Below are 359,003 nucleotides of genomic sequence, written 5' to 3'. Positions count from 1 at the left end.
CCATGGGCGGCGGTAACAGCAATGTTGCCGGGACCGGATCCACTGAGGCAGGCAGGGGCGGCGCCGGCGCCGCTGGTGCGGGCGGGACGGACAGGGCGGCCGCGGAAGGCAACGCCGATTCGGCATCCCGTCACAGCGGTGGAGGCCCCAGCGCTGTTGACCCGGCCACCGCGGTGGATCCGGCCGTGGTGCAGGCGATGGACGGTGCCACCCGGGCGCAGAAGCTGCTCGCCGGCCTGGTCGGGGCTTGCCGGATCGCGTTGAACACCGGCAGGCTTCCGGATTCGGGCGGGCACCGGACGCAGGTGATCGTCACCACCGGGTACGAACAGTTGGCCGGGCTGCTCTCCGGCGGCGGCAGCGCGGTCTTTAACGGACCGGTCTCGGCCACCACGGTGCGCCGGATGGCCTGCGACGCGGAAATCATCCCGGCCGTCCTCGGGTCCGAGGGCGAAATCCTGGATCTGGGCAGGTCGCAACGGTTTTTCAACCGGGCCATCCGCCGGGCACTGGTCGCCCGGGACAAGGGCTGTGCCTTCCCGGGGTGCAGCATGCCCGCGTTCTGGACCGAAGCCCACCACATCATCCCGTGGTGGGCCGGCGGCCGCACCACCGTCGATAACGGGGTGTGCCTCTGCCTGCTCCACCACGACCTGATCGAGCAAGGCAACTGGCAGATCAACGTCCTCAACGGCATCCCCTGGTTCACCCCGCCGGACTACATCGACCCCCGCCGCAAACCGCTACGCAACTCCTACTGGCAAACCCACGTCCCACCCCAACCACTCCACGCCACGTGATGAAGCAGGCCTCCCGCAATGCCAGCTGTCCAGTTTTGGTGCGGGATCAATCACCGCCCAACAGCAAGCGTGGCTCCCTAATTACCGCCACTGGGCGCATGTCCTGCTGCAGGAGAAATAGGAATTAGGTCCCAGCCCAGCCGGCCGTGACCGGGAACGCACGCGACAAGGGGTCTGAGCAGCTAACCGCGGCACGCGCGCGGCCGAAGGTAGTAGGTAGCGGCTCACCGGAGCCCTCGAGAAACCTGGGACGGGGCCAATGATCGTAGTAACGCGGCTGAACGACAGCCAGTTTGCGGTCAACCCTGACCTCATTGAGCGTGTCCATGCCAACCCTGACACCACCTTGGTGATGGTCGACGGCGCGAAGTACATCGTCACCGAGACGATGAGTCAGGTCATCGAGATGATCGCCAGCTACCGCGCATACGTGCTGCACCTGGCCCATGAGCTGCCGCCTTCAGTCCACCAGCACGGTCACCCCCAGCTCGGCCTCGTGCCACCCGCCGCACCGGCCCCCGGAGAAGACTCCGTGGACTCCGGCAACACTGTGCCGCTGCGCCCTAGGAATACGTAAATGGATCCCGCAACACTTATTGGCCTCCTGCTGGCCTTCGGCTCGCTTTATGCCATGATCACCCTCGAGGGCGCCCACGTCGAGGCGCTCCTCATCCCGGCCCCGATGATCCTGGTCTTCGGTGCCACTATTGCCGTGGGCTTGGCCAGCACCACCCTCAGCGACGGCCTGCACGCCTTCAAAGCGTTGCCCCGGGCTTTCACCGGCAAGGTTGCGAAGCCGCAGGTAGTCATTGACCGAGTGGTGGAACTGGCCGAAAAGGCGCGCAGCGAGGGCCTGCTGGCACTGGATGCAGAGGCGGCCGAGGAAAAGGACCCGTTCATGCAGCGGGCGCTGCAGAACATCGCCGACGGCACCGACGGCGAGGAACTGCGGATCCTCCTCGAAGACGAGATCAGCACTAAGGCGCGCACCGATCGTCAATCCTCCAAGTTTTTTATGGGCATGGGCGGCTACGCCCCGACCATCGGCATCATCGGCACCGTCGTATCGCTGACGCACGTGCTGGAGAACCTCTCCACCCCGGATACCTTGGGACCGATGATTGCGACGGCGTTCGTGGCAACCCTGTGGGGACTGCTCTCCGCCAACTTCATTTGGCTGCCGATCGGAGGCAAGCTGAGGCGCTTGTCCGACCTGGAAACCGAACGCATGACCCTGCTAATGGAAGGCATGCTGGCGGTCCAGGCCGGCAGCCAGCCTCGGCTGTTGGGCGAACGACTGCGTGCCATGGTTCCGGAGCATGAGATGGGCTCGGGGAAGCCGGGCAAGGAAGGCAAATCCGGCAAGTCCGACGACAAGCCTGCGGTCAAGGCAGCATGAAGTCGCGGCGCCCGCGCCGGCCGCTCGGCGCGGAAGAAGACGAGCACCCGGACGAGCGGTGGATGGCCTCCTACATGGACATGGTCACCGTGCTGATGTGTATGTTCATCGTGCTCTTCGCCATGTCCACGGTGGATGCGGCGAAGTTCGAGAAGCTGGCGAACTCGTTGGCCACCGGTTTCGGCGTGGAGCGCACCCAGGCGGTTGATACGGCTGAAGGGGTAGTGGTGCCGCCGGAACTCATTGACGAGGAGGGCCAGGGGTTTACCAGTGGTGACGCCGAAGAGGACACCGAGGGTGAAGTGAAAACCGATCTCGACGCGGCCATCAAGGAAGTCGACGACCTGCGCGACATCCAGGAGAAGATCACCAAGGGGCTGCAGGAAGAAGGCCTTGAAAAAGCTGTCCGCTTCCAGCTTGACGAACGCGGGCTGACCGTTCGCCTGATTGGCAGCGAGACGTTCTTCGAGCCCGACTCACCGGCGCTCACCCGGCAAACCATCAAGGTCCTGAACGTGGTGGGTCCGGTGCTGAAGCCGGTCGGCTATGAGCTGAAGGTGGAAGGCCACACGGCGCAGGTGCGCCATCTGGACCCGAACGCATTGGACTGGGAGCTTTCCTCGGAGCGTGCCGTGAACGTGCTGCGCCATCTGGTGGAAGACAGCGGCGTGGTTTCGAACCGCATCTCCGCCGTTGGCTTCGGTGAATCCAGGCCGCTGACCACCAGCGGGAGCGACAAAGATCTCACCATGAACCGTCGCGTGGACATCGTGGTGCTTTCCGGCCAGCCGGAAGCCATCCGCAACCTGATCCCGGAAGTCATGAAGGATCCTGCCGGCGCCGCCAAGGAGGCGGCTGCGGAACGGGCGGAATTGGCCAAGAAGGCCGCCGAAGCTGAAGCTGCGGGAAAGGCCGAGGCCGAGTCGGCTGAGGCCGAAGCCCCTGAGGACAAACCTGCCGAGCGCGTGGCAGGAGAGCCGGGTGGAAGCTCCGGGCGCGAGGTGGTCACCGGCGGTGGCCGGAGCGGCGGCCCGGGGCCGGACGCCACCTACGCTCCGGCGCCCGGCGGGGCGTCCTCCGACCACTGAGCGCGCTCGCCTGTGTGTGGCACCGGCGCCCGGCGGGGCATCTTCCGGTCACTCGGTCGCCCGCCTCTGGCACCGGGCGACCGACGTTGGACGTGCCGCGGGAACCGGCTGACCCGCCTTATCCAAACTCCTAACATCCCCCATCACGCTGCCGATAGTGCCTGCTGTGACGGTCCAGGAACATGCGCACTCTAGCGCGCCCGAAAAGCCGGCCAGAGCCGTCGAAGTTTACGATTTCCGGCGGCCCACCACTCTGGCGCGGGAGCATTCCCGCGTGCTGGAGTTGGCCTTCGAAACATTCGCCCGACAGTGGGGCACCCAGCTGACCGCCAAGGTCCGCGTGATCTGCACGGTCACGTCGGAACAGGTCCAGATGCAAACCTACGACGAGTACGCGGCCTCTTTGCCGGCCAGTACCGCGATGGTCCTTTGTGCCCTCGACGACATCACCGGCAAGGCCGTGATCCAGTTCCCGACCAAGGCTGCGATGACGTGGGTGGACCACATGCTGGGCGGCAACGGCAGCCACGACTATCCGGACCGCAAGTTCACCCAGATTGAACAGGCCCTGGTCAGCCGCCTCATGGAGGACGCGCTGGAGGACCTGCGCTACTCGCTGGGTTCCCTGCTCACCACGCCCATCAGCCTGGACCAGATCCATTACAACTCGCAGTTCGCGCAGGCGGCGGCAACCAACGACCTGATGATCGTTGCCACCTTTGAAATCCGGGTCGGTGACATGTCCGCGCCCGCCACGGTGGCTATCCCGGCCGAGGTGCTGCTGACCCAGCTGCGTGATTCGTTCGCCATGAGCAGCCCGGCCAACGCACGGAAGCTGCTGGAGACCCAGCTGGTGCAGATCCCGGTGGACGTGGCCCTGCAGTTCGCCCCCATGCGCGTCCGTCCCGGCCAGGTCCTCGACTTGGCCATAGGCGACCTGCTGCCGCTGCCGCACCCGCAACACCGCCCGCTGGATGTTGCCGTCAACGGCGAACGCCTGGCGCATGCCGCCGTGGGCGCCAACGGCAACCGCCTGGCCGGAGTCATTGTTACAACCGAGGAGAACGCCCGATGACACAGACCCAGACCCTTCAGGCTGCTGCCGCCGACGCGCTCCTGGGGCTGCTGCCCACCAACACGCCGCTCTACGCGGTTCGCCAGGACGAAGGCGGACCGCTGCCCGGGCAGGTGGCCTCCGCCGTCGTCGGATCCTTTGTGGGCGGTACCTCGGCCGACGTCGCCTTGGTGGTGGCCGACCAGGCCGCGCTGGCCGCCGCCGCGGGTACGGATTCCCCGTTGGTATCCGCCGCCGACCTGCTGCGCCCGGCGCTGGAAGCGGCCACGTCCGTTCTCGGTGCCGGTGTGCTGGGTGAAGCACGCGTCGGCAACGCCGCGGCGCTGTTCTCCGATCCGGAAGCCGCGGTGTTCAAGCTGACCGGCGGCGACGGCGAGGCCGGCGGCTGGTTCGCCATCCGGCTGCGCGGTAACCCGGCCGGGCACGGCGCGGACGACTCGGTGTTGGCCAAGCTGGGCCGCATCAACAACGTGGAAATGGCGCTGACCGTGGAGATCGGCCGCACGCGGATGTCCGTGCGCGATGTGCTGAACCTGGAGCCGGGCGGCGTGATCGAACTGGACCGCTCGGCCGGCGCCCCCGCCGATGTGCTGCTCAACGGCCGCCTGATCGCCCACGGCGAGGTCGTCGTCGTCGACCAGGACTACGCCGTGCGCATCACCAAGATCCTCGACGTGCCCGAAGGACTTCTCTAAATGGAGACAGTGGTCCTCGCTTTGCGGGTAGCGCTCTCGCTGGCCGTGGTGCTGGGGTTGCTCTGGGTGCTGCAGCGCCGCTTCAGCCGCGGCGCCCGCACCGGCGCCCGCAAGCTAGTGCGCGTGGTGGAACGCCAGACCATCGGGCCCAAAGCCGCCGTCGTGGTGGTTGACGCCGACGGCCAGCGCTTCGTGCTGGGCGTGACGGATCAGGCCGTGCACGTGCTGGACAGCCGTGAGGCGCCGGTCGAAGAGGCGGCCGAGCCCGCCCACCGCGCTCCACAGACCACGGCGGACAGCTTCTCCCGGCTGCTGGAGCTTGCCACCGGCCGCCCATCGGGCCAGGACCAGGCCGCCGCAGAGGCGGCGGTCCCGTCCGGCTCGTCCGATGCTGCGGACGCCCCCCGAACGTCAGTTTCCTCCGACGCCGACTCCGGTTTCCCGCGCCGCGCTGCCCGTCGTGCCGCCGCGCCCATGCCCGAGCCGCTCGCCGAACAGGCGATTGAAGGGCACCCGGTCGCCGCGCAGGAGTTCGACGAGGCGAACCACGACAACGACGTCATTCCCATCCGGCAGGCCGGACTGTATCCGATCGACGGCGGACGCCGTTCTGTCCGCACCGGCCGCCGGGCGTCGCGTCCGGCCGGCTGGCAGGGGCAGGCACCGGATTCCCCGCTGGCCGGCTCCATCCTTTCGCCGTCGACCTGGAAGCAGACCGCCGAAGCCCTGAAGCAGGTCCGTTCGCGTTGAGAAGCACCGGCATGATGGCCTTGACGGCGGGCCGCTGGCCGCGTCTGGCCACCGCAGCACTGCTGGCGCTACTGCTGGCGGTGGTCTTTGCCGTCGCCGCCGCGATCCTGAGCGCGCCTTCCGCCTTCGCGTCGCCGGTCGCCCCGGTTCCCCCCGTGGACCCACTGGCCCCCGTCGAACCGGGCTCCCCGGACGGCGACGGCGGGTTCTCGGTGGAAATCAACGGGCCCAACGGGACGCCGTCGTCCGCCGTCATCACGCTGCTGGGCATCACGCTGCTGTCGGTGGCTCCCGCGCTGCTGCTGATGATGACGTCCTTTACCAAGATCTTCGTGGTGCTGGCGATGACCCGGAACGCGCTGTCCCTGCCCTCCATCCCGCCGAACCAGGTGCTGGCCGGGCTGGCGCTGTTCCTGTCGCTGTTCATCATGTGGCCGGTGCTGACCCAGGTGAACGAGCTGGGCGTGCAGCCGTACATGGAAGGGACCACGAACTTCACGGACGCGGTGGGTGCCGCCGCCGCTCCGCTGCAGAACTTCATGCTGGCGCACACCCGCGAGGAAGACCTGGCGCTGATGATGCGCGCTGCCGACCTGCCCAACCCGGACAATCCGGAGGCCGTGCCGCTGCAGACCCTGATCCCGGCGTTCATGATTTCCGAGTTGCGTGCCGCGTTCATCATCGGGTTTGTCATCTTCGTGCCGTTCCTGGTGATCGACCTGGTGGTGGCCTCGGCGCTGATGTCCATGGGCATGATGATGCTCCCGCCGGTGATGATTTCGCTGCCGTTCAAGATCCTGCTGTTCGTGCTGGTGGATGGCTGGGGCCTGATCATCACCGCCCTGGTCGGAAGTTACGGTACCTAGCCGTGGATACAAACGCCGTCCTCGACATCGGCCTGCAGGGCCTGCTGGTCGCGGCCAAACTCTCCGCCCCGGTGCTGGTCACCGCGCTGGTGGTGGGCTTCGCCGTCTCCCTGGTGCAGTCCATGACGCAGATCCAGGAAATCACGCTGTCTTTCGTGCCCAAGGCCGTGGCGGTGGCCGTGGCGCTGCTGATCTGCGGACACTGGATGATCTCCGAGATGGTCTCCTTCACCCAGGAAATGTTCGAGAAAATCCCCGGCCTGCTCGGCGGCGGATAATGAACATCCCGCTCGACCAGGCGTGGATCGAGGCCACCATGCTGGCAGGTGTCCGCATGGTGGCTTTCCTGCTGATTGCCCCGCCGTTCTCCTACGGAGCCATCCCGACCCGCATCAAGGCGATGCTCGGCGTCGGACTGGCCCTGGCGGTCTCCCCGCGGGTGGCCAACGGGTACGAGCCGATGAGCACGGCGGGGTTCTTCGGCGCGCTGGTGCTGGAGATCCTGGTGGGCGCGCTGCTGGGCTTCCTCGTGTTGGTGGTGTTCTCCGCGGTGCAGTCGGCGGGCACGCTGATCGACCTGTTCGGCGGCTTCTCCATGGCGCAGGCGTTCGACCCGCAGTCGATGGTCAACGGCGCGCAGTTCACCCGGCTGTTCCAGATGGCTGCCCTGGCGCTGCTGTTCGCCTCCGACGGCTACCAGTTGATCATTGGCGGGCTCGCGCGCAGTTTCACCGCGCTGCCGCTGGGCGGGGGAGTCGACCTGGCCGAGCCGGTGCAGTTGATCATCACCGGCGTGACGCAGATGTTCCTGGCGGCGGTGCAGATTGCCGGACCCCTGCTGGTGGTGCTGTTCCTGGCCGACGCCGGCCTGGGCCTGCTCACGCGGGTGGCCCCGGCGCTGAACGCGTTTGCGCTGGGCTTCCCGTTAAAGATCTTCCTGACCCTGACCCTGGCCGGCGTGGTGTTCGTGGCGCTGCCGCGGATTGTCTCCTCGCTCGCCGGGCAGGCCGTGACGGCGCTAACGGGGGTGGGCTAGATGTCGCAGGAAACGTCCGAAGAACGGACAGAGCAAGCCACCCCCAAGCGGATGAAGGACGTCCGCCAGAAGGGCCAGCTCTCCAAATCCCAGGACCTCACCGCCTGGTTGGGCGTGGGCGCGGCCGCGTTGATGCTGCCGATGACCATCGACCGGGCCTCCCAGGCCGGCACGGACCAGATGTTCACCGTCACCCGGATGATCCAGTCGCCGGACCCGGGGCTGGTGGTCAAGGCGCTCGAGGACGGGCTGGGCACCATCACGTACACGCTCACGCCGATGTTCCTGGCCGTGGTCGCCGTGGTCATCGCGGGTGCGGCGCTGCAGGGCGGCATCCACTGGAAGAAGTTCAAACCCGAGACCCAGCAGTTCAACCTGGTCAACGGGCTCAAGAAGGTGTTCGGCATGCAGGCGCTCTGGCAGGGTGCCAAGGCGCTGCTGAAGACCGTGGTGGTGGGACTGGCCCTGTACTTTGTGATCCAGGGGCTGGTCCCGGTGCTGATGACCGCCGGCGGGCTCTCGGTCGCCTCGCTGCTTGAGGCTGCGGGCGGCGGCACCGCCGGCCTGCTGCAGACCGCAATCATCGCCGGCCTGATGCTGGCCGTGCTGGACGTGATGGTGGTGATCCGGCGCAACCGCAAGAAAACCCGGATGACCAAGAAGGAAGTCCGCGACGAGAACAAGAACTCCGAGGGCGATCCGCTGATCAAGTCGCAGCGGCGCTCGCGGCAGTTGGCGATGAGCCGGAACCGCATGATCGCCGCGGTGGGAGGCTCCGACGTCGTGCTGGTCAACCCGACCCACTACGCGGTGGCGCTGAAGTACGAACCGGGAAAGTCGGCGCCGCGCGTGGTGGCCAAGGGGGCGGGAAACATTGCCGCCCGCATCCGCGAGGAAGCCGAAACCACCCGCGTGCCGGTGGTGCGCGATGTCCCGCTGGCCCGGGCGCTGCACGCCGCCTGCGAGATCGGCCAGGAAATCCCCATGGAGCTATACAACGCCGTGGCCCGCGTGCTGGCCTTCGTCATGAGCCTGAAGGCCCGCGGCACCGCCGTTGGCGTCCACACCATGGCGGAGCCGGCCATGACCGACGCCGACGCCGCCGCCCACGCTTCAACCCGGCAGGGCCGCCGAGCCTTGTCCCTACCGTCACCCGGAGGTGACTGATGAACCGCAACCTCTCCAAGCTCGCCGTCCCGATCGGGGTGGTGGGCATCATCCTGCTGCTGGTGGTGCCGATTCCGGCGGGACTGCTGGATGTGCTGATCATCGTGAACATCCTGCTGGCGCTGGTGATCCTGCTGACCACCATGTTCGTGAAGAAGCCGCTGGACTTCTCCGTGTTCCCGTCGCTGCTGCTGGTGGCCACGCTGTTCCGGCTGGGCCTGAACGTGGCGTCCACCCGGCTGGTGCTGGGCGACGGCTACGCCGGGCAGGTGATCGAGGCCTTCGGCCACGTGGCAGTGGGCGGCTCGATCATCATCGGCGCAGTGGTGTTCCTGATCCTGGTGGTCATCCAGTTCGTGGTGGTCACCAAGGGCGCCGAGCGGGTGGCCGAGGTGGGCGCGCGCTTCACGCTGGACGCGATGCCGGGCAAGCAGATGGCGATCGACGCCGACCTGAATGCCGGCCTGATCACCGACGCGCAGGCCCGCGAACGCCGCGCCGAGGTATCCGCCGAAGCGGACTTCTACGGCGCCATGGACGGCGCGTCCAAGTTCGTCAAGGGCGACGCGATCGCCGGCATCATCATTATCATCATCAACATCATCGGCGGCATCGCCATCGGCATGCTGCAGCGCGGCATGGAGATCGGCGACGCGGTCAGCACCTACACCCTGCTGACCATCGGCGACGGCCTGGTCACGCAGATCCCGGCGCTGCTGATGGCCGTGTCCACCGGCATGATCGTCACCCGGTCCAACGCCGACTCCGAAATGGGCTCGGACGCCTCCGACCAGCTGACCCAGTCCCGCCAGGCGCTGATGATTGCCGGCGGCGCGGCCATTCTGCTGGCCCTGATCCCGGGCATGCCCAAGATCCCGTTCATCCTGGTGGGCGCGTTCCTGATCTTCATGGCACAGCGGCTCAAGGCCACGGAGGCGGCCAAAGCCAAGGACGACGACGCCGCTGCCGCCGAAGCGGGTCAGGCGGCTCCCGCTTCGGAGACTACCGAGGACCTGATCGAACAGATGCGGGTGCACGCGCTGGAGATTCAGCTGGCCCCGGACCTGGTGGATTTGGTCTCCGGCGCCTCCGACGACCTGCTGGCGCGGGTGCGCGCGCTGCGCCGGAAGATTGCCATGGAGCTGGGCGTGGTGGTGCCGCCGGTGCGCACCCGCGACAGCATCGACCTGCCGATGTCCACGTATGTGATCCGGATTGCCGGCGTGGAGGCCGGCCGCGGCGAGGCACCGGCGGGCAAGGTCCTGGCGCTGGGGGACAACCTGGAATCGCTGCCGGGCGTCGCCACGGTGGAGCCGGTGTTTGGGCTGGCCGGCAAATGGGTCCCGGCGGAGATGCGGCACAGCGCGGAGATGGCCGGAGCCACCGTGATCGACCGGGTCTCCGTGCTGGTCACGCACCTGTCCTCGCTGATCTCCGCCAACGCCGCGCGGCTGCTGACCCGTGAGGACGTGCGTGTGCTGACCGAGGGCGTGAAGTCGGTAAACCCGTCCGCCGTCGACGAACTCACCCCGTCCCTGCTATCGCTGGCCGAGGTGCAGCGCGTGCTGCAGGGGCTGCTGGCGGAGCAGATCCCGATCAACGACCTGCCGCGCATCTACGAGGCGCTGGCGCTGAAGGCCAAGTCCTCCACCGACCCGGAGGGGCTGATCGAGGCCGCCCGGCAGGCGCTGGGCCCGGCCTTGACCGCGCAGTACCTGGACGGGCAGCTGCTGCGCGTGATCATGATCGATCCCACGCTTGAGCAGTCGATGCTGGAGGGCATGCGCCCGTCCGAACACGGCACGCAGATCCTGCTCTCGGTGGAGCGGACCGAAGCCGTGCTGGCCTCGCTGCGGAACGCGCTGGAGAAGGTGGAAGCCAACGGCCTCACCGCCGTGCTGGTGTGCGCGCCCGCGCTGCGCCCGGCCATCCGGCGGCTCGTCTCGGCGCAGGCCGGGGGACTTCCGGTACTGTCCTACCAGGAGGTCACCTCCGCCAACGTGAAGATCGAGACCGTGGGGGTAGTACGTGTCGGCCAGACGGCTGCAGCTTAAAGGCGCCTCCCTCCAGGAACTCAAGGCCAAGGTCCTGGCCGACCACGGGCCCGACGCGAAGATCGTCGCGGCCGAAAAGGTCACGGTCGGCGGCATCCGCGGCTTCTTCGCCCGCGAGCACTACGAAGTCACCGTGGAACTGCCGGCCTCGACCGTGCGCGGCCAGCACGCCCTGGACCAGAAGGCCCGCGCCGGAATCGCCGCGCTGTTGGCCGACGCCGAGCGCACCGAATCAAGGCTGCACGGCAAGGCGCCCGAACTGCACGTCTCCACGCATACCGACCAGTTCGCGGTCATCATGGACAACCTGACCTTCAACACGGCGCGGCCCACCCGGCTACCCAAGGGCGCCCGGCTGGAGGAACCGCTGCCGGAAGCAGCCGGGCCGGCGGAGGGCTCCGGAGCCGCCGCGGCAGGGCCCGGCTCGGGACGCCGGCGGACCGACCCGAAACCCCCGGAGGCTGCGGGCACAGATTCAGGCGGCGTGGCCGCGCGGGGACCGGAGGCCCGTGCAGCGGCCATCGAAGCCCCCGTCACGGAGGCCCCAGCCACGGGAGCCCCAGCCACCGCAGCCGCAGCAGCCCCGGTCCCAATTACGGCAGCTTCGGCCATGCCGGCGGCAGCAGTGGCCGGCGGTTCCCTGGAGGCCACCGGATCCCGGACCCGGGCGGCCGGTACGGGACGGCGCGCGGCGGCCGGACCCCCGGAAACCGAGGCTTTGGAGCGGCAGCATGGGCAGGCCGGGCACGCCGGGCAGGAGGAGCAGGCCGGGCAGGAGGTTGAAAAGGTTGCCACGGAGGCCATCGACCCGGATCCGCACCGCTCGGCCCGCACCGAAGGCCAGACCGACGCCTGGGGAGGCACGGGCGTCGTCGTCGGCACAGTCACGGAGGACGGGCCGGCGCAGCCGCAGGAGGCCCAGCGGGCCGCGGGCCCGGGCCCGGCCGGCAAGCCGGCCATCCCGGTGCCGCTCTACGGCCCGGGGGACCTGGTGCTGGTGATCGGCCAGGGCGATGTTGCCCTGGAGGCTGCCACTTCCATGGCCGCCGCGGCGCCAGCGGTTAACGGTGCGCCGTCCGAGGCCGCCGATTGGATTTCCGGCGGCGGGAACATGGTGAAGATGGGCGGTGCGCATGCTGCCGATGTCCGGAGACCGGTGCAGGACCGCAACAGTGCGATAGGTGCCCGTGCCCGAGGCGTGGAGCGCGGACAGAGCGTCTTCGTGGCCTATGGCCTGGGTCAGGCGCTCACGCCGTCTTTGGAGCTGCTCGCGCTCCTGCCGGCACTGGGAGCCGACCAGATCTGGCTGGCGGTGGACGCCGGGCGGAAGGCCGAGGACACCGACCGCTGGGTGCAGGCCGTGCAGCGGGTCGTCGTTCCCGACGGCCTGGCGGTCACCGGAACGAGGCACACCAGCTCGCCGAAGACGGTCAACACACTCGGGGTGCCGGTGGGTTGGGTGGACGGCGAGCCGGCCGAGGCCCCCTGGCTCTGACGCCCGCGATGGGTTGCGCGGCCTGCCCCGGCGCCAAGTCCAGCTGCGATAGAGTTGACGCGTGCTGGTGCTGACGCGAAAACCCGGAGAGCGGATCCTGATCGGTGACGACATTGTCATCACCGTGCTGGATGCCCGCCGCGACGGCGTCCGCCTGGGCATCGAGGCCCCGCGCGGCGTAAAGATCCAGCGCGATGAAGTGGTCCAGGCGGTCAGCGAAGCCAACGTGGCAGCCGCGCAAAGCGGCCCGGAGGCCGAGGAACGCATCAAGGCCCTGCTGGGCCTGAACCTCCCCGGCAGCAGCGGCACCGGGAGCGCCGACAGTTAAACGCCGCCGGCAGCTAAACCGCGCCGCCGGCGGCCTCAGGGCGCCCGGCCAGGCACCGGCGTCGTCGTGCTGTTCTGGGTCTTTTTGACCTAACCCCGCGCGGCAGGATAAACTTGGGAGTCGTTGTGCGTGTCCAACCTCGATACGCTATGTCCGTGTGGCGGCCCAGTTGCAGGGCCAACCTGGTCCACGGAAATAGCCGAGACTTTCTGGGCCACTGGTTACATTTCAGTCCTCACCTGAAGTTCCGGTAGCGCATCACCAACTTTGCGCGTGTGTTCTGTGAAGAATGCGCCGCTACCTTAGAACACCAAACGAAGGCAAAAACCGTGCGTACGTACACTCCGAAGCCCGGCGATATCAACCGCCAGTGGCACGTCATTGACGCCACCGACGTCGTCCTGGGTCGTCTTGCCAGCCAGACCGCAACACTGCTGCGCGGAAAGCACAAGCCGACCTTTGCTCCTCACATGGACATGGGCGATTTCGTCATCATCATCAACGCTGAGAAGGTCGCCCTGACCGGCGCCAAGCTCGAACAGAAGCGTGCCTACCGCCACTCCGGTTTCCCGGGTGGCCTGTCCTCCGTCAACTACGCCGAACTGCTGGAGAAGAACCCGGTTCGTGCAGTTGAGAAGGCCATCAGGGGCATGCTGCCGAAGAACTCCCTGGCTGCCCAGCAGCTGTCCAAGCTGAAGGTCTACACGGGCGCCGAGCACCCGCACGCTGCCCAGCAGCCGAAGACCTTCGAAATCACCCAGGTCGCCCAGTAGCGCCGGCCACCACTAGAAACTTAATTCAAGGAGCATCGTGGCTGAAGAGCTGAACACTGCTGCTGAGGGCGAAACCCTCACCAGCTACACCTCGGAATCATCCGAGGTCACCGAGACCGCCAAGAAGGAACGCCCCGCCCTCACCGTAGGCGGAGGCGCCGTGGGTCGCCGCAAGCAGGCTATCGCCCGCGTGCGTCTGGTTCCGGGTGCCGGCAACTGGACCATCAACGGCCGTGAGCTGGCGAACTACTTCCCGAACAAGCTGCACCAGCAGGAAGTGAACGATCCGTTCAAGATCCTGGATCTGGAAGGCGCTTACGACGTCATCGCCCGCATCCACGGCGGCGGCCCCTCCGGCCAGGCCGGTGCGCTGCGCCTGGGCGTTGCCCGCGCACTGAACGAGATCGACCGCGAGAACAACCGCCCGACCCTGAAGAAGGCCGGTTTCCTCACCCGCGACGCTCGCATCATCGAGCGCAAGAAGGCCGGTCTCAAGAAGGCCCGCAAGGCGCCGCAGTACTCGAAGCGCTAAACCGCTTCCGGAGCTTTGGCTTCCACCGCGAGGTCCCGCAGCATGGCTGCGGGGCCTCACTGGCGTTCAAGCGGCCGTACCCGGGGGACGTGGCCGGGGCCTCGCGCCTCCGCTACCGCTTGAGGAGACCCGCCCCGCGGCAGGGTCAGCCACCAAAACAGGGCTTTCCACGCGACTGCCGGCCGGAGATGGACCGACTGCTTGGCACCCTGCCGTAAAATGGGTCGCGATGTCTAGATTATTTGGTACCGACGGAGTCCGCGGACTGGCCAACGGATTGATCACTGCAGAGCTCGCGCTCGAGGTCGCACAGGCCGCCGCAGTGGTCCTTGGCCACCGGCAAGTTGAAGACGGCAAGCGCCCGACGGCGGTGATCGCCCGCGACCCGCGCGCCAGCGGCGAGTTCATCAGCGCTGCCGTGGAGGCCGGCCTCGCCAGTGCGGGTGTCGACGTCTACGACGCCGGGGTGCTGCCCACCCCGGCGGCCGCGTACCTCGTGGGGGACCTGGCGGCGGACTTTGGCGTGATGATTTCCGCCTCGCACAATCCGGCACCGGACAACGGCATCAAGTTCTTCGCCCGCGGCGGGCACAAGCTGCCGGACGAGGTCGAGGACGCGATCGAGCAGGAGATGGCGCAGCCGCGCGTCCGGCCCACGGGCGCGGAAATTGGACGCATCCAGCGTTTCGCGGACGCGGAAGACCGCTACATCCTGCACCTGCTGCAGACGCTGCCGGCCCGCCTGGAGGGCCTGAAAGTCGTTCTCGACTGCGCACACGGTGCAGCCAGCGGCTGCTCGCCGGAGGTGTTCCGCGCCGCCGGTGCGGACATTGTGGTGATGGGTGCCGAGCCGGACGGGCTGAACATCAACGACGGCGTGGGTTCCACCCACCTGGAGAAACTGCAGGCCGCCGTCGTCGAGCACGGCGCCGACCTGGGCATTGCCCACGACGGCGACGCCGACCGCTGCCTGGCCGTGGACGAGCGCGGCGAAGTCGTGGACGGCGACCAGATCATGACGATCCTGGCGCTGGCCCTGCGTGAAGCCGGCCGGCTCAAGGACGATGTCCTGGTCGCCACCGTCATGAGCAACCTCGGCATGAAGCTTGCCCTGCAGGACGCCGGCATCCGCATCCAGGAAACCGCCGTCGGCGACCGGTACGTGCTGGAATGCATGCGCGCCCACGGCTACTCGCTGGGCGGCGAGCAGTCGGGCCACGTCATCTTCTCGGACTACGCCACCACCGGCGACGGCGTCCTGACCGGGCTGCAGCTGGCCGCCCAGGTGGCCAAGTCCGGCAAGCCCCTCTCGGAGCTGTCGCAGCGGATGGTCCGGCTTCCCCAGGTCCTGATCAACGTCAAGGACGTGGACAAGTCGGGGGTTGAAACCAACCAGCCGCTCCAGCAGGCCGTGGCGGCCGCGTCCGCCGCGCTGGGTGGCACCGGCCGGGTCCTGCTGCGCCCGTCCGGCACCGAGCCCGTCGTCCGCGTGATGGTCGAAGCCGCGGACATGGAGACCGCCCAGGCTACCGCCGAGGAACTGGCCCGGACCGTGAAGGCGCACCTGTCGTTGGAGACGGCCGCCGCCTCCGAGTAGGGCGGGCGAGCTGCCGGTCCGGTGGTTGCGGTCCGGCCAAGCCGCCGTCTCGTGCCGGGTAGCTCTCAGCGCCAGGCCTTCACCACCACAACCTCGTAGCTGTCCGCCGTCGGCGGGTTGCCGGTGTCGAACTTCGCGTTCACGACGGCAAGCCGATGGCCGAACAGCGCGGCGGTGGTCGGGGTCTGGAAGGCGTCACTGGTGATCACTGACCCGACCTCCCCGGAGTCAAACCGGCGGTCCAGCTTGATCACGCTGATCTGGTTGTCCATGTTCTGGACCGCCCAGAGCCAGCGGCCTTTCAGCACCAACCCGTCGACGTTGGGGACGCTGACGCCGGAGATTATCCCGCTGGCACCGGTCCTCGGGTTGACGGTGTACAGCGCCGCGTTGGCCGAGTGGGCCACGATCAGCTTCCGCCCGTGGTCGGCCGCCACGATGCCGTTCAGGTTGAACGCGCCCGGGATTTCCGCGGCAGGACCGCTCAGTTGCAGTGTCCGCGGGCTGCCCAGCTGCCCGCGGTGGCCGATCGGCACGAAGTACAGCTCGCCTTCACGCGAGTTCGTAAACCACGCGCCGCCCCGGCCAAGGGTTACGTCGTTGATGAAGGAACTGGCGGGGTCGTTCAGTTGGAACTCGGCCACCGGTTCTCCGGTCCGTGTGTTGTAGACATACGCCTTGCCGGTAGGCCCGCCGGCCACGAAGAGCAGGTTCCGCCGCGTGTCGGCAGCCATGCCGACGGCGAACCGCCCGTCCGGTGCGTCGATGAACTTTTCGGCGGTACCCCGCCGTATGTCGCCACGGAAGATGTCGCCCGCCAGCAGATCGCCGGCGTAGAAGGTGCTGCCCCGCCCGGCGGCGATGCCCTCCGCCGACGTTGCGTCCGGCAGGTCGATGATTCGGTCCGTGCACCCCGACGACGAACCGGGGATGTCGGAGACAACGTGGCCGGCGGAGGCCGGCAGCCCCGTCAGCATCAGGGCGAGGGCGGTCAGCAGCGCGGCGGCAAATCTTGCCGCCAAGGAAAGGGGGAGATGAGGTCGCATGGAGGTTTCACCTGATTCTTGCGTGAGGGGTGTCGGGAGTTCCCTCCAGCAGGCTCCCGATGGTGATGCTCACAGCGTACGCCGAGCGGGCCAAAACGTCAGGCCCTTCCTACGGCGCTGCGGGAACGCCCCGCGCGACGGTAGCGGCGGGCTTCCGGAGGCCGCCCTTACGCCTGGTTGCGCGCCTTCAGCGCGTCCCGAATCTCGGTGAGCAGCGCCACCTGCGGGTCGACAGCCTCCTCTTCCCTGTTGATCCCCAGGCGGCGGTTGCGCCGCTCGATCATGTGGTTCATCGGTGCCACGATGACGAAGTAGATCGCGGAGGCAATGAGCAGGAAGTTCACGATGGCGGTCAGCAGGACGCCGAATGCGACGTTGTTGCCGTTGAAGTTCCACAGCAGGAAGCTGTCGAAGTTCGGCGAACCGACCAGCCCGGCGATGAACGGCATCAGCACGCTGTTGACCAAGGCATTGACCACGCTTCCGAAGGCTCCGCCGATGATCACGGCCACGGCAAGGTCAATGACATTGCCCTTCATCATGAACTCTTTGAATCCGTTTATCATGTGGCCAAATGTAATGCCTCGGGGTCGGGACCTGAGGCCGCCGCAAGGTGGCGCTGCCTCGTCGCCGCTCACGAATAGCGGGCGGCTCCGGGCAAACCGAAGTACTCTTCGAGTGTCTCGATGCCCCGTTCGGCCATCTCCGCAGCCACTTTCTTTCCCACGTAGCGCAGGTGCCAAGGCTCCGGCGAATAACCGGTCACAGCCTCGGCGCCGGGCCGGTAGCGGATGATGAACCCGAAGCGCGCGGCGTTGTTGGCCACCCAGCTGCCCGCTGCCGTGTCGGCGAAGCACTGCTGCAGGTTGCACACCCCCGTGGCGTCGCCGATGTCCAGGGACAGCCCGGTCTGGTGCTCCGAATAACCGGGCCGCGCCGAGATCATGTCCGCGGCAACCTCGCTGCCGTGTTGCCGCACCCAGTGGTTGTAGGTGCTCACCTGCGTGGCGTAGGACCGGAAACCGCTGACCATGAGCATGGACGCCCCGTCGGCAGTGGCGGCGTTGAACATGTCCTCGGTGGCGGTCGCCACGGCGTCCCGCAGCAGCGCGGATTCCCCGCCGGTACCCAGGTTCACCGCCGGTTGGCGCAGGTCCACGGGGTAGTAGTTCAGCGGATTGAGGGGCCGCGCCTTGTTGACGACGACGGCGATGCTCGCCGGGTCTGTGTGGTCCTCCCCGGCGCCGGGCGCACCGCCGTTTTTCTTCCCGCCGCCGCTCGCACCGCCGTTCTGCTTCCCGCCGTCCTTCTGTCCGCCACCCTGGGCTCCGCCCTTGTTTCCGCCGTCCTTCTTCCCGCCACCGGTGGCGTCGCCGTCCTTCCGGGAAGCCTTCGGGCTCTGTTCGGGGACAGGCAGGGACGTGGTGCCCTCGGACGGGGCCGGTGCGGCCGTCGTCGTGCCGGCGGAATCGGCGGGAGGGGGAGCGGTTTCCCCCGCCGGGGCGCAACCGGTGAGCAGGGCCAGCACGGCGGCCACGCCGGCTGCGAGCACCGGAGCCCTCAAGGCGGCCATGTCAGGTTTTCCGCAGCAGCATTCTGCGGATCGAGTGGTCCGCATCCTTGGTGAGCACCAGTTGCGCCCGCCCGCGTGTCGGCAACACGTTCTCCCTCAGGTTCGGTTCATTAATCCTGCGCCAGATCCCCAGCGCCGTCTCGGTGGCCTCGTCGTCCGTGAGCGAGGCGTAGCGGTGGAAATAGGATTCCGGATCCGTGAAGGACGTCCGCCGCAGCTTGTGGAAGCGGTTGACGTACCACTGCTCAATATAGGAGGTCTTGGCATCCACATAAATGGAGAAATCGAAGAAGTCGCTGAGCGCCAGCCCGGTGCGTCCGTCCGCCCGCGGGCGCGCGGCAGCCAGGACGTTCAGCCCCTCCACGATCAACACATCCGGGCGGTGGACCACCACTTCCTTGTCCGGCACGATGTCGTAGGTCAGGTGCGAGTACCAAGGGGCATGCACTTCCTCGGCTCCGGACTTCACCTCGGACACGAACCGCAGCAGCGCGCGCTGGTCGTAGGACTCGGGGAAGCCCTTGCGCTCCATCAGCCCGCGCCGGGCCAGCTCCGCGTTGGGGTAGAGGAAACCATCGGTGGTGACCAGCTCAACGTTCGGGGTGTCCGGCCAGCGGCGCAGCATCTCGCGCAGCACGCGGGCAGTGGTGGACTTCCCGACGGCGACCGATCCGGCCACGCCGATCACGAACGGCGTGCGTCGGCTGGTCTCGCCCAGGAACGTGGTGGTGGCCTTGTGCAGCTCGCCGGCCGCCCCCACATACAGGTTGAGCAGCCGGGAGAGCGGCAGGTACACCTCGCGGATTTCGTCCAGGTTCAGGGCATCACCCAGCCCCCGGAGTCGCTCGATATCGTCCTGGTCCAGGGGCTGTTCAATCTCGTTGGACAGCCGGGACCAGGTCTGCCGGTCCAGCTCAACGAATGGTGTGAAGTTACTCTCACCGTTGGACGCCGTCGTCTTCGGTGTCGCATCAGTCACCTATGAATTGTGCCTGCTGCGGGAATCAAATCCCAAAAGGCGCACCACAGCGGCGCGCCGGGTTTGCCCCGGCCCCCGACGCAGGCGCCGCCGGGATGGCATGTGGAACGCGCTGTCTGTGACGGTCCCGCGGGCAGGTACCCTTAACCCCATGTGTGGAATCGTAGGTTATGTTGGCCGCCGCGACGGCGGGGCCGGAGTCAGCGCTGCTGATCACAGCGCCCTGGACGTCGTTCTCGAGGGCCTTCGCCGCCTGGAATACCGCGGTTACGATTCCGCGGGGGTGGCGGTCATCTCCAGCGACGGTATCGAGGCGCGGAAGAAATCGGGCAAGCTGAGCAATCTGCTGGGCGAGCTCGAGTCCGACCCGCTGCCCGAGTCGCTGACCGGCATCGGCCACACCCGCTGGGCCACGCACGGCGGTCCCACCGACGAAAACGCGCACCCGCACCTGGCCGATGACGACAAGCTCGCCGTGATTCACAACGGCATCATCGAGAACTTCGCCGAGATCCGTGCCTCCATGCTCGCCAAGGGCCACACGCTTCGCTCGGAAACAGACACCGAAGTGGCCGCCGTGCTGCTCGGGGACCTCTACCGTTCCCTGGTCGCGGAGGATCCCGCCACTGCGACCCTGTCCAAGGCCATGCAGCTCGCCTGCCAGAAGCTGGAGGGCGCCTTCACGCTGCTGGCCATCCACCAGGACCAGCCCGACGTCGTCGTCGCCGCGCGCCGGAACTCGCCGCTCGTCGTCGGACTGGGCGACGGTGAAAACTTCCTGGGCTCCGACGTCTCCGGCTTCATCGACTTCACCCGCCGCGCCGTGGAGCTGGAGCAGGACCAGATCGTCACCATCACCCCCGACTCCTTCGAGATCACCGACTTCTTCGGCAATCCCGCCAAGGGCACCGAATTCGAGGTGAACTGGGACGCCGCTGCCGCGGAGAAGGGTGGCTACCCGTCCTTCATGGAGAAGGAAATCAACGACCAGCCCGAGGCGGTCGGCCAGACCCTGCTGGGCCGTTCGGACCTGCACGGCCGGTTGACCCTGGATGAGCTGCGGATCGACCCGGAACTGCTCAAGACCGCCAACAAGATTATTGTGCTGGCCTGCGGAACGTCGGCCTACGCCGGCCAGGTGGCGAAGTACGCGATCGAGCACTGGTGCCGTATTCCGGTGGAGGTGGAGCTTTCGCACGAGTTCCGTTACCGGGACCCGATCGTGGATGCCAACACCCTGATCGTGGCAATTTCCCAGTCCGGCGAGACCATGGACACCCTGATGGCCGTCCGGTACGCCAAGGAGCAGGGAGCCAAGGTCCTGGCCATCTGCAACACCAACGGTTCCACCATCCCGCGCGAGGCCGACGCCGTGCTCTACACGCACGCCGGACCCGAGATCGCCGTCGCCTCGACGAAGGCCTTCCTGGCGCAGATCACCGCCGCCTACCTGCTGGGCCTCTACCTGGCGCAGCTGCGTGGGAACAAGTTCCAGGGCGAGATCAAGGACATCCTGGCCGACCTGGGCAAGATCCCGGCGAAGATTCAGAGCGTGCTGGACAACGCCCAGGACATCAAGGACCTGGCCGTGCGGATGGCCGAGACCAAGTCGGTCCTGTTCCTGGGCCGGCATGTTGGCTTCCCCGTGGCCATGGAGGGCGCGCTGAAGCTGAAGGAGTTGGCCTACATCCACGCCGAAGGCTTCGCCGCAGGCGAGCTCAAGCACGGCCCGATCGCCCTGATCGAGGAAGGCCAGCCGGTCTTCGTGGTGGTGCCTTCCCCGCGCGGCCGCAACTCGCTGCATGCCAAGGTCGTCTCGAACATCCAAGAGATCCGCGCCCGCGGCGCCAAGACCATTGTCATCGCCGAGGCGGGCGACGACGCCGTCAAGGACTTCGCGGAGTTCGTCTTCTACGTTCCCGAGACGCCGACGCTGCTGGCTCCGCTGCTGACCACGGTCCCGCTGCAGATCTTCGCCTGCGCACTGGCGACGGCGAAGGGCTACGACGTGGACCAGCCGCGCAATCTGGCCAAGAGCGTCACCGTCGAGTAACAGGCATTTGGCAGGCATGTCCACCCGGTTACTCTTTGCAGCGCCCCGAGCTCCGTACAACAGGATTGGGGACTGCTCGGTTCCGAAGCGTCGCGTCCGCGCCCGCCGGGCGGCGCTGCGGCGGCGCGTCCGGCTGCTGTCCGTGCCGCCCGTGCGGTGCACCCTGATCTCCACGGGGGAGCCGGTGCTGGCACCGCGGTGTGCCCGCTCGCCGTGGTCCGTTCGGGCGGGAGCCGAAAAATGATCGTGGGCATCGGCGTGGACGTGGTGGAAGTTTCCAGGTTCCGCCGTCAGCTGCAGCGCACCCCGGCTTTACTCGAGCGACTGTTCACGCCGGCCGAGCGGGAACTCAACACCCGGTCCCTGGCCGCCCGCTTCGCTGCCAAGGAAGCGATTGCCAAGGCACTGGGCGCCCCGTCCGGCATGAACTGGCAGGACTGCACCATCTGCGTCGACGCGGGCGGAGACCCCTACCCGGAATTTACCGGCACGGTGGCCGCGGCCTCGGCGGCCAAGGGCGTGAAGTTCTGGCACCTGTCCATGAGCCACGACGGCGATCTGGCAACAGCCATGGCGGTCGCCGAGAAGTAGCGGCCGGCTGGCGGACACCGGTTGAGGCGCCTAACTTGCCACCCGATAGTGCAGGTACACGACGCCGTTGCCGAAGCGACGCTCGTCCAGCAGTTCGAGGCCCACGTTCAGGTCCTCGGCCAGAAAGCGCTTCCCGCCGCCCACCACGACCGGCGAGACGAAAAACAGGCATTCATCCACCAGACCTGCCTTGAACGCGTGGCTGGCGAGGTCGGGCCCGCTGATGCTCAGGTCCGCCGATGCCGCTGCCTTCATGCGCCGCACGGCCTCCGGCTCGAAGTCCCGCTCGATCCGTGTGCGGGCGCTTGAGGCCTTCTCCAAGGTTCGGGAATAGACGACCTTGTCCTTCCGCCGCCACGACTCGGCGAAGTCCCGTTCCACCGGCGCGACGTCCGGCCCCGCTGGCACGGTTTCCCAGACGACCATGACCTCGTACATGCGGCGCCCGAAGAGATAGGTGCCTACGCGTCGTTCCAGGTCATTGACGAAGGAGTGCACCTCCTCGTCGGGAACGCTCCAGTCGAAGTTGCCGTCCTGGTCGGCAATGTAGCCGTCGAGAGACATGATTGCGGAATACAGCAGCTTTGCCACGATGACTCCTGGGCTATTCGGCACGGCGGGGGAGGGTCCGCCCATTGTTCCGGTGGCCGGCCATCAGTTGCCGCCCAGGCTCTTGACGTACGCATAGGCCTCGTCGACGACACTGAGCCACAGCTGCTCGGTCGCCGGCGAATTGTTGGCCGTGGCAGGGAAAGCGACCCATTCCTTCATGGTCCTCTTTCCCATCGTGACCGGTTCCGCCGCTCCGGAAGCAACAAACTCTTCCGCCCGCTGCCGCGGAACCTTCACGATCAGGCGGCCGGGGCCGAGGAACGCGAAGATCTTTCCACCCACCCTCAGGCCTGGACTGCGGAACATCGTGCCGCTTTCGACCAGCGGATCATCCGAAAACCGGCGGGCAAGAGTCTCCAGCAGGACAAGGTCCTGATCGCCATCTGGCGGGGAGGCGGGCGTCATGGCTTCCTCCAACGCATCAGGCCCGTATGAAGATGGCGGATGCTGCGGCCGATGCGACCATGAGATCGCTCATGCCGACCACAACGTACCAATACGTGCGTCCCCGCACGGCGCCCGTGTCCACGAACCTCTCGGGATTTCCGCGGCGGCGGTGCACGCGCCGGAGGGCTCCCGCCTGCGAGGGAATGAACGCCGCCTCGGCGCCCGTGGACTCCCAGCGGTAGATGGCATAGTGCCGGGGCAGCGTCCCGCTCGTTGCACCCCGCCAGATGAGCTCGACGCCGGATCCGTTCCACCGGGCGCTGGTGATCAGCGGCGCGTAGGGACGCTGGGCGCCCAGATGGGACATCACCGGAGTCATCGCCACGCGCCGGTAGAACTTGTCCTTGACGAGGCCGATGCTGCCCAGCCGATTGGCCCGGACGGACTTGGCGGAGAAGTAGACCTGGCCTCTCACCCCCGGCGTTGCCCGGCACTTCGCCGTGTGGTTGTACAGCTCGCGGGGGTCCTGCCAGTCGGCCCCCTGGGCGGGGTCGCCCACCTTGTAGGCCGCCTCCCCGATGTAGAGCTTGCAGACGGTGCCGTTCACCTGGGCCGCCCACCAATTCACCAGCGTGTTGTAATCCGCAGCCGCATTGCCTTGGTGCCAGTACAGCTGCGGGACCACGTAGTCCAGCCAGCCTTGCTTCACCCAGAGCCGGGAGTCGGCGAACGTGGCATCGTAGCTCTGCAGGCCGGAAGTAGCGGAGCCCAAACTATCCGTCGATCGGTTGCGCCAGATCCCAAACGGGCTGATGCCGAACAGCATCCGCGGTTTGGCCGCATATATCGCGGCGCTGAGGTCGCGGACGAAAGTATTGACGCTGCGCCGCCGGAAGTTCGCCACGCTCTCGCCGGCCAGCCGGTGGGCATTGTAGGCAGCGGAGTCCGGGATGCTTTGCCCCGCGACCGGGTAGGGATAGAAATAGTCATCGAGGTGGATGCCGTCGACGTCGTACTTGGCCACAACCTCGGTGATCACCTTGATGATGTAGCTGCGGACGGCGGGGATGCCCGGGTTGTAATAGCGCCGGCCACCGTAGGCGAAGGTCCAGCTCGGGTTCTTCCGCGCCGGATGCCAGGAGATCAGGTCCGCCAGGTCCGCCGTCATGGACACGCGGAACGGGTTAAACCACGCGTGCAGGTGCAGGTTGCGGGCATGCGCCTGGCTGATCGCATAGGCCAGCGGATCGTAACCGGGATTCCGTCCCTGGGTGCCGGTCAGATAGCGGGACCAGGGCTCCCCCGCGGTCGACGGCCAAAAGACGTCTGCTGCGGGACGGACCTGCAGCAGCACGGCGTTCAGGTTTCGGCTGCGGGCAAGGTCCAGCCAGTTACGCAGTTCGGCCTGCTGAACGGACGCCGCCAGGCCGGGGCGTGAGGGCCAGTCGATGTTCAGCACGGTGGAGAGCCAGAAGCCCCGGAACTCGTGCTTGGGCGCGTCCGTGACCCGCGCCCTTTCACGGGCGGTGATGCGGTAGATTCTGTTGATGACCGCCGCCGCGAGGCTGAGTGCCAGCGGACCGCCGGGACCGGGAGCGGTTGCGGCGCGGGACAGGCTGCCGCCCAGCAGGCCTGCCGCGCCGAGCACCGTGAGGGCCGTCGCCGTCGTGAATTGGCGCCGGGAGACAACGCCTTTGGAACCGGAATCGCTGCCAGTCGAATCGCTGCCAGTCATGGCCAGCCCTGCCTCACGAGAACCTGATGGTAGCTCAACAATACGCCCGCATTGGTCCCCCCAACAGTGGTTGAAACCATTGGGCAGGCCCGGTGATGCCGCCGGGGCCGGATGGGCGTTAAGGGTTGACCACCGCGCCGTGTGTCCAACGCAACGAGCACCGGGCCGATGGCCCGAACCGCCTGCCGCGCCGTCTCGATAGACCCGCCAGGCGGACAACCGTGGGATATCCATTGTCGGGACCATGAGGTATGAAGGGATCAGGGACCATAACCGATCATCAGGAGTTTGCACATGGAAGTTTGGCCGGGAGACGCCTATCCGTTGGGTGCCACGTATGACGGCAACGGCACCAATTTCGCCGTGTTCAGCGAGGCAGCGGAGGTAGTTTTCCTGTGCCTGTTCGACGACGACGGCGCCGAGACGAGGATCGAGCTCAAAGACGTCGACGGCTACGTATGGCACTGCTACCTACCGCAAGTCCAGCCGGGCCAGAAGTATGGCTTTCGCGTGGACGGGCCCTACGACCCGGGCCAGGGGCAGCGCTGCAATGTGAACAAGCTGCTGCTGGATCCCTACGCGAAGGCCGTTAGCGGCCAGATCGACTGGGCCCAGCCACTGTTCGGCTACAACTTCGGGGACGAGGACTCCCGCAACGACGAGGACTCGGCGGGGCATATGATGCTCGGCGTCGTCGTCAACCCGTTCTTTGATTGGGACGGCGACCGCAAGCCGCGCACGCCCTATCACCGCTCGGTGATTTACGAAGCCCACGTGAAGGGTCTGACCCAGCTGCACCCGGAGATCCCGGAAGAACAGCGCGGCACCTACGCCGGCATCGCCCATCCGGCCGTCATCGGGCACCTGCAGAAGCTGGGCGTCACCGCCATCGAGCTGATGCCGGTCCACCAGTTCGTCAACGACAGCACGCTCCAGGAGAAGGGGCTCTCCAACTACTGGGGCTACAACACCATCGGTTTCTTCGCGCCGCAGAACACGTATTGTTCCTCCGGCGATACCGGGCAGCAGGTGCAGGAGTTCAAGGCGATGGTCCGGGAACTGCATCTTGCCGGCATCGAGGTGATCCTCGACGTCGTGTACAACCACACGGCCGAGGGCAACCACCTGGGCCCGACGCTGTCCTTCCGCGGACTCGACAACGCGGCCTACTACCGGCTGGTCGAGGACCAGCAGCAGTACTACATGGACTACACGGGCACGGGAAATTCGCTGAACGTGCGCCATCCCCATTCGCTGCAGCTGCTGATGGACTCGCTGCGCTATTGGGCGTCGGAGATGCACGTGGACGGATTCCGCTTCGACCTGGCCTCCACCCTGGCCCGCGAGTTCTACGACGTGGACCGGCTGTCGACCTTCTTCGAAATGGTGCAGCAGGATCCGATCGTGTCCCAAACCAAACTCATCGCCGAACCCTGGGACATCGGGCCGGGCGGCTACCAGGTGGGCAACTTCCCGCCCCTGTGGACCGAGTGGAATGGCCAGTACCGGGACACCGTCCGCGATTTTTGGCGGGGCGAACCCTCCACCCTGGGCGAATTCGCCTCGCGCATCACCGGCTCCTCGGACCTGTACGAGGCCACCGGGCGGCGCCCGGTTGCCTCCATCAACTTCGTCACCGCCCATGACGGGTTCACGTTGCGGGACGTGGTGTCCTACAACGAGAAACACAACGAGGCCAACGGCGAAGACAATAACGACGGCGAATCGCACAACCGCTCGTGGAACTGCGGAGTGGAGGGACCCACCGATGACCCGGCGGTCCTCACCCTGCGCGCCCGCCAGCAGCGGAACTTTTTGGCCACCCTGCTGCTGAGCCAGGGCGTGCCGATGATCGCGCACGGGGATGAGCTGGGACGCACGCAGCAGGGCAACAACAACGTGTACTGCCAGGACTCGGAGCTGTCCTGGGTGGACTGGAACAACATGGACCAGCCGCTGCTCGAGTTCGTCGCCACCATCAACCGGTTGCGGGCCGAGCACCCGACCTTCCGGCGGCGGTTGTTCTTCGACGGGAAGCCGGTCCGCCGGGGCCAGGGCGAGCCGTTGAGCGACGTTGTCTGGCTCACCACGGAGGGAACACCGATGGAGCCCGAGGACTGGGACGAGGCCCTCGGCCGCTGCATCGGCGTCTTCCTCAACGGCCAGGGCATCCGTGGGCGCGACGACCGCGGGCAACGGATCACCGATGAGCATTTCCTGGTGTACTTCAACGCCGCCGACGACGAGGTGCCGTTCGTGTTGCCGCCGGTGGAATATTCAGCCGCCTGGGACATCATCATCGACACGGCCGGCGGCGAGCACCTGCCCGGCCCGCTGAAGGCCGGTACGAAGGTGCCGGTTGCCGCCAAGTCCACGGTGGTCCTGAAGGCCCACACGGCGCCGGAAGAAGAGCCAGACCACTCGGTCGCCGCCTCCGTTGCCGCGATGGCCGAGGCGGAGCGGACGGCCGAGGCGGAGCGGACGGCCGGGGCCGAGCCGGCCGGGGAACCCGGGCAGCAGGCCGCCGGGGCCGAGCAGGGGCAGGCGAAAGGATGAGGGCCCCGGCGTCGACCTACCGACTGCAGATCAGGGAATCGTTCACGCTGTATGACGCCGCCGGGCTGCTGCCCTACCTGCGCAGGCTCGGCATCGACTGGGTGTACCTGTCGCCCCTTCTGACCGCGGAGCCGGGCTCCGATCACGGTTACGATGTGGTCGACTTCGGCGCGGTGGATCCTGCCAGGGGCGGGATCGACGGACTGCGGACCCTCTCTGCCGCCGCACGGGAGGCCGGGATGGGCGTCTTGGTGGACATCGTGCCGAACCACATGGGTGTGGCGACTGCGGCCAACAACCGCTGGTGGTGGTCGCTGCTGTCCGAGGGCCGCGGGTCACGCTACGCCGAAGCGTTCGACATCGACTGGGACGCCGGCGGCGGCAAGCTCCGGCTTCCCGTGCTGGGCGACGGCGACGCGGAGCTCGAGGCGTTGGAACTGGCCGGAGGGGAGCTGCGCTACTACGACCACCGCTTCCCCATAGCCGAGGGGACCGGCGACGACGGCGCTACTGCCCGCGAAGTCCATGAGCGCCAGCATTACCAGCTGGTGAACTGGCGGCGGGCCGATGCCGAACTCAATTACCGCCGGTTCTTCGGTGTCAACTCCCTGGCCGGAGTCCGTGTGGAGGTGCCGTGGGTCTTCGACGAGTCCCACGCCGAGATCAAGCGCTGGTTCGACGAAGGTCTGGTCGACGGGCTGCGCGTGGACCATCCCGACGGGCTGGCGGACCCGAAGGGCTATCTCCAGCGGCTGCAGGAGCTGACCGGCGGCGCCTACGTCCTGGTAGAGAAGATCCTGGAGCCGGGGGAGGAGTTGCCGCCCGACTGGGCCTGCGCGGGCACCACAGGGTACGACGCGCTGGCGGACGTGGACCGGCTGCTGGTCGATCCCGACGGGCGGGAACGCCTCACCGGCGCGGCCCCCGTCCAGCCGTACCAGCACATGATCCACGACACCAAGCGGGGCATCGCCGACGGTATCCTGCGCTCCGAGGTGCTGCGCCTGGCCCGGCTGGTTCCGGCCGGCGCCGGCCTGGACTTCGAGACGGCGGCGGACGCGATCGCCGAACTGCTCAGCTGCTTCCCGGTATACCGGAGCTACCTGCCGGTCGGCGCGCAGTACCTGGAGGAAGCCGGGATCGCCGCCCAGGTCCGCCGCCCGGACCTGGCCGAAGCCGTCACCATCCTGCTGCCGCTGCTGCATCCGCAGGGGGTGCTCACCGAACTCGCGGTGCGGTTCCAGCAGACCTCCGGCATGGTGATGGCCAAGGGCGTGGAAGACACCGCGTTCTACCGCTATACGCGCCTGACGTCCCTGAACGAGGTGGGGGCGGACCCGTCGATCTTCGCGGTGGAGCCGTTCGAGCTCCACACCCGGTTGATCCGCCGGCAGCAGGAACTGCCGCTCGCCATGACCGCCCTGTCCACCCACGACACGAAGCGCAGCGAGGACACCCGGGCCCGCATCTCGGTGCTCGCCGAACTGGCGGACCAGTGGCCGGAGTGGCTGGCGGAGCTCAACCGGCTGGCACCCTTCGGAGACCTGCCGTTCGCCGACCTGCTTTGGCAGGCAGCGCTGGGCGCCTGGCCATTCAGCCGGGAACGTGCCCATGCGTACGCGGAGAAGGCCGCCCGGGAAGCGGGCAACAGCACCTCGTGGATCGACCCGGACCCCGACTTCGAAAAACAACTCCACGCCGCCGTGGACGCGGCCTTCGACGACCCGGAGGTGAACCAGCTGCTGGTCGGGCTGGCGGAGAAAACCAAGCCGTTCGGCTGGAGCAACTCGCTCTCGGCCAAGCTCATCCAGCTGACCATGCCCGGAGTGCCCGATGTCTACCAGGGAACCGAGTTCTGGGACCATTCGCTGGTGGACCCGGACAACCGCCGGCCGGTGGACTTCAACGCCAGGCTTCAGGCGTTGGACAACCTGGACCGGGACGGGACGCCGCCGGTGGACGAAGGCGCGGCGGCCAAGATGCTGGTGGTCGCCCGGGCCCTTCGGCTGCGCCGGGACCGGCCGGAGCTGTTCACCGGCTACGAGGCCATTCCGGTACAAGGCCCCGCCGCCGACCACGCGTTCGGCTTCGACCGCGGCGGTGCCATCACGCTGGCCACCAGGCTGCCGGTGCGGCTGCAGCGCGACGGCGGGTGGCGGGACACCGCCGTCGTCCTCCCCGCCGGAGAATACCGCGATGTGCTGAGCGGGCGGAGCCACGCCTGCGACGGCGTCCTGCCGGTGGCCGGGCTGCTGGCGGAACTGCCGGTGGCGCTGCTGGTGCGCGAACAGGAGGAGTCGTCATGAGCCGGGACTTCGCGGTGTGGGCACCCCGCGCCGGCAGGCTGGAACTCCAGGCCGGCGCCGCACGGCTGCCGATGCAGGGGCCCGACCACGCCGGTTGGTGGCGTCTGGGCGACTCCGCCGCCGCGCCCGAGGGGGATACCGACTACGGCTATCTGCTGGACGGCGGGGACGCGGTGCTGCCGGATCCCCGGTCGCGCCGCCAGCCGGACGGGGTCCACGGCATGTCCCGGACCTTCGATGCCGGGGCCCACCCATGGCAGGACCAGGACTGGGTTTCCCCCGGACTGGGCGGGGTGATCTACGAACTGCATATCGGCACGTTCACCTCTGAGGGCACGCTGGATTCCGCCGCGGCCAAGCTCGACTACCTGGCCGGGCTCGGGGTGGATTATGTGGAACTGCTGCCGGTCAACGCGTTCAACGGCACGCACAACTGGGGCTACGACGGCGTGCTCTGGTACGCCGTGCAGGAAAGCTACGGCGGGCCGGCCGCCTACCAGCGGTTCGTGGACGCCGCGCACGCCAACGGCATCGGCGTCATCCAGGACGTGGTCTACAACCACCTGGGTCCCAGCGGAAACTACCTGCCGCGGTTCGGACCATATTTGAGCAGCGGCAGCGCCAACACCTGGGGCGAGTCCGTGAACCTGGACGGACCCGGTTCGGACGAGGTCCGCCGCTTCATCATCGACAACGTGCTGATGTGGTTCCGCGACTACCATGTGGACGGCCTGCGCCTGGATGCGGTGCATGCGCTGCGGGACGAGCGCGCCGTGCACATCCTTGAGGAGATCGCGGCGGCGACGGACGAATGCGCCGCCGAGCTGGATAAGCCGTTGTTCCTGATCGCCGAGTCCGACCTCAACAACCCGCGCCTGATCGAGTCCCGGGACGTGAACGGCTATGGCCTGGCCGGCCAGTGGAGCGACGACTTCCACCACGCCGTGCACGTGAACCTCACCGGCGAAACCAGCGGCTACTACGCCGACTTTGCCGGCCTGGGAGCGCTGGAAAAGGTGCTGCGGGAGGGTTTCTTCCACGACGGCAGCTACTCCTCGTTCCGGGAACGGCACCACGGCCGGCCGATCGACAAGGACCGGGTAACCGCCCGGCAACTGGTCGTCTGCACCCAGAACCACGACCAGATCGGCAACCGTGCCGCCGGGGACCGGCTCACCGGTACCCTCGGCTACGGGCAGCTGGCGCTGGCCGCGGTGCTGAACCTGATGTCACCGTTTACGCCGATGATCTTCATGGGCGAGGAGTTCGCCGCGTCCACGCCCTGGCAGTTCTTCACCTCCCATCCCGAACCGGAGCTGGGCGAGGCGACCTCTGCCGGCAGGCTCAAAGAGTTCGAGCGGATGGGCTGGGACCCGGAGGCAGTGCCCGATCCGCAGGACCCGGCGACGTTCCGCAACTCCAAACTGGACTGGACCGAGCCGCATACGGGCGACCACGCCCGGCTCCTCGAGCTCTACACCCGGCTGATCGCCCTCCGGAAGCAGCATCCGGAGCTGACGGAACCGGGCTTCGCGTCCGCGTCGGTAGAGTCACACGCGGAGGAAGGCTGGCTGATCCTGCGTCGGGGCTCCTTCGCAATCTGCTGCAACTTCTCCGCCGAGCCGCGGCGGCTCCCCGCCGGGACGGGCAGACTGGTCTTGGCCACCGACGACGGCGCCGCGCTCGCCGCCGGGGGCAACGCCGGCACGGCCGGGACTGCGACCGACGACGGCGCCGCGCTCGCCGCCGGGGGCAACGCCGGCACGGTCGGGACCGCGTCCGGGGACGCCGCTGCATCCGGCGGGCTGGTGCTGCCGGCACACTCGGCCGCCATAGTCCGCAGCGGCCCCGCCAGCTGAACCGGGAGGATGGCATGATCCGCGCCTGGTCTCCGGAGGACATCCGCGCCGCCGAACGGCCGCTGCTGGACGCCGGGCAAGGACCGCTGCTGATGGACCGCGCCGCGGCCGGACTGGCGGCCGTCGTCATCCGGGAACTGAAGCTCGTCCGGGGCCGGGTCTATGGTTCCCGGCTGGTGGTGCTGGCCGGCAGCGGCAACAACGGCGGCGACGCCCTCTTCGCCGCTGCTTCGGCGGCCCGCCGCGGCGCCATGGCGACGGCGGTGCTCACGGCGGAGCGGGTACACGCGGGGGCGTTGGCCGCCTTCGAGCGGGCAGGCGGATCGGTGCTGCGGCTGGCGGCGGAAGGAACCGGCGGGGACCCGGCCCGCCAGGCTCCGGAGGGTTCCGAGGGTCCGGAGCTCCGGGAGGCGACGCAGGCAATCCGCGAGGCAGCCGAGACTTGTTCCGCCGCCGACGTGCTGGTCGACGGGATTCTGGGCACCGGCGCGGCCGGGGCGTTGCGGGGACCGGCCCGGGAACTGGTTCAGGCAGTCCTTGAGTCCGGGCCGGGCCACCGTCGCCGCCCGCGCGTCGTGGCGTGCGACCTGCCCAGCGGCGTCAACGCCGGGACCGGCGAGGTGATCCACCCCGTACTGCCGGCGGACCTCACGGTCACCTTCGGCGGCGCCAAGTCCGGCCTGTTGCTGGATCCCGCCGCGGCGCTCGCCGGCCGGGTCGAAACGGTGGATATCGGCATCGGGCAATTGCTTCCGGCACCGCGGCTGCGGCGGCTTCAGGCGCGGGATCTGGCCCGATTGTGGCCCGTGCCGCGCCGCACGGACCACAAGTACACCCGCGGGGTGCTCGGCGTCGCCGCTGGAGCTGCGTCCTATCCCGGGGCGGCGCTGCTCGCGACCGGGGCGGCGTCCGCCACCGGTGTGGGCATGGTCCGCTATCTCGGCCCGACCGAGGTTTGTCGCCAGATCAACGTGCTGACTCCCGAAGCGGTCTGCTCGCAGGATGCCGTCGCCGACTCCCATGTTCAGGCGTGGCTGGTGGGTCCGGGAACCGACGGCGACCCCGACCAGCGCCAGCGCGCCCGGGACGCCCTGGCTTCCGGGCTGCCGGTTATCGCCGATGCCGGTGCGTTCGACGTGCTGCCCGCGGAGTTGGGGCCCCGGGTGGTCCTGACGCCGCACGCCGGCGAACTGGTGCGCATCCTCGAAGCCCAAGGCGTGGAGACCGACCGGGAGCATATCGAAGCGGCACCCGCAGAATTCGCCGCGCTGGCCGCCGGGCTCACCGGGGCCACCGTGCTGCTCAAAGGCTCCGTGACGGTGATCGCGGCACCGGACGGCGCCCTGTTCAGCCAGGACGACGGGCCGGCATGGCTGGCCACGGCAGGGTCGGGCGACACCCTGGCCGGGATCCTCGGCGCGCTCGCCGCTACCATCCGGACCGAAGACCTGGACGCGGCCGGGTTCGCCGCGGCCGAGCACGGTGCGGTGGTGGCTGCCATGGCCGCCTGCCTGCACGGGCTCGCCGCGACGGAGGCATCGGGGCGGTGCGCTGCGGGGCGGGACAGCGGAGCGCCGCTGCAGCCGTCGGCGACGGGGAGCCGTGGCGGACGCGCCGGAAGGCGGGCATCGCCGTCGTCGTCGCCGGGTGCACCCTTGGCCGCCTCCAATATCGGTGCCGTCCTCCCCGCGGTTGTGGGGAGGATCATCACCGGTCGGGACCGGTAGCCTCACAATGGCATGATGAGGGGATGGCGTATGAGGCTGCAGAGAACCGGTACCAGAACATTCCCTACCGCCGGGTGGGCCGCAGCGGCCTGAAGCTGCCCGCCGTCTCGCTGGGCCTCTGGCACAACTTCGGCGACGACAAGCCGTTCGAAGTGCAGGGCGCCATCCTGCGCCGGGCCTTCGACCTCGGTGTGACCCACTTCGACGTGGCCAACAACTACGGCCCGCCGGAGGGCAGCGCCGAAACCAATTTCGGCCGGCACATGCGCAAGGATTTCCTGCCCTACCGTGACGAACTGGTGATCTCCACCAAGGCCGGCTACCTGATGTGGCCCGGCCCGTACGGCGAGTGGGGATCGCGCAAATACCTGCTCTCCAGCCTGGACGCCTCGCTGAAGCGGATGGGCCTGGACTACGTGGACATCTTCTACAGCCACCGGCCGGACCCGAACACGCCGCTTGAAGAGACGATGGGAGCACTGGACCAAGCCGTCCGCTCCGGCAAGGCCATGTACGCGGGCATCTCTTCCTACACGGCCGAGCAGACCCGGGAAGCCGCACGCATCATGCGCGTGCTGGGGACCCCGCTGCTGATCCACCAGCCGTCGTACTCCATGCTCAACCGTTGGGTGGAAGGCGGCAGCCCGAATCTGCTGGAAGTCCTGGCGGACGAACGCATGGGTTGCATCGCGTTCTCGCCGCTGGCCCAAGGCATGCTCACGGACCGCTACCTGAACGGCATCCCCAAAGACTCCCGCGCCGCGCAGGACAAGTCGCTGTTCCCGCAGATGCTCTCCGACGAAAACCTGGACCGCGTCCGCGGCCTGAACCAGCTGGCGGCCGACCGAGGCCAGTCATTGGCGCAGCTGGCCATCGCCTGGGTGCTTCGCCGGCAAGCCAAGGGCGCCCCCGTCGCCTCGGCCTTGATCGGGGCCTCAAGCGTGCAGCAGCTGGAGGACAGCCTAGCCGCCGTGGCCAAACTGGACTTCACGACCGAGGAAGCCGACGCGATCAACCGGTTCGCCGTGGACTCCGACATCAACATCTGGAAGCCGAACGGCTAGGGGGCGGATGGTCCCGCCGCGATGAGTAAACGATCCGCCGGCCAAGGATTCCAGCGAGGAAAAACCGCGTGACGGGGTACCCGGAAATACCTGTTTCCACTACTCTGTAAGCGTGCCAACCGCGCCGCTGGGGCACGGTGCGGGGCACCGGAGGCAGGATCCTCCCGAGGGATGGCAACCTCATGTAACTTCTGTTGGGCCGGGGGCAGTCCCGTCGTTCTTCCGGCACCAGTGAGCGGCAGCGGCGATAGGAAGCCGGGGGGCCCGCCAGGCCGTTCATCGATGACAGGCGGACGCGCCTTCCGCGTTCCTGGCCTCCCGGAAAAGCACGGAAGCACTCTCAGTAATGAAAACTTCAGCAAGACTGCGCGTGTGGTTGATGGTGACCGGCGTACTCCTGGGACTTCTCGCGTCAATCGGCGTCGCGGCACCGGCCGGTGCCGGCAGCGTGGCGGTGCCTGCTTCGCATTCCCACGAAGACAAAGGCGACCACGGCGACGGCGACGCTACCCTGACGCTGCGCATTTATGATGACGGCGATTACCGCGTAAGGGGCGAGGACTACGAAGCGAAACGCGTCCATGTCTGGATCATCAACGTTTCCAAGCACAAGGTCGTGGATCATTTCTACGTCCGGACCCATGACGGCGACTTCACCGTCCGTGGCGACGACCTGAAGTGCGGCAAGACGTACAAGGCGGTCAGCTACAGCCGCGCCGACGGATGGGTGTCGAGCGACCGCGTCAAGTTCCGGTGCGACGACCACGACCACGGCCACCACTAGGAGATCACCCTTAAGGAAATTATTCCGCCAGGGGTACCCAAGGCGGCAAGGGACGGGATCTCACGTTCCTCCCCCTCGTCTTGGGGACACCACAGCACTTAACGGCAAGAGGAGCCGCCGGCACCAAACGGCGCCGGCGGCTCCTCACTGATGTGATCCAGTTCTAGGCGAACCAGGTATCCGGCGGACCCATGTAGAGCAGGAAGCCGAAGACGGCGGCAACGGCGACTACGACGACGGCGATGGCCGCCACCGGGCGGGCGAGCACGGCCGCCTGCAGCTTCTCGAGAAAACCGTGCGGCGCTTCACCGCCGGCACCCAGCCGCCATGCGTCGCCGAGCAGGCCGTGGCGGTCCATTGACTTCTCCACGGGAATAGTCGCGTACGGGATGGCGGCGGAGACCACGGCCAGAATGCCGCGGCCTGCAGACCACCTTTGGTTCACCCATGTGAAGCAGGTGCTGACGACGTAGCAGAGGAAGACAAAGCCGTGCAGGCCGCCCGCGATACTGACCGCCAGGCGTGCCTCCGGCACCAGCGCCCGCAGGAGCAGGGCCAGCAACAGCAGCGTCCACGTCACGGCTTCGGCGAAAGCGACAGTGCGGAACAGGGTGCGCGGAGACATGAACGTCCTAGAAGACTAGTTGGCGTCGGCAATGGTTTCAGGGGTGTTCTCCGGGGGAGGGGAACCCTCCACTAATTTAGCCGAGGATGTGGCCACGCCTGAAATAACTGCATAGAAGGCAACTTTGCATGCTGTGCAATTTAAGCCCTACACTGGCCCGATGAGTGCAGAAACGTCGGTGCCGTTGGAAGGGCTCCGTGAACGAAACAAGGCGGCAACGCGCGGCGCCATCACCGCGGCCGCGCTGCGGCTGACCAGGGAACAGGGGCCGGGCGGCTTCACGGCAGACCAGGTGGCAGCAGCGGCGGGCGTGTCGCGCCGGACCTTCTTCAACTACTTCCCCTCCGTCGAGGCGGCGGTGACGCGGCCGGTTGAAGAGTTCCTGGCCGAGTCCTTCAAGCGGCTCGATGAGCGGCCGGACGACGAACCGATCATGGACGCGGTCCTCGCCACCTTCGGCGGGGAGATCAGCCAGGGCCGGCTTGCGCTGCTGTGCGAGATCTACCAGATGGGTGTCGACGACGCTCAGTTGGAGCGCGTGCAACTGCAGGCCTGGAACCAGGCCAGGCAGTCGCTCGAAGACGGCCTGCGCCCCCGGCTGCCGGACAACGCCGGCGAACTGATGGTCACGGCGCTTGCCGGTTCGCTGATCGCCTGCGCGCAGGCGGCCATGCGCATGGCCGCCACCCAGACCCCCGCCGGCGAGGCGCCGGAACCGTCGGCCTTCCGCCAACACTTGCTCGAGAGCCTTGACATGCTGCGCACCGGCTTCAACCCCCGTCCCAAGGACTGACCCCATGGCTTCGCTGCTCTACAGACTCGGCAAACTCGCCGCGCGGAAGCGCTGGTGGTTCGTCTCCGCGTGGCTGGTGGTGATGGTCGCCGTCGGCGGATCCGTCGCGGCCTTCATGGGCACCCTCTCCAACAGCTTCACCATTCCCGGCACTCCCGCCCAGGCGGTGGCGGACGAACTGCGGGAGAAAATGCCGGCCGCCGCGGGCGGGCTCGGCACCATCGTGTTCACGACGGCGGACGGCCGGGCGTTCACCGCCGGGCAGGAGGACGCCATTGCGGGGATCTCCGCGGACCTGACACATCTGGACGCGGTCAAAAACGCCACAAACCCGGTCGAACTGCAGGCCGCCCTGGACAGTGCGCCACAGACCATCGCCGCCGGCGAAGAGAAGCTGGCAGCCGCCGCGCAACGGCTGGACGACGCCCAGGCCGAGCTGGATGCGGGCAAGGCGCAGCTGGAGCCGGGCCTGCAGCAGTTAAAGGCGGCCGAGGCGCAGATCGGGCAGCTGGAGGCATCCGGCCAGGCGGCCATGGCCGAGCAGGCACGTGCCCGGCTGGAGCCGCAGCGTGCGCAGCTGGAAACGGCACAGGCCCGCTTGGCGGAAGCCGAACAGCGGCTGGCAGACGGCCGGGCGGAGTACGAGTCAGGCGTCGCCGATCTGGAGGCGGGGAAGCTGCGGCAGCAGTCCTTGGAGGGGCTGCGGTTCGTCTCCGAGGACGGTGCGGCCGCGTTCGTCCAGGTCCAGTTCGAACAGGGCATGATGGAGGTTTCCAAGGAGGACCGCGAACAGGTCCAGCGGGTCACCGAGGCCGGTCTGGTGCCGGGGCTGCGGGCGGAGTACAGCAAGGACATCGTCGAAGACATCTCCAGCCTGTTCGGAGCTGCCGAGATCATCGGCATCGCCGTGGCCGCCGCCGTGCTGGTGCTGATGCTCGGCACACTTATCGCGGCCGGGCTGCCGCTGCTGATGGCGCTCGTCGGCGTCGGGGTCGGCGTGGGCGGCACCATGGCGCTCAGCGGTGTCATCGAGATGAGCTCCGTCTCGCCGGTGCTGGCGCTGATGCTGGGCCTGGCCGTGGGCATCGACTACTCCCTGTTCATCGTCAACCGCCACCGGACCCAGCTGCTCTCCGGCGTGCCGCTGATCGAATCGATCGGCCGCGCCACCGGAACCGCCGGCAACGCAGTGCTCTTCGCCGGCCTCACCGTGATCATCGCCCTGGCCGCGCTGGCGGTGCCGGGCATCCCGTTCCTGACGGTGCTGGGACTGGCCGGAGCCGCAACCGTGGCGGTCGCCGTCGTCGTCGCCCTGACCCTGACCCCGGCGATGCTGGCCATCATGGGCAGGCGCATTCTCTCCACACGGGCGTGGGCCAAGGCCGGCCTGCCCGGCCCGGTCGCCGCCGGCGCGGAGGCTTCGGCGCGCGAAGCAGACTTCCACAACGACCCCAAGCGCAGCTGGGGCAAGTCGGTCACGAAGCACCCGTGGCTCGCGCTGATCGCCGGCGTGGCGGTGCTCGGCGTGATGGCGGTACCGGCCGCCGAGCTGCGGCTTGGCCTGCCGGACGGCAGCTCCGAGCCTGCGGACTCGACGGCCTACCAGTCCTACCGGCAGCTGGGCGAGAGCTTCGGCGAGGGAATCAACGGTCCGCTGATCGTGGTGGCCGACCTCCCGGCGGGCCTGGAAGGCACGGAGACGGACGAGACGCTGCTGCGGCTCTCCCAGGAGCTGCGCGCGATGGACCACGTCGCCGCAGCCGTTCCGACCGGCACCAGCGGGAACGGGCGCACCGCCGTCCTGCAGGTCATTCCCGCAGAAGGCCCGGCAGCCGAAAGCACCGAGGAGCTGGTCCACAACCTGCGGGCGCAGGCGGGCACACTCGAGCAGAATACCGGCGTCGGACTCTCGGTGACCGGGCAGCCGCCGATGCAGATCGACGTCTCCGACAAGCTGGCGGACGCCATGCCGGTCTACCTGGCCATCGTGATCGGGCTCTCGCTGATCCTGCTGCTGCTGGTCTTCCGCTCCATCCTGGTGCCGCTGCTGGCCACCGCCGGGTTCCTGCTGTCACTCGGTGCCAGCTTCGGCGCCGTGGTGGCGATCTACCAGTGGGGCTGGCTGGGCGGCATCTTCGACGTCCACGACCCCGGACCGATCCTGAGCTTCCTGCCGATGATCATGATCGGCGTCCTGTTCGGCCTGGCGATGGACTACCAGATGTTCCTGGTCTCCGGAATGCGCGAATCCTACGCGCACGGCGAGGACGCCAGGGCCGCCGTGGTCAGCGGCTTCAACCACGGCGCCAAAGTGGTCACGGCCGCGGCGATCATCATGGTCTCCGTGTTCGCCGGGTTCATCTTCTCCCACCTGACCATGGTCCGGCCGATCGGCTTCGCGCTGGCCCTGGGCGTGCTGCTGGACGCGTTCGTGGTGCGCATGACGCTGATCCCGGCGGCGATGCACCTGTTCGGCAAGGCCGCCTGGTGGATGCCGGCGTGGCTGGACAGGATCCTCCCGGACGTGGATGTGGAGGGCGCCAACCTGGCGCAGCACACCCGCCGGCCCGAGCAGGCCGAGGCACAGCCCGCCGGAGTGCGCTAGATCGCTGGCGCGCCTGGTCCTCGCCGGCGGCCGGCAGCGTCGGTCACCGACGGTGCCGGCCTCCGGCGAGCCGGAACGATTCGTCGAGCAATTCTTCGAGATGGTCGGGCTCGACTTTCTCAAGGCGCATCAGCACCAGCAGCGGCGAACGCTCGTGGTGCGGGGTCCAGAAGAAGACGTCCGGGGCAGTTGCGGCCAGGGCTTCCCGCTCATCGGACTTGACGGTCAGCACGCCCGGCTCCCAGATCCGGGCCATCAGCGACTTGGCGAACCAGGTGGGCTGGCCCCAGCTTGGCCGCTCGGTGACGCCGGGCAGGGCCAGGCAGAGGCGGCGCACGTCGTCCTCGGTGGGCATGCTTCAGGCCCCTTTCAGCTCCAGCGGTATCCGTGGGCCTGTTCGTAGGCCTCGAGCAGGCGGTGGGCCACGTGGCCGGAGGTAATCAACGGGTGGATCATGAAGGCCCGGAGGGCCGCCGCGCGGTCACCCTGCCCGCCTCGGATGACCTCCTGCTCCACGGCCTTGATCTGTGTCATCAGTCCGGCCTGATGCAGGGTCAGCGGCCTCACCGGCAGGGGGCGGGCGCCGTCTGCATCGACCACCGACGGCACCTCGACCACGGCGTCGTCCGGCAGCTGCGGGATGGTTCCGGCGTTGCGGACGTTGAGGATCAGCTCGGTGCGCTCGCCGGAGAGCAGGGCGCGCATCACGTCCAGGGCCACGTGTTCGTAGCCGCCGGCCGCCGGATCCTGTTCATCGCGCGAGACGCCGATCTCGCGGGCTTCGGACAAATAGTTTTCCTCGCGGCGCCGCAGGGCGTCCTCCCAGTCGGCGTACGGGGTTCCGGAAGCCTGCAGGCGGGCGTACAACTCCTGCTGCAATTCGTGGATGGACTCGCCGCGGGTCTGGGCGGCGCCGGCCAACGCCAGGGTGGCCTCCCGGCGGAAGTAGTAATAGAACAGGTAGGCATTCGGAATGGCGCCGAGCACCTGCAGCTCCCGCGTGCCGAAAATCCGGCCCTCTTCGAACGACTGGAGCTGCCCCGGGTCGTCGAGCAAACCGGGAAGCAGGTCCCGGCCCTGGTGCTCCAGTCCGCGCAGCCAACCCAGATGGTTGAGGCCCACATAGTCCACGCCCGCCAACGAGCCTCGGCGCAACGTGGCACCCGCGGCCTTCGCCGCACGCCGGACCAGCCCCATGGGCGTGTCACAAATTCCGACCGCCCGATGGCCCAGCAGCGGCAGCATGGCTTCGGTGACCAGCCCGGCGGGGTTGGTGAAGTTGATCAGCCACGCGCCCGGGCTGAGCTCGCGCATCCGCCGGGCGATGTGCAGGGCGGCGGGGACGGCGCGCAGGCCGGAGGCTATCCCGGCAGCTCCGGTGGTCTCCTGGCCCAGCAGGTTCAGCCGGGTTGCCACGCGTTCGTCCAGCGTCCTGCCCAGGGTGCCGCCGGGACGGATGGCCGAGAAGACGACGTCGGCGCCGGCCAGCGCACCATCCAGGTCACGGGCGGACTCGATTTTCGGCGGGCGGCCGCCCCCGGGCAGGGGCGCATCTTCCAGCACCCGGACGATCGCCTGCTGCCGGCCTGCGTCTACATCGTGGAGCACCAGCCGGTCCACCAGACCGGCCGCGGATCCGTTGGCGAGCGCGCGGTAGACCAACGGCACCCGAAACCCGCCGCCGCCCAGTATGGCAAGTGTTGCCACTGCTTCCCCCGAACGATTGACATTGGATAACGATCGGCCGCCGGGAGCCCGGGACGCGACCCTTGCTTGTATTGTGCCAGCAAGGGCCAACCCCAGGCCCTGGCGGCTGAACCGGCGGCCCGGCCGAAAATCTTTGGCCGGGGCGTTTGATCCGGTGCATTCCGCTCCGTGGCGCAGGCCTTCAGCCCGAAGCATGCTTCGGATGGGAGAATGGATCCGTGAGCTCTACAACGTCACCTCTGCCCTATGACCGCCAAGCCGTGATCAACCTGGCCGCCATCCGCGCCAACGTGCGGCACCTGCGCGAGGTCGCGGCGCCGGCCCGCGTGATGGCCGTGGTCAAGGCGGACGCCTACGGCCACGGAGCGGTCCCGGTGGCCCGGGCCGCCCTGGAAGCGGGTGCGTCCTGGCTGGGCGTCGCCCACTTCACGGAGGGGCTGGCCCTGCGTGCCGCGGGCATCGATGCGCCCATCCTGGCCTGGCTGCACACCCCGGACACGGACTTCGCCGCGGGCATTGAGGCGGGGATCGACGTCGGCGTTTCCGGCTGGGAGCTGGAGCCGGTGGTCAAGGCCGCCCGGCAACTGGAACGGCCGGCACGCGTGCACCTGAAGATCGATACCGGGCTGGGCCGCAACGGCTGCCCGCCGGCGCTCTGGGAGGACCTGATCAACCGGGCCGTGGAGTACCAGGAGCAGGGGCTGTTGCGGGTGGTCGGCGTCTTCTCCCACCTGGCGGTCGCCGACGAACCGCACCGGCCGGAGACCGACGAGCAGGTGGACCGCTTCCGCGAGGCGGTGGCGGTGGCCGAGAACGCCGGGCTGGACCTGGAGGTCCGCCATCTGGCCAACACGCCCGGTACGCTCAGCCGCCCGGACGCGCACTTCGACATGGTCCGCGTGGGCCTGGGCATCTACGGGCTCTCGCCGTTCGAAGGGCAGGCCCCGGAGGAACTCGGGCTGGTTCCGGCCATGACGTTGCGCGCACGGGTGGCCAACTGCAAACAGGTGCCCAGCGGCCAGGGCGTCTCCTACGGGCTGAGCTACCTGACCTCCGGACCGACCACGCTGGTGCTGGTGCCGCTGGGCTACGCGGACGGCATCCCGCGCAGCGCCACCAACGTCCAGGTGTCCATCGGCGGCCGCCGCTATGACGTGGTCGGCCGGGTGGCCATGGACCAGTTCGTGGTGGACCTGAGGACCAACGACGCCGAAGACCTCGTGGGCGAGGAAGTGATCCTTTTCGGCCCGGGCCGGGACGTCCCGGACGCCCAGGACTGGGCGGCGGGAGCCGGCACCATCAACTACGAGATTGTCACCCGCGTCAGTCAGCGCGTCCCGCGCTACTACACCGGAACGGCCGACGACCCGGAGAGCGGCGGGGAGGACGCCCCGGCGGCCGAGGCACCCGCACTCACGCCGTCCGCGGCCGAGCAGGCAGCGGCGGCGGCCCAGGTCCGGGCAGCGCTGGCGGCGATCGACGACCGGAACACCGACAGCGCCGGGGATCCCGGCGCGGTACTGGCATGAAGGACGACGCCGACCGGACAGGGGGAGCACCTTCCATGACGCAGCAGCAACCGGCCTCCCCGGTGTGGGAGCGCGAGTTCCAGGTGGCCTCGGCCGAGGAAACGCAGGCGCTGGCCGCCAGGCTGGGCAGGATCCTGCGCGCCGGCGACCTGGTGGTGCTCAGCGGCGGGTTGGGGGCGGGGAAAACCACCTTCACCCAAGGGCTGGGGGAAGGACTCGGAGTCCGCCCCGGCATCATTTCCCCCACCTTCGTGCTGGTCCGCAGCCACCCCAGCATGAACGGCGGGCCGGACCTGGTCCACGTGGATGCCTACCGGCTGCAGTCCGACGGCGAGATCGACGACATCGACCTGGAGAACACCATGGATCAGGCCGTGACCGTGGTGGAGTGGGGCCGCGGCCGGGTGGAGCACCTCTCCGACAGCTGGCTGGACATCTCGCTGGTCCGGGCCACCGGGGCAGACCTGGCCAACCGGCCCGCCGGGGGCGCCGCGCCGGGCGGGCCGCACGGTGCGGCGCCGGCCGAGGCAGCCGGGCCGGGCGACACAGCCGGGACGGGCGCCGCGGAGGGTGCCGCGGGAGCGCGGCGGAGCACCGGCGTCGTGCTGGATTTCGAAGAGCCCGACGACGGCGAGCCGCGGCTGATCCGCATGGCCGCCTACGGGCCGCGCTGGGCCGCCTACATGTTTGCCTGAGCCGCAAGGGGGCCCGCCGCGCCGGTCGCGGAGGCGTCGCCCGGCTTGGCGCGCAGCCGGGTGCCTCGCGGCGCGCAAATTTTGCGGGGCAGGGACCCTGCGGGAGCCCGCGGTCTTCACGGCCTCCCGGCGCAGGTCCATAATCGATGGCGTCATCAGACCACGAGGAGGCCCGCCATGGAGACCAAGCTGAACCCGTACCTGGGATTCCGCGACCAGGCCAGGGAAGCCATGACGTTCTACCAGTCGGTGTTCGGCGGGGAACTGACGCTGAACACCTTCGGCGACTTCCAGGCCAGCGACGACCCGGCGGAGATCGACAAGATCATGCACTCGCAACTGTCCACCGAGCGCGGTCTGGTGCTCATGGCCGCGGACACCCCCGCCACCATGGAGTACACCCCCGGGTCCAGCCACTCCCTCTCGCTCAGCGGCGACAACGAGGCCGAACTGCGCGGCTACTGGGACAAGCTGATCGACGGCGCCGACGTCACCGAGCCGCTGCAAAAAGCGCCCTGGGGCGACACCTTCGGCATGTGCACGGACAAGTTCGGTATCCACTGGCTAGTCAACATCGCCGGCCCACCGCCGGCGTGACAGTCCGGTCTGCGCAGCCACGGCCGGCCCGCCGCGGCCGCGGCGTGGGCCTGGCCGCGGCCTGACCCGTCCCCGTTGCGCGCCCGAACGGCACGCTGCGTACCTCAAGTAAAATTGATCCGTGCTGATCCTCTCCATTGATACCTCCGCCATCGCCAGCGCCGCATTGCTGGCCGGACAAGGAGAGACCCTGGCCGCGTTCGCCACCGAGGACACGCGCACCCACGCCGAGGTGCTGGCCCTCGGGATCAGCAAGATCATGACGACGGCGGACGTCACCGGCGCCGACATCGACGCCTTGGTGGTGGGTGTGGGCCCGGGACCGTTCACCGGCCTGCGCTCCGGCATCGCCACCGCACGGGCGCTGGCCTTCGCCTGGGGCAAGCCGCTGCACGGGGCGATGAGCCTGGACGCCATCGCCGTTGACGCCGCACCGGACGCGTGGCGCGCAGGCGTGGACGAGTTCGTGGTGGCCACCGACGCCCGGCGCAAGGAAGTGTACTGGGCGCGCTACCGCAGTACCGGCGGCACGCACGAACTGCTCGACGGCCCGCATGTCGGCGCGCCCTCGGACGTGCCACGCCTGCCGGCTTACGGCATGGGCGCCGGGCTGTACCCGGAGCAACTGCTGGCCGTCACCGAGTACAGCGGCACCCAGCCCACCGCCGAAGCGCTGGGCCGCACCGCCGTCGCCCGGCTGGACAAAGGACTTTCCCTGCCGGACACCACGCCGCTGTACCTGCGCGAGTCCGATGCCAAGGTCCCCGGACCGCGGAAGCGCGCGCTGTGACCGCCCGCACGCCACGGCCGGCGGGAGGCATTCGGCCGATGACCGAGGCCGACGTGCCGGTTGTGGATGCGCTGGAACGGAAGCTGTTCCCGGACGATGCGTGGCCGACGGAAATGTTCTATGAGGAACTGGCGCAGGATACCCGCAGCTACTACGTGGCCGAGGACGCGCGCGGCGCCGTGATCGGCTATGCCGGGCTGATGTGCGTGCGGCCCATCGCCGACGTGCAGACCATTGCGGTGGTCCCCGAGCGCGAGGGGCAAGGCATAGGCACCACGCTGCTGACCCTGCTGATCGACCAGGCCCGGCGACAGCGGGCCGACGACGTCCTGCTAGAAGTCCGCGCGGACAACCCCCGGGCGCAGCGGCTGTACCGCTGGTTCGGCTTCGAGCAGATCCACGTGCGGCCGCGCTACTACCGGGGCGGCGTTGACGCCCTGATCATGCGGCTGCGCCTCAAGGACTGGGCGGGTGCTCCCGGCACCAATGGCCCGAAGGCCGGCCCCGGCACCGACGCCCCGGATGCCCGCACGGGCACCGACGGCGGCGCCACGACCGGCCGCGCCGGCACAGACGGCGGCGCCACGACCGGCCGCGCCGGCACAGACGGCGGCGCCACGACCGGCCGGACAGACCAGGAACCCGAGACGACGGAGGACACCCGATGAACCGCACCGAACCGCTGGTGGTGGGCATCGAGTCCTCCTGCGACGAAACCGGCGTGGGCATCGTCCGCGGGGATAGGCTCCTGGCCAACACCGTGTCCTCCTCAATGGAGGAACACGTGCGCTTCGGCGGAGTGATCCCGGAAATCGCCTCGCGCGCCCACCTCGATGCCTTCATCCCGACGCTGGAACAGGCGCTGGACACGGCCGGTGTCACCCTCGGGGAGGTGGACGCGCTCGCCGTGACCTCCGGCCCCGGACTGTCCGGCGCCCTGATGGTCGGCGTGTGCGCGGCCAAGGCCCTTGCGCTGGCCACCGGCAAGCCGCTGTACGCCATCAACCACCTGGTCGCCCATGTGGGCGTGGGCGTGCTGGACGGGGGAGCGCTGCCGGAGAACCTGGGCGCGCTGCTGGTCTCCGGCGGACACACGGAGATTTTGCGCGTGCGCTCCCTCACCGACGATGTGGAACTGCTCGGCTCCACCATCGACGACGCGGCGGGCGAAGCCTACGACAAGGTGGCCCGCATCCTGGGCCTGGGCTATCCGGGCGGCCCGGCGATCGACAAACTGGCGCGGGAGGGCGACCCGAAGCGCATCCGGTTCCCCCGCGGACTGAGCCAGCCCAAATACATGGGCTCGGCGCAGGCCCCCGGAGCGCACCGCTACGACTGGTCCTTCTCCGGCCTGAAGACGGCTGTGGCCCGGTGCGTGGAGCAGTTCGAAGCCGCGGGGGAGCCGCTGCCGGTGGCCGACATCGCCGCGTCCTTCCAGGAAGCGGTGGCGGACGTCATCACCGCCAAGGCGATGCTGGCCTGCACCGAAAACGGCATCACCAACCTGCTGCTCGGCGGCGGCGTTGCGGCGAACTCGCGGCTGCGGGCGTTGACCGAGGAACGCTGCGCGCAGCACGGCATCTCCCTGCGGGTGCCGCCGGTGTCCCTGTGCACGGACAACGGGGCGATGGTAGCGGCGCTCGGCGCCCAGGTGGTCATGGCCGGCGGCAGGCCCTCCGGCCTCGAATTCGCCCCGGATTCGTCGATGCCGGTCACCAGCGTGCACCTCTAGGGCGATCCCGCCCGCGCCCGGGACCCCGGGCCGGCACCGTCTATCACAATCCGCGGCGGCGACCTAGGCTGAAACCATGGCGGGGCACGCCGGCTCCTTCCCCAGCAACTCTTCCATCCGGTCGGACGGCGGAAACGACGGAGGTACACGACATGGGATCTTTGGCTGGACGACTGAAACTGCCGGCGGCGGTGGCCGTCACGGCGGCGCTCCTGCTGACGTCCTGTACCCGCACCGGTGAAGAGACGGGTGGGGGGCCGGAAGCGGGGGGTGCCGGAGGCTTCGAGACCGGTTCGTTGATCGGCGTGTCCCTCTCCGCCGACACCGCGTACGCCGAAGCGCTGTTCACCGAACAGATCGAGGGCTCAAACTTCGAACCGAACGTCCAGGTCGCGGCAACTGCCGCCGAACAGCAGCAACAGATCAGTTCCATGCTCGAGGGTGAACCGGAAGTGCTGATCGTGGACGCGGCGGACCCTGCAGGCCTGGGGGAGCAGTTGGCCGCGGCGCAAGAGGCGCAAATCCCGGTCATCGCCTTTGCCACCATGGTCACGGACACCGGCGTTGTCGGCTACCTGGTGGGCGTGGATGCCTTCCAAAACGGGGAGATCCAGGCGCAGGCACTGCTCGACGGGCTGGCCGAACGGCAGGGCGAGGGACCCTACAACGTCGAACTGTTCAGCGGCCACCCGGACGACGGCGGGGCGCGCCTGGCGTTCGACGGTGCGATGAGCGTGCTGCAATCCAAGATCGACGACGGCACCGTGGCCGTGGCGTCCGGGCAGTCGGATTTCGAGGCAACCGCGGGCGAAAACCCGGATGCCGCGGGAGAACGGCTGGCCGCCATGTTGCAGGAGGACTACGCCTCCGACGATTTGCACGGCATCCTGGCGGCCGATGACGCCACCGCCCAGGTGCTCATCCAGGCCGCCGAAGACGGCGGGCAGGATTCCGCCGTCGTCATCGGCAGCGGATCCGCCCCGGAAGCCGTGGAATCAATCATGGCCGACAAGCAGTACGCCACCACCTACGCCGACCCGGCGGCCATGGTGGGCGAGGCCTTGACGCTCGTCAAAGGGTTCGCGCAGGACGATGCACCCAAGGCCGACGACGAAGACTCTTACGGCAACGCGCAAACCACCGTAGCGGCCTACCTGACCGAAGCCGAGCCGGTGACCAAGGAGAACGCCGCGGAGGTGTTTGCCGACAACCAGGAGTTGCTGCAGCTCCTCGAGTAAACGCTGGGGTCTTCCCGTTCAGGCGCGCAGGCGCCGGGCCAGGCCCTTGACCGCCAGCGCGGCCAGGCCGCCTGCCGCCAGCCAGGGGCCGGCCACGATGACCGGGTCGAGCCATTGGTGGCTCAGGTCGGCACGCTTCGTCCCGGTTCGGGAGGCCAATCCGTGATGGCTGAACTCGCTGCGCACACCGGATTCGGTGACGGGATTGTCCGGACGCAGGGTCGCGAAGGAGCGCAGGTGGCTTTCCCAAGCATCGACCCGGTCGGCGGCCAGCAGGATCAGCCAGTGCGCCGCCCGCGCCTCGCTGAACTTGCGGTAGGAGTACCGGCGCATCGCGCCCGAGAGTCCCTTGGGCGGCGTCGACGTGCCGAAGACGGGCGTCAGCATGCGGTGTTCAAGGGATCGCTCGCGCGGCCATTTCTCCTCCTGGCGCTCGGGGAAATCCCAGTGTGCGCCGGTGGCGCCGGGATCGAAGCGTTCCTTCGGCACGGCCGGACGGTCCTCCGGATCCAGGTCGGCACCCCAGCCCGGGATCCGGTCGCGGAGTTCTTCGCTGGAATACCTGCGCTCCGGTTTTTCGGCTGTGTACGGCATCGCGGTGTCTCCTAGCCGGCATTCGGCACGATGAGCGGTTTAATGCAGCCATCGAGTTTCGACGAGAAAATGTGATACCCGTCGGAGATATGCTCCAGCGGTATGCGGTGGGTGACGATGTCGTTGGGTTTCAGGTAGCCGTTTCGGACGTGCTCAAACAACCGCGGCCATTGGCGCTTGACCGGACACTGGTTCATGCGCAGCGTCAAGCCTTTGTTCAGGGCGTCGCCGAACTTCACGGCGCTGAACATCGGTCCATAGGCGCCCATCACGGAAATGGTCCCGCCCTTGCGGACCGAATCGATGGCCCAGTTCAGGGCGACCGGCGAGCCGCCCTGCAGCTTGAACTTGGCCGAGGTGAGGTGCTGGGTCAGGTTGCCGTCCGCCTCGGCTCCCACGGCGTCAATCGCCACGTCCGCCCCGAGGTCATCGGTCACCTTCTTCAGGTGCACCACGATGTCGTCATGCTCGGCGAAGTTGTAGGTCTCCGCATGCGCGAAGGTGCGGGCCATCTCCAGCCGGTATTCCAGGTGGTCGATGACGATCACGCGCCCCGCTCCCATGAGCCAGGAGGACTTTGCGGCAAACAACCCGACGGGTCCGGCTCCGAAGACCACCACGGTGTCGCCTTCGACGATGTCGCCCAGCTGCGCCCCGAAGTAACCGGTGGGCAGCGCGTCGGTGAGCATCACGGCGTCCTCGTCGTCCATCCAGTCCGGAATCAGGGCGGGTCCGACGTCGGCAAAGGGCACCCGGACATATTCGGCTTGGCCGCCGTCGTAGCCTCCGCAGGTGTGGGAGTAGCCGTAGATGGCGCCCACCGCCGTGGCGTTCGGATTCACGTTGTGGCAGTTGGAATACAGGCCGCGCGCGCAGAAGTAACAGGACCCGCAGTAGACGTTGAACGGCACCATGACCCGGTCGCCCGGGGCGAGGTTCCGGACCGACGGCCCCACTTCGTGGACCACGCCGATGAACTCGTGGCCGAACGTCATTCCGACCCGGGTGTCGGGCATCATGCCGTGGTAGAGGTGCAGGTCCGAGCCGCAGATCGCGGCCAGCGTCACCCGCACAATGGCATCATTGGGGTGTTCGATCGCGGGGATGTCTTTTTCTTCTACCCGGGTCTTGTAGGGCCCGCGGTACACCATGGCTCTCATCAGTGCAGTGCCTCCTTGAGGAAGCGAATAGTCGAGTGCCCGCAAGCCTCACACGCCCGGCCGCAACGGTCAAGGCCGCGGAGCCGCCCGGGAGGCCGCGCTGCCCGGGACGGGTGCGGCTGGTCCTAGGTGCCGTCGCCGGGTTCCCGGGGGGACGCCGGTTTCTTGTCCTCGCCTTCCCACTGCTCCTCGGACCGACGGTCGACGTCCGGTTCTATGGCAGCGTCCAGACCGGCGGAACCGGCATGGGGCGGGCCGTCGGATTCCTGGTCCGAGGCCGCGGCATCCGCCTGGTACAGCGCCTCGTCGTCTGCGTGCTTTTCCCCGGCCATGGCCAGCCCTTTCCCGCATCCGGCTCCGGTTTTCCTTGGGGCAGAGCCTACCCCTGTTCAGCACGAAACGGGACCGGATTCGGCCGGAAACGGGAGCGAATTCCCGCGGGCCGCCCTGACGGAAACCGGGGCGCGGCGGCAGCCGGGATCCTGCCGGAGCCGGGCCGGCGCGGAGGCCTCGGCCGGCGGGTCAGCTGCTCCCGCGAAGCTGGCCGACCACGTCGAGGACGACGGCGCGCAGGTCGCCGTTGTGCTCCGCGGCTACCCTGCGCTGGCGCTGGTAGCCGGCGCCGGCTTCGAGGATCTTCTCCACGTCCGCCAGCTCCTCGCTGCAGCCAAGCTTCCTGGCGACCGGCTCCAGCCGGTTCAGCACGTGTTCGCGCAGGTGTTCCGTGACCGGCATTTCCTTGCCGGCGGCGTTGAGGATGATGATGGCGTCCATGCCGTAGCGGGCGGCACGCCATTTGTTCTCCTGCACGTGCCACGGCGGCATGGTGGGGATGGCCCAGCCGTTGTCCAGGGCGGTGGAGAACTCGTCCACCAGGCACTGCGTCAGCGCGGCGACTGCCCCGACGTCCTGCAGGGTGGACAGCCCGTCGCACACCCGCATCTCGATGGTGCCCAGCGCGGGAACCGGCCGGATATCCCAGCGGATCTCGCTGATCGTGTCGATCACCCCGGTGGTGAACATGTCCTCGACGTAATCCTCGTACACCGCCCAGCTGGGGAACTGGAACGGCAGCCCGGCGGTGGGCAGCTGCTGGAACATCAGCGCGCGCTGGGAGGCGTAGCCGGTGTCCTCTCCCGCCCAGAAGGGGGAGGAGGCGGAGAGCGCCTGGAAGTGCGGGAAATAGTTGACCAGCCCGTCCAAGACGGGCAGGGCCTTGTCCCGGTGGTCCAGGCCCACGTGCACGTGCACGCCGTAAATCACCATCTGGTGTCCCCACCATTGGGTGCGGTCGATCAGCTTGGCGTAGCGTTCCTTGTCGGTGACCGGCTGCAACCGCGGTGCGGCAAACGGATGGCTGCCGGCGCAGAAGAGCTCCACGCCCATCGGGTCGGTGACGTCGCGGACGGCCGCCAGGGCGCTGCTCAGGTCCGCCTTGGCCTCGCTGACGGTGTTGCAGATGCCGGTGACCAGCTCCACGGTGTTCAGCAGCAGCTCCTGCTTCACGTGCGGGTGCTCGTCATCGTCCCGCAGCTCGGGATGGCCGGCGCGGACGGCGTCCAGCACCTGCTCGGCCACCGAGACCAGTTCGCCGGTCTGGGCATCCACCAGCGCCAACTCCCACTCAACCCCGAGGGAGGATTGGGCGGACCGTGCGAAATCGATGTACAAACGTTGCTCCGTCTCTGGCGGGACCGGCTGCCGCCGGAGGTACACGTCTGGCGCCAGCGGGGCCAAGACACAGCTTGATTCTAGTGCTTCAGGGCCTGGCGCTGCGCTCGCGGCTGCGGGTGCCGGCGGCGGGAACGGGTTCGACGACGATGGCGATCCGGTCCTCACCGACCCTCGTCAGCACCAGGGTGGCCTTGTTCGGCCCCTTGCCGGAACCGGTCAACAGGGTCTTGCGCAGCTCTTCCGGTGCAACCGATGTGCCGCGCTTCTTGATCTCCAGCGTGCCGATCCGGCTCGCCTTCACCCAGGCCTTGAGCTTCTTGACGTTGTATGGCTTGACCTCCAGCACCCGGTACGTCCGGGCGAACGGCGATTGCTGCAGGTGCGGGGCGCAGATATACGCGATGTGCTCATCCAGCAAGTGCCCGCCCAGGCCGCGGGCGAGGTCGGCCACCAGCCCGGCGCGGATCACCGCGCCGTCGGGCTCATACAGGTAGCCCGCCGCCGGTCCGATCGCCACGTCCTGGTTGGCGGGGTCGTAGCTGACGGCGCTGGTCAGCTCGGCGGTGCCGCCGGCACCGGTGACCAGGGCCGCGCGCCGGATGCCCGGCCGGGCCAGCCGGTTGAACCACAGCGCAGCCTCGACCACGTCGCCGTCGACGGATACCCACTGGGCCTCGCAATTCTCCGGCAGCGCCTCATGGGGAATCCCGGGACCCATCTTGACCCCCACCGGCATGCCCCCGTCGGCCAGCCTCTCCACGAAGGACAGCGGCGGAGAAAACGCCTCCGGGTCGAAGATGCGGGTGGTGCCCGAGGCCGTCGTCGTCCGCCGCGCCGGATCCAGCCACACGCCGTCGATCCCGGTCAGGTCCAGTCCCTCCGCATCGGCGTTGACCACGGTGGCGGTTGGCCAGGGCATCAGGTTGATCGTGGCCACGGCGGCGGTGGTCTCATCGCGTTCCACGGCGGTGACCCTGCGGTCCAGGCTGGCCAGCGCCATGGCGTCTGCGCCGATTCCACAGCCCAGGTCCGCGACGTGCTCCACTCCGGCGGCCTGGAACCGCTGGGCGTGCAGGGCGGCGATGTTCAGCCGGGTGGCCTGTTCCAGTCCGGCGGGGGTGAAAAGCATTTTCTCCGCGAACGGACCGAACTTCGCCTTGGCCTTCGCCCGCAGCCGGGACTGTGTCATGGCAGCGGAGACCAGTTCGGGGGAGTGGCCGGCCTTCCGCAGCTCCGTGCCGGTGTGCAGGCTCTCCGCCTCGGAGTAGGGGCCGAGCGAATTCAGCAGCTCCCAACCTTCCGGAGTGAGAATCGGTGCAATGCTCTCGGCATGGGTCTCGGGTGCCATGGTTTCAAGCCTAGTGCAGCGGAATCAGGCCAGCGGACCGGCCCATTTCGCCTCCAACAGCGGCGATGGGTAGTTCTCCCCATGGCCGGATAGGCTGGGACTCCGTAGAGTCGGTAAGGAAGCTTACTGTGAGGAGGCGTGCATGATGTCCACATCCATTGACGGGTACGACATTGATACCGACGCTTGCCAAGCCGAGATTGAAGCGGAACTTGGCGAGCTGATCGAGGCCGGCAACCGTGCCCACCAGGGCTGGCAGGCCCTCTGGAACGACGTCGCCGCAGGCGTCGGTGCACCGGTTCCGGGATGGCAGCCGGAAATCCGGCGCCTCGCCTGAACGTTACGCCACGGTGGCTCCAGGCCGAACCGGCCGCGATGCATGGGGGCCGCTGGTCGTTGCCGCCCGCCGGCCGTAGCATGGGCGCATGATCCAATCGGCGGCAACGTTCCTGTCTGCGGGCCGGTATTTCCGCGAGGTCCTGGCGAACGTGCCGCCGACCGCGTGGAATGCTCCCGGGTTGGACGATTGGAGCGTCCGGACGCTCGCCGGACATACCAGCCGCGCGCTGTCCACTGTGCTGACGTACTTGGGGCGCCCCGCAGCGAAAGTCCAGGTGGAATCCGCCGCCGATTATTACCTGGCCACCGGACTGGCGAATGATCCCGGCGTCACCGAGCGGGCCATTGCCGCCGGCAGGGAGCTGGGTCCGGACCCGGTGGACATGGTGGACCGGCTGCTGGCCCAGCTGGAGAACACGCTGCCGTTGACCGAAGACCGGGTCATCGAGACTGCCGCCGGCGGGATGCGCTTCAGCGACTATCTGCCCACCCGGATCTTCGAACTGGCCGTGCACACTCTTGACCTGTCCCGGGCGTGCGGCCTGGTGGCCGAGCTGCCGCGCGGCGTGGAGCTGGAAGCCGGGCGCCTGGCAATGGAGATCGCCTCGGAACGCGGCGACGGCGCGCTGGTGCTGCTGGCCCTGACCGGGCGGACCATGCTGCCGGGCGATTTCTCCGTGGTCTGACGCCTTGCCGGTCCGCGGGGCAGCCTTGCCGGCCGGCCGGCAGCCCGCCAGCCGGCGTCAGGCGAAGTAGACGCCGATCCGGTTGCCTTCGATTTCCTCGATGCGGATGTCGATGTCGTAGACGTCGCGCAGTACGTCCGGCTGCATGATTTGGGCCGGCGGGCCCTGGTGCACCAGGCGGCCGGAGCGCATGGCGATGATCGAGTCCGAGTAGCAGGACGCGAAGTTGATGTCGTGGATGACCAGCACCACGGTCTTGCCCAGCTCATCGGTCAGCCGGCGCAGCAGCCGCATCATTTCCACCGAGTGCTTCATGTCCAGGTTGTTCAGCGGCTCATCCAGCAGCAGATAGTCGGTGTCCTGCGCCAGCACCATGGCGATGAAGGCGCGCTGCCGCTGGCCGCCGGAGAGTTCGTCCACAAACTTGTCCGCCATCGACGTCAGGTCCAGGTACTCCAGCGCCTGCTCGATCCGGGCGAGGTCGGCGGGGCCCGGCCGGCCGTTGTTGTGCGGGAAACGGCCGAAGCCCACCAGGTCCCGCACGGTCAGGCGGACGGTCAGCTGGTTGTCCTGGCGCAGGATGGCCATCTTGCGGGCCAGTTCCTTGCCCGGGGTGCTCCCGACGTCGAGCCCGTCGATGGTCACAGCCCCGGCGTCCATGGGCAGCAGCCGGGAGACCATGGACAGCAGCGTGGACTTGCCGGCTCCGTTCGGGCCGATGATCGAGGTGATGCCGCCGTCCTTGATGTAGCAGCTAACGTCGTCCACCACGGTCTGCGTGCCGTAGGTCTTGGAGACTCCGGAGACATGGATCATTTGATGGAGCCTTTCAGCAGCAGGGCGATGAACAGGAGGCCGCCGGCGAATTCAATGACGATGCTCAGCGCGGTATCGAAGCTGAACACCTGCTCGAGCACCAGCTGGCCGCCGACCAGGGCGATGGCGCCCAACAGCACGGCGATGGGCAGCACGTACACGTGCCGGAAGTGCGAGCACAGCAGGTAGGCAAGGCTGGCCACCAGCAGGCCGAAGAACGTGATCGGGCCCACGAGGGCGGTGGAAACGGCCACCAGGATGGCGCACAGCATCAGTACGGTGGTGACGGCCCGCCGGTGGTCCACGCCCAGGTTCAGCGCCGTGTCCCGGCCCAAGGCCAGGACGTCCAGTTGCCGGCGCATCCGCCAGACCGGGATGCTGGCCGCGGCAACGGCCACCGCGGAGGCGGCCAGCAGCACGCCGTCCACGTTGTTGAAGCTGGCGAAGAACAGGTCCTGCAGGATGATGAATTCGCTCGGGTCGATCAGCCGCTGCAGCAGCGAGGAGATGCCGCGGAACATTGTCCCGAACACGATGCCCACCAGCAGCATCAGGTGCAGGCTCTTGCCGCCGCCGGTGAACAGCCAGCGGTAGAGCAGGAAGGAGAAGCCCACCATCAGCATCACTTCGATCACGAAGCGCACCGGCGCGCCCAGGCTCAGCAGCGCCTGCCCGCCGATGGCGAAGGTCAGTCCGGTCTGGATCAGCATGTAGAGGGCATCGAAGCCCATGATCGACGGGGTCAGGATCCGGTTGGCGGTCACCGTCTGGAACAACACGGTAGACACGCCCACGGCGTACGCCACCAGCAGCATCGAACCGATCTTGATGGCCCGCCGGGGCAGGATGTAGCCGAGGTTGCCGCGCAGGTCGATGGTCATGAAGACGGCCACAAGGACGGCCGTCAGGAGGCCCAGCAGGATGATCCAGGTCCGCGGCCGGACCGCGGTGAGGGTGCGGCGCTTGTGCTGCGTCAGCGCGGCGGGAAGTACCGAATCAGCCATTCTTGCGGGTCCTCAGCAGCAGGTACAGGAAGATGGCGCTGCCCACCGCGGAGACGATGACGCCCACCGGGATCTCGTAGGGGTAGCGGATGGTGCGGCCGATGATGTCGCACAGCAGCACGAAGCCGGCGCCGAAGACTGCCACCCAGGGAACTGAACGGCGGGCGCTGTCGCCGAACGCCAGCGACACCAGGTTGGGCACCACGAGTCCCAGGAACGGAATAGCGCCGATGTTGACCACCACCACGGCGCTGATCAGCGAGACGATGACCAGCCCCAGCGTCAGGACCCGGCCGTAGTTCAGGCCCAGGTTGGTGGAGAATTCCTGGCCCATGCCGGCCATCGTGAACCGATCCGCGCACAGGTAGCCGATCACCGCGAGCACCGCGACAATCCAGAGGAGTTCGTAGCGGCCGCGCAGCACGCCGGAGAAGTCGCCGATCATCCAGCTGTTCAGCGTCTGGAGCAGGTCGTAGCGGTAGGCAAAGAACGTGGTCACCGCGGCGATGACGCCGCCCAGCATGATGCCCACCAGCGGCACAATGAGCGTGTTGCGCAGCGGGATCCGGCGCAGCACCAGCAGGAACAGGCCGGTCCCGGCGGCCGCGAACACGGTCGCCACGGACATCTTGGCCAAGAGTGTGGCGCCGGGGACCGCCACCGTGACCACCAAGATGCCCAGCGAGGCCGACTCCACGGTGCCCACGGTGGAGGGCTCCACGAATTTGTTCCGCGCCATCAGCTGCATGATCAGCCCGGCAATACCCAGCGCCGCGCCGGCCAGGATCACCGACAGGGTGCGCGGCAGCCGGCTGATCCAGAAGATGTCCCAGGCCGTCTGGTCACCGGACAGCAAGGCGGGCAGGGACACATCGCTGACGCCCACAAACATGCTGGCAATTGCCAGGATAACGACGGCGGTGCCCGCCCAGGCGAGCTGGGAACCGGATCCGCGGGCGCGGGAGCGTCCGGCCGCGGCTGCTGCCGCCGGGGCCGGACTGGAAATCGTGGAGGAAGCCATGGATCGGGCCACCGCGCAGGCCGCCGGCGGGTCGCCGGCGGCCGTACGGGTGCTACTTCGTGATGGCTGCCTGGACGGCACTGATCATGGCGTCCGTATTATTCAGGCCGTAGCCCACCAGGTACCAGGATGCTGAATCCAGGTAGGTGATGCTGTCGTTCTTGGCGGCGCTCGTGCCGTTGACCAGTTCGTTGTCCAGGACGGCCGCAGCGGCCTCCCCGGATTCGCCGACGGCCGCGTCGCGGTCGATCACGAACAGGTGGTCCGGGTTGGCCTCGGCGACGAATTCGTGCGAGATGGCCTCGCCGTGCGGGCCCTCGGACTTTACGTCCGCGGCGGTCTGCACGCCCAGGACATCGTGCACGATGCCGAACCGGGACCCTGCCCCGTAGGCCGTCATCTCGCCGCCACTCGTCATCAGCACCAGGCCGGTGCCGGCGTCGGCGGCGGCGGCCTTGGTGTCCTCGATCCGGGTGTCGATGGCTGCCAGCTTTTCTTCGACTTCGGCTTCCTTGCCGAAGATCTCGCCGAGGGTCGCGGAGACTTCCTTAAAGCTCTCGATCGGAGCGGCGGTATCAACGCTCAGGTCGATGGTCGGGGCGATTTTGCTCAGCTCCCCGTAGGCCTCGGCGGTGCGGCCCGAGATGATGATCAAATCGGGTGCGCCTTGGCTGATCGCCTCGAAGTCGGGTTCCTTCATGGAGCCGATCTTGGTGTAGTCGTCCCCGGCGTACTGTGCCAGTGACTCGGGGAACACTGCTGCCTCCGGGACGCCGTCGACCTCGACGCCCAGGGCGGTGAGGCTGTCCAGCACCCCGAGATCGAAGGTGTAGACGGTCTCCGGGTTCACCGGCACGTCGGTGGTGCCGGAGGCGTGCTCTACGCTGATCGTCTCGGCGCCGGTACCTGCTGCGGCATCGGTCTGCTGGCCGCAGGCGCTCAGCGCCAGCATGGAAACGGCTGCGGTCAAGGCCACCAGGCCGGACTTCAGGGGCTTTTTCACTGACTCTCCATCGTTCGTCAACGCCGGCCCGGGCGGGGACCGGCATTAGGCAACATAAACGTTTGCTATTTGCGCGCAGCTTGAAAGCTACCGGGTTAGGTTAGCCTTACGCAACTTGGCCGGCGGCGGGCGTCGTCGATTTGCGTCACACAGATGGTGGCCGCGGAAGTCGGGCCGACCCGCCCGTTGGCACTCGCCTTGACCGAGTGCTAATCCTTCTCATAGAGTCGCAGTTAGCACTCGCCCCGTGTGGGTGCTAATACAAGGAACCGCCTGCCGGCACCGCGACGACGGCAGACATCTCCTTGGCCAACCTATTCGTAGCGCATGAAAAGGAGAGAGCCGAGTGTCGGTCTCCATTAAGCCTCTTGAGGATCGTATTGTTGTCCAGCCGCTCGAAGCAGAGCAGACCACGGCCTCCGGCCTGGTCATTCCGGACACCGCCAAGGAAAAGCCGCAGGAAGGCAAAGTTGTCGCGATCGGCCCCGGCCGCGTCGATGACAATGGCAACCGGGTTCCCGTTGACGTAGCCGAGGGTGACGTCGTCATCTACTCGAAGTACGGCGGAACCGAGGTCAAGGTCGGCGGGGAAGAGTACCTGGTGCTCTCCGCCCGCGACGTGCTGGCCATCGTCACCAAGTAAGGCCCATCAGCTGAGTCCGGCGGCTCGGGCGCGCGCAGTCGACGCCCGCAGCCGGAATCACGGACAACCGAAATGCCCCGGCTGCCTCCTATAGCAGCGCAGCCGGGGCATTTTGCGTGAAAGGAACAAATTCATGGCAAAGCAGTTGGAGTTCAACGACGCTGCCCGCAGGGCGCTGGAAGCCGGCGTCGACAAGCTCGCCAATACCGTCCGGGTCACCCTCGGTCCGCGTGGCCGCAACGTGGTCCTGGACAAGAAGTGGGGCGCCCCCACCATCACCAACGACGGCGTGACCATCGCCCGCGAGGTGGAACTCGACGATCCGTACGAGAACCTCGGCGCGCAGTTGGCCAAGGAAGTCGCCACCAAGACCAACGATGTTGCCGGTGACGGCACCACCACCGCTACCGTCCTGGCCCAGGCCCTGGTGAAGGAAGGCCTCCGCAACGTGGCCGCCGGCGCCGCCCCCGGCGCCCTCAAGCACGGCATCGAGGTAGCGGTCGAGGCCGTGGCCGCCCGCCTGCTGGAGAACGCCCGCGAGGTCGAAGGCAAGGTCGCCGAGGTCGCCACCATCTCCGCCCAGAGCCCCGAGGTCGGCAAGCTGTTGGCCGAAGCGTTCGACAAGGTGGGCAAGGACGGCGTCATCACCATCGAAGAGGGCTCCAGCATGGAGACCGAACTGGTGCTCACCGAGGGCATGCAGTTCGACAAGGGCCTGCTGTCGCAGTACTTCGTCACCGACCAGGAGCGCCAGGAGGCAGTCCTCGAGGACGCGCTGATCCTGATCTCCCAGGGCAAGATCTCCACGGTGCAGGAGTTCCTGCCGCTGCTGGAAAAGGTGCTGCAGGCCAACAAGCCGCTGTTCATCATCGCCGAAGACATCGACGGCGAAGCCCTCTCCACCCTGGTGGTCAACAAGATCCGCGGCACCCTGAACGTTGCCGCCGTGAAGGCACCGGGCTTTGGCGACCGCCGCAAGGCCATGCTGCAGGACATCGCGGTGCTCACCGGCGCCCAGGTCGTGTCCGCGGACCTCGGCCTGAAGCTGGACCAGGTGGGCCTCGAGGTGCTGGGTGCGGCACGCCGCATCACCGTCACCAAGGACAACACCACCATTGTGGACGGCGCCGGTTCCGAGGCCGACGTGGCCGACCGCGTGGCCCAGCTGCAGGCAGAGGTGCTGCGCACCGATTCCGATTGGGACCGCGAGAAGCTCCAGGAGCGCCTGGCCAAGCTGTCCGGCGGCATCGGCGTGATCAAGGTCGGCGCTGCCACCGAGGTCGAAATGAAGGAGAAGAAGCACCGGATCGAGGACGCCGTGTCCTCCACCCGCGCTGCCCTGGAAGAAGGCATCGTGGCCGGTGGCGGCACCGCCCTGGTGCACGCCGCCCAGGCTCTGGAGACCGACCCGAACGTGCTGGCGCTCGAGGGCGACGCAGCCACCGCCGTCGGCCTGGTCCGCCGCGCGCTGGCCCAGCCGCTGCGCTGGATCGCCGAAAACGCCGGCCACGAGGGCATGGTCGTCGTCTCCAAGGTCGGCGAGCTGGAAGTCAACAACGGCTTCAACGCCGCCACCGGCGAATACGAGGACCTCGTCGCCGCCGGCATCATCGACCCGGTGAAGGTGACCCGTTCGGCGTTGCGTAACGCAGCCTCGATCGCGGCACTGGTGCTGACCACCGAAACCCTGGTCGTCGAGAAGCCGGCCGAAGAGGACGAGCACAACCACCAGCACTAGCGCACGCCGCCAGCTGCTGGTCGGGCCTCGCCCGTCCGGTGGGGACCCTGCCCGTGGCAGGGTCCCCTCCGTCGTCGTGGGCGCCCCGGTGTCGGCCGCGTTAGCTCCGCCACATCGGTGCCCGCGGGAAATAGTGGCCGGGGCGGAATCGTTTTAGGATGTAACCAACCCCGGAAACCGATTCTCGCTGTCGGTGACTGGCGGCCGCCACCGGTATCGTTCGAAAGGCCCTGCAGTGTCCGAAGAATTCAATCCGTTCGCTTTCGAGGGTCTGACCTACGACGACGTGCTCCTGCTGCCCGGCCCGACGGATGTGATTCCGTCCGAGGCCGACACCAGCTCCAGGCTGACCCGCCGCATCACGGTCCAGACCCCGCTCCTCTCCGCCGCCATGGATACCGTGACGGAATCGCGGATGGCCATCGCCATGGCGCGCCAGGGCGGCCTGGGCGTCATCCACCGCAACCTGTCCATCCAGGACCAGGCCGAGCACGTGGACCGGGTCAAGCGCAGTGAGTCCGGCATGATCACCAACCCGGTGACCATCGCCCCGGATGCCACGCTGGCCGAACTGGACGAGCTTTGCTACAACTACCGCGTGTCCGGACTGCCCGTGGTGGACTCCGAGGGCAAGCTCGTGGGCATCTGCACCAACCGCGACACCCGTTTTGTGCCCCGCGCCGACTATCCCACCACCAAGGTGCATGAGGTGATGACCTCCATGCCGTTGATCACGGGCAAGGTGGGCATCAGCCGCCCGGAAGTCATCGAACTGCTGGGCAAGAACCGGATCGAGAAACTCCCGCTGGTGGACGACGCCGGCATGCTGCAGGGTTTGATCACCGTCAAGGACTTCGACAAGGCGGAGCAGTACCCGCTGGCCACCAAGGACGACGACGGCCGGCTGCGCGTCGGCGCGGCGGTCGGCTTCTTCGGCGACGGCTACGAGCGCTCCATGACCATGATCGAGGCCGGCGTGGACGTGCTGGTGGTGGATACCGCCAACGGCCACAGCCAGGGCGTGCTGGACATGATCGCCCGGCTGAAGAAGGACCCGGCCGCGGCCCACGTGGACGTGATCGGCGGCCAGGCCGCCACCCGCGAGGGCGCGCAGGCACTGGTCGACGCCGGCGCCGACGCCATTAAGGTGGGCGTGGGCCCGGGCTCCATCTGCACCACCCGCGTGGTCGCCGGCGTGGGCGTCCCGCAGATCACCGCGATCTACGAGTCGGCCAAGGCGGCCATCCCGGCCGGCATCCCGGTGATTGCCGACGGCGGCCTGCAGCACTCCGGCGACATCGGCAAGGCCCTGGTCGCCGGCGCGGACACCGTGATGCTCGGTTCGCTGCTGGCGGGCGCCGCAGAGTCCCCGGGCGACCTGGTGTTCGTCAACGGCAAGCAGTTCAAGGCCTACCGCGGCATGGGCTCGCTGGGGGCCATGCAGACGCGCGGCAAGAACACCTCCTACTCCAAGGACCGCTACTTCCAGGCAGATGTGCCGGACGACGAGAAGCTGATCCCCGAGGGCATCGAAGGCCAGGTGCCGTACCGCGGCCCGCTCTCCGCCGTCGCGCACCAGCTGGTGGGCGGCCTGCGCCAGACGATGTTCTACACCGGTGCCCGCAGCGTCGCCGAGCTGAAGGCCAAGGGCAAGTTCGTGCGGATCACGGCGGCGGGGCTGAAGGAGTCCCATCCGCACGACATCATGATGACCGTGGAGGCACCGAACTACAAGCGGTAGTCCCGCAGTCTTCGGCGGCGCCGTTCCCCACAACAGGGGGAGCGGCGCCCCTCGCGTTAACCAGCGGCCGGACTTTCGCCAACACCGCGCCGGCGGTGAGCCGGGGCGCTCAGCCGGGCGGCGACAGCACCGGGGGCGCGCCCACGGGCCGCGACCAGCCGCGCGTATGGACGGGACAGCGCATCGGTGCGTGGGCACGGGTGTGCAAGCGGCCGCCGACCGCGACGCGGGTGAGCCAACGGAGCCGGCGTCGGAAGATCAGAAGCGCGATGAGCACGAGGGCCGCGGTGTCGGGCCAGCGCGGCGCCGGCCAGTTATCCGGCGCGGGCGGATACGCCCCGCCGGACAATCCGGCGGCCCGCTCGAAGTGGTTGCGTGAGGAGGGGAACAGTGCCCCGTCGATGATGTATGCCGCCGGAAATGCAAACGGGCCGGCGAGCAAGTTAGCTACGGCCCACTGGTCAACATGCCGCGACTCGTGGATGGCGAGGGCCTCGTCCCCGGTCCGGGTCTGGGAGATGTTCGGGCCGTAGCGGACATACTGGCCCTCATCGGCTATGCCATATCCGTTGACGCTCAATGGGCCCGCTGGGTCTACCGGTGGCATCCACGCAACGAACACGTCGCCGAGCATTGTTCCGCCGCCGCTGGTTCGCGGCGGGGGCCAGAACATGACCAACAGCGACGGTCCTGTGCACGCTTCCATACCAAGGCTGCGCCCGGTCAGGACCCCGACGCCGCTGATAGGGGCGACCAGGAAATTGCGGGTGATGCGCCACGGGGCCGGTGGTGAAATCTGCAGACGCGGCTCGGGCTTGATCTGTCCGTCGGCGGTGATATGGCTGTGGCAAACGATTGGCGGGGAGAGCGCCTCCTGGAAGCGGGCTCCGGCTCCCGCAACCAGGAGGGCCGCCACCACAAAGAGGGCGACACCGTGCACCCGCTGGTGGACAGCGCAAACGGTACACGATGCGGCTCTCCGCAACCGGCGCGAACGACGGGAGGGCATGGACCAGACCAGCCCGGCGACGCCAAAACATAGGGTGGCCGCCACGCCACTCGCGAACGGTCGCATGCGCTCAACGGACCGCCGGAATCTTCCTCCCATGACTGACCACTTCCCGCTCCGGCTACCTGCGGCCGGCCAGCGGCAACCGTATAGCGAGCGGGCCTACGGTGCGCTTGCCTGCCGTGCGGCAGGTCGAGCGTACCGCCTGCGCCGTGACGACGCCAGCAGTCGGAAGAGGAGTGCCTTGCGGTCGACACGAGGGGATCCGCCCTGTCCGCTGGCGCCGGCGAAAGTCCTGTGCCTGCCCGTTCCACGGTGAAGCGTTCCAGCGGTGGGATAACCTAGAGCCGTGACTTACGAGATTGAAATTGGCCGTGGCAAGCGTGGGCGCCGAGCCTACTCCCTCGACGACGTGGCGATCGTCCCCTCGCGCCGGACGCGCGATCCGAAGGACGTCTCGGTCAGCTGGCAGATCGACGCGTATACGTTCGACGCCCCGGTCATCGCCGCGCCGATGGACTCGGTCATGTCGCCGGCCACCGCCATCGCGCTGGGCAAGCTGGGCGCCCTGGGCGTCCTCAATCTCGAGGGCCTGTGGACCCGGTACGAGGATCCGCTGCCGGTGCTCGACGAGATCGCCGCGCTGGGCACCGAGAACTTCAGCCCGGCCGCGACCAAGCGGATGCAGGAGCTCTACTCCGCGCCCGTGCAGCCGGAATTGATCACCTCCCGGCTGGCCGAGATCCGGGAAGCCGGGGTGACCGTGGCCGGCTCGCTGACGCCGCAGCGCACCCAGGAGTTCTACAAGACCGTGGTGGCCGCCGGCGTGGACATCTTCGTGATCCGCGGCACCACCGTCTCCGCCGAACACGTCTCCAAGACGCAGGAACCGCTGAACCTGAAGCAGTTCATCTACGAGCTGGACACGCCCGTGATCGTCGGCGGCGCCGCCGGCTACACCCCGGCGCTGCACCTGATGCGCACCGGCGCCGCCGGCGTGCTGGTGGGCTTCGGCGGGGGAGCGACGACGACCACGCGCCGGGCGCTGGGCATCCACGCCCCGATGGCGTCGGCGATCTCCGATGTGGCGGCCGCGCGCCGGGACTACATGGACGAATCGGGCGGCCGCTACGTGCATGTGATTGCCGACGGCGGCGTGGGCTTCAGCGGCGACATCGTCAAGGCCATCGCCATGGGAGCCGACGCCGTGATGCTCGGTTCCGCGCTGGCCCGGGCGGAGGAAGCGCCGGGCCGCGGCTGGCACTGGGGCCAGGAGGCCCACCACGACGAACTGCCCCGGGGCGACCGCGTGAACGTGGGAACCGTCGGACCGCTGGAGCGGGTGCTCCACGGCCCGTCCAACCACACCGACGGAACCTCCAACCTGGTCGGTGCGCTGCGCCGGTCGATGGCGACCACCGGGTACTCGGACCTGAAAGAGTTCCAGCGCTGCGAAGTGGTGCTGGCGCCGATCCAGGCGGGCGACTGATTTGATCATGCTGGGAGGCTGATAGGCGATGACCACCGGAGCCCTGAGTCCCGAGAGCCGCGAGCAGGCGCTGGCCGCCCTGCGCGCCACACAGGAGCGCGGGGCCGAGCTGGACGTGCTGATCGTCGGCGGCGGGGTGGTGGGTGCCGGGGCCGCCCTGGACGCGGTGACCCGTGGCCTCGACGTGGGCATCGTCGAAGCCCGGGACTGGGCCTCGGGCACGTCCTCCCGGTCTTCCAAGCTGATCCACGGCGGGCTGCGGTACCTGGAGATGCTGGACTTCGCTTTGGTCCGCGAGGCGCTGCAGGAACGGGGGCTGCTGCTGGAGCGCATTGCGCCGCACCTGGTGCGGCCGGTGCCGTTCCTGTACCCGCTGACCAAACGGTACGTGGAGCGGCCCTACGTCGGCGCGGGCGTGGCCTTGTACGACGCCCTGGCCATCGCCTCGGGCCGCGGCCGCGGCGTCCCCTTCCACAAGCACCTGTCCCGGCGGGGGACCCTCCGGGCGGCACCCAGCCTGAAGAAGGACGCCATGGTGGGGTCCATCCGCTACTACGACGCGCAGGTGGACGACGCCCGGCTGGTGGTCAACATTGTCCGCACCGCGGCGGCGTTCGGGGCGCACGCGGCGAACCGACTGGCGGTGGTCGACTTCCTGCGCGAGGGCGAGCGCGTGGTCGGCGCCCGGGTGCGGAACCAGGAGGACGGCAGCGAGTTCAACATCCGGGCCAAGCAGGTGGTCAACGCCACCGGCGTGTGGACGGACGAAACCCAGGCCATGGTGACCGAACGGGGCCAGCTGAGGGTACGTTCCTCCAAGGGGATCCACCTGGTGGTGCCGCGTGACCGGTTCCAGTCCACGGTGGGGCTGATCCTGCGCACCGAGAAGTCCGTGCTGTTCGTGATTCCGTGGGGGCGGCACTGGATCATCGGCACCACCGACACCGACTGGAACCTGGACAAGGCCCACCCCGCGGCCTCGTCCAAGGACATCGACTACCTGCTGGACCATGTCAACCAAGTGCTTCAGCGTCCGCTCACCCGGGAGGACGTCGAGGGCGTCTACGCCGGGCTCCGGCCGCTGCTGGCGGGCGAGAACGACTCCACCGCCAAGCTCTCGCGTGAACATGTGGTGGCGCACCCGGTCCCCGGACTGGTGGTGGTGGCCGGCGGCAAGTACACCACCTACCGCGTGATGGCCAAGGACGCCGTGGACGAGGCGGCACGGGCCCTCGACGAGCGCGTCCCGCCCAGCTGCACGGACACCATCCCGCTGCTCGGCGCCTCCGGTTTCAAGGCAGCATGGAACAAGCGCAGCCGCACGGCGGACCGAACGGGCATCCACGTGGCCCGGGTGGAACACCTGCTCAACCGTTACGGATCCATGGTCGGCGAGGTGCTGGACATCATCACCGAACGGCCGGAGCTGGCCGAACCGCTGCCCGGTGCCGACGACTACCTGGCGGCCGAGGTTGTCTATGCGACCACGCACGAGGGAGCCCGGCACATCCACGACGTGCTCACCCGCCGGACCCGGATCTCCATCGAGGCCTGGGACCGCGGTGTCTCCGCCGCGCCGGTCGTCGCCAAGCTGATGGCGCCCCTCCTCGGCTGGAGTGAAGGGCAGGTGGAACGCGAGGTGAAGCACTACCTGGCCCGCGTGGAAGCCGAACGGCTCAGCCAGGAGCAGCCTGACGACGTCACCGCCGACAGCGCCCGGATGGGCGTTGACGACATCGTTCCGCTGGCCTGAGGGCGCCGGGCAGGATTCGTTTTCTACATGGTTGCGAAGTACCTTTAATGGGTGCTCAAGACTGCCCTGAAACCCCGCTGGATAGCGGCTCTGGTGCTTGCGCTGGCGCTGTCCACGGTGTTCGTGCTGCTGAGCCAGTGGCAGTTTTCCACGTCGCAGAGCGAACCGCCCCCGCCCCCCGGCGAGACGGAAGCCGTCAAGCCGCTCACCGACGTCTTTGAACCGGGCATCCCGATGACGGCCGCCACCGCGGACCAAATGGTCACCTTCGACGGCAGCTTCGTCCCCGGCGGACAGGTGCTGGTCCAAAACCGCCTGCAGGACGGGGAAGAAGGTTTCTGGGTGGTCGACCCGTTCGCGGTGGACGGCGTGGAGCAGTTCGGCGAAGGCGTGGTCATCCCTGTCGTGCGCGGCTGGGTCGAGGAACCGGCGGACGCCGTTCCCGCCCCCGAAGGCGAGGCCACCGTCGTCGGGCGCCTGTTGCCCACCGAAGCTCCGCTGCCCGGAACCCTGCCCGCCGGCCAGGTCGCTTCGCTGTCCGCGGCCGAGCTGATCAACCGCTGGAACGCGCCCGGCTACTCCGGCTTCGTGGTCGGGACCGGCTTCACCGTGGGCGGCACCGATCTGGGCACCGCGACCGACGGGACAGCGATGCAGCCGGTGGTTGTCGGGCCGCAGCCACAGGAAGCGCCGGTCAACTGGATGAACGTCTTCTACGCGGTGGAATGGGTGGTGTTCGCCGGATTCGCCATCTTCCTCTGGTGGCGGCTGGTGGCCGACGACTACCGCCGCGACCTGGAGGCAGCCGAAGACGCGGCCGAAGCAGCCCGCCATGCTGCCGAAGCCGGGCGGGGGAGCGCGGCAGGCCAGGCCGGCGCCCGCCACGGCGGCGACGCCGCCGACCAGACCACACCCAGCACACCCCACACAACGAGGTAGTCCACGTGACCGAAAACGCCCCCGACCGTTCCGCCGCGACCCAGCGTCCGGCCAAACGCCGCTTCGGCGGAACCCACGCCCAGATCCGCTCCGCCCTGACCTTCTACAAGGTCACCTCCTACATCACCGGCATCATGCTGCTGCTGCTCTGCGTCGAGATGGTGCTGCGGTACGGCTTCAACCTGTTCCTGTTCGCCGGGGCCACCAACACCCTGACGGGCGAGACATTCGCGCTGGGACTGGCGCAGGCCGAACCGTCGGTGATCGACGGCATGAACCTGTCCATCGCGGTGCTGATAGCGCACGGCTGGCTGTACGTGCTGTACCTGATTGCCGACTTCCGGCTCTGGTCGCTCATGCGCTGGCCGTTCAGCAAGTTCGTGCTGATCGCCCTGGGCGGCGTGATCCCGTTCCTGTCCATCATCCTGGAACGCAAGGTGCACCGCGAGGTGGAAGAAGAACTGGCCGCCCATCCCGAGGCCGCCAAGCGCTACTGACAGGCGCCGGGCACCCGCCGCGGTGCCGGGGCGCGACGGCGGGTGGGCACCCGCCGTCGTGCGCTAGCTCACGCGGCGGGGCCGGACGCCAAAGTGCGTGGCCCCGGACGCGGCGACTATCCTGTAAGGGTGACTACTCCTCCCCCCGCCACTACGGACCACCGGCCCGTCCTCGTCGTTGACTACGGGGCCCAGTACGCGCAGCTGATCGCCCGCCGCGTGCGCGAGGCCAACGTGTATTCCGAAATCGTTCCGCACACCTACACCACCGAACAGCTGATGGCCAAGAACCCGGTGGCCATCATCCTCTCCGGCGGGCCCTCCAGCGTCTACGCCGAAGGGGCGCCGAACGTCGGCGCGGACCTGTTCGAGGCCGGCGTCCCGGTGTTCGGCATCTGCTACGGCTTCCAGGCCATGGCAAACGCCCTGGGCGGCAAGGTGGCAAAGACCGGCCTGCGCGAGTACGGCGCCACGGACGCCACCGCGGTGGGGGAGGGCCGGTCCATCCTGGCCGGCGTGCCCTCCGTCCAGAACACCTGGATGAGCCACGGCGATTCGGTGCAGGAGGCCCCCGCCGGATTCGACGTGCTGGCCAGCACGGCCGGCGCCCCGGTGGCCGCCTTCGCGAACGACGAGAAAAAGCTGTACGGCGTGCAGTGGCACCCCGAGGTCAAGCACTCGGCCCACGGCCAGCGGGTGCTCGAGAACTTCCTCTTCCGTGGCGCCGGGCTGGAGCCCAACTGGACCACCGGCAACATCGTGGAAGAGCAGGTGGAGCGCATCCGCGCCCAGATCGGCGATTCCCGCGTGATCTGCGGGCTGTCCGGCGGCGTGGACTCCGCCGTTGCCGCGGCCCTGGTGCAGCGCGCGGTCGGCGACCAGTTGACCTGCGTCTTCGTGGACCACGGACTGTTGCGCGAGGGCGAGGCCGAGCAGGTGGAGCGTGACTTCGTCGCGGCCACGGGCGTGAAGCTGTACGTAGCCAACGAGCAGCAGCGTTTCCTGTCGGCGCTGGCCGGCGTCACCGACCCGGAGACCAAGCGCAAGATCATCGGCCGCGAGTTCATCCGCGCCTTCGAAGCCGCCGAGAAAGCGGTGCTGGCCGAGGCCGCTGCCGAAGGGGAGTCGGTGAAGTTCCTGGTGCAGGGAACGCTCTACCCGGACGTGGTCGAGTCCGGCGGCGGCGAGGGCGCCGCCAACATCAAGAGCCACCACAACGTGGGCGGGTTGCCCGAGGACCTGCAGTTCGAGCTGGTTGAGCCGCTGCGGACGCTGTTCAAGGACGAAGTCCGTGCCGTCGGCGCCCAGCTGGGCCTGCCGGCCGAAATCGTCGGACGCCAGCCGTTCCCCGGCCCGGGCCTTGGCATCCGGATCATCGGCGAAGTCACGCAGGAGCGCCTGGACCTGCTGCGCAAGGCGGACGCGATCGCCCGCGCCGAACTGACCGCCGCCGGCCTGGACCAGGAAGTCTGGCAGATGCCGGTGGTCCTGCTGGCCGACGTGCGCAGCGTGGGCGTGCAGGGCGACGGCCGCACCTACGGACACCCGATCGTGCTCCGTCCGGTCTCCTCCGAGGACGCGATGACCGCAGACTGGTCGCGGCTCCCCTATGACCTGCTGGCCCGGATCTCCAACCGCATTACCAACGAAGTGGACGGCGTCAACCGCGTGGTGCTCGACGTGACGAGCAAACCGCCGGGAACCATCGAGTGGGAGTAGCCACAACGGGCGACCGCTGCCCAGCCGCGGCGCAGCTGCGGATGAACTGCAAGGCAATTTCGCCGAGCAGTGTTGCGGTCGCCCGTTTGGCGTTTAAAGTCCGATACCTTGTTTGACATGCCGTTGTGGTCCAGGCAAGTCGCCGAGAGTGAAGTAAAGGGGGCAGCCGTGTCGCTGGCCAGCGTAGCTGAGGCTGCTGAAGACGTTGTGGCATCGTGGCTGGAAAACCTGGGAGATCTTGCCGGGTCGGACACCTTGCTGCGGTTCGCCCCGACGTCGTCGAACAGCATTGACCTGACGCATGCCCACCCCTCCGGCCTGGCGCAGCTGCTGGCCGGGCGCCGCACCCGTCTTTCCACCTTGCTGCGCGAGCCGAACCAGTACGCCGCGGCCATGCGCACCGCCCGCAGCCTGCGCGCCAAGATCTACGAACTGGGCTCCGACCGCGGCATCGACGTCGGGTACCTGGCCGCCGGCACCGCGTCCTGGCGGGTTCCCGAGGTCGGCCGGTCGGAGGCGCTGAACGCCCCGGTGATGCTGATCCCGGTGGCGCTGGCCGTTCGCCCCAGCCAGGACGACTTCGAACTGCAGTTGACCGACCGCGCCCGGCTGAACCCGGCCCTGGTCCGCCACCTGTCCGCGGAGCAGGGGGTCGGCATCGATGCCGAGGCGACCGCACGGCTGGCCTACAGCACCGCCCGCCTGGATCCGCACCCCGTGCTGGAACGTCTGCGCCTGCTCACCGCCGACGTGCGGAACATGACCATCGAACACCATCTCCTGGTGTCGACCTTTGCGGACTTGGAAGCGGTCACGGACCCGGTCCTGCTCGATGCCGGCCATCCGGTGATCCGCGCGTTGGCCGAGGCCGGCGCCGGCTCCCAGGCCGGACCCCGTCCGCTGGCCGGCCGGAACGCGGTGCCCGTGCCGGAGGTGGAGCTGCCGCCGATCGACGAACGCGATCCGCAGGACGAGTTCCTGCTGCTCGACGCCGACGCCGCGCAGCAACAGGTGCTGGACCTCGTCCAGGCCGGGCACTCGCTGGTGGTCTCGGCGCCGCCGGGCACCGGGCAGACCCAGACCGCACTCAACGCTGCGGCGGCGCTGGCCTACGAGGGCAAGAGCGTGCTGGTGGTCGCCGAGCGCCGCGGCACGCTGACGGGATTCGCGCAGCAGCTGGAAACCGTGGACCTGGGGTCGCTGGCGCTGCAGCTGAGCGGGGACCTGACGCCGGAACAGCTGCGCCGGGCGCTGATCCGCGCGATCAGTCGCAGCGAAAAGGCGCAGGAGCCGCAGCTTCAGAAGCTGCACACCACCCTCACCGAGCACCGGCACAAGCTCCTGGAGCATGTGAAGTCGCTGCACAACGTGCGCAGCCGCTGGCGCTGTTCCCCCTACCAGGCGATGCAGTCGCTGGCCAAGCTCACCTCGCTCGATCCGGCGCCGGCGACCACCGTGCGGCTGAAGCGGTCGGTGCTGGACAGCATCACCGACCGGGCGGAGCTGGCGGCCCGGCTGGTCCGGGCAGCCGAGTTGGGCAGCTTCAGCAAGTCCGCCACCACCAGCCCGTGGTTCGGTGCCAAGCTGCTCAACCGCAAGGAAACCGAAGACGCCCACCAGCTGGCCGCCGACCTCGCCAAGGACGTTCCGCGGCTGCGTGAACGGATGAACAAGGTCGCCGAACATTCGCAGATCGCCCTCGCCGGGACGTTCCGCGAGTGGGGGGAGCAGCTCCAACTGCTGGTGGAGGTCCGCGGCAGCCTCGACAAGTTCACCCCGGACATCTTCGACCGGCCGGTCACCGACCTGATTTCCGCGACCGCGCCGAGTTCCTGGCGGCGCGACCGCGGAATCGAAATGAGTTCGATGACGCGTTCCCGGCTGCGCAAGGTGGCCAAGGAATACATCCGCCCGGGCGTGCACATCTCCGACCTGCATGAATCCCTCTTCGAGGTGCAGCAGCAGCGGACGAAGTGGGCCGACTACGCGACGTCGCAGCGCCATCCGGCGGTGCCCTCCGGGCTGGCGGACCTGAACGGGTTTTACCGGGAGGTGGCACAACGCCTTGGGAAATTGGCCGCACTGCTGGCGCCGGTGCCCGAAGACCGTGCCCTCGCAGCCCTGCCCGACGGCGAACTCCAGGAACAGCTGGACGCCCTGGCCGCGGACCGCGAAACGCTGGTGAACCTGCCCGAACGGACGCTGCTGCTGGAGCAGATGCGCGAACACGGTTTGACCGAACTGCTGGACGATCTGGCCAAACGCGAAGTCGGCGCGGACGAGGTCAGTGCGGAACTGGACCTGGCGTGGTGGCAGTCTGCACTCGAAGCGATGATCAGCGGCGACGACTACCTCGCCATGTCCGACGGCGACAACCTGCGCAAGCTCGAGGCTGTCTACCGGCTCGCGGACAACGCGCACATCGCGTCCGGGCCCGCCCGGCTGCGCTGGGAACTGGCACAGAACTGGCGGCACTCGCTCAAGAGCAAGCCCAAAGCCGCGCAGCGGTTGCGCGACCTGCTCAAGGCCGGCGAACCCACACTGGCCGCCTTGGGGCAGCAGTCGGAGTCCCTCGTTTCGGCCCTGTTGCCGATTTGGACTGCCTCCCCGCTGGTGCTGCCGCTGCTGCTCCCGGAAGGCAAGCACTTCGATGCCGTGATCATCCTCGACGCCGAAGCCACCAGCCTGCCTTCGGCGCTGACCGCGCTCTCCCGGGCGCACCAGGTGGTGGCGTTCGGCGACGGCGAGTTGGGCCGCGCCGAGCCCTTCGAAGTCAACGTGGACCGGCGGAACGATCCCGTTACCGGCGAAGCCCCGCAACCGTTGGCCAGCTGCTTCCACGCGCTCTCCGAGGTGCTGCCGGTGGTGGCGCTGACCACCGCCTATCGTGCCGTGGACCTGGACCTGACCCGGTCGTTGAGCGAGAAGTTCTACGGCGGTTCGCTGTCCCGGCTGCCCGGCGCCAGCTCCATCCGCGGGGGCGGCCTCGAAGTGGAATATCTGCCCGACGGTACCGGGATGCCCGGCGCCGGACACGAAGGCGTGGAAAGCGTCCCGGCCGAACTCAACCGCGTGGTGGACCTCGTCTTCGAGCACATCAGCCTTCGGCCGTCGCGGTCGCTGGCGGTGGTGACGGCCAGCGCCCGGCACGCCGCCCGCGTCGCGGAGGCCATCCGGCTGCAGATGCCCAATTACCCGGCGGCGGCAGATTTCTTCCACCGCCGCCAGGAGCCCTTCCGGGTGGTTCCCGTCGAACGCGCGTCCGGGTTGGTCCGCGACGACGTGATCTTCTCGCTCGGCTTTGGCCGCACGCCGCACGGGCGTGCGGTGCACGACTTCGGACCCCTGTCCGCGCCGCACGGGCGGGCGCTCTTCGCGACCGCGGTGACCCGTTCCCGGCAGTCCCTGCACGTGCTCAGCTGCTTCCGCCCCGAGGACCTGGACCCCGAGCGGCTGCGGCATGGAGCCCTCGACTTCCATGACCTGCTGGACCGCCACCTCGGCGACGGCCGGTTCACGGCGCACGAAATCTCTCCCGGAATCGACGACCCGCTGGTCGCGGACCTGGTGGAGCGCATCCGCACCCGCGGCGCACGGGTCTGGGATCATTACTACGGAGTCATCGACATCGCGGCCAGCACGGGATCGGTACAGTATTCGCCGGATGTTGAACCGACCCTGCCGGTGGCCTTGGAATCGGACGGCAGCCAGCAGTACCAGGAGCTGACCGTGCGGGAGCGCAGCCGGCTGCGCCCGCAACAGCTTGAGCGGTTGGGCTGGCGGCCGCTGACGCTGTGGACCATCGAGGTGTTCACGGATCCGGAGAAGTGCGCAGACCTGATCGGAGGCTACTTGGGACTGCACAAGCCGGAAGAACCGGCAGACAAGGACGACCGTCCGGCCACCCCGCGGAGGCCGGAGCAGGCACCGCAGGCGGATGGGTCCCCGCACGCCGCGGGTTCGGCAGACGAGCCAGGCGATGCCGGCGACGACCGGTTGCGGCCGCGCCGGGCCAGGCGCAACCAGTCGCCGACGCTGCCCACCAAGGCGTCGGAGGACGACCCCCGTGCGTGGGGCGACCGGGAAGAGGACCGGGACGCCTGGCTGCGCGAGCAGCGCCCGCCGCACTGGGGCTAGGCCGGGAGCCGGTCTGCGGGCCGGCCGATTCCGGGCGGTCCTCAGCCGACCAACACGAGGAAGACGTTGCCCCGGCTGGAGGCGCCGGCCAGCGCGGTGGCGTCCGACGGTGCGGCTGCCACGACCACCAGCCCGTCGGGCTCGCCCGCGCCGAGCAGCGCAGCCGGCGCAGGGCCGTCGTCGGCTTTCCACAGCACCGGAACGGCCCGCGCCAGGACTGTGGTTTCGGCCGGTTCTTCGAACCCGTTGCCGCTGCTGAGGACGATGTCCACCAACCGGCCCGGCGACACCAACTGGACCGTGGAGGGGTCGGCGGGGCGCACCGGCACTGCCACCGTCCCCTGCGGCGCCCCCGTTAACAGGCCCGGCCCGACGATCGAGGTGTCCAAGACCGGAGAACCGGCGTGCAGCGCCGTCGCCAGGCGCTGGCCCACCAGCAGGGACGGGCTGTCGGCGGCACCCTCCGGGACGGCACCGGCCGGCAGTTCAGCCAGTTCCAGGTCGTCGGCGGACAAGAGGGCGCCGGCCGGGAGATCGGACGCTGCGACCACCACGGAATCAGTGGGGTTCGGCGCCGGGGTCAGCTGCTGCACGACCAGTGCCGCGGCCGCGCAGAGCAGCAGGGCGGCAAGCAGCCGGTAGTGCCGCCGCAGCAGCCGGCGCGGCGACAGTGCAGGGCGGGCGGTGCGGGACGGGGCGGCAGCGGTGGGCATGCGGCCACGCTAGAAGCACACGGGCGCCCACGGTCAGCGGGGTGAGCGCACCTGTGGATGCAGTGCCGCCGCCGGTTCGCAGTGTAGGAGCGGCCGCGGGCTCCCGGCGCGGCTAGCTGGCGGCTGCGGCCGGAGCCGGGGCGGCGGCAGGCTTCGAGGCCTCGCCCGCAGCTGGCTTCGCCGCCTCGGAAGAGGCAGCGGACCCGGAGCCAGCGGACCCCGAGGAGGCGGCGGGAACGGAGCCGGCCGCGGAAGAGTCGCGGGAATCGGTGCGGTAGAAGCCCGAGCCCTTGAAGACGACCCCGACGCTGTTGAACTTCTTGCGCAGGTTGCCGCCGCATTCGGGGCAGACGGTCAGCGATTCATCACTGAAGGACTGCTGGATGTCGAAGGCATGGGCGCAGTCTTTGCAGGCGTAGGCGTACGTGGGCACAGTAATTCCTCCTGAAAAAAACTTGGCTGGAGCAGGAGGCGCCCGGCCAGGCGTTGGCACTCACCCGCTCAGAGTGCCAATTCTACACCGTCCGACCGGGGAACCACGTCCAGCCCTCGGGGGACACGGCGCCGTCCAGCGGCGCGTCCAGCGCGGTGAACTCGAAGGCGCCCGCCGCCACCACCTCGTCGGAGTAAAAAACCCCGACAAACTTCGGGCGGGCTTCGCCGTCGCCCAGCGACGCCAGGAACCGGTCGTAATAACCGCCGCCCTGGCCCATCCGGTTGCCGTCGGAGTCCACGGCCAGCCCGGGCACGAGCACCAGCGGCAGGCCGGCCATGATTTCCGGGCCGAAGCGTTCTCCGACCGGCTCGTCTATCCAGGCCCGAGGGCTGCGGGCCAACTCCACGCCGCTGAACCAGTGCGCCCAGCTGAGCCGGTAGTCCGGTTCACAGATCGGGACCACCACCCTGTAACCGGCCTCCTCGAGGGCCGGCAGCAGCATGCGCGTGGACGGTTCGGAACCGACGGACAGGTAGGCCGGCACAGTGGTCCCGGCCGGTACGTTCAGCCGCCGGAGACCGTCCAGCACCTGCCGCGCCAGGGCGGTTCCGGCCCGAATCCGGTCTTCCTCGGGACGTGCCCGGCGGCGGGCCCGGAAGAATGCGCGGGCGGTTTCCTTGTCCATGCCGGTCTGCTTCTCCATGGCCGACATCGTAGTTGCTTTCCCGTCGGATCGGCTTGCTTCGCAGCTTCGTTCGGTAGTCTGAATTCATGACGCCTCATCGCACGGTACGCAAAGCAGTCATTCCGGCCGCCGGGCTGGGAACCCGTTTCCTGCCCGCCACCAAGGCCATGCCCAAGGAAATGCTCCCTGTAGTGGACAAGCCGGCCATCCAGTACGTGGTCGAAGAAGCGGTGCGCGCGGACTTGAGCGACGTCCTGGTCATCACCGGCCGCAACAAGCGCCCGCTGGAAGACCACTTCGACCGCGTGCCCAACCTCGAGCAGATCCTGGAGGAGAAAGGCGATGTGGAGAAGCTCGCCGCCGTGCAGGCGGCCTCGGAGCTGGCTGACATCCACTACCTGCGCCAGGGGGATCCGCTGGGTCTCGGCCACGCAGTCCTTCGGGCCCGCCAGCACGTGGGCGACGAACCGTTCGCCGTGCTGCTCGGAGACGACCTGATTGACGAACAAGACGACCTGCTGACCCAGATGATCGAGGTCCAGCAGCAGACCGGCGGCTCCGTGGTCGCCCTGATGGAAGTCGACCCCGCGCAGATCAGCGCCTACGGCTGCGCCGACGTCACCCCGATGGGGGACGGCAGCTATGTACGGATTAACGAACTGGTGGAGAAGCCTTCGCCGGACGAGGCCCCGTCCAACCTGGCGGTCATCGGCCGTTACGTGCTGCACCCGGCCGTCTTCGACGTGCTGGAGGACACCAAGCCGGGCCGGGGCGGCGAAATTCAGTTGACCGATGCGCTCGAAGCCCTGGCCGGCCGCGAAGGCGAGGGCGGCGGCGTGTACGGCGTGGTCTTTACCGGGCGCCGATACGACACCGGCGACAAGCTCAGCTACCTCAAGGCCGTCGTGACCATCGCCTCCGAGCGCGAAGACATCGGCACGGAACTGCGTTCCTGGCTGAAGGGCTTCATCGACGGCTCGGGCGACTGAGCCCGTCGCGACCGCGAAGAACTTCACATGGGGTACGGACCGGCTATCTGGCCAGCGACGCTTGCATGCGGTGACTTATCGCTGCGCCCGATCCGGTACCGGGACCGGGGCGAGTGGACCGCCGTGCGGCGCCGCAATGCCCGCTGGCTGGAACCGTGGGAAGCCACGAACCCGGCTCCGGGCGGGTATCTGCCGTCGTTCTCCGAGATGGTCCGCTCGCTCAAGCACCAGGCGCGGCTGGCCACGGCCCTGCCCTGGATCATCACCGAACTGCGGGCAGGAAGGCCCAAGCCGGCGATGGTCGGGCAGCTGACCGTCTCCAACATCGCCTGGGGTTCTGCGATGTCGGCCACCTTGGGGTACTGGGTGGATGAGGCGTGTGCCGGCCGCGGGATAGCGCCCACGGCGGTGGCCATGGCGACCGACCATTGCTTCCAAACGCTCGGGCTGCACCGGATGGAAATCAACATCAGGCCGGAGAACCGCCCCAGCCTGCGCGTCGTGGAGAAGCTAGGCTTTCGCGACGAAGGGCTGCGCCCGCGGTACCTGCACATTAACGGGGCCTGGGCGGACCACCGCAGTTTCGCGCTCACTGCCGAGGAGGTTCCCGGCGGCCTGCTGGACCGCTGGCTGGAGCACGGCGACGTCGGACCGACACCATAATGCAGCGCCGCGCGGAATCGTTATCCGACACACCGTGATGAATGCCGCGTACGGCATGCTTGAGCTTCTACGGTTTTGAGAGTGGACATTCAGAGCTCTGTGATCTTGGCGGTCATCGTCGGGCTGTGGTTTGTCTGGGTAGGACCGTATGTGCTCCGCGGAGCATTCCGTCCCGCGATGGTTGAATCGGCGCCGGGACACGCAGCACCACTAGTTTCAGTACCCGCAACCGCCTCCGGCGGCAACCAGGGGATCATCATGGAATACAACGCCCAGCCGGCACCCTCGACCTCGTCGCCCGTGCCCCGGCCCGACCGGCAGCCCGAGTTCCGCATCCGCTACGGCCGGACCGCGCTGGCACTTGCCGGGGCCTCGGCACTGTTGGTTTTCGTCGTCGGCGGAGCCCTCGCGCTGGCTGGCGTAGTCTCGGGCCGCGTCCCGGGCTTCGCGCTGCTGGCGGCCGTCGCCGTCGTCGTCATCCTGCGCTCCCTGGCAGTCCGCGATCGCAGGAACCGCGCCGCCGCACGCGCCCGGCAGGCCGCCCGCGCGGCATCGGCAGCGGAGCCGGCGGGAGCCGTGAAGACTCCCGCGAAGCCCACCGAATTGTTTGACGGGGCAGCGGGGGACACTGAGGCGGCGCCGCAGCCCGCCCAGGACGGCCCGGCCCGGTTGACAGCCGCCGAACTGCGCGAGGAAGCCTTGAAGGTTGCCGCAGACGCCGGCGACACCGCCGCACCGGGGCAACCGTCCGGCACTCCCTGGCAGCCGGTCGACGTGCCCAAGCCGACGTACGTGGGCGCGGCCAAGGCCACGCGCCCCGCTCCGGCGCCGCTGCCGGCTCCCGAGGTCAAGAAGCCGCAGACCAAGACGTCGATCAAGCAGACCGCCGCGCAGCGGACCGACGAGGCCGCCCGGACATCCGAGCAGGCGGCCGCCGGACAGCAGTCGGAGGACGGCGCCTCAGCCGCCGAGGCCTCCGGCCAGCAGTCGGCCGCGAACCGCCTCAACCTGGACGACGTCCTGCAGCGCCGGCGCGCCTGACCCGGGGCACCCCGGCAGGTTGACTGCGGCCCGTCCATACCGGACGGGCCGCAGTCATGTCCGCATCGCGGTACCGCGCGTTCCGGGCGTTCCGGGCCGCAATGGTGTGCAATGGAGGCATGGATTCACCGAACCCGGACCTGATGGCCACCGAGACCGCCGGCATCGACCTCTTGGAAAGTCCCGGCATGCTCGAGCCGCTGGAACTGGCCGTCGGCACCCTCGGCGGCACGGTCCAGTCCTGGCACCTGGCGAAGCTGCAGCACCGGCCCGGGGCCGGCGCGACCGGGATCTACACCGTGCGGCTCCGAGCGCACGACGGCGGCGAGCGGACTGAGTACGTCTGCATCACCACCGCGCCGGTGCCCGAATGCGGGCTTCCGCTGGTACGCCTGGACGGCGGACCCGTCCCGCTGACCGCCTGGCTGTACCCGGCCGACCCGGTGCTGGCCGGACTGCCTGCGGCGTGCGACCCCGCCGCGGTGGGACGCAGCGTCTTCGGCGGGGGAGAAGCGGAGCTGAAAATGGTCAGCTACAGGCCGCTGCGGCGGGCTGTGCTGGAAGCCGTGCAGGGCGGACACAGGGTCTTCCTGAAGGTGGTCCGTCCGGACCGGGCCGCACAGCTGATCCGCCGGCACCGTCTCCTGACCGACGCCGGCCTGCCGGCCCCCGTAGCCTCCCCGGGCCCGGCCGACGGCGTGGTGGTGCTAACGGAGGCGAAGGGTACGCCGCTGGCCCAGGCCCTGATGGACGACGGCGCCGCCGGCCTGGCGCCGGAAACCCTCCTGGCACTGCTGGATGCGCTCCCGGCCGGAGTGCTGGAGCTCTCGCGGCGCCCGGCCTGGGCGGACCGAGCCGCCGACTACGCCAAGGCGGCGGCGGCCGTGCTCCCCGACGAGCAGGACCGGGTATTTGGCCTGGCAGATCGGGTGGAACGGCTGCTGGCGGCCACCGACGCCGGTCCGGTGGTTCCGACCCACGGCGACTTTTACGAGGCGAACCTGCTGGTGGACGGCGGGAAGATCACCGGCCTCATGGACGTGGACTCGCTGGGACCGGGCCATCTGGTGGATGACCTGGCCTGTTTCCTCGGGCACCTGGCCGTGCTGCCTGCCGTACACCCGGGGTACGTGCATGTCCCGGCGGCGCTGGAGCGTTTTACCGCCGCCTTCGACACCGTGGTGGACCCGGCGGCCCTGCGCGGCCGGGCCGCCGGCGTGGCGCTGTCGCTGGTTGCCGGAGCCAAGACCCCCGGGGAGGGGGACGGCTGGCAGCAGGACGCCCGGCAGCGGCTTGCCATCGCCGAGGACCTGGCCACCGGCGCGGCCTGATTCGTCGCCCGCCTCAGGCGTCGGTGACGAGCCGGTAGCCCATGCCGCGGACGGTGGCGAACTTCTCCGCCCCCAACTTGTTGCGCAGATAGCGGACGTACACGTCCACCACGTTGGAGCCGGGGTCGAAGTCGTATCCCCAGACCCGCGAGAGCAGCTGCTCGCGGCTGAGCACCTGGCCCGGGTTCCGCAGGAAGGCCTCGGCGAGGGCGAACTCCCGGGCGGAGAGATCCACCTCGCGGCCGCCCACGGTGGCCCGCCGGGTCCGCAGGTCCAGGCTCAGCGTGCCGCTGCTCAGGATGGCCAGGTCGACGGGCTGCGCCTCGGAGCGCAGGCGCAGCCGCACCCGGGCCAGCAGCTCCTCGAACCGGAACGGCTTGGACATGTAGTCGTCCGCGCCGTTCTCCAGCCCTGCGACGGTGTCGTCCACCGAGCTGCGGGCCGTGAGGATGATCACCGGGGTGTCGTTCCTGCCCTCGCGCAGGCGGCGCAGCACGGTGAAACCGTCCTGGTCTGGCAGCCCGAGGTCGAGGATGACCAGCTCGAAGTCCCCGGTCATGGCCAGCTGGTAGCCCTCCCGCCCGGTGCCGGCGACCGTGGGCACATAGCCGGCCGCCTTCAGGCCCTTCGCCACGAAGGAGCTGATTCTGTCCTCGTCCTCAATGATCAGAATCTGGCTCACGCTGTCTCCTCCTTGTCTGCGGCCGCCTCCGGGCCGGTGAGCACGACGGTGAAAGTCGAACCGGCGCCCGGCGCCGAGGCCAGTTCCACGGTGCCGCCGTGCGCCGCGGCAATGGCGCTGACGATGGTCAACCCCAGTCCCGAGCCTTCCGCCCGTGTGCCGTTGCTGCCGCGTGCGAAGCGGTCGAAAATCCTGCCCTGGTCTTCCGGAAGGATGCCGGTTCCTTCGTCCCTGACCCACAGCCGCAGCTCATTGCCGCGCACGGCCGAACCGATCGCCACCGTGGAACCGGGCTCGGAAAATTTCACGGCGTTGGCCGCCAACTGCAGCCAGGCCTGGGTGATCCGCCGCCCGTCGAGCGGCCAGCGGGTTTCGGCCCGCGCGTCGACGGCCCAGCGCTTGTTGCCCAGCGGCCGGGCCTTGTCCAGCACGTCGTCGGTCAGTTGCCCCACTTCGACGTCGGACGGGCTTACGAAGCCCGGACGTTCAGCTTTGGCCAGCAAGACCAGGTCGTCAACGAGCAGCCGCATCCGGTCCAGTTCGTCCAGGGCGATGCCGCGCACTGATTCCACGTCTGCCGGGTCGAGCGAGTCCTGCAGCTCCAAGTGGCCCTGCAGGATGGTGATGGGGGTGCGCAGTTCGTGTCCGACGTCGTCCAGCAGCTGCCGCTGCGCCGTCATGGACGCCTCCAGGCGGTCCAGCATGTCGTTGAACGTGCGGGAGAGCTCGGAGATGTCGTCGTTGCCGCTCACCGGAATGCGCTGGGTCAGGTCCGCGTCGGTGATCCGTTGTGCCGTTTCGCGCACCAGCCGGATCGGCGCCAGCAGCCGGCCGGCGACCTGCCAGCCGACGACGCCGATCAGTACCAGCGAACCGAACCCGATCAGTGCGTAGGTCAGGAAGATGTTGTCCAGCTGCTGCAGTTCGGCGTCGTAATCATAGGCCAGCACGAACGTGCTGTGGGCCGGGTCGGAGGAGAGCTGCACCGGCACGGTGACTACCCGGTACGTGGTGGTCGACGTCTGCATCGTGGTGAGCACCACCCGGTCGGACGCGGTCGCGTCCGGGCCCAGCAGGGCCACGAGTTCGGCATCCTGCTCGAGCCTTAGCTGTACGGACGGGCTCGCCGTGTACGTCACCCTGCCGTCCACGAGGCCGAGCATGCCTTCGTTGGCGGAGGGAAGCGTCCGCTCCATCGCCAGGAAAACCAACCGGCTCGCCTGTGTGAAGGGCTCGCCCGTGTCCGGGTCAATGCCCGTGGCTGCCAGGGTCTTGAACTCGCTGACGCTGCGCTGCAGCGAGTCGTCCACCCGCTGGATGATATGGGACCGCTGCAATGCGAACGCCACCGATCCGGCCACCACCAGGCCCAGGGCCGAAAGGGCGAGCACCGCGGCCAGTACCCGGACGCGGACGGACAGTCCGCCCGGCGGCCTATGCACGGCCGCCGGAGAGGGCGCCGCTGCCACACCGCATGCCGCGGCGGCGCCGGGCGGCGTGGCGGTGGTGGCGGGACGTGGCTGTTGGCCTGGATTTTTCTGCCGGACCGGGCAGTCCGGAATCAGTCATCGTCCCCGCCGTCGTCATCCCAGTCGTCCCCGTCCCCGTCCTCGTCGTCGTAGTCCTGTGGCGGCGCCGGCTGGACCGGAACCGGGCCGTTGCCTTCCGGCGGGCGGGGCGGAGCGGACGGAGACGGGGAAGCGGTCGGCGTGGGCGAGGGCGACGGCGGCGCGCTGGCTTCCGGCGCCGGACTCCCCGCCGGGGCCGGCGACCCGGACTGCGTGACGCTGATGGACGGGCCCAAGTCGGTGGGCCCGGGCTCGCGCAGGGTGGCGGCCAGTGCCGCGCCTCCGGCGCCCAGTCCGAGCAGCACGGCCAGCGCCACCAGGACGGTGCGGATGGCTGTACGAGGCATGACACCAGTATCCACGGCGCAGATGAGACCAAGATGAGAACCCGGCCCGGCAGCGCAACGGCCGGCGTGGCCAGGGCATCCCGCCGGGAAGCGTCGGCAGGGGTCAGTCGGGGCTGTCGGCCGCGGCGTCCGCGGCCCGGCGGGCGATGTCCGCCTCGACCGTCCGGCCCAGGGCGTCCAGTGCGGAGGCCAGACCCAGCTGGGCCGCGACGCGGAGCGTGCGGCTGACGTCGGGCTCCTGCAGCACCAGCTTGAACATCGGCACGGCGTCATCGGCGCGCCCCATCTCCGCCAGCACATGGGCCGCGAAAAGTTCGGCGTTGCCGGCCGAGGCTGCATCGTCGGCGGCCGAGTAGAGGTCGGCCGCCTGCAGCGCCGCCGAGACCGCGCCGGTGCCGTCCTCCAGCGCCCACAGCCCCCTCGCCCGGGTGTCGCTGTAATCCGCCTCGTACCACCGTGCCCCGTAGAGGTGCGCCAGCCGGATGGCCTCGTCCAAGACCGTGAGCCCGTCCGGGTCGCCGGCCTCACACAGGGCATGTCCGAGTGCGTGCAGGGCCTGCGGCAGCGCGGCGTCGTCGTCCTCGGCCTTGCGGGCGGCGGCCACCGCCGCCTCGAAGCAGATCAGGGCGTCCTTGTCGCGGTCCTCGCGGGAGAGCAGCGTGCCGGTTGCCAGCAGGCCGCGGGCGGCCTCGCCGAACTCGCCGCCGTGGCTGAATTCGGCCACCGCCCGGCGCCAACAGTCCAGCGCCTCGGCCGTCCGGCCGGCGTGCCGGTGCGCGTGGCCCAGACTCATCAACGCCCGCGCCACCTGCGCATGGGGCGCCTTGGTGTGTTCCAGCCGCTGCAGCAGCTTGGACAGCACCTCGCCGGCCAGTTCGTACTCTTCCGCCTCCAGCAGCTGGTTTCCCAGCGCCAAACGCAGCGTGAGCTCTTCCTGGACCTCACCGCGTTCGGCTTGGGCGACCGCCGCCTGCCAGGCCAGTACCGAGTCTTCGTAGTCGCCGATGCCGGCGCACAGCCGCGCCAACACGACGGCGGCGCTGATGGCACCCTTGCGGACCCCGGCAGCCGCGTACAGTTCCAGCGCCGTCAGCGCTTCCTCCAGCCCGGCCGCGCCGTCGCCGCCGGCGGCATTGGCCTTCAACAGCCACATGCTGGCGGTGGTGGCGCGGTTGCCGGGCAAGGCCAGCATCCGGTCGGCAACTGCGGTGGCCCGTTCCGGCTGGTCGGCCTGCAGATAGGTGTTGGCCAGGTACATCAGCGCGCCGGACAAGCTGTCGGTCCGGCCGGAGTGCTCGTAACCGGCAACCGCGTCTTCCAGCAGCGCGATCGCCTGCTTCGCTTCCCCGCGCTGGGAACGGACGACGGCGATCGCCAGCTGAACGTCGGCCGTCACCGACCCCGGGGCATGGGCCTCCAGCAGGCGGGCGAGTTCGGCTTCCAGGAGCGGGAGATCGTCGTCGCCGGCTTCGCGGAACAGGGCCGTCCCCAGCCGTTCACCTGCCGCGGCCTCGGCCGCCAGCCCGTGGCTGCGGAGCAAGGCGATCCGGGCCTGGAGATACTCCCGGGCCTGTTTCTCTTCGCCGGCCAGCTGGGCGAGCGCAATCAGCACCGAGTACAAGCCCAGCCGGACGTCAAGATCGGCATCCGAGGACCGGGCGAGGCCGGCCTGCGCCAGGGCCCGGGCGCCCGCATGGTTCTCGGCATAGGCTGCTTCATAAGCGCGGTCCAGGCAATCCCTGGCAGCCGCCGGGAACCGTGCCGGATCGGGTCCGGCGCTCTCCAGCACGGCGCGCAGGCGGTCGGCGATCAGGCCGCGCGGCACCGTTGCGGCGGACTCAGGCACGGTGGCCCCGCTTCCGCAGCGCTGTGCCGTGGAACCCTGCTGGCGCGTTGCCCATGGTCTTAGTTCTAGCCGCCAACAGGGGTCGGCGCAATGCCCCGGCGCTCCCCGTCAAGACGCGGTGCTGCGCGCCCGTGACGGACTGCGCACGGATGCGCGGCCGCGTCGCACAGCGGCATCAGCGCCGGTAGCCGACCCGCCCGCCGCCCTAGACTAGGGGGCATGGAATTCGACACGCGCGTGGCCGCCTACGGCGTGATGGTGGCCGACGGCGCGGTGCTGCTGGTCCGCTGGACCGGCGCAGGCTGGCCCCGGTGGACCCTGCCCGGCGGCGGCCTGGAATACGGCGAAGATGCGGCAACCGCCGCGGTCCGCGAGATCCGGGAAGAAACCGGCTATGCCGCCAGGCTCGAGCAGTTGCTGGGCGTGGACAGCAAGCACATTCCGGCCGCGAAGCGCCTGCACGGGCACCGGCCGCTGCACGCCTTCCGCGTCATCTACGCGGCCAGTGTGGTCGGCGGCGAACTGACCGACGAGGCCGACGGATCCACGGACCTGGCCCGCTGGATCCCGCTCCATCAGGTTCCGACGCTGGACCGGGTCGACCTGGTGGATCTGGGGCTGCGGCTCTACTTCCCGGACGGCGTGCCGGCGGACCATTCCGCAAACGGCCGGTGAGCGCTAAGCTGATCCAGTTGCCGGGCTGACCAGCCCGCCGGACAACCTAGAGGAGGTGGGTGTGATGACCGTCCATGCCGCAGATCCTGCTGCCATCACCAGCCACGCCTCCGTACCCCGCCCAAGCCGCGGCTAGCGGCCAGGACGTCCGGCGCGGAGGCCTCATTTCCAAAAGGTAACCGTCGTGACCGACACCCATCACCTGCATTCCCTGCTGCGCAGCTACGGCTATACCCAACACACCGCCGCGCAGTTCAACCTCCATTTTCCCGATCCGGCGCTCCGCCCCGCCCGGGTGGTGCGCACCGACCGGGGCCGCGTTTTGCTGGCGGCCGACGGCGGCCTGCTGCACCTGCCCACCGCAGGGCTCAGCCCGCAGCCGGCCACCGGTGATTGGGTGGTGTACGAGGCCGCCCGCCCGGCTTCCGCAGGCGGCCCGGCCATCGCCGGGCTGCTTCCGCGGTTTTCCGCCCTGTCCCGCAAACAGGCCTACGATCCGCTTGCGGCCGAGCAGATCCTGGCCGCCAACATGGACATGGTCGGCATCGTGGTGCCCTTCGACCGCCCGCTGTCGGCCAACCGGCTGGAGCGCACCCTGGTGGCCGCGTGGGATTCCGGCGCGCTGCCGGTGGTCATCCTGACCAAGGCGGACCTGAGCGGCCACCATGACGAGGTCGCCGCCCAGATCGTCGACCAGGCCGCCGGCGCCGACGTCTTGGCGACCAGTGCGGAAACGGGCGACGGACTCGATGCCTTGGCCGGATACCTGGGTCCGGGCCGCACGATGGTGCTGCTCGGGCCCTCGGGCTCGGGGAAATCCAGCCTGATCAACGCGCTCGCAGGCCGCGCGGTGCAGGACACCGGAGCCGTCCGTGCCGGCGACGGGAAGGGCCGTCACACCACCACGGCGCGTGAGCTCATTCCCCTGCCCAACGGCGCGGTCCTGATGGACACCCCGGGCATCCGCGGCTTCGCGCTGTGGGATGCGGAGGAGGGGCTGGCGACCATGTTCGCCGACATCGAGGACCTGGCCTCCGGCTGCCGGTTCAACGACTGCGCGCATGGCGCCGAACCCGGCTGCGCGGTGCGCCAGGCCCTCGACGCCGGCAGTCTGGAGCAGCGGAGCTGGGACAGCTACCGGAAGATGGAACGCGAACTGGCCCGCCTGCACCTGAGGCAGAACGTGGCGGAACAGCGCCGGGCCGGCCGGCAGTTCGCCAGGATGGCCAAGGCCGCAGCACAGGCCAAGGACCATCGCGGCAGGCGCTGATCGTGTGCTTGCGGGCCGCGCGGTTGACTAGACTCGGTGCCAGCACTCCTGCGGCCCAGCCGGCCGCCAGGACCCCCCCCACGGAAGGTTCAGCATGCCCGAGCCCACGCGGCCGGCCGCCCGGCCGGCGGACCTGCCGGCCGCCGTCGCCGAGGCCGGAGACGGCCCCATGGTGCAGTTCCGCGCAGTCACGAAGACCTACGCTGGACAACCCGCGGTTCAAGACCTGACGCTGGACATCGACCGCGGCGCGATCACGGTCTTCGTGGGCCCCTCGGGCTGCGGCAAGACCACCTCGCTGCGGATGATCAACCGGATGGCGGAGCCAACCTCCGGGTCCGTCCTCGTGGACGGCCACGACGTCTCCGGCCGGCCCGCAGCGGCCCTGCGCCGGTCCATGGGCTACGTCATGCAGTCTGCCGGGCTGCTGCCGCACCGCACGGTGCTGGACAACATCGCCACCGTGCCTCGGCTGAACGGAGTCCGCCGGGCCGCGGCCCGCCAGCGGGCCGACGAGCTGCTCGACGTCGTCGGACTGTCCCGGGAGCTGGGCAGGAGGTATCCGGCCCAGCTCTCCGGCGGCCAGCAGCAGCGCGTCGGAGTGGCGCGGGCGCTCGCGGCGGATCCGCCGATCCTGCTCATGGACGAGCCGTTCAGCGCGGTGGATCCGGTGGTCCGCGCCGAGCTGCAACAGGAACTGCTGCGGCTGCAACAGCAGCTGGCCAAAACCATCGTCTTCGTCACCCACGATATCGACGAAGCGGCCCTCCTCGGCGACAAACTGGCCGTCTTCGCCACCGGGGGCAGGCTGGCCCAGTTCGCCCCGCCCGAGGAGGTCCTGCGGGCGCCGGTGGACGATTTTGTCGCTGGTTTCGTCGGGCGGGACCGCGGTTTCCGCTCGCTGTCCTTTAACAGCGCGCTCGGGCTGCCGCTGCTGCCTGCCCGCACTGCGACCGCGGACGGTGTGGGCGAGGCGCCCGGGGAGGGCTGGCTGTTGTTGACCGACGACGACGGTGCGCCGGCGGGATGGCTGCCTCCCGGGGAACGCGACCCGGCCCGGGCCCGGATCGGCGGCTCGCTGTTCACCCTGGGGTCCAGCCTGCGCCAGGCGCTGGATGCGGCGTTGTCGTCGCCGTCCGGTGCCGGCGTCGCCGTCGACGCCGACGGGCGGGTGGCCGGTTTGGTCGATCCCGCGGCGGTGCTGCAGAAACTCCGGACGGGCGGCAGTTGATGGACTGGTTCCTGGCGAACCTGCCGTATGTGATGGAGCTGAGCGCCCTCCACCTGTTCCAGTCCGCGCTTCCGCTGGTGCTCGGGCTCGTGGTGTCGCTGCCGCTGGGCTACCTGGCCTGGCGGATCCGTGCGGTGCGCGGCCTGATTCTGTCCCTCTCCTCGGTGCTGTACACCATCCCGTCGCTGGCCCTGTTCGTGATCCTGCCGGTGGTCCTGGGCACCGGCATCCTGGAAATGTCCAACCTGATCGTGGCGCTAACCGTGTATTCGGTCGCGCTGCTGGTCCGCGCGGTGGTGGACGCGCTCAACTCCGTGGACGACGGCGTCCGGCAGGCAGCGGTGGCAATGGGCTACCTGCCGGTGCGCCGGTTCTTCAGAGTGGACCTTCCCCTGTGCATCCCGGTGCTGGTGGCGGGACTGCGGGTGGTGTCCGTGAGCAACATCTCGGTGGCCAGCGTCGGGGCTCTGATCGGCGTCCGGAACCTCGGTTTCCTGTTCACCGACGGACTGCTGCGCTATTTCATGACCGAAATCGTGGTCGGAATCCTGATGACCCTGGTGCTGGCGGCGCTGATGGACGTGCTCCTGCTGGCGCTTGAGCGGGTGCTCACGCCGTGGCGGCGTCCGGGTGCCGCTGCTGACGGAACCGGGCCGCGGACAGGCGGCATAACCGGCACGTTGCCGGAGGCCGGTGGTGCCGGGACGGGCTCCTTCGCCGCCGGAGGGGAACGGCCGGACGCCGCTGAAGCGACGGTGCGCGGATGAACCTGTTCGAAGAGACCGCGGCGTGGCTGGCGGATCCGGCCAACTGGGCCGGACCGGCGGGCGTGCCGGCCAGGCTGGCGGAGCACCTGTACTACAGCGCCCTGACGCTGGTGATCGCCGCGGCCATCGCCGTGCCGCTGGGGCTGTTCGTCGGCCACACCGGAAGGGGACGCATCGCCGTCGTGGGCATTGCCAGCGGACTGCGGGCCATGCCCACGCTGGGCCTGTTGACCCTGTTCGTCATCCTGATGGGACTGGGCCTGATGCCGCCGATCTACGCCCTGGTGATCCTGGCCATCCCGCCGCTGCTGGCCGGCACGTATTCAGGAATTGCCGCCGTCGACCGCCAGCTGGTGGACGCCGCGCGGGCGATGGGCATGACCGAGTGGCAGGTCCTGTTCCGCGCCGAATTGCCCAACGCGCTGCCGGTGCTGCTGGGCGGGGTGCGTGCCGCCGTGCTGCAGGTCATCGCCACGGTGGCCGTCGTGGCCTACATCAATCTGGGCGGTCTGGGCCGGTTCCTGATCGACGGGCTGGCGGTCCGCGACTCGGTGCGGCTGTTTGCCGGCGCGCTGCTGATCGCGGCGCTGGCACTGGTCGTGGACGCCTTGCTGGCCGCGGTGCAGAAAGTCGCCGTATCGCCCGGCGTGCGTAGCGCCGGCGGCGGGCCGAAAGGCAGAACAAGTAAGGTTGGAGCAGCCAGTGCCGGCACATGAGGAGATGAGCATGAAGAACCACCCCGGGAACAACGCGCGCCACCATGGGAGCTACAAGAATCCGGCCGCACGGCGCAGCGTGCTCGCCGCCGGGGCGGCCGCCGTGGCCCTGGTGCTGGCTGCCTGCGGCGGGGGATCCGACCCCCTGCAGGATGCGACGTCGGCCCCCGAAGGCAGCGCCGGCGGATCCCTGGTGGTCGGGGCCAGCGGCGGCACGGAGAGCCAGATCATTGCCGAGATCTATGCGGGCGCACTGACCGCCGCCGGCTACGACGTCACCACGCAACCGGGCATCGGCTCGCGCGAGGTCTACGTCAGCGCCGTGGAGGAAGGGTCCGTGGACATCATCCCGGACTACAGCGGCAACCTCCTGCTGTTCCTGGACACCGAGGCGACGGCGGCCTCCGCCGAGGACGTCATGACAGCCCTGACGGACGCCCTGCCCGAGGGGCTCGGTGTGTTGGAGCCCGCGTCGGCGGAGAGCAAGGACGCGATGGTCGTGACCAAGGCGACGGCGGAGGAATACCAGCTGACGTCGATCGAGGACATGGGCCCGGTGTGCGGTGAACTGGTGCTCGGAGCCAACCCGGAATTCGCCGAGCGCGAGTACGGGCTGCCGGGGCTGGAAGCCAACTACGGCTGCGTGCCCAAGTCCTTCGAACCGATCAACGACTACGGCGGACCGACCACGCTCAACGCCTTGATCACCGACAAGATCCAGGTGGCCGACATCTACACCACCACCCCGTCCATCGAGGACAACGACCTGGTGGTGCTGGAAGACCCGAAGAACAACTTCATTGCCCAGCAGGTGCTGCCGCTGATCCGCAGCGAGGCCGTGGACGAGCAGGCTGCCCAGGTGCTCAACGAGGTTTCGGCAGCGTTGACCACCGAGGACCTGATCGACCTCAACCGCCAGGTCAGCGGGGACGAGAAGCGCAACCCGACCGACGCCGCCGCGGACTGGCTGGCGGAAAAGGGCCTCGCCGGCTAGGTCCTCGGCTCCCGTTCACGCGCCGCCTCGGTCACCGGGGCGGCGCGTGCTGTGTGCGAAGATCTTTGGATGGCCCAGTTCAAGCAGTCCAACAAGCTCCACAACGTCCTCTACGACATCCGCGGCCCGCTCCTCGAGCATGCCCAGCGGATGGAGGCCGAGGGCCAGCGCATCCTCAAGTTGAACATCGGCAACCCGGCGCCGTTCGGATTCGAAGCCCCGGACGCCATCCTGGTGGACATGATCCGCAACCTGCCCACGGCGCAGGGCTACAGCGATTCGCGCGGCATTTTCTCCGCCAGGACCGCCGTGTCGCAGTACTACCAGACCCGCGGCATCCAAGAGATCGGCGTGGATGACGTGTACCTGGGCAACGGGGTCAGCGAACTGATCACCATGAGCCTGCAGGCGCTGCTGAACAACGGCGACGAAGTGCTCATCCCGGCGCCCGACTACCCGCTGTGGACCGCGTCGGTGTCGCTGGCCGGCGGCCACCCGGTGCACTACCTCTGCGTCGAGGAAGAGGGCTGGCTGCCCGACCTGGAAGACATCGAACGGAAGATCACGCCCAACACCAAGGGGATCGTGATCATCAACCCGAACAACCCCACCGGCGCCGTCTATCCGCGGCACATCCTCGAGGGCATGCTGGAGTTGGCGCGCCGGCACGACCTGGTGGTGTTCTCGGACGAGATCTACGAGAAGATCCTGTACGAGGATGCGGAGCATGTGAACACGGCGCTGCTGGCCGACGACGTGCTGGTCATGACGTTCAGCGGGCTGTCCAAGGCCTACCGCGTGTGCGGTTTCCGCAGCGGCTGGATGGCCATTTCGGGGCCGAAGCATCTGGCCGCGGACTACATCGAAGGCATCAACCTGCTCACCAACATGCGGTTGTGCGCGAATGTGCCCGCCCAGCATGCCATCCAGACCGCCTTGGGCGGCCACCAGAGCATCAACGACCTCATCCTGCCCGGCGGCAGGCTGCTCGAGCAGCGTAACAAAGCCTATGAGCTGTTGAACGCGATCCCCGGCGTCAGCACGCAGCAGGCCAAGGGCGCGCTCTACTTGTTCCCCAAGCTCGACCCGGAGGTCTACGGGATCAAGGACGACGAGCAGTTTGCGTTGGACCTGCTCAAGCAGCAGAAGATCTTGATTTCCCACGGCCGGGCATTCAACTGGACGCAGCCGGACCATTTCCGGCTGGTCACGCTGCCCAACGTCGACGTGCTGACCGAAGCCGTGGGGCGGATCGAGGAGTTCCTGGCCGGATACCGGCAGTAACGGCCGCGCCTGCGTAGCCGCGCCTGCGTAGCCGCGCCGCCGGCGGCTCGGTAGGCTGTCGCCACCCGCACCGCCGGCCGCACCGCCGGCCTAGCCGGCCGGCCCGAACAGGAGGACCAGGTGGAACAGACCGGATTGCCCGAGTTCACGCGGACGCCGTCGGAGATGCTGCGGGTCGGCCCGGGATTCGGCCTGGCCGGCGTCGATACCGGCTCCACGCCCGGATTCCTCGGCGACAGGACCCAGGGGAAACTCCTGCTCAGGGCCTCCGACCGCCGGCTGTCCGAACTGCAGGAACGCCTCTTCGCGCAGAGCCGCGCCGGGGCACAGGACGCGGTCCTGCTGGTGCTGCAGGGGATGGACACCTCCGGCAAGGGCGGGATCGTCCGGCACGTGGTCGGAGCCGCCGACCCGCAGGGCATTTCCCACCGGGCCTTCAAGGCGCCGACGCCGGAGGAGTTGGAGCACGATTTCCTCTGGCGGGTGGAACGGGCCTTGCCCGGCCCCGGCATGATCGGGGTGTTTGACCGGTCGCACTACGAAGATGTGCTCATCCACCGCGTGCACGGGCTCTCGCCCCTCGCGGAGGTGGAAACCCGCTACGGGCAGATCAATGACTTCGAGGCGATGGTGGCCCGCCGGGGCATCCGGATGGTCAAGGTCATGCTGCACCTGGGCAAGCGCGAACAGGGCAAGCGGTTGCGTGCGCGGCTCGACCGGGCCGACAAGCACTGGAAGTACGATCCCGGCGACGTGGACGCGCGGCGGCGCTGGGACGAATACCAGCAGGCCTACCAGGTCATGCTGGAACGAACCAGCACCATCGACGCGCCGTGGTTTGTGGTGCCGGCCGACCACAAATGGTACGCACGGATCGCGGTGCAGGAGCTTCTGCTGCATGCACTGGAAGACATCGACCCGCAGTGGCCGCCGGCGGACTTCGACGTCGCCGCGGAAAAGGCCCGCCTGGCTGCCTCGTAACGCGAGCCCGCCACCCCGCCGGGCGCGGCCTGCCGGGAACCCGGCGGCCGGGGCGGACTAGAGGGGTGAGACTGGTGACGCGGCGGTTCCGGGGCTGCCCGGGCTGGCCGGCGACGGCTCGGTGCCCGCCGCCTCGCGTGCGGCATCGAGTCGCTGCCGTGCGCCTTCCAGCCAGGCCTCGCAGCGGGCCGCCAGCGCCTCGCCGCGCTCCCACAGCGCCAGGGACTGTTCGAGGCTGGCGCCGCCGGCTTCCAACTGGCTGACAACGGCCACCAATTCCTCGCGCGCCTGCTCATAGGAGAGGGACGCGACGTCGGGCGGTGCGGGCTGCTCTGTCATGGGGGTCTCGCTTTCGGTGCCTTGCTGGGTTTTGGTGTCTGGGGTTTCCGGGAACGGCGTCAGGGAAGGGCTTCGGCGGCGACTTCGCCGACGGCAACCCGGAGCCGCAGCCGTGTTCCGGCCGGTGCGTCCGCCGCGTCACGCAGCACCCGGCCGTCGGGCAGCTGGGCCACGGCATAGCCGCGGTCCAGGGTGTTCTGGGGAGAAAGCGCGCGCACCTGTGCCTTCAGGTGGGCGACCCGGTCGGTGTCACGGTGAACGGCCGCCGAGACGGCCTGGTGTGCCCTCGAGATGAGCCGGTGCAGATCTTCCGCCCGGACGTCCACCATGCCCGCGGGATTCGCCATGACCGGGCGGCTGCGCAGCGCGGCCAGGCGCTCGGTTTCGCGGTGGACCAACTGCTCCACCCGGCGGGCAAGCAGGGCGCGGGCCTGCCCGATCCGATGCAGTTCCTCGCTGACGTCCGGGACGATGCGCTTGGCGGCGTCGGTCGGCGTGGAGGCACGCAGGTCCGCGACGTCGTCGAGGAGGGGCCGGTCCGCTTCGTGTCCGATGGCGCTCACGACCGGCGTGGCGGCGGCGGCCACCGCCCGGACCAAATCCTCGTTGCTGAAGGGCAGCAGGTCCTCCAGCGAACCTCCGCCGCGGGCGATGACGATGACGTCCACATCGTTGCGCGCGTCGAGCTCGGCGAGTGCCTGCATCACCTGAGCCACGGCATTCACGCCCTGGACGGCAACTTCCCGGACCTCGAACTCGACGGCGGGCCAGCGCAGCGAGGCATTCCGGATGACGTCCTTCATGGCGTCGGAATCCCGTCCCGTGATGAGGCCGATGCGGTGCGGGAGCAAGGGCAGCCGCTGCTTGCGGGACGGATCGAAGAGGCCTTCGGCGGCCAGCGCCCGGCGCAGCCGCTCCAGCCTCACCAGCAAGTCGCCGAGCCCCACCGGCCGGATGTCCCGGGTCTGCATGGTCAGCCGCCCGGTCTTGACGTACAGGTCCGGCTTGATCTGTGCCACCACCCGGGAACCGGGCTCCAGCGGCATCTCCAGGCGCGCCATCACGCTGCCCCAAACCACCAGGCTGAAGGAGGCCTCGGCGTCGGTGTCCCGCAGCGTCAGGTAGGTGGTGGCGTTCCGGCGGTTCAGCTCGATCACCTGGCCTTCGACCCAGGTGGGCGGCACGCGGTCGATGTGCATCTTGAGCTTTTGCGACAGCAGCCGCAGCGGCCACGGGTTGTCGGCCGTCGTCTGGTTGGCGGTCGGGGGCAGGGTCGATTGTCCGGTGCCGGCGCCTTGGACCCCGCTTGACTCCATGAATTGCCCCTTCCGGAGGTGTGATTCCGACGGCTGCCGGAGACTCTTCATTCTTACCAGTTATCCCCGTCAATCCGATTCTCTGTTGTACTGGGTAGGGGTGGGCGGCGCTCCTTGGGCGCCGCCGGACCGCCAGACGGCAGCGAAGAAACGGAGGCGACCGTGCGGGCGTTGTTGGCTTTTGTCAGTGGGCTGCTGGCCGTGCTCCTCGCCGGCGCCGCGCTGTGCGGAGCCTGGGCCAACCAACGGGTGCTCGACCGTGAAGGTTTCGTGTGGCTGGCCGCCCCGCTCGGCGACGACGCCGGGTTCCGCTCGGCGCTGGCCGCCACCATAACGGAAGAAGTTGCAGGCAGTCCCGAGTTGCCCGCCGGTCTGCAGGAACTCGTGCGGCCCATCGTGGGGCGAACCGCTGGAGCGATTACCGAACTGGCCGGATTTCCGCGGGCTCTGAACGAGACCCTGGCCCTGTCGCACGCACATACGTTCTCCGGGACAGCCGGGGGAGAGGCAGCGGTCACGCTGGATATCGCTCCCGTTGTGGCGCTGGCAGTTTCGCGGGTAGCGGACGCGCTGGGCACCAGTATCCGGAGCCCGGAGCAGGTGTTGTTGCCGCTGGGCTCTGCCGAGGCGGGTGAGGCTCTGGCCTCGGTGCGGGACCTGCCGTCGCAGTGGTGGGTGGCGGCGGCGGCAGCTGCTGCGGCACTGGTGCTGATGCTGCTGGCCGCCCGGCGTCCCGCCACGGCGCTGGCCTGGGCCGGTGTTGGCGCGGGATTACTGGGAGCGGTCCTCTGGCTGGCCGCCGGGCTTGCACCGCCGCTGGCAGTGAATGCGGCGGGCGAAAGTGCGTTGGCCCAGGTGTTCCTGGGGAGGCTGGTTGAACTGGCCGTCGCCGACTTCCGCCCCTGGGCCGCCGTCTTTGCCGGCGCCGGACTGGTGGTCGCGGTGGCCGGTCTCACTCTGCGGGCGGTGCCGGGCGGGGCCCGGCGGACCGGGCCCACGGGCTAGCATAGAGGCATGGCCAGTACTGCTGTTTCCCTTTCCATGCCTACCATTCCCCGCAAGCGCCGCACCCCGGACGACGTCTGGGCTGCCGCACCTGTGGACGGTGACAAGAAGGTGCTGCTGGCGGCCCCGCGTGGATACTGCGCCGGCGTCGACCGCGCCGTGATCGCGGTGGAAAAGGCGCTGGAGCACTATGGCCCGCCCGTCTATGTGCGCAAGCAGATCGTCCACAATGTGCATGTGGTCTCCACCCTGGAGGAAAAGGGCGCCATCTTCGTCGAAGAGACGGACGAAGTGCCCGAAGGCGCCCTGGTCGTTTTCTCCGCGCACGGGGTTTCGCCCGCTGTGGTGCAGTCCGCCGAGGACCGCCAGCTGCGGACGATCGACGCGACCTGCCCGTTGGTGACCAAGGTGCACCGCGAAGCTGTCCGGTTCGCCCGCGACGGCAACGAGATTCTCCTGATCGGTCACGAGGGACACGAAGAAGTCGAAGGGACCTACGGGGAAGCGCCGGACCACACCACGATCGTCAACAACCCGGACGAGGCGCGGACAGTGGAAGTGCGGGATCCGGAGAGGTTGATCTGGTTGTCGCAGACGACGCTCTCGGTCGACGAGACGATGGAAATCGTGTCCATCCTGCGCGACCGCTTCCCGGCTCTGCAGGATCCGCCGAGCGACGACATCTGCTATGCCACCTCTAACCGCCAGGCTGCGATCAAGAAGATAGCGCCCTTGGCGGACTTGGTCATTGTGGTTGGCTCCGAAAACTCATCCAACTCCGTCCGGTTGGTAGAGGTCGCCCTCGAGTACGGCGCCAAGGCTGCCTACCGCGTGGACTTTGCCAACGAGGTTGACGAGTCCTGGTTCGAGGGCGTCGCCACCGTCGGCGTGACCTCCGGAGCCTCCGTGCCGGAGGTCCTGGTGCGCGAGGTGCTGCGCCTGTTGGGCGACTACGGCTACGGCGACGTGGAGGAAGTGGTCACCGCCGAGGAGGACATCCTTTTCTCGCTGCCGAAGGAACTGCGCGCCACGCTCAAGGAACGCGGCGACGAGTCGCGCGGCCTCGGCGGCCGGGTCACCCGCCCGGCCCGCTAGCCCTGGCATCCGCTGTGCAGGGTGGCCCCAAACGGCGGTGCCACTCTGCAAGGCGGCACCGCTGGCGCCGTTAAGCGGCCGGGTCCCGGCCTTCGATCAGTTCGGGGGCCGAGAGCAGCCGGGGCGTGTTCTCCAAGGCCGCCGGGGCGGCGGGCTCCTCCAAGGACGTGCCGTCGAAGGCGTAGATCTTCCGAGCGGTCGGCAACACCCTTGATTCCAGCGTCCCCACAAACGAGTTGTACCGCTCGACCGAGCTCTTGAGCGACGAGCCCAGCCGGGTGACATGATCGCCCAGCGTTCCAAGCCGCTCGTAGAGCTGCCGCGACAGGTCGAAAATCTCGCGTGCGTTGTCCTTGAGCACTTCCTGCCGCCAGGTGAAGGCCACCGACTTCAGCGTGGCCAGCAGCGAGACGGGGGAGACCAGCGCAACGCTGCGGGCAAAGGCATGGTCGAGCAGGCCGGGATCGGCATGCAGGGCGGCGGACAACACCGCCTCCGAGGGCAGGAAACAAAGCACCAACTCCGGGGAAGCCTGCAGGCTCTCCCAATACTTCCGCGCCGCCAGGGCATCCACGTGCGCGCGCACCGCCTTGGCATGGGCGTTCAGCAGATCCACCCGTTGCTGCTGTTCCGCAGCCGATGCGGCCGCCGGGATTTCCTGGGCCTGCAGGTAGGCGCGCAGCGGGACCTTGGCATCCGCGACGATGGACTTTCCACCCGGCAGCCGGATGATCATGTCCGGGCGGCCGGTCCGGTCTGCCCCGGCCAGGTGCACCTGCTCGTCAAAGTCCACACGGGCGAGCATGCCGGCAGCCTCCACCACCCGGCGCAACTGCACCTCGCCCCACTGCCCGCGGGCGGAATTGGACTGCAGCGCGGAGGCGAGCGTCTGCGTGGAACGCATCAGCGCCTCGTCGCTGCGCTGGGCTGCACGCAACTGCTCGGCCAACTGGCCGAACTGCTCCACCCGGTCCCGTTCCAGCAGGCTGACCTGCTGCTGGACTAGCTTGAGCTTCTCACCGACCGGTATCAGGGCGCGCAGCACGGTGTTCTCTTGCTCGTCCTGGGCGTAGAGCTGCGCGTTCTGCTCGGCGAGCATCCGGCGCTCCGCCTCCACCCCGGCGAGGCGGGCCGAGAGCTCTGCCAGCCGGTCGCCGTCGTCCTTCGCAGCGTCCTGCAGATCCGCCAGCCGGCGACGGAAAAGGACGGCCACGGCAGCGGCGCCGGCGGCGGCGCCCACGAACAGGGCCAGAAGGGCGAGAAGTACATGCGATGCATCCATACCTTCACCATGCCAGCCCCCTCGGACAAAATACGGCACGCGGACCGATGTGTCCGGGCCACGGTATCCTTGACTACCGTGGCTCTAACTATTGGCATCGTCGGACTGCCCAACGTCGGCAAATCAACCCTCTTCAACGCACTGACCCGCAACAGCGTGCTCGCGGCAAACTACCCGTTCGCCACCATCGAGCCGAACGTCGGCGTGGTCTCGCTGCCGGACCCGCGGCTGGAGAAGCTGGCGGCGATCTTCGGGTCGCAGCGGATCCTGCCCGCCACCGTGTCCTTCGTGGACATCGCCGGCATCGTCAAGGGCGCTTCCGAAGGTGAGGGGCTGGGCAACCAGTTCCTGGCGAACATCCGCGAAGCGCAGGCGATCGCCCAGGTCATCCGTGTTTTCGACGACCCCGACGTGGTCCACGTGGACGGCAAGGTCGACCCGCGCTCGGACATGGAAACCATCAACACCGAGCTGATCCTGGCCGACCTCCAGACCTTGGAGAAGGCCCTCCCGCGGGTGGAGAAGGAAGTCAAGATCAAGAAGCGCGACGCCGCAGAGCTGGCTGCCCTGCAGGCAGCGCAGAAAGTCCTGGAGCGCGGCGACACCGTCTTTTCCTCCGTCGAGAGCGACAAGCTGGACATGGAGAACCTCCGGGAACTGAGCCTGCTCACCGCCAAACCGTTCATCTATGTTTTCAACGTGGACGACGCCGTGCTGGGCAGTCCCGAGCGGCAGGCCGAGCTGCGCGGGCTGGTGGCCCCCGCCGACTGCGTGTTCCTGGATGCCAAGCTGGAGGCGGACCTCGTGGAGCTGGACGAGGAAGAGGCCCGCGAGATGCTTGAGATGAACGGCCAGGACGAGTCCGGGCTGGACCAGTTGGCTCGGGTGGGCTTCCACACGCTGGGCCTGCAGACCTATCTGACGGCCGGGCCGAAGGAAGCACGCGCCTGGACCATCAACCGCGGCGACACTGCTCCGCAGGCTGCCGGCGTGATCCACTCGGACTTCCAGCGCGGCTTCATCAAGGCCGAGGTCGTTTCCTTCGCCGACCTGGTAGAGGCCGGGTCCATGGCCGAAGCCAAGGCCCGCGGCAAGGTGCGGATCGAAGGCAAGGACTACGTGATGGTCGACGGCGACGTGGTGGAGTTCCGTCATGGAATAACCTCTGCAAACCAAGGCAAGAAGTAGTACTCCCCGCATCTGATAGGGCACCGGAGAGGGTCGTCTCAGCGCGACGATCCAATGCATGCAGAAGACGTCAAACAGCCCAGCTGCCTAGGACGCTAAGAAGACACGCTGAACATGCCAGGCATCCTCTGACCCACGAGCTTGCCTCGCCACACCACGAGCGGTGATGGTACCGACGATGCGTACTGCGCAACACGAAGGAAAGGCGATCCGCCGATGACGCTGACCCTCGGCCCGGTCCTGCACAGCGCCGGCGTCAACCCCGGAGAGGTCTTGGTGATCCGTCATGCCTACGTGCGTGAGCACGAGGACACGGGCCTGCCGGGCCTCCACGCCGACTCCACCGACGAGGAGATCCTGAAGTACACCGGCGAGCAGTCCGCGAAGCCTCGAATCTTCCCCGTCACCCCGCCCCGCATCTGGGTCGTCTTCGTCAGGGAGGGCGGCGACCGGGCGAGACTCTGGTCCGTAGTGGAGAACCGCGGCGAGACTTCAAACGAAGGAGGGCTGTGCACGTTCGACCTCGCTGTGTCCGAGCAATTGGCAGACCTTCGGAACCGGCTCGTGATTGGGTGGCGGTCGCCGCGCACCTGGCGGATCAACGGAACGACGGCGGCGGGCTACCCGGTCAGGGAGATCGCCGACGCGGAACCGATTCCGTTCCCCGGCTTCGACAAGCTTGTACTGGACCAAGCGCAGCTCCAGGCGGTGATGCGCGAACACCGCTACGCCTCGTGGCGCACCGCGCTCGCGTCGGTGGCGGGTGTATACCTCATCACCGACACCCGCGACGGGCGCCAGTACGTCGGCAAGGCCGACGGGGTCGAGAGCATCCGCCAGCGCTGGAACGCGTACGCGACCAATGGCCACGGCGGCAACGTTGAGTTGCGCGATGTCGACGCGACCAGCTTCCGGTTCTCACTGCTGCGGGTGTTCGACCCCGCCACGCCTACTCGAGAGATAGACGCGGCGGAGAGCCACTTCAAGCTCGCTCTCGATACGCGACGGCACGGCCTGAACGGCAACTGACATACGCGCACAGCTGTCGCTGTTGACTTAGGGGCTCACCCAGTAGCCCGGTCTCCGACTCTCGACAAGGTCGCACGGATCACTCGTTGTCGACGAGACACGGTGGATCCTTGGGCCAACCCTCCTAAGCGGAGTCGAATCGTGTAAGCAGTAAGATCAGGACAGACAGCGACCAAGTGGCCGCTGTCTCTCCTTAGAGGTGAGTAGCGAGTGAACTATGGCGCTCTCGACGGGATCGAGGCCCGTCTCGCCCAGACGAACGAGATCGTCTACCTTGATCTCCGAACGCTCCCTGCCGGCCCAGCGGCCGGCTCTGGAAGCTCGGGCCATGGTGAGCGACGACTCTGGGCAGCGCCCGCGGATCCGGGAAGACTTTTCACGGACCCAGATGCACGAATTTGAACGTAGAAAGAGTGAGTTGTGGCGCTGAAGAAATCCGATCTGTATTCCTCGCTGTGGAGTAGCGCTGACGAGTTGCGCGGATCGATGGACGCCAGCCAGTACAAGGACTACGTCCTCACGCTGTTGTTCGTGAAGTACGTCTCCGACAAGGCGAAGGCAGACAAGTCAGCACTCATCTACGTCCCCGACGACGGCTCCTTCGACTACCTGATCTCGCTCAAACAGAAGCCCGACGTGGGGGAGAAGGTCAACATTGCAATCCGACGTCTCGCCGAAGAAAACGATCTGTTGGGCGTCATCAACAACGCCGACTTCGACGACCCCGCCAAGCTGGGCTCCGGCAGGGAGCTGCAAGACAAGGTCTCGAACCTGATCGGCATCTTCCAGGACATGGACTTCACCGGCTCCAAAGCGGAAGGGGACGACCTCCTGGGTGACGCCTACGAGTACCTCATGCGGCACTTCGCCACTCAGTCCGGCAAGAGTAAGGGTCAGTTCTATACCCCGGCCGAGGTCTCCCGCGTTATGGCGCAGCTGCTCCAGATCCCAACAAACACCCCGAAGTCCGCGACCGTGTACGACCCGACTTGCGGCTCAGGATCGCTCCTGATCAAGGTCGCCGACGCCGCACCGAACGGGCTGACCATCTACGGCCAGGAGAATGACAACGCCACCTGGGCGCTCGCGCGGATGAACATGATCCTCCACGGCAACGAGACCCACGACCTACGCCAGGGCAATACTCTGGCCAACCCGAAGTTCACTAACAACGGCAAACTTCAGACGTTCGATTACCTGGTCGCCAACCCGCCGTTTTCGGTTAAAACCTGGACCAATGGTTTCGACTACTCCTACGGTCGCTTCGACGGATTCGACACCCCTCCCGACAAGAACGGCGACTACGCGTTCCTCCTGCACATGGTCAAGTCGTTGCGACAACGAGGCAAGGGCGTCGTCGTCCTCCCGCACGGAGTGCTGTTCCGTGGGAACTCCGAGGCGAGGATCCGCACCGAGCTCGTCAAGCGGGGCTACATCAAGGCGATCATCGGCCTGCCCGCGAACCTCTTCTACGGCACCGGCATCCCCGCCTGCCTGATCGTGCTCGATAAGGAAGACGCCCACGCGAGAACCGGCATATTCATGATCGACGCGAGCAAGGGCTTCGCCAAGGACGGACCCAAGAACCGGCTGCGCCCGCGCGACATGCACAAGATCGTGGACGCCTACACCGGCGGCAGAGAGATCGCTCGTTACTCCCGGATGGTACCGATCAGCGAGGTCGCGGATACGAAGAACGACTACAACCTCAACATCCCGCGCTACATCGACGCCTCTGAGCCAGAGGACGTCCAAGACCTCCGCGGCCACTTGCTCGGTGGCATCCCGAACCGTGACCTCGAGGAACTCCAGCCCTACTGGGACGCTTTTCCGAACCTCCGTAGCGAACTCTTCGCGCCGCTGCGCGACGGCTACTCGGAGTTGAAAGTCGAACCGAGCGCGATCCGGTCAACCGTCACCGGCTCCGGCGAGTACAAGGCTTTCGATCACGACACCGCGAACACAGTGCGGCAGTGGTGGGCGAGCAAACGCGGTACGCTCGCAAGAATCGAACCGGACACCAAACCCGCTGACCTTATCCACGACATCTCCGAGGCGCTCCTGGATGCGTTCCGTCCACGACCGCTGATCGACGAGTACGGCGTCTACGAGCAGCTCATGAACTACTGGAATGACGTCATGCACGACGACGTGTCGCTAATCGTCAGCGAAGGCTGGACACAGGCCGTGCAGCCGCGCGCCGCACGCACCTGGAAAGACAAGAACAATAAGCCCAAGTACGAAGACGCACACATCATCTTCGGCACCGGTGCCAAGGCACAGCGCTGGGTGATGGACGTCCTCCCGCCTCAGTACGTGATCGCTCGCTACTTCGCGACTGAGCAGGCCGAGGTCGACCGCCTCGTCGAGGTCCGCGACGAAGCGACCCTCGCGATTGCTGAGTACCTCGAGGAGCACGCCCTCGAGGGAGGCCTTCTCTTCGATGCTGCCGACGAAGAAGGCAAACTTCCGAAGAAGGCTGCGGCCGACTACCTCAAGGAACTCAAACGTCTCGGTGGCGACCCCGACGAGATCGAGGCGCTCACGAAAATCGGCGCACTGTATCGAGCCGAAGACAAGGCCAAGCAGACCGTCAAAGAGGCGGCAGCTGTGCTCAACGAGGAGGCCCTCGCCAAGTACAGGGTGCTCACCGATGCTGAGGTGCAAGACCTCGTCATCGAGGCCAAGTGGGGCACAACCCTTCAGCAGCGGATAAATGGCGAGATGACAGCACTCGGACAGATTCTGGTCGCACGTCTCGATGTGCTCGCTAAACGATACGAGAAGACGCTCGACGCGCTGGATGCCTCTGTCGAACTCCTGAGCGCGAACGTCGTTTCGCACCTTGAGTCCATGGGGATTGAGGCATGACAGTGGTACCTGAAGGCTGGAATACCCAGCGTCTTCTCGATCTGGTGACAATACGCAGTGGCCAAGTTGATCCAAAGCAGCCGCAGTACCGAGACATGCCACTCATCGCACCGGATCACATTGAAGTAGGAACCGGTCGCCTACTTGCGGTCCGTTCTGCGCATGAGCAGGGAGCAATCAGCGGGAAGTACATCGTTGACCCTGGAGACGTGATCTACAGCAAGATTCGTCCGTATCTGATGAAGGCGCATCGCGCCCAATTTCCCGCCTTGTGCAGTGCGGACATGTATCCCCTGAAGCCTCGCGATGGAGTTGACGGACGATACGTCGTCAACTTGTTGCTCGGACGAGGATTCACCAACTTCGCGGTCGGTGAATCGATGCGCAGCGGGATTCCCAAGGTCAACCGTGAGGCATTGGCTGGGTATGAACTGCCCGTGCCGCCCCGTTCTGAACAACGTGCAATTGGTGATGTGCTTAGCGATGCGGATGACCTCATCCAGGCGCTGGAAAAACTGATTGTGAAGAAGCGCGATGTCAAGCAGGGCGTGATGCAGGAGCTCCTTACCGGCCGCACCAGGCTGCCGGGCTTTACTGGGGTTTGGGACCCAGTCCGATTGCGTGACGTTGGGTCCACATACGGGGGTCTAATTGGCAAGGACAAGGATGACTTCGGGACCGGTTCAGCCCAGTTTGTGACGTTCATGGAGGTCATGTCGGGACCACGTCTTCGAGGCACTCGCCTTGAACGAGTTCGACTGAGGAAGGGCGAGCGTCAAAATCGCATCAATCGTGGGGACGTTATCTTCAATGGATCCTCCGAAACTCCCGGGGAAGTAGCCCTGGCTGCCGCTGTTGACTTCGAAACATCAGGCGGTGTTTTCCTGAATAGCTTCTGCTTCGGGTTTCGGTTGAACCATCGACACCGAATCGACCCGCTGTATCTGGCCCACTACTTCCGCTCAAGCGCGGGTCGTGCGGCGGTGTCCGCATTAGCACAAGGTGCAACACGCTACAATATCGCAAAGTCGAAGCTGGTCGACCTTGCGCCCGAACTTCCACCGCTGGATGAACAGCTTGCTATCGCCGAGGTCTTGCAGAATGCTGACGCTGAGATCGAAGCATTGGAGCGTCGGCTTGAATCTGCTCGTGCCGTGAAGGTTGGGATGATGCAGGAGCTGTTGACGGGCCGGACACGTTTGCCAGTGACGGAGGAAGCATGAGCGCGGTCGGTCAGAAGGAGCGCGAGACACAACGCCGGGTCGTCCAGCTCTTCCAGGACAAGCTTGGTTACGCCTACGGCGGGAACCTGAAGGATCAGGACAACCGCAACGTCGACGAGGCGAAGCTCCGCGCTTACCTGCTCGGTCGTGGGTACGACGAGGCTCTGGTCTCTCGAGCGACACAGCAGCTCCTGACCGCCACAGCGTTCGGCGGCGGCTCTTCGTTGTACGACCAGAACCGCAAGGTCTACGAGTTGCTCCGGTACGGCGCGAAGGTCAAGACCGACGTCGGGGAGACCACCCAGTCAGTCCACCTGATCGACTGGGCCAACCCGGCGAAGAACGACTTCGTCGTGGCCGAAGAGGTCACGGTCAAGGGCGAGCACACGAAGCGACCCGACCTCGTGCTCTATGTGAACGGGATCGCGCTCGGTGTGGTCGAGTTGAAGCGCTCGACGGTAAGCGTCGCCAGCGGCGTCCGTCAGAACATCGGCAACCAGCGGCATGACTTCGTCCGCCCGTTCTTCACGACCATCCAACTGCTGTTCGCGGGCAACGATGTCGAGGGGCTGCATTACGGGGTGATCGAGACCCCGGAGAAGTACTGGTTGCGATGGAAGGAAGAAGGCGAGAATGCTGACCTCGACCTCGCGATCATCCAGATGTGCTCTAAGGAGCGCTTCCTGGAGATCATCCACGACTTCATCGTCTACGATGCGGGCGTCAAGAAGTCCCCGCGCCACAACCAGTACTTCGGCGTCCGCGCCGCGCAGGATCGGATAGCCAAGCGTGAGGGAGGCATCATCTGGCACACCCAGGGCTCGGGGAAGAGCTTGACGATGGTGTGGCTTGCTAAGTGGATCCTGGAGACCCAGCATGATGCCCGCGTCCTGGTGATTACCGACCGCACCGAGCTGGACGAACAGATCGAGGACGGTTTCTTCGGGGTCGGCGAGAAGATCGTCCGTACCCAGTCGGGCGCGGACATGATTGCGATGCTCAACTCATCCAACCCGCCGCTCATGTGCTCCCTGGTACACAAGTTCCGCGGCACCGACGACGAAGCGCGCGACAAGGATGCCGAGGACTTCGCGAAGGAACTCAAGACGAACATCCCCGGTGGGTTCAGCGCCAAGGGCAACATCTTCGTATTTGTGGATGAGGCCCACCGCACCCAGAGCGGTAAGATGCACCGCATCATGAAGGACCTGCTACCCGGGGCGATGTTCATCGGCTTCACCGGCACGCCGCTGCTGAAGAGTGATAAAAAGACCAGTATCGAAACCTTCGGGTCGTTCATCCACAGCTACAAGTTCGACGAGGCCGTCCGCGATGGCGTCGTACTCGATCTGAAGTACGAGGCCCGCAAGGTGGAGCAGGAGCTCCAGGGCTCTGCTGCGGTCGACAAGTGGTTTGACGCCAAGACGCGTAATCTCACCGATTTATCCAAGGCTCGACTGAAGCAGAAGTGGGGCACCATGCAGAAGGTCTTCTCTTCTGCACCCCGCTCGGCGCAGATCGTCCAAGACATCCTCATTGACATGGAGACGCAGCCGCGGTTGCTCAGCGGGCGGGGCAACGCCATGTTGGTGAGCGACTCGGTCTACCAGGCCTGCACGTTCTACGAGGCCTTCGTGAAGAGCGGCTTCAAGGACAAGGTCGCGATCGTCACCAGCTACAAGCCCAACCCGACCGCGATATCCAAGGAAGACGCGGGCGAGGGCGACACAGAAGAGCTCCGCAAGTACGAGATCTACCGACAGATGCTTGCCGATTACTTCGGCGAGCACCCCGACAAGGCCATCGGCCGCGTCGAAGAGTTCGAGGCCGATGTCAAGAAGAAGTTCCTTAAAGAGCCCGGCCAGATGCGGCTCCTCATCGTGGTGGACAAGCTCTTGACCGGCTTCGACGCGCCGAGTGCGACGTACCTGTACATCGACAAGAAGATGCGCGACCATGGCCTCTTCCAAGCGATCTGCCGCGTCAACCGTCTCGACGGTGACGACAAAAACTACGGGTACATCGTCGACTACCGTGACCTGTTCAAGTCACTCGACAAGACCGTCACCGACTACACCTCCGAGGCCTTCGGCGAGTACGAGACTGATGATGTCGACGGGCTGATCAGTGACCGCAACGAGCAAGATCGCAAGGATCTAGACGAGGCTCTCGATGCCGTCCGCGCTCTGTGCGAGCCGGTCGCACCGCCGAAGGGAACGCTCGAATACCAGCACTACTTCGTCGCGTCCACGCCCGGCGAAGCCGACCAAATCAAGGACAACGAACCCAAACGCGTCCTGCTCTACAAGTCCGTTGCCACTCTCGTACGGGCCTTCGGAGCCGTCGCAAGCGACATGGAAGCCGTCGGCTACACGGGTGCTGAGATCGCGTCGATTAAGGACGAGGTCGCCCACTACGCCGCCGTCAAGAGCGAGGTCGAGGCCGGAGCCGGCGAGAACATCGACATGAAGCAGTACGAGGCCGGGATGCGCCAACTGCTCGACACCTATATCAACGCCAAGCCCGTCGAACAGGTCGCCGACCTAAAGAAGACCCTGGTCGAGCTCATCGTTGAGCGCGGGACGGACGCGGTCGACACGCTGCCCCCAGGAATCAGGGGCAGCAGCGCGGCCACTGCGGAGACGATCATCAACAATGTCCGCAAGACCATCGTGGACGAGCACGCGATGAACCCGCGCTACTACGACCATATGTCCGAACTCCTCGACGCTCTCATCGAGAAGCAGAAGGAAGACGCCGAGGGCTACGCGGACTACCTACGCAAACTTATCGAGCTGACGAAGAAGGTCGGCACCCGAGAAGCAGCAGACGGCAGGACCTATCCGGAATGGGCGAGCACGCCTGCGCGTCGGGCGATCGTGGACTTCGCGTGGCGGCCGGTGGATCTGGCCGTCGACTACGAGGCGTTGCATCTCCGGATCCAGTCGAGCAAGGAGCACGGCTGGGCCATCGCCGGCGCCGGCAAGATGAAGGAACGTGCGCTCGCTCGTGAGCTGCGGAAGGAGCTCGCCGGCATCGAAGAGGACTGCCTGGCGGAGTTCATCGAACTGTTGAAGAACAACGATGAGTACCGCTAGCGGCTATCTGACCGTCGCGGGACTCGGTGTCGATGTCGTTTACAAGGACATCAAGAACATGCATATCTCGGTTTACCCACCGGTGGGTCGGGTGCGGGTCGCTGCACCGCAGCGGACAACTGAGGACGCGATCCGGCTCGCGGTCGTACAGCGGCTCTCGTGGATCAAGCGTCAGCGGGAGCAGCTCCAGAACGCGGACAGGCAGACAGAACGCAAGATGGTTTCGGGGGAGACCCACTACGTGTGGGGGCAGCGGTATCTTCTCGATGTCTCCAAGTCGAGCGGTGCGTACGGTGTCGAGATTAAGGGCAATACGCTCTGGGTGATCACTCCACCCGGAACCGACGCCGCCGGGCGGTTCAAGGCACTCGATCGTTGGTACCGGCGTGAGCTGAAGGCCGGCGCGGCCGCCCTGCTGGAGAAGTGGCAGCCGATCCTAGGGGTTCAGGCGGACAAATTCGTCGTGCGCCGGATGAAGACCAAGTGGGGCACCTGTGTCACCACGTCACGCGCGATTTGGCTCAATCCCGAGTTGGCGAAGAAGGACCCGCGATGCCTGGAGTACATCGTCGTCCACGAGCTCGCACACCTGCTCGAACGCGGGCACGGTGAGAAGTTCGTGGCCTTGATGGACCAAGTCCTTCCCGACTGGCGAGCACGTCGAGACGAGCTGAACGAAGCGCCGCTCGGCCACGAGGAGTGGGGCGAAGTCGAGCGGGCGTGATGCGGCGATTCGGCGGCGCTGCTAGGGACGGCGCAACTCCACGACGCAGCGGGCCAGCCGGAGCCGGCCTTTCGGGGTCAGGACGGCGTGGCCATGGTATGCCGGGCGTCCCTAACGTCCGTGGTCAATACATCTAGACAGGCCCCTATCGGCCCGGCCCTCTCGACGGTCAATTCGGCTCTGCGGACTAGATGAGGCCAGTTCCCTAGAAGGGAAATTCGGGAGGCGTGGTATGCACTCGGGCACCGCCGGCCTCTCCGGACGCGCCTGTCAGGTGCCATTCCTTCCGCACCGCGATGATCAGTTCGCGATCCTTTGATCGCAGAACCTTCTTGAATGCCTTGGATCGTGCTCCCGCGGTGCCGACAAATCCCCTGGAGATCAGCTGCGTGAATGCCGTTCGCCCGAGGTACTTGGCATTGTGGTACGTGACACGAAATCCGCCCCTTGGACCAGCTTGAACGTGTCTTCTTCCATCGCAAGTCGCAACCAGTCAGCGGGGACGTGCATCCCTTTGAGGGTCTTGCCGTCGAGCACGCTTCCCGCATCGCCGCGAACAAACTTAAACCAGAACGGCGTTCCGAAAGCGCGCCAATCGGCAGCCGCCGCCGGTGAACCTTTTCCAATCGGCATCAGCTTGAGCTGCTTTTCGATCTCCCCTTTCCTCAAGTAGGCCCATTCCGAGCCGCCGGACGGTCGGTGCGAGGTGACCTTTTCAAGCCGCTTGTACTGAATGAAGGTGAATGAATCGTGAATTTGGTCCCAGTAGAGAAGGTCGACCCCGAGCTCCAGCTCAATCGGCTTCTTGTTGACGGACATGACGACCAGCTTCTTCTGATCCCATTTATCCGTGAACACGGTGACGCTCGCGGCGCGCTGCTCGCCAACCAGTTTCCCGTCGAAGCGCTGGAGGTCGAGCGGGAGAAGCTCCTCTTCGAGGTCCAGCTCGTACCCCGCGTTGAGCAGCGTTTGGAGCAGTGTCTCGTCCTCGGTCTCTGCCGGCGGCGCCACGAAGGCATCTGCTGGAAGTTCGATCTCCGCTAGCTGAGCCGCGAGTTGTACTGCGTCCTTCGCCTCCACCCGGGATTGCTCAACCTGTGACGGGAACGTACGCGGTTCACCGAGCACCTGCTCCAGCCAGATTGCGACAGAGGGATCGAGGCTCTTGAGGTAGGCGATCAGAGCTGAGGCAGTTCTGAGGTCGAGTCCTCGCGAATGGAAGGTGGCCGGAACGTCACCGAGTTCGATGGACTCATTTCGCAAAGGACCGAGCGGGACAGGAGCAGGCAGGCGGTGAATGGGAGTGAGTGTCGCTCTCACCACACCGCTTGCTACTCCCGCGATCCCACGGACAACCGCGAGGGCAACGATGAAGTCGCCCTCGGCCAGACCTTCATCATCTGGATCATCGAAGTCGTCGTAGCCAGTCTGTACGGCTACGCAGATCGCTCCCACGGTCGGAGCGGCGTCCTTTTCGAACGCCTCTGAGATGCGAGAGGCGCCCATATGGCTAATCCGGTTCGCCCCTTTGGCGCGAAAGAAGTACAGCGGTGCGAGCGGAGCAGCGTGGGTCTCATCGGGCATGGTTACATTCAAGCAAATCACCAGGCGTGCACATCGAGCAGTTGCTCGATGTGGTCGAACTCGAGCTGAAGCCCGGTCAGTCAGCGGACGACCGTAATGACGATCCCTCAGCGGCCCTCTTGAGCACAGTTCAGCGCTGAGGCGGGGAGTGCCGTTGTCTCGAAAACATCTCCAAAATGAGACGAGACTTGTTCACCGGCAGAGCGCCGGTGAACGAGTCTCGGAATGTTGTCTCAGAAGTTTCAGCCTCGGGTTGGGGTTTACGAGACTACGGCTGTCGAACGGTGCCGATAGTAGGTTGCCTTCGACCACCCGACGGTCCGGGCGGCATCGACGACTCCAAGTCCCTCGGCATCGATGAGGTACTTCACCGTCCGGAGGTTCCGCGCGACCTTCTCGGCGTCCGGGGCCGGACGGCCAAACTTCACGCCTCGGGCCTTAGCGGCATCGACGCCGGCCTGGACACGTTCCTGAATGAGTTCGCGCTCGTACTCCGCGAAGGTCGCCATGAGGCTGAGCATGAGCCGACCTTCTCGGGTCTCGGGAGTGATGCCATCGGAAAGAGATCTGATCTTCACACCGCGGTCGACGAGATCCTTCACTGTCGTGATGACGTCGATCATCGACCGGCCAATGCGGTCGATGCGCCAGACGACGAGTTCATCACCTTCGCGGAGCCGTCCGTCGAGGTTCGTCCATCCCGATCGGGATTTGGCTTCCTTGGAGCCGGAGACCTGGTCGGAGAAGATCTGCTTCGCACCGACGCCGGTATCGATGAGTGCCCGGCGCTGGAGGTCGTCGTCCTGCTTGTCCTTCGTCGACGTGCGGGTGTAGCCGTACTTCATCGTCTGTTCCTCCCCAATCGCATCGTTGCCTCGTCGAGAGCAGCCTTCACCCATACAGTCAGTCGCCACAATCCGAACCCGGCACCGGTGACGAGACCGGCGAGGCCGATCCCGGCAGTGATGTTCAGCCACAGCGCCCAGTCCTGAGCCAACGCCCACCGGACACCGACCACGAGGGCCCAGACGCTTTGCACGCCCAGGAGCAGCACCACGGCAACAGGGAGCAGAGCGAGTCCCATCCGGGCTGCCGCAGCCCATCCCAAGGGCTTTTGGAGGCGCTCGGCAACCTCCACGACGCGCTCTGCACTTTCCCTGCCAGCATCGACGCGTTCGATGGCAGCATCGATCTGGTGCGTCGCCGCGCCAGCAGCTGCGGAAGCCGACTCCCTGATCGCCGTGACGGCCTGATCCGCCGTAGTGATGATCGCCCGTCCGGCAGCGTTGAGAGCCTGCCCGTACTTCTTCGTGAACTCGTTGGCCTGTTCAGAGTTCCATGCCGTCGTCTTCTCGATCTGTGTCTTCGCGGACATCAGCGACGAAACTGCGTCGGCTATCTGCTTCCCGTCGAGCGCTCTTGCGAGTGAGCTCAGCGTCTGCCCGATCTCGTGCAGTTCGTTCCTCATGCTCTCGCTCGTCGAGGAGCCGCTGGGTGCGGGCACGGATGCCGGCGTGATCGATTGCCGGAGCCGTTGCTCCATGCCTTCGATCTGCTTGCTCGTTTCCTCGTCCATGACCTTCACGTACGAGGCGAGCTTCTGCTGCCGCTCCGCTAATCCCGCGAGACGGCTGTCCTGCGCCTCGACGGCGGTGCGGATCGAGATCAATACCTCCATCATCGTCTCCGGCGGCGCCTCGGGCCGCGCCTGCTGCGCATCGCGCTGCTTCATCCGTTCGAGCGCTGCGCTCATCGTCCTGCTCCTTCTGAATCTGGTTCTGCTGGTGGTAGTCGAAAAACGCTTGTGCGCCCTCCGGTGTGAAGTCCGCCGAGAGCACCGAGGTACGTTTGCGCCGCTCGGCACGGCCAGTCTCGCCGCGTTGGTCTTCGATGTAGAGCGTCCAGGTCTCTTGACCTACGCGCTTGCCCTTCTTAGCGACCGAGGTGTGCAGCCGCATCTGCGGCACGAGCCCGCCGTCATCACTAGGCAACTGGTTCTGCTCGTCGAGCACTGCGATGAGTGCCGCTTTGCTCGTCGAACGGGGGTCTTCGAGAGCGGCCATCATGCGGTCGCCCATCTGGCGGTCGAGAGAGCCTTCTGCGAAGTCCTCGCGGCGCAGCTCCCAGTCCTTCGGTTGATGCTCGATGCGCTTGACCACCGAGAGTCCGTGCTCGACCATCAGTTCGTCATTGGCCGACTGCACACCGCGCTGGTCACCTGCCTTCCGGTCGTGGAACGTCCGGTAGTCCGAGAGCGCCTTGCCGGTCGAATTGTCGTGGTTGATCACGATGATGTGGTTGTGCACCTTCCCGCCGCGGCCGTCGGTATGCGTGACCACGAGAACATCCGCGTTTGGATGCATCTTCTTCCCCAGCAGATACCCCAGGTCGTTGGCGCGCTGCACCTGGTCGGCATCCTTCCGGTTGAGATCCTCGTCTCTGAACGACTGCCGGTAATGCAGGACCTCCACTTCACGGCGGGTGTTCTGCGTCAGGGCACGAGCCCGGGCGGCGAACGTGCCCGGCGGGCCGGGCACGTCGCACGTGATCGCCACACCGCGGGAGTCATCCTTGCCCCTGACGTACCGCTCAGTGTCGGCAGCACTGTTACTCGGGCTGTAGTGTGTGGTGCTCACCTGGCCCTCCGATCACCCAACAGTTCACGTACCTGGCGGAGCAGATCGATCAGCTCGGGCACGGGAACGCCGAGCGACACCGGCTCACCTGCACGGGCACGACGGTCAAGATCGTTGATATTGATCGCCAGCGGACGGATCTGCGCCGCCAATGCCCGCACGTCTGCCGATACCTGAGCCCGCTGCTCGCCGCCGACCAAGGCTGCTGCGATGGCAGCGTCGAGCTCTTCCGTCCGCGATGAATGGAGCGCGTCCCGGACGACGGCCTTCACCCACATGCCGGGCTGAAGCCCGAGGCGGTCCGCGCGAGCGCGCACCGCAGGAAGGGTAATGTGGCCGAAGTCCACGTCGAGCTTCGCTCGACTTACACGACGCTTCGCGCCGTGGCTCTGCCGCACAGCTTCCACAGCATCCCGACCGGCGTTGCTTGAGGTGTCGGGGCGCTGTTCCACCTGTACGTCAGAGTGGCAAGCAGTAGCACCGTCAGACATATCGCTGGCGCTCGTGTCTTCCGGTACTGCTTGCGAGGGGGCTGCGCCCCCTTCGATCCCCCGGGAGGGAGTGTTGAACTCGTCGTTCATCGTGCATCCTCCCCGTACGCGCCACCGGCGTCGTTGCTCGCCGGCCACGGCTCCGAAGAGTTGGTCGGGGCACCGCGGCGGACACCCTTCGAGCTCTTTGCTTTGCCAGCTGCGAGAGCATCCACGGCGTCCCTGACAAGTCCCTCATACAGGTCGTGCTGCCGATCGCGGAGCAGATCGACAACCTTCGCATCGATCTTCTTCTGTTCGGCAGCAGCCTCGCGCTTGAGTTTCGCGATACGGTCCGCAGCCTGCTTCTTCGCCTTCGCGATCTCAGCTTCGAGGTGGGTGGTAATTGTATTCGTCATGTTTGGCGACCTTTCGTTCAAGGTGATGTGCGGAGCCGATCCCGCGATGGCGGCGACCACGCTGGGTGGTCCGGGTCTTGGTCAATACGGCTTGCGGTCAGCGTCGCTGGGGCTGGCGCCGGCGGGCATCGCGAGCATACGGCCGAGGTAAGGGTCCAGAGCGTCAAGGGGGAGCATCTGAGAGGTGCGCTCCGGGCGGCGGGCGTTCTTCCAGTCGCCCTCAGTGACCGCACCCAATCCCCACTGCGCGAGCCAGGCGAGCTTGTCAGTGACCGTCCTTGAACGGTCCGTCAGTGTGGGGATTTTTACGATGCCATGGCGATGGGCCATGACGATGCTCATGAGCACAGAACGTTGAGCAGTGACGATCCGGCGGCCCTTGCCGTGGGTGAACTTGAGATGCCATGCACCCCACTCATTGACGGTGCGCAGGCAGCCGGTCTTAGACATCTCGCGAGCGATCTCTCGAGCACGCAGGCCCTCCTCCACGGTGTCCCACGGCTCGGTCGTGAATGTCGCCATCTCATGAGTGGAGCCGTCGGGCAGCGGCACCAAGGCGGCGGTCATCGAGCTCATTACAGGGCGGCGCTTGAGGTCGAAATCCATCGATCTGGGAGCAGACACCCACGACGGCAGGAAGTCCTTGCGATCGTCCTTGCGCGAGAGTTCGCTGAAGCTGGGGAACCGCTTGTACTCGTTGTCGACACGACCAGTACGGGTGACGACCAACGTCAGCAGGTGCTCACGGTCTTCGGGGCTGTCCTCTTCGATGCCGGCGGGACGTTTGATTCCGTTATGGGCGCAGACCCCGTTCGGCGAGAGCGAGACGTTGCCGCGCGTCGTGAAGTTAACAAGGTCGTCCTGTTCGTGCTTGGCTTCCCAGATGGTCGGGTCACCGGTGAGTGCAGTGCGGGCTTCATGCAGATGCGCGGCGAGGCCATACAGGTCGAGGTTGTTGACATCGGTAACGGTCATGTCGGTGATGAACCCGTCGGTTGTGACGCTGTAGACCTGACCGCCGTGTTCGGTGATCTGGTTCATTGTCGCGATCAGCTGAGCCCGGACGAGGCTCGTCGACGTCGCCGCGTGGTAGGGGCTGGTGATCGCGGAGCCACCGACGCTGTCCATCTGCTGTTCGTGGGCGTTCCATGCACGCTGCTCGGCGACGTCCTGCGCGGTCTTGCCATAGACCGAGTTCACCCCCGTCTTTAGGGTCTGCTCTTCAATGGACCCTTTCCCGAAGTTGAGCTTGGCGGTATTGCGGTCGTCGATGAGCTGCCTCACTCCATGACGCAGGACCCGTGACGGAGTGCCGTCCGCGCGGGTGACCGTCCGTGCAGTGAATCCGATCTGGCAGAAGACTTCGGCGCCGAGCGTGAGTGCGAGCCACAGTTCTGGACCGCAGGCCCAGGTACCGGCAATACCATCGCTCGTTCGCGGGTAAATGAGCGTGTTATCGGCAACGATCGGCAGACTGGGAAAGGCGACGCCCGTGGGGAATTCAAAGGATACGAAGCCGACGAACGGAGTCGTCGGCTCCGGCACGTCCGCGAGAGTGAGCTGTCGTTCGTGGACGACGGCTCCGATAACCCCGGCCTCCCAGTCGAGATCTTGGACGAGCGACATGGCGGTGGGGTAGGCGTTCTGAGCATCGATGTCGACAGTCGGGTTCGGGTAGTAGCCCGGTGCACTGCACGCGTTGAGCCCGCCGTGGTAGGCCTTGGCGTAGGCGGAGGAGAGCTGATCGGCCGCACCGTCGAGCGGGCGACGCGAATGCTTGCCGCACCAGCTTGGACGGTCATCCTCGTCCATGATCACGACACCGTCGTCCTGGATAAGTCCGGCGAACTCGAGTCGGAAGTCGCGAGACGTCGAGACATCGAAATACTCGCATCCGGCAGAGACGAGTGCAGAGGCCGCACCACCGCTCAAAGTGATCGGCGGCGTGATGCCGTCACCCCAGAGCCGTGCAAGGTATTCGACGACGATGACGGCGTCGTTGATGCCGTACTCGAGGAAATCGTCCAGGTGCGCGGCGCGGTAGCCCGTCATATCGGAGATCCACCCGTCCGGGACCTCCCGCTTAGGAGTGCCGCACGCTGCACCGAGAGCCGACAGGGTTTTCTGCCCCGCAGGGGCCTGGGCCATCAGGTCCCGGACGGTCACGGACAGCGGACGCCACCAGTCACCCTCGCCGTCGCCGTGCTGGAGCCGGAAGGGCAGGAGCGTGACGAGGCCGCCGGCAGCAGCAGTCAGCCGGGTGAGGTGGTCGGTGACGTACGCGCCACCACGGAAGGTCGTAAGGTCGGCGGAGCCATAGTGACAGGCGAGTACGATCGGCACCCGCCATGGGGCGAGAGCCGCCGCACGGGCCTCCCAGTCGTAGGCATCCGCAGCCCATGCAAGCGCCGCATCCCTGGCGGCGGCGTTGGGTGGCTGGGCGAGGACCAGGTCGCGGCGCACGCCGCGGTCATCCACTCCGTCAGGGACGAGCGGAGAGAGCCAGAGCCGGGCGGCGACCACGACTTCCCACAACGCCGTGTGCAGACTGATGCGACCCTGATCGAGAGGCAAGATCACGATCTCAACCATGAGCGCCGGGTCGAGAGGGTGCGATACAGCGAATTGGTACGAGTCGATGACGCGCGCGCCCGTGCCGGCGGTCGTGAATTCCGTGTCGAAACCGACGACGATTCCGGCGCGGCCGGTTCCCATCGCCTGCACCGAGGGCAGGTCACCAAACGCAGTCGGGGCTCCCGGCATGGCGCCCGCGACGGACGGCGCAGGCGACGGGGTCACAGCCCCGGAGCTTTGGGGGCCCATAGGGGTCTTATGACCCCGTGATGAAAACCCCGGATTTCCGGGGGAGTCATCCGCTCCCGTGCGCTCAATTGCGCCGGGCACTTTCAAACTACCCGGAGCAATTGAGCGGTTCTGAGCGGTCAGGGCCGTCTTCGGGGACGTGTTAGCGGCGTAGACGCACCCGCGTGGGGAGCGCCGCACGAGCACCTGGAAGCGGGCGCCGCAGTCCTCGATCTCGTGAGCGGACCATCCCGCGGGCACCTGGGCGCTCATGCTGCACCTCCGCCGAGGACGCCGGCGAGGCATTCGCGCTGTTCCCGAGAGAGCCGCGGCGCTGAGGCGACGAGACGGTCGATCGCAGCGCTTATTGCGGCGTGCTCAGTGGGTCGGCCTACGACGGGTGCGACCATGGACTCGAGGTCGGACTCAAGGATCAGGTAGCGCCGTCCGACGCGTTCGGCGGGGAGTTCCCCGGAGGCGATCTTTTTGCGCAGGGTTGAATACCCTCCGAAGCCGCGTGCAACAGCTTCCTGGAGCGCCAAGCGCACAGGGGGAGCAATGACGGTCAGTGGTGCGTGCTCGATCGGCCCGAGAAGCGTCAGGCATGCAGGGGGAGCAAGGGTAGTAGCAGGCAAGGCCCGCTCCTCTCGTGAGGAGTGAACACCTGTACCTCTCGCAGGACGCTACCGCGCTCTACCCTGCCAGGATCGCTTCCGGCCGATCCGACCTCACCAGACTTGACTCACAGGCTCATCATGCGCTGGTGATCGCACTCGCCTGGAGCGTGGGAAATGTTTCGACGGAGGGATCCCATCCCCGTTGTTCCGTCGGGTGAATCTGACCGGGTGGTCAGACAATCACCACTGTAGCGCTTATTCGCGACAATTCTGAACGATGTGTCAAAGGCGGTGAGTCGTGTGTCAATTAGCGACTCACCGCCACGTGACGGCTACCGAATCGAGGTTGAACTCCTTGACTCCGCGCGGATGCGGGTAGAGTCGCACCTCGCAGAGAATCTCGATGGACCTCCGGCGGTTGGCAAGATCGGCAGTATCGAATGCGGCTACTGGATCCGGTGCACCCAGCACACTGGTGTGCGAACTCCCCAACGAGAGCCTCAAACGCTCAACTTCCAAGGCGTCAATCGCGGCGTTCTCACGGTCGCGAATACGCTTGAGATCGAAACCTTCGATGAGCGCGTCGTCGTAGTCGCGCTGCGCCCTGTGAATCTTGGCCCGGTGCTCTTCGATCTCCTCTTTGATCTCGCGTAGGCGCGGCTCGTCGGCAGTTGGCAGCAAATCGTGGAACTCTGGCAGCGCGAGTCGCCGTCGGACGGCCTCGACAACGACATCATCGATCTGCTCCCGTGAACGCACTATGTGGCCCGCACATCGATACCGCTGCCCGTGCGTCTTCACCGGCTTGTCGCAGACCCCGCACCGATAGAGGCCTGAGCCGAGGTGTTTCCTGTCGGTTCCCACCCGGTTCGTGACGCGCGCCGGATCGTCCAGTCGATCTTGTACTGCCTCCCACATACTCAGGTTTACGATGCGCTCCCACTTGCCCAGGATCGGCTCGCCGTGATCGTCACGCAGGATCTGGGCCCGCCACGATCGCCGCCGGTCGCCATTGGCGAGTACTTCTTTCGGCGTGTACGTGCTATATCCGGCGTAGCGCGGGTTGCGCAGAATACCCAAGACAGTCGACGGTGCCCAAGGGGCATCGTCCGGAACAGGGCGGGGTTCGAGACCTTCTTCCGTGCGGCGCGCATTGCGCTCGATGATCAGGGTCCGGTTATGCCGGGGGAGAGTTGGAAGAACAGGGAGATCCTGTCCCTCATCGCCGGACAAAGCCGCTGCGATTGCACGCAGCGACGCACCTGAGGAGAATGCGGCGTAGATCTTTTTGACAGCCTCCGCCTCGTGTTCGATAACGTCGCCGTTTTTGGCGTAGCCGAGAGGGCGTACTCCCTTCGGGGTTCTTCCCTGCTGGGCGCGCTGTCGTTGTGCCCGCGATTGGCGTTCTGCCTTGACCTCTATTTCGTTGCGGGCGATCGCCGAAAACATGTCGGCGGACAGTCGGCCGGCCGCAGTAGTGCAGTCAATGTCCGAGCCCTTGGCGAAGGTCAGCAGGACATGATTGCGCTGAGCCGCCTCGATGATCCGCACGCCGTCTGCGCGGTTGCGTTCGAGGCGCGGCCACTCCTGGGCGACGACGACGTCGATGAGACGTGACTCGATGTCCTTGAGGAGCCGTTCAAAGGCCGGTCTCTTCTTGTGTCCCTTGCCGGAGATGTCGTTGTCCTCGTAGACGCCAACGAGTCTCCACCGTCGGGCCGCGATGAGTGCTTCGGCGTCCTCGCGGTGCCTGTCCACACCAAGACGTGTGTTCTCGCGGTCCTGGGAGATGCGCAGGTAGATGGCCGCGCGGCGCTGTTCGGAGCTCATATAACCAATTTACGACACTCGCCGGCATTTTCGGATCAGGCAAAAAGCTGTCGGTTTCGAAAGCATAAACCTTTGGGCCCTTTGAGGGCCAAATTCCACCCGCTATGAGCCCGATATGAGGCCAATCATGGGTTTGCGAACCGTCTGCCAAAACTAAATCCAACGCACGTCTTCTTTGAGGCCAAAAAGTGGCCAGCAATGGGCCAGAAATGGTCGAGGAAGGGCTAGGAGGGTACAGCCAGCGCATTCTCTTCATTTGACTGATGCCGGACCGATCCACTTTCAACGTGACAAACGTTCGTTGTCGGCTACATGGCGAGGGTCGTCTGAGAGAGCGGAGCCTCTGTCCAATAGCTCGGTATCCCGGCGCCTTCGAGGAAGCGCTCACCAGACTCCGGGACGATGCGTAGCTGATGTACGCACGACCTGCGACACGCCCAAGCTAGAGAGGAAAACTGTGATATCGGGCACAAGAGTGCTTTTCGTGACGATTCCGCTGGTTTACCAGCAGAACGTCCCACTTACCATTTGCTTTTTCGGAATACCGTTTTCACTCATAAATGAGGAAAAAACTGCTTCGAGGACCTAGTTTATTTACGGCGAGAAACGCCTACTTGTCGACACAGGCGTCGGGGGGATCTGTAGAGTGATCTGTCGTGTACAAAGAATCGGACTTCTCTTCCGTCAGCGTCGTTGGTGTGTACCAACTTCATCTCAGAGGTTTCTTATATGTCTAAGAAGCGTCGCACATCCAAGGTAGTCAAATCGAGCGCGTCCACCAGGACACCTGGCGCCATTTCGACATCTAAAGAAACGCAAATCCGCGCCGAGTGGCAGCAGGCACGGAGGAGTCTTCACGTGGTTCCTAATCTCTACGGATTAATGGCGCGGGCGGCCCAGACATATGTGTGTACTAAGTGTGGAGCACTGCCCGGGGCGAAGTGTGTTACTCCCTCGGGCAACCCTCTCTACGACCCACATTCCGCGCGAAGAAAATTGGTAAATCCGTTAAGCCGGTTTTCTGCCAAGTAGAGGACCTTCAGGGACCTCTCTCCGGCAGACCGCCCAGACCGCTTCGGGCGTTGCTCGCTAGACAGTGATGCAGGCTCAGCAAGGAAGAACACAAGGGTTGGCGGCCTTGAGAGCGTTTTGCAAAGGAACGGCTTGGAGCAACAAGTGAACGTATTGGATCTTCCGCCGGACGGGGCGGCGGCATTACGACGAGCGGAGACGCTTGCCCGGAAGATCAACTTGCTTCTCGACACGATCAGAACCGCGTCGGGCCAGCCGTTTGAGTACACGACTATCCGGGACTCTGCGCGGCAGGAGACCGGCTACTTCATCTCCCGCAGCCGGTGGTCGCTGCTCAAGAACGGCAAGGTCCAGGTTGTTCCGGACGAGTGCCTGCGCGCCATCGCCGCTGTCTTCGACGTGAATCCGGAGTACCTCCTCCAAGAAGGCAGCAAGCTTCCGGAACAGGTCGAAGTCCTGCTTCCACAGCTGCGGACCAAGAGACTTTATGAAGTACGCGATTTCGCTGCCAGGGCACTGGGTCAGGTGGCCCCAGGAACGCTGAGTGCGATATTGAAAATTTTGGACGAGGCAATCGGCACGGACACGAAGGCGGTCAGGTGATGAAGAATCGAATATCGGGCCTAGTCAACTGGAATTTTTGCCGTCCCGCAGGACGTGACGTCGGCAGACTCGGAGTCGTGGGCGCTATGTATAGCCGCCGGCGTCTGCGCGGCACTTTTGGCAGGTGTCATTATCTTCTTCTCGCGCCGGCAACACCAGGGGACGTCAACGGCCCCGCTGATGCACACGAACCGAATGCCGGAGAGGAAGATAGATTTGGTCGCCAGTTCTGAATGGTGGACGCGCACCCAGTGGGCACTGGAGGCCACAGTCTCGGGGAACGTCAGGATGAACGACTACGGCCTCAAAATGCTCGGCGCTCTGGCGAAGAGCGAGATGGCAGTATCCGAGGAGAAGGCGATGCTGGATGCAGTCTGGCAAATATCGTCCACGGGGATGCAAGACGAAGCCATCGACCAACTGATCGCGGACGTCAGAGCGGTGACAAGCCCCTCGGACTCAACGGACGCGCCGCCGCGCATTTCTGACGCCCCTGAAGCCGGTAAGTCGGCGTCAGTCCGCCACACGGCAAGGACGTATCACAGTGCGTACGACCCGGCTAACAGGGAACAGGTGCTTTCTACTCTTCGTCGTGAAATCTTGGCAGCCCGGCTGAAGGTCACTCTCGATCAAAAGCTGGGACGCGAAACCTCGCGGAGGGTAAAGCTCCTGTCCGAGATGACCCTGCCGCCGCTCGTTAGGCAGTTCCGCCATGCCGATGATGCCCCCGCAATCCGGCCGGACGTAAACAAGGAGCACGAGTAGGCAGTAGCCTCTAAAGGCCTGACGATCATCGCGGGCGTCCCGCTGGTTGATCGGCGCCCCGCCCGCTAGCTTGATCGGATGGAAGAATTCTTCACGACTCCGTCAGGTACCGGACCCGCCCACGGCTTTGCAGTCTTCCTTGGACCAGAGGACCCGCCGGATGACGCGACTAGCATCGTCACGGGCATGTGGCGGAATTCGATGCCCGAAGCGGACGAGGTGCAGTTGAACGAAGACGGCCTTGGCTACGTCGAGGCCAGGTTAGGGACCTGGATGGCTAAGTCACGCTATGCGGGCAAGGCGGCTACCGGCGCCTCGCTGTTCCTCGGAGACCTGCTGGTGGCCCGGATCCCGTCGGCTGGCTGGCGCATCCTGAACAACGGCTACCCCTTCATCGCCTTGGGCCCGGGGCTTGATTTGGATGTGCTGGCCGCCGGCAGAGCACGCCGGGAAGCAGACGCTCCGGACTTCGTGGAGCTGTACCGCCGTGTCCTCGAGCGCCCTAAAGAACGACGGTAGTAATGGAGGCGCGCAGTGTTGACCCCCGACACGCTTCCGAAGAGATCAACAGTCCGGCTTACCGGGTCGACTTCAGGGACAAACCGGCGCTACGGACGGGGACGAGGGCGCCACCATCTCGGACGAATATTTGCTTACTGGCGCCGCCGACGTCCGCGAGGTGTTGTCCTGGGCAGACAGCTTGGCACCGGGGCGGGAGGTCGTGGTTTACGCCGTTCATCCCGACTTCGTCTGCAGCCCGGGACGTGAGCCCAGTCAGGCGCAGTGTGGGCCGGAAATCGTAAACCACGGCCTTATCAGCGCTTGCGCTCGGTCTCGACGTCGCGGGCGGACTCCAGAGACTTCATGAGACGGTGCGCGTTCCTGGGTGACGCCAGCAGGTAGCTCGTTTCCACCAACGAGTCGTACTCACCTTTCGACATCAACACCGCGGACCCACCCTTCGACACGATCTCAACTGCGATGCGGTCGAGGTTGACTCGTTCAATGAGATGGTCAAGGTCGCGCCTGGCTTCGCTCGCCGTGACGGCCATAGCTGCCTCCTGTTCCTACGAGACATGTTACTGGTAGGCCTCTGCTACGTTCTGCGCAAGCATCGAATTGGTATTTCAGATAGCGAAGCGCCAGACGCCGTGGCCTAACGGCGGCACATGGTGGTCGAGATCATTTCCCGGAAAAATCAGCATCCACCCCGGAGGACAGCGCCGTTTCAACCCGTCATCGTCAGCCAACCTAGTACCGCGTTGAGACAGTTCCTGCCCAACTATTGCCACTTATAGGCAGTTATAGCCACTTATAGGAAAAAATGAATAAGTCCCAATAACTCGGCGAAAACGAGGACGGGACGCTGCGGTCCTCTATCCTGCGAACTCAAAGTCGATGGTGATCTCGGGATCGACGCTTGCGATGACCCCGGAGTAGAACGCCCGGACTCACTGCCAAGGTTCTCCAGAGCAAGCTGCCCCAGCTGGTTAGGTCAGTGGCGACCCTTCGGCCGACCGCCCTTCCCGTACTTTCCGAAAACTGGACAACGCTCCAATAACAAACTGCTCAATCTGAGGCTGATTTCTTAGCCAGACTGTTAGCTTCAGCGCATGAAGCAACGACTAGTGCCGGCTCTAGCAGCTGCGGGACTGCTCTTGGCCGCCCTGCTCTCGGGATGCGGGGCCGAAAAGGATGCGGTGGCTGGAAGCGGGTCACCGACTGGCTTCCCGGGCAGTACTGCTACAGCAGTCGCAGATCCGGTCTTCGGCACATTCACGGGCACGCAGACTATCGAGCTTGGTGCTCCGCCCGCGGAAGCTACCCACATTTACGTGGAGCTGACTTGTCTCAGCGCCGGGACTCTCCTTTTGCAGGACACTGACGAAATAACCTGTGGGGATCCGAGGGAGAGTACGACTCGCACGTTCGCGTCATATGACCTGTCACTGGACCAAGCCTCTTTCGAGGTGACGAGCAATCCCGACCGTCCAATAGCTTCTTCCGTCACGCTGGCGTCTTCCAAACCGTTAGAGCTATCAAGAAGATGATGGCGAACGCCGCAATGCACAGGCCTCCGGTAAGGCACAGGGCGAGCATCATCTTTCGTTGCGGCCCGAACGGCTCCCCTTCTCGTCGGGGATGTGCAATGGCGAAGACGGATGAGATCCCAACCAGTACCAGGCCGACGATGAGAAGGATCAGCGCTTCGGGATGCATGGGCCCATACTCCCATCGCTCCGCCTCTGGTCACTTCACGCGTTCGATGAATTCAGCCAGGTCCTTGCCGCACTGACCGTAGTCATAGACCGTCGTTTCCATGCGCGGTGAGCACTGCGCGTCAATACGTGCAGGCGTGTTCTCGGGCAGGCGAATTGAGATGACTTCTCCCCAGGTCCAGATATTGGGCCGGATGTATACCTTGATCATTGAATGCTGGGTCTGGACCTTGACGTATTTCGCATGGCTCTCGGCAATCGTGAAGATCTTATGGCGAAGAGCATCGTGATCGCCGTGCCAATCGAAAGAACCGACTGCCGATGCCCCTCTCACCGATACCCCTTTGCTGCGCGAGGCTTCGTTCGTTATGCGAGTCCGGCGGCCCAGAAACATCACCAATCCCACGCTGACGACAGCACCAGCGGCCAACAGAACCGGAACATAAATCGGGATCCCCATGCGTCACATCAAACTCGATGGGGTCGTCTAGCGCCAGCGGAGCGGCGCCTGATGATGTGCGCATTCCCAATGGGGTGGGTGCAACACCACTCCTCGCTTACTTCTCCCTCTTACGATCTGCCTGAGCAAAAGCAGCTAGAGAAATCAACAGGAAGACCATACCGACCGCTGTGCCCCATAACCCCACGCTGCCCTGGACTGCGAGGATCAGAGACCACACGAGGACGACCACCGCGCCTGTGGCGAGAATCCAACGGAATGTGCGCACTGTTCCTCCTGCATCCATCGGGACATGGATTGATTGGGGCTAGGCTACCCGCATGGGGAAAGAGCCGGTCGGCAGGTTCGGCGCTTTGACGCAAAAACAAGCGCTGCTCTTGGCTGTTATTTGGATGGTCGGCGGTATTGCTACCGCTGTGCTGCGCCTGGCGAACGGTGAGTCCCTTCTCGTGAGCCTGCTCATTTCGTCAGGATTTTTTGTCGCCGCCGGACTCATGTTGGTGGCCTCGCGCATAGCCAAGAGCCGCACCGAAAGAAACCGGCGCTAGTCTCTTACCCTGAGACGCGGCCGAATCAGTCCAGAAGTGTTCGTTCGGCAAGCTGAACATATGGGGGTTAGCGTGCAAGAGAAAAAGAGCGTGACGGGGAAAATGATCCTTGTTTTCGTTGCCATCGGAATCGGTGTCGCTGTTGTGGTGGGGGCCATTTTCGGATGGGAATACTCGATCCTCGGCCTGGGTGCAGGGCTGGGGCCCTGGATCGGCGGATACTTCGGCAATAAGAAGGCGCGGGAAGTCGACAAGTACCGCGAGGAGCTCATTAAGGGCCGGAAGCGACCTTCCACGGAGGAAGATCCGAAGAGCTGAGCTGGGCCGGCACAGTCGCCTTCCTTGCCACAAAGGTGGCGGTCCGCCCGCGTCCCCGCCAACGCCGGTCTTTGCAAGACGACGATCGAGATTTGGTCAACGATCGCCAGCAACGAAAAGACCAGCCGCACAGACGATGCAGAGCGCACCGACCAAACCCAGGGAAAGCAGTGCTTTCCGCTGAGGCCCTAACGGTTCCCCTTCCCGCCGTGGCCGTGCAATGGCAAAAATGGAAATAGCTGATCCCATATTCAGGATCACGCCAATGATGAGGAGCATCAGTGGCTGCTGCTGCATGACCACATCCTTGCACCCTCAGCTTGGTTGGGACACCGCCTATCGCACCCAGGCCCTGTCGAATTCCCAGCGCTGGTCCCAGCCGTCAGGCCGGCGCAGCAGGGCTTCGTTGACCCACTTCATCACGTTGGGCCGACCCTCGACGGTGATCGTCTCGGCTTGGATCAGCCACGGATTGGTGGTCGCGCCCAGGCTGCGCACGTCGCGCAACACGAGTTCCCGCAACGGGTGTTCGGTGGAGACGACATCGAGGCCGGAGACCTCGCCAATGCCCTCGAAGATAAGCTTCTCGGCCGAGGCCAGTTGGTGGATGCGGCTGACATCGACCCGACGGGTGGTGTCGATGTAGACGACCTCGGCCGGGTGCGGCCAGCCGGGGGAACCGTCGTCCAGTTTCAGCCGCTGAAGGCCGAGCCAGGACAACGGTCCCCGGATCAGGTCCAGGGCATCCTGAGTAGCGCCCCGCAGCAGCAGCGAGTCCAGACGGGGAGCGGCGACGAAGGGTGCAGCTTCCGGCTGCCAAGGGCCGTGATAGTAGCGGAATTCGGGCCATTCCTGCCGGGTGGGCGCAATTTTGATCTTGTCGTCGATGTCCAGCCCTTCCAAGTGCGGGATCTCGTCCAGCAGCGAGAAGTCGGTCACCCCGAGACTGGCTTGGACGGTCCGGACGACATCGAAAACCGGGGCGAGTACCTCAAGCCCTGGCTGGTCGTCGGGCGGGTAGTCGATGACCACGCGCCCGTCCTCGAAGTTCAGCAGGTGTTCGCGGGCGTTCGGGGGCAGCACCCCGTGCTCCACGATCAGCGGGTCGGGAGTTTCGTCCTCGTCCTCGAAGCCCTCCGGGGCTGTGACGAAGCCGAACTCCTCAAACATCGCTGCCCACGCGGGGTCATCTTCGATACTTCCCCCGTCTTCCGGATATTCCATGTCCCAAGTTTGGCAGGCATGATCCATTTTTCCCTGATGACGCGGAGCGGCGAGCAGGAGTTGCCCCAGCTGACTGGTCTCCATCCTGCGGCTTCACACACCCATGAAACTGCTGGCGATGAAACTGGCCCCTACGAAAATGAACATGAGACCGAAGAGCCGGGCAAAGGCCGGCCTTGCCATGAAGGACGCTGAGTAGTCGATCCCCATGGGTTTCTCCTCTGCGACGGCTCCAGCCAGTCCCTCCGCTGCCTTGTTCAGGTTGCTTGCCAGGCAAATTCCCAGGAGCAGGCCGGCTGTGCCGATGCCCCCCGACATCCACCGTGAAGCATCGGGGACGCCCAGCAGGACCGAGATGATTCCTGCAACGAAGACGACGATGAAGAGGATGTAGAGAGCTTTCAGTGGCTGTGGCAGTCGGGAAATGAACCGAAAGGTTTTCATCGTTCACCCCCGATCCCGGATGCGATAACAGTCGATACAACAACGAACCAGACACCGATCAGCATGTATGCCGCACCAAAAAAGCGAAGAAATCCCAGTTTGACAAAGGGCGACCGGGAGTAATCGACTCCAAAAGGCTTGTACTTCGTCATCATGTCCGAATAAGCCCGGGTCGAGCTGCGAAAGTCGGTCAGTAACAGCAGACCAAGCAGAAAACTGATCACACCTAGGCCGCCGAACATCCAGGGAACGAACGTGTAGAGCAGGTCCTCCCGCCTGGACAGAGCGAGGAAGACGAATCCGATAAACACTGCTGCGAAGGCCGCGGTGAAGAGCTTCAGAAGCAACCTTATCGGCTGCGGCAAGGTCTCCGTGGCTCTCCAAAACTTCATGTGTCCCCCATAGTCGTAGCAGCACAACCGATTTGGGCTAAACCTAAAGCATTAGGACGCAACAGACGAGCAAAAAGCAGCAGCGGGAGGTGCTCGGCGGGTGCTTGTATCGTGGCCTCATGAATTCCAGCCTGCCAGCCGGTCTGCGGCCGCCTGTGGCGGTCGCCCTGGCTCATGCGGTGGAGAAGATTCCGGATCCCGGGGCTCTACCCGGCGGAGCCTGGTACGAGCCCAAATGGGACGGCTATCGTGCGGTCATCAGCCGTGACGGGGAAGAGACTTCGATCTGGTCCCGGCAAGGCAAGAACCTCTCGCGGTATTTCCCTGACTTAATAAGGGCAGCGGCAGAACTGGTGCCGCCAGGCTGCGTGCTCGACGGCGAAGCCGTGATTTGGTCGGAGGGTCGTCTGGACTTCTCCGCACTCCAACAGCGCTTGAGCACCTCCTTGAAATCCCTCCCCGCGTTGGTGCGCCGGGTGCCGGCCCACTTTGTGGCCTTCGACCTGCTAGTCGTCGCCGGGCACGACGTCCGCAGTGAACCGTTCCGGGTCCGGCGGGAACTGCTGGAAGAACTCGCTAAGGGCTGGGGCGAAACCCTCGAACTATCCCCGGGCACCTCGGACCCGGACACTGCCGCGACCTGGTTCAAGGAGCTGCCCGCCACGGGCATCGAAGGACTCGTCATCAAGGGTGCCGGCCAACCCTACGAGGGAGGGCAGCGCCAGTGGCAGAAAATCAAACACCGCGACACCGTTGACGTTGTCTGCGCCGCGGTCATCGGCCCGCTCAGCCGGCCCGAGGCCATCGTCGCCGGGCTGTCTATCGACGGGGAACTGCGCATCGTCGGACGCTCCGCTCCATTGAAGGCGGTGGCCGCGAAACTGCTGGGATCCCAGCTGCAGGCAGCAGGCCCGAATCATCCCTGGCCACGCCGGGTGAGATCCACGATCATGGACAGGTTCAACGCCGATGCCGGCGAAACCGAGCTGACCCTTGTGCAACCGATCGTCGTCGAAGTCTCTGCCGACACCGCGATGTCCGGTACATCCTTCCGACACGCGGTGCGCTTTCTCCGGGCCAGACCGGAACTGGATCCCGAATCGGTGACACCTCAGACGACGGATAGAAACCCGGCCTGATCACCTGCTTCAACCATGCCGCCCTGTTCCTGCGCCCGCTTGCTGGTACCACGCTAGGCTGCTCCCAAGTCCGCACGTTTACCGGCCGTCGACAGGAGCTTGTCATGAAGAACCGCACAGCAGTCCTGGCCATGGTTCTCGCAGTGCTTATGGCCGGCTGCGGAAGCTCTGCCGGCAGCGGAGCCTCAGCCAATATCGTCACCGGGCCGAACGGCGAAATGCTGCTGGTGCACCCACGCAGCGCCCAGGCGAACTCCGTGATGGAAGCCGCTTTCGACGGAACACTTGTTGTAGGCGAGGACGATTGCATGATCGGGAGGACCAGCGATGGATTGGACTTTGGTCTGCTGTTCCCGGCAGGGGCACGATTCGGCGCTGGCGACCCGCTGACCGTTGAGGTGGAGGGCCATTCTCTCCAGATCGGAAGTCTCGTCAGTTTCGGCGGCGGATACCTATCCCGCAGCGACATTGGAAAAATACTGGGTGGCACACCGGATCAGTGTCTCCGAGAGGAGACGTTCTACGTCCAGACCTTCTAGCACTGACGTGTCTCGATAGGCTTCAGATAGGAGAAGGACGGGCCCAGATCAATCCAGCGGCAGTGGGTTTAGCGCCGGAAACATGGCGTCGAGCTCGGACTCCTCCCACTCTTCACCAGAGGGCTCGTCGACGTCGAAGATCCCGGGGTGGTTCGGGTAATCGTCCCACATCTGTCGCCCCGTGAGGTATGCATAGGTGTCGGCGGCAACGTAGGAGAGCAGTTCCGCCTCGGCAACTTCTTCCTCATCGGTCAGTCGTCCGTCCGCCAGGGCCGACGGGTCGTCGCGGACCGCTTCGAAGTAATCCGGCCCCTGTGCGATGACCCAGCTGCGGAAATACTCGAAGCAGTCGTCCCCGCAGCCGTTCTGCAGCAGGAAGGCCGCACCCCAGAGATCCCAGGAATAGAGTTCGTCGTGGTGTCGGGCGAACTCCATGTCGAACTCGGCGATCTCTGTTGCGGGAAGCGTCGCCAGGCACTCTTCAAGAGCAGCTGTCTGCCTCCAGATGCTGCTACCCGAGGCCGTCTGGGTGTATGCGATGATGCCCCAGAAGCCGCCATCTTTGACGGAGTCGACCCCGCCGCAGGGGCCCGCAGCCGCCGGTTCCTCGCCGGAGCCGCAACCGGCCAGCATGACCACGGCGGACAGCAGCGACGCCGTCCACACCTTCACTCTCATGCCCCGAAGCAGCCCTTCACAAATCGCCCGTCTGGTGGATAAACCCCGCCTCAGGCCGCTTCAGTCTTAGATCAGGAAAAGGCGACAATTCCGAATTGACAGAATATACCTCACCAACGGTCGACAGTGCGGCTCTCCGTGTTCGCGGACGAGGGCGTAACTGGCAGGGCATCGATCTTCACCAGAGCCCGGTATATCGACCCAAGGAGCAAGACCAAACCTACGAAGCCCAGTAGCCCTCCGAAAACCGTTATACCCAAGAACAGGCCACCCAGCTCAGCGGAAGGATCCGTGAAAGCCGCGCGTGCTCCGAACGTCAGGGCAATGAAAACAATTAGTGGACCAGCCAAAATCAAGCTGATACCGCTCACGAAAAACCCTGCCGCGTTTTTGTACTTCATATTCTCCCCATTGAACGAAACCGTCACTTAGCTTACATGGCGCGGACCGTAGGTGCTGCGGCTGGGAAAGATGGTTAATCCGGCCCAATGAAGTGCGCTGGTCAAGCGGTCATCCCAGAATTTGGACATGAAAAAGGCCGGAAGCAACGAATGGCTTCCCGCCTTCTCCGTTAGGAGGCTGCTTACGGGCAGCGGATCTGTGCGCCGTTTTTGTCAACGGTCCAGCAGAAGTCGACAGGACCGTAGCTACCGCCAAAGACGCCGCCACCGCCCGACTTCTTCGTCCTCATAGTCTTAGCGACAGTGGAAGAGGACTTTTTAACCTTCCCGTTGACGGACTTCGCGTTCGCTTTCACCAGCACCGTGTACTTGGTGTCCTGCTTCAGCTTCGTGAACGTCGCCTTGGTGCTGGTCGTGGTGTAGACCTTCACCGTTTTGGAACCCTGCTTCAGGGTGATGGTGTAGCCGGTCACCTTGCCGGTGACAGCCGGCTTCTTCCAGGAAACCGTGACGCTGCCCTTCCCGGCTGACGCCTTGACGGACGCCGGCGCAGCAACCTTCACATAGAAAGCCGAAACCGTCCTCACTGCCTTGGAGACAGTGGAGGAAGATTTCGAGACCTTGCCGTTCGCCGACTTGGCGTTGGCTTTCACGGACACCGTGTAGCCGGTGCCGTCCTTCAGCCCGGTAAACGTCTGTGAAGTCTTCGTAGTGGTGTAGGACTTCACCGACCTAAAGCCCTGCTTCAGCGTGACCGTGTAGTTGGTGAGCTTGCCGGTGACGGCAGGCTTTCCCCACGAGGCAGTGATCTTGTTCGTCGTAGCGGAAGCCTTCAGAGACTTGGGCGCGGCAACACTGACGATGCCTGCGGGGTCCTTCGCGGTGGTAATGAACTTCTGAATACCGTTGGAGCCTGTCCCCTTGCCGTCAGCAGCTACTGCGTCAGCGATCACCGTAAAAAGGTACTCGGTTTCCGGCTTCAGCCCCGTGACGGTGTAAGAAGTCGCAGTTGCACTCGTCTTGTACCACTTATCGCCTCTGGAATCTTCAACCCATATCCGGTAACCGGTAAGAGTGCCACGAACAGACGGCTTCGCCCAGTTCACGGTAACTCTGTCGCTGCCGACCTTGCTGAAGGACACAGGAAACTCAGCCACCCGCGCCAGAGAGTCCTTCAAGGTCGTGAAAGTGACGGCAGTAGGATCGGAGGCTTTCTTATACTTGCCGTTGGCAGACACAACGTTGGCACGCACCTCGACGGTATAAGTAGTAGAGGGCTGAAGGTCATTTAGAGTATGGGAACCGAACCCCGAATTCCCAATGGCAACTATATTCGGCGCTGTGAGCGTCTTGACGACAGTCGCACCATTCTTCACCGTCACGGTGTAGTTGAGGAGCTGGCCGACGTAAAAAGGTTCCTGCCAGAATAAATGAGCCTCAGTGTCACTGACTCCGGACGGATAACGGGGGCTGGAGCCGAAGCGAACGGCATCCACGGGATGCACGAGCACGGTGTCGGCTTCGGTGCCGGTCTTGAAGCTCACCGTTGCGGCCGGAGACACGGCATGATCCGAGCCTCCCCAGGCCGAGACACGGATTTCGGCCGTATACTCGGTGTTTTCGGTCAAGCCGGTGAGCCTGTGTTCCCAGTCAATCTGATTGGGGAAATCCACCGAGCCGGCGCCTGTCCCGCCAACCACTTTTCCGGCCTGCTTGACGGTGATGTTGTAACTGTGGCCCTCGGCCACAATCCCGGCCGGTTTCTTCCACTTCAACCTAACGGAGTCAAACGAGACATCGGTCGCTTCAAAATCGGTCGGTGCGTTGGGGGCTTCGGCGGCGACAGGAGCGGCGTAGGCCGGCGCAGCCGTCAGGGTGGTGGCGGCGACACCGCCGCCGGACAACAGGACGCCGGCCGCAAGGACCAGCGACAATCCTTTTCTGAGTTTCAAGGTAATGGACCTTCTCTTAGATGGGGTTTGGGGAAGATGGAACAGCAGCGTTCCTGGACAAAACTGGGGGAGGAACCTTGCGGCGCTTGGCATGAGCGCCGCAAGGTTCTGTCGAAGTGGTTCTCACTTGTATGTTTCGACGCATTCCAGCCGGGCGTAAGTGATTCGCCCTCGCTGTGTGTTTTGGTCGCCGTCAACGTACGAGTAAACCGTCCGTCGGTACGGGGCATAAGAACGAAGACCTGGCCGCCCTCGAGTGTCGAAGCAGCGGGATCAGGAGACGCGACATCGCGGCGCAGTCAATAGCGGCCGGTAAATCCCTTTCATGCCCAGATAGGCGCATGCCTAGGGCCTTACTCATGCCCTACTCTTCGTAGAGACGTGCACCAGATGCAGCCATCCCGGTCAGGATGTTTCCGGACTTTCAGCGTCCGCAAAGGCGACGTCGATTTGGCCCGTACCTGAGGGCGCCAGAATTCGACGCCGCCGGCTGAACCTGCACCGGCTCGGCCTCAGCCGCAGGGAACAGCACTGGCACATGGCGTCCAGACTCTCTGCCGGCTGCTCCCGCATGTACACCCTCGGCGGATCAGATTTCAAGCCCGATGCTTACCTGGGCCGGGATCTGTAACAGTTCTTTGCTGTTACGCGTTGCACCGTCGATCCCCGCCCTGCAACGGCTTTCTATAAGCGGAATTCCACCCACAGCGGATAGTGATCCGATATGCGCCACGAGAGCTCGGTGCGTGTCAGTCCCCGTAGAACGTGCGGGACGAAGTCGAAGGAGCCTGCGCTTCCGGCGTACTCCAGTGAGTGCAACAGCGACGTCTCATGTGCATCCATCTTTGAAAACCATGCGATCTGATCGTAGAAGTGTCTGTCCTTGTCGTTGTCGAAGATAGTCCGCGGTACCTCGTCCAGCTCGACGGGTGGTCGGAGGCCCTCTGAAACAAACGCTTGGTATAGCGCGTCGCCTAGGCGGTCGAGGTTAAAGTCCCCAAGCACCATCAGGTTCTGGTTCCAGTCGTTGCGCCGCACGGCCCAACCACGCATCCAGCGGGCGAAGGCGGTGATCTCTGGCAGTCGGTCGGTGGCCTTTTCCCCCCAGATGACGTGCACGGTGGCGAGGGTGAACTCGGTGCCGGCTCGGGCGAACCCGGCAGCGTAGGGAGTGCGGGCAAACTGTTCCGCCGGTGCCCCGGCAGTGGGGGGCAGCACGATTTCTCCGACCAGCCGGAGGGCTCGACCCGGAAGGAGTCGTAGAGGAATGCGAGACGCTCCCCGTTGCCGGCCTCACCTTCGGTCACATCCGAGGCAATTAGTCGCCAGGTTGGTCCGAGAAGCGTGAGCAGGAAGCGAAGGGCTGTGGTGCTCCGTCGGACCTCCTGAAGGGCGACGACGTCGAAGCGGGATACGATCTCCGCAATGCAGGCCACCGCATGCCAGTCCCGCTTGGGAGAGTCCTTTGAGCCTGCGGCCCAATTGGCAGTGATATTTCCGAAGGCCCGCAGGTTCCAAGTCGCAATCAGCACATTCTTATTTATTTTTGGCGGCACTGCTCCGTCGAGTGCGCCTTTGAGCCGGGCCACATCCTCTTTCACAGCCTGCGGCGGCTTCTCGATCATGGGCCCATCGAAGCATGAACAGGTCAGTGTCTCTAGGTTTACGTGCTCTAACTGGTTGTGACCATCGAGAAATAGGCACGATCTGGTTTAAAAGCTTTCGGGAGCAGAACATCTCGACCCGCCGTTTTCCCTCGGATTCCGAAAGTTATCGCGTGCAACGTCCTGAACCGATCTGGTGGTGACGGCCCGTGGACGGCCGACTTAAAAACCCCAACGAGGAGCCCAGCATCTCGACCGATGCTAACGTTCTAAAGGGCGACTAACTACGCCGGGGCCGGTCCACCGCCCCATTCCGCTACGGTAAGAGCATGACAGATATTTGGGGCATACTCAGCGAACCGTGGGGAGTCCTAATAGGGGCCGGTATTACAGGGCTGGCCGGCATGGCAGGGCACGCTTGGCAGGTCAACCGCGAACACAAGCAGTGGCTCCGTAATGAGAAGCAGAAAGCCTATTTCGAGTTCATCGCAGAAACAAGCACTCTGTTCAAAGGCGTCGAGCGAGCCACGGCACCGGAACAGTTAGACGAGCTGAAACGCATTGGAACAAATAGGTCCAAGATAAAGCTAATAGGCAGCGCTGAGGTCCAAAACTCCGCACGTGTTCTCGATACGACTCTCGGCGAGCTCCTGGATATGCGGCGCGCGATCATGCAGCTTGGGTCAGAAGACTCAGGACAGTTGACCGAATGCAGGGCGCTCCGGGACAAGGCATCCAAGAAGAATGGGACTGCCGGACGTCGATTCGAAGAATTCGTTTCAGCTGCTCGGCGAGACCTCAAGGCAGCTCATAAAAGTGACAGGTTCATCAATAAGGGATTCAACGCCCCGGACGCACCCTCGGACGAGGACCGGAGACGCGAGCTTCAGGAGATTGACTGAACTTTTTCTTACTAGGCTGCCTCCCCCAAGAGACAGCGGTGTGATCGTGCCCCACCCTTCGCGGGCTGTGGTTCCTGCCCGGGCGTCGGCATCAATCGCGGCTGCGCCATTCGGACCGAGCCCTCGAAGGCGTCGGCCATCCTTGAGAGGGACGGCAGCGCCAATGCAAAAACACCGCGACACCACTGATGGCGGAAAAACCCCGTAGATTGAGACGTTCATGGCACTGAATGCGCATCATTTACATCCTTCCTTGTCTTACGCTGGCAGGTTAGTAGCGTTGTTGTGCCAGCACATCAATGGAAAAGGACCGTTCCGTGGCTGATTTAAAACTCTTCCGGCTCAATAATGGAGAAGCCATCGAGCTGCCGTCGACCAGTGTTGCCTTAGAGCGAGACTTGCAGAAGCTGCTCGAGACGAACCTCGAGACCATTTTCGGGATTCGATTTCTCGCCAGTGAGTATGACACCGGCAAGATCCACCGCGGCCGTCTCGATTCACTCGGTCTTGATGAAAACGGTTCCCCGGTCATCTTGGAGTACAAGCGGACAACCAACGAGAACGTTATCAACCAAGGCCTCTTCTACCTGGACTGGCTGCTGGATCACCAAGGTGAATTCCAAATCCTCGTGGAGCGACGGCTCGGGCGGGAAGCTGCGCAAGCGATCGACTGGACCGCGCCACGACTGATCTGCGTCGCCAACGACTTCACTCGCTACGACGAACACGCCGTCCGACAGATCGACCGAAACGTCGAGCTCGTCCGCTATCGCGACTTTGGTTCGGCGCTCCTCGCCATAGAACTCGTCACAACCACCACTACTTCAAACACGCCTCAGCGTCGGAGCACACCAACCGTGTCGGAGGGATCATCGCGGCAGGGGCGAGATAGGACTGTCTCGGACCTGCTGGCCCAAGCCGATGGGGGGTTGCAGTCCTTATACGAGGCGTTCGAAGCCTTTGCCATGTCATTGGGCGACGACGTCGTTAAGAACGAACGGAAGAATTACTTCGCGTTCCGCCGGCTCAAAAACTTCGCCTGCGCTGAGGTCCACCCTCAGTCCCGTAACCTCCTTGTATACCTCAAGCTCGAGCCCACCACCGTCGAGATGCAAGACGGTTTCATCCGCGACGTTTCCAATATCGGCCACTTCGGCACTGGCAATGTAGAGTTGCGCATCACGGACAAGCAAGCGTGGGAAACAGTCGAAGCGCTCACTCGAAGGGCCTACGAAGCCAACTAGGCGGGGCTGCGCGGACTACTCCATCTACAGAAGGTAAGTCGGTCAGCCATGCCAGCGTGTCCAGGGGTGACCAGAATCCGGCTCGGACGACGATCCTGATAAGGATCATAAATCCACAACATAATGTCAGTTATGTTGTGGCCTCGGGAAAAATGGGTTCACGGCTAGTTTGAACGACCGGGTTTGGGCTACCTGGCCCACCACCACGGCCCGCCGCGGGGAGCCATCTGGGTAAGACAATCGCTTCGGCCAGCTGAGTCCGATTGCTCCGAAGAGTGTCTGAGGCGCGGAGGACGTCACCTGTTCAAGGTGGCGCCCGGTTCGTGGGCAGTTGCAAGAAGGGCGTTGGCGTACCGATCTGCCGCGATCCGGACGTACTTCGGCGTCATTACGAGTACCCATCCTGTGCCGATAATCAGGGCACCGGCTCCCATGATCAGTATCGGCCACCACGGCCAGCCCGTGGCGCCTGTCAAATTGAGTATAGAGCCTGCTACGGCTGCGACGAACGCAGCAGCAGAGCAGCCGATTCCTATCGGCTTTAGCCCGTACATGTTGCGAGCGGTCCCGTAGTGGATGAGCTCGGCGAAAACCCTGGGGTACTGCTCTTGGTTGCGAGTGAGCTCCCGCAAGCGAGCGACAGCGTCTTCGTATGCTTCGTCAGCAGCGGCCGGGTCGGCTTCTTCAGAGGCTGGGTCGGGAAGCAGGACACCGGTCATCGATTGAACGCGACGGTGCAGCCGCGACACTGCCGAATGGCTGCGCCCTGACCATCGAAGTTGCTGCATGGACGGGCTTCCGCCCCACACATGCCACAGCTTTTCCTGCACCGCGTTGCCACGGTCACGGACTAGCCGCATGACCACCAAGTGAAATCCTGCTGCCAGCGCAACCAGGATCAGTGAGCGCGCGACATCCTCCGCAGTTTGCGCTCGTATACACACCAGCGTTCCGATGGTGATCGGCGCCACCGCCGCAACGGCGGGGGACAGTTGTGTCGTGCGTCCGTACCGATCCATGGCTGTTACTCGCCAGGGGAGAGCCACGGCAGCGGAGTGATGCTTACCCAGCCGTTGCGTTGGCCGGCGCCGCGACTCCACCGGATGGTCTTGCCGCGGGTCGCGCACACACTGTAGCCCCGACGTGTGAACGCATTCGCAACTTCCGCACGGGGGAAGTCGTCAGCCTCCTGGCCGACGCTGACGAACGCGGTCCGCTCCCGGCTATCACCGACAATCGGCCCAGCCAATCGATTCATGACGTCTGTAGTGAGATTGTGACGCGAACCATGATGCGGGATGTCGAAGAAGTCAGGAAGCACAGTCGCGCGTCCGGAAAATTCGAGGTGATCGGCCGCCTGGGTAAGCGCGGGTGCGCCGGCGTCTCCGGTGAACAGAGCCCGGTACCCGTCAACCTGTAAGTCCAGGAGGATGCTGCTGTTATTTCGGGCGGTCGTGCCCCCATGGTCGCTCAACTCACCCTCACCTGGGTCTGTGGTCCGCGGTGTTAGAGCCCTCTTCACAGCCTGTGCTGCTGCTTGAAAGGCTGAACCGACTCTGCTGGCCAGGCTTCGCGTGTCCTCCTGATCGGCAAGGAGTTCCTTGTAGTAGGCCTCTGTCGGTCCCGCGACTGTGAGCGCACCTGAGAAGAACGTCGTGCCAGCGAAGGCATCCGTGATGATCTCTGTCCCGTGCTGTCGGGCCAGGGCGATCAACTCGTCGACCTTGTCGGCTTTAACCTCATCAGACCCGTAACCGTAGGCGGACGGTTGGTGGATGACTAGCTGTCCTACCTTGAGCTGTCCAAATACCCCGAACAAGCCGTTGATGTGGTCGTCGTCTGGATGCGTACAGACCATGAGGTCAATGCGTGAAGAGCGGTAATACTGCTGCACATGGGCAACTATGCTGTCGCTGGTCTCGTTGAAACCACCGTCAATAAGAACAACTCTGTTTACGCCAGTTGCTGGATCGGAAAAGTGACAAAGAATTGCGTCCCCAGTGTTCGTCTTGTCACCGATGGGGATGAATTCAATTTCGAGCACGGTTACCCTGTCTGTTCTGGCCGCTTGCTACGACCCCTATAGCGTAAGGGAAGGGTCAATACTTTTCGGATATAGGCACGAGGCTGCATCTTCGAACTCGGCTTGCGGAGGAACGCCTCGAGGTCTGTTTGTTTCGTCAAGCATTACCGATTCGTGCCGGTAACGCTGGGCTGGGTGACGTTAGAGTGGCGCTCGGCGGTGAAGTGCTCGACAAGTCGAAAAACAGCGACACTGCCAAGAATCTTTAGACCGTTCACCGGCTACGTGCAAAGCTCGTCCCATGACATCAACACCATGGGTACGGAGCCGCGGTCTCGGAAGGGCTGTGGGCTGATGGCCGGGCGCCTGGGAACGAGTCCAGGGCTCGGCGGTAGTCTTGTGAGCATGACGACCGATTTCCTCTGCCCCCGCTCGGATTGTGGGAACGCGTGGAGCATGGAAGCCGACGAAGACGGCCTGTTCAGCGGCTATGGTCGGCCCCCTTGTCCTGTCTGCGGAACAAACGGGAACGAGGCGAGCGACTATGGTGAATGGGAATGCTCGCACGGGCACAGTTGGCGCACCTACGGCAACGGCGGTCTCATCATGGGCATGATGCCACGCTGTCCCGAGTGTGACGCATTGCCGATCGAGGCTTAGCCGTCGTTTCGAGGCTCACGATGCTGCGCTGATCCTAAAGCTCTTGGATCTCGGCTGCCCGGAAGAAGTGGGAGATCTGGAGTACTTGCGTCTGCTGGACACCGCAATTCCGATAAGGACGATCTGCAGCATGGTTGTTGGACCGACATTGTCGGATTAGGCCGGCGACTTGAACCAGTCCTGAGCGAAACCGGGTTTATCGGTGAGGATAGACTGGCTGAGTGCCCGATCATGATCAAGAGGGCCCGTTTGATCGGGCGCGGCCGCTCACGCCATCACGTCCTGAGCAGCCGAAGGTAAAGCCATCCAAGTCTGACCCCATTGAAGTGCGCGAGCCTGAGGGTGCGACCTGTGATCAGGATATGAGTCTAATCCTGACCCGTTGGCAGCGGATCAAGGAGCATCCGGCTTTCAAACCGGTTCTCGCCGTTGGCAGTCTTGCAGCTGTTGGCGGGGTCGCGTTTTTGACATTAAGGTCGCCCGAAGCGATCAAGCAGGTCAGTGCCGCGGTCTTGGAGAAAGTCCCTGAGTTTACGGAGGCGGCTGTCGAGGGCATCGGCGAGGAAGCCAACCGAAAGTCTCCGATCGAGCATATGGTCAACGGGTACCAGCGTTTGCAGCACTATGGTCCCGGCGGCACCGAGACAAAGTTCGTCCAGGTCTCGCCTTACTTGCGTGGAGGCAGTGTCTAACAGGCGTCTGGGATGCTGGCCGTGTCGGAATTGCGTTTGTCTTGGTCTTCGGCTGAGCACATCGAACTCGAAATATGCCAACTCCAACGTTCCCTTCCCTCGCGCCATGGTTCTGGCCAACGGGCGGCCTGCGAGCTGCCTCGGGAGCCGAACACTCTTCATCCCCGCCGGCGTGGAGTAGAGGCAGACACCGTAATCGCTCTGCTCTAGCTCCTGCATGTCCTGGATCTGATCCTCCGTGGACCGACGAGATGGCCAGGTGCGGATATGGATGTTCATGTAGTCGGGGCCATCCATCACCTGGACCAGCCCAGCTCTCACAAGCCCAATGGCAGGAGCACGCACTGCTTCCACAGGCTCACCGTAGATGTGCAGCCCGTTGAACTCCCCTGAGCTTAGATAGCGATCTCGGATCCGAGTGAGCAACTGGTTCGCGCTATCGCTGAGGCCGGGGACATTCTTCGCTCCCGCAGTCATTGTGTCCATCTGCACTTGGCCGGGGCCCTGACAAATCAGATCCGCAAATCCCTAGTAATCCAGGTCCCGACTTCGCGCTTGACAGAGTTCTCAATGTCGTAGCCGTCGAACTCCTTATAGAGGCGGTGGACCACATCGGAGGGCATGTTGGGCAAACGCTTCTCTTTGAGGAGCAGCGTGCGCTTGCCCCGCCCCATGAGGTACCCGAGCTCAAGAGAGACATTCGGGTTGTAGTCGCGCTGTTCAATGTCCTCGAAGACAGCGATGCCGTACTGGCAGCCAGTTAGGTAAACCTCGATGTTAGACCAAAGTTCACCGGTGTAGTCTCGGTCATCGGCCCGAACTGCGTTCATCCCGTGCTCGGCGAGGCCAGCGACGATAGCGTCGTGAATCTGTTTCATCTGCTCGGTGGCGCTAAAGCGCATCATGATGAAGACATTCCGGCTGGGGTCGGGATGATCATCGAGAAACATTCGCAAGTAAGAATCGAGGTGTCTCACATGCTCGATGTCCCCGAGCTTACTTAGAGCGTTCATCGTCTCCACTTCCTTTGCGTGGGTTGCCGCAGCGGCTTCGATCTTTGCTACACGGTGAGGATCGGTAGGCAACGGAAGGGACGCCAAGGCACTCACCGGTAGACCTAACTGATCCTGCATGAGGCTAATCAGGGCCGCCGGGGCGAAGAACTCGCTCGGCCGATCAAGCCAAGCGAGTTGCGCCATTCCTGTCGCGGGGCTGCACGCAACCATGATCTGGCGGCTGTCACGAAGCACGCTAAGTGAGAACGGCTTCCCAAACGGGGAAGCGTGGGATGGTAGCCCCAGAGCAGTGAGGTTCCTTTTGAAGGCATCACCGAAGTCATCGATCACTGCCTGAACGCTCGCTTTTGTGTTCTCGTCCATGTCTCCTCTGACATAGGCCGCCCCCGGCCACTCAAGTCCCAATGCCGCTCCTACTCCTTGTGGTTCTCTATTAGCCCTATACAGGACCGCAAACATACAAAGTCATTTCGATCGTCCACGCCTAGCCAGGACGACACTGGCACTACGGCGCCTGAGGTGAACCGATGAACGAGGGCCGTTAGCCTTGGCCCGTTAGAGGTCAAGGCGCCGGTCACATGGTATTCGTCCATGCCAGCAGTCTATTCGGCAGAGTGGAGCACGGGGATCGCGGACGCAGCCGCGGCGATGGAGCTCTTCCGTGAAGAGAGACGTTTCCGCTACGGAACGTGGTGGAGTCGGTCAACGTTTATACCTCGGGTGGGGAGGCGCATGGATAGCTGCAAAGGCAGGTAGCATATCCCGGGCTGAAAGCACCCTGGAAGGAGTCTGCACGTAGCTCGTCGACGTCGCGGTCGAGCTTCATCTTTACCGCGACCGATTTCTGAGCAGAGTCGATGTTCTGTAACTGGGGCAATCCCATTCGATGTGTAAGGGCACAGCTCAGTGGAGCAAAGTTGAACCTGGCGTTCGGATTCGCTTCTAATTGGAGGATGGCGAGATTCGGAAAACGAGTAACGGGCGTCAGCGGCGGGAACGCGCTGGGCAGCGTTGGGGTCCAATGGGAGTACATCCCGAGCGACCGGGATCTGGCCCGGCGAGTGCTCGTGGACTTAGAGCCGCGCCGGCTGCTGTACGGCGATTTTAGCCTGGAAGACATCCATGAATGCAGAGGATCGGCAGGATCGCTCAGAGACTACCTAGGCTCGATCCGGAAGATCGACCACATCGGCAAGTCCCTGGACCGTGAGCTCCGCGCTATGCAGCGGGCGGCCACTGAGTTCCAGACACAGATCGGACACCTCCGCGGAAACTACGTATCTCCGCAAGAGCTAGCGGCGCCACTTAGTATCCTCAGGGCCACGTACGGGATTGCGATCGGGGACTTAGCCGCGCAGTACGACCTCGAGGTAGCTGACGAGTTGGCAATGATCGTGCCGGACGGAGACGCGTGGTTTTTTGAGAGGATGGGGTAACCGATAGGTTGCGCTGACGTCCTACTGCAAGGTTATTCGGCTACGGAACGTGGGTCGAAATTAGGTTTGCGCTCTAACCTCTTTCGCGGGCAATGGGGCCGTTGACGCGTGGCCCCATTGCCCGCGGTGCAGTTTAGTAGCTGATCACGTGGGGCTGGCCCAAGTGCTTGAGGCCTTCGACGCCGAATTCCAGGCCGTAGCCGGACTGCTTTGCGCCGCCGAACGGTACCCGCGGGTCTACGGCGCCGTGCTTGTTGATCCACACCGTGCCGGCCTGGATCCGGGCTGCGACCTCCCGGGCCTTGTCCTTGTCCGAGGACCAGACAGAGGCCCCCAATCCGACCTCGAGGGCGTTGGCCATCTCAATGGCTTCGTCCACGCTGGAGTACTTGACGATCGGCAGGGCCGGGCCGAACTGTTCCTCAGCGACGAGCGGGTTGTCGTTGTCGATGTCGGCCACCAAGGTGGTCGGGTAGAAGTAGCCCGGCTGGCCCTGTTCGGGGTCGCCGCCGAGCACGATGCGGGCGCCGGAGTCCTTGGCCGCCTGGACCAGGTTCGCGACGATGTCGTACTGGTTCTTGTTCTGCAGCGGGCCGAGCACATTGTTCTCGTCCAGGCCAACACCCATCGGCATGGCCTTCGCCGTTTCGGTCAGGGCCGAGACAACATCTTCGTAAATGTCCTCGTGCACGTAGAGGCGCTTCAGCGCCGCGCAGGTCTGCCCGGTGTTGATGAACGCACCCCAGAACAGGTCCTGGGCGATCGCTTGCGGGTCGGCGTCCGGGAGTACGATGCCGGCGTCGTTCCCGCCAAGTTCCATGGTCAGGCGCTTCACGGTATCTGCGGAGTTGCGGATGATCGCCTTGCCCGCGGCGGTAGAGCCGGTGAACATGATCTTCGCGATTCCGGGGTGTTCGACCAACAGGTTGCCCACGGTCCGGTCTCCAGAGACTACGTGCAAGACGTCGTTCGGGAGCGCTGTGTTCAGGACGTGCACCAGTGCGAGGACCGACAGCGGCGTGGAGCTCGAGGGCTTCATCACGACGGTGTTGCCCATGCGCAGGGCGGGGGCGAGCTGCCACACACCGATCATCATGGGCCAGTTCCACGGGCCGATCGCGCCGACCACGCCGAAGGGGCGGTAGTGGAGTTCGGCCCGGCCGCCGTCGTCGTCGACCAGCACTTCAGTCTCGAGTTCGAAGGATGCCGTAGCGCGCAGCCATGCCGCGCAGGCCCCGACCTCGAAGCGGGCGTTCGGCCCGTTCAGCGGTTTGCCCTGCTCGCGGGAGAGCAGCTCGGCGAGGGCCTCGGAGGAGGCTTCGACGGCGTCGGCGGCGCGGTTCAGGTGGGCGCTGCGCTCCTCGTGGCCGAGGGCCGCCCATGCCGGCTGCGCTTCGCGGGCAGCGCTGACGGCCGATTCGAGATCCTCAGCCGTGTGTTCTGGCGCGCGGCCCACTAGTTCACCGGTAGCCGGATCCTTGATTTCCCGGCCGCCCTCGGACGGCTGGATGACGGAGAGCAGCTCCTCAAAGCTGACGACTGGGGTTTCGAATTGCGTGGTCATGTCTGGTCCTTTTGGTGTAGGCGGATTCAGGGGTGCTGTGCGTGCGCGTGGCCTGTGGGTTATTCGGCGGGGTAGTGGGTTTCGTTCAGGACGGTGAACCTGCTGTCGAAGGGCAGGTGCATGGGGGCCAGGGTCGGTCCGTCCCAGCAGAACATGCGCCCGATGGAGCGCTCGTTGGCGAGGTCGATGACCACGAATGACTCGACTGGCATGACGGTTTCGCTCCAGTACAGGAGCACGATCCCATCGGCGAGTTCGAATACCCGTATGGGATCGACGTCGCTCAGGCCCCGTTCCGCGCCCTGGACGCAGTGCCAGACGAACGTGCCGGAGTTGAGGTAGATGTGCTCGTACCGTTCGGTAGGGCTGTAGCGGTAGAAAATGCGCTTGCCTGTTAGCTCGTTGCTTTCCGCGCGAGGTTCAATCGCGCCGGTGCCGGCCACACGACCCGAGAGAAAATCGGTGTGCATGCGCACGTCCCCGTGGCGGTTTACGAAGAAGGATTCCGCGACCGTGACCCGGCCGTCAGCGCGGTTGAAGATCATGGTGACGTCGTGGGTGCCGGTGCCTTCGCCCTTGAGGAAGTCGATGTAAAAGATCTCCTCGCGCACTTCGACCGCCCTATAGGGGTGGGTGCCGGAGGCGCTGGCGTCGGCGCCGCCTGTGATCGTCCAGGTGACCTCGCCACGGTCGAAGGAGTGGCTGATGGTCCATCCGTTGTCGAAGGCGAGGTCGAACGAACTGCCCTCGAGTTTGTCGCTCACCGGGAGGGTCGGGTCGCCGAAGCCTTCGAGCATCGCCGTCACGGCGGGCCATTCGTCCTGTGGGACGTAGCCTTGTCCTTCGGCGTGTGCAGTTGCGGTGTCGTTGCTCGTCATGGCGTGTATGTATCCGTTCTTTTGCAGGCTCAAGCCTCGTGGGTTACCTGTGTTAGTCGAGCTTGGCGGCGACGATGCGCGCGGTGGACAGACCGCTTTCGATGGCGCCGTCGATGAAGCCGCCCCAGCCGTTGGCGTAGTCGGAACCGGCGAGGAAAACGTTCCCTTCGGGGCGCTGCATTTCCTCTAGACTTTCCGACAGGTATCCCGTGTAGTGCATGGGCCAGGTGGATTTGGCGAACTCGTCGCCGACCCAGGAGTGCCCGGTGATTTCGAGGACCTCAATGCCGGGGACCAGTTTCTCCAGCACAGCCTGCGCGGCGTCCCTATCTTCGACATCGACTGCGTTTCCGTCCGGTCCGAAGGCGACCAGAGTAGTGCTGTCCTCGTCGAAGTATTCGGACTGGACGAAGTTGATTGGCCAGTCTTCTGCGCCAAAAGCGACAAACCGGTCCCACTTGCCCCTAACCTTGATCCACACCTTCGCCCCCAGGCCTGCTTGGCCGCGTGAGGCAGCGGCCTGCTTGCCTTCCGAGAGCGCGGGCGAGAACTCAACCGAATCCAGTGCGTTCAGCGGCAACGTAACGATAACAGCCTTGGCGGCGTGGGTCGCCCCGTCCGCGGTGGTGACGGTGACCCCGGCGTCGTTCTGCTGTACACACTTGACGGTGCTGCTGAGGTGCAGGTCCGCCGTCGTGTCCGCCAGGATCGCGGCGGCCAGGGCGGCCGTTCCGCCCTGCACCTTGTAGGTGGCGCATGCTTCGAACATGAGCATCCAGTCGCCGCTGGCGGCCGAGCACCAGCGCAGTGCCTGGGTGAAGGCGGCGTCTCCGATCTTGCCGTTGAAGTTCAGCGACCAGAAGGTGCGCAGCAGTTGGCGTGCTTCTTCGTCCAGGTTCAGCGCGTCAATCCGGGCGGAGAGGCTTTCGTGGTCCACGCCCTTGACCGCGGGGTTGCTCAGCGGCTGGTACGGCAACGGGATGAGCTCGCGCGTCTGTTCCAGCAGGCGTTTGTTGGGTTCGTCGATGATCTCCAGTACCCGCTCGGCCGGTCCTTCATGCCGCTGTCCGTCGGCCCACCAATAGGCTTTCTCGAACTCCGGGCCGGCGACCACGCCGATGCCGTAGCGGGTCATCTCCGCCCATACGTGGGGCTGGACCCAGTGGACCCAGGTGCCTCCGAGTTCAAGGCCGCGGCCCATCCGCTCTTCCACCCACGTGCGGCCCGCGATCCGGTCGCGCGCCTCGAGGATCTTCACGGTATGTCCACGTTGCGAGAGTTCGCGGGCTGCGGTGAGGCCGGCGAACCCGGCCCCGATGACGACGACGTCAGTAGTAGTGCTCATTGGTTGCTTCTTTCAGGGAATGGTCAGCTGTAGACGAAGAATTCGACGGTGGGTTCGACCACTGTCCATCGGGTCTTGGCTCCCTTGGAGAAGGAGGCCATGCTGCCGGCCTTGAGGTCGAAGGTGTCCCCGTCGAGGACTTCGATGTGGAGGTGGCCGGAGACGATGTAGATGGTTTCGTCTTCTTCGATCGGCAGGTCGAACGGTTCCGGGGCGTCTTCGGGCGTGACATGCCAGATGCCGGACGCGAGGGCCTGGTTGCCGCCGTCGCCGTTGCGGCGCAGCCACTGGACCTGGCCGACCTCGAACGGCTCATATTGGGTTTCGGTGTGGTCGGCGTGGAAAACGGGTGATGTCATGGTGATCTCCTTGGGGGCTAGTTGGTTGGTTCGGGGGTGGATACGGGATCTTCAGCCGGGTACTCGGTGCGTCGCGGTTCGCGGAGCAACGGCAGCTTTTCCTGCCCGCGGCGGCGGATGGCGTAGAGGACCAGGGAGAGCAAAAGGATGCCGACGCCGATGGAGAGTTCCAGCGGTCCGCCGTAACCGGTGAGTTCGGAGGACAGCGAGCCGACGACCAGAACGACGGCACCGTAGATGGTCAGGGTGATCGCCAGTGGCATTGCTGTGCGCCCGGCACGGAATGGTCGAGGCATCTGGGGGTGGTCTTTACGCAGGATGATGAAGCCGCTGACGGCCAGCAGGATCGCCAGCAGGTAGCCGAGGTTCGCCGCGACCAGGATCGAGATCGGATTGGAGACGAAGATGATCAGCAGGATGTTCATGACGACGGCGGTAAGGATGGCCCGGGCGGGAACCTGGTGCTTGTTGAGCTTCTCGAACTGCCGGGGAACCAGCCCGTCCAGCGCCGCGCCGTAGAGGGCACGCGAGCCGTCGGCCATGCTGGCGTTGACTCCCATGAGCAGCGCGCCGACAGAGATGATCAGCATGATGTCAGCCATCGGGCCTGCGGGCAGCACGCTGGCGAAGGCGTTGACGAAGACGCCGCCGACGTCGGCCGCCGCGTCTTCGCGGGAGATCAATCCTCCAACGCCCAGCGGAACCAAGGCGAACATGGCGAAGGTGTAGGCACCCGACGCGGACAGGGCGCGCTTGGCGTCCTTGCGTGACTTGTATTCCGGGGTGAAGGCGGCGCACATTTCGGTGCCGTAGGCGGTCCAGCCCACCAGATACAGCCAGACAATCGCGTCCTGCCAGCCGCCCCAGTGGTCGGCACCTTCGCCGCCGAGGCCCCAGGTGAGGTTCTCGACGTGCCAGTTACCGCTGATGATGGGCGAGACGACGAAGATCAGCAGCGGAATGACCAGCAGCGCACCGAGGAGCTTGTTCACCCAGGCGGCGGGCTGCGCACCGAAGAGATTCGGGACCATGATGGCCAGGATCAGGGCGATACCGATCAGTTGGCTCAGTCCGATCTGGGCGATGCCGAGGTCCAGCACCCAGGTCTGGTCCGGGAACCAACGCGCCTGGATGATCGCGCCGGCGGTGAAGCTAACGACTGAAATGACCGCGGACCAGCCGAACCAGTAGCCGAAAGTGGCCAGCGCACCGGCGGGCGCGAAACGTTCCTTCCATGCCTCGTGTGCATAGACGGGGACTCCGCCCGGCTTGTTCGGGAACATGGACGCCATTTCGGCAAAGAGGTTGTTTTGAAGCCAGCCGATTCCTGCCGCCAGTGACCAGATGAACAGGGCGGATAGGGCGCCGATGGCGGCCATCGTGGCGCCGAAGGAGACAAACAATCCGCCGGAGACGGCCATAGCCAGAGCAAAAGCATCCTGCCAGCGCAGCGTCTTGTGAAGTGACGGTTCCGCTGCCGGAACGGCGGCAGCGGGTGAGTTTGGGTTGGTCATCACGGGACCTTTCAATGAAGAATGCCGGAACGCATCGACAAGTGAGTGTGAGGTGGGGCACGTCCACCCACAACTATGCACTTGCTTAGTTCCGAACGTCAATAGGTTTGGAAAAGTTCTTTTCTGGGCCGAGCGCTCTTGGGAGATCGGACCGCTTGTGTAGATAGACTCGTTTCATGCCCAGTGGACGAGCGCACAAATACGGTGACGGGCGGGAAGCCCTCTTGGCCGCCGTCGTAGGAGTCGTGGCTGAAAAAGGGCTGCGGGGCCTGACCTACCGCGCCGTTGCGGAGCGGGCAGGCGTGAACAACACGCTGATCTCCCACTACTTCGGTTCACGAAGCGCACTGTTGGAAGCGGCTATGGAATGGGCCTCTGCTCGGTCCATCCGTCTCAGCGATCTATCGGCCACCGAGGAAGTCAATGAGGATTTCGCTCGCGCCCTGGTGGAACTCGTCCAGTCAGAACCAGAGCTGCAGCTGTTCCAGTACGAAATGATCTTGGAATCCCGGCGAAAACCAGAACTCCGCCCCTCAGCGGTCAAGCTCTATGAGAACTACGTCGCCTCGATGCAACAGGCACTGCAGAAACACGGCTATCAAGACACAGGCCCATTGGCGCGCGCAATTTTCGCAGCCCTCGACGGCTTGGTCCTGCAGCAACTGACAGTGGCCGATACCGGTTCAATACATGATGCGATCCTGCGAGTAGGGCAGCTGCTGGAAAGGACGCCTCGTCAGCAGAGCTCCGTCCTGGAGAAAACACATTTGGCCCCGAGCAACCCGTTGGATAGTACAACGGCGAGAGCTATATGACGCGGCGACTCGCTGGCATGTACCCGCCACGTTGTAGTCGGTGGAGTTGGTGAAAATCAGACCCGCCTGCCTGGCCGGGGCAGGGCAACATCGTTGACGTCGAATTCTGGCGCCTGCAGGTACGGGCAGACCTGCGAACGGCGGCGCTCCAAGAGGTTATTCGGCTACGGAACGTGGTGGAATTTCGTTTTGCGGTCTAACCTCTTGCAGTCACGTGATGGTCGACGGTCAACGGTCTTGGACCGTCTCCGGTGCAGGATTTGATGGGCAAAGTCGGCTTCGGGGAACTCGCCTTCTGGCTCGTCGCGATGCGCTGGCAAGCACGGCGCCCTCAGTTTCGCAGGCTGGCCCCCGGACACGACGTGGACCTGGACGGACCAGCTCTCCAAGTACGCGGCCTTCGAAACCCCGGACCCCTTCTTCTGGACCCGCAACGGCTATGCCGTCATCATGGCTGACGCCCGCGGCGCTTGGGGATCCGAAGGAGACGTGACCATGTGCGGGCCCGAAGAAGCCGATGCGTGCTGTGACCTGATCGAATGGGCCGGCGAACAGGACTGGAGCAACGGCAACGTCGGCATGGCCGGCGTATCCTGGTATGCGGTCATCCAGTGGGCAGTCGCGGCCCGTCGTCCCTCGCACCTGGCCGCCATCAACCCCTGGGAAGGCTGGACTGACCTGTACAAGGAAGTCCTTACTCACGGCCGGATACCAGAGACACAGTTCGGTGCGGCACTTGGCCCGCTGATCGCGAACACCCACGGACAGGTCGAAGACATCCTGACCAACAGCATGAACCACCCCTTTTATGACGAGTACTGGCAGTCCAAGGCCCCGGACCTTTCCGCAATCGAAGTTCCGACCTATGTCGTGGCCAGCTGGTCAGACCACGGGCTGCACACCCGGGGAACCTTGGAAGGTTTCCGCCGCATCTGTTCAGAGCAGAAGTGGCTGGAAGTGCACGGCCGTAATAAGTGGCAGAACTTCTACGACCAGGACAGTCTCGTCCGCCAACGGGCGTTCTTTGACCACTTCCTCAAGGGAGAAGAAAGCACCGTGGCATCCTGGCCGAAGGTCAGGATCGAAGTTCGCGACCGAGCCTATGTTGGCGAAAACAAAGCCGAAAACGAATGGCCCCTCGCCCGCACCGAATACACTCCCTTCTACCTCGACGCCGGCCGAGGAGCCCTCGAAGAAGACCCCGGCGCCCATGCGCAAACGATCTCTTACGATGCCGCAGCCGGGCGGGCGGTCTTCAAGCACACCTTCGAAAAGGACACCGAAGTCACCGGATATGCGAAACTTTGGTTGTGGGTCGAAGCCCAAGGATCAAATTGGCCAGCGCGGGAGTGCCCTTTGGCGAGGGCGGGACATAAAACCTCCGGCGAGAAGTGTGAACTTCGGAACAAGCTCCACCTCACCCGGTGGTCTTTTCTTGTCACCCAGCCATGCCGGAGGTAGCTACGTCCGTGGACAATACTGCTAGGGAAGCGAGGGAGGCCGCTGGCCGCGACCTCCCTCAGGAGTTTTATGCCACGACTTTGTTGCGCTGACGGTAGTTGGCGGCCGGGTGGCGCTCGTTAAGCCTCGGTCCGGAAGGGCTCTCCGTGCCGGCGAAAAACTTCTCGCGAAGGGTTCCCGGTGCGTATTCCTTCTGCATGAGCCCTCGTTCTTGGAGGACGGGCACGACGTGCTCGATGAAGTCGTAAGTGTCACCCCAACCGGTCAGGTTGGCTATGTTGATACCATCCACACCGGCCGCCTGGTATTCCTCGAACGTGTCCGCGATCTGTTCCGGTGTCCCTGCAGTCGGTGCAGTGACCTGACCTACTATTTCGCGGAAGGTCCAATTCTTATCAGGTGCGTTCTCTGCAAGAACCTTAAACTGACCTTGGAGCGCGTCGGTCTCGAAATCGCCGACTGGGGTATCCACATCCATGAGCGAGAGGTCGGTGCCCATCGTTGAACTGGTGTACGCCAAATTGAATTCTGGACCGCGCCGTTCCATCGCATCTGCAAGCTTCCGCTTCGCCTCTTCCTCAGTGGATCCAACGACCACGTTCTGGTGAACGAAGTAGAGGCCGTCGGATCCTCGGCGGCCGTTTGCCACGTAACGGCTGCGCATGTCGTCGATGGTCGCTTTTGCCCCCTGGGGATTGTGGGCAGGAATGTACATCGCCTCCGCATTCCTGGCTGCGAACTCCCGGCCATCCGACGATGATCCTGCCTGGAAGAGCAATGGGAGGCGTTGTGGTGAGGGCTCATTGGTGTGGATGCCAGGCACCTTGTAAAACTCTCCCTCGTGTTCGATCGGATGTACTTTCTCGGGTTCGGCGAAGACCTTCCGCTCCAAGTCGCGTACTACGGCGTCGTCCTCCCAGGACCCTTCCAGAAGCTTGTAAAGCACCTGAACGTACTCTTCAGCTTGCCTATAACGAGTGGCATGGTCGGGCATCTCCGAGTGGCTGAAGTTGCGCCAGGCTGACGGTTGGAATGAGGTCACGATATTCCAGCCGATTCGACCGCGGGTGAGATGGTCAAGGGTGCTTAGGCGCCGAGCGAAGGCATAGGGGTGGTCTTGCATGACGTTCGCGCTGAACGCAAATCCCAAGTCCGACGTGGAAGCAGCAAGGGCAGCCGCGAGGAGCACCGGGTCACCCAGCGGGAACTGCATCGCTTCGCGCACGGTAGTTGCATATGACCCCCGGTATACGTCATGAACGCTGCTGTGATCGGCCCAGAAGAAGCCGTCGAATTTCGCGGCTTCCAGAGCCTGAGCAAGCTTAATCCAGTGATTGACGTTCAGGTAGTCAAAGTCACGGGCCTGCGGGTGATGCCAATTTGAGGTGGGAGGGCCCGCGGGGGCGAAGCTGGTGAAGTAAGTGAATCGAAGGCGGCCAGGCTTGTTCTCGGTCATGAGGATTCGTCTCCAGTCTGTAGCAGTAATTGGTTCCAGGTCCAACAAAGGGCTGGCTGGACCAGAACCTTTCAGCTCCACGTGAGCCGAGCGTGATCCGCAGCCCCTGTTATGCCGGTCACGGATTACTCACGGCCTGCCCAGAGACTTGGAAGGGCGGAGGCGCCCGCCTTGCGGCTACGTAGACGCCGGACGCCCATCAACGAGTCCATCTAGCAGAGGAGCAGCACCATGAAGAGAGTGAATGCGCGTGAGCGCTTTGCTGGGATCATCGCCGAAAACCGGATGCCTGTGGGCACTTTCGTAATGTCAATCGATCCCGCAGTTACCGCCGCAGTGGCAACCGCTGGGGCAGACTTCGTCGTCATCGATCGGGAGCACGGACCGAACGACACCATCACCACCGCCAACCATGTCCGCGCCGCCGAGGCGAACGGCGTTGTCCCCATCGTGCGCGTGCTGGCCAATGATCCGACGCAGATCCAGGCATCGTTGGACGTCGGGGCCCACGGGATCATCGTGCCCAAGATCGGCAACGCGAATCAGGCGGCCGCCGCCCTCGCCGCGACGCGCTACCAAGCCGGCGGACGTGGAATGTGCCCAGCAACGGAGGGTGCCCGTTGGTCCAGCGGTGACCGGTGGTTCGCCCACCGTGAGAGCTCCAATGAAAACGTGCTGCTCATCCCCCTCATCGAGACCCGCGAAGGGGTCGATAACCTCGCGGAAATTGTGGCGATTGATGGCGTCGACTATGTTTTCTTCGGTCTGGCGGACCTCTCCCAGGACCTTAACCTGCCGGGCGGCATCTATAACCCAGAATCCGCCCAGGAACTCGTACGTATATGGGACGAAGCTGTCGCCACTGTCCATGCTGCTGGCAAGAGGATCGGTGCCCCCGTTGGGTACGGGTTCGACGGCGGAGATTTCGGCAGCCTGGAAAGTGACTTCGGACTCCTCTCGTCCCAGTTCCGCTCTATGCTCAAGCCCTTCCGTCCAAGTGAGGAACTTGTCGTAGCCGGAGGAAGCGATACAAGCCTGGACTAATGACCCTTGAGTAGGGCCGCCCAGACCGCCCCGTCACTACATTCTCGGGGACGGTCCGGGGCGGAAGGGCATCCACCCGCTCAATGGACTGGCGCCGGTCGCAAAGCACGCCTGGTCTTCTCGATACAGCGGCGGTCCACGCTTTAAAGCTTCAGACCGACCCTTATTGGCTTCCTGAAGGGACGACGCGTGCCTCTTGATGCTGGCCCCCGTTACCTAATGGAATGCGAAGGAGTGAGATGAGGTCTTCCCGTTGCCGTGGCCTGGAGCCGTCGAAAAAGATTGTCCCTCTGGCTCCTTCGCACCACGGAACGTAGGTTGACTTCCGGGGACCTCCCCCAACCATGGTCTACGCACCCTGCCCACGCACGGGTTCCTGCAAGGGGAACCATGACCCACGACTCGTCACGTCATCGTCTGGCCCAGCGTTTGCTGTGTGCGCAGTTACCAGAGCCGTTCGTAAGCCGTTTCGGGCCGTTTGATGATCACGGAGCATTCACGGCCAGCGGTTTTTATACAACGAGGCTACATGCGAAAGGGGGTAAATCCGCAAGGAATCGGATCCTGAGGATCATATGCGTGACTGTGAATTCTTATCTTAGGCAGTCGCTGATTTTTGTACGGATGAAAATACGTGGCGCGAGAGCGCAACTTGCAAGGAAGTGAGGTAGTGGACGCATGAGCGAAACCAAGTACAAGGGTGTGGTCGGGTACATCGGACTCGGGAATATGGGGGGCGGGATCGCAACTCACTTGGCCGAAGTCGGCGTCAACCTGGTGGTATTCGACCTGAAGCCCGAGGCAGTCGCTGCTGTCACGGCAAAGGGAGCGCGAAGCGCAAGTTCCTTGAGGGAACTTGCAGCCGCAGTTGACGTCATCATTGTCTGCGTCGATCCCGTGAAGCAAGTCACCCGAGTAGTGGACGAATTGTCTGAGTTCCTGCGTTCGGGTCAGACAGTCATCATTCAGTCATCGGTGCCTCCAGCCTGGGTTGGTGAGATGGCCGCGGTAATGGCGCCGAAGGGGGTGAAGTTGTACGACGCGCCGGTGAGCGGTAGCCTCGAGGACCGACGCAACGGAACGCTAGCAGTTCTCACGGGAGCGACCGTTGAAGAGGTGGGCAACGAGCGCGATCTTCTCGAGTCGATCGGTCGTCCGCTATACCTCGGTGCTCTCGGGGGCGGGGAAGCAGCAAAACTTGCCAATAACGCGATTATGATCGCGACGCGTCTAGCCGCTACTGAGTCGTTTGCGTTTGGACGAGCCTTTGGTGTGCCGGAAGAAGAGTTGGCGAAGGCCATTCAGATCAGCAGCGGCGGATCCTGGGTGGTGGACAACTGGGAATATTTCGACGAGCAGCTCAGTTCAGGCATCACCCTCCGAATGTCGCTAGAGCAGGCCGAAGAGATTCTTAAGACCGGCAGGGAAGCCGGCATGGAAATGCTGATGATGCAGGCCGCGTGTGATTTCGGCAAGGAAATCGATGAGTCGCGCTATGCTTACCTGACGAACCATGAACCACCGGCTTCTATTACCTGATTATTGATGCAGCGGCTGGCCAATCGTTGCTTAAATCGCGAATGATTGGCCGGCCTCGCATCAATCCCGCGGCCTTTGACGTGGTGATAAACCGGTGGGTCAGCCCTCGGACGGTGGTGGCAGGGCCAATGGCTGGAACAGGTCTGCGTGCCCGCAGTAGATGGCAAGAAGTCTCCGGCGCCTGGCAGGGCTGCTGCGGCCAAGGAATTGAGAGCCGGCTGCACTGGATCCGGAGACCGACTACGCCGAAGAGACATCACCAGAGCGCAGCAGCCACGCAGCCCACGTCAGGGCAAGCCCGCGCGATGTGGTCCTCAGCGTCCACTGCTTGGTCGGCAAAACCAAAATTACAGCCACCCTGCGCCTCTATGGACGCGAACCAAAACTCGCCGTAGGCCGCAGACCGTGAAAGGCCCTAACACTTGGCCGGGCCGCCGGTTTATTTGTGAATCCCGCTGGCTTCCGTAAAGACTCTGGGTTTACACACTCAGGGGTTACCGGATGCTTCTGGTGAAAAATGGTGTTCGTACTCTATCGGGCTCTGGTAGCCGATGGATGTGTACAGGCGCTGATGGTTGAACCAGTGCACCCATTTCGCGGTCGCGGTCTCCACTGCCTGCCGCGATGCCCGCGAACGCTTAATCGGTGACCGCCCTGTCAGGCCCGTCATCCACCCTGCAGGTCTTCCGATCGACACCCCCAATATCGGGGTGTTGCGACGTCTGGTTGAGTCTGGCCTGCGAGCCCACGCCGGAGTCTTGACCCAGGTGGTGAACTGAGTCTGGCCGGCGCCGGGTGAACCGAAGGCGGACGGGGGACTTGTGCGCGCAATAGGTGCACGGAGCAATCTTGATGCCGGCGTTTTCGGTCAGCAAACGGCAGATCGGCTCGACCCCGAAGCGGTGCTTATGGCGTCGATGTATTCAACGATTACTGCCGTGGGCGGCCGAGCTCGCTGGGAAAAAGCCGACGCGGTTTTCAGATTTCGTTGGCCCGCTTCAGCTCCGCGTTCTCTCGCCGCAGCCGACGCAGGTCAGCGGCCATATCGCTGGTCACCCCGGGATGGTCTCCCGAGTCGACCTCCGCCTTCCGCGACCAGGTCCGCAATGCGTCATCCGGTGTCAGCGCCGGTCGAAAAGTGAGCCGTTTCGCGGGGCGAAATCTGAGCCAGGTTGACGGGAGTTATTCTGCCGTATTTTCGGGTCTTGTCGAGGGCAGCGATTCGATTTGATGGTTCTTCAGCCGGTAGCTGGAGCCTTTGAGCGTGAGGACCTCGGTATGGTGAACGATGCGGTCGATCATCGCGGACTCGACGACCTGGTCCCCGAACACATCGCCCCAGCGCGCGAAGCTTAAATTTGATGTCAGGATCAGGGACACGTGTTCGTAGCGTGAGGACACCAGCTGGAAGAAGAGGTTGGCCGCGTCCTGCTCAAACGGGATATAGCCCACTTCATCAATGATGATCAGCCCGTAGCGCCGGAGTCGTACGAGTTCGGCCGGCAGGCGTCCGGCGTGGTGCGCTGCCTGCAGTCTGGTTACCCAGCCGGTGGCCGTGGCGAACAGCACTCGGTGGCCCAGCTGGGTGGCGCGCAGCCCGAGCGCGGTCGCCAGGTGGGTTTTTGCCGGTTCCGGGCGGGCCCAGCAGCACGATGTTGGAGGCTTCGGTCAGGAAAGCGCCGGTGGCCAGGCGGGCGAGCGTTTCCCGCTTCAGGGCGGGCTGGTGGTCGAAGTTGAAGTCCTCCAGCGATTTCCGTGCCGGGAACCCGGCGGCCCGGGCACGGGTCTCGGCGCCGGAGGCTTCGCGTGCGGCGACTTCCCGGGAGAGGACGGCGGCGAGATATTCCTCATGGGTCCAGCCGGCGTCCTTGGCCTGTTCGGCCAGCCGGAGGGCGGACTCCCTGATCCGTAGTGCTTTCATCGCCCGCGCGTAGTATTCGATGTCTCCTGCGGTTTCCCGGGCGCCGGTCATGAGAGGACCTGCCTCTGCTCGAAGGCAACCCCGAACGCCCGATCATAGTCCGCCAGGTCCCGCAGGGTGCCCAACCCGTCGGCTTCCGCGGGCAGCGGTGGCGGGTTCTGGAACGCGGTCCGCAGCGTCTTCGCCGCTGCCAGGTGGGCAGGATCGGTGATGGTCTGGCCCCGGTCCCAGGACCTGTGGTGGGTGCCTGCGTCCCGGCCGTCGAAACTGATCCGCACGGTTTCCAGGTCCGCGCTGACCTCAACGAACCGTCCGATCGCCCGCGGGTCCACGGAATAGTCGTTGGAGGCCACCGCACGTAGTAGTCCCGCGGCAGCCTCACCCGCGAGATGAACCCTGTTACCGGCGGCATCGGCGGCAGCGCCAGCATCGCGGCGCGGTCCGCGACGACCAGGTCCGCCGGACGGCAACCAGTGGCACGGACCAGCCGCCTGTTGGCCCTGGCCAGCCACGTGCCGAGCGGGGCGTTGATATCCTGCGGCGAAATGAACGTCCGCCCGGGCAGGAAGGAGGTTTCCAGATAGCCGTTGGCACGCTCCACGATGCCCTTGCTTTCCGGGTCGTTAGGTTTGAGCTGCACGATTCTGGTGGCCATGACGCCGGCGAACGCGGCGACCCCGGCCGCGTACCGAGTTGCGCGCCGATACCCGTTTCGTTGTCCCAGACCAACCGCCGCGGCACCGCACCCAGACCGTTCAGCAGCTCCCACATGCCGGCCAGCAGGTCCCCGGTCATGCGGCTGGGAATCATTCTGGCCATGATGAACCGCGAATGCGAGCACACCATGACCAGCACCGGGAACACCCGCGCGCTGCCGGCACCGCACGGAATCCTGGTTTCCGGAAAGACCAGATCGCACTGGATATGGTCCGCGGCTGCATAGCTGGCTGGTTCTGTCGGCCGGGTCCGCCGGCGCGTACTCCGGCCGGATCCTGTCCACGTTTTCCCTAAACCATGCCGGGGACCCGGACCAGCCGACCCGTTCGGCGATTACCGTTGCCGGCATCCGCGGATTCTCTTTCAGCAGATCCCGTATCCTCGGCTCCACGGAGCGGATGGCTGAGGTCTCCTGCGCCGCCCGCTGATACTTTGGCGGGCACCTCTGCCTTCACCGCCTTCGCGACCGTGTTTTTGGAAATTTCCAACCGACGGCTATCGGTCTCATCGACTGGCCCTCGGCCAGATGCAACCGCCGAATCAGCGCCCAATCCTCCACTGTGATCACCCATTCAATCGTTTGGAACAGGTGGCTCAGTTCTCAACCGTCACAATGGCTCACTTTTCGACCGTCATCGACAATCCGGAATCCCGACTTTCTTGGCCACGTGCCTGATCGTGGCCGCCTTGGACTCCTCCTGGTGCTCCGCGCGCGCCGCTCCATATACAAGCGCACTGCACGGTCCTTAAATTCCTGCTCGTACTTTATTCCGCTGGTCATGATTCATTCTCCGGTGAGGAAAGAGTCCCTTCCAGACCCAGTACGGTTCATCCCGACTCATCACACGGTGGTGACGCAATCCAAGCGAACCCACAAAAGGGAACTTGCGTGGCAGAAGACGCCAGCTACACCGAAGGGCATCCATCCGCTCGATGAAACTGGCCTCTGGTACGCCAGAAAGCACGGCTTGGTCTTCTCGATACAGCGGCGATCCACGCGCCAAAGCTTCAGACCGACCCTTAATGGATTCCGCCCCTCCTGAACGGAGGGACGGCGCGTGCCTCTTGGTGCCGGCCCCTAGATGCTCGCTGACATCCGGATCACCATATTGGAAGGCGGGTGCTTAGCGGGTTTCACTGCTGACTGCACTTTCCCTGCAACTAAACGGACTAGGAACAAGAGCCAACAGGTAGCTATCCCCGCCGGGCGTGCTGTGGTGTCAAACTGCAAGCGAGTCAAAAAGTTTGCGGGTTGCGGCAGATGGCCGTACCCCGATCTCCGCCAGCGCTTTCGTGCACATTCTGAGAGCCTCGATGAGACCGTCATGATCGTGAAACTCGTGAGCGATGCGCATCCGTAAACGCCAACCCGATTCGCGAAGCGGATCCTCTGCAAGGGCACGCCGCACGAGGCGGTCCGCGTCAAGGAGCCGATTTGCGGCGAGAAGGTGCTGACTCAGCGTGAGCAGTAAATCGGATGTCATTGCCTCAAAATGAGCGCGCCGCTGAAGCACCCATTCTGACTCGGCACCCTGTAGGTACACCCGTCCCTCAAAGAGGTCAATGGCGTAAGATAAGGCCTCTATTTGGTCATTGCCTCTAAGTCGCGTTGACTCGATGACCAATTGCTCGAACCGCCAGGAGTCAGTGGCGATGAAAACGGTGTCTGCGATTCCCACCCGATCCTCGTGTGTGACGAGGCCGTCCTCAGGAAGTACCGACCTCAGCCATCTTAGCGTCTGACGGAGGTACGTTCGTGTGGTCGCATCGTCATTCTCGAATAGGGCTGACAGCAACTGCGCCCGCGTCGTTGTTCGACGCGGCTGAGCGAGCAGATACGCGAGAACCTCAAAGGTCTTCGTGAGGCGAGGCTGCGTTCGTTCGCCGAATAGTTCGATCGAGGGAGTGCCGATATCGTGGAAGTGTACCTGCGGTTGAGGAGAATTGATCACTCGGTAGGTGGATTGAAGCGACAGGGGGCGTGTCAGGAAGTGCCATTCTGTGTCGACGGCCTTATCGGCGTCCAACCGGCGTGTGATCACTCCAGGGAAGTCGGCAAGGGCCTGCATCATGGGGTGATTGGTGCCGATTTTTTGAGCGATAATGAATGCGAAGTCGGCGGCCTCATCTGCTGCGTCGGGATCACCGCATCTCCACGCGGCCTCCGACAAGTAGATGGCGGCGGGCCCGAGTTCGAGCAAATGCTCGTTTCGGTGCATCCTGCTGACCACGGAGCGCAGTAAATCCCGCGCCTCGTGGTCATCACCCTGGAGCAGCATTGCAACGCCTAACCACAAGCCGGCGTATTCGTCCATAACCTCATACGTTGGAAAGTCATTTAGGCGCTTCAGCACCTCCCGGGCAGCGGTGGGGTCGTGCATCCCTCTGAGCAAGATTTTTGCCTCGACGACGAGGCTCTTAACCACGTGCAAGCTATCGTTCATTTGCTCGGCGAGTTCCCGCCCACGGAGTACATTTTCATGAGCCTCGTCGACCAGACCCGCGTCCAGGAGAACCTCGGGACCGATTTCAGTCAACAACTGCGTCTGCCCGATGGTCGAGTTGTATTGCCGGAAAGCATCGAGTGCGGCTTGTGTCCGCCCACGGACCCTCTCCGCGGCAATGCGAAAAGGACGCATCAATAAGTCGGTTACGCGAAAACCTGTCGACGGTGGCAACAGATGGAGGCGACCCAGATAGAAATCAGCTCCGAAAGTCAACACATCGAGTAGCCCGTTGACTCGAGGGGGCCGGGCTGCAGGCTTTCCCGGTCCTCCCAGGGACTCGCCGTAGAGCACCGCTTGAATCCCGGGCGTGACCGGCGAAGCGAGTATGACTTGATCAAATTTGTCGTGCTGCCTGCTTACGGAGTACGTCCAAGCGAGCAGTTCTGCGGCACGTTCGGACAGGCGCACGAATGCTGTGAGAGCGCCTGCATTGAGGATCGCGTCCGCGAGCCGGATCGCGTCGCCATGTTCTTCGCGCACAAATGCGATGAATAGCCGCGCAACCGAGAAGGCCGTCGGGTGGGCAGGATTTTCTGTCTGGCCGAACGAATGGAGCCAATCCTGGGCGAGATCTAGGTCGCCCCGCTCCAGCACGGTGAGGATGCATTCTTCGGCGGCAGCGCGCGCGGCAGCCGCGTTCCCCGCCTGCAGGTATTCCCGGACGGCCGGTTCGAGATCGTTCTCGGAGACGAGGAGGTCACCGTGGCTCTGGTGGGCCGCTCGTTGCTCAGCCAGCGGAAGAAGAGCGAACTGAGTGAGCGCATATTCTCGAAGCCGCGGATGGAGCCGGAATGAGGCACCATCCCGGGCCCAGGAGATGGGAAGGTGAAGCTCGCGCAGGGCCTCCATCGCCGAGGCCGCGTCATGACCCATGACTCGCGCGGCCCGCTCGAAGTTGATCTCAGGCAGGATCGCCGTCCTAATGAGGAAATCCCGGACGTCCTTTGGAAGTTCAGCCATTATCTTCCCGATCAACAGGCTGTGGAGACGATTGGCATCCACACCTTCCGCCGGGTCGCCGCCGAAGATAACACCTGCCATCCACCCGTCGACGAAACGTACCCTTTCGGCAACCCTGTCTGTCGGCTGATCGAGTCGGCGGAGGATTTCCGCTGCCTCATCCACCGTAACAGCCAACTGTTCGGCCCCCACGTGCCCGATACTGTGGGAGAGCGGCTGTTCCAACGCATTCGAGGGCATCGCTCGCCGTCCGATGACAACGAACGCTACGGAGGGATGCGCATAGCGGATCACCGAATCGAGCACAGACCAAGCCTCCGGCCCAGCCTCAAGCCGCTCCGCATTATCGACCACGACGACCGCGTCCGGCGGTAGCGCCTCCGCGAGTAGACCGGCAGCCTCCGGCGCGGGAATCTGTGCGAGAAGTGCATCCGCAACAACAGAGGCGCCGCCCGTAACCCGGCTGATTGCGGCCTCCAAATATGTCAAAAGCCTCCCGGGAGCAGAATCCGACCGATCGAGACTGAGCCAGATGACCGGGCGCCCCAACCCTGTCGTTGCGGCCACGACAGCCACCGTCTTGCCCGACCCCGCCGACGCCAGCACTAACGTTAGACGATGCTCGTCAATCGAGTCCTGCAGAAGGCGGTCAACGCGCTCTCGTGCGACCACCTCCTTTGGAAGATCAGGTGGCTGCACTTTTGCCCGAATGATCGCCATGTTCCTCCTGTCATCCTCGACTTGAGCCTCGGCCCTTCCTGGGGTGGGACCTCTCCTATGCTCTCCACCAGGTGTGATTTTAGCGTGATCCAGATCACCGCAGGAAAGGCGGCACCTTTCCTTCGTGGATCCCGGCCGCACCGTCTCTGGACGGACTGAGTGCAGAATATCCCTTGGAATGATTGCGGGCCGGTGAGGCGAGGGGGCGGTGCAAGTGCTACCAGGGGCGAAAGAGCGTCCGATAGGACGCTCACGATCCAATCACGTGTCCGGAAGAAGATCATTCCAGCGTTCCACCCGGCACGCGTAATCCCCCCACCCGGTCACCGTGCGTGGCCGGGCAAGCGACGGGGCGACAGCGGTGTCCGAGCACTAAGCCCCGCGAAAGGAAGAGACATGACGCAGGAACTCCTGACCCGGCCCAAAGTAAGCGCGTTCGGCGACGACCCGATGACCGTGCGCAACACGTTCGCGCAGTTCCCCTCCGGCGTGGCCGTGCTGGCGATCGAAATCGACAATGAGAAGCACGCGCTCGTCGCATCATCGTTCATGGTCGGAGTGTCGCTGGAACCATGCCTTGTCGCGGTCGCGGTGCAGAAGTCGTCCGAGACTTGGGAGCTAATTAAGGATGCCGGCTCGCTCGGCGTATCAATTTTTGGCAAGGGCCAGAGCGGCCTGACCCGCAAGCTTGCAGGCAAGGACCGCGCCGCGCGGTTCGAGCAAGTCGCGGTCGAGGTCGGCGACGAGGGCGCCGTGTTCATCGAAGACGCGGCGCTGTGGCTCGAATGCTCGGTGCACGAGGTTTCCGAGGCAGGGGATCACTGGATGGCTTTGCTGGAGGTGGAGAAGCTCGGCGTCGGCGAAAACGAGCCGCTCATCTGGCACGGCGCGAAGTTCCGCGAGCTCGCCCCTGCGCAGCCAGTGGTCGCCAAATAACAGGGATGGGTTACAGCCAAGAGGTCCCCACAACTCAAGGCTTTGTCAGGACAGAAAAATGAGTACAAGCGATGCATTTCCTGCTCTCGGGCCTTGTCCCGGCGTCGCGGACATTCCCGCTGGACACACCGTCATTGCCGCCGTCATCGAGTGGCGGGGCAGGATTGCCCTGTTCAAACGGAGCCGCAGCCTTGGCCACGACAGCGGCCTGTGGCACTGCATCACCGGATTCGTCGAGTCCGGGGTTACGCCTGAACAGCAGGATTTCGAAGAACTGTTTGAAGAAACTGGGCTGCAGGCTAAAGACCTCTTGGACCTCCGGCAAGGATCGGACGTGGTAGTCGCCGACAGCGCGGGAACTCCCTGGCTCGTCCACACTTCCACTGCTCTGACATCCCGTTGACTACTCTGACATCCCGCCGGCGGCTGCGCCTCAACTGGGAACACGACTGCTACCGGTGGGCCGCCCCGAACAAGGCCCAGCGCTTTACCAACCGGGTCACTTGGTTAAGCAGAGTGCTCGACGCAACCGGCCACTGCCCGGCTACCCTTCCGGCAACTGAACCACGAGCCAGATGAATTGAGTAAGAAATGAACGATTCGACCCAAGCCAGCCTCCCTTTCAGCACCGGGTGGTTGGCTCCGGCCGCAGGTGGCCTCGCTCCAACCAGCGGCGCCTTCCTGGCTGAGGGCAGCGTTGAGCATGGCGATGTCCACGGGTGCAAGCTGGGTTACCCCACAGCTAACAGCACCGTGCGGGAGTGCGAGATCCGCGATGGTGTCTGGGCGGGAATGGTCCGTCTCGGGCCGAGAGGGCAGGGCAGGACCTATGCCGCAGCTGTCTCGGTCGGGAGCCGCCCGACGTATTACTGCAAAGGAACCCGGGTGTTGGAAGCCCACCTTTTGGACTACCACGGGGACCTGTACGATCACACCGTTGTGGTGAGCCTGGACGCTCACCTGCGCCCCCAGCGACGATTCCGCGAAACCGAGGCACTCGCAGCCCAGATCCGCCATGACGTGGCATGCGTGCGCTCCTGGACAGCCGGCGCCGGGGAGGAATCTGGGTTGCACGATCAAGGCGGGAGATCGGCGGTGCACCAGGGAGCCGTCGGCCCCTGGCCTCACCCATTACTACCCGCCAACTAGGAGTCTAATTATGAAGGTGACAATCGTCGTTGGAAACCCCAAGCCCGCTTCTCGCACGCGGATGGTCGCGGAGGTGCTCGTCCAGAAGCTCCTAAATCCCGGCTCATTCACGGTCGATGTCATAGATCTTGCCGATCACGCCAGCGAGATTTTCACTTGGCCGTCGGAAACGATGGCCACGCTGGGTGCGACCGTCGCCGAGAGCGATCTTGTGATCTTCGCATCCCCGACTTATAAGGCCACCTATACAGGGCTCCTGAAGGCCTTCTTGGACCGTTACCCGGCGAACGCACTGGCGGGAGTCACCGCGATCCCAGTCCAAACCGGCGCCGACTTTGCTCACGCGATGGGCCCTACATTCACCTTGTCCCCGCTTCTTGCGGAGTTGGGCGCGACCGTTCCAGGTCGCGGGTTTTATCTGGCACTCAGCCAGCTAGATCAGCTCGACGACGCTGTGGAGACTGCAGCTTCCGAGTACGCGGCCAACCTCAGGCGCGTCGCGAACGTTGCCGGCGCTGTGACCGCCTTCGCGTCCCCCGCCGGCCAGCTAGACAACGCTGTGAGGCACCGCTAAGAACAGGTGATTTGTTCCGTTCGGGGTGACACGCTCTCGTATGCGCACGCTGACCCCTCTATCGAGCGCTTTTCCTTCGAAGAACCGCGTGCGCTGACTTGACGTGGATGTTGTGGCAGCTTTGGCGGTTTGGCCGTTGTCGCCAGCGGTAGCCAAGGAAAGAAGTGCCCGACCTAGGGCCAAGTTATTAGGACAGGATAATGAGCACGACCAATCCATCTCCTAGCGTCAGGTTTCCCTCGGATGCTGAGATAACACCGGATCACGTTGTCATCGCTGCGGTGATCGAGTGGCGGGGCAGGATTGCCCTGTTAAGAAGGAGCCGCAGCCTTGGCCACGACAGCGGTCGTTGGCACTGCGTTACCGGATTTGTGGAGGCCGGGGCAACGCCTGAACAGCAGGCTTTTGAAGAGCTGTTTGAAGAAACGGGCCTGCAGGCCAAAGACCTCCTGGACCTGCGTCAGGGACCGGACCTGGTGGTCCCTGACGGGTCCGGAACCCCATGGCTTGTGCACACGTTCACTGCCCGCACCTCCAGACGGCGGTTGAAAATCGACCGGGAACACGATTCTTACCGGTGGACCGCCCCGCACAAGGCGAAGCGCTTTGCCAACCGGGTCAGCTGGCTGGACAACGTACTCGAGGCAACCGGTCACAGCCCCGCAACCCTCCCGGCACGCCAACCCTAGGCCGAACCATAACCCCAACCTGCAAGATCAGTGAGTGAGCCAATGAAAGACATGACCAAAGCCGACGTCCGAAAAAGCAGTGTCGTCCGACTAGAGGGCGAAGTTGAGCATGGTGATGCCCGCGGGCGCCAGCTCGGTTACCCCACGGCCAACATCTCTGTGCCTGAAGGGGAAATCCGGGACGGTGTCTGGGCCGGCACCGTGCGCCTGGGGTCGGAAGGGGACGCCCAAACGTACCCTGCCGCTGTCTCTGTAGGGCGCCGCCCGACCTACTACCGCAAAGGGACCCGGCTGCTGGAAGCCCACCTTTTGGAGTACACCGGGGACCTCTACGGGCGCATCGTTCAAGTGACACTGCACAAATACATCCGTCCTCAACGACGATTCAGTGGAACCGGTGAACTCACAGCCCAAATCAGGGATGACGTAGCCCGTGTGCGTTCCTGTGCCGACATCGACCAGAAACTTTGGACGTGAGAAATCCAGCCCGGGAAACCGCGGGCGCCGCAGGGAGTAATAGGTCCCTAGCTACATCCAATACCACACAGCGGTGGCGGGTGCCGGCACTCAACCAGGCAGCGCCCCGCAAGCACGTCGAATGGAGCCTGCTGGTCAACGTTCTGGTGGAAATTCGGCACAACGAGCGTGTCATCAGAACCGGCTTCGTCGAAGACGCCATGCCCGACTCCTCGGCACTTTGGATTACCGCGGACGCCAACGGCCCGCGCCAAATGTTTGAAGCATCGCAGGGTCATCAGGTGTGGATCACGCCCCAGGAACTGGCCGGCGACCTCCGCTACCGTATGGCTGCGAACCAGATCTTCAAGGCCATGTCCGGGCGGAACGCCTAAGTGTCTTCACCTCACCCAACGCCTGTTCCCAAACGCCGATCACCGTGAATATGTTTGGTCTGTGGTACCGGGCGAGGGAGCTTGGGAAGGAGAGAATCGTCCAAGGCGGGTCCTCTGGATCTGCCAATTCGATCACCGCGGGACTGAATTCGACCTAGTCTCGCAGCTGGTGGAGTTCATCATTGATTCAGGATTCCCGACGCGAGTTAAGCGCTCAGCCCGTTGCTGGCGTGGCAGGTGACGCACGGCATTCTGAAACTGCTGGCCAAGTCGACGGGACGTTCTTTGACCATGCGCCCGACTGATACTGTCGTCGAACCCCGGACGGGCAGGTGCCAAAGCCAGTACCTCCTACGCGTACAACGCCGCCAGCCTGCACGGTCCAACACCGCGGTCTTGGCCTCGAACATGACCCCTCAGCATAAGAGAAAGAAAATCCCGGGCGACAGCAAGCCGGTTCGGCCCTCGGCTGCAGTGGCTGAATTCCTGGCCATCGGTGCCGGTCCCAGGAACTCGCGGCTCACGACTGCCACGGCCGCAACACAGAAGATCAACCAAAGGTGGCCAAGGCAGTCACATCGGCCAAGACCAATGGCACCCATGAGGTCGACCGAGCACTGGGATTCGCAGCGGTCCATCACGGCTTCGAGCACTGGCCTCCCTGCTTAAAGCTGCAGGTCACCGCCTAATGGCACCGCCTGATTGATCGGTCTACTGGAGTCCCACCGTCACTTGCTTTGTTCTGTTCTGTCATCGAGCAGTCCTGATGTTGGGCTTCTGAAAGGGCATCCGAGGACGCCGCACTTCGGGTCGAGGGGCTGACGTTTGACGATCACGGCCGATTCACGGCGGCATGTGATTCTCACCACTTAGAAATGAACTCGAAGGCCCGGCCGCTCGAAGCATTGCTGGCTCAGATGTGCGAGAGGGCATTAGGAGTTTATTTCCGGAAGCGATTGGCGACGTCGCAGCATGAATCACGGTCAATGAAACACAGTGCGAAAGCACGGAAGTATAAGCGAAAGGAGTAGCGGAGGCATGGGCGAAACCAATTACAAGGGTGTGGTCGGGTACATCGGACTCGGGAATATGGGGGGCGGGATCGCAACTCGGCTGGCCGAGGTCGGCGTCAACCTGGTGGTATTCGACCTGAAGCCCGAGGCAGTCGCGGCTGTCGTGGCAAAGGGAGCACAGAGTGCAAGTTCCTTGAGGGAACTCGCAGCAGCGGTTGACGTCATCATAGTCTGCGTTGATCCGGAGAAGCAGGTCGTCCGAGTGGTTGACGAACTCTCCGAGTTCCTCCGCGCGGGTCAGACTGTCATCATCCAGTCATCCGTACCTCCCGCTTGGGTTGGTGACATGGCGGAGAAAGCGGCAGCCAAGGGTGTGAAGCTTTACGACGCTCCTGTCAGTGGCAGCCACGAAGATCGCCGCAACGGTACGCTGGCTGTTCTTACCGGAGCCACGGTTGAAAAGGTGGGAGATGAGAGGTACATCCTCGAGTCGATTGGCCGTCCGCTCTACCTTGACGCTCTCGGGGGAGGAGAAGTAGCCAAACTCGCCAACAACGCGGTGATGAGGGTGACGAGTCTGGCTACGAGCGAGTCGATGGAATTTGGGCGAGCCTTCGGCGTGTCCGAAGAGAACCTAGCTAAGGCAATTCGGATCAGCAGCGGCAACTCGTGGGTACTGGAGAACTGGGAGTATTTCGACGAACAGCTCAGCTCTGGATTCACGCTCAGTATGTCAAGCAAGCAGTCGGAAGTGATTCTTGAGACGGCCGAAGATATTGGCGTAGACATGCTGATGACTGAGGCAGCCCGGGAATACACCAAGCGAATCGAGGAATCACGCTATTCGTTCCTGACGGGCCAGGAACCGCCGGCTTCTGCCGACTGAACTATGGTGCAGCCGCTGGCTGATAGCGGGCGGGACCGAGCCGGTCGGTCGGCCTCTCTACCCCTCGCCGCAATGCGCACTAGCCGCCTATGAAGGCAGCTACCTGCGAAACCGCTGCGATTTCCCGACGATCAACGATGTGAGGCGCGCACTTTCGTCGCGCAAGCATCTATAACGAAAGAAGCCAACTATGAGTGGTACCGATGAGAACAAGGACGTTCCGCAGGTCGGGTCGTCCGTACAGGCGGAATCCTTGGGACAAACAACACATGTCATGGCCAAACTAAACCGAACGCTCGCAGTCATGCTCACCATGGTGTTTTGCGTCATCATGGCGACTGATGTGCAGGGCGTTGCGCTCAGCCCTCTCATAACGATAATTGGTCAGGAAATGAACCTCACGGCGGGGCAAGTCGGGTGGATCATCACGGGCTACACCCTGGTCGGCGCATCATTTTCCGGCCTTCTCTCCAGACTTGGAGACTCCGTCGGCCCCAAGCGGGTGCTCTATCCGATCCTTGTAGCTGCGACGACAGGATCAGTGCTCAGCGCAGTCGCCACCAATCTGGAATTCCTGGTTATCGGAAGGTGCCTGATGGGGCTGGTAGCCCCTGCGGTTCCTCTCATGTGGGGGCTCGTCAGGCCACATGCAAACGCGCGTCAAAATCAAGTGATGTCCTTTGGCTTGGGTACAGCGGCCGCTGTCGGAATACCTCTGTCGCTGATGCTGGGCGGCCTGTTCGTGAGCGTCGGCGTCCCGTGGCAGACACTCTTCTGGCTTACCGCAGCCTTCCTCGTTGCGGCCCTGGTCTTGTTGATGGCCACGCCCAAGTCTTCGGCGACTGAACGTGTCCGCGTCCCGTTGGACGTCGTCGGCGGACTCGGGCTGGGGGTTTGGCTGACCTTCCTGCTGCTCGCACTCAGCTACGGGCCGACCGACGGATGGGGCTCGCCCAACGTGCTCATTTTCGCCGTCGTTGGTGTAGTGGTTCTCGCGGCCTGGATAGTGCAGCAGGTCAAGACCCCCTACCGCCTTATGGCCTTTCGACGAGATGATATACGTCAAATGCTGTCGGGCTACACAGCTGTTTGGTCCGGTGGGATGCTGGCTCCGACTTTGATGTTCGTCTTCCTTCCCGCACTCCTGCAGACACCCAGCGAAACAGGCTATGGGTTTGGACTTTCCTTGCTCGAATCGGCCGTTCCAATGCTCGCGCTTATTCCCATTTCGTTGGTTCTGCAGTTCATCCTCGTTCCGCTCATCGCTAGATTCGGGCCCAGAGTTATGCTTGTGACGGCCGGCGGACTCAGTGCGCTTGGGTTCTTCGGTTTGGCTGCCGCTGCAGACACCTTTCTGCTCATCTGCATCTGGTTCTTTATCTATGCTTGCGGCGCGATGATTATGCTGATGACGGGCCATTCCATGACGACCGCATCGGGTAGACAAGACAATATCTCGGTAACCATGGGTCTTCAGTACGCGGGCGGAAACATCGTGATGTCAGTGGGGGTCGCCGTGGCCCTTGCATCCTTCGTACCAAACGCGCAGGGGATCCTTCCCGAGAGCGTATTCACCGGCGGGTTCATCGGTACAGGCGTGGTGGTCTTGGGGTTTGCCGCCATGTGGCTCTTCCTTGTACCTGGGAGATTTATCGACAAGCACGCGGCAACCGCCAGCGACAAGCACACCATTACGGCGGCGGTTTCCGGCTGAGCGTCCGAGAAACAAGCTGGCCGCGGTCTTGTGCCGAATTCTTCAGAGATTCAAGCATCTGGGCTGTGCCCAATATCTAGCGGGCAGCGGGCCGTCGACAACCGATTAGTTCAGACTATTCAAGGAGGAAAAATTGGATATACAACGTCTCGGCGACGTGAAAGCGATACTGGGGGAAGGCCCCTATTGGGATCCGACTGCTGGAGTACTTTACTTCGTCGACATTCGTGGGTCCGCGATCTGGCGCTACAACCCTGATGACGCTTCATTCACCAGTTGGCCCACCCCTGTGCAGCCGTCAGCGATCAGCCGCACAGCGGACGGGCAACTGATCGCGGCGCTTGCCAACGGGTTCTACGATTTCGATCCGGACCGGGGAGTTTTCGACCTGATCGCCAAAGTTGAGTTCGACCACGAAGAAGAGCAACTCAACGATGCAAAAGTCGACAGACAAGGACGCTTTGTTGCTGGTGCGACCAACAACCAGTCCGGCCGTCCAGTTTCGGGCCTGTACAGCTTCGATGGCGAAAAAGTCACCAAGCTCGACGGCGGCTTCACCAACTGCAATGGCCCCTGCTGGAGCCCGGACGGCCGTACGTTCTATATCGCCGATACCGGTCCGGACATCCTTTACGCCTACGATTACAACACCTCCACGGGCACCGTATCCAACAAGCGCGTCTTCTCGGATACCTCTGAAGTCAATGGGTCGCCCGATGGCGCGACAGTCGACGCCGACGGTCGGGTGTGGTGGACCTTCATCATGGGCGACGGGGAATTGCTGTGCTACAACCCTGACGGCAGTGTCCACCGACGCATCTCGACAGGAACCAAATGGAATACGAGTATCCAGTTCGGAGGCGAGAAGTTCGATACCATGTACCTGACGTCGCTTGACCCGGAAAGGGTCGGCCTCCCCGAGTCTGACCCGACCGGGGGCGCGCTCTGGATGATTGAGGGTACCGACACCGTAGGCCTGCCGGAACCTCTAGCCACCCGCTGACCATGCACCAGAACTCGTCAGCGTGCGGGTAGGAACGTCCCCTCAGCGGTTGAAAAATACGCGGAGGGGACGTTCTTCGTTAAACCCTGCATCCCCGTTTAGGATCGTCCGGGTCAAGTGAAGCGCCTGCTGGCGCTATCACGACTTCGCCGAGACACGAACGGCTCAACCCCTCCGCTGTAATTGGGCTGCACCGGTGACCTGGAGCACCCGGAGCGGGCTGAGCAGGGCGTCCCGCCGCAGCCAGGGGTTCGGTTCGTGTGCCCCCGGTCGAGTGGACATGCTGTAAGCGCAGCCGGCCCGGGCCATCCCCTTAAACCCGAGCCGCCCAATGGCACCATATTCGAGATCGACTAACAGAGGACGCGGCGGAGCGCGCCATCGCCCGCCCCGGATACAGCCAGCCTCATCAGCCATCGTTCGCAGCATGATGTTTCACTGTGACGGAACGCGGTGGAATTTAGGTTTGCGCTCTAACCTCTGGCGTGTGCTGCCGCGATCGTAGCGGTCTCGAGTCACCGCTGGCGGAACGTTCCGAACAGCCGGCGAAGGAAGAAGTGGTCATCGCCAGCCGGTGCCTTGGACCATCAAGCGGAACGCGAGGCAACCGGGAATTAAGCAAAGCATGCGCGGGCGTCATTGCCTACAACTACACGTGTCCGGCGTCCCCCAATTCTGTGAATGACTACCACCCGATGAACTTTGGATCGCGACCAGGAGGAAAGCTCGGTTCAAACATTTCGTATTCGCGGTCGTTCGCGTTTATGGACACGTTCAAACAGTACTGCGCCCAGCGCACTAACGAACGGACGCCCGGTATCAACGCCCGTTTTCACGATTTTTCTCGCGTGGGAGTGACTTGACATTCGTTTTGGCGTTTGGCGTTTGTCTTCCGATTTCTGAGGGTTTGTCCGGACGCCGGTGAGCACGATGGATAACCCATCAAAGCGCTGCTCCCTGCCGATGGTGTACTTGAAGGTACAGGCGGGCGTTATGTATCGGGAGGTGAAGCTTGGGTCAGCGGCGGCGGGACAAGGAAATGCGTCTGAAATTCAGCACGATCACGTGCGGAGGATGCGGTGGAGAGCGACTTCTCGCGCGGACCTGTGCCGATTGCGGGGAGTGTCCAAAGGCACATGAGATCCAATACGACCTCCAGCGTCGCGAACGCCTCGTTGCAGAGTTCCGGTCTGAACGTAAAGCGCCTGACCATACTGTCAAGCCCGATGCGGACTCTTTAGCCGAGGACTTCAACAGGTCACTGGATCGGGTGCTTCGAGCGCTTTCTGACGCGTCGAGGTCCGGACGGAAGGCCGACGCGTTGGTGGCCGCCTTTGGTGATATGGACCAGCTGGTCGCAGGTTGGAGCATCCTGCTGCCGCGACCTCAACGGAACCGTGGCAAGGTGATCGGTCGGGCACTTCGGATGTTCGCAGAAGGAATGGACACCTTTGTTGATGCGCTCCGTGCGCGGGACATGCATGCGGCTCAGAAACTCGAGCGCCGAGGTAACCAGCTCATCGGTGAGGCTGAGATAGTCCTCGACGAGATCACTGAGCTGGATGCGGCGGAAGAGACATTTGCAAGTGGATCCCCACTGGAGGGTTTGAACCGCATCGGCCGGGAGGCTCGCGTGCGCATCGGTATGGAATCGTCCATAACCGAGCTTGACGCCGTGCTTTCATCAGGGGTCGGTTGGGATGCCTCCATTCAAGGCATGGGTCTCCAATCGCGAACCATCCAGCTCGTGGCGCAGAACTTGTTCGATCTCGAGGCATTCACCGAGATCGTCGGCGTCGCCGCTGGTGCAACGACGATGGTGGGTCGTACCCTCGCTAAGTCGGAGGATTGGCGACGTGTCCATGCACGCGCAGCGGCCTACCTCGTTAGCGGAGCCATCTCGATGCACCTTGCGATTTCTTCGCACGGCAGCAGCGACCTCGAGGCGGCACAGAGCGCGGTGGTTGCTGTGGCAACCTGGCGAGATGGCGTCCTGAGGCACGCCCTCGCGACCATGCTGGCAAGTTCCATGGATGAGTACGATCATCTAGCGGGAAAGAGCGGTGGCCACGCCACAAAGAAGGCCGCGACAGCGTACCCCGGTCTGTTGCTTAACGAGAATCTCACTCCCGCCCTGAGGAACGCCGGCGGACACGCAGGGTTGGATCTGACGGAGGACGGGATCCGAGTCGGAGACGAAGAGTTCTCGATCGATGAGTTTATCGACAAGGTCCTTGCATACCTTGAAACGACGATGGCGACATTCATCGGGGTAACTCTTGCCATGACTCGCCTCGGGGCAGACCTGTCATGTGACGTGTACCTGGCTCCCCGAGACCGCCATGCTGCCGTGGCGCTGTTCCTCGGTGCCTTCAACCTCACCTGCGACTCGGTTCAAGTAGACGGTGACGCGCTGACGATGCAAGCGAGTGGACCGGAGCCGGATTGGATGACGCTGTCGGCCGCGCTCAGTGCGATGTTCCCAGCTTCGGTGGAACGTGCAGAGATCAGCCTCTGTAATGATCTCGGAAGGCGTACCTTCACCACTTCTTTCAAGCGCGTCCGGGAATATGCAGATGGATTAGGCGAGTTGCCTGCGGAGCACGCAGCACTCCACCTGAGTGCCATCGTCGCGGTAAGTCGGTTAGACGGCGCTTCTCCATGGCGCGAGGAGGACTGGAATCGGGTAGTGCAGGCGGTTACTCGTCGAGACGAGGGAGCTGACCTTCGCGCTTGGGTAAAAGATGTTCGCGCCCTTCGTGACTTTGGACGCGAAGCGGACCAACGAAACGTGGTTGAGTCATGTGAGAGAGCATTGGCCGAATTGCGACAAAGTCGCTAGTTAGTGTGCATTCATGACGTTTTCGACGCTAGCGTCAAGTCAGAAGCTAAGCGTCAGAGAGCTTTCGCTCCCAAAAAAATAGTCGGCGTCGAAACGTGGTTATCTTCGATTCGCCGCCTAGTATCTAGTCTGGCGCGATTTGGACTTTATTAGAGGATGGAAGCGTAGGCTCGCGTCGAAGCGCATTGAAGCCGAGGGGGACGAGATGGCCAGGAGCGACTCGCTCAAGTCCGAGATCGGGCGGTTGAAAACCAAGGGGGCAGGCCTGTCAAAGGACCTGGCCAAACACCGTGACGTGATAGCCAAGGCCAATGTCGAGGCCAGCAAGAAGCGAACCCAGGCGGCTCGCACCAAGTCCGACTCCACGCGCAGGACGGCGACCTCGGCGGTGCAGCGCGAGGAGAAGAAGGCCGCAGATGCTCTGAAGAGGGCCGCCGACGTCGAGAAGCGGATTGCGGACAACGAGAAGGCCATTAGGACTAAGGAGAGCTCGCTCGCTGCAGCAGAGAAATCTGAGCGGGCCGCGCAAAACCGAGAAGACGACAAGCGGCGTCGCACCGAATTGCAACATGCTCGCCAGGTGGCCCAGGCTTCAGGCAAGGTCGCAGAGGTCCGATACGTGCAGGTTTACCCGCCCAAGCCGGAACAGTTGCGAGTCTTGTATGTGACAGCGAACCCGGAAGCGGTGGAGACCGTCACACGGCGCCCGGACGGCACGGAGGTGCGAGAGGGCGTCTGGCTTCGCGTGGACTACGAGGTCCGGCAAGTCAAGGAGCTGCTTAAGAAGTCGAAGTACCGGGACCTGGTCGTGGTCGAGCACCTTCCTGCGGCTACCACGATGGACCTACTCGAAGGCCTGAACGAGCACCGCCCTCACGTGGTCCACTTCTCTGGACATGCCAACTCTCTCGGGCTGCTCATGGAGAACGACGCCGGGACGCAAGAAGGAGATGGCCTTGACTTCATGATGCTGGCTAGGCTCCTTGGTGCGACCGACGAACCTCCACGTTTGGTTGTGCTCAATGCCTGCGAGAGTCTCGCGGGGGCTGAAGATTTGCTGCAGACGGTTCCCACGGTCATCGCGATGTCGGACTCGATCAATGACACCAGCGCCGTCGTCTTCGCTGCGCGCTTCTACTCTGGCGTTGCGTCTGCGCAGTCGGTCTGCGCTGCGTTGGAGCAGGCAAGGGTCGCGATGGAAGTGTCAGCACTTGACGGTGCAGACCTGCCTGAGGTGAGGGCCAGAGAGGACATCGACCTTGGCTCGCTTGTTTTGGTGCAGCCCCCTTCTTAGTGGGGAACTCCCGGGTGATCGGCGCCCGAGGCTGGAGCTGACTACCGACCCGGACACTGCCGCAAAATGGTTCGAAGAACTGCCGGCCACCCGCATCGAAGGACTCACGTCGAACAGCTGCGGTACTACGTATTCGAGCTGAAGACCGGCCGGTTTCAACCCGAGTACGCTGGGAAACTGAAGTACTACGTCGCCGTAGTCGATGACCTGCTCAAGCGCGAGTTCCACACGAAACCGTCGGGATCCTCATCTGCGGCAGCAAGAACGAGGTGCAGTCAGGGCAAGCATTGCCTGGTTCCGTTCCGTTGAAGAAAGGAGAAGGGACAGCCCCGCGGTTGGGGGATTGCGGGGCTGTCCCCTCGCTAGGTGCCTTCGGCGCCGCACCGGCAGTTTAGGGGAACGCCGGGGCGCTGCTTGGAGTGGACACCGAAATCAGTTTGCCAGAGCGAGGCGGTTAAACGAGTCATCATTGAGCCGGGGCCTATCCTTCCCCGGCTTCGAACAGGGCTGCAGTTAACCGCCCGGGCCGTTGCTCTTGCTGATGAAGGCCGGAGGCGGGAATCTTGGCGGCGTTGCGGGCGTAGGCGGTGACGGTGTGCCCGTTGGCGGTGAGTTCGTTGACGGTGAGGAAGTCGATGGCGCCGGAGACGGTGACGTTCATGCGCGTTCTCCGAGGGGTTCAGGTGGTGGCGTGGACGTGGCGGATGGCGGGGGCGATGACGTCGCCGAAGCGGGCGATGGAATCGCGGACCATTTCGGTGGGCATGCCGCCCAGGTCAACCTGGCCGAGAAAACGGTCAACGCCGAGTTCGATCTTGGGGTCCACGATCTTCTCAGCGACTTCCCGGGAAGTGTTCAGCGATCCGCAGGGCGGAGTGCTGTGCGGCGACTTCAGGAGCAGGTGTCGAATTTGCCGAATACATGGAAAAGCATAAAGTTTATGCATACGCATATAAACAGTGTGCGTAGACATGCTGAAGGAGGAACCATGCAGGCATGGGTTATGGAAGGGATCAATCAGGATCTGAAGCTTCAGGACTTGGACAAGCCCTCACCGGGTTCAGGTGAGGTTCTGATCAAGGTCACTGCCGCCGGCATCTGCCACAGTGATGTGGGATACGTGCAAGGCGAAATCCCCATCATCGTCGATCTGCCCATCGTGCTGGGACATGAAGTGGCCGGCGTCGTCGAGCAAGTCGGCGAAGGCGTCACCGGGTTCAAGGTGGGCGACGAAGTCGCCCAGGGAGTGGTTGCCACTGATGCACCCGGAGTCACCCGCGACGGCGGCTTCGGTGAATACGTCATCGGCAAGGTCGACAGCCTCGTGCACAAGCCCGCCAACGTGGAGTGGTCCCAGGCGGCCGCAGCAACCGATGCCGGGGTCACCTCCTACAGCGGCGTGGTTGTCCACGGCGGGGTGGAGAAGGGGATGCGTGTTGGCATCCTCGGGCTGGGCGGCCTGGGGCTGACCGGCGCCCGTATCGCCGTCGTCAAGGGTGCCGAAGTGATCGGCATCGAGCCGCGTGAGGAGGTTTGGCAGGCCGCCAAGGACCGCGGTGTATCCCGCGTGGTCAAGGACATCAGTGAACTGAAGGGCGAAGACCTGGATGTCGTGGTCGATTTCGCCGGTTTCGGCGCCACCACCGTCGGGGCCTTTGATGCGGTCAAGGACGGCGGCAAGGTCGTCCTGGTGGGCCTGGGGAAGACCACCTTCGAGTTCGAGTCCTTTGGTTTCATTACTAGAGCCATCACACTGCAGGGCTCCACTCCCGTCGGAGACCCCGAGCATTTGAAGGCTGTGCTGGAGATGATCGACTCCGGGCAGTTGGAGATCGTCACTGCGAATGTCGGCTTTAACGACATCCCTGATGGTCTGGATCGTTTGGCCAAGGGTGGTGTCTCAGGCCGCCTGGTGGCACGCTACGACCAGCAATGACAAGCTGAGCCGCTGAGTTGTGGGGTCCCGTCCGCACCCGCGACGGGACCCCCAAGCGGCGACTGGGGACGCAGCAAACACGGCGTCAGCGCATCACTTTGACGCGTTCACACTAGTAGACGCACTTTAAACGAGAGTTGCGACTCGCTCGAATGCAGACTTCTCCAGGATGAATCCATCGGGGATCACCAAGTCATCCTTGCTGATTTGGTCGATGCTATCGTGCCCCAACCCAAGCATGAACTTTTCCATGCTGGCCCGTAAGGCGGTGATCACTTCCGTGACCCCCCGCTCTCCGTCTGCGGACAGCCCAAACAACCACGCTCGTCCAGCGAGGACCACGTCCGCGCCGAGCGCCAGCGCCTTGACAATGTCACCACCCCGTCGGACTCCACCGTCGTAAGACACTTGCGCCTGCCCGTTGACCGCCGAGACAATCGCGGGAAGTGCGCGCAGCGCCGACGGGGTCGTGTCGAGGTTGTTCCCGCCGTGATTGGATACCCCGATCGCGGTCGCACCGGCGTCAATCGCGCGGAGAGCGTCGTCCGGGTGCCAGATTCCCTTGATCATAAACGGTCCGCCCCAAGCCTCCTTCACCCACGCGACATCTGCCCAGCTCGGGAGCGGAGTATCAAGCCATTGCATAAATGCTTCCATCATCGTGGGAGCCTTCCCGATCCCGTCGCCGAAGTTCGGCACGGTAAGATCGGGGATTTGGCCACGCTGCAGGTAGCTGCCAAGCCACCTGGGTCGGGAGAGTGCCACCGGCGCGAATCTGATCATCTCCGGCAGGTTGAGGTCCCCTGGCATGGCCGGGGATCCCCAGTCACGGGCCTGAATGGGAAGAGCGTCCATCGTCAGTATCAGGGCCTTCGCGCCCGATGCCTTCGCCCGTCCGATCCGCACGGCAATGTCATCACGTGTGCCGGTCCAGTACAGCTGATAGATCGCGTTCGGGTTCTCGGCGATGACATCTTCGAATCGGCTCGAGGCGAAGTTACTGTGCCCGAGGGTGAGGCCGGCCTTTCTGGTGGCCTTGGCCACGGGGACCTCCCCGTCGACGTGCATCGCCTGCGCCCCCGCAGGACTCATGATCAGCGGGAGCGACATATCGATGCCCATGAAATTGGTGCTGTAGTCCCGACTCTTAACCTCAATACCTACACGCGGGATCACGCCGATGCTGTCGAAGGCTTGGAGGTTTTGGTCCAAAGTGGCACCGCGCTCGTTGCCGGCGAGTAGTGCAGAGAATACTGCGCGTGGCAACCGTTTTTTGGCTCGCTGTCTCGCGTCTTCTACCGTCTCGATTGGCTTCCTTGCCATAATGTCTCCCCGATTCTTAGGTTTGGCCGCGATGCGAGCGAAGGGGCGGCTGTCACTGCCCGGCTCGCACCATGCCATGCTGTATGGAACGTTTGTAAGGTGTACGTGACGTCCGACACTACCTTAATGGTACTCAGTACCAAAAGGGGTGCATTACTGATGAGTGGGAGAAGTGGACTTGGCGCGACAAGGCGGAAATGGGCGTGGCGGGCGACCGTATGCCTCATCAGCAGCGGAGATTGAGGAATGCGCTATCCGGCTCTTCCTCGAGAAGGGATTCGATCAGACTTCAATGGCCGAAGTCGCTTCGGTCTGCGGCGTGGGTCGTACCACTCTCTTTCGCTACTTCCCCTCGAAGGCCGACATCCTGTGGGTTGGCTTCGACGACCACCTCGCACGTCTAGCCGAACTCCTGCGCTGCCAATCCGAGAACCTCCCGGTCCTCGCTGCGGTAGAGGCTGCAGTCCTCCAAGCGTTAGAGGAAGCTGCAGATGAACGGCAACTGTGGCGGAAGCGTTTCAAGGTACTTGAGCAAACCCGGTCCCTTGGCCCTAGCGTGTCGATTCGATGGTTCGACTGGGGGCGAACCGTTGCCGGATTCGTCGGAGAGCGCACAGGTACCCATCCAGATAGTGTCATTCCCGCGAGCATCGGCGGCGCTATCCAAGGGGCTTTCTTGGCGGCCTTGCGGTCATGGGGTCGAGATGAAGAGTTAAAAGGGGACGTAGTCGCACGTATGGGAGAGGCTCTTGACCCTGTATGTGAAGCACTCAGTCCTCTAATTGGCGAAGAGCGAGCCGAGAGCTCCCAGTGTCAGAACCCCCCTGAAGTTATGTGATGCCCAGCGGGGAAATCCTCGAGAGCTCCCCAGCGCGTTCAAACTGAAGGTTTAGGCAGATAGAAAATCTCCTATGGCCCCGCTCCAAGAGCTGCCCATTCGGCGAACATAGGCACGTGCAAGGTAGAGCAGAGACTTTGCATTACGACGGAGGAGCGGACGTAACGCCCCGGCTAGACCTCTACCGAGATCGATGCGACACGGATCCTGATGATGTCCAGGAGGCGTCGAGCCAAGTGCTGGCCAGTCTGATCGAAGCACTGCCAGATGCCCGTTCAAAGTTTGACGAACTCCGTGGGGAGCGGGCAGGACATTAGCCACCTGAAGACTTGCCGAAGGCCGCGCTCCAAGAGGTTATTCGGTTACGGAACGTGGTCGAATGCAGGTTTGCGCTCTAACATCTGGTGACGGTTGTGTCGCAAGAGCTGTCAGGGTCGGGGCTCGTTTCACCGTACTGCGGCGAGGGCTTCGCGTAGGCCCGGCCGCTCCTGTTCTGCTGGCCAGTCTGGTCAACGCTAAACAGGCCTTCTAGAGCGCCGAGAGCGGCCAGCCCGTTCCGTCACGCTACGGTCTGTCCGTGCCCGGCGAGGTTGGAGAACCGATGGCGAGCCGTTCTGCTGGACGGAGATCCATCATGACCGCCGTTGCTGAGCTTGCTGAATGAACCAGTTGAGGGCCCCGGGATCGGCCAGCGAGTTGGGGTTGATCACATCCTCCGGGCGGTGGCCCAGGAACAATCGCTTAATCGGCACCTCGATCTTCTTGCCCGCGTGGGTCAGAGGGATCGCAGGGGTTTGGATGATGGCATCTGGGACGTGGCGCGTGCTGGTACGGGACTTGATGGCTGCAGCAATGCGATGTGTCAATTCTTCCGTCAGGGCGAGTCCGTCCTTCAGGACGACGAAAAGTGGCATGTAGTAACCGCCGTCGGGTTCTTCGACGCCGATAATGAGCGAATCTGAGATTTCCGGAACGTGTTGGACGGCGGCATAGATGTCGGCGCTGCCCAGACGCACACCCTGTCGATTGAGGGTGGCATCGGACCGGCCGTGCACCACGAAGCCGCCCAAGGAGGACTCTGTAATCCAGTCTCCCTGGGCCCAGGCTCCTGGGTACTTCTCGAAGTAGGAGCTTCGGTAGCGGGATCCGTCGGTGTCACCCCAGAATGCCACCGGCATAGAGGGCATGGGGCGGGTGACGATGAGCTCGCCCACTTCGTCGATCACCTGCTTACCGTCCTCATTCCAGGCCTGAACGGCAACTCCGAGTAGGGGCCCCTGAAGGTAGCCACGACGGACGGGTTCCAGTGGATTGGACCCGATGAAGCCCGAGCAAATATCCGTGCCACCCGTGTCTGACCCCAGATGCACGTCGGCCTTCACCTCGTCGTGAACCCATTGCCAAGTCGAATCCGGAAGGGGTGAACCCGTGGAGAGGATAGCTCGGAGCCGCGACAGGTCCCAGTCCTGCCCCGGATGTACCCCGGCCTTTTGGGCAAGGCTCAGATAGGCGGCGCCGGTGGCGAACATGGTGACCCCGGCCTGGGCCACGATCTGGAATTGCCGGTCCTTTCTGCCGTATGTCGGAGAGCCTGCATAGGTGACTACCGATGCACCGACCATGAGGTTGTTGACGAGCGTGTTCCACACCATCCAGGAGGTGTTAGCGGCGACGTAGTACAGATCGCCCGGGCCCATGTCCTGATTCAGGCCGCATCCCTTGGACGCCTCGAGTGTGATGCCGCCGTGACCGTGCACGATTCCCTTGGGTGCTCCAGTGGTTCCTGAGGAGAATAGAATCCATAGGGGATGGGCGAAGGGCACGCGGTGGAAGGTGGGCTCGAGCGGGACCTTCGTCAGCTCGGCGAAATCCAGAAGATCGAACCCGAACTCGTGACCGGACAGAGCCGCGTTCAGCTTCTTCACCAACACGGTGTGTCTCACGGTGGGCAGGCCCGCTCTGACTTCAGTCAGATGCTCTGTCCGGTCGAAGTCCCGGCCGTTGAACCGATAGCCGTCCGTGGCGATGAGAACGGTCGGTTCCAGCTGTCCCAAGCGATCAAGAGTTGCCTGCGCAGACAGATCCGGCGAGCTGATCGTCCACACGGCGCCGATCGAGGCCGAGGCGAGCAACCCGATGATGGCCTCGGGAATATTCGGCAGCACGGCCGCGACCCGGTCGCCAGGCTGAACACCGAGATCGCGGAACTGTTGGGCGAGAGCCCCGACGCGGCAGGCGAGCTGGCCCCAGGTGATCTCAATGCGTGAGTCTGCCTCATCGACGTCGATTATGGCAGGGGCACCGGTCAGCTCGGGGTCCTGGGCATGTCGCAGCACGTTTTCGGCGAAGTTCAGCTCAGCCTGTGGATACCAGACGGCGCCCGGCATGACCTCCTCGACCAAGGCCGGCCCGTCGAAGCCGGTACCGATGATGCCGAAGTACTCCCGCACAGCGTCCCAAAAATCGGACAGTTCCGTGACGGACCAAGACCAGACGTCCTTGTAATCCTTAAAGGTGAATCCGTGGTGTTCGTTGACCCACCGCATAAAGTCAGTCAGGCGAGCATCCGCAACCTGCTGCTCTGAAGGTCGCCAGGACACCTGCGGTTGCGCTGTATACGTCGTGTTCATGAGGCCTCCGTTCGGTTCGAAGACGTTTGCCTTTGCAGCATGACTGCCAGCTCGTCGAGTGAGTCCAAGATCAGGTCCGGTCGGCGGTCGTCGCTGGCTTCTTCGGCATCTTGCCGGGAGTGCGTTCCGGTGGTTACCAGGACTGCTACTGCTCCATGCCGGCGCGCCATGGAGGTTTCCAGCTGCAGGTCATCGCCGACGATTAGGACTTCTTCGGCCGATGCCCCCGTTCGGGCACAAATGGCACCGAAGGCTTCAGCTGAAGGTTTGCCGAGTACGCGGTAGGGCTTGCCGGTTACGTGGGCTAGGCCCGCTGCGATGAAGCCGGACACACCGACATTCAGTCGGTGATGCGAGGCGAAGGTTGGCGCCGCGGATGTGGTGTACAGCTCGGCGCCGGCGAGAATGGCTTCGGAGGCGGCAACTACCTTCGACCTGCCGAACTCGGTGTCCCAGCCGATGACGACAGCCGCGACATCCTCGGCACGGCCGGCGACCGCCTCATCCACGTCAACCAGCTCCACTCTGCGGGCAGTGAATGGCTCGATCGCGCCCGGGCCACCGAAGACGAGCACCCGCCTGCCCGGGTAGCGTTGAGCCATGGTCTCGGCCGCTACGACGGCTGGCGTCATAACCTGATCATCGGCTACGTCGAGCCCGAGCCCGCGCAGGGTCTTGGCGATGCCCGAGGGGGTCTGAAAGGAGCCGTTGGTGAAGCACACGAAGTTTCGGCCGCTGGAGCGCACGGTATCCAGCACGTGCGCGGCCCCGGGCAGGACGGTGCCGCCATATCCACTGGGCTGGTCGGACAGGAGCAGGCAGCCGTCGATGTCGAACATGACACTGCGCACCTTGGCGATCCTAGCGGCTTGGTCTACACCCGCTTGTGACGGCCCGAAGGCTGTGACGACCGATGCACTGTACGTCCTGTCGAGGGGCGCAGTCATGCTGTCTTCTCCTTCATAGCGTTGGCCTGAGGGTTTCGGGTGTCGGCCCGCCGTTGCAGCTGGACCTCCTGCCCGCTGCGGCGCACATGCACCGACTTCCAATGGGGCAGGGTATTGACAGACCGGATGAAGTCGCCGAGGGTCTCGACCGGGTCGAGACCGGCGCCGCCCGTCCACGCCGGGGCCGAGCCAGCTGCTTGGACGGACTTGAGGACGTCCGGGGCCATGACGAGTCGGAGCAGCAACTCCTCGTCCTCAAGGTCGCGGCTGGCCCTTTTGCTCTGTTCGGCGCGGATCTCCTCGAGCGACCCGCTGTGGGCCGGCTCAAAGCGAAGATCCTTGGTCCGGGGGAGGGAGTCTACTCGTTCCAGCACGGATGGATCGATTTCGCCCTCGGGGGTCCCGAAGTGACCTAGGACGAAGCGCAGGACCTCGTCCGGGATGCGGCTGTAGCGTTCCTGCCCGGCTTGGGCGGCGAGGACATTCATTAGCGCCTGGCTGCCAACGAACTGGCTGAACGGAGTCACCATTATGGGGTATCCCAGTTCGGCCCGCACTCGACCGGACTCAGCGATGACCGCGGGGAGGGCGTCCTCCATCCTCAGCTCCTTGAGCTGACGCTTCAGAGTGCCCATCATGCCACCTGGGATTTGGTGCGCATGGGGTGCTAGGTCGTACGGCATAACCTGTCCGGCGGGCAGCCCCTGCGCGGCGGCAATCCGCTCGATTGAAGCGGCGACGCGGCCCACCGCGTCCTTGTCGATGTCGTGGGGGATTCCCGCAGCTTCGAGGTTGTCCAGGACTGACAGGAGGCCGGGCTGGGCAGTGCCGTTGGACAGAGGGCCGATGCCGGTGTGCAGGGCGTCCACGCCGAGCGCGGCAGCCAGAATGTAATTTTGGGGGGCCTCGCCGGTCGTGCAGTGCCCGTGCAATTCGAGCGGCTTACCGGTGACGGCCCGGCGCAACGCTGGCACCAGGTCAGCCACTCGGTCGTAAGTCAACAGCCCACCTGGGTCCTTAAGGTAGACGGCGTCGATGTTCGAGTCGGCTGTGAACTCGGATGCGGCATCGACGTACGCCGCATCCGTGTGGACCGGGGACTCGGTGAAGGTGGTGGCCGCCACTACAGTGGCAATACCCTCCTCCTTCGCCCAGCGGGCCACCGTCTTTACGGCCGCGACGTCGTTCATCGGGTCGGCGATCTGCAGACGTCCCAGGCCGTGCCGGGCCATCAGCCGGAGGGCCAGCCGCATCACTGTCTCCGAAGCCCGCTCCCAGGACATGAAGCGCATGCCTGTGGTGATCGCCGATAGCGGGGTGTCGCCGGCGACGGCGTGCATGCGGGAAATCCGCTCCCAAGGGTCCTCCCGATGGGTCTTCGCGCCCATGAGGAGGTTGGTGGAGCTGGTGAAGTCGATCGCATCGAGCCCGACCTGCGCAAGGTCGGGCCCGACGGCTTCGACCATCCCGGTCGTCAGTCCCGTGGCACCCCAGAGCGACTGGTTGCCGTCCCGCAGGGACGTATCAACGAACCGGACGGGTTTCCTCGTCGTTGCTGTGTCGGTGGTGATCATCGGTCCGCCTTTCGAGATTCTTCGGAGGCTCGGGAATGTTCCTCCCAGAGCGGGCCGAACCAAGTGGTGGAGACACTCCCGGACTGAAAGTCGGGATGGTTAAGGACGTAATCGTGCATGGGCAGCGTGGTGACCACGCCATCGATTCTGGTGCGCCGGACTGCGGATGCCAGTGCGTCAAGGGCGGCAGCACGGTCATGAGCCCGGACGATGAGCTTGGCCATTAGGCTGTCGTAGAACGGAGGGAACGAATACTCGTCCCGAAGGTGTGTGTCGACCCGGATCCCAGGACCCCGGGGCCATGAGACGCGCGCGATGTGCCCCGGGGCCGGCCGGAAGTCCTTGCTGGGGTCCTCCGCGTTGACGCGGACCTCGATCGCGGTCGCAGGCGGGATGGGGGGTACTTCGGGCAACTGCGGGTCGAGGCCAAGAGCCAGTCGCAGCTGCGCGGCCACCAGATCGACGCCGAAGGCCTCTTCTGTGACGGGGTGCTCCACTTGGATGCGGGCGTTCACCTCGAGGAAGATGACGTCGTCGGACTGGGTGTCCACCATAAACTCAACCGTTCCGGCGCCGCGGTACCGCAGCTCGCGCACGAGTGCCCGCGACGAATCGTGCAGCAATCGGCGGCGCTCCTCGGAGAGCCCGGGGGCCGGGCATTCCTCGACAAGCTTCTGGTGACGGCGCTGTACGGAGCAATCCCGGTCGCCGAAGACCAGAACGCCGCCCTCGCCGTCGCCGAAAACCTGCACTTCGACGTGCCGGGCTGCCGCATAATAGCGCTCCAGGTAGAGAGCGCCGTTGCCGAAGGCCGCATTTGCCTCCGAAGCAGCCTGCGGGGCAAGGCGCAGGAGGGTCTCAGCATCCGGTGCCAGCCTGATACCGCGGCCACCGCCCCCGTAGACGGCCTTAACCAGGAGCGGGTAGCCCACGGACTTGCCGAGTCCGCGTAGGTGGTCGGCGTCGTGCGGATCCAGCACCGGCTCGGCCGCAGCGACGGGGACACCGGCCTTGACAGCGACCTTGCGGGCGCTTGACTTGTCTCCGACGGCCCGGAGCGTCTCAGCCCGGGGCCCGGCGAAGGCGATACCCTCGGTCTCCAGCATCTCGGTCAGCTCGGGCTGTTCGCTGAGAAACCCGTAACCGGGATGGACGACGTCGGCGCAAGACTGTAGCGCTGCCTGAGCCACCAGCTCTGGTCGCAGGTAGGACTGGGAGGCCTGGGACGGGCCGATGACCACAATCTCATCGGCCAGCCGTGCGCCCTCCGAGTCCCGATCGGCAGTGCTGACGGCCAGCACGGCACGGGCTCCGATTCGGTGGGCCGCTTCGATGACGCGGACGGCGATCTCTCCGCGGTTGGCCACGAGGACGGTCGGCACCTTCTCTCGCTCTCTCATGAAGTCTCCGGGACGACGTACAACAGGTCCTCTCCGAATTCCACCGCTTGGGCGTCGTCTACCGCGAAAGAGGACACGATGCCAGCGATGCCTGCCTGCACCGGGTTTATGAGCTTCATGACTTCGATGACGCCGATTGTCGAGTCGGCTTCGACCCGATCGCCTTGGGAAACGAAGGGCGGCGCCCCCGGCGAGGGGCTGCGGTAGAACACCCCAATCATGGGGGAAGGCACGGGAGTGCCCTGAGGCTGAACCGTTTCGACGTCCGTGACGGCGGCCACGAGAGCCGCTGCCGTTTCCGGCTGGGGGCCAGCCGGTAACGGGGCGACCGGCTGGAGGGCCGAGGACGCAGGGACGGGCGTCTGGGACGCGGCGACATCCGTGGTTGGGGCCGGATGGGAGGCACCGTTCGGACTTTTGATGTCGGTCAGCAGGTCACTGCGCGACATCCGGACGGAAACTTCACCGTACTCGATGGCGACGTTGTCGAAGTCCGAACCGTCGAGCTCCGTGACCAGTTGTAGAAGGTCGTTCCAGCTGGGGCTAGGTGTATCAGCCATGGTCAGGATCCTTTCGAGGCTGCGGAGACGAAGCCCAGCAACCCGGTCGTCGCGCCTGGGACCTTCTTGCGGGCAGACTGCTCTTCTTTACGCTTCTTCCAGTTCGTCTCCGGCCGGGATTGCAGCAGCATGATGTTGCTCGTGCCGTCCGCGTTCCGTTCCAGTGCCCACTCGATGTCCTGCGGCGTCCCGTAGTGCTTCTCCACCGAGATGGCGATCTCGGCGAGCTGGATCAGCTCATCGTTGGAGAGACAAGATCTGCCCCGGCGCTCGGCATCGACGTCGCGCAGTTCAATGCCGGTCGCTTCGGCGTTAGGGACGTATTCGTGGGCTTTGTCGGCGATCCTGATTTCCGAGATCTTCGGGCCAATCTTTGAGAGCCAGTACTCGTCTGGGGTGACCTCCCCGGATACGACCGCCTGGCCGAGCCCGTAGCTTGCGTTAATGGCGATGACGGAACGATCACCAGTCTTGGGGCTGACGGTGAAGGTCACGCCGGCCACGTCGGCATCGGCCATCAGCTGAACGGCTACGGAGATGCGGGAGGCGGATGCGCCCTCGGCCGCGTCCATCGAGGATCGATAGGCGATGGCTTGTGGCGTGTATAGGCTGGCCCAGCATTCCCGTATTTTCTCCAGCACTGCCTCTGCGCCGCTGACCCAGAGGAACGTCTCCTGTTGGCCGGCGAAGGACGCGGCATCGCCGTCCTCGTCCGTAGCAGAGGACCGGACGGCGACAGGGATTTTTTCGGCCGCGGGTCCCTCTAGGCCGCGGCGCTGAGCCGTCTGACGGATTAGTTCGTCATAGGCGTCCGTGATCTGCAGTTCCATTTCTTCGGGCATCGGCCGGCGCATGATCATCGCCACGGCCTGGTCATGGGCCCTCTGGAGCTCCTGCGGCCCGGCCGCCTGCGTGCCCTGGACCAGGGACTGCAAATCCGTTCTCAGACCAGAGGCATCGCGAAAATTCTCGAAGGCATCCACAGTCACCGCGAAACCGTCCGGAACCGGCAGTCCGGCATTGATCATTTCACCGAGGCTGGCGCACTTGCCGCCGACGGTGTTTCTGTCTCCGGCTCCCAGCTCGGCAAATGGGCGGACATAACTTGGCATTATTTCACTCCAGGATCGTGACGGTGCCGGCATTGCCATCGACGCGGATGAGCTGGCCGGTCTTGATGTTGGACGTGCCGAAGCCGACCCCCACGACGGCGGGCAGCTCGTATTCACGCGACACGATGGCGGCGTGGCACATGATGCCCCCGATATCGGATACTGCGCCCCGGATCCGGCCGAAGACCGGCGTCCAGCTTGGACTCGTGACGGGGGCGACGAGGATTTCGCCGTCCTCCACGGTGTCCAGCTCATCCGGTCGATGAACCACACGGGCGCGTCCCTCCGCCACACCGGGTGAGCCTGCAAAGCCCTCCAGAACCGTCGAGGACGAGCCCCCTTCCTGAGCGGCCAGCCACCGGTCAACGGTTTCGGGAGTGATGCCCCAGAGCATGATCGTCAGTGGCTCGTTGACCTCGCCGGGGACGGGACCCAAGGCCGGCGGCGGACTCCAGGCATCAAGGGCCTTGTAGATCTCACGCCGACGTTGGATGACCGCGGGCCAGTGGTAGCCGCCCTGTGGAATCCCTCCGGCGCCCCAGGCCATCTGCAGGTCGACGATCGCCTCCTCTACCTCGGCACGGCGCAGGAAGAAGATGTCCTCAACGTCCTCCCAGAAGCCCCATTCGACGAACTTCGCACTGAACTCGCGGACCTTGTTCCAGAACCCGGTCATGAACCAGTGCTCAACGTAGAAGTTGTGGTTTTCCACGTAGGGGAACACCATGCGCGCCAGCCCAAGAGCCTCATCGAAGGCGGCATGGTCCTCACCCTCCAAAAGGTCCCGGTAACGGGCTACGATCTCATCGCGCTCGGTTTGGATCCGGTCCAAGGGACGGGAAAGGTCCTGTCCCTTGCGCAGCTGACCGATGTAGTCGCCGATGGCCCGAATGGGCAGTGCTAGGTCGTCGATCCAGCTCCGATGGGAGTGATACATACCGGAGCCGTAGGAGAAGTTGAACCACGGGTCCTTGGCTTGGTCCAAGGCAGCAAGCCAGGTGCGACCCGTCTCATCCTGTTCCAGGGCAGCCCGCAGCTCATCCTCTGTCGTAGATGTCTTGATGGCGTCGGAGACCCCGAGTTTCTCGGCCAGTCGAGCGAGGTTGCGCAACTCGTCGTCGGGCCGGAACAACAGGACGTCGATGCCGGACACCATGCGGGAGATCGTCTGATCGTCGATCTCCGGGAAGTGCTCCTTACACAGGGTGAGGAACTGAAGATACGCGGCATAGCCGAGATTAAGGAACTCGGAGTGCAGGGTCCAGATCTGGTCGCCTGATTCCAGCAGGCGATGGTAATTCGCCAACAGGAGGTTTCCCTGCGTGGGTCCGCGGTCCTCGAGGATCTTCTCGATGGGTTCAAATTCACTCAGCGGCGGAACCTTGATCTCGTTCACCGTGCGGATGGCCTCGGTCACCCGGGTCTCCCACTCGTTATATAGGGAGTCCCAGTTTTGAAAGTAGTACCCCGCCCGCTGAGCGAACTCCTCGGCGCGGCGGCCCTGCGTCTCTTCGTCGGGAGCCGGAAGGGCTGACATGTATGTATAGCCGTTGATGATCCTCACATCGAGACCCAAAGCCGGCGGCAGAGCGAACACTCGGGCGTTGGTCACACCGGTCCCGGTGAACGAGCCATCAATGATTGCTTGGTCGAACGGATACGACACCTCGGGGAAATGTAACGAGTTCCGGAACCAAGTCTTCTGTGAATCCTCTGCGCGGCGGGTCTCCAGGAAGCGATTGTGGTAGGAGTACATCTCCTCCCAGCCCCCGGCACCCGCCGGTGTGCTGATCTCGTAGGGATCCGGGAAGCTCTTTCCGGTACCTGAGCGGGCATTCTGGCTCGTGTCCGTCTGGGTCATGGTAACTCCTTGAACTGGATGGGTAGGGTTGCGGCCGATATTCATCGGGTGGTCACAGCGCTGGTCATTTGGCGAGCAGCGGTGTCGAAGCGGACGTGACTTTTCTAATCATGGGAATCGGCAGCCATATCACCGATAGGAGGCGCCTAGCCGACGGATAGGCTCGGGCTTCCATCGGCGGGTAGGGGTTTAATTCGGCCCACTTGCATAGCCTTGGAATCCCTGTCGAGGAGGAAATTCGCCAGGATACGATCTGCGAGCTTGGCGCGTGTTACTCCGTGCTCAACAGCACGTTGCTACCGATATCCGTGGCTTGCGCGGTCCGCACGTAAGAGGTGCCCGTTTCACGCGAGGTACTCCACCATCGACCACAGGGTCAGCGCCGGTCACGTATGACGACTCATCGGACGTGAGGAATAGCACGCAGTTTGAGACTTCTTCAGGTTCAGCTATTCGCTTCATCGAGCTCTTGTCGACTAATCCCGCGACGTCTAGCTCCGCCTCGTTCATTGGCTCCGAGGCCGTCACAGGGTCTCCGGTCAGGTGTTTGCAGGGAAGCGACGACCCGCGGATGTTCCTAGACCATCGATCGCTCGGCGGCGGTGAGGGCCGGCCGCTAGGGGCAGCGAGTTGCGACCTGTTCCGGAGAGCAAACGTCGATGGAATACGTCGTGAGTGCCGTGGCCGTGCCTGGGCCCTGGTCGGGAAGAAGTACCAGGGCCCTCGCGCACCAATTCCACGTGGGCGGAACGAGTGCGCACCGGCACCGAATCGCGTTTTACCCGACCAGGGGAACCGATCCCACGATGCTTCCGCGGTCCGATGGCGGAGCGAAGTGGAAATCGTAGCGGTCCAGTCGTGCGCCAATGACTTCGACAGGGGTCAGGAGTTCTAGGGGGTCGTTGATCTGGCTCGTGAATTTCAGCCCGACCGATTGAGCGGCGAGCTCTCCATGCGGAGTCCAGTCGCCCACGCCGACACGAATAACGTCAGATCGGGGCGCGACACCTTCGCTCTCCGGCACACGTCGCACCTGCAGGTAGGGGGCGTCGTCCGGCACTGGAAACTGCTCATTCCAGTCCCCGCCGGCGACGCCGTCTGGCAGGAGCTCGAGATCCATCTCGATGAGCACTCGGTCCATACCCCGGCCATCGACCGTGAACTTCGTGGCCTGACGGCATTCGAGATGCACGGAAGTGCCCGTCTCTTCCCAGACGAAGGCGCCGGTCTTCTTGGGGAAGGACCAGACCTCACGCCCGATCTCCATGCCCCAGACGCTGTCGATGTACTCCAGCGCGCAATGACGGCCGACCACTCCATTGAATTCGACCGGAATCGTGACATCGACCATCGTGATATCCTCGGTGGCGCCATACTCCGGCTTTCCCACCAGATCCAGGTGCATCCAGTTGAGGTAGAAGAGATCGCTGGTGACCACCAGTGGTGCCGGCACGATCGACTCCAGAACTCCCGGAGCCGCCCGGCACAGAACGCCGATTCCCGTACAACCCTTGAATCGCGAATCGTGGGTGAGCTCTTCGCGGTATAGGGGCGCCCAGGTCGGAAGCTCATGGACCTGGCGATTGATGACGTTATTCATGTCGCTCTCCTTTAGGAAACATTGGCCTGATGTGAACCAGCCAAGCTGAGCCACCATGCACCCGTCAATCGTATTCCAGTCCAATTTTCTCAGTTTAATCCGACTGAGAGATGAGTAGCAGAATGGCGCGAGCTCGACACGCCATCCCTGCCAGACTTCTCGGGCCCAGCTAAGGGTCAAAAGCGAACTGATACAGATGTCTAATTCCGGCAGTTGTGGGCGACTTATGGACAGTTCCTTGTTTTGGCTCCGCAACGTAGGTTCTGGATGACTGTTGAAGCACCCACAGAGAAAGTCGGAGTGCAGATCAAGGGGACTCGGATGCTCTCAGGAGAAAACGGGTTGGGGGATGAGTCTGTTCGTCGTTCCCGGGCTTTGGTCAGGGGTTCGGCCCTGCCAGAGAACCTACCTCTGCCTCTCTGCTGTTCCTCTGGGAACAACCGAGGACGCCGGCTGCGCAGATGTAGCGTGCACTCGGCTCCGACAGCGAACAGCTATCACCGCATCTCCGTACATCCAACCGCTCCAAACCCGAGGAGGTCACTCTTATGGACCAAATGACTACCCAGCCGAGCCCGCATGAGTCCGACGGGCGCCTGGATCTGCCCCCTGGTAGGTTGAATCGCCGTTCATTGATGTCGCTTTCGCTTGCATCGTTCATGCCAGCAATCGGCATCGCCGTCGTGCCGGTAGCAATGCTCGCGTATGCAGGCCATGGCAGCTGGTTAAGTACGCTCATCGCCGCGATCGCTACGAGCTGCATTGGTGTTGCCATCATTGCATTCGCACGCCGGTACGTGGAGAGCGGGTCACTCTACTCTTACATTGGCAGGGTGTTCGGAGCATGGTCCCGCTACATCGTCGGGGCGTCGATGATGGTTGGCTTTGTGGTCTTTCTATCATCGATCACCTTTCTGTCAGCAATATTCCTGGGCAGTGCTCTGACAGCATTCGGGTTGGCAGGTGCTCTGGACTCGGGGACACAGCTTGTGATTCATGCTGCGTTACTGCTTATCACGGCGTTCATCGTTTATCGAGGAATTGACACATCCGTGAGGGCGGCGGTAATTCTTGCCGCGGTGTCTATACCTTTGGTCCTTTTCTGCGTGATTGCTGGCGCCGTCACCACGGGGTTGGATGTTTCGCAGCAGTTCACGCTCGAAGGATCATCGTGGTCGGGCATACTTCTGGGCGTCGCCGTCGGTTCGGCGTTTCTCTACGGCTTTGAAAGTAGCAGCTCCTTGGCGAGCGAGACCAAGGACCCCAAGCGCAATGTGCCCTGGGCGGTCATGAGCGTGCCTATCGTTCTTGGTGTTTTCTATGCCGTGACAACATTCCTCTCCGTTCCGGGTCTCATGCGCGGAACTGACCTTTTGGCCGAGGGGTATTCCGGCCCCTCCGTCCTGGCTCATGTAGCGGGGCTCCCCGCTTGGGTGGGCCCGGCGGTCGATCTGGTGCTGTGCGTATCGGCCTTCGCGTCGTTGATTGGATTCGCCAACTATGGTTCTCGCTATATTGCGACACTGTCTCGCGATGGCCTGCTGCCGTCTGGCTTGTCACAGATCCATAGCAAGCATCCGACACCCCTGCGGGCCGCAATGGCTTTGCTCGTGCTGACATTGTTACTCCTCATCGTTGGCGTATCTCTCGTCCCCTTGATTCCCCTGTTGACTGCATGGGGGCTGGGGATCGCCTTCGCCTGGAGTATCCCGTACCTGCTCATCGGCGTCGCATCCTTTGTCCTGCTGCGTCGAGAAGGGAAGCTCAGGTTCTGGAACATCCTCCTGGTGCTCATAGGCCTCGCCACGATAATTCTGGTGCTCGTGACAAATCTCATCACCCCGTTGCCCGCTCCGCTCAACTGGGTGGCTTACGTAGTGGTGGCAGCAATCGTAATCGTCACGATCGTCTTCGCTTTTCACGGTCGGATAAAAGTTGCTCGCGCCTGAGTCGGACGTCGATGCGTCTTTCGGCAAGCAGTAGGGCTGTCCACCCGGCCAGGCAGTAGCCAAAACCGACTCTTCTGTTAAACCAACGGACGACGACTTGGTGATGCTCCTTATAATGTCCGCGAAACTTCCGGTTATTGAACGGGATTCCCGCAGGTCGTGGGCTAGGGCATCTCGTCGGGCGGTGCACCCGGATCCGGCGGGCGACTGCCTGACTTCGAGCCGGGCCGCCTCCGACCGCGGTGCCGGGCGCCAGCGTCCGGCACCGCCTGGCGCTGGCGGTCTTGGCCACCCGCATACGGAGGCAGGTTCGAAGAGGCGGTTTAGGCATGCATTCCAGAAGGTCGCGGAGTGCAGCCGACGAGTGGCTGGGGAATCCGTGCGGACTTCCAAATGACCAGCCAGCGCACCCGGATTCACGGAGGGCTGATTCCGTGGGCCTCCCGCTGGGAAATGTCCCTGGTCTTCAATACCGCCAGTTGTTCAGCTGGGGCCGCTAAGAACGAGCAGCCTCTGCTGTCGGTAACGGCTCAGGCTTCTGATAGGCGGGCCATGCTTGGTAGGCCAGCCAGAAGGCAGCGAGGCCGGCGGAGGTTGATGGATCTCTGCCCGTGACTTCCTTGACACGGGCCAACCTGTAGGCGAGCGACTGCCGGTGAATGCCCAAATCCGAGGCCGTCTTTTGCCAAACCCGATCGTTCGATATGAAAACAAAGAGTGTTTCGCGCAGGGTGGAGTTTTTCTTGTCCGAGCCTGCAAGCGGTCCGAGAACTTGTTGGATGATGGCCTGGGTCTCTTGGCGGGACCGGACCAGGAACGAGATCGGAACGCCGTCAAAGTCGTTCCACTCATGGTTGGGCCCCGCGGAGTTCAGCACCTTCGTCGCTTCTGCCGCTGCATACTTGCCGTCCCGAAGATCTGTAAACGAGGACGACGCTCCGGCCCTGACTCTGAGTTGTTTGAGAAGCTCGCGGACGTCGTTACGGCGGGCCACTGGGAAGAGCACCAGAGATGCGTCTTGACCAGTGCCGGTTAGAAGCGGAAGGTTGCAGATCGCGACGGCGCGGGCGACCTTGTCACCGTCGACAGTCGGGACTGCAGCCACTTGGTAGCCTTCGGCGATATCGTCAAGGTCAAGCACGGTGCCTGAACTCGGCTTGCTTGTGCCCTCGAGAACCGAGGAGAGCGCGCGTGCGGCCCGCTCCATCCGCCGACGAATCAGCCTGAGGGGCCCGCTGGAACCGACGTCGACTACCTGCAGTAGGTGGACTAGAACGAAGCTGTCGAGTTCCTCGCCGGGGTACTCGGATAGGACGAGCTTTATGGCGGGGTCTCCGGGCAACGGGTAGGCCCGTTCACGTGCAGCGTCCGGTGTCGGTGTTGGTGCTGCTCCGCTCAGTATGGTGAGGTCGGTGATGCTGTCCACGACCCTCAGGCCCACGCTGAAGAGGGTTTGCAGGCTGCTGAGCAGCTGTCCTGGATCAGTATGGGCAAGCGTTGAGACTTGATAAAGCTTGCTCAGCTTCAGCACCTGCAAGGTCTGTACAGTCGCTGTGGCCGCGGCAATCGTACGTGCAATGGCCGCAAACGGTGTTTCGCCGCCGGTTAGTAGCACGGGAAAGTTCCGTGCATCGGCCTCTTCCAACATCTCCGGGGTGAGCGGCGGAAGGGTCTTATGGTTGCCGAAAGCCACGCCTGCCAGTCCTGCAGAATCCAAATTAGCGATGAAGTCCCGCTGCTCCGCAGGACCACTGGGGACGCAGTGGCCGATTGTCATGAGGAGTTCATGCGGACCGAGCCAACGGGCCGGGTCGTGCATTTCACAACTGTGCGCCCACAAGACCTTCCGTTCAATGCCGGCCGATCCGGCCAGAATCCGGGTGTCGAGACTTCCGGTATTTACTAAGTCGTCAATGGTCAAAGCGGTCGGTTCCATTTTTAGATCCTAGTACCTCTGTCAAGAATAGAGCCAGGATTTTGTCATTGCAATAGTTCATCTCGCTTGTTCCGCACCATATGCTCGATCGCAACAACTGACTCATCGAGGAGATGTATTCTTGCACACGACTGATCGACACCGGATTTTGAATTATCCGGTTCAGGTATTCGAGGGCCACATGTTCGCAGCAACCCTAATCGGGTTTGCAGTGTCGGAGGCTGTCCGATGAGGGCGTTCCGCCAAGGAAGCACAGTGGCGGTGTTGGGTGCAGGCCTGGCCGGTCTGGCGGCCGCCACCCAGCTGGATGATGAGGGCTTCGATGTCACCGTGTTCGAGGCGCGGAACCGCGTGGGCGGGCGCGTGTGGTCCGAAACCATTAAAGCCGGTCGGCAGGAACCCTGCATCATAGAACGCGGTGCCGAGTTCGTCCTGCACGGCTATACGTCCATGCGCCGCCTGTTGGACCTCACAGAACTCTCCTTGGTCGACACCGGCATGAGCTACTACGTCAGGGCACTGGCCGACACTCCGGACATCAGCACGGATGACATGGTGGAGGCCGGGCGCCGAGCGGCGACGATCGTGGATGCCTTCGATAAACCGCCTTCGGCGGAGGAAGTCCTGCAGCGCCTTGAACTCGATCCCCGCCTGCTCGACGCGTTGCGCGCCAGAATCGAAATATCGACGGCTGTCGAGGCAAAGCATGTCAGCGCCGAAGCCCTCGGGCAGATCGCGTCCTTTGAACCGCTGCCCAGCTGGCGTGTCTCCGGCGGCAACCAGTCACTGCCCAATGCCCTCGCCGCGCGGCTCGGAGACTCCGTGCGGTGCTGCGAATTCGTGCAGTCAGTCGAGGAGGCCGAGGATGGCTACTTCGTGCAGACATCGTTCAGTCGCGGGCATTACGACGCAGTTGTAGTTGCCCTTCCGCTCGCCGTCATCCTTGACGTGGAGACGGTGTCGCTTCCATTGCCTGAATGGAAGCGAACGGCCCTAGGCCGGGTGCTGCAGGGAGACGCGGCAAAGCTCCACATCCCCCTGCAGACGGTGCCGGCCACGAGCGCGGTTATGTCCACAGCCGGACGATTTTGGACGTGGACGGCAGCAGACAGTACCGGTTCGGTTACTCCTGTGCTGAACTCATTCATGGGTTCGCCTGCGGCACTGGACAAGGCCGGAACCGGACTCCACGAGTGGGCCGACCAGGCCCGTCAGATCCGACCGGATCTAGACTTTGGTGCACTCGGGGAGGCCGTTACGACAGTGTGGCGCGACGATCCTTTGGCGCGCGGTGGCTATGCGGCTTACGCACCAGGATGGGGCGAATCTGAATCGAAACTGCTTGAACAGCCGGTCGGAGGGCTTTTCTTCGCCGGTGAATACGCTGACCCGGACTTCACCGGGCTCATGGAAGGCGCAATCCGCAGCGGCGAACGGGCGGCCGCCAGGATACGCCTCGCGGCATCGAACCCTGCGCGAGTCGGTGTGGAAGCATGACGGTTCCCGTGGTCGACCCCTTGGCCGTGGAATGGCCAGTAGCGGTCCCGATTTCCAGCGAGCGTCTCGTGTCAGGCAATCCTTCGTCAAACACTCTCGTGCTGCACAGCGATGAACGTTCCGAATTGGGCCTGTGGCGGGTGGAGCAGGGTGAATTCACCACGACGCACAAGGGCTACACCGAGTTTATGCACGTCGTCGAAGGCACGGGAACCCTGATCGGTGATGACGGCGGCGTCACCGTCTTATCTCCGGGAACGGTCGTGGTCCTTCCTGATGGTTGGACCGGACGATGGCAGGTCGACACCCCGCTGGTGAAGTCCTACGGCATTGTGCCCACAGGGCACTGAAGCCACTGTTCCTATTGGATGCCCAACGCATCTCGGCGCCGGATCCAGCAGGGCGTACCCTGCACCTTCCGCAGGTCCCCGGACAGCTTCAAGCTCCGCGGCGTACTGATCGCTCCGTCGCCCGTCCGTCCGCGACCGACGCTGGCTCGCAGAAACCACTGAAAAAAAATTACTGGGAGAAATATAATGCATTCAGATATCGAATTCGCGCGTGTAAGCAACTGCTGCTTCCGGGACGGGCATTACGTGACCATCGATGCCCCGCAAGGCCGCCACGTCATCGACCCTTCGTGCAACGGCGTCATCGGCAGGATTGCTTACCCGGGCCACGACGAGATCGAGGCAACCATTGCCATCGCCAACCGCGCCCAACGGGTGTGGGACACCGAGAGCGCCTTGGTACGGTCGGAAATCCTGCACGAGGTCGCAGCCGAGATCCGCAGGCTCGCCCCCGAGATCGCCGAACTCATGACCCGGGAGACCGGCAAGCCCTATAAGGAAAGCTTCGACGAGATGGGTTGGTCGGCATCGGCCGTCGACTACTACGCCGAACTCGGACGCCATTCGATCGGCACCGTTCACGGTACCGCGGTCAAGGGACAGACCCACTACACGATCAAGGAGCCGATGGGCACCGTGGTCATCATCCTGCCGGCCAACTTCCCGATCCTGCTGCTGATGTGGTCCGCCGCCGCGGCTCTGGCCGCGGGCAATGCAGTGATCATCAAGCCTTCCGAGTTCGCGTCGCTGACCACGCTGTCCTTTATGCGCGCCTTCCGCCATCTGCCGGACGGACTGGTGCAGTGCATCCCCGGTGGCGCGGATGCTGCCAAGCAGCTCGTGGCCCACTCGGACACGCACATGGTCGCCTTCACCGGAAGCGTTGCGACAGGCCAGGCGGTTTCGCGGGCCTGCGCCGACCTGTTCAAGCCGCACCTGATCGAAGCATCCGGCAGCGACGCATTCCTCGTCATGCCATCGGCGCCGGTAGAGGTTGCAGCCCGCGCAGCAACCTTCGCTTCGTTCCTGAACTGCGGTCAGGTCTGCACCTCCGCTGAGAAGATTCTGGTGCACGACGCCGTCTACGACGAGTTCGTGGCAGCCTTTGTCCAGCAGGTCAAGAAGCTGCGCGTCGGCCACGGTCTTGACAAGGTCGACCTTGGCCCGATGGAAAACCTTCGGGAGCTGGAAAGGGTGGAGACGGTAATCGCCCGCGCTGTCGAACAGGGGGCCACCGTCACAACCGGCGGCAAGCGGCTCAAACTCGAGGGGGAGCTGCGTGAGGGGTTCTTCTTCGAGCCGACGGTCCTGGAAGGGCTGACCCCGGACATGGATATTTTCACGCAGGAGGTCTTCGGTCCCGTGGCCCCGATCTACAGGGTCTCCAGCTTCGAGGAAGCCCTGAAGATTACTAATGACTCCCCGTTCGGCCTCGGCGCCAACCTGTACTCCACCGACCTGGCGGAGGTAACCCGCGCGATCAACGAGATCGTGGCCGGCATGGTCTGGGTCAACGCCCCGCTGCTGGACAACGATGCCGGGCCCTTCGGCGGCCGTAAGATGTCCGGCATCGGCCGACAGCTCGGTGCCGAAGGCTTGGACACGTTCCGCCACAGCAAACTGGTCATGATCGACCCTGCAGCCCAAACCCAGGACTTCTGGTGGTTCCCCTACCAGGACGATGAGGCCTGGCAGGGGTCGCAGCAGGTGACTGCGGTGGGGGCGGCTGCACAGACCGCCTAATTGAACGAATCCCTCGCCTACGAGCGGTAACTCCGGCAGGGACCGCGACGCCTCAGTCAACCGGCCGCCTTCACCGGGCCCAAGTATGAAACAACCGGCGTCTTAGCCTGAACCGCTGCGCTCCGGCCCTGGCCTCGGCCCGCCGGAGCGAGGCGGTTTGACGGACAAGCCCGACCGCAACGGCCGCATCTTCGAAGGAACGTACCGTACTCCGGAGGAACGAGAACTGCGGTTGGGAACGCCCATGACTGGGCGGTGAGCAATGATGATCGCCACCGTTGTCGAAACTGTTGGTCGTGGACTAACATCATCGGCTCTGTGGCAACCAGCGAGCCGGCACTACCTCTGCTCATCGGGAAGGGCGGCGCCATAAGCCGGTTCCCTCGGACTTTCGGCAGTGGCTCGGAGAGGCAGGACCTTGGCGCCGGCGCCCCTTCCCGGACCCAAGATACCGCGCCGGACGTCCCGACCCTCCCTGTTTCCGGGGCGGTCCTTGGCTCCAGCAGGGGCTAAACGCGCATCGGAACGTGCAAACACAGCGTCTCAAAGAAAGCCATCGGCATCATGGATGATCACACACCCAGCGCCCCCGACTGTGTCGCCCTCCGACGCGGCGACTGCGTGGACGTTCACGGCAACGGTCACTTCCCCTACAGCGGCTATGTGGAGGACACTATGCCGCAGCTCAACATCGTCTGGATCCGGGAAGTGGGCACCGGAGAACGCAAGATGCTCTCCACCGACGATAGTCTCATCGTCCATTCCGAAAGCTGACCCCGTCAGTACACGCTCCGGCATCGAGACAGCGGACCGGCGCCTCCCCACCCTTACCTTAGAAAGCCCTGCACCATGAGCCGACAAATCATCACGGCCTTCAGCGTCGAGGAGGCCGACCTGCTCCTTAACGCCGTCGTCGAAGAATTCATCTACCTGGCCCGCGGGGAGGGGAGAACCGGCATTCTGGTCACCAGGACGGGTCCCGGAGAGTTCATTGTCGAACTCAGCGAGCAGGTACCGTACGGACTCACCCTCGAGGCTGGTCGCCTGACCTGTTCGGAAGCAAATCGCCGGTGGTCCAGTTGCAACAAGGACGAAGTTCGTTCAGACGGGGCGGTCCGCGAAAGTGCTTGCGACTATGTCAACCGTCCGTGACACGTCAGCTGCAAGCCCTGTGGGTCTTCGTTCTTACGGGATGCCATGGCCAGAGAGCGAGACGATTCAATCCCTATATACGAGTACTAAAAATTATCTGATTTCCGCTGCTTGACCAATAGAACCCCCGTTTGTTGGGACGTAACCTCTATGAACGGCGGATATTGGTCCGAGATCGTTCCGCCAGCTGTGGTGGACGAGATTTAAGTCGGGTTCCCCCTCACGCTGAACCCACAGAGCGTCCGGTTCCCCGGCCGCAGCTGTGCCTTCCGTTATTCCGAAATCCCAGGAGGTTTCATGGAGACTGTCAGCCGTCGCGAGCTGGTCCTTACCATTAGCTGTGCTGACACGATCGGCATCGTCCACGCTGTCTCGGGCTTCCTTGTTGCCCATGGCTGCAATATCCTCTCGAGCCAGCAGTTCGACGACGCCGTCAACGACCGTTTCTTTATGCGGGTCCACGCCTCTTACCCGGCCGGCACGTCCATCGGGCAGCTGCAGTTGGCTTTCGAAACCACAGCCGGCGCCCACGGGATGTCCTGGGCTCTCAACGACACCGCCGACCGGCCGCGCGCAGCCCTGATGGTCTCGAAGGCCGGGCACTGCCTGAACGATCTGCTCTTTCGCTGGCGGACGGGACAGCTCAAGGTCGACATTCCTTTCATCGCATCCAACCACCTCCACCTTGAACCCGTGGCCCGGACCTACGGCATTCCGTTCTTCCACATCCCAGTGACCGGGCAGACGAAGCCCGCGGCCGAAGGGAAACTTCTCGCCCTGATCCGGGAGCACCGCGTCGACTTCATGGTCTTGGCCCGCTACATGCAGGTTCTTAGCGACGATCTGTGCCGGGAACTGAGCGGCAGGATCATTAACATCCATCATTCCTTCCTGCCGGGTTTCAAGGGTGCAAGGCCCTATCACCAGGCCTTCGACCGGGGGGTCAAGCTGGTGGGCGCCACCGCCCACTATGTCACCGTCGACCTTGACGAGGGACCGATCATCGAGCAGGAGGTGCTGCGGGTCGACCACAACTACCGCGCCGAGGATCTGGTGATCGCCGGCCAGGACGCCGAGCGGCTGGCCTTGTCCCGCGCCGTGCAATGGCACTCGGAGCAGCGAGTCCTGCTCAACGGAGACCGCACCGTGGTCTTCAAATAGCCCTGCATCGCATCCATCCGGACTGCTGCCCGGCCACACCAAGAAACGAGGAAATCCATGGAACGGCTTGTTGATCGAACTATCAGCGCCAAACTGTTTACTGACGACTCACATGACCCACTGCCGGGATCGGCGAGGACGGTGATAGTCGGGGGAGGCATCGTGGGGGCCAGCATTGCCTATCACCTGGCCGCAGCCGGTGAGATGGACGTCCTTCTCATGGACGCCAATGTCCTCGGCAGCGGTACGACCTGGCACGCTGCCGGCCTGGTCACCGGTGCCCGCGGGTCGGCGACCCTAACGAAGCTCGCCAAATACGGGCTGAATATGTATGCGGAGCTGGAAAAGCTCTCCGGGGTCGACGTGTCGTTCCGGCGAAGCGGGTCTCTGAGCGTTGCGCGCACCCCCGGACGGGTGGATGAGATTCTTTACGCCCGCGACATTGCCGAACAACAGGGCATCCGGACCGAGATGCTAACCGAGGAGCGCTTCAAGGAAGTTTGGCCCCTGGCCAGCGCGGAAGGGCTACTCGGTTCCCTGCTGCTGCCCGATGACGGATACATCAATCCGGGGCATGCGGCCATCGCCTTCGCAAAGATGGCGCACCGGCTCGGGGTCCGGATCCGGGAAAACGCGCCGGTGCGGGAAGTCCTGCAGGAGGGGGGAAGGGTTGCCGGAGTAGTGACCGACCAAGGCACCGTCCGCGCAGAGCGGGTCATTCTCGCCTGCGGGCTCTGGACCCGTGACCTCGCCGCGTCCACCGGGGTGAATGTTCCCCTGTATGCAGCCGAGCACGTGCATGTACGTTCCGAGGAAATAGAGGGCGCACTCCCTACGCTTCCGGTCTTCCGGGACCTGGACAACAGCTACTATCTGCGCCATGAACTCGGCCGCATCCTGGTGGGGGCCTTCGAGCCTGACGGCCTGCCCCGGGCCGTCGACCAGATCCCCGCCACCGGGTTCGCGGAATTTCCGCCGGATTGGAACCATTTCGCACCGGTCAGGGCCAAAGCGGAAGCCACGGTCCCAGTGCTCGTTCAGGCGGGCTATGACCGGTTCCTGAACGCTCCTGAAAGCTTCACCCCCGACGCGAACTTCGTCCTGGGGGAGACCGGGGAGGTACAGGCGCTCTTCGTCGCTGCCGGCTTCAACTCCCAGGGCATCATCTTCGCCCCGGCCGTTGGCAAGGAACTGGCCGACTGGGTCATCAACGGAACCCCCGGATTCGATTCTTCATCGGTCGACGTTCAGCGTTTCTCCCGGCACCAAAGCAACCGCAGGTACCTGCACGCCCGGACCAAGGAAGGCCTCGGCCGGCTGTATGCTATGCACTGGCCCCACCTTCAGTCCGAAACCGCACGCAATGTGCGCCGTACGCCGCTGCATTTCCGCCTGGCCGAACTGGGTGCCTGCTTCGGCGAGGTCAACGGCGGCGAGCGGGCCAACTGGTACGGGGACAAGGGCACGAAGCCCGTCTACGACTACAGCTACGGTCGCCCCGGCTGGTTCGGGCGGGTCGCGGAAGAGCACCGGGCGACCCGTGAGGGTGTCACGCTCTTCGACCTAAGCCCATTCGCAAAGTTCGAGGTGGCCGGGCCGGATGCGCTGGCGGTGTGCCAGCTTGCCGGCACCGCGGACATCGACGTCCCTGTTAACAAGGCCGTCTACACGCTTTTTCTGAACGAGGACGGCGGAATCGAGCTGGACGGCACGATCACCCGTCTGGCCGAGGACCGGTTCTTGGTCGTCACCCCGTCCTTCAGCCTTCAGAAAACCTCGACCATCCTGAACCGGGCCGCGAAAGGCAAGGCCGCGGCCGTCTTCGATACGACCGCGGGACTGGCCACAATCGCGGTCACGGGGCCGCAGAGCCGGGAACTGCTCAGCCGGGTTTCGCCTGAGGACTGGTCCGACTCGGCCCAGCCGTACGCCTGGGGCCGTACCGTGGAAATCGGGGACGGTTTCGCCTACACCTTGCGCATCAGCTTCGTCGGCGAACTGGGCTACGAGATCTACCCGAGCGCGGACCTAGCAGTGAACGTCTTCGACACCTTGTGGGAGGCCGGACAGGAGCTTGGGATCCGTATGGCCGGCTACCACGCCCTGGACTCGCTGCGCTCGGAAAAGGGTTTCCGACATCTCGGCCACGACATCGGTCCGATCGACGACCCCTACTCGGCCGGTCTCCGGTTCACCGTTGCGCTTGACAAGCCCGGCGGCTTCACCGGCCGGGATGCCCTTCTGAAACTGGACCCGGCATCCCCGCGCCACCGCACCGTCTACGTGGCCCTCGAGGATCCGGACCCGGTCTTCGTCCACGAGGAAACCGTCTACTGCAACGGTTCCGCGGTGGGAAGGCTGACCAGCGGAAGCTACGGCCACACCCTGGGGCGGGCGGTGGGACTGGCCGCGATTGATCCGGATACCGACTTGTCCGGCGTTTTCGAAGTGCAGTGCAAGGGGCAGCTGTATCCGGCAACCATTTCGCGCAGCCCGTTCTATGATCCCAAGGGCGAACGGCTGCGCGGATAGAGCCTGACGGATAGGAAACGGGGGAAGCCTAGTACCGCAGTCGCGCTTATGAGGCGTAGCCGAGGGCCGGTACTGGCATTGCTTGGCGCGATTCTGTTGTTTTCGGCGCCAGCGTGATCTTTGCAGTGTGCGGTCAGGAGCCGGAAGCGACGCCCAGGCAGGGCGGGTGATCACGTGTGCCTGCTTTCGGCAGGGAGAGAGCGATCAGTTCGCGTCCGCCCGGATGGGGCCACCCCTTTTGACCGGGTGACCAAAAGGCATGGGCGAGCATGGAGAGGTGATGCGCCTGTAACCTGCGGCATATTGGCGGACCTGGTAGTGGTCAAGACCGGTGTGGCCCTTGCCAGCGTCGAAGGGTTTCCTCGATGGCCCAGCGGGCTCCTGTGACGCGCACAAGTTCGGCTACGGACACCCTCGCCGGTGCGTGGCGGATGTAGTCAAGCAGGTCTTCCGGGTCGGACAGGGACCGCAGGCGAGCAACCAGTACTCGCAGTCCGTTCGTCTGCGCCATTGATGGGTGCGGCTCAGGCATAGCGGTGCCCTGGCCCCTGCTCCGGCCGAACTGGCGGTGATGCAGGCCTTGCTCGGACACGCGCACGTCGAACCACGGCCCGCTACATCCACCCGTCTGCGGCCGACGTGAGGCAGGGTTCGATGCCGCTCGAGAACGATTTGCTCGAACGCAAGCTTTCCAGCATCTGGCGCGGGATTAAAGACTCGCCGTTGGCCTCGGACCTCGACTCGGTCATGGACGGCAGCCGCGGAGCTGGGATTGACCGACCGGGTTCGGTTTGCCCCAGGCTCCCAGGTGCATGAGGTTGCTCATCCAACCCGGCCGGCGCCTGAAACAGCTCGCCCTGGCCGATCCTGCCGTATTCACTGCCTCGGTCGCACGACCCTCCACCTAGACCCCGCAATCCGCGCCATCGTCGAGGAGCACCGCCGCCGCGCCGCCAACAACGACACCTTTACCGGACAGACCGAAGAAATCGCTACGCTCCGCGCCGCATTCGAAATCCTCGATCCAAGCGTCCGGCACCACGAAGAACAACTCCGGAAGCTGACGTCTGGCAAGAGCCGACGAAATTATCCGAGTTAATACTCAGAGTTCCGGCCCAGTAGCCGGATGATCCTGCGACTCGGTAGCGAAATTTTCTTTTCCCACCTGAATATCGAGTTCCACCACCGCCACAGCCTCGCCAACCGGATCGTGGCCCATACCGGCGTCATAGAGCCCCCAGATCAGAGCCCGGCAAAGCGCCGGCAGCGGCACTGACCGTCCATCAAACCCGTGGCTAGGAACCCCTGGCCTTGTAACGTCAATCAACGATGAATTGTCGCAAAAACCTGACGAGCACAATTCACGCATAGAAGGGAACGCTACGACGAACGCAGCAAACTCGAACTCGACAACACCACAGGTAGCACCCGCAAATGAGCAGATGTACCGACAAATTACGTCCGGGAACCTGTGCATGAACACCGCAAAGGTAAGTCATTACGCTATGCATGCAAAGGGTAGACGTGGCTCGAACTTCGATTAGCAGATAGCTGGAAGTCAGTTGCACAACCCTGCGCGCTCTTTCGAAACAGTCCTGCACGCAAGCAGAAAGAAATCCAACGCAATTGACCTAGCGTGGTCATCATCACTAGGGGCCGGCCGACTCGGCCCTCAGACCCGTCCAACGTAAATGGAGTTTCTTTATGTCTCGCCGCGAACATCCCAAAGCCGTCCTGACAACGAAGGTCATCGACCGACTCACAGCGATTGTGGGTGCCGATTGGGTGCAGACATCCGACGAGGACCTAACCGAATTCCGCGACCCCTTCGGGATCCCGGGGGACGACACCCATTACGCTTCTGCAGTCGTCTTCCCGGCATCGGTGGAGCAGGTACAAGAGATCGTCCGCGTTGCCAATGAATGCGAGATGCCCCTCTGGCCGATCTCGCAAGGCAAAAACAATGGATATGGGGGTGCCTCGCCGCGCCTCGGTGGTTCGATCCAGCTCAGCATGCGTCGAATGAACCAGGTTTTGGAGATAAACGAAGAGCTCGCATACGCAGTGGTGGAGCCGGGCGTAACCTGGTTCGACCTACACAAGGCACTCGAAGCTGGAGGTCATCGTCTGCACGTCTCCATACCGGACCTTGGCTGGGGCAGCGTCATCGGCAACTCGCTGGACAACGGTGTCACGTACATGCCCAATGGGGCGGACTTCGCAGCACCCACTGGCATGGAAGTAGTACTGCCCGACGGTGAATTGATGCGTACCGGCATGGGCGCTATCCCTGGAGGCAAGGCCTGGCACGTCTATAAGCGCAGCATGGGGCCGTCGCTCGACGCCCTATTTACTCAGTCGAATTACGGAATCGTCACAAAAATGGGAGTGTGGCTCCAACGTTCACCGGAGGCCTATCAATCCATCTTGTTGAGTATCGACAAAGACACTGAACTGGAGCAGGCCGTGGACACGATCCGCGATCTGATGCTGGACGGGACGGTGCGGGGGGTTCCCTGTTTCTATCCCGCTCCTGGCTCCACGGTTCCCCTGATCGATGCCCCACTCCCGCCAATTCAAGACTGGACGGAAGAGAAGGCGGAACAATACGGCCGTGACCACGGGCTGGGCCGATGGTCGGTACGCGTCGGCATTTGGGAGGACCGAGATGTCCTCGCCCTCAAATCTGCCAAGATCGTTAGGGAATGGGGAAAGATCCCCGGGTCGTCCGCGCGGCTGGGGCGCATCTACTCTCCGGAAGAATACCCTGAGATCACTAATCAGACTGAGAAAATCCACATTGGCATCCCCACGCTCGCGATGAAGGAGCTAATGGGAGATGACATCGGCCACCTCGGTTTTGCCCCCGTGGTACCCCTAGTGGGATCCGAGATCCGAGAGGTCATGAACCGCGCCAACGCCGTTGCTGACGAGGTGGGCATGGCAGGGGCCATCTTTTATGGAATTTTGTGCATCGGCGCCCGCTCTGCTGTGCTGGTCATTGAGCTCGACTTCGAGCATCAGGACGAGGAGCAGGTGCGAACTGCCTTTGAATTAGCACACAAGTTTGTGCCGATGATCGGGGAAATGGGGTATGGGGAGTACCGCGCACACATCGCTTACATGGATCCCGCGGCGGATGTCTACTCGTTCAACTCGCACGCTTATCGACGTTTCACCGAAAGGTTGAAGGATGCGATCGATCCCAAGGGGATATTGGCGCCCGGACGCTACGGTATATGGCCGGCAAAATACCGCGAAGCACTAAATACGGCGAGCGACGAACCAGAACCCGCCGCTGTTTTCACCAGTGACATTGCGGGTTGAGGAAGCGGCAGCCTAATCGTTGATCGACTCAGCGGGGCACAGCACGTTCTCGCATGACGCAATCCAAGAGGAAAGTATTGGGATGAAGAGTTTCTCGAATAAGGTCGCCGTTGTGACCGGGGCCGCAAGTGGAATTGGTTTAGCGTTGGCCAAGCAGTTCGCATCAGAGGGCGCGGACGTAGTGCTTGCAGACATAGAGCAGAATCGTCTCGATGAGGCGGTAGCTGAAGTGGCTGCGCTAGGTGTAAGGGCGATCGGAGTGCGATGCGACGTATCTCGTCGAGAGGAGGTCCTTGCCCTTGCCAGCCGTGCTCGTGCGGAGTTCGCGAGGGTCGATATTCTGTGCAACAACGCCGGGGTGGAGAGCGGAAGCACTTTCCACAACATCCCCCCGGCCACGTGGGACTGGGTCATGGGAGTGAACTTTTTCGGCGTACTGTACGGTATTCAGGCATTCTATCCACTGCTGCACGAATCCAATGGCCACATTGTGAACACTGGCTCACTCGCTTCCCTGGATGCCGCAATGATTACGGCAAGCCCCTACGTTTCGTCAAAGTTCGCCGTCTACGGCCTCAGCGAAAACCTGTACCGCGAGTTCGATGAAAAGGGCGTGAACATAGGGATATCAGTGCTCCTTCCCGACTTCGTAAAGACAAACATGCCGGACTCGGAGCGCAACCGACCCCCGGGAGTCCCCGACACCTTCAACGACCCAGACCGTGCCGAACTACACTCATGGACGCACGAGGCCATCGATTCGGCCATGCGACCCGAAGAAGTGGCCTCGCTCGTGTTGGAGGCAGTGAAGGCACGTCGCTTCCATGTGCTCACCCACCCTGACCTGGCGCTCAAAGCGATCGAGACTCGATTGCAATGGCTCCAAAAGGATGTTGTCGAAACCTCACAGATGGGTTCGGCAACGGTTTGAGGTGAAAGACAATCGCCGCTGGGCGGTTACTAGTGGTCGCTGCAACGCATGCTGGTTGGGTGCTTAGGTGCAGATCACGCAGACGCTCGGCTGTGGTATCGCAGCCGAGCGTTTTGCGTGACGTCCGTTGAGCTCTTGTACGGACCTGTTCGCGCGGGTCCTTGGACGGACAGCCTGTGCCTATGAGGAAATATTGCTGCAGCAGACCGCTCGTGCTTTCATTCGAACCGCATTACGGGCAGGCTGGATTGCAGACAAAGACCGGCAAGAGGTTCCTTGGAATCCTCCTTCCGGGTTGGGCTCATGACACAGGAGTGACAGGAATGGGAATATCCCCGTCGGACCAGGATGGGCTGGGCCACGGGTATGAGGGCGATGACGCGGCCGCGTGGAACCGCGTAGTCTCCGAATCACTGGCAGCGATGGCTTGGCAGCGATTCACCTTAGAGCTCACCGCTTCCTTTCAGGGGCATGCATCGACCCGTTTTTTAGGATCCTACGTTTTTATGGATGTGGGGTATTCGCCCCATGAGGCGCACCTATCCGAGGAGGATATCGATAAATCGCTGCCTAGCCGATGGGCCACGAGCTTATCCCTCACAAGTACCGCGGAATTTAGTCAAAACGGCCGATCAGTCCGTTGCGGACCGGGAGACCTCAGTTTCTACGACACATCACGGCCGGTTGACCTGGTGCTTCTTGGAGGACGCGAACTCGTGTTCTCAATGCCGACGGCCGAGTTGCTTATTTCTGACGAATCGCTCAGTTCCCTAGCCGCCACCAAAGTTTCAACTGACAATGGTTTGCCCGCCGCCTTGGCAGTTCTCTTGAAGGAATTGAACAGCCTAACCCAGCCATCCAACGGTCATATCTCTGCCGCAGTTCGCGCCGCAGCGCGCGCCGCTGGGCAGCTGGTTCGCTCCATATTGATTGGCGAGTTAGAGGAGCACGGGATGGAAAGGACACGCCCTGCTAATCGATTAATAGCTGAAGTAGAGCAATACATCAGCGAAAACTACAGCGACCCAGATTTGAATCCCCGCTCGATTGCGGCAGCTCATTTCATGTCAACACGTCATTTGCACGGATTGTTTCAGCCTACCGACATGACAGTGGCAGTGCTTATCCGCCAATGCCGTCTGGAAAAGTGTAAGGAGTTGCTTGCGGCCCCGGCAGAGGCGCATTCCTCAATAGCTTCTATTGCCCGTAGGTGCGGATTTCAGAACATTCCTCACTTCGGACTGTTGTTTCGCGAATTCACCGGAATGACGCCCCGGGCATATCGCGCGATGTTTCTCCCGGGCTAGGTATACAGACCGGATACGTGGGCTGAGTGTGGCCGTTGATCTCATCAAGCGGATCAGAACTGGCCGGCGAAGGATTCCAGCAGGGCTGGCGGAACGGGATGTCGTCCTTGGGCAGGTACTCGCGGATCAGTCCATTGGTGAAGTTGTTGCTCGCCCACTATCACCGCGAGTGGGGATGGGCGGAGCCCCGAGGGGTTAGAGGGGGATCGACCACGCAGCATCGCGGCGTTCCGGAGCCCTCTGAGCGGGCTTCGACGACGCCATCATGCCGAGGTCCTCATGGTTCAGGATGTGGCAGTGGAATACGGTGCGCCCAGGGAACGTCGAAATCGATGAGGTTTCACCCCGCCTTGGCAGGAACGTTCACGACATCCTGCGGGGTGGGATCGACGAATTCCCGGTTTCAGTTTTGGATGACCTGCATTGGCATTGAGGTCATTTGGCTAGGGAACGTAATGGAGTTTAGATTCGCGCTCTAACGTCTGGCGAAACCTCGGCTCCCCTCAGCGTTCGAGAGGCTGAGTTTGAAGTTGGCCTTCGCCTTGGAACTGCCTGCAGAAACGAACCCGCGCTTGACGCCTCATTAGTGACCGGAGCGCCGTGTAAGGACTAGTCCTCACACGCATATCATTTGTTGTATGGCCACACCCCAGCATCGGATTTCACAAGTAACGCGTCGCAAGATCGCGGATTCGATCGCCCTGGCCCCATTCTCCTGGTCTGGCACTCTCGACGAGCCGGATTTTCTTGCTCGGATCTACGACCTTCGAAGCATGCGAAGTACCGACCCCCGGAACACCAACGCATATGACGACATCTACCAGCATCAGGTGCGGAACTACGACTGGGGTGACGGATGGGTCTTCACGGATCCGCGATTCAATCTGCTCCATGTCGACGACGCTGATTTCCTCAAGATGCTCGCCGAGATGATTCATCCGATCGTGCGACCCAACGAAGCGGAAGTTGCAGAGGTTCTCGCGAGCCTCAACGAGATGTTGCGGGTCGATGGTTACGAGCTGCATCCGATCGACTGGATTAGTGGACACGCGGTTTACAGCTGGCGGCGAATCGATTCTTTCCACGGAGCATCGCCGGAGCTCAGGCTTCTCGAGCGTCCGCTGACGAATCCTGTGGTGTTGCAGGAGCATCTCACTCGCATCCGAAATGGGCTCGTAGCCGATCCTGCCGCATCGATCTCTGCCTGCAAAAGTCTTCTGGAGAGCCTGTTCAGAATCATTCTCGATCAGAGTTCGGTCGCCTATCCAAAGAGCGATGATGTGCCGCAGCTCTACCGGAAGGTCGCGGATTTGCTTGCGCTGAGTGCTGAATCGGTTCCCGCGTCAGCTCGGGGTAGCGAGTCGTCGCAGAAGATTCTGCGAACCCTCGTGACGACCGTGGGAACGCTCGCTGAACTGCGCAACGAACTAGGTATCGATCATGGCAAATCCGAACGCAGCGCCGCGCTGGCACGGCACGCCAGGCTAGCGCTGAACGCGACCGTCACCGTGGCCGAGTTCATCCTCGACACTTGGCAGGTGAGGCTCGAGTTGGGTCAGTTGGTTGGCCCCGGGAACTAGCCGTTCCTGAGGGCCTGGCTGCCAGACCGTACCGCAGGACCCGTGCGCCGGTGCCCCTGGCGCTCATGGGTATGTAAGGTTATTCGGCTGCGGAACGTGGTCGAATTTAGATTTGCGCTTTAACCTCTGGGCCCCGAAGCCGCCGGCACGATGAAACTTCATCGACCCGAATGTGAGGACCACGAAGACCGCCAGAAACGGATAGTCAGCCCCGATAAAGAGACGAGCAGATCGCGCCTCAGCGGAAGATCTGCTCGTCTCAAGCAACGAACGGACAGCCTACACTGCGTGGGCGATCGGCCGGGGCTCCTTGGTCACGCTCTCGGATTCGATGTCCGAGACGATGGACTTCAGGGTCTCGATCAATCCGCTGATGTCTTGGTCGGTCATAGCCAGGGATAAGGACATCTCTCCCCGGTGCACGGGAAAGTATCCGCGGTTGGCCAATTCCAGGGAGATGGTCTGTGTCTTGTCACCGTCTACAAGTCGCCAGTAGTCACGATGTGTACGCACGACTTCCCCGGGAGAGGTCATATAGGCGTAGCCCAAGTGAGAGAATCCCCAACCGTGGATCCGGAACGGGCTATTGCGTCCCTGGCTCCAAGCGTTGAGCTCCGTGGTGATTCGCTGCGCATGCCCATTCAATTTGGTGAAGGCTCCTTCAGTGAGTTCGGTCAGGCACGCGGCACCGGCCACTACCGAGAGCTTGTGACCGTGGTGGGTTCCGGAGATGCTGACCCGCCCGTCCTCCAGGGCATTCATGATCTCTGCGCTGCCGCCTACCGCGCCGAGTGGCAGGCCACCACCGATGATCTTGCCCATAACGGTCAGGTCCGGGGTGATCCCGTAGCGGCCCTGCAGCCCGTGGTATCCGGCGCGCAGGCTGATGGTCTCGTCGAAAATCAGGACAATCCCCAGTTCCCGCGTGACATTCCGCAACATCTGCACGAATTCCTGATCCAGCGCCACCATGCCACCTGCTCCGCTCTGCAGTTCCAGGATCAGACAGGCCAACTCCTGGCTATGAGCCCGGAGGAGTGACTCGGTGCCGGCCAGATCATTCTGGGTCAGCACAAGGACGTTGTCCATGTTCGCGGAGGGGATGCCACCGCTGTCTGGAACAGCCACCGGGGCTGCGGCATCGCCCCCGTTCTCCGGGGTGGGGTGCGCGGAGATCTGTAGCATGTCGCTGAAGCCGTGGTACCCGCCTTCAAACTTCGCAATCCGGGTGCGGCCCGTGGTGGCTCGCGCCAATCGGATGGCCGTCATACAAGACTCAGTAGCAGAACAAGAGAACTGTACCTTCTCCACCGAGGGGATCCGCTCTATGAGCATCTGAGCCAGGGCGCCTTCCTGGGCGCCCGGGTTCCCAAAGGAGATGCCATTGGGAATGGCATCCATCAGAGCCGACGTCAGCGCCGGGTGATGGTGTCCCAAGACATTCACGGTGTAGTTGTTATTTAAATCCAGCAGTCTGTTTCCGTCGACAGTTTCAATGTAGGCACCCTCGCCGCGAGTCACGAAGACCGCGTGGGGGCCAAAGTTGAAGGAGTTCCGGCTGTATCCGCCCGGAACCGACCGGCGGCTTTCCTCGGTCATCCGGCCGGACACCGAGAACCGCTCGATGAATGTTTGCTGTGCTTGCTGGAGCGAAAGTGCCGCCACAGTGAACCTCTTCTCGATGGAATGCAGCCCCAGGGCTGCCTGCTTGTCGTTCCATCCTCGGTTCGCTCTCATGTGGCGGGCAATCACGAAAACTCGAACGCATCTTCGCAAGACCAGAACGCCCCGACGTCGCCCCACGCGGCTGCTCTGCCGGGTCAGTCGACGAGGGACTCGGCCTCTGGCAATTCGTCGATGTGGTCGCGGACCACAGACTGGGTCACTTCTAACAGTTCGGGGATCATTGAATTCGTGTTGCCTCGACGCCAGACGAAGGCCTGGACACTGGCCGGGCCATCAGAGAGAGGGACGAAGCGGACGCCGGGGTGGTGGAAGGTTCGAGTGGCCGAGGCCGGATAGGTGTCGATCGCTCCCGAGTAAGCTACCGCCGAAAGACTCTCGTTCAGGGTCCGGACCAGGGCACCGGTGCGCCCGGGGGCCCCGCGCGCCCCGGCGAGAGTCCAGAAATGAGCCCATTCGGCTGGCGTCGTGTCCCCGGCGACTGCGAAGGGTTGATCGATGATGTCTTCCACCTGTAAGGATGTGGCCGCGCCGAAGGGTCCCGCGACCGCGACAGCGGCGTAGAGCCGCTCCTTGAAGAGCGGCCTGACCTCGAACCGCTGGTCGTCGATCGGCATGCGAAAGAAGGCGACGTCCACCACGCCGGATCCCAGGTCTTCGAACTGGGTGCTCATGGACAACTCCGTGAACTCCAGTCGGGTCTGCGGGAAGGCAGCGGCAAAGGCTCCGAAGACCCGGTGCGTGAGTTCGCCCAGAGCCTCTCCGAAGAAACCGATGCTCAGGTGCTCGGTGGCGCTCCGGGCGATGGATTGGGTCTGAGTGCGCAGCAGGTCTAACTGGTCCAGGATCCTGCGGGCCTCGCGAACGAAATGAGCCCCGGCCGGGGTTATCAGCACCTGATGAGGTGTCCGTTCGAACAGCTTGACGTCCAGCCTGGACTCAAGCCGGCGGATTTGGGTGCTTAGCGCGGACGCGGCGATGTGCTCCAAGTCGGCGGCCCGGCCGAAATGCAATGTCTCGGCCACCCGCACCACGTACTGCAGCTGCCGAATCTCCATCGTCAGTCCGCCCTGCCTTTCGTCCCAGTTGCCGATCCGTGGCTTCTCACGTTCAAGAATCGCGAACGCGCCTTCTCAGAGTGTTCGTTGTCATGCACCGGTGGTTCCCGGAGCATGGAAGATCACAGATACGCGACAACCTGCCAGTCTCTACCCACTCTAGAGGTATCCATGAAAACATCATCCCCGTCGAGCGCACGGTCAGCGCGGCAAACATCGGCGGTCTCCACTCAGTTGCAGGCGGGTTCCGTCGGGACCGCCGGCATTGTGTTCTTCGTGGTCGCGGCTGCCGCACCGCTGGCCGCTACGCTGGGGGCCGGTCCGGTGGTATTCATGTTTGCCGGACCCGCTGCCCCAGCCATGTACCTGATCGCTGCCTTGGCGCTCCTGCTCTTCGCCTTCGGCTTTTCCGCCATGAGCAAGTTCGTCACCAATGCCGGAGGATTCGCGGCCTTTATCTCCTGGGGCATGGGCCGCTGGGCCGGTTACGCTGCAGCCGGAATTGCCCTGCTGGCTTACCTCGCCATGTTCATGGGGATATCTGCCCAATTCGCCACGTTCACCTCTGATCTATTTGACCGGTTCCTGGGCTTCCACGTTCCATGGCAAGCCACGCTGCTGGTCGGCGTGGTCGTCATCGGCCTGCTCGCCTACCGGGACATACGCGTATCCACCGTGCTCTTGGGAATCATGCTGGTCCTGGAAGTCCTGTTTCTGCTCGTCTTCGACCTCGCAGTACTGGTGCAAGGCGGTGCCGAAGGTATCAACGCTGCTTCCTTCAACCCAGCCGACATCTTCAGCCCAACCACTGGCTTAGCCCTGCTCTTTGCGTTCGCCTGCTTTGTCGGCTTCGAAGCGACCATTCTGTACGGAGAAGAGGCGAGAGAGCCCAAGAAGTCTGTCCCTCGGGCCACGTACATTGCCGTCATCGTGATCGGCGTGGCTTACACCCTCACTATGTGGGCTCTGGCGCTCGCCTACGGGGTCAACGACGTACAGGACGCCGCTTTGGCTGACCCAGTCAACTTTGTACTGGCCCCAGTCACCGATTACCTCGGGGGGTGGGCGGCAACGGTCATGGAACTGCTCGTGGTCACCAGCCTGCTGGCGGTGCTGCTGTCCTTCCACAATGCGATAAACCGCTATGTGTTCTCCTTGGGGCGGTCTGGCTTCCTGCCGAAGTCGCTCGGCCACTCCCATGCCCGCCACCGGAGCCCCAGCCGTGCCAGCGTGCTGGTCACGATCACCATTGCCATTCTGCTGGTGCTGTTCATATTGACAGGACAGGACCCCTTCGCGGTCCTGTACATGTGGATGATTGGGCTCGGCACACTCGGCCTCTTGCTGTTGCAAGCCGCAGGTGCCGCCGCCGTCATCGTATTCCTGCGACGGCGGTCAGCCGAAGTGAACCTGTGGGCGCGCCTCGTGGCCCCGCTGATAGGTGGAGCCATGCTCGTCGTCGCCGTGGTATTGGCCGTCACGAACTTTAGCGCCCTGATCGACACGGAGGGGGCCGTGTCCGTGATCCTCCCGGGCCTCTATCTGGTCGCCATAAGCGCCGGCTTGCTCATCGGTGCTCTACGGCCCGTCGAGGACCTACGCACCGAGCATGACCCGGAGGCCGCGGATGTGGCACGAAGCGAGACCTCGAAATCCCATTCGTGATGACCTCCTCGAAGCAGTTCCTTGGTCGGGCGGGGAGCTGCCCCCGTGGCAGCGGAGGTCGGAACTCCGCTGATTGCGAATCGGCTTACCACGCCCCGTTATCTTAGAGACGATCAGGAGAGTGCCGCCGCCCCCCGCGGCGCCCTTCCTACCTGAAGGAGAAAGACAAATGACTGCGACTGCAGAGACTATTACGACCCCCGCGACCTTCGCCGGACAGCCGGTGAACCTGCAGTTCATCGGCGGCGAGTGGCGCGAGGGCCGTTCGGAGAAGGTGAACACGGACGTCAACCCGTTTGACGACTCGGTGGTGGCCGAAATCCGCCAGGCCTCGAGCCAAGACCTGGACGAGGCCTACCGCGCCGCCGAGGCGGCCCAGCCCGGTTGGGCCGCCACCGCACCGTCCGAGCGCGCGAAGATTATCCGCCGCGCCGGGGACCTCCTCGAGGAGCACCGCGGGGAGATCGTGTCCTGGCTGGTGAAGGAGTCCGGCTCAACGGTGCTCAAGGCCAACATCGAGGTCTCCCTGGCCGCAGGCATCACCCAGGAGTCCGCCTCGTTCCCCACCCGCGTGCACGGCACCATCCATCCCTCGAACACCCCAGACCGGGAAATGCGGGTCTACCGCAAGCCGGTCGGCGTTGTGGGTGTGATCAGCCCGTGGAACTTCCCGCTGCACCTGTCCCAGCGCTCGGTCGCCCCCGCGCTGGCGCTGGGCAACGCCGTCGTCATCAAGCCAGCCTCGGACACCCCCGTGACGGGCGGCCTGCTGATCGCCCGGATCTTCGAGGAGGCCGGCCTCCCGGCCGGTGTGCTGTCCGTGGTGGCCGGCGCCGGCTCGGAGATCGGCGATGAGTTTGTCGCCCACCCGGTGCCGCGGCTGATCTCCTTCACCGGATCGACGCCGGTGGGCCAGAACGTGGGCAAGGTCGCCACCTCCGGGGAGCACCTGAAGAAGACCTCCCTGGAACTGGGCGGCAACGCCCCGCTGGTGGTCTTGGATGACGCGGACCTCGACGCCGCCGTCGGCCAGGCCGTGCCCGGCACCTTCCTGCACTCGGGCCAGATCTGCATGTCCGTGAACCGGATCATCGTCCAGGCGCCGGTCTACGACGAGTTCGTTCAGAAGTTCTCCGGCGCCGCGAAGTCCGTGCCGTTCGGCGATCCGAGCCAGGAAGGCACCCTGGTCGGTCCGGTGGTCAACGACTCCCAGCTGGAGGGCCTGAAGGCCAAGATCGCCGGAGCCAAGGAGGCCGGCGCCCGTGTGGTCGCCGGAGGCGACATCGTGGGCCGGGTAGTCCCGCCGCACGTGTTCGCCGACGTCACTCCGGACATGGAGATTGCCCGCGAAGAGATCTTCGGCCCCATGGTCGCGATTCTCAAGGCCGACGACGAGGAGCACGCGCTGGCCCTGGCCAACGACCACGTCTACGGGCTGTCCTCGGCCGTGTTCACCCAGAACCTGGACCGCGGCGTGCGCTTCGCCCAGCGGGTCAAGGCCGGGATGACCTTCGTCAACGAGATGACCGTTCAGGACGAGGCCCACGTGGCCTTCGGCGGCGAACGCAACTCCGGGCTGGGCCGCTTCAACGGCGAATGGGCCATCGAGGAGTTCACCACCGCCCACACCATCGGCGTCAAACGTCTCTGAACACCTCCCCACCAAAGGCTGCCCGCCCGGACACATCGTCTAGGCGGGCAGCCTTCCTGTTTCTCGAGTGACAGCAGTTATAGAGCATGGACTGCACCTGAATCCGCAGCCCAAGCAGGAACGGGGATTCGGTCCCACACTCAGTCGATGGCCGCGCTTCTAGAGGTTATTTGGCTACGGAACGTGGTCGGTTTTGTTTTGCCGTCTAAGGTTTCCGCTCGGGGTGAGACGGGGACGAACGTCTCGAGATGAGATGTGTCGCGGATTATGAGTTGCTTCCGCTGACTTCTTTGGGGTCGGATCCTTCCGGCGTGATGAGCTGTCTGGCGAATTGCCTTCGGTATCGCCAACCCGTGTCGGGGCAATCGCTCACATCTCTCCTCTCGACTGACCGTGCCTCGAACCCGGTAATCTTCGTAAAGAGCGCCCCCGAGAACGACGCATATGAGGGTCGTCCTGAGCCTCCGATTACGTAGGAGAAGCTGACGAGCCTCGCCGCTATGTCATCCAAAGAGAAGTCTTTAGACTCCAATCCGCTCGAAATGTCGGTCTGGAACTTACCCATGGTTGGCGACTCAGCGACGACGTCGTAAAGGAAACTGTTGCCTGCCAGAGCCCCTGCCTCGTCGCCCTGGCGGAGGTCATCCAGTAAGACCGACGACAGTCTGTCGGCCTCTCGGTATAGCGCTTCGCGAAGGGCCCGTGCAGTCTCATCTTTGAGCGTGTCCACGTCCCGGCTTGCGGTCGTAATTACGTGGGTGCGGCGGTGGAAATTGGTGCATGCCGACAGCGCGCGGTCGACTTTGCTATTGGGTTCGGCGTCGACAAGGCGCCGGAGCAGCGTAGCCGCCCAATACGTTAGGTGGAGCAAATTAGAAGTCAGAGAGCTCAGTCGGTCTTCTGCCTCATTAACAAGCGTCATGGCGACGGCTAGCAACTCCAGTGTGACTGGACCGGAGGGGCCTTCGTGGTATGGCAACTCTTCGATATCTGGGTATCGCGAGCGGATCTTGCTCAGCGTCAACGTCACCTGTGATTCGTCGTTTGCGGAGAGTAGCGAATGTAGGGCGGCACTGTCGGCGACGGCCGCCTTCTCGAGTGCTCGGCTGACTACGGCGTCGGGTACGTCACCTTCGGGGATGGCCTGGGCGAGGTACCGATCGAAGTAGTCGGGATGCGCGAAGCGTCCGGGCGTAGCGCGGGAAGGGCTCGGGCCGCGAGTCGCAGGAAAGAGGGTGGCTAGGACCGCGCGGGCATCACGACGATCCACCTCGCGATCTAGGACTTCAAAAAGAGGATTCCAGTCGGGTTGCGTCTCCTCGCGTTGGCCGAAACTCACTATCGAAGGAGACGAGCGCGTTAGTTCACTCTTCCACGACTGTAGCTGGGCGAAGGTGTCAGGAAATTGCACCTTGAGGAAGACGGACAAGATGAGATCAACATCGTTCATCTCGCTTAGATCGTGGATCCGGAACTGCTCGCGAACTTGTGCGAGGAATCGCTGGATGGCGCGCGGTGTAGTGAGTTGAGAAGGCATGATGGACAGGATGATGTCGCCGAACCGGTGCTTGTCGAAACCTGTCTCGACGCGTTCGAGGGTCAAAATTTCCGTCAGCCCGGCGTTCAGCATCTTTACGATCTGACTCGTCAGAAGGGGTGGAATACTCAGTGGATACTGGACGATCTTCTCCATGAACGCCCGCGCTCTAACCTTCGAAACGTTGGACTGACCCGGGTTCTGCAAGGTCTCGATGAGAGTCTGTTCATCGTAAGCCAAGAGGAAGTCGACGCCGGGGAAGCGGCCAAGCAGGCGCACTACCTTAAGGAGGTCGAATAGTTCGCCTGGCTGGAGACGGTCAATGTCATCGACGACGACCAGCACCGGTGTGCCGAGGGCCCGAAGTTCTGTCGCGATCTCCTTGAAGGCGACATTCCACGGTTTCGACAGGCGGGTCTCAACACTTCTAGTCGCCTCGACAAGTGCTGATCCCGCGACGGGAATCAAAGCAGCAAACGGCCGGGCTATGTCAGCGTAAGCACTGATCAGGTTACGCAGGTTCTTGTTCTTACTCGACTTGGGCTCAACGGTCGCAAGAGCGGAAAAGAACTCGGAAAGTAATCCCTCAGTTCCCGATGTTGCCCAAGGGGTAAATGACACGACATGCCAGCGGCGTTCTTCGAAGTCCGTGAGGAAGTTGGTGATCAAGGCGATGACTGAGGACTTGCCGCAGCCCCAAGGACCCTCTAGGCCATAGACGACGCTGGATTCCGGGGAGTGGTTCTCGTTGATTAGCCGCGCTGCACGTTGTGCTACGGGTGCACGCTGGAGCGTGTCCTGGTCGGCTGTTGAGATCGGATCGTCTCGCCACCCCAACCACGGCTGTCCTTCATCGGCGATCGGATGGTGCTCCTCCACGGGTGGTTTCACATCTAGAGTCTAGGTGTAGCTGGTCAACTACCGGCTTCATTGCACATTCGCTGAGAAGTTATTCCGCTACGGAACGTGGTGGAATTTAGGTTTGCGGTCTAACCTCTGGGGTGGCGTTTTGGTTCGGCATCCGGACTATCTCCGGCCAGATACGGGCCCTTTGAGGCAGCGTAACAAGCCCGCGTCTCGCGTTAAGGCGCGGGCTTGTTCTCTGTCTACCCCAGTTCCGGAGAGACCAAGTTGAGGCGCGCAATTAATTAACGTATGCGATGTTGAATTTCCGCGCGAACTAAATCGGCAAAATGCTTAGGGACCGCAGAATCACTATTTTCAGTGGTTAGCCAGTAGGTGCCCGTTAGGCGACCATAGTCATTGAAGTCGACGTGCGCGTTCCAATTAGAGAGGCCAGTATTGGACCTCACGCCGAGAACTATTGCCATACCGGTGACGACTGCACCCCTGACCCGCGGCGTCCGTCGTGCGGCTTCTTGAACTATCTCTGCGAAGTCCGCCGACGTTAGAGCATCATCGAATTGCAAAGGAGAGCTTCTTCGACGCCTAGTCTCTTGAGCATCACGATAAATCCCTCTGGCTACTATGCTAGTTAAGGCAACTCCACCGCTCACTAAAAATTTCTCCAGTAACCCCAAGTTGCATCCGATGTGGGGCCTTCAACTGAAGTCAGTACTCAGACTTCAGAGGGGACATCCCTTATTTAGGTATTTGTCTGCCGGGACCTTGAAGGGCCCGAGATATCGAGCGGTTGCGGGTCCTGGCGCTATGCTACAGCGAGCAGGTCGCAGATCCGTGCAAGGTGTGCGCAGTGGTGTTTTCATAGTCAATGAGAACCGATAGGTCAAAGTTATTCGGGTACGAAACGTGGCGCCGTACACAGCCAGCCGGATCCGAGTCGGGGGCCAGCTACGGTCCGGCCATGTTCATCGCCGGGTCCGCAGTTGCGACGCGGCGGGCGCTTGACTGGCTCTTACGAAGCACCCGGCCAAGTCTGCGGATTGCTCACGAGTCCAATCTCTAGGGGAGATGTCACTCCTGTGTAAGCTCCTGATATGCCAGTAAATAGAGCGGGAGAGCAGCACATTGCAGTGTTCGGCGAGAGCGGGAGCGGCAAGACCGTCATGCTCTCCTCGTTCTACGGAGCCACGCAAGAGTCTCAGTACCTGCAGAAGAGTTTGTTCCATGTGGTGCCGGACGATATTGGCCAAGGCAATCGACTGCACAGAAATTACCTTGGGATGAAAAATTCGGCGCGACCACCTGAGGCGACCCGTTTTGCTGCCTCTTCCTATTCTTTCAAGATCAAGATGAAGGATGGGCTGAGACCAAGCAGAAGGGGCAGAGGTGCTACGCCTGTCGATGCCCTTCGCCTCGTCTGGCACGACTACCCGGGGGAGTGGTTCGAGGAGGAAGTAAACGGGTCTGAAGAGGCACAGCGCAAGGTTGACACGTTCAGGTCTTTGCTGGGATCTGACGTTGCCCTCTTGCTGGTGGACGGCCAACGGTTGCTGGACAACTCGGGCAAGGAAGAGCGATACCTGAAGTCCTTGTTGACCAATTTCCGCAACGGACTGCTTTCCCTGAAAGATGACCTATTAGAGGATGGCCAGCCTCTTGTGGTGTTTCCGCGCATCTGGATTATGGCGTTGTCCAAGTCCGATCTGCTGCCCGACCTAGATGTGTTCAAGTTCAGGGATCTCGTTATTGAGAAGTCCTCCGACGACATTGAGGAACTTCGGAAAGTTCTCGCTGGGCTAGTGGAAGATAGCGAGGCACTGTCTGTGGGTGAGGATTTCGTGCTGTTTTCGTCAGCGAAGTTCGACACAAACAAAATTGAGGTGAACAAGCGCGTTGGTCTGGAGTTGATCCTGCCGCTGGCCGCCATGCTCCCGTTAGAACGATATGCACGGTGGGCCCAAGCAAGGCGGATCCGTGGAAAAGTGGTAGAGAATCTGCTGGTCGGCACCGAATTCTTGGCCGCAGTGCTGATAGCGGGCGAGGGTCAGCCGCCTGGTCGGTTAGGCCAGTTGCTGAACCGTTTCGATGCCAATCGGGTGAAAGATGCGGCCCGGCTAGCTAGCGAAGCGGCGAAGCTGGCAGGAGACAAACTCAGAAAGATCAATTCTGAGGCGCGGGCGAAGCAGGACAATCTAAAAGCCACCCTGTCCGGTTTCCGGATGGACTTGGACAAGGGTGAAGAGGAGCAGACTCTTCTGAGGAGTCGTAGGTGAAGCTCATCTGGGCCACGCGTGGACGAACCTGGGGATTTAGGTTTCTTCGAAACGGAGGAGTAGAGGATTTGCTCCTGGTCTACGACGAGGCCTTTGCTGGTGCCGAGGATGAGCGGGAGGTTTGTCGCCGTGTTGACAAAAAAGTGGCACTTCGTTTTCCCGACCCAGAAGGGCGGCAAGACAGGGCGGGCCGAGTAATCTCGCACGATTTCGTAGTTTTTGAGCCGCTGGCCGATCGGCTCCACTCGGCGGAGGACGGGAGGAAATTGGTCTGGCCCGCGGTTGCCGACGAATTCGCACGGGTCTGGGAAAGGACCGATCCACCCTCGGCAAGAGAAGCGTAGTCGTGGTTTAACTATCGCGATGTCCGTGAGGATGATTGACGGTGGAACCTCATTGGATTTCGACATCTTAGTAGGTTCCTTGACTCAAGTGGAAGGTGTGGACGTAAGCGAAGATTTCCGCATCTATGTTGGCAGGTCCTTGTCTACGATGCTGAGACTGGACTATTAAGACAGCGCAGTGAGTCGACCAGTAAGTTGTCGGAGAAGGTCGGCATAATTTCGGTATGACGAGTTCATTCGCGTGGCTCGCCGTCGACCCCGAACAGCGTCGACGGATGATGGAAGCGGTCGAGCTGTTCCGTGATCAGGGAACGATCGATGACCTCGGCATCGGCGCCATTCGGGACGGGATCAGCGACACCTTGTTCCCCGGCACCTCGACGTTGCACACCCGTCTGCGCTACGTACTCTTCGTGTCCTGGCTTCTTGAGATCGCCGCACAGAAGGATACGGCCGAGCAGATGGGCTGGGCGTTCCATGACGTTGAGCGGGACTTTATCGACTCTCTCAAGCGGGGAATGGGCGACACCAAGGAAGGCATTATCGGCCGCCGCGCTGGACGGAACCTGCAACGCGTACCGAGCGCCATTTATTGGGGAGCGCTGATCTCCTGGGGCATTGCCGATAGGGGTCTCTCGGTCCAGGGGTACTTCCGTCGTTGCGTGCTGCGCAGCGATCAGTTGCGATCCGCGCCGCGACAGGAGGAGCTCGACACCCGGATCGACCTCACCCCGACCGGCATCGTGCCGAGTCTTCCCTCCCCGCCGCAAGGCTTGCTGAAGAGCGCGACCTTCGATCTCCGACACGAGGAGGCCTCTTTCTTGGCCGAGACGATTACTCGCTCCTGCGCCGGCACTCTGCTGGCGCACCTCGTGCACCATCGGCCGGTCACGTGGACAGACGCCAACTCCGCGCCAACGTACCTGTGGGACTTAGAGGTGCGCCGGGACCTGCCGCAGAACCTCCTGGAGCTAGTCGATCTCGCGGAGCGTTTCAGTCTGGTCATCCAAGGCGCAAATTTGCTCTACAACCTGCTGCTCGCAGAGGCGACATCCGGCAACGCCGAGCGCCACCAAGGCGATCTGGTCGATCTCTACCGGGACGAGCTGGCGGAGTGGGCCGACCAGGTCAACGAGATCCGCCCGCTCGACGCCTCTGATCACCGTGCGATCGCTCGGCTCATGAAGGACCGTCGCCGCGCCTTCACGCCGTCGACTCAGAAATTCCTCACCTCCTGGTTCGACCTCGCGCGCGCACCTAGCGCCGTCGCAAGCAGCGATGTGGCCCGCCGGCTAGTGCAGCAGCGCGAGTCTGCCGTCAAGCACGGCCGCGCACGGCTTCGTCCAGGGAACTCGAAGGCTCTCGATGCCTGGGGCGGATCATCCGGCGTGGACCGGATCGGGTTCCGCTGGATCCATGCTCGACGACACCTGCAGGACATCTACGACGGGCTGGGGGCCGCCTGATGCTGAATCCCGACACCGCTGTCCTGCTCACCGACGCGCTGTATCCGCCGCCCGGCTTCGAGGTCGACGTCGCAGTCGTGACGACCTACTCGTTGGACCTCACCGCGATGCTCATCGCCCCGATGACTTTCGCCCTTGGCAACGTTGACGACGCACGTGCCATCGGATCCGGTGATCCCGTGCAGATGCTGGACGCGGTCAAACGGCACATCGGCCATACGACCGTCTTTTGCCAAGCCGCCGCCATTCACGTTCCAGCAACCCACAGCCGTATCCACGCCTTCCTTGAGGACAGCATCTTCCAGGTCGAACCTCCGACCAAGGACGCACTGTTCCACCCGAAGGTATGGGTGCTCCGTTTTATTCGCCGTTCCGACGGCGCCCTACACCATCGTGTGGTCGTCGCCAGCCGAAACCTCACCCTCGACAGCTCCTGGGACACCGCCCTCGTCCTCGACGAGGGGCCGCGAGGCACGATCGAGGCCGCTCCCGCCGCGGACTTCGTCGCCCAGCTTCCAACTCTCTGCACCGACGAACTGCCCGAAGCCCGCACCACCGCGATCAAAGGCCTTTGCACCACGCTCCGCACAGTGCGGCTTGACGCGCCAGAACCGTTCACGGGGGGCGTGCTGCTCCCGCTCGGCCTTACCGCCGACAGTTCCTGGCCGTTCACCGAGCGCTCTGACCGGATACTCGCGATTAGTCCGTTCCTGACCGCAGGTACCCTAGAGCGCTTGCGTTCGACGACGTCTGAAGCGATCCTCCTCAGCCGCGCCGAGTCGCTCGACCAGGTCGGCGCTCGGGGCACCACAGGCTGGGATCTTCAGATACTCTCCTCTGGCGTCGACTTAACCGAGGATTCCGAACAGGAGACTGGCGCCGCCGTTGATGAGGCCGGCGCAAGCCCGAGCCACGATCCCGCTCCGACCTTCGGCACAGAACTCACGGGCCTTCATGCCAAGACCGTCGTCATCGATCATTCCCGCGGCCGTTCGACGATTGTCACCGGTAGTGCCAACATCACTGCCGCAGCTTGGGAGCGGAACGTCGAGTTCGACGCTGTTCTCACCGGGCCCACCACCACCTGCGGCGTCGAGGCTGTTGTGGGGCGAAAGTCCAAGGAGCCCGGGCTCCAGATGATTATGGAGCCCTACACGCCGGCAACTGAAGACCCGACCGAGGACCCGAAGATCGCCACCAAGTACTTGCTTGAGGACTTCCAGCGTGAGCTCGCGCGGTCGGATCCCCGTCCGCGGCTCGACGTCATCCCGCGCGACGAAGCGTCCGTCTCGGCACGCCTGACCTTCACCCTCCCGGCCGAACTGCCGGGCGAAAGCGAGATCTGGCTGTCGACCGTCCCCGGTCAGCGGCGGCCTCTCGACAAGACCACGACCTGGGACATCGCGATCGAGAACATCACCCCGTTCGTCGCGATCGAGACCACCGCCGGCACGGGGGCGGCCCGAGTCACCCGACGGTGCCTGATCATGGTGCCAATCATCGGTGATCCGCTTGAGCGCAGGCAGCGAGCCCTCGCTGGCATACTGAACAGCTCGGAGCGTGTCCTTCGGTATCTGGCGTTCCTGCTCGGCATCGACGATGGTCGCCGGCCGGTCGCCTTCGACCGCGACGAAGACACCATCGGAATCCCTGTTGGCGAGGCCGGTACCACGGCCTCTCACGCCGATTCGCCACCGCCGATCGTGCTCTTCGAACCGCTCGTTCGCGCGGTCGGTTCGGACATCGACCGCCTCGCTTCGGTCGCCGAACAGATCGCCGAGATTCGGGCACTCCCGGAGGCAGAGACCCTGATACCCGCCGAGTTCTTGCAGATGTGGGATGTCGTGCTCAGCGTTGTCCGCACTCGGAGGAAGGCATGACCGCCATCGACCTTGATACGGCACGTCCAAATGTCGACGCGATGCTCTCTGGTCTGAAGCCGTTCCAGCGGGCGACGGTGGAGCACGCCTTTCACCGACTCTGGCTAGCCGAGGACCGGGTCGACAGGTTCCTCGTCGCCGACGAGGTCGGGCTCGGCAAGACCCTCGTCGCAAAAGGCGTCGCCGCCCTCGCGATCGACCACCTCTGGGATACCCTCAAGCCGCTCACGATTGTGTACATCTGCTCCAACAGCCAGATCGCACGGCAGAACCTGCAGCGCCTGCGCGACCTGACCGGTGGCGAGACGCAGGACAATGCTGACCGCCTGACCCTGCTGCCAAAGACGATGGGTCGCGCGGACCGGCAACGGCTGAATGTAATCTCCTTCACCCCGGGGACATCTTTCCGGCTCGGCGCTGCCACCGGCAAGGTACAGGAAAGAGCACTGCTGCACTGGATGCTTAGTCAGGTACTCGGTCGCGAAAATCTGAATGGAAAGAGCGCAACGCGCTACTTCGCGTGCGATGTGGGCTTCGAACGTTTCGAGTCCCGCCTGACTTTGGAAAGCAGCCGCCCCGATCTCGACCCTCAGCTCATGCGTGATTTCGAAGAGTACCTGCGTACCAGCCCTGGCCCCATCGGGAGTTCATTGTTAAACGACCTGATCGAGGATCTCGGCACTTGGAGAGGCAAACCAGCCCAATCCACAGACATGGTGCGTCGCCGACGTACCATGATCGGCGCGCTACGGATCGCCATGGCCCAGGCAGCGGTCAACTGTCTCTCGCCGGACCTCGTCATCCTCGACGAGTTTCAGAGGTTTAAGGACCTCTTCCCGTCTGTAGGAGCAGATGAACAGCCCCTGAATGACGCCCAGCGACTCGCGCAACGAATTATCACCAGCCCCGGCACGAAGTCGCTCATCCTGTCGGCGACTCCATACAAGATGTTCACCCTGCCCGACGAACCCTCTGGCGAGGACCACCACCGGGACTTCCATGCCACGATCGGCTTTCTAGCGGGCCCCGAGCCCGCTGAACGCGTCACGACGCTCCTGTCCGAGGTCCGCAAGGGCATGCTTCTCGGCACGACTGAGGGCCGTCGAACCGCGGAGCAGGCGACCGCTGCGGTTTCGGCCGAGCTCCGCCGCGTCATGTCGCGCACCGAGCGGCTTCGAGCCACCGCGAAGCAGGACGGCATGCTAGTCGAGAAGCACCTGCCTCCGCTCGAACTGCACCCCTCGGATCTGCATGTCTGGATGGCAAGCGACAACATCGCCCGTCAGGTGCAGGGCCACGACGTCTTTGAGTACTGGCGGTCCGCCTCCTACCCGTTCAACTTCATGGAGCGGTCTTCGTACCAGGTCGCGAGCCGGGTCCTCAGTGCCGCAGAGGACGACGAGCCGGAACTCGCTGCGTTGCTCGCCTCCCACCGCCACGGACTGCTGTCCGGCAAGGACATACAGAGCTATCGGAAGCTGGACCCCGGCAACCCGAAGATGCGAGCTCTCATAGACGACACGATGGATCGCGGAGTCTGGCGTCTCGCTTGGATGCCGCCCTCGATGCCCTACCTTGAGCCCGGTGGTGCGTTCGCCGCCGAAGGCGTTCAGACCTTCACCAAGCGACTCGTATTCTCCGCGTGGAGTGTCGTTCCCAAGACCATCGCCGCGATGGTCAGCTACGAGACCGAGCGCCGACTGGTCGAGTCCTCCGGCAGGCTTGGCAACGTAAATCCACACCGCTACGATGCCCGCCGCCCGAGTCCGCTGCTCCGGTTCGGTTGGGACGCTCAACGGGACCGCCCGGCGAATCTGCCGAGCCTCGCGCTGCTCCACCCGTCCGTCGCGCTAGCCAGACTCGGAGATCCGCTCGAGGTCGCACGCTCCTTAAGAGCCTCGCTCCCGCTGGACCCCCAGCGCATCCTCGACGAGGTCACAGCCCGCATCCAACGAGAACTCAATGCTCTCGACCTGCCGCTCACAGAGGCCGACGGGCCCGGCCCCGGCCGCGCTTGGTACGGCGTCGCTCCCTACCTCCTCGACCGGGCGCTCGCGCTTGAGGACCACGGGCTGCTCGGCGCGTTCCATGTGGGTGAGCGTGAGGATGACTCCACTTCCCGACTTGCCGATCACCTTGCCTTTGCCTCCGATCCGGACTTTGCGAAGCTCGGTCCGGTGCCTGACGATCTTGCTCGGGTCCTCGCGCTTGCGGCAGTCGCCGGACCTGGCGTCTGTGCACTTCGCGCCCTCGGCCGCGCCACCGGTGGCGTCGTCTCCTGGACCGAGGAGCCAGTCCGCAGGGCCGCGCTGCGTGTCTCCCGCGGCCTTGTCTCGCTGTTCAACCGGCCTGAGATCATGGCCGCCGTCCGCGGCGCCGAGACCGAGGCGGCCGAGACCGAAAGCGGGGGTTACTGGCTTCAGGTCCTTCGTTACTGCGCCGACGGCAACCTACAGGCCGTGCTCGACGAGTACGTGCACACCTTGATCGATTCCCAGGGATACGCTGCTGACGAACCATTGGACCGCGCCCTACCGCTGGCAAAACACGTAGCAGCAACGGCGACCATTCGAACGACGGAGAACGTGGTGCACGACTTGGACTCCCGGAAGGGACACATCTCCATCAATCAGCAGCGTATGCACTCGCACATCGCCGTTCGCTTCGGCCGGAGCCAGACGTCGGATGCTGCCGACGCACGCGAGACTTCTGTCCGTGACAGCTTCAATTCACCGTTTTGGCCGTTCGTCCTGGCCAGCACGTCGGTGGGACAGGAAGGGCTGGACTTCCACACCTACAGCCACTCTGTCGTGCACTGGAACCTTCCCAGTAATCCTGTCGATCTCGAGCAGCGCGAGGGGCGTGTGCACCGGTACAAGGGGCACGCGATTCGTAAGAACGTCGCGGCCGTTCACGGAGCAGCGGCCCTAGACCCGGCCTTCGACGATCCTTGGAAGTCGTTGTTCGATGCCGCCGAGGCCGCGGAGCCTCCCGGCAGCTCACTCATGAGCCCGTACTGGGTGTTCGAAGGTGAGGCTGCGATAGAGCGTTACGTCCCCGCGATGCCCCTTAGCCGAGAGGCGCAACAGTACCGCCGCCTGCAAAGGACGCTCGGGGCGTACCGCTCGGTGATGGGGCAGCCCCGTCAGGAGGACCTCATCCAACTGCTCGGACCGGACGCTGAATGGCCAGTCATCGACCTGACGCCGAGGCCGGACCACACTTCAGAGCGAACAAGTCGTCGAATTTAGGTTTGCTGTGTAGTTGGGTTGCGGTCTAACGCCTAGCGCTAATGGCCCGCAATGCCAGTAGTAAGGTAGCGTGATTGGGCTGTTAGAAACGGGGGTACCTTGAGCAGCGTTGACGAACCCGATGAATCTCTTGAGCAGGAGTTCGCCGCCGCTCAAAAAGTGCTGACGTCGAGCCTCTATCACTACACCTCGTCGGACGCTGCCATTCTGGGAATTCTTGCCAATCGAAGTATCCGGATGTCGCCTTTCCAAGGGACGAACGACCTTTGGGAGTCTCGGCCCCTTTTGCCGAACCTTGAGGGCAATCTTAGCCACGGCGAGTCCACTCACGGGGACGTCTTCAGCATCCTCTGGGAAGACATCGATCGCTACATTCGGGGATACTCGAAGGTAGCGTGCTTCACCCAAGACTGGGCATTGCCGGATTCGGTAATGCAGCCAGATACGCTCCGTGGGTGGGCCCACTTGTCACTGTGGGCGCATTACGGGGCCGGGCATACCGGTGTGTGTCTTCGGTTCGACCGTGACCGGCTTGTAGCCGCTTTTGAGGCTGCGCGGGAAAACGCTATTCATCAATTCCACGGGCCGGTCCGGTATCGCAGAGCGGAATATGGAGTCGGACCCCATGGTATTAACCTTGAGCAGGCTGAAGAGTTCGGAATCGATGCCGTCGCGCTTCGATACGCACACGTTCATCGCGACCGAGTCTTTTTCCGCAAGCACGCCGATTGGGCCAGTGAGTCCGAATTTAGATTGGTCCGAACAGACCTGTCCACCGAATCGTACTATTTTGACATCACTAACGCCCTCACTGGCGTCGTGTTGGGAGATGCATTCCCGAACGATCGGATTCCGGCCCTGCTCAAGATGCTGACTGGCTTCGACGACGTGGAACTGCTGCAGGCTCGGTTCCACAACCGATTTCTTCATCTGTTCCCTAGGGAAACGCATGTTGAGCCCGAGCCCGCGCTCAGGTCCATCCCGGCGACCGCCTCGACCATCCCACCGCGACGATCAGGCGACCTCGCCCAGAGGCTGAGCTCACTCGAAGAGGTAGAACGGATCGCTGATATCGACCATGAGACAGCGATGCAGGTTGCTGCGCCTGTGCTCCGGATGTGGCATGAAGGACTGGTAGAGCGGCCTGAGCTGTACGCAAACTGGCCGGGAGTTGTTTTCAACTTTTTCCCTCAATCAACTGCGATACCGCCGAACGCCCGGCGGAGGAGACCGGGCGTTCCGGGCGAGGTTATCGCCTACGAGGCTGGGCTGATGATGGTCGGTGAGAACCAACCACAGCACAGCTTCACTTTGGTCATGGCAATCGCTCTCCAGATTATGCCGAACGGTGCGGGGCGACTGCACGCGTGCATTACGACGGAAGAGTGGAGAAGTGGAGGCAACAATCAACAGGAGCTCTACCGGGACCTGCGCGAAGCGGACCCCGACGAACTCCTGGAAGCGTCACGCCAAGTGCTGACGAGCATCATCAACGCACTACCAGATGCTCGATCAAAGTTCGACGAACTGCGTGAGGAGCGCACCGGAAGTTAGCTACCTGGGGATCTGTCGAGGATCGCCCCCAGAGGTTGTTCGGCTACGGAATTTAGGTTTGCGCTCTAACTTCTGAAGGTGTGGTGTGGGCGACCCCTTCCTGGCGGTTAGCCGTACCAGTGGTGACCAGATCTCGGGTTTTGGTTATCGACTTCAAGCGATCTAATCTTCTTGCACGGAAAGGAGAACCAATGGACCTCGAAGACGCTCCCCACGGTGAATGCATTAGTTGTGGAGCCACTACTTTTTTGTGGTGCCAGGAAGTGAACAACTGGCACTGTACAAGTTGTGACACTGACTGCTCGTAGGTGCAGCGTAGGGGATTGACACCCGTGCTCGTGGTGCGACTGCCGGGCGCCGGTTTAGGGTGTCGGTCAACTGCACTGGAGCGATCAACCTTGCCACGGAGGGGCCCGCCTCTGCCGACTATACTCAACAAGAAGACAAGCTAAGTTGATAGGGGTGACATGGCACGACTGTCTCGACCTGTACATCTTTTATGTCAAGACGCATCGGAAAACGAGCCTGAAGTATTTTGGTCGGACAGTCGAAGACCCGTACTCTTACCAAGGATCTGGTGCTTACTGGACTCGGCATCTGGCTAAGTATGGTGACGATGTTTCGACTGTGATAGTCGGAACCTATTACGACGATGTTGAATTGCGGACAGCGGCGAAGAACTTCTCCTCGACGAATCGCGTAGCAGAGAGTACCGAGTGGGCCAATCTGCTTCCCGAGAACGGTGATGAGGCCGGTGAAGGTTGGAATCCAACGCATAACTACGCATCCCGCATAGCAGCATTAGACGCTTCGTTGGAGCGGCAATCTCACTCCGGGTATCGCGTTGCCGAGCGAACCTCCAACAGTTACGCACCACGGCCGAGTAATGGTTACGTAAGTGCGGGAAGAGAAGATCCCGCCCGGCAAATAAACTGGCATCGTTGGGTACTCGGAGCCGTGGCCGTCTTCATAGCTATCTGGATATTTACACTGCATAGTCAGACCCAGGAACGCAAGGAACACGCTGAGTCCTACAAACAGTCACAGACACTTGGCTCTGTTACGTGTCGAGAACAATCCCGAGACTGCTGGAACGACGCAGTAACCAGTGTTATTGGGGACATAAAGCAGACAGATTACGCGCTCTGGGACGCCTGCCGCAGTGCGGCTCGGAACGCCTTCACTGACTCCTGGGCGGATGGAGCGGCGGGCACTCCACCTAACGCGCGCGGCAGTGCAAAGGCAACAAACGGGCGATGTCAGGTCAAGGTCACACTGGAACCCGGCAAGGTTCGGGGTGTGTTTACCCGGCTTGCAGAATAATCACAGAAACTAGCTTCAACGAGTTCTTGCCCAAACAGTAGCGCGGTGTACTCCATACTGCCTCGCAAGAGTGGTTACGCCGACGCCGTTCGCGCGGGCTGTTCGCATAGCGTCCACTTCCTTGTCGGCGAGCCGTGTTCGAGGTTTTTTGGGACTGCCTCTTTAATTCGACGAACCCGCGCCTTGGTCGCGTCCTAATGGATGTGACCAAGGCGCTGCAGTTTAAGTGGGCAGCTGGCCGCTGCCGGTCGATTGATTTCTTCCCAGGAGCGGCAGCTCACGACACGCTACATTTTGGGGCAACCCCAAGCAGAAGAGGGCCCTGTGGGCAAGGTGGTCATGTACAGCTCGGTGTCGGTGGACGGCTTCGTCGCGGACGAGAACGACCAGCCCGGACCGCTGTTCGACTGGTTGTCCAGCGGTGACGTCCCGTTGGACGACAGCGGCGGGGTGAAGGTGTCGCAGGCGTCCTACGACTACACCCGGCCGTACTGGAACCAGATCGGGGCGACACTCGTCGGGCGCCACGTCTTCGACCTGACGGACGGCTGGGACGGGAAGCCTCCGGGCGGGATCGACCACGTCGTGGTCGTGACGCACCGGCCGAAGCCCGAGGGCTGGGACCCCGAGGCGCCGTTTCACTTCGTCGACGGCGTCGAGGCAGCCGTCGCCAAGGCGCAGGAGCTTGCGGGTGACCGCATCGTCGAGGTCGCCGCTGGCGACGTCGGTGGCCAGGTGCTTGCCGCGGGCCTGGTCGACGAGGTGCGCATGGACGTCGTACCCGTCGTGTTCGGGTCCGGCAAGTTCTACTTCGGGTCGGTCCGCGCACAGCACCTTTTGGAGGATCCCGACGTGGATTCAGGGCAACCGGGTGCTCCACCTGCGCTACCGGGTGCGCCAGTGACCGATCCGGGCGAGCACGCGAAGAAGTCCGCTGCAGACGATGAGACAAGATCGGGGCCTCCGGCTCCGTTTGCGCATCGCTGTCTCTGGCCGGGCAGCCGATGCCGATCCGTCCCCATCAAGCGCGGCAGCACGAGCCGCTTTTAAGAGGTTATTCGGTTACGGAACGCGGTTGAATTCAGATTCAATGTGTAGTTCCTGATCCCCCTAAGACCTTTTGCGATCGCCGCTAAGAACACGTGTTTCTAGCGGCTGTGCCTCGTGCGACCGCGCCTAGTCAAAATGATGCCGCCAGCAGTTTGCAGCATGGCAGCCGTCGGCGGTTCTGTACGAGGCTGATTCTTGGTCTGAAGAAGCTAATGGACTTGTCTTCATCTACAGGTGAGTGACTTCCTGGTTGTGACCGCCTGTGTACGACGGTGTCGGCGCAGCCCCACGGGGCACCATCCAGCCCGGCCGGCAGTCGCCTACAAAGGAGTCCGCCATGACTGTTCTGGTCCAAAGCCTTGTGCCCGGCCTGACCCGGGAACAGTACGAAGGCATCGCCGCCGCTCTCAGGGACAAACTCATGGCCGCCCCCGGCTCCAACGCCCATTACGCCTATGAGAGCGAAGGCGCAATGACCGTTGTGGAGATTTGGGAGGCGGCCACGCAGCACGACGCATAGTTTGACAACTATGGCACGCCAAACCTGCCGGTGGAGTTCACCCCGGAGAAGCACGAACTGGCGAACAAGATGACAGCCTAGCGCTGCTATTCGATCTAGTAGCGAAAGGCTTTGCGAGTCAGGTTCAGTTCGGTCGTCTGGAACAGACCTCCGGGCTCGCGTTCGGCAGGGAGGTCCGGAGATTGTCTCTCCGGCGATGTGGCGTAACTAAGCAGCCATCCCTGCGCCGTGGTCAACGGGCCAAAAGTCGGGTTATTCTTCGGCCATGAGCCAACGTCTCCGATCCCACCTGCCGTCATGGTTCTTCCTCGTTCTGATGTTGCCCACTGGTGCCGCCGGGATATATCTGGCGGACAAAGTCCTCCATGGAAATTCGTCCTGGGCGCTGCTGTACGACGGAACCACTCTGAACATGTGGGTCTACTGGGGGATAGGTCTTTTGGCCCTACTGGCCTTTGCGCTCTCGGGCATGTGTGCGTGGGTGCTCCGGCGGACCCTGCCTCCAAAGCCCATCAGCCCGGGTAAGCCTTGATCGTGAGCCCCATGAAACAAGGACTATTGCCAGCTCTAGCAACTGCGGGACTGCTCTCGGCTGCGCTGCTCACCGGATGCGCAGCCGAAAATGACGTTGGGACTGGAAGCCAGTCACCGACTGGTTACCCGGGTAGTACTGCTACAGCGGTCGCGGATCCGGTCTTCGGTATATACACGGGCACACAGACGATCGAGCTTGGTGCTCCGCCCGCGGAAGCAACCCACATTTATGTGGAGCTGACTTGTCTCAGCGCCGGGACTCTCCTTTTGCACGACAGCGACGAAATAACCTGTGGGGATCCGAATGAGAGTACAACTCGCGCATTCTCGTCATATCCGCTGCCACCGGACCAAGTCTCTTTCAAGGTGACGAGCGATCTCGATGTCATCTACGAGGTGAGGGCCGTTTACGAAAACGGCGCATCTGTCCAATAGTCCTCACTTTCTTGGCTATGACCACCGGTCGCGCGGGCGCCCACGGAAGGTCCCGCGTAGCTCCATCGGAGTGGGACCGAACATACGATCCTGCTCTGGTCACTTCACGAGTTCGATGAATTCAGCCAGGTCCTTGCCGCACTGACCGTAGTCATAGATCGTCGTTTCCATACGCGGTGAGCACTGCAGGTCAATACGTGCGGGCGTCTTCTCGGGCAGGCGTATTGAGATGACTTCTCCCCAGTTCCAGATATTGGGCCGGATGTATACCTTGATCATTAAATGCTGGGTCTGGACCTTGACGTATTTCGCATGGCTCTCGGCAATGGTGAAGATTTTATGGCGCAGAGCATCGTGATCGCCGTGCCAATCGAAAGAACCGACTGCCGATGCCCCTCTCACTGATACCCCTTTGCTGCGCGAGGCTTCGTTCGTTATGCGAGTCCGGCGGCCCAGAAACATCACCAATCCCACGCAGACGACAGCACCAGCGGCCAACAGAACCGGAACGTAAACCGGGATCCCCATGTGTCACATCAAACTCGATGGGGTCGAGTAGCGCCAGCGGAGCGGCGCGCCTGATGATGTGCGCATCCCCAATGGGCCCGCTGCCTTGGGCTGCGAGGATCAGAGACCTCACAAGGATGACCCCGGCGCCTGTGGCGAGAATCCAACGGAATGTGCGCACTGTTCCTCCTGCAGCCATCGGGACATGGATTGATTGGCGCTAGGCTACCCGCATGGGGAAAGAGTGAGCCATGAACTCTCCGCAACGACAGCGAATTCCGCTGCCTGCTCTTGCCGTGTGGATGGGGGCGTTGGCTGTCTTCTTGATACCCCCATGGATTCCAGTGATGCGTACAGGGCTGTGGGGGTGGATCATCCTTGCACTTCAGATCGTCATTGCTGTAGCGATGGTGGTGCTTCTCGTAAGATTCGTGCGGAAGCAACGAGACGACTACTGGCGCGAACGAGGCAAAGACCCCAAGCATCCGGAGATTTGAGGGTGGCCACATGAATTCCAGGCTCCCGCCCGGACTCCGCCCGCCTGTAGAGGTCGCCTTGGCCCATGCCGTGGAGAAGATTCCAGGTCCATAACCGACCATGAACGGGCACCTATTCCGTTCCCGTTGAACCGGTGCCAGGGCTAACCGGCGACCTCTTCGCGAGTCTCTCTTACAGGTCCGCGCTCCAGCCTCGTGAGCTGCGTATTGTGCAGGTAGGCCTCGCGTCCCGCGTACTCGACAAGATCGGCTACCGACCTTCGGGCGGGCGTTTGATGGCGTTCACGCTAGTGTGAATCACGCCTCGAAGGTTCTCGGGAATTGGATCTGATTTCAATGCGTTCGCATATATACGGCTGCAACAGCAGGCAAGTAACCAGGGAACAGAACGCACTGTGCGTTCCGAAGGGAAGTGTGCGATGAAGGCTTGGATCTTCAATGGAGCTGGTAAGCCGCTCGAACTGTCCGAGGTGCCCGATCCGATTGCGGGCGAGGGTGAGGTGGTCATTGACATCAAGGCAACGGGTCTCTGTCACTCCGATGTCGCCGCGCTCGACGATCCGGCTTGGGCGGCGAATTTTGCCTACACACCGATTGTGCTGGGCCACGAGCCTGCCGGCGTCGTCTCGGCCATCGGTGCCGGCGTCACCAGCCTGAAGGTAGGCGACCGCGTTGGCGTTCCGTCTGGCCCTCCGAACGCCACTGGTTACTGGCGCGACGGTGCCTACGCGGAGAAGACCGTTGCCATCGCCGACAGCGTGGTGAAGATTCCCGAGGGACTCGACTTCGTGCGCGCCGCGGCTGGCACCGACTCGGGGAACGTCGCCTACCACGCCGTTGTCACTCGTGGCCAGGTGCAGGCAGGCGAAAAGGTCGGCATCATTGGAATCGGCGGTCTCGGTCAGATTGGTGCGCGCATCGCGGTCATACTCGGCGCGGAGGTCTATGCGGCAGAGCCGAAGGAATCGGTTTGGCCTATGGCTAAGGAGCTCGGGGTGGCGCGGTGCGAGAAGGACATCACCGATTTAGCCGACATTGAGTTGGACGTGATCATCGACTTCGCTGGCTTTGGTAGCACCACGTCGGGCGCCGTCGATGTCGTGCGCGCCGGCGGCAGGGTTATCCAGGTGGGCATGGGCCGGCTGACGGCAGAGATCAACACCAACAACCTGATCATCAAGCAGGTCGATCTCAAGGGGTCGATGGGTGGCGGACTCGACGACCTCGGCGGCGTCTATGACCTGATGGCTTCTGGAGCACTTGACCCGATGGTTTCGACCGTCACGTTCGACCAGGTCGCCGACGGGCTCGCCCGGCTTCGTAAGGGTGAAGTGCAGGGCCGGCTGGTGGTCGACATGCAGAATGGAATCTGACAAAGGAACGGCCACCTCCCGTTCTGCGGGTTACGCTCCTCAATTGCAAGCCAGCCAGCCTGCTAGCCAGGCAGGCATGCAGGCAGTGACACCTAACCTTAGCGGCAGAGCCGTATCGGAATCGGCGCTGACTAGTCATGCGAGCGGTGAGTGTTCGGCGAGCGTGACGCACTTGCGTAAGCATCGACGGCGTCGGTCTGGCACGTTATCGAGTCGCCGAAGAGTGATCTGACCACGCAGGGGCAGCCCTCATTGGTGCCCCTGAGTGGTCAGGGGCAAGTGATGAGGTCACCGTGCACGTGACTGAGCATACTGACCCGATAACGCAACGCTTCCCATAAGGCGCCGAACGGGGTGGGGAGTAGCACTTCTGGGCTAACGTCTTTCGATGAACCAAGGACACCCCGAGCAGCTGTGCTCGGGGTGTCTTAGTTCGAGCGGTCAGCAATTCAGTTCACACGACGTGCCGAGTGGAGCCAGGCCGCGGACCGGATGTCGGGCGCTAAACGGGGACCCGGTTGTAGGCCACCCGTTGCCAAGTCGACAATGCCAACCGCATTTTGCTTCATAACGAATTAGAACAGCGGCCAGGGCACCGCAGACATCGCACCGCTCGGAGCCGGAAACCGCCCTGTCAAGCGCAACCGGGCGCAGCGCGCGGCGAGCGAAGCGATTTCTTCGGCGCTGAGCAACTCCGCCAGGTTTCGGCCCAGCCCACCGTGCAGTCCCTCGCTGACACGATCTATGCCGTCGCGTTCCTCGGCGGTCAGAGCGTCTCCCAGCCATCCCCACAGCACTGTGCGCAGCTTGTGGTCACGGTGAAAGGTGAGCCCATGGTCCACGCCGTGCCGGTGTCCGTCCGTCATGGCAAGAATGTGGTCGCCTTTGCGGTCGGCGTTGTTGGTGACGATGTCGAACACCGCCATGCGTCTGAGCGCCGGCGAGTCTTCGTGAACGAGGGCGACCATCTGTCCGCTCTCATCACGACCCTTGAGAACGTGTTTCCAGCCCGTCTCCGGCACCTGGTCAGCGGCGACCATGTTCACGGCGCTTTGGGCGGGGTCTTGCTCCTGCCAGAGCTGCACCATTCCTTCGCCCAGCGGACCATCGCGGAGCCAGGTGTGCGGCACGACGTCCCAGCCGAAGGCCTGCGATACCAGGTAGGCGGCCACCTCCCGGTGAGCCAGGGTGCCGTGGGGAAAATCCCACAGCGGACTTTCGCCTGCTATCGGCTTATAGACGACCACTACGTCGCCGATGCTGCCCAGAAATGTCGCGTTTGAAGCCGTCGTGATGCGGCCGGTGAGCTCCAGTTCGGCGGTCACCAGGTCCGGCGCTGGCATCAGACCTCGGGAAGGGGGCAAATGTGCCCGTCGGCGTCTATGGGGTAACCGCAAAGCGGGCACGTCGGACGTCCGGCGGCCACGACCTCGCGGGTGCGCTTGGCGAATGCGCGGGCGGTGCCGACCGGCATTCGCACCAGCAGCATTTCGGCCGCGTCAGCGTCGCTCTCATCAAGCGATTCGTCGTCGTCGGCATCGGCGTCGGTGATGGGGTAGGCCTCGATGACGACCTGGGCCGTCGTCGGGTCCCAGCCTAAGCTCATGGAGCCGGTGCGAAACTGCTCCTGAACGGCCTCGAGCTTGTCATCGTCGACAAGTTCAATGGGAGTACTCGTGGGAACGCTGAAGGGGTTGCCCTCCACGGTGATGAGCTGGTCGAGAATTTCGTCGATCTTCTCCGCGAGCAGGGCCGACTGCTGCTTCTCTAGGGCAATGCTCACGATCTGCGTCCCCGAACGCACCTGGAGATAGAACGTCCGCGCCCCCGGAAGGCCAATGGTGCCGACGACGACTCGATCAGGCCAGGCGAACTCGTGAACCCGTGTAGGCATGTCAGTATTTTAGGCACATGAGGTTCATGGCGCCTTTTGCCCCGCACCGCCGCCCACCGGCGCTTCGGCAGAGCCGATGCCGTCCGCCAGCCACGAGAGATCACCGGCGTCGGTGTTGGTCGCGTAGACGCTTGGCCGACTAGCGCCGTAGTGAACGATCGATACGGACGCTGGGCCCACGTTGATACGCTGGAACAGGTCAAGGTGCATTCCGAGCGCGTCGGCGAGGATTGACTTGATGATGTCACCGTGACTGACCGCAACCCACACGGCCCCTGGCCCGTACTCGGCCTCAAAGGCTGCATCGTGGCGTCGAATCGCTGCCACCGACCGTGCCTGCATCGCGGCCAGGGATTCACCGCCGGGAAAAACGACGGCGGACGGTTGCGACTGCACGACCGGCCACAAATCCTCGGTCGCGAGATCACTGAGCTTCCGGCCCTGCCACTCGCCGTAATCACACTCGGTGAGATCGAGATCGATCGGCGCGTACGGCGAGCCGGCCTGGCGATCGAGGATGAACCGGGCGGTCTGCCGACAACGCTCCATAGGGCTCGACACCACCCCGGCTACGGGCACGGCCGCGAGGCGGTCTCCGGTCAGGGCCGCCTGATCGCGCCCGATCTGGTCCAGGCAGACGCCGTCGGCCCGACCGGCCAGCAGTCCAGTGGCATTGGCTGTGGTGCGGCCGTGCCGCACGAGAATAACTGTCGCCATCCACCCAGCCTAGCCACCCGCTCGATGGCGGCGTGAACCGCGCAGGTCGCGCGTCGAACAAACAAATAAAGCATTCATAAAGGGACAGACCAACCGTGAGGTCTGCGTCCACGTCGAACTGTGGACAAAGTTTGACTGGGTGTGTACCTATGGAAGGGCCGAGCACCAAGACGGCGTGCTTACCGAATCTTGTGGTGAGTTCCAGCCCGTTCCCACGGCTTCGGGCACATCCACCATCCACGCGGGGACTCTGGAGGCACGTTGAAACTTTTGCTTACCTCAGGCGGCGTGACGAACCCGAGCATTCACTCTGCGCTCGTGCAGCTTCTCGACAAGCCGGTGTCCCAGTGCCGCGCCCTGATCGTCCCGACAGCGCAGTGGGGTCACCCGATGTGCGGACCGGCATCGGTGCGGAACCTCCTGGCCGCCGAACACGACTTCCGTCATTTGTCCGGCTTGGGCTGGGCGTCGCTCGGCGTTCTCGAGCTCACTGCGCTGCCCACCATTGGCGCGGATCGGTGGGTCCCGTGGCTTCGGGAGACCGACGTGCTCTTGGTCGACGGCGGCGACGCGACGTACCTGTCCCATTGGATGCGGGAGTCCGGAGTGGCCGAGCTGCTCCCGAGACTTCCCGACACGGTGTGGGTGGGGGTGAGTGCCGGAAGCATGGTGATGACGCCGCGGGTCGGGGACTACTTCGTCGAGTGGCCGTCCGCTCCGGATGACCGGACTCTGGGGGTGGTGGATTTTTCAATCTTTCCGCACCTGGACGCTTTCCCGAGCAACACCCTGGCCCACGCAGAGCGGTGGGCCGCCGACATAGGTGTCCCTGCCTACGCCATCGACGAACAGACAGCGATCAAGGTCGTCGACGACTCCGTCGAGGTGGTTTCCGAAGGACAGTGGAAGAGGTTCGTGTGATAAGTGCCCAGCATGTGTGACGTCGCGTGGCTTTTGGGCACAGCAGGGACGGACGAACAGGGAGTGGCTGCAGCGAAAACGGGCAGGTTGGGACTGCCCCCGAACTTGTTGACTCCGTCACCTAAGCCGCAGCGCCCAGTAATGGATCGGCTTTCGGCCAACAGAAGTGACATTTAGCTCCGCGAAAAACACCGCGACCTGTCGTTGCGAATCTCAGCCCAAACCGCTCTGCGATTCACACGGGCCGGGGTGCACGTGTGGACGGATTCCCCGAGTTCGAGGGTCGGAACGCTAACCTTGCGGGTTCTGACCCGCCAGGCCCTCGCACACATCGTCCACTCAACCCCCGCCCGGTGCGTGTTCCCGAGAGCAAACCTGGGACATGCCGGATGGGACTGTCGTGCGGACCTCGACCATTTAGCCTCCAGTTCACATGAGAATCATGGGCGCAAGCAGCAAGAGCAGCAGCAATGCGCCGAGGCTAGACGGGATCCAGTACCACTTGGACATCTGTAGTCCGAACAGTGAGAACACCACGGCACCAGCTACGGCGACAACTACAATCGCGTTGTCGGTGACGAAAAAGAGGAGCAACGAAGCCAAAATCACAACCGTCGCCGCGATTGGTCCAGCAGTAGGTCGCCCTGGGTTTACGACTGCCGGCATGATCTCACCTTTTCGTTTATTGGCATTATGCCTGTTCTCTTGCTCCCTAGCGCCTCCAACCTTGGTCGCGGTACCCAAAGTTGACCGACCGCATATTGAGTACCTGCACATGAAAGGCCGGCCGTACAAGTAAGCGAAGGACTACTTGCCGTGATACCGGTGATCGTCGGTCTTTTGGAAGACCTCTCCACCCGCTCGACGAGCATTTTCAGACTCGAAACTTCTGCCTGCAATGCGCTTCGCCCCGTTGGGGTTAGCCTCGTCCAAGTCCAACTTCCACGTGGTTACTGGAATGCAGGGCAAATGATCCGGGGAAGTTTAGGCCCGTTACTGGCCGCAGCGGTCCGAAGTCTGGGATACGGCAGCGCAGGAAGCCGTGATGACACGAGGATAATTGCGGCAATGCCGAGCAGCCTTCGCCTCGACTGCTGCGCCTGGCCGGCAGCCGGCCCTAGGGTTCCATCCCCAAGGGGTCCATCCGAGGCAGTGCCCGCACGCTTTCGCGATGGCTATGCAGGCGGGCGGGACCATAGCCGGCCGAAGGAGGTACCCCTCCCTCCTCCTCAGGTTTAGGCTCGGGGCATGGCGACATGGAAGCCGGACCCCCTGTGGTGGCCCTTTGCGATCTGTCTGCTCGGGCTGACATTGGCGAATCTGATTCTGATCCTCGTATCCGCCCCCACCTGGGCGCGGCTGATTCCCGCATGGCTGTACTTGCTTTTCTTTATTGTCGCCATGTCGGTGCTCCTGCGGCGGCGCGCGCTACGTAAGAGGGACAGTTCTAGCTAGTCCCGGCAGACGCCCCCCGTAGGTTGTGGTCTTGCCATTCCCTTCAAGTACCGCGGAGCCATCCCGATCTGCCGGAAGCCCGCCTGCCACAGCACCGCCACAGCCCAAGTACGTCACGTGCCGTTTCGACGATTATCTGGACGGCAGGGGATCGCCAGACCACCGCCGGCGTAGGCGCCATCCACCCAGTAACCTAGACCTGCACTTTGGAACGGTTCACGCACGATGCCTGCCAAGTTGAATCTGCCGGCAGGGACGTGGCCAGCAAGTAGCGCAAAAGGGAACCGTCGACCCCGGCCCGGGCACGTGTTCCCGAAAAGAATCCGGCGTGTCGAGGTTTGCTACGCCAACGTCCTCTGTCGTGGTGAAGCAGAGGTTATTCGAGTGCAAAACGTGGTGGAGTTCCGCTGCAACGTTTAGGTTGTCTGCACTACGAGGGATTGGTCCCGCAGGCTCCCACCGCAACAACCAGGTGCCGCTACCCCAAGTCATGAAATTTTTTCGTTGTCAGAAGCCGGCTGAACAAATTGCAGTTCTCGTCTCCACAGAACCACCGTGTCCGCAGCTATAACCTTTCCGGTCGGAATCAGGTCAGCGCCTGATTGAAGAGTGCTGGGGATCTCACCTTCCCACTCTTCAACCCTCCATATTTCCTGGAATATCTCAGCATTTTGGCGGGTCAGTAGCGGATTCCCAACAGGCAGACTGATCTCTACGCCCAACTCTTCTCAAAGCTCACGCGCAAGCGCTTGACGACTATTCTCGCCTGGTTCGAGGTGACCTCCCGGGAAGTCCCAGACATTGGGATACCGTCCCTTCGACGGTGATCGATGCACGAGCAACACTCGGCCTGCGCGTATTAGCATGCCGCATGACACTTAGTGCACCAAGATTCACTCATGAGACGAGTTTACGAACGATCCCGCCCGTGCGAACTCGATGGGATACCGGGATTCCGCCGCCGCTGCACCAATCCAGTTCAGGTGTCGTCCGGGGTTGCTTCGTAACCATCCGGTCGGGGTCCTGTTCGAAGCCTCTCGGTACGTGCCCCGCTCTGTTGGTAGAGCGCCAGCACGACGGCCAGCACGGCCGCGGCGGCGATCTGCTGCCACTCTCCCTCGAACGCGTTGAGCTTATCCGAGCCGGAGGCATTAAAGGACCCGTGAAGGAGGCCGACGATGAGGATGCTTCCGCCCGTGCCCAGATACGCCATGCCCGCCAGGAGCCGGAAAATCGGGGCGAAGAGGAACAGGACCGCCCAGTTGAAAAGCACCTCCCGGACGGGCGTCCCGGTGAAGCCCTTATCCGCGAAGGCGAGGGGGAGATGGATCAGGGCGAAGGGTACGGCTGTCAGCAGCGAGCCGGCGATCAGGCCCCACCGCTCCATCAGCCGGTGCTGTACCACGGCGGTCCAGGCCAGTTCCTCCCAGATATTCGCCAGCACAGCCCCGACGAGGATGGTATTGAGGAAATAGTTGCCCGTTTCGGCGGCCCATCCGGCTTCCGGTTGCCGAAAAGAGCCGGTTGCCGCGGCGATCAGCAGGGTCAGCACGGGTATGGCGAGCAGGGCGGCGACATACCAGCCGACGCCTACCCGCCTGCGGACGGCCTGCCGGAACAGGCCCCGGACGGCCTTCCTGCCGCCTGAGGCTGCGGTAACCAGGACCGCAGTACCCAGCAGGATCAGCAGTTCTGCCAGGAGCCCGGGCAAAACATTGCCCAGCAAAACGATCGATATCACCTGCGCTGCCCAAGTCAGCCCGATCGCAATGACCACAAAGGCAGTTACCGGATGCCGGGCGATCAGGCGTCCCGCATGTCCTCCGTGGGAAGATGGCGCCGGTTTGGCTCCCAAAGGATCGTTACCCATGCTCACCCCTTTCCATGATCAAGCGGCCAAACCCGGCTCCCGGGGACGGCTAACCGGGGCGGCGGGAGTCGCGAGGGTGCGGTATGGCCGACACTTTTCTCCGCCTCCGGACCTGTGTCAAGCGCTGAAATCCCCACAGGCCACGGTCACCGGAAGCATCTCCGGGGGCTATGGAGTTCCGGTCAAACGTCTGAGACAGAGCCCAGCGTTCGGCGCAAACAGGCAGGTCACTCGGAGTCTGGGCGCCTGCGGTTGCGCTTGGTCTCGGAGCGCAACCGTTTTCCTTCGAGCCGGCGATGCCGCGAGCCAGCCGTGGGGCGGGTTGCCCGCCGGGCGACGGGCGGAGTCACCGCGTCCCGCAGGAGCGCTACGAGGCGTTGCCGCGCCGCAGCCCTGTTTTGCCGCTGGGAGCGGTGCTCCGAGGCGCTGATGGTGAGCACAGTGCCGGAGATCCTCTCGGAGAGCCTGGCGATAGCGCGTTCGCGCTGGACTTCGCTGAGCGCCGTTGTCGTGCCCAGATCGAGACTGAGCTGCACACGGGAGTCGGCGGTGTTGACGCTCTGCCCGCCCGGGCCCGAGGCTCGGGAGAACTGCTCGACCAGCTCTCCCGCCGGTACCCGGAGGCCGCGGGGCGCGCCGGGGCCCGGGGGCACATGCAGGTCATCCACACGATTATTGTGCCGCAACTCCGACGCGGCGCGGGGCCGGCAGGGGGCTTCTTTTTTGTCCCCTTGGCTCGCTAGCATGTCGCGCATGGCCATCAAACTGGAGAACGTCGGCATCGCCGTTCGCGACCTCGAAGCAGCCATCGCCTTTTTCACCGACCTCGGCCTGACGGTCCTCGGCCGTGACACGGTCAGCGGTGACTGGGCCGACACCGCCGTCGGGCTTGATGGCAACCACGCCCACATCGCGATGCTCCAGACCCCGGACGGTCACGGTCGGCTCGAGCTCTTCGAGTACCTCCACCCCGAAGCGATCGAGTCGACGCCCACTCGCCCGAACGAGATCGGCATGCACCGCGTCGCTTTCTCAGTCGATGATTTGGACAAGACCCTCGAAATAGCCGCGAAACACGGCTGCCGGCCGCTTCGCGGGGTGGCGACCTACGAGGACGCCTATAGGCTCACGTACGTCCGCGGTCCCAGCGGCATCATTGTGATGCTCGCCGAGGAGCTGAAGTAGAACTGACATGTGCCGGTGTCGCTGCCGGCACCGGTAAGCACCTTGAAGGGGTGACGATCATGGGAACCCTCGCCTATGTCGCGACCGTGTCCATCGACGGCTACGTCGCCGATGCCGACGGCGATTTCCAGTGGACTGGCCCGAGTGATGCAGTGTTTGCTGTGCACCTCGAGCGCATGGCCGAGATATCGACCGAGGTGCTCGGGCGGAAAACCTATGCGTTGATGGGGTACTGGGACACCTACCCGGACGGCGAGGACCGACCTGCGGCTGAGCGGGAGTTCGCCCGGCGCTGGCGCGGCATAGACAAGGTCGTGGTGTCGTCGACAATGACGGTCCAAGAGCTCACGTCGGACCGAACGCGCATCGTGCCGCGCCTGAGCTTGGGAGAGCTGCAGCGGATCGTGGAGCGGGCGGAGGGTGTGGTCCAGATCTTCGGGCCCACGGTTGCGGCAGACGCGATCCGTGCGGGCCTGGTTGACGACTTCAGGTTCTTCGTGGTGCCGAAGATGGTGGGCGGAGGCCTCCGCGCCCTGCCCGACGACGTGCGCCTCGACCTGAACCTCGCTGAACACAGAACGTTCGACAACGGCATCGCGTATCTGCGATACCTGCCTCGTTGAGGCTGCCGGGTCGTGCGTGCGGGCCAGGACTTCCCCTGAAAGCACACGCTGCGCCCGACAATGCGCCTGGTATGAAGACTTCCAGGGCCTGCGAGCGAAGTCGCCGGCGACCCCTCCCGACGAGCAGTTCATCGGGAACCCGTTGGGTCTTCTTTCCGTAGTGGAGATGGTTGCAGGACATTCAAGTTCCTGCCTGCTCTGATGATGTCGGTGGGGGAGTGCTACTCCCCGCGTCGAGGATGTGCCCTATAGTCTTCGCGATGAGGTGAACGTCCTCGTCGCCCACGACGAAGGGGGGGCTGATTTGGAGGGTGTTGCCGCGCAGAGGCCGCACAACGACGCCGTCGTCGATGCATGAGTTGGCTACAACCTCGGCGTCTGCCTCGGGTGCAAGCTGGACGCCGGCGAGAAAACCGGTGCCGCTGCGGATTTCCTGCACGAGGGGATGCGAGGCAAGTGGGGCAAGGGCCTTATGTAGGACGGATTCAAGTTCCAAGGCCCGTAGAACCAGTTGTTCGTTCTCAAGGATGTCGAGGTTCGCGTGTGCAACTGCGCAAGCTGTTGCATGACCCGAGTACGTCATGCCGTGTCTGAGGACGGGGGCGTCCTGTTCTCTGTAGAACCGTCCCCAGATCCGCTTGGAGACGAGGACGCCGCCGAGCGGGGCGTAGCCGGACGTTATTCCTTTGGCTAACAAAATCATGTCGGGCTGGAGACGGAATCTTTGGGAGGCGAACATGAAGCCTGTCCGGCCAAATCCGGTGATGACTTCATCAACTATCAAAAGAATGTCATCTTTCCGGGCGATTTCCTGCAGGCCTTCAAGATATCCGGGGGCAGGGGGAATTACCCCCCCAGTGCCTATGATCGGTTCGGTAATAATGGCGGCGATATTTGCGGGGCCGATTTCGTCTACGACGGCCCGTACGCCTTCAATATCGTTTGTGGGAACAAGGGCGGTTTCGGGTACAAGGGAATCTGAGCCGTAGCCGTATCGATTGAAGTCAAGCCCGGCAATGCTGGTACCAAAGGCATGGAGGCCGTGGTACGAGTGAGTACGGCTGAGGATGATTTTTTTGTCAGGCATGCCTTCCAACTGCCAGTGGCGCCGTGCAATCTTGCAGGCCAGGTCGACGGAGTCCGACCCGCCACTGTTGAAGATTATTTTGGCGTCCGGGATCGGGCCCATGGCCACAAGCCGGTCCGCGAGGGAGAGTGCCACATCGTTCGCGAACCGTCCGAATACGTGGTACGTCTCCAGTTTGCACATCTGGTCATAAGCCGCTTTCGCCACTGATTCCCGGCCGTGGCCGATATTTGCGTGCCACAGTCCGGCAGTGGCATCGAGCAGGCGGCGTCCGTCTGAGGTCGTGAGGTACGCGCCTCGGCCTTCGGTAATGACGACGCGGCGTTGCAGGACCGAGGGCATGTGCGCCTGGGCGCTCCATAGTGACTCGCCCACACCCTTGGGACGGTTTGTTTGGTTCAGAACGGTTGCTTTGGTAGCCATTGTTTGTTCTCCTCGGCAGGTCGATAGAGCAGTCCCATGTAAAAGGCCCCGCCCCAGACTGCCTTGTGCCTCACGGGCTGTCCCCATTTGCTTGCGCATCGCCTCATGGGCTGTCCCATCTTGCGCGTCGCTTGCGGGTGTGATGAGCGATTCAGCATGCATTCAGGCGGAGTTAGACGGGCACTGGGGGTGTGGCATGTGCCCGTCGGCTAGTCGAGGACGGCGAGTAGCTGTCCTTCCGCGACCGCATCCCCTTCGGACACGGAGATGTCCGCGACAACGCCGGCTTCGGGCGCTTCAACCGGGATCTCCATCTTCATGGATTCGAGGATCATGATGGTTTCGTCTTCCTCCACAGACGCTCCCGGCGCCACGAGGATTTTCCAAACATTTGCCGCCAGATCCGACCGTAATTCACTCAATTTGCGTTCCTCCTCGAAAAACCGGGCCATTACGTTGCTGTATTCGTCATGGACCTGCGGCGCTGGCCCGTGTGGTCCATGTGTTGTTTGATTTGCTCGCCCAGGTCCGCGATGTTTCCTCCTTCCACGTTGGCCAGGAGCTCCTGGTGTTCGGCCACTATCTCCTTTGGTTGTGGATACGATTTCTCCAGCATCATCAACGACAGGCGCGTTTCGGTGAGGAGGGTCTGGTAGAAGACCGTGAGACGTTTGTTGCCGAGGCTCCCGACCAAGACCGTGTGGAACGCCAGGTCCAAGTCGACCAGATCGGACCAGGGGCGTCCGCTTTCCGACGCCGTCTTGATGTCGCCGATGATGCGGCGAAGTTCATCAAAGATTTGTTTCCTTGGATTCTTTGCAAGCTCCTCTGCAGCTGTCTTTTCAACGGAGTGACGTGCGACGGAGATGTCGTCCATATCCGCCTCGGATAGTTCTAAAACAAAAACTCCGCGGTTGCGCACCCGGTGCAGGAGACCTTCCTGTATGAGCCGCTGCATTGCCTCGCGCACCGGCGAACGGCTGACGTTCAGCTGCTGGGCCAGACTGGTTTCCCGCAGCTGTTGGCCCGGCGAGTAGGCGCCCTTTTCGATAGCGCCCCGCAGCCGGTTGACGATGGTGTCCACTGTTCCGTCGATGAGAATCGGCTCCAGTACAGGCTCACTCAACTCGTTGCTCCTACCCTTCCGGGGGCAGCTCGAATCGCACCGGATCAGTCCGGTTCCGGAGGCACGTTTTCGGCTTCCGTCAACGGACGCACAGCTATGCCGGCATCCTGCAGCGAATGCCAGACCGTGCGGATAACCTCCACCGAGTTTGGTGCGTCCCCGTGCAGACAAATGCTTTCCGGGGAGATATCGAGATCCCGCCCCGACACCGTGGCTACTTTCCCTTCCCTCACAAACCTGATGGCGCGTGAGGACACAAGCGCAGGGTCCCAAGCCAGCTTTTCCCGCTCGATGATAAGGTTGCCGGCGTCGTCATAGCCGAGGTCGACAAATCCTTCCTGGACTAACCGGACGCCGTAACGAGCGGCGAGCTCCGTGTGGCGCTTGTCGAAACAGTAGAGAGGGAGCGAACTGTCTATTTCGGCTACCGCCGCTATGACAGCTTCGGCCAGCTCTTCATCCTCCAGCGACATCAGATACATGACCCCGTGCGGTTTCACATGGGAAAGTTTCGAGCCTTCGGCCTCAACGAAGCCTTTTAGTGCGCCTATTTGATACAGCGTGTAGTCCTGGAGCTCTTCCGCTGAGACCGCTATCCGTCGCCGTCCGAAGCCCAGAAGGTCCGGCAGCGAGACGTGCGCTCCGATCTGGAGGCCCTGACCGACTGCCGCCCGGACCGTTCGGCGCATGATTCTCGGATCTCCCGCGTGGAAGCCGCAGGCGATGTTAGCGGCGCTGATATAGGGCATGAATTCTTCGTCCGGCGCGAAGCGCCAGCGGCCGTAACCTTCTCCCATGTCGCAGTTGATTTCAATGGCTGTGTTCATTATTCGGTCCCTCCTGCTGCAGACATGAGCAAGGAACGTTCCTCGTCCAATGCATAGGCGTCGTGGATGGAAATCGGCTTGAACCGGATCGTATCGGTCCCCGGCCGCATCTGGCCGGTCTTCCACAGGCTCGCCTTCGGCACGACTCCGAATACGACAAAGCCGCCGGAAGTGGGCCCGTCTGGTCCGAGGATCACGGGAGTGTCACCGTTGAGGTTGATTCCGCCCACAGGGTAGCCGGTATCGAGGATGTTGGATGGATGTCCGCCGGCAATACCGCCGTCGGACCGGGCCCACTGAAGCCTCGCCGGGTCCAGCCTGATACCGGTACGGTTTGAATTCTGGTCAACCGTCCAGGACCGTGCAAAGAAATCCTCGACGTCTCCCTCCGTGAAAAATTCAGGTGTGGCAAATGGCCCTGGCACGACTTCCACTTCCCAGTCGTGCCGATACTCGGGGATCCGTTCCTGCGGCAGTTCCGCTATAGGCGAGGTATCCGAGCTTCCGATGTCCAAGACATCTCCCTTGACGAGTGCCCGCCCTTCTACTCCTCCCAGCGAACCCATCGTGTAGGTGGACCGGGAACCGAGGATTCGGGGGACATCGATTCCTCCTCTGACCGCCAGATAAAACCTGAACCCGGATACCGCCAGGCCAATTTTCAGTTCGGCACCTGCGGGAACGTCGACAGCGGCCCACTGTGGCACCGGGCTACCGTCGACGGACACTTCGCCGGCGGCGCCGGTTACTGCCACGGTGGCAGGGGCACGGAACCGGAATTTGGTCTTGCCTAGTGTGATTTCCAGACCGGCAGCGTCAGGGCTGTTGCCGACGGCTACATTGCCGAGCCGGAACGCGAAATCATCCATCGGGCCGGCGGGGAAATAACCGCGTGACAGCATTCCGATTCGTCCAGGCCAGTCCTGAACGGTTGTCTGGATGCCGGGTTGAACCACTTCAATGGACATATGTGACTCCTCACGGGACGGCGGTTGCCGCGGCAGCGGCGTCCCGCTTGGCGGTGAAGTCTGCGGCTTCGGCCACGAGCGAGGCGCACCAGGCGTTATAGGTGGCGACGTCGAAGTCTTCGTCCTGTATGTCGTAGACGTATTCGCCCCGGTGGACGGTTTCGAAGGAATCCGCCAGTTCCTGCTCGGAAACGGCATGGAATCTTATGCGGTCACATGGGCGCAGCAGCAGAGGCGACTGGGCGAAAGCAGGATTGCGCTGTTGGATGTCATACACAGGCAGCGTTCTGCCGAGCAGTTGATATCCGCCCGGCGATTCCACGGGGTAGATCGAGTAGCACGGTCCGCCCAGACCGATGGCTCCTTCCGCTGTCCAAGTACGTGTCGGATTGTACTTGGGAGCGAAGAGGACCTTCCTCGGATCCAACGGGAAAGTGAAGGGTAGCCCGGGGAAAAACCCGATGAATCCGACCCAGAGGTCTGTCCCTGTCACGACTGCAATCAACTCGTCAACGTCTCGAAGACCGTTGTAGGCGATCGTGTAATCGACGTTGTTATCGTTCACGCAGTTGGGGGCATCCGAACGGATGCTGCGGACATAGCGGGCAACAGCTGCCTTGGACGTCGAATCGTGAAAAGCAGCAGGAAGATTTACTCTTCGGCTGGGAAGCACCAGGTTTTCCGTACCTGCTGCATTGTCGTAGGCCTCATCCAGTGCCCGAACCAGAATCCCGACGTTTGTTTCCGCCGGGTCATAGGAGAGCAATATGGAACGGAAACCGGGGGATGTTTCAACCAGTCCCGGAGGGCGGGACTGGTTCACCTCGGTGTTGATGTTGTGCACAAAGAAGTTGAGGTTCAGGTCAAAATGCATGTCACCGAACTCAACCAGGAGATAACTGTCCCCTGCGAGCCGGTACGTGACAGCGGGTTTTCCGTCAGTGGCCGCCCGTTGTTCGTAAAGCGCAGAGGGAACCCCTGCCCACTGTTCCGAGATGTACTGGTTGGAGACCTTGTGGGGCTTCATCTCGAGTACTCCTCCTGACCTGTCTCGCCCTTTGCTTTCGACTCCGCAGCCCGGTCCTGCACTTCGGCCACGATGCCGGTGCTGTAGCGGCCCGACTTGAATGCCGGATCGTTCAAAAGCATCTGGAAAAAGGGGAGATTGGTTTTTAGCCCCGATACTTGGAAGGCTGCGACGGCGGACCCGGCACGTGCGAGTGCTTCTTCCCGGTCTTGCCCCCAAACGATGAGTTTTGCCAGGAGCGGATCGTAGGCCGTGGTTACGGTATTGCCGGCTGCATAGCCGCTGTCGACGCGGACACCTTCTCCTGTTGGTTCCGTCCACTCACTGATATGCCCGGGCGATGGCAGGAAGCGTTTAGGGTCTTCTGCATAGATGCGCATCTCTATGGCATGTCCGGATGGCTGGAGGTTGCGGGCGTCAAAGCCAACCTCCTGGCCGGCGGCGACACGGAGCTGTTCTTCGACAAGGTCGACGGAAAACACGGCTTCGGTGACAGGGTGCTCCACTTGCAGCCGGGTGTTCATTTCCAAGAAAACGAAGGTCTGGCGCTCGGGATCGACCAGGCATTCGACGGTACCGGCATTGCGGTACCCGACAGCAGTCCCCGCTCTTACTGCGGCGTCCAGCATCCGGGCCCTGAGTTCGGGTGTGATTCCCGGAGACGGCGACTCCTCGGCGACCTTCTGGTGCCGGCGCTGGACCGAGCAGTCGCGCTCTCCGAGCGCTATGACCCTGCCATCGGCGAGCCCGAGGATCTGAACCTCGACGTGGCGGGCGTGCTGGATGAACTGTTCAATGAGGATCCGCGTGTCCCCGAAGAAGCGCTCTGCTCGCGACCGTGCAGTATCGAAAGCTGCCTTCAGGGCTTCGTCGTTGTCGGCAACTATCATGCCGATGCCGCCTCCGCCTCCGGAGGGTTTGACGATAACGGGATAGCCGACAGCATTGGCGATTTTGACTGCTTCAGAGGGGTCGCTTACCGGTTCGGCTGATCCGGTCGCCACCGGCACGCCGGCGGCCTGCATCAGGTTTCGGGCGTTGATCTTGTCCGCCACCATTTCCATCGATTCCGGTGAGGGCCCCACCCACGCGATGCCGCTTTCGATAACCCGCCGGGCGAAGCCGGGATTTTCAGCGAGGAAACCGTAGCCCGGGTGGATGGCTGAAGCCCGGACCGATTGGGCTGCGTCCATCAGTTTGTCGACGTTCAGGTAGGATTCGGCAGGATTGGCAGGTCCCAGGGAGACGGACTCCGAGGCTTCCTTCACAAAGGGAAGCTCCACGTCGACGTCCGAGCAGACCGCTATCGTCCTGATGCCGAGGGCGTTCGCCGTCCGGATGATCCGCCGGGCAATCTCGCCTCGGTTGGCTACCATCAGCGATTCGAAGAGCGGCTCGGTCATGACGTGACCCCTCTAGCGATAAGGCGGGCCTTGGCTGAGGCTCGGAAGCGGTCTGCCACGACCGCGAGAATGAGAGCCAAACCCAGGGCGATGCTTTGCATGTTGGTATCGAGTCGCATGAAGTTCATACCGTTACCGAGCAGCATGATGAAAATGACGCCCAGGACCGTACCGCCTACGCCGCCTCTGCCGCCCTGCAGCGACGCCCCTCCAATGACGGCCGCGGTTATGGACTGTAGGGCAAAAGCACCGCCGAAAGTCGGTTGTCCCGAACCGCTGCGGGCGGTCAGGAGGTAAGCGGCCAGGGAGGCCAGAACGGCGCAGATCACGTAAGTCGTGATCAGGTTCCGCCGCACTTGGATTCCCGCGGTCTTCGCCGCCAGGGCATTGCCGCCTATCGCGTACAGGTGGCGGCCGAAAGTTGTCCATTTCAATACGACGAAGACAAGGATCAGGACCGGAAGAGCAAGGAGTACCAGGTTTGGAATGCCAAAGGTGAACCCGGCTCCCAGCCCGACAACGTACTCTCGCGGCAGACCGGAAACCGTTGCCCCGCCGCTGAAGACCATGGTCACGCCCGCGACGATTGTGGCGGTTGCGAGTGTGACAATGAACGGATTGACCTTCAGAAAAGCCACTCCGAGTCCGTTCGCCAGCCCGACTACGACGCCTACGGCGATGCATACGACGAATCCCATGATCATGGACTGACCTGCAAATTCAGGCATGCCGCCGTAAACCAGTTTCATCATTGTCGCGGAAACGACCGACGACAGGGCAACTGTTGCTCCCACTGACAAATCAAAGCCACCGGTGACCAGTACCAGCATCTGTCCCAAAGAAATCAGCAGCAGCGCCACGGATTGCTGGGAAACGGAGAGCAGATTATCGGGCTGCAGAAAACGGTCGTTTCCCACGGCAAAGACGACCACCATTACGAGTAGCAACGGCGGCAACGGGCCGACGGTGCTGAAAAACCTGAGCCAGTACTGGCGGTTTTCTTTCTTTGCCGCGCCGGGAGTGGCCGCAGAGCTTTTGACTTCGGTTGCTGACATGACGGTCCTATGCTGCCGCGCCCGCTGCATGCCCAAAGGCACCAGCAACAACGGCTTCGTTTGTGATCTGGTTTCCAACGAGCTCGACCTGCACCCGCCCCCCGTTCATCACATAGACCCGGTCGGCGAGTCCTACGACCTCCTCAAGATCTGAAGAGATCATCAGGACACCGGCGCCATCGCGGCACAGTTTGCGCAGGTTGGCGTAGATTTCCTGGCGGGCCCCCACATCCACCCCGGATGTAGGTTCGGCTACTACGAAAACGTTGCGCTCGCGGGTCAGGGCACGGGCCAGGACGACCTTTTGTTGGTTGCCGCCGGACAGAGCCCGGACTTCTGCCGTGACGGACCGCGGCCGGATGTCGAGCTTCTTGGCCAAAGCCTGGGCTAGGAGACGGATCTTTGACCCATAAATCAAGCCAAGAGTGTTGTATTTCTTCGCCCGGTTAACTTCAAGTGCAATGTTTTCCTGGACGCTGAGATCGAGCGCGAGAGCTTCCCGCCTGCGGTCCTCTGGCATGAAACCGATACCCGATTGGATCATGTTTCGAGGATTCGGACGAGTATAACTTTTGCCTCCTACCGATACGCGCCAGCTTGAAAGGGGCAGGAGGCCGAGGATGGCCTTGGCGAGTTCGCTTTTCCCCGACCCCACCAGGCCGGCCACAGCGACAATTTCGCCCTGGCACACCCGCACGGATGCCTGAGTGACCTTGCCGTCGGCTGTCGACAGGTCCTCGACCTCCAGCAGAGGTGGGCCGTTCGTTTCCGCCTTATCCGGGTAAACAGCTGCCAGCTCACGGCCGACCATGTCATTAATCAGCTTCTCCTCGGAAAACTCCTCAAGAGTATTCGTCGAAATGAACTGGCCGTCCCGCATCACCGTCACCCGGTCACCCAGGCGCCGGACTTCCTCCATCCGGTGGGTGATATAGAGAAGCGCCCAGCCCTCGTCCCGGAGCCGGTCAATGATCTTGAACAGCCTGTCGGCTTCCCGCTCACTAATCGCAGCCGTTGGCTCATCGAGCAGGAGGATGCCCGGAGTTCCCAAGAGTCCTTTAGTGATCTCAACAAGCTGCTGCTCGGCCCTGGGCAGCGAACCGCACTCCGCCTCCGGATCTATCGCACCCCCGAGCTGTCCGATTTTTTCCCGGGCGACGGCCCTCATTTTCCCATTGTCGACGAGACCGAGTTTTTTCAGCTCACGGCCAAGGAACAGATTCTCGGTCACCGACAGCGTTGGAGCCAAGCTGAAGTCCTGCAGGACGACGTTGATGCCGAGTTTGCGCGCATGGGCCGGCGAATGGTGGACAACTTTGGAACCACGAACCGTGATCGTACCGCTGTCGGGCTGGTAGTTGCCGAGGAGAATGTTGACCAGAGTCGATTTCCCCGCGCCGTTCTCGCCCAGCAGGATGTGGACTTCGCCGGGGTAAAGGTCGAGGGACATGCCGTTAAGGGCCTTTACGGCTCCGAACGTTTTAACGATGTCCCTGAGCGAAACGACCGCTTCCTGCTCCAAACCTGCCTCACTTCCTTCCCATGCCGGTGGTGGTCCACCGGGGGCCGCTGCAGCTTAGCTCCGTCGCCGCATCAGCTCTCCGGTGTCCAGCTCGTGACCGTCTTGAAATCCCGCGGCGCGAACATCTCGGTATAGGGCACGTCGGCGGCATTCTCCTGGGTGATCATCATGGGCACCGGTCCGGAGGTGGGTGCCTGCAGCTCCTCGCCTTCAAGCATGCGGACTGCCTGATCGACCGCCATGCGCCCCTGAATCGTTGTGAAGTCCGTCGGGGAACCTACGGCGTCGCCGGCCACGATAGCGTCGTAAACAGGCGGGATGATGTCGAATGCGTAGACATCGATCTCTCCGGTCTTGTTGGCGCTGCGGACTGCATTCACGCCCGCTTCGGCCGCAATGTCCACTCCCACAATGTGGGTGATATCCGGGTGAATTTTGAGGGTATCCTCGATCAAGTTCTGTTGGATTTCCAAGCCGGGATCAGCGCGGCGCATCTCCGCGATCTCCACATTTGTTCCTTCGATCGTGTCCCGGAAACCCTTGACCGCGGCGTCCGACCATCCGGCGCCCTCGGGTCCAGGGAAGAATCCTACGCTTGCGGGCGACCCCGCAGTGTCCTCGATGATGTACTCAGCCGTCGTCACCGCAAGATCATGGAAGCTCACCAGCGCGTGCGAAAAGAGCGGGTTGTCCTCGGACTCCGGGCAATCGGTTCCATTGATGAAATCCACGACCGGAATCTTCTTCTCCAGCGCGGCGGCAACCTGAGGGCAAACACCCGTAGCGTTAATGGCGCCTAGAATAATGGCGTCATAACCGCCGTTGATACAGTCCTGCATCTGGCTCAGCTGCCTGTCGAGGTTGGTGTAGCCTCCGGCTTCGAACATGCTGTACTCAAGGTTGTCCCGCTGCGCTTCGGTCAGCGTTCCGTAGTTCGTTGCAGCCCAGTATGAGTCCTTCATATGCGGGAACAGAACGCAAAGCTTCCACTGCTCGGATACCTGGTCTTGTGCAATGGGAGTGTAGTCCGATTCCGTAGTCTGACCGTCCGCGGCCGTGTGGATGGCCGGCGCGGTCCAATCCTGTGCCGACCCGGCGTCAGTGGCCCCGCCAGTCTGACCGCTCTCGGAGCCTCCCATAGCCCCGCACCCGGTTACCGCCAAGGTCGCACCCAGCGCAAGCGCTCCGATGGTACTGGCTTTCCTGTTCACCTTCATGTGTCTCTCCCAGCTCGACGTGTGCCGAAGGTCGCACCGCAGATGCCCATCCAGTCGATTGCCTTTTGTACACAATCTGCAGTCGGTGTTGCCAGCATAGTCCGTGAGCTGAATCACATCAACACTTTTGTGCGCTGGCTGCGGGCATTTCCGACTCAGCCGGCTCAGCAGTTGCAGGTAGCACGCCCGGCTGAACGACATACCGGTGACCCGGCGTATCGATGACCACGCGAAGAGCGGTTGATATCTTGGGCTGTCCGCTGGGACGAGGGTGCGGGGGCAACGTTCTGCCCGTGTGCTGGTTGACGGTCCCGAATCTTGGGAAGGCGGGTGGTCGTCGTCCCGACATGATCAAGGGTGCGGTGGCTTGTAGATCCCGCACAGTGCCGGACCACAACTGCGGGAGGCCCGGGCAGAGCAGGCAAGCCTGGGCTTCCCGGATCAGCATTCGCCGATTCACGCCCAAGCAAATCGCCTTGACGCGGAGGATGACTACGGGATCAGCCGCGTCAGTGCGTCCTCCATGTGCTCGGCCATAAGCTTCTCGGCGAGGTTTGAATCTCCCTTGGAGATGGCTTCCGCGATGCCTTTATGTTCGGCGATGCGCCTGTCAGCCGTGTCGTACGTGCTTTTCAGGGCATTGAGACACATCCGCGTCTCAGTAAGGAGAGTGTCGTGCATCTTCTTCAGGCGGGGACTGCCGGCGAGCTCAACCAAGAGGGCATGGAAGCGCATGTCCGCTTGGGTCATAGCTTCGCTGTTTGGGGTTTCCGCCGCGTCCTCCATGGCATGCACAGCTTTCATTAGCTCGGCCGCGTTGCCCTCGGGGTTCGTGCCGGCCACCCGGCGGATGGCGGCAGCCTCCACTGCGGTTCTGGCGAGGTATATATCCCGGAAATCGTCCTCATCCATGGTGACGACGAAGAGGCCCCTGTTTCGGTAGCTAACCAGCAGCCCTTCCTGGGTGAGCCGCTGCATGGCCTCCCGCAGGGGCCCCCGGCTGACTCCCAGTTCTTTAGCAAGCTCGGCTTCACCGAGTTGCATGCCGGGAGCGAAATCACCTCGCGCGATTGCATTGCGGATACGGCGGGCAATAATGGCCGGCGTAGACTCCTGCACGATCGGGTCTAGCACTCCCCTTTTCATCCTGTTTTCCATCCTTGCCGCATCAGCTTCACCAAAATCTGGTTGAGCTCCGAAATTTTCGCTGTCCGTGCCACATGTCTCATGTTGACAATTCAAAAGTTTACTACTCCGCGGGCGTTGGCCTAAAAGCCGCCTGGGATTACATTCTTGGGAGACGATAGTCTCGGTTGTAGGCAACCAGACGGCAGCTATTCCTGCAGCGGTGACACACCTTTCTGCCCATGATGGGCCAACCGGGACAGGAGGCACCATGACAACTGTTGGAATGCTTTACTCCCGGCCATAACGCAGAGAACGAATCGGTCAGAACAACCGTGGTCTTTGCAAAATATCTAGACCCGCGGGATGGCCATGTACTTGATCTCCAAGAATTCATCCAAGCCCACGCGCCCGCCTTCGCGGCCCAGACCGGAGGCCTTGATGCCACCGAACGGCGCCGCCGGGTTGGAAACGATGCCTGTGTTGAGGCCGACCATGCCCACCTCCAAACCCTCACCGACGCGGAGGGCACGGTCCAGGTTTTGGGTGAACACGTAGCTGGCAAGGCCCCACGGGGTGTCATTGGCCAACCTAACCACTTCCTCTTCGGTGTCGAAGGGGATGACGGGAGCCACCGGGCCGAAGATTTCTTCGCTCATCAGCGCCGCGTCGGGGCTGACGTCGGCAAGCACTGTCGGGGAGTAAAAGTAGCCGCTGCCTTCCGGGCGGGAGCCGCCACAGACGACACTGGCTCCCTTCGAAACGGCGTCATCTACGAGCTCTTGGACCTTTTTCAGCGCCTTCTCCTCGACGAGGGGGCCGACGTCGGTGCCGCTCACTGCGCCGTCGCCCACCTTCAGATTGCCCAGTCGCTGCGCGAGGCGGACGGAGAAGTCAGCGGCTACGGAGCGCTGGACGAAGATTCGGTTGGCGGCGGTGCAGGCTTCACCCATGTTCCGCATCTTCGCAGCGAAAGCGCCCTCAACGGCGCGGTCCAAGTCCGCGTCCTCAAAGACAATGAGAGGAGCGTTCCCGCCCAGCTCCATCGAAGTACGCATAACGTTTTTGGCAGCCTGCTCCAGCAAGCGGATCCCCACGGCGGTAGACCCCGTAAAGCTAACCTTGCGGGCAATGCCGCTTTCCATCCATGGGGTGACCACCTCGGAGGCTTTGGAGGTCGTGACCACGTTCAGAACACCCTTGGGCAGGCCAGCCTCCAGCAGGATGCCCGCCAGTGCCAGCGATGACAGGGGGGTGAGGTTGGCCGGTTTGAAGACCATGGTGCAGCCGGCCGCGAGGGCGGGGCCGATCTTCCGGGTGCCCATAGCCAGCGGGAAGTTCCATGGCGTCACCAAGACGCAAGGTCCAACGGGTTCCTTCGAGACGAGGATGCGGTTCTTGCCGTCGCCGGCGGTGGTCAGATCTCCGCCGATGCGGACGGCTTCCTCAGAAAACCAGCGGAAGAACTCGGCGGCGTATGCCACCTCGCCTTTGGCCTCGGCGAGGGGCTTGCCCATCTCCGTGGTCATGATCACCGCCAGTTCGTCTTGACGGCCCATGATGAGGTCGAAGGCGCGACGCAGGATTTCGCTGCGCTCCCGAGGCGCGGTTTGTGCCCACTGTTTCTGTGCTCGGCCGGCGGCTTCGATCGCACGACGTGCGTCTTCGGGGCCCCCGTCAGCCACGCTGGCGATGACTTCCTCGGTGGCAGGATTGATGACATTGAACCGGGCACCGGAAGATGCTTCGGTCCACTCGCCGTCGATATAGAGGTTCGCGCTGACTTTTGCGATGGCCTTGAGCGCCTTTTGCGAAGTCCGGGCGGCGGCTGCCTGAATGCTCATGAGAAATCCTTTTCTTGGTTGGAAGGGAGTGACTGGCGGCTCCGCTGGGAGATCCATGCCGCTTTTTCGCCGGGGTCTAGCAGCTGGGCCAGGTGGCGGCCCGGCCTGGAGCCATCGATCTGATTCACCTGCATGGCGCAGGAGAATCCGTCTGTGAGGATCACCGAATTGGGGTCGGCCTGGCGCACGGCGGGGGCCAGCGCCTGCTCGGCTACCAGCATGCTGACGTCGTAGTGATCCTTCTCAAAGCCGAAGTTGCCCGCCACGCCGCAGCAGCCCGTGGCATCAACCACACTGTCAACGCCCACGGCTCCGAGTGCCGCGCGCTGGACACCGGCTCCGAAGACGGAGTATTCGTGGCAGTGCGTCTGGAGCACCACATGCTCCGGAAGGGGGTGGATCGGCGCTGGTTTCCATCCGGCCCTGGACAGCTCCTCGATGTGCATCGCGAAGCTTCGCACTCGGGCCGCAACCCGGCGGGCCTGTTCCGTGTGGACCAGCTCGGGCAGGTCCTTGCGTAGCGCTGCCGCGCAGCTGGGTTCCACCACCACTATGGGCCGGTCGGTCCTGTCATCCAATGCCACCGCTGCCTTGGCCAGCAGGCCTTTTGCGGTGCCCAGCTGGCCGGTGGAAATCCACGTCAGGCCGCAGCAGGCGTCAGCTGAGCATTCCACGGCGCCCGAGCCGGCCAGAACACGAGCAGCGGAACCGGCCACCTCCGGCCGGAAGCCGCGGGTGAAAGTGTCCACAAAAAGCACCACACCATCGACACCCGGAGCGACGCCGCCGTCGTAGTTGGTTACTGGCCCGATGCCGGCAGCCGCTACTTCGCGACGCCACTCGCCGGCTCCGGCGAAGCGAGGCAGTGCCCGCCGGGTGGTAAGCCCGGCCAGGGCGGAGGCGACCTTGGCCAACGGGGTGGACATCAGGGCGTTGATCAGAGGCGCGGTGCGGCCCGTGATCTTAAGCCAGCGGGGGAGCCAGCCCAGGGAGAAGTGGGACATTGGGCGGAGTTTGCCCTTGTAGTAGTGCGAGAAGAATTCGGACTTATAGGTGGCCATGTCGACGCCCGTGGGGCAGTCGGTGGAGCAGGCCTTGCAGGACAAACATAGATCAAGCGCCTCGCGGACCTCCTCGGACTTCCAGCCTTCCTCCACGGTTCGGGCGCCGCGGACAATGTCCTGGAGCACCCGGGACCGGCCGCGGGTGGAGTCCTTCTCGTCCTTCGTGGCGCGGTAGCTGGGGCACATCACGCCACCCGCGTCCGTGCGGCAGCGGCCCACGCCTATGCAGCTTTGAAGCGCGTGGACCCACGGGTCCGTACCGCTGCCGGTGGAGGTCTCGGGCCTGTCGGTTTCGGCGGTCGATCCGCCACCGGCCGCGATCGGGCGCAGGTCGAAGCTGGTCCGCCACTGCTGCTCGGGAATGCCTTCGAGCGCCAGGTTGAGGTCCATGGGATCAGGCTCGGTAAGGGAACCGGGATTGAGGATTTTTGCAGGGTCCCAGGTGCGCCGGAACGTGGCGAAGGCCGCCAGCATGCGCGGGGAGTACATCAGGGGCAGCAGTTCCGAGCGTGCCCTGCCGTCGCCGTGCTCGCCGGAGAGCGAACCGCCGTGGCGGACCACCAGTTGGGCAGCTTCTTTTGTGAAGTCGCGGAAGACGCCTCGGCCGGCTTGGGTGCGCAGGTCGTAGGTGATCCGGATGTGCATGCAGCCGGCGCCGAAGTGTCCGTACATGACGCCCGTCAGGTCATGGCGGCCCAAAAGGTCGCGGAAGTCTGAAAGGTAGTTCGCGAGGTTCTCGGGAGCGACTGCAGAGTCCTCCCATCCGGGCCAGGATTCTCCGCCGGTGGCGAGCCGGGCGGAGAGCCCGGCGCCGTCCTCGCGGACCCGCCAAAGCACGGCTCGTTCCTGCAGGTCCGGCACGGTGTGCCCATCCACCAACCGACCGTTTTCCCTGAGCCGGGCCAGCAGCCGGTCAGCTTCTGCCCGGACCTGGCCCGCATCCCCTCCGTCGAGGTCCACGTACAGCCAGGCGTTGCCTTCGGGCAAACCCGTTACCGAGCCCTTGCCGCGGCGGAAGCGCATGGTGTCCACGATCGCCTCGTCAATACCTTCGACGGCAGCCGGGGAGAACTCCAAGATGGTCATGATGTCCCGTGCCGCGTCGACCACGTCCGCATAACCCAGGCACACCAGCAGGGCACTGGCCGGCTTGGGCACCAGCTTCATCCGGGCGCCGACTATGATGGCGCAGGTTCCCTCGGAACCCGCGAGTGCGCGGGCCATGTTGAACCCGTTTTCCGGCAGCAAATGAGCCAGGTGGTAACCGGAGACTTGACGCTGGATCCGTTCGAGTTCCAGGCGAAACTCGTACAGGTGACTGCGGGCCAAGTCTGTGCAGGAGGCGGTCAGCGCACCCGCACGGGCTGCGGAGTCAGCGTCGTCAGGATCGGTGGCACGCAGCCCCGTAGCCGTGGCCGTGAGGCGGGCTCCGTCGGAAGTGACGACGTCGATCTCCACTACGTGGTCGGATATCCGGCCATAGCGAACGGAGTGGTTGCCGCACGCATCATTGCCAAGCGAACCGCCCACCGTGGCACGGTTCTTGGACGACGGGTCCGGGGCGAAGGTGAAGCGGTTGCCGGTGGCCCTCTCCACCTCGCGGGAAAGGACGGCGAGCACCACGCCGGGGTCAACGGCCACGGTGCCGGTTAGCTCGTCGATCTCATGGACCGCGTTCATGTGCCGGGAAAAGTCAAGTATCACGCCCGGACCCATGGCGTTGCCCGCCATGGACGTCCCGCCGCCGCGCCCGATCAGCGGCGTTGCCGTTTCCCGGCAGGCGGCAACAACCGCGAGCACGTCCTCGACCGTCCGGGGGAACACCACGGCAAGCGGGGCCACCCGGTAATTGGAAGCGTCATAGGAGTATTCCGCGAGGCGGCGCGGCGAGCTGTCGGCGGCCACGCCTGCCGATGCCAGGCATGCAAGCACGGCAGGGATACCGGCATCCGGAGCGCCTGTCCTGGTGGTGCCCGTTGCTCGGGCTGCTGGGGAGGGAACAGCATCCTGCATGGTGGGCTCAAAACTCGGCGGAAACAGCTGCGGCTGGGGCGACGGTGTTGATGGCGTTTTCGACGCGTTCGAGGCCGGTGGTGATTTCTTCGGCGGTGACGGTGAGGGCGGGGATGAGGCGGACGACGTTGGCTGCGGGGCCGCAGGTGAGGGTAAGCAGGCCGTGGTTGGTGGTGGCCTGCTGGACCGCTGCTGCAGTGGCGGCATTGGGGGCGCCGTCTTCGGTGGTGAATTCGATGCCTTGCATCAGGCCTTTGCCGCGGACGTCGCCAATGACGGGGAAGCGGACCTGGATTTCTTCAAGTCCGGTCTGGAGCTGCTCGCCGCGGATCTGTGAGTTCTCCACCAGCCCTTCGTCACGGATGACATCGAGGGTGGCGACGCCAGCGGCGGCAGAGACCGCATTCCCGCCGTAGGTTCCGCCCTGAGACCCGGGCCAGCCCTTTGACATCAGTTCGGTGGAGGCGGCGATTGCGGAGATCGGAAAGCCGGAAGCGATGCCCTTGGCGGTGATGAGGATGTCCGGGGTGGCGGTGGAGTACTGGTGTCCCCAGAACTTTCCCATCCGGCCTACGCCTGTCTGGACTTCGTCGAAGATCAGCTGGATGCCGTGCCGGTCGGCCCGTTCGCGCAGTCCCTCCTGGAACGCCGCCGGGGTGGGCAGGTACCCGCCCTCCCCGAGTGCCGGTTCGATCAGGAATGCTGCAGTATCGTTGGGCGCGGTACGGGTCTGGAGCAGGTAGTCCAGTTCCTTCAATGCGAATTCCACTGCCGCCACCTCATCCAAGCCGTACCGGTAGGCATACGGGAAAACGGACATGTGCACCCCGGACATCAGCGGGGAGAACCCTGCGGAGAACTTCGTTCCGGCAGTGGTCAGCGACGCCGTCGCAACCGTCCGACCATGGAAACCGCCCTGGAACACTACAATGTTCGGCCGGCCCGTAGCCATTCTGGCCAAACGGATCGCAGCCTCAACCGCCTCCGACCCGGAATTGGCGTAAAACACCGAATCCAAGCCTTCGGGCAGTACCTCTCCAAGCTTCTCGGTCAGCGCCAGCAGGGGCTTGTGCATCACGGTGGTGTACTGCGCGTGGATAATTTTCCCCACCTGATCGCGGGCAGCCTCCACTACCCGCGGATGGCAATGACCCGTGCTCGTCACACCGATGCCGGTAGTGAAATCAAGATACGACTTTCCATCAGTGGCGTGTATCCAGCTGCCCAGGGCGTGATCAACCACCAATGGGGTCGCCTGCTTTAACAGAGGGCTGAGGGAAGTCATGCGCCTATGATGGCGGCCGGTCGGTCTATTGTCAACAATCGGTTGATCCGGACATCGCGCCGCGTATCTGAGATACCTGCCTCGTTGAGGCCGGCCGGTAATGCGTGCGGCTCACGCTTTCGCTTGCAGACGGCGAAGTTTGCCCGCCGCCCTCGGACTGCAGATCACGCCAGAGGTGGGTGCATTCGCGCCCCTGCCCGGTTTCCCTCGAGACGAGGGCAGAACCAGACATGGGGACCGCCCGTGCCTCGACAACCCGCGGAGGCACGGTAAGGATGGAGGGGTGCCTGTCATCGGATTCCATGCATCCCACGAACAGATTTCGCCCGCCCAGTTGCTGCAGGACGTGAAACTGGCAGAGGAAGCGGGCTTCGACGCCGCCATGTGCTCGGACCACATCGAGCCGTGGTCCGCGCGCCAGGGACATTCCGGCTTCGCCTGGTCCTGGCTCGGTGCGGCGCTGGCCACGACCGCGCTGCGCTTCGGCGTCGTCACCGCTCCCGGCCAGCGCTACCATCCGGCGATCATTGCGCACGCCGCGGCCACCCTGGCCGTCATGTTTCCGGGGCGGTTCTGGATGGCGCCGGGCAGCGGCGAGAACTCCAACGAGCACATCACGGGCGACGGGTGGCCCTCCAAGGACGTGCGCCAGCAGCGGCTGGAGGAGTCCGTGGAGGTGATCCGCCGCCTGCACGACGGCGAGGAGGTCACCCACCGCGGACTGGTCACCGTGGAGCACGCCCGGATTTGGGAGGTGCCGGAGCCCAAGCCTGAGCTGATCGCTCCCGCCATCAGCGTGGAGACCGCCCGCCGCGCCGCGCGCTGGGCGGACGGGCTGATCACCGTCAACCAGCCGCCGGAGCTGCTCAGGAAAGTCCTTGCCGCCTACCGGGACAATGGCGGCCGCGGGAAGGCCGCGCTCCAGGTGCACCTGTCCTGGGCGCCGTCGGAGGAGGCCGCCGTCGAAATCGGCTTGGACCAGTGGCGCTCCAACACGTTCGCCCCGCACGTGGCCGCGGACCTTGCCACGGCCGGCCACTTCGACGCCGTGAGCGAGCACGTCGGCGAGGACCAGTTGCGCAAGGCGGTCAACGTGTCGGCCAGCACGGGCCGGCATGTGGAGTGGCTCCAGGAGTACCTGGACCTGGGCTTCGACGAGCTGTACCTGCACTTCGTGGGCCAGGAGCAGCGGCCCTTCATCGAGACGTTCGCCGGCGAGGTCCTGCCGAAGCTGCGCTGACGGACCGCCCGGACGGAAAGTGAGGAGAAGCCCGTGAGGATTACCGACACTTCCGACCTGTGGTGGAAGACAGCCGTTGTCTACTGCCTGGACGTGGAGACGTACTTCGATTCCGACGGCGACGGCGTGGGGGACTTCGCCGGCCTGGCCCAGCGCGTGGACTACCTGGCCGAACTGGGCGTCACCTGCATCTGGCTGATGCCCTTTTATCCGACGCCCGAGCGTGACGACGGCTACGACGTCATGGACTTCTACGGCGTGGACCGGCGGCTGGGGGACCATGGGGACCTGGTGGAGTTCCTGCGCACGGCCCGCGACCGCGGCATGCGGGTCATCGCGGACCTGGTGGTCAACCACACCTCCGACCAGCATCCATGGTTCCAGTCCGCGCGCCAGTCAACAGACAGTCCTTACCGGGACTACTACGTGTGGCGGTCCGACCCGCCGCCGGACACCTCCCAGGAGGTTGTGTTCCCGGACCAGGAGCAGTCCATCTGGACCAAGGACAAGCCCACGGGGGAGTGGTACCTGCACCGCTTCTACAGGCATCAGCCGGACCTGAACGTGACCAACCCCGAGGTCAGGAACCATATCGCCAAGGCCATGGGCTTCTGGCTGGAGCTGGGGCTTGACGGTTTTCGGGTGGACGCGGTGCCCTTCTTCCTTGAAACCACGGGGCAGGACGGGTCCGGGCTGCCGGATCCGCACGAGTTCCTGCGGGACCTTCGCCGTTTCCTGAGCCGCCGCCGGGGCCGCGGAATTCTGCTGGGCGAGGTCAACCTGCCCTACGAGGACCAGCTGACCTTCTTCGGCGGCAGCGACGGCGACGAACTGAACGTGATGTTCGACTTCATCGGCATGCAGAACATGTACCTCTCCTTGGCCCGGCAGGACGCGGGCCCGCTGGCGAAGGCCCTGCAGGGCAGGCCGGCCACCAACCCGGACAACCAGTGGGCTACCTTCGTGCGCAACCACGACGAGCTGACGCTGGACAAGCTCACCGAGGAGGAGCGCCAGGAGGTCTTCGCGGCCTTCGGGCCCGAGGAACAGATGCAGCTTTACGGCCGCGGACTCAAGCGCCGCCTGCCCCCGATGCTGGGCGGGGACCCGCGCCGGATCAGGATGGTGTATTCGCTCCTGTTTTCCCTGCCCGGCACCCCGGTGCTGTACTACGGCGAGGAGATCGGCATGGGGGAGAACCTGGACGCGGAAGGCCGCTTGGCCGTCCGCACTCCCATGCAGTGGACGAATGGTCCGAACGCGGGCTTCTCCACCGCGGAGTCCGGACAGCTAATCTCGCCGATGGTGGACGGGGGCTTCGGCCCGCAGTCCGTCAACGCCGCCCAGGCCAAACGGGATGCGGATTCGCTGTGGAACTTCATGGCTACGCTGATCAAACGCTACCGGGAGTGCCCGGAACTGGGCTGGGGGCACTTCGAGATCCTCGCGCAGCCGGAAAAGTCCGTGCTGGCCCATCGCTGCACCTGGGAGGAGTCCAGCATGGTCCTGCTGCATAACCTCTCGCCCGATCCGGTCACCGTCGCGCTGGACCTCGCCACGGAGGACCGGCCGGCGGAGATGCTCCGGGCCGTGCTGCTGCTGGACCTGCTGGGCGACGCGGACGTGAAAATCGCCGAGGACGGCACCTGCACCCTGCCCCTCGAGGGGTTCGGCTACAGGTGGCTGCGCCTGCAGCATCCCGAGGACCGGCGGCTTCCGTAGGCAGGCGTGAAGGACGACGGCGCGACGCCCTGACCGGGCACGGCACGGTTACGGCGTCCCGGCGGCTGGAGGCAGCCAAGGACAGCGGTGCGGGAAGGCGTCGGCGCCCACTGCTTCAGGGTTCAAACACCATCCGTTGTACTAGGCCCACTTGACCATTCTGCGACTGCAAGTAGACCTACCGCTCACGAAGGGCGGGCATTATTGTCGAGTCCCGGTATTGTCCGCAGGCGCTGAGGGGTGCCTACTGGTGGGAGGAGCCCGAACCAGCGGATGGCTTGCCGAGAGGTTGTGTCCACCCTCGAAATTGCGCCTGTAACAAGCAGCGGCAGGCGAGGCTCCAGCTAATAAACCATGGGAGGCAACATGTTCGCTCGAGTCAGCACTTACCGAGGCAGCCAGGACACTTCCAGCGGGCCCCCGGAGGAGCTCGTCAAACGGGTGCTGGAACTCCCCGGCTGCCGAGGCTTCTATTTCCTGAATGGGAAGGGGAATGGCAAATCCCTATCCATCGCGCTATACGACACCGAAGAAAACCTGGCTGCAAGCAAGGAAAAGGCGAAAAGTCTCCGCTCTGAGGCAAGCAACTCCCTAGCGTTGGAGATCCTCGAAGTCGAAGAGTACGAAGTCGCCACCGCCGAGCTCAACGACTAAGCGCATGCATACAGGCGGTCGGATGATCAGGGTCCGGCCCGGTGGCGCGGGCTGTTCGGGTTCATGAGTGAGTGCTTGCGGCTGTACAGCAAGTAGATAACCAGGCCGATGATCAGCCAGATCAGGAAGCGCACCCAGGTTTCCCAGTCCAGCTGCAGCATCAGGAACCCCGAGGCCAAGACACCGAAGGCGGGGACCACCGGCATCCACGGCAGCCGGAAGGTCCGCGGTACTTCCGGCCGGGTGCGCCGCAGCACGATCACGGCGACGCAGACCACCACGAAGGCGGCCAAGATGCCGATGTTGGTCAGGTCAGCCACGGCACGGATGGGGAACACCCCGGCCAGCAGCGCTGACGCGATGCCGGCGATCCACGTCACCCGCTGCGGGGTGCCGTGCCGGTCCGTCGCCGCGAACCAGCCCGGCAGCAGCCCGTCGCGGCTCATCGAGAACCACACCCGGGTCACGCCCAGCAGGAAGGTGAGCATCACGGTCAGGATCGAAACAACGGCGAAGGCGGCAATGATCGTGGCCACGACGGGCAGCCCGACGGACTCGAAGGCGGACGCGAACCCCGCGGTGGGGCTGATGTCCGTGTAGTTCTGCATGCCGGTCAGCACCAGGGTGGCCAGCACATAGAGCGTCATCGCGATGGCCAGCGACAGCAGGATCGCCTTCGGCATGTGCTTCTTGCCGTCTACGGATTCCTCCGCCGCCGTGCTCATCGCGTCATAGCCAAACACCGCGAAGAATACGGTGGCGGCTCCGGCCAGCACCGGACCGAATCCGGAGGGCATGAACGGGTTGTAGTTGCCCGGATTCACGAAAAAGAACCCCAGCCCGATGATGAAGAGGATTAACAGGATCTTCAGCCCCACCGCTATCAGTTCGAACCGGCCGAACGTGCGGGTCCCGCGGCTGAGGATCCAGGTGATCAGCAGGCAGACCACGATGGCCGGCAGGTTGACCACGCCGCCCTCGACCGTGTCGGCGGTGCCCTCCATCCACGCCGGGACCTGGACGCCGATGCCCTCCATAAAGGCGCTGAAATAGCCCGAGATGCCAATGGCGACGACGGCGACGATGGCCGTATATTCCAGCAGCAGGTCCCAGCCGATAAACCAGCCGATGACCTCCCCCAGGGCCACATAGCCATAGGTGTAGGCCGAGCCGGCAAACGGGATCATGCCCGCGAATTCCGCATACGACAGGGCCGCCGCCGCGCTGGCCAGGCCCGCAATGAGGAAGGAAATGAGCACCGCCGGGCCGACCGGAGCCGCGTCAGCGCCGCCGTTGGCCACCAGCCCGGCCAACGTGAAAATGCCGATGCCGATGATCCCGCCAACGCCGATCGCGGTCAGCTGCCACACGCCCAGGCTTTTGGACAGATGGCTTTCCCCGCTCTCCTCCACCAGCTCCGTGATCGGCTTGCGCCTGAGGAGGGATTGGGAACCGCTCCAAGTAGCCATGCCAGACTCCGATGTTCGCGCCTGCATCTGCGGCCGGAGCCTGCGCCAAGGGCGGCTCCGCCCTGCCGATGCCCCGTACGTGACCGAGTATGGACCGCGCGCTGCCTGCAGGGAATACCTAACCGGCCCTAACGCGCCAAACCGGCAAACACCGGCCCCGTTCCGGCCCGTGGCGAGGTAGCTTCGAGGCATGGACAAGCCGAAGACCGTGGACGAGTACCTGGCGGCGTTCCCTGCAGACGCCCGCACGCTGCTGGAAGAGCTGCGGGCGCTGAGCCGGGGGCAGGTCCCGGAAGCCGTAGAGTCCTTAAAGTGGGGTTCGCCGGCCTACTCTCTCGACGGGACCATCATGTTCGTTTTCGCCGGGTACGGCCAGCACGCGAACATCGTTTTCACTCCCAGCACCCGAACGGCGTTCGCCGACGAACTGGCGGACTTCCGGACCGGCAAGGGGTCGGTACAGCTGCCCTACACGCAGCCTGTTCCCGCGGAGCTGCTGGGGAGGATGATCGCCCACCGCCTCCGGGAGTTCCGGGAAGACGGTGTCCTGTGGATGTAGGGCCGCGCGTGCCCGCCGTCCTCCACCGCCACATCGGGTGACCGCCATCCTCCGGCGTCGTTTCCCCTGTTGTCCGTGAAATCGATGGGCTAGGGTGGGCCCATGTCGCGGTTCAGCTTCCTGGAGTGGCCGGTTGTACGGCAGCTTCGCACGAGTGATTCACTCGGGCGGGGCGAGGCCGTGACATCGCGGCGGACCCGTGAGATCGCTCCCCGGACGTCCACCGCCGACCGCGTCGTGCAAAGCGTGTGTCCCTACTGCGCGGTGGGGTGCGGCCAGCGTGTGTTCGTCAAGGACGAAAAGGTTGTCCAGATCGAGGGCGACCCGGATTCACCGATCTCCCGAGGCCGGCTCTGCCCCAAAGGATCCGCCAGCGAGCAACTGGTCAACGCGCCCGGCCGGCAGACGAAAGTGCTCTACCGGGCTCCATATGCCAAGGACTGGAAGCACCTGGACCTGGACACTGCCATCGAGATGGTGGCCGACAGGTTCCTCGAAGCACGCCGGAACACCTGGCAGCAGAACGATGAGCACGGCCGGCCGCTGCGCCGGACCATGGGGATCGCCGGGCTCGGCGGGGCAACCCTGGATAACGAAGAGAACTATCTGATCAAGAAGCTCTTCACCGCAGCGGGCGCCATCCAGCTCGAGAACCAAGCACGCATTTGACACTCCGCAACGGTTCCCAGTTTGGGAACCTCGTTTGGACGCGGCGGCGCGACGCAATCGCTGCAGGACATGGCCAACGCCGACTGCATTGTCATTCAGGGCTCCAACATGGCCGAATGCCATCCCGTGGGCTACCAGTGGGTGACGGAAGCCAAGGCCCGCGGCGCGAAGGTCATCCACGTGGATCCGCGGTTCACCCGCACGAGCGCGGTGGCGGACCGGCACGTGCCCATCCGGGCCGGCTCGGACATCGTGCTTCTGGGCGCCCTGATCAATTACGTGATCAGCAACGATTTGTGGTTCGAAGACTACGTTCGTGCCTATACCAATGCGGCGACCCTGGTGAACAAAGACTTCCGTGACACCGAGGACTTGGACGGGCTGTTCTCCGGATTCGATCCCGAAACGGGCCAGTACGACCTCGCGTCCTGGGCCTACGAACGGAAGTCGGAAGCAGGAGAATCCGGCGGCTACGAACACGGCGCCGATACCTCGGAACGGGCAGCAGGGCACCAGTACGGCAGCGGAGGGCCGACCCTGGCCCACCCTGATTTCGAGCAGGACCCCACGCTCGAGCACCCGCGGTCGGTGTTCCAGATCCTGAAACGGCACTATGCGCGCTACACCCCGGAGATGGTCCGGGATGCCTGCGGCATCTCCCTGGAGGATTTCGACTACCTGGCGCGGGCAGTGACGGAGAACTCCGGCCGCGAACGGACCACGTGCTTCGCGTATTCCGTCGGCTGGACCCAGCACACCGTGGGCGCGCAGTACATCCGGACCGCCGCGATCCTGCAGCTCCTGCTGGGCAACATGGGGCGGCCGGGCGGGGGAATCATGGCGCTGCGCGGCCATGCCAGCATCCAAGGCTCCACCGACATCCCCACCCTGTTCAACCTGTTGCCCGGCTACCTCCCCATGCCGATGGCCGAGCTGGAGACGTTGCAGGATTACCTCGGCGCCATCGCGTCGCCGGACCAAAAGGGCTACTGGGCCGACGCCGATGCCTACACCATCAGCCTGCTCAAGGCCTGGTGGGGCGATGCGGCCCACGAGGACTCGGATTGGGGCTACGGCTACCTTCCTCGCATCAACGGCCCGCACGGGACCTACCAGACCGTCATGGGCATGCTCGACGACAAGGTCGAGGGCTACTTCCTCTTCGGCCAGAACCCGGCGGTCGGATCCGCCAACGGCCGCATGCAGCGTCTTGGCATGTCCCACCTGAAATGGCTGGTGGTGCGCGATTTGAACCTCATTGAATCGGCGACGTGGTGGAAGGACGGTCCCGAGATCGCCACGGGCGAGCTGCGGACCGAGGACATCGGCACCGAAGTCTTCTTTCTGCCGGCGGCGACCCATGTGGAAAAGGCCGGAACCTTCACGCAGACCCAGCGGCTGCTGCAGTGGCGGCACCAGGCGATCCAGCCGCCGGGAGACTGCCAGAGCGAGCTGCACTTCTTCTACGAGCTGGGCAAACGCCTCCGGGCAAAGCTGGCGGATTCGACCGATGAACGGGACCGGCCGCTGCTGGACTTGACGTGGGACTATCCCACCGACGAACACGGCGACCCCGAAGCTGAGGCGGTACTCGCCGAAATCAACGGCCGGCACCTCACCGGCCCCCGGGCCGGTCGGCCCCTCTCGTCGTACACGGAGATGCGACCCGATGGCTCGACCGCGGGCGGATGCTGGATTTATACGGGTGTGTACGCCGACGGCATCAACCACGCGGCCGACCGCAAGCCCGGGCACGAACAAGGACCGGTCGCCGCCGAGTGGGGATGGGCATGGCCGGCGAACCGGCGGATTCTCTACAACCGCGCATCGGCGGACCCCGACGGCAAGCCCTGGAGCGAGCGCAAGAAGTACATCTGGTGGGATCGGGAGCAGAACCGGTGGACGGGGGAGGACGTCCCCGACTTCCCGCTGGACCGCGCTCCGGGAAGCAGGCCGGATCCAACGGCTGGCGGCGCCGCCGCGCTGGCGGGAGACGACCCCTTCATCATGCAGGCCGACGGCAAGGGGTGGCTGTTCGCGCCCAAGGGAATGGTGGACGGGCCGCTGCCGACCCACTACGAGCCGCAGGAGTCTCCGGTTGCCAACCCGCTCTACCGGCAGCAGCAGAACCCGGCCAGGATCACCTTCCCCCGCGCAGACAATCTCAGTGCGCCGAGCGCCAATGTGCGGGGTTCGGACATCTACCCTTACGTGTTCACCACGTATCGGTTGACGGAGCACCACACGGCCGGCGGGATGAGCCGGTGGCTGCCGTACCTCTCCGAGCTCCAGCCGGAGATGTTCTGCGAAGTGTCGCCGGAGTTGGCGGCCGAACGGGGACTGGAACCCTACGGTTGGGCGACGATCGTCTCACCACGGGCAGCCATCGAGGCCAAGGTCCTCGTGACCGAACGGATGAAGCCGCTGGTCGTGGGCGGGCGCACCGTGCACCAGATCGGGGTGCCCTACCACTGGGGCGTCGGACAGGAGGCAGTCATTAGCGGGGACGCAGCCAACGATTTGCTGGGTGTGACACTCGACCCGAATGTGCAGATCCAGGAATCCAAGGTCGGATCCTGCGACATCCTCCCGGGCCGGCGGCCACAGGGTCGGGAACTGCTCTCCCTGGTCGCCGACTACCAGTCCCGCGCCGGGGTGACGCCCGGGACCGGCAGTGACAAGATCACCGACCCCGGGCATGTCTCGGGTGACGACACGACGAGGGAAGGCTAAATGAAACGGCTGACCGAAGCGCCCGGCCATCTTGCGCACAGCGGACACCCGCGAAAGGGCTTCTTCACGGACACCTCGATCTGCATCGGCTGCAAGGCCTGCGAGGTGGCCTGCAAGGAATGGAACCGCAATCCCGCCGACCCGCAGCACGAGCTGCTGCAATCCTCCTACGACAACACCGGCGCGCTGGGAGCCGACACGTGGCGCCATGTCGCCTTCGTCGAGCAGGACCGCGGGCGGATCGAACAGGCACGCGACTCCGGACGCGCCCTCGTCAGCCTCGGCATGCCCGGTATCGGACCGCCGGGAAGCCCGGATGCAGTAGCGAAGCCATCCGGCGTGGATACGACGCCCCCCGATACGCCCGATTTTCGCTGGCTGATGTCCTCGGATGTGTGCAAGCACTGCACCAACGCCGGGTGCCTGGATGTGTGCCCCACCGGTGCGCTGTTCCGCACAGAGCACGGCGCGGTGGTGGTGCAGGACGACGTCTGCAACGGCTGCGGCACCTGCGTGGCAGGGTGCCCGTTCGGCGTGATCGAACGGCGCAGCGACGGCACGGCAGGACCGAAGACACAGCGTGACTTCACCCCGGGCCAACAGGCCCCGACCCGCAACGTCGGCGTCGCCCAGAAATGCACTCTGTGCTATGACCGGCTTACCGACGGGCAGACGCCCGCCTGCGCCCAGGCCTGCCCCACGACGTCGATAAAGTACGGCGAGCGCGAGGAATTGGTGGCCACCGCGAAGCAGCGTGTTGCCGAACTGCACTCGCAGGGGCTGACCGAGGCACGCCTCTACGGGGCCAACGATTCCGACGGCGTCGGCGGCACCGGTTCGGTGTTCCTGTTGCTTGACGAACCCGAGGTGTACGGACTGCCGCCGGACCCGCGGGTGCCCACGGCGGACCTGCCGCGCATGTTCAAGCGGGCGGGCATCGCCGCGGCCGGCATGCTGGCGGCGGCCGCGGCCGCCTTCCTGACGGGAGGCCGCGCGTGACCGTCTCCGACTTCGACAGCTACCGCCCGCCCGAACCGCCGCGCCGGGCCTGGCGGGGAGGCAAGCGGCGCCGCGCCGGAACCGGGGACGGCTCGGGCGAGATGCCGGTGGTTCCGGAGGCAGAGTTCGCCTCCTACTACGGCCGGCCCGTGGTCAAGCCGCCGCCTTGGGGAGACCCGATAGCCATCTACCTCTTCCTGGGCGGCGTGGCCGGCGGCTCGGCGCTGCTCGGACTCGGCGGGCAGCTGACTGGCAGGCGTGCGCTGTGCCGCAACAGCCGCCTGTCCGCCCTCACGGCAGTCGGGCTCGGTGCCGCCGCGCTGGTCGAAGACCTGGGCCGGCCCGAGCGGTTCCTCAACATGCTGCGCACCATCAAGCCCACCTCGCCCATGAGCCTGGGCTCCTGGATCCTTGCCGCGTTCAGCGCTGGTGCCGGGATCTCGGCTGCTTCCGAGATCGACCGCCTGACCGGCTCCCGGCTTCCGCTGGGGCCGCTGCGCCCGGTGCTGCGCGCGCTTGAGGGGCCGGCGGGCGCAGAGGCCGCGCTCTTCGCGGCACCGCTCTCCGCATACACCGCTGTTCTCCTGTCGGACACCGCGAACCCGACCTGGAACGCGGGGCGTGACAACCTGCCCTTCGTCTTCGTCAGTTCCGCGAGCCTGGCCGCGGCCGGTCTGGCCATGATCACGACCCCCGTCGACGAAGCCGGGCCCGCCCGGGCGCTCGCGGTCCTCGGCGTGGCCGGTGATGTGATCGCCACTCGGGCCTTGGAGAACGGCATGGACCCGGTGGAAGCCGAACTCCTCCGCGAGGGTGCTCCCGGGCAAATGCTCAAGTGGAGCCAGCGGCTGGCCGTCGCCGCCGGTGTCGGGGTGCTCGCCGGTGGCAGAAACAGGCTGACGGCGGCGGCCTGCGGCACGGCGCTACTGACCGCCTCGGCGCTGACGCGGTTCGGCATCCTGCGCGCCGGCATCCGCTCGACCGAGGACCCCCGCTACACGATCGAACCGCAGAGAAAGCGGCTCGCAGCCCGGCGCCGCGCGGGCACCGTCCACGATTCGATCACGACCGCCGGATAAGCCGGCCGGCCGCGGGTCTAGCGCACCTCGATCCCGGACCCCGGAACGGTCTGCCCCACCACGGGGTGCCCGGGCAGTTCCCCGACCACGAGCAATCCGCCGGACGTCTGCGCGTCGGCCAGCAGCAGCAGGTCATCCTCCGTGATGCCTGCTCCCGGCCGCAGGTGCGGGCGGACCCATTCGAGGTTGCGCCGGGTGCCGCCGGAGATGTAGCCATCCCGCAGCGCCTCCCGTGCGCCGGCGATGAGCGGCACGGCCTTTCGATCGATGACTGCACCCACGCCGGACGCGCGGCACATCTTGTAGAGGTGGCCGAGGAGGCCGAACCCGGTGACGTCGGTCGCCGCGCGGACGCCGCCGCGCATGGCCGCGTCGGCGGCCTCCCGGTTCAGTTGGGTCATCACGGCGATTGCCTCGTCGAAGACCTCACCGGTCCTCTTGTGCCGGTTGTTGAGCAGACCGAGGCCGATCGGCTTGGTCAACGTTATGGGCAGCCCCGGCCGGGCCGCGTCATTGCGCAACAGCTTGCCGGGATCGGCGATGCCGGTCACCGCCATCCCGTACTTCGGTTCCGGGTCGTCCACCGAGTGCCCGCCCGTCACCGGACAGCCCGCCGCGGAAGCCAGTTCCAGCCCACCCCGCAGCACTTCGGTCAGCAACTCCAGCGGCAGTACGTCGCGCGGCCACCCGACCAGGTTGATCGCGCTGACCGGACGCCCGCCCATGGCATAGATGTCCGAGAGGGCGTTCGCCGCCGCGATCCGGCCCCAGTCATACGCGTCGTCGACCACGGGAGGGAAGAAGTCCGCCGTCGAGAGCACTGCGAGGTCCCCGCGGACCCGCACGGCCGATGCGTCGTCGCCGTCGTCGAGGCCCACCAGGACGTCGGGGTTGGTTTGGCCGGTCAGGCCGCGAACAACGTCCTCGAGCTCACCGGGCGGAATCTTGCAAGCGCACCCTCCGCCGTGCGCGTATCCCGTGAGCCGGACTGTTGCGGCGGATTCTTCTGCTACGCCGGTGATCCCGTTCATGGTCACAGCATAGGAGCGGCGGGCCGGTGTTACCATGCTCGTGGAGGCGTCCGGGTCCTGGTGGGCCCCCCGGTCTTCAAAACCGGTGAGGCCGAGTACCTCGGCCTGGCGGGTTCGATTCCCGTCCGCTTCCGCCAGCTGCTGCAGCTGAAGGTGACCCGGGAAGGAGGGCCGTGGGCCAGAACGACCCGCGCCGACACATTCCGCGCACCGACCAGCTGCTCGCCCACCCGCAGCTTCGCCACGCCCGCGTCCGCCTCGGCGACGACGTCATCCGCTCCACCGTTCGGGACGTGCAGGAACAGGCACGTCGCGGCGACCTTGCCCCGGAAGACGTCGAGGCGACGGTTCTGTCCGCCGTGGCAGCCCGGGCTGCCACCTCGTTGACGCCGGTGCTTAACGCCACCGGAGTCATCGTCCACACGAATCTGGGACGGGCTCCGCTCTCCGAATCCGCACGCCAGGCGGTGCTGTCGGCGGCCGGTTATGTCGACGTCGAGCTGGATCTGCCCACCGGCGGGCGGTCCCGGCGCGGGGCAGGTGCCCGGAAGGCTTTGCTGGATGCCTGTCCGGCCGCCGAGGAAGCGCTGGTGGTCAACAACGGTGCCGCGGCCCTGGTACTGGCCACGACCGCCCTTGCCGGGTCCCGCGAAGTGGTCATCAGCCGCGGCGAGCTCGTCGAGATCGGCGCCGGTTTCAGGCTTCCCGAGCTGATCGAGTCGACCGGTGCCCGCCTGCGCGAAGTGGGCACCACCAATCGGACGCACCTGGAGGACTACGCCTCGGCGATCAGTGCGCAGACCGGATGCCTGCTCAAGGTGCACCCGAGCAATTTCCGGGTCAGCGGATTTACCGCGGACGTCGGCATCGGCCAGCTCCGGTCCCTGGCCGCAGAACACCAGGTCCCGTTGATAGTCGATCTGGGCAGCGGCCTGCTCCAGCCAGACCCGATGCTGCCCCAGGAGCCGGACATCTCCGGTGCGCTGGCCGCCGGTGCCGACGTCGTCATCGCCAGCGGTGACAAACTTTTGGGCGGCCCCCAGGCAGGACTGCTCTTGGGCCGTGCCGCAGTCATCACCCGCCTGGCCCGCCATCCGCTCGCGCGGGCGATGCGGGCAGGCAAACTGACGCTGGCCGCGGTGGAAGCGACGATCACCGGAGAACAGACGCCGGTGTCAGCCGCCCTGCACGCCGATCCCGCCCGGCTGCGGCAGCGCACGGAGCGCTTGGCGGCCAGCGCCGGCGGTCGTGTGGTCGAGCACGACGGAAGGGTCGGTGGCGGGGGAGCGCCCGGGGTGCCGCTGCCCGGGTGGGCCGTCGAGCTGCCGGAACCGGCCGCCGGACGGCTGCGGACGGGTGACCCCGCAGTGTTGCCGCGGGTCCACCGCGGTGCCTGCCTGGTCGATCTTCGCTGCGTGCCCGAGGCCGACGACGAACGGCTGGCTGACGCCGTGCGCTCGGCTCTTGTACACGTCGAAAGCCAGCAGAGAACCACAGGCTCCTGACATGTTCGTGGTGGCCACCGCAGGACACGTCGACCACGGGAAAAGCACCCTCGTGCGCGCCCTCACCGGAATGGAGCCCGACCGTTGGGCCGAAGAACGCCGCCGCGGTTTGACCATCGACCTGGGTTTTGCCTGGACCGTGCTTCCGTCGGGCAGGGACGTGGCATTCGTGGACGTGCCCGGACACGAGCGGTTCCTTTCCAACATGCTGGCTGGACTCGGTCCCGTCCCCGCGGTGTGTTTCGTCGTCGCCGTGGACGAAGGCTGGCAGGCCCAATCCAGCGACCATCGCGACGCAGTCGCGGCGTTGGGCATCAACCACGGGCTGGTGGTGCTGACCCGCAGCGACCGTGCCCCCGGCCGGGCCGATCAGGTCCTCGCTCGGGTGCGGGCGGAGCTGGCCGGCACCGGGCTGCACGACGCGCCGGCAGTCACCGTGTCCGCGGTTACCGGAACGGGCCTCGACGAGTTGCGCAAGGTACTGGATACGACGCTGTCGTCAGTTCCCGCTCCGGACCCCTCAGGCCGGGTGCGCTTGTGGATCGACCGTTCCTTCACCGTCAGCGGTGCGGGAACAGTGGTCACCGGAACGCTGACAGCCGGATCGCTGGCCGTAGGCGACCGCTTGCAGCTCGCGGGCCACGGCAGCCTCCGGCCGGTGTCGGTGCGGGGCCTGCACAGCCGCAACGAAGCCTTTCCTTCCATCGGTCCGAGCAGCCGGGTCGGCGTCAATGTGCGCGGCATGGCCGCCGGCGACATCCGCCGCGGCGACGTCCTCCTGTCCGAAGACGCCTGGCTCCTCGTGGACAGCATCGATGTCCGCCGCACGATGGGTGCGGCGTTCCTCGACGGGCCGCGGCATCTGCTCGCCCACATCGGCACTGCGGCCGTGCCGTGCCGGCTGCGTCCGTTCAACGAGGAACACGCTCGCCTGACCCTCGAGCGGCAGCTCCCGCTGATGATCGGGGATCGCCTGGTGCTTCGGGCCGAAGGCAGCCGGTCGGTGCTGGCGGGCGTCCAAGTCCTCGACGTCGACCCGCCCGCGCTCGACCGCCGGGGGGACAGCGCCAGGCGCGCCGAAAGCCTCGCGGCCATGCCTCCCGAGGGCGATGCGCTCATCGAGGTGGTCCGCCGGGGGGCTGTCCGGTTTGAAGACTTGCGCCGGATGGGTGTTTCCGCGCCCGGCAAGGTCCCCGACGACGTGCGGGCGTTTGGTCAGTGGTGGGTGCACGCACCCGTCTTCGACGCCTGGCAGCGGCGGCTTCGGGCCGCGGTGCTGGAGCTGGGGGAGCGGGACCCGCTGGCGGCCGGCCTGTCCCGCGGAGCGGCCCTGGACCTGCTCGGACCGGCAGGGGGTGCGGTCCTCGACGCGGCTATCCGGGAGGCGCGGCTGGAACAGGTCGGCGGCTACATCCGCCTCCCGGGCCGGCCTGGCGATCTCGGTGCCGCCGAAGCCGGGGTCAGCACGCTGGAGCACCGCCTCAGGTCCGAACCGTTCGCCGCCCCGGAAGCCCACGACCTGAGGGCTCTCGGTCTCGGGAACCGTGAACTGGCCGCCGCCGAACGCAGCGGGCGCCTGCTCCGGTTTGCCGGCGGGGTTGTGCTGCTCCCGCACGCACCCGCCCTGGCGATGCGGGAATTGGCCCGCCTGCCCCAGCCCTTCACGGCCAGCGAGGCACGCCGTGCCCTGGGCACGACCAGGCGTGTGGCCATCCCGCTGCTCGAACACCTCGATGCACGGGGCTGGACCCGGCGGCTCGACTCCGGCCAGCGCACCCTCGTGCAGCGCGCCCACGCGACAGGAGAAGGCAGCCAGGGCGACGACGGCGGACACAAATCAGTTAGCGGCCGATAACTGAAACTTGTCTCAGGCAACCGTTTTCCAGAGGCGCCGGAACCTTGCAACAGGCCGAGAACCCCGTGAATCCGGGCATCCGGCCGTTTGCGTCCGGGCCGGGCCGGAGTTTTCTCCCCGTGGCGGCCCGTGGCTTTAAGGTTGCATCTCGGTAACAACCGGATATGAAGCGAAGTTTTTATACCCAACCCGGGGGGTTCCGGTTTACGCTCTATTGCGTGTGAGACATGCCACGTTCGGCGGGAAGCTCGTTGAACTTCAGGCGACGCGGTCTATGTCCGTCCCCTGCAGCACTGCAGGGGGCCTTCCAAAGACAGAAACAAGGAGGCGGAATGCGTTTCGGACGTACTTCCAAAGCTATCGGGGTCGCGGCTGTTGCAGCCCTGGCCCTGAGCGCCTGCGCGAATTCGGGTGGCGGAAACGCCCCCGAAGGCACAGGCGATTCCACCGCGGCTGGAGCCGGTGGTTCCATCAGCGTCGCTGAAGTCAACGCCTTCAGCTCCTTCAACTCGGACACGGCCGTCGGCAACGTCGATATCAACTCGAAGATCTCGTACCTGACCCATGCGGACTTCAACTACATCGACAACGAACTCAACGTGGTCAAGAACGAAGAATTCGGCACCTACGAGAAGGTCAGCGAAGACCCGCTGACCATTAAGTACACGGTCAACGAGGGCGTCGCCTGGTCGGACGGCAACCCGGTCGACGCCGGCGACCTGCTGCTGGCCTGGGCCGTCTACTCCGGCCATTTTGACGATGCCACCTACAACGACGAGGGTGAAGTCGACAAGGGCACCGCCTACTTCTCCTACGCCGGCGACACCTCCGGCCTGGGCCTGACCGACAAGCCCGAAATCAGCGACGACGGCCGCTCCATCACGCTGAAGTACTCCAAGCCGTTCGCCGACTGGGAGATCTCCTACGGGGTCCTGGACAGCCCGGCCCACGTGGTGGCCGAGAAGGCCGGACTGGCGGACGAGCAGGCCCTGGTCGACCTGATCGCCGAGAGCCCCAAGGGCAATCCGGACAAGCCGGCCGAGAACGAAGAACTGAAGGCCGTTGCCGATTTCTGGAATACCGGTTTCGACAGCAAGACCCTTCCGTCGGATGCCAGCCTCTACCTCTCCACCGGCCCGTTCATCGTGGACAGCATCACTCCTGATCAGTCCATGACCCTGGTCCGCAACGAGGCCTACGAATTCGGCCCGATGCCGAACGTGGAGGAGATCACCATCCGCTACATCGGTGCCGCTCCGGACCAGGTCCAGGCGCTGAAGAACGGTGAAGTGGACATCATTGCCCCGCAGGCGTCCGCGGACACCGTGGAACTGCTCGAAGGCCTGGACGGCGTGACCGTCAACCGCGGCGAGCAGCTCTCCTACGACCACATCGACCTGAACTTCTCGGGCGTCTTCGAGGAAGCCAACGTCCGCGAGGCGTTCATGAAGGCCGTGCCGCGCAAGGCCATCGTTGACCGCCTGATGGCCCCGCTGGATCCGGAGGCGGCGCCGCTGGATTCGCAGTTCTTCGTGCCGGCACAGGCCGGCTACGAGGACTCTGCCGCCAACAACGGCTCCGAGAACTACCAGGAAGCCGACATCGAGGGTGCCAAGGAGCTGCTGGCCGGCGCCACCCCCGAGGTTCGGATCATGTACAACAAGGACAACCCCAACCGTGTGGACGCCTTCACGCTGATCGAGGAATCCGCGTCCAAGGCCGGCTTCAAGATCGTCGACGGCGGCTTGGGCGGCTCGGACTGGGGCTCCGCCCTGGGCGGCGGCACCTACGATGCCACCATCTTCGGCTGGATCTCTCCGGGGGTGGGCGTCAGCGGCGTGCCGCAGATCTTCCGCACCAAGGCCGACTCCAACTACAACGGTTTCTCGAGCAAGGAAGCCGACGCCCTGATGGACGAGTTGATCGTCACCACGGAACCGGCGAAGCAGGACGAGCTCATCAAGCAGATCGACAAGATCGTCTGGGACTCGTTCTACGGCCTGCCGCTGTTCCAGCCGGTCGGCATCGATGCCTACAACAGCGACCGGATCGACGGTGTGAAGTACATGCCGAACCAGACCGGCGTCTGGTGGAATTTCTGGGAGTGGAAGGTTAAGTAACCGCCCCGCCTGTTCCTCGGCAGAAAGCATGCAAGGCGTCGGGACCTTGAGCACCACGGTCCCGGCGCCTTGCGGCATTTAGCACCGACTTTTCCCGCATAAGTGATTGGGATTTCCCAAATTCCGCTCGTGTGTAACCTGCATTACACTCACTGTGAAAATGCCGGATCCACAAGATCCGCAAACACATATCAACGAGGTTGAAAACGCTATGGTGACCTACATTGTGAGGCGGTTATTCACCGCCGTGCTCATTCTCTTAGGTGCCTCCTTCCTGGTCTATCAGCTGACAGCGCTGTCGGGTGATCCCCTGCATGACCTCCGGGAGAGTAATGCCGCGAACAAGGAACAGCTCATGCAGCAGCGCATTGCGCTGCTCGACCTGGGGACGCCGGCGCCCATCCGGTACTTCGGCTGGCTGGCCGGCGCCGCCAAGTGCGTCGTCCCGTTCGTGGCGCAGTGCGACCTGGGCTATGCCGTCAACGGCCAGCCGGTCACCGTCGAACTGGGCCGGGCCATGGGCATGACCATTCTGCTGGTCACGGCGGCAACAGTCCTCGCCATCGTCATTGGTGTTTCCCTGGGCATTGTTTCGGCACTGCGGCAATACAGCGCCCTGGATTACGGCATTACCTTCATGGCGTTCCTATTCTTTTCACTTCCCGTTTTCTGGGTAGCCGTCCTGCTGAAAGAATTCGGTGCCATCGGATTCAATAACTTCCTGAAGGACCCCGACATACCGCTGCAATCCATCCTCATTATCGGATTGGTCAGTGCGGTCGTATGGTTCGTCTGCGCGAACGGCAGCTACAAGCGGAAACTGGGCGCCGCCGGAATTGGGTTCCTGCTGGCCGCCGCGGTGTTCTGGGGGCTGTCGGTCACCCAGTGGTTCAAGACTCCCGGACTCGGGCTGGTGGTGATCGCCATCAGCGGCGCCGGCATCGCCTTCGGCATCACCATGCTGGCCGCGGGCCTGAAGAACCGCAAGGCCCTCTACTCGGCGCTGATCACCGTGGGCATCGGCGTCATCATCTACTTCCCGATCCAGCCGCTGCTGGCCCAGGCCACCGGGCTGATGATCTTCCTGCTGGCCCTTGCCACCGTCCTGGTAGGACTCGCGGTCGGGTGGTTGATGGGCGGTTACGACCGCCGCCAGAGCATGAACGCCGCGGCGATAACCGCCTTCCTCGTCGGATGCCTCATCGCGCTCGACCGCTACATGCAGGCATGGCCCACCTACTTCACCAACGGGCGCGTCAACCAGCGGCCCATCGCCACCATCGGCTCGGAAACGCCGAACCTCAAGGGTGACTACTGGGTCCACGGCCTCGACACCTTCACCCACCTGCTGCTGCCCACCATCGCGCTGCTGCTGATTTCGCTGGCGTCCTACAGCCGCTACTCGCGGTCCTCGATGCTGGAGATCATGAACATGGACTACATCCGCACCGCCCGGGCCAAGGGCCTGGGCGAGCGCACCGTGGTCATGCGCCATGCGTTCCGGAACGCGCTGATCCCGATCGCCACGATCGTCGCCTTCGATATCGGCGGGCTGATCGGCGGCGCAGTGATTACCGAGCAGGTGTTCGCCTTCGCCGGCATGGGCCAGCTGTTCATTCAGGCGCTGCAAAGGGTCGACCCGAATCCGGTGATGGGTGTCTTCCTCATCACGGGCATCCTGGCACTGGCCTTCAACCTTGTCGCGGACCTGGTCTACTCCGCGCTTGATCCGCGAGTGAGGGTAAAGGCATGAGCACCACAGCAACGAAACCCGTCGCAGCCACCAACGAGAATAAGGCCGGCCTCAGCCAAGGCCAGATCGTCCGCAGGCGCTTTATTGGCAATACCGCCGCCGTCATCAGCCTCGTGGTCTTCGGCCTGATCCTGCTGGTCGCCTATTCCTCCAGCGGGATGTTCGGCCTGCCGGGCTGGTGGAAGTACACCCACAACGGGGTCAACGACATGGTGAACGGGGGAGCGCCCACCCTGCAGGTGTTCCCGTTCAGCCTGGGCGAACATCCGTTCGGACAGGACCGCCTGGGGCGCGATACGTTCGCCCAAACCATGCGCGGCGTGCAGATCTCCGTGGCCGTGATGTTCATCATCGGCCTCGTGGGCGGCGTCATCGGCGTGGTGGTCGGCGCGCTGTCCGGTTACTTCCGCGGCTGGGTCGAAGCCGTGCTGATGCGGCTGACCGACGTCGTCATCGTGATCCCGCTGATCATCATCGCTGCGGTGCTCGGCCAGGTCGCCGGGCGGGCCGTCGGGGCGAACGTCCAGCCTTACTTCCTGGGCCTCTTCGTGGGAGCCGTGGTGTGGACCGGCCTGGCACGGTTGGTGCGCGCCGAGTTCCTGTCCCTGCGCGAGCGCGAATTCGTCGATGCCGCACGGATCGCCGGCGCGTCCAGCGCACGCATCATCTTCAAGCACATCCTGCCCAACGCCGTGGGCGTCATCATCGTCTCCGTGACCCTGAGCATGTCGGCGGCGATCCTGCTGGAGACCAGCCTGTCCTACATCGGCATGGGCGTGAAGGCACCGGACGTGTCGTTGGGCTCGCTGATCAGCCAAAACCAGGAAGCGTTCCAGACCCGTCCGTGGCTGTTCTGGTGGCCGGGCATGTTCATCGTGGCCATCTGCCTGTGCATCAACTTCATCGGCGACGGACTGCGTGACGCGTTCGACCCGCGGCAGAAAAAGTTCAATGCCAAGCGGGCGAAGGCGGCGGCGGTTTCCGCGCACCCCGAGACCGGAACCACCGCGACGACGGGTGTCTAGGATGGGCACCCGTCGCCTTGCCGGCCACTTGGGGCCCGGCTCAGCGGGCCAGCGTCACGACGCTGAGCACCGCGAGCACCGTCCCGACGGCGAGCACCGCCCAGTTCGGCGTCCGTCCCACCGGGACGTTGTCGGCATCTCCGATGCTGATGCGGCCCGCAGCCAGAAGCTCCGCCCAGCGTTTGCGCACGTAGTACGCGGCTGCCCCGGAATCGGTGTTGGCGAGATCGCCCGGCCGGATCGACTGCGCCGGCCCGTAGGTGGTCTCCGGAAGCCCCTGGACGTGGTCGGCGCGTGCGCGGTGGACGCCGAACATGCCGGGCGCCGGCGCGGCCCACGAGGTGTACTTCCTCCGCGGGGTGACCAGGGTCAGCGCATATTTGGTGTCGACCGTCGCCAGTGCTGCCCAGGGCACGGAGGCAGTGCGCACCGGGTTGCGCAGCACCACGCCGTCGTCGCCAATCACGACGGCGGGATACCAGGCCAGCCACCAGGTCAGATAGGCAATAGTGAGCAGCGGCCAGGAGACGAGCAGGCTGCCCGGGCCGTGCGTGAGCACCGAGGACGCCAGGCTGACCGCCACGATCGCCCAGACGATACCCGTGAACCAGGTCGCGGAGCGCGGACGGAAGACCGTGGAGCCGGCGGCAGCAGACGTTGTCATGACCCCATAGTTTCAGGCCCGGGTACCAGTTCTCCACTAGCATCAACCAACTGCGACAGGTTGGAAGGGAAAGACCAGCTATGACTGAAATCATCGATCCGACGCTGCCGGCAGGAGATCTGGAGACGGCCGGCGGCGCAGCACCCGTCCTGGAGGTCACCAACCTCAGCGTGGACTTCGGCGTGGACAAGGAGTGGGTGCCCGCCGCCATCAACCTCAGCTATGACGTCAAGGCAGGCGAAGTCCTGGCCATTGTGGGCGAATCCGGTTCCGGCAAGAGCGCCAGCTCCATGGCGCTGCTGGGCCTGCTGCCGTCCAACAGCCGCGTCACGGGGAGCGTCAAGCTCAACGGGCGCGAGATCCTGGGCCTCAGCAGCGCGAAGCTCCGGCAGGTGCGCGGCAACGACGTCGCCGTCATTTTCCAGGAACCGATGACGGCGATGAACCCCGTGTACACGATCGGGTTCCAGATCGTGGAAACGCTGCGGCTGCACAACGCCATCTCGCCCGATGAGGCCCGGCAGCGGGCGCTGCGGCTGCTCGAGCTGGTCGAGCTGCCCGACCCGGAAAAGGCTTTCCGGTCTTATCCGCACCAGCTTTCGGGCGGCCAGCGTCAGCGCGCCATGATCGCCCAGTCGCTCTCCTGCGACCCCAAACTGCTGATCGCCGACGAGCCCACCACCGCCCTGGACGTCACCGTGCAGGCCGAGATCCTGGACCTGATGCGCAACCTGCGCAACAAGCTGGACAGCGCCATCGTGCTGATCACCCATGACATGGGCGTGGTGGCCGACCTGGCCGACAAGATCGCCGTGATGCGCCGCGGCCGCATCGTGGAGACCGGCACCGCGATGGAAATCTTCAACAATCCTCGGCACGAATACACGCAGGCCTTGTTGGCCGCCGTGCCCCACCTGGGCGGGCGTCCCGAGGACGGAACGGAAGTCGACCTCACGGCGGCGCTGGCCGCCGCAACCGGTGTCTCGTTGAGCATTGACGAGACCGAGCTGCAGCGGCGCGAACGCGAAAACGCCGAAGCCCTGGCGCAGGCACGCGATGAGTCGACCGAGGGCGACCCCGTGCTGCAGCTGACCAACGTAGCCATCGAATATCCCAAACAGGGCCGGGTGCCTGCCTTCCGCGCCGTGGAGGGGGCCAACCTGTCCATCTATCCCGGACAGGTGGTCGGCCTGGTCGGGGAATCCGGATCGGGCAAGACCACGATCGGCCGCGCCGCCGTCGGGCTGCTGCCGGTCGCGGAGGGCTCCCTGCGCGTGGTGGGCCACGAGATCGCCGGCGCCCGGCCCAAGCAGCTGCACGCGCTGCGCCGCCACGTGGGCATGGTGTTCCAGGACCCGTCGTCCTCGCTGAATCCCCGGCTGCCGATCGGCGAGAGCATCGGCGAACCGATGTACCTCGCCGGCGTCGCCAAGGGCGCCACGCTGCAGCGGAAGATCGAGGCGCTGCTGGACCAGGTGGAGCTGCCGCGCGCGTACCGCAACCGCTATCCGCACGAACTCTCCGGCGGCCAGAAGCAGCGTGTGGGCATTGCCAGGGCGCTCTCGCTGGAACCGAAGCTGATGGTGGCGGACGAGCCCACCTCCGCACTGGACGTGTCGGTCCAGGCCACGGTGCTGGACCTGTTCCAGAACCTGCAGCAGGAACTGGGCTTCGCCTGCCTGTTTGTCACCCACGATCTGGCCGTCATCGACGTGCTCGCCGACCGGATCTGCGTCATGCGCCACGGCCGGATCGTTGAGCAGGGCACCCGCGACGAGATCCTGCGCAACCCGCAGGAACTGTACACCCAGCGGCTGCTGGCGGCAGTACCGTTGCCCGATCCGGAGAAGCAGCGCGAGCGCCGCGAACTCCGCGCCCAGCTGCTCGCCGGCGGCGACTGACCCGCCATTCCGCCTTACATAGTGCCGGGCTCCCCGCCCATGATGAAATGGCGGCGGGGGCTCAGCCGCCCCTGGCCGGCGCGGTGCCACGACGGCGCGGCCGGCCATCGCGCAATCCAGGAGTGTTAGTGGTACGCAGCATGAACATCGAGGCGATCGAAAAGGGCATTGGCGTCAGCTGGTCCGAGGTGGAGGAGTTCTTGGCCGGCATCGGTGCCAAGGAACTGAGCCACAAGGACATCGCCGCTGCCTTGCACGAGGCGGGGCTCGCGGACGGTTGGTGGGCGCAAACGGCCACCGTCGCCTACGAACAGCAGATCGGCCGGCGCCAGCCCGGCCAGGGCTGCGACGGGGAGTTCCAAACCTCGGTGAGCAAGACCGTCACCGGAAGCATGGACGAGGCGCGAAACAAGTGGGTTGCCGTGGTTGGCGGCGCGGAGGAATTCTCGGGCATCGCGGTTACCCGCGGGCCCGAGTTGAGCGACACCGCCAAGTGGCGGTACTGGCGCTGCGGGTTGGCCGACGGCTCCTGGGTCAGCGTGCATATCTACGAAAAGCCGTCAGGCAAGTCCTCGGTGGGCCTGCAGCATGAACGGCTCGAGTCGACCGAGCAGCTTGACCACTGGCGTGCCTACTGGAAGGCCAAGCTCGCCGAGCTCTCCTGAGAGGCGCGACCCGGGCCGTCGCCGACGCCCGCCGGGTACGTGGCCGTGTCCCCGACCGAAACCTCGGCAGCGGCCGCTTTTAGCATCCCTTTTCGGCAAATTGCAACCCGATTGGAAGCAAGGCCTGTTATCAGCGTCACAGTTGGCGCATATGCTGGTGCCACCTGAGCCCGCCCGGCTGCGAACCATGCCGGCGCGGACCGGTCCGGCGTCACAAGCCGCCGGATGGAGCACGGTACCTGAGGAGGCGGCATGCGTTTCGCTCGAACATCCCGACTGGTTGGACTGGCAGCCGCGGCAGCGCTCGCGGTGACGGCCTGCGGCGGTGGCGGTGGCGGAGGCGGTGGCACGGAGGGCGGCGGCGACGGCAACGCCGAAGCGGTGATCACGGCCAACAGCACGGAGCCGCAGAACCCGCTGGTCCCCACCAACACCAACGAGGTCGGCGGCGGCCGCGTGATTGACCTCATCTTCGAAGGCCTGATCAGCTACGATCCCGAGGGCAAACCGGTCAACGCGGTAGCGGAATCCATCGAGACCGAAGACTCGCAGAACTACACGATTACCCTCAAGCCGGACCAGACGTTCACCAACGGTGACCCGGTCACCTCCAGCTCCTTCGTGGACGCTTGGAATTACGGTGCCTCCGTCGAGAACGCCCAGCTGAGCGCCTATTTCTTCGAAAGCATCGAAGGATACGACGAGGTCAGCTCCGAGGGCGCGACCACGAAGGAGATGTCCGGGCTCAAGGTCGTCGATGACACGACCTTCAACGTGACGTTGAGACAGCCCGAATCGGACTGGCCGTTGCGCCTGGGCTACACGGCGTTCGCGCCGCTGCCGCCCGTGGCCTTTGAGGACATGGAGGCCTTCGGGGAGAACCCGGTCGGGAACGGACCCTACATGCTGGCCGGTGACGGCGCGTGGCAGCACGACGTGCAGATCGAACTGGTGCCGAACCCGGACTACCAGGGCACCCGGACCCCGCAGAACGGCGGGATCACGTTCAAGTTCTATTCGTCCTTTGAGGCGGCCTACCAGGACCTGCTCTCGGACAACCTGGACGTGCTCGACACCATCCCGCCGAGCGCGCTGGCAAACTTCAAGACCGACCTCGGCGAGGGCCGCTGGTTGGAGAAGCCCTATGCCGGCAACCAAACCATCGTCATTCCGCAGTACTTGGAAGAATGGACCGGCGAGGCCGGCCATCTGCGGCGCCAGGCCATCTCCATGGCGATCAACCGGGACGAGATCACCCAGGTGATCTTCCAGGGCGGGCGGCAGCCGGCCACCGAGTTCACGGCCCCCGTGCTCACGGGCTACAGCGAGAGCATCCCGGGCAACGAAGTGCTGCAGTACAACGAGGAGGAAGCCAAGCGGCTGTGGGCGGAAGCCGACAAGATCGAACCGTGGGGCGACAGGACGTTCACCATCGCTTCCAACGCCGACGGCGGCCACAAGGAATGGATCGAAGCAGTCGCTAACGGCCTGAAGAACGTGCTCGGCATAGACGCCCAGTTCGAGTCCTACGCCACCTTCCCCGAGCTCAGGACCAAGGTCACGGCAAAGGAGATGACCGGCGCCTCGCGTGCCGGCTGGCAGGCCGACTACCCGTCGCTGTACAACTTCCTCGGCCCGCTGTACGGCACCGGGGCTGGATCCAACGACGGCGACTACTCGAACAAGGAGTTCGACCAGAAGCTGCGCGAGGGGCTGGGGGCGGCCACGCCGGAAGAGGGCAACCAGATCTTCAACGAGGCGCAGGAGATTTTGATGGAGGACCTGCCTGTCGTCCCGTTGTGGTACCAGGTCCGGCAGGTCGGCTGGAGTTCCGTCGTGCAGGACGTGGACACCGCCTGGAACGGGGTGCCGATTTACCACCAGATCACCGGCAAGTGACCCCGAGGCGCTGCGGGGCCGGGCGGTGGCCGGGCCCCGCAACGCCCCAAACCTGACCCCCCCCCAGCGAGAGGCAGGGTTGATGATCCATCACTTGGCGGCACGCAGGGCGCAAGGAGGAAGCTAGTGCTCTGGTACATCTTCCGGCGCTTCCTGCAGATGATCCCGGTGTTCTTTGGCGCCACGTTCCTGGTCTATTTCCTCGTTTTTTCGCTTCCGGGCGATCCCATCCAGGCACTGTTCGGTGACCGCGCCGTCAACCCAGCGGTGGCCGCCCAGCTTCGGGCGCAGTACAACCTGGACCAGCCGTTCCTCATCCAGTACGTCCTCTATCTGAAAAACCTCGTCACCTTCAATCTCGGCAACGACTTCTCCGGCAGGCCTGTTGCCGAGGTGCTGGCCCAAATCTTCCCGGTTACGGTCAGGCTGGCCATCCTCGCGCTGGTCTTCGAAGCCGTCTTCGGCATCCTTTTCGGTTTGATCGCCGGTCTGCGGAAGGGCCGGATGTTCGATGGGACCGTATTGGTCGCCTCGCTGATCGTCATAGCGATCCCGATTTTCGTCCTCGGATTCGTCCTACAGTTCCTCGTCGGCGTCAAGCTCGGCTGGGCCAGACCCACAGTGGGCGCCCAAGCGGGCTGGTCCGACCTGATCCTCCCGGCCGTCGTGTTGGGCCTAGTGTCGCTGGCCTACGTGCTGCGCCTGACCCGAACATCGATCATCGAGAACATGAACGCCGACTACGTGCGCACCGCGATGGCCAAGGGATTGTCCCGGCCGCGCGTCGTCGTCGTGCATATCCTGCGGAACTCCATGATTCCGGTCGTGACGTTCCTGGGCGCCGATCTCGGAGCCCTGATGGGCGGGGCGATCGTGACCGAGGGAATCTTCAACGTCCCCGGCGTCGGCCAGCGACTGTACCAGTCCGTGCTGCGGGGCGAGGGCCCCACCATCGTGTCCATCGTCAGCGTGCTCGTGCTCGTCTACATTCTGGCCAACCTGCTGGTGGACGTGCTCTATGCCTGGCTCGACCCGAGGATCCGTTATGCCTAGAGAACCGCTGGAACGCGACAACCCGGCCATCGAGCATTTCGTTGCCCCCCTGGACGAAACTCCGGTGCTGGCCACCGACAAAGTCGACGAGGATGTCCAGCCGCTCAGCCTGTGGGCCGAAGCGTGGCGCAACCTGCGGACCCAACCGCTCTTCATCATCTCGGCGCTGCTGCTGTTGCTGGTGGTTGTCGTGGCGCTCTTCCCGGGGCTCTTCACGCAGACGCCGCCGGCGCAGAATTGCCTGCTGGCCAATTCCGACGGCGGACCGGCGCCCGGGCACCCGCTGGGGTTCACCAAGCAGGGATGCGACGTCTATTCGCGCATCATTCACGGGACCCAGGCATCGCTGACGGTGGGTATTTTCGCCACGCTCGGCGCACTGCTGATCGGCGGGACGCTCGGTGCCATTGCCGGCTTCTACGGCGGCTGGCTGGATGCGGTGATCGCCCGGATCGGCGACGTCTTCTTCGCGCTGCCGCTGATCCTGGGCGCCATCATCATCATGCAGCTGCCGTTGTTCCGGGCCAACCGCAACGTCTGGACAGTGGTCATCACGCTGGTGGTCTTCGGCTGGCCGCAGGTGGCCCGCATCACCCGGGGCGCCGTCATTTCCGTGCGCAACGCCGACTTCGTCACGGCGGCCCGGTCGCTGGGCGTTTCCAGGGTCGCCGCCCTGGTCAAGCACGTCATCCCCAACTCGCTGGCGCCCGTCATCGTGGTGGTGACCGTGAACCTGGGCATCTTCATCGTCGCCGAGGCCACCCTGTCCTTCCTGGGCATTGGGCTGCCGCCCGACGTGATGTCCTGGGGCAATGACATCTCCACGGCCCAGGTGTCGCTGCGCTCCAACCCGGCCAGCCTGCTCTGGCCGGCGCTGGCGTTGTCCGTCACCGTGCTGAGCTTCATCATGCTCGGTGACGCCCTCCGCGACGCACTCGATCCGAAGGCGAGGAAGCGATGACGCACATCCGCGAGGTCGACGACGCCGCGCCCCTGCTGCAGATCAAGGACCTGGCGATCACGTTTCGAACGTCCACCGGGGACGTGGAAGCGGTCAAAGACGCCCATCTGACGGTCATGCCGGGGGAGACCGTGGCCATAGTGGGCGAATCTGGCTCGGGCAAGTCGACCACGGCGCTGGCGACCATCGGGCTGCTCCCGGAAAACGGCCGGGTCTCCGGCGGCCAGATCGTCTTCGCCGGGGAAGACCTGGCCGGCGCCAGCAGCCAGCGAATCGTGGAACTGCGCGGCAATTCGATCGGCATGGTGCCCCAGGACCCGATGTCCAACCTCAACCCGGTGTGGAAGATCGGCTTCCAGGTCAGGGAGACGCTGCGGGCCAACGGGCTCCCCTCCGACAATGCCGCGGTGGCCAACGTCCTGGCAGAGGCGGGGCTGCCCGATGCCGCCAGCCGATCCCGGCAGTTCCCGCACGAATTTTCCGGCGGCATGCGCCAACGCGCCCTGATCGCCATCGGCTTGTCGTGCCGGCCGCGGCTGCTGATCGCCGACGAACCGACCTCAGCCCTCGACGTGACGGTGCAGCGCCAGATCCTGGACCATCTGGAATCGATGACCCGGGACCTCGGCACCGCCGTCCTGCTGATCACCCATGACCTGGGTTTGGCCGCCGAGCGTGCCCGCAAGGTGGTGGTGATGTACAAGGGCCGGGTCGTGGAGTCGGGTCCCGCCCTGCAGATTCTGCAGAATCCGCGCCACCCCTACACGCGACGGCTGGTTGAGTCGGCGCCGTCCCTGGCGTCGCGGCGTATCCAGTCGGCGAAGGCCGCCGGCATCGAAACCTCCGAACTACTGGCACCGGTCGGGCAGGAGGCCACATCCACCGACAACGTCATTGAAGTCAAGGACCTGACCAAGGTCTTCAAGCTGCGCAGCGGGTTTGGGAAGTCCACCGACTTCACCGCGGTGGACAACGTGTCCTTCAATATCAAGCGCGGCACCACGACGGCGGTGGTGGGGGAGTCGGGATCCGGCAAGTCCACCGTGGCAAAGATGGTCCTGAACCTCGAGTCGCCGACCAGCGGCCACATTGTCTTCGACGGCGTGGACATGACCGCCCTCAACGCCAAGGCCCTGCTTGCCTTCCGCCGGCGGGTCCAGCCGATCTTCCAGGATCCCTACGGGTCGTTGGACCCCATGTACAACATCTTCCGCACCATTGAGGAGCCGTTGCGCGTGCACAACATCGGGGACCGCAAGAGCCGCGAAGCCAAGGTCCGACAGCTGCTGGACCAGGTGGCGCTTCCGGCGTCCGCCATGCGCCGGTTCCCGAACGAGCTCTCCGGCGGCCAGCGCCAGCGCGTCGCCATCGCCCGTGCGCTGGCGCTGGACCCCGAGGTGGTGATCTGCGACGAGGCGGTCTCCGCGCTGGACGTGCTGGTGCAGGCCCAGATCCTGGACCTGCTGGCCGGCCTGCAGCAGGACCTGGGCCTGAGCTACCTGTTCATCACGCACGACCTGGCCGTGGTCCGGCAGATCGCCGACCACGTCACCGTGATGGAAAAGGGCAAGGTGGTGGAGGCCGGCACCACGGACAACGTCTTCGACTCCCCGCAGCAGCGGTACACGCAGGAGCTGCTGGCCGCCATTCCCGGCGCGAGCCTGGAGCTGCCGCCGGAGGTGGCCTGACCCCAGGACTCCAGCCCGCCGCCGGCCCCGGCTCCGGGCCGCGTTAGGCCATGGGTGGCGTTGCGGATTACAATGGAGTGCCTACCCGCATCCGGGCACGGCGCTGGCTGTCCGATATTAGGCCCAGGTTCCATGTAATCCACGGAAGAGTAATCCCGCATGTCTGAAACCACCGCATCGACGCAGAGCGCCGTTCGCAGCGACCTTCGCAACGTCGCCATCGTAGCCCACGTCGACCACGGGAAGACCACCCTCGTGGATGCCATGCTGAAGCACACCGGTGCCTTCGCCAGCCACGGCGAAACCGAAGAGCGCGTCATGGACTCCGGGGAACTGGAACGTGAAAAGGGCATTACCATCCTGGCCAAGAACACCACCGTGTTCTACTCCGGCCCGTCCGCCCAGGGCGAGACCATCACCATCAGCGTGATCGACACTCCCGGGCACGCCGACTTCGGCGGCGAGGTGGAGCGGGGCCTGTCCATGGTGGACGGCGTGGTCCTGCTGGTCGATGCGTCCGAGGGCCCGCTGCCGCAGACCCGTTTTGTGCTGCGCAAGGCGCTGGCCGCCAAGCTCCCCGTCATCCTGGTGGTCAACAAGACCGACCGTCCGGACGCACGGATCGACGGCGTCGTCGCCGAATCGATGGACCTGCTGCTGGGCCTGGCCTCCGACCTTGCCGACGAAGTCCCCGATCTGGACCTGGACGCCGTCCTCAACGTTCCCGTTGTCTACGCCTCCGGCAAGGCCGGCCGCGCCTCGCTGACCCAGCCCGCCGACGGTACCCTGCCGGAGGACGAGGACCTGGAGCCGCTGTTCGCCACCATCATGGAGCACGTCCCGGCCCCGTCCTACGACCCCGACGGCGTGCTGCAGGCGCACGTGACCAACCTGGACGCCTCACCCTTCCTGGGCCGCCTGGCGCTGCTGCGCATCTACAACGGCACCCTGCAGAAGGGGCAGACCGTGGCCTGGGCCCGCCAGGACGGCCAGCTGAAGAACGTGCGCATTTCCGAACTCCTGGCCACCCGGGGACTCTCCCGCGTGCCGGCCGAATCCGCCGGCCCCGGCGAGATTGTCGCCGTCGCCGGGATCGAGGACATCACCATCGGCGAGACCCTGACCGACGCCGAAAACCCGCAGCCGCTGCCGCTCATCAAGGTGGACGATCCGGCCATCTCAATGACCATCGGCATCAACACCTCGCCGCTGGCCGGCAAAGTCAAGGGTGCCAAGGTCACCGCCCGCCAGGTCAAGGACCGGCTGGACAAGGAACTGGTGGGCAACGTCTCGCTGAAGGTGCTGCCGACCGAGCGCCCGGATGCCTGGGAGGTCCAGGGCCGCGGCGAGCTGGCGCTGGCCATCCTGGTGGAGCAGATGCGCCGCGAGGGCTTCGAGCTGACCGTGGGCAAGCCCCAGGTGGTCACCAAGACCATCGACGGCAAGGTGCACGAGCCGATGGAGCACATGACCATCGACGTGCCCGAGGAGTACCTCGGCGCCGTCACCCAGCTGCTGGCCGCCCGCAAGGGCCGGATGGTCAACATGGCCAACCACGGCACCGGCTGGGTCCGGATGGAGTTCATTGTTCCGGCCCGCGGCCTGATCGGTTTCCGCACCCGGTTCATGACCGAAACCCGGGGCGCCGGCATCGCCGCGTCCATCTCCGAGGGCTACGAGCCCTGGGCCGGGCCGATCGAGTACCGCACCAACGGTTCGATGGTGGCCGACCGGGCCGGCGTGGTCACGCCCTTCGCGATGATCAACCTGCAGGAACGCGGCTCCTTCTTCGTCCAGCCCACCTCCGAGGTCTACGAAGGCATGATCGTGGGCGAGAATTCGCGGGCGGACGACATGGACGTGAACATCACCAAGGAAAAGAAGCTCACCAACATGCGTGCCGCTTCCTCCGACAGCTTCGAGAACCTCACCCCGCCGCGGAACCTGACCCTGGAGGAGTCCCTCGAATTCGCCCGCGAGGACGAGTGCGTTGAGGTCACCCCGGAGTCCATCCGCATCCGCAAGGTGGTCCTGGATGCCAACGAGCGGCTCAAGGCCGCCCGTGCGCGCGCCCGGGCATAAACTGGACCTATGACAGAGCTGAGGCAACCCGCCGGAGACCACGGCGGGTTGCCTTCCGCTGTTTCGGGCCAGGGCCCCGAACGGCGCGCGGCACGACGGCGGCGTCCCGCCTTTCACGGGTGGGGCACGGCTGTCTTCGGCGCGGTGGTGACGGCGGTCGCGGGAACGGCACTCCACTCGCAGATTCTCTATGCCGGGGAGTCCGGGTATCCGTGGGGCGCCGCGGCGGCCCTGCTGTTCGCCTTGGCGGTGATGGTCTGGGCCGGGCTCAAGACGCACAACGTCCTGATCGCCGGCCTGACGGGTGTCCTCTCGTACGTCCTCGTCGGACTGATGGCGCTGGCCCCCGGCGCCGAGCCGCTGATCGTCACCGGGACCACAGCGGCGGTGGAATTGCCGATCGCCGTGGCGGGCCGGATCTGGATGATCGGACTGGTGTTCGCCACCGTCGTGGCGCTGCTGGCCTGCGCCTGGGCGCTCAAGCCGCGGCGGGCCGGGGCCTGATTCGGGCCGTCCGCGCGCCGCGCGTCAATTCGCCGTTTGGTCCAGATGGTGGGCCATGAAGATTGAGGTTGCGGTCCCGTCCTCGTCGGCGGGCAACATCGCGTATTCCTCGAAGATTGCGCGGATCTTCCCCAGCATCTCCTGGCGGTGCGCGTCGTTGAGTTTGATGCCCATCCGGGTGGTTTCGATCTCGTCCGGGGCCAGGCCGTCGATTTCCTGCAGGAAGGTCTCTACCAGCACCGGTGCCGCGTCCGGCATCTTCGCGCCCCAGGACATCCGGGTGGCGCGGTAGGGGACTTCCTTGGCCCCCCGGTTGCCCTTTCGCGGTTCCTCGGCCTCCAGGAACCCGGTGTTGAGCAGCGTGCGCACGTGGTGCAGCGAGGTGGCCGGATTCAAGCCGAGCAGTTCCGCGATCTCTTTGTTGGTCCGCGACCGGTGGAGGCAGAGCCGGAGAATGCGCAGCCGTACCGGGGAGCTGAGCGCCCGCCCGGTGGCTTGCAGGTCCTGGTCCGTAGGCATGTCTCCAGCATACGACACCAGGCGCCTAATGATTGACTTTCCCCAATCGCTGCCCGAGACTGTGACCTGTGACTCAGGCACCCGCTCCACGGGGCTCCGGAACCGCCCCGGCAGCCGACGCTGCCCACCCGGCCGGCGCACCGCCGTCGTTGTGGCGGGACCCGAACTTCCTCACCTTCTGGTCGGCGCAGACGATCAGCCAGGTCGGGGTCCAGGTCGGCCAACTGGCCGTCCCGGTCCTCGCGGTGATCGTTCTCGGGGCCAGCGAATTCCAGGTGGGTGTCCTCAACGCCAGCGCCACCGCTGCCTTCCTGCTGATCGGCCTGCCCGCGGGCGCCTGGGTGGACCGCTGGCTCAAGCGGCGGGTCATGATCACGGCCGACCTGGTCCGAGCCGCCGCCATGCTGTCCGTGCCGCTGCTGTGGTGGATGGGCGTGCTGCAAATGTGGCACCTGTATGCGGTGGCGGGCGTGCTCGGCTGCGCCACGGTGTTCTTCGACGTGGCCTACCAGAGCTACATCCCGGTCCTGGTGCGCGGCGACCAGGTGGCGTCGGCGAACTCCAAGCTGGAGAGCACCGCGCAGCTGGCGAGGATGGGCGGACCCGCCGCGGGCGGCGGCCTGCTGCAGGTGATGGCGGCTCCGCTGCTGTTCCTCGCGGACACGCTCGGCTATCTTTTCTCGGCCCTGTTCCTGGTCCGCACCGCAGACCGCGAAGTGCCTGCGCCGCGGCACGGCCGGCGGCCGCTCGTGGTGGAAATCAGGGAAGGGCTTGGCTTCGTGGTGCGGCATCCGCTGATCAGCCGGATAGCCGCGTGCACGGGCCTGACAAATTTCTTCGCCGGATTGGCCTTCACGCTGTTTCCCATCCTGGTGCTGCGCGAACTGGGCCTGGGCCCGGGCGCGCTGGGGCTGGTCTATTCGGTCGCCGCGGCCGGCGGGCTGCTGGGCGCGGTGGCGGCGCCCAAGCTGGCGAAGGTGACCGGCGAAGGGGCGCTGATTCCGCTGGCGAGCGTCGCGTCGGCGGTCTTCCTGGCGGCGATGCCGTTGTCGGCGCTGATGCCGGATACCGCCTCGGCGCTGCTCCTGCTGATCGTCGCCGAGGCCGGTGTCTCCTTCTGCTCCCTGGTCTACAACGTGATGCAGGTGACGATGCGCCAGCGGGTCTGCCCGCCGCGGCTGCTCGGGCGGATGAACGCCTCGATCCGGTTCGTGGTGTACGGCGTGTTGCCGCTCTCCGGGCTGCTGGCGGGCGTGCTGGGCGAAACCATCGGGTTGGTGCCCACCCTGTGGATCGGTGCGGCCGGGTCCGCGCTCGCCGCGGCGCCCGTGCTGTTCTCACCCCTGTGGGCGCTGCGGAAACTGCCGGACAGCTACGAGGGCTGACCGCCGGCGCGCGGGCGGCGCCGCGGCGGGGCGGGCGGCACCTGCTTGGCCGCGGCCACGGCCGACAAGGAAACGACGACGTCGCCGCGCCGGGTGCCCACCGTGCAGCTGTCGGCATCGACGGCCAGCAGCTCGCCGAGCACGTCCGTGAAGCCGCCCTCGATCCGGTAGCGGACCACCACGCGTGTTCCCGGTGCTGCTGCGGCGAGAAACGCGGCGGGGGTAGCGGGTATCACGTGACCATCTTAGGTGGGCCGTCCCCGGCTGGGGAGATAATGGTCCCAACCGATACGCTAGAGGGAACTGTTCAGAAAGGTGCTGACGGACGTGACGTACGTAATCGCACAGCCGTGCGTGGATGTAAAAGACAAGGCATGTATCGAAGAATGCCCGGTGGACTGTATCTACGAAGGAGAACGGTCCCTGTACATCCACCCGGATGAATGTGTCGATTGCGGCGCGTGCGAACCGGTCTGCCCGGTCGAAGCCATCTACTACGAAGATGACACTCCCGAGGAGTGGGCCGACTACTACAAGGCCAACGTGGAGTTCTTCGACGATCTGGGTTCCCCGGGCGGTGCCGCCAAGCTGGGCAACACCCACAAGGACCACCCGCTGATCGCCGCGCTGCCGCCGCAGAACCAAGACTGACCTCGATGGCTTCTTTCGGCCTGCAGTTGCCGGATTACCCGTGGGACGCCATGGCGCCCTACGCGCAAAAAGCGGCCGAACACCCGGGCGGCGCGGTGAACCTGTCCATCGGCACGCCGGTTGACCCCACTCCGGCCGTCGTCCGGGAGGCCCTGGCCGCGGCCGCCGACGCCCCGGGCTACCCGACGACGCACGGCACCGCCGAACTGCGGGAAGCGATCGTGGAGTGGTTCGGGCGCCGTCGAAACGTTCCCGGGATGGATCCGGAAGCGGTCATGCCCACCGTCGGTTCGAAGGAACTGGTCGCCTGGCTGCCCACCTTGCTGGGACTCGGGGCCGGCGACGTCGTGGTGCGCCCCGTCGTGGCGTATCCGACGTACGACATCGGCGCCATCCTGGCCGGCGCGACCCCCGTGGCGGCCGACAACCTGGCGGACCTGGATGCGCAGACCAGGAGCCGGGTAAAACTGGTGTGGGTCAACTCGCCGGGCAACCCCACCGGCCTGGTGCGCGACCGGGCGGAACTGCGCACCCTGGTGGAGGACGCCCGCAGCCTGGGCGCCGTCGTCGCCTCCGACGAATGCTACGCGGAGCTTGGCTGGGGCGCCTGGGACACCGCCCGCGGCGGGCAGGCCGTGCCGAGCGTGCTCGATCCGTACGTCGCGCAGGGCACGCACGAGGGCCTGCTGTGCGCCTACTCGCTCAGCAAGCAGTCCAACCTCGCCGGGTACCGTGCCGCCTTCCTGGCCGGAGACCCGGCGCTGATGCCGAACATCATCAACAGCCGCAAGCATGCGGGCATGATCGTGCCGTTCCCGGTCCAGGCCGCGATGCGCGCCGCCCTGCGCGACGACGCGCACGTCCAGGTGCAGAAGGACCTGTACCGGAGCCGGCGCGAGCGGCTGTTGCCGGCGCTGGAGAATTTCGGCGTGCAGATCCGCCATTCCGAGGCCGGCCTGTACCTGTGGGGGACCGCGGGGGAAGATACATGGACCACCGTGGGCCGTCTTGCCGGGCTGGGCATTGTCATCGGTCCCGGCGTGTTCTACGGCGAGGCCGGCAGCGGCTACGTCCGGGTGGCGCTGACCGGCAGCGACGAACGGATCGACGCCGCCGTCGAACGGCTTTCCTGATCCGGGGCCGACGGCGCCTGACTGTGGATATGAACAAAAATATATGTCCCGGATTAGATATATCCGTGACTCTACGGGTAGCGTTTTACCCGAGTACGTGCATGCTCAGTGCCACAAGCGCCGGCGTGCCGTAAGCTTCCAAACCTCCTGAAGGGGACTCAATGACTGAGCAGACCGGTGCCAAGCTGCACTTCGACGGCGGCGAACTCGAACTCCCACGGCTCAAGGCCGCCGAAGGCAACGACGGCTACGACGTATCCAAACTGCTGAAGCAGACCGGCGCGGTCACCTTCGACCCGGGGTTCATGAACACTGCGGCGACCACCTCCGCGATCACCTACATCGACGGCGACGCCGGTGTGCTCCGCTACCGCGGCTATCCGATCGAGCAGTTGGCCGAGCACTCGAACTTCCTCGAAGTGTCCTACCTGCTGATTTACGGCGAACTGCCCACCCCCACCGAGCTGGAAGCCTTCGACCAGAAAATCCGCCGCCACACCCTGCTGCATGAAGAGCTCAAGGGCTTCTTCGGCGGATTCCCGCGCGACGCACACCCGATGCCGGTGCTCTCCTCCGCGGTCAGCGCCCTGTCGACCTTCTACCAGGACTCGCTGGATCCGTTCGACGACGAGCAGGTGGAACTCTCCACCATCCGCCTGATGGCCAAGCTCCCCGTGATCGCCGCCTACGCCCACAAGAAGTCCATCGGTCAGGCCCTGCTCTACCCGGACAACTCCATGAACCTGGTGGAGAACTTCCTGCGCCTGAGCTTCGGCCTGCCGGCCGAGCCCTACGAGCTCGACCCGACCGTGGTGAAGGCGCTGGACCTGCTGCTGATCCTGCACGCAGACCACGAGCAGAACTGCTCCACGTCCACCGTGCGCCTGGTGGGCAGCTCCAACGCCAACATGTTCGCGTCCGTCTCCGCCGGCATCAACGCCCTGTTCGGTCCGCTCCACGGCGGCGCCAACGAGGCCGTGCTGAACATGCTCCGCCAGATCCAGGCCAGCGGCCAGGCCCCGGAGCAGTTCATGGAAAAGGTCAAGAACAAGGAAGAAGGCGTGCGCCTGATGGGCTTCGGGCACCGCGTCTACAAGAACTACGATCCGCGCGCCCGCCTGGTCAAGGCCACCGCGCACGAGATCCTGAGCAAGCTCGGCGGCAACGACGAGCTGCTGGACATCGCCATGCGCCTGGAAGAGAAGGCGCTGGCGGACGACTACTTCATCGAGCGCAAGCTGTACCCGAACGTGGACTTCTACACCGGCCTGATCTACAAGGCCATGGGCTTCCCGGAGAAGATGTTCACCGTGCTGTTCGCCATCGGCCGCCTGCCCGGCTGGATCGCCCAGTGGCGGGAAATGATCAAGGATCCGCAGACCAAGATCGGCCGCCCCCGGCAGCTGTACACGGGTGCGCAGGAGCGCGAGTACCCGGCCCGCTAGCACGACGGCGGAGCACGCCTTAACGCCAACGGCCCCCGGAGCAATCCGGGGGCCGTTCGTTTTGCTTCAGGCGGAGATGACGCCCTGCCCATCACCCGGGGGAAAATCACCTCAGCCGGCGTAGCCGTTCGGGTTGTTCTTCTGCCAGCGCCAGTGGTCTTCGCACATCTGCTCGAGGTTCTTGACGGCGGACCAGCCGAGCTCGGCCAACGCGGCCGAAGGGTCGGCATAGCTGATGGCGGCGTCGCCCGGGCGCCGGTCGGTCAGCTCGTAGGGGATGTCGAAGCCCGCGGCCTTGCCAAACGCGGCGAGCACCTCCAGCACGGACGAGCCCTTGCCGGTGCCCAGGTTCCAGCGGCGGACGCCGGGCCGGCCGGCAATGAAGTCCAGAGCCGCCAGGTGTCCGGCGGCCAGGTCCATCACGTGGATGTAGTCGCGCACGCCGGTTCCGTCCGGCGTCGGGTAGTCGCTGCCGAAGACGCGGACCTTGTCCCGGCGGCCCACGGCCACCTGCGCCACGAACGGCAGCAGATTGTTCGGCACGCCCGTCGGATCTTCGCCGATCCGCCCGCTTTCATGCGCGCCGACGGGGTTGAAGTAGCGCAACAGGGCCACGTGCCAGCGCGGGTCGGAATCGCCCAGATCGGACAGGATGTCCTCGATCTGCTCCTTGGTCCGGCCGTAGGGATTGATCGCGTCCAGCGGAAGCTTCTCGGTCAGCGGCACTTCCTCGGTGGCGCCGTACACGGTGGCAGAGGAACTGAAAACGATCGTGCGGACGTTGTGGGCGTCCATCGCGCGGAGCAGGTTCAGCGTGCCGCCCACGTTGTTGTGGTAGTAGTGCAAAGGTTTTTCGACGGACTCGCCGACGGCCTTCAAGCCGGCAAAGTGGATCACGGCGTCCACGGATTCGGCCTCCAGCACCCGGTTCAGCGCGGCCTCGTCCAGCAGGTCGGCCTGGTGGAACCGTGCCTGCCGGCCGGCCAGCTCCTGGACCCGGCGCAGCGACTCTTCGCTGGAATTGGCCAGGTTGTCGAGCACCACCACGTCGTGCCCCGCCTCCAGCAGGGCGAGCGTGGTGTGCGAGCCGATGAAGCCGGTTCCTCCGGTGACCAGAATTCTCATGCCAACCAGCTTAGTAGCTCACCCCCGTCTCCCCGGTACGGTCCGCAGCGGGTTCAGTACAGGGCTGGACAGCAAGGTCTAGAGTTGAAATACGGGCAGCGGGGGAACCCGACGGGCGGCACCCGCAGCGGGGGCCACTGCAGACGAGCTGCGTCGTCGGTCCGAGCGAAAGGACGCGGACAGGATGCACGAGACGGGTGGGCCGGGGTGGCGGATCACCGCAGACACCTCGGGACATATGCTGCTGGCACTCTACCTTCGCGACGTCGCCGGCCTGGCCGGAGCCGGCTGGCCGGGGGTCTCGCCGGTGTTGCCGACGGTCCGCACCGCCGATCCCTCCCAGCTGACCGCGCATGTCGGCGGCCCGGCGGCGCTGCGGGACGAGTGGGAGAAGTGGTGGGAGGACCTGGTCCGTGACCGCCCGGGCAACGCCGCGAAGCTGGCCCCGCCGTCCTTTCCCGCCTTCGCCGGCAGCCCCGCGCTGCAGCGGCTGCTGCAGGCCCACTTCGGCGCCGGGATGAGTTGGGCCCGGGCCCGGATGGCCGAGTACGGGAAATTGGCGCAGGAACGTGAGGCCAAGGGCACTACCGGGTTGATCCGCGAACTGGTCCAGGACCGGGAAATGGAACTCGGACGTGCCGCGCGGGCCTTCGAGCTGAAGCTCATCGAACTGCCGCTGTGCGAGCCGCGTGCCTGGTTTGTGGAGCCGGACCGGGTGCTGTTGTGCCAGACACTGATGGACGACGAAGGTGCCTTCCGCAGTTACCTGCAGCCGATCGTCGAACTCATCGTCTAGCCGCGCGGGTGGCTCACGTGGCCGACCCGTGCGCCACGGTGATCACGACGTAGCCGGTGTCGGTATCGGCGCCGACCCAGCCGCCGTCGTCACGCTGCCAGCGCAGGCCCGCATGGGCAACCGACTCAAGGCCGAGCTCCTTGGCAGAAGCCACCGCCCACTGCGCCACGGCCCAGCCCCGCTCATCGGCTGCGGCCACCCGGACCTCGCGGCCGGCGACGGCCATGTCCAGGCCCGGATGCATGGCCTCCAGTTGCGCCAGGACGACCGCGGGGTCGCCGGCTGCCTCGGCATCCTTGAGCACACAGTTCAGCGCGGCAGGCGAGTGGCCGGTCAGTGCCGAAGCGAAGGCCTTGGCTTCGGCCTCATGGTCCGCGTACGCCAGCGGATAGGCGCTGCGCTGGACGGTCTGGGCCGCGTCGGTCACCGGCATGGACTCGTAGCCCGGGACCTGCTCGAGCACCTCGTAAAACTTGTTTGCCGCATACACCGGGTCCTGCACCTGTTCCTCGGTGCCCCAGCCCTGGGACGGCCGCTGCTGGAACAGGCCCCGGGAGTCGGGACCGGCCGTATCGCCGTAGTCGATATTGCGCAGCTTCGACTCCTGGATGGCCGTCGCAAGGGCAATCGACGCGGCGCGTGCGGGCAGCCCGCGCCCGATGGCAACCCCGGAGATGAGCGCGGCGTTCGCGGCCTGGTCCGGTGCCAGTTCGAAAGTGTCTGAACCGACGACGGCGGTGCACCGCTCCCGGACCAGGGTTTGGGAACGGTCAATGAAGGTGGCGGCGAAGTAGGCGGCACCACCGACCAGGGCCAACAGGACGATCAGGCTGAGCAGGCTGCGTGTCCTGCGTGCACGGGCTTGCCGGGACATGGCGGTCCGGAACTGCTAGTTGGCGTGCAGGACCGCGTTGAGCTCGACGCTCTGGCCCTTGCGCGGCAGGACCTCCACCGCGCCGCTGGTGGAGTTGCGGCGGAACAGGAGATTGGGCATGCCGGAGAGCTCCACGGCCTTGACCTGGCGCTGGTCCCCGGTGGCAACGTCGATCAGGCTCACCCGGGTTCCGGCGGTGACGTACAGGCCGGCCTCGACCACGCAGTCGTCGCCGATGCTGATGCCGACGCCCGAGTTGGCGCCCAGCAGCACGCGCTCGCCGATGCTGATCCGTTCCTTCCCTCCGCCGGAGAGCGTGCCCATGATCGAGGCGCCGCCGCCGACGTCCGAACCGTCCGCCACGATGACGCCCGCGGAAATGCGGCCCTCGACCATGGAAGTGCCCAGCGTGCCGGCATTGAAGTTGACGAAGCCTTCGTGCATCACCGTGGTGCCGGCCGCCAGATGCGCGCCGAGGCGGACGCGGTCGGCATCGGAAATCCGCACGCCGGAGGGGACCACGTAATCGACCATGCGCGGGAACTTGTCCACACCGAAGACGGTCACCTGGCCGCGGCGGCGCAGGCGGCGGCGGACCGATTCGAAACCGTCCACGGCGCACGGGCCGAAGTTGGTCCAGACCACGTTGGGCAGCTGCCCGAAAATGCCGTCCATGTTCAGCGAATTGGGTGTAACGAGGCGGTGGGAGAGCAGGTGCAGGCGGAGGTAGGCGTCGGCGGTGTCGGCGGGCGCAGCGTCCAGGTCGATGCTGCGCGTGAGGACCTCCAGACGGGTGCCACGGTCCGGGTCGGCGCCGCCGGCGGCGTCGGCCTCGAGGCCATCCGCCGCGTCCCGGGCGGCGCGAGCGGGGCCCAGGGCCGGCGCGGGATACCAGACGTCGAGGACGGTGCCGTCGTCGGTGACGGTGGCCAGGCCGGTGCCGTGGGCGGTGCGGGGCGCGGTTTGTGCGGTGGTGCTCGCGGTCATGGATGCAAGTCTACCGAGCGCGCCGGGGCCCGGTGATGCCGGGAAGGGCCGCAGGCGGACGTCTGGCTAAGCTGGGGGAGTGACTTCCACCATCGCCCTGGACTTGACCGCCGACGTCGCCGACCTGACCGCGGCGCTGATCGACATCAACAGCGTGTCCGGCAACGAAACCGCCCTCGCCGACGCCGTAGAAGCCGCCTTGCGTGCCCTGCCGCACCTGAAGGTGATGCGTGACGGCGACGCCATAGTGGCCCGCACGCAGCTGGGGCGGCCGGAGCGGGTTATCCTGGCCGGCCACCTGGATACCGTACAGTTGCCGTCCGTGCCCGGCTCCCGCGGTACCGTGCCGTCGGCGTGGGACGGGGACGTGCTGTATGGTCGCGGCGCCACCGACATGAAGGGCGGGGTAGCGGTGCAGCTGGCGCTGGCCGCCGAGTTGACGGCGCCGGGCCGCGACGTCACCTACGTTTTCTACGACCATGAGGAAGTGGACGCGTCGCTGAGCGGACTGGGCCGGCTGGTGCGCAACCACCCGCAGCTGCTGGAGGGCGACTTCGCCATCCTGCTGGAACCGACCGACGGAACCGTGGAAGGCGGCTGCAACGGCACGGCCCGGTTCGAGGCGAGCACGGTCGGCCAGGCGGCGCATTCGGCCCGCGCGTGGCGGGGCGTCAACGCGATCCACGCCGCGGCGGAAATCCTGGTCCGGCTCCGGGACCATGAACCGGCCACTGTCACGGTGGATGGACTGGACTACCGCGAAAGCCTGAACGCGGTGAAGATCAAGGGCGGCACCGCCGGCAACATCATTCCGGACAGCACCACGGTGGAAATCAATTACCGGTTCGCTCCGGACAAGACACCCGGAGACGCCGAGCAGTACGTGCGGAACCTGCTGGAGGGCTTCACGGTGGTGTGCACGGATGCCGCGGCCGGTGCGCGGCCCGGCCTGAACCATCCCGCCGCCGCCGAATTCGTTGCCGCCGTGGGGGCGGAGCCGAAGCCCAAGTACGGCTGGACCGACGTGGCGCGGTTCAGCGAGCTCGGGATTCCGGCCGTCAACTTCGGCCCCGGCGACGCGCTGCTGGCCCACACCGACAACGAACACGTGCCCGCGGAGGCCGTCCGCGAGTGCCGGGCGGCGCTGCGCCGCTGGCTGACGGCCTGACCGTCAGCGGCAGCCGGCGCGCCGCCGCCGGGCAACAGGGAAGGGGAGGACGCGCAGGCATCCTCCCCTTCCCTGTCGGCGGTCAGCGGCAGCCGGTCACACCTTGACGGCCATCGGCTGCGTGGTCAGCGGCGCGGTCTCGCCCGCGGTTCTGCTGCTCAGGAACTTGGAGAGCCAGTTGGCTACCCAGGACAAGGCGAAGTTGACGACGATGAAGAGGACGGCCGCAATCGTCAGCGACTGCAGGATCGGACCGGCGGAGCCGTAAATCTGCATCGACCGCAGCAACTCCGAGTACGTGATGATGTAACCGAGGGCGGAGTCCTTCAAGATCACCACGAATTGGCTGACCAGGGCCGGCAGCATGGCCACCAGGGCCTGCGGCAGTTCGATGCTGCGCAACGACTGGGCACGGGTCATGCCGATCGCCATCCCGGCTTCACGCTGGCCCTTGGGCAGGCCGAACACGCCGGAGCGGACCAGTTCCGCGATCACCGAGCCGTTGTACAGCGTCAGAGCCGTCACGACCGCGTAAAACGGGATGTCGGCGGGGGTGCCGATTCTCAGCTGCCCAAACAGGAGCCAGAAGAAAATCATCATCAGCAGCACCGGGACCGCCCGCAGGAGTTCGACGATCACTCCGCAGAGCCACCGCAGGGGGCCGTTCGAGGCGAGCCTGCCCACGCCAAAAAGCAACCCGAAGACCACGGACGTGAGGATCGAGACGGCGGCGGCCTTAAAGGTGTTGATCAGGCCCGGCAGAATGGTGAACTGCCAGACCTCGCCGGTCAGGAAGGGCGTCCACAGCTCGGATGACAGCTGGCCTTTGTCGTTCAATCCGACGATGACGAAGATCGCCGCGCCGAGGAAGAGCAGGATGCCGATGATGTTGGTGACCATGATCCGCGCACGGGCCTTCGGGCCGGGCGCGTCAAAGAGGACGTTCTGCTTGATGTTCATCGAGACACCGCCAGTTTCTTGGAGAGCCAAGTGGTCACCAGGCCGATCGGCAGCACGATGATCACGAAGCCGATGGCGAAGGTCGCGAAAATGGCCATGATGACATCCGGCCGGAACTCGATCATGGTTTTCATCAGCCCGGCGGATTCGGCGACCGACGCCGCCGTTGCCACCGTGGTGTTCTTGGTCAGGGCAATCATGGTGTTGCCCAGTGGCGCCACGGCGCCGCGGAATGCCTGGGGCAGGATGACCATCCGCGCCGCCGGCAGAAAGCTCAGCCCGATGGCGCGGGCGGCCTCGGCCTGTCCCAGGGGCACCGTGTTGACGCCGCTGCGAATGGATTCGCAGACGAAGGCCGCGTGGTAAACGGACAGCCCGACGATGGCCCAGAGGAAGAAGTTGAAGTCGAAATCGCCGGAGAGATTCATCTGGAGCTGGAAGACCGCCACCAGGATGCAGAACACCATGATGATGGTCAGCGGCGTGTTGCGGAAGACGTTGACGTACGCCGCGCCGGCCCAGCGGAAGCTGGGTACCGGTGAGATACGCATCAGGGCCAGGACGGTACCCAGCACCAACGAGCCCAGGGCGGCCCAAAAAGCGAGCTGGATATTGACCCACAAGGCTCCGACGACGTCGTAGGTCTCCAGCGCCGTCAGGTAGCTCTGGAAATACTCGGACAAACTGTCCATCCCCTTTCGGTGGGAAGAGGCAGATCATGTTGTGGGGCGGGAGAGCCCCGCCCCACAACGGATGTTGCTAGGCGCAGGCTTCGCCCGGCTTCGGCGGGTTCAGGTCCTTGTTGTAGGAGTAGTCCACACCCTCGGTGTTCTTCTTGAGGGCTTCTTCCCAGGCACCTTCCTCGACCATCTTGTTGATGGCTGCGTTGATGTCCGCGCACAGCTCCGAGCCCTTCGGCAGGCCGACGCCGTAGTTCTCCTCCGAGAACGGGTTGCCGACCACCTTGTACTTGCCGGCGTTGTTCGGCTGCGCCGCGAGTCCGGCCAGGATGATGTCGTCGGTGGTCACCGCGTCGATCTGGCCGCCCTGCATGGCGGTCACGCACTCGGCGTAGCTGGGCCGCTCGACCAGGTTCACTTCGGCAGCGTGCTCGTCCTTGATGCGCTGGGCGGAGGTGGAGCCGGTCACCGAGCAGAGGTTCTTGCCGTTGAGTGCATCCGGGCCTGTGATTTCGGTGTCATCGGTCCGGACCAGCAGGTCCTGCCCGGCCACGAAGTACGGTCCGGCGAAGTCGACGGTCTGCTTGCGCTCATCGGTGATGGAGTACGTCGCAAAGATCATGTCCACCTGGTTGTTGGCGAGCATGTTTTCGCGGTTGGCCGAGGGCGACTCGACGAATTCGATCTGGTCCTCCGAGTAGCCCAGCTCGTTGGCCACGTACTTGGCTACATCCACGTCGAAGCCGGTGAACTGGCCGCCGGAGGAAAAGCCCAGGCCCGGCTGGTCGTACTTGATGCCGACGCGGATGCCTTCGCCGCCGCCGGTGCCGCCGCCGGCAGTCTCGCCGCCGCCGCCGCCTTCGCCGCCGGTGCCGCCACCGCCGCCGCAGGCGGACAGCACGAGCGCGGCTCCGGCTGCCATGGCAGCCATTCCATAACGGGTCTTTCGCATATTTTCTCCTTGCGTTGTCGGCCCTCCGTCAGTGAAGGGCCAGGTGTGGGGGTCAGTGTTCGAGGATCTTGCCCAGGAAGTCCTTGGCGCGGGTGCTCTTCGGGTTGGTGAAGAATTCTTCCGGGGTGGCCTGCTCCACGATCTGGCCGTCGGCCATGAAGAGCACCCGGTCCGCGGCCTTGCGGGCAAAGCCCATCTCGTGCGTGACCACGATCATGGTCATGCCTTCGCTGGCCAACTGCACCATGGTGTCGAGCACTTCGTTGATCATTTCCGGATCCAGTGCCGAGGTGGGCTCGTCGAAGAGCATCACCTTCGGCTTCATCGCCAGTGCCCGGGCAATCGCCACGCGCTGCTGCTGGCCGCCGGAGAGCTGGGCCGGCAGCTTTTGCGACTGGTTGGCCACGCCGACGCGCTCGAGCAGGCTCATGGCCAGCTCCCTGGCCTCGGACTGCTTCATCCCCTTGACCTTGATCGGTCCCAGGGTGACGTTCTCCAGGATCGATTTGTGGGCAAAAAGGTTGAAGGACTGGAACACCATGCCGACGTCGGCCCGCAGCTTGGCCAGGGCCTTGCCCTCGGCCGGCATCTTCTCGCCGTCGATCAGGATCTCGCCGTCGTCGATAGTCTCCAGGCGGTTGATCGCCCGGCAGAGGGTGGACTTGCCGGAACCCGACGGCCCGATCACGACCACCACTTCGCCCTTGGTGACCTCCAGGTTGATGTCCTTCAGCACATGGAGCGATCCGAAGTGCTTGTTGACGTTCTTCAAGGACACCAGCGGCTGGCCCGCCGGCACGGCGGACGTGGCTCGGGTTGCCGCCGCCGGAGCAGCAGGCGGCGTTTTACTGTGCGATGCGTCACTGGTCATGGAACGAATCTAGCGAAAGATTCCCTTCAAGCAATGCATTCGCGACCGAACCGCCGGAATCGTGATTTAAGAGCAACCTGCGCCCCGCACCGCTTGAATGCCGAATTGCCAAGGAATCAGGGGAAACCGCCACGGATGGCCGGCGAATCTGTAGCCTTGGGAAATGACAAACCAGCAAGACATTCCGCTCCCGTCGCAACTTCCGGGCGCACCGAAAACCCGCTTCAAGGGACCTGTGGAGCTGCGCCGTCGCCAGGCGGACATCCCGCAAGCTGACCAGTACCTGCTGGACACCAAGGACCGGGCGGAGTTTACGCACACCGATCCCTGGCGCGTGCTGCGGATCCAGAGCGAATTCGTCGAAGGGTTCGGCACCCTGGCCGACCTCGGCCCGGCGATCAGCGTCTTCGGTTCGGCCCGCACCCGGCAAGGCAGCAAGCACTATGCGATCGCCGAAGAGATCGGGCAGCTGCTGGTCCGGCACAATTTCGCGGTCATCACCGGCGGCGGGCCAGGTTCGATGGAGGCGGCCAACAAGGGGGCCAGCGAGGCCGGCGGCGTTTCGGTCGGACTGGGCATCGAACTGCCGTTCGAGCAGGGGCTCAACAACTGGGTGGACCTGGGCATCAATTTCCGGTATTTCTTCGCCCGCAAGACCATGTTCGTCAAGTATGCCCAGGGGTTCATCGTGCTCCCCGGCGGGCTGGGCACGCTCGACGAGCTGTTCGAAGCAATGGTGCTGGTCCAGACGAAGAAGGTGACATCCTTCCCGATCGTGCTGGTGGGCACGGCCTTCTGGTCGCCGTTGATCGACTGGATCCGCAACACGCTCCTGGCGGAATCAATGATCGCGGAGACCGATCTCGACCTGGTCAGCGTGGTGGATACGGCGGAAGAAGCAGTCGAGCAGATCATCTCCGGGCTGTCTCCCCGCTCCGGATTTTGACCCGGCGGGGCGTCCTCTCTGGCACGATGGTGCTGTGAGCGCTTTCCTCGTCTTCCTTGCCATCGCCGTTGCAGGTGCGGCCGCTGTTGCCGCATCCGGGCGGTGGGGCCGGAAGAAGTCAGCGGCTGACAGTGCGGCCGGCGGCGGCACCGGCACCGCGTGGGAGCGAGGGCACGTGGCCGCGCTGCAGGGCCTGAGCGAGCACGAGGCACGGCTGCCGGCGGTTCTGCTGCCCGAACACCCCCGCGCCGAAGACCTGGACAGCGTCCGGTTTTCCACCGCCCTGCGGGGCTACCGGATGGACCAGGTGGATGAAGTGCTTGACGTCCTGCGGGCAGAGCTGGGAGCCAAGGAGCGCCTGATCCGGCAACTGAGCCAGGAACAGCCACAGCACGACGGCGGTGCCCACCCGGCGCGGGAAGGATGACCGGGGTGCAGGACCGCCTTCCGCGGACACGGGTGCTTCGGGAGGCCGTGCACGCGGAGCTCTCCTTTTGGCGCCGGCGGATCTCCGGCTGGCCGTGGTGGGTCCAGGTGTCCGTGCTCTACGCCCTTTCCCGGCTGTATTCGCTGCTGGTCTTCCTCGCGGTGGCCCGTCAGCAGGGCCCGAATCCGTGGACGCGCGCGAATCCTGACTATCTGTCCTTCATCGGGATCTGGGACAGCGCCTGGTACCGGCAGGTCTACCTGGAGGGCTATCCCACCGACATTCCCCGCGGCCAGGACGGGCGGGTCGACGAGAACCAGTGGGCGTTCTACGCGCTTTTCCCCGGCATCGTCCGCGTCCTGGCGACGGCCACCGGGCTGGGGTGGCAGTTGCTGGCACCGTTGGTCGCCACCCTCGCAGGCTTTGCCGCCGTGCTGCTCATCTACAAGATTTTCCGGCGCTATGCTCCCCACGGCACCGCGCTGTGGGCCGTGGTCTTCGTGGCGGTCTTTCCGGTCTCGCCGATCCTCCAGGTTCCGTACGCCGAATCGCTGAACCTGGCGCTGCTGGCGGGGGCACTGCTGCTGCTGCTGCAGCGGAAGTACGTGCTGGCGATCCCCGTGGTCGTGCTGATGTGCCTCTCCCGGCCCGTTGGCGTGCCCTTCGCGGCGCTCGCCGGCCTGCACCTGCTGTGGCGGATCAAACAGCGCCGCACCGATCCGCTCCCGACCCCGGAACTCCTCCGCGCAGCCGCGCTGGCGCTGGTCAGCTGTGCCGCGGCCCTCGCCTGGCCGGTGCTGGCCTGGTCCGTCACGGGCGAGATGACCGCGTACACCGAAACGGAAACCGCCTGGCGGGGCGAAGACCTGGTCCTGTTCAGGCCCTGGTTCGACATGGGCGTGAACCTGTTCGGGCTGCTGGGCGGGATGATCGCCCCGCTGCTGCTGGTAGCCGCGGCGGCCTGGTTCCTCTGCTGCGCGCCGACCCGGAACATAGGGGCAGACCTGAGGCTGTGGTGCGCCTGTTACCTGGGCTATCTGCTGGCCTTCCTCCATCCGCAGACCAGCACCTTCCGGTTGTTGCTGCCGCTCTTTCCACTGGCCTTGGCGGCGGCCTTCGTATCGCGCAGCCGGGCCTACCGTGTGTGCCTGGCAGTGATGTTCCTGGCGGGGCAGATTGTCTGGGTCACCTGGCTCTGGTCATGGGCCGAGCTGCCCGGTGGCGGGGACTATCCGCCCTAGCGCCAGCGGGTTGCCGATGGACCGCGTGTCGCGGAAATTAGCACCCGGTTGTGATGTACGCGATAATGGGTAGTGGTTGGACATGGCGGCCGGGGAACCAAGGCCGCCGATGTGAGGTTGGCGGGCAGGGCGATCACGGATCGGACTGCCCCATGGCGGAAGGGAATTCCCAGATGGCTGCGATGAAACCGCGTACCGGTGACGGACCGATGGAAGTGACCAAGGAGGGGCGGAGCCTCATCCTGCGGGTGCCCATCGACGGCGGCGGGCGTCTGGTGCTGGAACTGAACGCCGAAGAAGCGGGCAACCTCAAGGACTGCCTGCTCGGCGTCACCAGCGACGTGGCAAGCTAGGAACCGTTTGCTGTGAGCCGCGTTCCCTCCACCGCAGAGGAACAAACCGCCCGTCATCTGGAACAGGCCCTGATTGAACCGCGAATGGCGCGCGTCCTGGCCCTGCCAGCCCTCGGTCGCGGACAGTCGCCGGCCCAAGGTGCCGAGGACGTCACCGTGCTGGCGGTACCCATCGCTGCAGGCGAGGCCACCGCTGAGCAGGCGACGCCGCAGCCGCGCCAAGGAGCCGGCGAAGCGGCGGCAGACTTTGGCGCCGACGTGGTGGCCCTGGCGGAGGTCCACGGAATCTCCGGCAAGGCAGGCGAAGTGCTGGCGGCACCGGCGCCGCCACGCTCCGCGCAACTGCCGGCGCGCCTGGTCTTGATTGGGCTGGGCAATGGCAGCGCGGCGGATCTGCGCAAAGCCGGAGCCGCCCTGGCCAAGGCGACGATGGGCACCGACCGGGTGCGCAGCACCGCCGTCGACGGCCTGCCGGACGAGTTGCAGCAGGCCTTCATCGAGGGATTCCTGCTGGGCGGCTACCGGCCGCCGCGCGCGGGCGCGTCCGATGGGCCCAAGCCGATGGCCGCGGTGCTGGAACTCACCGGAATCTCGGCAGGGACTGCCGCAACGGCAGCTGTCGGCGCCCGGGCCACGTGGTTGGCGCGGGACCTGGCGAACATGCCCTCCAACGTGAAGAGTCCGGAGTGGATGGCCGGTCAGGCCGGTCGCCTCGCCGCGGCCAGCGGCCTGGGCATCCGCACGTGGGACGAGCATCAGCTGGCCGCCGAAGGGTTTGGCGGTCTGCTGGCCGTGGGATCGGCGTCGCCGACTCCGCCCAGGCTGGTGCAGCTGGACTACACGCCCGCACAGGCCGGCGAGGACACCAGACACATCGTCATCGTCGGCAAGGGCATCACCTTCGACACCGGCGGGCTGTCGCTTAAGCCGCGCGAACCGATGCTGCCGATGAAGACCGACATGGCAGGCGCCGGCGTCGTGCTGGCGGTGCTCGCCGCCGCAGCGGAGCTGCGCGTGCCGCACCGTGTCACCGGGCTGCTCGCCTTGGCAGAAAACGCCATCGGCGCCGCCGCCTACCGGCCCGGCGACGTGGTGACCGTCCACGACGGCACCACGGTGGAGATCGGCAACACGGACGCGGAAGGGCGCATGGTGCTGGCGGACGGCCTCTCCTACGCCGCCGCCCGGCTGCGGCCCGACGTCTTGGTGGATATCGCCACCCTCACCGGCGCGGCGTCCATGGGGCTGGGCAGGCAGCACGCGGCGCTGTACGGCAACCGGCCGTCCTTGCTGCGCGCTTTCGAAGCCGCGGGCGAGGCAAGCGGGGAGCGGGTCTGGCACATGCCGCTGGACGAGGTGGCGGCCGAGTACGGGTTCGCGTTGGAATCCGGCATTGCGGACATCTCGCACATAGCGTCACAACGGTCGAAGGTCGGCGGGGGATCGATCACCGCAGCGCTGTTCCTGCGCGAATTCGTCGGCACCCTCCCGTGGATCCACCTGGACATCGCCGGGACGGCCCGCGCGGACTCCGACCGGGCCGAGGTCACGAAGGGTGCCACCGGATACGGTGCCCGGCTGCTGCTGTCCTTCCTGCGCTCCTACCGCGGCTAGGGCAGGCGGTCGGACGGCAGGGCTGCCCGCGGGCACGGCACAGCAGGACGGTCAGCGTTTGACAGCCAGCAGCAGTCCCTCGCCGGTCGGCAGGATGGTGGACAGCAACTGGTCGTTTTCCCGGATGGCCCGGCCGACCTTGCGCAGCGTGGTGGTGGATTCTTCGCGGATGGCCGGATCCGAGACCCGGTCATGGTCCAGGGCGTCGTTGACAATCAGCATGCCGCCGCGCTTGAGCAGGCGGACCGCTTGCTCCACGTAAAGCGGATACGACGGCTTGTCCGCGTCTACGAAGACGAGGTCGTAGGCATTGTCGGTCAGCCGGGGCAGCACGTCGGCCGCCCGGCCGGAGATGGTGCGCGTCCGGTTGCCCGGAATGCCGGCGTCGACGAACGCCTGGCGGGCCGCGCGCAGATGGTCGACGTCGGCGTCGATGGTGGTCAGCACCGCGGCCGGGGGGAGCCCGCGCAGGAGGCAGACCCCGGACACGCCGGCGCCGGAACCGATCTCCACCACGGTCTGCGCCTTGGTGCCCGCGGCGAGGACGGTCAAAGCCGCGCCGACCCCGGTGCCGACGGCCGCAACGCCGAGTTCATGGGAACGCTCACGAGCCCGAAGCAAGACGTCATCCTCGGCGGGGAGCCCCTCCGTGTAGGACCAACTCGTCTGCTTGTCGGCACTCATGAATCATCACTTTCTCTTCAGCTGTTCGGGGGAAACGGCGCAGGGCCGCAGTGCCAAGCCTACTGCCACAGTTGACGGGATCGGGGCGTGTGCCGCGGCGCCGGGGCAGGTGCCGCCGGCCGGAAGGACATCCCCGGTGGACCTAGCGGTATTTGTGCAGCCCGTTTACAGAATTCTCCCAGTTTTTTGGGCCAAGATGGGTACCCGGGACGCCGATAGCCAGACCGGCAGCACGCCAGCCGCATTCCCGGACGCCCAGGAGGTGGGCGGCAGGCGGGCGGGCCGACGAAGGGGCACAAAGATGACGAAGCTTCAGGACGCCGCGTCGGACGCCGCGGCCGGCAACGATCAATGGGTTGCTCCGACGTGGGAAGAAGTGGTGCGCAACCACTCAGCCAAGGTCTACCGCCTGGCCTTCAGGCTCACGGGCAACCGGTATGACGCCGAAGACCTCACCCAGGAAGTCTTTGTCCGCGTCTTCCGGTCGCTGGATAACTTCAAGCCCGGCACGCTGGACGGCTGGCTTCACCGGATCACCACCAACCTGTTCCTGGACCAGGCCCGGCGCAAGAGCCGCATTCGGTTCGATGGACTGAGCGAGGAAGCCGAAGCCAGGTTGCCCGGCAAGGATCCCGGCCCCGAGCGCAGCTTCGAATACAACAACCTTGACATTGACGTCCAGGCCGCCTTGGACGAGCTGCCGCCGGACTTCCGCGCCGCAGTGGTGCTCTGCGACCTCGAGGGGTTGTCCTACGACGAGGTCTCCGCGGCCCTTGGCGTCAAGCTGGGCACCGTCCGCTCCCGCATCCACCGCGGCCGGACCATGCTCCGGGAGAAGCTGGCGCACCGGGATCCCGCCGGCAAACGCACGCGCCTGAAACTGCCCCGAATCGCCGGAGCCCACTGATCGCTGCCATGCTCCACCCGGAAAAAGAGCTGGCGGAGTATCTGGACGGCGAACTCTCCGATGACCGCCGCCCCGCGCTCGAACGCCATCTTCAACGCTGCCGGCGGTGCCGCAAGAGTGTTGACGAGTTCCGCCAGATCCAGGATCGCCTCCGCGCGTTGGACGTGCCGCCCCCTGATGACAACCTGACCGCGCGGTTGTTGCGCTGCAGCCGACCCGGGGCTGCCGAGCCCGACGGGCCCCCGCCTGCCGCCGTACCCTTCCCGGCCCCGGAAAACCGGCCCGCTGCCGCACCCGGCGCTGCCACGGTGTCCGGTGCCGCCGCCGGCGCGCTCCCGCCGGCAGCCGGCCCCGGGACGGACGCGGTGCCCTCGCGCAGGCCGGTCGGGCGGGTGCTGGCCGTCGCCGCCGGCGTCGTGGGCGGCTGCGCCGTGCTGACGTTGTCCGCGGCTTTCGTCCTGGGCGGCGAGACCCCGGAGGCGGACACCGGCCGGGGCCCCGCCACCGGCACGGCCTGGGTGCCGGTGGCCGCGGATGCAGGTGCCGCCCATCCGATCGCCATGGACAGCGCGGCACTCGAGGAGCTCCGGCGCAGTGGCTGGACCTGCCCGCTGCTGCCCGGGCTTGGCTACCGCATGCAGAGCGCGGAACAGACGATCGTCGACGGGCAGCCTGCCGTCCGGCTCGAGCTGAGCGACGGCAGCCACCGGGTGGTCGTCACCGAGCAGCGGCGCGGGGACGGGAGCGCGGACGGAACCGCCCGCGTGACGGATTCCGCGCCGCCGGTGAATGCCACCACGGGCCATCCCGTGACGATGGACGGGTTCCGGGAAGTCGCCGGGCTGAACCGGGCGGTATGGGTCCGCGGCGGTGAGGACTGGACCGTGGTGCTCCACTCCGACGAGGTGACGTACACGTTATGGTCCGACCTTCCGCTGGCCGAGATGCCGGAGACGGTCAGCCACGTGGTGCTGTCGGAGAACTCCCGCCTGAAGCTCCCGGCGCCGGCTCCGGCCGACGACCCGCTCAGCCGCATCATCCGCGGACTGGGGATGATGGTCAGCCCGCCAAGTGGCTGACCGGCCCGGCGAACGGGTAACCTTCAATCGTGTTTGGAATCAACGGCTCAGAACTGATCATCCTGGCAATCCTTGCCTTGGTGATCCTCGGACCTGAGCGGTTGCCCGAATACGCCGCGCAGCTGGGCAGGTTCGTCAAACAGCTGAAAACCATGGCCGCCGGTGCCAAGGAACAGCTGCGCGAGGAAGTCGGCGACGACATCGTCGACATGGACTGGCGCAAGCTTGATCCGCGGCAATACGACCCGCGCCGGATCATCAAAGAAGCATTACTGGACGACGACGAGGCGCCGCGTCCGGCCCCGGCGGCGCCGGCGGTCGCGGCGGCAGCCGCAACCGCAGCCGGCACGGGCGTGCCAACCGGTTCGAGGGCGCCGGCGCGTTCGGCGACCAGGCCCGCGGCACGGCTCGCCCCGGGCGAGGCGGCGCCGTTCGACACCGAGGCGACCTGACCGGCCAAGCGCGGCATCCGCCGTCGCACGGTGGCGCCAAGGGCGGCGTCCGCTGCACGCGCTAGCGGGGAGTGACGCCCAGCGTGCGTCCGGCCAGGCCGCGCGGGCGCGCTGCCAATTCCGCCGCCATCCGCCGCAGTTCGGCCGCGGCGCCCCCGGCCCCGGAGCCGTCTGCCCCGTCCAGGACGATCGGACGGCCGGCGTCGCCGCCGGCGCGCAGCCGGGGTTCCAGCGGGATGCTTCCCAGCAGCGGTATCGGCGTCTCCAGCACGGCGGAGAGCCGCTCGGCGACGGCAGTTCCGCCGCCTGAGCCGAAGACTTCCATCTTGGAGCCGTCCGGCAGCGCCAGCCAGGACATGTTCTCGATGACTCCCGCCACCCGCTGCCCGGTCTGCGCGGCGATGGCGCCGGCGCGTTCCGCCACCTCGGCCGCGGCGCCCTGCGGGGTGGTCACCACCAGGATCTGCGAGGACGGGAGCAGCTGCGCGACGGAGATTGCCACGTCCCCGGTGCCCGGAGGCAGATCCAGGAACAGCGCATCCAGGTCGCCGAAGTAGACGTCGGTGAGGAACTGCTCCAGGGCCCGGTGCAGCATGGGCCCGCGCCAGGCCACCGGCTGGTTGCCCGACACGAACATGCCGATCGAGATGACCTTCACCCCGTGGGCCACCGGCGGCAGGATCATCTCGTCCACCCGGGTGGGAGCCTGGGTGATGCCCAGCAGCCCGGGAACCGAGAAACCGTAGACATCGGCGTCGATGATGCCCACCCGCAGCCCCTGCGCAGCCATGGCGCACGCGAGGTTGACCGTCACGCTGGACTTGCCCACCCCGCCCTTGCCGCTCGCCACGGCATAGATGCGGGTGAGCGAGGCCGGATCGGCGAACGGATTGCCGCGTCCGGCACCGCGCAGCTGCTCCTTGAGGTCGTCGCGCTGCTGCGGCGTCATCACGTCCAGCTCCACCGCCACCCCGGACACGCCCGGGACGGCAGCCAGGGCGTGCTCGACGTCGGCGGTGATGGTGCCGCGCAGCGGGCAGCCCGAAATGGTGAGCAACACGCCGACGGTGACCCGTCCGGCGTCGTCAATCCGGACGTCCTTGAGCATGCCCAGGTCCGCGAGGGGACGGCGAAGCTCCGGGTCGATCACGGTTCCCAGCGCGTGCCTCACGGCGGCCGGATCCGGGTGTTGCGACAGGTGTGGATCAGTCATGCATCAGTTCTCCTGGCCGCCGCTTCCGGGCGGCGGCAGCTTGGGCAGCGAGGTGGTGGCATCGGCGGGCCGGCGCCGGCCGCGGCGGCGTTCGTCCGCGGACTCGTCGTCCAGCAGTTCTTCCAGCACCGAGCGCAGCTCGCTGCGGACGAAGTCACGCGTGGCCACCTCGCGGATGGCGATCCGCAGCGCGGCCAGTTCGCGGGTCAGGTACTCGGTGTCCGCCAGGTTGCGTTCCGCGCGCTGGCGGTCCTGCTGCAGCGAAACCTTGTCCCGGTCGTCCTGGCGGTTCTGCGCCAACAGCAGCAGGGGAGCGGCGTAGGAGGCCTGCAGCGAGAGCATGAGGGTCAACGCGGTGAAACCCAGCGCGGCACTGTCGAAGCGCAGGTGTTCGGGTCCGAACGTGTTCCAGGCCAGCCAGAGCAGGCAGAAAACCGACATCCACATCAGGAACTGCGGGGTGCCCATGAAACGGGCGAAGGACTCCGTGGCCTTGCCGAAATAATCCGGGTTGGGCCTCAACCGGACCAGCAGGCGCGTGCGGGTCTCGCGCGGGGTGTCCAGCCCCGCGACCTTGATTTTCCGATCTGCCTTCTCAGCCAAAGCGTCCACCTCCGCTTACGGGGGAGTCGTCCTGCGCCCGCCAGTCGTCGGGCAGCAGATGGTCCAACACGTCGTCAACCGTCACGGCGCCGACCAGCCGGCCGGCGCTGTTGACCACTGCCAGGGCATTCAGGTTGTACGTTGCCAGGGTGCGGGCCACCTCGCTGACGTCGGCCTGGTCCAGCACCGGTTCCAGGTCGGAATCGACGATGTTGCCCAGCGCCTCCGGCGGCGGATAGCGCAGCAGCTGCTGGATATGGACCACGCCCAAGTATCTCCCGGTGGGAGTCTCCAGCGGCGGCCGGCAAACGAAAATGGCCGACGCCAGCGCCGGCGTGAGCTCTTCACGGCGCACATGCGCCAGGGCCTCGGCCACCGTGGCTTCCGGGGGCAGGATCACCGGCACCGGCGTCATCATGGAACCGGCGGTGTTCTCCTCGTACTCCAGCAGCCGCCGGACGTCCTTGGCTTCTTCCGGTTCCATCAGCTGCAGCAGCTCTTCCTTCTGCTCCTCGGGCAGCTCGGCCAGCAGGTCCGCGGCATCGTCCGGATCCATTTCCTCCAGCACGACGGCGGCGCGTTCGACATCCAGCGACGTCAGGATCTGCACCTGGTCGTCGTCCGGCAGCTCCTGGAGCACATCCGCCAGACGGTCGTCCTGCAGCTCGCTCGCGACTTCCAGCCGGCGCTTCTGCGTCATTTCGTGCAGCGCCTCGGCGAAGTCGGCGGGCTTGAGGTCCTCATGGCTGGCCACGAAGGTAGTGGCGGCCTGCGGTTCGTGGCGGGCTCCCTGGTAGGCCTCGTGCCAGTCCACGATCAGGGTCTCGTTGCGGCGCAGGCTGCGCAGCGGCGAGGTCGAATGGCCGCGCCGGACGAAGAGCTGGGAGACATACCAGTCGCCGTCGCGGGACTGTTCCATGCCGATATCCAGGATGGTGGCATCGCCGCTGCCGTCGGCGAGCGTGACGCGGCGGTCGAACATCTCGGCGACCACCAGGGTTTCGGCGCCGCGCTGTTCGAACCGGCGCAGGTTCACCAGCCCGGTGCAGATGACCTGCCCGGCGTTGATCGAGGTAATCCGGGTCATCGGGACGAACACCCGCTTTTTACCGGGGACCTCGACCACGAGGCCGACCACCAGGGGCGGCTTGGCCGGGCCGTAGTCGAGGACGACGGCGTCGCGCAGCCGGCCCAGGCGGTCTCCGAGCGGGTCGAAGACGTCCAGGCCGAGCAGCCGGGCGACGAAGACGCGGTTGGTTTTTGTGATCACCCCTTTAGGCTACGTGCTGGGCCCCGAAATCCGGGATTTGGCGGGCCAGGCGGACCAGCGCGGAGGCGCCGCCCCGGGCGGAGGCGGAGGGTGCACGCGGGTTCCCGCGTTCACCTGAAGCGATACCCGGACCACTGGCCGCGTATATCAGCGACAATGGGGGTATGTCGATGCTTGGCCGTACAGATTCCCGGGACCCCAGCCGTACCCTTCCACAGGGCGAGCTGATCGGTAACTACCGCTCGTATCTGGATGCCCAGAAGGTGGTGGACTATCTCGCGGACGAGGAATTCCCCGTCCAGCACGTGACCATCGTCGGCAACGACCTGAAGACCGTCGAGCGGGTCACCGGCAAGCTCAGCTATCCGCGGGTCGCCCTCTCCGGCGCGGCCACCGGCGCGTGGTTCGGTTTGTTCGTCGGCTTGCTGCTGATGCTCTTCGGCGGCGGCGAAACCTTTGTGCTGCTGATCTCGTCGATGGCCATGGGCGCGGCCTTCTGGATGCTGTTCGGCATCATTTCCTACGCGCTGCAGCGCGGCAAGCGGGACTTCACCTCCACCAACCAGGTCATCGCGACCAGTTACGACGTGGTGGTGTCCACCGAGGTGGCCCACGAAGCCCGGCGACTGGCCGCGCAGCTGCCGATGGCCGGCACCGCGCGCCCCGGCCCGCCGGCAACCCACGGCCAGGCACCCCTCGGGCAGCAGCCTCCTGCCGGCTACGGGCAGCAGCCTCCTGCCGGCCAACAGCCGCAGGCCCCGGAGCGCCCGGCCCAGTGGGGCGAGGACCCGTACCGCCAGGGCGGCAACGCCCCGGCGCAGCAGCCCCAACCCGGCCCGGCCCAGCCCGACGCGGCCCAGCCCGGCGTGACCGGCCAGCCCGTGCGCGGACGCTTTCCCGATCTGCCCGACGGCCGCCCGCAGTACGGAATCCGCGTGACTCCCGAGCCCGCCCAGCCGCGGCAGGCCGGCGAGACCGAGCCCGGCGGCGTGCCGGCCGCCGAGACCGAGCCCGGCGGCAGCCCGCAGGGCAGCGAGACCCAGCCGGGCGCCGGCCCAAGGGCCGGCGAGGGGAATGCCGGCTCCTTCCGCGACGACGACCGCCCCGGCACGTAGCCGCACCCCCACCAGCCGCACATCAACGGGAAGGGATCCGCCGCTTGCAAACGGCGGATCCCTTCCCGTGTTCCGTTGCCTCGGCGGCTGTCGCCGGAGGCGTTAGTCCGCTCAGGTGCCGTAGATGCCGGCCATCCAGGACTCCACGTCCTCGGGCTTGCGCGGCAGGGCCGCCGACAGGTTCACCGGGCCATCGGCGGTCATCAGGATGTCGTCCTCGATCCGCACTCCGATGCCGCGGTATTCAACCGGGACGGCCAGGTCTTCGTCCTTGAAATAGAGTCCGGGCTCGATCGTGAACACCATGCCCGGGGTGAGCACACCGTCCAGGTACAACTCGCGCTTCGCCTGCGCGCAGTCGTGAACGTCCAGGCCCAGGTGGTGGCTGGTGCCGTGCGGCATCCAGCGCCGGTGGTGCTGGCCCTCGGGGGAGAGCGCTTCGGCCAGGGGAACCGGCAACAGGCCCCACTCGTCCAGGCGTTCGGCGAGCACGGTGACCGCGGCAGTGTGGACGTCACGGAACTTCACGCCCGGCTGCGCCGCGGCAAAACCGGCGTCGGCGGCGTCGAGTACCGCCTGGTAAATCCTGCGCTGGACCTCGGTGAACGTGCCGTTGACCGGCAGCGTACGCGTCACGTCCGCGGTGTACAGGGAGTCGGCTTCCACCCCTGCGTCCAGCAGCAGCAGGTCTCCGGCCTTCACCTGTCCATTGTTGCGGATCCAGTGCAGGATGGTCGCGTTGTTGCCGCTGGCGGCGATGGTGTCGTAGCCCAGGTCGTTGCCTTCTTCCCGTGCCCGGGCGAAAAACGCGCCTTCCACCACGCGTTCGCCCCGCTCGTGCGTCAGCGCGCGCGGCAGCACCTTGACCACCTCATGGAAGCCGTTCACCGTGGCCTCCACGGCCTTCTTCATCTCCTGGACTTCCCACTCGTCCTTGAGCAGGCGCAGTTCGGACAGCGCTTCGGAGAGCTTGCCGTCGAGCTGGTCGGATTCCTCCAGGTCCACGCCCGTGTTGATCCGGGACGTGTCCACGAGGGCGTCCACGTTCAGGTCGACCTCGCGCAGCAGCCGGATGCGCATGCCGCCCACGTGGACCACCCCGGCGTCCTTGGTGATGGCGACTTCGAGTTCGCCAAGGTCGCGGGTGGGCAGGCCCAGCCGCCGGTTCAGTTCCTCCAGGGTGGGCCGGGGACCGATCCAGAACTCGCCGTACCGGGCGTTGGCGTAGAACTCGGCGGAATCCCGGCCGGACATCGGGCGGAAGTAGAGGGTGGACCGGTGATGGCCGCCGTCGTCACCCGCGCCCGCCTCGGTGGGCTCCATGACCAGCACGGCGTCCGGCTCATGGTCCAGGCCCAGGCCGGTCAGGTGGGCGAACCCGGAATGCGGGCGGAAGCGGTAGTCGGTGTCGTTGGAGCGGACCTTCAAGGGGCCGGCCGGAATGACCAGGCGCTCACCGTGGAATTTCTCGGAGAGCGCCCGACGGCGGCGCGCGGCGAAGGGCGCGACGGCTGCCTGCTCCGCGGCGGACGAGCCGGCCGGAGCCCAGTGGCTGCCCATAAACTCCTTGAAAGCATCCGATTCGGGACGCTGGGAACGGTTGTTGACGCGGTCTTCCAGCGGCTGCTCCCCGGCGGGCTGCTGTGAGGCGTCTTCGTTTTGGTAAGTACTCACCATCCCATCGTCTCATCGGCCAAAGGCGCTGCCAACATCCCGCGGGCGGCGGGCGTCCTGGCGTAAATTGGTCGTGTGAAGATCGACCTGCATGCGCATTCCACCGTTTCCGACGGCACCGAACCGCCCGCCGACGTGGTGCGTGCCGCGGCAGCCGCCGGTCTTGATGTCGTGGCGCTGACCGACCACGACTCGACTTCCGGGTGGGAAGCGGCGCGCACCGCCGCCGTCGAGTCGGGCATCGGTTTCGTGCCGGGCATGGAAGTCACGTGCCGGACCGTGGCGGGGATCAGCGTGCATGTGCTTTCCTATCTGCACGACCCCGCCCACCCCGGCTTGCTGGCCGAAATCAACAAGGCACGGGACGCGCGCATGACCCGGGCCGAGCGAATGGTGGAACTGCTCGCCGAGGACTTCCCGATCTCGTGGGCGGAGGTCACGGCCCGCGCCGGACACGGAGCGACGATCGGCCGGCCGCACATAGCCGACGCACTGGTGGCAGCCGGGATTGTGTCCGACCGCAGCGAAGCCTTCGCCCGGATCCTGACCGCCCACTCGCGCTACTACGTGTCGCACTACGCCCCCGACCCGGCCACGGCCGTCGCCCTGGTGCGCGAGGCCGGGGGAGTGCCTGTCTTTGCCCATCCGGTGGCCAGCAGCCGGGGCCGGGTGGTTGGCGATGCCGTGGTCGGGGAGATGCTCGACGCAGGGCTGGCCGGGGTGGAGATCGATCACCGGGACAACCCGGAAGAGGGCAGGGAACAGCTGCGCCGGCTGGCCGCCAAGCACGATCTGATAGTCACCGGATCCAGCGATTACCACGGTGCGGGCAAGCCGAACCGGCTGGGCGAAAACACCACCGACCCGGCCATGCTGGACCGCATCCTCGCCGCCGGTACCGGCGCTGCGGCGCACCTGCCCGGCCGCATCGCCCGGTGACAGGTTACGCGTTTGCTACGGCGGGACCGCCGGTTCAGGTCGCCGGCTGTGCTGCCGCCACCTCGCCGGCGCCGACCGTGACTTCGGCGCCCACGGCGGGTTCCGGGACGCTGGCGGCCTCAACCACGGAGGCGTGGCGGCCCAGGCGTTTGCGCATGACGTCGATGGCCTGCGGGTTCTGGTCCACGCACACGAACCGCCGGTCCAGGCCGGCGGCCACGGCGCCGAGGGTCCCGGAGCCGGCAAAGAAATCCAGCACCCAGTCGCCCGGCCGGCTGCTTGCGGCAACCATGCGGCGCAGCAGCCCTTCGGGCTTCTGGGTAGGGTAGCCGGTCTTTTCCCGGCCGGTGGGGGAGACGATGGTGTGCCACCAGACGTCGGTCGGGAGCTTGCCGCGCGCGGCCTTCTCCGCCGTCACCAGGCCCGGAGCCATGTACGGCTCGCGGTCCACTTCCGCGTTGTCGAAGTGGTAGGCCTTCGGGTTCTTGACGTAGACCAGGATGTTGTCGTGCTTGGCGGGCCAGCGGTTGCGCGCGCGGGCGCCGTAATCATAGGCCCAGATGATCTCGTTCAGGAAGCTCTCGCGGCCGAAGAGCATGTCCAGCAGCACCTTGGCATAGTGCACCTCGCGGTAATCCAGGTGCAGGTACAGCGTGCCGTCGTCGGCCAGCAGCCGCCAGGCTTCGGAGAGACGGGGCTCCAGGAAGGACCAGTAGTCGTCGAACGCGTCGTCGTAGCTGGCGAGGGTGCCCTTGACCGTCTGGTACGACTTCCCCTTGAACCCGATCCGGTCGCCTTCACCGTCGGCGCTGCGCACCATGGAGGTCTGCTGCCGGACCTGGGCCCGGCCGGTGTTGAACGGCGGGTCCAGGTAGATCATGGTGAAAGCGCCGTCGGGCAGCGTGGGCAGGAAGTCGGCGTTGTCCGCGTGGACTACCAGCGAGCTGCCGTCGGGCCTCCACGGGATACCGGCCACTATTCCCCGCTGGCGCCGTCGGTGACCTGCTGTGCGGTCCCGGTGACGACCTCGCCGTTCCGGCGGCGGGTGCGTGAACGCTTCCGCCGCGGCATTTCGGCCGAGGCGGCCGCCGGGTTCTCCGCAGTCGGCTCCTCGCCGCTGCGGCGCTGCCGGGGGTTGCCCGCGTCGGACCGGCCCTGCGGGCCGCCCTGGCGTGCCCCGCCGCGGCGGACACCGCTGCGGCCGCCGTCCTGCCGCTGGCCGCCGGAGCGGGCGGGGTGCTTGCCGGTCTCGCCCAGGTCTTCGAGTTTCTCGGCGTCGATGCCTGCGAGCTTGCGCTGGCTGCGCGGAAGCCTGCCCTTGGTGCCTTCGGGAATGTTCAGGTCGGTGAACAGGTGCGGGGAGGAGGAGTAGGTCTCCTGCGGCTCCGGTACGTCCAGACCCAGTGCCTTGTTGATCAGGCCCCAGCGCGGGACGTCATCCCAGTCCACAAAGGTGACGGCGGTGCCCTTGTTGCCGGCACGGCCGGTCCGGCCCACCCGGTGCAGGTAGGCCTTCTCGTCTTCGGGGCACTGGAAGTTGATCACGTGCGTGACGTCTTCGACGTCGATGCCGCGGGCAGCGACATCGGTGGCGACCAGCACGTCCACCTTGTTGTTGCGGAACGCGCGCAGCGCCTGTTCACGGGCGCCCTGGCCGAGGTCGCCGTGGATGGCGCCGGCGGCGAATCCTCGGTCGATCAGCTCCTCGGACAGCTTGGCGGCAGTGCGCTTGGTCTTGGTGAAGATGATGGTCCGGCCGCGGCCCTCGGCCTGCAGGATCCGGGCCACGACCTCGTCCTTGTCCAGGTTGTGCGCCCGGTAGACGACCTGGCGGATGTCCTTCTTGGTGATGCCTTCGTCGTCCGGGTCGGCGGCGCGGATGTGCGTCGGCTGCGTCATGTACCGCCGGGCCATGGCGATCACCGGCCCGGGCATGGTGGCGGAGAAGAGCATGGTCTGGCGCACGGCCGGGGTGGCGGCCAGCAGGGTCTCGACGTCAGGCAGGAAGCCCAGGTCCAGCATCTCGTCGGCTTCGTCCAGGACCACGATGCGGACGTTCTTCAGGCTCAGGTGCTTCTGGCGGTGCAGGTCGATCAGCCGGCCGGGGGTGCCGACCACGACCTCGACGCCCTTCTGCAGCATCTCGATCTGGGGCTCGTAGGCGCGCCCGCCGTAGATGACCGCGACGCGCGCGTTGCGCTGCTTGGAGGCGGTGGTCAGGTCGTTGCCGACCTGCACGGCCAGTTCGCGCGTCGGCACGACGATCAAGGCCTGCGGTGCACCGGGCACGGGAAGCTTGTCGAAGCCGTCGTCGTCCGGTCCCACCACCCGCTGCAGCGCGGGGATGCCGAAGCCCAGGGTCTTGCCCGTACCGGTCTTGGCCTGGCCGATGATGTCGTGGCCGCCGAGCGCTACCGGCAGGGTCATGGCCTGGATCGGGAAGGGGTGGGTGATGCCGGCGTCGAAAAGCGACCGCACGATGTCCGCGCGGACGTTGAAGTCGGCGAAGGTCTGCTTGGGCAGTTCGTGCGGGCGTTCGTCGGAGGCCAGCACAGCCTCGACGACCAGCTCTTCGGCGCTGTTGTCAGCGTGGATGAGCTGTTCGCCAGCCACCTGGATATTTTCAGTGTTCAATTACATACCGTTCATTCAGGCGCCGACGCCGGCGGTGCTCAACGGTCCTGCAGGTGCTGCGGGAGCGGAACAAGGCGGAAGCGTGGCGCAACCAGTGGAAGCCGATCGCGGGCTAACAACTGCTTTCCCGGCCGGCCAACGAGGCAGCCAAGGAGGTTAAAGATCGCGTAGGGACGGATCTGTTGATGGATTCACTTCACTCAATCAACGACCGGGCATCCAGTACTACACGGTTAAGTCTACCGGGCGATGGCAAACCGAACTCTTCGCCGCACCGGGCGGGGCCTTAACCGTCGGCCAGTTCGAAGTGCAGGCGCCGGTCCTCGATGTCCGCCAGCGTCAGCCGAACGCGCACCGTGGCCCCCGCCTCCAGGACTCCCGAGCATCGCGCGGTGACCGGCGGGTCGCTGAGTTGGACCACGCCATACGGCTCCTGGCCGCCGTTCCCGTTGCCTTTGCCCCTGCCAGCCACCAGCACTTTCCCGTTTCCGTTGCCGTTGCGGCTTCCGTTGCCGTTTCCGTTCCCGTTGCCGGGGTAGCGGGTGCCGGTAATGACGACCGCGTCGAACTCCTCCCCGACACGGTGGCTGAGCAGCGCCGTTTCGACGGCGTCCAGCGCAGCGCGGTCCACGCGCCCCGCCAGCTGGTCGGAAGCGGCCATCAGCTTGGGCAATTCGTCCAGCGCTTCCCGGGCCCACTGCGGAACGGGTTCGCCGGCGCACAGGGCGTGGCAGATCACCAGCACGAAACGGTCCACCAGCCGGCGCAGGGGAGCCGTGGCGTGCGCGTAGGGTGCGGCGATGGCCGCCTGCTGCCGTTCGGGCGGGAGTTCGCCGACGAACGGCGTGTAGCCGGCACCGCGGAACAGTGCGGTCGCCCCGTGCATCAGGGCCAACTGCTTGGGATCGGTGGTGTCCAGGCTGCGCAGATAGTCGCCGTAGGCCATCTCATGCGGCCAAGGGAACCCGAGCGCCTCGGTCTGCCGGCGGTATTGGGCTTCGGCGTCTGCGTCCGGGCCCGGCATGGTGCGCAGAATCCCGATCCTGCCCTCCAGCATGATCTTGGCCGCGGCCATCCCGGTCATCAGCGAGATCTGGGCGTTCCAGTCCTCCACCGGCAACGGCGGCTTGGTGACAATGAAATAGTGCCGGCCGTCGTGGGCGATCTCCTGATCGGGGACATTCAGGCTGGCCCCGCCGCGCTCGCGTTCGAGCTCCGCCCGCTTGCTGCCCACTTCCTTCAACAGCAGGAGGGTAGGCGCCGCGTCGCCCGAATCGATGTCCTGCTGCACCTGCTCGTAGTTCAGCTTGGCCCGGCTGCGTACCCTGGCGCGTTCCAGGCTGGCCGCGGTGACGCGCGCACCGGCGTCGAGCTCGAACCGCCACACGTAGGCCGACCGCAGCTGGTCCGCCAGCAGCGACCCGGCCTGTTCACCGATGACGTCGGGATGCAGCGGGATCCGTCCGTCCGGGGCATAGATGGTCTGGCCCCGCCGCCGGGTTTCGGCATCCAGTTCGCCGCCGGCTTCCACAAAAGCGGGGACATCGGCGATCGCGTACCAGACCGTGTACCCGCCGTCGTTGGACTCTATGTACAGGGCCTGGTCCAAATCGGTGGACGAGGGCGGGTCGATCGTCACGAATTCCAGTGCCGTCAGATCGGTCTCCGGCAGCCGATGGGCGGCCACGGCGGCCCGGGCCTCCGCGAGTGCGCCCGCGTCGAACTCCTGCGGCAGGTCGAACTCTGTCCGCAGGTCCTTCAGCACCCGTGCCAGCAGATGCTGGGACTCGTTGACCTTCGGATCCAAATGCGGGTACGGCACACGGCCAGCCTAACGGCAGCCGCGCCGAAATGGGACGCTACCCTTGGATTTATGAGCACCGTGAGCCCCGTTCCCGCAGCGCCTGGAGAGGATTCCGGCCGCCGCCGGCAATTCCTGATCGACCTGTACGGCGTGATGGCCTACGGCGAGCTGTCCGCCTTCGAGCGGTTTTCCTCCGACGCACGCTTTTCGCCCACCTTGCATGACCGGGCCGCGGTCGGCCGGCTTGCGGTGACCGAGTTTGAACATTTCGAGGCGGTGGCCGCGCAGCTGGAGCAACTCGGCGTGGACGTGGAAACGGCCATGGCTCCCTTCCAGCCCTCCATCGATGCCTTCCATGACCGGACGCGCCCGGCCGACTGGTACGAGTCGCTGATGAAGGCCTACGTCACCGACGGCGTGTTCGGCGACTTCTACCTGCACATCGCCGGAGCCCTCGACGGCGAGACGCAGAAGCTGGTCGCCCGGATCAAGGAAAACAGCGAGCAGATCTCCTTGATCGCGGCCCGGTTGAAACAGGTGCTGGCCGACGATCCGCGGCTGTCCTCCCGGCTGGCGCTGTGGGGGCGCAGGCTGGTGGGCGAGGCCTTGACCCAGGCCCAGCGGATCGGGATTGAGCGCGCCGTGTTGAGCGAGCTGATGCGGGGGCAGGACCCCGACCGGCAGGCGCAAGCCACCGGAGAGTTGTTTGCCCGGCTGACCCAGAATCATTCGCGCCGAATGAATGACTTGGGCCTGACGGCCTGAGCGGAAGCCTTCAGCGCGGCCGGGTTCGCCGGTAGGCTGGCGGCACAGGCGGCCGCATGCTGCGGGCAGCCGGGCCGCGCGGCAGACCGGGAGGGCATCGTGGGACGTGCGAAAGACGTACTCGACAGTGAAGAAATCGACCGGCAGCTGCGCGGGCTGCCGGAGTGGCGCTACGCGGGCGGAGCTCTGGTCAGCGCGTTCAAGCTGGACAACGGGCGCGAGGCGCTGAATTTCATTGCCGCCGTGGGTGACCTGGCCGAGGAGCAGCGTCACCACCCGGACCTGGACTGGCGGTACAACAAGGTCTTCCTGCGCTTCACGTCGCATGACGCCGACTCCGAAGTCACGACCCGTGACGTGTCCGCGGCGGCGGCGGTGAGCGTGCTGGCCCGGAAGCTCGCCGCGGACGCCGACCCGGAGAGCTACCCGGACTAGCCTCGCTCAGCCCAGCAGGGCGGTCAGCTGTTCGGTATCCCGCTGCACGCGCCGGCGCCCGATCCACCAGGCACCGGCCCACGCTGCCGGAATGGAAACGGCCATCGGCAGCAGCCAGGACAGGAAGTGCACTCCCGGTTCGGAGCCCAGGCCGGCGGCCATGAGGACGAACCAGAGCAGCACAGCCGCCGCCACCGCGATCCCGGGCAGCAGCAGCACCCCGTAGGCGTGGCGCCGGCGGTCCACCGCCCAGGCAATGAAGCCGACGGCGGCGGCGACCAGAACCAGCAGGACCAGTGGGACCATGGGTGCTTACAGGGCGCCGAATCCGACGGGTCGCGGCCCCTCGGCGCCGATCTCGACATAAGCCAGCACATTGGACGGGATGATGACCAGGCGTCCCTTGGCGTCGGTCAGGCGCAGCTCGGCGCCGCCGTTCATGGCGCGGCTCGCGATCTCAGCCACTTCGTCCGGCGACTGCGCCGAATCGAGCACGATTTCACGGCCGACGTTCTGCATGCCGATCTTAACTTCCACGCTGATGCCTCCTGGTTAATGCTGTAATCCGGGTGGGTTCCCTACCGGCGAATCTATCCTAGGGTTCCTTCGGGAAGCGTGAAATTCCGCGCCAAGCTAAACGGTAGATCAGTTCGCTCGCGGCGTCCTGGTCCAGTTCGCCGCCCGAGCGCAGCCAGTGCCGCGCGCTGATCTGCGCCATGCCGGCCAGGGCCCGGCCCAGCAGCGTGGCCTCGACCGCCGACAACTTGGTGTCCTCGGCGATGACACCGGCGATGGCGCTGGCCAGCCCCGCATTGAAGTCCTCCAAGCGGGCGCTCACGTCGGGATCGTTGTTCAGGTCGGATTCGAAGACCAGCCGGTGCGCCTGGCTGTCCTGGGCAATGAACTGGTAGTAGGCCCGGATGGTGGCGTGCACGCGCTGTTTGTTGTCCGTCGTCGAGTTCAGGGCCGCCATCAGCATCGCGTTCAGAGATTCCAGATGGTGATCCAGCAGGGCCAGGTAGAGTTCCCGCTTGCCGGGGAAGTGCTGGTAGAGCACCGGCTTGCTCACGTTCGCGGCGTCGGCGATCTCGTCCATCGCCGCGGCATGGTAGCCGTTGACCACGAAGACCTCGTGTGCCGCCTGCAGCAGCTGGCGCCGCCGTTCCTCCCGCGGCAGTCGGGTGGGCTTGGCGGCTGAGCGGGGTTCTGTCGTCACGGTATTACTCGGCCTCTTCCGGCGCTGCGGTCAGGAAAACTTACAGCGCCACGGTGCAGTAAGTGTCAGTCCCGACCAGTTTACGCACCAGCAACCCGCCGGGGCGTAGATTGGAAGAATGAGCACCTTGGAGACCGGGCAGCTGCCGCCGCTGGTGGAACCGGCCGCGTCCCTCAGCAGGGAAGAGACCGAGCGGTATTCGCGGCACCTGATCATTCCCGAAGTGGGCATGGCCGGCCAGCTAAGGCTGAAGAACGCGAAGGTGCTGGTGATCGGTGCCGGCGGCCTCGGTTCGCCGGCCATGCTGTATCTGGCCGCCGCCGGCGTGGGCCGGATCGGGATCGTGGACGACGACGAGGTGGAGGCCAGCAACCTGCAGCGCCAGGTCATCCACGGCGTGGCGGACCTGGGACGCAGCAAGGCGGCCTCGGCACGGGACAGCATCCTGGCGCTGAACCCCGGCGTGGACGTGGTGTTGCACGAGGTCCGGCTGGACACCGGCAACGTCCTGGAGATCTTCGCCGGCTACGACGTCATCCTGGACGGCACGGACAACTTCGCCACCCGGTACCTGGTCAACGACGCCGCCGCGCTGCTGGGCAAACCCTACGTGTGGGGCTCCATCCTGAGGTTCGACGGGCAGGTCAGTGTCTTCTGGGATGCCCACGGGCCGAACTACCGCGACCTTTATCCGGAGGCGCCGCCGCCGGGGTCCGTGCCCTCCTGCGCCGAGGGCGGTGTGCTCGGCGTGCTGTGTGCACAGATCGGCTCCGTGATGGTCAATGAATCGATCAAGCTGATCACCGGTATCGGGCAGACTCTGCTGGGCCGCGTACTGGTCTTCAATGCCCTCCAGATGAGCTGGCGGGAGCTGAAGGTGCGCAAGGATCCCGAGGCCGAGCCGATCACCCGGCTGGTCGACTATGAGGCGTTCTGCGGCGTGGCGCCGGTGCCCCAGGTCGAGGGCAGCCGCGCGGTGGACGCCCGCACCCTGGCCCGCATGCTGGCCGACCGCGATGCCGGCCGGGGCGACTTCGAGCTGGTCGACGTGCGGGAACCGGGCGAATACGACGTTGTGAACATCCCGGGCGCGGTCCTGGTCCCGAAGGGACGCATCCTTTCCGGCGAGGCCCTGAACGACCTGCCGCGGGAGAAGGACCTGGTATTCCACTGCAAGTCGGGCGTGCGGTCCGCCGAGGTGCTGCAGAACCTGCTGGCGCAGGGTTACACCCGGGTAGCCCACCTCGACGGCGGGATCCTGGCGTGGGTCAGGGACGTGGAGCCCACGAAACCGGTGTACTAAGCCCGGCCGGCGCCGGCCGGCCGCCCGGCTTCGCCCCTGCGGCAGCCTCAGGCGGTAGCGGCGTCTTCGCCGTGCCCCGTGACCGGGCAGGACGCAGCGTCCGCGGCCCCGGGGAGGGCGGGTTCTTCGAGCGTGATGCCGTACAGCGCTTCCAGGGCGGCAATGTACCGCTCCTGCTCGCCGTTGGCGGCCAGCTCCCGCGCCCGCACGGTGGGCAGGTGCAGCAACTGCTTGACCATGCGGCGCATGGCGAATTCGACTTCCTGGGCTGGGCCGGTGCAGCCGTGCTGGGAGCGCACTTTCTCGAGCTCGTTCTCCAGCACCTGCATGGTGTGCTTGCGAAGTGCCACGATGGCGGAGTCCACGCTGCGGGCCTGTCGGCTGGCCTCGAAGCTGCGGGCGGCGTTGGCGACGATTTCTGCCGCCTGCTGGACCGATTCGGCCTGTTCCTCGGGGGCGGCCATGCGCACCGACTCCAGCGTGATCAGCTCCACGCCCTCGAGCGCGCCCACGGCGGGGTCGAAGTCGTGGCTCAGCGCGAGGTCGATGATCGTCAGCGGCTTGTCGACGCCCGTGCGCACGCCGGCCACGCGCTCGGCACTGATCTGGTTGTCGCTGCCGCTGCAGCCGATGACCACGTCCGCGGAGGCGATCGCGTCGTCCAGCGCCGCGTGGGTCAGCGGGACGCCGCCGCGGGTCTCGGTAAACGCCGCGGCGCGGCCGGAAGCGGAGTAGACGCTGATCCGGGTGCAGCCGCGCTCGCGCAGCAGCGCCATGGTGGCCCCGGCATACGCGCCGGTCCCGAAGAGTACAACCTGCTTGTCCGACCAGTCCTTCTCGACGGCCAGATCGGTGGCGAGGTCGAGCGCAACAGACACGATCGAGAGCCCGCGGCCGCCCAGGGCCGTCTGCGTGCCCACGTCCTTGGCCGTACGGGAAGCGGTCTGGAAGAGCCTGACCAGCCCCCCGCTCGCGGTGCCCTTCTCCTGCGCCTCGATCAGGGCGCGGCGCACCTGGCCAGCCACTTCGCGTTCGCCGACGACGGCCGAATCCAGGCCTGCCCCGACCGCGAACAGGTGCCGTGCAACATCCTCGCCCGTGTTCAGGTCGAAGGAGCGGGCCACCAGTGCATGGTCCAGTCCCGAGCAGCGGCTGATCTGTTCGATGAGCGCGGCGCGGGCGGATTCCAGGTCGGATTCGCTCTCGGTCTCGCAGTAAACTTCCACCCGGTTGCAGGTAGCCAGGACCACCGCGCCGGTGACCGGGGACCCGTCTGCGAGCACGTCAGTATCGATCCGGGAGGTGCCGGCGCTCAGGCGGGCCACCGTTTCCAGATCGACCTTGGAATGGGTTGCAACAAGTGAAAGTAAGACCACAGCGCCTCTATCTTAGCGGGAAGCCAGCGTCGGCTCCTCCAAGCTTGGCCCATTAACCCGGCGTTAACCTGGCTTCGGGCGCCGTTGACGACTGTGATATTGGCCACTCGGGCCGGTGGCCGCCGCCGTTGCGCGCACCCCGGCGCTGCCCGCGGTTGGCCAGAAGCATGGCCGCTGGACCAGAATCTATGTCATGACACTCAATGCTTCCCATCCCTTGCTGGATGGGCGTACCGCCGACTCGGACCTGATTACCGCCTACCGCGGAGGGAAGCCGGGCCGCCGTCCTGTCTGGTTCATGCGGCAGGCCGGGCGCTCACTGCCCGAATACCGGGAAGCACGGCAGGGCATCGCGATGCTGGATGCCTGCCTGAAGCCGGATCTGGCAGCGGAGATCACCCTGCAGCCGGTGCGGCGCCACGACGTGGATGCCGGCATCTTCTTCTCCGACATCGTGATCCCGTTGAAGCTGGCCGGGGTGGATGTGGACATCGTTCCCGGTGTCGGCCCGGTCCTGGGCGCCCCTGTCCGCACTGCCGCCGACGTCGCCGCCCTGCCGGAACTCACCGACGAGGCGTTGGAACCGATCCGCGAGGCGGTCCGGCTGACGGTGGCGGAGCTCGGTGCCAAGCCGCTGATCGGCTTCGCCGGCGCCCCGTTCACGCTCGCCGCGTACATGGTGGAGGGCCGGCCGTCCCGGGACCACCTGGGGCCGCGCACCATGATGCACGCCGACCCGGAGACCTGGAATGCCTTGGCGGGCTGGGCCGCGGACGCGTCCGGCAAGTTCCTGCGGGCGCAGCTGGAAGCGGGCGCCAGCGCGGGGCAGCTGTTCGACTCCTGGGCCGGTTCGCTGTCCCTGGCGGACTACCGCCGGCGCGTGGCACCGGCGTCGTCGCGCGCACTGGACCATGTCCGCCATCTGGGCGCGCCGCTGGTCCACTTCGGCACCGGCACGTCCGAACTGCTCGTGGCCATGCGCGACGTCGGGGCCGACGTGATCGGCGTCGACTATCGGCTGCCGCTGGACGAGGCGAACCGCCGGCTGGGCGGGCGGACGCCGCTGCAGGGCAACATCGATCCGGCGCTGTTGTCGGCGCCGTGGGAGGTGCTCGAGGCCCATGTCCGAGAGGTGCTGGCCTCCGGCAGCGACGCTCCGGGCCACGTGGTCAACCTGGGCCACGGCGTGCCGCCGGAGACGGACCCGCAGGTCCTGACCCGCGTGGTCGACCTGATTCATTCCGTGGCCCCGTAGCCATGCAGCACCCGCAGCCGCAGCCCGCCCGCCGTCCCGAACGGCAGGGCGGGCGCAAGCCCCGGCCGGCCACCGCCGTCGTCATCGGCGGCGGGATCGGCGGCCTGGTCGCCGCCCGCGAGCTGGCGCTGGCCGGGGTCGAGGTGACGGTGCTGGAACGCGCTCCCCGGTTCGGCGGCTGCGTGACCCGGCACGAGGTGGGCGGGCTGATGCTTGACGCCGGCGCCGAATCTTTCGCCACGCGCTCCAGCGTGGTCTCCGACCTGATCGGCGAACTGGGCCTGGGCAACGACATTGTCCAGCCGAACCCGGCCGGCGCCTGGATCCAGCTGCCGGACGGTGCGCAACGGCTGCCCAAGACGGGGGTGCTCGGCATTCCGGCCGACCCCTCCGACCCGGACGTGGTGCGTGCCATCGGCCGCCGGGCGGCGCTGCGTGCCTCGGGCGACAAGGTCATGCCGCTGGGTTCACTGCTGCGCCGCGAGCAGCTCAGCCTGGGCCAGCTGGTGCGCGCCCGGATGGGCGAAGCCGTGCTCCAAAAGCTGGTCGCGCCTGTGGCAGGCGGGGTCTACTCGGCGGATCCGGACGTGCTGGACGTGGACTCGGTGATGCCGGGGCTGCGCGCCTCGGTGGCCGCCCACGGGTCGCTGACCGCCGCGGTGGGTGCCATCCGGAAAGCCGCCCCGGCCGGTTCCAACGTGGCCGGCCTCGCCGGCGGCATGGGCCGGTTGACCGAGGCCCTGCTGGCCGACCTGAAAGCCCGCCACGTGGCACTGCGCACCGGGGCGGAAGCCACCGCCGTCACCCGGCACGACGGCGGGTGGCTGGTCGAGTCTCCGGCCGGGGCGTTCCGCGCGGACGCCTTGATGATGGCAGCCGACGGCGCTGCCGCCGTCCGGCTGCTGGCCGGCACCGTTCCCGGGCTGGCCGGGCTGGAACCCGAAACCGGACCCGCGGTCTCGCTGGTGACGCTGGTGGTGGACCTGCCCGACCTCGACGCGATGCCGCGGGGCACCGGGATGCTGGTGGCGCCGTCGGTCCGCGACGTCAAGGCCAAGGCACTCACCCATGCCACCGCCAAATGGCCGTGGCTGGCGGACGAAGCCGGTCCGGGAAGCCACGTGCTGCGGCTGTCCTACGGGCGCGCGGTGGGTCAGCAGGGGGCCGAGGACTTTACCGGTTGGGCCGACGAGACGCTCTACCGCCAGGCGCTGGCCGATGCCAGCTTCCTGATGGGGGTGGCTGTGGGCGACGACGACGTGGTGGGCTCGAAGGTGGTGCGCTGGATCGGTGCGCTGCCGTCCGCCACCGTGGGGCACCGCGACCGGGTGGCAGCGGTGCGCCGCGAGCTGGTCCCGCATGCCGGGCTGGGCATCACCGGGGCCTGGCTGGCCGGCACCGGGCTGGTGGCCGTGGTGGGGGATGCGCGGCGCCGTGCACGGGACCTCGCCGCACGGCTGCGGCCCGCGGCGTCCTGATCTTCTACAATGTGTAGAAACATGGTTTTCGATTAATTACGATGCAGAAGGCAGACTGGTAAGCATGAGCGAATCGGCAAGGTCAGAGTCAGCAATCCCCGCCGCCGGCGGCACCGACGAGGAACTGTTCTACACCCTCTGGACGGTCTTCAAGCGCACCGGCGCACCCGCGGATCCGTCCGCTGCCGCGGCGTTCGATGAGACGGTTGCCGAACTCGCCGGCCGCAATGTCACCCTGCGCGGAGCGTACGATGTTTCCGCCATGCGCGAGGACGCCGACGTGATGATCTGGCTGCACGGCCCGCAGCCGGACGAACTCCAGGCGGCGGTACGCGACATCCGCCGGACGCAGCTGTTCGCCCCCACCGAGATGGTCTGGTCCGCGATGGGCGTCCACCGCGATGCCGAGTTCAGCAAAAACCACGCCCCGGCCTTCTCGCTGGGCAAGGAGCCGGAGGCCTGGCTCTGCGTCTACCCGTTCGTGCGTTCCTACGAGTGGTACCTGCTGCCGGCCGAGGAGCGCGGCAAGATGCTGCGCGACCACGGCCTGCTCGGCCGCGACTTCCCGCAGGTGCTGTCCAACACGGTGGCCTCGTTCGCGCTGGGGGACTGGGAATGGATCCTCGCCCTGGAAGCCCCCGAACTGATCGATCTGGTCGACCTGATGCGCCACCTGCGGTACACCGACGCCCGCAACCACGTGCGCGAAGAAATCCCGTTCTACACCGGCAAGCGCATCAGCACTGCCAATATCGCCGAGGTGCTGCGGTGAACCAGTCAGCCGAACCGTCCTTTGACCCGCGCGCCGGCGTCGCCGACGACGGGACCATGCAGCCGAAGAAGTACGACGCCCTGCTGCTGGCTTCCTTCGGCGGCCCCGAGGGCCAGGACGATGTCATTCCGTTCCTCCGCAACGTCACCAGCGGCCGCGGGATCCCGGATGAACGGCTTGAAGAAGTCGCCACCCACTACCGCGCCAACGGCGGCATCAGCCCCATCAACACGCAAAACCGTGCACTGAAGACGGCGCTTGAGGCCGAGCTCGCCCGCCGCGGGCTCGACCTGCCCGTGCTCTGGGGAAACCGCAACTGGGACCCCTACATCACCGACGTTTTCAAGGAAGCGTACGACGCCGGCCACCGCCGCGTCCTGGCCGTGACCACCAGCGCCTACTCCGGCTATTCCAGCTGCCGCCAGTACCGCGAGGACTTCGGCATGGCCCTGGTCGAGACCGGGCTGGCCGGCAAGCTGGAAGTGGACAAGGTGCGCCAGTACTTCGACCACCCGGGCTTCGTGGAACCGTTCGCCGAGGGCCTGGCCGAAGGCCTGGGCCGGGTACGGGCCGACCTGGCCGCCCAGGGCGCCCCGGACGCGCCGGTCCACGTGCTGTTCGCGACCCACTCCATCCCCATCGGCGACGCCGAAAACGCCGGCCCGCGCGGGGTGGAATACGAGGGCGGCAGCGCCTACGTGGCACAGCACCTGGCCACCGCCCGCGCCGTCCTGGAACGGGTGCCGGGAGCGGCCGGCGTCGACTGGTCCCTCGTCTACCAGTCCCGGTCCGGCGCGCCGCATGTGCCATGGCTGGAGCCGGACATCAACGACGCGCTCGAAGAGCTGCCCGCTCAGGGCGTGAAGGGCGTGGTCATCGTGCCGCTGGGCTTTGTCAGCGACCACATGGAGGTGATGTGGGACCTGGACACGGAGGCACTGGAAACCTGCCGCAGCCTCGGGCTGGCCGCCGCCCGCGTCCCCACCCCGGGCGTGCACCGGAAGTTCGTCGAGGGCCTCGTGGACCTGGTCTGTGAGCGCACGGTGGAACAGCACCGCGCCGACCGTCCTGCGCTGACCGACCTGGGACCCTGGATGGACGTGTGCATGCCCGGCTGTTGCGCCAACCGCCGCGGCGAGAAGCCGACGGTGGCCGGCATGGATTCGACCGTGGGGGTGCCGCAGCCATGACCGTCAAAGTCCGCATCGGCACCCGCGGCAGCGCCCTGGCGGTCACCCAGACCACCACCGTGGCCGAGGCGCTGGCCGCCGGCGGGGCGCTGGAGTATGAACTGGTCCGGATCAAGACCGAGGGCGACGTGCTGCGTGGGCCGCTGGCCCAGATCGGCGGAACCGGAGTCTTCACCGCCGCGCTGCGCGAGGCGCTGCTGGACGACCGCTGCGACGTGGCCGTGCATTCGCTCAAGGACCTGCCCACCGGCGTGGCCGACGGGCTGCAGATTGCCGCCATTCCCGCCCGCGTGGACGTCCGCGACGCCCTCTGCGCCCGGGACGGGCTGACCCTGGCCGGGCTGCCGGCCGGCGCCAAGGTCGGCACGGGCTCCCCGCGCCGGGCAGCCCAGCTGCGCGCCGCCCGCCCCGACCTGGTCGTGGTGGACATCCGCGGCAACGTGGACACCAGGCTGGGACGGGTCAAGGGGCTCACGGGCGAAGAAAGGCACGAGGGAAAGCACGCGGATCTCGACGCCGTGGTGCTCGCCGCGGCCGGGCTGGCACGGCTGGGACGCACCGAGCACGTCACGGAGCTGCTGGACCCGTCGGTCATGCTGCCGGCCCCCGGCCAGGGCGCGCTGGCCGTTGAATGCCGGGTTGCCGACGCCGCTTCCGGCACGGCGCTGGCCGGCGCGCTGGCCGACTACGACGACGCGGACACCCGCCTGGCCGTGACGGCGGAACGGTCGCTGCTGGCGCGGTTGGAAGCCGGCTGCAGCGCCCCGGTCGGGGCGCTGGCATCGGTCGACGCCGGCTCCCTGGTGCTGCGGGCGGTGGTCTGCAGCCCCGACGGCAGCCGGCTGCTGCACGGAGAGAAGACGGTGGAGGCAGCCGGTTCCGAAGATGCCGTGGCCCTGGGCGCCCGACTGGCTGAAGAGCTGCTCGGGAAGGGCGCCGGCGACCTGATGAGCCTGGTCGGGCGCTGACGATGGCGTTGCTGTGGCAGCGCGGCGCGCCGGAAAACCAGCTTCAGGGGCTGCGGGTGGTGCTGCCGCGCAGCCCTGACCGGGCGGCCGGCATGGCCGCCGAACTGGTCCGCCGCGGCGCGTCCCCCAGCGTCCTGCCGCTGATCGACTTCGAACGGACGGACACGCCGGACGAACTGGACCAGGCGCTGACCCTGCTGGCGCAGAACAAGGCCGTCTGGCTGGTCATCACCAGCATCACGACGGTGCGGGCGCTGAAGGCCTGCGCACTGGAGCGTGGCACCAGCCTGGCGGCGCTGGCAGGGGACACGAAGATTGCGGCCGTCGGAAGCCCCAGCGCCAGGGCGCTGGAGGCCGAGGGCCTCACCGTCGACCTGGTGCCGCCCGGCAGCATGGACGCCGTCGGCCTGGTGGACGCCTGGCCGCTGCCGCCGGAAACCGCCGGCGGTCCGGCGGAGCGGATGCTGGTCCTGCTGCCGCAGGCCGACATCGCCGCGCCCACGGTGTTCGAAGGCCTGATGGCGAAGGGCTGGCAGGTGCTGCCCGTGACCGCCTACCGCACGGTGGACTACCCCGCCCGTCCCGAGCTCCGCCTGACCGCGGAACTGGAGATCGCGGCCCGCGAGCCCGCCGACGACCTGGAACTCATCACCGCCGCGGATTTCCGCAGCCGCGCCGGCAGCGGCACCATCGACGCCGTCGTCCTGACCTCGCCCAGCGTCACCAGGCGGCTGGCGGGACTCCTTGACCCGTGGCCGGCCGGACTGCGGCTGATCGCGATCGGCACCAGTTCCGCGCGGCAGGCCGCCGAACTGGGCCTGGAGATCGCCGCCACCGCGGCCGAACCGACGCCGCCCGGCATCGCCGACGCCCTGGCGCGGTCGCTTGAAAACCATCCCACCGAACCAGAAGGAACGCCATGAGCTTCCCCTCCCACCGGCTCCGCCGGCTCCGGGCCACCGAGGCGATGCGCCGGATGACGGCGGAGGTCCGGACCCACCCGAACCAGCTGATCCTGCCCGCCTTCATCCGCGAAGGCCTCAGCGAACCGGTGCCGCTGCAGTCCATGCCGGGCGTGGTCCAGCACACCACCGAGACGCTCAAGCGCGCGGCGGCCGAGGCCGTGGAGCTGGGCCTCGGCGGCATCATGCTCTTCGGCATTCCCCAGGTGCGCGACGCCACCGGCAGCGCCGGGGTGGATCCCGACGGCGTACTGAACCGCGCCATTGCAGAGGTGAAGGCGGAGGTCGGGAACGACCTGGTGGTGATGGGCGACGTCTGCCTGGACGAATTCACCGACCACGGCCACTGCGGCGTGCTGGCCCCGGATGGCACGGTGGACAACGACGCCACGCTGCCGATCTACGCGGAGATGGCCGTGGCCCAGGCCGCGGCCGGCGCGGACGTGCTCGGCCCCTCCGGCATGATGGACGGCCAGGTCGCGGTGATCCGGCAGGCACTCGACGAGGCCGGCCACCAGGACGTCTCCATCCTGGCGTACGCCGCAAAGTATGCCTCGGCCTTCTACGGGCCCTTCCGCGAAGCGGTGGACTCACAGCTGACCGGAGACCGGCGGACCTACCAGATGGATGCCGCCAACCGGCGCGAAGCCATCCGGGAAGTGGAACTGGACCTGGCAGAAGGCGCGGACATGGTCATGGTCAAACCCGCCATGAGCTACCTGGACATCCTGTCCGACGTGGCGGAGATGTCTCCGGTGCCGGTGGCCGCGTACCAGATCTCCGGCGAGTACGCGATGATCGAGGCAGCCGCAGCCAATGGCTGGATCGACCGGAAGGCTGCAATCCTGGAATCTGTCCTGGGCATCCGCCGCGCCGGTGCCGACATGGTGCTGACCTACTGGGCCCCGGAAATCGCCCGCTGGCTGAAGTAGACGTTCACCCTGGCCGCCGATTGCCGCGCCACACGACCCTGCCCGCAGCGGTTTCCGCTGTCCCGAAAGGACCCAAGACCATGACTGAAGCCATCCGCTCCGAGGAACTCTTCGAACGCGCCCGCCAGCTGATGCCCGGCGGGGTTAATTCGCCGGTCCGGGCCTTCGGCTCCGTCGGCGGGACCCCGCGCATGATGGTCGGCGCCAAGGGGGCCTACCTTACCGACGCCGACGGGCGCGAGTACGTCGACCTCGTCTGCTCCTGGGGCCCGGCCCTGCTGGGCCACGCCCATCCGGCCGTCCTCGAGGCCGTGCACACGGCGGTGGACCGGGGCCTGTCCTTCGGTGCCTCCACGCCCGCCGAGTCGGAACTGGCGGCCCTGGTCGTCGGCAGGGTCTCCGCCGTCGAGCGCCTGCGCATGGTCTCCACCGGCACCGAAGCGACGATGACCGCCGTACGCCTGGCCCGCGGCTACACCGGCCGCAACCTCGTCGTGAAGTTCGCCGGCTGCTACCACGGGCACCTGGACGGGCTGCTGGCCGCCGCGGGCTCGGGCGTGGCCACCCTGGCGCTGCCCGGTTCGGCCGGTGTCACCGAGGCGACGGCCGCGGAGACCCTGGTGCTGCCGTACAACGACATTGCCGCCGTCGAGGAAGTTTTCGCGGCCCGCGGCAGCCAGATCGCCGCAGTCATCACCGAAGCGGCCCCCGCCAACATGGGCGTGGTCACCCCCGCCGACGGCTTCAACGCGGCCCTGTCCCGGATCACCCGGGAACACGGAGCGCTGCTGATCCTGGACGAGGTGCTGACCGGTTTCCGCACCGGCTATGCCGGCTACTGGGGCCTGACCGGGGGAGCCGAGGGGGCCGCCGATCCGTTCGTGCCCGACCTGTTGACCTTCGGCAAGGTCATCGGCGGCGGCATGCCCGTGGCGGCCCTGGGCGGCCGCGCCGACGTGATGGATTACCTGGCGCCGTCCGGCCCCGTCTACCAGGCCGGCACACTCTCCGGCAACCCGATCGCCATGGCCGCCGGCGTGGCGACCCTGACCGCCGCGACGCCGGATGTCTACGCGGCGATCGATGCCCGCTCGCTCGAACTGCAGGCCGCGCTGACCGCCGCCCTGTCCCACGCCGGCGTGGACCACAGCATCCAGTCCGCGGGGAACCTGTTCAGCGTGGCCTTCGGCACCTCGGCCAACGGCGTTCACAACTACGCCGATGCCCAGGGCCAGGAGGCCTTCCGCTACGCCCCCTTCTTCCATGCCATGCTCGACGCCGGCGTCTACCTGCCGCCGTCGGTGTTCGAAGCCTGGTTCCTCTCCGCGGCGCACGACGACGCCGCGATGGAGAAGATCTTCGCCGCGTTGCCGGCAGCCGCCCGGGCCGCCGCGGCAGCCACGCCGCCGGCCTGACCGCAGCTCCGGGACCCGCGGGACGGGGTCCGCATCCGGCTGCCGTCCGGTCCCCGGGAGGCGGGCATGGCAGACTGATGCTGACGGCGGTATACGGAACCGCCGCGCGAACCCAGGAGAGTGCAGATGGGCCTGTTCTCCAGGCGCAGGCAAACGCAGGAAAATCACGACGCCGAGGCTGCCCGGCCCGAGGGCGCCCCGGTGCGCGTGCAGCCCCAACGAGAGGCGGCGTACGACGCCGTGCCGCCCCAGCCTGAGGCCGGCCCGGCGCCCGTGCTGTCCCGGCCGGAGGCCGGCCCCGCCCCCGTGCCCCGCGCAATGTGGTCCGACGGACTGGGGCGCACGGCCACGCGCTCCGCACAGCTGCTGCTGACGCTGCTGCTGGCCGTGGTGGTGATTTACGGGCTGCTGCAGCTGAGGCTGCTGGTCATTCCCGTCCTGATCGCCCTGATCCTGGCGGCGGCCGTGGGGCCGGTGGTGCGGCTGCTGCGCAGCTGGGGTTGGTCCGCGGCGCTGGCTACGGCCACCGCGTTCCTCGGGATCCTTGTGGTGCTCGGCGGCGTGATAACCGGGATCGTCTTCGCGGTCCGCAGCGAAGCGGATGAACTGGTCAGCTCCGCCCGCGAGGGCTGGATGCAGCTGCAGGAGTTCCTGGCCAACTTCCCGCTGCCGGTCAGCCAGCAGCAGATCGACGAGGCGCTCGCCGGGGTGCTCGACTTCCTGACCAGCGCCACGGTTGGACGCAGCGCGCTGAGCGGGTTGTCGACGGCGGCCGAAGTCGTCACCGGGGCCGTCCTGATGGCTGTGATCCTGTTCTTCTTCCTCAAGGACGGCCCGCGCATTTGGCGTTTCCTGCTCAGCTGGTTCCCGGCGGTCCGGCGGCCGCAGCTGGAACTGGCCGGTTCGCGCGCCATGGACGTGCTGGGCAGCTACGTGCGGGGCACGGCCACCGTCGCGGCCGTCGACGCTTTCTTCATCGGCCTGGCCCTGTTCATCCTGCAGGTGCCGCTGGCGTTGCCGCTCTCGGTGCTGATCTTCATCGGCGGATTCATCCCGATTGTCGGCGCCACGGTCGCCGGTGTGTTGGCGACGCTGGTGGCTTTGGTGGCCAACGGGCCGCTGGCCGCGCTGGTGGTGATCGCCGTCGTGATCATCGTGCAGCAGCTGGAAGGCAACTTCCTGCAGCCGGTGGTGATGGGCCGCTCGGTGGACCTGCACTCGCTCGTGATCCTGTTGGCCCTGACCGCAGGAACCATCCTGGGCGGCATCATCGGCGCCGTCCTGGCCGTTCCGGTCACGGCCGTCGGCTGGGTGGTGATCCAGGTGATGTCGGGCAGGACCACCGCCGAGGAACCCGCGCCGGCCCGGCGGGGCCGCTGACCAGGCGCCGCGGGCCACCAGCGGTGCGGGCCTAGGCGCCAGCGGGCCAGATACGAGCCGGCCGGAAACGGGAAGGTCCCCGGAAGTTAAAGCTTCCGGGGACCTTCCTAACGTCGGCTGCTGCCGCCCACACCGGCGGCTGCGGACCGTTTGCTAGAAAGCGGGGAAGACGTCGCCGTTGGGCCACGTATCCTCGATGAACTTCTTCACGTCCGGCGTGTGCAGCAGCTCTTCGAGCTTGGCAACGGCAGGATTTTCGTCACCGGCGTTCCAGGCCAGGAAGTTGGCATACGGGTTGTTCTCGGAGGACTCGACGACCACAGCATCATCTGTGTTCAGCCCCGCATCCAGGATGAAGTTGCCATTGATGATGGCCAGGTCGATCTTCGGATCCTCGATCAACTGGACCAGGATTTCCGGCTGGTTCTCCTCGAACTTCAGGCCCTTGGGGTTCTGCTCCTCGGTCAGCGTCAGGGCCGCCGAATCGTCCTCGATCCCCGTCAGCAGGCCCGCCGTCTCGAGCATCTTGAGCGCACGCGGCTGGTTGCCCGGATCGTTGGTGATCGCAATGGTTGCGCCCTCGCCAAGGTCGTCGACGCTCTTGTGCTTCGACGAGAACCCGGCGTACGGCTCAATGTGGATGCCTTCGCCATGTTCGAGGTCGTAGCCCTTGTCGGCCACCTGCTGCTCAAAGAAGTCCAGATGCTGGAAGTAGTTGGCATCCAGCGAGCCGTCGCTCAGGGCGATGTTCGGGGTCTGGTAATCGGTGAATTCCTTGATCTCCAGATCGATCCCGGCCTCCTGGGCCAGGTTCTCGTCCACGAACTCCAGGATCCGGCCCTGCGGCACGGGAGTGGCGCCTACGGTGACAGTGACGGGATTGGCCGGATCCAGCGTGGTCTCGGCGCTGGGGGTGGATTCGGAGCCACCGCAAGCCGTCAGCGCCAAGGCCGCAGCCAGGCCGGTGCCAATAAGCGTTAGTGCTTTACGCATCTGCGTGCGTTCCTTTCGAATGACCGGGCCGGCCGAAGGCGGCTCGTCCCGGATGTGGTGCAGCTAGCGGCTACTGGCTGCATTCTTCCGCTGCCCGTGAGGCAGGCGGGAAGCTTAGGGAGCGGGACGGCGGTGTCCCGACACGGTCGTGACGCCCGCGTTTCAGACAGCGGTTTCCGGCTCATGGCGCCGGCGCTTCTGTGCGCCGGCGGTGGAAGCGCTGCGGTGGTCCACCCGCCGGGCCACGGCATCGCCGACCCACTGGATCAGCTGGACAAGGACCACCATGATCACGATCGTGACCACCATGACCGTGGTGTCGAAACGCTGGAAGCCGTAGTTGTAGGCGAGCTGGCCGAGGCCGCCGCCGCCGGTGAGGCCCGCCATGGCGGAGTATCCCACGAGCGTGACCAACGTCGTCGTCAAGGCAGCGACCAGCCCGGGCAAAGCCTCGGGAACGAGGACCTTGGCCACGACCTGCAGGCGGGTGGAACCCATGACGAGGGCCGCGTCGATTTTGCCGGAGCTCACGTCCCGCAGCGCGGTCTCCACCAACCGGGCGAAGAACGGCACCGTGCCGATGGTGAGCGAGACACAAGCGGCCAGGGCCCCGATCGAGGTGCCGGTGATGACCCGCGCCAGCGGGATCAGCGAGATCATCAGGATGGCGAACGGAATGGACCGGGTGATGTTCACGATGATGTCCGACACGATCCGGTTCGTCACCGGCATGGGCCGCAGCCCCGCGGGCGCACTGGTGTAGAGGAAGATGCCCAGCGGCAGGCCGATCAGCAGGGTAAAGGCGCCCGAGACCCCGACCATCAGCAGCGTTTCGCCGATGGCTTCCGGCAGGGCGTTCGTGATGCCCGGGTTCGTCGTCAGTTCGTCGAAGAAGTTCATGCCGCATCCTCCTGGAGAACGCGGACGGCAACGCCCTGGCCGACCAGATGTTCGGTGAGGGCAGCCGTGTCCGCTCCGGCCGGCAATTGGATGCGCAAATGGCCGAACTGGGTGCCGGCCAACGACTCCACGCTGCCGGCCAGGACGTTCAAGTCCAGGCCGAAGGCACGGGCGGCACCGGTCAGCACAGGCTCCGACGCGCGTTCTCCGGAATAGAGGATTTCCAGCATCGTGCCGCCGCCTGTCGCCTCGGCCGAAGGCAGCGGCAGCAGCGTGCTTGAAAGGCGGCCGCCCAAATCCGCGGCGACCTCGCGCAACGGGCCGTGTTCGACGATCCGGCCGGCCTCCAGCAGCGACACCGAATCACAGATCCGCTTGATGACCTGCATCTCGTGCGTAATCACCAGCACGGTCAGTTGGAGCCGCTCGGTCAGATCGCGGATCAGGGTCAGGATTTCGTCGGTGGTCTTCGGGTCCAGGGCTGACGTGGGCTCATCGCAGAGCAGGACGTCCGGGTCGGAAGCCAAGGCGCGGGCGATGCCCACCCGCTGCCGCTGGCCGCCGGAGAGCTGCGACGGGTAGGCGTCCTCAAACCCCTCGAGGCCGACGAGCTTGATCAGCTCCGAAACCTTGGCGCGGATGGACGCTTTGGGCGTCTTGACGATCTCCAGGGGATGCGCCACGTTCTGGGCGGTGGTGCGGGAGTCCATCAGGTTGGCGTGCTGGAAGATCATCCCGATGCGGCGCCGGGCCGACCTCAGGTCGGCGTCGCGGGCGGCACTGAGCTCAGCCCCGTTGATCGACACCGATCCGGACGTCGGGCTGTCCAGGAGGGTCAGGCAACGCACCAAAGTGGACTTGCCGGCACCGGAATGGCCGACGATGCCGTGGACGGTGCCCTTGGGGACGGACAGGCTGACGCCGTCCAGGGCCACCACTTCGCGGCCGCCTTGGCGATAGACCTTGCGCAGGTCGGTAACGGTGATCATGGAACCTCGGGAAATTGTTCTCTGGAGCGTCGACAGCCGCCATAGCATGTGCTGTCATCAAGGATTAATTATGACAGCCGCGACAACGCGCCAGAATTCGACGGGATGTTGCGTCATACGGCGACCCGAAATTGACAGCGCCGCGCTGAGTCAGGGGCCGGTGCGTGCGCGCGGGCCGGAAGCGTCAGACGGCCGCGGGCACCAGGCGCACCGGCCAGACACCGTCCACGACGGCTTCCGGATCCTTGCGCCGCAGCCAGGCCTCGAAATTCGCCGCCTGCTCTGCGCACCAGTCGATCTGCAGGGCGTGCAGCTCGGACGCGTCGATGCACAAGCCTGCGTAGCGGCGGGCAAGGGCATCCGCGACCCCAATGGTGGCCAGGGCATCGGCCGCCGACGTATGCGCGGCGTCGAGTCGGACACCGTAGAGTTCACACAGCGCCACCAAGGTGCGCTTCCCCCGCCGATAGCGGTCCACCTGCTTGTCCAGGACATACGGATCGATCACCGGAGCAGCCACCGGAGCGGACAGGCCGTACCGGGAGCATTCGCGTGCCAGCACGGTGAAATCGTAGGCAGCGTTGAAGGCCATGACCGGAATGCCCGCGTCGAAGTAACCCGTCAGGGCCTCGGCGATACCGGCGGTCGCAATTGCCGCGGGCAGGCCCTCGCTGCGGGCCCGCTCGGTGCTGACCCCGTGGATAGCCGCGGCTTCCGCCGGGATCTCGACTCCGGGGTCCACGAGCCACTCCCGCTCCTGCAGCGGCTGTCCCGCTTCGTCGACCAGGACGATCGACGCCGTCACGATCCGCGCGCTGTGGGGATCACGGCCCGTGGTCTCGAGATCGAATGCCGCGCGGGGACCGGTATGCCAGTTGTTCATGTCCGCAACGCTATCCGGCGGATCCGACAATTCCGGGGAGGCCCCGCGGGATGTGGGGAAGCCGGCACGGCCGTCAGCCGGTGCAGGGCGCGATACGACCAAATTACACTGGTGTAATGCGCGATGCGGTAGTAGAGGCGGTCCTCGACCTCGCAGCAATCATTCCGCGGGGCCGGGTGCTGTCGTACGGCGATGTCGCCGAGCTGCTCGATGCCGGTGGCCCCCGCCTGGTCGGCAGGATCATGTCCCTGCACGGGGCCGCGGTTCCTTGGTGGCGCATCATTCGCGCCGACGGTTCGCTGCCCGATGCGCTGATGGAACAGGCCGTCGCGCACTACCGCCGGGAAGTCACACCCTTGGCGGAGCCGGCAGCGGGGCCGGCCAGGGTGCGCATGGCCCAAGCCCGTTGGACGCCCCGACCGGAGGAATTTGCGGCGATTGAGGAGCTCCGGCGCAAAGTGTCCGAAGCGGCTGATGGGATGGGGCCATGATCGAGACCAAGCCATCCGTTGGGCTGAAACTGGTCCGGCCCGAAACCAGGTCCGCCGGCGCGCCGCTTCCGAGCCCGGACCAGGCGCAGGTCATCGACCTGCCCGCCGGCTACGGTCCGGTACTGGTCCTTGGCGGACCGGGTACGGGGAAATCGACCGCTTTAGTTGAGCACGCGGTTCGTCGCGTGGAGGAAACCGGGCTGGACCCGGAAAACCTGCTGTTCCTGGCCCCGAACCGCCTGGCGGCCGCGCGCCTGCGCGACGCGCTGACCGGGCGGCTGAACCGCAGCCTGGGCACGTCCCCGACCAGGACCTGGTCGGCCTACGCCTTCGACCTGATCCGCCGGGCACGGGTGGAAGGGCTGCTGCCGCTGGTGGAGCGCGCGCCCCGGCTGCTGTCCGGTCCCGAGCAGGACCAGATTATTGCCGAACTGCTGGCCGGCCATCGCGCCGGCTTCGGCCGGGGGGCCGGCTGGCCGGAGGACCTGCAGCAGGCTCTGACCACCCGCGGCTTCCGGCAGGAGGTCCGCCAGCTCTTCGACCGGCTGACCGAGTACGGCAGCACCGCGGGGCAACTGGAGCAGATGGGCGGCGAGTATGGCCGACCGGACTGGATCGCGGCGGCCCGGCTGTATCGCGAGTACCGTGACGTGATCGACCTCCGGATGCCCGAGGCCTTCGACCCGGCCGGAATCATCACCTCGGCACGCCAGCTGTTGTTGGAGCATCCCGGCCTGCTGGACCGGGAGCGCAGCCGCCTCCGGCTGATCCTGGCGGACGACCTTCAGGAAGCCAATCCCGCCGTCTTCGAACTCCTGGCATTGCTCGTGGAGGGACAGGATGCCGTGCTCGCAGCCTCGCCGGACACCGTCGTTCAGGGGTTCCGGGGCGCCCGCCCGGATGTCCTCGGCAGGCTGCCGGGGCTGGTTGGCACACCGGACAGGCCGCTGCAAACGCTGGTCCTGACCAGCTCGCACCGGATGGCGCCCGGGATCGCAACCGCTTGGCAGTCCGCCGCGGCCCGGATTTCCCAGGTCGCCGGGGCACACCGCGCCCGTGACCTCGTCCATCCCGGTAAGGAAGCAGAAGCGGGGGGCGGAGCCGAACCCGCCCACGACGCCGCGGACCGGAACGGCGTGCCCGCCGCCAGCGCCCACGTGGTCGCGTCGCCGGTCCACGAGCACCGCTATGTGGCCCAGCGGATCCTGGAAGCCAGGCTGTTCGAGGGCTACCGGCTCAGCGAGATGGCTGTGATCGTCCGGACCGGCGGCCAGCTCTCGGCCCTCGCGCGCTACCTCACCGGCCAGGACATCGCGGTCAAGGTCCCGGTCGCCGAAACCGCGGTGCGCGACGAGGCAGCGGTCCGGCCGCTGCTGGACGCGTTGGCCATGGCCTTGGAGCCGGAACTCCTCACCCCTGACGCTGCTGTCGCCCTCCTGACCTCCAGGATCGGCGGCGCAACGGCGATCGACCTGCGCCGCCTGCGCCAGGCACTGCGGCGCGAAGAGCTGCTCGGCGGCGGAGGCCGGTCCAGCGACTCGCTGCTTGTGGAGGCCCTCGGCGACCCCGTTTTCCTCGGCACGCTCGGAAGGGAAGGCGGATCCGCCAGAAGGATCGCGCGGATGCTCAAAGCCGGTCGGGACACGGCGGCCGAGCCGGGGGCCAACGCCGAGACCGTGCTGTGGGCCCTGTGGTCCGCCGCCGGGCTCTCCGATCGCTGGGCTGCACAGGCATTGCAAGGCGGACCGGTCGGCGTGCGGGCCGACCGGGACCTCGACGCCATGATGGCGCTGTTCCAGACCGCGGAGCGGTATGTGGACCAACTCCCCGGCTCGAGCCCGCGGCAGTTTTTGGAGTACCTGTTAAACCAGGAATTGCCGATGGACAATCTCGCGCCGCGGGCCCAGGTGCGTGAAGCTGTCGAACTGCTCACGCCCGCCTCGGCGGCAGGCCGGGGCTGGCCGCTGGTCATCGTGGCCGGCGTCCAGGAAGGAGTGTGGCCGAACACCCGGCTGCGTGGGGAACTGCTGGGCAGCACGGAGTTCGTTGAGGTTTTGGAGCACGGCGTCGAGGACGCCCGGCGCATCGACGCGGTGACCAGGCTGCGGGACATCCGGTACGACGAATTGCGCAGTTTCTCCACGGCGATCTCGCGCGCCGAACGCCGGCTGATCTGCACGGCAGTGCAGTCCGAAGACGCCCAGCCGTCCCAGTTCCTGGATCTGGTTGACCCCTGGCTGGACCCGGAAACCCCCCGGCCGGCGACGGAAGTCCTCCGGCCGCGAACCGTGCGTGCTTTGGCAGCGGAACTCAGGCAGGCCGCGCAGCAGGCCGCGACCCGTCCGGAACAGGCGGCGGATGCTGCCGCCGTGCTCGCCATGCTGGCGGCCAGCCCGGTGCCGGTCCCGGGGGCGCACCCGCGCGACTGGTGGGGGCTGCAGCAGCTGAGCAGCACGGCACCCGTCGTGCCGGACGGGGAACCCGTCCCGGTCTCTCCCTCGAAGGTGGAGGCCGTCCAAAAATCTCCGCTCGACTGGTTCGTCCAAGCGGCAGGGGGCGAAGCGGCCACCGATTTCGCCCGCAGCCTGGGCACCCTGGTCCACGCAATTGCGCAGGACTTTCCCGCGGCCACGGGAACGGAATACGTTGCCGAACTGGTCCGGCGCTGGCCGCAGTTGGGGATGAAGGAGAACTGGGAGGGACGGCTGGACTTCAACCGTGCCGAAGGGATGGTCCGGAGGCTGGCCCAGTACGTGATCCAGATGCGCGCGGAGGGCCGGAGCCTGGTCGGCGTGGAGCAGGACTTCTCCGTGGACCTGCAGGGCCCGGAACGCGTGGCCAGGCTTCGCGGGCAAGTGGACCGGTTGGAACTGGACGCCGAGGGGCGGCTGCACATCGTGGACCTGAAAACGGGTCGTGCTGCCCCCACCAAGGCAGAGCTGGAGCGGCACCCGCAGCTGGGCAGCTACCAGGCGGCGGTCCAGGCCGGAGGATTCTCCGAGCATGCGTCTGCCGCTGGTGGCGCTTCCCTGGTCCAACTGGGACAGGACCTGAAAACGGTCAAGGTCCAGCAGCAGGAGAGCCTGGCCGACGGCGACGAGTGGGCCACGGCGATGATCCATGAGGCCGCGGCGCTCATGGCGGGTTCGGAGTTCGAGGCCCGGCACGATCCGCAGCGTACCGGCAACGGCGGCCACGGCTGCCGTGCACCGGAAATTTGTCCCCTGTGCGCAGAAGGAAGGCAGGTCACCGAATGAGCATCGGAGCGGTCACCACCACCTACAGCCCGGAAGAACTTGCCGGGCTGCTGGGTCAGCATCTGCCGACAGCGGAACAGTCGGCCATCATCAGCTCCCCGCTGCAGCCGATGCTGGTCATCGCCGGCGCGGGCTCCGGCAAGACAGCGACGATGGCCGACCGCGTGGTCTGGCTCGTGGCCAATGGCCTCGTCCGCCCGGATGAAATCCTCGGTGTCACTTTCACCCGCAAGGCCGCGGGCGAGCTGGCCGCCCGGATCCGCGCGCAGCTGGCCAGGCTGGACCGCAAGGGCCTTCTGCCGCAGGAGGCCGACGACGCCGCCGGACTGCTGGAACCGAAGGTCTCGACCTACCACTCCTACGCCAACGGTTTGGTCAGCGACTACGGGCTGCGCCTGGGAATCGAACGCGACGTGGTGCTGTTAGGCACCGCGCAGTCCTGGCAGCTGGCCAGCCATTGCGTGGAGGCGTACGACGGCCCCGTCGAGCACCTGGCGGCCAGCAAATCGACCCTGGTCAACGCCGTGATGCAGTTCGCCGGGGAATGCTCCGAGCACCTGGTCACCCCGGACCATGCAGCCGGCTATCTGGCGGAAGAGGTGGAGCGGATCGCTGCGCTTCCCTATGTCGAGGGCAGCACGAAGCCGGCCAAGCAGGATGTGCGGAAAATGCTGGACCGGCTGCGGACCCGGATCACCGTGGCCAATCTGGCCGCCGGCTACAACCGGGCCAAGCGGGAACGCGGGGTGCTGGATTTTGGCGATCTCGTCTCGCTCGCGGCCCGCATCGCCCGTGAAGTGCCGCAGGCCCGCCAACTGGAACGCAGCCGGTACAAAGTGGTGTTGCTGGACGAATTCCAGGACACCTCCCACGCCCAAATGGTGCTGTTCTCCCAACTGTTCGGGGACGGGCATGCCGTAACGGCGGTCGGCGACCCGAACCAGTCCATCTACGGCTTCCGCGGTGCCTCCGCCGGCCAGCTCTTCGCTTTCCGGGAGCATTTCCCCCTGGTCGACGACGACGGCCGCCGGGCCCCGGCTCCGGCCGGTTTCCTCACGGTGGCCTGGCGCAACAGCAAAAATATCCTGCGGATGGCCAACCGGATTTCGGCACCGCTGAACCGGGAAGACCCGAACCGGCCGCGCCCCGGCAGGATCAGCGTTCCGCCGCTGCGCCCACGGCCGGGAGCCACGGACGGAACGGTGGCACTGGGACGTTACGCGACCGAGGCGGAGGAGACCCTCGCGCTCGCCGACGCGATCGAACGAGCGCGGATGACGGTTTTCGCCCGGGACCCGGAAACGGGCCGTGCCGAACCCGTCAGCACCGCCGTGCTGTGCCGGCGGCGGGCACAGATTCCCGGCATCGCCAAGGCGCTCGACGAGCGGGGCATTCCCTACGAAATCATCGGGCTGGCCGGGCTGCTGGCGCAGCCGGAGATCGTGGACCTCGTGGCAACCCTGCGCGTCCTGGCCGACCCGGGACGCTCCGACGCGCTGATGCGGTTGCTGGCAGGGGCCCGCTGGCGGATCGGGCCGGCCGACCTGATGGCCCTGGCCGATTGGTCCCGGTTCCTGGAGAGCCGGCGCCGCTCGGCAGCGGCAGGCGAGGCTGCCGATTTGGACCGGGATGAGGCAGCGGGGGAGCCCGTCGTCGAACAGGACCTGGCCGAGGCCGCGTCCCTGATCGAGGCACTGGACCGGCTGCCCAAGCCGGGCTGGACCTCGCGCCACGGACGATCGCTGACGCCCGTCGCGCTTGAGCGTCTGGAGCGCTTGGCCGAAGAGGTCCGCTACCTGCGCAGCTTCGTCGGCGATGACCTCACGCTGTTGCTGGGCGAAGTGGAACGGACCATGCTGCTGGACATCGAAGTTGCCTCCAAACCCGGCCAGAGCATCCACCAGGCGCGGCGCAACCTTGATGCGTTCCACGATGCAGCGGCCGCATTCATGCAGACGTCACAGCGCGTGGACCTGCTGGCCTTTTTGGCGTGGCTGGAAGCAGCTGCCGCCGAAGAGGGAGGCCTGGACATGGCGCAAGTGGACGTGCGGCACGATGCCGTGCAGTTGCTGACGGTCCACGCTTCCAAGGGCCTGGAGTGGGACGCGGTCTTCGTCCCGGGACTCAACGACGGCGCCTTCCCCTCCTCCTCGGACAACCGGTGGAGCAGCGGCCACGCCGCCCTGCCCTGGCCGTTGCGCGGAGACCGGTCCGACCTTCCCCAGTGGGATACCGACCAGCCGGACCAGTTGTCCTGGCTGAACGCGGAAGCGGACTACAAGTCGGAAGTCCAGGCACACGGTGAAGACGAAGAGCGCCGGCTGGCCTACGTCGCCTACACCCGGGCCAAGCACCTGCTGGTCTGCAGTTCAGCCGGCTGGACCGGCAGCAAGGTCAAGCCATCCGCGCCGTCGGCCTTCCTGGCCGAACTGCACGAGATGTCAGACGGCGAACCCACCGCAGTGCAGGTGTGGCAATGGGTAGGGGACGAGGAACTCGGGCCGGAAAATCCGTTTCGGGCCGAAGTGGAAACAGCCTTGTGGCCCTTCGATCCGTTGGAAGGACCGCAGGTCTACCGCAGCGGCATCCCGCAGCGGCGCCGTGCAGGCCGCCGCGCGGCCATGGAACAGGCCGCGCAGGCAGTGCTCGAGTCGCTGGCACAGGACCGGCAGCCGGCCCCGGACTCCGCGTGGGCCCATGAAGCCAGGCTGCTCCTGGAACGGCACAATGCCGCCCCCACCGCCGGTGAGGTGGAGCTGCCGGCGCATATCTCCGCGTCGCTGCTGGTCGACTTGGCCGACGACCCGGACGAAGTCACGCGGCGCCTGCGGCGTCCGGTGCCCCGGAAACCCGGCATGGCCGCCCGAAAGGGCACCGCGTTTCACAGCTGGATCGAGGAATACTTCGGCACCACAGGGATGTTCGATCTCGAGGACTACCCGGATGCGGCGGACGCCTACGTCGACGAGGCCTATGAACTGGCCGGCCTGGTCGAGACGTTCAAGGCCTCCGAATGGGCCGACCGGGTCCCGGCAGCCATTGAGGTGCCCGTCGAGACCCGCGTCGGCGGTGTTGTGGTGCGCGGACGCATCGACGCCGTGTTCCGCGACGCTGACGGCAGCTGGGACCTGATCGACTGGAAGACCGGTACGGCGCCGACGGGCAGGCAAATGTCGGTGAAGTCGGTGCAGCTGGCCGTCTACCGGCTGGCGTGGGCGCGCCTGCACGGCATCGGCCTGGACCGGGTCAAGGCTGCCTTTTACTACGTTGGGCAGGACAAACTGGTGCGCCCGCACGATCTGGCCGGCGAAGCGGAACTGGAAGCGGCGGTGTTGCGGGCCTACGCCTAGGGCCGGCCACAAGAAGGCCGCCCGGCAGCAGCGGTCAGCGCCGCTGGTTGATGATCGGAATCGCGGTGGTGTCCGCGGACGCGGGGTCGGCTTCCTTGGCCGGCCGGGCCTCGTTCCCGGCGGGCGCGGCGCCTTCAGCGCTGCTGTCCTCCGGCGGCGCAGGCGCCGCGGCGTCCTGCCCGGCTGTGGGGGATGCCGCAGATGCGGGATCGCCGGCCGGATCCCCAATCGGGAGCAGCGTGACCTTGGAACTCCCGCATCGGCTGGCGAGATGGACGCGGGCGGTGCCGTCGGGCCGCTGCGCCTGCTGTGGCGAACCGTTCCCGTTCGCGGAGACCGCCCCGTCGGCGCCGTCCTGCCCGCCGTCCGCCGGCTCGTCCCCTGCCGGCTGGTCGGCGGGAGCGGGCTCCGCGGCACGGTTCCGGACCTCGGAACCCGCTGCCGGTTCCCGGGCCGGCGCCGCAGGCGCAGCCGCGGACACCGTGGGGGGAACGGCAGGCGGCGGGGGAGCGGTCACACTGATGGGCTGGCCGCCGTGTTCGGCGACGTCGGCTTCGAGCTCGTTCAGCATGTCGACTGCTTCGTCGACCATGGTCTGGTCGCCGGCTGCCAGTCCGCGGACCAGCCATTGGGCGAGCGCGAATTCGGCGGACAGGGCTGCCCGGCGCATCAGGTGGGGATCGACCGGGTCCTTGCGGTATTTCCGGTAGGACTCCAGCACGACGTCGGCGAATGACTGTTCGTGCACGGCCACCAGCCACGCAAAGTCGTCGGCCGGGTCGCCGATGCGCAGGTCGGTCCAGCCGGTCACGGAGCTGACGCTGCCGTCATGGACCAGCAGGTTGTCTTCGTGCAGGTCGCCGTGAACCACGCACGGGTTGAACTTCCAGAGGGCCACGTCCTCCAGGGCATGTTCCCAGCGCCGCAGCAGGGCCGGCGGTATCTTGCCGGTGGTGGCAGCCTGGTCCAGTTCGTTGAGCTTGCGCTGGCGGAACTGGTCGGCGGTGTAGCTGGGCAGGTCCGCGGCATCGACCATGCGCTGGGGAAGGTCGTGGATGCCGGCCGTTGCCCGTCCGATGGATACCGGAACGGCGGCGCCGGCGGCGACCAGCGCTTCCAGCGCCAGCATGTTCCCCGGCACGTGGTTGTAAACGAAGGTGCGCAGCTCGGACTGCTGGACGGTCCCGGCGACGGTGGGCACCTGGAAAGGCAGCTCCGCGCGGATGGCCGGGGAAAAGGCGCGGAGCACCAGCAGTTCGGTTTCCAGCCGCATGCTGGCCTCGGCGTGTTTCGGGGAACGCACGCGCCACCGCTTGCCGGCCGCATCGGTGAGTACGGCGGACTGGAAATCCGCCGCATCGTCTGGCAAACCGGCAACGCCCGTGGGCGTCAACCCGGGTACGGCCGCGCTGGCTATCGCCGCCAGCTCCAGAGGTGTCTTTCTCACGTAGTCCACCGTACGTGCAACCGGTACCGGCAGCCCGGCCACGGCCGCGGCGAGTCGCCGGAAGGGTGACGCAGGCCGCACCGGCAGGCGCCGCCGTCGCGCAGTCCACAGCGGCGGCTGCGCGAATAACAGTCCGGGCGCTGTGGTGAGTACGGTAGAGAGCATGAGTCTTAGCACCGCCGCTGCAGGGTTCCCGCCGCTGGGCCAGCTGATGTTGGCGCGCACCACCATGGACCGCGGCTGTGAGCGACGCAGCCATCCCGGCCTGGTGGAGGGCATCTGGGGCAGGAACACCACGCACGTGATGCTCATTTCCGACGGCAAGACGCTGGTACGCGGCGGAAGGATCGTGTTGCTTCCGAGCAGTGAACGGGCCGCAACAACGTTGTCCATCTACCTCGGACGGGCCGTGGAAGGTGCGGATGTGCCCGTCGGGACGGACATTGTGCTGTCGGTGTTGGCGGACGGTGCAGACGCGGCAGGGTACGACGGCGAATGGCTGGGCCTGCGCGATGTGGCGGGGGAGCTCTCTGCCCAGGACGCGGGGCTGTTTGTGGAGGCCGCGGCGATTTCCAATTGGCATCTGACCCACACCCATTGCCCGCGTTGCGGCCACCGCACGGAGATCGAGCAGGGCGGATGGGTGCGCAGCTGTCCCGCCGACGGAAGCCAGCATTTCCCACGCACGGATCCCGCGGTCATCGTTTCGGTCATCGACGAGGACGACCGCCTGCTGCTCGGCCGCAACAGCGCATGGCCGGCCAGCCGGTATTCGACCCTGGCCGGCTTCGTCGAGCCGGGAGAGTCGCTCGAGGCCGCGGTGGTGCGGGAGATCGAGGAGGAGTCCGGCGTCGTGGTTCACTCGCCCCGATACCTCGGTTCGCAGCCGTGGCCGTTCCCCGCATCGCTGATGATTGGCTTCACGGCCGTGGCGACCGACGCGGCGTCGGTGCCCGACGGCGTGGAGATCCTGGACACACGGTGGTTCAGCCGGGAAGAACTGGCCGCGGCGCTGAGGGCCGACGAGATCCAGGTGGCCAGCGGCATTTCGATTGCGCGGGCGCTGATCGAGCACTGGTACGGCGGCGAGCTGCCGCAGGCCGGACGATGAGCGCAGCCGCCGCCGGGCCCCTCCCGGACAGCAGCCTCGAAGACCAGATCCTGGCCGGGCTGGACGACGAACAGCGGCAGGTGGCCACCAACCTGGCCGGACCGCTGTGTGTCCTCGCCGGAGCGGGCACCGGCAAGACCCGCGCGATCACCCATCGGATCGCCTACGGCGTCCACACCGGAGTGTACACGCCGCAGCGAGTGCTGGCCGTGACGTTCACCGCCCGCGCAGCCGCCGAAATGCGGACGCGGCTGCGCGACCTTGGTGTGGGCGGGGTGCAGGCGCGCACGTTCCACGCCGCGGCGCTGCGCCAGCTGCAGTTCTTCTGGCCGCAGGCGGTCGGCGGTCCGTTGCCCGGCCTGCTGGACCACAAGGCCAGCGTGATCGCCGAATCTGCCCGGCGCCTGCGGCTGACCACCGACCGTGCCGCCATCCGTGACCTGGCGGCCGAGATCGAGTGGGCCAAGGTTTCCATGCTCACGCCCGACAGCTACGTCCGCCGGGCGGCCGGCCGTGCCGCACCGGCAGGCTACGACCTGACGACGGTGGCGCGGCTGTACCAGGCGTACGAGGACGTGAAGACGGACCGGAACATCATCGACTTCGAGGACGTCCTGCTCATCACCGTGGGGATCCTCGAGGAGGACTCCAAGGTGGCGGCCGCCGTACGGGACCAGTACCGGCACTTCGTGGTGGACGAATACCAGGACGTCTCGCCGCTCCAGCAGCGGCTCTTGGACCTCTGGCTGGGGGACCGCGAAGAACTCTGCGTTGTCGGGGACGCCAGCCAGACCATCTACTCCTTCACGGGAGCGACCTCCCGCCACCTGCTCGAGTTCACCAAACGCTTCCCCGGAGCCGACGTCGTGAAACTCGTCCGGGACTACCGCTCCTCGCCGCAGGTCGTGCAGCTGGCCAACTCGCTGCTGGCCGCCCGCACCCGGCAGCCGCCGCGGGGCACGGACAGCTGGCCGACGCCGCTGGAGCTCATCGCCCAGCGTCCGGCCGGGCCCGAGCCCTCCTTCACCGAATGTGCCGACGACGAGGCGGAGGCATCGCAGGTGGCCACCCGCATCCGCGGACTGCTGGACGACGGCGTGGCCGCTGCCCAGATAGCGGTGCTGTTCCGCACCAACGGCCAGTCCCAGGCCTACGAACAGGCGCTGGCCAGCGCCGGTATCGGCTATCAGCTGCGCGGCGGAGAGCGGTTCTTCCAGCGCCGGGAGGTCCGCGACGCGATCCTTCAGCTGCGGGCCTCGTCCCGTGCCGCGGGAACTGAGCCCGTGCCCCAGCTGGTCCGGGACGTCCTGGCGAACCTGGGCTACACCCGGGAGGCTCCGCAGGCCGGCGGAGCAGTCCGGGAACGCTGGGAATCGCTGGCCGCGCTGGTGGGACTGGCCGATGAGATGGACACCGCCCGCGGTTCCGCAGCGGGCGGTGTGTTCACCATGCTCGACTTCGTGGCGGAGCTCGACGAACGGGCGGCCTCGCAGCATGCCCCCACGGTGCAAGGTGTCACACTCGCCTCGCTGCACTCGGCGAAGGGCCTGGAATGGGACGCAGTCTTCCTGGTCGGTTTGAGCGAGGGGCTGATGCCGATCTCCTTCGCCGACACTGACGAGGCCGTGGATGAGGAACGCCGGCTGCTCTATGTGGGCATCACCCGTGCCCGCCAGCACCTGGCCCTGTCCTGGTCGCTGGCCCGGACGCCGGGCGGCCGCGCCAACCGCAAGCCGTCGCGGTTCCTGGACGGGCTGCGGCCGGCCTCTTCCTCCTCCGTCCGCAGCGCGCCGGGCCAGCGCCCGGCGCGGCGCAAGCAGGCCGCGCCGGCGGTTTGCCGCGTCTGCGGCAGCCTGCTCGGCAGCGGGGCGGAACGCAAGGTCGGCCGGTGCAACAGTTGTCCTCCCACCTACGAGGAGTCGACGTTCGAGGCGCTGCGCGAATGGCGCAAGGACACGGCCAGCGAAGCCTCAATGCCCGCCTTCGTGATCTTCACCGACGCCACCTTGGTGGCCATCGCCGAAGCCCGGCCGCAGTCATTGCAGGAGCTGTCCAGGCTGGCCGGAGTGGGGCCGTCCAAGCTGGAGCGCTACGGCGAGGATGTGCTGCGCGTCCTGGCTGCGAACTGAACCTGCAGGCGCCGGGGCAAGTGTGCGCTCAGGACGCCGGGGCCAGCACGCAGCCGCAGGCCGGGTGCGGCGGATAGGCGTGGCGCGACACGGTGCCGTCGCCGCTGTCGAGTTTGAGCACGGCGGAAAAACTTCCAGGCTGGTTCCGTCCGTCCAGGAACAGCAGGGCCTGCATCGCCGCCAGTCCGGCCGCGGCTACCGACTGCGACACTTCGTCGACCGGGCCCCGGTCAGCTGCTGGCGCGAACGGACGGCTGGTCAACCGGGCAACGACGTCGGGCCACGCCGGATCGGCGTCCGCGCGGTGCAGTTCCACGCAGCCAAGGCAGCTTGTCTGGCCGGGAACCACCAACGGCCCGATCAGGGTGTCCTGCTCGCGCACCAGGACGCTCAGGTGGGGGTGGCCCCGGCTCATGAGCGCCGCGGCGACCCGGGGGTCGGGCACGTCGCCCTCCACGTAGACGGCCAGGCTGAGCGCCCGCGGAAAGATGCCGGCAGCGCCCTGCTCCCCGGTCGCGCCGGGCAAGAGGTGGCAGGAAACCGTGGGATCGATCTGGTGCACCGCCCGCCGCACGGCCTCCCCGCGCCCCAGGCCGATGTCGGCGACCCGGAAGGCCCCGGAACCGACATCTGAGGGGCCGGCCACCGCCGGGTCCTCCAGCAGAAGCGTGCCGACGCCGGCCGCCGCCAGGGCGGTGGCCAACGCTGCGCCGGTGCGTCCCAGCCCGATCAGTTGAACAATGCAGCGGCCGCGGGCGGCAAGCGGTCCCTCACCATCGGCCGAGTAGACCGCCGACCAGCGGCGCGCATCCGGCGCGAGCCGGTCCGCGCGCAACCCGGACAAGCGTTCCCCGCCGGAGCCCGCCAACAGGACCGGAGCCAGCGCCGCCAGCAGCGACGCGGCCCGCTCCTTATCCAGGCCGCAGCTTGCCCGCACCTCGTCCAGATCGGCCGATTCGATGCCCTGGCACAGGCGGCGCAAGAAGCGCCGGTCTGCTTCCCCGGTTCCGTCGATCACCAGTCCGCCGGCGCCCAGGCCGAACTGGACGCTGCCCGCGGCGCCTTCGAGGATGCGCAGGCCGGGATTGATCCTCAACTGTGCCACCGCAACCCTCCTCGCCGCCGGCCCGTGGTCCGGGCGCGTCCCGGTTCTCCATGCTGGCACGGCGGTGGCAGGCGCCGGACGGTTATCCACAGAAAACGGGCAGCGGGCCTTCGCGGATGCGGACGGTCGGATACCCCGGTAACCTCATCGCATGTCCCGAGCAGAACTGACCCAGGAATCCCGCGGCACCGCAACGCCTTCGCGGCCGGTGCCACTCGTGGCCGGCACGGGGGAGCGGGTGGCCCTGACCACATCCAACGGCGCCCCCGTGGTGGTCAAACGGTCCGCGCGCCGGCGCCGGACCGTCTCGGCCGCGTGGCGGGACGGAGCCGCCGTGATTTCGATTCCCGACCATTTTTCGCAGGCGCAGGAACGGGAGTGGGTGCAGCGGATGCTCGCCAAGCTCGAAACGCGCAGCTCCCGTCCGGCGGGACGGACCGCTCCGAGCGACACTGACCTGGCCCGGCACGCAGCGGAGCTGTCGCAGCGGTATCTGGCCGGCAACGCCATCCCGACCAGCATCCGGTGGGTTTCCAACCAGAACGACCGCTGGGGGTCGGCGACGCCGGCGCGGGGCACCATCCGCATCTCGGACAAGATCAAGGACATGCCCGCCTGGGTCATCGACTATGTGATCCTGCACGAGCTCGCACACCTGCTGGAGGCCGGCCACGGCCCGCGCTTCTGGCAACTGCTGCAGGCCTATCCGCAGCTGGAACGGGCCAAGGCCTTCCTCTCCGGCGCCGCGTTTGCCATGGGCCGCGGCCTACAGGACGAGGACGATGTGGACGGCGCCGGCGCCGCCGACAGCGACAGCGACAGCTAGCTCCGGTCTCCGTCTCCGGTACCTTCCGGACCGCCGTCAGCGGTACCGGAGTCCTCACCCTCGGCGGGACCTTCCGGGCCGCCGTCGGCGGTACCGTCCGGCTTCCGGGCGTCGCCCTCGCCGGGCTGCCCTTCGAATCCGCCGCTCAGGAGCTTCTGCAGGGCCTCGTCGACTTCTGCCTCGGAGGCGTCCAGCAGTTTCCGGCGGGCGCTGAAGCCGGCAGGATCGTCCAGATCCTCCGCGGTCGGCAGCAGGTCGGGGTGGTTCCAGATCGCATCGCGCCCCTCGACCCCGCGTTCCTCCGTAAGGACGGACCACAGGGCGGCCGCATCCCGCAAACGGCGGGGCCGCAGCTCAAGGCCGACCAGGGCCGCGAAGGCGTGTTCCGACGGGCCGCCGGTGGCGCGCCGCCGCCGGACCGTTTCGCGCAGCGCCGGGGCGGAGGGCAGGTTGGCCGCCGCGCTGGCGGTGAGCTCGTCCACCCAGCCCTCGACCAGCGCGAGCGCCGTTTCCAGCTTGGCCAGGGCGGCCTCCTGTTCCGGCGTGCGCTTCGGCATGAACACCCCCTGCGAGAGTGCCTGCTGCATGGATTCGGGGTTGGTGGGATCCAGGTCGCGGGCCACTTCCTCGATCCGCCCCATGTCGATGTGGATGCCGCGGGCATAGCTTTCGATCGCGCCCAGCAGATAGCCGGACAGCCACGGGACATGGGTGAACAGGCGGGTGTGCGCAGCTTCCCGGATCGCCAGGAAGAGCAGCACGTCCTGCCCGGGGATGTCCAGGCCCTCGCCGAAGGACTTAACGTTGGCCGGCAGCAGGGCCATCTTGCCCTCCACCAGCGGGACACCGATATCGCTGGAACTGACCACGTCCTTGGCCAAGGCCCCGACGGCCTGGCCCAGCTGCATGCCGAACATCGCGCCGCCGAGGTTCTGCAGCATGGAATGCGCCCCGCCCAGCATCTGCTTCATCTCCTCCGGCACCTGCTCGGTCAGCGCACTGGTCAGCGCGAAGGCGATGCTGTTGGCGACCGGCTCCGTCAACCGCTTCCAGGTCGGCAGCGTTGCCTCAACCCACTCGGCACGGGACCAGGCCCTGCCGATCAGGCCGGTGCCGGGCATGCTCGTCACCGGATCAAGCCACATCTCGGCCAGCCGGAGCGCTTCGTCGACGGCGCGGCCCTGTGCCGAAGAGACCGACGGATCGCTGTCCGAGGCCGCCACCTTGCGGGCGCTTTCATGGGCCAGTTTCCAGTTGACCGGACCTTCGGCGGGGGCACTCATCATCGCCTGGACCTGCTGGAACATCTGCGCCAGGGCATTGGGGTCGGAGGGCAGTCCTGCCGCCTTGGCAATTTCCGCGGGATCCATTGCCCCGGCCTGGCCACCGAAGAGCTTGGCGAACATCTCCGCCAGCGGATCCTGCGGGTCGTCGTCGGGCTGCTTGGGGGTCATCACTACCACCGGTCCTTGAGGGTTGGAGCGGGCACGGGTCGAGCGGCTGCCGGGGAGGCGGCGGGGGCTGTGCCCGGGATGTTGCGTGAGTCCCACGTTACCGGCAGCCGGGATTCCTTGTCGCGCCGGAGAAGGGCAGTTCGCTCAAGGCCGAGCAGGCGCAGCACCACCGATGCCGGACCGACGGCGTACGCTAGAGCAGGCGCCGCGAGCGCCGTCGGGCGGCAGCGCGTGAGGTGTGCGACCCGGACAACAGCGAGAGGGAAACCAGCAGGTGACACAGTCCACCAACAACGGCACCGAGCACGGCACGGACGGCTGGGCCGGCAACGCTCCCGGTCCGCAGCCGGCCGCGCCGCGGGCCCGAAACCGCAGGCAGCCGGTCATGGCGACCGCCGCCGTCGTTGCCGTCGTGGCCGGCGCGGCCGGGCTGGCGCTGCCGGCAGGCTACGTCATCGAAACACCCGGTCCTGCCATCAACACCATCGGTGAGGTCTCCGGCACCCCGCTGATCGAGGTGCCGGACCGCCCGACCTACAAAACCTCCGGCGCCCTGGACCTGACGACGGTGTACGTGGAGGGCGGCCCCAACTCGAACGTCAACATGCTGCAGGTCCTGGCCGCCTGGCTCCACCCCCAGCGCAGCGTGGCGCCGGCGGACCTGGTCTATCCGCCGGACGTGACGCAGGACGACATCCAGCAGCAAAATGCGGCGTTGATGGCGTCGTCGCAGGAGTCGTCGGTCGCGGCTGCCCTGACCCAGTTGGACGTGGAGTACTCGCAGACCCTCTCGGTCGCCGACTTCACCCCGGACGCGGCGGCGGCAGGAGTGTTGGAGCTGCAGGACGCGATCCGGACCATCAACGGCCGGCCGGTCACCGGTATCGAGGTGCTGCGCGAGGAGCTCAACGCCAGTGCGGGCGCCCCGGTGGAACTGGGCATCGCGCGCGACGGCCGCGAGGAAACCGTGGATGTGGCACCGCAGGCCAACGACCAAGGCGACTACCAGCTGGGCGTCCTGCTGGGCACCGAATTCGACTTCCCGTTCGAGGTGAAGATCCAACTGGACAACGTGGGCGGCCCCAGCGCCGGCATGATGTTCGCGCTGGGCATCATCGACACCCTGACGGAAGGGGAAATGACCGGCGGGAAGCACTTTGCCGGGACCGGCACCATCGACGCCGAGGGCACCGTCGGGCCGATCGGCGGGATCCGGCAGAAAATGATCGGCGCCCGGGAAGCCGGGGCCACCGTGTTCCTGGCGCCGGAAGGAAATTGCGCGCAGGTGGCCGGCCACGTCCCGGAAGGGCTGCAGGTCGTCTCGGTGGCGACGCTGGACGACGCCGTCGAGGCCGTCACCTCGATCGGCGAGGGCGGCGACGCATCCGCCCTCCCCGGCTGCAGCTGATTCGTTTCAGCAGCTGCGCGGTCACATTCCGGCAACAGTGCCGGGCCGTCCCGGCCCCGCGGTTCGCCGGGGCAGGTGTTGACAAGGCAGAATGGGAACGGAACCCTCCGAGGCGTCCGTTCGTGGCATCTAGGGGGAGTGTCCCCAGCAGCGGCAGTTTCGCCGTGATGCCACGCATGCAGACAACGAGGTAACGAGTGACGTTCGGACAAGACCGGTCTTACGGCGACCGGCCAACACCGCTTAGCAGTCCTGGCAAGAAACGTTCCGCATTGGTGCCCACCCTGATCGTGGTGGCCGTCCTGGTAGTGGGCTTCGTCTTCTTCTCCCAAATCTACGCAGACATCCTCTGGTACAACCAGCTGGGCTACCTGGAAGTCATGCTCAAGGAAACCGGCACCAAGATTGCCATCTTCCTGATTGCCTTCCTGATCATGGGCCTTGCGGTCTACTTCAGCCTGCGGATGGCCTACCGTTCGCGCCCGGTGTACGCGCCGGACAGCTCGTTGCAGGACAACCTGAACCGTTACCAGCAGCAGCTGGAGCCGGTGCGGCGTTTGCTGATGATCGGCATCCCGGTAGTCCTGGCCGGTTTCGCCGGCACCGCCGCGGCCTCGGCGTGGCAGACCGTCCTGCTGTTCTTCAACCAGCAGCCGTTCGGCCAGACCGATCCGCAGTTCGGCCTGGACTACAGCTTCTACATGAACACCCTGCCGTTCCTGGGCTTCATCAACGGCTTCCTGATCAGCGTGGTGCTGATTGCCGGCATCGCCGGGCTGCTGACCCATTACCTCTACGGCGGGATCCGGCTGGAGGACAAGGGGTTCTTCGCCTCCACCGCGGCGAAGATCCATGTGGCCGTCTTTGCCGCGCTGTTCCTCATCCTGCAGGGCGTCAACTACTGGCTGGACCGCTACGCCACCGTGCAGTCCGACGCCGGAAACTGGACCGGTGCGCTGTACACCGACGTCAACGCCGTGATTCCCACCAAGGCCATCCTGGCCGTCGCCGCCGTGCTGGTGGCCATCCTCTTCATCGTCTCGGCCTTCATCGGCCGCTGGCGGCTGCCGATCGTCGGTACCGCCATGCTGATCGTCACCGCCATCCTCGCCGGCGGGGTCTACCCGTGGATCGTCCAGCGCTTCCAGGTGATCCCGAATGAGCAGGACGTCGAGGCCCAATA

Annotated in this window: 307 protein-coding genes, 1 tRNA gene and 6 pseudogenes (1 of these 314 only partly in view); 180 read left to right on the top strand and 134 right to left on the bottom strand. The window is 65.2% G+C overall.

Going from position 1 to position 359,003, the window contains the following annotated elements:
• The 17 genes from AC5RV3_RS09600 to glmM form a co-directional block, all read left to right on the top strand.
• On the top strand, nucleotides 1–800 hold an 800-nt coding region (locus AC5RV3_RS09600; RefSeq protein WP_494121920.1), incomplete at its 5' end, for an HNH endonuclease signature motif containing protein.
• Nucleotides 801–1,059: 259 nt separating this feature from the next.
• On the top strand, nucleotides 1,060–1,377 hold the full coding sequence (locus AC5RV3_RS09595) for a flagellar FlbD family protein (protein WP_494121919.1): 318 nt from the start codon (nucleotides 1,060–1,062) through the stop codon (nucleotides 1,375–1,377).
• Nucleotides 1,378–2,199 carry a motility protein A gene (locus tag AC5RV3_RS09590; RefSeq protein ID WP_494121918.1) on the top strand — a complete coding sequence of 274 codons (822 nt, stop codon included), beginning with the start codon at nucleotides 1,378–1,380 and terminating at the stop codon, nucleotides 2,197–2,199. It begins immediately after the preceding gene.
• Nucleotides 2,196–3,287 carry an OmpA/MotB family protein gene (locus AC5RV3_RS09585; protein WP_494121917.1) on the top strand — a complete coding sequence of 364 codons (1,092 nt, stop codon included), beginning with the start codon at nucleotides 2,196–2,198 and terminating at the stop codon, nucleotides 3,285–3,287. The genes AC5RV3_RS09590 and AC5RV3_RS09585 overlap by 4 nt, the downstream gene beginning before the upstream one ends.
• Before the next feature lie 157 nt (nucleotides 3,288–3,444).
• Nucleotides 3,445–4,362, top strand: coding sequence for a flagellar motor switch protein FliM (locus AC5RV3_RS09580; RefSeq protein WP_494107663.1), 918 nt, complete (start codon nucleotides 3,445–3,447; stop codon nucleotides 4,360–4,362).
• Nucleotides 4,359–5,057: a flagellar motor switch protein FliN gene (fliN, locus tag AC5RV3_RS09575; RefSeq protein ID WP_494107664.1), complete on the top strand. Its 699-nt coding sequence runs from the start codon at nucleotides 4,359–4,361 to the stop codon at nucleotides 5,055–5,057. The genes AC5RV3_RS09580 and fliN overlap by 4 nt, the downstream gene beginning before the upstream one ends.
• A complete protein-coding gene (locus tag AC5RV3_RS09570) occupies nucleotides 5,058–5,807 on the top strand; it encodes a FliO/MopB family protein (RefSeq protein ID WP_494121916.1) in 750 nt (249 codons plus the stop codon).
• 14 nt (nucleotides 5,808–5,821) lie between these two features.
• Nucleotides 5,822–6,673: a flagellar type III secretion system pore protein FliP gene (gene fliP / locus AC5RV3_RS09565; RefSeq protein WP_494121936.1), complete on the top strand. Its 852-nt coding sequence runs from the start codon at nucleotides 5,822–5,824 to the stop codon at nucleotides 6,671–6,673.
• A 2-nt stretch (nucleotides 6,674–6,675) separates the two neighbouring features.
• Nucleotides 6,676–6,951: a flagellar biosynthesis protein FliQ gene (gene fliQ / locus AC5RV3_RS09560; protein WP_494000437.1), complete on the top strand. Its 276-nt coding sequence runs from the start codon at nucleotides 6,676–6,678 to the stop codon at nucleotides 6,949–6,951.
• Nucleotides 6,951–7,709 carry a flagellar biosynthetic protein FliR gene (locus AC5RV3_RS09555; protein WP_494121915.1) on the top strand — a complete coding sequence of 253 codons (759 nt, stop codon included), beginning with the start codon at nucleotides 6,951–6,953 and terminating at the stop codon, nucleotides 7,707–7,709. The genes fliQ and AC5RV3_RS09555 overlap by 1 nt, the downstream gene beginning before the upstream one ends.
• The gene (locus tag AC5RV3_RS09550) at nucleotides 7,710–8,876 is read left to right on the top strand and encodes an EscU/YscU/HrcU family type III secretion system export apparatus switch protein (protein WP_494113474.1); all 1,167 of its coding nucleotides are present in this window, start codon (nucleotides 7,710–7,712) and stop codon (nucleotides 8,874–8,876) included.
• Nucleotides 8,876–10,930 carry a flagellar biosynthesis protein FlhA gene (gene flhA / locus AC5RV3_RS09545; RefSeq protein ID WP_494121914.1) on the top strand — a complete coding sequence of 685 codons (2,055 nt, stop codon included), beginning with the start codon at nucleotides 8,876–8,878 and terminating at the stop codon, nucleotides 10,928–10,930. The genes AC5RV3_RS09550 and flhA overlap by 1 nt, the downstream gene beginning before the upstream one ends.
• Nucleotides 10,905–12,425, top strand: coding sequence for a hypothetical protein (locus AC5RV3_RS09540; protein ID WP_494121913.1), 1,521 nt, complete (start codon nucleotides 10,905–10,907; stop codon nucleotides 12,423–12,425). The genes flhA and AC5RV3_RS09540 overlap by 26 nt, the downstream gene beginning before the upstream one ends.
• A 61-nt stretch (nucleotides 12,426–12,486) precedes the next feature.
• On the top strand, nucleotides 12,487–12,753 hold the full coding sequence (locus AC5RV3_RS09535) for a carbon storage regulator (RefSeq protein ID WP_494121912.1): 267 nt from the start codon (nucleotides 12,487–12,489) through the stop codon (nucleotides 12,751–12,753).
• A gap of 329 nt (nucleotides 12,754–13,082) precedes the next feature.
• The gene (rplM, locus tag AC5RV3_RS09530) at nucleotides 13,083–13,526 is read left to right on the top strand and encodes a 50S ribosomal protein L13 (protein WP_493979145.1); all 444 of its coding nucleotides are present in this window, start codon (nucleotides 13,083–13,085) and stop codon (nucleotides 13,524–13,526) included.
• Nucleotides 13,527–13,563: 37 nt separating this feature from the next.
• Nucleotides 13,564–14,058: a 30S ribosomal protein S9 gene (rpsI, locus tag AC5RV3_RS09525; protein WP_493979144.1), complete on the top strand. Its 495-nt coding sequence runs from the start codon at nucleotides 13,564–13,566 to the stop codon at nucleotides 14,056–14,058.
• Between the two features lie 229 nt (nucleotides 14,059–14,287).
• Nucleotides 14,288–15,655 carry a phosphoglucosamine mutase gene (gene glmM / locus AC5RV3_RS09520; protein ID WP_494121911.1) on the top strand — a complete coding sequence of 456 codons (1,368 nt, stop codon included), beginning with the start codon at nucleotides 14,288–14,290 and terminating at the stop codon, nucleotides 15,653–15,655.
• A 65-nt stretch (nucleotides 15,656–15,720) separates the two neighbouring features.
• Here the strand turns inward: glmM and AC5RV3_RS09515 are convergent, their stop codons facing one another.
• The 4 genes from AC5RV3_RS09515 to coaA all read right to left on the bottom strand — a co-directional run bounded on the left by AC5RV3_RS09515 (nucleotide 15,721) and on the right by coaA (nucleotide 19,253).
• Nucleotides 15,721–16,701, bottom strand: coding sequence for an SMP-30/gluconolactonase/LRE family protein (locus AC5RV3_RS09515; protein WP_494121910.1), 981 nt, complete (start codon nucleotides 16,699–16,701; stop codon nucleotides 15,721–15,723).
• 167 nt (nucleotides 16,702–16,868) lie between these two features.
• Nucleotides 16,869–17,267: a large conductance mechanosensitive channel protein MscL gene (gene mscL / locus AC5RV3_RS09510; protein WP_494121909.1), complete on the bottom strand. Its 399-nt coding sequence runs from the start codon at nucleotides 17,265–17,267 to the stop codon at nucleotides 16,869–16,871.
• A 68-nt stretch (nucleotides 17,268–17,335) separates the two neighbouring features.
• Nucleotides 17,336–18,274: a M15 family metallopeptidase gene (locus AC5RV3_RS09505; protein ID WP_494121908.1), complete on the bottom strand. Its 939-nt coding sequence runs from the start codon at nucleotides 18,272–18,274 to the stop codon at nucleotides 17,336–17,338.
• 1 nt (nucleotide 18,275) lies between these two features.
• A complete protein-coding gene (coaA, locus tag AC5RV3_RS09500; RefSeq protein ID WP_494121907.1) occupies nucleotides 18,276–19,253 on the bottom strand; it encodes a type I pantothenate kinase in 978 nt (325 codons plus the stop codon).
• Between the two features lie 151 nt (nucleotides 19,254–19,404).
• On the opposite strand from coaA, the gene glmS reads away from it, so the two are divergent.
• Complete coding sequence (gene glmS / locus AC5RV3_RS09495) at nucleotides 19,405–21,306, top strand: glutamine--fructose-6-phosphate transaminase (isomerizing) (protein ID WP_494121906.1); 1,902 nt, start codon at nucleotides 19,405–19,407, stop codon at nucleotides 21,304–21,306.
• A 240-nt stretch (nucleotides 21,307–21,546) separates the two neighbouring features.
• A complete protein-coding gene (locus AC5RV3_RS09490) occupies nucleotides 21,547–21,897 on the top strand; it encodes a holo-ACP synthase (protein ID WP_493988942.1) in 351 nt (116 codons plus the stop codon).
• 30 nt (nucleotides 21,898–21,927) lie between these two features.
• Here the strand turns inward: AC5RV3_RS09490 and AC5RV3_RS09485 are convergent, their stop codons facing one another.
• The 3 genes from AC5RV3_RS09485 to AC5RV3_RS09475 all read right to left on the bottom strand — a co-directional run bounded on the left by AC5RV3_RS09485 (nucleotide 21,928) and on the right by AC5RV3_RS09475 (nucleotide 24,631).
• On the bottom strand, nucleotides 21,928–22,488 hold the full coding sequence (locus AC5RV3_RS09485) for a dihydrofolate reductase family protein (RefSeq protein ID WP_494121905.1): 561 nt from the start codon (nucleotides 22,486–22,488) through the stop codon (nucleotides 21,928–21,930).
• Between the two features lie 63 nt (nucleotides 22,489–22,551).
• The gene (locus AC5RV3_RS09480) at nucleotides 22,552–22,926 is read right to left on the bottom strand and encodes a TfoX/Sxy family protein (protein ID WP_494121904.1); all 375 of its coding nucleotides are present in this window, start codon (nucleotides 22,924–22,926) and stop codon (nucleotides 22,552–22,554) included.
• 4 nt (nucleotides 22,927–22,930) lie between these two features.
• On the bottom strand, nucleotides 22,931–24,631 hold the full coding sequence (locus AC5RV3_RS09475) for a glycoside hydrolase family 10-like protein (RefSeq protein ID WP_494121903.1): 1,701 nt from the start codon (nucleotides 24,629–24,631) through the stop codon (nucleotides 22,931–22,933).
• 294 nt (nucleotides 24,632–24,925) lie between these two features.
• Between AC5RV3_RS09475 and glgX the strand changes: the two genes are divergently transcribed.
• The 6 genes from glgX (at nucleotide 24,926) to AC5RV3_RS09445 (ending at nucleotide 34,927) form a co-directional block, all read left to right on the top strand.
• Nucleotides 24,926–27,187, top strand: coding sequence for a glycogen debranching protein GlgX (glgX, locus tag AC5RV3_RS09470; RefSeq protein ID WP_494121902.1), 2,262 nt, complete (start codon nucleotides 24,926–24,928; stop codon nucleotides 27,185–27,187).
• On the top strand, nucleotides 27,184–29,493 hold the full coding sequence (treY, locus tag AC5RV3_RS09465) for a malto-oligosyltrehalose synthase (protein ID WP_494121901.1): 2,310 nt from the start codon (nucleotides 27,184–27,186) through the stop codon (nucleotides 29,491–29,493). The genes glgX and treY overlap by 4 nt, the downstream gene beginning before the upstream one ends.
• Nucleotides 29,490–31,352: a malto-oligosyltrehalose trehalohydrolase gene (treZ, locus tag AC5RV3_RS09460; RefSeq protein WP_494121900.1), complete on the top strand. Its 1,863-nt coding sequence runs from the start codon at nucleotides 29,490–29,492 to the stop codon at nucleotides 31,350–31,352. The genes treY and treZ overlap by 4 nt, the downstream gene beginning before the upstream one ends.
• A gap of 14 nt (nucleotides 31,353–31,366) precedes the next feature.
• Nucleotides 31,367–33,079 (top strand): bifunctional ADP-dependent NAD(P)H-hydrate dehydratase/NAD(P)H-hydrate epimerase, encoded by a 1,713-nt coding sequence (locus AC5RV3_RS09455; protein ID WP_494121899.1) that lies wholly within the window; start codon nucleotides 31,367–31,369, stop codon nucleotides 33,077–33,079.
• Between the two features lie 23 nt (nucleotides 33,080–33,102).
• Nucleotides 33,103–34,143 (top strand): L-glyceraldehyde 3-phosphate reductase, encoded by a 1,041-nt coding sequence (gene mgrA, locus AC5RV3_RS09450; protein ID WP_494121898.1) that lies wholly within the window; start codon nucleotides 33,103–33,105, stop codon nucleotides 34,141–34,143.
• A gap of 346 nt (nucleotides 34,144–34,489) precedes the next feature.
• Complete coding sequence (locus AC5RV3_RS09445) at nucleotides 34,490–34,927, top strand: hypothetical protein (RefSeq protein ID WP_494121897.1); 438 nt, start codon at nucleotides 34,490–34,492, stop codon at nucleotides 34,925–34,927.
• 163 nt (nucleotides 34,928–35,090) lie between these two features.
• Here AC5RV3_RS09445 and AC5RV3_RS09440 read toward each other — a convergent pair whose 3' ends face one another.
• Nucleotides 35,091–35,552, bottom strand: coding sequence for a DUF3817 domain-containing protein (locus AC5RV3_RS09440; RefSeq protein WP_494121896.1), 462 nt, complete (start codon nucleotides 35,550–35,552; stop codon nucleotides 35,091–35,093).
• Between the two features lie 160 nt (nucleotides 35,553–35,712).
• On the opposite strand from AC5RV3_RS09440, the gene AC5RV3_RS09435 reads away from it, so the two are divergent.
• Together AC5RV3_RS09435 and AC5RV3_RS09430 are read left to right on the top strand one after the other, a co-directional pair.
• Complete coding sequence (locus AC5RV3_RS09435; protein WP_494121895.1) at nucleotides 35,713–36,345, top strand: TetR family transcriptional regulator; 633 nt, start codon at nucleotides 35,713–35,715, stop codon at nucleotides 36,343–36,345.
• A gap of 4 nt (nucleotides 36,346–36,349) precedes the next feature.
• The gene (locus AC5RV3_RS09430; RefSeq protein ID WP_494121894.1) at nucleotides 36,350–38,950 is read left to right on the top strand and encodes an MMPL family transporter; all 2,601 of its coding nucleotides are present in this window, start codon (nucleotides 36,350–36,352) and stop codon (nucleotides 38,948–38,950) included.
• Between the two features lie 43 nt (nucleotides 38,951–38,993).
• Here the strand turns inward: AC5RV3_RS09430 and AC5RV3_RS09425 are convergent, their stop codons facing one another.
• Both AC5RV3_RS09425 and AC5RV3_RS09420 read right to left on the bottom strand, forming a co-directional pair.
• Nucleotides 38,994–39,305, bottom strand: a complete 312-nt coding sequence (locus AC5RV3_RS09425; RefSeq protein WP_494121893.1) for an MmcQ/YjbR family DNA-binding protein — start codon at nucleotides 39,303–39,305, stop codon at nucleotides 38,994–38,996.
• 14 nt (nucleotides 39,306–39,319) lie between these two features.
• Complete coding sequence (locus AC5RV3_RS09420) at nucleotides 39,320–40,657, bottom strand: family 4 glycosyl hydrolase (protein ID WP_494121892.1); 1,338 nt, start codon at nucleotides 40,655–40,657, stop codon at nucleotides 39,320–39,322.
• A gap of 218 nt (nucleotides 40,658–40,875) precedes the next feature.
• On the opposite strand from AC5RV3_RS09420, the gene alr reads away from it, so the two are divergent.
• The 7 genes and pseudogenes from alr (at nucleotide 40,876) to AC5RV3_RS09385 (ending at nucleotide 47,238) form a co-directional block, all read left to right on the top strand.
• Nucleotides 40,876–42,186 carry an alanine racemase gene (gene alr, locus AC5RV3_RS09415; protein WP_494113827.1) on the top strand — a complete coding sequence of 437 codons (1,311 nt, stop codon included), beginning with the start codon at nucleotides 40,876–40,878 and terminating at the stop codon, nucleotides 42,184–42,186.
• A 35-nt stretch (nucleotides 42,187–42,221) separates the two neighbouring features.
• Complete coding sequence (gene tsaE / locus AC5RV3_RS09410; protein ID WP_494121891.1) at nucleotides 42,222–42,881, top strand: tRNA (adenosine(37)-N6)-threonylcarbamoyltransferase complex ATPase subunit type 1 TsaE; 660 nt, start codon at nucleotides 42,222–42,224, stop codon at nucleotides 42,879–42,881.
• 177 nt (nucleotides 42,882–43,058) lie between these two features.
• The gene (locus AC5RV3_RS09405; RefSeq protein ID WP_494113852.1) at nucleotides 43,059–43,478 is read left to right on the top strand and encodes a VOC family protein; all 420 of its coding nucleotides are present in this window, start codon (nucleotides 43,059–43,061) and stop codon (nucleotides 43,476–43,478) included.
• A gap of 121 nt (nucleotides 43,479–43,599) precedes the next feature.
• Nucleotides 43,600–44,268 carry a tRNA (adenosine(37)-N6)-threonylcarbamoyltransferase complex dimerization subunit type 1 TsaB gene (gene tsaB, locus AC5RV3_RS09400; RefSeq protein ID WP_494121890.1) on the top strand — a complete coding sequence of 223 codons (669 nt, stop codon included), beginning with the start codon at nucleotides 43,600–43,602 and terminating at the stop codon, nucleotides 44,266–44,268.
• Between the two features lie 38 nt (nucleotides 44,269–44,306).
• Nucleotides 44,307–44,726: pseudogene (gene rimI / locus AC5RV3_RS09395) on the top strand (ribosomal protein S18-alanine N-acetyltransferase); the annotation flags it as partial.
• A gap of 206 nt (nucleotides 44,727–44,932) precedes the next feature.
• Nucleotides 44,933–46,000, top strand: coding sequence for a tRNA (adenosine(37)-N6)-threonylcarbamoyltransferase complex transferase subunit TsaD (gene tsaD / locus AC5RV3_RS09390; protein ID WP_494121889.1), 1,068 nt, complete (start codon nucleotides 44,933–44,935; stop codon nucleotides 45,998–46,000).
• 152 nt (nucleotides 46,001–46,152) lie between these two features.
• Nucleotides 46,153–47,238, top strand: a complete 1,086-nt coding sequence (locus tag AC5RV3_RS09385) for a substrate-binding domain-containing protein (RefSeq protein WP_494121888.1) — start codon at nucleotides 46,153–46,155, stop codon at nucleotides 47,236–47,238.
• Nucleotides 47,239–47,256: 18 nt separating this feature from the next.
• Here AC5RV3_RS09385 and AC5RV3_RS09380 read toward each other — a convergent pair whose 3' ends face one another.
• The 5 genes from AC5RV3_RS09380 to AC5RV3_RS09360 form a co-directional block, all read right to left on the bottom strand.
• The gene (locus tag AC5RV3_RS09380; RefSeq protein ID WP_494121887.1) at nucleotides 47,257–47,832 is read right to left on the bottom strand and encodes a hypothetical protein; all 576 of its coding nucleotides are present in this window, start codon (nucleotides 47,830–47,832) and stop codon (nucleotides 47,257–47,259) included.
• An 11-nt stretch (nucleotides 47,833–47,843) separates the two neighbouring features.
• The gene (locus tag AC5RV3_RS09375; RefSeq protein ID WP_494121886.1) at nucleotides 47,844–48,992 is read right to left on the bottom strand and encodes a zinc-dependent alcohol dehydrogenase; all 1,149 of its coding nucleotides are present in this window, start codon (nucleotides 48,990–48,992) and stop codon (nucleotides 47,844–47,846) included.
• A gap of 125 nt (nucleotides 48,993–49,117) precedes the next feature.
• On the bottom strand, nucleotides 49,118–49,324 hold the full coding sequence (locus tag AC5RV3_RS09370; protein WP_494121885.1) for a hypothetical protein: 207 nt from the start codon (nucleotides 49,322–49,324) through the stop codon (nucleotides 49,118–49,120).
• A gap of 190 nt (nucleotides 49,325–49,514) precedes the next feature.
• Complete coding sequence (locus AC5RV3_RS09365) at nucleotides 49,515–50,663, bottom strand: glutamate--cysteine ligase (RefSeq protein ID WP_494121884.1); 1,149 nt, start codon at nucleotides 50,661–50,663, stop codon at nucleotides 49,515–49,517.
• 88 nt (nucleotides 50,664–50,751) lie between these two features.
• The gene (locus AC5RV3_RS09360) at nucleotides 50,752–52,014 is read right to left on the bottom strand and encodes a THUMP-like domain-containing protein (RefSeq protein WP_494121883.1); all 1,263 of its coding nucleotides are present in this window, start codon (nucleotides 52,012–52,014) and stop codon (nucleotides 50,752–50,754) included.
• 142 nt (nucleotides 52,015–52,156) lie between these two features.
• Between AC5RV3_RS09360 and AC5RV3_RS09355 the strand changes: the two genes are divergently transcribed.
• Together AC5RV3_RS09355 and AC5RV3_RS09350 are read left to right on the top strand one after the other, a co-directional pair.
• On the top strand, nucleotides 52,157–52,351 hold the full coding sequence (locus AC5RV3_RS09355; RefSeq protein ID WP_494107695.1) for a hypothetical protein: 195 nt from the start codon (nucleotides 52,157–52,159) through the stop codon (nucleotides 52,349–52,351).
• An 88-nt stretch (nucleotides 52,352–52,439) separates the two neighbouring features.
• The gene (locus tag AC5RV3_RS09350; RefSeq protein ID WP_494121882.1) at nucleotides 52,440–53,039 is read left to right on the top strand and encodes a maleylpyruvate isomerase N-terminal domain-containing protein; all 600 of its coding nucleotides are present in this window, start codon (nucleotides 52,440–52,442) and stop codon (nucleotides 53,037–53,039) included.
• Nucleotides 53,040–53,096: 57 nt separating this feature from the next.
• Here AC5RV3_RS09350 and AC5RV3_RS09345 read toward each other — a convergent pair whose 3' ends face one another.
• The 4 genes from AC5RV3_RS09345 to AC5RV3_RS09330 are packed head-to-tail and all read right to left on the bottom strand — an operon-like array spanning nucleotide 53,097 to nucleotide 56,883.
• Complete coding sequence (locus AC5RV3_RS09345) at nucleotides 53,097–53,855, bottom strand: iron ABC transporter ATP-binding protein (RefSeq protein WP_494121881.1); 759 nt, start codon at nucleotides 53,853–53,855, stop codon at nucleotides 53,097–53,099.
• Nucleotides 53,852–54,859, bottom strand: a complete 1,008-nt coding sequence (locus tag AC5RV3_RS09340) for an iron chelate uptake ABC transporter family permease subunit (RefSeq protein ID WP_494121880.1) — start codon at nucleotides 54,857–54,859, stop codon at nucleotides 53,852–53,854. Before AC5RV3_RS09340 ends, AC5RV3_RS09345 begins: the two co-directional genes overlap by 4 nt.
• Nucleotides 54,852–55,880, bottom strand: a complete 1,029-nt coding sequence (locus AC5RV3_RS09335) for an ABC transporter permease (protein WP_494121879.1) — start codon at nucleotides 55,878–55,880, stop codon at nucleotides 54,852–54,854. The genes AC5RV3_RS09340 and AC5RV3_RS09335 overlap by 8 nt, the downstream gene beginning before the upstream one ends.
• A 52-nt stretch (nucleotides 55,881–55,932) precedes the next feature.
• Complete coding sequence (locus AC5RV3_RS09330; protein ID WP_494121878.1) at nucleotides 55,933–56,883, bottom strand: siderophore ABC transporter substrate-binding protein; 951 nt, start codon at nucleotides 56,881–56,883, stop codon at nucleotides 55,933–55,935.
• A gap of 346 nt (nucleotides 56,884–57,229) precedes the next feature.
• On the opposite strand from AC5RV3_RS09330, the gene groES reads away from it, so the two are divergent.
• The 3 genes from groES (at nucleotide 57,230) to guaB (ending at nucleotide 61,005) form a co-directional block, all read left to right on the top strand.
• On the top strand, nucleotides 57,230–57,526 hold the full coding sequence (groES, locus tag AC5RV3_RS09325) for a co-chaperone GroES (RefSeq protein ID WP_127511177.1): 297 nt from the start codon (nucleotides 57,230–57,232) through the stop codon (nucleotides 57,524–57,526).
• A gap of 133 nt (nucleotides 57,527–57,659) precedes the next feature.
• Entirely contained in the window at nucleotides 57,660–59,264 is a 1,605-nt protein-coding gene (groL, locus tag AC5RV3_RS09320; RefSeq protein WP_494121877.1) for a chaperonin GroEL, read from the top strand.
• A gap of 235 nt (nucleotides 59,265–59,499) precedes the next feature.
• Entirely contained in the window at nucleotides 59,500–61,005 is a 1,506-nt protein-coding gene (gene guaB, locus AC5RV3_RS09315; protein ID WP_493988976.1) for an IMP dehydrogenase, read from the top strand.
• 109 nt (nucleotides 61,006–61,114) lie between these two features.
• Here the strand turns inward: guaB and AC5RV3_RS09310 are convergent, their stop codons facing one another.
• Entirely contained in the window at nucleotides 61,115–62,080 is a 966-nt protein-coding gene (locus AC5RV3_RS09310; RefSeq protein ID WP_494121876.1) for a hypothetical protein, read from the bottom strand.
• Between the two features lie 283 nt (nucleotides 62,081–62,363).
• Between AC5RV3_RS09310 and AC5RV3_RS09305 the strand changes: the two genes are divergently transcribed.
• The 6 genes from AC5RV3_RS09305 (at nucleotide 62,364) to AC5RV3_RS09280 (ending at nucleotide 72,548) form a co-directional block, all read left to right on the top strand.
• Nucleotides 62,364–63,503, top strand: coding sequence for a GuaB3 family IMP dehydrogenase-related protein (locus tag AC5RV3_RS09305; RefSeq protein ID WP_494121875.1), 1,140 nt, complete (start codon nucleotides 62,364–62,366; stop codon nucleotides 63,501–63,503).
• A 28-nt stretch (nucleotides 63,504–63,531) separates the two neighbouring features.
• The gene (locus AC5RV3_RS09300) at nucleotides 63,532–65,256 is read left to right on the top strand and encodes a glycerol-3-phosphate dehydrogenase/oxidase (RefSeq protein ID WP_494121874.1); all 1,725 of its coding nucleotides are present in this window, start codon (nucleotides 63,532–63,534) and stop codon (nucleotides 65,254–65,256) included.
• 51 nt (nucleotides 65,257–65,307) lie between these two features.
• The gene (locus AC5RV3_RS09295) at nucleotides 65,308–66,195 is read left to right on the top strand and encodes an SURF1 family protein (protein WP_494121873.1); all 888 of its coding nucleotides are present in this window, start codon (nucleotides 65,308–65,310) and stop codon (nucleotides 66,193–66,195) included.
• A gap of 5 nt (nucleotides 66,196–66,200) precedes the next feature.
• Complete coding sequence (locus tag AC5RV3_RS09290; RefSeq protein WP_494113640.1) at nucleotides 66,201–66,692, top strand: DUF3817 domain-containing protein; 492 nt, start codon at nucleotides 66,201–66,203, stop codon at nucleotides 66,690–66,692.
• Nucleotides 66,693–66,821: 129 nt separating this feature from the next.
• Nucleotides 66,822–68,411 (top strand): glutamine-hydrolyzing GMP synthase, encoded by a 1,590-nt coding sequence (gene guaA / locus AC5RV3_RS09285; RefSeq protein WP_494121872.1) that lies wholly within the window; start codon nucleotides 66,822–66,824, stop codon nucleotides 68,409–68,411.
• 117 nt (nucleotides 68,412–68,528) lie between these two features.
• Nucleotides 68,529–72,548 (top strand): DUF4011 domain-containing protein, encoded by a 4,020-nt coding sequence (locus AC5RV3_RS09280; protein WP_494121871.1) that lies wholly within the window; start codon nucleotides 68,529–68,531, stop codon nucleotides 72,546–72,548.
• Nucleotides 72,549–72,589: 41 nt separating this feature from the next.
• Here the strand turns inward: AC5RV3_RS09280 and cpaB are convergent, their stop codons facing one another.
• The 3 genes from cpaB to AC5RV3_RS09265 form a co-directional block, all read right to left on the bottom strand.
• On the bottom strand, nucleotides 72,590–73,261 hold the full coding sequence (gene cpaB, locus AC5RV3_RS09275) for a Flp pilus assembly protein CpaB (RefSeq protein WP_494121870.1): 672 nt from the start codon (nucleotides 73,259–73,261) through the stop codon (nucleotides 72,590–72,592).
• 112 nt (nucleotides 73,262–73,373) lie between these two features.
• Nucleotides 73,374–73,694 (bottom strand): FmdB family zinc ribbon protein, encoded by a 321-nt coding sequence (locus AC5RV3_RS09270; RefSeq protein WP_494121869.1) that lies wholly within the window; start codon nucleotides 73,692–73,694, stop codon nucleotides 73,374–73,376.
• Between the two features lie 82 nt (nucleotides 73,695–73,776).
• The gene (locus AC5RV3_RS09265; RefSeq protein WP_494113636.1) at nucleotides 73,777–74,400 is read right to left on the bottom strand and encodes a 5-formyltetrahydrofolate cyclo-ligase; all 624 of its coding nucleotides are present in this window, start codon (nucleotides 74,398–74,400) and stop codon (nucleotides 73,777–73,779) included.
• A gap of 68 nt (nucleotides 74,401–74,468) precedes the next feature.
• Here AC5RV3_RS09265 and galU point away from each other — a divergent pair, with 68 nt between their 5' ends.
• The 4 genes from galU to AC5RV3_RS09245 all read left to right on the top strand — a co-directional run bounded on the left by galU (nucleotide 74,469) and on the right by AC5RV3_RS09245 (nucleotide 78,406).
• A complete protein-coding gene (gene galU, locus AC5RV3_RS09260; RefSeq protein WP_494113635.1) occupies nucleotides 74,469–75,371 on the top strand; it encodes a UTP--glucose-1-phosphate uridylyltransferase GalU in 903 nt (300 codons plus the stop codon).
• Nucleotides 75,372–75,398: 27 nt separating this feature from the next.
• The gene (locus AC5RV3_RS09255) at nucleotides 75,399–76,034 is read left to right on the top strand and encodes a GNAT family N-acetyltransferase (protein WP_494121868.1); all 636 of its coding nucleotides are present in this window, start codon (nucleotides 75,399–75,401) and stop codon (nucleotides 76,032–76,034) included.
• Nucleotides 76,035–76,115: 81 nt separating this feature from the next.
• On the top strand, nucleotides 76,116–77,075 hold the full coding sequence (locus tag AC5RV3_RS09250) for a hypothetical protein (protein ID WP_494121867.1): 960 nt from the start codon (nucleotides 76,116–76,118) through the stop codon (nucleotides 77,073–77,075).
• 119 nt (nucleotides 77,076–77,194) lie between these two features.
• Nucleotides 77,195–78,406 (top strand): phosphotransferase, encoded by a 1,212-nt coding sequence (locus AC5RV3_RS09245; protein ID WP_494121866.1) that lies wholly within the window; start codon nucleotides 77,195–77,197, stop codon nucleotides 78,404–78,406.
• A 13-nt stretch (nucleotides 78,407–78,419) separates the two neighbouring features.
• Here AC5RV3_RS09245 and AC5RV3_RS09240 read toward each other — a convergent pair whose 3' ends face one another.
• From AC5RV3_RS09240 to AC5RV3_RS09225, 4 genes are all read right to left on the bottom strand, one after another.
• Nucleotides 78,420–79,088: a response regulator transcription factor gene (locus AC5RV3_RS09240; protein ID WP_494121865.1), complete on the bottom strand. Its 669-nt coding sequence runs from the start codon at nucleotides 79,086–79,088 to the stop codon at nucleotides 78,420–78,422.
• Nucleotides 79,085–80,557, bottom strand: a complete 1,473-nt coding sequence (locus AC5RV3_RS09235; protein ID WP_494121864.1) for a sensor histidine kinase — start codon at nucleotides 80,555–80,557, stop codon at nucleotides 79,085–79,087. Before AC5RV3_RS09235 ends, AC5RV3_RS09240 begins: the two co-directional genes overlap by 4 nt.
• A 92-nt stretch (nucleotides 80,558–80,649) precedes the next feature.
• Nucleotides 80,650–81,003: a hypothetical protein gene (locus AC5RV3_RS09230; protein WP_494121863.1), complete on the bottom strand. Its 354-nt coding sequence runs from the start codon at nucleotides 81,001–81,003 to the stop codon at nucleotides 80,650–80,652.
• A gap of 103 nt (nucleotides 81,004–81,106) precedes the next feature.
• Nucleotides 81,107–82,849: a tetratricopeptide repeat protein gene (locus AC5RV3_RS09225; protein ID WP_494121862.1), complete on the bottom strand. Its 1,743-nt coding sequence runs from the start codon at nucleotides 82,847–82,849 to the stop codon at nucleotides 81,107–81,109.
• A 219-nt stretch (nucleotides 82,850–83,068) separates the two neighbouring features.
• Between AC5RV3_RS09225 and AC5RV3_RS09220 the strand changes: the two genes are divergently transcribed.
• From AC5RV3_RS09220 to AC5RV3_RS09185, 8 genes are all read left to right on the top strand, one after another.
• A complete protein-coding gene (locus tag AC5RV3_RS09220; protein ID WP_494121861.1) occupies nucleotides 83,069–83,524 on the top strand; it encodes an NUDIX hydrolase in 456 nt (151 codons plus the stop codon).
• Nucleotides 83,525–83,708: 184 nt separating this feature from the next.
• Nucleotides 83,709–84,794 carry a ribosome small subunit-dependent GTPase A gene (rsgA, locus tag AC5RV3_RS09215; protein WP_494121860.1) on the top strand — a complete coding sequence of 362 codons (1,086 nt, stop codon included), beginning with the start codon at nucleotides 83,709–83,711 and terminating at the stop codon, nucleotides 84,792–84,794.
• A gap of 169 nt (nucleotides 84,795–84,963) precedes the next feature.
• A complete protein-coding gene (locus AC5RV3_RS09210; RefSeq protein WP_494121935.1) occupies nucleotides 84,964–86,025 on the top strand; it encodes an ABC transporter ATP-binding protein in 1,062 nt (353 codons plus the stop codon).
• Nucleotides 86,025–86,792: an ABC transporter permease gene (locus AC5RV3_RS09205; protein WP_494049594.1), complete on the top strand. Its 768-nt coding sequence runs from the start codon at nucleotides 86,025–86,027 to the stop codon at nucleotides 86,790–86,792. Before AC5RV3_RS09210 ends, AC5RV3_RS09205 begins: the two co-directional genes overlap by 1 nt.
• Entirely contained in the window at nucleotides 86,789–87,508 is a 720-nt protein-coding gene (locus tag AC5RV3_RS09200) for an ABC transporter permease (RefSeq protein ID WP_494121859.1), read from the top strand. Before AC5RV3_RS09205 ends, AC5RV3_RS09200 begins: the two co-directional genes overlap by 4 nt.
• A 10-nt stretch (nucleotides 87,509–87,518) precedes the next feature.
• On the top strand, nucleotides 87,519–88,502 hold the full coding sequence (locus AC5RV3_RS09195) for an ABC transporter substrate-binding protein (protein WP_494121858.1): 984 nt from the start codon (nucleotides 87,519–87,521) through the stop codon (nucleotides 88,500–88,502).
• A gap of 69 nt (nucleotides 88,503–88,571) precedes the next feature.
• The gene (locus tag AC5RV3_RS09190) at nucleotides 88,572–89,786 is read left to right on the top strand and encodes a pyridoxal phosphate-dependent aminotransferase (RefSeq protein ID WP_493988998.1); all 1,215 of its coding nucleotides are present in this window, start codon (nucleotides 88,572–88,574) and stop codon (nucleotides 89,784–89,786) included.
• 165 nt (nucleotides 89,787–89,951) lie between these two features.
• Nucleotides 89,952–90,767, top strand: coding sequence for a PPK2 family polyphosphate kinase (locus AC5RV3_RS09185; RefSeq protein ID WP_494121934.1), 816 nt, complete (start codon nucleotides 89,952–89,954; stop codon nucleotides 90,765–90,767).
• Nucleotides 90,768–90,824: 57 nt separating this feature from the next.
• Here the strand turns inward: AC5RV3_RS09185 and AC5RV3_RS09180 are convergent, their stop codons facing one another.
• A complete protein-coding gene (locus AC5RV3_RS09180) occupies nucleotides 90,825–91,106 on the bottom strand; it encodes an exodeoxyribonuclease VII small subunit (protein ID WP_494012635.1) in 282 nt (93 codons plus the stop codon).
• A 59-nt stretch (nucleotides 91,107–91,165) separates the two neighbouring features.
• Nucleotides 91,166–92,422, bottom strand: a complete 1,257-nt coding sequence (xseA, locus tag AC5RV3_RS09175; protein ID WP_494121857.1) for an exodeoxyribonuclease VII large subunit — start codon at nucleotides 92,420–92,422, stop codon at nucleotides 91,166–91,168.
• 162 nt (nucleotides 92,423–92,584) lie between these two features.
• Between xseA and AC5RV3_RS09170 the strand changes: the two genes are divergently transcribed.
• Nucleotides 92,585–93,427 carry a hypothetical protein gene (locus AC5RV3_RS09170; RefSeq protein ID WP_494121856.1) on the top strand — a complete coding sequence of 281 codons (843 nt, stop codon included), beginning with the start codon at nucleotides 92,585–92,587 and terminating at the stop codon, nucleotides 93,425–93,427.
• Nucleotides 93,428–93,436: 9 nt separating this feature from the next.
• Nucleotides 93,437–94,522 carry a 4-hydroxy-3-methylbut-2-enyl diphosphate reductase gene (locus AC5RV3_RS09165; RefSeq protein WP_494121855.1) on the top strand — a complete coding sequence of 362 codons (1,086 nt, stop codon included), beginning with the start codon at nucleotides 93,437–93,439 and terminating at the stop codon, nucleotides 94,520–94,522.
• A 70-nt stretch (nucleotides 94,523–94,592) separates the two neighbouring features.
• Here the strand turns inward: AC5RV3_RS09165 and AC5RV3_RS09160 are convergent, their stop codons facing one another.
• Nucleotides 94,593–95,804 (bottom strand): DNA recombination protein RmuC, encoded by a 1,212-nt coding sequence (locus tag AC5RV3_RS09160; protein ID WP_494121854.1) that lies wholly within the window; start codon nucleotides 95,802–95,804, stop codon nucleotides 94,593–94,595.
• A 78-nt stretch (nucleotides 95,805–95,882) separates the two neighbouring features.
• On the opposite strand from AC5RV3_RS09160, the gene ychF reads away from it, so the two are divergent.
• The 6 genes from ychF to AC5RV3_RS09130 all read left to right on the top strand — a co-directional run bounded on the left by ychF (nucleotide 95,883) and on the right by AC5RV3_RS09130 (nucleotide 105,937).
• Nucleotides 95,883–96,992, top strand: coding sequence for a redox-regulated ATPase YchF (gene ychF / locus AC5RV3_RS09155; RefSeq protein WP_494121853.1), 1,110 nt, complete (start codon nucleotides 95,883–95,885; stop codon nucleotides 96,990–96,992).
• Nucleotides 96,993–97,208: 216 nt separating this feature from the next.
• A complete protein-coding gene (locus tag AC5RV3_RS09150; protein WP_494121852.1) occupies nucleotides 97,209–98,021 on the top strand; it encodes a GIY-YIG nuclease family protein in 813 nt (270 codons plus the stop codon).
• 420 nt (nucleotides 98,022–98,441) lie between these two features.
• Complete coding sequence (locus AC5RV3_RS09145) at nucleotides 98,442–100,892, top strand: type I restriction-modification system subunit M (RefSeq protein WP_494121851.1); 2,451 nt, start codon at nucleotides 98,442–98,444, stop codon at nucleotides 100,890–100,892.
• Nucleotides 100,889–102,115 carry a restriction endonuclease subunit S gene (locus AC5RV3_RS09140; RefSeq protein ID WP_494121850.1) on the top strand — a complete coding sequence of 409 codons (1,227 nt, stop codon included), beginning with the start codon at nucleotides 100,889–100,891 and terminating at the stop codon, nucleotides 102,113–102,115. The genes AC5RV3_RS09145 and AC5RV3_RS09140 overlap by 4 nt, the downstream gene beginning before the upstream one ends.
• Nucleotides 102,112–105,213, top strand: coding sequence for a type I restriction endonuclease subunit R (locus AC5RV3_RS09135; RefSeq protein ID WP_494121849.1), 3,102 nt, complete (start codon nucleotides 102,112–102,114; stop codon nucleotides 105,211–105,213). Before AC5RV3_RS09140 ends, AC5RV3_RS09135 begins: the two co-directional genes overlap by 4 nt.
• Nucleotides 105,200–105,937, top strand: a complete 738-nt coding sequence (locus tag AC5RV3_RS09130; protein ID WP_494121848.1) for a M48 family metallopeptidase — start codon at nucleotides 105,200–105,202, stop codon at nucleotides 105,935–105,937. The genes AC5RV3_RS09135 and AC5RV3_RS09130 overlap by 14 nt, the downstream gene beginning before the upstream one ends.
• A gap of 381 nt (nucleotides 105,938–106,318) precedes the next feature.
• Here AC5RV3_RS09130 and AC5RV3_RS09125 read toward each other — a convergent pair whose 3' ends face one another.
• The 9 genes from AC5RV3_RS09125 to AC5RV3_RS09085 all read right to left on the bottom strand — a co-directional run bounded on the left by AC5RV3_RS09125 (nucleotide 106,319) and on the right by AC5RV3_RS09085 (nucleotide 116,295).
• Nucleotides 106,319–107,521, bottom strand: a complete 1,203-nt coding sequence (locus tag AC5RV3_RS09125) for a hypothetical protein (RefSeq protein ID WP_494121847.1) — start codon at nucleotides 107,519–107,521, stop codon at nucleotides 106,319–106,321.
• Between the two features lie 260 nt (nucleotides 107,522–107,781).
• Nucleotides 107,782–108,366, bottom strand: a complete 585-nt coding sequence (locus AC5RV3_RS09120; RefSeq protein ID WP_494121846.1) for a recombinase family protein — start codon at nucleotides 108,364–108,366, stop codon at nucleotides 107,782–107,784.
• Nucleotides 108,363–108,896: a hypothetical protein gene (locus tag AC5RV3_RS09115; protein WP_494121845.1), complete on the bottom strand. Its 534-nt coding sequence runs from the start codon at nucleotides 108,894–108,896 to the stop codon at nucleotides 108,363–108,365. The genes AC5RV3_RS09120 and AC5RV3_RS09115 overlap by 4 nt, the downstream gene beginning before the upstream one ends.
• On the bottom strand, nucleotides 108,850–110,157 hold the full coding sequence (locus tag AC5RV3_RS09110; RefSeq protein WP_494121844.1) for a relaxase/mobilization nuclease domain-containing protein: 1,308 nt from the start codon (nucleotides 110,155–110,157) through the stop codon (nucleotides 108,850–108,852). The genes AC5RV3_RS09115 and AC5RV3_RS09110 overlap by 47 nt, the downstream gene beginning before the upstream one ends.
• On the bottom strand, nucleotides 110,154–110,738 hold the full coding sequence (locus tag AC5RV3_RS09105; RefSeq protein WP_494121843.1) for a hypothetical protein: 585 nt from the start codon (nucleotides 110,736–110,738) through the stop codon (nucleotides 110,154–110,156). Before AC5RV3_RS09105 ends, AC5RV3_RS09110 begins: the two co-directional genes overlap by 4 nt.
• Nucleotides 110,735–111,046, bottom strand: a complete 312-nt coding sequence (locus AC5RV3_RS09100; protein ID WP_494121842.1) for a hypothetical protein — start codon at nucleotides 111,044–111,046, stop codon at nucleotides 110,735–110,737. The genes AC5RV3_RS09105 and AC5RV3_RS09100 overlap by 4 nt, the downstream gene beginning before the upstream one ends.
• 81 nt (nucleotides 111,047–111,127) lie before the next feature.
• Complete coding sequence (locus AC5RV3_RS09095) at nucleotides 111,128–113,845, bottom strand: hypothetical protein (protein ID WP_494121841.1); 2,718 nt, start codon at nucleotides 113,843–113,845, stop codon at nucleotides 111,128–111,130.
• Nucleotides 113,846–114,117: 272 nt separating this feature from the next.
• Complete coding sequence (locus AC5RV3_RS09090; protein ID WP_494121840.1) at nucleotides 114,118–114,483, bottom strand: excisionase family DNA-binding protein; 366 nt, start codon at nucleotides 114,481–114,483, stop codon at nucleotides 114,118–114,120.
• A 297-nt stretch (nucleotides 114,484–114,780) separates the two neighbouring features.
• Nucleotides 114,781–116,295 carry a recombinase family protein gene (locus AC5RV3_RS09085; protein WP_494121839.1) on the bottom strand — a complete coding sequence of 505 codons (1,515 nt, stop codon included), beginning with the start codon at nucleotides 116,293–116,295 and terminating at the stop codon, nucleotides 114,781–114,783.
• Nucleotides 116,296–117,024: 729 nt separating this feature from the next.
• On the opposite strand from AC5RV3_RS09085, the gene AC5RV3_RS09080 reads away from it, so the two are divergent.
• The 4 genes from AC5RV3_RS09080 (at nucleotide 117,025) to AC5RV3_RS09065 (ending at nucleotide 119,214) form a co-directional block, all read left to right on the top strand.
• On the top strand, nucleotides 117,025–117,327 hold the full coding sequence (locus tag AC5RV3_RS09080) for a zinc finger domain-containing protein (RefSeq protein WP_494121838.1): 303 nt from the start codon (nucleotides 117,025–117,027) through the stop codon (nucleotides 117,325–117,327).
• A gap of 144 nt (nucleotides 117,328–117,471) precedes the next feature.
• Nucleotides 117,472–117,930 (top strand): hypothetical protein, encoded by a 459-nt coding sequence (locus AC5RV3_RS09075; protein ID WP_494121837.1) that lies wholly within the window; start codon nucleotides 117,472–117,474, stop codon nucleotides 117,928–117,930.
• A gap of 195 nt (nucleotides 117,931–118,125) precedes the next feature.
• Nucleotides 118,126–118,695: a hypothetical protein gene (locus tag AC5RV3_RS09070; RefSeq protein ID WP_494121836.1), complete on the top strand. Its 570-nt coding sequence runs from the start codon at nucleotides 118,126–118,128 to the stop codon at nucleotides 118,693–118,695.
• A gap of 78 nt (nucleotides 118,696–118,773) precedes the next feature.
• Nucleotides 118,774–119,214 carry a DUF6278 family protein gene (locus tag AC5RV3_RS09065; protein WP_494121835.1) on the top strand — a complete coding sequence of 147 codons (441 nt, stop codon included), beginning with the start codon at nucleotides 118,774–118,776 and terminating at the stop codon, nucleotides 119,212–119,214.
• A 296-nt stretch (nucleotides 119,215–119,510) separates the two neighbouring features.
• Here AC5RV3_RS09065 and AC5RV3_RS09060 read toward each other — a convergent pair whose 3' ends face one another.
• The 3 genes from AC5RV3_RS09060 to AC5RV3_RS09050 form a co-directional block, all read right to left on the bottom strand.
• Nucleotides 119,511–119,747, bottom strand: a complete 237-nt coding sequence (locus tag AC5RV3_RS09060) for a type II toxin-antitoxin system Phd/YefM family antitoxin (protein WP_494121834.1) — start codon at nucleotides 119,745–119,747, stop codon at nucleotides 119,511–119,513.
• A 955-nt stretch (nucleotides 119,748–120,702) separates the two neighbouring features.
• Nucleotides 120,703–120,915, bottom strand: a complete 213-nt coding sequence (locus AC5RV3_RS09055; protein WP_494106678.1) for a hypothetical protein — start codon at nucleotides 120,913–120,915, stop codon at nucleotides 120,703–120,705.
• Nucleotides 120,916–120,945: 30 nt separating this feature from the next.
• Nucleotides 120,946–121,374, bottom strand: coding sequence for a hypothetical protein (locus AC5RV3_RS09050; RefSeq protein ID WP_494121833.1), 429 nt, complete (start codon nucleotides 121,372–121,374; stop codon nucleotides 120,946–120,948).
• Between the two features lie 320 nt (nucleotides 121,375–121,694).
• On the opposite strand from AC5RV3_RS09050, the gene AC5RV3_RS09045 reads away from it, so the two are divergent.
• Nucleotides 121,695–121,922 carry a hypothetical protein gene (locus AC5RV3_RS09045; protein ID WP_494121832.1) on the top strand — a complete coding sequence of 76 codons (228 nt, stop codon included), beginning with the start codon at nucleotides 121,695–121,697 and terminating at the stop codon, nucleotides 121,920–121,922.
• A 102-nt stretch (nucleotides 121,923–122,024) separates the two neighbouring features.
• The gene (locus AC5RV3_RS09040) at nucleotides 122,025–122,240 is read left to right on the top strand and encodes a hypothetical protein (RefSeq protein ID WP_494121831.1); all 216 of its coding nucleotides are present in this window, start codon (nucleotides 122,025–122,027) and stop codon (nucleotides 122,238–122,240) included.
• 96 nt (nucleotides 122,241–122,336) lie between these two features.
• Here the strand turns inward: AC5RV3_RS09040 and AC5RV3_RS09035 are convergent, their stop codons facing one another.
• The 4 genes from AC5RV3_RS09035 to AC5RV3_RS09020 all read right to left on the bottom strand — a co-directional run bounded on the left by AC5RV3_RS09035 (nucleotide 122,337) and on the right by AC5RV3_RS09020 (nucleotide 124,300).
• Nucleotides 122,337–122,537 carry a hypothetical protein gene (locus AC5RV3_RS09035; RefSeq protein WP_494121830.1) on the bottom strand — a complete coding sequence of 67 codons (201 nt, stop codon included), beginning with the start codon at nucleotides 122,535–122,537 and terminating at the stop codon, nucleotides 122,337–122,339.
• A gap of 39 nt (nucleotides 122,538–122,576) precedes the next feature.
• Nucleotides 122,577–123,464, bottom strand: coding sequence for a hypothetical protein (locus tag AC5RV3_RS09030; RefSeq protein ID WP_494121829.1), 888 nt, complete (start codon nucleotides 123,462–123,464; stop codon nucleotides 122,577–122,579).
• 93 nt (nucleotides 123,465–123,557) lie between these two features.
• A complete protein-coding gene (locus AC5RV3_RS09025) occupies nucleotides 123,558–123,908 on the bottom strand; it encodes a hypothetical protein (RefSeq protein WP_494121828.1) in 351 nt (116 codons plus the stop codon).
• The gene (locus AC5RV3_RS09020; protein WP_493988380.1) at nucleotides 123,905–124,300 is read right to left on the bottom strand and encodes a hypothetical protein; all 396 of its coding nucleotides are present in this window, start codon (nucleotides 124,298–124,300) and stop codon (nucleotides 123,905–123,907) included. The genes AC5RV3_RS09025 and AC5RV3_RS09020 overlap by 4 nt, the downstream gene beginning before the upstream one ends.
• Before the next feature lie 119 nt (nucleotides 124,301–124,419).
• On the opposite strand from AC5RV3_RS09020, the gene AC5RV3_RS09015 reads away from it, so the two are divergent.
• Both AC5RV3_RS09015 and AC5RV3_RS09010 read left to right on the top strand, forming a co-directional pair.
• A complete protein-coding gene (locus AC5RV3_RS09015) occupies nucleotides 124,420–125,439 on the top strand; it encodes an ATP-dependent DNA ligase (protein WP_494121827.1) in 1,020 nt (339 codons plus the stop codon).
• Between the two features lie 104 nt (nucleotides 125,440–125,543).
• Entirely contained in the window at nucleotides 125,544–125,978 is a 435-nt protein-coding gene (locus AC5RV3_RS09010) for a hypothetical protein (RefSeq protein ID WP_494121826.1), read from the top strand.
• A gap of 48 nt (nucleotides 125,979–126,026) precedes the next feature.
• Here AC5RV3_RS09010 and AC5RV3_RS09005 read toward each other — a convergent pair whose 3' ends face one another.
• The 3 genes from AC5RV3_RS09005 to AC5RV3_RS08995 form a co-directional block, all read right to left on the bottom strand.
• Nucleotides 126,027–126,656: a DUF4240 domain-containing protein gene (locus tag AC5RV3_RS09005; RefSeq protein WP_494121825.1), complete on the bottom strand. Its 630-nt coding sequence runs from the start codon at nucleotides 126,654–126,656 to the stop codon at nucleotides 126,027–126,029.
• 583 nt (nucleotides 126,657–127,239) lie between these two features.
• Nucleotides 127,240–129,009, bottom strand: a complete 1,770-nt coding sequence (locus AC5RV3_RS09000) for a fibronectin type III domain-containing protein (RefSeq protein WP_494121824.1) — start codon at nucleotides 129,007–129,009, stop codon at nucleotides 127,240–127,242.
• A gap of 684 nt (nucleotides 129,010–129,693) precedes the next feature.
• Nucleotides 129,694–130,227 carry an exonuclease/endonuclease/phosphatase family protein gene (locus tag AC5RV3_RS08995; RefSeq protein WP_494121823.1) on the bottom strand — a complete coding sequence of 178 codons (534 nt, stop codon included), beginning with the start codon at nucleotides 130,225–130,227 and terminating at the stop codon, nucleotides 129,694–129,696.
• A gap of 715 nt (nucleotides 130,228–130,942) precedes the next feature.
• Here AC5RV3_RS08995 and AC5RV3_RS08990 point away from each other — a divergent pair.
• Together AC5RV3_RS08990 and AC5RV3_RS08985 are read left to right on the top strand one after the other, a co-directional pair.
• Entirely contained in the window at nucleotides 130,943–131,515 is a 573-nt protein-coding gene (locus AC5RV3_RS08990) for a hypothetical protein (RefSeq protein ID WP_494121822.1), read from the top strand.
• Nucleotides 131,516–131,832: 317 nt separating this feature from the next.
• On the top strand, nucleotides 131,833–132,759 hold the full coding sequence (locus tag AC5RV3_RS08985; RefSeq protein ID WP_494121821.1) for a DUF5655 domain-containing protein: 927 nt from the start codon (nucleotides 131,833–131,835) through the stop codon (nucleotides 132,757–132,759).
• A 296-nt stretch (nucleotides 132,760–133,055) separates the two neighbouring features.
• On the opposite strand, the gene AC5RV3_RS08980 is transcribed toward AC5RV3_RS08985, so the two are convergent.
• Complete coding sequence (locus tag AC5RV3_RS08980; RefSeq protein WP_494121820.1) at nucleotides 133,056–133,778, bottom strand: hypothetical protein; 723 nt, start codon at nucleotides 133,776–133,778, stop codon at nucleotides 133,056–133,058.
• Between the two features lie 5 nt (nucleotides 133,779–133,783).
• On the bottom strand, nucleotides 133,784–134,803 hold the full coding sequence (locus AC5RV3_RS08975; protein WP_494121819.1) for a ComEC/Rec2 family competence protein: 1,020 nt from the start codon (nucleotides 134,801–134,803) through the stop codon (nucleotides 133,784–133,786).
• A 384-nt stretch (nucleotides 134,804–135,187) separates the two neighbouring features.
• On the opposite strand from AC5RV3_RS08975, the gene AC5RV3_RS08970 reads away from it, so the two are divergent.
• Together AC5RV3_RS08970 and AC5RV3_RS08965 are read left to right on the top strand one after the other, a co-directional pair.
• Nucleotides 135,188–135,442: a hypothetical protein gene (locus AC5RV3_RS08970; RefSeq protein ID WP_494121818.1), complete on the top strand. Its 255-nt coding sequence runs from the start codon at nucleotides 135,188–135,190 to the stop codon at nucleotides 135,440–135,442.
• A 221-nt stretch (nucleotides 135,443–135,663) separates the two neighbouring features.
• Nucleotides 135,664–136,134, top strand: coding sequence for a hypothetical protein (locus AC5RV3_RS08965; protein WP_494121817.1), 471 nt, complete (start codon nucleotides 135,664–135,666; stop codon nucleotides 136,132–136,134).
• Nucleotides 136,135–136,646: 512 nt separating this feature from the next.
• Here AC5RV3_RS08965 and AC5RV3_RS08960 read toward each other — a convergent pair.
• On the bottom strand, nucleotides 136,647–137,513 hold the full coding sequence (locus AC5RV3_RS08960) for a hypothetical protein (RefSeq protein WP_494121816.1): 867 nt from the start codon (nucleotides 137,511–137,513) through the stop codon (nucleotides 136,647–136,649).
• Nucleotides 137,514–138,103: 590 nt separating this feature from the next.
• Here AC5RV3_RS08960 and AC5RV3_RS08955 point away from each other — a divergent pair.
• On the top strand, nucleotides 138,104–138,586 hold the full coding sequence (locus AC5RV3_RS08955; protein ID WP_494121815.1) for a DUF6650 family protein: 483 nt from the start codon (nucleotides 138,104–138,106) through the stop codon (nucleotides 138,584–138,586).
• A gap of 133 nt (nucleotides 138,587–138,719) precedes the next feature.
• Here AC5RV3_RS08955 and AC5RV3_RS08950 read toward each other — a convergent pair whose 3' ends face one another.
• From AC5RV3_RS08950 to AC5RV3_RS08930, 5 genes are read right to left on the bottom strand one after another with little or no spacing between them, the layout of a single operon-like run.
• On the bottom strand, nucleotides 138,720–140,150 hold the full coding sequence (locus AC5RV3_RS08950; protein WP_494121814.1) for an aldehyde dehydrogenase family protein: 1,431 nt from the start codon (nucleotides 140,148–140,150) through the stop codon (nucleotides 138,720–138,722).
• 59 nt (nucleotides 140,151–140,209) lie between these two features.
• Complete coding sequence (locus AC5RV3_RS08945) at nucleotides 140,210–141,028, bottom strand: MoaF C-terminal domain-containing protein (protein ID WP_494121813.1); 819 nt, start codon at nucleotides 141,026–141,028, stop codon at nucleotides 140,210–140,212.
• A 52-nt stretch (nucleotides 141,029–141,080) separates the two neighbouring features.
• Entirely contained in the window at nucleotides 141,081–142,373 is a 1,293-nt protein-coding gene (locus tag AC5RV3_RS08940; protein ID WP_494121812.1) for a flavin monoamine oxidase family protein, read from the bottom strand.
• Nucleotides 142,374–142,396: 23 nt separating this feature from the next.
• Nucleotides 142,397–142,732, bottom strand: a complete 336-nt coding sequence (locus AC5RV3_RS08935) for a cupin domain-containing protein (protein WP_452034436.1) — start codon at nucleotides 142,730–142,732, stop codon at nucleotides 142,397–142,399.
• A 17-nt stretch (nucleotides 142,733–142,749) separates the two neighbouring features.
• A complete protein-coding gene (locus AC5RV3_RS08930; protein ID WP_494121811.1) occupies nucleotides 142,750–144,246 on the bottom strand; it encodes an APC family permease in 1,497 nt (498 codons plus the stop codon).
• A gap of 176 nt (nucleotides 144,247–144,422) precedes the next feature.
• Here AC5RV3_RS08930 and AC5RV3_RS08925 point away from each other — a divergent pair, with 176 nt between their 5' ends.
• Together AC5RV3_RS08925 and AC5RV3_RS08920 are read left to right on the top strand one after the other, a co-directional pair.
• Entirely contained in the window at nucleotides 144,423–145,061 is a 639-nt protein-coding gene (locus tag AC5RV3_RS08925) for a TetR/AcrR family transcriptional regulator (protein ID WP_494121810.1), read from the top strand.
• A gap of 405 nt (nucleotides 145,062–145,466) precedes the next feature.
• Nucleotides 145,467–146,522, top strand: a pseudogene (locus tag AC5RV3_RS08920) (CocE/NonD family hydrolase); the annotation flags it as partial.
• A gap of 67 nt (nucleotides 146,523–146,589) precedes the next feature.
• Here AC5RV3_RS08920 and AC5RV3_RS08915 read toward each other — a convergent pair.
• Nucleotides 146,590–147,978: an NtaA/DmoA family FMN-dependent monooxygenase gene (locus AC5RV3_RS08915; protein ID WP_494121809.1), complete on the bottom strand. Its 1,389-nt coding sequence runs from the start codon at nucleotides 147,976–147,978 to the stop codon at nucleotides 146,590–146,592.
• A 231-nt stretch (nucleotides 147,979–148,209) separates the two neighbouring features.
• Between AC5RV3_RS08915 and AC5RV3_RS08910 the strand changes: the two genes are divergently transcribed.
• Together AC5RV3_RS08910 and AC5RV3_RS08905 are read left to right on the top strand one after the other, a co-directional pair.
• Nucleotides 148,210–149,022 (top strand): HpcH/HpaI aldolase family protein, encoded by an 813-nt coding sequence (locus AC5RV3_RS08910; protein ID WP_494121808.1) that lies wholly within the window; start codon nucleotides 148,210–148,212, stop codon nucleotides 149,020–149,022.
• Between the two features lie 678 nt (nucleotides 149,023–149,700).
• Nucleotides 149,701–150,561, top strand: a complete 861-nt coding sequence (locus AC5RV3_RS08905) for an NAD(P)-dependent oxidoreductase (protein ID WP_494121807.1) — start codon at nucleotides 149,701–149,703, stop codon at nucleotides 150,559–150,561.
• Nucleotides 150,562–151,048: 487 nt separating this feature from the next.
• On the opposite strand, the gene AC5RV3_RS08900 is transcribed toward AC5RV3_RS08905, so the two are convergent.
• The 5 genes and pseudogenes from AC5RV3_RS08900 to AC5RV3_RS08880 all read right to left on the bottom strand — a co-directional run bounded on the left by AC5RV3_RS08900 (nucleotide 151,049) and on the right by AC5RV3_RS08880 (nucleotide 157,386).
• Nucleotides 151,049–151,231 carry an IS3 family transposase gene (locus AC5RV3_RS08900; RefSeq protein WP_494121806.1) on the bottom strand — a complete coding sequence of 61 codons (183 nt, stop codon included), beginning with the start codon at nucleotides 151,229–151,231 and terminating at the stop codon, nucleotides 151,049–151,051.
• A 148-nt stretch (nucleotides 151,232–151,379) separates the two neighbouring features.
• Nucleotides 151,380–151,593, bottom strand: a pseudogene (locus tag AC5RV3_RS08895) (IS3 family transposase); the annotation flags it as partial.
• Between the two features lie 150 nt (nucleotides 151,594–151,743).
• Nucleotides 151,744–152,533, bottom strand: a pseudogene (gene istB, locus AC5RV3_RS08890) (IS21-like element helper ATPase IstB).
• Nucleotides 152,530–153,767 (bottom strand): annotated as a pseudogene (gene istA / locus AC5RV3_RS08885) (IS21 family transposase). The pseudogenes istB and istA overlap by 4 nt, the downstream one beginning before the upstream one ends.
• A gap of 652 nt (nucleotides 153,768–154,419) precedes the next feature.
• A complete protein-coding gene (locus AC5RV3_RS08880) occupies nucleotides 154,420–157,386 on the bottom strand; it encodes an AfsR/SARP family transcriptional regulator (RefSeq protein ID WP_494121805.1) in 2,967 nt (988 codons plus the stop codon).
• Between the two features lie 396 nt (nucleotides 157,387–157,782).
• On the opposite strand from AC5RV3_RS08880, the gene AC5RV3_RS08875 reads away from it, so the two are divergent.
• The 12 genes from AC5RV3_RS08875 to AC5RV3_RS08820 all read left to right on the top strand — a co-directional run bounded on the left by AC5RV3_RS08875 (nucleotide 157,783) and on the right by AC5RV3_RS08820 (nucleotide 170,337).
• Complete coding sequence (locus tag AC5RV3_RS08875; RefSeq protein ID WP_494121804.1) at nucleotides 157,783–158,322, top strand: flavin reductase family protein; 540 nt, start codon at nucleotides 157,783–157,785, stop codon at nucleotides 158,320–158,322.
• 58 nt (nucleotides 158,323–158,380) lie between these two features.
• Nucleotides 158,381–158,725 carry an NUDIX domain-containing protein gene (locus AC5RV3_RS08870; RefSeq protein WP_494121803.1) on the top strand — a complete coding sequence of 115 codons (345 nt, stop codon included), beginning with the start codon at nucleotides 158,381–158,383 and terminating at the stop codon, nucleotides 158,723–158,725.
• 188 nt (nucleotides 158,726–158,913) lie between these two features.
• Nucleotides 158,914–159,471 carry a riboflavin kinase gene (locus tag AC5RV3_RS08865; protein ID WP_494121802.1) on the top strand — a complete coding sequence of 186 codons (558 nt, stop codon included), beginning with the start codon at nucleotides 158,914–158,916 and terminating at the stop codon, nucleotides 159,469–159,471.
• A gap of 10 nt (nucleotides 159,472–159,481) precedes the next feature.
• A complete protein-coding gene (locus AC5RV3_RS08860) occupies nucleotides 159,482–160,045 on the top strand; it encodes an NADPH-dependent FMN reductase (protein ID WP_494121801.1) in 564 nt (187 codons plus the stop codon).
• A 200-nt stretch (nucleotides 160,046–160,245) separates the two neighbouring features.
• Complete coding sequence (locus AC5RV3_RS08855) at nucleotides 160,246–160,734, top strand: NUDIX domain-containing protein (RefSeq protein ID WP_494121800.1); 489 nt, start codon at nucleotides 160,246–160,248, stop codon at nucleotides 160,732–160,734.
• A 42-nt stretch (nucleotides 160,735–160,776) separates the two neighbouring features.
• On the top strand, nucleotides 160,777–161,211 hold the full coding sequence (locus AC5RV3_RS08850; RefSeq protein ID WP_494121799.1) for a riboflavin kinase: 435 nt from the start codon (nucleotides 160,777–160,779) through the stop codon (nucleotides 161,209–161,211).
• 80 nt (nucleotides 161,212–161,291) lie between these two features.
• Nucleotides 161,292–161,585, top strand: coding sequence for a hypothetical protein (locus AC5RV3_RS08845; protein WP_494121798.1), 294 nt, complete (start codon nucleotides 161,292–161,294; stop codon nucleotides 161,583–161,585).
• A gap of 1,038 nt (nucleotides 161,586–162,623) precedes the next feature.
• A complete protein-coding gene (locus AC5RV3_RS08840) occupies nucleotides 162,624–163,484 on the top strand; it encodes an NAD(P)-dependent oxidoreductase (protein ID WP_494121797.1) in 861 nt (286 codons plus the stop codon).
• A gap of 190 nt (nucleotides 163,485–163,674) precedes the next feature.
• Nucleotides 163,675–165,198 (top strand): MFS transporter, encoded by a 1,524-nt coding sequence (locus AC5RV3_RS08835; protein ID WP_494121796.1) that lies wholly within the window; start codon nucleotides 163,675–163,677, stop codon nucleotides 165,196–165,198.
• 133 nt (nucleotides 165,199–165,331) lie between these two features.
• Entirely contained in the window at nucleotides 165,332–166,201 is an 870-nt protein-coding gene (locus tag AC5RV3_RS08830) for an SMP-30/gluconolactonase/LRE family protein (RefSeq protein WP_494121795.1), read from the top strand.
• A 1,039-nt stretch (nucleotides 166,202–167,240) separates the two neighbouring features.
• Nucleotides 167,241–169,043: a hypothetical protein gene (locus tag AC5RV3_RS08825; RefSeq protein ID WP_494121794.1), complete on the top strand. Its 1,803-nt coding sequence runs from the start codon at nucleotides 167,241–167,243 to the stop codon at nucleotides 169,041–169,043.
• A 139-nt stretch (nucleotides 169,044–169,182) separates the two neighbouring features.
• Nucleotides 169,183–170,337: a CHAT domain-containing protein gene (locus AC5RV3_RS08820; RefSeq protein ID WP_494121793.1), complete on the top strand. Its 1,155-nt coding sequence runs from the start codon at nucleotides 169,183–169,185 to the stop codon at nucleotides 170,335–170,337.
• A gap of 481 nt (nucleotides 170,338–170,818) precedes the next feature.
• On the opposite strand, the gene AC5RV3_RS08815 is transcribed toward AC5RV3_RS08820, so the two are convergent.
• Nucleotides 170,819–170,998: a hypothetical protein gene (locus AC5RV3_RS08815; RefSeq protein ID WP_494121792.1), complete on the bottom strand. Its 180-nt coding sequence runs from the start codon at nucleotides 170,996–170,998 to the stop codon at nucleotides 170,819–170,821.
• 18 nt (nucleotides 170,999–171,016) lie between these two features.
• The gene (locus AC5RV3_RS08810) at nucleotides 171,017–171,163 is read right to left on the bottom strand and encodes a hypothetical protein (protein ID WP_494121791.1); all 147 of its coding nucleotides are present in this window, start codon (nucleotides 171,161–171,163) and stop codon (nucleotides 171,017–171,019) included.
• Between the two features lie 162 nt (nucleotides 171,164–171,325).
• Here AC5RV3_RS08810 and AC5RV3_RS08805 point away from each other — a divergent pair, with 162 nt between their 5' ends.
• Nucleotides 171,326–172,273 carry an alcohol dehydrogenase catalytic domain-containing protein gene (locus AC5RV3_RS08805; RefSeq protein ID WP_494121790.1) on the top strand — a complete coding sequence of 316 codons (948 nt, stop codon included), beginning with the start codon at nucleotides 171,326–171,328 and terminating at the stop codon, nucleotides 172,271–172,273.
• Nucleotides 172,274–172,399: 126 nt separating this feature from the next.
• Here AC5RV3_RS08805 and mftD read toward each other — a convergent pair whose 3' ends face one another.
• Nucleotides 172,400–173,596: a pre-mycofactocin synthase MftD gene (gene mftD, locus AC5RV3_RS08800; RefSeq protein WP_494121789.1), complete on the bottom strand. Its 1,197-nt coding sequence runs from the start codon at nucleotides 173,594–173,596 to the stop codon at nucleotides 172,400–172,402.
• 163 nt (nucleotides 173,597–173,759) lie between these two features.
• Here mftD and AC5RV3_RS08795 point away from each other — a divergent pair, with 163 nt between their 5' ends.
• Nucleotides 173,760–174,434 carry an acyl-CoA-like ligand-binding transcription factor gene (locus AC5RV3_RS08795; RefSeq protein WP_494121788.1) on the top strand — a complete coding sequence of 225 codons (675 nt, stop codon included), beginning with the start codon at nucleotides 173,760–173,762 and terminating at the stop codon, nucleotides 174,432–174,434.
• A 632-nt stretch (nucleotides 174,435–175,066) separates the two neighbouring features.
• Here the strand turns inward: AC5RV3_RS08795 and AC5RV3_RS08790 are convergent.
• The 9 genes from AC5RV3_RS08790 to AC5RV3_RS08750 all read right to left on the bottom strand — a co-directional run bounded on the left by AC5RV3_RS08790 (nucleotide 175,067) and on the right by AC5RV3_RS08750 (nucleotide 186,118).
• Nucleotides 175,067–177,064, bottom strand: coding sequence for an acetoacetate--CoA ligase (locus AC5RV3_RS08790; RefSeq protein WP_494121787.1), 1,998 nt, complete (start codon nucleotides 177,062–177,064; stop codon nucleotides 175,067–175,069).
• The gene (locus AC5RV3_RS08785; RefSeq protein WP_494121786.1) at nucleotides 177,061–178,011 is read right to left on the bottom strand and encodes an HAD-IIA family hydrolase; all 951 of its coding nucleotides are present in this window, start codon (nucleotides 178,009–178,011) and stop codon (nucleotides 177,061–177,063) included. Before AC5RV3_RS08785 ends, AC5RV3_RS08790 begins: the two co-directional genes overlap by 4 nt.
• On the bottom strand, nucleotides 178,008–179,585 hold the full coding sequence (locus tag AC5RV3_RS08780) for a hydroxymethylglutaryl-CoA lyase-like TIM-barrel protein (protein ID WP_494121785.1): 1,578 nt from the start codon (nucleotides 179,583–179,585) through the stop codon (nucleotides 178,008–178,010). Before AC5RV3_RS08780 ends, AC5RV3_RS08785 begins: the two co-directional genes overlap by 4 nt.
• Nucleotides 179,582–180,985: an acetyl-CoA carboxylase biotin carboxylase subunit gene (locus AC5RV3_RS08775; RefSeq protein WP_494121784.1), complete on the bottom strand. Its 1,404-nt coding sequence runs from the start codon at nucleotides 180,983–180,985 to the stop codon at nucleotides 179,582–179,584. Before AC5RV3_RS08775 ends, AC5RV3_RS08780 begins: the two co-directional genes overlap by 4 nt.
• A complete protein-coding gene (locus tag AC5RV3_RS08770; RefSeq protein WP_494121783.1) occupies nucleotides 180,982–181,545 on the bottom strand; it encodes an acetyl-CoA carboxylase biotin carboxyl carrier protein in 564 nt (187 codons plus the stop codon). Before AC5RV3_RS08770 ends, AC5RV3_RS08775 begins: the two co-directional genes overlap by 4 nt.
• A 2-nt stretch (nucleotides 181,546–181,547) precedes the next feature.
• Nucleotides 181,548–182,657 carry a PEP/pyruvate-binding domain-containing protein gene (locus AC5RV3_RS08765; protein ID WP_494121782.1) on the bottom strand — a complete coding sequence of 370 codons (1,110 nt, stop codon included), beginning with the start codon at nucleotides 182,655–182,657 and terminating at the stop codon, nucleotides 181,548–181,550.
• 4 nt (nucleotides 182,658–182,661) lie between these two features.
• The gene (locus AC5RV3_RS08760) at nucleotides 182,662–184,518 is read right to left on the bottom strand and encodes a PEP-utilizing enzyme (RefSeq protein ID WP_494121781.1); all 1,857 of its coding nucleotides are present in this window, start codon (nucleotides 184,516–184,518) and stop codon (nucleotides 182,662–182,664) included.
• Between the two features lie 282 nt (nucleotides 184,519–184,800).
• Nucleotides 184,801–185,028, bottom strand: a complete 228-nt coding sequence (locus AC5RV3_RS08755) for an SDR family oxidoreductase (protein WP_494121780.1) — start codon at nucleotides 185,026–185,028, stop codon at nucleotides 184,801–184,803.
• Nucleotides 185,029–185,296: 268 nt separating this feature from the next.
• A complete protein-coding gene (locus AC5RV3_RS08750) occupies nucleotides 185,297–186,118 on the bottom strand; it encodes an acetoacetate decarboxylase family protein (protein WP_494121779.1) in 822 nt (273 codons plus the stop codon).
• A 548-nt stretch (nucleotides 186,119–186,666) separates the two neighbouring features.
• On the opposite strand from AC5RV3_RS08750, the gene AC5RV3_RS08745 reads away from it, so the two are divergent.
• Nucleotides 186,667–188,067 carry an APC family permease gene (locus tag AC5RV3_RS08745; RefSeq protein ID WP_494121778.1) on the top strand — a complete coding sequence of 467 codons (1,401 nt, stop codon included), beginning with the start codon at nucleotides 186,667–186,669 and terminating at the stop codon, nucleotides 188,065–188,067.
• 496 nt (nucleotides 188,068–188,563) lie between these two features.
• Here AC5RV3_RS08745 and AC5RV3_RS08740 read toward each other — a convergent pair whose 3' ends face one another.
• A complete protein-coding gene (locus AC5RV3_RS08740; protein WP_494121777.1) occupies nucleotides 188,564–190,003 on the bottom strand; it encodes a PucR family transcriptional regulator in 1,440 nt (479 codons plus the stop codon).
• Nucleotides 190,004–190,258: 255 nt separating this feature from the next.
• Between AC5RV3_RS08740 and AC5RV3_RS08735 the strand changes: the two genes are divergently transcribed.
• The 7 genes from AC5RV3_RS08735 to AC5RV3_RS08705 all read left to right on the top strand — a co-directional run bounded on the left by AC5RV3_RS08735 (nucleotide 190,259) and on the right by AC5RV3_RS08705 (nucleotide 198,438).
• Complete coding sequence (locus AC5RV3_RS08735) at nucleotides 190,259–191,500, top strand: flavin monoamine oxidase family protein (protein ID WP_494121776.1); 1,242 nt, start codon at nucleotides 190,259–190,261, stop codon at nucleotides 191,498–191,500.
• On the top strand, nucleotides 191,497–191,850 hold the full coding sequence (locus AC5RV3_RS08730; protein WP_494121775.1) for a cupin domain-containing protein: 354 nt from the start codon (nucleotides 191,497–191,499) through the stop codon (nucleotides 191,848–191,850). The genes AC5RV3_RS08735 and AC5RV3_RS08730 overlap by 4 nt, the downstream gene beginning before the upstream one ends.
• 186 nt (nucleotides 191,851–192,036) lie before the next feature.
• On the top strand, nucleotides 192,037–193,593 hold the full coding sequence (locus AC5RV3_RS08725; protein ID WP_494121774.1) for an aldehyde dehydrogenase family protein: 1,557 nt from the start codon (nucleotides 192,037–192,039) through the stop codon (nucleotides 193,591–193,593).
• A gap of 564 nt (nucleotides 193,594–194,157) precedes the next feature.
• Nucleotides 194,158–194,367, top strand: a complete 210-nt coding sequence (locus AC5RV3_RS08720; RefSeq protein WP_494121773.1) for a hypothetical protein — start codon at nucleotides 194,158–194,160, stop codon at nucleotides 194,365–194,367.
• 75 nt (nucleotides 194,368–194,442) lie between these two features.
• The gene (locus AC5RV3_RS08715; protein WP_494121772.1) at nucleotides 194,443–194,745 is read left to right on the top strand and encodes a hypothetical protein; all 303 of its coding nucleotides are present in this window, start codon (nucleotides 194,443–194,445) and stop codon (nucleotides 194,743–194,745) included.
• 297 nt (nucleotides 194,746–195,042) lie between these two features.
• Complete coding sequence (gene purU, locus AC5RV3_RS08710; RefSeq protein WP_494121771.1) at nucleotides 195,043–195,906, top strand: formyltetrahydrofolate deformylase; 864 nt, start codon at nucleotides 195,043–195,045, stop codon at nucleotides 195,904–195,906.
• 57 nt (nucleotides 195,907–195,963) lie between these two features.
• On the top strand, nucleotides 195,964–198,438 hold the full coding sequence (locus AC5RV3_RS08705; protein WP_494121770.1) for a GcvT family protein: 2,475 nt from the start codon (nucleotides 195,964–195,966) through the stop codon (nucleotides 198,436–198,438).
• A 904-nt stretch (nucleotides 198,439–199,342) separates the two neighbouring features.
• Here AC5RV3_RS08705 and AC5RV3_RS08700 read toward each other — a convergent pair.
• Nucleotides 199,343–199,489, bottom strand: a complete 147-nt coding sequence (locus AC5RV3_RS08700; RefSeq protein WP_494121769.1) for a hypothetical protein — start codon at nucleotides 199,487–199,489, stop codon at nucleotides 199,343–199,345.
• A gap of 653 nt (nucleotides 199,490–200,142) precedes the next feature.
• Here AC5RV3_RS08700 and AC5RV3_RS08695 point away from each other — a divergent pair.
• The 3 genes from AC5RV3_RS08695 (at nucleotide 200,143) to AC5RV3_RS08685 (ending at nucleotide 204,003) form a co-directional block, all read left to right on the top strand.
• Nucleotides 200,143–201,765, top strand: coding sequence for an FAD-binding oxidoreductase (locus AC5RV3_RS08695; protein ID WP_494121768.1), 1,623 nt, complete (start codon nucleotides 200,143–200,145; stop codon nucleotides 201,763–201,765).
• Nucleotides 201,766–201,847: 82 nt separating this feature from the next.
• Nucleotides 201,848–202,696 (top strand): SDR family NAD(P)-dependent oxidoreductase, encoded by an 849-nt coding sequence (locus AC5RV3_RS08690; protein WP_494121767.1) that lies wholly within the window; start codon nucleotides 201,848–201,850, stop codon nucleotides 202,694–202,696.
• A 323-nt stretch (nucleotides 202,697–203,019) separates the two neighbouring features.
• Nucleotides 203,020–204,003: a helix-turn-helix domain-containing protein gene (locus tag AC5RV3_RS08685; protein WP_494121766.1), complete on the top strand. Its 984-nt coding sequence runs from the start codon at nucleotides 203,020–203,022 to the stop codon at nucleotides 204,001–204,003.
• A gap of 195 nt (nucleotides 204,004–204,198) precedes the next feature.
• Here the strand turns inward: AC5RV3_RS08685 and AC5RV3_RS08680 are convergent, their stop codons facing one another.
• Entirely contained in the window at nucleotides 204,199–204,333 is a 135-nt protein-coding gene (locus tag AC5RV3_RS08680; protein WP_494121933.1) for a multicopper oxidase domain-containing protein, read from the bottom strand.
• Nucleotides 204,334–204,641: 308 nt separating this feature from the next.
• Here AC5RV3_RS08680 and AC5RV3_RS08675 point away from each other — a divergent pair, with 308 nt between their 5' ends.
• A complete protein-coding gene (locus AC5RV3_RS08675) occupies nucleotides 204,642–205,583 on the top strand; it encodes an abortive infection family protein (RefSeq protein ID WP_494121765.1) in 942 nt (313 codons plus the stop codon).
• Between the two features lie 279 nt (nucleotides 205,584–205,862).
• Here AC5RV3_RS08675 and AC5RV3_RS08670 read toward each other — a convergent pair whose 3' ends face one another.
• Together AC5RV3_RS08670 and AC5RV3_RS08665 are read right to left on the bottom strand one after the other, a co-directional pair.
• The gene (locus tag AC5RV3_RS08670; protein ID WP_494121764.1) at nucleotides 205,863–207,320 is read right to left on the bottom strand and encodes an aspartate aminotransferase family protein; all 1,458 of its coding nucleotides are present in this window, start codon (nucleotides 207,318–207,320) and stop codon (nucleotides 205,863–205,865) included.
• 83 nt (nucleotides 207,321–207,403) lie between these two features.
• Nucleotides 207,404–208,324, bottom strand: a complete 921-nt coding sequence (locus tag AC5RV3_RS08665) for a LysR family transcriptional regulator (RefSeq protein ID WP_494121763.1) — start codon at nucleotides 208,322–208,324, stop codon at nucleotides 207,404–207,406.
• 171 nt (nucleotides 208,325–208,495) lie between these two features.
• On the opposite strand from AC5RV3_RS08665, the gene AC5RV3_RS08660 reads away from it, so the two are divergent.
• Both AC5RV3_RS08660 and AC5RV3_RS08655 read left to right on the top strand, forming a co-directional pair.
• Nucleotides 208,496–209,989, top strand: coding sequence for an APC family permease (locus AC5RV3_RS08660; RefSeq protein WP_494121762.1), 1,494 nt, complete (start codon nucleotides 208,496–208,498; stop codon nucleotides 209,987–209,989).
• Nucleotides 209,990–210,158: 169 nt separating this feature from the next.
• Nucleotides 210,159–211,640, top strand: a complete 1,482-nt coding sequence (locus AC5RV3_RS08655; protein WP_241914798.1) for an aldehyde dehydrogenase family protein — start codon at nucleotides 210,159–210,161, stop codon at nucleotides 211,638–211,640.
• Nucleotides 211,641–211,905: 265 nt separating this feature from the next.
• On the opposite strand, the gene AC5RV3_RS08650 is transcribed toward AC5RV3_RS08655, so the two are convergent.
• A complete protein-coding gene (locus tag AC5RV3_RS08650) occupies nucleotides 211,906–214,068 on the bottom strand; it encodes a KAP family NTPase (RefSeq protein WP_494121761.1) in 2,163 nt (720 codons plus the stop codon).
• Between the two features lie 1,067 nt (nucleotides 214,069–215,135).
• On the opposite strand from AC5RV3_RS08650, the gene AC5RV3_RS08645 reads away from it, so the two are divergent.
• From AC5RV3_RS08645 to AC5RV3_RS08615, 7 genes and pseudogenes are all read left to right on the top strand, one after another.
• Nucleotides 215,136–216,314, top strand: coding sequence for a TRAFAC clade GTPase domain-containing protein (locus tag AC5RV3_RS08645; protein WP_494121760.1), 1,179 nt, complete (start codon nucleotides 215,136–215,138; stop codon nucleotides 216,312–216,314).
• A 568-nt stretch (nucleotides 216,315–216,882) separates the two neighbouring features.
• Nucleotides 216,883–218,124 (top strand): DUF6361 family protein, encoded by a 1,242-nt coding sequence (locus AC5RV3_RS08640; RefSeq protein WP_494121759.1) that lies wholly within the window; start codon nucleotides 216,883–216,885, stop codon nucleotides 218,122–218,124.
• A complete protein-coding gene (locus AC5RV3_RS08635) occupies nucleotides 218,124–220,004 on the top strand; it encodes a phospholipase D family protein (RefSeq protein ID WP_494121758.1) in 1,881 nt (626 codons plus the stop codon). Before AC5RV3_RS08640 ends, AC5RV3_RS08635 begins: the two co-directional genes overlap by 1 nt.
• Nucleotides 220,001–223,255 carry a DEAD/DEAH box helicase gene (locus tag AC5RV3_RS08630; RefSeq protein WP_494121757.1) on the top strand — a complete coding sequence of 1,085 codons (3,255 nt, stop codon included), beginning with the start codon at nucleotides 220,001–220,003 and terminating at the stop codon, nucleotides 223,253–223,255. The genes AC5RV3_RS08635 and AC5RV3_RS08630 overlap by 4 nt, the downstream gene beginning before the upstream one ends.
• Before the next feature lie 99 nt (nucleotides 223,256–223,354).
• Nucleotides 223,355–224,809, top strand: coding sequence for a DUF2971 domain-containing protein (locus tag AC5RV3_RS08625; protein ID WP_494121756.1), 1,455 nt, complete (start codon nucleotides 223,355–223,357; stop codon nucleotides 224,807–224,809).
• A 1,647-nt stretch (nucleotides 224,810–226,456) separates the two neighbouring features.
• Nucleotides 226,457–227,036, top strand: a pseudogene (locus AC5RV3_RS08620) (dihydrofolate reductase family protein).
• Between the two features lie 483 nt (nucleotides 227,037–227,519).
• Nucleotides 227,520–227,702, top strand: coding sequence for a hypothetical protein (locus tag AC5RV3_RS08615; RefSeq protein WP_494121755.1), 183 nt, complete (start codon nucleotides 227,520–227,522; stop codon nucleotides 227,700–227,702).
• Nucleotides 227,703–228,770: 1,068 nt separating this feature from the next.
• On the opposite strand, the gene AC5RV3_RS08610 is transcribed toward AC5RV3_RS08615, so the two are convergent.
• Nucleotides 228,771–229,199 carry a hypothetical protein gene (locus AC5RV3_RS08610; protein ID WP_494121754.1) on the bottom strand — a complete coding sequence of 143 codons (429 nt, stop codon included), beginning with the start codon at nucleotides 229,197–229,199 and terminating at the stop codon, nucleotides 228,771–228,773.
• 230 nt (nucleotides 229,200–229,429) lie between these two features.
• Here AC5RV3_RS08610 and AC5RV3_RS08605 point away from each other — a divergent pair, with 230 nt between their 5' ends.
• Both AC5RV3_RS08605 and AC5RV3_RS08600 read left to right on the top strand, forming a co-directional pair.
• On the top strand, nucleotides 229,430–229,675 hold the full coding sequence (locus AC5RV3_RS08605; RefSeq protein WP_494121753.1) for a hypothetical protein: 246 nt from the start codon (nucleotides 229,430–229,432) through the stop codon (nucleotides 229,673–229,675).
• A gap of 419 nt (nucleotides 229,676–230,094) precedes the next feature.
• Entirely contained in the window at nucleotides 230,095–231,048 is a 954-nt protein-coding gene (locus tag AC5RV3_RS08600) for a zinc-binding dehydrogenase (protein WP_494121752.1), read from the top strand.
• Between the two features lie 575 nt (nucleotides 231,049–231,623).
• Here the strand turns inward: AC5RV3_RS08600 and AC5RV3_RS08595 are convergent.
• Genes AC5RV3_RS08595 through AC5RV3_RS08585 form a run of 3 tightly spaced genes read right to left on the bottom strand, consistent with a single transcriptional unit; the run spans nucleotide 231,624 to nucleotide 233,659 of the window.
• Nucleotides 231,624–232,391, bottom strand: coding sequence for an SCO1664 family protein (locus AC5RV3_RS08595; RefSeq protein ID WP_494121751.1), 768 nt, complete (start codon nucleotides 232,389–232,391; stop codon nucleotides 231,624–231,626).
• Nucleotides 232,391–232,942 carry a DUF3090 domain-containing protein gene (locus AC5RV3_RS08590; protein ID WP_494121750.1) on the bottom strand — a complete coding sequence of 184 codons (552 nt, stop codon included), beginning with the start codon at nucleotides 232,940–232,942 and terminating at the stop codon, nucleotides 232,391–232,393. The genes AC5RV3_RS08595 and AC5RV3_RS08590 overlap by 1 nt, the downstream gene beginning before the upstream one ends.
• A 24-nt stretch (nucleotides 232,943–232,966) precedes the next feature.
• Nucleotides 232,967–233,659, bottom strand: a complete 693-nt coding sequence (locus AC5RV3_RS08585; RefSeq protein WP_494067382.1) for a histidine phosphatase family protein — start codon at nucleotides 233,657–233,659, stop codon at nucleotides 232,967–232,969.
• 261 nt (nucleotides 233,660–233,920) lie between these two features.
• Here AC5RV3_RS08585 and AC5RV3_RS08580 point away from each other — a divergent pair, with 261 nt between their 5' ends.
• Entirely contained in the window at nucleotides 233,921–234,580 is a 660-nt protein-coding gene (locus tag AC5RV3_RS08580) for a Type 1 glutamine amidotransferase-like domain-containing protein (protein WP_494121749.1), read from the top strand.
• 429 nt (nucleotides 234,581–235,009) lie between these two features.
• On the opposite strand, the gene AC5RV3_RS08575 is transcribed toward AC5RV3_RS08580, so the two are convergent.
• Nucleotides 235,010–235,246, bottom strand: coding sequence for a hypothetical protein (locus tag AC5RV3_RS08575; protein WP_494121748.1), 237 nt, complete (start codon nucleotides 235,244–235,246; stop codon nucleotides 235,010–235,012).
• A 582-nt stretch (nucleotides 235,247–235,828) separates the two neighbouring features.
• Between AC5RV3_RS08575 and AC5RV3_RS08570 the strand changes: the two genes are divergently transcribed.
• Nucleotides 235,829–236,035 carry a hypothetical protein gene (locus AC5RV3_RS08570; RefSeq protein ID WP_494121747.1) on the top strand — a complete coding sequence of 69 codons (207 nt, stop codon included), beginning with the start codon at nucleotides 235,829–235,831 and terminating at the stop codon, nucleotides 236,033–236,035.
• A 728-nt stretch (nucleotides 236,036–236,763) separates the two neighbouring features.
• Here the strand turns inward: AC5RV3_RS08570 and AC5RV3_RS08565 are convergent.
• The 3 genes from AC5RV3_RS08565 to arfB form a co-directional block, all read right to left on the bottom strand.
• Nucleotides 236,764–236,901 (bottom strand): NUDIX hydrolase, encoded by a 138-nt coding sequence (locus AC5RV3_RS08565; RefSeq protein ID WP_494121746.1) that lies wholly within the window; start codon nucleotides 236,899–236,901, stop codon nucleotides 236,764–236,766.
• A 113-nt stretch (nucleotides 236,902–237,014) separates the two neighbouring features.
• Nucleotides 237,015–237,905, bottom strand: a complete 891-nt coding sequence (locus tag AC5RV3_RS08560) for a CPBP family intramembrane glutamic endopeptidase (protein ID WP_494121745.1) — start codon at nucleotides 237,903–237,905, stop codon at nucleotides 237,015–237,017.
• Nucleotides 237,906–238,132: 227 nt separating this feature from the next.
• Complete coding sequence (arfB, locus tag AC5RV3_RS08555; RefSeq protein WP_494121744.1) at nucleotides 238,133–238,573, bottom strand: alternative ribosome rescue aminoacyl-tRNA hydrolase ArfB; 441 nt, start codon at nucleotides 238,571–238,573, stop codon at nucleotides 238,133–238,135.
• Nucleotides 238,574–238,658: 85 nt separating this feature from the next.
• Here arfB and AC5RV3_RS08550 point away from each other — a divergent pair, with 85 nt between their 5' ends.
• Complete coding sequence (locus AC5RV3_RS08550; RefSeq protein WP_494112950.1) at nucleotides 238,659–239,090, top strand: VOC family protein; 432 nt, start codon at nucleotides 238,659–238,661, stop codon at nucleotides 239,088–239,090.
• 59 nt (nucleotides 239,091–239,149) lie between these two features.
• Nucleotides 239,150–239,713 (top strand): dihydrofolate reductase family protein, encoded by a 564-nt coding sequence (locus tag AC5RV3_RS08545; RefSeq protein WP_494112951.1) that lies wholly within the window; start codon nucleotides 239,150–239,152, stop codon nucleotides 239,711–239,713.
• A 181-nt stretch (nucleotides 239,714–239,894) separates the two neighbouring features.
• Here the strand turns inward: AC5RV3_RS08545 and AC5RV3_RS08540 are convergent, their stop codons facing one another.
• The 14 genes from AC5RV3_RS08540 to AC5RV3_RS08475 all read right to left on the bottom strand — a co-directional run bounded on the left by AC5RV3_RS08540 (nucleotide 239,895) and on the right by AC5RV3_RS08475 (nucleotide 257,699).
• Nucleotides 239,895–241,223, bottom strand: a complete 1,329-nt coding sequence (locus AC5RV3_RS08540) for an aminotransferase family protein (protein ID WP_494121743.1) — start codon at nucleotides 241,221–241,223, stop codon at nucleotides 239,895–239,897.
• A 209-nt stretch (nucleotides 241,224–241,432) separates the two neighbouring features.
• Nucleotides 241,433–241,675 (bottom strand): biotin/lipoyl-binding carrier protein, encoded by a 243-nt coding sequence (locus AC5RV3_RS08535; protein ID WP_494121742.1) that lies wholly within the window; start codon nucleotides 241,673–241,675, stop codon nucleotides 241,433–241,435.
• Nucleotides 241,675–242,349 (bottom strand): GntR family transcriptional regulator, encoded by a 675-nt coding sequence (locus AC5RV3_RS08530; protein ID WP_494121741.1) that lies wholly within the window; start codon nucleotides 242,347–242,349, stop codon nucleotides 241,675–241,677. Before AC5RV3_RS08530 ends, AC5RV3_RS08535 begins: the two co-directional genes overlap by 1 nt.
• 44 nt (nucleotides 242,350–242,393) lie before the next feature.
• Nucleotides 242,394–243,176 (bottom strand): LamB/YcsF family protein, encoded by a 783-nt coding sequence (locus AC5RV3_RS08525; protein ID WP_494121740.1) that lies wholly within the window; start codon nucleotides 243,174–243,176, stop codon nucleotides 242,394–242,396.
• A complete protein-coding gene (locus AC5RV3_RS08520; RefSeq protein ID WP_494112956.1) occupies nucleotides 243,176–244,144 on the bottom strand; it encodes a 5-oxoprolinase/urea amidolyase family protein in 969 nt (322 codons plus the stop codon). The genes AC5RV3_RS08525 and AC5RV3_RS08520 overlap by 1 nt, the downstream gene beginning before the upstream one ends.
• Nucleotides 244,145–244,154: 10 nt before the next feature.
• Complete coding sequence (locus AC5RV3_RS08515) at nucleotides 244,155–245,171, bottom strand: carboxyltransferase domain-containing protein (RefSeq protein ID WP_494121739.1); 1,017 nt, start codon at nucleotides 245,169–245,171, stop codon at nucleotides 244,155–244,157.
• Nucleotides 245,168–246,574: an acetyl-CoA carboxylase biotin carboxylase subunit gene (locus AC5RV3_RS08510; RefSeq protein WP_494121738.1), complete on the bottom strand. Its 1,407-nt coding sequence runs from the start codon at nucleotides 246,572–246,574 to the stop codon at nucleotides 245,168–245,170. The genes AC5RV3_RS08515 and AC5RV3_RS08510 overlap by 4 nt, the downstream gene beginning before the upstream one ends.
• On the bottom strand, nucleotides 246,571–247,629 hold the full coding sequence (locus AC5RV3_RS08505) for an ABC transporter permease (RefSeq protein ID WP_494121737.1): 1,059 nt from the start codon (nucleotides 247,627–247,629) through the stop codon (nucleotides 246,571–246,573). The genes AC5RV3_RS08510 and AC5RV3_RS08505 overlap by 4 nt, the downstream gene beginning before the upstream one ends.
• Before the next feature lie 7 nt (nucleotides 247,630–247,636).
• A complete protein-coding gene (locus AC5RV3_RS08500; RefSeq protein WP_494121736.1) occupies nucleotides 247,637–249,151 on the bottom strand; it encodes a sugar ABC transporter ATP-binding protein in 1,515 nt (504 codons plus the stop codon).
• A 71-nt stretch (nucleotides 249,152–249,222) separates the two neighbouring features.
• Complete coding sequence (gene torT / locus AC5RV3_RS08495) at nucleotides 249,223–250,368, bottom strand: TMAO reductase system periplasmic protein TorT (protein WP_494112961.1); 1,146 nt, start codon at nucleotides 250,366–250,368, stop codon at nucleotides 249,223–249,225.
• A 492-nt stretch (nucleotides 250,369–250,860) separates the two neighbouring features.
• Complete coding sequence (locus AC5RV3_RS08490) at nucleotides 250,861–251,514, bottom strand: GntR family transcriptional regulator (protein WP_494113006.1); 654 nt, start codon at nucleotides 251,512–251,514, stop codon at nucleotides 250,861–250,863.
• Between the two features lie 332 nt (nucleotides 251,515–251,846).
• Complete coding sequence (locus AC5RV3_RS08485) at nucleotides 251,847–253,337, bottom strand: NAD-dependent succinate-semialdehyde dehydrogenase (RefSeq protein ID WP_494121735.1); 1,491 nt, start codon at nucleotides 253,335–253,337, stop codon at nucleotides 251,847–251,849.
• Nucleotides 253,334–256,414, bottom strand: a complete 3,081-nt coding sequence (locus AC5RV3_RS08480; RefSeq protein ID WP_494121734.1) for an FAD-binding and (Fe-S)-binding domain-containing protein — start codon at nucleotides 256,412–256,414, stop codon at nucleotides 253,334–253,336. The genes AC5RV3_RS08485 and AC5RV3_RS08480 overlap by 4 nt, the downstream gene beginning before the upstream one ends.
• A 7-nt stretch (nucleotides 256,415–256,421) precedes the next feature.
• The gene (locus tag AC5RV3_RS08475) at nucleotides 256,422–257,699 is read right to left on the bottom strand and encodes an aspartate aminotransferase family protein (RefSeq protein WP_494121733.1); all 1,278 of its coding nucleotides are present in this window, start codon (nucleotides 257,697–257,699) and stop codon (nucleotides 256,422–256,424) included.
• A gap of 283 nt (nucleotides 257,700–257,982) precedes the next feature.
• Between AC5RV3_RS08475 and AC5RV3_RS08470 the strand changes: the two genes are divergently transcribed.
• From AC5RV3_RS08470 to AC5RV3_RS08460, 3 genes are all read left to right on the top strand, one after another.
• Entirely contained in the window at nucleotides 257,983–258,939 is a 957-nt protein-coding gene (locus AC5RV3_RS08470; protein WP_494121732.1) for a TIGR03885 family FMN-dependent LLM class oxidoreductase, read from the top strand.
• 33 nt (nucleotides 258,940–258,972) lie between these two features.
• Nucleotides 258,973–260,661, top strand: a complete 1,689-nt coding sequence (locus AC5RV3_RS08465) for an alpha-amylase family protein (RefSeq protein WP_494121731.1) — start codon at nucleotides 258,973–258,975, stop codon at nucleotides 260,659–260,661.
• A gap of 366 nt (nucleotides 260,662–261,027) precedes the next feature.
• On the top strand, nucleotides 261,028–261,315 hold the full coding sequence (locus AC5RV3_RS08460; RefSeq protein ID WP_494112967.1) for a hypothetical protein: 288 nt from the start codon (nucleotides 261,028–261,030) through the stop codon (nucleotides 261,313–261,315).
• Between the two features lie 26 nt (nucleotides 261,316–261,341).
• Here the strand turns inward: AC5RV3_RS08460 and AC5RV3_RS08455 are convergent, their stop codons facing one another.
• A complete protein-coding gene (locus AC5RV3_RS08455) occupies nucleotides 261,342–262,784 on the bottom strand; it encodes an amino acid permease (RefSeq protein WP_494121730.1) in 1,443 nt (480 codons plus the stop codon).
• Between the two features lie 190 nt (nucleotides 262,785–262,974).
• Between AC5RV3_RS08455 and AC5RV3_RS08450 the strand changes: the two genes are divergently transcribed.
• From AC5RV3_RS08450 to nrfD, 4 genes are all read left to right on the top strand, one after another.
• On the top strand, nucleotides 262,975–263,343 hold the full coding sequence (locus AC5RV3_RS08450) for an iron chaperone (protein WP_494121729.1): 369 nt from the start codon (nucleotides 262,975–262,977) through the stop codon (nucleotides 263,341–263,343).
• Between the two features lie 102 nt (nucleotides 263,344–263,445).
• A complete protein-coding gene (gene fdh / locus AC5RV3_RS08445; RefSeq protein ID WP_494121728.1) occupies nucleotides 263,446–266,745 on the top strand; it encodes a formate dehydrogenase in 3,300 nt (1,099 codons plus the stop codon).
• The gene (locus AC5RV3_RS08440) at nucleotides 266,746–267,744 is read left to right on the top strand and encodes a 4Fe-4S dicluster domain-containing protein (protein WP_494121727.1); all 999 of its coding nucleotides are present in this window, start codon (nucleotides 266,746–266,748) and stop codon (nucleotides 267,742–267,744) included.
• On the top strand, nucleotides 267,741–268,823 hold the full coding sequence (gene nrfD, locus AC5RV3_RS08435) for an NrfD/PsrC family molybdoenzyme membrane anchor subunit (RefSeq protein WP_494121726.1): 1,083 nt from the start codon (nucleotides 267,741–267,743) through the stop codon (nucleotides 268,821–268,823). The genes AC5RV3_RS08440 and nrfD overlap by 4 nt, the downstream gene beginning before the upstream one ends.
• A gap of 17 nt (nucleotides 268,824–268,840) precedes the next feature.
• Here nrfD and selD read toward each other — a convergent pair whose 3' ends face one another.
• Nucleotides 268,841–269,854, bottom strand: coding sequence for a selenide, water dikinase SelD (selD, locus tag AC5RV3_RS08430; RefSeq protein ID WP_494121725.1), 1,014 nt, complete (start codon nucleotides 269,852–269,854; stop codon nucleotides 268,841–268,843).
• A 42-nt stretch (nucleotides 269,855–269,896) separates the two neighbouring features.
• Between selD and AC5RV3_RS08425 the strand changes: the two genes are divergently transcribed.
• From AC5RV3_RS08425 to AC5RV3_RS08400, 6 genes are all read left to right on the top strand, one after another.
• Nucleotides 269,897–269,991, top strand: a tRNA-Sec gene (locus tag AC5RV3_RS08425).
• Between the two features lie 36 nt (nucleotides 269,992–270,027).
• On the top strand, nucleotides 270,028–271,359 hold the full coding sequence (selA, locus tag AC5RV3_RS08420; protein ID WP_494121724.1) for an L-seryl-tRNA(Sec) selenium transferase: 1,332 nt from the start codon (nucleotides 270,028–270,030) through the stop codon (nucleotides 271,357–271,359).
• 1 nt (nucleotide 271,360) lies between these two features.
• A complete protein-coding gene (selB, locus tag AC5RV3_RS08415) occupies nucleotides 271,361–273,214 on the top strand; it encodes a selenocysteine-specific translation elongation factor (RefSeq protein ID WP_494121723.1) in 1,854 nt (617 codons plus the stop codon).
• Nucleotides 273,215–273,546: 332 nt separating this feature from the next.
• Complete coding sequence (locus AC5RV3_RS08410; RefSeq protein ID WP_494121722.1) at nucleotides 273,547–275,334, top strand: ABC transporter family substrate-binding protein; 1,788 nt, start codon at nucleotides 273,547–273,549, stop codon at nucleotides 275,332–275,334.
• A gap of 211 nt (nucleotides 275,335–275,545) precedes the next feature.
• Nucleotides 275,546–277,087: an ABC transporter permease gene (locus AC5RV3_RS08405; protein ID WP_494121932.1), complete on the top strand. Its 1,542-nt coding sequence runs from the start codon at nucleotides 275,546–275,548 to the stop codon at nucleotides 277,085–277,087.
• Nucleotides 277,084–278,112, top strand: coding sequence for an ABC transporter permease (locus AC5RV3_RS08400; protein ID WP_494112978.1), 1,029 nt, complete (start codon nucleotides 277,084–277,086; stop codon nucleotides 278,110–278,112). The genes AC5RV3_RS08405 and AC5RV3_RS08400 overlap by 4 nt, the downstream gene beginning before the upstream one ends.
• 40 nt (nucleotides 278,113–278,152) lie before the next feature.
• Here AC5RV3_RS08400 and AC5RV3_RS08395 read toward each other — a convergent pair whose 3' ends face one another.
• Nucleotides 278,153–278,776 (bottom strand): PH domain-containing protein, encoded by a 624-nt coding sequence (locus tag AC5RV3_RS08395; protein ID WP_494121721.1) that lies wholly within the window; start codon nucleotides 278,774–278,776, stop codon nucleotides 278,153–278,155.
• An 80-nt stretch (nucleotides 278,777–278,856) separates the two neighbouring features.
• Between AC5RV3_RS08395 and AC5RV3_RS08390 the strand changes: the two genes are divergently transcribed.
• From AC5RV3_RS08390 to AC5RV3_RS08355, 8 genes are all read left to right on the top strand, one after another.
• Nucleotides 278,857–280,677: an ABC transporter ATP-binding protein gene (locus AC5RV3_RS08390; protein WP_494121720.1), complete on the top strand. Its 1,821-nt coding sequence runs from the start codon at nucleotides 278,857–278,859 to the stop codon at nucleotides 280,675–280,677.
• 128 nt (nucleotides 280,678–280,805) lie between these two features.
• The gene (locus tag AC5RV3_RS08385; protein ID WP_494121719.1) at nucleotides 280,806–281,342 is read left to right on the top strand and encodes a hypothetical protein; all 537 of its coding nucleotides are present in this window, start codon (nucleotides 280,806–280,808) and stop codon (nucleotides 281,340–281,342) included.
• A gap of 252 nt (nucleotides 281,343–281,594) precedes the next feature.
• Nucleotides 281,595–283,241 (top strand): peptide ABC transporter substrate-binding protein, encoded by a 1,647-nt coding sequence (locus AC5RV3_RS08380; RefSeq protein ID WP_494121718.1) that lies wholly within the window; start codon nucleotides 281,595–281,597, stop codon nucleotides 283,239–283,241.
• Between the two features lie 126 nt (nucleotides 283,242–283,367).
• Complete coding sequence (locus AC5RV3_RS08375) at nucleotides 283,368–284,294, top strand: ABC transporter permease (RefSeq protein WP_494112983.1); 927 nt, start codon at nucleotides 283,368–283,370, stop codon at nucleotides 284,292–284,294.
• Complete coding sequence (locus AC5RV3_RS08370; protein WP_494121717.1) at nucleotides 284,287–285,255, top strand: ABC transporter permease; 969 nt, start codon at nucleotides 284,287–284,289, stop codon at nucleotides 285,253–285,255. Before AC5RV3_RS08375 ends, AC5RV3_RS08370 begins: the two co-directional genes overlap by 8 nt.
• Nucleotides 285,252–286,943 (top strand): dipeptide ABC transporter ATP-binding protein, encoded by a 1,692-nt coding sequence (locus AC5RV3_RS08365; protein ID WP_494121716.1) that lies wholly within the window; start codon nucleotides 285,252–285,254, stop codon nucleotides 286,941–286,943. The genes AC5RV3_RS08370 and AC5RV3_RS08365 overlap by 4 nt, the downstream gene beginning before the upstream one ends.
• 159 nt (nucleotides 286,944–287,102) lie before the next feature.
• Nucleotides 287,103–289,025 (top strand): translational GTPase TypA, encoded by a 1,923-nt coding sequence (gene typA, locus AC5RV3_RS08360; protein WP_493989062.1) that lies wholly within the window; start codon nucleotides 287,103–287,105, stop codon nucleotides 289,023–289,025.
• A 9-nt stretch (nucleotides 289,026–289,034) separates the two neighbouring features.
• Nucleotides 289,035–289,529: a hypothetical protein gene (locus tag AC5RV3_RS08355; RefSeq protein WP_494121715.1), complete on the top strand. Its 495-nt coding sequence runs from the start codon at nucleotides 289,035–289,037 to the stop codon at nucleotides 289,527–289,529.
• 24 nt (nucleotides 289,530–289,553) lie between these two features.
• Here the strand turns inward: AC5RV3_RS08355 and AC5RV3_RS08350 are convergent, their stop codons facing one another.
• Nucleotides 289,554–290,048: an ArsR/SmtB family transcription factor gene (locus tag AC5RV3_RS08350; protein ID WP_494112988.1), complete on the bottom strand. Its 495-nt coding sequence runs from the start codon at nucleotides 290,046–290,048 to the stop codon at nucleotides 289,554–289,556.
• Between the two features lie 68 nt (nucleotides 290,049–290,116).
• On the opposite strand from AC5RV3_RS08350, the gene AC5RV3_RS08345 reads away from it, so the two are divergent.
• Entirely contained in the window at nucleotides 290,117–291,433 is a 1,317-nt protein-coding gene (locus AC5RV3_RS08345; protein WP_494121714.1) for an MFS transporter, read from the top strand.
• Here the strand turns inward: AC5RV3_RS08345 and AC5RV3_RS08340 are convergent.
• Nucleotides 291,421–291,669 (bottom strand): putative acetyltransferase, encoded by a 249-nt coding sequence (locus AC5RV3_RS08340; RefSeq protein WP_493989066.1) that lies wholly within the window; start codon nucleotides 291,667–291,669, stop codon nucleotides 291,421–291,423. The genes AC5RV3_RS08345 and AC5RV3_RS08340 overlap by 13 nt on opposite strands.
• 91 nt (nucleotides 291,670–291,760) lie before the next feature.
• Here AC5RV3_RS08340 and fdxA point away from each other — a divergent pair, with 91 nt between their 5' ends.
• The 3 genes from fdxA (at nucleotide 291,761) to AC5RV3_RS08325 (ending at nucleotide 294,662) form a co-directional block, all read left to right on the top strand.
• Complete coding sequence (gene fdxA / locus AC5RV3_RS08335) at nucleotides 291,761–292,084, top strand: ferredoxin (protein ID WP_127511272.1); 324 nt, start codon at nucleotides 291,761–291,763, stop codon at nucleotides 292,082–292,084.
• 5 nt (nucleotides 292,085–292,089) lie between these two features.
• The gene (dapC, locus tag AC5RV3_RS08330) at nucleotides 292,090–293,217 is read left to right on the top strand and encodes a succinyldiaminopimelate transaminase (protein ID WP_494121713.1); all 1,128 of its coding nucleotides are present in this window, start codon (nucleotides 292,090–292,092) and stop codon (nucleotides 293,215–293,217) included.
• 161 nt (nucleotides 293,218–293,378) lie between these two features.
• On the top strand, nucleotides 293,379–294,662 hold the full coding sequence (locus tag AC5RV3_RS08325; protein WP_494121712.1) for a citrate synthase: 1,284 nt from the start codon (nucleotides 293,379–293,381) through the stop codon (nucleotides 294,660–294,662).
• A 111-nt stretch (nucleotides 294,663–294,773) separates the two neighbouring features.
• On the opposite strand, the gene galE is transcribed toward AC5RV3_RS08325, so the two are convergent.
• Nucleotides 294,774–295,787: a UDP-glucose 4-epimerase GalE gene (gene galE / locus AC5RV3_RS08320; RefSeq protein ID WP_494121711.1), complete on the bottom strand. Its 1,014-nt coding sequence runs from the start codon at nucleotides 295,785–295,787 to the stop codon at nucleotides 294,774–294,776.
• A 184-nt stretch (nucleotides 295,788–295,971) separates the two neighbouring features.
• Here galE and AC5RV3_RS08315 point away from each other — a divergent pair, with 184 nt between their 5' ends.
• Nucleotides 295,972–296,583 (top strand): hypothetical protein, encoded by a 612-nt coding sequence (locus tag AC5RV3_RS08315; protein WP_494121710.1) that lies wholly within the window; start codon nucleotides 295,972–295,974, stop codon nucleotides 296,581–296,583.
• Between the two features lie 13 nt (nucleotides 296,584–296,596).
• Here the strand turns inward: AC5RV3_RS08315 and AC5RV3_RS08310 are convergent, their stop codons facing one another.
• Nucleotides 296,597–297,457 (bottom strand): hypothetical protein, encoded by an 861-nt coding sequence (locus AC5RV3_RS08310; RefSeq protein ID WP_494121709.1) that lies wholly within the window; start codon nucleotides 297,455–297,457, stop codon nucleotides 296,597–296,599.
• A 15-nt stretch (nucleotides 297,458–297,472) separates the two neighbouring features.
• The gene (gene dapD / locus AC5RV3_RS08305; RefSeq protein ID WP_494121708.1) at nucleotides 297,473–298,444 is read right to left on the bottom strand and encodes a 2,3,4,5-tetrahydropyridine-2,6-dicarboxylate N-succinyltransferase; all 972 of its coding nucleotides are present in this window, start codon (nucleotides 298,442–298,444) and stop codon (nucleotides 297,473–297,475) included.
• A 79-nt stretch (nucleotides 298,445–298,523) separates the two neighbouring features.
• On the opposite strand from dapD, the gene dapE reads away from it, so the two are divergent.
• Nucleotides 298,524–299,612 carry a succinyl-diaminopimelate desuccinylase gene (gene dapE / locus AC5RV3_RS08300; protein ID WP_494121707.1) on the top strand — a complete coding sequence of 363 codons (1,089 nt, stop codon included), beginning with the start codon at nucleotides 298,524–298,526 and terminating at the stop codon, nucleotides 299,610–299,612.
• 96 nt (nucleotides 299,613–299,708) lie between these two features.
• On the opposite strand, the gene AC5RV3_RS08295 is transcribed toward dapE, so the two are convergent.
• From AC5RV3_RS08295 to AC5RV3_RS08280, 4 genes are all read right to left on the bottom strand, one after another.
• Nucleotides 299,709–300,572 (bottom strand): amino acid ABC transporter permease, encoded by an 864-nt coding sequence (locus AC5RV3_RS08295; RefSeq protein WP_494049653.1) that lies wholly within the window; start codon nucleotides 300,570–300,572, stop codon nucleotides 299,709–299,711.
• Nucleotides 300,569–301,264 (bottom strand): amino acid ABC transporter permease, encoded by a 696-nt coding sequence (locus AC5RV3_RS08290; RefSeq protein ID WP_494121706.1) that lies wholly within the window; start codon nucleotides 301,262–301,264, stop codon nucleotides 300,569–300,571. Before AC5RV3_RS08290 ends, AC5RV3_RS08295 begins: the two co-directional genes overlap by 4 nt.
• A 67-nt stretch (nucleotides 301,265–301,331) precedes the next feature.
• Entirely contained in the window at nucleotides 301,332–302,204 is an 873-nt protein-coding gene (locus tag AC5RV3_RS08285; RefSeq protein ID WP_494121705.1) for a glutamate ABC transporter substrate-binding protein, read from the bottom strand.
• A 52-nt stretch (nucleotides 302,205–302,256) separates the two neighbouring features.
• A complete protein-coding gene (locus AC5RV3_RS08280; protein ID WP_494121704.1) occupies nucleotides 302,257–303,075 on the bottom strand; it encodes an amino acid ABC transporter ATP-binding protein in 819 nt (272 codons plus the stop codon).
• A 163-nt stretch (nucleotides 303,076–303,238) separates the two neighbouring features.
• Between AC5RV3_RS08280 and AC5RV3_RS08275 the strand changes: the two genes are divergently transcribed.
• The 5 genes from AC5RV3_RS08275 (at nucleotide 303,239) to AC5RV3_RS08255 (ending at nucleotide 307,656) form a co-directional block, all read left to right on the top strand.
• Nucleotides 303,239–304,021, top strand: a complete 783-nt coding sequence (locus tag AC5RV3_RS08275) for an LOG family protein (RefSeq protein WP_494112999.1) — start codon at nucleotides 303,239–303,241, stop codon at nucleotides 304,019–304,021.
• A gap of 34 nt (nucleotides 304,022–304,055) precedes the next feature.
• On the top strand, nucleotides 304,056–304,448 hold the full coding sequence (locus AC5RV3_RS08270; RefSeq protein ID WP_494121703.1) for a DivIVA domain-containing protein: 393 nt from the start codon (nucleotides 304,056–304,058) through the stop codon (nucleotides 304,446–304,448).
• Entirely contained in the window at nucleotides 304,445–305,689 is a 1,245-nt protein-coding gene (locus AC5RV3_RS08265; protein ID WP_494121702.1) for a hypothetical protein, read from the top strand. Before AC5RV3_RS08270 ends, AC5RV3_RS08265 begins: the two co-directional genes overlap by 4 nt.
• A 173-nt stretch (nucleotides 305,690–305,862) precedes the next feature.
• Entirely contained in the window at nucleotides 305,863–306,042 is a 180-nt protein-coding gene (locus tag AC5RV3_RS08260) for a DUF3117 domain-containing protein (protein WP_127511285.1), read from the top strand.
• A gap of 12 nt (nucleotides 306,043–306,054) precedes the next feature.
• Nucleotides 306,055–307,656: a leucyl aminopeptidase family protein gene (locus AC5RV3_RS08255; protein ID WP_494121701.1), complete on the top strand. Its 1,602-nt coding sequence runs from the start codon at nucleotides 306,055–306,057 to the stop codon at nucleotides 307,654–307,656.
• Nucleotides 307,657–307,707: 51 nt separating this feature from the next.
• On the opposite strand, the gene AC5RV3_RS08250 is transcribed toward AC5RV3_RS08255, so the two are convergent.
• Nucleotides 307,708–308,340 carry an O-methyltransferase gene (locus AC5RV3_RS08250; protein ID WP_494121700.1) on the bottom strand — a complete coding sequence of 211 codons (633 nt, stop codon included), beginning with the start codon at nucleotides 308,338–308,340 and terminating at the stop codon, nucleotides 307,708–307,710.
• 301 nt (nucleotides 308,341–308,641) lie between these two features.
• On the opposite strand from AC5RV3_RS08250, the gene sigE reads away from it, so the two are divergent.
• The 3 genes from sigE to AC5RV3_RS08235 are packed head-to-tail and all read left to right on the top strand — an operon-like array spanning nucleotide 308,642 to nucleotide 310,778.
• Nucleotides 308,642–309,247, top strand: coding sequence for an RNA polymerase sigma factor SigE (sigE, locus tag AC5RV3_RS08245; protein WP_494121699.1), 606 nt, complete (start codon nucleotides 308,642–308,644; stop codon nucleotides 309,245–309,247).
• Nucleotides 309,248–309,255: 8 nt separating this feature from the next.
• On the top strand, nucleotides 309,256–310,326 hold the full coding sequence (locus tag AC5RV3_RS08240) for an anti-sigma factor family protein (protein ID WP_494121698.1): 1,071 nt from the start codon (nucleotides 309,256–309,258) through the stop codon (nucleotides 310,324–310,326).
• A gap of 29 nt (nucleotides 310,327–310,355) precedes the next feature.
• Nucleotides 310,356–310,778 carry a twin-arginine translocase TatA/TatE family subunit gene (locus tag AC5RV3_RS08235; RefSeq protein WP_494121697.1) on the top strand — a complete coding sequence of 141 codons (423 nt, stop codon included), beginning with the start codon at nucleotides 310,356–310,358 and terminating at the stop codon, nucleotides 310,776–310,778.
• Between the two features lie 61 nt (nucleotides 310,779–310,839).
• Here AC5RV3_RS08235 and AC5RV3_RS08230 read toward each other — a convergent pair whose 3' ends face one another.
• Genes AC5RV3_RS08230 through AC5RV3_RS08220 form a run of 3 tightly spaced genes read right to left on the bottom strand, consistent with a single transcriptional unit; the run spans nucleotide 310,840 to nucleotide 313,861 of the window.
• Nucleotides 310,840–311,991 carry an Mrp/NBP35 family ATP-binding protein gene (locus tag AC5RV3_RS08230; protein WP_494121696.1) on the bottom strand — a complete coding sequence of 384 codons (1,152 nt, stop codon included), beginning with the start codon at nucleotides 311,989–311,991 and terminating at the stop codon, nucleotides 310,840–310,842.
• A 3-nt stretch (nucleotides 311,992–311,994) separates the two neighbouring features.
• Nucleotides 311,995–312,594, bottom strand: coding sequence for a DUF1003 domain-containing protein (locus AC5RV3_RS08225; RefSeq protein WP_494113855.1), 600 nt, complete (start codon nucleotides 312,592–312,594; stop codon nucleotides 311,995–311,997).
• Nucleotides 312,587–313,861: a magnesium transporter MgtE N-terminal domain-containing protein gene (locus AC5RV3_RS08220; RefSeq protein WP_494121931.1), complete on the bottom strand. Its 1,275-nt coding sequence runs from the start codon at nucleotides 313,859–313,861 to the stop codon at nucleotides 312,587–312,589. Before AC5RV3_RS08220 ends, AC5RV3_RS08225 begins: the two co-directional genes overlap by 8 nt.
• A gap of 167 nt (nucleotides 313,862–314,028) precedes the next feature.
• On the opposite strand from AC5RV3_RS08220, the gene AC5RV3_RS08215 reads away from it, so the two are divergent.
• A complete protein-coding gene (locus AC5RV3_RS08215) occupies nucleotides 314,029–314,979 on the top strand; it encodes a YflT domain-containing protein (protein ID WP_494121695.1) in 951 nt (316 codons plus the stop codon).
• Nucleotides 314,980–315,090: 111 nt separating this feature from the next.
• On the opposite strand, the gene AC5RV3_RS08210 is transcribed toward AC5RV3_RS08215, so the two are convergent.
• Nucleotides 315,091–316,656, bottom strand: a complete 1,566-nt coding sequence (locus AC5RV3_RS08210; RefSeq protein WP_494121694.1) for an aminopeptidase P family protein — start codon at nucleotides 316,654–316,656, stop codon at nucleotides 315,091–315,093.
• 72 nt (nucleotides 316,657–316,728) lie between these two features.
• Between AC5RV3_RS08210 and AC5RV3_RS08205 the strand changes: the two genes are divergently transcribed.
• On the top strand, nucleotides 316,729–317,592 hold the full coding sequence (locus AC5RV3_RS08205) for a PHP domain-containing protein (protein WP_494121693.1): 864 nt from the start codon (nucleotides 316,729–316,731) through the stop codon (nucleotides 317,590–317,592).
• Between the two features lie 34 nt (nucleotides 317,593–317,626).
• Here AC5RV3_RS08205 and AC5RV3_RS08200 read toward each other — a convergent pair whose 3' ends face one another.
• The 3 genes from AC5RV3_RS08200 to AC5RV3_RS08190 all read right to left on the bottom strand — a co-directional run bounded on the left by AC5RV3_RS08200 (nucleotide 317,627) and on the right by AC5RV3_RS08190 (nucleotide 322,048).
• Nucleotides 317,627–318,568, bottom strand: coding sequence for a DNA-methyltransferase (locus tag AC5RV3_RS08200; RefSeq protein WP_494121692.1), 942 nt, complete (start codon nucleotides 318,566–318,568; stop codon nucleotides 317,627–317,629).
• Entirely contained in the window at nucleotides 318,568–320,226 is a 1,659-nt protein-coding gene (locus AC5RV3_RS08195; RefSeq protein ID WP_494121691.1) for a DEAD/DEAH box helicase, read from the bottom strand. Before AC5RV3_RS08195 ends, AC5RV3_RS08200 begins: the two co-directional genes overlap by 1 nt.
• Nucleotides 320,227–320,512: 286 nt before the next feature.
• Nucleotides 320,513–322,048 (bottom strand): RNB domain-containing ribonuclease, encoded by a 1,536-nt coding sequence (locus AC5RV3_RS08190; protein ID WP_494121690.1) that lies wholly within the window; start codon nucleotides 322,046–322,048, stop codon nucleotides 320,513–320,515.
• A gap of 51 nt (nucleotides 322,049–322,099) precedes the next feature.
• Between AC5RV3_RS08190 and AC5RV3_RS08185 the strand changes: the two genes are divergently transcribed.
• On the top strand, nucleotides 322,100–322,795 hold the full coding sequence (locus AC5RV3_RS08185) for a ferritin-like fold-containing protein (protein ID WP_494113453.1): 696 nt from the start codon (nucleotides 322,100–322,102) through the stop codon (nucleotides 322,793–322,795).
• A 99-nt stretch (nucleotides 322,796–322,894) separates the two neighbouring features.
• The gene (locus AC5RV3_RS08180) at nucleotides 322,895–323,230 is read left to right on the top strand and encodes a 4a-hydroxytetrahydrobiopterin dehydratase (protein WP_494121689.1); all 336 of its coding nucleotides are present in this window, start codon (nucleotides 322,895–322,897) and stop codon (nucleotides 323,228–323,230) included.
• Between the two features lie 6 nt (nucleotides 323,231–323,236).
• Here AC5RV3_RS08180 and AC5RV3_RS08175 read toward each other — a convergent pair whose 3' ends face one another.
• From AC5RV3_RS08175 to AC5RV3_RS08165, 3 genes are read right to left on the bottom strand one after another with little or no spacing between them, the layout of a single operon-like run.
• Nucleotides 323,237–323,536, bottom strand: a complete 300-nt coding sequence (locus tag AC5RV3_RS08175; RefSeq protein WP_494113451.1) for a hypothetical protein — start codon at nucleotides 323,534–323,536, stop codon at nucleotides 323,237–323,239.
• A 6-nt stretch (nucleotides 323,537–323,542) separates the two neighbouring features.
• A complete protein-coding gene (locus AC5RV3_RS08170; RefSeq protein ID WP_494113450.1) occupies nucleotides 323,543–323,767 on the bottom strand; it encodes a DUF3107 domain-containing protein in 225 nt (74 codons plus the stop codon).
• Between the two features lie 58 nt (nucleotides 323,768–323,825).
• The gene (locus tag AC5RV3_RS08165; RefSeq protein ID WP_493989097.1) at nucleotides 323,826–324,446 is read right to left on the bottom strand and encodes a TetR/AcrR family transcriptional regulator; all 621 of its coding nucleotides are present in this window, start codon (nucleotides 324,444–324,446) and stop codon (nucleotides 323,826–323,828) included.
• A gap of 118 nt (nucleotides 324,447–324,564) precedes the next feature.
• Here AC5RV3_RS08165 and moeB point away from each other — a divergent pair, with 118 nt between their 5' ends.
• A complete protein-coding gene (gene moeB, locus AC5RV3_RS08160) occupies nucleotides 324,565–325,749 on the top strand; it encodes a molybdopterin-synthase adenylyltransferase MoeB (RefSeq protein WP_494121688.1) in 1,185 nt (394 codons plus the stop codon).
• Between the two features lie 47 nt (nucleotides 325,750–325,796).
• On the opposite strand, the gene AC5RV3_RS08155 is transcribed toward moeB, so the two are convergent.
• Nucleotides 325,797–327,125 (bottom strand): glutamyl-tRNA reductase, encoded by a 1,329-nt coding sequence (locus tag AC5RV3_RS08155; RefSeq protein WP_494049669.1) that lies wholly within the window; start codon nucleotides 327,123–327,125, stop codon nucleotides 325,797–325,799.
• Between the two features lie 193 nt (nucleotides 327,126–327,318).
• On the opposite strand from AC5RV3_RS08155, the gene hemE reads away from it, so the two are divergent.
• The 9 genes from hemE to AC5RV3_RS08110 all read left to right on the top strand — a co-directional run bounded on the left by hemE (nucleotide 327,319) and on the right by AC5RV3_RS08110 (nucleotide 337,477).
• The gene (hemE, locus tag AC5RV3_RS08150; protein ID WP_494121687.1) at nucleotides 327,319–328,380 is read left to right on the top strand and encodes a uroporphyrinogen decarboxylase; all 1,062 of its coding nucleotides are present in this window, start codon (nucleotides 327,319–327,321) and stop codon (nucleotides 328,378–328,380) included.
• Nucleotides 328,381–328,382: 2 nt separating this feature from the next.
• On the top strand, nucleotides 328,383–329,858 hold the full coding sequence (gene hemG, locus AC5RV3_RS08145; protein ID WP_494121686.1) for a protoporphyrinogen oxidase: 1,476 nt from the start codon (nucleotides 328,383–328,385) through the stop codon (nucleotides 329,856–329,858).
• A 64-nt stretch (nucleotides 329,859–329,922) separates the two neighbouring features.
• Nucleotides 329,923–330,630, top strand: coding sequence for a hydrogen peroxide-dependent heme synthase (hemQ, locus tag AC5RV3_RS08140; protein WP_494121685.1), 708 nt, complete (start codon nucleotides 329,923–329,925; stop codon nucleotides 330,628–330,630).
• 56 nt (nucleotides 330,631–330,686) lie between these two features.
• Entirely contained in the window at nucleotides 330,687–331,820 is a 1,134-nt protein-coding gene (locus tag AC5RV3_RS08135; RefSeq protein WP_494121930.1) for a ferrochelatase, read from the top strand.
• Nucleotides 331,817–332,788, top strand: coding sequence for a hydroxymethylbilane synthase (gene hemC, locus AC5RV3_RS08130; protein WP_494121684.1), 972 nt, complete (start codon nucleotides 331,817–331,819; stop codon nucleotides 332,786–332,788). The genes AC5RV3_RS08135 and hemC overlap by 4 nt, the downstream gene beginning before the upstream one ends.
• Before the next feature lie 2 nt (nucleotides 332,789–332,790).
• Nucleotides 332,791–333,711 carry a uroporphyrinogen-III synthase gene (locus AC5RV3_RS08125; RefSeq protein ID WP_494121683.1) on the top strand — a complete coding sequence of 307 codons (921 nt, stop codon included), beginning with the start codon at nucleotides 332,791–332,793 and terminating at the stop codon, nucleotides 333,709–333,711.
• The gene (gene hemB / locus AC5RV3_RS08120) at nucleotides 333,708–334,682 is read left to right on the top strand and encodes a porphobilinogen synthase (RefSeq protein WP_494121682.1); all 975 of its coding nucleotides are present in this window, start codon (nucleotides 333,708–333,710) and stop codon (nucleotides 334,680–334,682) included. Before AC5RV3_RS08125 ends, hemB begins: the two co-directional genes overlap by 4 nt.
• A gap of 80 nt (nucleotides 334,683–334,762) precedes the next feature.
• A complete protein-coding gene (gene hemL / locus AC5RV3_RS08115; protein ID WP_494121681.1) occupies nucleotides 334,763–336,097 on the top strand; it encodes a glutamate-1-semialdehyde 2,1-aminomutase in 1,335 nt (444 codons plus the stop codon).
• A 126-nt stretch (nucleotides 336,098–336,223) separates the two neighbouring features.
• On the top strand, nucleotides 336,224–337,477 hold the full coding sequence (locus tag AC5RV3_RS08110) for an AI-2E family transporter (RefSeq protein WP_494121680.1): 1,254 nt from the start codon (nucleotides 336,224–336,226) through the stop codon (nucleotides 337,475–337,477).
• Nucleotides 337,478–337,630: 153 nt separating this feature from the next.
• On the opposite strand, the gene AC5RV3_RS08105 is transcribed toward AC5RV3_RS08110, so the two are convergent.
• From AC5RV3_RS08105 to AC5RV3_RS08090, 4 genes are all read right to left on the bottom strand, one after another.
• Complete coding sequence (locus AC5RV3_RS08105; protein ID WP_494121679.1) at nucleotides 337,631–338,470, bottom strand: MetQ/NlpA family ABC transporter substrate-binding protein; 840 nt, start codon at nucleotides 338,468–338,470, stop codon at nucleotides 337,631–337,633.
• 162 nt (nucleotides 338,471–338,632) lie between these two features.
• A complete protein-coding gene (locus AC5RV3_RS08100; RefSeq protein ID WP_494121678.1) occupies nucleotides 338,633–339,370 on the bottom strand; it encodes a methionine ABC transporter permease in 738 nt (245 codons plus the stop codon).
• Nucleotides 339,367–340,359: a methionine ABC transporter ATP-binding protein gene (locus AC5RV3_RS08095; protein ID WP_494113445.1), complete on the bottom strand. Its 993-nt coding sequence runs from the start codon at nucleotides 340,357–340,359 to the stop codon at nucleotides 339,367–339,369. Before AC5RV3_RS08095 ends, AC5RV3_RS08100 begins: the two co-directional genes overlap by 4 nt.
• A gap of 184 nt (nucleotides 340,360–340,543) precedes the next feature.
• Nucleotides 340,544–341,242 (bottom strand): 3'-5' exonuclease, encoded by a 699-nt coding sequence (locus AC5RV3_RS08090; RefSeq protein WP_494121677.1) that lies wholly within the window; start codon nucleotides 341,240–341,242, stop codon nucleotides 340,544–340,546.
• 116 nt (nucleotides 341,243–341,358) lie between these two features.
• On the opposite strand from AC5RV3_RS08090, the gene AC5RV3_RS08085 reads away from it, so the two are divergent.
• The 3 genes from AC5RV3_RS08085 to AC5RV3_RS08075 are packed head-to-tail and all read left to right on the top strand — an operon-like array spanning nucleotide 341,359 to nucleotide 348,340.
• Nucleotides 341,359–341,733 carry an MGMT family protein gene (locus AC5RV3_RS08085; protein ID WP_494121676.1) on the top strand — a complete coding sequence of 125 codons (375 nt, stop codon included), beginning with the start codon at nucleotides 341,359–341,361 and terminating at the stop codon, nucleotides 341,731–341,733.
• Nucleotides 341,730–344,990, top strand: coding sequence for an ATP-dependent helicase (locus AC5RV3_RS08080; protein WP_494121675.1), 3,261 nt, complete (start codon nucleotides 341,730–341,732; stop codon nucleotides 344,988–344,990). Before AC5RV3_RS08085 ends, AC5RV3_RS08080 begins: the two co-directional genes overlap by 4 nt.
• The gene (locus AC5RV3_RS08075; protein WP_494121674.1) at nucleotides 344,987–348,340 is read left to right on the top strand and encodes an ATP-dependent helicase; all 3,354 of its coding nucleotides are present in this window, start codon (nucleotides 344,987–344,989) and stop codon (nucleotides 348,338–348,340) included. The genes AC5RV3_RS08080 and AC5RV3_RS08075 overlap by 4 nt, the downstream gene beginning before the upstream one ends.
• 34 nt (nucleotides 348,341–348,374) lie before the next feature.
• On the opposite strand, the gene AC5RV3_RS08070 is transcribed toward AC5RV3_RS08075, so the two are convergent.
• A complete protein-coding gene (locus AC5RV3_RS08070; protein ID WP_494121673.1) occupies nucleotides 348,375–349,787 on the bottom strand; it encodes a macrolide 2'-phosphotransferase in 1,413 nt (470 codons plus the stop codon).
• A 163-nt stretch (nucleotides 349,788–349,950) separates the two neighbouring features.
• Between AC5RV3_RS08070 and nudC the strand changes: the two genes are divergently transcribed.
• Together nudC and AC5RV3_RS08060 are read left to right on the top strand one after the other, a co-directional pair.
• A complete protein-coding gene (nudC, locus tag AC5RV3_RS08065; protein WP_494121672.1) occupies nucleotides 349,951–350,898 on the top strand; it encodes an NAD(+) diphosphatase in 948 nt (315 codons plus the stop codon).
• On the top strand, nucleotides 350,895–353,027 hold the full coding sequence (locus AC5RV3_RS08060) for an ATP-dependent DNA helicase UvrD2 (RefSeq protein ID WP_494121671.1): 2,133 nt from the start codon (nucleotides 350,895–350,897) through the stop codon (nucleotides 353,025–353,027). The genes nudC and AC5RV3_RS08060 overlap by 4 nt, the downstream gene beginning before the upstream one ends.
• Nucleotides 353,028–353,055: 28 nt before the next feature.
• Here AC5RV3_RS08060 and AC5RV3_RS08055 read toward each other — a convergent pair whose 3' ends face one another.
• Complete coding sequence (locus AC5RV3_RS08055) at nucleotides 353,056–354,132, bottom strand: TOMM precursor leader peptide-binding protein (protein WP_494121670.1); 1,077 nt, start codon at nucleotides 354,130–354,132, stop codon at nucleotides 353,056–353,058.
• A gap of 151 nt (nucleotides 354,133–354,283) precedes the next feature.
• Between AC5RV3_RS08055 and AC5RV3_RS08050 the strand changes: the two genes are divergently transcribed.
• On the top strand, nucleotides 354,284–354,958 hold the full coding sequence (locus AC5RV3_RS08050; RefSeq protein WP_494121669.1) for a M48 family metallopeptidase: 675 nt from the start codon (nucleotides 354,284–354,286) through the stop codon (nucleotides 354,956–354,958).
• On the opposite strand, the gene AC5RV3_RS08045 is transcribed toward AC5RV3_RS08050, so the two are convergent.
• Nucleotides 354,955–356,412, bottom strand: a complete 1,458-nt coding sequence (locus AC5RV3_RS08045) for a zinc-dependent metalloprotease (protein ID WP_494121668.1) — start codon at nucleotides 356,410–356,412, stop codon at nucleotides 354,955–354,957. The two genes, AC5RV3_RS08050 and AC5RV3_RS08045, sit on opposite strands and share 4 nt — an antisense overlap.
• 274 nt (nucleotides 356,413–356,686) lie before the next feature.
• Here AC5RV3_RS08045 and AC5RV3_RS08040 point away from each other — a divergent pair, with 274 nt between their 5' ends.
• Nucleotides 356,687–357,820 (top strand): YlbL family protein, encoded by a 1,134-nt coding sequence (locus AC5RV3_RS08040; RefSeq protein WP_494121667.1) that lies wholly within the window; start codon nucleotides 356,687–356,689, stop codon nucleotides 357,818–357,820.
• Between the two features lie 272 nt (nucleotides 357,821–358,092).
• Nucleotides 358,093–359,003, top strand: partial view of a UPF0182 family membrane protein gene (locus tag AC5RV3_RS08035; RefSeq protein WP_494113541.1) — the start only. 2,014 nt of this gene lie beyond the right edge of the window; the window shows 911 of its 2,925 coding nt (coding positions 1–911); its start codon is at nucleotides 358,093–358,095; its stop codon lies off the right edge, out of view.

The organism is Arthrobacter sp. Y3221114 (genome assembly GCF_059092625.1).
This window is presented reverse-complemented; position numbering and strand designations above follow the sequence as displayed.

Bases quoted from the DNA above. Each gene is read 5' to 3' on its own strand.
- AC5RV3_RS09595 (WP_494121919.1), top strand. From the start codon at position 1,060: ATGATCGTAGTAACGCGGCTGAACGACAGCCAGTTTGCGGTCAACCCT.
- AC5RV3_RS09590 (WP_494121918.1), top strand. From the start codon at position 1,378: ATGGATCCCGCAACACTTATTGGCCTCCTGCTGGCCTTCGGCTCGCTT.
- AC5RV3_RS09585 (WP_494121917.1), top strand. From the start codon at position 2,196: ATGAAGTCGCGGCGCCCGCGCCGGCCGCTCGGCGCGGAAGAAGACGAG.
- fliN (WP_494107664.1), top strand. From the start codon at position 4,359: ATGACACAGACCCAGACCCTTCAGGCTGCTGCCGCCGACGCGCTCCTG.
- AC5RV3_RS09570 (WP_494121916.1), top strand. From the start codon at position 5,058: ATGGAGACAGTGGTCCTCGCTTTGCGGGTAGCGCTCTCGCTGGCCGTG.
- fliP (WP_494121936.1), top strand. From the start codon at position 5,822: ATGGCCTTGACGGCGGGCCGCTGGCCGCGTCTGGCCACCGCAGCACTG.
- AC5RV3_RS09555 (WP_494121915.1), top strand. From the start codon at position 6,951: ATGAACATCCCGCTCGACCAGGCGTGGATCGAGGCCACCATGCTGGCA.
- AC5RV3_RS09550 (WP_494113474.1), top strand. From the start codon at position 7,710: ATGTCGCAGGAAACGTCCGAAGAACGGACAGAGCAAGCCACCCCCAAG.
- flhA (WP_494121914.1), top strand. From the start codon at position 8,876: ATGAACCGCAACCTCTCCAAGCTCGCCGTCCCGATCGGGGTGGTGGGC.
- glmM (WP_494121911.1), top strand. From the start codon at position 14,288: ATGTCTAGATTATTTGGTACCGACGGAGTCCGCGGACTGGCCAACGGA.
- AC5RV3_RS09515 (WP_494121910.1), bottom strand. From the start codon at position 16,701: ATGCGACCTCATCTCCCCCTTTCCTTGGCGGCAAGATTTGCCGCCGCG.
- mscL (WP_494121909.1), bottom strand. From the start codon at position 17,267: ATGATAAACGGATTCAAAGAGTTCATGATGAAGGGCAATGTCATTGAC.
- AC5RV3_RS09505 (WP_494121908.1), bottom strand. From the start codon at position 18,274: ATGGCCGCCTTGAGGGCTCCGGTGCTCGCAGCCGGCGTGGCCGCCGTG.
- glmS (WP_494121906.1), top strand. From the start codon at position 19,405: ATGTGTGGAATCGTAGGTTATGTTGGCCGCCGCGACGGCGGGGCCGGA.
- AC5RV3_RS09490 (WP_493988942.1), top strand. From the start codon at position 21,547: ATGATCGTGGGCATCGGCGTGGACGTGGTGGAAGTTTCCAGGTTCCGC.
- AC5RV3_RS09475 (WP_494121903.1), bottom strand. From the start codon at position 24,631: ATGACTGGCAGCGATTCGACTGGCAGCGATTCCGGTTCCAAAGGCGTT.
- glgX (WP_494121902.1), top strand. From the start codon at position 24,926: ATGGAAGTTTGGCCGGGAGACGCCTATCCGTTGGGTGCCACGTATGAC.
- treY (WP_494121901.1), top strand. From the start codon at position 27,184: ATGAGGGCCCCGGCGTCGACCTACCGACTGCAGATCAGGGAATCGTTC.
- treZ (WP_494121900.1), top strand. From the start codon at position 29,490: ATGAGCCGGGACTTCGCGGTGTGGGCACCCCGCGCCGGCAGGCTGGAA.
- AC5RV3_RS09455 (WP_494121899.1), top strand. From the start codon at position 31,367: ATGATCCGCGCCTGGTCTCCGGAGGACATCCGCGCCGCCGAACGGCCG.
- mgrA (WP_494121898.1), top strand. From the start codon at position 33,103: ATGGCGTATGAGGCTGCAGAGAACCGGTACCAGAACATTCCCTACCGC.
- AC5RV3_RS09445 (WP_494121897.1), top strand. From the start codon at position 34,490: ATGAAAACTTCAGCAAGACTGCGCGTGTGGTTGATGGTGACCGGCGTA.
- AC5RV3_RS09440 (WP_494121896.1), bottom strand. From the start codon at position 35,552: ATGTCTCCGCGCACCCTGTTCCGCACTGTCGCTTTCGCCGAAGCCGTG.
- AC5RV3_RS09435 (WP_494121895.1), top strand. From the start codon at position 35,713: ATGAGTGCAGAAACGTCGGTGCCGTTGGAAGGGCTCCGTGAACGAAAC.
- AC5RV3_RS09430 (WP_494121894.1), top strand. From the start codon at position 36,350: ATGGCTTCGCTGCTCTACAGACTCGGCAAACTCGCCGCGCGGAAGCGC.
- AC5RV3_RS09425 (WP_494121893.1), bottom strand. From the start codon at position 39,305: ATGCCCACCGAGGACGACGTGCGCCGCCTCTGCCTGGCCCTGCCCGGC.
- tsaE (WP_494121891.1), top strand. From the start codon at position 42,222: ATGACGCAGCAGCAACCGGCCTCCCCGGTGTGGGAGCGCGAGTTCCAG.
- AC5RV3_RS09405 (WP_494113852.1), top strand. From the start codon at position 43,059: ATGGAGACCAAGCTGAACCCGTACCTGGGATTCCGCGACCAGGCCAGG.
- tsaD (WP_494121889.1), top strand. From the start codon at position 44,933: ATGAACCGCACCGAACCGCTGGTGGTGGGCATCGAGTCCTCCTGCGAC.
- AC5RV3_RS09385 (WP_494121888.1), top strand. From the start codon at position 46,153: ATGGGATCTTTGGCTGGACGACTGAAACTGCCGGCGGCGGTGGCCGTC.
- AC5RV3_RS09380 (WP_494121887.1), bottom strand. From the start codon at position 47,832: ATGCCGTACACAGCCGAAAAACCGGAGCGCAGGTATTCCAGCGAAGAA.
- AC5RV3_RS09375 (WP_494121886.1), bottom strand. From the start codon at position 48,992: ATGAGAGCCATGGTGTACCGCGGGCCCTACAAGACCCGGGTAGAAGAA.
- AC5RV3_RS09370 (WP_494121885.1), bottom strand. From the start codon at position 49,324: ATGGCCGGGGAAAAGCACGCAGACGACGAGGCGCTGTACCAGGCGGAT.
- AC5RV3_RS09360 (WP_494121883.1), bottom strand. From the start codon at position 52,014: ATGGCACCCGAGACCCATGCCGAGAGCATTGCACCGATTCTCACTCCG.
- AC5RV3_RS09355 (WP_494107695.1), top strand. From the start codon at position 52,157: ATGATGTCCACATCCATTGACGGGTACGACATTGATACCGACGCTTGC.
- AC5RV3_RS09350 (WP_494121882.1), top strand. From the start codon at position 52,440: ATGATCCAATCGGCGGCAACGTTCCTGTCTGCGGGCCGGTATTTCCGC.
- AC5RV3_RS09345 (WP_494121881.1), bottom strand. From the start codon at position 53,855: ATGATCCATGTCTCCGGAGTCTCCAAGACCTACGGCACGCAGACCGTG.
- AC5RV3_RS09340 (WP_494121880.1), bottom strand. From the start codon at position 54,859: ATGGCTGATTCGGTACTTCCCGCCGCGCTGACGCAGCACAAGCGCCGC.
- AC5RV3_RS09335 (WP_494121879.1), bottom strand. From the start codon at position 55,880: ATGGCTTCCTCCACGATTTCCAGTCCGGCCCCGGCGGCAGCAGCCGCG.
- groL (WP_494121877.1), top strand. From the start codon at position 57,660: ATGGCAAAGCAGTTGGAGTTCAACGACGCTGCCCGCAGGGCGCTGGAA.
- AC5RV3_RS09310 (WP_494121876.1), bottom strand. From the start codon at position 62,080: ATGCGACCGTTCGCGAGTGGCGTGGCGGCCACCCTATGTTTTGGCGTC.
- AC5RV3_RS09300 (WP_494121874.1), top strand. From the start codon at position 63,532: ATGACCACCGGAGCCCTGAGTCCCGAGAGCCGCGAGCAGGCGCTGGCC.
- AC5RV3_RS09280 (WP_494121871.1), top strand. From the start codon at position 68,529: ATGCCGTTGTGGTCCAGGCAAGTCGCCGAGAGTGAAGTAAAGGGGGCA.
- cpaB (WP_494121870.1), bottom strand. From the start codon at position 73,261: ATGCCCACCGCTGCCGCCCCGTCCCGCACCGCCCGCCCTGCACTGTCG.
- AC5RV3_RS09265 (WP_494113636.1), bottom strand. From the start codon at position 74,400: ATGGAGAAGCAGACCGGCATGGACAAGGAAACCGCCCGCGCATTCTTC.
- galU (WP_494113635.1), top strand. From the start codon at position 74,469: ATGACGCCTCATCGCACGGTACGCAAAGCAGTCATTCCGGCCGCCGGG.
- AC5RV3_RS09255 (WP_494121868.1), top strand. From the start codon at position 75,399: ATGGGGTACGGACCGGCTATCTGGCCAGCGACGCTTGCATGCGGTGAC.
- AC5RV3_RS09245 (WP_494121866.1), top strand. From the start codon at position 77,195: ATGGATTCACCGAACCCGGACCTGATGGCCACCGAGACCGCCGGCATC.
- AC5RV3_RS09230 (WP_494121863.1), bottom strand. From the start codon at position 81,003: ATGCCTCGTACAGCCATCCGCACCGTCCTGGTGGCGCTGGCCGTGCTG.
- AC5RV3_RS09220 (WP_494121861.1), top strand. From the start codon at position 83,069: ATGGAATTCGACACGCGCGTGGCCGCCTACGGCGTGATGGTGGCCGAC.
- AC5RV3_RS09210 (WP_494121935.1), top strand. From the start codon at position 84,964: ATGGTGCAGTTCCGCGCAGTCACGAAGACCTACGCTGGACAACCCGCG.
- AC5RV3_RS09205 (WP_494049594.1), top strand. From the start codon at position 86,025: ATGGACTGGTTCCTGGCGAACCTGCCGTATGTGATGGAGCTGAGCGCC.
- AC5RV3_RS09200 (WP_494121859.1), top strand. From the start codon at position 86,789: ATGAACCTGTTCGAAGAGACCGCGGCGTGGCTGGCGGATCCGGCCAAC.
- AC5RV3_RS09195 (WP_494121858.1), top strand. From the start codon at position 87,519: ATGAAGAACCACCCCGGGAACAACGCGCGCCACCATGGGAGCTACAAG.
- AC5RV3_RS09190 (WP_493988998.1), top strand. From the start codon at position 88,572: ATGGCCCAGTTCAAGCAGTCCAACAAGCTCCACAACGTCCTCTACGAC.
- AC5RV3_RS09185 (WP_494121934.1), top strand. From the start codon at position 89,952: ATGCTGCGGGTCGGCCCGGGATTCGGCCTGGCCGGCGTCGATACCGGC.
- AC5RV3_RS09180 (WP_494012635.1), bottom strand. From the start codon at position 91,106: ATGACAGAGCAGCCCGCACCGCCCGACGTCGCGTCCCTCTCCTATGAG.
- xseA (WP_494121857.1), bottom strand. From the start codon at position 92,422: ATGGAGTCAAGCGGGGTCCAAGGCGCCGGCACCGGACAATCGACCCTG.
- AC5RV3_RS09165 (WP_494121855.1), top strand. From the start codon at position 93,437: ATGGCCAGTACTGCTGTTTCCCTTTCCATGCCTACCATTCCCCGCAAG.
- AC5RV3_RS09160 (WP_494121854.1), bottom strand. From the start codon at position 95,804: ATGGATGCATCGCATGTACTTCTCGCCCTTCTGGCCCTGTTCGTGGGC.
- AC5RV3_RS09150 (WP_494121852.1), top strand. From the start codon at position 97,209: ATGACGCTGACCCTCGGCCCGGTCCTGCACAGCGCCGGCGTCAACCCC.
- AC5RV3_RS09140 (WP_494121850.1), top strand. From the start codon at position 100,889: ATGACAGTGGTACCTGAAGGCTGGAATACCCAGCGTCTTCTCGATCTG.
- AC5RV3_RS09135 (WP_494121849.1), top strand. From the start codon at position 102,112: ATGAGCGCGGTCGGTCAGAAGGAGCGCGAGACACAACGCCGGGTCGTC.
- AC5RV3_RS09130 (WP_494121848.1), top strand. From the start codon at position 105,200: ATGAGTACCGCTAGCGGCTATCTGACCGTCGCGGGACTCGGTGTCGAT.
- AC5RV3_RS09125 (WP_494121847.1), bottom strand. From the start codon at position 107,521: ATGCCCGATGAGACCCACGCTGCTCCGCTCGCACCGCTGTACTTCTTT.
- AC5RV3_RS09120 (WP_494121846.1), bottom strand. From the start codon at position 108,366: ATGAAGTACGGCTACACCCGCACGTCGACGAAGGACAAGCAGGACGAC.
- AC5RV3_RS09115 (WP_494121845.1), bottom strand. From the start codon at position 108,896: ATGTCCGCGAAGACACAGATCGAGAAGACGACGGCATGGAACTCTGAA.
- AC5RV3_RS09105 (WP_494121843.1), bottom strand. From the start codon at position 110,738: ATGAACGACGAGTTCAACACTCCCTCCCGGGGGATCGAAGGGGGCGCA.
- AC5RV3_RS09100 (WP_494121842.1), bottom strand. From the start codon at position 111,046: ATGACGAATACAATTACCACCCACCTCGAAGCTGAGATCGCGAAGGCG.
- AC5RV3_RS09085 (WP_494121839.1), bottom strand. From the start codon at position 116,295: ATGAGCTCCGAACAGCGCCGCGCGGCCATCTACCTGCGCATCTCCCAG.
- AC5RV3_RS09080 (WP_494121838.1), top strand. From the start codon at position 117,025: ATGTCTAAGAAGCGTCGCACATCCAAGGTAGTCAAATCGAGCGCGTCC.
- AC5RV3_RS09070 (WP_494121836.1), top strand. From the start codon at position 118,126: ATGCCGGAGAGGAAGATAGATTTGGTCGCCAGTTCTGAATGGTGGACG.
- AC5RV3_RS09065 (WP_494121835.1), top strand. From the start codon at position 118,774: ATGGAAGAATTCTTCACGACTCCGTCAGGTACCGGACCCGCCCACGGC.
- AC5RV3_RS09060 (WP_494121834.1), bottom strand. From the start codon at position 119,747: ATGGCCGTCACGGCGAGCGAAGCCAGGCGCGACCTTGACCATCTCATT.
- AC5RV3_RS09055 (WP_494106678.1), bottom strand. From the start codon at position 120,915: ATGCATCCCGAAGCGCTGATCCTTCTCATCGTCGGCCTGGTACTGGTT.
- AC5RV3_RS09050 (WP_494121833.1), bottom strand. From the start codon at position 121,374: ATGGGGATCCCGATTTATGTTCCGGTTCTGTTGGCCGCTGGTGCTGTC.
- AC5RV3_RS09045 (WP_494121832.1), top strand. From the start codon at position 121,695: ATGGGGAAAGAGCCGGTCGGCAGGTTCGGCGCTTTGACGCAAAAACAA.
- AC5RV3_RS09040 (WP_494121831.1), top strand. From the start codon at position 122,025: ATGATCCTTGTTTTCGTTGCCATCGGAATCGGTGTCGCTGTTGTGGTG.
- AC5RV3_RS09035 (WP_494121830.1), bottom strand. From the start codon at position 122,537: ATGCAGCAGCAGCCACTGATGCTCCTCATCATTGGCGTGATCCTGAAT.
- AC5RV3_RS09030 (WP_494121829.1), bottom strand. From the start codon at position 123,464: ATGGAATATCCGGAAGACGGGGGAAGTATCGAAGATGACCCCGCGTGG.
- AC5RV3_RS09025 (WP_494121828.1), bottom strand. From the start codon at position 123,908: ATGAAAACCTTTCGGTTCATTTCCCGACTGCCACAGCCACTGAAAGCT.
- AC5RV3_RS09020 (WP_493988380.1), bottom strand. From the start codon at position 124,300: ATGAAGTTTTGGAGAGCCACGGAGACCTTGCCGCAGCCGATAAGGTTG.
- AC5RV3_RS09015 (WP_494121827.1), top strand. From the start codon at position 124,420: ATGAATTCCAGCCTGCCAGCCGGTCTGCGGCCGCCTGTGGCGGTCGCC.
- AC5RV3_RS09010 (WP_494121826.1), top strand. From the start codon at position 125,544: ATGAAGAACCGCACAGCAGTCCTGGCCATGGTTCTCGCAGTGCTTATG.
- AC5RV3_RS09005 (WP_494121825.1), bottom strand. From the start codon at position 126,656: ATGAGAGTGAAGGTGTGGACGGCGTCGCTGCTGTCCGCCGTGGTCATG.
- AC5RV3_RS08990 (WP_494121822.1), top strand. From the start codon at position 130,943: ATGACAGATATTTGGGGCATACTCAGCGAACCGTGGGGAGTCCTAATA.
- AC5RV3_RS08980 (WP_494121820.1), bottom strand. From the start codon at position 133,778: ATGGATCGGTACGGACGCACGACACAACTGTCCCCCGCCGTTGCGGCG.
- AC5RV3_RS08970 (WP_494121818.1), top strand. From the start codon at position 135,188: ATGACGACCGATTTCCTCTGCCCCCGCTCGGATTGTGGGAACGCGTGG.
- AC5RV3_RS08960 (WP_494121816.1), bottom strand. From the start codon at position 137,513: ATGGACGAGAACACAAAAGCGAGCGTTCAGGCAGTGATCGATGACTTC.
- AC5RV3_RS08955 (WP_494121815.1), top strand. From the start codon at position 138,104: ATGGCGAGATTCGGAAAACGAGTAACGGGCGTCAGCGGCGGGAACGCG.
- AC5RV3_RS08950 (WP_494121814.1), bottom strand. From the start codon at position 140,150: ATGACCACGCAATTCGAAACCCCAGTCGTCAGCTTTGAGGAGCTGCTC.
- AC5RV3_RS08945 (WP_494121813.1), bottom strand. From the start codon at position 141,028: ATGACGAGCAACGACACCGCAACTGCACACGCCGAAGGACAAGGCTAC.
- AC5RV3_RS08940 (WP_494121812.1), bottom strand. From the start codon at position 142,373: ATGAGCACTACTACTGACGTCGTCGTCATCGGGGCCGGGTTCGCCGGC.
- AC5RV3_RS08935 (WP_452034436.1), bottom strand. From the start codon at position 142,732: ATGACATCACCCGTTTTCCACGCCGACCACACCGAAACCCAATATGAG.
- AC5RV3_RS08930 (WP_494121811.1), bottom strand. From the start codon at position 144,246: ATGACCAACCCAAACTCACCCGCTGCCGCCGTTCCGGCAGCGGAACCG.
- AC5RV3_RS08925 (WP_494121810.1), top strand. From the start codon at position 144,423: ATGCCCAGTGGACGAGCGCACAAATACGGTGACGGGCGGGAAGCCCTC.
- AC5RV3_RS08915 (WP_494121809.1), bottom strand. From the start codon at position 147,978: ATGACCGAGAACAAGCCTGGCCGCCTTCGATTCACTTACTTCACCAGC.
- AC5RV3_RS08910 (WP_494121808.1), top strand. From the start codon at position 148,210: ATGAAGAGAGTGAATGCGCGTGAGCGCTTTGCTGGGATCATCGCCGAA.
- AC5RV3_RS08905 (WP_494121807.1), top strand. From the start codon at position 149,701: ATGAGCGAAACCAAGTACAAGGGTGTGGTCGGGTACATCGGACTCGGG.
- AC5RV3_RS08900 (WP_494121806.1), bottom strand. From the start codon at position 151,231: ATGACGGGCCTGACAGGGCGGTCACCGATTAAGCGTTCGCGGGCATCG.
- AC5RV3_RS08880 (WP_494121805.1), bottom strand. From the start codon at position 157,386: ATGGCGATCATTCGGGCAAAAGTGCAGCCACCTGATCTTCCAAAGGAG.
- AC5RV3_RS08875 (WP_494121804.1), top strand. From the start codon at position 157,783: ATGACGCAGGAACTCCTGACCCGGCCCAAAGTAAGCGCGTTCGGCGAC.
- AC5RV3_RS08870 (WP_494121803.1), top strand. From the start codon at position 158,381: ATGAGTACAAGCGATGCATTTCCTGCTCTCGGGCCTTGTCCCGGCGTC.
- AC5RV3_RS08865 (WP_494121802.1), top strand. From the start codon at position 158,914: ATGAACGATTCGACCCAAGCCAGCCTCCCTTTCAGCACCGGGTGGTTG.
- AC5RV3_RS08860 (WP_494121801.1), top strand. From the start codon at position 159,482: ATGAAGGTGACAATCGTCGTTGGAAACCCCAAGCCCGCTTCTCGCACG.
- AC5RV3_RS08855 (WP_494121800.1), top strand. From the start codon at position 160,246: ATGAGCACGACCAATCCATCTCCTAGCGTCAGGTTTCCCTCGGATGCT.
- AC5RV3_RS08850 (WP_494121799.1), top strand. From the start codon at position 160,777: ATGAAAGACATGACCAAAGCCGACGTCCGAAAAAGCAGTGTCGTCCGA.
- AC5RV3_RS08840 (WP_494121797.1), top strand. From the start codon at position 162,624: ATGGGCGAAACCAATTACAAGGGTGTGGTCGGGTACATCGGACTCGGG.
- AC5RV3_RS08835 (WP_494121796.1), top strand. From the start codon at position 163,675: ATGAGTGGTACCGATGAGAACAAGGACGTTCCGCAGGTCGGGTCGTCC.
- AC5RV3_RS08825 (WP_494121794.1), top strand. From the start codon at position 167,241: ATGCGTCTGAAATTCAGCACGATCACGTGCGGAGGATGCGGTGGAGAG.
- AC5RV3_RS08815 (WP_494121792.1), bottom strand. From the start codon at position 170,998: ATGAACGTCACCGTCTCCGGCGCCATCGACTTCCTCACCGTCAACGAA.
- AC5RV3_RS08805 (WP_494121790.1), top strand. From the start codon at position 171,326: ATGCAGGCATGGGTTATGGAAGGGATCAATCAGGATCTGAAGCTTCAG.
- mftD (WP_494121789.1), bottom strand. From the start codon at position 173,596: ATGGCAAGGAAGCCAATCGAGACGGTAGAAGACGCGAGACAGCGAGCC.
- AC5RV3_RS08790 (WP_494121787.1), bottom strand. From the start codon at position 177,064: ATGAACACGACGTATACAGCGCAACCGCAGGTGTCCTGGCGACCTTCA.
- AC5RV3_RS08785 (WP_494121786.1), bottom strand. From the start codon at position 178,011: ATGACTGCGCCCCTCGACAGGACGTACAGTGCATCGGTCGTCACAGCC.
- AC5RV3_RS08780 (WP_494121785.1), bottom strand. From the start codon at position 179,585: ATGATCACCACCGACACAGCAACGACGAGGAAACCCGTCCGGTTCGTT.
- AC5RV3_RS08775 (WP_494121784.1), bottom strand. From the start codon at position 180,985: ATGAGAGAGCGAGAGAAGGTGCCGACCGTCCTCGTGGCCAACCGCGGA.
- AC5RV3_RS08770 (WP_494121783.1), bottom strand. From the start codon at position 181,545: ATGGCTGATACACCTAGCCCCAGCTGGAACGACCTTCTACAACTGGTC.
- AC5RV3_RS08765 (WP_494121782.1), bottom strand. From the start codon at position 182,657: ATGCCAAGTTATGTCCGCCCATTTGCCGAGCTGGGAGCCGGAGACAGA.
- AC5RV3_RS08760 (WP_494121781.1), bottom strand. From the start codon at position 184,518: ATGACCCAGACGGACACGAGCCAGAATGCCCGCTCAGGTACCGGAAAG.
- AC5RV3_RS08755 (WP_494121780.1), bottom strand. From the start codon at position 185,028: ATGAACGAGGCGGAGCTAGACGTCGCGGGATTAGTCGACAAGAGCTCG.
- AC5RV3_RS08750 (WP_494121779.1), bottom strand. From the start codon at position 186,118: ATGAATAACGTCATCAATCGCCAGGTCCATGAGCTTCCGACCTGGGCG.
- AC5RV3_RS08745 (WP_494121778.1), top strand. From the start codon at position 186,667: ATGGACCAAATGACTACCCAGCCGAGCCCGCATGAGTCCGACGGGCGC.
- AC5RV3_RS08740 (WP_494121777.1), bottom strand. From the start codon at position 190,003: ATGGAACCGACCGCTTTGACCATTGACGACTTAGTAAATACCGGAAGT.
- AC5RV3_RS08730 (WP_494121775.1), top strand. From the start codon at position 191,497: ATGACGGTTCCCGTGGTCGACCCCTTGGCCGTGGAATGGCCAGTAGCG.
- AC5RV3_RS08725 (WP_494121774.1), top strand. From the start codon at position 192,037: ATGCATTCAGATATCGAATTCGCGCGTGTAAGCAACTGCTGCTTCCGG.
- AC5RV3_RS08720 (WP_494121773.1), top strand. From the start codon at position 194,158: ATGGATGATCACACACCCAGCGCCCCCGACTGTGTCGCCCTCCGACGC.
- AC5RV3_RS08715 (WP_494121772.1), top strand. From the start codon at position 194,443: ATGAGCCGACAAATCATCACGGCCTTCAGCGTCGAGGAGGCCGACCTG.
- purU (WP_494121771.1), top strand. From the start codon at position 195,043: ATGGAGACTGTCAGCCGTCGCGAGCTGGTCCTTACCATTAGCTGTGCT.
- AC5RV3_RS08705 (WP_494121770.1), top strand. From the start codon at position 195,964: ATGGAACGGCTTGTTGATCGAACTATCAGCGCCAAACTGTTTACTGAC.
- AC5RV3_RS08695 (WP_494121768.1), top strand. From the start codon at position 200,143: ATGTCTCGCCGCGAACATCCCAAAGCCGTCCTGACAACGAAGGTCATC.
- AC5RV3_RS08690 (WP_494121767.1), top strand. From the start codon at position 201,848: ATGAAGAGTTTCTCGAATAAGGTCGCCGTTGTGACCGGGGCCGCAAGT.
- AC5RV3_RS08685 (WP_494121766.1), top strand. From the start codon at position 203,020: ATGGGAATATCCCCGTCGGACCAGGATGGGCTGGGCCACGGGTATGAG.
- AC5RV3_RS08675 (WP_494121765.1), top strand. From the start codon at position 204,642: ATGGCCACACCCCAGCATCGGATTTCACAAGTAACGCGTCGCAAGATC.
- AC5RV3_RS08670 (WP_494121764.1), bottom strand. From the start codon at position 207,320: ATGAGAGCGAACCGAGGATGGAACGACAAGCAGGCAGCCCTGGGGCTG.
- AC5RV3_RS08665 (WP_494121763.1), bottom strand. From the start codon at position 208,324: ATGGAGATTCGGCAGCTGCAGTACGTGGTGCGGGTGGCCGAGACATTG.
- AC5RV3_RS08660 (WP_494121762.1), top strand. From the start codon at position 208,496: ATGAAAACATCATCCCCGTCGAGCGCACGGTCAGCGCGGCAAACATCG.
- AC5RV3_RS08655 (WP_241914798.1), top strand. From the start codon at position 210,159: ATGACTGCGACTGCAGAGACTATTACGACCCCCGCGACCTTCGCCGGA.
- AC5RV3_RS08645 (WP_494121760.1), top strand. From the start codon at position 215,136: ATGCCAGTAAATAGAGCGGGAGAGCAGCACATTGCAGTGTTCGGCGAG.
- AC5RV3_RS08640 (WP_494121759.1), top strand. From the start codon at position 216,883: ATGACGAGTTCATTCGCGTGGCTCGCCGTCGACCCCGAACAGCGTCGA.
- AC5RV3_RS08635 (WP_494121758.1), top strand. From the start codon at position 218,124: ATGCTGAATCCCGACACCGCTGTCCTGCTCACCGACGCGCTGTATCCG.
- AC5RV3_RS08630 (WP_494121757.1), top strand. From the start codon at position 220,001: ATGACCGCCATCGACCTTGATACGGCACGTCCAAATGTCGACGCGATG.
- AC5RV3_RS08615 (WP_494121755.1), top strand. From the start codon at position 227,520: ATGACTGTTCTGGTCCAAAGCCTTGTGCCCGGCCTGACCCGGGAACAG.
- AC5RV3_RS08610 (WP_494121754.1), bottom strand. From the start codon at position 229,199: ATGGGGATCCCGGTTTACGTTCCGGTTCTGTTGGCCGCTGGTGCTGTC.
- AC5RV3_RS08605 (WP_494121753.1), top strand. From the start codon at position 229,430: ATGAACTCTCCGCAACGACAGCGAATTCCGCTGCCTGCTCTTGCCGTG.
- AC5RV3_RS08600 (WP_494121752.1), top strand. From the start codon at position 230,095: ATGAAGGCTTGGATCTTCAATGGAGCTGGTAAGCCGCTCGAACTGTCC.
- AC5RV3_RS08595 (WP_494121751.1), bottom strand. From the start codon at position 232,391: ATGCCAGCGCCGGACCTGGTGACCGCCGAACTGGAGCTCACCGGCCGC.
- AC5RV3_RS08590 (WP_494121750.1), bottom strand. From the start codon at position 232,942: ATGCCTACACGGGTTCACGAGTTCGCCTGGCCTGATCGAGTCGTCGTC.
- AC5RV3_RS08585 (WP_494067382.1), bottom strand. From the start codon at position 233,659: ATGGCGACAGTTATTCTCGTGCGGCACGGCCGCACCACAGCCAATGCC.
- AC5RV3_RS08575 (WP_494121748.1), bottom strand. From the start codon at position 235,246: ATGCCGGCAGTCGTAAACCCAGGGCGACCTACTGCTGGACCAATCGCG.
- AC5RV3_RS08570 (WP_494121747.1), top strand. From the start codon at position 235,829: ATGGCGACATGGAAGCCGGACCCCCTGTGGTGGCCCTTTGCGATCTGT.
- AC5RV3_RS08565 (WP_494121746.1), bottom strand. From the start codon at position 236,901: ATGCTAATACGCGCAGGCCGAGTGTTGCTCGTGCATCGATCACCGTCG.
- AC5RV3_RS08560 (WP_494121745.1), bottom strand. From the start codon at position 237,905: ATGGGTAACGATCCTTTGGGAGCCAAACCGGCGCCATCTTCCCACGGA.
- AC5RV3_RS08550 (WP_494112950.1), top strand. From the start codon at position 238,659: ATGGCCATCAAACTGGAGAACGTCGGCATCGCCGTTCGCGACCTCGAA.
- AC5RV3_RS08545 (WP_494112951.1), top strand. From the start codon at position 239,150: ATGGGAACCCTCGCCTATGTCGCGACCGTGTCCATCGACGGCTACGTC.
- AC5RV3_RS08540 (WP_494121743.1), bottom strand. From the start codon at position 241,223: ATGGCTACCAAAGCAACCGTTCTGAACCAAACAAACCGTCCCAAGGGT.
- AC5RV3_RS08535 (WP_494121742.1), bottom strand. From the start codon at position 241,675: ATGGCCCGGTTTTTCGAGGAGGAACGCAAATTGAGTGAATTACGGTCG.
- AC5RV3_RS08525 (WP_494121740.1), bottom strand. From the start codon at position 243,176: ATGAACACAGCCATTGAAATCAACTGCGACATGGGAGAAGGTTACGGC.
- AC5RV3_RS08520 (WP_494112956.1), bottom strand. From the start codon at position 244,144: ATGTCCATTGAAGTGGTTCAACCCGGCATCCAGACAACCGTTCAGGAC.
- AC5RV3_RS08515 (WP_494121739.1), bottom strand. From the start codon at position 245,171: ATGAAGCCCCACAAGGTCTCCAACCAGTACATCTCGGAACAGTGGGCA.
- AC5RV3_RS08510 (WP_494121738.1), bottom strand. From the start codon at position 246,574: ATGACCGAGCCGCTCTTCGAATCGCTGATGGTAGCCAACCGAGGCGAG.
- AC5RV3_RS08505 (WP_494121737.1), bottom strand. From the start codon at position 247,629: ATGTCAGCAACCGAAGTCAAAAGCTCTGCGGCCACTCCCGGCGCGGCA.
- torT (WP_494112961.1), bottom strand. From the start codon at position 250,368: ATGAAGGTGAACAGGAAAGCCAGTACCATCGGAGCGCTTGCGCTGGGT.
- AC5RV3_RS08490 (WP_494113006.1), bottom strand. From the start codon at position 251,514: ATGAAAAGGGGAGTGCTAGACCCGATCGTGCAGGAGTCTACGCCGGCC.
- AC5RV3_RS08485 (WP_494121735.1), bottom strand. From the start codon at position 253,337: ATGAGCATTCAGGCAGCCGCCGCCCGGACTTCGCAAAAGGCGCTCAAG.
- AC5RV3_RS08480 (WP_494121734.1), bottom strand. From the start codon at position 256,414: ATGCAGGATGCTGTTCCCTCCCCAGCAGCCCGAGCAACGGGCACCACC.
- AC5RV3_RS08475 (WP_494121733.1), bottom strand. From the start codon at position 257,699: ATGACTTCCCTCAGCCCTCTGTTAAAGCAGGCGACCCCATTGGTGGTT.
- AC5RV3_RS08460 (WP_494112967.1), top strand. From the start codon at position 261,028: ATGTTCGCTCGAGTCAGCACTTACCGAGGCAGCCAGGACACTTCCAGC.
- AC5RV3_RS08455 (WP_494121730.1), bottom strand. From the start codon at position 262,784: ATGGCTACTTGGAGCGGTTCCCAATCCCTCCTCAGGCGCAAGCCGATC.
- AC5RV3_RS08450 (WP_494121729.1), top strand. From the start codon at position 262,975: ATGGACAAGCCGAAGACCGTGGACGAGTACCTGGCGGCGTTCCCTGCA.
- AC5RV3_RS08440 (WP_494121727.1), top strand. From the start codon at position 266,746: ATGAAACGGCTGACCGAAGCGCCCGGCCATCTTGCGCACAGCGGACAC.
- selD (WP_494121725.1), bottom strand. From the start codon at position 269,854: ATGAACGGGATCACCGGCGTAGCAGAAGAATCCGCCGCAACAGTCCGG.
- selB (WP_494121723.1), top strand. From the start codon at position 271,361: ATGTTCGTGGTGGCCACCGCAGGACACGTCGACCACGGGAAAAGCACC.
- AC5RV3_RS08410 (WP_494121722.1), top strand. From the start codon at position 273,547: ATGCGTTTCGGACGTACTTCCAAAGCTATCGGGGTCGCGGCTGTTGCA.
- AC5RV3_RS08405 (WP_494121932.1), top strand. From the start codon at position 275,546: ATGGTGACCTACATTGTGAGGCGGTTATTCACCGCCGTGCTCATTCTC.
- AC5RV3_RS08400 (WP_494112978.1), top strand. From the start codon at position 277,084: ATGAGCACCACAGCAACGAAACCCGTCGCAGCCACCAACGAGAATAAG.
- AC5RV3_RS08395 (WP_494121721.1), bottom strand. From the start codon at position 278,776: ATGACAACGTCTGCTGCCGCCGGCTCCACGGTCTTCCGTCCGCGCTCC.
- AC5RV3_RS08390 (WP_494121720.1), top strand. From the start codon at position 278,857: ATGACTGAAATCATCGATCCGACGCTGCCGGCAGGAGATCTGGAGACG.
- AC5RV3_RS08380 (WP_494121718.1), top strand. From the start codon at position 281,595: ATGCGTTTCGCTCGAACATCCCGACTGGTTGGACTGGCAGCCGCGGCA.
- AC5RV3_RS08370 (WP_494121717.1), top strand. From the start codon at position 284,287: ATGCCTAGAGAACCGCTGGAACGCGACAACCCGGCCATCGAGCATTTC.
- AC5RV3_RS08365 (WP_494121716.1), top strand. From the start codon at position 285,252: ATGACGCACATCCGCGAGGTCGACGACGCCGCGCCCCTGCTGCAGATC.
- typA (WP_493989062.1), top strand. From the start codon at position 287,103: ATGTCTGAAACCACCGCATCGACGCAGAGCGCCGTTCGCAGCGACCTT.
- AC5RV3_RS08355 (WP_494121715.1), top strand. From the start codon at position 289,035: ATGACAGAGCTGAGGCAACCCGCCGGAGACCACGGCGGGTTGCCTTCC.
- AC5RV3_RS08350 (WP_494112988.1), bottom strand. From the start codon at position 290,048: ATGCCTACGGACCAGGACCTGCAAGCCACCGGGCGGGCGCTCAGCTCC.
- dapC (WP_494121713.1), top strand. From the start codon at position 292,090: ATGGCTTCTTTCGGCCTGCAGTTGCCGGATTACCCGTGGGACGCCATG.
- AC5RV3_RS08325 (WP_494121712.1), top strand. From the start codon at position 293,379: ATGACTGAGCAGACCGGTGCCAAGCTGCACTTCGACGGCGGCGAACTC.
- galE (WP_494121711.1), bottom strand. From the start codon at position 295,787: ATGAGAATTCTGGTCACCGGAGGAACCGGCTTCATCGGCTCGCACACC.
- AC5RV3_RS08315 (WP_494121710.1), top strand. From the start codon at position 295,972: ATGCACGAGACGGGTGGGCCGGGGTGGCGGATCACCGCAGACACCTCG.
- AC5RV3_RS08310 (WP_494121709.1), bottom strand. From the start codon at position 297,457: ATGTCCCGGCAAGCCCGTGCACGCAGGACACGCAGCCTGCTCAGCCTG.
- dapD (WP_494121708.1), bottom strand. From the start codon at position 298,444: ATGACCGCGAGCACCACCGCACAAACCGCGCCCCGCACCGCCCACGGC.
- AC5RV3_RS08295 (WP_494049653.1), bottom strand. From the start codon at position 300,572: ATGAACATCAAGCAGAACGTCCTCTTTGACGCGCCCGGCCCGAAGGCC.
- AC5RV3_RS08290 (WP_494121706.1), bottom strand. From the start codon at position 301,264: ATGGACAGTTTGTCCGAGTATTTCCAGAGCTACCTGACGGCGCTGGAG.
- AC5RV3_RS08285 (WP_494121705.1), bottom strand. From the start codon at position 302,204: ATGCGAAAGACCCGTTATGGAATGGCTGCCATGGCAGCCGGAGCCGCG.
- AC5RV3_RS08280 (WP_494121704.1), bottom strand. From the start codon at position 303,075: ATGACCAGTGACGCATCGCACAGTAAAACGCCGCCTGCTGCTCCGGCG.
- AC5RV3_RS08275 (WP_494112999.1), top strand. From the start codon at position 303,239: ATGACAAACCAGCAAGACATTCCGCTCCCGTCGCAACTTCCGGGCGCA.
- AC5RV3_RS08265 (WP_494121702.1), top strand. From the start codon at position 304,445: ATGACCGGGGTGCAGGACCGCCTTCCGCGGACACGGGTGCTTCGGGAG.
- AC5RV3_RS08260 (WP_127511285.1), top strand. From the start codon at position 305,863: ATGGCTGCGATGAAACCGCGTACCGGTGACGGACCGATGGAAGTGACC.
- AC5RV3_RS08250 (WP_494121700.1), bottom strand. From the start codon at position 308,340: ATGAGTGCCGACAAGCAGACGAGTTGGTCCTACACGGAGGGGCTCCCC.
- sigE (WP_494121699.1), top strand. From the start codon at position 308,642: ATGACGAAGCTTCAGGACGCCGCGTCGGACGCCGCGGCCGGCAACGAT.
- AC5RV3_RS08240 (WP_494121698.1), top strand. From the start codon at position 309,256: ATGCTCCACCCGGAAAAAGAGCTGGCGGAGTATCTGGACGGCGAACTC.
- AC5RV3_RS08230 (WP_494121696.1), bottom strand. From the start codon at position 311,991: ATGACTGATCCACACCTGTCGCAACACCCGGATCCGGCCGCCGTGAGG.
- AC5RV3_RS08215 (WP_494121695.1), top strand. From the start codon at position 314,029: ATGTCGATGCTTGGCCGTACAGATTCCCGGGACCCCAGCCGTACCCTT.
- AC5RV3_RS08210 (WP_494121694.1), bottom strand. From the start codon at position 316,656: ATGGTGAGTACTTACCAAAACGAAGACGCCTCACAGCAGCCCGCCGGG.
- AC5RV3_RS08185 (WP_494113453.1), top strand. From the start codon at position 322,100: ATGAGCACCGTGAGCCCCGTTCCCGCAGCGCCTGGAGAGGATTCCGGC.
- AC5RV3_RS08175 (WP_494113451.1), bottom strand. From the start codon at position 323,536: ATGGTCCCACTGGTCCTGCTGGTTCTGGTCGCCGCCGCCGTCGGCTTC.
- moeB (WP_494121688.1), top strand. From the start codon at position 324,565: ATGAGCACCTTGGAGACCGGGCAGCTGCCGCCGCTGGTGGAACCGGCC.
- hemE (WP_494121687.1), top strand. From the start codon at position 327,319: ATGACACTCAATGCTTCCCATCCCTTGCTGGATGGGCGTACCGCCGAC.
- hemG (WP_494121686.1), top strand. From the start codon at position 328,383: ATGCAGCACCCGCAGCCGCAGCCCGCCCGCCGTCCCGAACGGCAGGGC.
- hemQ (WP_494121685.1), top strand. From the start codon at position 329,923: ATGAGCGAATCGGCAAGGTCAGAGTCAGCAATCCCCGCCGCCGGCGGC.
- AC5RV3_RS08135 (WP_494121930.1), top strand. From the start codon at position 330,687: ATGCAGCCGAAGAAGTACGACGCCCTGCTGCTGGCTTCCTTCGGCGGC.
- hemC (WP_494121684.1), top strand. From the start codon at position 331,817: ATGACCGTCAAAGTCCGCATCGGCACCCGCGGCAGCGCCCTGGCGGTC.
- AC5RV3_RS08125 (WP_494121683.1), top strand. From the start codon at position 332,791: ATGGCGTTGCTGTGGCAGCGCGGCGCGCCGGAAAACCAGCTTCAGGGG.
- hemB (WP_494121682.1), top strand. From the start codon at position 333,708: ATGAGCTTCCCCTCCCACCGGCTCCGCCGGCTCCGGGCCACCGAGGCG.
- hemL (WP_494121681.1), top strand. From the start codon at position 334,763: ATGACTGAAGCCATCCGCTCCGAGGAACTCTTCGAACGCGCCCGCCAG.
- AC5RV3_RS08110 (WP_494121680.1), top strand. From the start codon at position 336,224: ATGGGCCTGTTCTCCAGGCGCAGGCAAACGCAGGAAAATCACGACGCC.
- AC5RV3_RS08105 (WP_494121679.1), bottom strand. From the start codon at position 338,470: ATGCGTAAAGCACTAACGCTTATTGGCACCGGCCTGGCTGCGGCCTTG.
- AC5RV3_RS08100 (WP_494121678.1), bottom strand. From the start codon at position 339,370: ATGAACTTCTTCGACGAACTGACGACGAACCCGGGCATCACGAACGCC.
- AC5RV3_RS08095 (WP_494113445.1), bottom strand. From the start codon at position 340,359: ATGATCACCGTTACCGACCTGCGCAAGGTCTATCGCCAAGGCGGCCGC.
- AC5RV3_RS08090 (WP_494121677.1), bottom strand. From the start codon at position 341,242: ATGAACAACTGGCATACCGGTCCCCGCGCGGCATTCGATCTCGAGACC.
- AC5RV3_RS08085 (WP_494121676.1), top strand. From the start codon at position 341,359: ATGCGCGATGCGGTAGTAGAGGCGGTCCTCGACCTCGCAGCAATCATT.
- AC5RV3_RS08080 (WP_494121675.1), top strand. From the start codon at position 341,730: ATGATCGAGACCAAGCCATCCGTTGGGCTGAAACTGGTCCGGCCCGAA.
- AC5RV3_RS08075 (WP_494121674.1), top strand. From the start codon at position 344,987: ATGAGCATCGGAGCGGTCACCACCACCTACAGCCCGGAAGAACTTGCC.
- nudC (WP_494121672.1), top strand. From the start codon at position 349,951: ATGAGTCTTAGCACCGCCGCTGCAGGGTTCCCGCCGCTGGGCCAGCTG.
- AC5RV3_RS08060 (WP_494121671.1), top strand. From the start codon at position 350,895: ATGAGCGCAGCCGCCGCCGGGCCCCTCCCGGACAGCAGCCTCGAAGAC.
- AC5RV3_RS08050 (WP_494121669.1), top strand. From the start codon at position 354,284: ATGTCCCGAGCAGAACTGACCCAGGAATCCCGCGGCACCGCAACGCCT.
- AC5RV3_RS08045 (WP_494121668.1), bottom strand. From the start codon at position 356,412: ATGACCCCCAAGCAGCCCGACGACGACCCGCAGGATCCGCTGGCGGAG.